Below are 376406 nucleotides of genomic sequence, written 5' to 3'. Positions count from 1 at the left end.
CATACCCAGTCACTTTATTGGCCCCGCCATTCGCACCGCTTCCACCTGTATCCACTACAGTGATTTTGTCGATATTACTAAGCGGACTTGCCACTTGTTTGGCATACTCCGGAAGCATTTTCAAGATCATATCCATGACGGCTGCCTGACCGAACTGTTCAAATGCTTCGGCAATCTTCTGCTTGGCTTCGGCCTCTGCTACCCCTTTTAACCGGATGATTTCCGCTTCTGTCGTACCTTGGGCCCTTTGTGCGTCCGCTTTAGCAAGACCATCCATGCGAACACGTTCCGCTTCGGCTTTTGCCATGGCTTCGATTTTATACTTATCGGCATCCGCTTCCGTTATCTGTTTCATTTTATTTGCGGAAGCCGCCTGCTCTACCGCATAACGGTCGGCATCCGCCTTTTTCTTCACTTCGGAATCATATTGCTTTTCACGGCGAAGGATTTCTTTTTCCTCCAGCTCGATTTGCTTTTGACGTTCGATGATCCTGATTTGCATTTCCTGTTCTGTTACATCCTGTTTAGACCTGGCCGTTTCAAGATCGTAAGCTTGGTCAGCTCGTGCTTTGGCAATATCCTGCTCGCGACGGTATTCCGCAACCTTCAGCTTGTTGATTTTTTCGGCTTCGGCTATTTCCGTTGCCCTTTCAAGTTCGGCACGCTGGGCTTCCTTCGAAGCTTCGGCACGCTTGATTCGCGTTTCTTTCTCTGCTTCTGCGGTAGCTATATCGGCATCCCTCTTCACTTGTGCAATCCTTGGTTTACCGAGCGATTCAAGATATCCATTTTTGTCCCGAACATCTTTTATAGTGAACGATACGATGATGAGTCCCATTTTAGCTAAATCCTGCGAGGCTACCCTCTGTACTTCCTGGGAAAACTTTTCGCGGTTTTTATAAATTTCCTCGACTGTCATCGACCCAAGGATGGAACGAAGATGCCCTTCCAGGACTTCCCTCGCTTCCTGTTCACGGTCATCTTTGGATTTACCTAGGAATTGCTCCGCCGCTGTGGCAATATCGGTGATCGAACCGCCAATCTTGATTATCGATACACCATCAGCCATGACTGGAACTCCCTGTTCTGTATATACTTCAGGAGTTGAGACCTCAAGCTTGCTTGACAACAAGCTAAGTGGTTCCGCTTGCTGGAACACCGGGAGAACGAAAGCGCCCCCTCCGCGGACGATTTTAATTTTATTTCCTGATTCGTCGATGTGAACATTTTTGCTTCCTAAGTAGCTTCCGGTCACGATCAATGCTTCATCAGGACCAGCCGTGCGATATTTCGTAATAAAGACAGCAATAAGTGCGATAAGTAAAAATGCAACAATGGCGACAACAATCCAAACCAAATTAAACATACCCTACCTCCAACCTTTTTTTAATCCTGGTGGGGCATAACATAGACAACCCCGTTTTTAACTTCGATGATCAAGACCTTTGAATCCGAAACAATTCCTTCATTCTTATAACTGACCGCAGTTTTCGCGATGCTTCCACTGATGCTTTCAATCAGGACTTCCCCAAACCCGTCAACCGGGATTGATGTCAGAACCCTGCCAACCCTCCCTCTCAGATCATTATCATGAAATGTCAAACTTTCTTCCGCTGATGAGATGGGAATCAAAACAAATACATTCAGTAAAGTGACGATGGTAAATGAAATGATCAGCGAAATGCCGGCACTCAATCCAGCATGGAGTCCTGTAAGCGATTCAAGCAAAAACCCACTTGCAAAAAACACGGTCAAAAAGCTAAAAATGAGTGTAGGATTAAATATATCCGGTAATTCAAGGCCGGAAAATATATCATTAAACAAGATAAATAAGAATGTTAGCCCCCCGAATATAATTAATCCATATAAATAGACTGTTTCTAATGGAACCCCAAATAACTCCATCTCTTTCATCCTTTAAATTCGATTTTTTCCAAGCCGCTTACTATTTTTTAGGACCTGGGATAAGCGTTTTACCAGCATTGATAGTCTATTGTTATAATCACCTCCATTTACTTCGCTTACCATTCATACGAATGATGCATTAAAAAAGTTTCATTTATTTTCCAAGTTTTGAATTTTACCCTTGTTTTCACTTACAAACAATGTAGTCTAATAAATCATTAATGAATTAAAATCCATAATATCATTGACAGTGTTTAGTTAACATATTAAAATTCATTATATGTTAACTCGCCATATAAATAGGTTTACATTAGGGGGAAGCACAATGAAGGAACGTCATGAGAAGTTAAGAATGATGATGGTTACAGCTTTATTTGCAGCACTTATAGGGATACTTGCCCAAATTACAATTCCACTGCCTTTAGTACCGATTACAGGACAGACTCTAGCAGTCGGTCTGGCAGCAACGATACTCGGTTCACGTTATGGAACTTCTTCCGTTTTATTATACTTGTTCATAGGGGCAGCGGGAGTGCCGGTATTCGCTGAAATGTCTGGAGGATTAGCTAAGATATTCGGCCCGACAGGCGGTTATTTATTATCCTATATCCCGACAGTATATATAACGGGTTTGATATTGGAAAAAACCCGTTTCTCAGTTGCAATGGCTTTCCTGGCAAATACAATCGGGATGATAATTACTTTGGTCATCGGTACGGTTTGGTTAAAATATATGAGTTCATTATCTTGGCCAGTGGCGTTTGCCAGCGGTTTTGCTCCATTTATAATCGTAGGTGTTTTAAAGGCATTCCTTGCGTCATGGCTTGGCATTACAATCCGTTCAAGGTTAGCCTCGGCTAATATGCTGCCAAAAAATAATGCACCACTTTCCCAATGATGGGTAAATGAAAGAGAGGGTACCGCTCGTGGTACCCTCTCTTTCATTATATTCTTCCACAAAAAAAAAGACTCTTAAATAAGAATCTTTTTTACAAGTAATTATTGCGGTCCTATCCCCATAAGTCCGAATATGAATAGCAAATGTATATGATCCCCTTTGCTAACCGTAATCATTTTACTATAGTAACAGTAATTTGACAACTATTGAGGATACACATGAACTTGCTGCCATTTTATTATTCAAGGAAGAATATGGTGACTATTTTAGTTACTTATTATTCACTTTATATTCTTTTTTCGTACCATCTTCGAAAACGACCTCTAAATCAAATTCTTGATAGTCATCCTTCAAATTAAAAGCTTTTGTCACTTCTTGAATGACTTCCTCCTCTGATGAATCTTTGGTGAATGTCAATTTTTCCAGAATCGGGGTCAATTCTTTCATTGCTTCATCACCGTAAACTTCATGCTTGTTAAGTTTGTCCTCGATCGAAGCTTCTGTTTGAGCTCCCATTGTATCATATTCAGCTTCGTATTCGTTATCATTGCCTGTATAATCCACTTCCAATTGAAAATCCTTATAAGTGAAAGGCAGTTTTTCATTATTATCCGTTCCTGTTTCAGGATTATTTTCAGCTTGATTTTCATTTTCCTGAACCGGCGGGTTTTTCACTTCATCGTTATCTTCGCCGCATCCAGCCAACACAAGCATAGCGGCAAACGGCACTGATAATATTTTGATTGATTTTCTCATTAGTTTTTCCTCCTTTAGTCTGTATACCTTATTTATTTCCTACCAGAGGTCAATTAAAACTCAAGAATTCCTCAAATACATAAAAGCGACCAAGTGATCATAGTGGAAGGATATAAAACAATACCGCAAAAAAGTGTGTGACAGATCCCCCAAGCACGAATACATGCCAAACCGCGTGATGAAACGGAAAACCGCGCCAAACATAAAATATGGCTCCAAAAGTATAAAGCAATCCCCCTGCAATCAGTAACTGGATACCTGCTGAAGGCATCGTTGCCGTAAGTGGTCCCCAAACGATAACGATCATCCATCCCATTGCAATATAGAGAATCGTCGAAAGGAAGAGGAATTTTTTCACATAGAAAGCTTTGAAGACGACCCCAATTAGTGCAACTCCCCAAATTATACCCAGGAGTGTCCAGCCTAGTGACCCTTGGATCACTAGAAGCATGATGGGCGTGTATGTTCCTGCAATGAATATATATATGGCTGAATGATCAAAGATTTCAAATATATCCTTTGTTCTGCCCTCTGGAAAACTATGCACTAAAGTGGAAGAGACGTATAAAAGCAGCATGGAAACACCATAAATGACTGAAATGACTATATGCCAAGTCGATCCTGTTTGGGCTGAGAATATGATTAAAAACACAAGTGCTGCAATACTTAACAAAACGCCGACACCGTGGGTTATCGCATTGACCACTTCTTCTTTTTTTGTATAAACATGTGTATTGGCCATGTTACAGCTCCTTAATTTTGGATTAATTTTTTAGTATCCAACCAAAGTATACATCAGATCTTCCAAGCAATATAGAAAAGTGAATATTAACTTGATTACCCCCTCTTAATTAGATTATTATCTAATTAGATGATAATCTAATTAAGGGAGGGATAAAAGTGCAATTAGAAAAATTGGTCGCATTCCATAAAACGATTGGTGATGTAACAAGGATTAGAATTATATCCATCCTGGCAAATGGTCCAAAACACGGACAGGCACTTGCCGGAATATTAAAATTGACGGCCCCGACCATCTCACACCATTTATCTAAATTGAAGGACATTAATTTAGTTAAGGATCGAAGGGAAAAAAATACGGTTTATTATTTTTTGAATGAGGATGTCCTGAAGCATTATTCATCAGCATTACCTAAAATGGTTTCAACTAAGGGGGATTCCAATAAAATGGATAATCAAAAGCTGAATTTAGAAAACAAAAAGATCCTTGAAAACTTTTTGATGCCAGATGGTCGACTAAAAACCATACCTGCACAGAGAAAAAAGAAAATGATCGTTCTTCATCATATAGCCAGCCTTTTGGAAAAGGGACGTAAGTATCCAGAAAAAGAATTGAATGAATTCATCCAGTCTTTCCATGATGATTATGCAACAATAAGGCGTGAACTCATTATCGGGAGTATCATGTACCGTGAAAACAGCATTTATGAATTGAATCCCCGCGAGATGTGGGCGGAAATCGTTTAACGGAAGGTTTCAAAAATAAAAAACCGGCCTCCCATATGGAAAGCCGGTTCTTGAGATGTAGTTTATATGGCAAAATGGTGGCCGCCGATAATTTTTATTACCTCTAATTGTTTCATCCATTCACTATCCGAAATACTAGGATTCCAAAAATACAAGGCATCATTTGTATAGCCATGGATCGCCAATGCTTCATTGACAGCTTTCTTGGCATCATCTCCTGCTGGTTTATTTATACTGCCATCACCAACAGGCGAGAATTGGTTTTTTTGATAAATCACTTCCCGTACCGTATCAGGAAATTCATCGCTATCAAGGCGATTCAAAACAACTCCTGCCACCTCGACCTTACCTCTGTATGGCTCCCCTTTAGCTTCTGCATGTACGAGCCTTGCTAATAATTCTTTATCTTTTTCATTCATTACATGTGGAATAATCAATGTTTTACCGGGCTCGGCAACATTATTTACATTATTATTGACTTCTTTCAACTTTCCGATAGGAACACCGTACTGCTTCGCAATATCCCATATCGATTCACCTTGTTTAATGACATGTTTGGTTGCTCCATCCGAAGCTTTACTGGTCGTTCCCTTAGGAAAAGCTATCCCAAGTATGATGACACTTAGAGTCATTATCACGGTTATTATAACTGATAATTTCATCCTGTAACCTCCTCGTTAAGCATCTTCCAAGGATAACAGACCATATGTGAGAAAACAGTGCTAAATTTTTTCCAAGGAAATGTAGGAAAAATTTTCAAGGGTCTATTAACTTCGAAATTTTAATGATTCCCATTCTTCCCGTAGCATTCCCATTTTAATTGAATCATAATAATGACCATCATGATAACGGCATTTTCTCATCCTTCCCTCTACTTGCATGCCTACCTTTTCTCCAACTGCGATCATACGTTCATTACCAGACCAAGTCGTCAGACCAACCCGCTCAATCTCCATTTTTTCGAATAAATAGCTTATGAATAACATTAACGCCTCTGTTCCATAACCTCCATTCCAATACTTGGGCTCAAATATCGTAATTCCGATTTCAAGCCAACGTGAAGGTTCATGTTCCCAGTAATATACAACAGATCCTATTATTTGATCGTTTTTTTCCATTAATAGCTCAGAGTATGCCCCCTTTTTTTCATCATAGGTTCTATGTTTCGTTTCCTGATCGATATACGTTTGGAAATCAATGAGTTCAAGCGGATGATAAGGTGCATCCCACTTTTTCCATTCTGGAGCTGCTTCGCCATATTTCAGGCTCCATAAACGTTTTAAATCGACTTGTTTAACATTCCTCAATATTACTTTACTTCCTTCAATCCAAACATCGTCCAATCCGCTTCCTCCCGCTTCAACCTTGCCGTACTTTCCATTTTACCTGTCAAAACATAATTTAATAAAATATTGCCTTTCTCTGGGACCATCGAATTCACAAAAATAGACACCTTGCCAAGTACCAAGGATCAAGCTCCCTTTATGGATGATCACCTGCTGTGAAGAACCAACTGTACTTGATTTCAAATGGGCTGCCGTGTTTCCTTCCATATGTAAATCCAATGTATGGTTCCATGGGTATTGCTCATCCAGTCTCCTTAGCATATCCTTTTTGACATCGGGATCGGCATTTTCATTAATCGTGATTCCTGCTGTCGTATGTGGACAATATATAAGTGCTATTCCCTCTTGAATCCCATTTTCCTTGATGAATGCCTGTACTTCTGTCGTAACATCAATCATATCATCCCTTTTCGTCGTTTTTAAGGTATTTTTCTTCAGCATGTACGATCACTCCTTTTGTTCATTTTAATACTCCTTTACCCCTAAACATTACATTTATGCTTTCATAAACGGTTCAAGAAAAATACATTTATCGTTGGAAGTAAAAATATTCACCTATTCATCATGACCTTTTTCCCTGTGAAATTGGATATATAAGGAGTTATTAGCGAGGTTGCAAGGTGAGCTTCATTTTTATGTCAATCAATCATTACCAATTAGCATCCCCCAAAAATACCGAGGGCCACTCAATGAAGTTTTTCACTGAGATACTGATGTTCCAGGAAGTGAATAAGCCTCTATCATTAAGGTCCAATGGCGGGGGATCGATTAAAAAATGTCGGAACGGAGGATAATTGCATTTCCGCAAAAGCGCATCCTGCCCTGCGGAAGATGAAAGGGTATCCAGGGCGAACCGTATATATTTATCCGATTCCTTCGGCAAACGGATCGAAATTCTGGAATGGAAATAATAAAAAGCGGGCCCTTTTATCGGACCCGCTTTTTATATGTGCATCATTTTAGTTTCTTTTTCCAGAATCCCAATATTAAAGCGGTAATGAGAGCTCCTATTAAAATCGCCAGCAAATAGCGGAAAGGATGGTTGACTAGGGGGATGACAAATATTCCCCCATGTGGTGCTGGTAAAGTTACACTAAAAGCCATTGACAGGGCTCCAGCCGTCGCTGCACCAACAACACTGCTGACGATGACGCGCAATGGATCTGCCGCGGCAAAAGGAATGGCTCCCTCTGTAATGAATGAAGCACCCATGAAGTAATTAGTGAATCCGGATTTCCTTTCCATTTCACTGAATTTGCTTTTAAAGAATGTAGTTGCAAATGCGATTCCAAGAGGGGGAACCATTCCACCAGCCATTACAGCAGCATGCGGTCCGAAACTTTGAGCTTCAATGGCTGCAATCCCAAAAGTGAATGCTGCTTTATTTAAGGGGCCTCCCATATCCACAGCCATCATACCCCCAAGAATCAAGCCAAGGAATATTGCGTTCGTGCCGGATAAGCCCTGCAGCCAATTGGTCAGGCCCATGTTAATTGCGGTTACAGGTTCATTTACGAGAAATATCATGATAAACCCTGTAATTAACATACCGAATACAGGATAGAGTAAAACCGGTTTAATGCCATCGAGTGTTTGCGGTAACCTGGAAAACAATTTTCTTAATAGTAAGACGACATAACCTGCAAGGAAACCGGCGATGAGTCCGCCAAGAAAACCGGCATTAGCCTGTGCTGCCAATAATCCCCCTACCATACCAGGAGCAAAACCCGGACGGTCGGCAATACTTGAAGCAATGAATCCAGCCAGGACAGGGACAAGTAAGAAGAATGCACCATTTCCCCCGCCAATATCACTTAATGCTTTAGCAATGGGATTATAATCCGGATTTGCCGGATCGGCTGCCTCGATTCCAAAAAAGAAAGAAAGTGCAATCAAGATTCCGCCCCCGACGACAAATGGAAGCATATTACTTACACCATTCATTAAGTGCTTGTAAATCCCCAATCCTCCTTTTGCTGATTCACCTTCATCACTTTTATCGTTTCCTGTTCCTTTGTAAACAGGGGCATCCTGATTCAAGGCCCTGGTTAACAGCTCCTCTGTCTTCCGGATCCCATGAGCCACAGGGACAATAATGACATGTTTTCCATTAAAACGATCCATATCCACCTGCTTATCAGCTGCAACGATAATCGCATCCGCCTCAGCAATTTCTGCGGCGGTTAAACCATTTTTGATTCCTGTGGAACCATTTGTTTCCACTTTGAAATCGATTCCCATTTCCTTGGCTTTAGCCTTTAACGCATCGGCAGCCATATAAGTATGGGCAATTCCTGTTGGACAAGCTGTAACGGCTAGGATTTTACCTCCTTCATTGTTACCACTGGCAGCATTACTTGATTGCTGCTCCTCTACTTCCTCTTCATCGGCTTCCATTTCTTTTTGATTGATTATCTCCAACACTTCTTCACCAGAAGTAGCAGAAATCAATTGGGTTCTGAATTTATCATCCATCAGTAATGAAGAAAGCCGAGAAAGGGTTTCCAAGTGATCTGCATTCGCACCTTCACTTGCTGCAATCATAAAGAACAAATGAGCCGGCTGCCCATCAAGCGATTCATAATCCACACCACTGACAGATTTGCCGAAACAGATGGCAGGTACCCTTACAGCACTTGTTTTTGCATGTGGTATGGCTATCCCCTCACCAATCCCTGTTGTGCTTTGCTCTTCACGTTTTAAGATGGCAGCTTTGAAACCCTCCACATCGTTTAACCTGTCTGCCTCGGCTAGCTTTCCTGATAGTTCATCAATGACTGCTTGCTTTGTAATGCTTTGCAGATTGATGATGATTGTATCCAATTTTAACAAGTCTGTAATTTTCATAGAGTCAGCCTCCTGTTAGATGATTGATAGCAATTTGTGGTAATAACTCTTCAATTTTATCCAATGTACCGAGGTCGGATGAAAAGGCTGTAGCACTTCCTGCTGCTAGACTGAAGCGGAAAGAAGATAGAATATCCCCTGTACTTTCATATGTCCCGATGAAACCTGCGACCATGGAATCACCGGCACCCACTGAGTTGATGACGTTCCCTTTTGGAACATTTGCGGAATATGACTCTCCACCGGAGCAAAGAACGGCCCCTTGTCCCGCCATTGAAACAATGACGTTTTGTGCTCCTGCCTCAACCAATTTAGCTCCATATTCCCTAGCATCATCAACCGTTCTTATTTCGGTTGAAAAAAGCTCACCAAGTTCATGATGATTGGGCTTTATTAAAAATGGCCGGTGCGGAAGGACATTCAATAATTCCTTGCCACTCGTATCCACCACCACTTTAATGCCGTTCTGGGAACAAGTCCTTGCCATGGCTTCGTATACATCCGAGGGAACGCTTGCAGGGATGCTTCCTGACAAAATGAGGATATCATCATCATTCAGCTGTTCGATCTGACTAAATAATTGTTGATAATTCCCTTTTGAAATGATTGGCCCTTGGCTATTTATTTCAGTCTCCAGCCCCGTTTTCAATTTAACGTTTATTCTTGTATCTCCAGCTATCTCTGTAAAGTCCGTAAAAATCTCTTCTTGTCTTAAAAACCTTTTTACAAATTCACCAGTTTGTCCACCGATGAATCCTAATGCTGTCGTGCTATTTCCCAGCCTTTTAAGCACTCGGGAAACATTGATCCCTTTCCCTCCTGGGAATTTTGCATCATAACTGGTTCGATTCACCTTGCCCAATTGAAAACTCTCCACCTCGACCAGGTAATCGATGGATGGGTTTAGTGTCACTGTATAAATCATTAAATGGTCACGACCTTTATCTTTGGATTTTTTTGGAGTTGAGCAATGGCCTCTTCATCATTGCTGTCAGTAAGGATTATGGCATCGCTTACATCTGCCACCTTAGCGAAAGTAGCTTCATTCAGTTTGGAGCTGTCAGCAAGCACGTATGTCTCGTTAGAGAGGCGTAATGCCATCTTCTTCAGCAGCGCTTCTTCCGGATCGGGTGTTGTGAAACCCAGATCTTGATGGATGCCGTTCATTCCCAAGAAACATTTATCAAAACGGTATTCATTCAAAAACTGTACAGCATTACTTCCAATAACAGCATTTGTCGAAAATTTTATCGTTCCGCCCACTAACACTGTTTTGATTTCCAATTCGATGAGTTTTGGAATATGCATAAGACCATTCGTCAGCACCGTTATATTTTTATCCTTTAAAAAAGGAATCATTTCCGCAGTTGTCGTGCCTGCATCAAGATATATACAATCATTTTTCTCTATGAATGAAGCCGCCAGCTTGGCTATAAGTTGTTTTTCAGCTCTTGCTTTGTATTGCTTTTCCATAGTTGTTGGTTCAAGGCCTTTTCTTTGAAGTAAAGAGGCCCCACCATGCACGCGTTTCAAGAGCTTCATTTCTTCGAGTTGCACTAAATCTCTCCGAATGGTCGACTCCGAGGCTTGTAACTGATCTACAAGCTCTTGCAGCTTTACCGTTCCTTGTTGTTTAAGGATCGATAAGATGAACTGGTGCCTTTCAGTTGTCAACAATTCGCCCACCTCACTTTAATATCATCATCATATATGAAAACGAAGCAATAATCAATCAAAAACGTTTAAAAATACTCATATTCATTCAAAAATACCTTCAAAAACATTCATATAGTTAGAGATGACCTTTCTTCATCTTTTTTTCTATGAAAATATCCTTTCATTTCTTCACACAAAAAAAACCCCCATGTCATGATGACATGGGGGTACGCATTATTTTATTAGCCTTGAAGTAAAAGTTGTTCTGGATCTTCCAGCATATCTTTGATAGCCACTAAGAAACCAACAGCTTCTTTCCCGTCAACGATACGGTGATCATAAGATAATGCAAGGTACATCATTGGTCTGTTTTCGATTTGATCTCCAACAGCGATTGGACGAGTCTTGATTGTATGCATGCCCAAAATCCCAACTTGAGGGGCATTCAAGATTGGTGTAGATAATAGGGAACCGAAAGTCCCGCCGTTTGTGATAGTAAAAGTACCACCTGATAAATCTGAAAGTCCCAGTTTGTTGTTACGCGCTTTAACAGCTAAATCCGAAATGTTCTTCTCGATTTCAGCAAAGCTTTTGCGGTCTGCATCCCTTACTACCGGAACGACAAGACCTTCATCAGTGGATACAGCTACACCGATATCATAAAAGTTCTTTTTCAGGATATGGTCGCCTTGGATTTCAGCATTCAATAACGGATATTTTTTCAATGCGCCAATGACCGCTTTAGTGAAGAATGACATGAAACCAAGTTTAACATCATTTGTTTTCACGAAAGAATCCTTATGGCGGCTACGCAATTCCATGACTGCAGAAAGATCGACTTCGTTAAAAGTAGTAAGCATGGCTGCTTCAGATTGTACTTGAACTAGACGTTTGGCAATGGTTTGACGACGGCGTGTCATCTTAACCACTTCAATGCGGTCATCATTCACTTCAACAGGAGCTGCTGCTTTTTTAGCTACAGGAGCTTGTTTAGGAGCTGCCGCAGGTGCTGCAGGTGCATTACTTGCTGCTTCTACGTCTTGTACACGTACGCGACCTAGTGGATCGGCTACAGGCACTTGAGTCAAGTCAATTCCTTTTTCGCGAGCCAATTTTCTTGCAGCTGGTGATGCAATAACTTGTTGAGTGGATGATGCTTCTTTTGCTTCTGCTTTAGGAGCCTCTTTAGCAGGAGCCGCTTGTTCAGCCTTAGCAGGTTCTGCTTTAGCTTCTTCAACTTTAGGAGCTTCCGCTTTTGGAGCTGCTGCAGCTGATCCATTTTCATCAACGATGGCGATAGCCTGTCCAACTTGGACAGTATCGCCTTCTTCTGCTAAATGTTCCGAAAGTGTACCAGTATAATCTGAAATGATTTCTACGTTCACTTTATCCGTTTCAAGTTCAAGGACATATTCTCCTTTTTCAACGTGATCACCGGGTTGTTTTAACCATTGCGCAATAGATCCTTCAGAAATTGATTCTGCTAATTCAGGTACTTTTACTTCAGCCATTTTATTTCTCCCCCTCATTATTGCGTGTAATTGCTTGAGTCATAATCCGTTGTTGTTCATTTTTATGGACAAGTGGATCTCCCTCAGCCGGGCTTGATCTGCGCTTCCTTCCTAAATATGTTACTGAAAGATTGCCAGGAGCCGCTGCATTTAAGCGTGGTTCAACAAATGTCCAAGCACCCATGTTTTTAGGTTCTTCTTGAGCCCAGAAGATTTCTTTAAGATTTGTATATTTTTTCAGGGCTTCTTGAACTCCAGTGAATGGGAATGGATAAATTTCTTCGATACTGATGATTTGCAACCAATCTGTATTTTTTTCAGTTGCCGCTTTTTCACGAAGTTCTACCGCCAATTTACCTGATGCAAAAACAATGCGTTCAACCGATTTAGGTTTTTTGCCCAAAGCTTTGGTTTCCACGAATGATTCAAAAGAGCCTTCACTGAATTCTTCTGCTGTAGAAGCCATCACTTGATTACGAAGCATACTCTTCGGTGTCATGATGACAAGCGGACGTACTTGCTCTTGATCCAAAATCTTAGATTGTCTTCTAAGGATATGGAAGTATTGAGCTGCCGAACTTAAGTTGGCAACTGTCCAGTTGTTTTCAGCCGCTAATTGAAGGAAACGCTCCAGGCGTGCACTTGAGTGCTCTGGTCCTTGTCCTTCATAACCGTGTGGAAGCAGCATGACAAGACCTGATTTTTGACCCCATTTTGCACGGCCTGCCGCGATGAATTGGTCAAAGATCACTTGTGCTGTATTAGCGAAGTCACCGAATTGGCCTTCCCATAATACAAGTGTCTCAGGTGCAAATACATTATAACCATATTCATAAGCCAGAACTGCCGTTTCAGTAAGCGGGCTGTTATGAACAGCGAATGATGCTTTGGCAGTTTCTAATGTGTGAAGTGGTGAATATGTTTTTCCGTTAACACTATCATGTAACATGATATTACGTTGTGCGAATGTTCCACGCTCTGAATCTTGTCCTGTCAAACGGATTGGAGTGCCGTCACTCAATATGGATGCAAATGCCAATGTCTCAGCATGAGCCCAATCAACTTTTCCGTCAGCACCAAAGGAATCCAAGCGACGTGATAAGATCTTTCCTAATTTTTTATTAGGAGTGAATCCTTCCGGCCACTTAACAAGTTCTTCGTTAATTGTAACAAGCTCTTGTTTCGGAACTGCCGTATCAATGGCTGGAAGTCCTTTTTCAATAATCCCAGGAGGATTACATTCTTTAGAAGCTTCCGGTTTATTTCCGGAAATTTTCGCATATGCATCTGCAAGCCTTGTATCCACTTGCTCAGCAATCGCTTTAACTTCAGCTTCAGTGAACTCGCCAGATTGAATCAGTTTTTTTCCATAAAGCTCTTTAACGGTTAGGTGCTTATGAATTAATGCATACATTTCAGGTTGTGTCACCAATGGCTCATCCATTTCGTTATGGCCGAATCGTCTGTAACCGATCAGGTCGATCAAGAAATCCTTGTTGTATTTTTCACGATATAGGTTAGCAAGGTTCACAGCAGCCATACATGCTTCCGGATCATCTGCATTCACATGCACGATCGGCACTTCAAAGCCTTTGGCCAAATCACTAGCATATAAGGTTGAACGTGAATCTTCACTTTCCGTTGTAAAACCGATCATGTTATTGGCGATGATATGGATGGCGCCGCCAACTTGATAACCGCGTAAACGGCTTAAGTTAAACGTTTCAGGTACAATTCCTTCACCTGGGAATGCTGCATCACCATGAATCAGGATTGCAAGAGATTTGGAAATGTCTTGAACCGGGAATCCTTTTTCTGAACGGTCTTCTTGTGCCGCACGAGAATACCCTTCTACGATTGGACCGACAACTTCCAAGTGACTTGGGTTATTGGCAAGTGTAATCCTTGCTTTTTGTATATTTGCTTTAGTTATCTGTTTATCCAGACCTAAATGGTATTTAACATCACCGGTCCATCCATTGTTAATGCCTGTTGAACCTTCGGAAGGAACCAAATCTTTATTCGGTGAATGTTGGAATTCAGAGAAAATGACCTCATATGGCTTTCCTAATACATGCGCAAGCACATTCAAACGTCCTCGGTGAGCCATGGCAATATTCACATTCCCCGTTCCGTTTTGAACAGTTTGTGAAATCATTTCATCTAAAATCGGAACCAAAGCATCCAGTCCTTCAATAGAGAAACGTTTTTGCCCTACATATGTGCGGTGAAGGAATTTCTCGAAACCTTCGACTTCATTCAATCGTTTAAGTAATAGTTCTCTTTTCTCTTTAGTCACTTCCGGGAACATGTTTCCGGATTCGACCATATCAGTAAGCCATTGCTTTTCATCCAAGTCATTAACATGGTGAAATTCAAAGGCTATCGTTTTTGTATAGAGTTGTTTTAGGTATTGTACGGCTTCGTATCCGTCTTTCACGTCTTCAGGTGATTCCGGGCAAATAAAGTCAGCCGGTATTTTCCTTAAATCATCTGCAGTCAAGCCATATTTTTCAAAGTGAATTTGTTCAGTGTCCAGAGCTTCTTCTTTTAAAGGATAAATATTTGCAGCAAGATGTCCGTAATGACGGATATTTTCAGCTAACGTTACTGCAGACATAATTTTCTTCATTGGAAGAACTTCTCCAGTTTGTACAGTTGGTGCACTTCCAATCGTTGTTTCTACCGATACATCGAATGAAGGAGGACCTGCTACTTCAAAAAAGTTTTTCAGTTCCGGATCCACTTCTTCCGGGTTTGCTAGAAATAGATCGTATTGCTCCATGACATACCCAAGGTTTGGACCTGAAAAAGCTTTCCAGTGGTCTAATACCTTAGAATCATTGATGGTCATTTTGTAAACCCCCAAATTTTTCTCATAATTTTTTTCATTACGTTTTATCCATCCCCAAATTTCTTTCTTCTAAATTTTCCCCAAATAAATGATATATATAAGATATATAATAAATAACTTTGGTTATTGAATAATAAAATTTTAAAGGATAAAACGTTTTCAGATGTTATATTAACATGTTTTTGTCGAAATATCCAAAGGTTAAACAACTTTATGCAACCTTTTTGCAACTATATTTCTGTTTAATTCGTCAAAATACGCTTTTAATTGACTTTTTTGCTCATTTAAGTCTTTTTTTCGCTAAAAAAAGATTTTTGTATTTTTGTATAATGGTTATTTTTCAGGTAAATTTAACTAGTTTGAAAACCCTTTCAGTTCAATCAAACTTCCAAGCTGTTAAACTTAGATTGCCATATTGAAAGCTCCTGTGCAGGAGAGCTGCTTTTTTTTTGTCATCCCCTGACCCCATTGCGATGACCAATGGAATGAAATGCTCTTTGGAAGGCACAGCCTCTGTACTATAAGGGGCGATTTTTTCATACTCAAACAAGGATTGCAAATCCCATTTCATGATTTTCTCTTCGACCCAGTTCTCAAACTCTATTGCCCATCCTTCTGCAACATTCATATCCTCCTGTATTTGGGTGAAATTATGGACAATTCCACCGCTCCCGATGATCAGGACATTACTTTCTTTTAATTCCCTCAATGTTTTCCCGATTTCATACTGCTTGTCCAAAGGCAGCGCAGGACTAATGGACATAGATACGGTCGGGATGTCAGCTTCGGGATACATGATATGCAAAAGCCCCCATGATCCATGATCCAAGGGGCGCCTTTCATCAAGTTCACCCAATACACCTATCTTGGACAGTAAGGTTAAAATTCGATCTGACAGCTCAAGGCATCCCCTAGCTGGATAGGTTATCTGAAATATTTCTTCAGGATACCCTGCAAAATCATAAATGACTTCATGCTTCCCTACTGCTGAAATCATTTGATCTTCACTTTCCCAATGTGCTGACAAAATAACGATGGCAGCAGGTTTCTTCATAGTTTGCATATAATCCTTCAAAAAAGAAGTGTAGCAATTCCTTTCCAAAGCTAATAGCGGTGTTCCATGTGATAAAAACAATGATGGCATCATAGAAACGATAAATCCTTTCGCATTGTAATCTCAATACCCTATACCTTAATTTACTATAGATAAACATTGTGTTCATCAATTAAAATTGCAATTTCGGGGTTGTCTCATCAATAGTATCAAAGGTATACCCTTCTTTTTTAAGGAATTCAATTATATCAGGCAATGCTTTCACTGTATTCTTCATACTATTGATATCATGCAATAAGATATTAACATGCTTTTGATTTTTCGTCCCTTTTTGTACAGCAGTAATGATTTGTTGTTCACTTATTGACGGACTGAAGCCATCTGTCGAGTCAATGGACCAATCAAAGTAAATATACCCTTTTTCCTTTAGTTGTTGAAGGATTCCATTGATGATGGGTTTCGTTGCAGCCTGATGCCTCAGACGATTATTCGAGCCGCCAGGAAGGCGCACAATACGGCTTTTTATCCCATACTCCTTTTGCAGCATGGTTTCAAGCCTATTCAAATCTTGAAAGAAACTCTCAGTCGATCGATAAACGATGGAATAATCATGTGTATAAGAATGGAGGGCAATCACATGTCCGCGGGAAACCATTTCCTGATAACTTTCCTTTGCGTATGGTTCTTCATTCCCTTTAACGAAAAATGTGGCCTTAACATGATAGCTGTCCAAAATATCCAATATCTTCACGGTATTCAAAGATGGCCCGTCATCGAAAGTCAAATAAGCGATTTTCTGATTTTCCTTACTTTTTAGAAGCGGTGTCATCTCTTCAGGAACCATTGCATGTCCTTGAATGTTCTGGACATCCACAACCAACAAAATAATAATGAAAGAACCCGCCATGGAAAGAAATAATTTCAGGATATTCTTCATAGGTGCTGCATCCCCTTCCTTTTGACCATTAAGATGTACCAATTAAGGGGTTTCATGCGCAATAAGGCAGCGGTAAAAAATACCGCTGCCTTTTTTAAATGAGTTATCGATCGACATTAAAGTAACGGGCTTCAGGATGTGCAAAAACAATGGCTGACACGGAAGCCTCCGGTTCCATCATGAATCCTTCAGTCAATTCCACGCCAATATCCTGAGGTTGTAACAGGCGGAATAGCTTCTCCTGGTCTTCCAGATTAGGACAAGCAGGATAACCAAATGAAAACCTTTGCCCGGTGTACTTAGCGGCAAACCGCTCTTTCATGGACATTTCAATCGGATCGCTTATACCTAAATCATCCCGCATTAATTGATGAATTCTTTCCGCGAAACCTTCAGCTGTTTCGAGAGCAAGTGATTGAAGGGCGTGATTTTTCAAGAAATCACCTTCAAGCTTTAGTTTTTCTGCCCATTTTCTGATTCCCTTTCCGGCAGTGACCAGGAAGAAACCAACATAATCCATTTGCCCGGAGGAGATCGGTTTCGCGAAGTCCGCTAAACAAAGATGCGGACTCGTATCTTGCCGGGGGAAATCGAAAGTTTCCAAAACCTCGTTATGATTGTCCGGGTTGTATACCAATAGTTTATCCCCTTCGCTTTGAGCAGGGAAAAATTGATAAACTGCATGCAAGCCATAATCCGGTTCCGTCTTTAGGAATTCAATCAATTCATCAACGAGATCATTGAGCTGCACTGCTTTTTCATTCCCTTGCTTAAGCAATTCGGAAACTTTACCTTTTAACCCCAAATGATGACCAATCAGCATTTGCCTATTAATATACGGCTGGATGACATCCAATGGATAGTTTTTCAGTACGTGACGCTTGATGTCCCGCGGTTTTTGAACAGGAGCATCGCTTAAAGGGGCAGCTGTTGACTGCTTCCGAACAGGTTTTTCCATCGTGGCAGCAATGGCGGCATTCGCTTTCGCTCTTTCTCGCTTCTCGACTAACTCTTCCAAGTACACCACTTTTTTGTCAGAGTCATGTAAAATATTCGTTACAGCCAAACCATCCATCGCATCTTTGGAATATAAAACCGGTCCTTCATATTCAGGTGATATTTTAAAATCGGTGAATTTACGGGATAATGCTGCCCCTCCCACTAAAATTGGGGTATCTATTCCCGCTTGCCTTAAATCCTGTGCGGTTAAAACCATTTGCTGTGCAGATTTGACGAGTAAGCCAGATAGGCCAATGATGGTTGGCTCATGTTTTCGAACCTCTTCTATGATTTGTTGCGGTGCGACCTTTATTCCCAAATCAATGACTTCATAACCATTATTGGATAGGATGATATCCACAAGGTTTTTCCCAATATCATGCACATCTCCCTTGACAGTCGCCAAAAGGATTTTCCCTTTTTTAGCACTATCTTCAGAGTTTTCCATTAGTGGTTCAAGGTGAGATACAGCCGCCTTCATCGCTTCAGCACTCTGAAGCACCTCTGCGACAATAAGTTGGTTGTCATTAAACAACCTCCCCACCTCACCCATGCCATCCATCAATGGTCCATTGATGATTTCCAATGGGGCATCACCGCGCTCAATCGCTTCATTTAAATCATCAACCAATCCTTCTTTCGTTCCTTCGATAATATAGTTACCTAAACGTTCATCCAATGGCAGGATCACACCATCATCCTTCTTCTCCGCTTTTTTCCCGCGATAAAACTCGGTAAAAATCGCTAAAGTTTCAGTCGATGTCTCAAACAGGAGTGCCTCAGCCAATTTCACTTCCTCTTCCGGTATCAGAGCAAAACGTTCAAGTTTTTCTGTATTCACGATAGCATAATCGAGACCGGCTTTTGTACAATGGTAAAGGAAAACTGCATTTAATATTTCCCTTCCCCTCGCTGGCAGACCGAAAGAAACGTTAGAAATGCCAAGTATCGTTAGGCATTCCGGAAACTTTTCTTTAATCGCCTTTATTCCATTCACCGTTTCCAATGCAGATCCAATATATTGTTCATCACCTGTGCCTACAGGAAATACAAGCGGATCAAAAATGATGTCACTTTTGTTTAGACCGTACTTATTAACGAGCAAATTCACAGACCGTGTAGCCACTTCCAATTTCCGTTCAGCATCGACGGCCATCCCAGTTTCATCAATGGTTCCTACGACAACGGCAGCACCATATTGATGGACTAAGGGCACTATTTTTTCAAAGCGCTCTTCACCATCTTCAAGGTTTATGGAATTAATGATCGATTTTCCTTGTGAATGTTTTAAAGCTTGTTCAAGTACAGCTTCATCCGTAGTATCGATGACCAATGGGACTTTCACTTTCTTGACGACCTCTTCCACAAATTCCTTCATATCGCCAAGCTCATCCCCATCAGGATCAGCAAGACAGATATCAATGACATGGGCGCCTTTTTTCACCTGGGTACGTGCAATTTCGGCAGCCGGCTCGTAATGCTTTCCACGTATCAGCTCCTTGAATTTTCGGGAACCGATAACATTCGTTCTTTCACCTACGAATAAAGGACGCATTGAATCATCATAAATTAGCGGCTCTATGCCCGATACGGCATGACCATGGGCTGCTTCCGTAATTGTACGGGGCTTCATGCCTTCGAGGACCCTGGAAAGTTCTTTAATATGTTCTGGTGTCGTACCACAACATCCGCCAATGATATTGATCCATCCCTTTTCGGCAAATTGCTTCATTTTCTCTGCCAGGGAAGTAGGTGACTCATGATAGTGGCCTTCTTCATCAGGGAGCCCGGCATTCGGATAACAGCTGATGGCACTATTTGATATATCTGCAAGTGTCCTGATATGATCTATCATGAATTCCGGCCCTGTTGCACAATTAAGGCCGACCGCAACGGGCTTCATATGTTCAACCGATAAATAAAAAGCTTCTATGGACTGGCCAGCAAGTGTAGTGCCCATCGGTTCGATTGTTCCTGATATGATGACAGGCACATCCTTTCCTGTTTTAGCGAATGCTGCTTTGATTCCGGAAAAGGCAGCCTTTACATTAAGCATATCCTGACAGGTTTCCACCAGTAACAAGTCTACCCCGCCATCCAAGAGACCCAGTGCCTGTTCTTCATAAGAATCGGTTAAAATATCAAAAGTCGTTCCTCCCGTTACGGAAAGCGTTTTTGTAGTTGGGCCCATCGAGCCAGCTACATACCTTGGCCATTCATCATTGGAGTACTTTTCACAAGCTTTAACGGCAAGCTCAGCTGAAATCTTATTAAGCTTGTATGCGATAGTGCTTATTTGGTATTCCTCCAGAACGATGCTGGTCGCTCCGAAGGTATTTGTTTCGATGATGTCTGCACCCGCTGCTAAATATTTTTCATGAATGGATTGGATGATTTCCGGTTGCGTCAATGATAAATATTCATTGCAGCCCTCGAATTGTTCCCCGCCAAAATCCCCTGCCGTCAAATTCTCAGCTTGAAGCATGGTTCCCATCGCCCCGTCAAGAAGGAGAATCTTAGAATTTAACTGATCTTGAATCGCTTTTTTATTCATGAACTGCCACCTCTGATGTATGTTTACTATCGACTTTTCTAATATATTTCGTAAGTTCCGCCGTCATTTCATAGCGAAGGAACGGAGTGATTAAATATATGCCCTTGAATTTTTCCCTTGCCGCGTCCACTAGCTCCCGTGCGATATTCACTCCTTCAATCCTTGACTTTACAGGGTCATCCCCCGCTAACGCCATGGCCCTTCTAACATTATCAGGCAGTTTGATGCCTGGGATCTCATTATGGATGAATTCGGCGTTCCGGGTGCTTGTCAAGGGCATGATACCGATGAAAATCGGGGTTTCTAAATGTTTTGTAGCTTCATATACCTCTTCGATCTGTTCCACGGAATAGATTGGCTGTGTCAAGAAGGATTGAGCACCGCAGGCAATCTTCTTTTCCATTCTCAGTACGGCTTTATCCAGATATTTCACATTGGGATTGAACGCTGCCGCAATTTTGAAATTTGCCCGTTGTCCCAAACTTTGTCCGGAATAGGAAAGACCTTCATTAAATTGTTTGACCATGCTTATTAGGTCAAAGGAAGACAAATCATAAACCGAAGTGGCGCCCGGGAAGTCCCCAATTTTTGAAGGGTCGCCGGTGATGATCAATATCTCGTTCAGCCCCACCGTTTGCAAACCCATTAAATGTGACTGCAAGCCAATCAAATTTCGATCACGGCATGTTATATGCACCATCGGCTCTATATTCAATTGGTTCTTCAGTAAATTAGCCAGTGCATCATTTGATATCCTTGGTGAAGCAAGCGAATTATCCGCTAATGTGATGGAATCGACCCCTGCTTTTTTCAAAACCTCAGCACCAGTCATGAAGCTCTCTATTCCTAACTTTTTCGGTGGATCAAGTTCAACTAGAATCGTCCTTTCTGTTTTGGCCTTTTCGAACAGGGGACGTTCCAATCCTCTATCATTCACTTCAATTATTTCTATTTCACGGGATTTAGTATATTTCTCTTTCACAGGAGCCAAACTTCCAATCGCATTCTTTACAGCTTGAATATGCAGCGGAGTTGTTCCACAGCACCCTCCTATGATCGCGGCACCCTGCTCACGAAGTTCTAGGGCACTTGAACCGAAATATTCCGGCACTGCTTTATAGACGAGCCTTCCATCCACATAATCCGGGAGGCTGGCATTTGGGTATATGGCAATTGATGCTTGCTTTGGCAAACTCACTTCTTCCAAGGCACGAATCATATGATGTGGACCGAGACGGCAGTTCACCCCAACAACATCGGCACCCAATTGCTCAAGTTTTTGAAAGGCTTCATTTAAATGGATTCCATTTTGAAGATTTCCCAGTTCATGCATCGAAACATTTGCGATGATCGGCAATCCAGTTTCATTTTTAACGATTTGCAGAACGGTTTCCAGTTCTTCGAGGTCATAAAATGTTTCCAAAAGAATCCCATCAGGGTTTTCCATCAAAAGACTGTATAGCTGTTCACGAAAACCCCGTTTTATCTCTTCCATGCTTAAATCCGATTTCCTGATGCTCCGCTGTGCCCCTATGGTACCGAAGACGTATGCCTTTCCTTTTGCCGCTTTTTTTGCAAGAATGACTCCCTGGCGATTGATTCTGCTTACCTCATCTTCAAGTCCATACCGTTTCAATTTGTTGAAATTGGCTCCGTATGTATTCGATTGAAGGATATCTGCACCAGCTTCCAAATAGGCACGGTGGATGGACTCTATTTGATCTGGGTTCGTGCAGTTTAATTCCTCATAGCATTGATCGATGCCATTTGAATACAATAAGGTTCCCATTGCCCCTTCCCCAACCAGTATTCTTTCTTTCACGTCTTTACGAAAATTCATCATTACATCCTCTCTCAAAAACAATCCTGTTTTTGTCGTATTCTATGAGTATGAGAGAAAAGGAAAAAAAAACCTTCTCAAAGAAGAAGGTTTTTTGAAACATTCTCCTCATCTATCAAGCTCTGCTTGCTGGATTTAGCACCTTTGCCTAAGCTGGTTGCTGAGGTTTCTTCGGGCCAGTCCCTCCACCTCTCTCGATAAGATCCATTTATATAATTTTCACAAGATTTCAAAATTTGATTATACTTAATTTACATTAATAATCTGTCAATTTCAATACCTGATCGACATTTTTTTCACTTTTGCAAAAATCATTCAATCTTTTGCAGCTTGAACCCTCTTCAAGACCCTTTGTTTCCAGTCTTCCGCTAACGAGTCTAGTGTAAGTAAAGCCTTTGCGCCTTCCAGCCCATCTCGTTTATGAAGGATTACCTCTGCTGCATAATGAACTGAAATTTTTTCCTGCAAACGATCTATCAGCACAATCTCGTTTTGTTTATTTATCGTTCCTTCTTGAAGTACTCTTGCAAAATAACCAGTTAAGCTCGTTTTCAGTACGAGTTCCAAAAACTTAGGTTCTTGATTGAATTGGGAAATGGTCGAACAAGGTATCCTCCCCTGGTTAATTTGAACAATCACTTCTCCTATTTGATAAATATCGCCGATATACGTTGTTTCTTCCTTCATCCCCGCTATGGTTAAATTTTCACCGAATGCAGGAATTCCCAGCTTTTTAGAGAATTTTTCATTCCATAATGAATAATGCTCAAAGGGGTAAAAGCACAATGCTCGATCAGGACCTCCATGGAACTTTTCATTACCTACCCCATCACCAATTATACCTGATTTAGTCACTGTCACATTATCCTGTGCTTGTTTATCCATTGCTGAAAAGATATCGATATTCGAAAAAATTTCATGCTTCGGCTTCCCTGCATGAAGTGCTTTGATTTTTCCATTTTCCATTTTGCATCTTCCATTCATATTTAATTTATACCATTCTGTATGTATAAATTATACTAAAAATCCATTTTATTCTGAAGGTTTTTATAAGAATATGAAAATGCAAAAGCCCTATGAGCCGTTAAGTGGGCGAAATATCATTGATTTCCAGAAAAATTCATAGGTTAGTTTCAGTAATTTTGTTGCTATTTCAGAATTAAATATGGTAGAATATGAACACAATATATAGTCGAAAACTACAACCGTTCGCCTATATGTTGATTTTCACGATTGAATTCCTCATTGTCGCTCTTTAGGGAGCGAATTTTTTTGCCTTCATTTTCATCCATCATTTTCTTTTAATTCCATTCTGCCCCTTACATCATGATCCACTTACATATTTGCACTTTCCTGACCTATGTAATTCTTCTCCTGTTAATTCACTTTCATTACCTTATTAGCAGGCAAATCCTTTGCTAAAACAAGCAGAAAGCCGAGCGACATCATGCGTCTTCCGCTCAGCTTCCTGTCTAAGCTTGTTTCTTTTTTTTCGGTGCCACTTTCTTTCGGGTCGTCTTTTTCATTTCCGGTTCATCATGTTTCGTACGGTCAATGGATGCCTGTAATGCCTCCATTAAATCGGTAACATTGTTGGAAACTGGTTCTTTTGTTTTGGCTGTAATTGTCGTCTGTCCAGCTTTCTTTGATTCAATCAATTCAAGTAACGCGGTTCGATAATCATCGGTGTATTTCGTCGGATCGAAAGTAGTCGTTAATTGATCTATCAATAATACGGCAGTATCGATTTCTTTTTTTTCAATGGTATCATTGGCAGGGATATTCGGAACATCCGCTGTGGAGCGAACTTCATCCGGATAATGAATCGTTTCCATCACCAAGGTATTATCAACGACTCTGATTACCGCCATTTGTTCTTTAGAGCGAATGATGATTTTCGCTAACCCTACCTTATTCGATTCCTTGAGGGCCTGCCTCAAAAGGGAATAAGCTTTTATCCCTCCGTCATTAGGGGACATATAATAACTCCGGTTAAAATAAATGGGATCTATTTCTTCAATTTTAACGAAATCCACGATTTCCACGGCTTTTTCTTCGTTTTGTTTTTTCAGTTGTTCTAGTTCATTTTCTTCCAATACAACAAACTTTCCCTTTGTATACTCAAAAGCGCGGACTATATCATCCTTCCCCACTTCTTTCTGGCATACCGGACAAACCTTTTCGTATTTAATCGGTGAATGACATTCCTTATGCAACGTCCTCAAAGAAATATCCTTATCCTCCGTTGCAGCATGAAGTTTGATCGGAATGTTCACCAAACCGAATGATATGCTCCCCTTCCACATCGTATGCATATTCGTCACCTCATAACTTATTTTTAAAAAGAAGAACAATTTTATTATTCCCCTTTGTTTAAAAAAAACCGAAAAAACAATTGCCAACTCTAACACTTCGTTTTTTTGGCAAAATAATGTTAATCAATTATTTGCGGAGGTAAATACAAAAATGAAACCGATGCTGCCAACCTATTACCCCGAAGCCCCCAACTCCAAGGATTGGCGTTATGAAGTCAAATATGACGGCTTTAGGGCTATTTTAAAGATAGACTTCGATACCATAAGCATATCGAGTCGGAACGAAAAGGAATTATCATCACAATTCCCGGAAATCATTGCTTACATCAAAGATCTGGACCTGGAAGATTATCTCCCGCTTCAGTTAGATGGAGAATTGGTCTGGCTTACCAATCAGGCAAAAGCCGACTTTTTTCAAATACAGTGGCGAGGACGACTTGGGAAACAATCCTTAATTTCAGAAAAAGCCCGTTTTTCCCCATGCCGGTTTTTAGCGTTTGACCTGCTTAGGATCAGCGGAAAAAACGTAGCAGCTAAACCTTTAGAAGAACGAAGGGAATTGATGTTGAATATGGGGGCAAATCTTGGCTTTCCCATGCCACCTGATCCCAACGATAAGGCTTTGATACAATTAATAGAGAGTTTTGATGTTTTGGAAAATGCTTTGAATAAGGTCATCCTATTAGATGGCGAAGGGGTTGTCGCCAAGGAAATTCGTGGTACTTGGCAAGAAGGGAAACGTACTGCCTCTTGGATTAAGGTGAAAAATTGGAAGACCGTTTCTTGTTTCATTACAGCATTGCACAAAGAAAATGGTTACGTTTCCCTCGCAGTTTTCAAAGAAGGTGCCGTAACCAAAATTGGAAGTGTTAAAAATGGACTGAGTGCCCAGGATAAAAGGATATTGCATGAACTGATCAAGCAAAATGCATCAGACGAAGACGCACAATTTTTTTATATCCATCCGTCCATTTGCATCGAAGTTCAATTCTTACACGTGTATGAGGAGAATGAATTGCGTGAGCCTCAGTTTTCACAATGGCTTTTACAAACTGCTCCCAAAGAATGTACCTGGGAGAAATTCGTGGTGGGTCAATATACATTTCCAGATACTGTACAAATAACTTCCAGGGATAAACCGCTTTGGATAACAGGAGATGAACAGGTGGTTAAGGTTGAATACCTTCATTATTTAAGGGAGGTTTCAGCTTTCTTCTTACCCTTCTTGAAGGATAAACTGCTTACGACGATCCGCTATCCTCATGGCACTTTGGATAAAGAAAGGTTTTTCCAGAAAAACAAACCTGATTATGCGCCGTCCTTTATTAAAACGTTCATTGATGAGGATATCGAGTATATGCTATGTAATGATATTGAAACGCTTCTTTGGTTTGGCAATCAACTTGCATTGGAATTCCATGCGCCATTTCAGAAAGCGGGTAAAACACGCCCCGATGAAATCGTCCTGGACTTGGATCCCCCTTCCATCGATTTTTTCTCCTTAGCGATAAAGGCCGCACAGGAAATAAAAAAGGTGATGGAATCATTAAGGATAAAAGCTTTTGTAAAAACTTCAGGAAACAAAGGACTTCAAATTCACATCCCACTGCCTGAAGACAGATTTACTTATCAGGAGACACGCATTTTCACTGACTTTCTCGGTGACTACTTATCAAGTTCCAACCCAAATGAATTTACAACGGAAAGAATGAAAATAAATCGGCATAATCGACTATACTTGGACTTTGTGCAGCATAGTGAAGGAAAAACCATCATCCTTCCTTATTCCCCGCGGGGAAATTCTTTCGCTGGTGTGGCCACACCTTTGTTTTGGGAGGAAGTGGACGAAAGTCTCCAGTTAAAGGACTTTACGTTAGAAACCATACCAAGCAGAATAAAAAGGGAAGGGTGTGCATTTATGGATTACAGACTCATTGATAATGGACCAGCCTTTTTGGAGGTTTTGTCGTTCCTAAAACAAAAAAAGACCAACAACTGATTGATCTTAGGGAGTATAATATGAACGTTGATTCCCTCTCCAGGCAACTCCACTTTCCACGGGCGGTCTTTGCGCCTGTTGGGTCTTCCTGGGACGCTAAGCAGGAGTCTCGTGACTTCCATTCCGGATCAACTGTGGAATGTTCTATTAAGAAAAACTGTAGGCTGGTCACATCCCCAACATTGATTATAATACTAAAATATACTTTTGGAAAAAACCTCACTGGAGTTTTTAATAAGAAAACTGCAGGCAAACTCGCTTTTCTTCGAGTTTGCCTGCAGTCTGAAAATTTCTTTATACTTTTGTTTTCAAATAACTTTGAACTTCATCCTGAAGCTTGGCATATAAGCTTGTTTCCAATTCAAAATCCTCTTTCTCAAGCATTTTAAATTTTTCAGGCTGATCTAAATCTATTTCAATCAATACCTTGAATTCATATGTTGCGTTCCCGATTAAATCAATTGAATATTTTTGGCTTTCTTCATCATGGTGGACCACGCATTTAACTTTTCCGCCGTTATTGTAGACAGATATTTCACTTTCCAACGCGTTTAAACCAACAGAGCATGTTACTAGGCTTGAAGCAGACATCGCCGTTCCACATGCATTCGTAAAGCCTACCCCCCGTTCGAATGTCCGCACATAAATGCTCCCTGGTTCCAGCGCTTTCACAAAGCTGACATTGACACCATCAGGGAAAAGATCATTCGGTTGATTGACCTTTGTTGAAAGTTCGTCCTGCAAATCACTTCGCAAAACATCGCTATCGACGAGCGTGATCAAATGTGGATTAGGTACTGCCAATGCCGAAAATAATAGGGTATCATGAAGTTCCGGCAATAATTCGTTTTGCAATTGTTCTTTAGCCAAAACTAGAGGCAGATCCTTCACATTAAAACTTACCGGGGAAATTTCCACCTTGAAAGTCGGAATTCCCTCATAAATATCTTCCGTTTTTTCCACGAGTAGATTTGCCTTCATGGTTTCCACGATCATTTTATCGAGCCCCAGAACGTCGTTCGCGTACCGTGCAACACAGCGAAGTCCATTGCCGCACATCGAGGCTTCCGATCCATCCGCATTAAAGACACGCATCCGGCAATCGGAATGTTCACTTTTCATTACGAACAAAATTCCATCCGCCCCAAGCCTTTCCCTATCGCATAGGGCCTTGGCGAAATTTTTCCGCTCTTCTTCAGTAAACGTCAGGGTCGTCGTCAATTCATCAATGATTAAGAAATCATTTCCTGAACCATGGCTTTTTAAACCTTCAATAATCATCCTGTCACATCCTCTAATATGCTGCTTGTCATTTATCATTTTTTTAATATTCTATATCATAGCATTTTCAATATGGATGTGTCATCGCGTAAATTACAATAAATCCATTTTTTCCGACGAAAAGAGCGGTTGGAATAAGAATTAACTCATTCCAACCGCTCTTTTGAATTATTAACCGATCATACCAATGATGAAGTAGACGATAAACATTCCGGCACTCACATACATCGGGGCTGACACTTCTCTCGCTTTTCCGGTTACAAGCTTCAAGAACGGGTACAGGATGAAACCGAATGCCATTCCATCGGCAATACTGTATGTGAAAGGAATGATCGTAATGATCATGATTGCAGGTATGCTTTCGGTTAAATCACTGAAATTCAGCTTTTTTATGTTTCCGAGCATCAAAATGCCAATGATAATTAAGATGGGGGCAATGGCGCTATCAGGGATTACTTTAATCACCGGTATAAATAGAAGTGATAGAATGAATAGCACGCCAGTCACCACTGAAGTAAAACCAGTTCTGCCTCCTGATGCGATTCCAGCTGCCGTTTCAACTGTTGCAACGGTAGGACTCGAACCGAATAAGCCTGATAACAGAACGGACACACTTGTCGCCTGCAGCGACTTTTTATAGGCATCCTGGCGGTTGATACTGTCTACATGCCCGTATACAAGACCAATATTTTCAAAAACAAGAACCATCGTCATCGCAAATACACTTATCCAGAATTCAATCCGGTTCACTTCCAAGAACGATAATGAAAAGAAGAGATTGCCGTAGGAAGCTGTGTCTATGCCTGAAAAATGGATTTCCGATAGTTGAACAGTCCCGAAACTATAGGCAATGAGGCTGCCTGCCAGGATGGTAATCATGAAATTACCGGGGACATTCTTGATGAACAGCGTGATTGCCAGTAAAAAAGTCAACACCGTTGCACACACCGCTGGATCGCTTAAATCTCCGAGTGCGACGATCGATGATGAACCTCCTGTGATTATCCCGCCCTTTTCAAGACCGATTAGCATCAAGAATAAGCCAAGACCAACAGATATGGCTTCTTTTATCGAACTTGGAATGGAATCACTGATTAACTTCGAGTATTTTGTAAAAGCGATGACTACAAAAATTACCCCTGAGATAAACACAGCACCAAGCGCCGATTGCCAAGATAGGCCCATTCCTTGAACCATGGTATAAGCAAATAGGGCATTTACGCCCATTCCTGGAACGAGAAGGATTGGGACATTCGCCCAAAGTCCTATCATGACACAGCTTAAAGCAGATAAAAGAATCGTGGCAATCACTGCACCATTAATCGGTATGCCCGCTTCCGATAAAATCAGGGAATTCACGATGAGAATATAGACTATCGTAAAATAGCCGACCACTCCAGCAAGGATTTCACGTTTACCATTCGTTCCATATTCAGAAAAATGAAAAAACGTTTCCAAGTTTAATTTCTTCATGTTGTATCCTTATTAAATTTATCCCTCGCCCACCCGTTTGTATTAGTGACAAACTACACTTGGCGATTTTAACAAAAAAAAGGATAAAAAGAAATAGTAATGATCAAATTTGAAAAAACTGCCGGAAATGATCCCGGCAGCCTCGAAATTTATATATATTATTTTTGCCCTTCAGAATACCCATCGACAACCAATTCCAGCTTCCCTGTATCAGGCGAAATGATAAGACCATGTACAGGAATATTTTTAGGGATTAAAGGATGTCCTTTAATCACTTCGACACTATTCTTACAGCTTTCATAAACATCATCAAATCCGCGAAGCCAATTGCGGATATCGATTCCTGCAGCCCCCAGTGTATCGATGGTGCTCTTTGGAATATCGCGTCCGATCATCTTCTCTATTAGAGAATCGGCATCGACTGATGCCATCCCACAGTCATGGTGAGGTATGACCAATACTTCATCCGCCTTTAGCTCGTAAATGGCAACAAGGATACTCCGCATGACACTTCCAAATGGATGGGAGACGATTGCCCCGGCAGTCTTCAGGATTTTGACATCGCCGTTTTTTACATTCAAGGATTTTGGCAATAGTTCAACGAGCCGAGTGTCCATACAACTTATGATGACCATACGTTTCTCAGGAAACTTATCCGTCCTATACTTAACATATTCACCTTTTTCTACAAACTGTTCATTATAATCAAGAATCTCATTAAGTAAACTCATATTTACCACCTTTTTATATGTATTTAATCTATGTATCCCACTATTATTATATCAAATATTTAAAAGATTTGCTAAAGGGTAACCCTAGTCAATTTGAACGATGATTAAGAGTGGCTGCACAGAACCCAAAAACGATGATTTTAGGTATATCATCAACATTTGATGAAAAAGAAAGTATGGGTGTATTTGTCTTGAATCGTTTCCCCCACTCCAAAGGCATCCAGCCTTCTTGGTATGAAACGATCTTCTCCCCTTCTTTTGTGGCAATCTCGAATGAATTCACACTTCCTGGAGTTTCAATGGGCATCCATTCCGTACCATCTTCCTTATAAATCATTCCATTAATCTTCACGAATGACCGATTTTCTTGATACGATCCAATAATGCCGCCCTGATCGTCCATGATCGTCATTTTATTGAAAAGTCCCCTTTTGATATGGTACTTAGCCAGCAAGCGTCCCTCATGGTCCACCAGTTCATAATGCTTGGCCAGGAGCATTGACAGGAAATTGGGTATCATCCACATGAACCACTTCATATTCAAATCCCTTACCTCGCCAATTAGAGACCCATCCGGCGCAAAGAGAAGCAGGCGCAATGTCGGTGCTGGCATAAAAGTCAATAAAACATGTTCATTTTTAAATAACCCAGCATTGGACCCGATATGTTCATCTGGTAATTCCCTCATTCTATTTTCATATATACGATGACTGACAAATTGGGCAATGCTAAAGAAAATAAAAGGAGACGTTATCAATAATATATTGCCCGGTATTATTGAAAAAATATGGAAAATAAAAAATGCAATGGCCATAAGAAGTGATATCCAAGATGCATGAAAATTTGAAATGCTCGTTTTCTGATAATATTCACGTATATTCATATCCTGCTCTGCTCCTCACTCCTTACAAGAAAGATTGCCGCCTTAAACGAAAATTCATTAGCAGTACCACAAGCCGCCCGGCATCCACTTCCTAAAAGTGCATTGAAGTAGTTATCATAATACTTTATTCGCTTTAATGTGATCTATTCCCTTTTTAATGTAGGGCAATTCCCAACTTGGTTCATATAAAAAAGGACTCCGAATTGAACGGAATCCTTTTACATCATTACTATAATATCCTGAAAACCAACGGGAACCTATAATCCGTTCCTTCATAAGCCCTAACGGCAGCAATGATGGTGAATACGACTAAAGCTATCCCGATAACCGGCAATAGCAAGAATCCAACCAAAACTATAGTGAGTATCCCTGCAACTATTGAATATACGGTGTAGGAAATGAAAAAATTCAGGTATTCCCTTCCGTGATAATCCACAAATTGTGACGAGTCCTTCTTCAATAACCAAATCACCAAAGGACCGATAAATGCTGTAAAAAAGCTGATCACATAAATAAGGGCAGCAAACACTCTTTCATCTTTAGTAGGCATAGTGTCTTCTCCTCCTTTCTCATATGAATAATTACGAATCAAATGCAAAATAGTTTCATTTTTCCTCTCATTATATTCGAAAAAGGTAAAATTGGACTGCCTTTTCTTCATAAAACCCAATTGGCAATACATATGACAAAAAAATCCGAATATGTTCATCCGTCTTGTGCATACAGTTTAATTAATGGATGTCCCATACCTTCTAGAATGGAGTGATGTTTTTTTGCTGAACGAATTTCAAGCCTTCATCCTTGGGATCATTCAAGGCTTGACTGAGTTTTTACCTATTTCAAGCACTGGACATTTATATTTAGGACGGCATATTTTCCATCTTGACGAGGCCGGCATTTTTCTGGATACCATGCTCCATATCGGAACCTTGCTGGCGTTATTGGTCGTCTATAAGAATGACATTATTGCCATTTTGAAGAAACCTTTCTCCAAAATGACCCTGCTTCTCATTGCCGGGACAATCCCTGCAGTGATCGCCGGCATTTTTCTGGGGGATTGGTTTGATGGCCTTTCAAAAACAGGCGTGACCATAGGCTGGGAATTTTTAGCGACTGGGCTGATTTTATGGGTAGCGGACGGAGTAAGAAAAGGCGGCAAATCCCTTAATGAAATTTCGATAAAAGATGCCTTGATCATCGGTACCTTCCAAGCTGCTGCCATCATGCCTGCCCTTTCGCGCTCCGGCCTGACGATAGCCGCTGGCCTATTCTGCAGGCTGGATAGGGCCACTGCAGCCTATTTTTCCTTTTTGCTATCAATTCCTGCCATTACGGGGGGCATCGTATTTCAGATGAAACCGATTTTTACAGGAGAAGTTGAACGGCTGCCACTCACTGCGCTTTTCGTCGGAACCCTTGCCGCAGCAATTTTTGGTTATATAGCCGTAGTATGGATGATCGACTTCTTAAAAAAGCGATCATTGAAAATATTCTCCATTTATGTATGGGCCCTCGGAGCAATCATTTTATTCATGCAATTCACAGGTGAATTTTAAAGAAAAAAGCAGGCGAAAAAAACAGTTTTTCATGGAAAAATGCATACGTTTGCCTTTCAAATTCACCCTTGTTGAAATAGTTGAAATTTGACGAAAAAAAAAGGCAAAAAACCTATTCCCAAACCGTTTTTTTTTTAGTATTATACCTTCGTAAGGTTCTTTTGATTTGCATATTTTCTGACAATAAAAATAGGGAAGGCAAATGGTGCGCCACCGGTTTCCGGTTCTAGTGGGTTCGATTCCCACCCCGAAATTTTTTGATGAGCGACTTAAAAAATTTCGAGGGTGGGCAGCGACTACGCATAAGAACTGCCCTCAAACGGAGGGACGGAAATGTTAAAAAAGAGAGATTTCACAGATTGTTTTTCTCTTTATGAACAAATGACGCATCCAGATGTCTTCCCTTTCGTGCGCCATAAGGTAGATTCATATGAAGAATATGTTTTCATTACTAAGCAAACGATCGAAGCCGAAGATGCTGGGCAACTCATATCACGAACAATCTTGGATGAATGGGAAAATCCCATCGGTTGCATTTCTTTATACGATATTGAAAATGGTGCAGGTTTCTTAGGCACATGGCTTGGCAAGCCTTATCATGGAAAAGGGTATAATGCCATTGCAAAAGACGCTTTCTTTAAAGAGCTTTTTTTCGAGCTTGGTTTGGAAACGGTCTTCATGCGAATTCGCAAAAAAAATATCCGCTCTATAAAAGCCGCAGAAAAGCTTCCCTATGCCGTCAATGCCAACGAAACAAGAAAATCCCTTTATGATCAGATCAATCATGAAGGAGATATCTACGATTTGTATGAAATCCCTAAAGATTTATACACCTTTCATATCCTTAGACAGCATGATGATGACGAACAGCAATTACTTGAAGCATAGAACGAAGAACATTTCAACATGTCTTAGTTTATCTTTTCATATAATGGCCGGAGCTTCCAAACCTGGAAAGCTCTTTTTTCCATTTTCACAGGATGTTGAAGATAGATTGCTGCAAATCCCTATTCTTTTTAGGGATATTTTTTTATAATGAATACAATTGACCAATTCAACAATATATTCAAAGTGTCATTGAAAGGACTTAATCATGAAAAAAACATTTGCTTTTATCGTGCAGCTTATCTTTCTGCTCATCATTTGCAAGCTCGGCTATTATTTAGCCAATTTACTTCATTTACCCATACCAGGCAACGTCATCGGCATGATTCTGTTATTCAGTTTATTACAGACGAAGATTATTAAGGTCGAGTGGATCGAACTTACATCCGGTTTTTTGGTAAAGCACCTAGCCTTTTTCTTCATTCCCATTTCAATCAGTTTAATGACCATGGGATGGCTTTTCATTGAATTCGGTTTGCCACTTGCACTTACATTGGGAGTCAGCCTAATATTTGGATTCATTGTTTCAGCTTGGACCGTTCAGAAGCTATCCCATAGAGGAGAGGTTAAGCAGCATGACAATGTTCATCACAACTTATAGCATCTTGATAACCATCCTTGCCTATTCCATTGGAAGGAAAATATATGCTAAACATCCATCACCTTTTACGACGCCCGTATTTTTCAGTACGGTTACGATTATCATCGTACTGCTGATCAGCGGTTTGGACTTCGAAGATTATTCACCAGGAAAAGACATCATCACCTATTTCCTGGGACCAGCTACCGTTGCTTTGGCTGTACCACTTTATAAAAACAGAAAAATAATCGTTAAATATGCAATGCCGGCAATTAGCGGCATGATTTTTGGTCTTCTGGTCACTTTGATCATTGCCTTTGCCATCGCAAAAGCATTTTCACTTCCGCAATTCATAATCCAAGGATTGGCGGTTAAATCCATTACAGTGCCCATCGCTGTTGAAATCACCGAACTTTATGGCGGAAATTCCAATATATCAGCAGCCTTCGTCATTTTGACTGGGGTACTGGGTACGATGATCGCTCCAAAAATGATGGATAAACTGAACATTACGATGCCATTCGCACGCGGTATCGCTTATGGTACGATCGCTCATGGTCTCGGAACGGCTCAAGCTGCCCAGGAAAGTGAGTTTACCGGAGCTGTCGCAGGTGCGGCAATGGCTATCGCAGGTATCCTTATTTCCTGTTTCTTTCCTTTTATAAGTAATTACTTATAAAAAGAACCGCAACGTCAACGACGTTGCGGTTCTTTTTATAATTTATTTTTTTGCAGATCGTCATATAAACGCCTTAGAATATAGGTTTTATAAAGCTCCAGCTTTCTTTTCTCAATTGGATGATAGCTAATCCCTGCAGCTTTCAGCTGCTGAATGAACCATCCTTTGGAATATTCATACGCCATTCTACCCCCTCCTCTGTTCGAAAAAGATATGCTACATAGAGGGGAATGATACTTATTTTTTTGCACCCATTACTTTAAGTAGTAATTCATACATTTCAGCTGCCGTTTTGAATGGGCGTTTTTGACGCATTTTCTCCTGATATTCATCCGATTGTTTCACTAAATCCGCTAATGTAGCATTAAAAATCCGGTCATTCAGCTCTTCTTCTTCGATGACTTTACAAAAACCCTGTTTTTCAAAGCTTGACGCATTCAGGATTTGATCTCCACGGGATGCTTTGGCACTTAGAGGGATAAGCAACATCGGCTTTTGCAGAGCAAGGAATTCAAAAATCGAATTTGAACCTGCCCTTGACACAACGACATCAGCAGCCGCCAAAAGATCGAACAATTCTTCATGTACGAATTCAAAAGGAGCATATCCCCTTTGTTTCAATTCCGTTTTCACATTTCCCTTCCCGCAAATGTGAATAATCTGATAATCCTTTAATAAGGCATCAAGGTTATCTGTAATTAGATTATTGATTTTAACGGCCCCAAGGCTTCCGCCCATAACGAGCAACACCGGTTTGTTATTCGTGAATCCACAAAATGCCTTTCCAGCAGAAGCGTTTCCAGTAAAAATCCCATCGCGCAATACGGCGCCAAGATACATCGCCTTCTCTTTAGGAAGATCTTTTTCCGTTTCCTGGAAAGTAGTGAAGATTTTCGATGCAAGCGGCATGGCAATCTTATTAGCCAGACCAGGCGTATAATCCGATTCATGTATCGCGATTGGTATTCTCAGCATCCTGCCTGCCAAAACAACTGGGACCGAAACGAATCCACCTTTAGAAAAAATGAAATCCGGCTTGGTCTTTTTTAATATTTTACGTGCATCAAAAATCCCTTTTATGACCCGGAAAGGGTCTTTCATATTTTCAACAGATAGATAACGCCGGAATTTCCCAACGGAAATCGTTTCATACCTTACCTCGGGAAATTCCGTTTCGATGATATTTTTTTCAATGCCTTTTTTTGATCCAATATAAGTAACATCCCAATCATGCTTTAAAAATTCCGGGATGATTGCCGCATTAACAGATACATGACCGGCAGAACCGCCTCCGGTAAATACTATTTTCTTAGTCAATATTTCCACCTTCCAAACTTAAAAAATCACTTTGCATCCATATTACCATATATCCTTGCCATTAATAACTTGAAAAAGTATTCAGTGAATCGCTAAATCCCAATGATGAATGTAATCATCGATAATTTTTCCTTTTTCAGCATGAATATATTATAATCTTAGTATTCTACAATACTACAAGATACATTGGAGGAGTAATACATTGCAAGAAGTTTCTGAATCACTCGATCAATTTGATGGAATCGAAGCCTGGACCAAATTAGGAATTTCCATTGGCATTTTTCTAATCTTCATTTTGCTTCGGAAAGTATTTACTACATATATATTCAAGTTCTTTCTGCGAATTGCCGAAAAACGTAAAGTGGAATTTGCCGCCAACTTAATGCTCGCTATAGAACAGCCTGTAAGATGGTTAATCGTTTTGATTGGTGTCATTATATCCATGCACTATTTTCCGATTGACACACCTTCGGTTGAATTCAGATCGAAAATATACAGATCGTTTTTTGTCTTCTTATTCTTTTGGACGATTTTTAATATAAGTTCGAGTTTTACAACATTATTTCCGAAATTGGTAAGTAAATTCGGACTTGAAGTCGATCAAATCGTCATGCCGTTCTTTACGAAAATCATAAAATTAATCATCATTGCTTTTGGTGCCTCCATCATTGCGGAAGAATGGGGATTTAATGTCGATGGATTTGTTGCAGGGCTTGGTTTGGGTGGATTGGCTTTCGCTCTTGCCGCTAAAGATACCGTCAGCAATTTCTTTGGGGGTATCGTCATCGTTACCGAAAAACCTTTTACCATAGGAGATTGGGTCAAAACTCCAAGTGTGGAGGGAACCATCGAAGACATCACATTCCGAAGCACCAAAGTCCGGACTTTTGCCCAAGCATTAGTTACAGTCCCAAATGCGACCCTTTCGAATGAACCGATCATCAACTGGTCTAAGATGGGCAAAAGACAGATTGCCTTTCATTTGGGCGTGAATGTCACGACACCAAAAGAAAAATTGGAAAATGTCATTAAAGGCATTGAAAAAATGCTCATTGATCATCCTGAAGTACATCCGGAGACGATTTTGGTTAAATTTGATGAGTTCAGTCATTCCGGTTTCAACCTTTACCTTTATTTCTTCACGAAAGCGACGGACTTTGGAGGATATTTATCAATCAAAGAAGATGTGAACTTTAAAATAATGGAGATTTTGGAACAGGAAGATGTACAAATTGCCATTCCTTCACAGGCATTCATTCTTCAAAAAGACTCAAGTTTGGAAGCCATGAATGATTTTGAATCAATGCGCGACTGACAAAAAGACTTGCCCAATACGGCAAGTCTTTTTTAGCTTCAAATAAAAACTCTTAAAACATCACATGCTTATGTGATATAATTCTTTCATTGTGTTGAAAATTCCAAATATTGATATTGAGGTACTTTGATGAATCAGACTTATACTAAATCACAAAAGATCCGCCTGTTATTTTATATATTGATACCTATCCTGATCACCCAAATCAGCATGTATGCCATGACTTTTTTTGATGTGATGATGTCCGGGCAATACAGCACACAGGACGTTGCTGGCGTCTCCATCGGCAGTTCGCTATGGACACCCGTGTACACGGGGCTGAGCGGGATATTGATTGCCTTGACGCCGGTAGTTTCACAGTTGGTAGGTTCCAGGCAGTCTAAATCCGTTTCCTATTCCGTGATGCAGGCCATTTATTTAGCTGTCGCTTTAGCCTTGATCATTTTAATCATTGGGGCGTTTACTTTGAACCCCGTATTGAGTGCCATGGACCTTGAAGATGGTGTCCACATTGTGGCTCATGATTATTTGATCGCCCTTTCACTCGGTATCATTCCTTTATTCGTTTATAATGCTTTGAGGGCCTTCATCGATGCACTGGGACAGACTAGGATTTCCATGATCATCACCTTATGTGCTCTCCCGATTAACGTCCTTTTTAATTACCTGTTTATATACGGGAAGTTTGGATTCCCTGAACTTGGCGGTGTCGGTTCCGGTTACGCCACTGCCATTACTTATTGGTTAATTGCCCTTGTCGCCATCCTTGTTGTGATAAAAATCAACCCATTTTCGACATATGAGGTTTTCAGTGAATTTTTCCGTGTTTCCTGGAGAGAATGGAAGGCCTTATTATTGATTGGGGTACCCATCGGACTGGCTATCTTTTTTGAAACAAGCATTTTCTCGGCCGTCACCCTTTTAATGAGTAAGTATGATACCGTGACAATTGCATCGCATCAAATTGCCATGAATTTTGCGTCACTGCTTTATATGATTCCGCTAAGTATATCCATGGCATTGACGATCGTCATTGGATTTGAAATTGGGGCAGCCCGTTATAAAGATGCCAAAGAGTATAGCTGGATTGGCATTTCGATGGCATTGACGATGTCTCTCGTTTTGTCGACCATCCTATTCCTCTTCCGCGAACCTGTGGCCTCTTTATACACAAAAGACCATGAGGTAATGATGCTGACATCACATTTCTTGATATATGCCATCTTCTTTCAGATATCGGATGCCCTGCAGGCACCTATTCAGGGTATTTTGCGTGGATATAAAGATGTAAATGTCACATTTGCGATGTCACTTGTCTCCTACTGGATTCTCGGGCTCCCCATTGGCTATTTCTTTGCAAAGTATACGGATATGGGAGCCTTTGGTTATTGGATCGGCTTAATTTCCGGCTTGGCTCTCGGAGCTATAGGCTTGGCGGCTCGCTTACGGTTCATACAGCAAGTGAAATATAAAAAAATGGCGTAAAAAAGAGTGGGGCTGGATTATACCGGCCTCACCCTTTTTCATTCTGGATTCAAACCCTAAACCACTAGGCTTTATTTATTTTCCCAAGAACATCCTTACCGCCTGTTACCGGTATGATGCCCCCGGTAATGAAATCTGATTTTTCATCACAAAGGAACGTGATGACCCTCGCTATATCTTCCCCTGTACCCGGTCTGCCGACTGGAACCGTATCATCCTTTTCTGCTCTCGCAACCCTAATTTCCTCCTCTTTCCAGTCACCTACAATATCACCGGGACAGACCATATTCACGGTGATGCCATGTGTAGCTTCTTCGGCAGCTAAAGTTCTTGTCAAGGAGGTCAAGCCGCTCTTTGCAGCAGCAAAAACAGAACGATAGATCCAACCTGGTGCAGTTTCACACCGTTCAAACCCTAATGTAATGACTCTGCCCCAGTTTCTACTGCGCATATTTGGAATAAGCTCTTTCGCAAAATAGAAAAAACCATTTAAATTTCCATCCATGATGTACTTCCATTCATCACTGCCATATTCAGTCATGGGCTTACGGTCATGAATATATGGCCCTGCGTTATGAATGAAAATATCAACATGGCCAAATGACTCCGAAATCTTTTGCAAGATATCCAGGCAATCCTCCTCACTGGACGAGTCACCTTGAATCGCAATAGCCTTAACATGGTACTTATCCTGTAATTCATCCACTAATGCTAAAGCTGCCTTTTTACTTTTTCGATAAGTAATGATAATGGACATTCCATTATTCGCGAGTGAAAATGCAATCCTTTTGCCGATTCCCGTTGCTCCACCAGTAATAAAAGCTACTTTTTCATCCACAGGCTTAACCCTCTTTATCTAATGGATTTTACTTAATTATACATAAGTTTATTCCATTTTCTATAATTTAGTAATTATAAAAAAGAACCTATGGGCTTTAGCTGCATAAAATATAACAAATAAACCTGTCAGACCAAAAGCAGGAGAGAGGAATTCAATATGTTTCCCTGGAATTCACTTTTTTCTTTTAAGAATAACCCGAACCAAAAGGACTTCATGAAAAATATGCAGCAAAGTGATGTACAATCGTTCATCGAAAAAGTATTTTCACAAGTTATCCCTGACAATATGCAAGGTATGATGAACCAAAATGATGGCGGCTCACAAATCGTAAATGCCAGATCTGAACATCCATTACATGCCGAAGTATTTGAAACCCATTTATATGTTTTCGTAAGGATTCCCATAGAAGATGAATCTTGGCTAAAAAAAATGAAACTTTACCATACATCTAACCAATCCATCATCGAGGGGATTCCTGAAGAATCAGATCGGCATGTCATTACACTCCCCGCACTTGTTAAGAAGAAAGGGGCATCGGCCCAATATAAAGAATCAACATTGGAAATACGTCTTCAGAAAAGTTTCAATACCCAGTATTCGGAAATCGATGTATCCGAGATATAAGTTGCTACACACCGGGACCTCGCTGATAATAAGGTGCGGTTCCTGTTATTTTCATGGTGACAGCCTTTTTTAGATTTCGATGTATTTTATTTCATGGAATGATCCATACTAGCAAAAAAGCGCATCCCATATTAATGGGATGCACTTTTCTATTAATCTATTATTTTCCGATGAATTGTTGAGTCCAGTAGTTACCAGATTCTACGTAACCTACTCCGATATGAGTAAAGCTAGGGTTCATGATGTTTTCACGGTGTCCTTGGCTATTCATCCAAGCTTGTACCACTTCTTCTGGTGTTTGTTGACCTTGTGCGATGTTTTCGCCAGCTGTTTTATAGCTGATTCCGAATTGTTTCATCATATCGAATGGTGAGCCGTAAGTTGGGCTATTGTGATCAAAGTAGTTTTTATCTTTCATGTCTTGAGACTTGATACGTGCAACTTTGCTCAACTCATTGTCGATTTTAAGAGCTGACAAACCTTGTTTTGCACGTTCTGCATTAGTTAATTTAACAACTTGTTGTTCAAAAGCACTTAATTGAGAGCTTGTCTCTTGTTTTTCTTCAGTTGATTTATTAGGTGTTACTGGTTTTGCTTCAGGTTTTGCTTGGTTCGTTGTTCCAGCTTCTTGCTGAACTGGTTTTTGAACTGGCTTTTGAACTGGTTTTTGAACTGGTTTTTGAACCGGTTTTTGAGCTGGCGCTTGAACTGGCGTTTGTTGTGCTTGCGCTGCCGGTAAAGTGATATTGTATTTAGCTAGGTATTGGTTAAGGACCTTTTGCATGTCCTCTTTATTAGTAGAGTTAAAAGTTACTTGTTTTACAGTATCACAGTTGGCTGCTTCAGCTTGGTTAGCTCCTACTCCTGTGAATATAATAGCTGCAGCCGCTGCTGCTGACATAAACATTTTCTTTTTCATTCGTATTTCCTCCTGTGATGTTCATTTTTTGTTGTGCTTTGCTTCTGGAATTATCATAACATGCATTTTTTGTAACAAACGCTCCAACAATTTCCATCAAATTAACAGGATGCGAATGAAAATATATTTATGATCCAAGTTTCAGAGAAAACTTGCAAAAATGCTTTAACTATCTATGTTTCTGCCAGTAGTATAAATACTCATATTAATCCCAGTAATTTCTTGTCAATGGTAGTTACATAGAACCATTTCCATTGAATACTAATAAATTTTAATTGACATATCATTTCCAACCTGATTTTTATGACTTTCTTTACTTTTATGTTACAAATTTTTCGGTTTAACTTCGACATTTCGTCATTTATTCCTTATCGTCTTGAACATTTTCCCAAATAAAAAACAATCCGGATTTAAAAACCCGAATTGTTTTGATTTCGATGGTACATTCATCATTTCATTTATTCATCATTCATCTCGTCCATTTCCTTTTTTTCGCCATTTTGTTCAGGAGTGCTTGGTTTGCCTATTACGAATTCTTTCTTTGGCATGTTGTGCATATCCCTTGCCGTTACATGGGCATATACATAGTAGGTTCCTTCTTCATCAAATTTCTTTTCCAATTCATATATGCCGTTCCCTTTATGTTTCACGGCGATCTTGTCATGATCATCACTATTCGCAAGCCAAATTTCAAAACTGACATCATCAGCATCCGTCACGACTTCGTCCCCATATGTTACTTTTGCCTGAAATTTCACAGGCTCATTCACTTTACCCTGAATTGGATCGACAGCTAAATCGACATTTAACATTTTCGGAATTTCCTCTTCCTTACCGCATCCAGTCAAAAAAATTAACGCCATGCAAAATAACATGATTTTTTTCATTTTTGAACGTATCCCCTTTTTATGAATTCCATTCTTCTTTTATAATCGGTAGGATGACCCTGACTTTTGTTCCCCTTTTTTCCTTGCTTTCTATTTCGATTTTACCATTTTGTAATTCCACCAATTTTTTGACAATGGACAGTCCAAGCCCTGACCCGCCATCAAAACGGCTGCGTGCTTTGTTCACTCGGTAAAAACGATTCATGATATATGGCAGATCCGCTTCCGGAATCCCGTTACCCGTGTCAGTAACCAGCAGTTCGCAATTGTCTTTATGTTGAATTAGGGCAATATGGATCGCCCCTCCGGAATCCGTGTATTGAATGGCGTTATCAATAATGTTATGCAGGATCTGTTCCATCCTTCCTTCATCCCCCAAAATAATCGGATCTGGATCCAGATCTAGCTGCAAGCCTAAATGCTTTTCTTTTATTATCGGTTCATATTTCACTAGTACGTCTTCAATGAATTGCGCATAGGCAATCGGGGTTTTATTTAACAAGAATGGATCACTATCCATTTTTGTTAAGTCCATCAGATCTCCGACAAGCCGCTGCAGCCTAAGAGCCTCCCTTGAAATGAGTTGAAGGTATTTCTGTTGCTCTTCATCATTTTTCACTACACCATCCAATATGGCCTGCGTGTAGCCCTTTACGTAACTAAGCGGGGTTCTGAGCTCATGTGCAACATTTTCAAGAAATTCCTTTTTTCTTTCTTCTTCCATTTGGATGGAATTGGCCATATCATTAAAAGCCATTGCCAGTTTCCCTATTTCATCATGACTCCTTACCTCGACCTGTATGTCATAATTCCCCTCTGAGACAAGATGGGCTGCAGTCTCGATTTCCTTAATCGGACTGACTAGCTTTTTCAACCATTTCGTAGTAAACAAAATCGCGACAATCAAAAATAATAGAACTGCCGCCAACCATTTTGCGGCAAATTCCTTAAGTAAGACCGTAATGGAATCTACAGGAATATATGTATAGATGATACCTTCGAGCCGATTTTCGTCAATCAGGGGTATGATCGCCGCTACGATGTTCTTTTCAAACCTTTTCTCATATCCCTCTTTTTCAACGGCTTTCCCATCTAAAAGCATTTGCCGTTCTTCTTCAGAAATAAGGGTGTCATAATTGATTTCAAAAGGCAGACAGGCACTCAATTCCCTGGGATTGTTGACGACAAAGATCTCGCTGTCATTCTTACTGTTAAACCATTCAACTTTTTCCTTGAAATCTTCGCTGATTTCACCGCCGGAGTAATCCGCCCCTAGCAATGACGCTTCATTGACTAAATCTGTTTTAAGCTTCTCCACATATAGATTTTTATAATAATATTGAGAAAGTGAATAAGCGAACAGCACGGATAGGATGATGGCGGTGATGATGGTGAGCCATAATTTAAAAGAGAGGGTCCGCCATTTATTGATCATTTCTTTTCCTCTATCTTATAACCGATTCCCCAGACGGTTTGAATGTAATCGGCCGCTCGTAATTTCATTCGTAACGTTTTGATATGGGTATCCACTGTACGTAAAGATCCTCCATACTCCCCGCTCCATACATTTTCAAGCAGTTGTTCACGGCTAAGTGCTTGGCTTTTATGACGCATGAGGAATAACAGCAATTCGAATTCCTTCAAAGTTAAATTGATTGGCTTCCCTTCGACCAAAACCGTTCTGGATTGTAAGTTCAAGCTAATTTTACCGAACCGGACATGGTTTTGACTCTCTTCATTCATTGATAATTTCCCTGTCCTCCGCAATACCGCTTCGACCCTTGCGACCAATTCTCCTGGATTGAACGGTTTGACGATATAATCGTCGCCGCCAAGCTTCAGTCCTTTCACCTTATCCCATTCTTCACCTTTCGCACTGACAAATATCACAGGGATGTCCCAATTTTCTCGAATTTCTTCACAAACGGAGAAACCATCCATACCTGGCATCATGATATCCAAAAGGATTAAATCCACTTCCTCTTTTTCAACCATACTAATAGCTTCTTTTCCATTCGCAGCTTGAAGGCATCGATAACCTGAGTTCAGCAAATACATTTCAACTAGATTTCGCATATCCTCCTCATCATCCACGACTAAAATGGTGTAAACATGCATGTCATCTACTCCCTCAACATCAATTGGAACGGACCTTCGCCGACTTTGATCGTTTTTTTAACATCGACTGTTTCAGTATCCATTACATACACTTCATCACTATCATAACCCGCCACGATCACATCTTCGTTGAAGTTCGCCATCTCAAAGGGGTTAACGCCGACCACTTTGCTTGTCACTACTTCATATTGATCATTCAATTTATATAAAGAGCTTGTACCATGACTAAGGACAAATATGCCTTCCGCATTCTCAAGGAACTTTATCGGCATGGTTGGTGCATTCAGCTTATTCTTCAACTCTCCCGTTTTTGCAGAATAAATATATAGATCTTCTTCCACTTTGTCCCCATCACCGTGCCCTCCAATCCATATTTCATCCTTTTCTTCCCTTAATAATGTGCCTGTGCTGGAACTATGTACGGGAAATTCAAAATCGACCTTTCTCGTTTCAAGATTTATCACCGAACATTTGGTATCACCAAAATTAATAACATATAAGCGATTCGCTTGCTTTCCTTGAAGAACGGTCAGGGGGCTTTTACCAACCTTGACAATATCCTGTTTCTCCCCATCTTTATTTAAAAAATAAATGGAGTGATTTGATTGGTTGACCGCCACGATGCTCTTTCCATCACGTAACAGCTTCATATTAACGATCCCTTTGCCAATTTCCCAACTGTTTATCAATTTTCCTGCTGATAAAGAGTACACCTGGACTTTCTCCATCTCTTTTCCATAAAGCAGGATAGTATCTTTGTCTGCCAGGAGCAGGGCTCCGGTAAACGGTTCTGAAATATCCCATTTTGCAAATGGATGATAGTTTTCATCTATGAAAGTCAGTGAGGTATCCTTAATATTGACCGTCGCCAGGAAAGATTCACTTTTATTGATTTTTGTAAATTCATTACCGCTATTACAACCAGTAAGCAGTACGATGGCAAGAAAAAGCCCAATGCCCCACTTCATATTCTAAGCTCCTTATTCATTAAATATCTATTTTTTAAAGATTTTAACAATGATTTGTGAAAAAAGTATGAAGCTGATAGGAATATTTGCTAACAAGCATCCGTAACACACTCGGAAATCATAATCCTTCCAATTCAGTGATATAGGCCATGACGATCGCATTTTTCATTTCTTCCGAAAGCGAAGATCCCATCACGCGTTTAATACAGAGGTAAAATTTCTCCAATACTGGTTTTCGGGCACGGGGATGTGCATTTTCATCCAAAAGCTCACGGCGGATGAGTTCCGACAACACTTCCCTTCCACCTCCATCGGTCACCTTACGATTGTTCCATATGCTTAAATAAGCCACCAGTAATTCTTCTTGCCTGACATTTTCTTTCATATTATCCCTTCCATCCATTACTAATTTATACATATTAATGTTCAAGTTTGTAAAGACTATCTTAATAATACGATCACGCTTTTTAAAATTCAAAAAAGGAGTGAGTACAATGTCTCAAGTATACCGCTGTCCGAATTGCCGGACAAATAAATCTCGCTTCAATCTCATTCAGCAAGTAGCAACCCCCATTAAAAAGGATCCGCAGTCTGGTGAGATTATTGAACAATATTCGAACGATTCCCTTCAGCCATTCCATCTAGCCTATAATGGTCCTGAAGTTCGGGTTCAATGTGCTGCATGCGGATTAATAGAAGACGAAAAGACCTTTGCCGCCTTTGGAATGCAACAATAAAAATGGTCAGACCCCTAAATGGGTCTGACCATTTTTTCAATCTTTTTCTACTGACATCTTAGCCCGGTCTATGGCGATTGGAATGGCTTTACCATCCTCATATCCTTCATCCAATAATGCATTGGCGATTTCTATAGCCTTTTCCCTTACATCTTTATCTAGATTCTTCATTGAATTTGGGTAATCATTCTTATTCCATGGCACTAATACCGCCTCCTTGATAAGAAAGTCTCCTTTTTATGTTTCCCTTCTTTAATGGGCGGTAAACTTTTATCGGGCAGCTTTCAATTCCAAAGCTTTCAACTGACCGATCAACATTTCCTTATCCAACTTTTCCCCGATCATGACGATATTCAATGGCATCTTCATCATTTCATTCATATACATCGGCATACCGTATGAGTATTGGAATAAATGGGGGTATTGTGAATGTGTAAAGGAAATGTATCCTTTCATCCGATAGATCGTTTCCGGAAGACCCCTAAGCCATTCTTCAAAGTCGGTTTGTGCCACGGCACCTTCAAATGTATGAACGACTGCAGTTAAATGCAAATGGTCATGTACATCAAGCTTTTGATGCCCATTATGCCGTTTTCTTTGCATCTGCTGCAATGATGTCAAGGATACTGCTGCATACTCCGTCAATAAGCATACAGCATCAGGATTCAGCGCCTGTATCGTATATATCAGCTGTGCGGCCTCCATCTCACTTACTAAATCCGCTTTATTCAATAATATGAAATCGGCATGGTGGATTTGCTCGGCAAGCAACTGTCGAAGCTGCGGAGACAGTTCCTCCCTATCTCGCCACCTTAATAAATCGACGACCGTGATAATCCCTTTATACTCCAGCCTTTTGGCGAAAATCGGCGACATGATGCCATCCAATACTTCAACTGGATGAGCTGCACCCGTCGTTTCAATATAAACCGCATCCAGTTCATTTTCCGTTAGCAATTCATGAAGCTGAACCTCCAGTTTATCTTGAATTGTGCAGCAAATGCACCCGTCAAACAACTCCTTAAGAGGCACTTCATCTCCAATGAGTCCGCTGTCAATCGATACACTGCCGAGCTCATTTAAAAGCACGGCCACATTTCTACCCGCTTCACTTTCCTGTTTTAATATATTTCGAAGAAGCGTCGTTTTCCCGCTGCCGAGAAAGCCGCCCAATATGTACACTTCGGTTGTTTTCATTCTTATCTGCTCCTATGATCCGGTTAAATTCGATTCCGTTAAATTTTATCATACTTATCTTACTAAAGCACTTGCCGGATCGACATAAAAAAACCAGCCCGTAAGCTGGTTTCAGACATAGAAAGCGAGTTCGACTGCAGTTTTTTATATAAAAATGTCCAGTCGATTTCAGAAATCCGCTCCCTTTCCGCCGACTGTCTGCCGAGCCTCCTCGACGCAAGCGTCTGCGGGGTCTCGGCTAGCCAGTTATTCGGCAGGAGTGTCGCAAATTTCTTCAATCCAATGAGGATTAGAGTATAAAACTATTAAGACCGGAGTACTATATTCGACCGTTCGCGAGATTTTTTGACCTTCATCTCACTATTCGGACTCCGAACACCATTTTGTTGCCAAACTGAAATCACGGAGTCCATCTTCGTGGTTACAGACTGTAGGCAAACTCTATGAAAACTCAGTTTGCCTGCAGTTTTTTATTTAAAAAGTTCAGTTGATTTCATAAATCCGCTCTCATTCCGCCGACTGTCTGACACGCCTCATCGGCGCAAGCTCCTGTGGTGTCTCGGCTAGCCAGTTATTCGGCAGGAGTGTCGCAAATTTCTTCAATCCAATAAGGATTAGAGTATAAAACTATTAAGACCGGAGTACTATATTCGACCGTTCGCGAGATTTTTTGACCTTCATCTCACTATTCGGACTCCGAACACCATTTTGTTGCCAAACTGAAATCACGGAGTCCATCTTCGTGGTTACAGACTGTAGGCAAACTCTATGAAAACTCAGTTTGCCTGCAGTTTTTTATTTAAAAAGTTCAGTTGATTTCAGAAATCCGCTCTCTTTCCGCCGACTGTCTGCCAAGCCTCCTCGGCGCAAGCGCCTGTGGGGTCCCGGCTAGCCAGTTATTCGGCAGGAGTGTCGCAGGAAAAAACCATTAAGGATAATCTGGTCTTGTTTTTTAAAATCCTGGTTAGGGATGAGACCATACCGATCTCTCTTTTGTCTACAAACAGAAACCAGCCCGTAAGCTGGTTTTTCAACAATGATTCATGCTTGAACTTCGTCTTTTTCGTAAATCGGAACCCACCCTGCCGCTGTAACGAAAATACGGACAGCAACAGTTTTCCTATCTTCTGCGAGCGTGAAATAATGTCTTGTCGATTCTGGTACACTAATAAGATCTCCTGGATTAAGACGTACATCAAACCACTGTTTATCATTGCCTTCAATGGCAAAGATACTCGTACCGCCTGCTATGAAACGCACTTCATCATCTTCATGGTGGTGTTCCTGCTTGAAGTTTTCAAGCATTTGATCCAAGTTCGGATTTGCATCTGATAATGTGATGATATCATGCGCTTTATAGCCTCTTCTTTCAGAAATTTCCGCTATCTCCGATTGGAAAGTCGCAAGGATTTCCTCCTTGTCAGCATCTGTTAGGTCGTATTTTTCCACAAGGTGGGCCGGTAATTTGGAAATGTCCCATTGCTCATAAATAACCCCTTGTGTTTCTAAAAATCCTTTTACCTGTTCACCGTTTTCAATAACCTCGTTTGTTTCATGGAATCTGATCGTCGCCATCCTTCATTCCTCCTCTATGAATGTTTATTTTAAAGCGCCTGCAAACGCCTTTTGTTGATTAAGCAACAATTGGTATTGAAATAAAAATTCGCAAGCTTCAAGTATTCTCTTTGCTTCGAGTCCGCTTTTACCCCAAACCGTAATGCCATGATTGCGGATCAGCACGGCGCCAGAGTCTTCTTCGACATGTGGCTTGAACTTATCGGATAAGAGCGGAATGTCAGCGTGATTATATATGATTGGAATCCGAAGCTCCGAATTTTCCTCCCACCGACCGGTCGCTTTAATGATTTCATGATTACGAAAGGAAACCTGGCCTTCATCTCCGTACAATTCTGATATCACATTATTTTCAACCGTATGGACATGGAGTACACAGTTCGCATTTGTTTTCTGGTAAATGACTGTATGAAGTAAAGTTTCGGCCGATGGTCTTAGGTTCGTTTCTTCAACTGGTTTTCCTTTTAAATCAACCAGTAAAAAGTCCGAATCCGTTTGCTTCCTTTTATCCTTTCCGCTTGCCGTAATATAAAAGAAAGGGCTTTTGGGCTCGCGGATGGACAAGTTCCCGCTAGTTCCCATAAACCAATCCCTTTCGGCCAGTTCTGCTTTAATATCCGCCAACTCCAGCCATTCTTTAGAATGATTGTTCACGCTTTAACCGCCTCCTGCCGCTTTAAAATGTCAATTACATCAAAAAATGTTTCAAATCCTTGATGTGGAATTCCTTCCCTATCGCATTTTTCAAGCAGGATGTCACGGGCTATGACAAAATCGGCCTGTTTTGCCGCTTCAAAATCCGTTACTGAATCTCCAATAACGAATTTAAAATCTTCCGCACCCGCTATTTCCCTCATAATGGATGGCTTGCAGCAACCGCAATCATTATTACATTGATCATCACAAGCATGCGGCCACTCAATATAAATCTTTTCCTTATCAAAAAATGCATGGTTGCAATAAACGGACCCTGTTGGCAAGATATCTTTTAAAAGCGGTGCAATGAAAAAATCCATGCCCCCGCTTACTATATATAAAGGGATGTTGGCTTGTTTCGTATACTCAACGAATTCATAAAACCCTGGACGAATGCCGGCCGTCTTTCTTACATATTGGATGATGTCATCCTTCATGCCACTATCAAGCAGTGAAAACATATCCCCAACTCCTGAAGATATACTGATTTTTTGCTGAAGGACACCGTCTTTCAACTCTTCCCATTCCGGAGGCGCAAACTTTTTCATGATGGAAATGATATTATCCGTATTGGTGATCGTTCCGTCAAAATCACAAAAGATGATCGGTTTCATTATTTCTTATAAGCCTCCCCATAACACAAGAGCTTTTTTTAGTGTTTCTTCCTCAGCCGCCGCTTCAGATAGGTCCTTTCCTGCTAGAACGGCTTCCACAGCAGAGCGGAAAGCCTTGGCCCCGCCCTCTGCTCCGTCAGGGTGCCCGTGAATTCCCCCTCCTGCATTAATTACGCTATCGAGCCCAAAATCCTTGATTAGGTCCGGAACCATGCCTGGATGAATGCCTGCAGAAGGAACAGGGAAGGCTTTTTTCCATGAAAGTTCATCTTTTGTCAGAGCTTCAGCAATCGCCAAAGTCTCCTTCTTTTCTAGTGCGACATTCCCATAAGGGGATGGGAACAAGGATAAATCCGCACCTGATAACCTTACTAATTTACCAAGCAATAATGGATAGCCGATCCCATAAAATGATGAAGATGCCAATGCCCCGCTATATGCGGGATGGGCCATGATCGGCAGCTTGATACGATCATGTTCACTCAAGGCCTGCAATACATCCAAACCATATGTATGAACGTTGAACAATAAAGCATCTGCCCCTGCTTCAGCCGCCTGCTCTGCCTTATCCAGTAATTCAAATGTTTTCCCTGATAGATTAACAGCATATAAAGTACGGTGGCCAGTGGTTTCATGGACTTCATTCAATATTCTTTTTCCAGTTTTAATTCTATCGAAAAATGGAGTCAGTTCCTGGTCGAAGAGGATCTCATCATCTTTAACTAGGTCGACGCCTCCTAATGCTTGTTGCCTCAGTTGCTCATTATGGAATGTCAGGTCTCTTCCTAATACACCTTTAAAGATGCTCATCACCAGGGGCCGGTTAAATACGCCAATCTTTTCCCTTATGCCTCCAATGCCAAATTGCGGCCCGGGAAAAGCTTTTTGAATATCACCGACAAAGTCCAGGTCGATAAGTTTTATTTCTCCGTCCAATGAAAGTTTGCCGAAGACAGTCGTGAGGATTGCAGGTAAATCAATGGAAAAATTCCCTGCCGGATAGGCAATTTTAATAAGCGAACGGTATACTTTACGATTAAAGTAGCTGTTTGCCCTCTCTTCTTCAGAAAGTGGTGTCACCGATACGACGCGCCCCTTATGTTTTTCCAGTTGTTTCTGGACTAAATGTGGCAGGTCCGTCCATGTCCCGACAGTCAAACCTAGGGCAATGCTTTCTGCTTTTTTCTCATGATTTCCATTGAAGTCATGAATTAAATAAGTAGCGACTATCTCGCTCATCTGATCACTCCTATAACACGTTAGTAAACTCTCGATGTCATTAACCTGAAATGGTCTCAAAATGGGAAAAGCCCCTTCATAAAGAAGAGGCTTTAAAAAGCCATCTTCTTATCTCCCAGCCATTGGCTGCAAGAATTAGCACCGTGCCTTGTGGATTTCAGGAAATCCGGCGAAGAATTCCGCCCCATTTTACAATGGAATTACGGTCGGTTGCTGGGCTTCATAGGGCTAGTCCCTCCACCTGCTCAAAATAAGAAAACGCTGATATATAAATTGCATTCAAGTATCGAAAGATTAAGAATTTATTTTGTATTCTGACAGGTAATCCCTACTTTGTCAATAAGTTTTAACTATTTTAACGGTGAATAAATCGGATACCTCAATCCATCGTTAAAATAAGTTTAATGTACGTATTCGTTCCACAGCCTCTTCAAGCCGTTCTTCCGAAGTCAGCAGCCCTACCCTGACGTAACCTTCGCCAAATTCACCGAATCCATTCCCTGCGGCAACAGCTACGTGGGCATGCGTTAATAAATAGTCTGCAAAACTCTCTGACGTAAAACCTTTAGGTACCTTGAGCCAGGCAAAAAACGATGCCGCAGGCGCTTCGACATCCCAGCCGATTGCCCTCAATCCCTCAATGAAAACATTCCTTCGTCCTTCGTACATCTGCACTAACTGCTCCACACACCTCTGCGAGTCAAGCAAAGCGCTTGCAGCAGCTTCTTGTATCGCCGGGAAAAGGCTCACATAAAGATGGTCTTGTAATAGTTCAAGAGCTTCTATTACACTCTTATTCCCCACTGCGAAGCCGACTCTCCACCCCGCCATATTGTATGTTTTCGATAGTGTGTATATTTCTATTCCTACATCCTTCGCTCCCTCCGCCTGGAGAAAGCTTATCGGTTTTTTTCCGTCGAATCCAATCGCACCATAAGCGAAATCGTGGACCACACAAATGGAATGCTCTTTTGCGAAGGTGACGGTTTCATCAAAGAAGCTTTCAGTTGCAGAAGCACCTGTGGGATTATTCGGATAGTTCAAGAACATCATTTTGGCTTTATCAAGTACTTCTTTATGTATGTCATTGTATTTCGGAAGAAAATCATTTTCTTCTGTCAAGGGCATGAATTCGGTCTTTGCCTGGGCTAAAACGACCCCGGAAAGATAATCCGGATAGCCGGGATCTGGAACAAGGATCGTATCACCTGGATTCAATAAACACTGCGGCAGTTCGACAAGACCTGCCTTCCCCCCGAAGAGAATCGCCACTTCACTATTCGGATCCAACTTGACACCGTATTCTCGTTCATAAAAGACGGCGGCAGCATCTTTTAAATATTGATGCCCCCGGAATGGCGAATATTTATGATTAATCGTTTTTTCAGCGGCAGACTGCAAACTTTTCACGATATGTTCTGGCGTCGGCTGATCAGGGTTTCCCTGGCCTAAATTAATGACATCATGTCCTTGCTCCGTGATCGCATTGACTTTTGCGACTAGTGAAGCAAAAAACTGCTTGGGCAGGTCCTTAAGCTGGCCGGATTTTTCGAATTGCACCATTTATACACCTTCTCTGAAATTTCTTGAAATTCTAGTCACAAATGATATATGTTTATCATAGTCTTGTAAAGCATTTTTTACATGTGGGGGTTTTAATAGATGAAGTGGAAAATAGCTTGTATTCAAATGGATATAGCCTTCGGGCAGCCGGATATCAATTTTCAGGTCGCAGAACAATGGATGGAAAAAGCAGCACGGTCAGAACCCGATATCGTCATTTTACCGGAGCTTTGGACAACAGGATACGACTTGACCAGGTTAAATGAGATTGCTGATCACGAGGCAGAAAAAACAATTGAATTTTTTAAAACACAGGCACGGAAACACCAGATTCACATCATAGGCGGTTCCATCGCGAAAAAAACAAGCAAGGGAATCTATAACACCATGATCATCATCGATAAACATGGAAATCTCATTAAAGAATATGATAAACTCCACTTATTTCAGTTAATGGATGAACATCATTTCCTGCAGCCAGGAGAAAAAGATGGTTTATTTACTCTTAATGAAAAAATATGTGCTGGATTCATTTGTTATGACATCCGTTTCCCTGAATGGCAGCGAGCCCATACCGTTCAGGGCGCTGAAGTTCTGTTCGTAACGGCGGAATGGCCAAAGCCGAGACTCGATCACTGGAGAGCCTTATTGATTAGCCGTGCCATCGAGAACCAAGCCTATGTTGTAGCCGTTAATCGTTCAGGTTCGGATGTCAATAATATATTTGCTGGTCATTCCTTGATTATTGATCCATGGGGGAATATCATTAGTGAAGCCGGAGAAGGAAACGAACTCCTGACAGGCACCTTGGACTTCAATAAAGTTACGGAAGCCCGTAGCAAAATACCTGTATTCGAAGATCGCCGCCCTGATTTTTATTAATTTACCCATTGACAAACTATTCAAAAGGTTGTTATTATTTTCCCGAAGATTAAAATTTCAGAAAACACTTACTCTTATCAAGAGCAGGCTGAGGGATAAAGGCCCTATGAAGCCCAGCAACCGACTGTAATACCATTGTGAAATGGGGCGGATTCACCGCCGGATTATAAAATCCACAGAGCACGGTGCTAATTCCACCAGAATTCATTTTCTGGAAGATAAGAGGTCCGAAGCCAAAACTTCTGCCTCTTTCTATATGAAAGAGGCTTTTTTATTCTTATTTTGAATCTGGAGGGGAAAAGAATGACTCAAAACCATTCAAATTTCAAGAGATTGACAAACGAAACAGCTATAACCCTAGCAAAAAAGCTTGGGTTGGTCAATGCGGATGCAAGTTTAACATGTAAAGAAATCGGCGATGGAAACTTAAATTATGTTTTTCATATTACAGACACGCACACAAATAAAGGAATAATCATCAAACAAGCGGTCCCTTATGCCAAGGTACTTGGTGAAAGCTGGCCGCTGACATTGAAAAGGGCTGCCATTGAAGCGAATGCGCTGATCCATTTCAGAAGTTATTGCCCGGAATTCGTACCGCAAGTCTATTATTCGGATGAACAGCTTGCCATCACAGTCATGGAGGATCTATCTCACTTGAAAATCGTTAGAACAGGATTGATCGATGGCGATTCATATCCAGTGCTTTCACAGCATATTGGTGAGTATGTTGCGAAGACGGCATTTTATACATCCGATTATCATTTAGAACCATCTGCGAAAAAGGAAGTGGCCCGGCATTTCACGAATCCGGAACTCTGCAAAATCACTGAGGTATTTATTTTCACGGATCCTTTTTTTGAGGAACTCCCGGGAGACTTCGAGGTGGAATTGACTGATTCCGCCAAAAATATATGGAATGATCAAGAAGTGATACTTGAGGTCGCTAAGCTGAAACAAAGCTTTGAAACCGAGCAGGAAGCCTTGCTTCATGGAGATTTACATACTGGAAGTATATTTGCAAGTGAAACTGAAACAAAGGTTATTGATCCGGAATTCGCTTTTTATGGGCCCGTTGGTTTTGACCTTGGTCAATACACCGCCAACCTTCTCTTCCAGGCAGTCACACGCAATGGCGCTGGAAAAGAAGAGATTTTCACTCACCTTCATGAATTTTGGAATGCCTTTGAAGAAACTTATGCCGAATTATGGGAAGGCCAAAATAAAAGCCCATTCCGCCATGTGAACGGTTATCTGCCTTATTTACTGACAAAATTCAAAAAAGATGCATTCGGTTTTGCCGGCTGTGAACTGATTAGGCGAACCATTGGCCTTTCCCATGTAGCCGATTTAAACGTCATTGAAAATAAAGAAACAAGGATCGCTGCCAAAACGGCAACATTGGAAATTGGTGCATTTTTAATTAAAAAACGGGAAGAATTGGATGTTCCAGCTGTCATTGAAGCCTTGAAGCAACGTTCACTGTCATCTTATTCAACCATTTAAAAGGAGCCCTGCACATGACTACACTAGCACCCTTACCATATTCGGTACAATGGGATGATACCCATATTACATTATTAAATCAACAAGCCCTTCCTTCCATAACTGAATTTATTGAACTTCATTCAGTTGATGATGTATATGACAGTATTTTGACATTAAAAGTTCGCGGTGCCCCAGCAATTGGACTGACGGCAGCATTTGGTGTTGCACTTGGTGCCAAACAGGAAACAACCGCTGAATTAGGGGATTTCAAGAGAAATGTAACGAGGCATATTGAAAAACTCGCCTCTTCACGGCCAACTGCAGTCAACCTTTTTTGGGCGTTAAGAAGGATGGAGAACACCTTGCATGCTGCGCAAAGCATTTCAGCTGCAAAGGAAGCACTTGTATCGGAGGCTAAAGCCATCTTTGCTGAAGATGAAGAAATGTGCAGGAAAATCGGGGAACATGGTTTATCCTTATTCACTAGAGGAGATTCCATTCTCACTCACTGCAACGCTGGGGGAATTGCCACAGCTCGTTATGGCACAGCCTTGGCCCCCTTTCACCTGGCTAAAGAAAGGGACTTTCCGCTAAAAGTGTACGCATGTGAAACCAGGCCTGTCCTGCAAGGGGCGCGTTTGACGGCTTGGGAATTGATGCAAGCGGGGGTTGATGTCACCTTAATTTCTGATAATATGGCTGCACATACGATTCACCAGAAACGAATAAATGGAATTATCGTCGGGGCCGACAGGATTGCGGCTAATGGAGATACAGCCAATAAAATCGGGACATTGGGATTGGCCATATTAGCCAAGCACTTTGGCATCCCCTTTTATGTGGCCGCTCCATCAAGCACATTCGACCTTTCTATCGAATCCGGCACATCCATCCCGATCGAAGAACGGAATGAAGCGGAAATCACCTTCATTCAAGGTGTAAGGATCGCTCCGGAAAACGTGAAGGCTTTCAATCCAGCCTTTGACGTTACACCGAATCATCTTATTACGAGCATCATTACCGAAAACGGCATCATAACACCGGATTTCATTAAAAACATTCCGCATTTTGTTAATTGATCCAGGTTCCTTCATTTGTGATAAAAAACGAGAAGGATTTCGTATCCCTCTCGTTTTTTATAAATAATCATGATTATTCTTACGAGGTCTATAATACAATATTTTAAGTAAGTTGAACATATTCACTTAATATAAGGTTGTTTTCAATAGTAGTTCTTGTTATTTTGAAAAGAACTCCTGAAGTGCCTTTTTATTTTTAGTGTAATCTATTTCCAAAACGGCTCCGGACTGGGGATATATTTCATCTTTAAAGCTTCCTTCCACTGGAACCCTTAAGGTTTCGACGGTGTCCGGTGTATGAAAGACGGCTTTTGGAGCCATTTCCATTATTGTTTTCAGTCCAATATCTGTATCCAAGTACGAGAGTCCTTGTTCGAGGATACCAGGAAGGGACGCCATCCCTTCGAAGGATGTAATTTGATTCATGAACGCTGTTTTTAATTGAACCATTACTTCTTGTTGACGCTCCACCCTTCCAAAATCACTTTCATCGTCATGCCTAAAACGGACATATTTCAATATTTCCTCACCATGTAAAACATTTTTACCAACACTTGCTTGAATGCTCATATCATCAATGATTTCCTGATCCACATTCACCGCTACCCCCTCAGGGGCAAGTAAATCGACCATCTTCACAAATCCCTGGAAGTCGATTACCGCTACATGATCGACCTTGATATCGAAGTTCTCCTGTATGGTTTTCTTGAGCAGTTCCCTTCCACCATAATAATAAGCTGCATTTATTTTGTTATATCCTGATTTATTCCCGGGGATTTTCACATAACTATCACGCATGATGGAAGCCAGCTTCAGTTTCTCCTGCTCAGGAAAGTATTTTGCCAGGATAATCGCATCTGATCGAGATTTTTGCTCTCCCCTTGTGTCAACACCAATTAACAGAAATGTTTTTAAGCTTTCCTGGTCCTCTTCTTTGGTTAGTCTTTTTTCCGTACCTGCATTTCCATTTTGTTTGGGTAAAGGGGCATAGGTGCAGCCTGCCAGAATCAAGATCAATAGATATATGAAAAATACCTTTTCTTTCATTACCTCACCTCATCGGAAAATTACCCCTATTCTCTGCCTAATATTGGAATTTTATGCATTTAACGACAAAAAAGCCTGCCAACGATAATCGCTGACAGGCTTTTCGGGCAAAATCATTTATTTGATTTCTTTCTTTAATACTTCTACTGCCTTTTTCACTTGTGTGTCGTTTTTAAGGATTTTCTCGCGGATGACCTGCATTAATTTCACGGTAGTATCATCTTTAATTGTCCCAGTTTCTTTAATTTTTTGTTCCTTCTGGAACGCTATGACCGCATTCGTGGTTGCTTCATCAAAAAATCCATCTATCTTTCCTGGATCATGTCCTGCTTCCTTCAGCATCTCTTCAGCCGCTTTCACTTCGCTCGAAGAATCGGATGCTTTCAATTCCTTATCAGGTGAAATGTACGGAAGGTTCGCATAATCAGGAAGCTTTACATTAATATCCGGCTTGATCCCTTTTTTATGAATCCAATTGCCTTCAGGAGTCAACCATTTAGCTGCCGTATATTTAAAGTTAGATCCATCTTCAAAGTCTTGGGCAGTCTGAACTGTCCCTTTTCCAAATGACTTTACACCGATCAATGGAATGTCCGCAGACTCACTGACAGCCGCTGCAACGATTTCAGAGGCACTGGCACTTCCATCATCAATCAACACGACTACCGGGATTTTCAGTTCTCCATCATTCTCCGATTTATAGACTTCTTTTTTACCGCTGCGCTCCTCAACTTGAAGGACCACTTTCCCATTCGGTATGAAAAGGCTTGCCATTTCAATTGCTTGGTCAAGAAGTCCCCCTGGGTTTCCGCGCAAATCCAATACGAGACCCTTCATATCCTTCTTGGACATTTCTTCAAGCGCCGTTTTCAGTTCTTGGACTGTATGTTCGGAAAAACTGGTCACTTGAATTTTTGCAACTCCATCATCAAGCATTTCCGCATATACCGTTTCAATCGGAATTGTATCCCGTTTAATGGTGAGCTCAATCGGTTCCTGCTCACCAGCTCTTGAGATGGATAAATCCACTTTCGTTCCCTTTTCGCCCCTGATTTTCAGGACAGCTTCAGAAGAGCTTAGTCCTTCAACGCTTTTACCGTCCACACTTAAAATGATATCATTCGGTTTTACCCCTGCTTTTTCTGCTGGGGACCCTTTTATCGGTGAGACGACCATGATTTGTCCATCCTGCTCCTGAATCTCGGCACCGATTCCTTCAAAGGATGAAGAGATGCTTTCATGGAAACTCGACGCTTCCTTTTTATCCATATAAGCAGAGTAGGGATCATCCAATGCTTTGATCATTCCATTAATTGCCCCGTCAACCAGCTTATCTTGATCAATCTCTTCATAATAGTTATCTTTTATCGTATCGTATGTAGAATACAGCTTTTCAAATTCCGAATGTTTATCCGGTGCTAATGACTCTACTTTTTCATCTCCAAAGGTCAAGGCTATTGTAGTAATCCCTGCAGTTAGAAATATGACTAAGAAAATCCCCATAATGAACGTAAACTTCTTTATTTTAATGAATTTCCCTGCCTCTTTTGGCTGTTTTTGATTTTCTTCTTCCACTGAAGCCTCACCACTTTCATTCTTCATGACGATATAAACGATTTCATTCCTATTTTATCAGCTTTCATGCCAATCGAAAAATAATAGTTATCAAAAATAACAACTTATGACCATATGTATTTTTTTACCGCTTCGCAAACGTTAATATAGAGAAAGCTCCAAGGGCAACAGCCAACTCCCGACATTACAAAAATACGGATACCAAGGAATAACTGAGCCTGTATCCCGACTGTCATTATACAGTATCACTTATTCCTGGTAACCCGCCTGACATTTACATCCAATTATCAATCCTTGATAGCTGCTTCCAATGCCACCTCAACCATTTCGTTAAAAGTTGACTGGCGCTCATCCGACGTCGTTTCCTCACCGGTTAAAATGTGATCGGAAATGGTTAATACAGATAAAGCTTGGCGGCCAAATTTAGCGGCAAGCGTGTATAGGGCAGCTGATTCCATTTCTATTGCAAGTATTTGGTATTTTGCCCATTTTTCCAATTCACTATTATCATTATAAAACTGATCGGCGGTAAATACATTACCGACCTTCAATTGCAAGCCTTTAGCCGTGCCTGCGTCATATGCTTTTCTTAGTAATTCGAAATCTGCGGTTGGGGCAAAGTCCACCCCACCGAAAGTCATGCGGTTCATTTGGGAATCGGTGGAAGCGCTCATGGCAAGGATCACATCCCTGACTTTTACATCTTTTTGAATCGCTCCCGCAGTTCCCACACGAATCAGCTTTTGGACATTATAGCTATTCATCAATTCATTCACATAAATGGAGATGGATGGAACACCCATACCTGTACCTTGTACAGAAATTCGTTTCCCTTTATAAGTCCCTGTATATCCAAACATGTTACGAACTTCATTATAAAGTTTAGCATCCTCTAAAAATGTTTCAGCAATATATTTTGCACGCAACGGGTCACCTGGAAGTAAGACCGTTTCCGCAATTTCATTTTCTTTTGCACCAATATGTACGCTCATACGACTATGTCCTCCTTAACTTGTGGTTGAAATGATATTCAAAAACTACTATACCATATCAACCACAAGTTAGGAAAATTGAACCTTATCCTAGAACTTGAAAAACTGGAAATCACGAAAAGACTTTTGGCACCTTAACTCTAAACCGCAAACAAAACGGCGGAGGTCCGCCGTCTTTTTTTAATCGTTAATAAAATTAAGGGAAAGGAAGCTGCTAACCGTCTTATGACAGGTTACTCATCGACTTCTTCATCAATTATGCATTTTTCAAGAAGATATTCGAATGTGATGTCAGCAAGATCTTCAACTTCAGCTTCTGTTGGAAGATAGCCCCGTCTTATCAATTCTTGAAAAAAGAATTCCGCTATCTCTTCTGTATCAATAAAAACCTCAATTTCTCGCAAATCATCGCCCCCTTATTTAAAGGTCTATGAATGTATAGAGACAAATATACCAGTAAGGCATCCCATAATGGAAAATCATATGAAGGGCCTATAATTATCATGGTCCATTTCGCTTCAATTTGAATGGAAGCTTCTATAAGTAATTTGGAAATTGCCCTTTAAAAAGTTTGGGATACCTTTCACTTCGTTTGCTTCTTTTTATGATCTGGATAAATTTCCTCTGCCGCTTTTTCAATTTTCGCAAGGGCAATCTTCATGATATGGCGGTATTCATCATCGCCAAAATGTTCGTAGAGCTTACAATAATCATTATATAAATCCAACAGGCCATCAATCATTTCCTTTTTTTCATTTTTTGTCATTGTCATATCTCGCTCACCTTTACCAGGGTTGTTTTGTTTAGCAATGATAGCAAGCTCATTTTTCTTGTTAGGAAGTAGCAGACCCAGCTTTTTTATAATTCCATCTGCACGTTTAGCATCGGCTATCAATGTCAGTTCTTCTTCATGCGCTTCAAGCCATTCACCATCCGAGATTCTTGATAACTCATAGATGACATCCTCCCAGGCATTTTCCTTATAGCGCCAAATTTCCGTTCGATAGCCGATTATCTTGAAATAATCCTGTTCATATCCATCCACTTGGACCAAGTCACCTAATAAATATTTATATTCAATATCGATTTGTTCTTTTGGATAAAGGATTTCTCCTTCATATTCGTTTATCGATTGCAATGCTTTTTCAATATAAAGGCCTTCACTATAGTTCACTTCATACACATAAGCACCATCGAGAAATTTCACATCGGTTATATTCCCGACTGTCCCATACATTGTTATTACGACTGTATCGCCTAATTTAAATTTTGGCTGTTTTTTTTTGCCCATAAGAGACATCCCCCAATATGGTCCTTATCGTTTGATTAGTAAATTATATGCACAAACAAACATGGAGGTTAATGGAAATAAGAGGGCATTTTGCTCAATTAACTAAGTAACCGGCCCGTTTATTAAAGGGCACTATAACCAACCAAAAACCGCCTCATTTAATGAGACGGTTCGTAGTGGGGATGATGAGAGTCACTTTCGTTCCTTCGTCGCGGACGCTCTCAATTTGGAATTTTCCTTTTAATTCATCCATTATCTGAATGCACGTCGCCAAACCTAATCCGTTACCATCCGGTTTGGTGGTGTAAAAGGGCATACCGATATTTTTTAAATCCTCGGGACTGATGCCTTTTCCATCATCGCTGATCACTAATTTTACATATTGGGACACGGAAGTCTGTTGCAGTTCAATCTGCCCCCTTGCTTCGATGGCTTCACAAGAATTATTCAAGACATTCAAAAGAACCTGCCTTAACCGGTTTCTATCTGAATAAACAAAGACGGATTGTGTCACTTCATTAATTAATCTTACATGATAACTCGGATTTGAGGGGGTATATGTATCTAAAATTTCTTCAAGGAAATCCTTTAAATCGAATTTCTCCCATTCCAGTTGATGCGGTTTTGCCAAATTAAGTAGTTGTGTCACGAATACATTGACCCGATCCACTTCATGAAGCATGACATCACTATATTTTTCTATTAATGTTGGATCATGATCCTGGCTCTTCAATAATTGGAAAAAGCCCTTTATTGTCGTCAACGGGTTCCTGATTTCATGGGCGACACCGGCAGCAAGCTGGCCAACATATTTCAATTTTTCCGTTCGGACGATTTCCTTCTCACGATCTTCTATCGCTTCCATCATTCTTAGAAAGGCAAGGTTCAATTTTTCCATTTCCTCGAAGCTTCTTTTGTCGGAAATGATGAATTCCTTTCCTCCTATGAAATCCTCTGTCGCTTCGACAAGTTCTTGAACTGGCCGTACGATGGTCTTTGTTAGTAAATAGACAGCCAGAATGATAGAAACAAAAACGATGCTGTAGATTGTCAGGTACCGTGTTAATAGGTCATTCAAAGGTTGAAACACCTGTTTCTTATCAGCACCCACAACAACAAACCATTTATTCTCCGTTTCTGCAATCGTATGGACAGGCTGGATGGAATATATTTTTTCCCCATTCTCTGAACTGTACAAATCATCCGATAACGAAGCTTCCATCAGCTTACCTTTCGTTAATCCCATTTCTTTCAAGGCAGAATCCTGTATGACGCCATGCGGGTCTTTTTTCGAAATCATGATGCCTTCTTGATTGATCATGAAAAAGTTCACTGGGTATTTATCGCTAATTTCATTAGCCTTTTTCTCCATCATCTCCCAAAGCCCTTCCAATCGGAAAGCTGGAGATACGACTCCGATCATTTTCCCTGCATCATCATATACCGGCGCACTTAGAACCATTATGGGTTCTGAGAAAGCCCTGGTTTTATAAACGTCAGAAAGGAATTCATGACCTTCTATCGCCTCTTTGAACCATATTCTCTTCGCTAGGTTGTCCCCGATCATTTTATTTGATGTATCTGCAATGACATTGCCTTCCATATCCAAATGCAAGACACCGTAATAATTTCCTTTTACATCGATAAACTTTTTTAGTTCTTCTGACTTCTCTTCTCTTGAATAGCCAGGATTGATGATTACCGAATTTGCACTCATAAACTTCACATCACTGATCCGTTCGTTCAAATAGCTATATGTTTCATTTACAATATTCAGTGAACCTGCATTCAGGGCATTTTTTGCTTCCTTCTCCAGAAGGGACCTTTGCGATCCATAGGATATGATTCCCAATATCAGAAGAGGAACACTTGCAATAAGTAAAGAAAAAAGCAAAATTCGGGTTTGAAGGCTTTTAAGCATCCTTCCGATCCTCCCTATTCCTGATCTCCCAATAGGAGCCCTTCTTCTATTTGGACATACTGTTCCCACGCTTGATCGAATACTGACATACTTTGGAGATAGTCTGCATTCAATTCTAAATAACTGCTCAGTTCATTATAATCTGTCGATTGTTTTGGGAAGCCATGATCCTCATAGGCATGATTGGCAAATTTAGTGATTGCATCAATTTCCTTCGGTTGTCGATATTTCATTAAATATAAATAAAATGGTCTCATGATGTCGAATCCCCCCCTAAAATAACTATGATTTCTGCTTTAATATATCGGAAACTTTCGCTTCCGTCCACTTTTTTAAAAATCAATTTGGTTTTTTCTTCCTCATTTTAAGAAATCCACGATTTTTCAACACAAAATGCATTCGTTATATTACGGAATTTCACTTACATATTTTTAAACAACTTAGTTCTAAATGATTCGATAAAGGAAACGAAGTGCTTCATTCTTGTTTAACCTAATGCCCAGGTCCCTCTAAAAATTACGCTAAGCATGTTCTGTCATGCCGCTTGAAGGACGGTGGAATTTATTCAATTTTCCCGCAGACTTTCATTTTGCAACAGGGAAAAATCCCTTAGTTATTTTATTTTCTAGCATCATCTGTTACTTTAATAGGCAAAAAGAACTTAGCTATTGTTTAAATTACTTTTTAAGTGGGTCATATAAATTAAAAAGCAAGTACAGAATAATCATCTCTACTTGCCTTTCAATTGAACTCTATTGTTAGTTTTTCTATTTTATTTATTGCTTATTTACTGTGAAAAATCCATTCTTTTCACTATCGCTTTACACCTACCCATTTTTTTCTCAATGATATTGGGGCTCTTACTTAGTATGAATAACATATAACTCACGAGTAGGATTTTCATGATGAAGTACTTGATAAGCTTTCATTGCATCTGGAGAAATAGGAAATTTCTTTTTGTTACTCTTCCCACCCATCAAACACCTCGCTATTACTTTTTCCCAAATAGTTTATTAAACATCAGTGGCTATTCCCCCCAGCATTTCGCTTGTTTCTGTCGCTAAAGAATCGATTTCTCCTTTAGAAAATGAAAGAATCTTTTTACTTTTACCCCTCATTAGTTAGATTCCATAGGAGAATGTTAAAACGTTGAAATCCAGTAGCTAATATTGAATTCTCATTGGTGTGGAAATAACCGTAAAGGGAATTACAAAAGCTGTACCCCTTAAAATGAAGGTCGCTTTTTAAAATTGGAATTTATCAACAGTAAAAGCATTATAAGCTTTTCCCTATACTTACCTTATTGTCCCTATTTCAACTTCAATTACTTATCATACGCCTACTGATTCCCGAGCTGTTTCATATCAATAAAAACCCCAGACCATACATAGTATTGTACCGACAACAGTAATTAGAGCTAGGAATATAGCGCAATATAGAGTCATAAAAATTGATTTGCTATCATCCGTTTCACGAGCATGCATAAACACAACTAGTTGAACAGCTGCTTGTATGAATGCTGTCAATATAAAAATCGTCATTCCTGTTGCTTTTGTCATATTGAAGAAGTAAACCAACAGTGCTACAACCGTTAAAATCAATGAAAATACAAAACCCCATACTTGTTTAGCCGGGAATAATTCCTTCATGTTTATGTCATTCCTTTCAAGTAGATAAAGGTGAAGATAAAGATCCAAACGATATCTAAGAAATGCCAGTAAAGAGAGAAAATGAAGGATTTATTGGCTGTTTCAGGTGTCAACCCGCGTTTTTTCACTTGAAGGATAATAAATAACCCCCAGAAAAGTCCTAATGAAACATGTGCTCCATGTGTCCCTAATGTTGTAAAAAGCATCGATGTAAATGCACTAGTTTGCAGTGTAGCTCCTTCGTGATAATAGGTAATGAACTCAGTAATTTCAAATCCTAAGAACCCTAATCCAAGAAGGAGAGTGATCACGAAGAATGTCAACATGGCTTTCTTGTTGCCAAGTCGCATGGCATGAATTCCAAGCCCGATGACAAAACTGCTTGTTAAGAGCAAGAATGTTTCAGCAAGTACTGGAGTGATTTCAAAAATTTCTGCACCAGTAGGACCGTTACCCGTACGATCAACTAATGTAAAATATGATGCAAAGAGTGTTGCAAAAAGCATAATTTCGGCTCCAAGGAAAATCCAGAAGCCTAAAATATTTAGACGATTTTGTTCCGTACTATATTCAAGAGGTTGCGAGTGATCTATTTCCATTTATTAACACCCCTAAATTTTGCTTCTGTCTCTTTAATTTCTTCTACAGAAATGTAATGCCCATGGTCTATTTCGAATGAACGATGAGTCATGCAAACAAAGATACCGATTAGCCCAATAATCGCAAGAAACCATATGCTGAATACTAACGCAAATCCAAAGACAAAGAAGATACAGGACATGATAAACGGTACGCCGCTGTTATTGGGCATATGAATTTTTTCATAGTCACCCTTGAATAATTCATGACCTTTATATTTTGCATCCCAAAATGTCTCCCTTGAGTTCACTTGTGGAATAATAGCAAAGTTATATTCTGGTACTGGATTATGAGTAGCCCATTCAAGGGAACGTGCATCCCACGGATCATCACCAACATCTTTTGGAGCATGGCGAATGCTATAGTAAATCGTATATACGATTAATACAAAGCTGATTGCCATTAATACTGCCCCGATAAACGAAATCATATTCAATGGTCCAAATCCAGTCGATTCAGAGTATGTGTATATACGACGTGCTTGACCATCTAAACCAGTGATATACATAGGGAAGAATGCTAAGCAAAAACCAATGGTTAGAAACCAGAACGCCCATTTCCCAATCCTTTCATTCAACATGAAACCAAACATTTTCGGCCAGTAGTAAGTTCCGGCACCAAGCACCGCAAATACTACACCCGGAATAATGACATTGTGGAAGTGAGCTACTAAAAACATTGTATTATGGTATTGATAATCCGCCGCTGACATCGCAAGCATAACCCCAGTAACTCCACCGATTGTGAAAAGTGGTATGAACCCTATTGAATAAAGCATAGGGACGGTAAATCTGATTCGACCTTTCCACATCGTGAACAACCAGTTAAAGATCTTGATTCCAGTCGGAATAGCAATTACCATCGTTGTAATCGAGAAAATACTATTAACATATGCCGCTTGCCCCATTGTAAAGAAATGGTGAGTCCAAACGAAGAATGAATATATAGAGATAAATACCATTGAAGCAACCATTGATCGATAGCCATATAGGTTACGCCGTGAAAAGGTTGGGATAATCTCGCTAAAAAGACCAAATGCAGGCAAGATTAAGATATATACTTCAGGATGTCCCCAAACCCAGAACAGGTTAGCCCAAAGCATATCCATACCGCCATCAGTCATTGTGAAAAACTTGGTTGCGAATAGTCGATCCATTGTTCCCATGATCAGCGCCACTGTTAATACAGGGAATGCGAAAACGATAATAATGCTTGTGACTAAAGAAGACCATGTAAACATTGGCATTTTCATTAATGTCATACCGGGTGCTCTCATTTTAAGAATAGTCGTCAAAAAGTTAATCCCCGTCATTAATGTACCTATTCCGGCTATCTGAATACCAATCATATAATAATTCGTTCCAACATGCGGGCTAAATTCATTACCTGCAAGAGGGAAATAAGATGACCACCCTGCATCAGGCGAACCACCAATTACAAAAGAGATGTTGAATAGCATCGCACCCATAAAAAATAACCAGAAACTTATGGCATTTAGTCTTGGAAATGCTACATCTCGGGCTCCAATTTGTAATGGCACTACGAAATTCATTAAGGCCATAATGTACGGCATCGCCATAAAGAGAATCATCACAACCCCGTGTGTTGAAAAAATTTCATTATAGTGCTGTGAATCTAATAATTTGTTATCCGGTACGGCAAGTTGCGCACGCATCATCACAGCATCTACCCCACCACGAAATAGCATCAACAAAGCAGATATTAGATACATAATACCTATTCTTTTATGATCGACTGTTGTTAGCCAGCCACTCCATAAATAAAACCATTTTTTAAAGTGGGTTATACCAACAATGATCAAGAGAACAGTAACACCAATGGCCACCATTGATGAGTATATGACGGGACTGGGATTAGGTATAAGAAATCTAGAGAAAAAACCCATACTTTTGTGTTTCCTTTCTGAAAATATTTTTCTTGAGATAGACTAAGAAATTATTCATGATTGTGTGGTGATTTTTCTTTATTATTACTTGACTTATGATCATGTTCCATATGTTCACCTTTTGAATTCGCGTTAGAGTCACTTGAGCCATGATGATGTCCAGCATTTTCACCTTCTGGAGCTGGTGAGAAGTCTAAATGAGTTCCAGTAAACGTTAACTGTCCCTCATGACCCGGTTTTAATAATTCATTGAATCTTACTTCAGTAATAGGTTTCGCAGTTTCTTTAACTTCCTTTACCCATTCATCAAACTTATCTTGAGACATCGCTTCGACATGGAACGTATTTTCAGCGAATCCTTTCCCACTAAAGTTTGCATTTCGTCCCATCATTTCCACTGATTCGTCCGCTGCTAAGTGTAATGTGGTCACCATGTTAGACATGGCATATTTTTGACCGCCAAGTTGTGGAATCCAGAAACTCGTTATAGGCCCGAATGAATAAAGTTTAAATTCAAGTGGTCGATTTGTTGGAATATACAAGTAGTTTACTGTCTCGATATCGTTTTCTGGATAACTAAAATGCCACTTCCAGTCAGATGACGAAGCGTAAATAACTAATGGATCTTGACCTTTGTACCCTTCCGGAGTGGCTTCCACTTTATTGTTGGAAATTACAGAAACAACGGAGAAGAAAATGACGATTAAAATTGGCACCCCAACAATAATCGTTTCAACAACATGATTTCCTTCTATGTAGGGTGGTTCATAATCTTTAGGTAGTTTAGAGTCACGGTATTTCGTTAAAACAAAGACTAAAATAGCACAAACAACAATTACTATAACCGCCATTATCGCAATTGATAGCCAAATCACATTGGCTTGCGTTTGGGCTTGAGGTCCTTTGGGATCTAATACCGCTAATGATTCACAGCCAGAAAGCACATTGACTATGGTAGAAAGAAATGCTAATAAAACCCATTTTATTTTCATATAAGTATCCTTTCTTTTAGATTTTATTTCTAAGTTATCCACAAAGGATAAACCTATCCCCAAAAACGCTTATTAAGAATGGTAATTTATCACAAATACATTTATAAGCGGGATGATTATGTATGAATTCAAATGGGGAATGTTCAGAGAAACATGTAATCTAAATAACTACTTGTTTTCAAAAGTAATTTGAATATGTGAGGAGTTAGAATTGCTCTTTTTATTCCTAGTGGTCAAAGTAGGGGGAGTGAAGATGAATATTTAAAATGGTGGCAATTGTCCTTAATAGGGGTAGGCTACACTATTGGTACAGGATTTTTTCTTGGATCGGCCAATGGTATAAAAATAACTGGCCCTTCAATTGTCCTGTTCTTCACGACAAACCACAGGGACCTTAATTTTGTTCAATTGGTCTTTCATTATTATTTCTGCTCTTCGTATTTTGTAAATAAAATTAGTTGTTTTAACAGTGCTTTTTCATCTACCCTAATACATTGAAAAAATTTCAAAAAACCTCTACAAAAGAGTCTTCCAAAATAATATATCTCAATTAACCGCTTGCTTCCTTCAGAATTCCGCGTCAACACGGAATGTAAACGCTAATAATGCCTTAACTGTTAGAGATGTGCACCCTATGGACCGCACCGCCGTGCGCACAGAAAAACCTCATCATAAAAAGTAGATGAGGCAACTTCTAATTATTTTGTTATTTCCCAAAATCAAAATAATTCCGCTTTAACAACCGCTTCATCTTCAATAACTCGTCATACGTCGTCTGTTTCCCTAACTGTTTAGTATCAATTAAAAACAGCTGGTCTTCGATCTCTTTAGTCGTTTCATCACTTTGAAAAAAAGCATCGCAACTCTGACAATGAGATGAAGGGGTTTCCGTAATTTCTACCGCCCTCGTACCATCCGGCAGTTCCCAATACACGGTCCCCTTTACTGATGCAAGCTTCCCTTTCTCACACCATGGACACGTCTCCATGCTATTCATCCCCCTTTTGAGTGCCCTTTTTTTGCTGTGCCTGGAATTTCTTTTCTTTTAACAGATCTCGTTTTTCACGTTGGTTCTTCAATGATGCATGCTCTGGGTTGGTCACGTATTTTTCCCGTCTATTCATTCGCCTCAGCCCTTCAGGCACTAAATTGAATTGCTTGTCGTTCATTAAACCCGATACACCTATATCTGACTGTTTTTCTTCCATATCAGGATATACCCCTTTGAAATAATCATCTGCAAGTCCTGGTGTATATTTCTCAGGTTCAGGATATGTGGTTATCACACCTTCGAAATTGCGCAGCACCGTTTTTGTTGGGGATTGTGAAAGGATATAATTCGGCTGCAGTGTGATCTTCCCTCCCCCTCCTGGAGCATCGACGACGAAGGTAGGCACAGCATAACCGGAAGTATGGCCTCGGAGCCCCTCGATGATTTCAATCCCTTTTGAAATGGGTGCCCTGAAATGACCGATCCCTTCCGAGAGATCACACTGATAAATATAATAAGGGCGGACACGGATCTTAACCAGATCATGCATCAGCTTTTTCATGATTGCGACACTGTCATTTATCCCCGCTAAAATAACTGCCTGGTTGCCTACAGGTACACCTGCATCGGTAAGCATCTCACATGCTTTCTTTGACTCCTCGGTAATTTCTATCGAGGTATTGAAATGAGTATTCAGCCAAACTGGATGATATTTTTTTAAAATGGCACATAAATTTTCAGTGATTCTTTGGGGAAAAACAACAGGAGCCCGCGTACCTATCCTGATTATTTCAACATGAGGAATTTCCCTTAAGTTTTTGAGGATATATTCAAGGATTGTGTCATTGATCAATAATCCGTCACCGCCGGAAATAAGGACATCCCGAACTGCCGGCGTGTCACGTATATAACCGATTGCAGCGTCCAATTGTTTTTTTGGCACTCCCATGCCAATTTGGCCTGAAAAGCGTCTTCGCGTACAATAACGGCAGTACATGGAGCATTGATTCGTCACCAAAAAAAGAACTCGATCCGGATATCTATGGGTCAGTCCCGGTACAGGGGAGTCCTCATCCTCATGAAGCGGGTCTTCCATGTCATATTTGGTTTTATGCATTTCTTCAGAGATGGGGACCGATTGCATTCTGATTGGACACCTTGGGTCATCTTTATTCATTAACGAAGCATAGTATGGGGTGATATTCAATGGAATGGTTTTTGTGGAAATCCTCACACCTTCCTCTTCATCCGGAGTCAGGTTTATCACTTTTTTCAAATCATCAACAGTTCGGATCGTATTCGTAAGCTGCCACAGCCAGTTGTTCCATTGTTCTTCGGTTACATCTTTCCATAGCTCTATATCTTTCCAATTGCGATCTGGCTTATATAAGTCAAATAACATGGTTATACCTCCTGAGTTATGATAGTAGTATTAAATGCAAGAAGGGTGCCAAAATGACCCAAAAATTCGAATGCCCATGAAAAAAACCGGATTGCTGGCTGCATCCGGATTTTTTCCATTCAAATATGTTTTTTTATTTTATATTGCAAGGTCTGTCTTGGAATCTGCAATAGCTTCGATGCCTGGAAAACGTTACCGTTCGTTTGAAGAAGGGCCTCGGTAATCAATTTTGTTTCCATCTCAATCATGGCCTCACGAAGCGGAAGGATTTTTTCTGATGTGGTGGGCTTTTTTAAAAATTGGGGCAAATCTTCAAGATTCAAAACATCATTCTCCGTATGGTTCATCATGAATTCTATCGTATGTTTAAGCTCCCTTACGTTTCCAGGCCAATGATATTTCCGAAAAAAAACCTTAGTCTTCTCATCCATGCCTTTTATCGACAGTCCTAATTTACTGTTAAATACTGATATGAAATGTTCAGAAAGAAGCTCTATATCATCAATCCGCTCCCTTAATGGAGGCAGCTCGTAGCTCAATACGTTCAATCGGTAAAATAAATCCGGCCTTAGCCTGTTTTCCGATACTGCCTTTTTCGGATCTATATTCATCGCTGCCATGATCCTGACATCCACCTGTACACTCTTTGTACCGCCTATCCTCCTGATGAAGCCATCTTCTAGCACACGCAGAAGCTTTGCCTGCAAATCAATCGGCATCGATTGCAATTCATCTAAAAACAAGGTTCCTCCGTTGGCTAATTCAAACAATCCCTGACGTTCCACAGCACCAGTGTAGCTTCCTTTTGCCGTACCGAATAGAAGCGATTCCAATAAACTTTCTGGTAGGGCAGCACAATTTTGCGCGATGAAAGGTTCTTTACCGCGGCTCGAATCCTGGTGGATGCTTTGAACAAAAAGCTCTTTTCCTACACCGCTTTCCCCATAAACCAATACGGATGAGGAGGAGCGGGCAGCCTTTTTCCCTTGTGATATCAACCCTTTAAACCCAGTATCATTTGTCAGGATTTCCGTGAAAGAATACAATCCGCCGTTCCCAGGCGTTTTCCTTTCAGGACTTTTTATCGTCTTGAGCGAGCTTTCCAGATCAGCTAACCTTTCAGATAATTGTTTCAAACTTGAATAATCCTTGGCAATTTCTATTGCACCTATCATAAACCCATCAACATATATGGGGAGCGTCGTATTTAGCGTCTCAATGATGCGCCCATGTGCATTTACATACGATTGACTATAGTTGTAGATTGGTTTTTCAGATTTAATGACCCGGAGTAAGGTCGATGATTTGTGATTTAAAGAAGGGAAGGCTTCAAGCAACGGTTTCCCAAGCACCTCACATCTTTGCATCCCATCATGATTGGCTGCCACTCCGTTATAAAAGATGGTCTGTCCTTTTGGATCTATCACATGAATGCCTTCATCAATAGTTTCTAATATCGCTTCCAACACTTCACTTGTATTAAAAAATTCACTTGGCAAGATATCCCCCCTCAATACCCACTTGCTAAATGTATATGAGGAAATGCCAAAAACTTGTCATCAACCGCCTAAAAATGAGCATTCAAGTAAAATTTTTTACCCAAAGGTTCATATCCTCCAGTTTATCAAAGATATAACAATTATTGGCCAAACGTCCACGGTACGAGTATCCATGCTGATGCAATGCAGCATTCATGCCGAATGAGAGCGACCGGGCAATCGAATAGATACAATAAATTCCATGTGAAATAAGATGGTCTTCAAGCGCGGAAATCAAGTGTTTCATCAAGCCGTACTGCCGATGTTCCGGCAATGTCGCACAATCGGTGATTTCTGCATTATGGTAAAAGGAATTAATTTCTGCGGAAGCAGCACTGACAATCCTCTCTTGATGGACATAAATATAAAAAACCGTTCCCATTTCCATGCACTTTTTCACATATGCCGGATCATTCATCGGTGTGGGATACACTTCGAAAACCTTACCATATAATCGGGCCAGCTGAAGTGCATCTGTAACTTCTGCTTTACGGCCTTGATAAGCTGACGGCGGATCATCCAGGCCGGATTTTGTCGGCAGACTCTGAACATCGGTAAGGATTTGATCTTCCTTTTCCCATTCTGCACTGTTACGCCTTTCATTCCGGTTATATTTAACAAGGAAGAAACAATCGCTTCCCAAGAAGAATTTATCGATGCTTCCTTCATATAGAAAGCCTTGAGCAAGCAATGCCATAACGTTTTCCCTGCGAGACTTGAAGATGACTTTTTCTGCTGATATGCCTTTAGCCACCTTTAAAGATTCCTCCACGCATTCTTGAAAATGACCCAAATAATCATCAACCCTGATTCGCTTATTAAAATGGTCGATCGTAATATGTATGGTGCACCTTGGCTTTTGAATTTTTTTTTCAATGATTCCAGCCTCCATTTATCCCGCTCCTTTCACATTTTCGAAAATTGGTGCGAAAGGCCTGACCCTTCCTGGAATCAGACCTTGGAAAAAATGATTATTCCTGGTCCACCCCACACCATTCAATAATGGTCAATGCGATGATTTCCGCAACCTCCATCATTTTATCCACCTTTATATATTCGTTCGAATCATGGGCCATCTTCGTTTCCCCTGGTCCAAACACAACTACGGGGGTAGAGCCCACCGATGAAAGATACCCTCCATCCGTCGCCCAAGGGGACGCTTCGACAAGCGGTTCTTCCCCTACCACTTTTTCATAATACGTGCCAATTGTCTTCATAAGCGGATGATTTAATTCGAGATTGCCAGGCAGCCACCTGGCCCCAAACCATTCTAATTCAATAGGATTTCCTTTGAACCATGCATCATTGTGGTTTAAAGCATCTATTCGCTCCTTCAGCGATTTCTGTGCCTCTTCCATCGTTTCGGTCGGGGCGATGCCGAATCTACCTTCTAGAACGGCTGTATCCGGCACGGAGGAAGGCCAATTCCCGCTTTGAATGCTACCTATGTTGATTGGAATGGGGATAGGGACATTTTTATAGAGTGAATGACGGAGTGACTCATTCCGTTCTTGTTCAAGCATCTTGATTTCTTTCATTACACCAACCGCTTTATCTATTGCACTGACTCCTTCATACCTCGTGCCTCCATGTGCAGACTTGCCTTTTATTCTCAGTCGAAACCACATCGAACCTTGCTGTAAAGGGAATAGTTTCATATTTGTTGGCTCCGGAATGATCGCACCATCAGCTTTGTACCCCCGTATGACTGCCGCAAGTGTGCCGGCACCACCGCTTTCTTCTTCAATCACACTCTGGAATATCACATCTCCCTTCAATTGGATTCCAGATTCTACGATCGCTTCGATGGCCAGCAATAAAGATACATTGCCCCCTTTCATATCCGTCGTTCCCCGCCCGAAAACTTTCCCGTCAATCAACTTGCCGCTATACGGTTCATCGTGCCATGCCGCATGATCTCCTTCAGGAACTACATCAATATGCCCGTTTAAAATAATGGATTTCCCCTTGCCTGTTCCCCTTTTTATAGCCACAAGGTTCGGATTACCTTTAAAATCCCTGCGGTCGCAATAAAAATGGGGATGTTTTCTTAATTGTTCATCCCCGATTTCCCAAAGATCTATTTCTAGGCCAAGTTGTCTGCACTTCTCGACCACTATGGCCTGTGCACTTCCTTCTTGCCCTCTTTTGCTCGGTTCCTGAACCAGTTTTTGCAAAAGCTGAACCCCATTCATCCGATGTTCATTCAACCATGCTCTTATTTTTTCCTCAAACATATCCATTCTCCTCTCTCATTCTTTTAAAATATGGATGTTTTCAGAGACGGTAAACGAGGCTTCGGTCCGATTCCTGACTTCCTGAATGCTGGACGTATCAAATACATCAGTTAATAGGAGGCCCTCCGAAGTTACGGAAAAAACGCCTAATTCGGTGATGATCATATGTACGCATTTCTTGGCAGTTAACGGCAACGTACATTTTTTGACCAATTTAGACATGCCCGCCTTGTCGTTATGTTCCATCAAGACAATGACCTTTTTTGCCTTCGCAGCCAGTTCCATTGCACCGCCCATGCCTGGCACCCGCTTTCCCGGGACAATCCAATTAGCGAGATCCCCCGCTTGACTTACCTGAAGGGCTCCTAGAATCGTGATATCCACCCTGCCTCGCCGTATCATCCCAAATGCAACAGTACTGTCGCAGTAAGAAGCCCCGGCTCTAATCGTGATCGGCAGTCCCCCAGCATTGCAAAGATGCGCATCTTCCTTCCCCAATTCAGGGGTACTGCCAATTCCCACAAGGCCATTTTCTGCATGAAACATAACTTTATGATCATTCAAAAGATGGTTCGGTACAAGTGATGGAATGCCAATTCCCAAATTGACCAGCATCCCATCACTTATTTCTGCTGCTGCCCGTTTCGCTATTCTGTTTCTATCTCCGGTTCCCAAACCCATTTCCAATCGACTCCTTTTGATGGAATGATATAATCCACAAAGGCACCGGGTACAATGATGTCCTCTGGATCCAAAGTGCCAAGCGGAACGATTTGCATGGCTTCGACTATAGTGATTTGACCGGCCGCAGCAACGATTGGATTCGTGTTCCTGGCACTTTTATCAAATATAAGATTTCCATAAGGATCTGCCATTTCTGCGTAAACAATGGCGATATCCGCAGTTAATGCCGGTTCCACCAGATAATTTTTCTTACCCAGCTTTACGGTTTGCTTGCCGTCCCGGACGATATCGGCCTCAATTCCAATATCAGTCAATATCCCGCCAAGTCCCATCCCTCCGGCCCGGATGCGTTCGACAAGTGTCCCTTGCGGAGAGAACTCCACTTCGAGTTCTCCATTGTTCATTAATAGTCCTGCATTTGGATTGGAACCGATATGGGAAACGATGATTTTTTTCGCACGGCGTTGGGTGACCAGTTTTCCGATTCCGATATCGGGGAAACCTGTATCGTTCCCAATCAAGGTTAAATCCTTAATACCTGATTCCAAAATCAGATTGATCAATCCCGGAGGCGTCCCTATGCCACCGAATCCCCCAAACAGGATGGACTGTTTATCTTTAAAGTGATGGAGGACATCCTCCAAACGACAAATCTTCTGGAACGTATTTTCCACCACTATGACTCACTTCCTTGTTGTGATGGCCGTTTACCTATCGATTCATTAAATTGCCAAAAAGTTATATCGACCCTCATTAACAATTCAGCACACTCCTCTTCCGATATCGTTAACGGCGGGGAGATGATGATCGCTGCCCCTGTTACACCGTCAAGGCCTGCAGCTGCGGGATAAAGAAGTATTCCATTCCTCATTCCCAATTCAATGATTTCATTAGTCACGTCTGCCTCCTTCGGAAATGGGGCCTTCGTTGCTTTATCCTGGACAAATTCGATGCCAATCAATAAACCTCTCCCGCGTATATCACCGATAAAGGAATACTTCCCTGCCAACTTTTTCAGGCCCCTAATCAGGTAATTCCCTCTGTCGGCTGATTTTTCGACAAGTTCATTCCTTTCGACATATTCTAAAACGGCCAAAGATACCGCACACGATAACGGATTTGCACTTAGAGTATGGCCTCCTATAATTGACTTCGAGCCTTTCATTATGGGCTCCATCACATTTTTGGTCATTACTGCGGCCGCTATTGGTGTATACCCCCCACTCATACCTTTACCAAATGTTACGATATCAGGCTCCACATCCCAATATTCGGAAGCAAGCATCTTCCCGGTACGTCCAAATCCGGTCATTACTTCATCCGCAATGAATAAAATATCATTCTCTACGCAGATTTTCTTGAGTTTTCGAAAATAACCATCAGGAGGAACAATGGCCCCTCCGGCTGCGCCGATAACAGGTTCTGCAATGAAAGCCGCTATATTTTCACTGCCAATACGCCGGATTGATGCTTCCAATTCCGAAGCACAGGACATTCCGCACGTATGTGGATCAAGTTGAAGTGGACATCGGTAACAATATGGAGGAGATACAGAAGGATATGATTCAAGCATGGAAGTAAACCTTTCCCGGCGAATCGGATGTCCAGACATTGAAAGAGCTCCCATCGTGATGCCATGGTAGCTCATCCATCTCGATATGATTTTCTGTTTCTTTGGCTTCCCTTTTTCCTGCCAATGCTGAATGGCAATTTTCAATGCTGTTTCAGTCGCTTCGGAGCCGCTGTTTACAAAAAAGCTGTATGTCAGTTCCCCTTTGGTCAATTCTGCAATTTTTCCGGCAAGTTTCTCTGCAGCATCGCTGGTGAATTGGGACCGATACACAAATGAAACCTGTTTAGCCTGTTTTACCATCGCTTCAATGATTTCCTGGACTCCATGGCCAATATTGGCTGTAACAGCACCGGAAGAAGCATCAAGGTATTCCTTTCCATCTTTGTCATATAAAAACACTCCCTGACCATGACTGATAGTCGGGTAGGCTCCTCCCAGGACCGGTTTGATCAATGAAGACTGCTCCATAAGCCCACACACTCCTTCTCATTAAAAACAAATGCAATATAGTAAAGTGTATGTCCAGATGAAAGCAATCTTGCTAAAGAAATTGGCCTAAGCATGTTAACGGATAAATTTCTTGCTTTCATGGGTGGTCTTCCAAAAATGGCAACAAAAAAAGTGTATCCGCGAGAGATACACTTTTTTCTTACAATGCGCTATTTAGTTTTTCTTCACGAATTGACTCCAAAAAACTTTCATCCTTTAAAACAGCCAGCACATTTTTATAAAAAGCAGTTTTATCGATAACTGAAGTATGCACATATTCATACTCTTTTAAAGACGGATGACGCAAAACATTTTTCATGCAGGAATGACAAACTTTTTTAGTTCCTAACTTATAGTAGTTCAAGTTACTTGCATCCCCATTAGAAGTATCTTCGTTACAAACGAAACAAGTATGGCTCACACGGCCTTTTTTATTATACTCGGCCAAAGCCCCCTCTAAACGAATGGATGCTGGAATTGTTAATAACACATAATCACCTTTTCTATTTTAAATCTCTTAGTATTATATCAGAAAAATATAGAATTTGAACTATTAGACTCATATTCCCTAATAATGCTTGTAAAATAGGACTATTTCCAGGGCTGACAAGAGGAAAGACTCCTAAAAAACACCCTAATGCAAAATATATTCATACATATCCCGAACAGATTAAAACACCGTCCACTTTTGAACGGCGCCTTCAAACTGTATCATGGATGGATCTGGATCATCGCTTTTCCGTTCTTTACCTTCATTACTGCTTTTGAACCAACCGGCACCGTTACAAATGGATGAACATGACCAAAGTTGGCATTAGCGATCACGGGTATGCCATTTAACTCCTTTTTGGTGGCAATGATTTCCTGCAAAGCATATTCAGTCATTCCTGAATCCTTTTGGAAACGGCCGATGACAATTCCTTTAATCCCACTTGCACCTGGCTGATGGAGCAAGGATTGTAAATCCCGGTCAAAACTGAATGGGTGGCTTTCTTCGTCATCTTCTATGAAAAGGATACTGTCCTTTAAAGATGGCATGTACTCTGTACCTTGTAATAGATTGAGTGTACAAAGATTTCCCCCAATGATTGTCCCAGCAGCTTCACCTTCCTGAATGCCCATGTATCCAGCATTCGGGTGGAAAGTGCGGTCATCCTGTTCTAAATGCCAAGAATCATCACTCCACGTTTCACTTGGATCAAGATAAAAGCCTTCACTTTCAATTACAGCCTTTTTAAAATATTCCATCGTATATTCCAGACCAGCCTTCATCCCGAACGTCGAGAAATGAGGACCTGAATATGTAGTTAAGCCTGTTTTATTATATATGGCCAATAAAATTGCGGTTATATCACTATACCCCATCAACACTTTTGGATTTTCCTTAATCAAATCATAGTCGATATACCTTAACAATTGGTTAGCGTTATATCCCCCGATGGCTGTAAAAATCCCCTTAACATTCGGATCCCTGAACGCATCATGCAAATCCCCGATCCGGTCTTCGATCGAATTCGAGAAAAAGTCATCATGGAACAAAACCGTTTCACCATATGTCACTTTAAAACCAAGCTCAGTCAATCTTTCTTCTGCCAATCTGCGTTGTTCCCCTTTGACAATCGCCAAGCTTCTTGAAGGAGCGATTACGCGTATTTCATCCCCTGCTTTTAAACGGGAAGGTTCCATATCTTTATCCCCCTAAATTAGTTACATTTCTTTCGTTATTTTAGCAGAAATGGTGAACAAAGAAAAACCAAGACCCTTGATGTCATTCACACAACTTATTTTCCTTTCAGATTTGCCTGATTTTCCGCCTCAATGGCATTTTCCCGCCATTCCCGTTGTGCATAATCAGGATTGGAAAAAGGAATGGTTATGCATCGCCTGTCCCACCTGGATTTAACCATGTTTTTTCAGTCAACAACCTGGAATCTAAAAGGTCCAGCGTCAACCCACCAATTTCCTTACATAAAGAAAAGACCAGCTTTATCAACTGGTCTTTGGGTTATTGTATTAGCAGCAGAATGAAGCACCGATGATAATCAATAGAATGAACAAGACAACGATTAATGCGAAGCCTGATCCAAATCCACAGCAACCACCGCCGAATCCACCGCTGCCGTATCCACCTCCACCATAACCGTATCCTGGTCCTGCAGCATTTCCACCATATCCGTACATATGTTTCACTCCTTTTAGAATTCTGATTTCTCTTTACACCTTACCATATGTCAATACGCCCGCCTCGGTCTGTGCATTTGCCCATTTTTCTGGATTTAACAAAAAACTTCAATCAACACCATCTTAACCGTTAATCATTCAATGTCTGAAATACCACACGATTAACCATGAAAAATGTCATAAAAACGTTTTATATTTATTGTGTTACTTCAAAATTGGGATATAATAAGGAAAAAAACAATTCTTAAGCCTTTTTAAACTATCTCATACCTACATGGATACATAAAAGGCAATACGGGGGAACATAATTGAAAACGAACGCAAAATCCTTCATCCCTTTCGCTGCAATTGCCACGATCCTTCTAATCAGCTATATCCTTCAAAAAGTCCCAAAAACATATGGATCAGATGATTCGATAAATGTTTATCAAAAATTCCAATCAGGCCAGCCCATTCAGTATCTCGTCATTGGGGACAGTATCGGAAGAGGGTCCGGAGCTGAAAATCCTAATCTAACATGGTTCAAACAGTTAGAAAATAAAATGAATGATAACAATGATATTCCTTTACACGGTGACTATGTGGTCCAAAGCGGATCCACTGCTTTTGAAGGCCTATTCAAGCTATCCCAAAGAAGGGAACATGATCATAAAGATCTGATTTTCTTCGTTTTTGGTGAAAACGACCGTAAATATATGAATGTCGATGATTTTACCATGACATATGAAGCGTTAATGAGGAAGGCAAAACGTCTCCACCCTAATGCTGAATTATTCACAATAACAGAGAGTTCCTTGAAATATGAGGAATTTGCTTCAGCCATCGGACTTTTATCCAAACATTACGGTGCAACGAATGTAGATATGCGACCAATATTCAAAAATTCAGGATATACGGAAAAACAGCTGACCAGAGATTTGATTCATCCAAATGGGCTTGGTTATAAATTATATGCTGAAGCAATTTATGAACGGTTCCTAGATAACATCAAACAGGAAAAGGCTGTAGCAGGCCTTCCATCTAAGCTGCATGACCGTTCTGGATTTGAATTATCGGAAATTGACCACTATGAAAAAATGAGCGGTTTCCGTCCAAGTGGCGGCTATTTCACTAGTAGTGAAAAGGGCAGTGTAATTGAATATACCTTCAAAGGAAGTATGCTTGGTGTGAAACTGCTTAGAAGTCCTGATGGCGGGGAAGTGAATGTATGGATTGACGGAAATGAAATCACGACTTTGAATACGTGGTGGCCATTTGCCCGTGAAAGATATTTATTTGTCACGAATGGGCTCCGTCCCGGTTCACATATTGTCCGTTTTGAGGTGACTGGCAGGACTAAAGCAATGGAACTTACCACCATTCCATTTGTCCGGATCGCATCAATCATCACGGATTGAATCCCGCCTAATATTAAAATAACCCCCTATCAATTTCTGATAGGGGGTTTTCCAATCAATCAAAAAGCTTTTTGTATTCTCCGTATCCTTCTTTTTCAAGATCTTGGAGCGGGATGAACCTTAATGATGCAGAATTGATGCAATAGCGTAATCCCGATGGTCCCGGACCATCATTGAAAACATGTCCCAGATGGGAATCGGCCGTTTTTGAGCGGACTTCGATTCTTCTCAAACCATAACTCGTATCGAGGTTTTCCACCACTTCCTCTTCTTTAAGCGGTTTAGTGAAGCTTGGCCAACCGCAGCCTGAATCGAACTTTTCCTTCGAAGTGAAAAGAGGATTACCTGAAACGATATCCACATATAACCCTTCCTCCTTCATGTTCCAATATTCATTGTTAAAGGCTGGTTCCGTTCCATTATTTTGTGTGACCTCATATTGAATCGGAGTGAGTTCCTTTTTTAATTCTTCTTTACTTTTCATTTTTTTCCCCCCAGTGATGTTGTATGAATGCTTTCCGTCCTGAGCCGATCGAATATCTTTCATAATGCTCAGGTTGCTTTTTATAATAATGCTGGTGGTATGTCTCAGCTGGATAAAACGTTTTGGCTGGTATTATGGGAGTTACAATCTGTCCAAAAAATTTCCCGCTCGCCTGCAGCTTGGCTTTCGATGCTTCTGCAATTTCACGTTGGTTTTCGTCATGATAAAAAATCGCGGTTTGATAGGAACTTCCCCGGTCATAAAATTGCCCGCCGGCATCTGTCGGGTCAATTTGCTGCCAAAACAACTCGATTATTTTCTCATATGGATATACGCTTGGATCAAAGGTGATCTGAACAGCTTCATAATGTCCCGTAGTTTCAGAACAAACTTCTTTGTATGTGGGATTTTCCGTAGTCCCGCCTGTATAGCCAGAGATAACGGATTCGATGCCAGGCTGTTCATCGAACGGTTTCACCATGCACCAGAAACATCCACCTGCGAATGTTGCTTTCTCTAATTGCTTTGTCAAATGAAAATCCTCCTTTTTTACAAACAATCCATTGAATGCATTTTAACGCTTTTATTTTACCCTGTAAAATAATATGCCGATCGAAAAACTTTTTACGAAAATGGTCCATTCCCCTTTAAAAAGGAGAAACATGCCCAAGCATAAAAACATATGATAAGACCATAATGGGAAAATGAGAGGTGTTGGAAGTGAGCGATAAACAATCATTTTCACAAAAATCGGTAACATATGATTTACTATCGACTAATAATAAAAACAGCGATCCGCAATTGCATGCTTATTATTACCATAAGCATTTGAAAAGTCTCGAAAAATCAACACAACATTTGGGATATGAACAAATGGATGTCATACTGCCAGCACAAATTCGCTTTTTACATGCTGCCCCGACAGCTCCCTCATTTGATGTTTATGTAAATGAAGTGCGTATCCTCAAAAGTTTCTCATATAAAGAGAACAATGATTATTTACCACTGCCTCCTGGCAATTACCAATTGGTTATATACCGCAGCGGGCAAAGCACCTTCCCTCTTTTAAGCCGTAAATTGGCTCTCGAAAGCGGGAGTTCCTGTACCATTGCTCTAGCACCTACCCAGGCTAATGAATCGTTGAAATTGTTAACTTTCGAGGATAATCCATTTGTTCCTCAAAATGAAGCAAAGGTTCGATTCATCCAGCTTTCACATGATTTACTCTCGGTGGATATTGCCGTCAAAGATGGGGATGTCGTTTTTGATCAACTCGATTTCTGGAAAGCAAGCGAATATCTTAATATTCATCCAATGATAGTAGACTTCGAAGTGAGGATAGCTGGAACAAAAGAGATTGCACTCCCTTTGCCAAACAAGGCTTTTCAAGATAATACTCCCTCAACCATTTATATAATTGGATCGAATCGGGAATCATCCTCAATAGAAACCCTAACGCTCTCTCCTTAAATGGATAATAAACAAGGATGTATCGAAATATTTAGATAACAAAACATGGGATAGTCTATAATGGGGCTAATCAAAAACATGGATAAAAATCATTAATATGTAAATAGTAAGGTAACTTACCATTTATTAACACCAAACATTAGGCATTGTAATCTATTTTAAAATAAAGGTTGTATAGATTGAACCTCCAAGTCCCCTGTATTTAATGGACTTGATTATTCATAAGAACAGATACTTGTTCCTTCTTGGAGAGAGAGGGCTGTTATTTAATCTTTCTAATAAGTTTTTTATACTGTAAATCACCATATCCTATTGTTGGGAAGTGGATAAATAACCTGTTAATCAATTCTGTTTCAGGCAGGCTTTTATTTTTAGAAATATAATTTGTTACTGGATTATCTTCTTTTAGCATTTCTAAATATATGTCTATTGCCTGATACATAACTGGCAATACTTCAATTGATGTTTTTTTATGATTTAATAATACATCTTCATAAACAGTTAAATAGTTGCCTAATCTAAGTTCAGTTTGCCTTACTTTAAATTCATCCACTCTAAAACTGTTCAAGAACACTCTACCGCTATAATCGTCCTGTTCAAGGTAAGCAAGGATTGTAAGAAGGTTCATTTGGCAAAACATATCTTCACCAAACCACAAAACGATGCATTCATAATCTTTGTTAAATAGATTATTTAATGGATTAATTACCTTACCGATATAATTTTCAACTAATTCATGGTGTCCTATTGCTCTTGTTTTTATGAATTCCTCATTAAAAATGTTCGTAGTAGTTGTATTTACACACATAGCTTCGTTAAATGGAACATAGTCTGTATTTCTCATTAGTTTTTTATCCTTAAACTCATCATACATAGCTTGGCCATTCAATATATTGAGAACATATTCGCCAAACCACTCTCCGTGTTGGTTTTGTATCTGATCAACCTCGATTTTACTCGAAAAATCCATTCTGCATCACCCTTTATGTTTATGAATATTGAGCTTATTGAATGATTGAACCGGCATCCTGTTAGGTTGAAATGCTCTAGGATTAATGCCAAAAACAGTTTTAAACGCCGCCCTACTATATACTTCTTGAATAATCATGATCAAAAGCAATACCAATCATTCTCTTACCACTTTCTAATCATTTGTAGATAAGTGAAGCCTTCTAAGTAGCATACAGTGCCTAATACTTATCCCTGTCATTTGGTGGAATTTAAACGAACAATAATAAGGCGAGTATCCCAGATCATTGGCACGTTCAGCCAAAGAAAATTTATAGGTTATATGGCTTTCAATCCAATCAATCATAATTTGCATGTTCATATAATTACCTCTAATGGAAAAGTGGGATCCATTTCATTTATTTGATATTTTTTATAATTTATATAAATTATAAAAGTCTGCTCCTATCTCTTACTTTAACTCAGGAATTGATAAGAAATCTATATAATAATCAAGGTTTTAGGTTTTAATAAACCAAAAGGGGCGTAGAAAAGAACCACGCATTTTAGACATATCTAAAATGCGTGGTCCTTTTATCATCAATTATTTAACACATCTTTTATTCGTATCACTGTAAAGATGATGGGATGGTCAATAAAAATGAAATGTCATCATTTTCAAGGTCGAATTCTTTCGCCTTCACCCTAATATCACTTTTCAGTTCCATATCCTGTAATGACACATAAATACTTTCGTCATTGGGACTGATGCTAACCCAATCAGGCATGTTATAACGCTCATTTATTAAATTCATTACATATGAAACAGGAAGGTTCATTTTTCCGACTGCAATTGATTTTTGCTTTAAGATCAAATCCCCATTTTTTTGGGCAATTGGTTCAAAAGTCAATTTCATTTCCACTTCACGGTTGAAAAATGGCATCGTTCCATATAACTCGACTTCATCCGTTAAATACACTTCATAGTGAATGGATCCCGTCAATCCCTCTTTATCCAGATACTGGTTGATTAATCTTGTCAAATCTTCCCGATTCGTGTGAATTTGAAATTGGATATCTTCTTCATGGCTTACCTTGGGTATCATCTCTTTATCTTTTGTCGGCAGATTAACTAAAATCGTTACAAACAGGATGACCAGGATGTTTAGGGCTAATAGGGAAATAAACAAAGTCTTCCATTTGACATTTGTCATTCTTGGTCATCATCTCCTTTGGCACTCGCTTCCAATGTGTCCTTTCCGATAGTGGTAATATCCATATCATTATAGATTCTTGTAGCGATTAATTCATATCCGCGGTCATTTGGGTGAAAATAATCCTCGGCATACAGCAAATCTTCTTCGGAATTCTCGAAAATGTCTGCTATATCAATAAAATAGGCTGAATCATATTCTTCGATAATCTCTTTCCCGCTTTCATTCCAATCATTCATGATCATATCAAGTTCATAAAAATCTGCGAACCATTTGGAAAATGGATTATAGACGCCCACAAGATAAATTTGCGCATGATCATTTTCGGAACGGACCTTATCAAGTATCTGCCTTAATCTTTTTTCATACCCTATTTTTGCCGAATCAAACTGATTCAGTTCCAAGTCCGAGAAATTCTGCTTAAAAACCTTCATGATATCATTTCCACCGATTGTGACGACAATTGAATCAGCTTGCTTTATGTCTTCTTTAATCCTAGCTTTATCCAGTCTTTTCAATAGTTGGTCGGTCCTATTTCCACGTACGCCATGATTAATCATCTCAACGGAAGTAATCGATGGTTCTTTTTCCAGCTTATTTTGTAAATAAGGCAGATAACCGCCATTATCTTTACTATCACCAACACCTTGAGTCAAGGAATCGCCAATCGATACGATTTTCACAGGGTCCGGAAAAAAGCTGGCAGGAATGGTTTCCTTTTTACTCAGCTCAACTATGCTTTTCTGCTGAACAGATGGCTGATTTGAGGCTGTTTCACTTTGGCCGCAGCCTGAGATCCAAACTAGGCATATGAAAAGACAGGTGATTCTGTACCTCATGACCCTCACCTTCCTACCCATATATTATATCATGCAGAAAACGGATGATTGCAAACAATATACCTTCTTTTTCATTGTACTTTTAGCTTGAGCATTCCTTACTATACAATATGAAAAATGCAGTGAATTAAAGCTAGTCCTATAAAAATTAGCATGTTACTTAGCATGCAAAATCATTCTTCACTTCCGCTGTTTCTTCAAAAACAAATTGCCTTATTTTCACCATCGCTAAAGCTCTAAATAAAATCATTATTAATGGGTGGATGAAAACAGAAAGAACAGGTCATTCAACCTGTTCAATAATTCTGTAAAATTTTAATATGCTTAATGATTTCATCAAAGGGAATATCTTGCAGACCTGTATAATCCATGATGATCTTTCCTTCTTGATCAATTAGAAAAAAGCTGGTCCCATGAATCACCTGATCTTCTGCTTCTGGTTTTTTGACGATCGTTTTAAAATTATCCAATGCAAACTGCTCGATTTCTTCCTGACCATAACCGGTCAGAAAGTGCCAATTTCCGTAATCCAGATTAAATTGGTCACCATACTTTTTTAAAACATCAGGTTTGTCAATTTCCGGATCCACGGAAAACGAAACGAACTCTACATCCGTAACACCTTCATCCTTCAATTGCTGCTGCAGCTTCGTCATATTCGAAGTCATGGGCAGACATACCGTCTCGCAGCTTGTGAATATAAAATCCGCTATCCAAACCTTTCCTTTAAGATCGCTTTTTGAGAAAGGTTTCCCCTCCTGATCAACATAACTGAAATCTTCAAGGTCCCAATTTTTAGCATCAGGTACACCATTGGAACCGCATGCTGTCAAAAGCAATAAAATTGATGCTCCCATAGCTGCCATAAGCAAATGCAGCTTTCTCATCCCTACCCCGTCCTTTATGTATAAAATATTCTGTTACTTCATTTATTCTATCAGACCAATCGTAATGAGAACAGCAACTATTCCTACGAATTAAAGACAATTGTAAAAGTGACAAAACCCCCGCATTTGCAGTTTCTTTTGGTTACTCCATATCAATCCCAATAATACATGATTGCCATGGCTCCTTCACCTGTATGGGTACTGACAACGGCCGTTGTTGCTTCTATCTTTATGTCTTGATATCCTGTTAAATCTGAAATGGCCTGGCGGACCTTATCCGCTATTTCAAGACCATTCGCATGTACAAAACCAATGCCTCTAATTTTTTTTCCTTGTGTATCTTCTTTGAATTTCTTGATGATGAACTTCACGACCTTTGACTGGCTCCTGGCTTTGGATACAGGATTCAGGACACCATCATCCAGAAGTGCAATCGGCTTTATGTGCAGCAATGAACCGATAAAAGCAGAAACTTTACCAATCCTTCCGCCTTTAACGAGATTATCAAGTGTTTCTATGACAATGATTAAACTTGACTGCTTTTTAATATGTTCCAATCGTTCAATTATCTCAGCTACTGGTTTCCCTTCCTTCGCCATCTTCGCTGCCTCGATCACCTGAAATGACATCGCTTTTGAAATGAATTTCGAGTCAAGAACGGTAACCTTCGCTTCAGACATGTTAGCTGCACTTTCCGCTGAGCGCACTGTGCCGCTCATGCCACCAGTCATATGTATGGAAATAATCTCGCTGCCGTCTTTTCCGAGTTCATCATATACCTCCACAAAGGTACCTACGGCTGGTTGTGAGCTTTTTGGCAGTTCTTTTGACTGGTTCATCCTTTTCAGGAATTCTTCTTGTTCGATTTCAACCTTATCCAAAAAAGTCTCCCCATCTATAAAAATTGATAAAGGGACCATTGTTATATCATAAAATTCCAGTTCCTCTGGTGTCATATCTACTGTCGAGTCTGTTACTATCTTTACTTTATTCATCATTACACATCCCTAACTTAACATATCTATTGTATTATACCTATTCAAGGTACGCATTCAAACCAAAGGTCTTCTTTTTCAAGTGAAGTGATACTATCCTATTGAAATGATTACACAAAAAAAGACCGCTCCATGAGCTAACATGGACACATGCCGATTCATTCGATATTGCCTGGCATTGTGTCATCTCTTTTAACGGAGAAGTTAGCTATGGAACAGTCCGCATTAAGCATTATTCAGTAAACTTCCAAAAAAAAGCTTGTTATAAACGGGCCATTTGAGTACGGATGCTAAATAATGCTTAAATGAGTAATTTTCTTTATGATCTTTATTGGCAAAAACCTTCTTTACAAACACTTCCAAACGCACGGTCAACATAAAAAAATTCGGATCACTAGGTAGTAAGACAGGTATTTCTGAAATTGTGACCTTATGTCCAAAACAATCTTTGAATTCCAAGCATTTGAACATCAAAATATCAATCCTCATTTTTAACCGATTGCTTACATTATACACAATAAATCCAAAAGTATAAATATTCAAATGTGTAAAAAAACAGAGAAATCAGATTGTCTTTCATAAAAAAAGGCTGTTTTCGCATACTTTGTTGCTACTTACCAAGTAAAGCGGTGTGGTTGATTTCCCCTCCAGATGCTCGCTTTCCACGGGGCGGGCGGTGAGCCTCCGCTGCTCCCGCAGGAGTCTCGCACTTCCGCTCCAATCAACCTTAAATCGTTTCGTTTTAAAAACAACAATCTTTACGAAAAGAGCCTAAAAAAAAAGCCCATAAGGGCAAAATGCCATTATGGGCTTCTTCTTATAAACCTTCCTCGTAGGTGTCTTCCCGCAAGCTTTCACGTTTCACCCTTCGTTTATAGACGACTTTTGATAACGAAATACTTATTTCGTATAATAACAGCAATGGAACCATCACCATAAAGTCTGACATAAAGTCAGGCGGCGTAATCGATATCGCTATGACAACCAGTACAAAGTATGCATACTTCCTTAACTTTTGAAGCACATAAGGATTTATTATGCCAAGGGAAGTCAAAAACATGGTAACGACAGGAAGCTCGAATAGAACAGCAAAAGGTATCGTCATATTAAATACGAATGAAAAGTACTTATCCGCTGTAAAACTGGTTATGAACATCCCATCGCCCAGTTCAATCAAAAATTGAAGAATGGTCGGGAAGATGACAAAATAACCGAAAGCAAGCCCTCCGATAAAAAGCAGGAAAAGTGCCGGAATATAGGCAAGGGTCGCCCTTACTTCATTTGGCATCAAAGCCGGTTTGACGAATAACCAGATTTGCAGAGCAATTACCGGAATGGTTGCCGCAATGGCTACGACACCTGAAAGCATAAAGTAAATCCAGATAATATCACTCGGACCCAATACCATCAGGTCAAAATCGAGATCTTTCACGAACCAATTATAAATCTCCTCAACATAAATAAAACTGGCGATAAAAAAGATCAAAAAAGCAACAGCAGTAATGATGAGCCGTTTTCTCAATTCATCGAGATGATCGATGATATTTAATTCTTTATCTTCCAAAGTTGATCACGCCTTCATTCTTAAAAATCCGTATCTTTGTTCAGCATAAAGGCGCAAGACGATTGCATCTTACGCCCAGCATTCAATCATTCATGATTTTTTTGTTGTAGCTTCTTATCTTCTTCATAATCACCTTTTGTTAAATCACTCGTGGACTTTTTAAACTCACGAAGCGTTTGCCCAAAAGCACGTCCAATTTCTGGAAGTTTCTTCGGACCAAAGATAATTAAAGCCAATATTAAGATGAGAATTAGACCAGGTACTCCAATGTTCGACATGGATACATCCCCTTTGGTGTTGTAATTAGACCTACTCCGATTATAATACCATTTCCAACCAATTGAAAGGGAACTGGCAATTCGTCATAGAATGGTAACAATTATCGACAGTATGCCCATATACGACTGGGCCGGCAGAATAAAATGTAAAAACGTAGGTATTATTCTATCCTAATTTAACATTTAATCCATGATTAAATCAATAAGTGAAATAAATTACTGTCTTTATTGACCTCTACGAAAGAGAATCCTTTCTTGTTCATCCTCTGAATGAGCCCTTCATAATCATTTTTATCTTTTAGTTCTACACCAACCAGGGCCGGACCGCTTTCTTTATTATTTTTCTTCGTATATTCAAAACGGCTTATATCGTCATTCGGTCCTAACACCTCATCAAGGAATTCCCTTAAAGCTCCAGCACGTTGTGGAAAATTCACGATAAAATAATATAGCAACCCTTCATATAATAGGGATTTCTCCTTAATTTCCTGCATACGCCCAATGTCGTTATTCCCTCCGCTGACCATGCATACAACCGTTTTGCCTTTGATTTGTTCCTTGTATAAATCCAACGCGGCAACAGATATGGCCCCTGCCGGTTCAGCGACAATCGCATGCTGATTATATAAATCGAGAATCGTCGTGCAAATTTGGCCCGAAGGTACGACAACGATATCTTCCAGGTTTTCCTTACAAAGCTGATATGTCAACTGTCCCACACACTTGACAGCTGCCCCGTCAACGAATGTATCTATGTTATCAAGTTCAGAAACTTTTCCTTCCTTGAAGGAGTATTCCATCGAAGCAGCACCTTGCGGCTCAACTCCAATGCATTTCGTATTTGGGGAAACCGATTTGAAATAACTCGATACTCCGGCCATTAATCCCCCACCGCCCATAGCGGCAAATACATAGTCGATTTCATCTTCACAATCATTCAGGATTTCTACAGCCGTGGTACCCTGCCCGGCGATTACCTTTTCATCGTCAAATGGATGGATAAAGGAACGCTCTTCTTTTTCACAGCATTCCATCGCCATGGCAAATGCATCATCGAAAGTATCCCCGACCAGGATGATCTCCACATTATCCCTTCCGAATAACTGCACTTGATCGACTTTTTGCCTAGGAGTTGTAGCCGGCATATAAATTTTCCCATGGATGCCTAATTGGCTGCAGGAAAAAGCTACTCCTTGTGCATGGTTTCCCGCACTTGCACAAACGACTCCATTCTTCGTCTCTTCCTCGGTCAGGCTTTTCATTTTATAGTAGGCCCCTCTTAATTTAAAGGAACGTACGTGTTGTAGGTCCTCGCGTTTTAAATAAACATTACAATCATATTTTTCAGAGAGCCTCTGATTTTTTTGTAAAGGAGTATGCAAAACGATTTCTTTCAGTTCTCTATAGGCAATTAGAATATCTTCCAATTGAATCCCCCTATTCTTAGATGCAGTCTGATTCATAACAATCCCTCATTTCCTTCCTTAATGAATTCAATCATTATAGCACTTTACTGTTATTAATGTAATTGATTTTTCTAAAAATTCTTGCTTTTGTTCATTTCATACCAAAAAAATCCGATTATGGTCATTTCCCCATAATCGGATTAGCACTTTATTTTTTTTGTAGAATAATAAAATCATGTGCATAACGATTTTTTTCATCGATGCTGCCTGGATTTGAGGAGACTTTATCCCATTGATTTTCATCAATCACGGGAAAGAAAGTATCACCTTCAAAGGTTTCATGAATTTCCGTAATATACAGGCGATCCGTAACAGGAAGGATTTCCTTGAAAATTTCGGCTCCGCCAATCACAAAAACTTCCTCATCACGGCTGTCTGCAAACGTTTTGATTTGTGCAATATCATGTAAAACTACGCAGCCTTCCGCTTTAAAATCCTGATTGCGGGTAACGATGACATTTTCCCGGCCAGGCAGGACCCTGCCAATCGAATCAAATGTTTTTCGGCCCATGACGATCGGATGGCCCATCGTCACTTTTTTAAAATACTGCAAATCTGCCGGTAAATGCCATGGCAGTTCATTGTTTTTTCCTATCACACGATTTTGATCCATAGCCACTATCAACGATATCATATGCTAACCTCACCTTTTATATGGGGATGGGCTTCGTAATTTTCCAAAACGAAGTCCTCGAAGCTAAAATCAAAGATATTTTTCACATCTGGATTGATTTTCATGATTGGCAATGGTTTGGGATCACGGGTCAACTGCAGTTCCACTTGTTCAAGGTGGTTAGAGTAGATGTGGACATCCCCGAAAGTATGTACAAATTCGCCAACTTCCAAATCACACACCTGGGCGATCATCATCGTTAAGAGCGCATACGAAGCTATATTGAAAGGAACACCTAAAAAGACGTCCGCTGAACGTTGATATAACTGGCATGAAAGCTTTCCATCAGCGACATAGAATTGAAAGAAAGCATGGCAAGGCGGCAAGGCCATTTCGTCCAATTCCCCAACATTCCAAGCACTGACTATCAATCTTCTTGAATTTGGATTCGTTTTTATTTGTCCGATCAATTCACTGATCTGGTCGATTTGCCTTCCATCGGCCGTTCCCCAAGAACGCCATTGATGACCATAAATCGGACCTAGTTCACCATTTTCATCAGCCCATTCATTCCAAATCCGCACGCTGTTTTCCTGAAGGTAGCCAACGTTTGTATCACCCTTCAAAAACCATAATAATTCATGGATAATCGCTTTTAAACTAACTTTTTTCGTTGTAAGTACAGGGAATCCATCTTTTAAATTGAATCTCATTTGATATCCAAAGGTGCTGATCGTTCCTGTTCCCGTACGATCCCCTTTTTGCGTTCCATTTTCGAGTACATGCTTACATAAATCTAAATATTGCTTCATGATAAACCACCTTTTCTACTTTCATTCTCCTTATTTTAACGTATTATTGCCCAATGTTTAATCTAATTGTTTAATAAAATTATAAGTCTCGGGCGCTTTTTGTCTAAGCAATTGATTTTGTTCATCGTTCACATAAAACATGGCAAACGTTTCTGCAAAGTATTCCTCAGGGTAATTGGAAAAATACGTAATCCCTGGAAACAGCCCATCCACTTCCTTACCCCAAATCTTCAAATAATCCATATCTTCACGGATTCCATCAAACACTATATTATCAATTGAATGCCCCAGTTCATGCAGTTCCAAATTAACGGAGCCATGTCCGTTGCCCTTGTCACTTGCTCCGATTTTAACCAATACCGTATGTGATCCGCCCATACCAGGCACATCATCCCAAGTTGTTTCTTTATTCAAATAACCACGCGGAGTTTTCCCCTTTAATTTGGCCGCGGATTGATTTTCTGTTATATCACCATCAAATAGTTTGATTCTCACGCCACTTTCAGCAGTTTTCACCAAAAGGGAATGAGGCAGTTTATTAATGGTTCCAGCAATTTTGAGTGCTTCCCTTTCATCGAACTCCTCTTCCGGAAATAAAAATATCCTTTGTAATTCATTATTCCCCTTAAAAAGTTCAGCTTGTCTTAAAAGATTATCTTTGTTTAAATTGCGCCATTTTACCCCTTCATCCTTCGCTAACGTATAGGAGAGCATTGAGAGTAAAAAGACAAATAATGCAAGTATGGATAACCATTTCTTCCTTTTCACACTCTTCTCCCCATTCTTCATTTCTCATTATCGTTAAGAAAATATAAGTAATTTAAAATCTCTAAACCTAACATACTATTATATTAGTATAACATATTGACCTAGTGTAAAAAATCTATGTTTTTTTGGTATTTTCGGTTGCACATTCATTTTGAGAAGAACAATTAATCCAGTCTTTTCATATATCAACAATATATAATCGTAAAAGGTTTAAGGTGATCGCATGGAAACCAACAATAAAAAAGCCATTTTGGATGAGCACCGTGAACTTGCTGAAGAAGTCCTTGATATCTACAGTTTAAAAGTGTTCATCATTCTCGACCTTTTTCTGTTCTCCATTTTCTTTGGCATACTGCTGCATCCGCTAATGTCTTCTCTTTGGCTTAACTTTTTATTGCCTTTGCTTTTCTTCACTACATTTACCGGCCTACTTCAATTACTTGATATTTTCCTAAAAAAAAGCTGACATCATATGTGATGTCAGCTTTTTTAAATATTGCTCAACCATGTTCCTTGAGCTTTTTCCCTTTCTTCAAATGAAGTGCGATCGTGGTACCGAAAATCAGCAAAATAAAGACAAAAAAGATCGCAGATGGGATTTCGATCCCTGCAACGGCCATTAGCATTTTTATAGCAATGAATCCGATAAGGACATATGCGGCAGTTTCCAATTCAGGAACCTTATCTATCAATTTTAGAAATAAACCTGCCACTCCCCGCATCATCAAGACACCAATCATACCGCCTGTCAAAAGGACCCAGACTTTTTCACTCACCCCGAATGCGGCCAAGACACTATCGACGGAAAATGCTATATCCATCAATTCCACTGCCGCAACCGTTCCCCATAATGTACCAAACATACGGATCAGTATGCTGTTTTTACTCATTCCCTGGATATCTTCATCGATTCCAGCTTGTTTTTTTCTTTTATTCCTAAAGTATTTAAACGAGAGCCAGCCAAGGTATGCTGCTCCAATCACCTTCACCCACCAAAGCTTAATGAGGAAAACACCGATTCCTATCGCAATGAATCTAAAAGCGTAAGCACCTAATAAACCATAAAAAAGGGCTTTTTTCCGTTGTTTTTCAGGAAGGTGCCTGACCATTACAGCCAATACCAGAGCGTTATCCGCTGATAGTAATCCTTCCATTAATACGAGCGTTCCAATCAATCCCCAGCTCACCGGGTCGGATAAAACCTCCACCCACATATGCCAGTCAAAAAATTGCGCATACGTTTGCATGATGTTATTTAACAACTCTGACATGATAAAGACTCCTCTGCTACTATAACAGCAAAATTAGAAAACCTTTTAAAATAACATTGTTCCCCGTTATGATAAAAACTCTTCTTTTATTTAAACACAAAATAAATACGTTGCATGACAACGTATCATTTCGATGCTTATTAGAAATTCCTTTTCATTTCATCATACTCTTACAATTCAATAAAATCAACGAGACCAACCACTATGAGAGCCTTTGTTTACTCGTCCACTCTGGCGGCGTATTTTTATCCCAATATATTTTCCCGATATTATAATGCGTGGCAAATGAATCATGATAGGTATGATAGTGAAAATCGAACCAATACCCTTCCAGTGGAGGATTTTCCTGCCTGACATGGAATCTGATGATATCCTTGCCGCTAATTGAATCATAAATATGAAATATCTTCTCGGCCCTGCCTGCACTCGGCTGCTCAGTGATGGTTAATTGCTGTAATTTTTCATCTGGATATTGTGCAGCCATTTCTGTTATGGCTTCTTCCATTTTTGGTAATATGGCCATTTTGAACTCATCGCCAATTTTAGGATTGATCTTTTCGCCAAATTTCATAAATGCGTTTTCCTCTGCCTTATTCAGAATTCCCGATAAAAATTCTTCCCGGTTGAATTCTTCCTCCAGTTCAGTTGAATTCTGTGAAGGAAGATAGGCTAATCCTTCTTCTTCCACTAATCCCTTTTTAGTATCCTTTAACGAATCGGCTTCCGCTAGCCACGCCAGATCTGAAGGAGTGACAAGACCAAACGTCAAAACGGATACTAAAATGACAAGACTTTTCCTGAACCAAACCGCTGCTTTCAACTAACACTCCCCCTCCTTTTTTTGTATTGTCTTTATATTTAGTATACTTTTATTTTTTGGTAATTACGAATATATAGTTACCCATGTTTTGAAAATCAAAAAAAAGGATAAATACCTATATAAAGTTTATGAACCAGAACTTTTTTAGTAAATATCAACAAATTTACATTTTAATGAAGGATTTTGACGATTATTGGAGAAATTAATTAGATTCAAGTCTTTTTAAGGAGGGGTCGTATATGGCTTCGACTGCCATGGTGGCTTTATGTCTTGTAACATTGGCATTTTTCGTATATTTATCATTTGCTGATTAAGAATAAATGAATACCTACGAAAAATCTCCTTGTCATTTTTCTACAATGACAAGGTTTTCTTTTCAATCAAAACATAAGCCTAACCTTTTGGCAGATAAAAGGACTGAATAATGGAGGAATCATTTTGGAAAACAACAATGAAATCATTAAAGATAAGGATTACAAAAGGGAAACAGATAAAGGGAGCGCCGGAATGGTCGTTACAGCTCATCCCGTAGCCACTTCCATTGGGGAAAAAATATTACGTGAAGGTGGAAATGCTGTCGATGCGGCTGTTGCCATCCAATTTGCCCTAAATATTGTGGAACCCATGATGACTGGTATCGGCGGAAGTGGGTTCCTTATGGTATATAACGCTAAAGATAAAGAAACGAAAATATACGATGGCCATGTAAGGGCACCTAAAGCCGCTCATCGAGACATGTTTCTTGATGATAAAGGGGAAGTCATCCCATTTAAAGAAAGATCAATCAAAGCTACAGCGGTTGGGATTCCCGGAATACTGAAAGCTATGGATGAAGCACTCACCGAAAATGGAAGCAAGCCTTTAGCTGACCTCATCGAGCCATCCATAGAATTTGCTGAAAAAGGAGTTCCCGTCAATTGGGTACTTTGCGATGCGCTTAAAAATTTTGAATATCGATTGGGTGATGAAGCGCGTAAGTTCTTCATGCCAAACGGAAAAGCGTATCAAGATGGCGATCTGCTCATAAAAGAAAAACTGGCGAATACCTATCGGATATTACAGCGTGAAGGCATTTCCGCATTTTATGAAGGAGAAATCGGAGAGGGCATCATTTCCTGCATCAAGGAACTTGGAGGGTTCATGGAGCTTTCTGATTTAAAGGACTATAAAGCTACAATCGATGTACCCTTATATGGGACTTATAAGGATTATCTAATTGCATCATCGAATGCCCCAAGTGCTGGCGGATTCACGGTCATCCAAATCCTGAAAATATTGGAGAGCTTCCATATAGAACAATATGATGTCCGTTCTTGGGAAAAATATTATTTAATAGCAGAAGCGATGCGACTGGCATTCACAGATAAAAAGGCATTTCTCGCTGATCCTGAATTTGCCGAATTGCCATTGGCGGGTCTCATGCATGATGAGTATATCGCTAAACGCCGCTCATTCATTAATTTCAAAACAAGAAATAATGCCATTGACTTCGGAAACCCTTGGATTTATGATTCCGTGAAACAAAGGGAAGTCATTCCGCAGCCTAATGAAGAAGATATCAGTGAAACGACACACTTCACTGTCCGTGACAGATGGGGTAATATCGCAGCATGCACTTCTACAGTGGAACATCCATTCGGATCAGGGATCATGGTTTCCGATTATGGTTTCATGCTGAATAACGAACTGACTGATTTCGATTCCATTCCAGGCGGCATGAATGAAGTGCAGCCCAATAAACGCCCCGTCAGCTGTAAAAGCCCGACCATCATCTTTAAAGACGGCGAGCCGATCTTGACGCTAGGTTCACCTGGTGGACCGACCATCATCAGTTCAGTCGTACAAACGATCATTAATGTACTCGATTTAAAAATGGATTTGAAAGCAGCCATCGAGGAACCTAGAATTTTCACTCCAATGGGCCCTCATATTGAATGGGAGCCTGGAATGGATATGACTAGCAAAGGCCACTTGGAAGCGATGGGCTTCGCCTTTAATGATGTTCCCCACTCTATAGGGAATGTCCAAGCGATTCAAATCACCCCTGATGGCTCGAACTATGGTGCTGCCGATTCAAGCCGGGAAGGCTGTGCCATTGGTCTTGATGAAACAGATTATAAATCGTGATCACTGGATTGAATGAAGCCAAAATGGAATTTGGATGTTTTTCTCTTTATTACCTCAAATCCAAATTCCTCAAAGCGGGAGCTGCGAAAATGGTCTTTCAACACGACCCTCTTGCGTGCAACCCGCTTGGCTTCATTCACTATTTCCACAGATAACTCCTTACCTACCGCAAAATGAGTTAGTCCCCTGATTCCATTCGATTCCTGAATCGTATCTTCAAACATGGGATCGAAATATACGACATCAAAATGATTATCCGGCAATGTTTTCAAAATTTCGTAATGATCACCATGCATGACCTCAACTCTTCGCATCGCAGAAATCATCTTTTCCTCTGCATCCTCCCATGTCATCATCCCATGGTCTACGAGCAATGCCAAATATTGATTTCCTTCCAATGCGAGAACCTGTCCATGTTCACCCACTGCGAAACTCGCGACTATCGCATCCGAGCCCAAACCCATGGTACAATCAAGCACAGCGTTCCCTTCATTTATATCTCCGGCAATGAGAAATGGGTCACTTTCTCCGCGCATTATTCTTTTTATACGGATCATCGCTAGGTTCGGGTGAAAAAAGAATGGTTCTTTTTCCTGGTATCGATATAACTCCATCCGGTTTTTACCAAAAACAAGGCAATCATCTTCATTCTGTTCCGCTTGGATACCTCTGACCGATCTTTTTCTTCTGGCTATAAAGGGGATTTGTAATTCTTCAGCTAACCTTTTGGCTACTATCATCGTTTCTTTATCGGCTCTTCCTACTGTCGTGACAAACATGTATCCTACCCCTTCATACTCTCTAAAATTTGAAAAGAATGCCCTGTTTCCAGGACATTCCGCTTCATCACTTATTTACTTGACTGAACGCTGCCAATAAATTTTCCATGATAGCTTCCATTGGCTGTCCTTCTATATCATGGCGTGGAATGAAATGTACGACCTCTTTGCCATTTAAAAGAGCCATCGATGGTGAAGAAGGTTCTATTCCATCGAAATATTCCCGCATTTTTGCTGTCGCGTCCTTATCTTGGCCGGCAAATACAGTTACCAAATGATCTGGCTTATTGTCTGCTTGGAGTACCGCTTGAGTAGCAGCTGGACGGGCTAACCCGGCAGCACAGCCGCAAACTGAATTCACGACAACAAGTGTCGTACCTTCTACCGATTCCATAAAGCTTTCAACCGCTTCAGCGGATTCCAACTCATCAAAACCTGCTTGCACCAGTTCCGCCCTCATTGGTTTCACCATTTGTTTCATATATTTATCATATGCCATTGACATAAAAAAACCTCCTTGGTTACAATTCTTCAATTAGTATAATCATACTATATTCTTGAGCGCATATGCAAAAATGACGCTTAAAGCTTTGTAAAATTTCATTGTTCTTCACAAAGAAACATGGTGGCAGAATTCACTTTCATTCTGCCACCATGTTTTAGTCTGCCTTATAACTTAAACTTTCATCACGCCGCCTGAGCTGGCATTCGTTACAAGTTTGGAATAACGTGCCAAATAGCCTGTCCTGACTTTTGACTCGAAGCCTTTCCAATTGGCTTTGCGTTTTTCGAATTCTTCATCGGAAATTTCCAATTGGATTTTACGATTGTTCAAATCCAATTCGATGATATCTCCATCTTCAACAAAGGCAATCGGGCCTCCCTCAGCTGCTTCCGGGGAAATATGACCAATGCTGATGCCTCGGGATGCGCCTGAAAAGCGGCCATCTGTGATCAAACCGACTTTCGCTCCAAGTCCCCTCCCGACGATTTGGGAAGTGGGTGCCAACATTTCCGGCATACCCGGTCCGCCTTTAGGGCCTTCGTAACGAATGACCACTACATCCCCTTCTTTGACTTTTCCAGTAATGATCCCGGAAAGTGCATCTTCCTGGGAATCGAAACATATGGCAGGACCCCTGTGGTAGCCACCAACTGATGCGTCAACCGCCCCTACTTTTACGATGGAGCCTTGAGGAGCAAGATTACCAAATAATACCGCAAGCCCGCCACGCTCAGAATGCGGATTATCTAACGGATGGATCACATCCTTGTCCAATATTTCACAACCGGCAACATTTTCGCGGAGCGTTTTACCTGAGACAGATAGACAATCCCCATTAAAGGCACCTGGTTTTTTGAGTAACTCATTAATGACGGCACTTACACCACCGGCATTATGTACATCTTCAATATGATAATCGGATGCCGGTGCGATTTTCGCTAGATGCGGTACCCGGTTAGCTATTTCATTTATGCGTTCCATAGGGTATTCAAAACCTGCTTCATGTGCCAATGCAAGTGTATGAAGAACGGTGTTGGTCGAACCGCCCATCGCCATATCCAATGCAAATGCATTATCAATTGCATCAATCGTTACGATATCACGAGGTTTGATATCCTGTTTGATTATCTCCATCAATTGTTTAGCGGATTTCTTAACGAATTCCTTACGTTCTTCGGCTACCGCCAAAATCGTTCCATTTCCCGGAAGCGCCAGTCCTAAGCCTTCTGCCAGGCAGTTCATGGAGTTCGCCGTGAACATTCCTGAACAAGAACCGCAAGTAGGACAGGCAACTTGCTCGATTTCCTGCAAATCTTCTTCATTGATATTCCCTGCTTGATAAGCGCCCACACCTTCAAAAACGGATGTTAATGAAAGGGATTTACCGTTTTTGTCTTTACCTGCTTTCATAGGTCCGCCGCTTACGAATATTGTTGGAATATTGACACGAAGTGCTGCCATCATCATTCCCGGCGTTATCTTGTCACAGTTTGGAATGCAAACCATGCCGTCAAACCAATGTGCTGATACAACAGTTTCCACGGAATCCGCGATGATTTCACGACTTGGCAAAGAATAGCGCATACCAATATGACCCATTGCAATTCCATCGTCTACCCCAATCGTATTAAATTCGAAAGGAACACCGCCAGCTTCGCGAATCGCTTCCTTCACTATTTTTCCGAATTCCTGAAGGTGAACATGACCTGGAACGATATCGATGTATGAATTACAAACCGCGATGAACGGTTTGCCGAAATCTTCTTCTTTAACCCCTGCTGCCCGCAACAGACTTCTATGTGGAGCTCTATCGACCCCTTTTGTAATCATGTCACTTCTCATATTTGATGTAGACATTTGTTGTACCCCCAATTTCCACTAAATGTTTAATGATTCAGAATAATATAATTTTTAGTATACTCTAAAAATTCTAACACATTTACATACAAATGCAACCATTCTACACTAAATATCTACAAAAATCATTTTACTAAAATAATAGAGATCAAATTTATAGATTCGACCTAAGGGGAACTTATGTCAAACGACTGGAAATGAACAGCAAAAATAAAAAGGCATGCGGATTAAATCATCCGCATGCCTTTTGCCTGTAACCATTTTAGAATTCATTAAGTTATTCCCATAAAATCTCACTTGTCATTCGCTTGTCTTGATTCTGTCATTTGCTTCCAAACCGAACCTTTTGCTTCTTCCCCATTTTCTATACGGTCAATGGCCATCTTGACCTGCAGGGCCACTTCGAATTCAGGGTCCTGTTCCGCTTGCTTAAGGAAAGGGAGGGTCGTTTCATTTCCCGCTTCATATAAAAACATCGCCGCCCTCCATCTAACCAATTTATTTTTATCCGAAAGTGATTGAGACATTTCTCCCATCGCTTCTTCAAAGCCAAGATCGGATAAACAATCCCCAGCCGTACGTCTTACGGCTGCACTTTTATCTTTCAATGCTTTATACAAGCTCGGAAGCACTTTTCTATCTTCGATCATTCCCAAGTATACGACCGCGAGCCTTCGTATGGAGACCTTACTATCGGAAAGCGCCATGTCCAATACAGGTATATCATCAACCGTTGGATCTTCCATTTGTTCTAATGCCTGATAACGCTTTTCCCAGCTTTCGTCATTCAGCATTTCTTCAGTCAGTTTAATTTTTGGCCGTTTCAAAATCGCTTCCTTCGTATCCACCATTTCTTTTGCAGCCGCTACCAGCCGATTAATTCGTTCTTCCGGGTAAGCTGCAACCAACTCATCGGATACTTCCTTCACGATATCTTCCATATCACCATATCTTACGCCATAATCCTTCCATTTTCGAAGCAGGACTACATTGTCATCTTCTTTTTGGGCAGCGGAAATGCCCTTTATGAAATAATCCGGCAAGGCAAAACGTTTTTCTTGTTGGCTATCACTTGCTTTAATTTGCATCGGAATGCCCTTGAATTGTTGAATGGCAACAGTTACTTCACCGTAATGTTCATTTAATGCCGTTTGTTGATTTTGTTCTTCGGTTTTTTCCCCGAAAACCTGACGGATTTGGACCAAGATATCTTTCCAATCATATTTCGCATTTCGCTCTACGGCTAGGAAGTCCGCAACATGATATACCCCTTTCACTCCATCGATCGTAAATAAATCTCTAATCAGCCGGGGTGCTTGGTCAGCTTGATCTTTCTTATAATTATTGCTTTTACCTGCTAATAGCTCTTCAGTTAAATTGATTTTCATTGTATTCGGACTTGGTGTAGGTTCTATCGACTTAATTTTCAATGCATTTCTCTCCTTTAACAAGACGTTTCCATGTACTAGATATTATCACATCGGCAACAGATTCTCATGCAATTGAGATTGGCTAAAAAAAGACCGATCCAAGTTTGCTCCCTTGGACCGGTCATCCCGCTCATTCCTCTTCCAATTTTTCCGCTAAATACGTCCATCTTTCCATCAAATGGTCTAATTTATCCGTTAGTTCCTTTTCTTCTTCAAGCAGCAGGCGGACTTTTTCAAAATCGCTTCCTGCTGCTGCCATTTCTGATGTTATGTCTTTCAGGCGCAACTCGACCCGTTCCATGTTCCCTTCTATCTCTTCCCATTCCTTACTTTCCGCATAAGTTAGTTTTTTCTTTTTCTTTTCGGTCCGGTTCATCTGAGGTTCTGGTGCTTTTACTGGCACGGCCTCTTCTGTCTTTTCTTCCAAGAACTCTGAATAACTGCCGTAATAGAAGTCAATTTCAGCTTTATTCTTGAAAACAAGAAGCTGATGGCACGTCTTATCCAGGAAATACCTATCATGTGATACAGTTATGACTACACCTGAAAACGTTTCTAAATAATCCTCCAGAACGGTCAAGGTTTGCGTGTCCAAATCATTCGTCGGTTCATCCAAAAGCAGGACATTAGGTGCCGACATCAAAATGTTAAGAAGATATAAACGCCTTTTCTCCCCTCCGGAAAGCTTGCGAATAGGCGTCCCATGAGAGCCCATTGGAAACAAGAACCTTTCAAGCATCTGGGCAGCCGATATGAAACTACCATCTTTAAGGGCGATTGAATCCGCCGTTTCCCGAATATACTCGATCATGCGCAAATTCTCATCCATATCGACGCTTTCTTGCGTATAGTACCCTATTTTCACGGTTTGCCCTTTTTCCAGGTTTCCTTCATCTATAGATTCCCGTCCGGCAAGGATATTTAACAAGGTTGATTTTCCGCTGCCATTATTACCGACGATCCCAATTCGATCACCCGGTTTGAAGAGGAAGGAAAAATGGTTGATGATGGTTCGATTACCGAAGGATTTAGAAACATCCTGCATTTCGAGTACCTTTTTCCCAAGGCGGGCACCGCTTAATTCCATTTCCAGGTTCTCGGTTTTCTGCTTATCCTTTACACCTGATTCCAATGTTTCAAAGCGTTGAATCCTAGCCTTTTGTTTCGTTGTACGTGCCTTTGCACCTTTACGGATCCAGGCCAGTTCTTTTTTGAATAGACTTTCCTTTTTCGATCTTTCAGCCGATTCGTTCTCTTCACGAATGGCCTTTGATTCTAAATAATCAGCATAGTTTCCTTTGTATTCGAAAAGCTGAGTTTGGGCAATTTCCCAAATCTTATTGGACACGCGATCAAGGAAATATCGATCATGGGTCACAAATAAAACGGACTTTTGATATTTCCCCAAATATTCTTCAAGCCAAGTGATGCTTTCAAAATCAAGATGGTTCGTCGGCTCATCCAAAATCAGTAAATCAGGGGTCTCAATCAAGGTTTTTGCCAGGGCCGCACGTTTTTTTTGGCCACCTGACAGTTCACCCAATTTCCTCGAGTGATCAGGAAGACCAAGCTTGGTCAGTATCGTTCTCGCATTGGCGCTTGTATCCCAGGCACCTAGGGTGTCCATATCCTGTTGCTGCTTTAACAACCGGTCCTGAATTACGCTATTCTGTGGATCTACCTGGAGTTGAACGAGCGTTTTTTCATACTCCTTAATCAACGAAAATACAGGTGTTGAACTTTCATACATATATTCCATGATCGTCAATTTCTCATCAAAATGCGGATCTTGGGATAGATAGGAAATCGTGTAATCATTCGGATGATCCTTCGTTCCTAAATCACTGTCTTCCAAGCCTGCGATGATATTCAATAATGTCGATTTGCCGGTACCGTTTATACCGACGATCCCGATTTTTTCCCCTTCGGTGATGGAAAAAGAGACATCTTTAAAAAGCAGCTTTTCCCCTTGGGTTTTCATTACATGTTCCATGCTAAAAACTTTCATAATCGTACATCCCATTCCTTATTAAATTCCTTTAAAAATCCAACCATATATTCATGCCTATCACTTGCAATCTTCTTGGCTGTACAAGTATTGAGCATATCTTGCAAACGCAATAACTTTTCATGAAAGTGATGAATGGATGAGCTTTTGCCATTCCTGTATTCCTTCTTGGTCATGTTTTCCCTTATGGGCAATGAAGGATCATACATAAGTTGTCCCTTTTTTCCGCCAAATGCAAATGTCCTGGCTATGCCAATGGCACCAATTGCATCCAGGCGGTCCGCATCCTGAACAATTTCAGCCTCGATCGAAGGAAGCTTCAACTGCCCTGCACTATATGAAATTGTATTGATGATCTGTTTGATGGCATCAACACTATCAATATCCAACTTTATTTCATCAAACCAAACGTCAAGCTTTTTCCAGCCTTCATCGGCTTCCTGGTTTAGTTTATCATCCGGGATATCATGAAGCAGAGCTGCCAATTCAATGATAAACTCATTTCCTTTTCGTTCTTCTTTTGCAATATGTAAAGCCAGCTTACGAACACGATCGATATGGAACCAATCATGGCCGCTGGCATCTGAATTCAATTGGTCATATACATACTTCTCCGTCAATTCAATCATCGTTTGTTTCATTTCACCACTCCATGTCCCTTCTATTTTACCATGGTTCTCAAAAATGGTGTGCTTTAATCTTCATTGAACCAACTGAGCCCAATCGTCTGTTCACCGGTATGCACCCCGATGGCACTGCCCAGTGGGGATACATGGATCGACACATGAGGAAATTCGTCGGTAATCATCTTTTTCCATCTTTGTGCCTGCTCCGCCACTGCACCATATAATATGGTGCATTCTTTTACTTTTCCCGTTTCGACTGATCTGCGAAAATCAGTGAAGATCTGTTTTTCCGCTTTTTTAAGGTTCCGGGGTTTAGATTTAGTATGAAGCATACCGTTTTCGATTGATATGATGGGTTTAAAGCTCAATAGGCTTCCTAGAATATACTGTGCGTTCGTTAACCTGCCGCTGCGATGCAGCTGATCTAAAGAACCTATTAATACATAGGTCTCATGGTTATCCGCATACATTCTCGTTTTGACGAAAGCCTCATTGATGGAATCGCCATTATCAATATAATGCATGAGCCTTTTCAAGATTAATAGCATCGGAAAGGAGATAAGTAAAGTATCAAAAACATCAACAGGGATCGAAACCATTTGTGCAGCTTGCCTGCTCGCGGAAACGGTCCCGCTCAATTCACTTGAAAGATGTACGGCTATGATTCGATCATAGCGTTTTTCAAGCTCCTTATATAACTCTTGGAATCTGCCGACCGAGGGCTGTGATGTAGTGGCGGTGATTTTTTCCTCACTCATCCGCCGGTATAATTCCTCAGGTAATAGGTCGACACCATCTTCATATTCCTTCCCATCAATAATGACGACCATCGGAACGACGTATACATGTTCATTCAATGATAATTCTTCGTCCAAAGTTCCCGTACTATCCGTTACCCATGCAATTCGTTCCATGGTTTCCCCCCTCATTTGTGTCTTCCATTATATTCAGCATCCCAACCATCTGTCCCCATTTAAATACGGATGCATATAAATATCTTACCTCAAAAAAAGAGCCCAACTAGAGCTTCCGTTGGACTCAATATCATTTTTCATAATAATTTTTTTATATCCTCTTCCATTTCCAAAGGTTTTGTTTTAGGTGCATACCGGCTCACTATATTTCCATTACGATCAATCAAGAACTTTGTAAAATTCCATTTTATCGATTTGGACCCCATCACTCCAGGAGCATTTTCAGTCAGATAGCTGAATAAGGGATGGGCTTCCTTGCCATTGACATTCACTTTTGCAAACATCGGGAATGTTATGCCATGATTCAATTTGCAGTATGAATCGATTTCCAGATCATCACCAGGCTCCTGATTCAAAAACTGATTACAAGGAAAACCAAGCACGACAACCCCATCCTCTTTATATTGCACATACAGGCTTTGCAAATCATCATACTGTGGCGAAAAACCGCATTTGCTTGCGGTATTCACTATAATCATCACTTTCCCTCTATATTCATCAAGCGAGATGGTTTCGCCATTGATTTTATTGACTTCAAATTCGTAAATGGACATGTATGATCTCTCCCTTTAGTATGATGATTCATTTTACCGTATTTAAAGGTAGGTTTTCCAACTTTTATCCTTTCCTATCATCCCTGAATCTTAACTGCTTGTATAGATTGAATCAAATACTCTACCATGTCTTCCAAATCATCCATTTGCTCTTCTTTTACAAGCCTCCCAAATGAAACTTTATATATAGAAGAAGTGACGTGTTGCAATTTTTTACTGACCGTATCGCTGGTCGTCACTGTAATGATTCTCTGATCTCCCCAAATTCTTTCCAGGTCATTCAACAATTGTTCAGCACTCGCTTCATCGAGCTTTTTGGGAAAAGTAATGAAAATATCGACCGTGCAGCCCGAATGCGTATCATCAATAGCTGCATCAAGTAACTCCGAACTTAGGTTCTTGAGTGAAGCCCGTAACTCAATGGCACCACTAATCGAAATAGATGCGATTGGCTTTTTCAATTCCATCTCGATCTTATATGATCTGGACATAGTCGAGAGATTCACTATATCATCACGCTTTGTGACCAATATATCTCCAATGAAGTCACGATCGTAAACCGCTCCTTCCAATACCACTTTCATGTTCTCAAATGCTGTAGGATCAAACAATCTCCAAACACCTCTCCAACTTCATAGTTTATGTATTCATGATCTTCCCATTTTACCATTCCCAAGCCATTTCCTTCGCGATTTACAAGAAATTATTAAAATAGCTTTTCTATTCAATAATTTTCTATATAATTAAAATATTATGATTTTTGAAGAAGGAGGCTAATCATGCCAATCAGAATTCCGGAACAACTGCCAGCAAGGGAAATTTTAGAACAGGAAAATATCTTCGTAATGGATGAGGAAAGAGCTACCAATCAGGAAATCCGTCCATTGAATATATTAATTTTAAACCTAATGCCAGAGAAAGAAAAAACGGAGGCCCAGTTACTGCGCTTTCTTGGCAATACTCCGATTCAAGTAAATATATCATTCCTGCGCTTGAGCACACATGAATCAAAAAACACAAGTAAATTTCATTTAGATCAATTTTACAAATCATTTAATGATATCCGCACGAAGAAATATGACGGCTTGATCATTACAGGCGCTCCAGTAGAAAAGCTGGAATTTTCAGATGTTAATTATTGGGAAGAACTGCAGAGTATCATGAACTGGTCAAGCGAAAATGTCACATCCACCCTACATATTTGTTGGGGGGCACAAGCTGCCCTATACCATCATTATGGAATAGGTAAATACGAACTTCCAGAGAAATGCTTCGGGATATACACCCATGAGGTCCTTGAACCGAATGAAAATCTAGTCCGGGGATTCGATGATTATTTTATGGCCCCTCATTCCCGCCATACGGATATTGACTATCAAAAATTAATTACCCATCCGGAACTGAAGATTCTCGCACAGTCCGATCAAGCTGGTGTATTGATTGCTGCTTCGGTTGATGGAAAAAGAATTATGGTTACCGGCCATTTCGAGTATGATGCCGATACCCTTGGTGAAGAATACAAGCGCGATAGGGAGCGTGGAATCAATACGCAACTTCCTGAAAATTACTTTCCTGATAACGATCCGACCAAGGTACCTCTTCACCGCTGGAAGAGCCATTGCAGCCTGATGTTCTCGAATTGGCTGAACTATTATGTCTACCAATCAACCCCATATGAGTGGGATTGAAAGGGTAAGAAAAAAGAAGCTTTCACTTTTAAGTGAATCGTTTTTTGGGCAGCCACTTCCGATTATGATGGGAAACAACCTGAGTTTCTGACTCAGGTTGTTTGTTTCATGATTCCTTATTACCGAAATAAACCTCTTCAAAAGGTTGGACGACCACAAATCCTTGACCTTCGAATTTCATTTGAACGGATTCGCCGCTTCCCCTTCCAAAAAACGACTTCAGTGAAACATCCGTCACGAATTCAGGCTGCAATTCCCCTGACCAAGCCACTGTGGCATTCGGGTCCGTATAGACCGGATTCCCATGTTCCACCATTAAAGTAAGCGGCTCATAATGGGAAGTGAATGCGACCATGCCTCTCCCCTCGAGCCTTATGTTGAACAATCCCCCCGCCAATAACCCGGCAATGCGCCGCATCATTTTTATATCCCATTGAATCCCCGGCTCAAATGCAAGTAAATCATTTCCGTTAACACAGATCGATTCCCCATTTAATTGTAAAATGGAAATCTTCTTTCCTTGATCCGCGACGTATAGCTTGCCGCTACCAGTCGCTTTCATCAAAGATGCACCCTCACCTGTCAAAGCCTTTTTGAAGACCTTACCAAGACCATGCTCCAAGATACCTTCCCGTTCGAATTTAATATGTCCGCGATAAGAAATCATCGTCCCCATTTTTGCCCAGATTTGCTGTTCCAAATTAATCTCCAGAATTCGTTCGGTTTCAAGTTCGAATAAACCTTGCCCTTTATCCTGCTGTTTCGTCTTTTCAACGAATTGATCGATTTGATACTTCTCCATCACTGCACCACCTCTTTTTGAAGGAGGAAAAGCCACATGAACGATACAGCTTGCTTTAATTCCTTTGAAAAATGCCCCAGTTTTGTATAGTCCACCCCTCTCTTTGCAACGCCGGTATCAGCCACTGCCTTCCATCCGGTTTCTAAAGCCATTTTTTCAAATTCCCAAGGCTGCATTGTATTCATGATGACTTTATCTCCTAATAACCGTTGAAAACTGAATTTTTTTCGCGGTTCAGCTGTTGGACCAAGTATTCCAAAACAGGCATAACCGCCAGGCTTTATTACCCGCTGAATTTCCTTCATCACCGTTAATGGTTCACCCGTATATTCCAAAGAATTAATGACCATTGACGCATCCATTTCTTCATCTTTGAATGGAAGATTATAAAAATCTCCTTGCAGGAAAGAAAGTTCTGATTGTTGAGCGGTTTTTCCCTTTGCAAATTCGATCATCACATTGGATAAATCAACTCCGGTTACTTCAAATCCCGCTTCGGCCAATTTCAATGAACCAACTCCATCTCCACAGCCAATGTCAGCCACCTTCACTCCCGAAGGTACATATTCAGAAAAGAAAGGAATAATGTTTTTCCGGCTCCCCGTTTCCCACATTTCTTGCGAATTCTTCGCCCACATCGGTGCAAAAACATCCCATTCCTTTTTCGATTCTTTATGCCATGTATGTAAATTCATCAGAAAATCCCCCTCCTAACTAGGCAAGTTCCTACTATATTAAAAATACTCAGTTTCCCGAATCAAAATATCCAGGCTTCTTTATAGCTATTCTGCTCAAAATTAAAAAATCCTCTTTTACAACTTCGTTCAGGAATACAGATAATTTTCAAAAACATAAAAAAAACTGCCAGCGGCAGCTTATTTTGAATTTTCTTCATTTCTTTTTTGTATCTTTCGTAAATCCTCGACACGGTCAGGAGATTCTTCAAAGAATTCAACCAGGTCTCCAATCCTATCGATGGCATTCCAACTAAGGTGGTGTTCGATCCCCTCTACATCATGATAAATATTTTCTTCCTTGACCCCAATCAACCTTAGCATCTGTTCTAAAAGTTCATGGCGGTAAACGAGCCTTTTACCAACTTTTTTCCCATTTGCAGTTAAAACGAGACCCCTGTACTTTTCATATATCAAATATTTTTCTTGATCAAGTTTTTGAACCATTTTTGTAACAGAAGAAGGGTGGACGGAAAGATTTTCGGCAATATCGGAAACTCTTGCATATCCTTTTTCTTCAATAAGTAAATAAATTTGTTCTATGTAATCCTCCATGCTCGGTGTAGGCATTCGGAATCCTCCCATTCAAACGCATATCTAAAAATTTTACTATATAAACGACCCTGAAACAAGATGATATAAGTCTCAGGGCGCCTTTAATGATGTTTCTTCTCAAGTTTGCTTGACGTTTTGTTCTGTTGGGAATGTAAAACTGATCTTCTTTTCAGAGTCGGACCAAGATAAAATGGCATCAAAGGTCTTTTCCCCTTTTTTAAAACCGCTTATCAAATCCGTTTCACCGCTCGCCAACAGCTTTTTTATATTTGCTTGACTGATTTTCTTATTAAGGATTTTTTTGGAGATTGTGAAGTTACACTTTGTTTTTTGATAACTTACACATCCATAGAATTCCCCTTTATCGACAATCTTAGAACCGCATAGTTTACAGCTGCCCACAGATGATGAACTTCTCTTTTTAGGGCCGCTCCGTTGAATCGACTCGGTGTCCAGCCCTTGAAAATCCCAGCTTTCCGATGATTCCACGGCATCACTGATTATTTTTGCTGACATCTTTTTAACAGCTTCCATAAATCCGCCAGCTGAAGCCTTCCCTTCACCAATTTCCCTTAAACGCTGTTCCCATTTGGCTGTCATCTCGGGTGAAGCCAGGATTTTCTCCCCAATTGCGGTAATCAGCACTTTCCCTTTATCAGTCGCAAACACCTGGTTTTTTTTGACATTGATGTATTTACGGTCTTTCAGCATGGTAATGATGCCCGCCCGAGTTGCTTCGGTTCCAAGACCCTCGGTTTTCATCAGCACCTTTTCTAACTCTTCATTATCCAGATGCTTTCCGGCAGTTTTCATCAACATGATCAGCTGACCTTCTGTATAGCGCTTGGGAGGCTGGGTTTTTCCTTCTTTCACCTTTATATTGGCGACCTTTCCAGAATCCCCTTTTGAGACGGACGGCAAAATGATATCATCATCATCCTTGTCATTTTGGAAAATCACTTTGCGCCATCCCTCTTGAATCTGCTGCTTTCCTTTAGAAATGAATTCGGCACGCTTATCGACAAGCGTTTTAATGGTGGTGTAATCGAAAATGGCTTTCTCATAATGGGCCGCAATCAAGCGGCGTACCACCAAGTCATAAATATTCCGTTCTTCAGCGGAAAGCCGCTTTGGATCAGTAACCTGCTCCGTCGGGATGATTGCATAGTGATCAGTCACTTTCTTTTCATTTACAAACCGTTTATTATTCATGATGTTCGGTTGTGGCAAGGGAAACAGGGATTCATATTCCGAAAATCCGCTTAGTTTTTGCAAAATATCGGGAAATGTTTCAGCTTCCCCCTCCGTCACATAATTGGAATCTGAACGTGGATAAGAAACGATCCCTTTTTGATATAAACTTTGTACTATATCAAGCGTCTGTTTCGGTGAATATTTATAAATCTTGTTCACTGTCGCTTGCAATGACGAGAGATTAAATAACAAAGGCGGCTGAAATTCTTTCCTTTCTGTATCCATTTCAGCTATTTCAGCTTCCTTACCCTTGCAAAAAGCGGCAATTTTATCAGCCAATTCTTTTGTCTTGATTCTCGGATCATTGTTCTGCTGCCATTTTCCCTTATATTTCTTTCCATCCATATTGAAGTCAGCGAACACTTCCCAGAACGGTTCAGACTTGAATTGCTCAATTTCCATTTCCCGCTTCACAATCAAGGCGAGTGTCGGTGTCTGAACCCTTCCAGCTGAAAACACATCCGAAACGCCCCTTTGTTTCAATAAAATACTATACGCTCTCGACGCATTCATTCCCACAACCCAGTCCGCACAAGCTCTCGTATATGCTTCATAATAGAGCGGCCTGGTTTTTTCCTCGCTCTTCAGATTTTGGAATCCCTCATAAATCGCTTTTGGGGTCAAAGAGGAAATCCATAATCGTTTCATCGGTTTATTGACATTGCATAGATTAACGATGTTGCGTACAATCAATTCTCCTTCACGCCCGGCATCACCTGCATGAATGATTTCATCGACTTCCTGTTTCCTGAGCAAAGTCTTCACAACATTGAATTGCTTTGCCTTTTGTCGGGTCACTTCATATTGAAATTTCTCAGGAATCATCGGCAACGTTTCCATCGACCATTTTTTCCATTTTGAATGATAGGTTTCCGGCGAAACGAGTTGACATAAATGCCCGACGGCCCAAGTTACATAGGCTCCATCGGGAAAAAGTTCATTCGGCATGATTTCTATATAGCCTTGCTGTTTCTTCGTTTTAAATTGAGCCGCAAGCGTTGAACCTTGATCTGGTTTCTCCGCAATGATTAGCTTCATGTTCATCTTCACCTAATCCGTTAAAAAATATCTTCCCCTATCATTATACCTTAATTATCACAATCGGCTAGATATGACTTCGTTTTTACTGAACTGATGGTAGAAAGCATGAAATGTTGGCTTTACTGTTGCTAAGATAGGGGATTTCAGGCTGGATGATAAAAGCAGTCGAATTGGCAGTTTAATTTGCAAAAAAAAAGCTTCATTAATTGATGTCCAAAATAGTTTCGGAGGAATTGAACTATATACAAAACAACAAATACAATGTTAAATGTTCCTTTTCTTGTCTTCCGTTGGTTGGATGAAGGTGAGGAAATAATTTTTTTTTGATTGCAACACAGTTAATTATGAATCCTAACAGCCCCTTTTATAATAAAGGAACGTTAATTGGCAAAAGAACTAAAGAAAAACATATTACTTTACAAAATGTATATAACTTTCTTTTGTTATTCCAAATTCGTCTGAAAATCTCTTCAGTTTTTGGTTTAAAATAGGAATAATGTAAGATAAATCTATTTTTCTTGTATGATAAAGTAGAATAGTAGGAAAATGAATCGAAGGATGTGGTATTATTTTATGTTAAATGTAAAAAAAATGTCGTTTCTTGTTTTTATTTGTTTCTTGTTTTTTATACCAAATTCAATCTTTGCGCAAGAAATTTTACACAATGGAAGTCAAGGACAAGCAGTTTATGACTTACAAGAAAATTTAAAGAAAATGGGTTACTTTAACAGTCAACCAACAGGGTATTATGGTTCAATTACTGATCATGCAGTTAAACAACTTCAACAAGATTCTGGAATATTACCAGATGGAGTTTTTGGATTCCAAACACAACAAAAATTAAATAGTATTGAAATGATGGCCAGGGTAGTTTATGGAGAAGCTCGAGGAGAAACTTATGAAGGAAAAGTAGCTGTCGCTGCAGTAATTTTGAACCGAATGTCAACGCCAGGTTTTCCTAAAAATACTTACGATGTTATTTTCCAGACAAATGCTTTTACAGCTGTACATGATGGGCAATATTATTTGACCCCAAATAGCTATTCTTATCGAGCTGTTATTGATGCCTTACAAGGTTGGGATCCTACTCATGGTTCGGTTTATTATTATAATCCGTTCTTGGCAACAGATGAATGGATTTTCACAAGGAAAACAGTCATTAGAATAGGCAACCACTTATTTGCAAAGTAAAACTAATCTACATACATATTGAGGAATGATATTTTTATAGTTTCGTATTATAAATATCCATTAACTATGTCGTGTGGTATAAAAGGTCGGGCAGTATTTGCCCGACCTTTTTGGTGGCACCGCCATAAGAAAAAACTGCCTTAAAGACAGCTCCGATCTTCAGCTAACGCACCCGCTAGTAAAAGAGTGAAAGTACCTTTCATTCTAAATACTTTCACACCTAACTCAGATTTAAGTTCTAGCATTGCTTTTTTTAAATAAAAGCTATTGCTTGCTTGTTACTTGGTGACACACGAAGGTTGTATTCATCAACTCCATTGTTTTTAAAGAACTTCAATCATAAATCACCCAATTAGTTCAATATCTATCTCCTTAAACTTTTGATTTATATATGATGTTTTCCTTATTTTCCGTACCCATTTGTTTATAAACAATATTAAGTACTTTTCCCTTGGTTCCAAAAGAAAAAGCGATTACCTGGTATAGAAACCGCCTTCAACTATCTTTGCAAAGTCATCAAGAGTAGTTGAATACTTGATATAAATTCGTGGTAAAAGATAAAGTTCGTCTTTAATGCCCTTCTCAGAAAATAGTTCAGGAGTTGTCGTAAGTCCAAATAAATAATATTTCTTCGTTTCTTCTACGACTTTGTCATTGAAATTCCCGTATGGATACGCAAGAGCATTAACTGGTTTGCCTGTTATTTTTTGAAATTTTAAGTAAGTTAGTTCCATACATACCTGCTTTCATTAGTAAAAGAAAGTGTCAACCAGGGATGGGTGCCTTTACAATTTCATAAACACTTTGAATTCAAATTGATTAACTATCTTTAAAAAATATTGTATTTGTTGGTCTTCTTATTAACAACTTGTCCAAACCAATCAATACTTTCCTCATAGAATGAATACAAGTATTTATACCGAAATGGAGGAAACAAACCAGTGAGTGACAGAGATTTTTCAAATGATTCTCCAGGCCCAAAAGGAAAATTAATTACTGGACATTCAAAGGAGTTTATTTCAGATACACTTGGCTTTCTTACCCGTTTAGCAAATGAATATGGAGAAGTTGCTAAAATTCGTTTTGGACCTTTCCATAATGTTTACCTTATTTCAAATTCAGATTTAATTAAGCAGGTACTTGTAACAAAACACAAATCCTTCTTGAAATCAAAGGACTTCTCTGCTTTAAAACCAGTACTCGGAGAAGGCCTAATTACAAGTGAAAAAGAATATCACATGCGCCAAAGAAGGCTTATTCAACCCTCATTCAAAAAGTCTCATATTAGCAATTATGGTCAGGATATGATTGATATAACAATGGACTATATTTCCACTTGGAAAAACAGAGAAGAAAGGATCATTACGGAGGATATGATGAGCCTTACACTGAGTATTATCAGCAAGACCATGTTCAGCATGAGACTCAAAGAGGGATATGGCATGCTCGGGGAACCTATAGAAGCCTTCATGAGAATTGCCGTTAAAAGAATGCGAACACTTCAAATGCCACTATGGGTTCCAACTAAAAACAACCGTGAATATAAAATTGCGAAACAGAGACTTGATAAGGTGATTTATAGCGTTATTGAAAAACGCAGAACAGAGGCAGAGAGACATGAGGATATGCTTGGGATTCTAATGGATGCTCGAGATGATGAGGATGGCTTAGCTATGACAGACAAGCAGTTACGTGATGAGTTAATGACCATTTTCCTTGCCGGTCACGAAACAACAGCAAACGCGCTTTCCTGGACCTTATACTTGCTTTCCCAACACCCTGATGTGGAAACTAAACTTTTCAATGAAATAGATAGTGTAATCGGCAACCGTAATCTAACACCTGGCGATTTTATGAAATTAACATACACACAAAATGTTATCTATGAATCAATGCGCATATACCCACCTGTCTATGTCATACAACGGGAAGTGGCGGAGGATGTGGTAATTGGAGGGTATCTTTTTAAAAAAGGCGATATGATCCTGTTAAGTCAGTATGTGATGCACCACAAGCCTGAGTATTTTGATAATCCAGATTCCTTTAAACCTGAGCGATTTGAAAACAATTTTATGAAAACCCTACCTCCGTTAGCTTACTTTCCATTTGGCGGAGGTCCGAGAGTTTGTATCGGTAATCATTTTGCAGTGATGGAAGCTGTGCTTGTCCTAGCATGCATTGCTCAACGATATCGGATAAGGCTGGCGCCTGACCATCATGAAGTAAAGCCACTTCCGTCTATTACACTCAGACCGAAGCGTGGATTGCGTATGGTAGTCGAAGAGAGAAATATAGGAGGTATCCAACCAGAAGCTTCTGAAATTTAAAGGAATTAATGAACAAAATTGTCACTCTACACCTAGAGAAGATCCCCCTTAGTTCCATAAAAAAGACTGCCGCATCAACCCTAGTTTTTGAAGTAAACCAGCTAGGCTTCGACACATTAGATAGTGGTCCTTTAAGTGATTCGTGGAGACAACAGCCAGGAACTCCTGCATACTGCACAGAACTAACAAAAGCATTGGAAAAAGCATATAAAGAAAAAGCCCCATTCCTACGGGATAAGGTAATAGAGAAGTTATCAGCTTATAACCTCAACCCCCTCTCAAGTAAAGATATTGTGAATATGAACAGAGAAATATATAATTCATAAAACAAAAAGGTGCACTCAGTTTAAAGTGTACCTTTTCGCATATCCATATATCCCCATGAAGTTGTGGAAAAATATGTTTGCCTCTTTCCTTTTTGCCGCCAAACAATCCAGAATATTATTGGTAATTCTGAGAGATTACAAAAGCCCTTCCAGTCCGATCTCAATTTTTTTCAAAACAGAATCTAAGTATGATTATGTTTTAAATCCCTCTTCTACTAACCTCCCTCTATAAACATTGATGTATCAACGAGGAAAATGAAGCGGAAGATTTAAACAGAGTATTGAAAAATTCCGGTTTTTATTACCAAATTTAAATTATCCCGGAAAAGCATGAAATGACTGCTTTACTTCGGCGAAGATAGGGGATTTCAAGCTGGATGATAAAACTTGTCCTAAAGATTAATAGGCAAAAAGGGCTTTACTAATTGTTGATCAGTTTGGGTAAGGTGTGAATATGCAATTTATGAACTTTCAATGGATATTTTTTTCATTAATCGTTTTAATTTATCTTCTGTAGCCGTTCCCTCTACTGGTGTATAGATACTGCACCTTAAGTCCATGTCCCCCTGGACTTGGAGAGACGTTAAATTGAACAGCATCTTTCCGGCTTTGGCATGTCTAAATTCAATCATCATTTCTGGAGCTTTGCTCACTTGACTTTCTTGCCATAAAGATTGAAATTCCGGGTGAGAATCACTCATTTCTTTAATAAAAAGGTTATACCATTCATCCCCTAAGTAGTGACCATAATAGGCACGAAAAATGGAAAGAAATCCTTTAACAAAATGCTCCCAATTCACAGCTAATGATTTTAATTCTTTTCTTGTAAATACTAGTTGGATCAAATTTCGTTGGTCATCCGGGAGTTGTTCAAAATCTAAAAATACATGAGCGGCAGCATCGTTCCAGCCTACAATATGACAATGTCGATCTGTAATGATAGTAGGGCAATACGTTAACTCAGCTAAAATTCTTTCCAAAGAAGGACTAAGTTTTGGCTGATCCTTCTTTCGATGAATAATGGATGATTTCACTTCTAAAGCTAAATCATATAGATACTCCCGTTCATCATTATTTAATTGCAGAGCTGTAGATATGCAATCCAATACGCTTGTGGAGACCTTTATATCCCGACCTTGCTCTAGCCACGTATACCAAGTAGTACTGACTCCCGCCAACTGTGCAACTTCTTCTCTTCGTAAGCCAGGTGTTCTTCTCCGAGTACCAGCAGGTATACCTATAGATTCAGGCTTAATTTGGGATCGCTTCGTTTTCAAAAATGAAGACAAAGCTTCAAGTCTGGTTTTATCATTCATTTCTAAATCCTCCATCATAACATTTAACCGGGTAGTTATTATACCAGGATAAACGCTTACTTGTAATAGGATAACCTCGAAGTATAATACAAGTATACTATTCATTTGGAGTGATGAAAAATGGAAAGAGTCGTTATTACAGGAATGGGAGTAATCTCTCCTATTGGAAACAACGTAGAAAAATTTTGGAGGAATCTGACTGAAGGGAAGTCTGGCATTTCCTCTATTGATACATTTGACGTAAGCAATCATAAAGCAAAAATTGCAGGAATTATTCGTGATTTTAATGCAGATGATATCTTAGGAAAAAATGAAGCGCGACGTCTAGATCGTTTTACTCAATTTGCTTTGGCTGCTGCTGAACAAGCTTGGACTGATTCTTATTTAGATATTGATGATATCAATCTGGAAAGACTTGGCGTATATGTTGGTTCGGGGATAGGAGGAATTGAGACATTGATTGATAATGTGGATACTCTTCGAGAAAAAGGTCCAAGAAGAGTCAGTCCAACCCTGGTACCAGCCATGATTTCAAATGCTGCCGCGGCTCAAATTAGTATTAAGTGGAATGCAATGGGACCTACTATGTCACCTGTTTCTGCTTGTGCGATCGGTAATACAGCTATTGGTGAAGCATTCAGACTTATTCGCTTTGGAGAAGCTGATGCCGTTTTTGCAGGAGGAGCAGAGGCAGCTATAACAGATTTATCTTTAGCTAGTTTTGGTAATGCTACAGCATTATCAACGAGAAATGATAATCCAACTAAAGCTAGCCGTCCTTTTGATGTAAATCGAGATGGATTTGTCATGTCAGAAGGAGCAGGAATTTTAATCTTGGAATCTTTGTCTCACGCTTTGCGTAGAGACGCAAAAATTTATGCTGAAGTCATTGGGTATGGTGCAAGTTCTGATGCCTATCATATGGTCGCTACACACCCAGAAGGTAAAGGAGCCTATCTTGCAATGAAAATGGCTTTGAAAAACGCAAAGATTTCTCCTGAAGAGATTGATGTTATTAGCGCTCATGCAACAAGTACAGAAGTTGGAGATCGTTCTGAGACACTGGCAATTAAAAAACTATTTGAATCAAAAGCTTATCAAATCCCAATAACAGCTAATAAATCCATGCTTGGTCACATGTTAGGAGCAGCTGGAGGCGTGGAAGCAATTGCTTTGGCAAAAAGTTTAAAGGAAGGAATTATTCCTCCGACGATCAACTTAGAAAAGCCTGACTCATTATGTGATTTAGATTATGTACCGGGAATTGCCCGAAAAGTGGAAATAAATACTGGACTATCCAATTCATTTGGTTTTGGAGGTCATAATGCAGCAATCGTTTTAAAAAAATATGAGTGAAATGACTTTCGCATCTTATTTCTAAAATTAAAGATCCTCAAGAGAAATTTTAGTTAGTTACCTTAATGGGTCACTTCGAAAAAGCCCTTTTTTCTTAAGGGCTTTTCTTATGTTCATAAAGCCCTCTTTTTCAAATACCTATTAGCTACATCGACTAATTTAGATAACAAAACAGTTAAGATTCCTTGCCCACGATAGTTTTCAGAAGTAAACATATATATGCCTTATCACTCTTATTGGTATTGCACACAAGCATAATTCTTCATTATCTTTTATCATCAATATTAAACAAGGTCTAAATTTTTCTTTGATTAAGAAAATGACCATAAAAAAGATCTAGTACAAATGACTAGATTATCTTTTTAATATCTTCCCTTATTGATTCAATGATAGTACCTGATAAATTTGCTGGAAGAGATGAACCATCCTCAAAAACCCATGTATTAATTATTTCAAGATCTTCTTTTTTAAAAGTGATGCTATAATCTTTATCATTGTGAGTAAAATCAGCTGTAACCGATTCTTCACCATTAAACTCGTCATCAATAATCATATTTTTTATTTCATATGGCTTCACGATGTAATCTCCTTTTTATCATTCTTGTATATAGAATGGGCTTTATATGATTGTTTATTCATTTTTTTCACGCCAATTTAAAAACCGAAGGGTCATTTTAGAGATGAAAGCATTAAAACAATTCAGAAATCAAAAGGTGCAGGTATAGTTGGGCATTCCTATTTTCTCTCCTTCGGTTCTTCATTATTCAAATAATAATAATTCCCCCAAAAGATTATGTATAACCCCCCCCCCCTAATGTTTTGATTGACTTTATATAGTAAACTCAATGATTAATTAAGGATGAATTAGGTTACCCACATGTTTTTTCTTTTCTAGACTCTTATTATCTACATAAAATTTTTAGCTTCTTGATCATCTTCACCTAATCCGTTTATCACAATCGGTTAGATATGACTTCGTTTTAACTGAACTGTTCCGGGAACGCATGTAATGAATGCTAAATTTCGGTAAAGAGTTTGCGCAGCTGTCCAGTTACTTGAATGAAAAAAAGCTCTGTAAAGTTACCTTTAACAGAGCTTTCCAACATATTATAGTATTTTCACCAAGTCTTTCCTAGCACTTAAGCAAATACTCTCACCTAGATGATCCATTTGCTCCTCATCAGATAGGTTAACAACAATCTCCTGAGAGCCTGATACACACTCGACCACTCTTTTTGAACCAACAAAATGGACTTTTTTTAATTTAGCCTCAAACGTAATTCGATTAGGCTGAAAACGACTTTGGGTAATGTTTAAGTGTTCTGGTCTTATTACAAGCTTTTTACCTGAATTCTTAACTTGCGAAAACTCTTTTAATAGATTTTCTCTATTCTGGCTTTCTAATAATTCCACATCTATTACATTGGTTTCCCCAATAAAGTCGGCAACAAAAAGAGTTTTTGGATTGTTATAGATTTGCTGAGGCGTGTCAATTTGTTCGATTCTGCCTTGGTTCATAACAGCAATTCGATCAGACATGATTAATGCTTCTTCTTGATCATGAGTGACATATATGAACGTGATTTCGAATTGTTCATGAAGTTTTTTTAATTCAAACTGCATCTTTTTTCTTAGCTTTAAATCTAGTGCTCCTAGTGGTTCATCCAGAAGGAGCACTCTTGGCTTGTTGACCAGAGCTCTTGCAAGTGCAACCCTTTGCTGCTGCCCACCTGAAAGCTGCCTTGGATATTTATCCTTGTGTTGCTGCAACCCCATAATTTCGACAATTTCGGTTGTATCCCTTGCAATTTGCGCCTTGGATATTTTTTTTTGCTTTAATCCAAAAGCAATATTATTGTAAATGCTTAAATGAGGAAACAAAGCATAGTTTTGAAAGACCGTATTAACCGGACGCTGGTTGGGTGGCAAATTCCCGGCTTCTTTTCCATCGATCTTTATACTGCCTTGATTTGGAAGCTCAAAACCGCCAATCATTCTAAGCGTAGTGGTTTTCCCACATCCGCTTGGCCCCAGAAGCGAGAGGAACTCACCCTCCTTTATATTAATGGAAATGTTCTCTACAGCTATCGCTTGGCTATATTTCTTAGTAATACTATTTAACTCAATAATGCTGACTTTTTCATCGGCTACATGTGCTATATTGTTTTCTACAATCGGAACCACTGACATGATTGAAACCTCCTTAATTTCCGATTTCCCTGTTCCATAACTCGGTCCACTCATCTCGATGCTGGTTTATGAGATTATAATCAGGCATGTTCATATCCTTTAAGGTGCCGTTTTTGCCATATGGCATCCTTTCAAGCGTTTTTTCATCTAATTCTACATCCTTATGAACTGGTGCCAAATATAAATCACTTGCAATGCCTTCCTGAGCAATCTTAGTAGTAGCATAGTTTAAGAAAGAATAAACCTGCTCAGACTTTTTCGAGCCTTTCACAACATGCCAAAAGCTACCTGCACCTAAAACGCCTTCTTTCGGTACAACAAATTCAATCGGTTGACCCTGGTCTTGCATTACATATGTAGGTCCTCCGTAGTGGGCTCCAACTGATGCTTCCCCGCTTTGATATAGATTAGTGGCTGTTCCAGAACCATCGAAATATGCTACTACTTCTAATTCCTTCATTTTCCGAAACCCTTTTTCCACTTTCCCTTTTGCTTCTCTTTCAAGCTCAGAAACTTGTACCAATAAAGGAAGCCCTCCGGTAGTAGCAGGTGTTGGGACCGTTATTTTTCCTTTATACTCTTCCTTCCAAAGATCTTTCCACGACCTTGGTGGGTTTTTAATTACGTCCTTGTTATATACAATCCCTAGTCCCCAATACCCTAGTGCCACTCCATATACTTCTTCACCATTACCTTGATATGCTTCTGGCAGAAGGGCAGCGTTTTCTTTGAGTTTACTAATATCAATATTTTCAACAATTCCTTTTTCGTGGGCTAGTTCAGAAATCCCAGAATCCATTAAGGCTAAATCAATGGTAGGCGCCCCGTTTTCCTGTAATAGACGGGAAAAAGTTGCCGTTGAATTGCCTTCAATGATTTTCACCTTGATACCAGTCTCCTTTTCAAAAGGTTGAATGATATTCTTCTTAATAGTTTCACCCCAATCACCACCGAAAATGGCAATGGATATTTCTTGTTCTTGTACATCTGAATTGGCTTCTGTCGCCCCACTTTTTGGTTGAATGGGCTTTCCACAACCGGTAGCAGCTACTAAAATAATTGCCAACAAAATGGTATAAACACTTAACTTCTTCATAGAACATCCCCTAGTCTCATGTTTTATTTTGAAGCAACATTCTCAATGCCTACTAACATATCAATGACAAGAATTAAGAAAAATGCAATATAAATCGTCACGGCTGAGACAGCAGCTATCATTGGATCGATGTTGTACTGAACATAATTAAACATTTTAACCGGAAGTGCCATCTGATCAGCAGAGGTCAAGAAAATCGTAACTTCAACATTTACCCACGAAACCGCAAAGGAAAAGAGTGTTCCTGCGATAATGCTAGACTTCATCTGTGGCAATGTAATGATGAAAAAGGTTTTCAATGCACCCGCACCTAAATCCCTTCCTGCTTCTTCAATATATGGGCTTATCCCCAGAAAGCTATTAACACACGTCCGAACTACATAAGGCAATGTAATGATGATATGACCTAACACTAGGGTTAAAAAATTCTGTGGGCTATTAGTAAAGTAGTAAAAAAACTGAAGCAGTGCCAAGCCTAAGAAGATTTGAGGGAGCAAGAGAGGGGATGAGATAAGACTCATCACAATCCCCTTGCCTTTAAAATGACTCCTTGCCAAACCATATGAGGCTGGAATACCAATTAGTATCGCACCTAGAGTAGCAAATCCCGATAGTTTAAAACTATATATGAAGGACTCTACGTACGATATATCCTCAAAAAGCTTTTGATACCATTTCAAAGTAAACCCTTGTCCAGGAAAACTTAAATAATTTAGTTCGGTAAACGAAACATTAATCAAAACCAATAATGGGAAGGCCAGAAATAAAAGCAGGAAGCCACCTATTGTCCACATAACCACTTTTGAGATCAACGTCTTCCCTCCTCTATCCAGTCAGACCTTAATAAATAATGGTTCAATCCAATAATCAAAAAGCTAAAAATTAACACGGCAAAAGCTATCGCAGAACCGAACTGATAGTTGAATACCTGCATCATCTGTTCATAGATAACGGTCGCTATCAATTGAATCCTTCCACCGGAAAGCATAGCAGGCGTTACATACGCACTAATAGCCAAAGAAAAAACCATCACACTGCCTGCCAATATTCCTGGGACTGTTAATGGAAGCGTTACCTTTAAAAAGGTTTGTAAACGACCTAAACCTAAATCTGACGCAGCCTCTTCCAGCCTGCTGTCTATATTCTCCAAAACCGTTGTAATGGATAAAATCATAAAGGGAGCCAATATATATACCAAACCTATTATTATACCAGTCTCATTATACAGAAGTCTTAGAGGCTGGGAGATGATACCCGAGCCTAATAGAGTTTTGTTGATAAATCCGTTATTCCCTAAAATGACCATCCATCCAAATGACCTTACGACAGCACTAGTAAATAATGGTGATATGATCACGATATAGGCAATACGCTTAATTTTCTTACTCTTGATATACTTGGTAATGAAGTAAGCGATAAAATAACCGACCAACAAGGTGATAAACGTAGCTATTAAGGAGATTTTTATTGATCGTATGGTAATAGATAAATAGTGTTGATCCTTAAAATATAAAAGATAATGCTGAAACGTCATTCTTCCGCTTTCATCCAATATAGAATTATTTAGCACAACAATTAAAGGAATAACAAAAAGTCCTAATAAGATCAATACGGATGGAGCCAATAGGAAAAAAACAGTTTTTTTGGACATAGGAATTCTCCTTTACTCTATTCGATTGAGTAAGTTGAAAACAGTCTCGATAATAAGCTCCACTTTGTCATATTCGATTTTTTCCATAGTATCTGTCGGACGATGATAGTCCGGCAATCTCCAGAACATAAGGAGCGCCGTTGGAATCCCTTCTAAATGGAACATCCATTCATCTGCTCCCGCTTTAGGAGTATCAACATCAACTTCGAAGTCATCTCTATCATAAGCTCCAGCTGCTCTGAAACTTTCTTTTACCTTTTGGCGGAAGTCTTCCGGCCCTACCCAGGACCATATTTTATCTCCAGCACTAATTTGGTCAAGATTGATAACTGCTGCTACTTCATTAAGTGTTCCTTTTTCTTTTAAATCATTTACATAATAATCGGCTCCTATGAATCCAACTTCTTCATTGGAAAATGCTATGACATCTACATCAAAAGGAAAATCATGATTTTCGGCTTTAAGTCTTCTGGCAACTTCAACGATTCCTGCTATACCTGAACCATTATCATAGGCTCCAGGAGTATTTAACGTAGTATCAGAGTGACCACAAACAATTACTTTTTTCTTTTCGTCTGTATTTTTCGATTTATATGGATGACTAATGATGTTTGCCGATTTACATTCCTTTATTTTTCCCTCTACCTTAACAAATACCTCAATGTCATGATTTTCATTTAATAACTCCTGTACATGAAGATGATCTTCATAACTCATCACTACAGCAGGAATTGGGAATTTTGCTCTTGGATTCAATAATGCAATCGGGTCACCGCCGCTATTTACAACAACCTGGGCCAGTATTTCCCCTTCAGCACCTAAGACATTGTAACAAGGCATATCATAAACGCCCGGAATCAAGCCTTTTATTCCATGATATGTAAGCTTCCCTTTAATTCCTGTACATGGAGTAGATCCAGAGAAAAGGAGATATGCCGTTTTTAACACTTTAGAAATTGGAGACAGGATTTCTAGCTCAGGTGTTCCCTCAGGCTCCCACCCCACAAAAGGATACACTTGCTTTTCAGTTTCCACTCCTAATTCGCTAAGTCTTCGGTGAATATAATCTGTACCCTTCCACTCACCTTCTGTTCCGGCGAATCGTTGCCCGACTTCTTCACTCAAAACTCGAATCGTTTCTTTGATTTCCTCACGGATACTTTTCGTTTTCATATTGCTCATTACAATCAATCCCCCTGTTCTGAATACATCATTTTTCCAAACCAATTTGTTCGGAAGGCATATCATCCAATACCACTTTTTCATAATCTGTAATTCCGCTCAGATGTTTGATAAATACTTTTTCTACTCTGTCTTCGTCACGGCTACATAAAGCTTCATAGATTTCAGAATGCTCTTTGATGGATCTTTCAACAAGGTGGGGTCTACTTAAAAAGGAATATCTAAAATGAACAATATAATCATGTAGGTTCTCTAGCATATTAATTAGTCTGTTTAACCCAGAAGTTTTAATGATTTCCGCATGAAATAAATCATGAACCTTCATAAGGTCTTCAATTCTACCTTGTTGATAATACATTTCTGACTGTTCTAGATAACTTTTTAATTTCAATAGCTGTTCATCGGTGATTTTGGACGCGGCAACTCTAGCAGCAGTAGGCTCTAATAACGAACGAATGAGGATAATTTCATTGATGGCTTCAAAGGTTATGCCTTTCACAACACAGTGTTTTCTGGGGAGAATTTCTACTAAACCTTCTTGTTCTAATCTTTGTACTGCTTCTCTAACAGGAGTTCTACTTACTCCCATTTCTTTGGCTAGATTCATTTCAACCAATCGCTCTCCATTTTTCAACTCACCATTGATTATCTTTAATCTAAGTTGATCAAAAACTTCTGAAGCAATTGAAACAGATTTAATTTTATTTAACTTCATTGCATCCATTTCCCCTCCTTTTGTATATTAAACTCATTATATGACATATTGTATACAATGCACAATATATTTATTTTAAAATTCTGAATATTTATATATTTTTTTTAGTTTCCAAGAATACTCGTGTCACTACACACTTTTTACATTGAAATACCGGTAAAAAATCATCAAATGAAGAAGCTTTTACTATAGGAGTATTAATAGGTAAAAAAGCTACGGATTAGGGGAAAATCGGAGCATATGCAAAAGAAAGCAAGTTGCACTGTTGGATGTCCTCTTCCTGGTTTTTTCTTATAAACCAAACAACAATAAAACAAGCGTTACTTACTGATCAAAGTAAGTAACGCTTGTTCTCCAATCCTTACCCAAGTAATGATTAGTGGGTACTTTTTCTTTTCTACGTTTACACAGGAACTATCTAATGGCTTAATTAGGATTCCCCATCATCAAAAAATGAATCAAATCCCCCATCAAAATCCTCTAGTGCTTCTTCAAACACTTCCTCAATATCAAAACCTTCCATCATCTCAGTAAATAGCATCGTCCCTAAAACACCCACTGCTAATCCACCAACCATTCCAGGTATAGCGTTTCCCATTTGGGAAGCGCGACCATGATGCTGGTTTGCGGAATAAGAGAAAGGCTGTGTAAAAGCATAAGGCTGATCAATAGCTTCCGATATATATTTTCCTAGTAGTTTTTCAAGTCCGGCTTCACGCTCAAGAACATTTTGATTTAAATGAAACTCACGTTTTGCTTCAATTTCCTTGTATCCGTTTTTACAGTCAACTTCCATCCAGACCCGGATACCTGATTCTTCATTGGCAAATCGCATTTCAACTTCATTTACTTGTCCCATGAATTGTTGAGTGGGAAAAAAAGCAAATTCCTGTCCATATTGGTCGAGTTTACCCGAGTCGGCTGTCTCGCGAAAACCTAATTCAGCCATTGCATTAAAAATGGCTTGGATAGAATTCTGGGGTTGGATGACTAGCCGATCTACATCTTTGCGGTCAACCCCACCCTCAATATCAAGATGTGTATCCAGATAGTATGAGACAGTTCCCCTAGAAATAGGTATATTCGTAGGCAGGACGTAATGAAAAGGAATGACCTTACGTTCTTTGGGGTGAATACAATCTCGATTAACTAATGGTATATGGGCAATTTCCTTAGAAACGCTTCCTTGTTTTAATACCACATTCATCATAAGCCGGACAGTCAATTGATTAATTTTCTGTTCCACCTCACCACCTTGAATGACAACTTCCCCTTGAATGCTTTCTCCCGCTTGATAATTACGATTACCACATTGTAAATCTACAGTAGCGGCTCCTTTTCCTAAACTTGCTAAAATCTTTTTGAACATGCTTCCTCTTCCCTTCGAAATTATCTCAAACCGTCTTAAGAATATGTAAATAAAAAGTCGCGTAATAAGAAATGACAAGAAATCTATTCGCATTTCATGAAATTTCTAAATTACTCTTGATAGTAATACGTCGAAAAATGAAAATAGTTTCAAAAGAATTTACTGCAGTAGGTGATTTCATATGATAAAGGAGTAGGTAAAACAAACCCACTCCCTTAAATGCATGCGCTTACATTTATTTTTGCATTGACACTTCTCTTTTTGTCAACATTTCCGTTCAAAATAAAAACGAAAGGCAACATTAAGATTTAAATAATTTCAGTTCATTTAAATCTTACTGGGCAAAGGAATATTCCTATCTAAGATATGTAGAAATAACCGACTTCACTTAGTACTTAAAGGAAGTAAGAAACCATATTATAATTTCTTGATTAAGGATTGTAACTCATCTTGAAGGTTTCCTTTTGAAAAAGCAGAGTGAAGAATTTCATGAACAGTATTTAAGGAAATTTGTAGTTTTTCTTCACCTAATCTAGTTAAACGTGTGTAAATACCTCGTCGATCATCTTCGCATATTTGCCTTTGTAATACGCCGCAGCTTTTTGCTTCCAGTCTGACTACCAGCCTAGATATAGCACTCTGACTTAATCCTACCATCTCTTGTAATTGTTGCAGCCTCAATTGTTTTTCACTTGTTTTGGATAAAAAGTAAAGAACGTAAAACTCTTTTAACGAAAGGTTATGATTTTTTTGCAAGGCACTTTCCAGCTCATTCGTAATGCTCATTTGAATATTAGTAAGAGATAGCCAATTATCTAAATACTTCTTTTCTTGGTTGTTTTTCATGCACATTCCACCCTGTTCTATCCTTTATAATTAAAATTGATTATCTTCATTCAATTAAATAGTTCTAATTCATTAAAAGTTAATTTTCCAAAGCCGAAATTTAATGATCTAACTTTTTGAAAAAGTACGGGCCATATTGGCAGTCTTTATGTTGTTAAATTGTTCTCTTCATTTTAGACGAGTTTCTTCTTTTTGTCTAAGTTTGAATTATTCCATAAAAAAAACAGTCAAAATGACTGCTCTTTTTTCATGAATTCAGTGTAACTGAACAAGATCCAATTTCATTTCCACCCCAGTTTAGTGAAAGCTTGTCTTGGTCTGTAAGAGGGCCTACACCACTTGGAGTACCTGTAAAAATAATATCTCCTTTCCCAAGACCAAAATGCTCTTCTGTAAATTCTATAATCGTTTGCAAATCAAAAAGTAAGTCTTTAATATTTCCGACTTGTACACGCTCTCCATTTTTTAACAGGGAAAAATCCATTTGTTCACATGCTTCGACACCTGGAAACGGAATGAAATCACTAACAACAGCTGAATTTTTGAATCCTTTAGCCAAAAGCCAAGGGTGCTGTTTTTGTTTTAACTGTGATTGAACATCTCTAAGCGTTAAATCCAACCCAATGGCCATGCTATCTACTATTTCGTCTACTTTCATTCCTAATTCGAACTGTTTTGCGATATGTATGACAAGTTCAGTTTCAAAATGAACGGAACCCTGATTACTCGGCAACGTGACCGACTGACCATTTGCTTCCACAAGAGAATGAGTTGGTTTTGAAAATAAAAAAGGGGAAGTTGGTATTTCATTATTCAACTCTTTTGCATGCAAGGCATAGTTTCGACCTACACAATAGATATTTTTAATGTCTTTCATCATAAAGCTCACTCTTTTCTTTTTTGAAATAAATATGTAAATGATAGTAAAGTAATTGGAAATTCCCTACATATGACAATTGTTAATAGAGAGCCAAATTACCAGAAAAAAAAGCCATCCGATTTAAGTATATTTTATATTTTTCTGACTTTATATACAACCGTTAAACCTATCATAATGAATCCAAATTGATTAATTTTCATGTTAGTAAAATGAAGTGGCACTGGATTTTTTCAAAATGGATAGCGTCCTTTGGAGGAACAAATCCAGATATGGTGCTTTCCCTTCTTTCTCCTTTATAAAGCTTTTAAACTTTGTTTTCATAAAACACACAAAACACCGACCTATTATTCGGTCAGTGTTCAAAATCATTGTTTAAGTTTTAATTTATACGCTATTTTTTAATAACAATCGATAATTTATAGTTCGCATGCTTGTTTAAGTCTTCCAAAAACTCATCTAAAACTTCGTTAGAAGGGAATTTACATTCGAGAAGATAACAACCTTCTCCACTGATTTTATAGTTATGTATGATGTATTGTTCCTGTGTTTTTATAAATGTCAAATATGGTTGATGATAAGTGCTTTGTATAAAGATTGTAATAAAAGCATGTATAAAACATCCTAATTTTACTGTATTAACTTGAATGGTATACCCCTCAATCACTCCATTATCCTCTAATTTGGCAACTCTAGCTGCAGCTGCTTGACCAGTCAAATGGACTTTCTCCCCCAATTCTTTCATCGTGATTCGACTGTTTTTGGATAGTTCATGCAAGATACCCGCATCCGTATTATCTAACATTTATTCAAATCCTTTCAATTATCAAGTCAAATGGCCAAAAGACTTGATTTTATCTATGTAATTGGTAATTGGCCATAGTATAAACTATATGCAGATCAAAGAAAAGGAGAGATAAAGATGAATATTAAACAAATTAGAAATGCCACACTCGTTGTCGAATACGCAGGCAAAAAGTTTTTAATAGATCCGATGTTAGCTGAGAAAGGTGCGTACCCACCCTTCCCAAATTCATTAAGACAAGATCAATTTAATCCATTAGTTGATTTACCAACATCCATTGAAAATATCATTCATGATATAGATGCTGTCATTGTCACTCACCTTCATCTAGACCACTTTGATGATGTGGCCAAAGATGTCTTGCCGAAAGATATCAAAATGTTTGTTCAAAACGAGGAAGATGCTACAGAAGTTAGAAACACTGGTTTCCAAAATGTAGAGGTTTTACAAGAAGATACAGTCTTTGAGGGTATCCAATTAATCAAAACAAAAGGCGAGCACGGAAGAGGAGAAATATTAAAACTTGCTGGTATAGTATGTGGCGTTGTCTTCAAACACTCAAAAGAAAAAACGTTATATGTAGCTGGAGATACAGTATGGTATGACGCAGTCCAAGAAGTGATCGATACAAATAAACCAGAAATCATTGCTGTAAATGGTGGAAATAATCAATTCTTTGAAGGCGGTTCTCTCATCATGGGGAAAGAGGATATCTTTGAAGTGAACAAGGCTGCCCCTAACTCCCAAATTATAGTGAGTCACATGGAAGCTGTCAATCACTGGACATTATCAAAAGCAGAATTAAAAAGCTTTCTTGATGAAAAGGGAATTTCATCCACTGTTTTTGTACCGGATGATGGAGAATCATACACATTTTAACACATGGTCGTTTTCATATTTAACGGGAGGAGAGATCATCATGTCAGTTCAAACAAATAAAGATTTAGTTCGTCGTTTTTATGAAGCAATTGAACACGAGAACTATGAGACACTTAAAGATCTCTGCCATCAAGACTTTGTATTTTATCCACAAGTTGATACGCCGTTTTTTGGCGTGGAAGGGCTTATCGAATCAGAAAAGAAAAACTTTGATGCTTTTCCAGACTTCAAAATGCCGATTAAATCTATGGTGGCTGAAGGAGATCAAGTAGCCGTTTATTTCATATTTGAAGGTACGCATACTGGTATCCCATTTAACGGAATCCCTGCAACGGGAAAAATCGTTAACTTTTCACTTATGATGCTTTTACGAATGACAGATGGCAAAATCATTGAGAAAAGATCACATGTTGATATGCATGACATTCTCCGGCAACTTGGCTCTAACTTCTAACTCATTAAAAGATAACGATCTGATTATTTCTAGACTAGTCACTTTAGCTAATCAATAGACCCTTCATGGGTCTTTCTTAGCTTCTTCTTATATCCAGGAATATCAGTAAGGGTTATTACACATATTACCATTTCAGTGTGGCAAAAAAGAGCCAACAAGTTGTTGGCTCTTTGATTTAAAAAGTAGAAGCTAAATCTTTTGATCGTGCTATGGCATTTTCTTTAATTTCTTGTGCTTTATCAGGCATTGCTGCATGTCCTTCAACGAATATCCCTTCAAAGGAAGGCACTCCGAAGAATTGCATGATGATATTTAGATATCGGTGGCCCATTTCCAGTTCAGCTGCTGGTCCTTCTGAATAAACACCCCCACGAGCTTGAATATGCAAGGCTTTCTTATCAGTTAAAAGACCAACAGGGCCTTGTTCGGTGTATTTAAATGATTTACCTGCAACAGCTACGGAATCTATATATGCTTTCAATACTGGCGGGAAAGAAAAATTCCATAAAGGTGTTACAAATATATATTTATCGGCGGCTATAAATTGCTCACATAGCTCCGAGAGCCGACCAACTTTTGCTTTCTCTTCTGCCGAAAGTTCTTCAAAGCCCTTTCCAGATTGAAGTTTCCCCCAACCACTGAAAACATCTACATCAATTTGAGGAATATTTTCTTTATAAAGGTCAATATTCACAATTTCATGGCTAGGATTTACTTCTTTATAAGTGTCAATAAATGCTTTTCCAACGGCCATACTGTAAGATTGTTTATCATCATGAGGATGAGCTGTGATGTACAATACCTTTGTCATTCTGTATCTTTCCTTTCTTTTTACATATTTGAACATTCTAGTTTGTCTTGGAGATTCAACATTTATACAATCACTCGAATACCTTTAATTGATATGTATAAAATTAAATCCGATAAATAGAAATTTGTTTTAGAAGGGTATTACCAAACTTTTTTCATACTTCCCATTGCTCCATAAAACGGCAGATTAAGGAAGGTATAAATCTTCTTTAAATTTGTAAGAAAGAGTATGAATTTTGGATATGATATAACAAGACAATCCGGTTATTTAGGAGGCTTAAGGAAATGACGAATTCAATTAAATTTGATCTGCACACTCACCATGAACGATGTGGACATGCTATCGGCACAATTGAGGACTATGTAAAACAAGCCATTGAATACGGCTTGCAATATATTGGGATTTCTGATCATTCTCCATATTTCTATAGTGAGGACGACCATCTCTACCCGACTATTGCAATGGCAAAAAGTGAACTTGTCCCTTATATTGAGGAAGTACTTCGCTTAAAAGAAAAATATGAAGGTAAAATTCACGTGTTATTAGGAATGGAAAGCGATTTCTTCCCTAATCACATTGAAGTCTACCGTGATCAATATCTATTACACCCTTTTGACTACATAATCGGATCTGTTCATTATGTTCAAGACATTAGCATTTTTAAAAGAGGGCGTTGGAATGGTTTAACTTCTAAAGAACAGTCAAGATTAAAGGACAAATATTATGAATTAATACAGAAATCTGCAAAAAGCGGAGTGTTCCAAATCTTAGGTCATATTGATGCAATGAAAGGGTTTTATCCAGCCTTTTCTTCCATTGAGACAGACAGTATTGAAAAAACGTTAAAAATCATTGGTCAAGAAGATATCGCCATTGAGATTAATACCTCTGGTAAAACAAAAGATTGTGGTGGGTGGTATCCAGCTGATGACATTTTAGAAAGAGCTCTTTTCTATAATGTGAAGGTAACATTTGGATCAGATTCGCATACACCTGAACGTATTGGCGATGATTTTGAACTAGTTAAGAAAAGACTAAAGGAGATCGGCTTTTCTGAGTGGGCTTACTTTGTTAACAAGCAAAGGATTCTCACTCTACTTTAACCTTCAGTCAATTGGATTAGAACTGGCTCCAATCGTTCAAGGATATGCAGTTTTCTGCTAAAAATAAAAAAAGCCGACCTAACATTGGTCGGCTTCTTCAATTTATCTATACTTTTGTATTAGGAAGAGTCCTCTCTTTTATTAAATAGGTGAAGCTCTGTCTGTTTTAGTTCCCCGAATTCGCCTCGTTTACTGGCTGTTCTACTTGTACCTTGTCCCCTATTTCAATGGACAGCAAATCCTCACCTACTATAACTGTTCCTTCATATGCTTTTTTTGTTCTTTCGAGCAAATCAGCTTTTTCTTCAGTTAATCCTCCCAATAATACAATATGTGAGTACACTGCAAGTTTTGGTTGTATTTGGCTAAAGACTTTACCTGCTTCCTCAGGTGTAGTGTGAAGATCAAGGATATTGGCTATTGATTCTGATTCATTATCAGGTCTTGCAGCTGCAACTTCATGAATGACTACGTCTGCACCTTTAGCAAATTTAATTAAATTTTCATTATAGCGGGTGTCACCCGAGATGACTACTGAATGTCCTTTGTAATTAACCCGATAACCGAAAGCAGGCTCAATTGATTTATGGTCAACCTTGAAGGCTAATACTTCAATTCCCTTTTTTTTATAGACAATCCCCTCCTTGATATCATTTGCGACGATACTTGCTCCTTCAATGTTTCCATTTCCAGAATCATCTCTTGCATCCAAATCGGCTTTGAATGCTTTATTCATATGTAACATCATTTTCTTGGTTCCCTTAGGTCCCCAAATCTTAAATGCTTGCTCTCTTTTCCCTCCTGTTGGTAAAGAACCTGTAAGCCATACGTCTGGTAGGCCGATTGTATGATCCGAATGCAAATGAGTAAGAAATAACTTGTCAACACTGCCTGGTAGCATATTCGCTTTAGATAATTGTAAAGCAGTTCCGCGTCCAGCATCAAAGAGGAGTTTTTCATCACCAACTTCTACAAGTGTTGATGGACCGGAGCGGGTTGTACTTAAAAGAGGAGAACCTGTTCCTAAAAGAGTTACTTTAAAGTCCGTTTGCTGTTCAGCTGTTTGGCCAAAAGAAGGAAGAAATAATGATAATGATAGAATTATTGAAACTCCTAACAAAAAACCAAAAGAAGTATTCCTTATTCTTTTCGTCATAACAAAAACCCCCTGTCAGATTATTTCCCTAAATACATGGAAGAATACACCACTTGTTTTGTATATAAAATATAGTTTCAGATACCACTCCCACAAATTGAATATTACAATATTTATAATATTCAGTCAATAATACCCAAAGTAAATCCTGTATACTAATTCCCCCTCCATCAAGACAACACAAGCTGAAATTATTGGATTTCATATTGGGTCAATTGTTCATACTAAAGAGAAAATATCTGTTAAAGAAGGAGCTTATATGACAAACCAAAAAAATAATAACCATAATCCAGCGCAACATAAAAGTCAGGTTAGTCAATTAACTAAAGAAGTAATGGAAGTGGATACAGATGTCAATGAAGATCCTAATCGGGAAAAATTATTAGATGAATCAGTTGACTCTTTTCTAAAATCGAAAGAAGGACAAGGTTATTAGACGAGGAATTGTGGTCGAGATTGTCTTGTTTTTAGGAGCGTTTATATATTTTCTTTCTAATTCAAATGGGCCACTCATGAAGCTTTGAGAGGCCCATTTTGTTTCTTATCACGAACGTTTTTCTTCTTGGGGTACCGCAAGCAAGCGTTGAATTATGATGTCTTAATGCACTAAAGCTCCCATTTGTTGAAAATGACGATATAATGTTAGTGGAATGATTGTATTCGCAAAAGGAGGTTCGTTTCTTGAATATTTTAATTTTGGGTGCAACTGGACGAGTTGGGGGGCAATTAGTTACTTATAGTCTCCAAGACAGACATCATGTTTCAGTTTTGGTTCGCACTCCAGGAAAGTTTGGAATGAACAATGCCAATTTAACCATTATTCAAGGTAATGTTTTAAATAAAGATGATATCGTACGTGCCATGCATGGGATTGATGTAGTTTTTAGTGCACTGAATACTGATGGGACAACCACTTTATCAGAAAGTATGCCACTAATTATTGAAGCAATGGAAAACGAAGGTATCCAACGAATTATTACCATTGGAACAGCAGGTATCCTGCAAAGTAGAACAACCCCGAATACTCTGCGTTATCAGTCACGTGAATCTAAGCAGAGGTCTACCCGTGCAGCGAAAGAACATCATAAAGTTTACGAAATGCTTAAACAATCAAACCTTCAATGGACTATTGTCTGTCCTACATATTTGCCGGATGGAGAAAGTGTTGGTACATATCGTGTGGAAGGTGACTTTTTACCGGAGAATGGGGTTGAAATATCCGTGCCGGATACAGCAGAATTTGCATTTAGCCAAATAAAAAGTAGTGATTATTTAAAATCACGAGTAGGTATTGCCTACTAAACATTCCTACTCGCATTACTCACTCGGAATCGTAGATGATGTGAAGAAACCAGTACGTCCGCTTAGCCGGTTCAATTATCTTCGTAAATGTACACAATCGCTGAACAATTGCCAAGAATATTTACCGGTTTCTTTTGGGCGAAGATTTCGCCCGTACCTTGTTCATGAACATTCCATTCCAAAGTGCTATATTTCCCCTCCAAAAATAGCTACATTCTGCCTGTCAGGAGCAAACGCTAGCCCGTTCCATTTCAAAACAGTCTGTACAAATCCCAGTGAGTCGGCATTGTACCTCCCCGCGATCCTCTGATATGCTTCGAGCTCATATATGCCATCCCTATTGTAATCAACCGGATATAAACCTGATAAAGGATTGACCCATCCTTCTATCGGCGCCTTCAATTCACCATCCTTGTTATAAATTTCAGATAAATATTCCTTATCCTTATAAGTAAGGTCAAGAATGTACCTTTCTTTTAGATAATAACTGTTCACCTTTGCTTTGTATTGGTTTTCATAATTAACAGCGTATTTATAGGTTTCATTGAATGCGTCTGAATTAAAAATGGTCATGAGTTGACCGTTAAGATATGAAAAAACATACGCATAAATGGAACCACCGCTTCCTCCTGTATCAATGACCACTAAAATGTCATCCCCTTTGTTACCTGTAAAATCACCAAGAAAAAGGGTCGGATTATATCCTGCGTTATTTTTCATGGGAAATTGTTCATATTTATTAGTCCTCCCATTTTGGATAACCAAAGTTACATTCCTCCAAAAGGGGCTATCAGGGGTTTTGTTTGCGGTAAGAAAAACATTGTCCTTTATCCCGTCCCCATCAATATCGCCTTGCTTTGAGGTCACAGTGACTGTTCTGTACAAGTTCATTTCCCTTGCAAGAGCAGATTGAAGGCTCAATTGCATGTCTAGCAGCTCCTGCTTTGAAGGATAAGGATTTGGAAACGACAAGGCGTTATCAATCGTTTGCATCGCTTCACTTGTTAAACCGGCCCTACTTTGAGTCTCAGCCAAACAGTACCAATAATAGGGGTCATTCGTTTCTTGTATTTTTGTGTAATAGTAATGGATCACTTTTCTGACGTCATTCGTTCCCAACTACATCCCACCTGTCTCTTTATTATCCATATGAATTATATGCGGGAATTTAGTGAATAGCATTGAGTGCATATCTATTGCTGGAAACAACAATATTGTCCTTTTCAAATATATCGCCCTAATTATGAATGATTTCGGGCATAATACCTTTTATAGACTTTTTCGCTTGCATATATTTATTTAATTTGCTATTATAACTGACGAACGTTCGTTAAATTATGAGGTGATATTATTGAAAAGTAATGAAATTAAGGAAGCCGCTCTAAAATTTTTTACGATTCATGGTTATGAAGGAGCGTCCCTTTCTCTAATAGCAGAAGAAGTGGGCATGAAAAAGCAATCCATTTACGCCCATTTTAAAGGCAAGGATGATCTTTTTCTGCAGGTTTTACGTGATGCGAAAGAGACGGAGCTATCTTCGAAACTCCAATATTTCAGTAAAGTCGATTCAAAAAATCCAGAAAAAGATTTATATGGATTCCTCCAATTGGTCATAGATCTTTTCCAAAAAAATGAGCATATAAAGTTTTGGCTGCGCATGTCCTTTTTTCCGCCAGCACATCTTGAAAAAGAAATCGGGCAGGAAGTCATGGATATCGAGGAAAAGGTACAGGCAATTCTGGAATGTAAGTTCCAGGATTGGATCAATGCCAAATTAATCGTCGAAGATGCAGCCATAACGCCAACCTATGCTTTCTTGGGAGTAGTGGATTCCATTTTGCTTGAGCTTGTATACGGCAATGATGAGAAACGGCTGAAGGATAAATTGGCAGCCTCTTGGAAAGTGTTTTGGAGAGGTATTTCAAAAGAATGATTCACAAAGAAAGTGGTGTTGACACATGAATAAACCAATTAAAGAACAAAAGGCGGTATTAATTATTCTTCTAAGCAATATATTCATTGCTTTTCTGGGAATTGGACTCATCATCCCCGTCATGCCGTCATTTATGAATATCATGCATTTATCAGGAAGTACGATGGGCTATCTTGTTGCCGTATTTGCGGTATCACAGCTTGTTATGTCTCCATTCGCAGGTCGTTGGGTTGACCGTTACGGCAGAAAGAAAATCATCATCATCGGCTTATTCCTTTTTGGTGTTTCAGAACTAATCTTCGGTATAGGGACAAACGTATCGGTGTTTTATTTATCAAGGATCCTAGGCGGAATCAGTGCTGCCTTTATCATGCCAGGTGTTACTGCATATGTTGCGGATATTACATCCGTTCAGGAAAGGCCAAAAGCAATGGGCTATATTTCAGCCGCCATCAGCTTGGGCTTTATAATTGGACCAGGGATCGGTGGCTTTGTTGCAGAATATGGTATACGCTTGCCCTTCTTCCTTGCGGCGGCCATTGCTTTTTTAGCATGCCTTTCATCAATATTCATTTTAAAAGAGCCGATGACAAAGGAACAGCTTGCAAAAGTTTCTGCAAATATAAAGCAAACGAACTTTATAGGCGATTTAAAAAAATCACTAAACCCGCTTTACTTTATTGCGTTCATCATCGTATTTGTACTCGCTTTTGGTTTATCAGCCTATGAAACTGTTTTTAGCCTATTTTCTGATCATAAATTCGGCTTCACGCCGAAGGATATTGCAATCATCATTACAATAAGCTCCATTTTCGGAGTTGTTGTGCAAGTATTCATGTTTGGAAAACTGGTGGATATTCTCGGCGAAAAGAAGCTTATCCAATTATGCTTAATCGTCGGTGCCATTTTTGCGGTAGCGTCTACCATGATTTCTAGCTTTTTGGCAGTTCTAGTGGTAACTTGCTTCATCTTCCTTGCATTTGACCTGCTTCGTCCGGCATTGACAACATTTTTATCAAAAGCTGCCGGGAAAGAACAAGGATTCGTTGCTGGAATGAACTCCACATATACGAGCTTAGGGAATATCGCCGGGCCATCCATGGGAGGATTGCTGTTTGACGTAAACATCCACTACCCTTATCTTTTTGCTGCTGTCATTATCGTCATTGGCCTAGGCATTACAGTCATTTGGAAAGAAAACCGATTGACAGAAAGCTTAGCGAAATATTAATGTACCGGAATTGTAATTCCTTAATTCCCCAAAGCACATTTCCTATTCGTGCTAGAAAACTCTCAAACTTGAAAAATGATATTCTTCTAAAAAACCCCTTGTCCATATTGGGCAAGGGGTTTAAATTATCCAGATAAGTCAATTTGCAATTATTATTAGAGAGTAGGATTCTGTTTTATATTACTGATGATATACGCTCCAAATTAATTCTGAATTTATATCGATCTGCACGGTAGACAGCTCTGACAACCCCAAGGGGTCGATTGGTATCCAGGATAATTCTTCGTTCTATCAGCAATATAGGTGAACCTTCGACTACCTCGAGCATTTCCGCCTCTTTTTTTTGAGCGATGGAGGCTTCAATTACCTGTCTGCCATGCTGGATTTTTAAGCCGAAGTTTTTTTTAACATAGTCATGTATGGAACTCACGGCCATTTCTTCCGTTAGATCTGGGGCAAGATCTTTTGAGATGTATAGCCTTTCATATGCCATCGGCAACAGATCAGCAAGCCTTACACGTTCCAGTTCGAAAATAGGAGTTCCTTCTTCAACCTCAAGCTTTGCAGCAAGTTCATGATCAGCATTGACCTCTGTAAAACTGATGACTTTTGTACTTGGTTTAAGTCCTCTTGATATCATATCCTCTGAAAAGTTTGTTAATCCTTGCAAGGGTTGCTTCAATATTTGTTGGGCAACGAATGTTCCTTTTCCGCGCTGCCTGTATAAATAACCGCCATTTACGAGGTTAGAAATGGCCTGTCTCACCGTCATCCTGCTTATTCCATATTTTTCAGTGTATTCTTTTTCTGAAGGAATCATCTCTCCTGGCACCAATTCAAGACTTTGAATCGCTCCTTTAATCTCCTCTTCAAGTTGATGATAAATGGGACTCGGGGAATTCTTTTGGATCATTTAGCGTACATCTTCCTTTCATCGTGATGTAAATTTTACAAGGCATCCTGTTCGGAAACATCTCAAGCTAAAATTCCGTTCGATGAACCCTATCCATGCTAATAAACACGATAAGGTGAAGACCCACATTTAAGTATCCAAATTCCTTTTTGTGAATTTCAATACCGATTCCCTTGAACGTTCAATTTCATTTTTATTTTCATCATAGAATTTTGAAACGTACGCATAGAAAATAATGCTGACCGTTAGAAATTGTGCAAAAAGCGAACTTGTTGCAGCACTTCGGAATTTTGCCTCAGGAGCACGTACATGATTTAGGGACATATCAACTTTTTTAGTTAGCCCATTGTTCCCCAAACGTGATAAACCAATTGTTTTAATTCCATATGCTTTAGCGATATCAACTAGTTCCAGAATTTCTTCAGTTTCGCCACTATTGGAAATACAGAAAAAAACGGTGTTCTTTGATGATGCAGCGAGTGCTGTGGCCGTAATATGCGGGTCTTGATTGGCACTTACAATCTTTCCTAACCGTAACCATTTCTGTGTAATATCTTCAGCAACAAGCCATGAAGCCCCTAATCCATAGACATAAATCACATCTGCACTTCTCATGGTTTCAATGATATTGTCAAGAACGGTCTCATCCAAATAATGCGCCGTTTCCTGTATAGCTTGGACAGAGTTGGACACTATTTTATTTTTAATGGACGCTATTGTTTCATTAGGCTCAATGTCATGGAAACCCTTTTTCTCCGGTTGGGAAATCAGTGATGATAGGGATACCTTCAGTTCTGAAAAACTGTTAACTTTTATAGAATGGCAGAATCTCGTTACTGCAGAACTGCTAGCATTGGCATGGTCAGCTAATTCATGTATCGTCATTCTTATAATATCTTGTGGATTTTCTAAGATATATTGGGCAATTTTCCTTTCTGAATTAGGCAACTGGTTCAATAAACTTTCAATTCTCAATAAAATATTTTCAACGTGCATATGGTTTACTCTCCTTGATCTTTGCTTACTTTAACTGCTTCATTGCTATGTAGTAACAACCCAAGGTAGCTGATACGTCATCCAAAACAAATTTCACATTTAGTTTTTCAAGTTTAATATGATTAATGAAAGAGCTTTGCACCAATGGTATATTTGTCAATATGCTACCTTTTATTGCAATTGTAACATTCTCGCTTAACTTTAACTTCTTGATAACCTCAAGCGTTTGTTTTGAAAGGTGGTACCCGGCCTGATTCAGAATATCTTGCGAGAAACCATCGCCCTTCTCCGCATGTTGGACAATTAGGGGAACAAACGCGGCAATCTCGGATTTCGTGGCGGAATAAATGAATTTCTTCAGTTGCATTACACTATGATAGCCAAGTTTTTTAAGTATTGTCTCGGTTAAATGGCTATATTCATATCCCTCATCCTCTTCTTTCGTCATTTTTATAAAAGCCTGCATGGCGATCCAGTAGCCACTTCCTTCATCCCCAAGAATGTGTCCCCAGCCACCAGCCGATTTCTCGATACCTTTATGGATGCCGATACTTACAGATCCAGTTCCGGATATGGTCAAAATGCCATCATTTCCTTTTAGTAAAGCAGCATGAGCGATAATTCCATCATTTACAATCGTGAACGGGGCATTAAATGCCCTGCTTAATGCACGTTTTATGCCCTGCGGATTTTCAACTCCTCCATACCCGGCTAAACCTAAGCAAATGTAATGGCAACTTCCTTTATCAATAGGCGTTATGCATTGTTCAATTGCCTGTATAATGTTAGCGATGGCTTGTTTTTCATTTATAAGCAGGTTACCATACCCCGCTTTGCCTTCACTTATTTTATTTCCCTCTAAATCATAAGCCACTGCTTCAGTTTTAGTGCCACCGCCGTCAACACCGATAATATAATTCATATCATTCTCCTATTCAGTAAAAAAGGAAGGAATATCACCTTTCCTTCCCTGAAGATCATCAATTAACATTGAATTGGAATTTCCCCCATGGTTCCAAATAATCGAGGAGAAAAATTTCCTCTTCCGCTATTCGGCCAACTACATTTGTTTTCCCCGAATTCTTCATTTCCTTCAATGCAATCTGCAATTCCCCTTTATATTGTCCATAGAGCTCATTTTCAATTAAAATATCACCGCGTCTAATATCAGGCGTATATGTTGGTTTAAATTCTTCGCCCTTATATTTCACGCGTGATTGAGTCGAGCGAATTAGATAATCGGAAACATCTCCACGGTAAAAATGGAATTCTTCCAATACTATTTTTTTCTCTAAAGCTGTAATGGTTTCATGAAGGTTAACATTAAATGTTAACAGACCGCTGTTTAACAGGCTAAGCTGCTTCAATTCATCTTCAGATGCGTAGGCATTTGCAATAATTACATCATCAATCAACCCTGTCGCATACAAGTGTTTCGCTTGTGTCGTAATGGGCAATTCCCGGTGCATTTCCAATGTACATAATCCTTCCATTATAGGCCAAGGTCCGTATGTTGCTGCATGTGAGCTTATGAAAGCTGCCGTGCGGATATTATGCTTTTTGAATGACTCACAGCATTTTATAAAATGAGGATAGCTCAATCCTGCATAGCGATGGGGATAGAAATTATGCGATCCGACTAAATTCTCTTTATTTGGTTTGTAATCGATAATATTTTCTAAATATTTTGTTGCATTGCTCATATTTATCTCAATTTTGAGACCATATGGATTATGTGTCATGATCGACTCTTCGTTACCTGTAAAGCCTACGTCCAGCCTGATTCCATACGCACCTAATTCTGCAAAAAACGATAAGTCATTATAAGAAATGCCTAACGAACCGAATACTCGGGGAGCAATATCGACCATCACTTCCATATTCAATTGATTGGCATAATGAATCGATTCTTTAAATTCCTTTAAAATCTTCTCTTTGTCACCTTCGACAGATAACAAGCAAGTAAAGATCTTTTTGAATCCATATTTATGTGCAAGTGCAATGTATTCCATGTCTTTTTCAACGGTTGAATGCTCTGGATAGATAGATATACCGAGTTTACCCATTATTTAATCACCTCTTTACTGTTGTGGAGCTAGTTTTTTTACAATGCGAATCATATGTTCAATTAGCTTTTGTTCACTCATTGCCGTCATCAAGTGATCCTGAGCATGAATCATTAATAATGTTTTCTCACTTGGAACTCCATTCAATTCTGCTTGAATCAGTTTGGTTTGTGTTTTATGGGCCAAATTCAATTCCTCCTGACCCTGTTTAATTAGATCCTCTGCCTTTTCAAAATTGAATTCTTCCGCTTCTTTCAGTGCGTCGAATGCTAAACCTCTTGCATTTCCACTATGTGATATTATTTCAAAAATTTCCATTTCATTATTGTTCATTTCAGTTGACATATCATTACACTCCTATTTTATGTTGGATTTTGAAGGTTCATTGGATTACTGTAATCCATATTTACTGTTTAAAACACCATTCACTTGATGTTCGGGACAGCATTTTCACTGAAGAATCGTGGTAAGTATGCTTCATGCGCTTTTAAAAGTTTTTGTAAAACGATTTCCGCCAGGTCATCACTTGGAATAAGCGGGTTAATCGTTAAAGCCAATAACGCTTTATCATAAGAACCTGTAATGGCTGCCTCAGCACCTATTCTTTCAAATGATTTGATTTGTTGGATTAAGCCATGCACTTGTATGGGTAATTTACCCATAGACAAAGGAATTGGTCCATTTTTGGTGACGATACAGCTTACTTCGACTGCTGAATCATAATCAATATCAGTAAGCGATCCTTTGTTTTGTACATTTAGCACTTGAATGTCTTTTTTATCATTATAAATGGAAGAAATGACGTTACACGCTGCATCGCTATAGTAAGCTCCACCGCGTTGCTCTAATTGTGGAGGCTTTATGTCAAGGTTTTCATCCTTGTATAGTTCAAATAAACCTTCTTCTAATTTTTTCACGACTTCTGCTCGAGTTTCCCCGGATTTGAATGCTTCCAACTCTTCTTCTAATATCGTTTTTGTTTTGTAATAATAACGATGGTACGGGCAAGGCACCACTCCTAAAGATTTCAAAAATCTCCTGTTCCAAGCCAATGGGGCAATATTCTTCATCGTCAGTTGAATTTCAGGATTGCCAAGCATTTCAAGCACTTTATCCGTGACTTCTTGATCATCAACGAACACATGCATCCCGAATACCATATGGTTTAACCCGGCGAAATCTATGTGCGCTCTCTTCATATCAACACCAAGCATGTTAGAGATAGACATATGCATATTAAAAGGAACATTGCATACCCCAATCACTTTTTTATGCATGCTATAGCGGAGAAGGGCTTCCGTTACCATCCCAGCTGGGTTCGTGAAATTAATTAACCATGCATCAGGGCAGAGCTCCTGCATTTCTTCTGCAATTTCCAGAAGAACGGGGATAGTTCGTAATGCTTTGGACAATCCTCCTGCACCATTTGTTTCTTGACCAATTAAGCCTAATTCCAATGGGATCCGCTCGTCCTTGATTCGTGCATCAAGTAAACCCACTCTCATTTGCGTTGTGACAAAATCAGCATTTTGCAAGGCTTGACGGCGGTCTAACGTTAGATGTATTTCCATTGGAAGTCCTGCTTTTTCAACCATACGTTTTGCTAATGTTCCTACAATCTCCAGTTTTTCTTTTCCTGCCTCAATATCCACTAACCACAGTTCTCTAATTGGCAGCTCATCATATCGTTTAATAAAACCTTCTATTAATTCTGGTGTATAACTGGAGCCACCACCAATTGTGGCAATCTTCAAACCGTTTTTCATTTCCATTCCCCTAACACCTCATAGTAAGCTAATCTGAATTTTTCATTTATTTATAGATGATTGCATAACAAACCAGTGCGCTTACCGCTAATAAAGACAAGAATAATAGTGATGCTTGTTTCTTGTTTTTAAACTTACCTTCAACAAAACAAACAACCATCGTCAATCCTGCGCTTATGGCAAAGGTATTTCCCAAGTATAGTGATAATTGTTCATTTATCTCAAAGGCATCCATTAATCTGTTAAAGATAAAATTAAAAACAAGAATGAAGCTAAAAAATAGAAAGGCACTTTTGTAACTAAAAAAGTGAATTCTGGATGTTGAATTCATATCCTTTCCCCCCTTCTCAATTCATAAAAGGAGTTTGGAGCATTTAGTCCCAAACTCCCTTTTAGGTATTCCTTATAAAGCGATATTTTTATTATCCGTTGTTTCCACCATGTTTTCCTGTGCTAAAAGCTTTTTATCGTACATCTTAAAGAATGGCAGATAAATAACAACGGAAATAGTTAAATTCACCATCACTAGAACAATGGCTCTCCAATCACCGCCTGTTGAAAGGTAGGCACCTATTGGAGCGGGCAATGTCCAGGGAACCATTACATATGTCGGGTTCACCAGTCCGATGGACGTTGCTATATATGCAAGTGTTGCACCAATTAGCGGTGTAATGATAAATGGAATAATCAGTACCGGGTTTAGTACAATTGGCATCCCAAAGATAACAGGTTCATTGATGTTAAAAATGCTTGGCACAATTGTTGCTTTCCCCATTGCTTTACTATAGGTGGACTTTGCCGTTAAGAGCATGGCTATTACTAAACCCAATGTTGCACCAGACCCACCAATCCAAATAAACCATTGGAAGAATGTTTCAGGAGCGATGTGGGGAATTGCCTTTCCAGCTGCAACCGCAGCAGAGTTATTCCCCAAGTATACTTCCCATACCGGACGAGCTACGGCACCTACGACAGATACGCCATGAATACCAAATGACCAAAAGAATGTAATCAAAAATACTGGAATTAATACACCTGGCAATGTATCGCCTGCACTGATGAGTGGTGCAACCGCTTTATCGACAAGTGAATGTAAATCAACGGCAAAAACGACTGTAATTAAAGTCATGACAAGCAGTACAATTGAAACTGGTATTAATGCTTCAAATGAACGGGCCACTGAAGTTGGAACAGAATCCGGCATTTTGATTGTGATATTTTTTGTCTTACAAAGACGTAAAATTTCGACAGCAAAAATGGATACAATCATTCCTACAAAAAGACCATGTCCGCCGAGATTCGTCATTGGCAAAACAAATCCCACATCATCCATTGTCTTTACACCAATTGTGAACAAGAAGGCTGCTAAAGATAGTAAACCTCCAGATAACGGATCAAGTTTATAGCTTTGAGATAAACTGTAGCCTATACCAAAAGTAATATATAGCGTCATGATAAACATCGTTAATCGATATGGTATTAATATTTCAGCTATATGCTTTGCAGACCATTCACCTAATGCCGTATCTGCTGCAACGGGCGGGAATGCAATGATCAAGAATAAACTGCCAAAGATGATGAAGGGTAACGCGGAAACCACACCATCCCGAATTGCGCGTAAATGTTTTTGCTCAGACAATTTAGCCATAGGTGTTGAAAGATTATTTTCTAAAAAAGCTACAAACTTGTCCATTCGTGTTTTCCCCTTTTACGTTTAGTGAAAAGAAATAGTAATTATTTTATTATTTTGCTGCTAGTTCCGTTACCAGTTTTAGTAGTTTAGGTCCGCCAAGAGGGCTGTAAGCTTGGGCTGGAATTGCTTCACATGGGACGCCCGCTTCATCTGCCGATGCCTTAAAGCCATCGAAACGATGTTTGACTTGCGGAGCTACCATTGCAACATCCCAGCCATTTCGTACTTCCGCATCAAATTCTTGAGTGCCGACTGCCAATACTTCTATGGTTACACCCTGTTTTTCCCCTTCCTTTTTTAAAGCGCTTACAACGATTGCACTAGACATTCCACCTGAACATACGAATAATACCTTCATTCTTTTTTCCTCCAATTTTTTTATTTTTTTTATAAAAAGCGTTAAATCGTTTTTCTTATGAATCCTTGTGCCTTCACTAAACGATTTGAGGCTTCTTCATATGATACATTCGTTAAAATCATGACAATTGCAATCTTAGGCTGGGCATGTGCCTTTTCTAGGAATTCATCTGCAATTTCATAGCTACAGTCAGTAGCATCCATGATAATACGTTTTGCACGTTCAACTAGCTTTTCATTAGTTAACTGTAAATCTACCATTAAATTACCATAAACTTTTCCAACTCCAACCATTGAGGCGGTGGAAAGCATGTTGCATACTAACTTTTGCGATGTTCCAGCTTTTAAACGTGTAGAACCCGTCAGGACTTCAGGCCCGTTTACAACTTCAATCGCAACTTTTGCAATCTTACCTATCTCAGAACCTTTGTTACAACTTATCGACACAGTTCCTGCACCAACTTGATTGGCATATTCCAATCCAGCAATAACATATGGAGTGCGTCCACTGGCTGCAATGCCCACTACGACGTCCCTGTTTGTTAATTCGATTTTCTTCAAATCTTCAGGACCTAATTCAAAACTGTCTTCAGCACCTTCCACTGCCTTAATGAAAGCCTTTTCCCCACCAGCTATAAGACCCACTACTTCACTAGGATCGGTATTGAATGTCGGGGGACATTCTACTGCATCCAATAAACCAATGCGCCCGCTTGTTCCTGCACCCATGTAAATTAATCTGCCATTTTTTTTCATGGCTTCGACGATCATCTCCACGGCTTTAGAAATTTGCGGAAGTTCTTTTTTTACACAATGGGCAACTTTAATGTCTTCTTCGTTCATTACCTCTAAAAATTCGAGTGTTCCCATTTCATCCAAACTCATGGTCTTTTCATTACGGCGCTCTGTCGTTAAATGCTCTAGCATACATATCATCCTTTTTTATATCAGTGGTGAAAGTGGTGAAACTTTTTTAGCTATAGAGAATATATCACTATTAAAAATTAATTTCAATATTGTGTATACATTTTTAAAAATTAATTTTAAAATAAACGATAGATAGCTAATTGATTGTTATCTTTCTACTAAAATTGGAATGTACACTGACTAGCCATCTTATGAACCAAACCTCCGATTCTTTTTATTGTTTAAATCTTATCTCACTATTCATATGTGACAAATTCATATATTCATTATTTGTTAACGCTTACAAATAATTAAATATAAATATTATATTGAAATGAGGTTGTACTATTGATGAATGAAAGAATTACAAAGACAAGATTTGGTTCATTGGCGCTGGCCGCTTTGGTGGGAGGGTCACTTCTCCTTCCATCCGATTTGATTGCAAATGCAGAAACAGGGACGATTCCTCAGCAAACTACTTATGTAAAACAGGAACTGCGCGCAACTTGGATTGCAACTGTGTTAAATATTGACTGGCCGTCCAAACCAGGTTTATCCATATCAGCACAGAAAGAAGAATTCATAAAATATTTGGATGAACAAAAATCGATGGGGATGAATGCTGTCGTTATGCAAATTAAACCAACTGCAGATGCTTTCTACCCTTCTGAATACGGTCTTTGGTCAAAATATTTAACAGGAATCCAAGGAAAAGATCCTGGGTATGACCCTCTTGCATTCATGGTAGAAGCTGCACATGATCGTAATATGGAATTTCACGCGTGGTTTAATCCTTATCGCATTACTATGCCTTTAGGTAAGAAAGCCGAATTATCGGATATTGATAATCTTCCAGAATCTCATCCTGCTAGAAAGCACCCTGATTGGGTCATACCTTATGGACAGCAGTTGTACTTTGACCCAGGCATTCCTGGCGTACAGCGGTTTGTGATCGATGGAATAATGGAAGTTGTTAAGAATTATGATATTGATGCAGTCCATATGGACGATTATTTCTATCCTTACAAGATTGCAGGAGTACCTTTCCCAGATGAAATTTCCTATCAAAAATATGGAGCGGATAGATTTACAAATGTGGAAGATTGGCGAAGGGATAATGTAAATAACCTTGTTAAGAATATAAATGAAGAAATCAAGGCAGAAAAATCATATGTGAAGTTTGGTATAAGTCCATTTGGAGTTTGGCGCAACAAAGCAGTTGATCCCACAGGATCTGACACTGCCGCTGGACAAACGAATTACGATGATTTATATGCGGATACCAGGACGTGGATCAATAATGGATACATTGATTATATTGCCCCTCAATTATATTGGAATATAGGATTGCCAGTAGCTGACTATGCCAAACTTCTTGATTGGTGGACAAAAGAAGTCGAAGGTAAAAATGTTCAACTCTATATTGGACAAGGAGACTATAAAATTAATACAGAGTCCAATGGTGTCCAAAACTGGTTCAATCCTGAAGAAATGCCAAACCAGTTAAAACTGAACCGAACATATAAGGAATTTGATGGAAGCATGCATTTCAGTGCCAAAGATTTACGGAAAAACCCCCTTGGGATAGCGGATCGTTTAAGCGAGGATATTTATAAGCACCCCGCATTGGTTCCTGCCATGCCTTGGATTGATGATCATGCCCCAAAGGCTCCAAAGGTGGGCAAGGCAACACAAGCAGGAGATGGAATACAATTTGAAATTAACGATCACAAGCAATCAGATGCATCCTATTATGCCATTTATCGTTTTGATGGGAAGAAAAAAAGAAACATAGAAGACTCAACGAACTTACTTGCCACTGTGCATAAAGAAAATAAACGTCAATTGTTTATTGACGGCAGTGTAGAAAAAGGAAAGACTTACACATATGTTGTGACTGCCTTGGACCGAACCCACAATGAAAGTAAACAAACTAAACAGATTAATATAAAAGTAAAATAAACTTCAAGAAATAGCTTAACGGTTCAAGAAGCATGTCAGTGAACAATGGACGTAAAGTATATATTAAACAATATGTTAGAAATGGTCTTACCTTGGTATCTTATACTGTTTCATATGATGCTAAATTGGGTTTATAAAAGAATCGAAGTAGGTGGAATGACGATGTACATAGTTGGATTAATGTCCGGAACATCACTGGATGGAATTGATGCCGCACTTGTTCGGGTGAATAATAGTGGACTCGAGACTGAAATGGAAATGATTGAGTTCATGACATGCCCTTTTCCAAAAGATATTGAAAAAGAAATTATGCAGTCTTTATCTGCAGACACATCCAATGTTCAATTAATATGCAGTTTGAATTTTAAATTAGGAAAATTATTTGCCAATGCGGTAAAGGAAGTTTGTCATAAAGCTGGATTCCCCATTAATAAATTGGATCTTATTGGATCCCATGGACAAACCATTTACCATCAGCCTTTAAAGGACCAAAATTATATCCCCTCCACTTTACAAATTGGGGAAGCCGCAGTGATTGCTCACGATACAAACACACTTGTAATCTCTAATTTTCGTACGATGGACATGGCAGCTGGCGGACAAGGAGCTCCTCTTGTTCCTTTTACCGAATACATTCTTTATAGAAGTGAAGGGAAGGGAAGATTGCTTCAAAACATAGGGGGCATTGGAAATGTTACCGTTTTACCCAAGCAAGCATCTCTTGATGACATGTATGCTTTTGATACAGGGCCTGGGAATATGATCATTGATGAAGTATGCCGCCAATTGTTCAATATAAGCTATGACGAAGGTGGTAACATAGCTAAACAAGGAAAAATCAATGAAGAACTTTTATCTTATTGCATCAGTCATCCTTATATTATGAGCCCTCCGCCAAAATCAACTGGCAGGGAATTGTTTGGCAAGGAGTATGTAGTAAAACTATTAAAGATGTTTGAATCACTTCCAAGTCAAGATATTTTAGCTACTGTAACGATGTTTACAGCAAAATCCATTGTGGAGAACTATCGAAATTTCATCTTTCCGAAAACCAGTATTGAAGAAGTGATTATTGGCGGCGGTGGAAGCTATAACAAAGCGTTATTAAATATGATTCAATCACTGCTTGGAAATTCTATTCAGGTCTTGACCCAAGAAGATTTGGGACACTCTTCCGAAGCGAAAGAAGCGGTAGCCTTTGCATTACTTGCAAATGAGACTTTCCATGGTAATACAAGTAACGTTCCCAAGGCTACCGGTGCTGACTTCGATGTCATCCTTGGAAACATGACCTTCCCTCCTTTACATCGAATTAGTAAGTAAACATAAGATTAAAGCCCCCCTTAGATTTCTTAGGGGGTTTTTTCATTTGATCCGTCATATATACAGCAATCACCTAGTATGATAGCGATGGCCCCGTACATTAACCGTAAACATACCGCCCACTTTAGTATTTATTCTGAAGCATCTATTTGAAGAAATTATCGTCATATATGGATTTGCCATTGAAGGAACGTACGCTTTTTAATCATTGGAAAAGAGCAGAAGGCACATCGATATTTGATGTGCCTTCTGCTCTTTTTTGAATACCTGAAAATCATGGCGAACTATTCTTTTCTATTCTATTTATTTACTGGCCTAGCAGCATGGAGACATACTTCACTTCTAAATATTCATCCATGCCGTAGTGTCCCCCTTCCCTGCCTAAACCACTTTCCTTCATCCCTCCAAAGGGTGCTTGGGCAGTGGATGGGGCACTGTCATTAATACCGACAATCCCATATTCAAGACTATCCGAAAAGGCAACTGCCTTATTTAATGACTCGGTATACACATAAGCTGCCAGGCCAAAATTCGTGTTATTGGCCCGATCGATCGCCTCTTGATCGGTTTTGAATGTACTGACTGGCGCAATTGGCCCAAACGTTTCTTCCTGCATGCACAGCATATCATCCGTTACATTGGAAAGTATCGCTGGTGCGATAAAATATCCTTGTTTTTCATCGACTTTTGCGGTTTTATGGATGATGGCCCCTTTACTTGCAGCATCCTCTAATTGAAGCTGGACTTTTTTAACTGCGGCTCCATCTATCAATGGACCAAGATCGGTTCCTTCCATTCCATTTCCAACCTTCAAAGTTAAAACGGCCTCTTCAAAAGCTTGTAAAAACGGCTGTTCAATTTTCTCATGGACGAATATTCGGTTCGCACAAATACATGTTTGTCCAGCGTTCCTGAATTTCGATTGAATCAAACCATTTACTGCTTCTTCGATATTAGCATCCTCGGCAATGATGAACGGAGCCAATCCACCGAGTTCAAGCGAGACTTTTTTTACTGTTTCTGCCGCCTTTTTCATTAGATGTTTCCCTACAGGGGTGGAGCCAGTAAATGTGATCTTTTTAACACGTGAATCATTCATCCACACGTCTGACACATCTCCCGGTTTTTGTGTTGTTACAATATTTATCACACCGGCCGGAATGCCTGCTTCCTGGGCACTTTCAACTAATAGCAAGGCGGTCAAAGGCGTTTGTTCCGCGGGTTTGATGACCACGGTACATCCTGCAGCAAGGGCTGGCGCCACTTTCCTCGTGATCATGGCAGCAGGAAAGTTCCATGGGGTAATGGCAGCAACGACACCGACTGCCTGCTTTTGCACTAAAATACGCTTTGAAGCAACAGAGGCTGGAATGATTTCCCCATAGTTACGCTTTGCCTCTTCAGCAAACCATTTCACGAAACTTGAAGCATATTTCATTTCACCTTTTGCTTCGGCCAATGGCTTTCCTTGTTCCAGTGTCATGATCGTTGCGATTTCATCCAGCCTGTTCTCAATGATCGTGTACCACTTCTCAAGTAATTCAGCCCTATGATATGCACTGGTTTTCGACCAAGTCAGAAAAGCAGCTTGAGCGGCATCCACAGCAGCCTTTGCCTCTTTTTCGTCAGCGTCCGGAACATAACCCACAGGCTCCAATGTTGCTGGATTTTCCACTACAAAATGACGTTCTGTATGAATAGGTTCGCCGTTAATATAAATTGGCCATTTTTCCACAACTTTTTTCATCCTGCTTTAATCTCCTCTTCTTCTGCATGATCTGTAAAAGTCTTATCATTCTCACCTTTGAAAAAGTCCTTGCCATATAGAAGGACACATAATAAAATTCCCGCTGCAAACGCCATTCCAGCACCTTTTATAACAAGGATGGCAGCAACGACCCCTGCAATTCCCAGGTCGCGTTGGCTCTTCGCCTGCATCACACCGACGCGTACGCTAACATATCCTTGAACCAAAAGCGTTAAGGCCAAGGCTACACCGAGAATTGGTTCAACCAAGCTGACTACCGGCAATAAGAATAACCCTGTATTCGTACCCCAACGGAACGAGCCAGCACCGCCGAAGAAAGAATTCATGGCTTTCTTGCCATTCTTGAACCGTTCCACAACCACGACCTGCATGGCTGCCCACAACGGACCGCACATCGTTATATCAGGTCCGATAAAACTCATGATCACATTTCGGCCGCCAAAAATTAAATGGGCTCTGTTTGGATTATAGTCCACTTTTTCATCTTCCCTGACCTCATCAGATTCAGAAAGCAACGCTTTTGTTTTCAGCACATCCCCGAATACAACTAAATAAGTGGCAAAAACAGCTGGAATCGCACTTAAAAAGAAGGTCAAAGCAGGGAAACCTAAACCGAACACAGTATAGTCCGACCAAAGCGTAGCAAAGTCCGGACTGCTGAATCCCCATTGAATATCGGGCCATTTTGCTTCACCAAAAATCGGGGCTACAATGACCGCAAGCAAGATTGCTGGCAATATCCCTAAATTGCCTATGAATACCCAAACTTTATTTCGCATTTTTAACTTTCCGAAATTTTTCGAAAAAAGCAAGTAAAAGGCAAATCCGATACAAATGCTTATTGTATATGGAAATAAATCGAACTTTCCACCCACTTCGAAAATGGATACGACAGCACCAATTCCTGCCCCTAAAATGATGCCTGATTTAATTGCATTCGGCACTAATCGTACGACCTTACTGGCAAGTCCGGTCATTCCAAGCACTATCGATAAAATACCTAATGTTAATTGAAATGCAACGAGTGCATAGACCCGATCAGGCCCTTCCGGAAATTGCCCGACGAACAATACAAGCAATGGAACCGCAGGTGTAATCCAACCTGGTATAACTGGGTCCCCGAGTAAATGATGTGCTAAATATAATAATCCATTCAAGACAACGACGGCCAGAGCTACATCAAAAGGCATCCCCAGATGGTCTGCAAGCAGTGTAATCGCTCCAAGGTCAACTGCACACATCAATAACCCTTGAACATAGTCAGGCCACTCGAAACGATAATGGACAAATGGAAGTCTAATTTTAAAAGGTCCCGCAGGTATATACGATGTCTCATCTCCGTAGCGACGGTTTTTCCATTTCATATTGTTTCCTCCACTTAAAAGCCATAGGCTGAACGGTAAATTTTTTCGATATCCCGAACGTTTAATGCACGGGGATTATTGCGAAGTAAACGCCCTTGTTTGATGGCCTCGGCAGCCATTTCACTTAAAGCCGATTCAGGAATGTCAAATGCACTGAGTGACTCAGGTATATCAACGTAACGGCAGATTCGGGTCATCGCTTCTATAGCTTTATCCGCTGCCTCATCATCATTTAAATGATTGACTTTCTCTCCAAGTGCTTCGGCAATGTCTCGGAACCTTTCCAAACATGCAATTTTATTCCACTTCATGACAAATGGCAGTAATAATGAATTGCTGACTCCATGTGATAAATGGAAGCGTCCTCCAAGCGGATAAGCTAATGCATGGACAGCTCCAACACCGGCATTTCCAAAAGCTAACCCTGCCATTAGGCTTCCCGTGATCATTGCTTCCCGCGCTTCCAGATTATCTGGTGCAGCATAAGCCTTTGGTAAATTTTTTGCGATCAACTTCATGGCCCCAATTGCCAAAGCATCTGTAACGGGCGAAGCAAATTTGGAAATATAAGCTTCTACCGCATGGACAAGTGCATCCACTCCGCTCGCAGCCGTCACACTTGGCGGGCAAGTCAGCGTCATGACAGGCGATACAATCGCTACATCCGGTAAAAGATATGAACTAACAATTCCCTTCTTCACTTGTTCTGTTTTGTCCGATAAAATCGAAATATTCGTCACTTCAGACCCGGTTCCGGCCGTCGTCGGTATGGCTATTAAAGGCAGACCCGGAACTTCAATCAAATTCGTACCGAAATATGTCTCGATGCTACCTGAATTTGTAGCCATGACGGAAGAGGCTTTCGCAATATCCATCGCACTTCCCCCGCCTACTGCTATCAGTCCATCATGATTTCCCTCCCTGATAGCCTGTACACATAGATCAACGATTTCTATTTCCGGTTCAGGATTCACATCCGAGAAAATACCGTATGCTGATGAAAGTAGATCCTCAACCTTTTGCACTACCCCGGCATCCAGTAAAATTTTATCTGTAACTATCAACGGATTTTTCATCCCTAATCGCGTAACCTCATCAGTCAGCTGCTGTAAAGAATCTGATCCTGTCACCAATTTGTTAGCCATTGAAAAAATTGAAATATTCATGGTCATCTCCCCTTTCATGTATTTACTAATGCAGGAATCATGCCAAAGTGAAAACGCTTAATTTATAAGGGGGATAACCTTTTTTTTTGTCGATAACAATAGAAATAATGAGTAGAAATCAAATCAAAAAAACTAATTCGATTCGTTTTCTAATCGCATGTGAAATTTTTTCATTTTTTGCACCAAAGCGCTTTGACTGATATCCAAAGAGATGGCCGCAGCCCTTGTAGTCCCATATTTTTTCATCGCATTCAGGATCAGGGATCGCTCCAGCTCGGAAACAGCATCCTTCAATGAATGTTTTGTAGGTTTTTTTGATATGACCGGCTGGATGAAAGATGGTAAATTAGGCAAATCAATCGTATCATCATAAGTCGTGACGACCAGACGCTCTGCAAGACTTGCGAGCTCACGTATATTACCAGGCCACGAATAGTTCGTCAGCCATTCATAGCATTCCGGTGTCATCTTTTTCTTTTCATTATATTTTTCATTGAATTTTTTCAAATACATTTCTAAAAGTGGGATCGTTTCTTCCTTTCGCTGGCGTAAGGGCGGGACTTCAAATGATACGATATTAAGCCGGTAATATAGATCTTCTCGGAAAGACCCCTCTTGAACGAGGGAGGCAAGATCTCGATGAGTGGCTGTAATTAGCCTGACATCCACCTCTTTCATTTCGGTAGAACCTACTCTCATAAACTTGTTTTCTTCTACCACTTTCAAAAGTTTTACCTGTAACTCTAAAGGTAAATCCCCAATTTCGTCCAAAAATAACGTGCCACCATTCACTTTCTCGAAAATCCCCATTTTCCCATTCTTAAGGGACCCGGTAAATGCCCCTGGTTCATATCCAAAAAGTTCAGATTCCACCAAGTTCGCCGGTATGGCTCCGCAATTTAATTCAAGGAATATTTTTTCCTTCCTGGAGCTTTTGGCATGTATGTACTTGGCGATTAAACTCTTCCCTACTCCCGTTTCCCCCTGTAACAAGATCTTCGCATCCGTTTTAGCTACTTTATCTGCCAGTTTAAATAAGGGAGTTGTAGAAGGCCCAATGATTATTTCTTGTAAATTGACCTGTTCCGAGCCAGGCAATAATTGAGAAATAGGTTGGAAAGATAGCTTTTGGCTGTCGATCGTGTACTTCATCCGGATTAATTCGGTAATATCCCTTACACTATTTATGACAAATATGACTTCATTCTGTGGCGATAGAATCGGTGTGGCCGATACGATAATCTTTCTTCCATTTCGAATTCTTTGTGTCAAGGTAACTTGATTCTTCGTCAGGATTGAGTCCAATGAAGCAGAAACCGATATCATACCCTGCTCAATTAAATAACTCATCGGTTTTCCGATAATTTCCTCTTCCCTTATTCCGGTAATACGCTGATAAGCTTGATTGATGAATAATGTCGTTCCAGAACCATCCGTGATATATACGCCATCATACAGGGCATTAAATACTACCCTGCATAAATCACTCTCAAAGAATGCTTGAAATTGTTCATATGGTATTGAATAATTGCGTAAATTTTGCAGCGGTGCATTCACAGTAATGAAATGGGATATAGGCTTCGTCAAATCACTCTGCTGCACTGCCGCAGATAACGCCTCTATTGTCAAAAACCCAATGAAATCTTCTGAATCATCCAAAACTTCCACTTCAGTGCTTCCTATGGGAAAACATGATATTGCTTCCTCCACTGTCATATCAGAATAAAACTTAGTCATCAATATCCACTCCTAACCTGTTCCCTTTATGATACTATGTATAAATGCTTCACCGGTAAAACAAATCAATCCATATATGCCATTTCTGATTGAAGCGATAAATATGCATCAGAATGACACTTTTATCATACCAATGGTGTTTTTTATGCTCAAATCCATTTTCACTCACCAGAGGAAAACTGCGCAAAAGCTAATTCCTTTGGACCTCCATTATTTATAAGCTTAAGAACAATTTTTTGAGGGTTTTAAAAAGTTTCTCTGCCAAAAAACCTAATCCGTATTTGGATTAGGTTTTTTGGCTTGAACAATTTAAACGTTGATGTCCGCCCCAGGCACTCGCTTTCCGCGGGCGGTCGGGGAGCCTCCTCGGCTTGCGCCTACTGGGTCACCCTTGGACGCGTTTTCCCGAAGGAGTCTCGAACACCCGCTCCAATCATATGATTAATTTGGGAACCAGTCTACCGGTTTTACATCGAGATTAATGTTGATCTGCTTAATTTCCTGATATTCATCCAAGCCGTATTTTCCCAAACTGCGTCCAATCCCGCTCTGTTTGTAACCGCCCCATGGCGCCTCGACATATGTTGGATGATAATCATTCACCCATGTAATCCCTGCACGCACTTTCTTGATCACACGCAATCCTTTTGCGCCATTGTTAGTGAAGACGCCGCCTGCAAGACCGTAGTCTGTATCATTTGCAAGTTTAATAGCTTCTTCTTCATCTTTAAACTTTTGAATGACAACGACTGGACCGAAGATTTCCTCTTGTACGATGCGCATGTCAGGTGTTACATCGGTGAAGACAGTCGGTGCAATGAAGTATCCTTTGTCAAGGCCGTCATCAACAAGACGGTAACCTCCTGCTGCAAGTGTCGCACCTTCCTGTTTGCCGATTTCAATATAATTTAAAATGCTATTCATCTGCGCTTCACTGACAATTGCCCCCATGTTGCTGTCTTCTGCAAGACCAGGTCCAACTTTGATTTTATTTGCGCGTTCCACATAGCGTTTTACATATTCATCATAAATGCTTTCTTCAACCAAGATGCGGCTACCTGATGAACATACTTGGCCTGCACCGAAGAAGATGCCAAATAATCCGTAATCTATGGCTGTCTCTAAATCTGCATCAGCAAAAACGATGTTAGGTGATTTACCGCCAAGCTCAAGGGAAATTTTCTTTAAGTTGCCCGCGGCCGCTTTCATGATAGTGCGGCCAACATCCGTACTTCCCGTAAATGATACTATGTCAACGTCCTTGCTTTCTGCAATGGTTTGACCGACAACTGTGCCGCGGCCCATCACCATATTAGCCACACCTTTAGGGATGCCGACTTCCTCTAGGATTTCAAATAATTTCATTGCTGTTACAGGTGTCACTTCAGCCGGTTTATATACAATGGTGTTACCCGCCGCAAGGGCCGGTGCGATTTTCCAGACACTCATTAGAAGAGGGAAATTCCAAGGTACAATCAAACCGGCTACACCTACCGGCTCACGAACGACCATTGCTTGCACGGGAGCGGGAACTTGATAAGTTTCCCCTTCTGGATGAAGGATCAAACCAGCGTAATAACGGAAACACGCGGCTGCATCGGCAATATCGAAACCTGCCTCTGCTTTAAGTTTCCCGTTGTCCATTGTTTCAAGAATCGTTAACTCTTCCGCACGTTCATCAATTTTATCAGCGATTTTATAAAGGTAGGAAGCTCGCTCCTGTGCCGTCAGCCCTGACCAGCTTCCACTTTCAAAAGCTGCTTTCGCAACTGAGATTGCCCTTTCTGTATCTTCCTTGGTGGCACGCGGAGCCCTTGCAATGACTTCCTGTGTTGCAGGATTGATTACCGGGATTACTTCATTTGAAGATGTGGACTGCCACTTACCGTCGATGTAATTTTTAAGTTCTATAACTGCCGTTTCTAAAATTGTCATGTTTTTTGCCTCCGGTTTTCATTATTTTTTAGTAAGCCTGTTCGGAATCGTTAAAGTTTTAAAACAAGTCTGTCGTCCTTCGCACGTGAGCAGCATGTCAGGATTGAATTACGTGATTGACGGTTTTGTTCGCTAAGGAAGAAATCCCGGTGATCCACTTCACCTTCTGCCACATCTACCTCACAACTTCCGCACCCGCCCACTTTACAAGAATAAGGTGCATCAATTCCTTCCCTTAAAAGCGCATCAAGCAGTGTTTCGCCTTCATGAACGTGGACGGACCGATCGCTGTCTGTAAGGTCGACAATGAAAGGATCTTGCGGCCCATCATTTTTTGTCGCAAATAATTCGAAGTGGATCGCATGTTCCGGATAACCATAGGAACTGGCGGCATTTCGATACTCTTGAACCATCTCGATTGGTCCGCAAAAATATACATGCGTGCCAATGCGATGATCCTTCATCGTCTCAGGCGTCATTCTGCGTTTGTCTTCCGCCTGTGAAAAATAAAAGGTACATTGATCAGGGTATTTGGCTTTCAACAGATCATAAAAAGCACATAATTCCGGTGTTCGTGCTGCATAATGGAGTTCAAAGGTTTGGCCTTCGGCAGCCATGTCTTCCATCATTGCCAGAAAAGGGGTGATGCCGATTCCGGCTGCATAAAAAGCATGATGCTTTGCTCGAAAGCTGAGAGGGAAGTTGTTTTTAGGGAAACTGACTTCCAATCTGGAATCTATCTGTACATGATCATGCCAGAAAGCGGAACCTCCGCGTGACGCCTCATCACGCCTAATGGAAATTGCATATTTTTTACGGTCCCTTGGGTTGCTGATAATGGAGTATTCTCTCTCGAATATCATATCGCCGGCCGGCATGAATGTGGTCATATGAGAACCGCCTGTAAAAGCAGGCAATGGGTTTCCATCAACTGGTATCAACTCGAACTGTTTTACGAATGGAGTTTCTTGAATGATCTTATTTACTTTCATTTGAATATTTCCTACTACCCGCATGATGATCAGCTCCCTACTTCTTCTTTTCCGATTGGGATGAATGGGTAACCAATATAACCTTCCCGTACTATGGAATAAAAAGGTCCTATTTCAAGACTTGCTCTGCAATGGCCACATTCTGCAATCTCTGCTTCTTCTGCGACTTCCGACACTTCAAAACATTTCATGCAATATACGTACCGCCGTTTAGGCCCGATAATCACCGTCTGGATCTCATCTTCAGATAGACCAGCTTCCACTCCGAGCGAGAAGATCATTACTGCATTGTTCCATGCAGCCGCAATATAAAATTGGGTGCCCATCTTTTGTGACAAGATGACTCTCTTAATCTCCTCTTTATCTTCCATTCCATTAATGGAATGGCATTCAAAAGGCACTGTACCTGCAAGTACAGAAGTGAAACTTTTCGCCTTTTCATATCCGGCTTGATCAGAAATGACGACAAACTTTCTTCGTTCATTCCGGGGAGTAAATTGATTTACGATCGTAATTGATTTATCAAACAATACTGGACTATTGTACAAGGCCCTATCCTCCTTCTTATTGTTTATCTTCGCTTTTTTGTTTTTCATCAATACGCCTCAAATATTCAACCGATTGCGGAAGAAACGGGGCAATTCCTTTGTATGCAGCCATAGGTTCCGGAATATCCTGCAGTACGCTATATGTCAGATCAAACCACTCCTGGCGCAATGTCAAATCCTCCAGTGGCAGGAACTGCGTATTCAATACGAATAGAATGGCGTTGCTTCGTGGCATGCGATAAAATTTTTGTTCTTCAACACGCAAACGAACAAGTTTACCTGCATTTTCCGGTGTTATTTCAGAACGCTGCGGTCCCCAGACATCCATCGTTTCATAATTGACATCCCAACGGTCCGCCATCAGGTTCCAGTTGATGCGTGTCCATGGCTTTCCTGGCTCAATGGATAATAAAAACTTACGTACGCGATCAGCCAGTTCATCGCCTTTCCGCGATACAAATGGAACAGGTGCATGGATCTCATCAAAGGACATGCCTTTATTCCAGTTAGCTGAGAAGAGTGCGGCGTATGAAACCTGCCCCACTTCCAAATAGAAATTACTATCTCGATGAACCATTAAAACAAAATCATTATGGAAATGGCGGCCTATATAATCAAGCGGCTCATTTGGAAGCGTGCTGGCATCGCCATACACGAATGAATCGGATTCCCCGAAAATGTGGTTCTTGAAAGTCCAGTTGTCACCATCTTTAATGACCTCGAAATGCTCCGGATAGCGATCAGTTGCCATGTCGATAAGCATCTCCAACACTTCCCATTGCATTTCCATTGTGTGTGAAAAAGATTGAAACCTTATATGCGGCTGTTCTTGAAGGAGACGGCGCTTCGTTTCCACTTGGAGTCTGTATTCTGGTGTAACTTCAATACAGTTAATGTTTGAGAGCCTTTTCAAATCGTTTGAATAACGATAGTTACCTGAAGTGAATGGAAATGGGAATGTTTCTAAATCAGTTGTTTTGAAATCTAAACTTTGTGTAAACATTGAACAATCTCCTCTCGTTCCCTAGATTCTTTTAATTGCGTTTTTTCTACTTAGCTTCCTTTAATTCAACGGATGGACGCTCCATGTCAACTTCAAAGCGGAAAATGAATTTAGATGAAACATAGTAGGTGACTAAAGCAACAAAGTATGTTGGAATTCCGGCAGCTGTATGAAGGAAAAAGTCACTTGCTTCAAAAGTCAATGGATTATAGAGTGCCCAGTAAACGATCGTTCCAATGACCACCGTGAGAACTGCCGACGGGTTAATGCCTTTCCAATAGGTATAAGAGCCCTGTGTGTCATACAAATCCCTTATTGAAATGCGTTGTCGCTTTACAAAAAAGTAATCTGCAACGACAATGCCGCCAATAACAGCCATAATAAAGGAAATGACAGCAATGAATGAACCAAATGCATCGTAGAACGTCGAGCTTAGCAGTAAGAATATAGTCGGTACGGTTGTACCCATCGCAAGCATCCACGACTTTTTCGGGAATACAGTTTTAAAGCTGACAGCTTGTGAGTACATAAGGAAAATGGCTGCACCGACATTCCCAACCGAAAGTAAAATCAAGCCAATGAAGCCGCCCCAACTTCCTGCGATGGAAAACATCCAGTCAGAAGGATTAAGTGAACCAGCGACTAATGCAGCAATGGCCCCAACTAAAGCAGCGATACAGACGATGATTCCATAGCTGTAGAACCCTGCTTTAAATGCTCCTCCTTCTGTTTTAGATAAACGGCTGTATTGGCCAAGGTATGGAAGCCATGAGAAGCCGAGACCGATATTTAATTCCAGGGCTGTCGCGAATGAACGAGAAGTCGTTTCAAAAGGCTCGGAAGGAAGTATATGTGCGACTTTAGTGAATCCCTGACCAAACAAGACTATTGCGAGAAGGCCAAACATGAGTACCATAAAAACCGGAACGGCTACTGCGGTATATTTTTGAATCGCTATCGGTCCCCTCACTGTTACTAGAAATGCACAGATGAAGAGTAAAATCGAGAAAAACGGCGCTCCAGTTGCTTGGCTTGAGAAAATGGCGGGCATCCCCATCCAATTAGCAGCCTCCGCTAACGCTTGGCCGGACATGAAAAGCGCAATGGAAATGTAGCCGAGAGTTAAAATAAGAAAAACAAAGAAAAAGATATTGGATCCTAGATAACCTAGTGAACTTCGAAACCCTACAAAAGTATCTATGCCATAACGCGCAAAATAAAGGGTAATGGGAACAATCAACAGCATAGGGAAGGCGTTACCGAATAAAATCGCTGCAAGTGACTGCTTCACATCAAGCATTGTACCTGTGTATCCACCAGTTAACAGACCAAAAGATGAGAGGCCAATAACAACCTGTACTAAAATTAAATCCCGAAGGTTAAAAATCCGGTCACTTTTACTTGCCGGTAAAAAACCAAAGGCCACATCCTTTGAAATGGAGGCATTCTCTTTACTCACACGCTTCTCTCCCAACTATAAAATAATGATTGTATCGCTTGGAAATAAGACTGTCATTGTTTTGGGTGAGCTAAATAAACTACTTTAGACAAGTGTATAGACCAGGTAAAAGATGATTAATATCATGAGAAAAATAGAACCTGTCGCATCCTTCCATTTCATTTTGTCGATTTTCACGGCATCTTCCTGCTCATACGCATTGATCCGCTCATTCAAATCTGAATATAGATTTTTAATAAAGGGATCTTCAGAATTGATATTCTGTTGGAACTGATTCTCTTTACTCAAAATAGCTTCTCCCTCCTTTGCAATCATGCTTTCTAGTCCCTTCTCTTTACTTTAATGCAATAAACATGCCAATCAGAAAACACCATGCTTACTAGGTTTTCAATAGGAAGAATATTCATTTTTGAAACTATTGAACAATTGTGAAATTTCTGTAATATAAAAACTAGGAAGTTAAATGAAAGGCAGGTAGACATAAATGGATCACTTCACCTCTGCACTCTTGTCTATTTACGATCAGCTTATTGTGACAGATAAAAATGGCACCATACTGAAATCGACCGGAACAGGGAACTCCTTATTCCAAACAGTCAAATCAGCTAATGTCGGTGGTTCTATCAAGGATGTTGAACAAGATTTATTTTCCACAAGCTTGGCAGAAGAGATAATGGGCAAAAATGAAAAAAGATCTTTCATGCAGTCCTCATGGCAGGGTCCAGAAATGCTGCTGACGGCATACCCGATTGAATCTGGGGCATGGGTGTGGGCCTACAAAGAAATAAAAGACTCATATCCGGATACATCAAGGGGTCAATCGGGGCCTTTGTTGGAATCGAAGAAGCCATCCTTTCCATTTGTGATCCGCAGTAAACCGATGCTTGATGTTCTGCATAAAATGCAAATGGTTTCTGATGTTAGCGCAACAGTCCTTTTATTGGGGGAATCCGGTGTAGGAAAGGAAATGGCCGCCAGGGCCATACATAATATGAGCAACAGAAGCGAAGGTCCATTTATACCTGTCAATTGCGGTGCAATCCCGGAAAACCTGATTGAAAGCGAACTTTTTGGCTACGTGGAAGGGGCTTTTACCAGCGCACGGAAAGACGGCGCCAAAGGGAAATTCACACTCGCCCATAAAGGTATCCTATTCTTGGATGAGGTTGGCGAGTTACCGCTTAACGTACAGGTGAAACTGCTTCGCGTCCTTCAGGAACGCGTTGTCACACCAATTGGAAGTACGACATCACACCCTGTTGATATTCAAGTGATTGCCGCAACAAATAAATCGCTCGAAAAAATGGTGAAAAAAGGTGAATTTCGAGAAGACTTATATTATCGCCTTCATGTCGTACCTATCCATCTTCCGCCGCTTAGGAATCGTGTAGATGAAATCCCCCATCTTGTTCAATTTTTTTTACAAAAGTACAATACACTATACAATCGAAATGTGGCTTTCACCCCTGATGCAATCGACTTGCTATGTATCTATCAATGGCCAGGTAATGTGCGCGAACTTGAAAATACAGTTGAAAGGCTTGTGATTACTAGCGGTATGCCGGAAGTGGATGTTGCATTGGTTAAAGAGGTCCTTCCTTTTAAAGGGCCTAAACCCACTTCAATACCTGTCATCGATTTTCTAATGCCTATGCAGGAAGCAGTCGACCTTGTAGAGGAACAGCTTATCAACATGGCGATGGAACAATACAAATCATTAAAACTGGCAGCGAAGGTATTGGAAGTCAGCCAGCCTACGATGAGCAGGAAATATAAAAAATTACGTAATAAAATTGAGGAGGCACGCTTTTCACCAGTGGATAAACGGGCCATTTTAGAAGAACAAATAAATCAACGTCTTCGTTCCATTGCCGTTGTAACCGCAGCTATCATTCCAGCTGAAGAGGTTATCAGTCTGCAAAAAAATATGAACCGGCAAACTTCCTATTCCCAGAAATTAAAACAAAAGCTTACCATGATTCAAGAAAAGGAAGGTGTAATAGAATGGGTCTTTATATTTATCATGACGGAGGATGGACGTCTGATTCACCTCGTTGCAGACAAAGGCTTTGTAATTGAACCGGGGGAAGAATATATTGGTCCTCCTGAAATGGTTAATGTCGCTTACCAGGCGTTTAATGGTAAAGCTGGTGTGACTCCCATATACGAAGACAGGTACGGTGAATGGAAAACAAGCTTTGCGCCAATTATTGATGATGACGGCAATATCGTCGCTATTGTAGGATGTGATTATAGCAAAGCCTATTTCAATTCGGAAATGCAACGTCTCCGTAAGCAACTCAATATCCATGTTTGATTTCAGGATGCAGTCATGCAGGATAAACCGTTTGGGGAATAAAGCAAAAAAAAGAAAAGCTGATGACAGAAGCCGTCTTGAACAGGCTTTTGCAGTCAGCTTTTTCGGTCTTCCATATACATCATGAACGTTATGAAGGAATTAAATCATTTTTCATCCACCTGATTTTTGCATATTGGCCACACATATATAGGCAACATTATTTTTTGTTCTTCCACTAACCTCCCTCAAATATGAAACTGTTAAGAGGATTTAGCAGAGTAATGGATAATCATTGCAATACTTTAAGGGAACAATTCAAAGACTTATTCCTATTATACAAATGGGTGCTCATAGGTTCCGCGGCAATATATTATCACATAATGTCCAAGGGAGGGTTTCACCAAAATTAAATCGTTGTTGACAAATAGCGTTTATTCACTTTTATCATCATTATAATTATTAGTTTTTAATTATAATGTCTTCAATTACTTTCTCGAAAATGTTTACACTTCTCTCCCAAGTCCATTTTTCTACTTCTTTTTCTCCTGAATTTGCTAACCGGATTCTTAATGGCTCATCTTGAATCAAACGAAGAATATCCTGACCAAGTCGATTTTCATAACGATAAGATATGAGTGCATTATCTTCATGGCGACAATAATCTATATTTCCTCCATTAAAAGTTGTGACCAATGCTGCACCACATTTCATTGCTTCTAAACCGGGAATGGATGCAGAATCATAAATCGAAGAATTGACGAAAATATCCGTGTGATTCAAGTGATAGCTTAATTCCTCATCATTACCGGGTGTAAAAAACCTGAATCTATTGGTGTTTTTTAGACTTTTAAGAATGGGTGAATCATAAAATTCATCTGGAGGAGAGATTAAATTTATTATCACATCGGGGTGTATCGTTTTTACTAATTCTAATTGGCCAATCAGATATTCCTGCTCACGGTGCCAAGAAAAGCCACCTTCTGGTTTCCGGACAATAGCTGATATTTGTAAAGGATCATTCGGAACACGGATGTGTAAGTTTTTAAATGTGGAACTGATTCCTACAGGAACTAGATGTCCTTTAATTCCATGATTCAAGTAAATAAGCTCCTGCTGATTTTGTGACAATACAATGAGATGCTTGGTCAGATAATAACTCGGAAAAGAAACATCATTATTTGGAAGAAAGGTTGGCTCATAACATAAGCTAAGCCGAACATGGATGCCTTTTCCTTTTTGGCTAGCTGCATGTGCAGAGGGAACAGTAAGATAAAAATTAGAAATGATTACATCACTTTGAGGATAATCTATTTCTTCTACTGTATAATTTGTTTTGGTACGAACTATATTGCAATTAACTTCATAATCGACTTTTCCCTGTGGAGGCATCAAAATTGTGACATCATGTCCCCTTTGTACCAGACCATTAATAATTTCAGCAAGCATGCGCTGGGCTCCACCCCGACATAATGTGAGGATCGGGAAAGTAAATTTCATTTTAATAACTCCTTTGCAATCAATTCTTCTAGCTTTTTATCATGTTTTTTCTGAACCATAAGAATCTCACGAGGAATGACTTGTTCATATTTTTTTGATCCCATTTCAGAATGAACACGATACATGACAAGCGGTTCTTGAAAATAATAAAAATGATAGTTTGGCAGTATACGTAACCATAAATCGTAATCATGAGTATAAGGGAGTGAGGTATCAAAAACGCCTACTTCCTCAAATATTTTCACTTTTAACATCACGGTACATCCGTTGATAATGCATCCTTTTCGCATTATTTCAAGGAACTTGATCCTTGTCGGCATACTTATCCCTGCTGGTTCACTGATAATTTTGTTATCAGTATCGATTAAGTGATAATTCCCATAACAGAAATCCGCTTGACTCTCTTTCATAAAAGTAAGTTGTTTTTCTACCTTAAACCTATCATACAGATCATCGGAGCTTAGCCAAGTAAAATATTCTCCCGTTGCATTTTTTATCCCCATATTTAATGCACTTGCCGTCCCGCCATTTCCTTTCTTAATATAACGAATCTTATTTAAATAAGGATTGACTTTCTCACTGTACATGGTTGACCCATCGTCCACAACAATAACCTGAATATTGGGATAACTCTGGTTTAAAGCACTTTCAATAGCTTGATCGACATAAGGGCAATTATAAAAGGGAATTACAATCGATACCTTAGGATTTCCATCCATTCTAGTTACCTCCTTTTCGTTAAATACGTTTAGATCATTAATAAAAAGGCTATAAACCTATTTTTAAGGGAGCCCAAATTCTTAACCGTACAACTTATACTTACTAGTTATTTATATACTCCTTTTTTATAAAATTTTCATATGAATGTTATTGCCACATAGTTAAGAAGTTTGTTAATATTCAAATCCCTACTCTCCATATAGCATATTCAACTTCTTTAAGAATAGAATAGACAAAAACCTATATCTTCTTTATGTAAAGCAGTCTAACTTTATTAGTGTATTTTAATCTTTCTGAAGGAGGTGAAATCTATGGCAGAAAAAAACTGATCTGCCTTGCTTTTTTATGAACTCTGCACCAAAAAGCGGTACTCATTTATTGAAAAATATCCTCAAAGGAATGCCAAGTGTATCTCATGATCCAAAAAATGAACTTTATGAAGATCATTCTTACCAGCTTAGAAATCATTATTATAAGTTAAGTCATTTGAAACCCAATGAAATCGCAGTTGGACATGTATATCCCATCGGAATGGTTTTTTATGCTGAAGAGCTTAAACATGAAACTTATAGGGGGGATCTAAGTGTCAAAACAAAGTTATTTGGAAAAGCAAAATGAATTGGGGATTTCTCAGGCTGTTATTGGTGGAAAGATAGTGATAATGCGTAGAACTTATTGTTTTATTTTGAATAAAATATAGTGGATTAAAGCTGTATTAGTTAACTCACCAGTATAGCCTATAAGGAGGCATATTAATGTTAAATATATTAGTTTTAGACTATGATTTCACACACTCCTATTATAAGAATTCGTTTTATCTATGGGATGAATTAAAAAAACTAACCAATTGTGTTCTTTTAACTCCTACACAGTATAATCCGGTCATGAAGTTAGATGAGATAGTAGATATGTGTCCATTCAAGCCAGATTTTATTATAATAAACGAGTTCGTTAATTTTCATCATGACTGGAGCTTGGAAGGTTTGGAAAAAGTAAATATTCCTATTGGTTATATGCCACACGATATAGATGCGTCTGTAGATATTAGGAGGGAATACTTGCATCAAAACAAAATAAGCTTGATATTCCCATTATATAAAAGTAGTTTTCTAAGACTCTATCCTGAATTTGCGGATAAACTACGCTGGCTCCCACACCATGTAAATACAGAAATATTCAAAGATTATAATTTGGTTAAAGATATGGATGCGTTATTAATTGGTCGTGTTAAACAGTCTTATTATTCTTTGCGCAAAAAAATATTAGAAAAAATGAACGGTCATCCTGGCTTCGTCCACTATGTTCATCCATCTGACCAAAATTCCTCTAAAGTTTCATGGGTAGAAGGTGAAGAATACGCCAGATTAATTAATCAATCAAAAATATTTTTTAGTTGTTGCTCCACACTCAAATATCCACTTTTAAAATATTTTGAAACATTAAGTAGTCGAACTTTACTTTTAGCAGACACATGCTCAGATTTAACGGAACTAGGTTTTAATCCCGGTGAGCACTTCGTAGAGATTGACGAACACAATTTTTATGAGAAGTTTATATACTATGTAAACAATGAAACAGAGCGTAATCGAATAGCAACAAATGGTTATCATTTTATAAGAAGCCATCATTCCACTGCGATAAGAGCACAACAACTTGTCTCTTACATTAATGCATTTCTGGGGCGTACTGATTAGATAATGAGTATGAAACTTGGAATCATTGTATCGTCCCCATCAAGCTTACATTAACGAAAGAGTACAATTATAATTTTTTTATATTAACATCTTTCACGAATTCTAGCCGATGTGTGGCGCTCCATGACAGGCGTACTCTTATCTTCTTCAAGATTCCTCTCGATAAATGCCAAATTCACGAAATGGATCTATGACCGAGCAGTCCTGTTCCTGTTGCCTAGTGCAATTGGGGATTTCTGCATCCGCAAGTAGTTTTCTAACCGTCTGTCCTGCTATTTTCAGCTCTATGCTTAGTTTTCATATAGATCACCTGATCATCCCCCTGTCCAGTACTCATTAGAAAAAAAGCTATGCTGTCAGCGCGTGCCATACTCAATCAGTGCACGCTACTTGAGTTTATCCTGAAATCGCTGGTAGTTAAAAAGTAAATGTAATCCTCAATGGCTTGATGTATCTGGATTGTGACTTAATGGTGGAGATACATCTTCCCTGTTTTGAAATGCGAAAAGAAGGATTCGATACATGCGTTAACCAGGCAGGTTGCTTTGCGAGAGTGGCTGCCTTTGACGCTGGATGCTTCTAATCGTTTGTTGAGACGTGTTACTGGAAGCCCTGGTTCGAATGGAGCACGGCCCCACGGACGTCTCTTTTCCTGGTCCACTTAATGATCTTGCATTAGGAAAGTTATTTTTGGGCATACCTCACATCTCATATTTTTTATACTTTCTATTCAGTTTGGCATTTATCCATCAAGAAAAAATGATCACACTCTGGTTACATCGTGTGACACATTACCGAAAACTATCGGAAATTTTATGTCTCCGTAGTTTTAAAGAGTCTACCCACTTTTTTCTTTTTTGGCAGTCTACATATACGGTTCAACTTAAACACCCCTTGTTTTTTTAATAAAACTACCACATCAGCTGCAGTCAAATTTATTGATGGAGGCAGAACACAGCGTACCCAATACAAAAAAATCCTATCATTCACTTATGGTACAGTTCCCCACTATTAATCTTAAACTCATTTATCTTCTAAATATATTGTAAATTGCAACTCTTCCTCAGCAATCTGGCCTTTTAATGGAATATAGAAGGACTATTCGTTCTCTTCTGATCTAACTCTAAGTTGTTTAACAACCAAACATCACCGTAATTCAGAATTGGCTGTATGGATTATCCTCTGGAGACGACCATATGTGAAAAACTAAGGGCAATACTACAATTCGTATGTAGTATTGCCCTTAAATTTGTATAATTAGCGTTTAATAAAATCGTCAATGTTTCAAAAATACAAAGAAGATCTTCTTAAAATCTATTATCTCCTTTTTTCAGGTGGGAGATGCATCTTGGATTTCTAGCAGTTTGACTCCTTCCATCGCTCTAACTTGGAATTCCTCTAGTAAAAAACTTGCCAATAAATTTAGATTTTCATATTTTCCATCGAATGATTTTGAACAAATTCTTTCATTTCTATAGTAGTAATATTTTGAGTGAATTCACCATTTAAATAAAAATGAGTACAATATTTATTACTTTCACTACCGTCTTTTTGTTTCTCCACCTAATTCATCTTTAGAAAGTGGCATTCCACAACTCTGACATGTTTTAAATGAATTCATTATAAATTCTCTTACAAAAGGTATTCTAAAAAGAAATTATCTAACAAAACAAAAATAAGTCAAGATAATTATAATGGCATTTGTATACTATTGAGTAGAGTTGGCTGAAGTTTGGTCAAATTGTACTCTGCAGATTTTACGATCGATGGAACTGCTTACTGGTATGAATCAACTGTAACTGGGCAGCATTCCTCTAATGAATGCTGCACTATTGAAGTAAGTTTTCTTTTAGTTTTACGTTCTTTCTCCAAGAAATTGGTTAACACAGTACTTCAACGTTAAATCCGCCAGGCGCTTCAACGTAGAACGTATATCTGTGTAAGTGTTGTGGAGGTTTCACCATGAATCCATCCTCCTTCAACCGTTGATTGATCCTGTTAACTTGCTCTTCATTCTCTTGTATGAATCCAATATGAAAAGTCTTCGGGTATTGTACATCGCTTCCTTTCATTAGAGTCAATATGGATCCATCATCATCTTTCATTGCAGCGAACCCATCTCCCCGGCTTCCTGCACATGACATTCCAAAGTATCTTTCTAAAAACTCCCTTGATGCTGTAACATCATTAACTGTTAAATTTATATGATTGATCTTCATTACTTCCCCCCATTTTAATATTATTGTTTTCTTTCCGTCTCTCGGTAAAAAAGTTAATTTTCCCTTCCTATTTTGTAAGGTATTCCTTCTTTTTCGTTAAAATGTCAGTATTTTCCTTCCGATTAAGTGAATAATCATCCAAGTGAACGCATTTACAAGATTTAAAAAGGCCAACCAGTAAAAACTGGCTAGCCTTCGGTGCAACTCAATTACAATATTTTTTCATTTTCAAAGTTAGTGTTTGACTCCACTTTCTTAGCCAGTTTAAATTTATAGAATAATATACAAGCTACCAAAAATCCTATTCCATAAAACAGTCCGACTCGTTGAGTAGGATCAAAGGCAAGGAATACTAGAATCAGCAAACAAAAACCTAAACAAAACAACGGGACAAATGGGTAAAAGGGTACTGTGTATTGTAAATCTTCCGTTTTACCACCCGCTTTTATAAATTTCCTTCTAAACATATATTGCGATAAAGCAATTCCCATCCATGAGATCGTGACGGAAATACCCGCTATGGACATAAGAATCACGAACACAGTATCAGCCGCAATGAAGCTAGTCAATAACGATAGAAGCGAAAAACAGATTGTAAAAAGAAGGGCATTCAATGGCACTTTCCTCTTGGATAATAGACCAAACACCTTGGGTGCCATTCCGTCATGGGCCATCGACCAAAGCAGCCTTGTAGATGCATAAAGACATGAATTTCCCACAGAGAGAATGGCTGTCAAAATAATAAAATTCATGATACCTGCTGCATAAGGAATCCCGGCTATCTTCATCAAAGTGACAAAAGGACTTTCCAATAAGCCTAATTCCGAAGAAGGGAATATGGCGGAAAGGATGATAATGGACGAAATGTAGAAAACAATGATCCTAAATAGTACGTTTCGAATGGCTTTAGGGATATTCTCTTCAGGTTTTTCACTTTCCCCTGCCGCTATTCCTATTAGTTCTGAGCCTTGATAAGAAAATATTACATTCATCATTGTCACAAAGATAATTGTAATCCCCCCTGCTGGAAATAGACCAGAAGGAGCCAAATTCTCAAAGAATGGGGTTGGACGATCAGATAAAGAGACAAAACCAAAGATGCCAGCGATTCCAATCAAGATAAACAAAATCACTGCAACGATTTTTATTCCAGCGAACCAATATTCCGCTTCTGCAAAACCTCTTGTCGTTAATGCATTCAAAGTAAATAAAAGCACTATGAACACAGCACACCAAATCCAGGTAGGACTATGGGGGAACCATTGTTTCATCAATATTCCTGCAGCCGTGAACTCCACTCCTGCAGTTGCGGCTGAACCTACAAAATACATCCATCCTAGAGAGAAACCAGCGGATGGCCCTATATATTCTGATGCATATTTCTGGAATGAACCTGTAACCGGCATATGAACGGCTAGCTCGCCAAGGCAGACCATTACCATATACAAAATAAGACCGCCGGCTAGATAACCGACCAGGGCCCCTCCTGCCCCCGCTTGGTTAATTGTATAGCCTGCATTTAAAAAAAGTCCTGTACCGATTACTCCGCCAAGTGAAAGCATAAATAAATGGCGTCTTTTCATCGAGCGTTGCAGCTGATCATTATTCTCCAGTCCATACCCCATATAATCACTTCCTTATCTTATCTATTAACCTATGCCTTCTCCTAAACTATCTTAGAACCTCAATGAGAGACAACTAAGTCCGCCATCTTGTTTTTGAAATTCAGTCATCTCCACTTCAATCACTGTGTATCCCAAATCTTCTATTTTTTTCTTAGTGCCCTCAAACCCTTTAGGGACAATAACACAGTCGTTCATTCTGACGCAGTTACCCGAATATTCTTCTTCCTGTTTTACGATTATCTGATTGAAGCCAGAAAAAGCCTCGTGATTAATGAATTCCCCCGCCACTAATAAATTATTGTCTCCCAGGTAATTGACACCCGTTTTTAAATGAAAGAACTTCTTAAGGGGAATGATGGTCGTATCAAAACCATACTTAGCCATAATATCTTTGAACTGAAGAGCACCTGCTTCATTTGTTCTAGTTGAAAGTCCAACATAGAAATGATCTTCAACTTGCATTACATCTCCGCCATCTAACATACCTGGAGATTGAATATATTCGATTGTGTCATAAAAGTCCTTTAAAACTTCTTTCATTTCATTAATCTCACCATTCCTGCTTTCTGCACCAGGATTGGTTACAAGGGCACATTTTGACGTCAACACGGCTGTATCTTCCACAAACGTAGAATCAGGGTATTTCTCATCCGATTCGAGAACGGTCACTTTCACACCGCTGCGTTTTAATGCCTCTACATAAGCATCGTGTTGTACAAGTGCTTTTTCATAATCCGGGTTTCCTAAATCCGATGTTGTTAAGCCATTTACAAAACTTTTCCCAATCTTTCTTACAATCGCGTTTTTAAACATTTATATTCCTCCTATATAGGTAGCTTATTTTTTAAAATTGTAGGATATTAACCTTGTTGAACCAGCCGTTCTTTAAATGAAATTTCTTTTGATCACTTTGCTGCGCTTGACCATTCCAGAAGTATAATCCATGGAAAAACAGTCATGATAGGGAAAAGAGACAACCGAAGGTTTCTCTTAATCTATAACGTTGCCTCTTCGAGCCTAATGCTTTCTCAATTATTTTGATATATGCATAATTTATCCGCTATTCCTACAAAATATCTTACTCCATACCCTAAAGCCTTCTCATCGATTTTAAATTTAGGATGGTGCAAAGGGTAAGCTTTTCCAAATTCATCATTATGAACGCCTAGAAATTGCATGGAAGAGGGTACGATTTCGGAAAAAGCCGAAAAATCTTCTGTCCCGAACATAGGATCATCAACCTGGATGATATTATTTTCTTCAAAAATCCCTTCCATGACCATTTTTGAAATATCGACAGCTGCTTTATCATTTACCACGGCTGGATACCCTAAATACCAAGTAATTTCACATTTTGCCCCATGCGTTTCTGAAATCCCCTTAACGATTTGCTCTAGATACTCCCTTGCTTTCACTCGGCTATCGGAATCTAAAGAACGAATGGTTCCACCGATTTCCGCATATTCAGGTATGACATTGAGCGCACTTCCGGAATGGAACTGAGTGACTGAAATGACGGGTGTCCTAAGAGCTGAAATTTTTCTGGAAACGATATGTTGAAGATTCGTCGTAATTTCTGCACCAATGAGCAGCGGATCTACCGTTAATTCCGGAGTCGACGCATGACCGCCCTGACCAATGATTTTAATTTCAAAATCATCGGCTGCTGCACAGAATACCCCTTCCCTTAAACATATCGTTCCTGTTCGTTCATAAGGAGTAACATGCAGTGCAAATGCATAATCCACTCCTTCCATGACCCCTTTTTTCACCAATTCCTGAGCTCCCCCTGGCAGTACCTCTTCGGCGTGTTGGAAAATAAACCTGATTTCTCCATCAATCGCATCTTTTTTCCCAGATAGGACTTTAGCAGCACCTAATAACATCGCAGCATGTGCATCATGTCCACATGCATGCATAACTCCAGGATTTCTAGATTGATAATCAATTTCTGCTTCTTCTTGAATCGGTAGTGCATCGATATCGGCACGAAATGTGATGGTATTCGATTTTCGGGCCGATTTTTTAGATCCTTTGAGAACCGCTAAAACGCTCGTTTCGGTAGGTCTCGTCACTTCTAATCCTGTAAAGGTTTTTAATTTCCTGTAGATGAATTCAGAAGTCTGGTATTCCTGATAAGAGAGCTCCGGATTTTCGTGAAAATGACGTCGCCATGAAATCACTTCATCGACAACTGTCTCCTGTATTGTTTTCATCATAAAGCCTCCTCAATCACTTAGTGCCAACATTCAGAATTTTCAATTCTTTAAAAAGGTCCATACTGTATGCTTTGGGCAATGATCAAAAAGATAATCGCTACCGCAACCTGAATCAAAAGATACGGAAACACCCATTTTACCCATTTCGTAAATGATATGCCTGCCACTGCCAGTCCAGCCAATAGCACTCCAGAAGTCGGAAATATCATATTCGAGATCCCATCCCCTAATTGGAAAGCTAACACCGCAGTTTGTCTTGTCACACCCATTAAATCAGCCAATGGAGCCATAATCGGCATCGTCAATGCTGCTTGTCCGCTTCCGGATGGAACAATGAAGTTAAGAAATAATTGGACAATGAACATTCCGATTGCATTTATGGCGGGAGGAAGCTGCTCAACCAATCCTGCAGCATAATATAAAATGGTATCCAGCAATCCGCCACTTGTAATGATGACCAAAATTGTCTGCGCAACGCCTATTATCAATGCCCCGGAAACCATATCGCCCGCTCCTGAAATGAAACCATTGGCCATCTTGGATGGTGTCAAGCCACCAATCAGGCCCATTATGATCCCGCTTAATAAAAACAAGCCGCCAATTTCACTAATATACCATCCTAATTTAATAACTCCATATACTAATAGGATGAAATTCACCAATAAAATAATTAAAGCAGCGCTATGTCTTTTACTCATCTTAAAGTTTTTATCAAGATGTGCATGTTCTTCACGCCTGAATTTCCCATACTCCCCCTGTTCAGGGTCTCTTTTAACCTTCATTGCATGAAAATAGATGTACAATACTGTAACGACATAAAACACTGCAAGAAGAGCGATCCGCAATCCCATTCCCGAATACATGGGCAGTTCTGCAATGCTTTGGGCAACCCCTACATTAAAAGGGTTGGTAATGCCCGAAATGAATCCAGTCGCCAATGTTCCAAGGATGACGATCGCAAAACCTGTAAGTGCATCAAAGCCCAATGCAATCGTCATCGGAACAATGATTGCGATATAAACTAATGCATCTTCAGCAGAGCCGATCAGGGTCCCTAATGATGCGAAGATTAATACCATCAACGGAATAAGCAATTTCTCTTTTGTTCCGAATCGGACAGCCACAAACTTAATGAAAGAATCCAGTGCTCCCGTTGCCTGCATGATCCCCAGTGCTCCGCCAAACAAAAAGACGAACAAGATAATGGACGCTCCTTCAATCATCCCTGCGTGAATACTGCTGAACATTTCCAATAATCCCACTGGTGTTGATTCAACGAATTCAAAAGAAGTGGGATCGACTACACTTCGGCCATCCTTTTCAATTTTTTCATATTGGCCCGCGGGTAAGATATGGGTTAAAACCGTCACTATTACAATCACGATAAACATTAATACAAAAGGATTAATCCCTTTTTCCGGTAGCTCCGTTAGTTGGTTAAGTGGTTTAATATTCTGATTAAGCGGCTCGGAAGTGATTTGACCATTAGGCAGGTCATTCATAAAAATACCCCCAGTTAAAGTTTTATGCTTTTAATCCAGTTCTCCTGTCGGACCATCACTTCTCAACCAAACACTTAAACATATTCTTAATTAACTTCTCCAACATGACGGGCGTATGGACGAAGGCGCTATCGATGTGAAGGCGCTCTGTACGCTGGTGTGCATCCTTGCCGAAAGGACCCACATTAAGTACGGGTGCCTGAAGTTTTTGCATATCCGCGAAAGGAATGCTGTAAGTATCGCCCCAGACTGGTGTATTTTTTTCAAAAGCTGTCCAGCCATCAGACTCATCATTATATTGAACATAGCTTAAATCGCAAAGGCCATTAAAATAATGAATTTGGCTGACTTCTTCACCAAGCATGCTGGCAGTTTCCTTCATTAATTTCACAGATTCCATGATAAGCGGATCATCGGACGTATTGACGGCTGGATAATATGGCGGTGCGAACAGCAATACAATGGCGGGTGAAAGCTCCTGACATTGTATCATCAATTTTTCAGCTATCCGCACTGATTTTTCCCGCTCATCCAAATCCAAATCCGCATTTACTTCACTCTTTATTTGCTCAACAAAACTCCCGCCAAATTTGCCCTCGGCATATGAAAGTAACTTTTCGTAGCGCAATACTTGTACTTTACCTACACCTTCAATTTGTTCACGCAGACAAAGCTCTTTATAAGATTCATTGCATTTCATCGCTGCTTCGTTTGCAACCTGTTCGAATAGGTCCATTATTTCTGCAGCTGACCTTTTCATAATGAACACATTATAAAGCGCGGCTGCCCGATAAGGTGTCTGAGTTGAATATTGTAGTTTTAAATCTTTTTGCTGAAGCGATACCGGTAAAGGTGTCTCCTCACCAAGATCACTTTCCAGAAAAAGAGTGTTCCACTCCATGAGCTGCGTGAGGAACGAGGCTATATAGTTAGCCGTCATGCCCTTTAATGGCTCACCTACATGAGTTTCTTTCCCATAAAAAAGGGCAGCGGGCATGATTTTCCCCAAAGTTCCGGAATAAATATAATGTCTATTATCGCCCGGTTTCTGTGAAAAGGACGGTTCACTATTAAAAAACATTTTATAGGAAAGGCCATATTTATCACGTAAAGTCACAAGTTCTTTAACTGCAGCCCTCATTCCCGCAGAATTCACTTCTTCATCAGGAACCGTTAACAGCAGGAGATTGATCGGCCATTGTTCGATGCTTGCCTTTTCGATGATAGCCATATGAAGGGCAAGACCCATTTTCATATCCATCGTTCCTCTGCCAAACAAGTACTTTCCAGATTCAAGATCAATGCGCGCTTCTTCCGGTAGTTCATCTTTCCTGTCATGAAGTTTTTTCGTGAGCTCCTCTGGTTGAAATGCAAGTGTCTCAAGATCACCGTATTCTTCAGTATGAACCGTATCAAAATGGCTAATTAATACAACGGTCTCCTTGCTATCGGGATGTTTATAAAAGGCATTGACAAAGTTCCTCCCTAAATCCGCCTCGTGAAGCGATAAGTGCGCCGGATTCCTTTTAAAATAATCAAGCTCCCTCAATTTCTCTTGCACTTTATACGGAAACAATTGTTCTCCTTGTGTAAGAGTACGGCTATCCCAGCTAACAAGTTCACATAACAAAGCACGGAGCTTTTCTGGAGTACCCCATAGTAATTGACTCATTCCAATCCCCCTTCATTAATATTAGTCCGCACCACCGGGCAGGTTAAACAAGTTGGACCGCCAGTGCCTTTGAAACTGATCTCAGTTCCTTTGTATTCATAAACAGTTGCTCCCGCATCAACAAGCTTTTGCCTTGTGTAAGCGTTCCCAGAAGATATCACGCAAACCCGAGGAGCAATGGCAAGAACATTACAGCCCAAGGTTAAGTACTCATCAACTGGCACTTCGATAAGCTGTATGCCTCGTTCAATCAGCAGTTTTCTGAAAAAGACAGGCATAAGTCGGGAGTGAACAACTGCTAAATCCCGGTCAACCATGCTGATGAATGACATAAGATGGAGACACTCTCCCTCTCCTTGATCATGCGGAAGCTGAACAACGATGAATTCATCCACAAGATGAGCGGTCATTTCTTTTAATTGCCGAATGGCTTCAGCGTTTGTACGATAACCATGTCCGACAACCAGTGTCTTATCATCAAGCCAAACGATATCACCGCCATCCGCGACCGCATCACCCGTTAAATACCCAATAATCGGGATGTTCTTTTCCTTACAAAATTCTTTGTATACATTAGCTTCAGGCTGTCTCAATTCTTTCCCGGACTTTAAAATAATGGCTCCTTGGCTAGTGAATTTGACCGGGTCATGAGCATATAAGGAGTCAATGCCGACTACCGAAGATGCTGGCAAATAATCGATGTTTGGAACATATTTCTCCAAAATGGAAATAAAGTCACCATACTCTTTTAGTGCTTCATTGAAATCAGGCTCTTCCGCAAAGTTGAAGTTCCGCCATGCTTGACTTAAATGCTCTTGACTAATAAAAGCTTCTTTCGGATGTTTTACAATGACACGTTCCAATGGTTTGTACATGGACGAACAATATGTCACTGCCTCCCCCTCCTTTTCCGCATAACGGAAAACGTTTCCGCTAATAGGAATTTTTCTTTTATTATAAAATTAACTTTGGTATAATGTCAATATGTTTTAAATATTCAAATAAATCGAAGTTTAATCAACTTGTAATGAAAGATAGGTGGTTTGTTTATGCAATCGATCGACCGTGCCATGAACGTTATAAAGGTGCTGGTTTCCAATTCATCGGAAAACTGGCTGTCAATTACGGAACTTTCCCAAGAATGTGATCTTCCTGTCAGCTCCATGCATCGTTTGTTAAAAGCGATGTCCTTGCATGGACTAATCCAACAGGACGGGCAATCCAAACAATATGGTTTGGGGAATATTTGGCTCGAATATGGATTACGTATGTATGACAAAATGGATTACATCAGCCAAATAAGGCCTGAACTGGAAAGGCTGATGAACAATGTGGAGGAAAGCGTATACCTTAGCCAGCCAATAGGAATGGAATCACTCGTTATCGAACGAATCGACAGTGAAAAAAGCCAAATCCGGGTTTATGACCAGCTTGGCTCACGAGTTCCAATGCATATTGGAGCTGCCAATAAAGCGATGCTCGCCTATATGCCATATAATCAATCGAAAAAAATCGTTGATGCTCTTGTGCCAATTCAAGAAAGAGCAGCATTTTGGGATATATTGCAGGAGACTAAATCGAAGGGACATGGAATCAGCCACAGTGAAAGAACAGAGGGAACATGTTCTGTTGCCGCACCGATACTGAACCATTTTGGGGAAGTTCACGGTGCGGTGAGCATAGGTTTTGTCAGCTTTAACCTGACAGATGAAAGACTTGATTTCCTCATTAAGAATGTTATGGAATCAGGCAATCGGGTTTCTGCAAAATTGGGGTATAGGGGAACATGAATAAGAGAGCAGTGGAGGATTATCGGACAAGCCGAAAAAGAAGATGAATCATTTCATCTTCTTTTTCGTTTTTATATTAATCGCTGCCGGTCACAAATAAATCTTCTTTAAAATAGGCGAGTACCTCGCCGGCCACCACTGGTTCACCCTCCAATACCTCCAATGATTCTATTTTCCCGCTGACACCAATATCAATGATTTCCACACGTCCATCTGCCTTCCTAATCTGAAATAATTGTTCCCATTCGTAAAATCGCGAATTTTTGGTTATTGTAATTTTTTCAATCCTGCCTTCACATGGGCTAAGAATCACATCAACGTACATTTACATCATTCCTTCCTTCAGTATTCTTCTAAATGAAATGGGGTTTGTAAGACCAACTTGAGAAAGTTTTGAAACTCATGTATATCTTCTTGTTCAATCCCAAGTGTCGGAGCCCAGTACTGATCTAAATTAATATCATTTGCACAAAGCAGGATCATTCTTCCACTTTGCATGGAAGTCACCATTGCTTTACCGAAAAACTGGGCCGAATATACAATGGTCACATCATATCTATAATCTTGGGACAATAAGCAATAATGATGAATAGCCTGGTTTTCTTTATTTTCGGAAAGAATATCAAAATTCAATGGATTGCCTCCTTTCTTGTAAGCCCTAATTCGCTCAGAACCTGACCCAACCTCGAAGCTGGGATGCTTCTGCTATTTTGCGAATCCCTTCAATATAAGCCGCCACTTTCATGTTCACGGAATATTTTTGTGAAGTATGGTAGACATTCAAAAAACTGGCCGTTATCTTTTCCTTCAATCGTTCATCCACAAGCTCTTCCGTCCAGTAATAACCTTGGTTGTTCTGACACCATTCAAAATACGAAACTATCACCCCTCCTGAATTCGCCAAAATATCCGGGACCAGCACTATACCTTTATCATCGAGAATCTTGATCGCTTCCTTTGTTGTCGGCCCATTTGCTGCTTCGATCAGGATTTCACATTTTAATCGTTTTGCATTATCTTTATTCACCACTCCGCTAATAGCTGCGGGAATCAGCACATCACACTCTTTTTCCAACAATTCTTGATTGGATAATGAATCTTTGTATAAGTTCGAAACGACCCCAAAAGAGTCCCTGTTCTCCAAAAGGTAAGGAATATCCAAGCCATCCGGATCATATAAGCCTCCAAGCTCATCCGCAATTCCGACAACCTTAGCCCCCATTTCATGTAAATACAACGCTAAATGACTGCCAACATTCCCGAATCCCTGAATGATTACCCGCATGCCTTCAATAGGAATCCCCTTTAAATCACATATCATTTGAAGTGTATATAATACTCCCTTGGAAGTGGCCTTTTCCCTGCCCTTCGATCCTCCTAATCTCAAAGGTTTTCCTGTAATGAATCCGGGTGAATCGAATTCCCTGATGTGATCGTATTCATCCAGCATCCAGGCCATGATTTGTGAATTCGTATACATATCAGGTGCCGGAATATCTTTTGTAGGGCCCACTATTTGACTTACTGCCCTGACATACCCTCTGCTTAATCGTTCTAGCTCAGATGAACTCATCTGTCTGGGATCACACACAATGCCACCTTTTGCCCCTCCATATGGAAGATCGGTTATTCCGCATTTTAAGCTCATCCATCCGGCCAATGCCTTAACTTCTTCAGGAGTGACATCCGGGTGAAACCGAATCCCTCCTTTCGTTGGACCGGCTGCATCATTATGTTGAGCCCGATACCCTTGAAACATCCTTGTCTCCCCATTATCCATTTGAATAGGAATACTGACTTCCAGAAAACGCATGGGCGCTTTCAAAAAATCAAAAACCTGATCTGGATAGCCCAAAACATCAATCGCTTCTTTTAAGATATCCTGGAATTCTTGCAGTGGATTATCCAACTGACGTTTTTCAATTACTTTAATTTCCCCTGTCATTTGAGCACCTCACTTTTATTCTTATAACTTACTTAAGCAACTTTCATGCCAGATTTGAAGATATCGTGTTGATAGCCATATACCGCCATTTGTAATCATCACTATCACATATACCATCATCAGGACATATGTATTAATTCATAAGCAATTCAGGTTTGCATATGTAAACAATGAGAATACAATAAATAAAAAAACACATCCTTATAAGGATGTGTCAGTTGTCTACAGTCGTTTTAAGGGGCTGTGTACAATTTGAACGATTTCCAGGCACGCGCTTTTCTATGCAGGAGTCTCGTACACTCGCTCCGATCAACTTTGCTTTAAAATTTAGATAGAACTCCTTTTGTTTACACACTAGATAGCGAGGGGACTTATTGTAAATTGCTGCGATGAATGTAAAGAAGAAGGCCAACTGGACTTGGCAAGGGGGCCGTGGTCAACTATTCTCTATACATGCTTCATTCAAATAAAAAACCAAAAAGGTTTTGGAATGAAACCATTCCAAAACCTTTTTGGCTACAAACTGACTCATCCTTTTCGGATCAGTTTTCACTTTCAAAGTCTCATAGCTGAATTTCTTCAACTTGGTATTGGGGCGGAGCTTTCCGGAATGCCTTTGTGATATATAATAGATAACAAAAACCAATAATGAACCAACTTGTTCCCATTATTAGGGAACTTGTCTCAAGGTTGATCCAAAGAATGCCAATTGCTATAGCTCCAATTAAAGGCATTATTAAGTATTGAATACACCCCTTTATCGTTCGGTGTTTCTTTTCCCGAATGATAAAATGGCTGATCACTGACAGATTTACAAAGGTAAATGCCATTAATGCACCAAAGTTGATCAGTGACGTTGCTGTCACTAAATCAAAGAATAAAGCCGACAATGAAATGACTCCAACTATGAGTACATTAATGGCTGGTGTCTTCCACTTAGGGTGAATAAACCCAATCCATTTTTCCGGAAACACTTTATCACGTCCCATAACATACAGAAGCCGGGAAACGCTGGCATGCGATGCTAGTCCCGAGGCTAGCGTATTGACGAAAGTCGTACAAAGAAAAATGGATTGAAACAGCTTCCCACCTACATAAAGGGCGATTTCCGGTAATGCAGCATCCGGTTCCTTAAAACGGGATATATCCGGGAAAAAGAGCTGAATAAAGAAAGATGCGGTAATGAAGATGATTCCACCCCAAAGTGCAGTTAAAAATATCGCTTTTGGAATCGTTTTTTTCGGATCCGGCGTTTCCTCAGATAGTGTCGTTACCGCATCGAATCCCAAAAAGGAAAAACAAAGGATCGTGGCCCCGGTTATTATTCCCGAAAAGTCCATTCCTTCATTAACGAAAGGCTTTATCGTAAACACTTCTCCTGTACCTTCTCCATCATTTAAACCTTTGACGACAAGAATGATGAACACTGCCATGATGGCAATCTGAATTAAAACAAAAAGCGCATTAAAGTTTGCAAGTAAATTGACACTCCGGAGATTGAGAATGGTGACAATTGCTACGAACAATACTACCCAAATCCATGTAGGAACCCCTGGAAATAATGCTGTGAGATAAATTTTGGTCAACAATGCATTGACCATAGGTAAAAACAAATAGTCTAACAACGAAGACCATCCCACCAGGAATCCTAAATGCGGGTTTATGGCCTTTTGCGTATAAGTGTAGGCAGAACCTGCAGCAGGAAAAACCTTTACAAGTTTTCCATAGCTTGCAGCTGTAAAAAGCATCCCCACCAATGCAACGATATAGGCAGTCGGCACATGGCCGCCCGTAATTCCAGATACAATTCCAAATGTATCAAATACGACCATGGGGGTCATATATGCTAACCCCATCATAACGATTTGCCATAATTTCAGTGATCTTTTCAATGTAACCTCATTTTCCATCTATCATTCCTCCTTGAAACCGCTTTCAAACCAGTGGGTTCATTTTCTTATCTAGATAAATCCCCATGCCTCCCTCTTTTTTTTTAATAGTTTTACCTGTATACCTTATTGCAATTTCTGTGCCACATGATTTTGGTTTACTTCGATAAACGAAAACGCCAAAAACGCTACTTAATTCCTGTATTCTTAACGGCCCATGATTGATTCATAGAAATGAAGTCTTGCAGCATCTTTTCATTGGCGATTCAATTTCCCATAAATTATTCGCCTTTGCATACCCAAAGCAAATGATATCGGGTAAAACCCTCATTAAATCACTTCTGTGACCTGGCATGATAATTGCATGATTAATCATCCATAGGAATTCATTAATATGAGTTTCAAAAATATTATCGTTATAAGAAAATGGAGGAATAGAAAAATGAAATATCCTTTATCCCCTGATGTTAAACCAGAGTTTTGTACCACCGGATCATTTATGCGCTTACCTTCTTCAAGGGAAAATGCCAAATTGGCAGTGGTAGGTATGCCTTTTGATACAGCCGCTTCATTCAGGGTAGGAGCCCGGTTTGCTCCACAGGCTGTCCGCCAAGCATCCATGACGTTGTTTCCTTACCATCCCATTCACAAGGTATTTCCGTTTGACGAATGTAATGCAATTGATATTGGGGACGTTTCGGTGATTCCCCATAATATACATCGAAGCTATGAGTTAATTGAAAAGGCTATGGCAGACTTGATGAAAAACGGTATCATTCCAATAGGCATCGGAGGAGATCATTCAGTAACATTGGCTAATCTAAGAGCTGCCGCAAAAATACACGGTCCTGTTGCACTTCTTCATTTTGATTCACATACAGATACCTGGGATACTTATTATGATGAAAAATACTGGCATGGTTCTCCGTTTATCCGTGCATATGAGGAAGGTTTGCTCCAAACGGATAAAGTTTTCCAGATTGGCATCAGAGGTACGCTCAATCATCCAGGAGATATAGATTCAAGTACAGAGCTAGGATACAATGTGATAACTACGCCTGAGCTGAAGAAAAGAGGAATCGAAGATGTCGTGAAGGAAGTCAAGAAAACCATTGGGGATACACCATGTTTCTTGACCTTTGATATTGATTTTGTAGATCCATCATGTGCTCCTGGAACTGGCACCTTGGAGGTCGGCGGTCTAAATAGCTTTGAAACCCTAGAGATGATACGCTCTCTCAAAGGATTCAACTTTATTGGGTTTGACCTGGTGGAAGTCCTCCCGCCGTATGATCCAACACAAATTACATCACTATTGGCGGCCACCATCATTCATGACTTTGCCAGTTTAGTAGCCTTACAGCTAAAAGAAGAACAAAAAAAGGAGAATTCAGCCGAAAAAAGTTTATAGAAGCAAGCGGTAATTATTAAAGAAGGATATTACAGATCGATACGTTATCGTTCAAAAGGCATCTGCTTTTAATGAAAGCAGATGCCTTTTTTCTATATCATGTTTATTCTTGTCCCGCATTTCCTCTATAAGTATTTCAAATAACCGATGAAAAAGTTCGAGCTATAAAAAACACATCCCATCTGAAAGAATGGGATGTGTTTCATTTTATTCGTCTGATTCTGCCCCAGGACGATTGTATTGTGTTGGCAAGGTGTTCCAAAAGCTAGCATCAACAGTTCCAATTGAATCATCGGCAATAGCTCTGACAGCTGCATCCAAAGTGGTTACTGTTTGCTTTATTAGATAGCCATTGCTTTTTTGCCCAAGCGCCACTGACTCGATATTGTGGTCCGACATACCTCGCATCTCAAAGAGCAATGTGGCAATATCATAACGAACGGCTGCACCATTACGGCCTATATTTTCTCCAGAACCGCCATCATACTTACCAATATGCCCCCAACCAGTTGGTTCAATGGAGTTATATACAACGGCACCAAGTTTTTTTGACGCTTCTAATACTTCAGGCTTTACGTTAGCGTTTGTAGGATAAAGAATTGAACCTGAAACAAGTTCACCATCTGTTTCGCTTAGCGTCCCTTGATGATGTAAATCTATCATGTAATCTATATCGTATTTCGCGAATACATTTTCGTGTAAAGCCTTTACCTCCACTTGCATGGAATCAGTTTTTTTATCATGCTCACGGTTTAAGTCGACCCCATTTGCATTTGCCCGTGTTAGATGTCGATCACCTTTAGCTAAATAGTCATCAAGAGGGAAATTAACATCTCCCATTGCCCCATCTGCATTTAACATGGGAATGATCAGTATATTAACATTTTCCAATAAACCTTTCGTCTTATTCGTGCCTAGATGTTTAATGAATTCAAGTGCACCTTCAGTAGTCAGTTGTTCATTTCCGTGCTGTTGAGTTAAAAATAGTATAGTAGGATTCTTAGGATTTGAAATGTATTTCGCTAGATAAATATCCCTCCCTTTTACCGTTTCGCCGATTACTTCCAGTGCCAGGCTTCCTTGTTTAGCATCCTGCGTTTTAAGATAGCTTACCAGGCTTTCATATGTATGAAGATTTGAAGTTGTCACTTGACCATTTCCAGCACTGGGACCATTTCCAACCGCTCCGACTGGCATCGCAACAGCTGTTACTGCGCTTAACGCCATTAAACTAGATAATGAAACTGATAGGACTTTCTTTTTAATATTCAATAAAAACCCTCCTTATCAAATTTAATAATCATGAAAAATGATTATTACTAATATTCTGACATTTTTAGCACTTTGTGTTAATAGTGAAAAATAACTATGTTTCAAATAGTTTTCTTCAGCACCATATAACTTGAAAGGAATGACTTCTTCAAAGGCGATATTCAAAAAACTTTTTCTGTTTGCCGTAACCGATCATGAAGAAAAACCAGGCGGGTATCCGTCTGGTTACTAAGTTGATAAAACTATCAATTTTTATTATTGCCTGCCCTCGATCAGTGGAATTGACTCGTATTGTTCCGGATTGATTTTATATACTGAGCCATCAGTAACTCCATCAATTATTCCATATAACCCTCTTTCCACTGCCTTAATAAGCATGCCTTTTTTCTTTTGGCCAAAGGATTGTGTTTGTCCTCTAACTTCAAAGAGTACTGTCCCACTCCCGTTTAAAGCAAAGGCTCCTAAAGCCGTTCCAGGAAGGTTTTGGTTTTGCGGATATAAGGATATATTTCCATATGGAGAATTACCTTGTTCCTTCATCGCATTATATACCGCCACATTCAATTGTCTGGAAAAATCATAGTTATAGTTTTTTGCATATTTGGCATACTCTTGTCCTGAAGGCGAGTTTGGATCAGGTACAAATTGAGCGGAAAGCGAGTATGTGACTAAATCATCCGTTCCATCGATTTCATAATAGGGAGCTTGGTGGTGCAAGTCTACAAAAATCTCCACCTTTCCGTATTGCTTCTGCAGAGACTTGTAAACATCACGTGATGCTTGTGATTCAGGTGTAATGAACCAACCAGGGGTGGATGATTTTCCAGGGAAGTCTTTTGCTTGAGGAATATAGTTTAAATCAGGATTAAAATCACGATTGACATCAAAGCCAGGTTTGGATTCATAATCGAATGATTCATTTTTGTATGTATAATAGTTCCAGGATGGTTTCGCTCCTGCTAACTGCGGAAACTGTTCCACGACCTCTGCCCAGGTCATATCATTTCCCCGACGGTTCAATTCAGCAGCATCCGGATTAATTTTAGGCAAAGCCACTAGGGTAATTTCTTTACGAATTTTCTCCGCTTCAGGAGAATTGGTCCCCAAAAACTTCAAAATATTCAAGATGGCATCCGTACCCGTCTTCTCATTTCCATGAATCTCACTTTGAATTAAAACGACTTTGTCGCCTGTTCCCACGGTTGCTTTATATATTTCTCTATTCCTATTGGTATATCCAGCTACATCCACTTTTACTTTACCTTGGCTATCACTCGCAATTTGTTCCAGCTTTTTCCCTAGTTCAGCATGGTCTGTAAAACCTGAAACCGAATAAGTTTGTTGAATGGGGGTTCCTGGGGATGTTTCATTAGCTGCAAATGTTGGTGCCGCAATACCCGCCGATAAGACGGCAACTCCTAGAGTTGAAACAAGTTTCCTGTTTTTCATATTACAACAATCACTCCCTTAATATATTTTTCTATCTCATTATACAAAATGGCATAGTAGAAATATGTTGGAATATGATGTCGCATTATGGCTTTTTTATGGTAACTGTGTAAAAGGTGCGGTCTTTTCCCACACAAAAAGATCCGCGACATTCTTATCACGGAACGTTGTTGCTGGATGTCTTTAACCATGTAAAAATATTGGCTAAGCAATAATCGTATTGATGATTTGTACTATAACATCACATTACGTTATAATAAAAGGAAAAATACGAGAAAGGGGAAAATATGAAACTCAACACACATAGTTCTACGCCATTATACATGCAATTAAAACAATCCATTATCGAAGATATAAACAAAGGGATTTACTCTTCTGGTGAAAGATTACCAACCGAAACAGAACTATGCGACATTTATGGAGTAAGTCGCATTACTGTTCGAAAAGCGGTTTTGGACTTGGTTGAAGAAGGGCTTCTAACACGGCAACAAGGAAAGGGAACATTCGTTCAATATCCTAAAGTAAAAAGAGAATTATTTGCTGTTAATGGTCATGCTGAATATATGTCAGAATTAGGAAAGATACCTCAAACTAAAATCCTTTCATTTGGGATAATACCTGCACCAGCTAATATTTCCAAATCCTTGGAGCTTACTCCTGAAAGTGATGTTCTTGAATTACAACGGATCTTATACTATGATAATCAACCTCTCACCTTAGAAATTTCTCATTATTCCTTAAAGGTTCTGCCAAATTTAAATCAACATGTCCATAACTCTGTTTCCATGTATGATATCATAAAGCATAAATATCATATAACTCCTGTTCATAACACGAAACTTTTAAATATGGTTTTGGCAAATGCTGATGAAGCAAAATATTTAGAATGCGAAGTGGGAGATCCCCTTTTCAAAGTGGAGAAAGTGGCATATGACGCTAAGAAGCAGCCTATCCATTCATCCTTCCTATATTATCCTGCCAATCGCGTGACTTTTACGATTGATAGTTCCATATCGCAAGAAAAAGGTAACGAATCCCCGTCCTAATCCGGGATCTCGTTACCTTTTTCCATCTATAAATCATTTTAAACCATCATATGGTCAGGAACATATTCCTTACCATATCCAAAAGCCCCATAATCCTGACAGGTTTGGGAGGCAACTAAAGCTCCTTTTTGTAAGGCTTTATATACATCTTGACCCTGGATATACGATGAGAGAAAACCAGCAATAAAGGAATCTCCCGCCCCCAACGTATCTACAACTTTGGTTTGGATAATGGCTTGTTCATATAATTGATTTTCAGTTGATAAAATTGCTCCCTTCTCCCCACGAGTAACACATATCACTTTTGTGCCGAACGAATGCACCTTTTGAATAAGTGCATTGCACTCTGCCTCGTTCAAATTGCTTCCGGAAAAAAATGCATAAGTCACATACGGACAAACTTTTAGTAAATAGTGATCCTCTTGATTCGTGGAAAAATCAAAAGAAATGTCAATGAATTGGCTTAATATTGGAAGGTTATGCTCTATACGGCTATATACACTTGTATGAAGAAGGTCGTGTTGCCGAATATAATCCAAATCCTCGTCATCCAGTACAATCCCCAATCTGGATTGAATTCCCCCTTTATTGGAACCAATAAAGATCCGGTCACCGTCCTTATCCAACGCGACGACTGCCATACCATTCTCTCCTACTGCTTGTCTTATTCTACTAATCTCTATCTTTTCCTTCTGCAACACCTCTAACACATGGTCTGCTGCCCCGTCATTTCCTACAATGCCAATATATGAAGATTGCTCATCATTTAAACGATTGTACAATACTGCCACGTTTAATGAATTGCCGCCAGGATATATCTTTCCTTGGTCTTTATAAAAATCCACTACGTTATCTCCGATTCCAATTAATTTCATGCCTGTTCCCCCTGTTATCATTTTACACTTCCACTAGCAATTCCACGGATAAAATACTTCTGCATGAATAAAAATAAAATGACGATAGGTGCCGCAGAAATCGTCAATCCAGAAAGTAACACTCCCCAATCAGTTTGCAGTGCATCTCGGAATTGCATTAAACCGGCTGGAATTGTGCGTAAGCTATCATCGTCTATAAAGATGATGGCGAACATGAATTCATTCCATGTATAGTAAGCTGTTAAAATTGTCGTTGTTAATAAAATAGGCTTACTCATAGGAATGAAAATTCTAAAAAGGATTCCAAGGTTTGTACATCCATCTAACCGGGCAGCCTCTTCCAGTTCTCTTGGAATGGACAGGAAGTAAGCCCGAATCAATAAGATGGTTAGCGGAATTCTATATGCTACATAAGGTAAAATTAACGCCCAATGGGTGTTATATATACCTAGCTTCTGAATGATATTATACAAAGGGATCAAGCTTACTTGGGGAGATAGCATCAAACCGCCTAAGCATATGACCAAAATGAAAGCCTTTCCACGAAAATCAAAGCGAGATAATCCGTAGGCACCTAACGCACTTACTAATACCGTTAGAATGCAAGTCAGGCCAGTAACCATGACACTATTAAAAAAATAGGAGGAAATCCCACCATTCCAAGCTGTTATATAATTTTCAAACAACCATGTATGAGGAAGGGACCAACTATCGTTGAAAATTTCCTCTGTGCTTTTGAAAGAGCTGATGACCATCCATAATAAGGGATATGCAACAACAAGAAAGTACGCGATCAAACCTGCATAGACAAGCGCTAGTCTCATATTATAGGCTTTTCTTTTCCTGGCATATTTTAGATTTTCGACAACTAATTCCGGTACTCTGATAGTTGATTTAGGTATCTCCATTATTAGTCCTCCTTTCCTGTTTTAAATATTTTCATTTGAACAAGAGAAATAAGTAACGTAATGATTAAGATGACCGTAGCAATGGCAGAAGCATATCCCATCATATCTTTTGAAAAAGCCGTTTTATATAAATAGGTACTTAGGACTTCCGAAGAAGTTCCCGGTCCCCCTCCGGTTAAGATATATGGCTCATTAAACACTGTAAAAGCACCTGTCAATGTTAATATTACGGCAACAAATGTCATTTCCTTGGTTGCTGGAACCGTAATGTGAAAAAACGTTTTTATTTTATTCGCTCCATCCATTTCAGCCGCTTCATATAGTTCAGGTGATATTTTTTGAATGGATACGATATATAACATAGCTATATAACCAATCGATTGCCACTGTGAGACAGCAATGACTGCATAGATTGCCGTTTCACTATCTCCCAACCATGGTTGTGCTAAATTATTCAATCCAATCATTTTAAGAAACTGATTTAACAATCCCACTTCCGGGTTGTAAAAAAATGAAAACAGCAATGCTATGACCGTCATTGAAACGACGACTGGCAGGAAATAGACTGTTCGAAAGATAGGTGAAAATTTACGGATTAATTTATCTTCTAAAACAGCTGCAACAATTAACCCTCCAAAAACCTGGAAAACAATTGAAATGACTGCATAAAGAATATTATTTTTTAAAGCTTCATAAAATACGGGATCTTTAAACAAAGTAAAGTAGTTGTCCAACCCTACAAATGCTTTATTTGGTGAAAAAGTACTCTAATTATACAGACTATCGCCAATATTCTGGAAAATAGGGATATAAACGAGCAATAAAAAAACTAAGGCTGGAAGAAGATATAGATAAGGTACAAATTTATCGAGTTTTATCATTTAAATATCACTCCCTTAATAAAACGGAAAAATGATTTCCCTTATTTCCCCGCTTCAATTCTAACGGTATCAGCGGCTTTTTGAACATCACGCATAATTTGTTTAGGTGTTTTATCTCCATTTAACATCATTTGTGTTCCTGTTAAATAGGCATCTGCAATACGCGCATCAATGCTCATGTCAAACCATGGGGCCATTTCCTTTGCGTTTAAAATGCTTTGAACCGCTTCCAGCTGTTCTGGGGTAGAATTATTTTCATTCACTGTACCTTTAACTGCACTATACTTGCCCACATCATTGACTAGTTTTTCTCCCATCTGTTTAGTAGATAAAAACTTTAAAAACTCCATTGCTTCTTTGGGATGCTTTGTCTTGGAAGAAATCATAAAGCCCTCGGGCGAACCGGTTAGATTTGTTTGATTACCTTTTCCGCCTTCTACTTCAGGAAAGTTAAACATTCCAAGTTCAAACTTAGTGGGTCCAAATAGCTTGATTTCTGCGGTTTCTGCATAAATCATAGGTGCTTTACCATTTGAAAATTGCTGCCTAGCATATTCATGATCAATTGAATTCGTATTCTCATTAAAATAAGGTAACAACTCTTGGAATTTTTCAAGCGCTTTTATGTAGTCGTCATCCTTAAATTCTCCGGTTTTTCGATTATAGTCCTTCGTCAGCACTTCCGGTTTCACAAGGCGTTGATTCAATGTGCCCACATAATGGGAAATTGTCCAAGTATCCTGACTACCGAATTGAAGGGCTGTGTAGTTATTCTTTTTTAACACTTTTAATACATCGATTAATTCATTCCAGGTTTTAGGTGGGTGTATGTTCAATTCTTCGAAGACATCCTTGTTATAGAAAAACATTTTTCCATCCATTGTTACGGGGACACCATACACCTTATTATTAAATGTATATGGTTTGACTTGGGATGGAACGAGTTGAGATGACCATGTCGGATCGTTTTTATAATAAGAAGTTAAATCCAAAGCTTTATTGCCTCGCACAAACTGACTGGCAAATTCATCACTCCATGAGAAATAAACATCAGGTGGATTATTTGTACCAGTCATTACTTTAATTTTATCTTTATACGAATCGTTTAACACTGCTTCGGTTTTAATATGGATATCGGGGTTTTGTTTTTCAAATTCTTTTACAACTTCATTAAAGTAAGTTTTTTCCGGTTCCTTTGGCCACCTATGGAAAAATGTTAAGGTAGTTTTTCCAACATCTGATTCTGAAGATGTTTTTTCACCAGAACATCCCCCAAGCATTAAAGATAAACTTAATAATGATGCAAAGATAAGTTTTGTTTTTCTCATGAATACCCTCCTTTTTATAAATGCTTTTATTATCAGGAAATTATACTATAATGTTATAAAACATTATAGTATAATTTGTAAATAAAATATACAGAATATTAAGTTTTCTTCTACTTTTAGTATTCTACTTTCCACATATAACGCCTTTTGCTTAAAGGATGATTACGCGCTTCCGCTAATTCTTCTGCATATTGACGCAATACACGATTTAATATAAGCGGTGCAATATATCCTTTTACTTCTTCATCGATACCATCAAGATCATACTGTTTTGCATCTAACACCGTTAGCTTTTTGCCATAACGCTGAGAAAAAGATAACGCTCTTTCCTCTAATGGTCTTGTTTCATCCAATCCCAATAGAATGATAAACGGTACGTTTTCGTCAATAATTTCGAATGGTCCATGGAAGTACTCACCAGCATGAATGGCATGTGAGTGTATCCATTGCATTTCCATTAAGATACAAATACTGAAAGAATAGGCTGTCCCATAGTTGGAACCACTTGCCATTGTATAAATGACAGGTTCTTTTGCATGAGATTGTGCGAACACTCTTGCATTAGAAGCTTCTTGCTGTAGAGCTTTTTCATACACTGGCTGTAAGTTCTCTAAACTTGATACCAGTTTTCCAAACTTCTCATTGTTTTCCGCTAAATGAAGTACACCAAAAACTAGTTGATATAAAACACTGAGGTTTGTATCAAAGGCGTTTACACCGTTCCCCCATTCATATTTAATGAAAAGGTCCGAATTTTGGGCTAATGGTGATGCTGGTTCGTTCGTTAATGCCACTGTAAACGCACCTTTACTTTTTGCAAACTTAGCAGCATCTGCTGTTTCAGGAGTAGTTCCAGACATAGAACATAAAATTACTAAGGATTCCTTCCCTAGTTGTTGTGGGTTACGATGTATAAACTCATTTGAACTATATAGATCGGAAGCTATATTTTGAGCTTCACGATCCAGTATATACTTAGCTGAATACATAATGGCAGAAGATCCCCCGCATGCCACAAAATAAATATTGTTAATTTTCCTACCCTTTAATTGCTCCAATACTGTTTTTACATTACTTTTTACATTAATAACCGATTTGCTCATTTTCCCACTCCTTTAATATTTGATATACAACATTATGTAATGTTATATATTGTTATATTAAATCATCGGTTTTCTTTAGTCAATATATTTGTCAGAATATTTTATTTATTCTTTTTCCCCTTTCCCCCTTAACAGACCATGAATCAGTTAACTGCTGCATGCAATCCTTATCCCATCAAAAATTCTCATGGAAATTTAATTGTTTACCAAGTTATCTGTAGGCTTGATTTCTTTACTAATTGAACTAACGATATCGGCTATCCTTTAGCATTTGCCATCATTGTGCAACGGGTATTCTTACTTTTTTCTAATTTTCCCAACCATTAATAAGAACAATGGCAGAATAAAACAAATCGTTAAGGATAATGGTGTCCAAGCTGTGGCCATAAAGTTTTGATAATGTATTAAATCGGGATGCGAAAAAATGGTTAAAGAGAGAATTAGAAAAGCTAATGGAAATAGAAGAATTTTGTAATTTTTTAATCCTAGCAATTGAGCTAATCCTAGGGCGAGGCCATAAAAGCAAATGGTCAATTTAAAATACTCTGTAAAAACCCAAATGAAAGCCACAATGACCTCGACCCTTTCAAAAAAATCACCAATGCTTATCTTCATACCCAGTTTATAAGAAGGATAGTTTAATCTTGCTGTATTAGCGGCACCCAATACAACGATACTGTAAATGATCACTAACAATAGAACGCCGCCACCTAATAAAGTCCCTAAATAAAAGCTTTTCTTCATTTCAGCCTTTTCTTTTACATATGGCGTGAGCATTAAAAAGAAAACAAGCTGAACATAAGGCAGTGCTAAAGAGTGATATGCTCCATTCATTATTGGTTTCATGCCTTCTTCAAATATAGGTTGCATATTTTCGATCTTGATATCCGGGATAAGAAATACGAATAATATGAAAAGCAGCAGTACAAGCCAAGGAAAAAAGATTAATGCAGTTCGGCAGATGACTTCCAGTCCTAGCCTTGCACCAAATAAGCTTGTTAATATAAATAAGATCATTATCATTTCCATAGGTGTCTCACCCAGAACCTGTGTCGAAAAGAAGTTCCCAATTTCACTTAGTAACGCAGAAGAAAGATAATAAATATAAAGCAGGAATAGCAGTGCCGAGATTTTCCCGATCAATTTTCCAAATATTTTTTCATTAACTTCTATATAAGTCATGGATGGGTAAAGCGAGGCGAGCCGGGTATATAAGAAAACGAAACATAAACCGATGAGAGTAGCTATGATATAGGCAATCCAGCCATCCTGTTTTGCTAATGAGACAAGTACGGAAGGTAAAGTAAGTATCGCTCCTCCTATGGTGAATATGATGACCAATATAAGAAATTCACCAGAGCTGATTTTTCCTTTTTCGAGCATGATCGATACCTCCCTAGGATAAAATACGATCCATGAAATGAGCGAGTGGACTATATATTTTCGTTATCCAGTCTATAGGAGTGGGAATGGTAATATCCTTGATTATCAAAATACTCAACGTCATGCCAACTAAAAGCAATAAAATGAAAATGACAATTTCCTTCCAGCATTTCTTTTTAATAAGAGGAGGTATTTCGAAAAATGAAATAATAGCTCCAGTACACACTGTTCCAATAATTGCCCACATTGTTCTTTACTCCTCGATTTCTTTTTGAAAGGATTCTGATATTGTTCCTAAATTACGAATCTTTGCTTTAACGGTTACATTCACGTCCAAATTTGCAAATTCCTGTTCCCAATTTCCTTCTAAACGTTTCCATGCTTTAGGATCAGTTCTATGGATTTCATCACCAAAACCGAAGATGTCACTTTGATACTTCTCTTGAAGCGTTTTTATCGACCCTTCTATCTTACCTTTAATATCTTTTGCGTATTTTTTATTCAATTCTTCGATTTTTTCTGGTTTAGTTAAATCGATTGTGCATTCTACTTCACCTATACTCCCTTCTGACGTAACATTTATATCAATTTTGGGATTTCCTTTTTCCATTTTCCCCTTGATTTTCGTTTTTGAACTAGTCGTGTTGACCGTAATTTGGTCACCTTCACATGGAATATTTACCGCAGTGGACTTAACATGATCTGTTATGTAACTAACACCTTTACTGTCGTTCCTGTTTAACCAGCCGACAAGTTTATCCTTCTTGAATACTCCAAGATAATCCAATCGCAATCCAGATTTCGGGGAGATATTTTGTGCATTCGTAACATTGCTTCCTGATTCGGGATCACCATAAACGTAAATCCCCGTTAGCATGGCCTGTCTGCCTTTACTGACGATACTGCTGACCAGCTCATCCAAAGTGACCGTCCTTGTCGGTGCCCATCTTCTCTCTGAATTTTCCAAGGAGTCAAAAACTTTATTTGCCGGTATTTTCTCAAGTGCCGTTTGCACATTAAGCGTATCATAAGCAGTTGAACCCTTAGCAACAGTCATATAGAAATCGGAACGCAACTCCTTTAGCCGGGAAAGGAAATCCAGAGGCTTCGCTATTCCTTCCCTAGCCATTTCCTCACCAAAGACAACTTCACGAAGATGTGCTACATATAACCTCCTTGGTACATCAGTTGATAGGCTTCTAAGTGCTTCAAAAATGGTTTTTCCACTCTTCCTGAATGTTACAACTTCCGTGCGACCAGACCTGGCATCACCCGCCAGCTCACTCGGATTTAGAACTTGGACGGTTACCAGATACCCAGCTTCTGTCTTATCAATTCCCATGGCAGTAACGATGGCAAGTTCATTCAATTCAATGCTGCTCCAACAACCGGATAAACAAATTATAGGTAACATTAGAAATACGATTAACATTTTTTTCATCGTGAACCCTCATCATCTCATCATTTTATCTTGGTGTTATTCAGGTGGTTTCGGAGCACTGACATCTCCTCTGTCTGTATCATTTTTATTGATCAAACGAGGCCGCTTTAATAACGACCAATGCGGCAATCGAATGATATTGTCTTTTTGATCTTGTAAAATGAATGGTGCATTTGGAGCTAGATATGGCAAACCAAAAGATCGTAAGCTATTTAAATGTAGGACCATCACGATCAGCCCCAAAATGATCCCGTATAATCCAAATGTAGCGGCAAGGATCATAAACAAGAACCGAAGCATCCGAAAAGCCATGGCCATGCTATTGGCTGGGAACACAAAGCTGCAGATGGCTGTTAAGGACACGATGATGACCATTGTTGCTGAAACGAACCCTGCTTCGACAGCAGCCTGCCCAATAACTAATGCACCTACGATGGAAATGGATGAACCGATAGCCCTAGGCATCCTCACACCTGCCTCACGCAAGATTTCAAACACTACCTCCATCATCATCGCCTCTACAAAAGCTGGAAAAGGAACACCCTCACGTTGTGAGGCTAGACTTATGAGTAAAGGAGTAGGAAGCATTTCTTGATGAAAGGTTGAGACAGCTACGTAAAGTGACGGTGTAAGCAAAGCAAGGAAAAAAGATAAATACCGTAATATTCGAATTAATGTGGCAATGTCTGCCCTTTGATAATAATCTTCACTGGACTGGAAAAAATGCACCATCAATGCTGGAACGATAAGGACAAACGGTGTACCGTCAACAAATATCGCAATCCTTCCTTCTAATAAGGCAGCGGCTACAGCATCAGGACGTTCCGTATTATATACGGTAGGAAATGGAGTATATACTTCATCCTGTATAAGTTCTTCAATGTAGCCACTCTCAAGAATCGCATCTATTTTGATTCGATTTAACCGGCTTTGCAATTCTGAAACCGTTTTATCATTGGCAACACCTTTTAGATACATAATTGAAACGTCTGTTTGCGTTTTTTCACCAATCTGTTTTGTTTCAAGCCAAAGGTTAGGATCTTTGATTCTCCGTCTTATTAAAGCAGTATTTGTTCTCAGAGTTTCAGTGAACCCATCCTTCGGTCCTCTTACTACTGTTTGTGAAGAAGGTTCCTGAACTCCGCGATCGACCCATTCTCTTGAGCCTAGTGCTATTCCTTTTGGGGAGCCGTCCATCAATAACAACGTGTCTCCCGATAAAACATGGGTAAAAAGTTTTGGGAAATCAGTTATTTCCCCCATTCCCCCTATAGGAAGGGTATGTGATTTTATCATTTCAAAACAGTCAGAGGGATTAAAGACTGCTACGTCCAAATCAGAGTTCCGAATTTCAATCATCAAAGTGTCGAGGATGAAATCTTGAACGGATACCGAATCCGTTAAACCATCAGTGTAAACGATGCCTAACTTAATTTCCCCATTTTTACCTGCTTGAAAATCCCTTATAACTATGTCTGAACTATTTCCTAACGTTTTCTTAATATGGTCTAAATTATATTGAAGATCAGAGGATATAAGCTTTGTTTCATGATTCTTTGACTCTTTACTTCGATTTTCGGCTTGAACTGGATTTTGGTTTTGATTTTTAGTTTTATTGGAGTTTGGATTTTTGCTTTGATTTAGGTCTTCTTGTTGTTTTTTATTTTTAACTGATTGTTTTTTTTCAATTAACTTCCTCAATGGGATAGGAACTCGAGATTTCAATGCTTACCCCCTCATAACCAATAGCCTGTTAAAATTATGTTTTCACCTTGGCTGCAATTATATCCATCTAAGTAAAATTAATTGCAATTAATAAAGAGTTAAACCATTGTAGACATGATAATCTTTATTGAAATTCTACTTTTTTGTTCAATAAAAAACGCTTCATGAAGATCGATCTTTTAAAATTGAAGGTTGCTGAAAGTACCTCTGATTAACCTTTCCGAACCTAGTTTTGTTGAGGATGATTAATACAGGAATGGTCGCTGCTACAATGAGAAAAACAGAAAAATGAAGGCTGTTTTCGCATACTTTGTTGCTATTTACCAAGTAAAGCGGTGTGGTTGATTTCCCCTCCAGATGCTGGCTTTCCGCGGGGCGGGTGGTGAGCCTCCTCGGCGTAAACGCTTGTGGGGTCTCACCTGTCCCGCTGCTCCCGCAGGAGTCTCGCACTTGCGCTCCAATCAACCTTAAATCGTTTCGTTTTAAAAACAACAATCTTTACGAAAAGAGCCAAAATGAAAAAGTCATTTAGTGGAATTCTATGAGAAAATGCATAAACCGCCAATATTCGCATAATTATTTTGTTCTATTATCACTTTTCGAGAGCAAAAAATTTCTATTTTTCTGTTGAACTAAGTGGCAGAAAGTTGGATGGTTTTGGGGCATAATAACATGAAGAAGAACTCTGCAGACCTCCACAGAGTTTCAATAAGCTGATAACTAACTAATTTTTTGGTGACAGGGCAACTTGCTTTTGAATAGGTGCAAAGAATTCTCCCTTAAACTTATTCAGATGATTGTTTGATCCCAAGTCCAAACATACCCTGTTTTTTCAACCTTATTTCATAATGTTTTGTCCAAATCCTCCCCATCCTAGAAGTGTTTAAAATTTCATTGCTGGTGACTATATACGAAAAAAGGCTACACCCAAAAGGTGCTAGCCCATCCTAAAAAAATTGTACTTGAAATGAACAATTTATGGTGTCAAGGCGCCGAATTCAAGATTCCAATGTAATATACTCAGCTCCCTGTTCTTTTGCCCAATTATGTATATAACTGAGCAGACTATATCCAAGGCCACTAGGACGATGATTTTCATCAGTAACCAAATCTTGTACAAAAACATAGCGTTCATTATATGAATCTTCACGCCAGCTAATACCTGCTAAAGCTACGATGCTTGTATCATGATATAAAGCAAATAACTGTTTACCCTCATTAAGCATATCATTTAATAATTCTAGATATTCCTCTAAAGTCAAATCAGTCCGTAACTGACTCAATATAGGATACGCCTGTAAGAATTGATGTTCTACAGTTAACTCTACTATATTTTCCACTGGTATTTTCATGCGAATATTCTCCTAACCTTTTTAAATTTAATTGCTTCGCCTTCCCTTTATGAATCCGGATTAATTTTCTGACAAATAACCAAGGGCAAATTAAACGTCAACTAAATATTTTTCGATAATTGTGCGTTTAACAGATTCCCATTCTTTTCCTTTCTCCATAAATATTAAAAATACACACAACAGACATTCACAAAAATATTATGCAAGAATCGTACCAGTTCAAAAATCGCGAAGGAGCGCTCCAGTGGAAAGTTTAAGAAAAAACGTGTTCTTCATTCATATTTTTTTTTGTCTCGCTAATGCCATCACTGATTATCACTCATTTATTGTGCAGGAGTGCTACACTTTTTAAAATACAGGTTGTTTATTTTCGTTTGAATCTAGCAGTTCTAAATAATTTGTCAATGCATTGTATTTCTTTTAAAGCGATTTCGCGATATTACCAATGGAATTGGTTCTAATGAAATATCGGAATTTTGAGGTGAATCCCAGGAAAACCCGGAAACGGGGATGGATTGTTGAAGAAAGGCAATTAATTTCTGTGTGAATAGCTTTAAAATGAATAGCCAAAAATAAGGAGTATTAAGAAGGAAGGAAAAAACAAAAGGTGAATAATAATGCCTGGTAGTTTCAAAATTTCATCACATCAATTGATGATTTTAATCCTTTTGTATTCGGTAGGAACGGTTATTTTACATACTCCTTCTCCTTTAGCTGGTTTTGCAAAGCAGGATGAGTGGCTTGCTGCATTACTTGGGACAGGAATCGCATTAATTTTTGTATGGTTTTACATCAGGGTTGGAAATTTATATCCTGATCTCGCTTTAAATCAAATAAATGAAAAGGTTTTCGGTAAGTTAGTCGGAAAGATGATCAATCTCACATTTTTTTCTGGTCTTTTTCCACTGCAGCCGAGACTACTTATTATGTGGGGAATTTCATTGAAACCTTTTGGATGCCGGATCCCCCCCTTATCGCACTAAATATAATGTTAGCTACAGTAGTGATCTTTACAATACGCCTTGGTATCGAAACTTTTACACGCACGTTGGAAATATTCTTCATACCCGTATTAATATTACTGTTTATTTTTTTGGTTTCCATCATTCCTCAAGCAAATATCCAACACATTCAGCCAGTATTTGAAAATGGCGCCAAACCTGTTATACGAGGGACACTTTTCAATTTGCCGGGTTGCATTTGGCTGAATTGGATATGATCGTAATGAATATTTACGTATGAGGTGAGTATATTGAAACATAAAATAATCATTATTTTTAGTCTGGTTTTTATAGCATTCATGACTGGTTTATTCATCTTTTACCTCATAAAAGATGATTCATCGCGATGGATGGTAGCTCTAGGGGGAATATTGGTAAGTGCCTTGCCTCTATCATTACTATTTTTAAAAAATAACCCCTTTAACATTCCAATCATAATCGGTTATTATGTTTTTATTTTCTGTACGACATTTTTAGGATCTATCGCAAATTTTTATGTTGATTTTAAATGGTGGGACTCTGGCATTCACTTTTACAAAGGTATTTTCGTAGGTTTTGTTGGGATTGCTCTTTATAAACTATACATCCCTCAAAAAGCGAGAAAAGATGTTTCAAGGTGGGTCATCTTTCTTTTTGTTCTCTCACTTTCAGTCACTGCCACTGTTCTTTGGGAAATATATGAGTTCGCAGGTGATCTCACTTTTACTCATACCATGCAGCGAGGCGGTAATAAAGACACCATGTACGATATAATTTTCGGTCTTACGGGCGGCCTGCTTATCTCCATTTTTTCTAGTGTACAAAAATCAAAATTATAATTTGTTGAGGTAATCATATGAATCGTAAGCTAGTTATTTCATTAAGTTTAGTGTATGTACTTTTCATGGCAACTTTATCCATTTTTTTCTATTCTGCCGATGAAACTTTCAAATCCCTGGTTGCGATAGGCGGTGTGGTATGCGGGGCAATTCCCCTTTTACTGGCCCTTTTTACCAAACTTCAATTCAACCTGCCCATTATCATTTCCTATTTAATCTTCTTATTCGGTTCACAATTTTTAGGTTCTATTTTAGGTTGGTATGGACTCGGGTGGTGGGACACATTATTACATTTACTAAGCGGTTCCCTGCTTGCTTTTACGGGAATTGCTTTATATGAACGATTGGTATACAGAAATGCAGGCAAAGAGATATCCCCTTGGTTTGTCTTTTTGTTTACCCTCTCTTTCGCAGCACTTGGGGGTGTCATATGGGAGATCTACGAATTCAGTTCTGATCAATTATTCGGAATGACACTACAAGGCGGGGGAAATAAAGATACAATGATAGATTTAATCGCGGATACTATTGGAGGACTTATCATTGCAGTGTGGGCTGGAGTACGGACAAAGATTAAGTTAAAGAAAACATGAAAAATCGTTCCAGTTGATTTCAGAAATCCGCTCCCTTGCCGCTGACTGTCTGCCAAGACTCCTCGCCGTAAGCATCTAGCGGGGTCACGGCTAGCCGATTATTCGGCAGGAATGCCGCAAATTTTTTCAATCTAATGAAGTTTCATCCCATATAAACGAAAAGGGTTCGGGATAAGACCATTCCTAACACCCTTTTGTCGACAAACAGAAACGACCATCTTATCGATGGTCGTTTTCATGTTCATTTAAATATGATGGAAATTATTTTTTCCGTCGTCATCGCACTATCTACCACATACGTTCCAGGTCGTAATCCGTTGGCCTTGCCTTTCTTCTCAACTGCGTCAGAGAAATCATTGGCATTTTTAATGACTTTTGCCTTTTGTAGGGTTTTACCCACATCGATGCTCGTCGAGCCTTTAGACACTCTAAGAACTGTACGGTATATGATTTTTTCTGTTGGTTCTTTTACCGTTTCTTTTTCCGCATCCGCTTTATCTTTAACCGACTGTGCTTCAGCAATCTGATCTTCCCATTCTTGTTCGGTATGTATGACATACCCGTCTGAGGCCAGAGACTCTTTCATTTCATCTTCTGAAAGTTTCTCCGATGTGCCGGTCGCTTCACCTGGACCAAAGAAGTACACTGCACCGCATAAGCCTGCTGCAACAACAATGCCCCCGGCAAAGCTGCGCATTGATTTAGATGTCATTGGCCACATTTCTCCTTTCATTCTTCGTTTGTATGTAAGGAGTAAGCATGCGTTCTATTTCATCTTCCGGCTGTTTTGTCTTCAGTGCAATGCTTTCAAATGAATAGCCTCGCTTATGTAGGTCAAGTACTTCACGCAACAAAATCCGTTTTTCGGAAGACATTGCTAGAATGCCTGCCTCTTGCACCGTAATTTCAGCATCTATCTCGATGTTCCTGATTTTTTCCTGTAATACATTCATTTCATCTCCAAAAGTGATAGCAACCTGTTCCAATTGACTGTCCACTTTTACAGAATCCTTTTTAATAAACGATAAAATGAACAGTAATACTGCTGCAGCAAACAAAATGATCAGAGCCCATTCCATCATTCTATGTCCCTCCTTAATCTTTGAATCTAATATCTCGCTTTCTAATTATATATTGATTTGTTCCAAAACTCGATTTAAAAGAACAAAATACCACAATAGTCACGTATTTATGACAAAAAAAGGCGCAGGGTGGCCATCCATAACTATCAATGATGAAAAAACGAAAAAAATTACTTCCATTTGAGGACCATTTTACCATAATCCATTCATCATTTATACCATTGTGTGTATATTAAGGCAAATGACCTTTATTCACCTCCCTCATACTGCAAGAACGCTGTCTATCTGGATTAGTTCAACACAAATAAATTGCCCATTCCATTTATCACCTACATCACTTCGTATACTTTTCCCTAAAAAAGTCAATGGGATATATTAAATGACAAACACGATTCCAAACGATAAGATATATATTATCAGGTTCCTTTTCCTGTTTCATTGAATAGGTACAATTTTTTTTGGTGCCATATACTTATTGGGTTCATGCAAGATAATAAGGAGGAAACAATGAATATCAAAATAAATAATATACCTGGCTTCATTCAAGCCGAAATCGAACAACTTCAATCAAAACTGTCCCCCTTGTTGAAGAAAAATATGAAATACGGTTTTTTTTCGACGGTGTTGATAGGCTTTTCCATCATTAATCTATTTTTTCTTTTATTTAAGAACGAATCCATACCCATCTCGAAAATCGCACTTGGAATCTATGCATTGGTGGGAGCTGTAGGATTTGCCCTATTAAAAGAAAACAAACACAACAAAAGAGAAATAGTGATAATGAGTCAAAAATTCATGTTGGAAAGAATCAAAAATAGCAGCTATTTAACAGATGCCAGAAAAAGTAACTACTTTAAAAGAGTAAATGAGCATCCGCTTACTGCCATGAATGTTTTTTTTGAGTTTCTTGCTGAAGAACAACAATGGAAGAACAAATCCTCACACCCGGAATAAATAAAAGGCAGTTCAATTTTATCGGTCGTTCAAATAAGCAAAAAAGTCATCACAAATAAAACAACACAACCAGTATGCTCCGGTAAACTACCGAATCATACTGGTTGTTTGCTTAAGTGCTATTAAATTTACATATTATCTATAACGTTTCTTTTTTAAGTGCATTCCAATTGGCAGCTAGTTAGTTCTGGAGGTTATTATCAATAAGTTCATGAAAATAAACTGCAGCATGTTCAGTTGGAGAGAAGATACCATTTGTAAATGCCTCGGAACTTAATCCTTTTTGCAATTTTTCCACCAGTTCAAAATCTTCCTGCCGTACTTGATCAACAAATTTAAAATATTCTTCTTTTTCTATGGTTGTTTTTTCATCGAGGGAGTAATCACGATAAATACCTAACGACGTCTCAGCATCAACAGGAATTACTTGAATGGTATTCACATTCCCGTCTCCTGGATAAACGTTAATCATCATATTTGGCCAAACCCAATAAAAACGTGCTTGGTCACCCTCACCATTCTTGCTTACGGTCATATATTGATAGGTGAATTTGTCGTGTGTCGTTGTGCAAAAGTTTGATAAATCAAAAGATTTTGCAAAGCCAGGATGAGCAATGGAACAATGATCACATTCAAGGTAATTGTCAACAACAGCTTTCCAGTTAGCTTTAACTACACGGCGGGTTTCCCTAACTAGTTTCAGTGAATCAAAGAAGGGATACTCTTTCATTTCCTCTAAAAATTCCTGATATGCTTTTGCCATGGAAGGTGCATTTTTGTCTAGATTGACAAAAATCATGGCATTCTGAACTTCTAAGCGTATGGATTTCATACAGCTGTGTATGCCCAATTCATTCGTTTTAAAATTAGGAGCTCTATTTACACTTCCATCTAATTTGAACGTCCATCCATGGTATCCGCATTGTAAAATTTTTTTATTTCCTTTATCGGAGTTTTCTACTTTCATTCCGCGATGAGGGCAAATATTGTAAAAAGCTCGCAGTTCACCATCAGGACCGTGAGAAACGATAATGGGCTCTCCAGCGATATCCAATGTCATGAAATCGCCCACTTTTTCAACTTGGCTTGCATGCCCTGCCAATATCCAACTCTTTCTAAAGATTTTTTTTCTTTCTTCATTGAATACCTCTGGATCGACATACCGTGAATATGGGAGTGTAGGGCTGAACTGTACATTTTCTTTAGTGGACATATTGAAGATCCCTCCTGAATTATAATCTAATTTAAAAGTTTAAAAACGCTTGGTATAATTTGTTCTTATACCCGATCCATATAGACTGTCTTGACTTCTGTATAAAATTCAACGGCACTCTTCCCTTGTTCACGGCTGCCTGCACTTGAATTTTTACATCCGCCAAATGGCATTTGCGGCTCAGTTCCTGCTGTTTCCGAATTGACATGGACAAGACCCACTTCGACATCTTCAATAAACTTTTGAGCCGCCGTTAAATTATTCGTGCAAATTGCTGCGCTCAATCCATATTCGGAATCATTCGCCATCTTAACTGCATCCTCATAATTTCCTGCCTTAAACAGTGCGATGACTGGTCCAAAGATTTCTTCACGTGCAATGCGGGCATGCTGGGCAACATTTTCAAAGATAGCCGGTCGTACATAATAACCGTTCGCCAATTCCTCATCGGTCGGAACCTCTCCTCCACACAATAACGTTGCTTCTGATTTCCCAGCATCAATCATTTCAAGCACGCCATCGCGTTGTGATCTAGATACAGCGGGACCGATAAATGTTTCTTCGTTGAGCGGGTTACCTACCTTTAATTCTTTCGTACGGGCGACAAGACGGTCCCGGAATGCTTCATATATTCCTTCTTCGACAATCACCCTGCTGGTGGCTGTACATTTTTGCCCAGTGGACTTAAAGGCTCCGCCTACAGCGATTTCCACTGCTTTTTCTAGATCAGCATCAGCTAATACGACGAGCGGGTTTTTCCCTCCCATTTCCACTTGCACTTTCTTCCCATGTTCAATGGCTTGTTTTTGGATTTGCTGACCTACTTGATTCGAACCAGTAAAAGATATTGCCTTCACATCAGGATGCTCCACTAATGCAGCACCAATGACGGACCCCCTTCCGAATACACAATTAATGACTCCGGCCGGAATTCCCGCTTCATCAAATGCTTTTATCACATGATAAACCGACTTAGGTGTAAGATCAGCCGGTTTAATCACGACTGTATTCCCGTAAATCAGGGCAGGCGCCAATTTCCACACAGGGATGGCAATTGGAAAGTTCCATGGTGTAATCAACCCCACCGGTCCGAGAGGGGTACGGGTAGTGTATAAAAATGTATTGGCATTCGCTGAAGGAATTACTTCCCCGAGTGGCTGCCGGGCTTCAGCAGCATAATATTCAAGAATGCTGGCAGCTCGATTGGCTTCCCCCATCCCTTCCAGAAATGTTTTTCCTTCTTCCTTTATCAAATCCTGACCCACTTCCTGCATATTCTTTTTCAAAATTTCAGCTGCTTTCTGCAAGTATGAAGCCCTTTGCTGAAACGATAGTTTTTTCCAAGCAGGAAATGAATTTTTTGCGGCAGCCACTGCATCATGTAAATCAGCCGCCGAGCTAGATGGAAATTCTCCTAAATTCTCTCCATTATGGGGACTAAGGTTTTCCTTGTACTCCCCTGTAGTTGGTTCTTGCCATTTTCCGTTAATATAATTTAAGTAACGCATAATATTTCCTCCGTATTCTATTTTTCTACTTTTCAATCATAGTTTTTCTTATAACCGGAACTTCTAAATGGATCCTTCAACGATCCCTGCATCTCGAACGATTTCTTTTGTCGGGCATATTAAGAATAATCCCTATTGGACAAAGTCATTGGGCGGTTCATTCGATAATGCCGGCACCTCTATTTTCCTTCTCGTATATCTAAAATAGTAAAATATATAGCTAGCAACGACGAAACCTAAACCCCAATACAACGAAGTTCGCTGTGTCGGATCATATGCGGTGAACACGAAAATGCCTAGACACATAAGTATGCAGAGAATAGGGACAAATGGGAAGAAAGGTACTCTAAACTTCAGATCTTCAACCTTTCCGCCTGCTCTGATATACTGTTTACGGAATCTATACTGTGCGAACGCAATCGCTATCCAAGTAAGCACCCCGCCAACCCCGCTTATGGAAAGTAGCACAACAAATAACGTTTCTTCCGCTACTACACTAGTAAGTAGCGACAGCAAGGCAAAGACCATGGTGACGAGTAAGGCATTAAACGGTACACCGCGCCGATTGAGCTTTCCAAATGCAGAATGCGCCATACCATTTTGGGAAAGGGAGAAAAGGATTCTGGTACAAGCAAACAGTCCCGTGTTCCCAACAGAGAGTACCGCAGTCAATATTACAAAATTCATAATGTCAGCTGCATAAGGAATGCCTACCATTTCAAACACGGTAACAAATGGGCTTTCCAGTACTCCGACTTCTTGCCACGGAACGATAGCCGATAGAACAAAGATTGCCAGTACATAGAAAAGCAGCACACGTATTACGATGTTTCTAATCGCTCTCGGAATGCTATGTTGCGGGTTTTCCGTCTCTCCTGCTGCAACACCCATGATTTCCGATCCCTGGAATGCATATACGACTGTCATCATCGAAATAAACACACCCGTGAAACCTGTAGGGAATAGTCCATCACCTATAAAATTGGAAAAGAACGGGGCGGGTTGTGCATCCTCCATTTGAATCCAGCCAAACATCGCTGCCGCACCGATAATTATGAATAGAATAACGGCAAGTACTTTAATTCCGGAGAACCAATATTCTGTCTCTGCGAAACTTCTCGTTGTTAATGCATTTATAGAGAATAAAAGTACCGTAAATATCACACACCATATCCATACTGGTATATCGGGAAACCATCTAGTCATGAGCAAACCGGCCGCTACGAATTCCAAGCCTACATAAAGAGCCCAGCTCAGCCAGTAAATCCAGCCAATGACAAAACCAGTGGCAGGTCCAATGAATTTCGTTGCATGGACCTGAAAGGAACCGGACACAGGCATCACTACCGATAATTCACCAAGACAAATCATCGCCAAGTACATTAACAAACCACCGACTAAATAGGCAACAATCGCTCCTAAGGGTCCAGCTTCACCGATTGCATATCCTGATCCCAGGAAAAGACCTGTTCCAATTATCCCACCTAAGGAGAGCATGAATAAATGTCTACTCTTCATTGAGCGCTGTAATTCTTTTGGTTGATTTTCATGTTCTGCTTGCATGAATTCCCCCCCGTTTCTAATCGATAAACTGCCTAAACACTTTTTTGATTAACAAAAGTTAACGAGAGTTCCCCGATAACGCTTCGGAAGGCTCTGCAAATTCCGGTAAGTCGCTGATTGTCGGTTTAAATATTTCATAAGCTACTTCTCTTTGATATTTATTTTGGTTTTTAGCTTGTGTAAACAAGTGATACGTATTTTTCCTGCATAGTTTTTCAATATCATCAACGACAGCTTGTGGATTTGGTTTAACTAGTCCGAAAATAACCGCATCATAAAATCTTATCGCCCCCAGGTTGGCAACAAAATCATTGACAACATCAATTCCTCTTTGTTTTATGATTTCGTCTCCCTCAGAAGAAAGGGGAATGTTTGCCGCCTCCACAATCAAGCTCGCTTTTACGCTTTTAGCATTAGATATGTGGATGACATCCTCCAGTGCGGACGGAATTAAAATGTCGCACTCTATGTCGAGCCATTCCGTGTTCGGTCTTACGTCATAATGCGGTTCAAAAAAGGCTTTATCCATTTCTCCGTACATATTCTTATGATCAATGAGCTTTTGGACATCTAATCCTGCTTCACACGTTACCAAAAGAGCTGCATCGGAAATTCCCACGACTTTATAACCTAACTGGGACATTTTCAATGCACAGCTTGCCCCTACACAGCCGAATCCTTGAATGACAACTCTCGCTCCACCTTTTCCGCTTTTAAATTTCCACGCCTCATCTGCGGAAAATGCCACACCATAGCCTGTTACGACATCGTTTATAAACAGCCCATCGATTTTTGTCGTCAACAATTCATCGAAGTCTTTTATGCCTTGCAGAACATTCGGATTCTGCTTCATTGATTTCGTTAGTGGGATATCAATACCAAATTCATTAAATATTTTGAGCACATCTTCATATTTGGTACCTAAATCACTGCCTAAAGATACCCCTATATCTATATAAGGCATCATCGCAATCAGAAATCTTCTTAACACCGCATATGCGTCTGGCGCCTTATAATCATAGGCAATGCCCGCTTTACAACCGCCAGTCGTCTCAGACTCACAGGCAACATACTTATAAGCCATGGCCTCGGCCAGCCTTTCGACCTCTTCTCTTGTAACCGTTGGGTGCATTCTTGTACCGCCGCCTGTGTAGCCTTTTACAAAGTTATGGACGACCAGCCAGCCTTTAGCATCCGTTTCCGTATCATTCCATTCCACAACTAAATATGGTTTTAACAACTATGAAACCTCCCTTGAATATCCTACTTTTATTGGTTCCTGCTATCTTCCAATGCAAACAATACCAAAGCAGTCATGCCGGCAATTAATTGTTTGACACTAGCTTTTCGTGTACTTCTTTCTTATCTTGGCCTACAGATAAGATCTTTGGATTGACTGCAACCTCGATTACAGCCGGCAGCCCAGAAGCAATCGCCCTTTGCAGCGCTGGCGCAAAATCACTATTTTTTTCAACCTTTTCACCATGTGCTCCAAATAATCGTGCCAATTCGGCAAAATCAGGATTAGACAAGTCAGTTCCAACGACCCGATTTGGAAAATGACTTTCTTGATGTACACGAATTGTCCCGTAAATATTGTTGTTGACAACAATTGATATGGTCGGAATTTTATACCGTACAGCGGTTTCAATCTCTTGGAGAGTCATCATAAAGCCGCCATCTCCAGAAATTGATACAACATGTTTGTGAGGCTGCGCCAGCTTTGCCCCAATAGCAGCGGGCAGTCCGTATCCCATCGCACCCGACGTCGGCCCTACGTATGTGTTTTCTTGTTCGAAACGGTAATATCTAGATAGCCATCCGAAAAAGTTGCCAGCATCATTTGTAATGATGGTATCCTTCGGCAGACAGACGGCAAGATCATGCATCAATCCGTCCATATCCACGAAGTCTTCTGTGTAGTCGGCTTTTGTTTCAGAAAATTCCATATATTTATCATGCAATTCTTTCAAATGGTCTTCGCTTGAAATAATAGATCCTGGTTCTGGCGCTTGCAGTGCTTTTTCCAGGAAGCTCTTGGCATCCGCTTCAATGGCAAGAAAAGGTGCATATACTTTACCAAAAATATCGGGACAAATATCCACATGGATCAGCTTTGAATTTTTAGAAAGCAAGGTGTAATCTTGTGTTCCTACTTGAGAGAATCGTGTCCCCAATGCCAAAACTACATCTGCATCGCGGATTGCATCAAGTAAATATTGTGGTGTCCCAAACCCAAGCCATCCCGCATAGCAAGGATGTGAGTTCGGAAACGCGTCAAATCGCCGGAAAGCTGTAATGACAGGAAGTTTCATTGCCTCCACAAACTGTACAAGCAACCTGTTGGCCTTAGCATGAATCACACCTCCACCAGCAATCAATACAGGACGCTCCGCGTTTCGTATCATATCCATCGCCTGCTTCACAACTTCCATATGCGGTTGAGGAGGAAGCGAGCGATAAGAAGGATTTATGTTCAACTCTGCCTCATCTTCTAACATGTCATGCGGCAAAGCCACCAATACAGGGCCCGGACGCCCCGATCGCGCAATATGGAACGCCCGTTGCAATAATTCCGGGATCCTTTCCACACGATCGATCTCTACCGTCCATTTACATAAATGACTGAAAAAACCCGTCAAATTCACCTCCTGGAATGCTTCCTTTTCTTTAAAAGGACGTTCGACTTGGCCAATAAGCGCAACCAAAGGGGTTGAGTCTTGGGCAGCAGTATGAATGCCGATAGCTAAGTTTGTAGCACCAACTCCACGCGTTGCCATACAAACCCCCACCTCTCCCGAAGCCTTGGCATACCCTTCCGCCATAAAAGAGGCACCCCCTTCATGCCTGGCGGAAATAAGTTCTATTTCAGGATGTTGATATAGTGCATCCATTACACTTAAATAACTTTCACCTGGTACACAAAAAGCTTTTTTTACCCCTTCTTTAGCCATTACTTCTACGACTGCTCTTCCTCCACTGACTTTCATAATCAAGCCTCCCGCTTTCAAGTACGTGTTATTGTTCTAGTAATTTATGATTATATTAAAATTGGACTCATTCCCACTATCATTTAACTAGTTTTGTCCATTCCTGAAGCTTGTTTATTATCTTCTTCCATCCCAATTGATGTTTTTCTTGTAACGGCACTCACTCCCAAAGTTACTGCAATGTTGATGAGTAATACAGCTAACCCTACATCAAGATCTTGTATTGCTTGCGGTAGAGATGGAAATAAAGTAGCAAGTGTCGTACCTGAAGTAGTCGAGTATATGACAATTAGAATTCCAACGATCATTCCGGCAAAAGCTCCTTGAACGGTAACAGGGTTCTTTTTCCACAAACTAAAAAATAATGCGGGGAACAACTGTGCCATGAAGCTATATGCCATAAGATACAGCGTAAAAATCGACTCCCCGCCATTAAACGTAAAATATAGAGTCACTATGGAAATGGCAGGCACTAACATCCTGCTCAGTCTTTGAAGCTGTTCATCTGATGTATTCGGCCTCCACACCTTATAAACATTCTTGGAAAGTATCGTGGCAGTGGCCGTCAACACGAGTGAACTAGGTATAAGGGCGGCCATCGCCCCTGATGCTCCAATAACCCCTACAAACCAGGGATCAAATGACATCTTCGCCAGTTTAAATAAAGCTAAGTCTGTTTCTGCCCCCTGTAAATTCGGAACTTGGAGAATCGCAGAAAAACCAATAAATAACGAAAAAATGATGATTACTTGATAAATTGGCATAACCCCAGCATTCCAACGAAGTGATTTTGGACTTTTTGCAGAGAATACTCCCGCCAACATATGAGGAAACATATAGAATGCCAGTGCCGTCATGATCGTAGCTGAAATAAACCAAGAGATACTCAAACCTTGTTCCGGGAAAATCAAAAAACCTTGTTTTGCCGTATCGATTGCTTCAAACATCGGCTGTAAACCACCGTAATAATGAAGTGGAAAATAAATCCCCATGAAGACGACAACAGTCAGAATCATGATATCTTTAATGACCGCGGTCCACGCTACCCCATGCATCCCTGAAGCAGTTACATAAATTGTGATCGCAATGACACTTACGACTATAGCCACATTTGGAGAAATGGACCCATAGGAGGCTTCCGATACGATAATTCCTAACCCTTTCAACTGCATGATCAGATATGGAATAATTGAAATGACGCTAATTACCGCCACAAGAACTCCTAAAGCCGGACTATTGTACTTTTTATCATAAAAATCAGATTGAGAGATGACATTATTTTTTTTTGCATATCTCCAAATAGGCGGCAACAGCCAATAGGCGATTACAAAATAGAAGCAATTGAAAGCGTATAAGGCAGGAGGCATACCAGATCTATAAGCTCCGCCGCTTGCCCCCAAAAACGTATAGGTCGTAAACATTTCACCTGCTATCAAGAAGAAGAGCAAAAAGCTGCCGAAACCCCTTCCGCCTATAGCCCATTGTTCCAAACTCATATTTTTACCTTTTCGAGCTTGAAGCCCTAACCAAATACACAGAACCAGAAAGAAAAGGATAACAAGCAGGGCTTCATTCATCAGTCTTCTTCCTCCTCGGTTGCAGGATCAAGTTTATTGGCAATTATTAAAAACACTGATGTAAGACAAACCCATAATATGGCCCAAAAAAGAACAAATGGCATCCCTAAAACATAAGGTTCAATCCGATTGATAACCACAAGCGAGCCAAGTGCCGGTATTGCACTTATCACATAGATCATTTTCTTCATTTGTTCACCATCCTTATCAACAAATGCCCAACTTGAACCATCCAATCCTTCGTTTTCTGAAAAAACAGATAATTTTTTCTATATTATTACATTGACAGCCCTTTAGTTAAGGGCTCATTTACAGCCCAATTCGGTTGCAGGCCTGTAAGAACTTGTTCCACTTGCATTGCTGCATGTACAGCCATGCGTATCGAGCCTTCCTTCGTCAATGCCGCATTATGTGGACTGACAATCACATTATCCAATTTAAAAAGTGGGTTCCATTTATCAGGAGGCTCAACTTCAAATACGTCAATTCCAGCGCCGGCAATCTGGCCAGCTTGCAAAGCATTTACTAAATCACTTTCCTTCACCACACCGCCTCTGGAAGCGTTTACAAAATAGGAAGAAGGTTTCATCCAGGAAAACTCACGGCTTCCTATTATCCCTTTTGTTGTTTTCGTTAACGGCAGATGCAGGCTAATAACATCAGAGTTTCTGAATACCCATTCTAAATCTGTTGCTATCTCCAACTCCGAACTCGTTCTTGCTGTAACATAGGGATCGTAGCCAATCACTTTCATATCGAAGCCTTGGAAAGCCTTTTTTGCCAGTATTCTACCGATTCTCCCCAGTCCGATAATCCCCAAGGTCTTGCCTTCCAAGTCCATGCCAAAAAGTTGATTACGAATAGCAAAATTCCCGCTGCGCAGCTCTTTATCAGCCAAGCTTAAATTTTTGGACAATGATAAAATTAATGCCATTACATGTTCAGCTACAGAATTCGCATTTGCCTCTGGTGTATTTGTTACATAAATGCCACGCTCTGTAGCAGCTTCGATATCAATATTGTCTAAACCCACACCATACTTGGCAATCACTTTGAGGTTTTCAGCTGCTTGAATAACTTCTTTATTTATTACAGCCGTTGATCTCGTTAGTACTGCATCACACCCCTTGATTTCTTCCATAAGAATTTCTTGCGACAGATCAGACCCAACTTTAATCTTATAGCCCTTTTCTAGTAAATAACTTTTCCCCTCTTTCTCAATATCTTGAGGAATATACACTAAATGACTCAACTTCACACCAACCTTTCATATTAACCTTGAAGGAAAAATCTTTCCTACTGCATTGTTATATATACAATTATTGTGCCAATATAAAAAACATCCGTTTTTTCAAGAAAGAAGCCAATTAGCTCTTATATTAAGACAAAAATAAAGTTAACAAATTGTTTCAAAATGAATTAATCAGTATCATTACGTTTCAATTTGTTTCAATATTCAAGTGTTTCATCTTTCTCCATAAAGTCGTGCGACTCATTCCTAACTCAAAAGCAGCTTTTCCTTTATTAAAATTAACCTTGATTAACATTTGAACAATTCTTTCACGCTCGGATAAATGCATCCCAGGTGACATATCCATTTCTTCGTCTTGTGTCGACAACTGTATTTTCTTTTTACTTCTATTGGGAAAATACATTTCAATATCGTACACATCAATTAACTTATCTTTATAAAGGGCGCATAATCGCTCACAAAAATTTTGCAATTGGCGAATATTCCCTTCCCAATTTTCTTCGCTCAGCTTTTTCATGGCTGCATCCGTAATCTTAATTTGCTTTTGATCCGAATGACCTTTCTGAATAAATGCATTCACCAATAACGGTATATCTTCTCTGCGTTCCCGAAGTGGAGGCAATACAAGGTCCAGTACACTCAAGCGATAATACAGATCCTCCCGAAAGTCATTACATTTCACCATTTGCATGAGGTCTTTGTTCGTTGCGGATACAATTCTCACATCAACCGGAATTACTTTATCATCACCGATGCGCATGATTTCCCGCTCTTGGAGGACACGTAGCAGCCGGCTTTGCATTTTTGGGGAGATTTCCCCTATTTCATCTAAAAAAATCGTACCTCTATGAGCCAGTTCAAAAAATCCTTGCTTTCCGCCTTTCATGGCTCCCGTGAAAGCTCCTTCTGCATATCCGAAAAGCTCACTTTCCAATAAATTTTCGGGAAGCGCCGCGCAATTAATGGCTACAAACGGGTTATTTTTCCGATTGCTATGATTATGTATGCTTTGGGCGAATATTTCCTTGCCCGTTCCGGTTTCTCCAATTATAAGAATGTTTGAATCTACTTCACTATAACGTTGAGCTGTTTCAATCGTCCTCTTAATTTCGGAACTTCGATACAATATATCATCAAATGTGTACTTAGCCACATGTCCGCGTAAATGAAGCTTTCTAAAGAACTTCCCTTCCATCTCTTGAATGCGCGTAACATCTTGAAAGGCGACCATATCGCCCACTTTTTTACCCTTTAAAAATATCCCAACTTTTTTTACCGATAATTGAATCGATTGGTAAGCAACGGTATCTTTTTCGTATTCATCGTCGCTTAAAAGCATATTACGAAATTTCCCGGGCTTTATTATCTCGTATATGGAATTTCCAATTAAGCTCCCCCTCGAAATGGATAATATCTCCTGAGCCGCCGTATTAAATACAGATATTTGTCCTTTTAAATCTATAGCAATAACCCCTTCATAGGCATAATTAAGAATCGTTTGGTAACGCTTGGTCTTCTCCTGTTCCCTTCTGCTGACAAGAGCTACTCTTTTCGCCTCAATCAACGCCTGCCGAAATGATTCCTTTCCAGTGTCAACCAGAATGGCTCCCAACCCTATCTCTTCAGCATATTTACAGGTACTTAAACCACTTAACACAACCTCACAGCCATCGCTGGTAGCCAAATCCACTAAACTGACTGAGGACTCGATATCATTTAATATATAGGACTGAATCGGCAAATCAACAATATCCGAAAGGTTTTCCACGCCATAAATCATGTTTAACGCTCCTATAACGGCCACTTTTTTACTGCCAAAACGTGCCTTGCAATCATACAGGGAACGAATGAGGTCAATACCTTGTACAGGTATATCAACGATAGGAATGAATTCATTGCTTTCTTTTAATAGTTTCGTGATTAATCCCCTTGAAATGATTACATCAGCATCCAGCTTCAACTTCCCAATCTTATCGGCATCCTCAACCACCTCCTCTAAAACAAACTTCACTGCACCGTTATCATTGTTGTCCGATTCTTCCAACTTGTTGAATTCCTCAAATCTTTCAAAAGCATCCGTAATATACCCTTTTCGAGGAACAACGAGTTTTATTTTTATCAAAACACCCACCTCCAACGTAAAGTCATTTTGGTTTATTTGATATAAGCTCAAGCAATCTGTTATTCTAGCCCTTGTCATACAAGGACTTGACATAATCGGGTAAGTTAAGAATGCCGCAAAGGTGATCATTCAAAACCGCAATAAGAAAAGCAATGTGAGACTTCTAAAATAGTAATACTGATATTAGATATTTCACATTAATGACTTAGAAAAATAAAAAACCCTGTTATCGTGGGTTTTTTCAACATAAGGATTTCGATCGGTATTTAATAGGGTTATTCAGGTCATCACATTAAAGCTTGCTTTTCTTCACTAGATTACGCTTTTTAACATTATCATCAGTATAATGATTCTTAAGGTGAAAATCATCATGAAAAATCCTCTTTAATTTCTTAAAGTGGCATCGTCATCTACTTTATTTTCCAAAATTCCCCTTCTATTCTCGGTAATAGGACTTTATTCCTTTTATTCTTCATACAAATGTGGAATTCCTTTTGATTTTATAGGTACGGACAATAAAATTAGTCTACAAACATATTAACCCCGTTCAAGAAATCCTGAACGGGGTTTTTTCAATAAATTTTTATTTTGAGTTTTTTGTGGGCATTGAGCAGTAATCCTTCGTAAATCTGTTCATTCAAGGTGGTTTTACTTACGGACTTAAAAAGGATCGGCGATGACAAGGATTTTCCCTGCTTTAATATCCTCCACATATTGATCGACTTCGGCTTCCTCCAGTCCAATATCCAATAATGGCTTTCTCAATCCGCCTGCACCCGATGCTGCCCCGGCTGCAGCTCCGCCAAAAGTGGCGAAAATAGGTCCTGCTGCCAATATCGGACCAATTCCTGGTACGGCCAATGCACTCATTCCAATAAGCAGGCCTGTTAATCCGACAGCTCCGCCGGCTGCTGCCCCAGCTACTAATCCATCAGTCTTTGCCGGGGCGACTTCCTCGGCTTCACTGGGTAATTGATCAATGTTTTTTGCCACCACTGATATTTGATTGGATGTATATCCTTGTGTCTTTAAGTTTTCGACTGCAGAAGTCGCTTCATTTGCAGTTTCATATATTGCTATAAACCTCTTGTCCATGGTATCTGCTCCTTTAAAAGTAATGTATTATACAATACCCTTAATTGAGTTTTAATAACCTTCCATGAACGAAATGAACTTCATTCCCGGATTTGCCCCTGGCCGTAAATGAAGAACTTGCTTGATGTCAAGGCAGGTAAACCCATTGGTCCACGTGCATGCAGCTTTTGTGTCGAAATGCCGATTTCTGCGCCATAACCAAATTCAAAGCCATCGGTAAAACGGGTGGAAGCATTGTGATAAACTGCGGCGGCATCTACTTTATTCAAAAATGCGGAAGCGTTTTGTTCATCCCCCGTCAGGATTGCTTCAGAATGCTTGGTACCGTATCGGTTAATGTGTTCAATCGCATCGAATACACCTTTTACAGTTTTCACGCTTATTTTTAATGCCAGGTACTCCGTTGACCAATCTTCCTCCGTAGCCGTTTTCGCTCTTGGAAATGCACTGCAGACCGCTTCATCTCCATATACTTCAATACCCTTTTCGTCCAGGAGTTCCAAAATACGCACTCCGTTTTCTTCAAACCATTTTTCATGAATCAGAAGCCCCTCGATAGCATTGCATACGGATGGGCGCTGAATTTTACCGTTTAAGACAATTCTCTCGACCATCGTGATATCTGCGGTCTGATCGATGAAGATATGGCAATTGCCTGCTCCTGTTTCAAGAACGGGAACAGTGGACTCCTTAATGACCGTTTCAATTAAATTCTTTCCGCCGCGTGGAATCAAAACATCTAAATACTCGTTAAGATGAAAAAGTTCCTTAGCGGTTTCACGACTCGTATCCTCGATCAACTGAACTGCTTCTACAGGAATTTCCGTATCCTCTAATGCCTTATGGATGGATGAGACTAGTGCCATATTGGAGTTTTTGGCTGACGAGCTGCCTCTTAATAGGACGGCATTTCCCGTTTTCAAGGACAAAGTAGCTGCATCGATGGTCACGTTAGGTCTGGCTTCATAAATCATCCCGATTACGCCGATCGGCACCCGTAACTTTTTAATCAATAAACCGTTCTCTTTTTCGATCGTCTCCAATTGTTCCCCAACAGGATCATTTAAATCGATTAAAAGCATAATGGCCGCAGCCATGTCGTCAATACGGTTATCATTTAACATAATTCGATCCAATGTGGACTCACTGAAGCCTTTTTTCCTGCCATCTTCCAGATCTTTTTGGTTTTCTTTTATCAAAAATTCTTTATCGATAATTAGTTGCTTAGCAATGTTTCCAAGTGCCTCGTTCTTTTGTTCCGTACTCAATCCTATTAACTGATAACTGGCCTTTTTGGCTGCCTTTCCTTTCGCCGTCACTTCACTCATTTCCAAATGCCCCCTTTTCCTTCACTAAAATTGATTTTTTATGCTTTCACCCATTTATCGCGATGGATCACTTCTATGGAAGTGACCACAAGCTCGGATGTCCTCTTTCCCATCGCCTGTTTTAATTCTTCGTCGGAGTATAGGACCTCACCCCGCCCCAATAATCCATTTGCACCATAGACTTCTACAACATCCCCCTTATTGAAGACTCCTTTGATTTCATAAATTCCAGCTGGCAGCAGACTGCTGCCATTTGAAACTAAGGCCCTTTCGGCACCTTCATCAACGAAAATTTTTCCGGATACTTGTGAATGAAGGGAAATCCATTGTTTGTTTTTCGTTACCGTCGTCAAGACATCATTCCCTATATACGTGCCATCACCTTTGCCTTCAAGGATTGTTAAAAGTTTATCACTCCCATAACCAGAGCCAATGAATACTTTCACCCCAAGAGACAATGCAGTTTGCGCTGCAATCAGCTTAGATTTCATACCCCCGGTTCCGACATTGGATCCTGCACCTTCTGCCATTTGCAATAAATCCGGCGTTACTTCGGATAGCTTGTCAAATCGTTTCGCCCCTGGATTTGTCTGTGGATTGGAATCATATAGCCCATTAATGTCAGTTAATATGATCAAGTTGGTGGCGTGGACAAGTCCGCTTACTAAGGCGGATAGCATATCATTATCACCAAAAGTCAACTCCTCCACAGATACTGTATCATTTTCATTAATAATCGGAAGGATGCCGCGTTCAAGTAATTCCATCAATGTCGCATATGCATTTTTATATCTATCTTTTTTCGAGAAATCTTTCCTTGTTAACAAAATCTGCGCTGGAACGATTCCAAAATGCCCTAATTGTTCCATATATGATTGAATCAATAAGCTTTGCCCGACCGCTGCAGCAGCTTGTTTTCCTTTGAGAGTGACCGGTCTCGTAGGATAGCCGAGCTTGCGAAAACCTGTTGCTACAGCACCTGATGAAACAAGGACAACTTCATGTCCCGCTTTCCTTAAAGCTGCCACTGCCTGGATATGATCGGAAAATTTATTTTGGTCGATATCACCTTTTGTGTTGGTCAAAGAACTACTTCCTATCTTTACAACGATGCGTTTCTTTTCCATCGATTACTTCCTCCAATAAATATCTAAGACATGAAAAAAAGCCCTTTTCATCCTCGAAATAAGGACGAAAAGGGCTGCTCTCCGTGGTACCACCTTCATTGAATGCAAGTTCATGCATTCCACTTTGCCTGATAACGCCAGGATTTGCGCCTATGTTTTGCATAGGACTCAAGAAGCAGGTTCTGCGTTTTCCTGTCGCGGGTCTTCCAGCAATTGACGCCGCTCTCTGTCACAGTGATTTTCGCATACTAATCTTCTCTCAACGTTCATTGTTTTAATATAGTATGCAAAATTATCTTCTTGATGTCAATAACATTCCTACAATGTATGAACCTTATAACGCGATTGCCGGGCCGAAGAACTCATAGTGGATTTTGTCCGCATCTATTCCCAACTCTTTCAGGTAAGTAATGATCGCCTTCATGAAAGGAACAGGGCCACACACATAATAGTCAGCTTCAGGTTTAACAAAACCGCTCAATAATTCCTTATCGATATACCCTTCCTTTTCAAAATTCGGTAGGTTCTTATCATCCTCACCCGGATTTTTAAAGACAAAGGATAATTGATAGCTGGTAAGCTTGTGGGCTAGTTCTGTCAGTTCGATTCTGAACGGCTGTAACTGACCATTATCGGAAGCATGAATGAATTGTACATCACGCTCAGGTGTTTGTTCAGCTATCGCATGAATCATGCTCATGAAAGGTGTTATGCCAACGCCTCCGCTCAAGAATACTGCCGGTGTTCGTTTTTCCAAATCGATGGTGAAATCACCTGCAGGAGCCGTTACGTCAATACTGTCACCCATTTGAATGGATTCATGCAAGTAGTTAGAGACCCTTCCATCAGGAGTGGTTCCCGGCTTTTCTTTTTTAACGGAAATCCGGAAATAATCTTTTCCCGGAACATCAGACAAACTATACTGACGGTTGAATAAATAGCGTTCACCCGGTATCTCGATCCGAACGGTAATATATTGTCCAGGACGAAATGATGGAACCTTATCTCCATCTGATGGCTTTAAATAAAAGGATGTGATTACATCACTTTCCCGTACTTTTTCCACCACTGTGAATCGTTTGAAATCAGACCATCCGCCGTCCTGATTGGAAGCTTCTTCGTACATTTCCTTTTCGATGCTAATAAAAACATCGGCAATGACTCCATAGGCCTCTCCCCAAGCTTGGAGGATCTCTTCTGTAGCTGAATCTTGTAACACTTCCTTGATTGCACCTAATAAAAACTCTCCAACAATGGGATAATGTTCGGCTTTAACGGCAAGACTTCTGTGTTTTTGTGCTATTTGCTTCACGGCAGGTAATATCGTTTCGAGTTGATCTATATATTTAGCTGCTGCCAAAACCGTATTGGCTAGTGCATTTTGCTGGCGCCCCTTTTTTTGATTGGCGTGATTAAAAATATTTAATAATTCAGGATGTGCTTCGAAAAGATTTTTATAGAATACAGTTGTGATTGTTGTACCATGCACTTCTAATACAGGTACGGTTGATTTGATGACGTCAATAGTTTTTTGGGATAGCATAGGTAAACCCCTCTTCATAAACAAGTATTTTGAATACATGTTTATATTAGAACTTAAATGCATTAAAAGCAATATATTTAATACATCTTTTTAAAAAATAAGTTTTCATGTTTATAAAATGTTCACATTTATGATATAGTCAAATGGGGATAGAATGTGAGGCGATAAACATGAGGTTGACGAGTTATTCCGATTACTCACTTAGAGTGTTGATTTACCTGGCTTCCCACGACCAAAGCAAATTATCAAATATTAAAGAGATTTCTGAAGTTTATCAACTGTCTAAAAATCATTTGATGAAGATTGTTCATAATCTTGGAAAATTAGGCTATATTGAGACGATTCGTGGAAGAAATGGCGGATTTCGGCTTGCAAAATCACCCGCTGAAATAAATGTAGGGGAACTTGTACGGCGAACCGAGGAGGATTTTTATCTAGTGGAATGTTTTAAAGATCACGATAACTGTGTGATTTCTCCCGTTTGTTCATTGAAATTTGTTCTTAATAATGCCTTGGATGCTTTTCTAAAGGTCCTTGATCAATATACGATTGCAGACTTCAGCGAAAATAAAGTGATGCTCAAAACTTATTTCGATTCGGTAAAGAAGAATGACGAAGAGCCCGATTTTTTATAATCGGGCTCTTTTTCATTAACCGATGATTTGTTCGATCTTCCATTCCTTTTCCATTCGCAAATCCATGATCCCTGTACTGGTTTTCAATAAAACTTTAAGGGGATCGTATGGATTGATCATTACGATTGTCCCGATTCGTTCATTGGTAAGCATGACTTCTTTTCCGACCAATAATGAAAGCGATTTTTGGGCACTTAAGATCGGTTACTAAGTTCATTGCCCAGCTGTTTTAATTTTTCACCAACCGTACATTCCGAAATACAGAACTGATGGGCATAAGTACGCCCCTTCTCTTTTCGAAAATGCTTTCTTAAAAAACAATCTTGACAAAATGAAGCGAGAACGTCTTCCACTTCTTCATATATTTTTTTCCTGTTCATTGTTGTTATGGCTCCTTTGACTCAGCAATTTCCATTTTGCTGAAAATGGCTTTTCCCTGCAGTGCAAGTGTTGCCAGGCGATCGGCTTCCTGATTTTCCTTTCGAGAAATTGGCTTGCAGACCGGAATGATCTTTAATTTATCCAGTTTGGCTTCAATGCGGTCAAGCCATTTATTTAAGTTTTCTTCCATACAGGGCCATTCACCGGAAAGTTGATTTAAGACAACGAGAGAATCCCCTTTAAAGACACAGCTTTGATGGTGGATTCCAAGTTCGTCCATCTGCCTGACCGCTTCATGAAAGGCCGCATATTCCGCTTCATTATTGGATTCGAATTGCTCCAATTTCAAATTGGTGCGTAACCGCCAGAACTTCTTACCTTGACGAAAATAAATGGCAACACCGATTCCTGCCACCTTTTCATCTTTTTGAAAACCGCCATCAAAAAAGACAGTCACATCCTGCGGTTCTTCCTCAACTTCCGTCAGGAGTTTCTTTAGCTCCTTCTTGGTCCAGGTTGTATCGAATTCATCCTTGAACTCCACTTCTTTCAGCCTTCCTGCCTTTTCAAGATCTTCCGTAATGACCAGCGCAGTCCCTGCATCAAGCCAATCCGAAACGAAGTCGGCAGATGGTTTTTTTGAAGCATGATATGTCCATTGCATGATTACCTTCAAAGATTTCCAGCTCCTTATCCATTCACCATTCTTGCAGAACAGCTTACAATTTTCATACCTTTTTTTCGTCTTACCCTTTATAATATATTGTAAGCATTTGTATCGCTTTTTTAATTATAGTTCCCATATCAGTCTGAAATTCTCATGTTTCAATCTTATTTTATATGAAACGTTTTTTTATCATAGCATATTGACAGTTAAACTCGAGGAGGAGCACATCTTGATCGAAGTGTATATTGATGGTGCCAGTGCAGGCAATCCAGGGCCGAGCGGCGCAGGTGTTTTCATAAATAATAATGGTGTAGTCGAACGGCATGCCTTTCCGCTTGGAAATATGGAAAACCATGAAGCGGAGTACCATGCTTTAATCAAAGCATTGGAAATTTGTGTAGCCAATAAGTATCAAACCGTTTCTTTTCGTACTGACTCACAAGCCATCAACCAGGCCATTGAAAAAAGATTTGCAAAGAATAAGTATGCCATTTTGTTGGAACGGGCGCTAAAGCTTTCCGATGAGCTTGAATTATTTTTCATGAAATGGATTCCAAATCTCGAAAACAAGTCCGCGGATGAGTTGGCGAGACGGGCCATTCGAATGAATAAGTCTGAGGAAATTCATGAACAAGACAGCTGATTTTTCATTACTATTCGTTGTATTCATTTGGGGCGTCACTTTTGTCATGGTCCAAAATGCGCTATCTTTTCTAGACCCCTTCACGTTTAATGCGGTCCGTTTCTTCATGGCGTTCGTTTTCTTGCTCATCCCTTATATATCGACTTTACACAAAAAGGGGAAAACTTGGAACAAGGGTCTTTTTATAGCTGGATTTCATATTGGGGTTTGGCTTTTTCTGGGGTATGGGCTTCAAACGATCGGATTGAATTATACAACCCCTGCGAAGACAGGCTTTATAACAGGATTAAGTGTCGTCATGGTACCCGTGTTTTCCCTGCTGCTTTTAAAACATAGGCTTTCCCGCAATACAATAATAGGTGTCGCAGCCGCAACCATCGGGCTTTATTTAATGACTTTCGCTGACCGCTCCAATTTGAATATCGGTGATTTACTGGTATTTTTATGTGCAATCAGTTTTGCCATGCAGATCATTACAACCGCTAGATATGCCAAGACCTTACCCGCTTTACCGTTGACGCTGATTCAGGTTTCCACCGTTTCTTTATTATCATTTGTGTCAGCCTTCATTTTCAAAGAGAATCATTCCGTCATCTTCAGCTCAGAGGTCATGTTACAGAAGGACGTATGGACTGCTTTATTGGTTACGGCTGCCCTTGCCACTGCGTTCGCCTTTTTTGCACAAACCTTCTTCCAAGCCTATACGACACCTACAAGAGTGGCGCTGATCTTTTCAATGGAACCGGTTTTTGCCGCGTTATCCTCATACATATTGATAGGGGAAAAATTGACTACCGCCTCCATTATCGGCTGCGCATTCATATTCTTGGGGATGATTTTCGCTGAACTGCCTGTTAAGAAAAAGAAACCCGTGACACAGGAGTTTTCTTGAAAAGGCCAATAAAATAAATCGGACTTCCAGTTACGAAGTCCGATTTTTATTTAAGCAGCCCCTGTTCTTTTGCAAAAGATACCGCTGCACTACGCGTTTCAATGCCATTTTGTTTTAAGTTTTCCAAAAAGGAGATATAAAAGCTGCCATCAAAGTTCTTTTGTACCTTCAATGTCAATTCTATTGCTGCATTGACTAAAATATCACTCGCATCCGTGTAGCGCTTACCAAAATAAATAAAACCAATAGCGTCATTACCAAAAGTGAATCCCTTACCCTCTAAAAAACTAACATACTCTTCAGTTGATTTCACCACTTCTGCATCCACTCCATACTTCATGCCTTAATTTCATCTTACCGTATATCAAAGATTTTGACTATCCATTTTTCGACAAAAAAATCACCGTATAAATAAAAGAGCTCCCACTTTGGAAGCTCCGCTTATTGTATTAGATCATTCGCAGTAAAGTCCTGAATTCATGATCCCTAGCCAGATTTTTGACCTTCTCGCGATCATACTGATAGACAGCATCGTCCAAAGAACATGAAATTGGTACATCACATTTTATTTCTGCTAGCTTTCTGGATAAATGAAGCATATCGACGGCGGATTCAATTTTAGCCCGCTGCCCGTTCGTCAATGAAGCAACATTTTCAAGAATCCCTTCGATACTTTGATACTGGATCAATAATTTCAGCGCTGTCTTCTCCCCAATTCCTTTAACTCCGGGATAGTTATCAGCTGTATCACCCATTAAAGCTTTTAAATCGATCATTTGCCTTGGTGTGATCCCTTTCCATTCAAAAAAGCTAACGGGATTATGAACTTCATAGTTACCATATCCTTTTTTTAACAATAGCACAGAAATGTTTTCATCTATTAGCTGAAGCATATCTTGATCGCCAGTCAATATACCCACCCGGCTATGTTGGGCTGATGCCTTGGCAATTGTCCCGATACAGTCATCCGCCTCATAGCCAGAGAGCCCTATGTTAGGGATATCAAATGCTTCAACCGCTTGTTTCGCTAGTTCGAATTGAGGGATCATTTCGACTGGAGCTTCTGATCGATTAGCCTTATATCCATCAAATAATTCATTTCTGAAAGTCTTGCTGCCCATATCCCAACACACCGCTACATGACTAGGTGAAAAGTGATTCACCGCCGTCAGCATATGCTTCAAAAAACCTTGAACGGCATTAGTCGGGATGCCTTTTGAGTTAATCATGAATTGACCTGTAACTGCCGTTGCATAAAAAGCCCTAAATAAAAGCGCCATCCCATCGACAAGCAAAAAGGAAGGATGCTGCTCGTTTTCTTTCATTAACACATTATCACCTCTATCATGATGTACTTCCATTTTAACATAACTGTCCCCTTTTTTAAGGATCGTTTAATTGGAAAAAATATTATTCAATTGGATTATCATCATACGAGATCCAGTCACTGAAACTGCCAATATAAATCTTCACATCTTTAAAGCCCGCTTCTTTCAGGGCGATATAATTGGGTGATGCAGTTACACCTGAACCGCAGTACACAATGATTTTCTTATCTTTACCGATGCCTGTAAAATTCGACTGAAGATCTTCCTTCTTTTTAAAATAGCCATTTTCCAGAACGTTCGTCCACACCTTATTTACTGCACCAGGTATATGTCCGGCTTTTTTATCAATCGGCTCCTCGATTCCCTCGTAGCGCTTAGATTCCCTTGAATCCATTAATACGATATCGTCAGGCCTATTCATAGTGTAATCCTTCACTGTTTTAAAAGATGCAAAAACGGTCTCATTTAAATCGATATGATATTCTGCTGGCACATATTTCGTTGGATTCGAGTCAATTGGATAGCCCTCATCCCTCCAGGCGCGAAAGCCCCCGTTAAGAACAAATACTTTCTGATGCCCAAGGTAGCTGAGCAGCCAGACAAACCTGGAAGCAAAGGAACCTTCCCCGCCATCATAAGCAATAAGTACCGTATCATTGGTGATACCATTTGATTCCAGTTTATCTTTAAAGGTTTCCAGGTCAGGAAGAGGATGTCTTCCGCCATGTTCTTGAACCTGCCCCGATAAGTCCTTTTCAAGATCGAAATAAACAGCGCCGGAAATATGGTCTTTTTTGTATTCATTATACCCCGCATCAGGAGACCCTAGCTGAAAGCGGCAGTCACAAATTCTGATATATTGAGAATTCAACATCGGCAACAGCTCTTCTTTTTCAATTATAAAACTCATTCGAAAAACCCCCTACTTCAAAATGGTCCAAATTAATTCATTAAGCTCCGTTTCCATCTTCTTTCCTTGATGTAGCCTAGTTATCTCATTCTTTAAGGAAAGTGATTTCCCTTCCATTATTAAAAAATTCTTTTCACTTTCATTGTTGCTTATATATTCCTCCATTTGTTTTGCTTTAAATGTCCGGGTAATCGTGGTTTTCAATTCTTGATCAATAGAAACCAAATCAAGTAATTCCCATACCGATAAAGGGGGCAGCGAACCCCGTTGGATTATATATTCTAGGATTAAATACGAACGGTATACTTGTACCCATGTTTTTAATTCTTTTCTTTCAGACGCCCTTGTTTTTGTCAATTGTTGAAGATTGTCACGCATCATCCGATAGTAATGGTGGCCCAGTGCCTTTTTGGAATAGCATTCAGCTATCAAGCCCTTCACCTTCCTATAATAATCCGGATGCGTAATCAACTTGATTCGCGACTGAAATAATTCAAATAGTGCAGGATTACTCTTTAAGATAAGACGTGAAGATTTAAATAAATCCCAGCCTTCCATGTCAAATAGATCTTCTTTCATTTGAATGACTTCAACTGGCTGACTCAAGCTAAGGTATGACCGCTTATCATTATGGACATATATAAACCGAACATCGTAATCTGATTGGCCTGATGATAAACCAAAAGAATGGCTGCCAGTAACAGCAGCCATCAAAATGGTCATATCCTCTTTCTTTTCCAGGTATCTCAATCGTGAAATAAGGTTTTCTTTCATGAACGAGACCTCGTTTCTATTTCGAATGCATTTTAGCCAATTCCGCTACGGCATTTTCATAATACGGTAAATCGACCGTTTCCTCTAATGCTGCACGTAAACCTGCAAAGATATCCGATATTTCCGTCTTAAACTCTTTTTGAATGGCAAGTAACTCTTGATCGAGGACTTCATTATACATTTCGAAAATCCGTCCACCCTGTTCTTTTACATATACAAGGGCAGGATCATCCAAACGCTTCTGAAGCCCTTCGCTCATTTTAGCTTTTTCATTCTTTTCAAAGAAAGATTTTGGATTCTTAAATAATGCCAATTCCTTTTTGAATTCCCCCGTATCTAATTGGGCAAAAGCTCCTGTAAATTCAAGAGACTCCCGCTCATTAGGTTCATAAGGCTGTAATGAAAGGTTCCTTCTTATTTTTTGCATCTGCAAAAGCAAACTGCTTTGTTTCTCATTCAGTAATTTATTTACGAACATTTCCGTCCTTAAAGCCGTTGCCCGCATTTCCTGGGCAAGGTCAAAGCCTAGAGCCTCCAATAAATTCTTCATGGATTGCTTGAGGACAATCTTCAGATCGCCTCCATCATCTTTTAAAACAGCGGGATTGAACGATTCTTTGAAGAAATCATTAAACCGGAAGAAGACCCGTTGTTTACTATAAAAAGTCAATTCGTCTATCTCTTTTTTCAAACGTTGCTTTTCGGCATCCCCTTTAATGACTGAGAGAAGTTCCGAAATGGACTGTGCCTCATGAGAAAGGGTCTCCAGGGCATTTCGTTTCGCTTTCTCATCCTGCCTGGAAGCTGTAATTACATCTCGTAGCAGTTCTTCCGTTCTTTTTACAGCCGCTTGAGCCGATTCAATTGCAAGTCCCGTTAAATCGTTTTCTATGAACGAATCGAATTGACCTTGGAATTTCGAGATTCCGCTATTAGGAAGGAACGAATGCTTAAACGAACCAGGCGTTTGATTTTCCATCAATGCCCCCTTACTCGTAAGCGGGAACAGTTTTGGAAAACGGATTCCGAATCCATTCAATTGATCTGTGACATAGTCCATCACTTCGTCCAATTCGTCAGTGGTTTGTGCCAAATCGACGGCATTGACGATGAAAAACATCTTATCCATGGCGAAAGAATCTTTCACACGTCCAAGTTGAATCAAGAACTCCCTGTCTGCCCGTGAAAATGGGTGATTATAATAGGTCACGAATAGGATGGCGTCCGAATTCTTAATATATTCGAAAGCTGCTCCTGTATGTCGTGCATTTATTGAATCGGCCCCAGGTGTGTCAACAAGGACCATCCCCTGCCTTGTCATTTCACAGTCATAACGCAATTCAATCAGATCAACAAGACACGACTTGGACTCTTCTGCAGCAAACCGTTTAAATCCTTCAAGATCTACCGTAACCACATTACCTAAATCATTTTGGTACTCGGGCAGCCCTTGATGGAAAGCCCTAAGAAAGGATAAATGCGTTTTCCCCTTATCAACTTCCCCCGCCTTCGCAATGATTTGTCCTGCCAGTAGAAGTGCTTCATCTAGAGTCTTTGCCGATTTATCAAAAGCCGCCAAGGCCAGGCTTACATCTTCCAACAGCATTGCTTCCGTCTTCAATTTGACGGTTGCCGTTCCATGTGGATGCTCAGCGTCTGAAGACATGATTTTGTTGATTGCGGCAGTTGTTGGATTTGGTGAAACAGGAAGGACGCTTTCTCCCATCAACGCATTGGCAAAGGAAGATTTACCCGCACTGAATGCACCGAAAAGCGCAACCGTGAACGTCTGCTGTTCCAAGCGATTCGCTTTCTCTTTCAATTCCTTATAAAGTGATTGAAACCCTCTCAAAGGTTGAATTAGTTTAGCTGCCTGTTGTAAACTCGATGCAGTCTCCATCAGCTTTTCTTTTCCGCGTAAATCAGTAGCATCAGATGAAGAAACAGTCACCGAAGGTACAGCTTCCTTGTTTTCTTTATCATGATCCGTTTCAAGTTGTTCGTTGGCGGACCTCGAATCACTTCCCTTATCGGTATTCATGATTTTGACTGTAATATTTTTTTCCTCTTCATTCCATTGATTTAAAAGCATATCGATATCACGCTCATCGACTAATGATTCTGTTTGATGGGCAATGGCCTCTAATCGTTCCGTTTGGTACTCGATTTCCGCGTTCATCGCAGCAGTAACTTTAAGGGCTTCCGCAAATTCTGAAAAACCTTCAAGTTCCTTATCGATGGATATGGACTGCTGTTCCACTACCCCTTCCATAACGGTAACCAGTGTATTCAAATACCCTTCTGATACATCACGTGCTTTCTTTTTGATGGCTGATGCCAAATCATTCGTATAGTTTAAAACGTATTCACCCGTAATATCGACTTGAGGCTTCAAAGAGTTTTTTATGTAAGATTCCGTTACCTCGATTTGAAGTGCCTGAGCCTTACTTTCAAGTGTTGAATCATGGATCTCCGCTTGATTAAGCGTTTTAACGGCCAGTTCTTTAAGATGCCATTCAAGCTGGGTCTTCACCTTTTCTTGTAAATCGGTCAAGAACGCATTGATACGTGCCTCACGTTCGGCATCCGTTTTTTTCTTGGCAAATAATAGACCCACTTTAAAGTCCGGCTGAGCCGATTCCAAGAAAGATTTACCTAGGTCCCGTGTTGCCGCGGGCATGATGTATGCACCTTTCAAAATGGTTTCTAATGCATCAGCATATTGGACCTTTATTTCCTCTATACGTCCAGTTAATGATTTTTTTTCTTTCACTAGGCTGTCCACCTGATTCGTCAGGTGTATTCGCTCTTCATATGGAAGTTCTGATAATACTTCAAAATCATCGGCATGTTCCTCTTCATACTGCTCTTTCAGCCAGTTAAGATGCCTTTCGACCAGGGCATTAGCCGATTGCATGATGGCATCTTTCCCATCATTTAGACCTCTGCCCGCAATTTCAGATATGAATTGCTTGACCACTTCTATTTCATTTTCGGGATTGTTCAAGTCTCTTACGGATGTATAAAAAATTCCATCAGGATATACATTCCAGTTCGCAAATGCCTCAGAAACGGAAAGCTTGAAGTCTTGAAAGCTAAGCTCGTTCTCATCATGCTTATCGATCATATTGATAATTAAGTATGTCGGTTTTTCAGCCTCTAGCAATTCTTTCGTGAATAGGAAGTTCACTTCCGATTGGACGTGATTGTAGTCCATGACATAGAAGACGACATCAGCTAGATGCAAGGCAGATTCCGTAGAAACCCTATGTGCATCGTCTGTCGAATCTATTCCCGGCGTATCCATGATCGCGCATGAATCCGGCAGTGAAAAATCATTGGAACTTATCGTTATTGCCGATACTGAATCTCCATCCTTGGCAAATTTCTTGACCTCTTTAAAATCATAAGGTGCAGGAAATAAGACTGGTGGCTGATGATGGTAAAAGACTTTGGCATAGTCTTCCCCTTTTTGGACTTTTACCGTATTTGCACTTGTTGGAATCGGGCTTGAAGGCAATACTTGATCACCGAGGAAAAAGTTGATCATACTAGATTTCCCTGCTGAAAAATGCCCGCAAAAAGCAATGATGAACTCTTCATTATTCACTTTCATGATTAACTGTTTTAGTTTATCGGCATTTCCTGTATCACCTGCCGATTGAAATTTCTCATACATGGCAGTCAAAATCCCCAATTTGGACTGTTGCTTTAATGTTTCTTGAATCATGAATCCATACCCCTTAATCTATCGTCTTTTTTGATATTCTTATTGTAAACGATTTCGATTGTTATTCATACCATCAGCTTTATTTTTACTATATGATTCATCGCTGGCCATGTTCAAAAAAAAAACCACCGATTGGTGGATTCATGCCGATTGATTTTGAATGCAAAAAAAACCAGGATATTTACCTGGTTGTAGGGGCGGGGTTAAAAGCAGTCCGGTTTTCCATTGGTGACTCGGTATAAGGCTTTACTGCCTTTGCCGATTTTTGAATATTATTCAATACATGTTTCATCACAAAACCATATGTAACGATTGTCAATAAAATGAATAGCCAAACCATTACCAACACCATCCTCTTATATATTGATTAGCTTTTAGTTGTTAAAATATATTTATCGAAATCCGAATGAGAATAATTTTCATCTTCATTTAGAATCTTATCACGAACGATAATCGTTTTCAATAAGAAATTAACTTTTTTTATTATTTTCCCTTAAAAACCGTAGAATATTCCGTATGTTCCTTTAAGGCTTTCTCTTCCAATGGGATTCTTACCGTCATCATCCAAACATTCAATAAACTAAAGATGATAGCAGTATAATATGCATTGAATAATAAAGAAATAACCATGATCTCAGTTGCCACTATGATATAGTTCGGATGTTTGAAATATTTATAAGGACCTTTAATGACCACATCGGCATCAGGAACCACTATGATTTTTGTATTCCAATGTTTGCCCAATGAACGGATTACCCAAATCCTGCCTGACTGTGCAATTAGAAAAAGGGTCAGCCAAATAGGCCATAGTCCAGCCACATCCCTTTCAAGCACGACCACTTCAATAATGAGAGCAATAAAAAAACTAAGGTGCATTAGAACCATCCAACTGTAATGGGACTCACCATATTCCACTGCTCCGGCAGACTTTAGCTGTTTTTCATTTTGTTTGGCGATATATAATTCAAACATGCGCTGTATAGCGATCAAGATAATGAAAATGGCAAAGATCATCACTTCCACCTCATTAACACAAGTTCAGACGAAAACCCAGGCCCCAATGCAGCAGCCAAGCCCACCTCATCTTTATTCCCGCCACGCTGCATGAACCTCTCCAGGACGTACAAAATAGTTGCTGAGGACATATTGCCAAATTCCCTCAATACGCTCATTGACTCTGCCGTCATGCTTTCATCGAACCCGAGGGCTTCGTGATACGCATCAATTACTTTTTTGCCTCCGGGATGAGCAATGAAATCTTTTATATCCCTGAGATCCAATCCATTCTCCATTAAGAACTCTTGAACATTCGGTTTAAGCCAATCTTTGATGATTGTAGGGATATCTTTAGAAAAGATCACATATAACCCTTGATCTTTAACATCCCACCCCATTACGTCCAATGAATTCGGCATTAGCGTGGATTGCGAATTCAAAAATTGCAGATGTCTTACTTTTTTTGAAAACTGTTCATCAGGCACTTCATCACCGCAAACCAAAACACAGCTTACTCCATCAGAAAATAAAGAAGTTCCAATTAAATTGCTTTTGGAGATATCATTCCTTTGAAACGTCAGGCTACATAACTCCACACATAAAACAATGACCTTCGCCGTCGGGTATGCTTGGCAATATTCAAATGCACGCGATAGGCCACTTGCTCCCCCTGCACAGCCAAGTCCCCAAATCGGAATCCTTTTAGCATGCGGGCTAAATGGAAGTTCATTCATTATCCTGGCATCAATTGTCGGGGTAGCAATACCCGTGCTTGAGATAAAGAAGAAAGCATCTAACTCGTTTGCCTGCAGTTCTTCTTTTAAAAATTCTGGGTTGGCTAAACATTTTTCTATAGCTTCTTTCCCAAACTTGACTGCCTGTTGAATATATAAATCATTCCGATCGGCAAAAGAATGATCCTCTTTAAACCAATCAAGATCATTAGAAAAATATCGATTTTCCACTTGTCCATTCTTAAAGGCTTTAAGTAACCTTTCTATATTCTTAAATGAGGCTCCAAATATTTCTCTCGAAAATTCCAAGATTTTCTCCTGAGAAAGTAAATGTGGCAGCTTTATATGTGATGCAGATAATAAATACGGCATGATTGCACCCCTTATCATTCATGATATGGTTAATATACCCAGCAGGATATCAATTATGCCTTATCGATCGTGGCCGTTAAGTTCGTTATTCCTTTCTCTTTTGACATTTAAAAGCCGTGTACCTCTTAAAACAGCCTTTCTAATAGGAATCAAAAGCGTCCTTATTGGCATGACAGGGGATATCCGTGGGAGAATAAATGAGCAAATTAGGTGAAAGCACGTTTTGCATGCCGTTAGAAGGTGAGATGCTTGAATCTTTTGCAGCAGAACTCGGCAACATGCTTTCCAGTGGCCACTTCTTTAGCAGGCGGGGATGCATTTAATGATATTACCCCACCCACCGTTTTTGTGGGCAATCAAGAAGCAATCTATATACCCATGTCAATAAAAGGCGTTTGTACTCTTCATATCATCTTTATTATCGATATGTAATCATGAAATATTAAACCCCCTTACCAAAAATCTGTAAGGGGGCGCTGTCACTCTTCTTTCTTTACAGAAGATTGATTTTGCACTTGAATAATGATATTTTGAAACTCCTCTTTTCCACAAACGCTGCACCTAAACTCCTGGCTTAAAATGGTTCGACAATGAATACAATATTTTTTCTCCATCCCTATCACTACTTTCCTGAACATATACTATCAATATATTCAAAAAGTGAAGAGAGTTTCCTTTTATCTGACAAAACTTCAATTTCATTATCAATGATATGCTTGGCATAAATGAAAAAATGCCTAAAATCCTCATTACCTGAGGATTTTAGGCATTAAATGGTTGAATCTATCAAGTTTACCGAATCTATTATTAATCAGGCTACTTTTTGCCCTTCAATACGAGCTTCCTTCACTTTCCCTTTTGTAGGGACGATGTTAAAAACGATATTCAAGAAAATGGCGGTCAAACTTCCGGCTACAATACCGTTTTCCGTCAAGATTTGAAAGTTTTCCGGAATTTGTGCAAATAGTTCAGGAACGACCGTCACACCAAGTCCCATACCTACTGAACAAGCGATGATCAATAAATTTTCTTGAGAGGCAAAATCCACTTTACTCAACATCTTAATTCCAGCGGCAATTACCATACCGAACATTGCAACCATTGCACCGCCAAGCACGGATGAAGGAATAATCGTCGTGAATGCACCAATTTTTGGAACAAATCCTATGAAAATGAGAATGCCCGCTGTTGTGTAAATTACATTTTTTGTTTTAATGCCTGACAATTGAATCAATCCGACATTTTGTGAAAATGCCGTATACGGAAACGAATTGAACAAACCACCAATCATGATGGCCAGACCCTCAGCACGATATCCGCGAGCTAGATCGTCTTCTGATATCTCTTTATCCGTGATTTCACCAAGGGCATAATAAACACCAGTCGATTCCACCAAGCTGACGATCGCCACCAATGTCATCGTAATGATCGCCGTGACATTAAATGTCGGAGCTCCAAAGTAGAAAAAATGAGGCATATGCAGCCAAGTGGCACTAACCACTGAGCTAAAATCCACTTTTCCAAGGAAGAAAGCTGCAAATGTTCCGACTAACAACCCCAATAAAATAGAAATGGAGCGCAGGAATCCCGATGAGAACTTATACATGAATATGATGAATAACAAAGTTCCAAAACCAAGAGCAACATTATTCAAGTCTCCGAAATCAGCAGCACCTTGACCTCCACCAAGATTGTTGATGGCAACAGGAATGAGCGTTATGCCAATAATCAAAACCACCGATCCAGTGACGATGGGTGGGAAAAACCTTGCCAGTTTTCCGAAGAATTTACTAATGATAACGACGATCAATCCCGACACCAATATAGATCCATAAATGGAGTTGATTCCATATTGCGTACCAATTGCAATCATCGGGCTAACTGCTGTGAATGTACAGCCTAGGACGACCGGAAGTCCAATTCCAAAGAACTTATTTTTCCACACTTGCAATAAAGTTGCTATCCCGCACATCAAAATGTCTATCGAAACTAAATAAGTCAACTGCGCTGCAGTCAATTCCAGCGCCCCACCGACGATCAATGGAATGACGACTGCACCGGCATACATGGCAAGGACATGTTGTAATCCTAAGGAAGCCACTTTTAAAGGTGATTGATTAGACATTGACGGTTGCTCCTTCCATTTCGTCGGCGAATGTAATCTCACCGAATTTCAACTCAGCAATCCTCGCAAGTGATTCAACTTGAAAACCTTGTTCCCTAAGATCCTTACCACCGCTTTGGAATGCTTTTTCAATCACGATGCCAATTCCGGCCACTTCTGCTCCAACCTGCTGACAGATTTCCACCAAGCCCCGGGCTGCCTGTCCGACCGCAAGGAAGTCATCGATGATCAAAACCTTATCCCCAGCTTCAATATATTTATTGGAAACCGTGATAGTATTGGTTTCTTTTTTTGTAAAGGAATGAACGGACGCGGTCACTAAATCATTTGTTAAAGTAAGTGATTTACGTTTACGGGCAAAAATTAGCGGAACTTCCAATTCCAACGCAGCCATCAAACCAGGTCCAATGCCTGAAGATTCAATCGTCAGCACTTTCGTTATTTCCTTTTGTTCGAAACGTTTTACAAATTCTTTACCAATTTCTTTCATTAGCACAGGATCCATTTGATGATTTAAGAATGAATCTACTTTTAAAATATCTTCTGATAAAGCTTGACCCTCGGACAAGATTTTTTCCTTTAAAAGTTGCATGAAGGTTCCTCCCAATCTTGCAATCATTTCCCGGCATATAAAAAAGCCCAAGAAACATTGCGGCACTTTTTTGGAGTGAAGCAATACTTCTTGGGCATGAATGAAAAAGGATCAGCAAAAACCTTCATTATGCAACAAGATCTATTACTCACCCATAGTCGAATTATTTACGGTAATCCGGTAGAAACTTGCAGGCCATATCCCTGCTATTATACGAGTGAAACTTTATTTTTTTATTAATATATGAATTATAACAACGCTGGCTCTATTTGAAAAGGTATTTTTGATAAAAACCGAACTTTCATTCAAAAAATCAAATCATCATTCGTATTATTAGAAAATTGCGAAATCACAAGCCTAAATAACAGGGATTTTCCTCTCAATAGAAATAATCACCCCTCTTTACGTTCCATTTACTGGTATCATACACGTCACTTTTGCAACTACCCGAAAAAAAGAAGAAGGTCTTGACATTTACTCCAAGTCCTTCTTCTTTTGATTCATTTGATTTTATAAACTTCTTTATATTTATTTTCAAGATACTTTATTAAATACTGAACATTCAGGCCCTCTCCTGTCGTTTCTTTCAAAATCTCAAGAGGCTTTTTTGTTTTTCCGTATTTATGTATCTTTTCATTAAGCCATTTCCTGATTGGAGCAATATCACCCGCTTCCAACAGTCCATCAAAATCAGGCAAATCTTTAAGCATCGATTGCTTGATTTGGGCTGCATACATATATCCCAATGCATAAGAAGGGAAATAACCAAAGCTGCCATCTGCCCAGTGTACATCTTGCAACACGCCCATGGCATCATTTTCAGGCACAATTCCTAAATAATCCCTGTATTTTTCATTCCAGACTTCCGGTAAATCCTTCACTTCAAGTTCTCCATTAAAGAGAGCCTTTTCCAGTTCATACCGAATCATAATATGTAGAGGATACGTCAGTTCATCTGCTTCAATACGGATGAGCGATGGTTTTGATTCGTTAATGCCCCGGTAAAATTCATCCAGTGTCACATCGTTGAATTGTTCGGGAGCATATTCCTTTAATAAGGAGAATTTATTTTTCCAGAAGTTATGGTCCCGTCCGATGAAGTTTTCGAAAAACAATGATTGTGATTCATGGATCCCCATTGATGTCCCGCCATCGAGAAGTGTTCCAGTTAATTCTTCGGCGATATTCTGCTCATAAATGGCATGTCCGCATTCATGAATGGTCCCAAAGATTGCTCCCCTAAAATCCTTTTCATCGTATCGGGTCGTCACCCGGACATCGCCCCTGTTTATTCTAATTTCAAAAGGGTGAACTGTTTCATCGAGCCTGCCAGCCTTGAAATCGTATCCTAGCTGTTTTAAAATTTCCAAGTTAAGTTGATGCTGTTTGTCTTTTGGAAATTCTTTATATAGGAACGCTGTTTCAGGTCTATGTTCGCTTTCGGCAATCTGTTTTACCAATGGAACAATCCTCGCCCGAAGCTCACTGAATACGCTGTCAAGTATATCTACGGTCATGCCAGGTTCATACATATCTAAAAGGGTATTATATTTCGTCCCTTCATATCCCCAGTACTCTACGAACCTACGGGTATAAGCTACAATTTGTTCCAAATAAGGTTGAAATAAAGAAAAATCAGCTTTTTCCCTTGCCTCTTCCCATGCACTTTCAGAACGCGATTGTAAAATGACGAATTCCTTATATTCGTTGGCAGGAATTTTCTTATTCCTTTCAAACTCTTTTTTGCACTCTTGTACCATTTTATTCGTCGTTTCACTAAGAGTGGCTTTCTCCAGCGAAAGTTCGGCAATGAAGGATTCCATTTCTTTACTTGTGCTCATATTAAACACCTCGGAGGAAAGCACGCCGATAACTTCGGAACGCTGCTCAACTCCCTGTTTCGGTGCACCTGTACGCAAATCCCAAAAAATTAACGCGAGAGCTTCATTATAGGCCGAGATTTTCTTTACATATTCTCTAAACTCTTTTTCTATCAGATCGATACCCTTTTTTTTCATATTCACTGCTCCTTCCAACTACACTTTACCATATTATACAAAAGTCTTTCATATCAGAACCACTTCGATAAATAAATTAAAATAAAATAAGAGCCAAGGGGCACCTTGGCTCTTATTTTGGACTGGACTTTAGTTAAAGCGTTACAGGAAGAATGGATACAATCTTCTCTTTCACCTGTTCCGAAAGATCCTTTTCGGTCAAAATCTGGACTGTTCCCGAATCATTGCTCGTCCTGATCAATCGCCCTATTCCCTGGCGCAATCGAAGGAGCATGTATGGAAGATCCACTTCTTCGAATGCGTCGGTAACCGAGTTGCGTTTGGCCTCGAAAACCGGATCTCGTGGCGGGAATGGAAGGGAGTGTATCACTACATTTTGTAATGAAGGTCCTGGAACATCAAGCCCTTCCCATAAATGATAGGAGAAAAGGACAGATTGCTCATCCTCTTGGAACTTCTTAACAAGCTCGCTGATTTCCGCTTCGCCTTCAAAATAAAATGGATAAGAAGATATTGGGCAGTTTTCCTTGAACCAATGCAATTCTTCTTTTGAATGAAATAACACTAGTGTTCGACCTTCATTTTCCTCGATCGTCTTCATCGTATATTGAAGTTTTGCCAATTGATCTCCATTTTCGAAGACCGGCATGTTCAATTTCATGACTTCATCGTAATCAAATGGTGATTCAACGGAGAAGCTGTCATACTTTTCTATCCCTAAACTATCTGCAATATATTGGAAGGATTTATTATCTGATAATGTTGCCGATGAAAAAATGTAAGGGATTTTTTTAGAGAAAACCTGTTCAGACAAAATATCCTGTACAAGCCTTGGCATGATGACCAATGTTTTGGTCATTTCATTTTCTTCAAACCAGGAAACGGCCTGCTCATCCTTCACAAATAGAGAAAGTGAGTAACCCAGCTGCTCTAAATATTCTTCCGTCACTTTTAAATCATAATCATTGATCGTGTACATTTCCGCTTCAAAAACAAGGTTCTCCTCTAACTCTTCAACCTTTTTGTGAAGCTTTTGCGCAAAGTTTGTTATTTCTTTGGACATCGGAATTTCGTAACGATTAGATCCACTGACATGTATCGCTTTTTCATCCAACAAATCAAAAAACTCTTCATTGATATCAATTAAATCCTCAATGATGTATAAGGTTTCTTCACGAACCTGATTGGCTGTAAGCAATTCTAAAACTGAAGCAAGGGTCTGTTCCCCAACTTTATAAGTTAAAGCCTTTTGAGCAGCAAATTCCAATAGGTGACCTTCATCAAAAACAACGCAGCTATGATCAGGCAGCAATGGTAACTGTCCTTCACGCTTACGCTTTTCCTTAGTCCATACATGCTCCATGAAGAAGTCATGTGAACAAATGATCAAATCACTTGATTTTCGGTAGTGGTCACGTGATAGGGTTTGCCCACACCGATGGCGTTTATCACAGGTAAAACAGTTTTGGAGTTGATCCCAGCCAACTTTAGACCAGTCTTCATCATTTAAATATGGATACTGTTTACGGTCCCCATATGCTGTATAGGCGTTCATGGATGAGTTATCATGGACAAACTTGGGAAGTTCATCATATAACTGATCTATTCCCTCGGAATCTTCATGATTCACTGCGTAATCCAATTTTTTAAGACATACATATTGATCATGATACTTGGCAAGCCGAACATCCACTTCAATACCTAAAGCATTCTTGATTTTTTGGATGTCGCCTTCCTCTTTGACAAGCTGTTCAATCAACGTTTCATCTGCACACGAAATAATTGCAGGTTTATTCGTATATCTCGCATAACAAATCGCATATAGTAAATAGACCAAAGTCTTACCGGTCCCTACCCCAGCTTCAGCAAAACTTACATTCTTTTCTTTAAAGGCCTTTTCTAACTGAAAAGCCATGAAGATTTGTTCGTCACGCAGCTCAAATCCTTTTTCGGGAAGAATATCGTAAAAAACATCACCGATCCATTCTGAAAGCTTATCGTAAAAAGAATCTTCCTTTGTTACCGAAAAAGGCAGTGTTTTAAGCATCATGGTCTCCCCTTTTATCTATCATCAGTATATAGTATCCGAATCATTACAATCTTAGGCAAAAGTATATTATCCTTTATTTCACATTAATAGTCAAGATATTTACCAACCATCAGAAATGATACGTATTATGTATGTTTTTTTATGTATGCTGCCAGGTTACCCGATTCGTAAAATAAAAGACAGGCTCCAAAAGAGAGCCTGTCTGTAAATAATATAGGGTTGAATTAAGCTTTGTTTACGTTTGATGCTTGTGGTCCACGTTGACCTTGTTCTACATCAAATGTAACGTCTTGGCCTTCTTCAAGTGTTTTGAAACCTTCGCCTTGGATAGCTGAGAAATGTACGAATACATCGTCTCCACCTTCACGTTCGATGAATCCAAAACCTTTTTCTGCGTTAAACCATTTTACTTTACCTTGTTCCATTTTTGTTGCCTCCTAGTGTGTTCTCCACACATTATATTACTATCCTTGCTCAAGAGAATATTAAGGTATTCCTTAAATCTGAACAAAAATAATTCATTATTAGAATAACAGAAAAGGAAATGATAAGCAAGACTGGAACCTATTATGAATAAATCGTCCTGACCATCAAAATCCTCCATTATATTCTACCTACTTATTCACCTTGAGGCTGTCTTGGCGGCCTTTTCCCCCAATATTGATAAAGGTCAGCACGGATGAAACCATTGAACAATTTCCTTTTTTTCGTTGCAGGCTTACCGTAATGCTGTTCGAAGTCAGGATTGGAGGTAATCATGTATACTGACCATGTATCAAGCTTCTTGAAGGCTGGGCCCATTTCCCTATACATTTGCTCAACCGCTTTTTTCTCACCAAGACGTTCTCCATAAGGCGGGTTTCCGACAATTACACCATACTCTTTCCTTGTCGAGATATCCCTTACCTGCATTTGTTTGAATTCAATCAGATCACCAAGACCCGCTTCAAAACTATTCGCTTTAGCTATATCGACCATTCGATGGTCAATATCACAACCGGTTATGTCCAAGTACTGATCATAATCGGCTAAATCTTCAGCCTCGATCCGCGCTTCATCCCAAACCTTGCTGTCCATCCATGCCCAGGTTTCAGATACGAATTCCCTGTTAAACCCAGGTGCTATGTTCTGCCCTATTAAGGCTGCCTCAATGGGAATCGTTCCAGAGCCACAAAATGGATCTATGAAAGGTTTATCCGGTTTCCAATTGGTCAGCATGATTAAGGCAGCCGCCAATGTTTCTTTTAGGGGTGCCTCCCCCTGCCCTGTCCGATATCCCCGTTTATGCAATCCTGCACCTGAAGTATCTATGGTAAGTGTCACTACATCTTTTAAAATAGATACTTCAATTTTAAATAAAGGACCAGTCTCTGCAAACCAGGACACTTGCTTATATTTACTTTTCAATCTATCAACAATCGCCTTTTTGACTATAGCCTGACAATCAGGGACACTGTAAAGCTTTGACTTAACGGATTTTCCACTCACGGGGAACTCTACATCGGCTGATAAGTAATCTTCCCAATTCAATGCCTTTGTTTTTTCAAACAACTCATCAAATGAATATGCTTTAAATTCTGCGACTTTAATTTTCACCCTATCGGCACTGCGCAGCCATAAATTAGAGCGGGCAATGGCGGATTGGTCCCCTTTATATGTGATTTTACCATTTTCGACTTGACAATCGTAACCAAGATCCCTTACCTCCTTGGCAACAATTGATTCCAATCCCATTGCTGATGTTGCGATAATATCGAATTGTTTCATTAATCTTGCACCTTCTTTCCATTAATCCAAATCAATGGCCCCTTTTCCTGAATTTCTTCATTTATGTATTTAAGAATCAGGCATTGATTTTTATCTTTCAGTTAGAATTCTTCATTGTTTGCCCCAGCTTATTTCATGATCATGTAGCGAGAAAATTTATTAATTGCCCTGAAATAAAACTTTACTCAATTATCCATGTACCTTAAGATACACGCTGCAATCATATGATTGAAATCATCAATACTCATTATGTATGCTGCCCATCCATTATCATTAAATTTGAAGTTTTCCGTCTTGATACCTTCATTTTGAGCTAACAGAAGGGTTCGGGAACCTTTATAAATAGGATACCCAGAATCAAGGAAATGCTTTACATTCCAACACTATTTTTAATAACGTTTCCGACAGACTTCTTCAAACCCATTTTCTTTCCGCTTGACACTTTTCGAAATGGAATGAAAAACTTGCCAAGTTCTAAGTTTAACACAGCGGTGTTTCAGAAAACGAAAAACAAATGGAAATGCCCAATCTTTTTATAATCTGGCAATCTCCATAAACAAAAACTCCCCTTTTAAAAGGAGAGTTGTGCTTTTGGTGTAATATGATAACGTTCTGTAAGCCATGTTTTGTTCCTCAGTACTGCAAGCGACTCGCGTCTCGTACTTCGGCGGTAATCATCTATCTACAGAAGCATATGCTTCTGTCCTTCTCCTCGTTCAATTCCAAGGAAGAAAGCGCCCCTACCATTAATTTGGGTTTCTCGCTCGTGGGGTTTACCTCGTTCCACCCTTTACATTTCTATAAAGGCTACGTCACTGTGGCACTTTTATAGGTATTCATGCCATATCCAAAAGGACTTAGGCATTTTCCCAGCCGTCAGCAATCCAAGATTGCTGCCCAAGCTTATTTTTTCGCCAGGCACGAACACTACGGACATCGCAGTCCGTGCGAGCATGGACTTTCCTCTACTGCATAAATGCAGCAGCAATTACCCAAACGTTAACATAACATAATTGATTATACTCCATTATTCATGAAAAAACAATACCAAAATAATTTTTACTTTTAAAATGCAAAACCTCAGTCAAAAAGCTTATTACCAAAAACATGCTTTTCCAAGTTGGATAACCGTTTAAGGATGTCAAAGTTAGTGGTTCCCGGAGTGGCACTTGGAGCAGGTTGATTTGGACGTTTTGTACTCTCTTCGGCTAGTTTTTTCAATTTAAGATTTTCTTGTTTAAGATCTTCGATTTCCTGATGGAACACTTCATAATCTTTAATGATCAGATCCAGGAATTGATCCACATCTTCAGGTTTATAACCGCGCATGGCTGTTTTAAAATCTTTTTCAAGAATATCTTTAGCCGTTAATTTTATCTTATCGGATAGCATAAGACTTCACCTCAATACTTTCGCCAATACAATCGACTTTTTATTATTTTTTCAAATCTGCTTGGGTTTGTCAACGAAACACCTTTTTGTATGCATACTGTTTAGTGAACGATATGTATTCCCATTAAATATGTATCTAAATTTCATAATAATATGATTATGCTTTAGAAACAACTTTTAAACCATAATTATTTTCACTCCATCATTCTTCGGACCAGTTCGCTTCTTCCGCAGCCAGTTGCAGATCATCAAAGTTTATCTGAAAGATGGGGTATGGCTGTGTTTCGGCTTTTTTCATCGCCTCGAAATAAGGATATCGGGATGACCCTTCTTTTTCAGCTTCAAAAATGATGAGCATGGCATCGCTCTTATGGACCATATACCTATTTTTGATTTTCAGTTGTTGTGGCCCTTCATATGGTTTATTGAAAATGGACTCAACAAAATCGGCACGGGCCAATATGGATCGGTAATAATCTTGATTCGTCTCGTTCCATGACTCTTCCTGTTTCAGGAAAGGAGTAAGCACCCCTAATTTAAGCTGAGGATATTCCTCCTGTAATTCGAACACCACTTCTGCACCCCATAGTTCCGTACCCAACTGACCTGAGATGATCACCCATTCCAGCCCATCTTCCGCCAATGGAAGGAGACGCTGCTTCATCGCTTTCTTTATATATTTTACGGCTTCATGGTCATTTTTGAATATCCCGAATTCAAAAGCCTTATAGCCCGTCATATACAAAACCTTCATCGCTTGACAAATCTCCTTTTAACATGATTATGTAAGAAAACAAGGGCTTAATAAGCCCTTATTTTTAATATCCGAAATTCCCAGGCGGACAGCATGGGTTTTGCGGCGGCCTTCCACAAATCAAGTGTTGATTATAGCACTCGTTCACCACGGATTGAGTATGCGGGAAATAATGTTTAAACGTGTTCACATGCTTATTGACATTTGTAGTATGTGATGGATGAACGACAGGAATCACTGTGTTCGATACATTCGTATTGACAAATTGCTGTGTTGGAGAGACTTGCGCTGGGGCAACTTGAGATGGAGATGTTTGTGTTGGACCATATTGCGCTGGAGACACAGCAGATGGACCATATTGCGCTGGAGACACAGCAGATGGACCATATTGCGCTGGAGATACAGCCGATGGACTATAGGCTCCCATTACGTTAGAGTTTTTACCGGTTGACGCTCCCATTACATTAGAATTTTTACCGGTTGATGCGCCCATTACTCCAGGTGCGTTCCCGTATGCGCCCATTACATTGTTGGATGCTCCCATTACATTGTTGGATACTCCCATTACATTGGGTTTATTTCCTCCACAATTACGAAAATACATTTATAATTCGTCCCCTTTCATCATGATAAGTTTAGTCTTACCATTACAGACTATGAAAAAAAGGGGATACGTGTACTGATGAAATGACCTAATTATACAGAATAAGTATAAAACGATGTATGGCTGTCGATAAGTACACTATTAATTAATGCTATCCCTTCAAATGTACTGAGGGTAATTTTCTACAAAAAGGAATAGAGACTATCTTTTAATGAAGTAAATAAAACAATCGTTAAACAAAGGACAACAAAAAATAGAAATAAAGTCGTTTTATACATTTCTTCGCTCCGCTTTCACCTTGAATTTATGATGTAAAGGAATGAAATGAACGCTTCGGAATTTCACCCTCAACTCTTTCCATTTTACACATAATAGTTGAAGGCTACAATAATTGTATACATATTTTTTATTTTCAGCCTTTTGCACTAAAAGACCAATTCATTTCCCATATTTCATATAGTAATTCGATTAAATTGCTCTTTCTTTTCAAGCCGATGGATCCTCTTTTCCAATTCCAACTTTTTTTTCCCTGGCAGGGTCCCTTCACTCTCCATCTCCTGAAGTGCGATTATTGAACATTTTAGGGCAAGACCGACGTCCTTAAATTGATGTTCATATAATTTTGCACATTCTATCTGTGCCTGTATCCTTATTTGCACATTTCCTTTTAAGGCGGCTTCCTTCCATATTTCCAAAGCTTCATTGAATAGTTTTTGCTTCTTCTTCTGGAAGGCTAAGGCATGGCCAGCTATTATACGATCTTCCTCATTTCCTGCTTCCAATATTTTTTGATATGTCTCAACTGACTCCTCTTTTTTTCCCAAATAAGCGAGCCATCGTGCAATTTCCATGGACTCTTCCGTATATCCATCGATTTGGAGGATTTTTCGGGACAAATGAATATACAATGTGATCAGTGATAAAATATCCAATTCATTATGCTTCATGATCCCAAACAGAATTTCCGGATTCTTCCGCTCAACAAAATCAAAATAAATCATCGGCGCCAAATATCCAGGAATATCATCCTCCCTATATACACCTAGAATATCTGTTTCGACTGATGATAATTTCACTCGTTCCAATTTGTTTCTCCAAAGGCGTCTTGAAGCATGATATAAATCGAAATGTCCGAATTCCGGCAGTTTTGGTACATGCTCTTTTATCAAGGTATGTCTGGTTTTTAGCTGGGGCCAATCAAAGGATTTACCATTATATGTGACAAGCGTTTCGTAATTGATGTTTTCCAGAAAGCTTTGATACAGCGGGATTTCACTTCCAGGCTGCGGAAGGATATGTTGCTTCACGACTACTTCTTCACCTTCTAAATAAGCATAGCCAAGTAAAAAAATGGTATTGCCGGCTCCGCCTCCTAGCCCAGTTGTTTCCGTATCGAAGAAAAACAGATCTTCACTTTTAACGCCCTTAGCGGATAGTGGATGCTCCAATGAAGTTTGATTCCACTCTTTTACAACCTTTTTCAGCTCGGAAAATGCATATAATCCGTGTTTGTGATTTATTGGATAGCGGACTTCCCTAATGAAACAATAGTCACCATCGAAATGAAAGGAAACGGTATCGTTCTCCAGCCACTTTTCATAGTAAGGAATTTCTTCATTCACTGTCCGTTCATCTTCTTCTACGGGAGAAGGATGTTTCCCTAGGTTCATATGCGTTTTCATACGGTTCAATTTATTTTTTAAAGACATGAAATTACACCTCTCTTCACTGCGCTCTATTAATGTTTTTGCTTACAAAATTGACCCAATAATTGCTTGGCATCACTCTTGGCTGTTTTCGTTGCGGATTCCGTCCCGATACAGGAAGGACAGCCGCCTTCACAAGCGCAATTTTCGATCATTGATATTGTTTCAAGCAGAATGACTTCAGAGTTTTCATATACTTTATCACTTAACCCTATGCCTCCCGGATAACTATCATAGATAAAAATGGTCGGCTTTTCATTATGTGCTGCCTTAACCTGCGGATAAACATGAATATCATGCGGATCGCACATAACATGTAGCGGAATCATGTAATTAAGAGCATGGGAGGCACCAATCATACCTTGTTCTATCCGATTTTCGTCCCACTTAAATATATCGGGATCCATGGAAAGCATGGCTGAACTCGTGTGCAGTTCCATCTCCGGGAGACTGATTGGTCCTGAACCAATATTCTCATGAGTTTCGAATTTGATTTTTTTGAAGATTGTAGGCATCGCCCGGATTGCGACATCACCAAAAGCAGCTGCTGTGGAAGCGAAAGTTCGCTGTTTATCGACTTCCAATACAGACAACTGAACAGCAAGGTTAGCATCCGTATAATAATCCACATTGACTTCACGTACATAAGCTTTCTTTTCATCCCAATCAAGTTCTTCCACCTGAAATTGAATTCCCTGGTGCAAATAAATGGCTTCATCGTGGAGGAGGGTCATTGCACTGAACGTATCCATTTCCCCTATGACCCGATTAACCGGTGCATTCGTTTGGTCGATGATCACGACATTTTCCTGTGCTGCTGAACGAAGGCTGATATTGCTTGCAGGGAAAGCATCATTCATCCAATGCCATTTGTCCCCATTCAAGTGTAAGACCCTCTCTTCCGTAAGGAATTCAAGAACGTCCATAATCTCTGTTTTCCCGAAGGTATCGCCTTTTTTAAATGGCAGCTCATATGCTGCACATTTTACATGATCAACCAAGATCAATAGATTATCCGGATTGATTCTTGCAGTTTCTGGATTTCTGGTAAAGAAATATTCGGGATGCTGTACGATATATTGATCAAGGGCACTAGAACTGCCAACCATGACGATCAATGCTTCACCATGCCTTCTACCTGCTCGTCCCGCCTGTTGCCAGGCACTCGAAATGGATCCCGGGTAACCAGTCATTATGCAAACCTGAAGCTGGCCGATATCGACACCCAACTCAAGTGCATTTGTGGAAACCACTCCATAAATGGAACCATCCCTGAGTCCTTGTTCAATTTCTCTGCGCTGTGTTGGCAGATATCCACCGCGATAGCCCCTGATCGATTTTGGCCCCAATTGCTTTGACACAAGTTCCTGTAAATATGTCAATAGAATTTCCACACGAACCCTGCTTCGCGCAAAAACGATCGTTTGAATTTTATTTTTCAAAAATTCATTTGCAAGTTTCCTGACTTCCAAAACCGCACTCCTTCGTATGTTCAGCGGTTTATTTACTATTGGCGGATTGTAAAACACAAAATGCTTTTTCCCACTTGGGGCTCCGTTATTATCGATTAGGACCATTTGTTTTTCCGTGAGCTCTTCCGCCAACTCTTTTGGGTTATTGATCGTAGCGGAAGTACAGATGAATACAGGGTCGCTTCCATAAAACTTGCAGATCCTTTTTAACCTTCTTATGACGTTGGCCGTATGACTTCCGAAAACGCCTCGGTAAATATGAAGTTCATCGATTACCACATACTTCAAGTTTTCAAACAAAGAGACCCATTTCGTATGATGGGGCAGGATTCCCGAATGGAGCATATCAGGATTGGTGATCACGATATGTCCTGCCTGGCGGATTTTTTGCCTGATATTTGAAGGTGTGTCCCCATCGTATGTATAACTATTTATCTCAGCATCCATTTCATGAATCATTTCATTCAATTCGCTCTTTTGATCATAACTCAGTGCTTTTGTCGGAAAAATATAAAGCGCCCTAGTTTTTTCATCTTCCAATATTTTTTGAAGGACCGGCAAATTATAGCATAATGTTTTTCCAGAAGCTGTAGGTGTGACCGCTACAAGGCTATTGCCACTGACAGCAGTATCAAATGCTGTTGCCTGGTGGGTATACAATCCATTTATCCCCCGTAATTCAAGAGCATGCTTGATTTTATCATTCATTGCATCGGGAAAAGGTACATGTTTTGCCTCTTTTGCTTCAATTACTTGCCAATGTACTATATTATCTTTAAAATCCTCATTTGTTTTTAAATCATTGATGACTTCTTGTAAATTTTTTCGCAGTTTCATATGACCACCTCATACTCCTATTCTACCGAATGAACGTTCTATACAAAAGGGAAACTATTTCCTTTTTTAAAAAAGGCTGTTTTCGCTTACTTTGTTGCTATTTTCCAAGTAAAGCGGTGTGGTTGATTTCCCCTCCAGATGCTCGCTTTCCGCGGGGCGGGCGGTGAGCCTCCTCGGCGTAAACGCCTGTGGGGTCTCACCTGTCACGCTGCTCCCGCAGGAGTCTCGCACTTCCGCTCCAATCAACCTTAAATCGTTTCGTTTTAAAAACAACAATCTTTACGAAAAGAGCCTTAAAAAAAAGCTAGAAACGTCACCATCTCGTTTCCAGCCCGGACTTTTTTTATTTAATTCTTCTCGACAAAGCGAATGATTTCTTGGATTAGTTTGCTTGGGGCTTCCAACATCCCCATATGTCCGCTGCCCTTAAGTATAACTTCATTGATATGGCCCCCTTTCACAGAAAAGGTTTTATCAACGGGAATCACCTTATCCTGTTCACCAGCAACCAATAGGACAGGCAACTTCGTATCTTTTAGAACATAATTTCTGTCTATTCTGTTCCTCATGGCATGTAAAGACCCTATTGCACCAATTTCACTTGTTTTATATCCGATTTCCTTTATATGGTCAATATTGGGATCATCGGAATTAGCGAAAAGCTTTGGTATAAGTCCGTCAATGAAAGCGGGGATTCCCTCACTTTCAATTTTCTCGACAGATTTTAAGCGCCCCGCCTTTCCAGTCTCATCGTCCGGGAAAGCGGTCGAATGTACCAATGAAAAACCAGACAATTTCCCAGGAAACCTTTCTGCGAACGCCAAGGTGATATATCCCCCAAGCGAATGACCAAACATATAGACCTGTCCGATTTCCAGTTCTTCCAGAAGCGACGCAATATCAGCAGCCATATCTTCGATCGAGAAAGATCCCCCTTTTTCCTCACTTGCACCATGCCCCCGTAAATCAACGGCAATAATCCGGTATTCACCCTTTAATTGAGCAATGATGTCACTCCAATATTCATGGCTTCCGCAAAATCCATGGATAAACAACAATGTTTCATTACCTTTCCCGGTATCTATGTAGGAAAGCTTGCCATCTGTCATAATAATCCCTCATTTCCTTTACTAATCATTCAGTACCGTTATTCCCTATAGACCTGTATCTGAAACCCACAGTTCATTCACATTTCTTCATTCCCCACATAGCCTATAGGCAAAGGAATTTTTTAGAAAGGAGCACCGTGATGACCTCTTCTGAAAAAAATAATAATCGGAATCGAATAGAACCCTTTTCCCATTTCATAAACAAAATGGATCGGCTGTTTTCCGAGAGGCCCCCTAAAGGCATGCTGCAATCTCTTGACGATTTCTTCGGTTCGGCGAAAGAACGCAGCTTTCCGGTTGATGTTCACGAAACGCATTCAGAATATACCCTTACTGCCACTTTGCCCGGAATTGCACGAAGCCAAATATCAATTGATGTACTGTCCCATTCCGTAACCATATCTGCAAAGCATGTAGATAGAAAGCATAAAAATCAAGGATTGTTCCAAAAGGAAGTTTCAGCCGGTACTTTATCAAGAACCATTTCCTTTCCAAAGCCGATTGATGAAGCAAAAGTTACCGCGCGACATCGCGATGGCATCCTCACGCTTCAACTACCCAAAATCAGAGGGAATCGGATTGAAATCCATTAGGCATGAAAAAAAGCAGACTTAAAAAAGTGGCTGGTCACTTATAAGTCTGCTTTTCCTTTATTCACCATCTAAGCCTTGAAGAAGCCCCCTACTCCTTTGACCATTGAGGATACTTGAGAAACAGTATTCATCATTTGTCCGGCTGTATTCATCATCTTTGTTATATCCATGGAGCCATCTTGTGTTTTGAATTGATTCATGACCGATTTGAAACCCGATGGCTGGGGTTTTTGCATGAACTGCTGCTTAGGATATGGATTATGGGCCTGCTGCTGACTTAGCGGAGGTCTTTTAGCTGGCTGTAACGGATTGGCGAACGGACTAAAGGCTTGCGGCTGCTGATTGAGCTGGTTTGGGTGCATTTGTGCCATTGGCTGCATTACACTGTTGCCCGGATAGGCACCCACAGGCATCGCCTGTTGCTGGACTTGTTGGAATGGATGATAGGCCGCCTGCTGATAAGGATCATGATATGACGTCATATAGCCCCCTGTATCCTGGAGATGATATGGATACATAAATGATTGTTCAAGATTATGATTATTTGGCGGAGGATACGGCATTGGCTGTTGGTACCCTCCCCAATATTCCGGCATAGGTTGAGGAAACTGTCCTTGATTTGGGGAGATTTGGTTAAAACCGGATCTCATCATGTCAATGAGCCCTCCTCTTTTTTCATTACATGGTTCTGATAATATATGAAAAAAGAGGTAATAAAGTGTAGGTGTTTTTATGATAAAATCCGATCGATTTCCGTTTTTACATTATTAAGGATGAATTCGACCGATTGGACGTGGCTTTTAAATCGCTTATAACTTGTTTTAGGAAAAAATGCCTGAACGGCCACATCAGAAAGGTTATGGGCGGTTTGTTCGATTTGCTCGGGGAAAAGATGCCTGAAGTCAGTTTCTCTCATCCACTCCTTCATTCCGGTTTCCCATTCGATGCATGCGGTCCTGACGAGGTCTGCGAACGGCTTGACCTCAGAAAAGAAATCCTTTTCCTTCCCTTCTTTGCGTACACCCTCATAAATTTCATCCGCTTTGTTCGTATATTGAATTAATTGTTCTGTTAATTGCTGCATTTTTTCTTTATGCACATTAAATTCCTCCGTACAATTGTTTCCCTTAGTATAATCCAGTTCTTAATAAAATGATATTCCTCTGGCTTATACGGGCAATTCCGTAAAAACCTTTTGCTTTATCATTCTTTTTTCCGGGACAATGGAAAAGGAGTGGTTTGGAACTTCAGCATTTACCCAATAATCTTCGGCTTTCTCAATGGCTTCCTGGGCTTCATTAACTAATGTATATTGCTCCGCCCATAGTTTGCACCGCACTGTATTTACAGTTTCCCCATATGAAATTTCCAAACGATCCAGGCTGGTACTGATCTCAGCTATCATCCTTAATATCTCTTCTGTTGCGACACTTTTATTGACCATGCTGATCCCTCCCATTCTTTACCTGTACTATTCTTTTTTTTATCTGAAAGCCCTTCATGCCTGACAAAACTAGAAGGGAATCGGCAAAGAAAGTGCAATTCACTTAATTTATTATGCCCTTCGACAACAATGGCCGAATGAAGAATGAAGTTTTAAACAAGAATACAGACAGGAGGTGATTTCATGCAGTCGAATGAAAGCAGACAGCAAAAAAACGAAAAACGACAAAAGCCGCCCACTAAAAATGCAGGAACGGGAAACCCGAAACTTAGTGGAGAAAACCGCCCCTCTACGTAAGACATAAATACTGAACGATAAACAGGGAAGTCTTAATCGACGCCTTCCCTGTTTCCTTTTTATAAAATCAAATTTTTGACTATTGCAGCCGTGTGCAGCTGCTTTTGTTTATCGTCATACCAATCGGTCAAATGCGGGTCTTCTTCCCATTTAGGTTCAATGAACCATTTTTTTTTAACCCTTTTTTTCATATCCCATTGCTCTGTCTCCCCTGCTCGATGATGAATCACTGGATATACTCTCCTCAGCATCGGGGTTTCATGGTACCTAGGCTTTTTTCGATATTGTTCATAATCATATCTGGCACCCGTTGGTTCAGTCTTGCAGGAAAATTCAAAAAAGCGCGGAAACAAATCTTCGGAAAACAAAAGGCCAGCCAACCTTTTCCCCAATTCAATCCTTTTATCTATATTTCTAAAATGCGAAACCGACGAGCCATACAGTTCTCCATTGCAAGTAGGAAATAAAACGGTGCTAAAATGCATCCAGTCCTGCAGTAAAAATAATAGGGAATGAAAAACGAAAGATTGCTTTTTAATGACCGGTTCTTCAATGATGTTTTGTTCATTTATGATAAGTGCAGTGACTAATTTTTCACGATCTCCATGTTTCCAAAAGGAATACCATTCGTTCTTCATGAATTTGGTAATAAAAAAATAATGACATAAGTGAAACAAAGGACGTCCATACTTCGTCGAATAATGATAGAGAAGTAATTGCGGATACGCATCTTGGAATATTCTCCAGTTGGCTTCTTCATACGTTAGGAATAAGTGATGCCTATATTTAAGGCCCAGCAATTGGGAAAACCAAATTCCTTCAAGATCACACATATTCCAGCCTGCATTCCTAGAAACCATCCCTGCTAAAAAAGACCATTGTATTTCTGGATGCAATCTGAAAAATTGTTCATATGCTTGTGTTCTTGATATATTATCCCTATTCCCTTTAGCGGTTTGGGCTTTTATGGATTGGAGCAATTGCTTTTCCTTCGTGAACATTCGCATCTATGAGTCCAGCCTTTCCAAAGCGATGAATTGTGACATATAGTTGTACATAAATCCTATCGTTCTAAGAAACAATTCTTTTTATTCACATTTTGGATTCTTTTTTTGCTAATATAGAAAAGTGAAAAAAAAGGAGGGGTAAAAGTGGCATTTCATTATCCCAATGGACGAAAGTTTGTACCGCAGGCTATGGAAGAAAAGAAAAGCCCACTAAAAAAAATCAGTTACAGCAACCGGGGAAAAACATTGGAAGACGATTTGAACGAAACCAATCAGTATTATTTAGCACACGGCATTGCCGTCATCCATAAAAAACCGACACCCATTCAAATTGTCGATGTCCACTATCCGAAAAGAAGTGCTGCAGTCATTAAAGAAGCTTATTTCAAACAAGCATCGACCACAGATTACAATGGTGTTTATAAAGGAAAGTACATTGATTTTGAGGCAAAGGAAACGAAAAACAGCAGTTCGTTCCCTCTGAAAAATTTTCATGACCATCAAATTGAACATATGAAACATATCGTTCAACATGACGGAATTGCGTTTGTCATCATCCGGTTTTCCGCTATGGAAGATATATATCTAATGAGTTCTGAACAACTGAGTTTTTATTGGAAGAGAATGAAAGAAGGCGGACGCAAATCTATAACTCTTCAAGAGGTTGAAAGCAGTTCACGAAAGATTACTCTTGGCTTTCAACCGAGAATTGACTATATTAAAGTAGTAGATTCGCTCATCGCAGAAAATTTTTAGTTTTTTTAGAAAGGCAGGTTAGCTGTAATGGCTGAAAAATATAATACTAGAGAAGAACGCCGAAAGCAGGGGCAGACTCAAAAAAAGGGACCGAATAAAGGTCCTAAAAAGCCAACCAATATGCTTAAGCGAATTTTCCTTATACTTGTTACAATCGGAATAATAGGCCTTGTTGCCGGAGGAGCTGCAATGGCTTACTTTATAAGCGACGCTCCAAAACTTGACGAAAAGCTTTTGAAAGATCCGGTCACATCCAAGATTCTCGATGAAAATGGTAAATTGCTAGCTGAAATCGGAAAGGAAAACCGGGATTATGTAAATTATGAAGATATTCCCGATCTTGTCGAAGAAGCTTTCCTGGCAACGGAAGATTCACGCTTTTATGAACACCACGGGGTCGATTTCTTACGTCTGGGCAGTGCCGTCATAGCAAACTTCAAAAACGGATTCGGCTCAGAGGGTGCAAGTACATTGACCCAGCAGGTTATCAAGCGTTCTTATTTAACACCTGATAAGACCATTAAAAGGAAAGTCCAGGAAATGTGGCTATCCATTCAGCTTGAAAGAAAATATACAAAAGAAGAAATTTTCGAAATGTATGTGAATAAGATTTTCTTTGCAAACCGCGCCAACGGGGTCTTAACTGCATCGCAAACTTATTATGGAAAAGATCTTAGCGAATTGAAATTGAACGAAGCGGCCATGCTTGTAGGATTACCGCAAAGCCCAAGCAGGTATGACCCGTATAAATACCCTGAACGTGCGAAAGAACGCCGTGATATTGTTCTGCACTTAATGAATAAACATGGATATATCACCGAAACGGAAATGAAAAATGCACAAAGCATCGATATAACAGAAGGACTTCAAGAAATCGATAAGAGCCAAATCGATACGACCGCATACGATGCATTCATCGATTTGGTAATTGAGGAAGTCGGGGATATGGGTGACTATAACGTCTTTACAGATGGTTTGGAAATCCAAACGACCATTGATAAAGATGCCCAAGAATATGTTTATAACATGTTGAACAGTGATGAAATCATCAATTATCCAAGTAAAGACCTCCAAGCAGGAGTCACCTTACTCGATACAGAAACTGGAGAAATTAAAGCAGTGGGCGGCGGCAGGAACACGACGGTTAAACGCGGCTGGAATTATGCAACGGATGCCAAGCGGTCACCTGGTTCGACCATTAAGCCGATTCTGGATTATGGTCCTGCCGTAGAATATTTAAATTGGTCCACCTACCATCAAATCAAGGATGAAGAATATTCTTACAGTAATGGAACACCGCTTAAAAATGCTTCCGGACGACATTATGGTACTGTAACCACTCGTGAAGCACTGGCACGGTCATTAAATATTCCTGCTTTAAAAACGCTTCAAGCAGTAGGATTGGACCGGGCACGCGATTTTGCCACTGATCTTGGCATTCCTTTCGACAAGGAAATTACCGAATCGGCAGCATTGGGCGGCGGTAAGGATGTTTCTACACTTGAACTTGCCGGTGCATACAGTTCATTCGGAAACAACGGTATCTATAATGAACCGCATAGTGTGAAAAAGATTGTTTTACGTGATAAAACAACCATCAAAAACAAGACGGAATCAAAGCCGGTCATGAAAGATTCCACTGCTTTCATCGTGACGGACATGTTGAAAAGCGTCATGAAAGAACCTTATGGAACAGGAAGGTTAGCCAATATACCTAGTCTTCCGGTAGCCGGTAAAACAGGTTCAACCAATTTCACGCCTGAACAGCGTGCAGCGAACAACATCCCATCTTCCGGTGTAAAAGATAGCTGGATGGCGGGTTATACAACCAATTATACAGTTGCAGTTTGGGCTGGTTATGATAATGCATCAGGTGAGCAAATGGAATATCTGGGCGAATCATCTCAAAGGATCCCTAAATTCATTTTTAAGAATTTAATGGAACATATGGCTCAATCGAAGGAAACGAAAGACTTTGAACAACCTGACAGTGTTGTGAAGGTTGGAGTCATCAAAGGTTCGAATCCAGCCGTTAAAGCCAATGAATATACACCAAGCAGTAAAATCACTTATGAATATTATGTTAAAGGTCACGAGCCAACACAAGTGACGACAGAATATGCAAAAATCGACTCACCTGGCATTAACGCTTCTTACAACCAGGAAAGCAATGAAATCAATCTATCATGGTCATATCCTAAAGGTAATGGGAATACCCAATTCGAGGTTAAGATGTCCGTTGACGGCGGTGGACAGAGCGTATTAAAAAAATCGAAGGATACTAGCTTAACGATCCCTAATCCAACCCCTGGAAGTAAATATACTTTCTCAGTGGTAGCTCTAGTTGATAACCAACAAAGTGATCCTGCGAGTACATCTGTCACAATACCTGCTGAAGTGGAAGTCCCTGAGGGTACTGAGGACGAGGAGATTGAAGATCCGGCCGAAGGTGAAAATCCGGAACAGGAAACTCCTGCAGAAGGCGAAGAGGATAAACAAGGCGAAGAAAAAGACAAAGACAAAGATAAAGACAAAAATAACAATGGCGAAAACGGAAATAACGGCAATAATGGTAATGGAAACAATGATAATAATGGTAATGGAAACAACACTGATGACGGAAATGGCAATAAGGGTGATGAGGACGTCGAAGGCGGGGATGATGTCACTGACCCCGGAACGGTAGAAGAGGAAAAACCAGTCGAAACCCCTGAACCTGACCCTAACCCGGACCCAGATCCAGAGAATGATACGGAATAAATATATAAAGATTGACTAAAAAAAACGTCTAAGCTAAAAGCTTAGACGTTTTTTTGGCTGTTCTTATATTTAATCATGAACTTCACAAATTGTTTTTCAAATTCTCGAAACAACTCACTAAGCTGTCTATAAGAATGAAAAAAAGCGGGTCTAGCAAGGATGAATGAAAGCCTTTCATCCATATTTACCGGAATATTGTTAAAGGATTCTATTTGGACCCGGAAATCATTCAATACGACTGGCTTCCCATGCATCCAGTAGACTGCGGTTAAAAACAAACCGATCCCCTTCTTCATGAGCCCCAAAGTCTGTCCCGCTTTTCGCTCAGAAAACAGCAAACTGCATTCTGAATCAATTCCCTTCCATATTTCCAGCAGTTCCTTTACATGCATTGCCCCGTTATTCCAAGGAGCATACGCCTCTACATTATTATAATAAAGTAACTCATACGGGAAAACCTCGAACGGGATCGTTTCACTCCAACCTGCATATCGCTCTTTTTCCAAGATGGTTACCTTTTCAGGAAAAAACAAAGAATGGTCCAATTCTATTGGGACTTTAAATGATATGGAATGAGTCAATTGGCTTCTTTCCTTTTCATTCTTTTTTTTCCTTCACGGCATAATTCGAGAAGCGGGCAGGTTTCACATCTTGGTGACTGGGCCTTACAATGATAGCGTCCAAAAAATATCAGGCGGTGATGCGTAACCGACCATTCATCCTTTGGTATCTTAGCCATCAACGTTTTCTCAACATCGAGGACACTATCCTTCCAACGGCATAATCCAAGACGCTTGGAAACACGCTCTACATGGGTATCCACAGCGATCGCTGGCACATCAAAAGCAACGGAAACGACTACATTCGCCGTCTTTCTGCCAACGCCAGGCAATTTAACTAGCTCATCACGATCTCTGGGGACTTCCTTACCGTATTCTTCGATCAGCATGTGCGACAACTTTTGTATGTTCTTCGCCTTGTTACGAAACAAACCGATTGAGCGGATGTCATTTTCCAACTCTTCTATCGGAACGCTTATGTAATCCTCAGGCGTTTTATATTTCTGAAATAAATCCTTCGTGACTTTATTGACTAATACATCCGTACACTGAGCTGACAGGGCAACAGCAACCACCAATTCAAATGGATTGGAGTGATTCAGCTCACAATGGGCATCCGGAAACATTTCACCCATCGTATCCAGACAATATCGAATTTGAGCTTTATTCAACATATTGGTTCTCCTTCAATTTACATTACTGCTCGAGCCAGTTATAGAAAGGCACATCTTTCAACGGTTGTGCAGTTTCAGTCTTTCGGTCCCTCTTTTGGTGAACTCTAAATTTTTGTCCTTGCTCCCTTGCCTGTTCCAAGGTTTTAATTCCTTTCTTTTTCCACTCGAATAAAATTCGATCAATGTATCGGAAATTCAATTTTCCGGAAATGACAGACTCCCTCAGAGCTGACTTAATGATCTCAGGTTGATGGTCGTCTTCCATCCACATTGCCAATGTCTCACATTCAAATGGAGATAAAGGGCGGCCGAACTCCTGTTCAAATATCGTATAAAGGCTCTCCCCCGCTTTTTGGATTTCAGCAGACTCTGACTGTTTCAAAGTTTTCAAGAAACAGTCCATCATTTTTTCATAAAGTGGGGACAACGAATATTTTTCCTGCCCGATTTCTTGGCTCTCCTCAACCACCATTTCAACAAATCCCCTTTGGACCAAACGCTGGATCAAGAATAGACATTCGGTTTCCTGCAATGTCATTCGGTCAGAAAGTTGGGATGGTGCTGGGAAATGATTACCTTTATCGATGAAGCTTTGCAATTGTAATAATAGGACCATTTCTTGTTCATTCAGTCCCATTGTACTATAGTTAGTCAACAAAAAGGATGGAATCGTTATCGTTCCTTCCTTAAACCACGCATATAAATGTTCTTTATTCATGTATTTGGACACCTCTGGTTAAGTATAACATGAATAAGGCTCTCCGAATAAGTTTATAATTTTAACAAAAAACGGTTATCTGCCAAATATGGCAAGATAACCGCTTCATCACGGAATCAAGGATATAATCGATTTAATAGACGTGGGAACGGGATGGTTTCACGGACATGCTCAACTCCACTGATCCATGCAACGGTGCGTTCTAATCCCAAACCGAAGCCTGAATGCGGTACAGAGCCGTATTTTCTTAATTCCATATACCATTTGTAAGCATCTTCGCTCAAGCCATGCTCATTGATTCTCTGTCCAAGCAATTCCTGATCATGAATCCGCTCTGAACCGCCAATTATTTCTCCATAACCTTCCGGAGCGATCAAATCGGCACAAAGAACCACTTCTTCCCTGTCAGGATCTGGCTGCATATAAAAAGGCTTGATTTTGGTTGGGTAATGAGTTATGAAAACAGGCTTATCATAACTTTCCGCTATCGCAGTTTCATGCGGAGCTCCAAAATCATCACCCCATTGGATATCATCAAATCCTTGTTCATGAAGGAACTTAATGGCTTCATCATATGTAATCCGCGGGAAAGGAGCTTGAATTTGTTCAAGCTTCGCTGTATCACGGCCCAGTGTATTTAACTCAAGCTGACAATTTTTCAATACGGATTGGATGATGGAAGAAACGTATTGCTCCTGGACCTCCAGGTTTTCTTTAAATTCGATAAAAGCCATTTCCGGTTCAATCATCCAGAACTCGATTAAATGTCGTCTTGTTTTGGATTTTTCTGCCCTGAAGGTTGGACCAAAGGAAAATACCTTCCCAAGTGCCATGGCAGCCGCTTCCATATAGAGCTGACCACTCTGTGAAAGGTATGCATCCTCATCAAAGTATTTAGTCGCGAACAGCTCACTCGTTCCTTCTGGTGCGCTTCCAGTTAAAATTGGGGGATCCACTTTAACGAAACCTTCTTCATTAAAGAATTCATATGTAGCACGGATTATTTCATTCCGGATTTTCATGACTGCATGCTGCCGTTTTGAACGCAGCCACAAATGGCGGTTATCCATTAAGAATTCTGGACCATGCGCTTTAGGTGTAATGGGATAATCCAATGATTCATGAATGATTTCAATATCTTTCACCTGTAACTCAAAACCGAACGGCGATCGTTCATCCTTTTGAATGACACCTGTTACATACAAGGATGACTCTTGCGAAATCGATTTCGCACGAGCGAAAATTTCTTCACCCACTTCAGCTTTCACGACCACACCTTGAATGAAACCAGAGCCATCACGGATTTGAAGAAAAGCAATTTTCCCACTGGAACGTTTGCTGGCAAGCCAACCTCCAATGGTAACTTCTTGATCGACGAATTTGCTTGCATCTTTTATTGTAATTTTCACGGAATTTACCTCCAAAAATAGCTTAACTTACTAATGAATTTACTCTACTTATTATACCCATAGCCCTGCTTACAAGCAAATAAATCAAATTGAAGCGGAAGTTCCATGCCTTTTATATCACTCTTATTATTTTTTTGCGGCGTATTCGCCAATTTGCATGGTAGATTACTTTTCACTAACGACCGTACCCTTATTACAGTAAATTCTCTCGGTATATGTATCGATCGACATTTCTTTTTTAAACAAAGGCTTGAATCCATTCAACCAATGGTAATCATTTTCGCCTTTAACAATGTTTCAAATGATGCATATAATTGAAAAGCAATTTTAGGGTTTCTTATTTGGCAGGAAAGCAGCTCTTCAAGTCTTTTGATCCGATAGCGTAAACCACTCATCGAAATGTTCAATTTTGTCATGCTGCATTCAAGATTTCCACCGCATTGCAAAAATACATAAAGCGTTTTCAATAATTCATTCATTTTTGGATCTTCTTTCAACAATAAAGGACCCAGCATTTTCTCTGCCTTTTGCAGGACCGCTGGAGTACTCCCAGTATGCATTAAAATGGATAACAGATCGACTTCTTCAAATTTGGTAATATCCCGAGTTCCTTCATTCATATTCAAAGCGGTTAAAGCTTCTTGAAAAACATCGTGAGCCCGTTCCAATTCATCACATATTGTGCTAAGTCCCATTTTAAAATTATATCCGCTGAAAACAGTATGTAAGTGATTGATGCATTCCTTGGTTAGAAATTGAAATTCATTTCCTGGACTCAGTGGTGTAAGCAATACGATATTACCATCCCTTAATGCTGTTAAGACGACTTGATTCCGCTTCTTAAAGAAACCATATATCTCTTCGATGATTTTCTGCTGAATGAAATAGTCATTCTCTGTCCCCCGATCGGAGGAAAAACGATAGCCCAGCACCGCAATGGTGTATGGATGATCCAATGAAGCGTCTAAATACATGCTTTTTTTGATTATTTCTTCTCTAGCAGCAAACTCTCCATTTAATATTTGTTCAAGAAATAGCCCTTTTACCCTTTCAAGGGCTTCAAAACTGCTTTTCTCATTTAAGAGGAATAAGGAAACAGTCATGGACACCCTCTCAAGAATCATTCGCTCGATTTCCAGGTTCGTTTTTCCTTCGTCTCGATCAGATTGCACAAAGGCACAATACCCATAAGTTTTATTTTGTAACGTTATGGGAGTATAAAGCAGCTCCATCCCATCTTTTACGATTCTTCCGGTCTCCAAAGAAGGACCATTTTCCCTCTCTAATTTAAGCTGATTCCTGACTTCCCTCACCTTCCCTTTGTGAAAGCCAGCATGATAAACCTGATTGCCATTGAAATTCTCCATCAACAAAGGTATTTTCGTTTTCTGATAAACCATCCTCACTATGGATTGAAGGCTTCTTCCGTTAATTAACTCTTCTGTCAGCAAATTATGAATATCCATCACTTTTGACAAACTATTGCGTTCCTCCAGCAGCTTTTCATATGTTACGGCTAGCTCCTGAACAATCGGTTCGGTTTTATAATATTTCAACTCATCCTGAATCTCCATGCCCCATAAATGTTTCGATTTACCTTCGTATCTACACTCTGATTGCCCTGATCCCTTACAGGCACTTTCCTTGAAAATCACTTCATGACCGCATACCGTTGAATAATATCCACTTGCATAACCCGTCAATGTATAACAGACTGGCTTTTCCGCGATGCCTGTCTGGGTTATATGTTCCTCTGCTTCATAGGAATTCACCCAAACCCCTTCCACTTTTACAGAGTGTACTTCCGCTTTACTATCCATCGATAATTCCAGATTCATAGTATTAACTTTTGTATAACCTTGCAGCATATGTAAAATGGGACCTTGCCTCAGTATCTCCTTAACCGTTGACATATTCCCTTTTAGTGCCTTTTTAGCATCATTGACTCCGATATTCCAGCCGTAACGTATTAAGAAAGACTTCATTCTTTCAAAACCAATATTCTCGATCAAGTCCTTTCTTAAAGTACCGAAAATTGAAGAGGAAGTCAGGATCATCCTCTCATCATTTAAATGAATTTCACCATCATCATTCTTAAGATTCAAAAGATTCGTCATTATTCCCCCCAGCTTTCCTTTTACATAATATTATACTTTTTCCACACCTTACCTATCAAGATAAATGTAAACGCATTCATATCATGCAGTGGAGGAAAAACTGGCGGGAGTCCGATACAAACCATTCTTTTTCACGTTTTCTTAATCAGATTGATTCATTCGGAGCTGGATCAAACTTCAGCATTAATGCCTTCATATGCATTTATCCACTTATCATTTGTCCAGCCATGGAGGTCATAATCGTCCATGGCCAAGTCCACGAAAGCTTTGAATTTATCCGATTGTCCATTTGTATCTGCCATTTTCATGGTTTCAAGCCTAATATTTTCATGGTTACCCGCATAATTGATTTCATATAATTCATTCCTGCCACCAAATTCCGTTCCGATGGAATCCCATATAAGTTTCATCAGTTTTACCCTTTCCACTGCCGAAACCCCACCTGAACCCTTATAATATTTATCGAGATACGGACGGACCTCAGGGTTTAAAAAATCCTTGGAGCTTGATGGGAGTTGAATGAGATTACCTGCTACAACCTGTTCAAATATCTGTTTCACCTTTGGCCAAACCATTGGTGCGAACACCCTATATGCAGTTGCATATGTGCTATTTGGTAGAACAGTTCCATTCGGCCCTTCCATCGGATCCGTAGCCATCGCTGTCGAGATTGCCCAAAACATATTCCTGTAAGCAAGCACTTCCCCTATATTGGCTTGAACTCCCCTAAATTGATTCGTTCCTGCCATTTCCGTAGCTTTCATCAGAAGCCCAGCCATAAAGTCCAATTTCACCGCATAGCGTGTGCAGCCATGAAATGTATATCGATTCATCCACCCAGTCTTGGATCTAAACCCATTTGCAATTTCCACATCATTATAGGCGAATACATTCTCCCATGGGACGAATACATGATCAAGGACGATGACTGCGTCATTTTCGTCGAACCGACTGGAAAGCGGGTAATCGAAAGGAGTGCCTGACTTGGCAGCCGTTTCTTCAAAAGACTGTCTGCTGATCATTTTTAATCCCGGCGCATTCATCGGCACAAAGAAAATCAATGCATGGCTTCTATCTCCTTCCCCAAGATCGACAGGAGAATAATTCGCGACAAAATTATAATTCGTAAGTGCTGCAGAAGTTCCAACCATTTTGGCTCCGCTTACGATTATCCCATCATCCCGCTCTTCCACCGTACGTACAAATACCTCTTTATTTTCATGTAGCGGTTTATCCCTGTCCATTGCCGGATTTATGATTGTATGGTTACAGAAGGGAACTTCCCTTGTGGTTTTTTCATACCATCTTTTCGCATTACCTTCAAATCCCTTATAAAAATCGCTATACGGCCCCAATGATCCTGTAAAAGCAGCCTTGTAATCAGGGGTACGACCCATGAAACCATAGCTCAATTTTGACCATTGTGCTATCGCATCCCTTGCTTCAAGCAGCTCTGTTGCGTTCTTTGAGGCCTTGAAAAACTTATGGGTAGTATGACCTTCATCTGTCTTAGCCGTTAAAATCCGTGCAGTAACCGGATCATGGAGAGCATCATATAGTTGGGCAATTGACCTGGCAGAATTGCGATATGCTGGGTGCGTCGTCACATCATCTACTTTATCTCCGTTCAAGAATACCGTTCTTCCATCTTGTAAACTTTCTAAATACTCTTTACCATTCATCATCGGAACATCCCCCAGTCACAATCTTTCAATTTGAATTCCTAGCTTCATACTAACTAAATGTTCAAGGCATTTATCTGTTAAAACCCATCTTTTTTCTAACATTTTTTGTCTAATTATACTGAATAATCTAAATATGTTGAACTTAAACAAAAAATCATATACGATATCATATATGATTAATAATAAAAACAAGGGGTGAGTGTCCATGGCAAAAGCAAGAGTGAAACTTCAAAAGTCAGATTATTCAGAAGAAATAGAGATACAGTCGAGCCGCTATATTTTAATGAACGGTGATAAGTTGGAGGCATCACAAATCAACTTGGATAACCCTATTTCAGGAACGGTATATGGGACATTATTAAACTATAAAGGGTCATTGGCAGCATTGAAGGAAAAGGTCGACCATCCTCCTTATAATGAACCTCCTAAAGGGCCGATCCTTTATATTAAACCTAGAAACACGTTTTCTTCTTTTTCAAATCCAGTTCCCCTTCCAAGCGGCATACCTGAATTGGAAATCGGGGCCGCACTTGGAATAGTAATCAGTAAAACGGCCACAAGAGTCAAGAAAGAACATGCATTGGATTATATAGAAGGTTTTACGATCGCCAATGATATTAGCATTCCGCATGAGAGCTTTTTCCGGCCTGCTATCCGCCATAAAGCCCGTGATGGATTTTGCCCGATCGGTCCATGGGTCGTATCCAAGGAATCCATCTCCAACCCTGATTCTTTAGGAATTCGTGTATATATAAATGGAGAGTTAAGACAGGAAAATTCAACTTCAAATCTAATTCGCTCCATATCCCGCCTTATTGAGGATGTAACTGACTTCATGACTTTGAGTACGGGTGACGCCCTCCTAGTTGGTGTTCCAGAGAGTGCACCGCTGGCAAAAGCCAATGATCTTGTCAGAATAGAAATAGACGAAATCGGATATTTGGAAAATACTATCATTCCCGAGGAAAAACTATCACTGGAGGGGATTTTATGAAGAGAGCACGTGTAGCCTATGCAGGTGCCGTACATCCAGCAAGCGAATATTATGGCCAGCTCAAATTGGCGGATGGCAGGATTGTCAATGAGCAGGATGTTGTCTGGCTTCCCCCGGTGGAACCACGAACTGTCTTCGCACTTGGCTTGAATTATGCAGACCATGCGAAGGAGCTTGCTTTTAATGCCCCGGAAGAACCCCTTGCGTTCTTAAAAGGTCCCAATACCTTTATCGGCCACCGAGGACAGACAAGAAGGCCTGCTGATGCAGCCTATATGCATTATGAATGTGAACTAGCAGTGGTCATAGGTAAAAAGGCGAAGAACATAAAAAAGGAAGAAGCCTTTAAGTATGTAAGTGGATATACGATTGCAAATGATTATGCAATACGGGATTATCTGGAGAATTACTACCGACCAAACTTAAAGGTCAAAAATCGCGATACCTGCACCCCCATTGGGCCTTGGCTTGTCGATGCCGAGGATATCCCAGATCCTTCGAATCTTGCCATCAAAACTTACGTCAACGGAAAATTGACTCAGCAAGGCAACACGAAAGACATGATTTTCGGCATTGCTGATTTAATTGAATATTTTAGCAGCTTCATGACATTGAGCCCAGGCGATATCATATTGACAGGCACACCTGAAGGATTGGCGGATACTGCTGTAGGCGATGAAATCATCACTGAAATTGAAGGTATCGGGAAACTCGTTAACACAATAGTCGGTGACGATATATTTACTGAAGGCGGGGATCGGCCGCACCTTAAAATCCATAATTAACGGAAGGGACTAATCACATGCCTCATATCATTATTGAATATACGGATAATATTAAAGATGAAATCCAGATTGACGGCTTATTAAGGAAGGTGAATGATGTATTGATTTCCTATCCTTCCATCTTTCCAATTGGCGGCATTCGATCCCGGGCCATTGAATTGAAGCATTATCGTGTTGCCGATGGTACAGAGGATGATGCCTTTGTTCATGCCATACTAAAAATTGGAGCTGGACGCAAAGACAGTGATAAAACCAAAGTATGTGACCAACTTTTCGAAACGATGGAATCCCATTTGGCTTCCCTCTTTTCAAAAAGATATCTTGCCCTCTCCATGGAACTTACGGAATTCAGTGATTTTGGAACATATAAGAAGAATAATATCCATGATCGATATAATAAATGAACAAGATTTCATATTTAAAGGCCTTCCTTATCATCGGGAAGGCCTTTAAAATAAAATGTTTTGCCAATGCTACCGGGATCAGTTGATTTCTGCAAGGTTTTCAGTACGGTTCAAGAACTCCTTGACACGGTCCACATATTCCTGTTTATCATAGCCGTTATATAAAGCGCTCGCCATACGGACCGGATCTCCAAAAAAGAATCTTTCGTACAGCGTTTGCCTGGATCCGAATGAACTCATGCATACATCCCATGCGAGACGATACAATTTAACCCTGTCATGGGCTCCACCATTCGCGGCCTGAAGATATTTATCCAAATCCGGTCGAAGCTCCGAATTGAAATCGGCTTCATTTGGTATCGCCATTAAGCCACTAGCTCCAAGAAGCTGCATTATTTCACTGAATCTAGGGTAAATCTTCGGATAATAATTTCGGGCTATGTTTAACGGTGTGAAATCGGGTGTCATCATTCCCCACTTATCCACTTTCGCATTTGCCTCCGAAGCTGTAATGAAAGCCTTTACCGTTTCAAGCGCTATGATGACTTCCGAAATTTTCTCCTGAACATGCTGGTATTGCCCGATATTGATGGTTTCCACCATTAGTTGCAAAATCCCCAGAATGAACTCGGTTTTGGCGATATTCTTCGCTACCACCTGATGGGTCATATGAACAACTGCATTGCTTTCATTATAAGCCTGGTTGCAAATGCCGACATCCCCATATGCAAATACCCGATTCCAAGGCACGACTACATCATCAAAAACGATAATCGTATCCATTTCCTCAAATCGTGAACCAAGTGGATGGTCAAAATGTGATTTGCCATAGTCGAATGATTCACGACAAATGAATTTCAACCCTGGTGTATTATTTGGTATGGAGAATGCGAATGCATAAGGATTTTCTTCTTCCGATTGTTTAAGCAATGTTGAAGGGAAAACCATGATTTCATCCGTTATTCCTCCTTGTGTAGCTAATAATCTGGCTCCCTTTATAATCAGCCCTTCTGAATTCTTGCCAGCAATCCGTGCAGCGATGTAAGGGTCCGGAAGCTTTGCGGCACTAACTCCCCTATTAACCTGGGGTTGAATCAGGGTATGTGTCAACGACAAATCCTTTTCCCTGCAGAGCTCATAATAATCTTTCATATTTTTAGCAAATGCCGAATCCTGAGTGCCGAACATATCAGCTGCAGTGCCGTACGCCATCATCCCACTGTTGATATAATCAGGGGAACGTCCCATCATACCATTATTATGTCTTGCCCATTCTTGAATCATATTCCTCCTTTTTTCAAGGTCTTCCTTAGTCCGCGGCTGCATGAATGAGGTCCCTACTCTTTCGTTTGAAGTTGGTGAAATATAAGTCATGATGTCAGTTTTCGCGGAATCATGCTGCAAATCATATAATTCGGCCTGTGATTTCATGACCCCTTTAAAAGCTGGGTGTTGACTGATCTTATCTTTTACTTGCTCTCCATTGATCCATACATTCGCCTTTGCTTTGTCAACCCTATCGATATATTCTTTACCTGTTTTAGCTGGCATTCTTACATCCCCCTTTAGTTTCAGTGTAGATGAAGCGCTTACAAATAAATGAATTTCGAAAATTTAATTAATTCTTATAACAAAATATACCATGTGTTATGATATATATATAATACTTAAAAAATTCAATATGTATATGTAAATCATATGTATGAGGTGTATATAATGGACATCCGGCAGTTAAAGTATTTTGTTACTATCGTTCAGGAAGAACAAGTAACCAAAGCCGCAAAAAAATTACATATGGCTCAACCGCCCCTTAGCCAGCAACTTAAATTAATGGAAATGGAAATCGGTGAAAAACTTTTCGATCGGAATGGTAAGAAACTTGAACTCACTGAAACTGGCAAGGTCCTATATAATAAAGCCGAAGCTCTATTAAACCAGTTTGAAGAATCACTACTGGAAGTGAAGGAAGTCAGTAAAGGGGTAAAGGGCACTCTTTCCATAGGGTCAGTAAAAACTTGCTTTTCTTACATTCCGCAAAGGATGAGGGCCTTTAGAGTAAAATACCCTGACATACGCTTCAAGTTAATGGAAGGTGATACGTTCCGTTTGACAGAAGGCTTAATAAACAGGGAAATCGAGTTGGCCATTGTACGGCTTCCTATTAACGGTAAGCAATTCTCATCGATTAACCTTCCGCCGGAAGATTTTGTGCTTGTCACCCCAAAAGATTGGGATATCCCAGACTCCATCGAATTTAAACAGATTAAGGAATACCCCCTCTTATTGCTGCATAGGGTAAGCGGACAGGGTACTTATGAACTTATAGTGGATGAATGCTTCAGACATGGATTTGAACCTACGATTGTATGTGAATGTCCTGATGCTGCAATGATTTTATCTTTGGTGAAGGAAGGAATAGGCGCTACCATCATGCCACGAACCACATCCAAATCGTTTTCGACCCAGGGTATTAAAATAGTCGAATTGATAGATTGTGAAGTACGATCGGAAGCCGCCCTTATTTGGCTCGAAGAACGCTATCTTTCCAAAGGCGCCGTCAAATTTCTCGAAACATTTTCTGAATGAATGGCCAGTTATCCTTGATATTAGTGCATCTGTACCTCAATAATCTTTAGTGTTTGTTTGAATTTCTTTATCCAATGAAAAGAAAAAAGCAACCTATCATTAGATGGCTGCTTTATCAGATCCATTCATAAGTGCGATGACCTGCGTTTTGTTTATAGGTATGATTTTACATCATTCAATGTCGCAAAACACCCTTAACATCATGACCGGTGTTGGACTTAACGAGGATTTCATTATAATCGTCTTTTGTAACCGTTTTCAATCCTGTCCTGCGGTTACCGAACAGGGCACCTAAGTAGCATGCGAGGAACCCAAGCGGAATGGAAACGATTCCTGGTGAATTCAAAGGGAAAATCGGGTCACCTGTCATAATGGTGGCTCCGGGGACCGGGCTCCAGACATTTGGACTTAGAGCCACGAGCAAAAGCGTACCAATAAGACCTGTCATTATACCGACTATCGCTCCGGTTTTATTGAATTTTTTCCAATAGATCGTAAGAAGGATTACCGGCAAATTCGAACTAGCCGCCAGTGTAAAGGCAATCGATGCCAGAAACGCTACATTGAATTCCTGAAGACCTAATGATAAAACGATCGCAAGTGCAGTCACACCGACGGAAGCCCATCTAGCCATCGTCATTTGCTGTTTTTCCGTTGCCTTTCCATCTTTTAATATTTCATTATAAAAATCATGTGAAAATGCCGTAGCACCTGTTAAAACGATTCCCGCAACAACTGCGAGTATCGTTGCAAAGGAAACGGCCGCAATAAATGCGAATAAGATGTCCCCGCCCACAAGTTGGGCCAATAAAGGTGCAGCCATGTTACCCGCTGGATTAGCGGCCATGATATTCGATGTTCCAACCAACTTTGCAGCACCGAATCCGAGAAAAATGACCATGATATGAAAGGCACCCATAATCCACATCACCCAAACAACCGACTTTCTAGCCACTCGTGCATTCGGGACAGTCAAAAAACGGATTAAAATGTGAGGTAGACCTGCCGTTCCCAGAATAAGGCCCAGTGATAAGGATGCTGCATCCCATCCACTGGCATATTTAATACCTGCTTTCAGGTAATCTGCACCCATGGGTGTCGCCGATTTCATATCAGTGAAAATTCCGATGAAGCTAAAATTCAATTTCCACATGACGATCATGAATAATATAAACACTCCGCCTATCAGCAGGATGGCTTTAATGATCTGAACCCAGCTCGTCGCCGTCATCCCCCCAAATAGAACAAATACCAACATGACAAAACCTACGATGATGACAGAAATATTATACGGGATGTCTAAAAGCAATTTAAATAATGCACCTGCCGCAACAAGTTGCCCGAGCATGTACATGACTGATATCACCAGGGTATTAAATGCGGTCACTCCCCGGACCTGTTTATATTTAAACCTTGTAGTCACCATATCAGCCAATGTGTATTTCCCCAAGTTCCTTAAAGGTTCAGCCACTAAGAATAACACGACAAGAAATGACACAAGTGCTCCATACATCAGGAAAAATCCATCATACCCCGTTAAGGAAAATGCTCCAATCAACCCTAAAAACGTGGAAGCCGACATAAAATCCCCGGCCAATGCAAGTCCATTTTGCCTAGCGGTCAACCCTCCCCCGGCCGTATAAAAAGAGCCTGCCGTTTTAGTTTTTTTTGAAGCGAAATACGTGATGAAAAGGGTACCTATCGACATTAGCGAAAAGAGAATAATAACTGTCCAATTCATGATTCAAAGCCCTTCTTTCTCGATGATTTCTTTTATTTGTTCATCGATTCTTTCTGATTTCCTTACATATATGCTGCAAACCCAAACAGACATAACCGTAATGGAGACACCGTACACCCACGCCCAGGTTATGTCTCCAATGAAAGGGTAATCCAGGATATCTGTGTAAAAAACTAAGAAGGGTAAAAGCAGGGAATATCCCATAAAGAAAATCGTGAAAGGGATGACAAATTTCTTTTTATCGGAAAGCATATTCTGAAACTCTTTGGAGGCAACAATTTTTTCATAATCCACTAGTTTAGTTTGTTCCGATTCTTCAAGGTTTTTTTCCAGTCGAACCATCTCTTAACACCTCTTCTGGTATTTATTTTTGCAAGGACGGTATTAGTAGTATTGAGCCTCTCCAAGGTCGGCCGCTTTCTTCAATGGCACATATCCCCCGTCCATCACGAAATCCAAACAAACTCATCTGCACAAAGAGGGTCTAAAGCCATTCCCTAAGTTTCCGTACTCCTTTTTTCTAACCGTGACGCTTACAGGTAGGGCAGCAGTAAGTTCCCACTGCTGCCCTATCCCAGACCATATCTTTTTAGAAGGCTTGCACTATCGTAATAGACTTGGCTCGCATATCGGTCATCTGTTTCGACTTCATTATACTTTCACTTTTCCATTTGATATGAATCTTCTTTCCTTCCAAGGGAAGAGAATCATTGAAATGTAAGTGCCAACTCTCATGAAATGATCCGTCCATTGTTTGATAGGCAATTCCCTCATAAACATTTCCTTCGTTCTGTATCTCGATTAAATAAACGCCTGGCGGGGGTTTCAGGAATGCTTCCGATAATGTGACGGTGACGTGTTGATTTTCCTTGGAATTGATTGTCCCTTGACTTTCAAAGTATGTGCCAAGGAATGACGGGATATCTGCGAACCGACCTTCTGCAATCAAGCCCCTAAGCTTAGTGGAACTTACTTTTTCATGCTCAATTTCAAATTTCTTCATTTCCGTCACTTCAAAAAATCGCTTACCTTCGATTTTCAGCGTTTCCATATTCCCTTCCCCTTTATGCCCATAACGGAAATCGAATCCAGCCACGGCATGTTTGCATTTAAATCCACATAGATAATCCTCGATAAAACCAGTAGGTGAAAGATGGGCAAATGCGGAATCGAAGTTCACGACTATCAAGGTTTCTACACCTAAATCCTGCATGATTTTTGCTTTTTGCTCTAAAGGAGTAATATATGTTTGGGGTTGAGCGTTTCCTATGATTTGCTTTGGATGCGGAAAAAATGTCATGACTGCCAACTTTAAATCTTGCTTTATGGCAATCCTTTTGGCTAGATTTATCAATTCTTGATGGCCAAGATGAACCCCGTCGAAAAATCCAAGAGCCAGCACACACGGTTCTGCTACTGCTGTATATATACTGGAAAGTGGGTGCTGAACATGAATGATATCCAAATCCATCTTCCTTCCTATGCTTCTTGAAAGGTTACATTATAAACTCAGTAAACGGACCTTCCTTAATCCAGCAGTTTCCATCAACCATTCACCAGTTCCGTTCCCTTAAATGGTGACAATTGGTCTTGGAACAGGTTTATATGCACTAGCGTCCTATCCAAATGACCATGCGAGTCAATGTATGTTTTGCCGAAACTTTCGATCCTTCACCCTAAATCCCGCTTCTTTTTAGATGATGAATTCAGGCTTGCTTTTTGCCAGAATCGGTTCTTTTAGAAGAACTTCTTCACCTGATATTATATCAAGTACAGCAGATGCCTCATCAAACCATGAATCCGGAGCTTTGGCTCCCCAGAATGTCTGGCGTCTTGGATCATTCAAATCCCAATGAATCGGGTCGGTATCCGGGTCAGCTGTCAAGTAATCCCCATTGTATAATTCAATCCTGTGACCGTCCGGATCTCTTAAATATAAGAAGAATGCATTGGATAGGCCGTGCCTTCCTGGTCCGCGTTCGATGGACTCGGCATATCCCAGTGATGCCAGTACATCACAGGCATGGATAAGTGCAAGAGGGTCAGGCAGAAAGAAGCCTACATGATGGAGTCTTGGACCAATTCCGTTCATGAATGCCTGGTCATGGACCGTTTGCTTTCTATGTAGCCACGTTGCCCATAATTTTCCGGATTCATCCACTGTGTCTTCCGAGCAGGCAAAACCTAATTCTTTCACATAAAAATCATGGGCTTTTTGCACATTTGGTACACAACAATTCACATGATCGATTCTTTGGACCCTTGACCCCCTATGCATATCGAATCGTTGAAGCAATCTCTCGGCTTTATCCATTTTGCTGAAAAACTCCAGTGGCAATCCCGAAATATCCTGAACTCGCAGCGACTTGCCCAGTGCATGCTGTGTTCCTTCCTGCATCCACTTCATTTTCATTCCCTTGGACAGGAAGAAAGTTTCCAATTCTTCAAGGTCTTCCTCTTTTTCAACCTTGTATCCTATTGCTTCAACGCTTGGCTTTTCTGCCTTTTGCAAGATAAGCGAGTGATGGTGCGCTTCCTCTAAACCACGTAAATAGATGTGATCATTCGTTCTTTCCGTTTCAATGAAACCTAAAGCATCCACATAAAAGGCTCTTGATTTATCTAAATCTGTTACATTAAGTATCGTTCTCGCAACACGAATAATAGAAAAATTCATAGTATTCTCCCCTTCTTTAATGAAACACGGATTATTTTTCAGCAGAAGAAACGGCATTTTGTTTTACGTCACCAAATTTTGGAATGTGATGTTCACCAATTGCAACGTGGATAACTTGTGTTTCCGTATAGAATTCAAAGCTATAATGGCCACCTTCACGTCCTACCCCACTATATTTCGATCCTCCAAATGGTATCCGCAAATCCCTGACGTTTTGGGAATTCACCCAGACCATCCCGCTATCGACAGCTTGTGCAAACCTATGTCCACGTTTCATATCATTGGTCCATACATAAGCAGCGAGCCCATACTTTACATCGTTAGCCATTCTCAGTACTTCCTCTTCAGTCTTGAAAGGAATGACTGCCATGACTGGTCCAAAAATCTCTTCCTGTGCTACCGTCATCTCATTTGTACAGTTCAAGAGAAGCGTCGGTGCAATATAATTCCCTTCCTTGAACGCACTCGGTATGGCACCGCTTACAATTTCCGCACCCTCATCTTTTGCTATATCCAGATAACGGGAAACATTATTATAATGGTTACGATGGATCAGCGGTCCGATTTCCGTTTCTGGGTCCATTGGGTTTCCAATTTTGATATTATGAACACGTTCCTTCAATTCTGCAACGAACGGGTCTATTATCGATTCATGGACAAATAATCTGGAATTGGCTGTGCAGCGCTCCCCATTGAATGAGTAGATTCCCCATACCACTGAATCCAGGGCTTTTTCTAGATCCGCATCTTCAAAAATGACCGCTGGCGATTTACCTCCGAGTTCCATCGAAAAACGTTTCATTGTATCCGCACCATTTTTTATGATTTCAGCGCCAGTCGTCGTTTCTCCGGTAAAGGATATCAATTGGACTTCAGGATGGGCAACCAAGGACGCCCCTGCTGTTTCCCCAAAACCGTGAACGATATTGAATACACCTTTCGGCAGGCCTGATTGGTCAATGATTTGTGCCAATTTATTGGCAGTCAGCGGGGACCACTCCGCCGGTTTAAGGACACATGTATTACCTGTAGCCAAAGCCGGGGCGATCTTCCAGGTTTCTAACATGAATGGTGCATTCCAAGGAGTGATTAATCCTGCGACTCCTATCGGTTTATGAATCGTATAATTGATGAAAGTGTCATCCACTTGATACGACTCTCCTATTAGCCTGCTTTTCACCATCTCAGAATAAAAACGGAAGTTCTCCGCTCCCCTTGCCGCCTGTTTTTTTGTCTGGCTAATCGGCAAACCTGTATCAAGTGATTCCAAAAAGGAAATTTCTTCTGCATTTTCTTCAATTAAATCAGCAATTCTATTAATGTACTTCAATCTTTCTTCCACTTTCATCGTTCTCCATGGGCCATTATCGAATGCAGCTCTTGCGGCAGCTACCGCTTGTTCAATATCCTCTTTAAACCCTTCTGCCACATTATTGATTGCTTGATTATTAAAAGGGCTTAGATTTTCAAATGTTTTTCCTGAGATACCATCGACAAATTGACCATTGATGTAATGCTTGACATCTTGTACGGGAAAAGTTTGCATGATAGATCCTCCTTTATAAATTAATTCGGGAAGATGGCAATAATCGATTAGATTTGTGCAATCTTCCCAATCTGGCAATTATGACTGGATTATTTGGTCAATCAACCCATATGATTGAAGGGTTTCACGCAGTTCTTTTTCCAATGGTTCCGAAGGCGGTCCCATAGGCGGCCTTAATGCAGGATTGATTTTCCCCATCATCCCCATCGCAGCTTTTAATGGTCCTGGATTGGTTTCTTTAAACAAAACATCATTCAATGGCATTAATTTGTAATGGAGGTCAAGTGCCTTATCCACATCACCCTCCACCCAAAGGTTATAAATTTCCGCGACTTCTTTTGGAGTGATATTTGCAGTAGCACTTATATGTCCTGCCCCTCCAATAGCCAACATTGGATAGCATAATAATTCGATGCCCGAATATAAGAGAAAATCCCTTCCGCAATTCAATAAGACACGGTTCACATGTTCGAAATCTTTATTAGATTCCTTTACACCAATAATATTTTCACAATCTTCAGCTAGACGTGCCAATGTCTTCACTTCTAAATTCGTCGCCGTTCTTCCAGGAATGTTATAAACGATAAGCGGGATATCAACAGAATCGGCTACCGTTTTAAAATGATTGTAAAGTGCCTGTTGATTTGGTCTATTGTAATAAGGAACGATGACTAAAGCAGCATCCGCGCCCATTTCCTGTGCCCTTTTTGTCAAATGCAACGTTTCTTTCTGATTGGCAGATCCAGTACCTGGTGCAACTGGAACTCGGGCTTTTGCTGCTTTAATTGCCGTTTCCATCACTAATTCCCGTTCCTCAATCGTTAGTGAACTCGGCTCGCCGGTAGTCCCGCATACCGAGATTCCATGGGAACCGCTTTCAATGTGCCAGTTTACTAGATTTTCAATTGCCTTTACATCAACTTCCATCTTGTCATCAAACGGAGTGATGACGGGAGCGATGGATCCTCTTAAACGACTTTTGATTTCCTCGTACATTTTTTTTACCACCTTTTCATTATTTGAATATTCGGAATAATTAAAGTGAAAAAAACGGCTTTGCTTTTATGAATAATCGATCGACTATTATAAAACAAAGCCTGGGTCATCAAAGTGCCTGTTCGTGATTAGTTTCCGCCCTCTGCTTGAATGTGCTGATGGCATTCAGTTTATGCTTTCTCACCAATGATTCAATTTCTTCAAAAGATGCTTTTTCCTTTAGAAGCTTTATGATGCTTTCGTGTTCGCGTATCGATTGGACTGCGCGTTGCGGCACCATGGTGAACATGGACTTTCTGACTCTATTCATTCTTTGTTGCGCCTGTTTAATTTCCTCTTTTAAAAAGGAGTTTCCGCACTTTTCATAAATTTCTGCATGGAAACATTCGTTTAACTTTCCAAACAGCTCTAATTCAAAGTTATGGAGGGCTTTTTCCATTTCTTTGTTTAAATTAATTAGATTTTCAAAATCATGATCATTCATCGTTAAAGAACTGAGGGCGGCTGCATATCCTTCAAGCAAAGATAAAACAGAAAGAGTTTCAATGTATTCGCTCTCATTAATGCTTGTAACCACCGCTCCACTATAAGGCTTATATTGAATAAGACCGTCAGATTCCAGTTGTCTGATCGCTTCCCTGACAGGAATCGGACTTAAATTAAGTTCTTTTGCCGTTTGATCGATAATGATCCGCTGTCCAGAACCATATGTTCCATCCAAAATTAATTCACGAAGGTGCTCATAAGCTATTTGCTTTTTGCTGGGGTTTTTGTTTTTCTCTTCCATATTTTCATCATATATGAAATCATATATGATTGCAATCGATTTTTATTAAAAATCATATATGATTTTCACTTTTCTTTCCAAGCTTGTTTGACCATAAATGATGACCTTTTCCTTTGCCATAGTGAAGTGTGCTAAAACGCTTTTCATGTCTTCTTCCCGAAGTACCATATCAAAATACAATTGAAAAAACCTGCAGACCCTGATGTAGCCAGGTAGTCTGCAGGTTATTAAAAAATTATGCCATTTTTGATTTAACGAATGAATGTATTCTTTCAACTGCTGCTTCCAGCAGCTCCAATGAAGTTGCATAAGAGAGCCTGATGTTATCAGGTGCACCAAACCCTGAACCTGGAATAACAGCCACTTGAGCTTCTTCCAGCAATGCAGTCGTAAATTCTTCGACATTGCTGTACCCTGTTAATTCAGCTGCACGTTTAACATTTGGGAATAAATAAAATGCCCCTTGTGGTTTAATGCAGCTGATCCCTGGAATTTCAACCAATTTATCATATATCTTATTCAAACGGCCTTCAAATGACTGACGCATTTCTTCAACAGGCTCCTGTGTACCTTCATAAGCGGCAATCGCACCATATTGAGCAGTTGTGGTAGGATTGGATGTGCTATGGCTTGCAAGGTTCGTCATTGCTTTAATGATGGACTCATCACCGACTGCATAACCAATTCTCCAGCCAGTCATCGAATGTGATTTAGAAACACCATTGATGATGATCGTTTGCTTTTTCAATTCAGGTGAAATCTCTGCAATGGATGTATGTTTAGCATTTCCATAAACCAATTTTTCGTAAATTTCGTCGGAAACGATCAAGATGTCATGGGCCAGGCAAACTTCCCCGAGAGCCGCCAATTCTTCCCTGGAATAAAGCATTCCCGTTGGATTGCTTGGAGAGTTGATGATAACCGCTTTCGTTTTTTCGGTAATTGCTTGTTCTAATTGTTCTTTAGTGATTTTGTATTGATTTTCTTCCGTACCGACCACATAAACCGGCTTACCGTCAGCAAGCTTGATTTGCTCAGGATAGCTCACCCAATATGGTATCGGAACGATGACTTCATCTTCTTCATCCAGGATAGCTTGAAACAATGTGTAAAGCGCGTGCTTTGCACCAGAGCCAACTACAATTTCAGACGGTTTGTATTCCAAGCCTTGATCACGCTTCAATTTAGCCGCAATTGCTTCTTTTAGCTTCGGCAGACCAGCGGATGGCGTGTATTTAGTTTGACCTTCATTCATGGAAAGAAGTGCTGCATCTATGATATGTTTGGGCGTATTATAGTCTGGTTCACCAGCACCCAAACCAATTATATCTAGACCTTGTGCCTTAAGTTCCTTTGCTTTTGCCGTGATGGCCAATGTTGTTGATGGCGTCAATGATTGAACGCGGTTCGCTAATTTCATTTTAAATTAATCCTCCATTCTAAATGCTTCGATAATACTTCAGCCATTCCCCAGTTTTAAAATCATAATAGTCATAGTTAAAACGCTCGGATTCATCAAGATACGTTACTTCCCAAAGGGGAACGTTCTTTTCCATGCCTAGCTTAACCGATATGATTTTTTGGGGATTAAGCTTTTCTTTGACAATGTTTAAGATCTCTTTTTTTGACTTACCATCTTTATAGTTTTCCACTACGATTTCTTTCTTCTTGTCCTCAGGAAGCCAGACTATTTTTTTAGTCCCTTTTTCTCCCTTACCAATGATTACGGAGTATGAATCCTGCCCATTATAAAGGTAAAATTCTTCCATTGTCACAAGGCCGCCCTCTTCCTTTGACTTTTTAAAAGCCTCATTACCAGCCTCTTTTTTAGGCTGCAACGCTTTAATATATGCCCCGCTGACAAATCCGATAAAACATAGGACCAGGATAGAAGCAATAATCAACCATTTTTTCAAAACTGCTTTTCCTTCTTTCTATGTACGATAAATTGTAAATATCGCTTTTTCTTGATCTTGGGAATCCAGTGCCAGGCCGAACATTAAGTCATCTTTTTTCAATGTTCGGTTCAAAGAATCCACAATTTTATACAGATCAGGAGAATGTTGCAACCTGACTGTTGAAATTACTTCGATTTTACTTTCCATGAAAACGCCCCTCCATTTTAATAATTTGTCAACAACCACTGGTATGAATAGGATTTGAAGGCTTTACCACCTATCACATTATACCAGCTCAAAGAATATTTTTCTTTATAATTTCTTAAAAATTCATTTTAGATTAAGAATGATTTAAAGATTCTTTAAATCCACTCTTCTATCATTTCAGCCATTTCTTTTATTGAGGCTTGGTGCCAATCCACTTCCGGAATGGCTTTTTGAAATTCAGATCCATATTTAGCAGTGATGATGCGGCGATCAAGAATCACCAAAATCCCCTTATCTTCGGGAGTGCGTATAAGCCTGCCGAAACCTTGCCGGAACCTTAGCAGGGCTTCAGGTAAAGAATACGCAGAGAAAGGATTGCGCCCTTGCTTCTCGAGAAGTTGGCATTTTGCAGCTGTCACTGGTTCATCCGGTGGCGAAAAAGGTAGCCTGACAATGATTAAACAAGATAAATCCTCACCGGGGATATCGACGCCTTCCCATAGGCTGGTTGTCCCAAACAGGACGGCTTTCTCGAAGTTTTGGAAATTCCTGAGCAGCCTCATCCGGCTTCCGCCAGAAATCCCTTGGGCAAACAGCGTGAACTCATCCAGTACGCCACTGTCTTTGATGGAATGATAGGTTGCCCTCAGCATTTCATGCGAGGTGAATAATACCATCATTCTCCCTTTCGCTGCCTGAGCGGCAGCAATAATATGATTTGCCGCTGTTTCGGAGAATTCCTCCACCGATAAGCAATTGATATCTGGCAGATCATTTGGAACCAGTACCTTTACGAGTTCCTTATAAGGAAAGGGTGAAGGTACACTTGCTGTCTGCATTGGCTCATTCTCTAAACCGAGTTGTTCTTTAAAATACTTAAAAGAATCCTTCACCACGAGGGTTGCCGATGTCATGACCACACTCTTTTGGCGCCCGAAATAGGAATCCCAAAGCCGTTTGCTTCCTGCAATCGGCTGAACCGTCAAAGTCACCCCATGCTGGGGTGCTGCATTCGTATAATCGAGCCAATAAATATTTTCTTCATGCGGCTTGATGAAAAATTCATGCAAGGAGTCCCTGGTATCCTGTAAATGTCCAAGCAGCACCTCGATATCATTCAAGTGAAATAATGATTTTTTTCCTAAGGGGGACTCATTATTCAATAAAAGAGACAATCTTTTCTCTAACTCCGTGATGATGAACCCTAATAAATCCACCAATCGCTCAGCGACCAGAATCGCTTTACCCCATCTTCCATCATCTATTTTGAATGAAAGCCGTTTCGGACTCATGGAACGTGAAAGTTTTTCCGCCTGATTGGAGATATAATAAAAAAGCTGTTCGAATTCATACGAAAAATCACTAAGCTTTTGATCTAATTCATGCATGGACTTCCCATCAGTCAGTCCATTATTTAAGAGCATCCTGTCCAATTTATATAATAATTGCTTTTGATCTGATGTCCCTAGTCTGTTCAAAACCGTCTTCACCGAAATGTAATTAAGCCTGCTCCCAAGCTGTTTAGATGCAGCCTGTTCCAAGTGGTGTGCTTCATCGAGAATCAAATACCCTTTTTTTGGAATCAAGGCGTCTTCTGTAAGCAGATCCGTCATTAAAAACGAATGGTTAGTAATGATGATATCCGCCTTGGCAGCTGTTCTTTTTGCCCGTTCAAAAAAATCCAATTCAAGCCAGGGCTGTTTTAAACCGGCGTATGTAAGACCATCACTTTGAAGCCTATTCCAGAATAGCTGTCCGCCGCTTGTGAGATTCAATTCATCTTTATCGCCTGTTACCGTTTCAGTGAGCCAAACCAATATCTGCATTTTCGTTAATGCCGTTTCATAATTATCTTCCTTTTCACGCAATGCCCTTTCGAACTTTGCCAAGCTCAAATAATTACTTCTCCCCTTTAGTAAAACAGCTTGAAAGGTAAACGGAAGGATTTTCTTAAGCTTAGGAACCTCGTTTTGAAGAAGTTGATCCTGTAGCTGAAGCGTATACGTCGAAACGACGACAGGTTTATGATGTTTTTTTGCAAAATAAACAGCCGGAAGCAGATAGCCTATGGATTTTCCAATACCTGTCCCAGCTTCAATGATTGCATCCTGGCTGGATTCGAATGAATGGTGAATCATGTTCATCATATCAAGTTGCCCGCTTCTTGCTTCAAAGGCAGGGAATGCACTTTGTAGCAGGGCTATTTTTTCCTCATCATCGAGCGGAAATTTCGACTCCGTGTCTTTATGATCACCTTCGTCTTCGGCCTTTTTAAATGCAAGGCCCCTATACGTAATAAGATCAGGCGAATGGACTTCTGCTTTAGCAAGTTTGCTTGCAATGCAAGCATCTATTAATTCGGAAACCTCACTTTGTAAGGAATAAGATAATCGATATAACTGTTTAAGTGTCATGACTGGAAGGTTCAACAGCTTTTTTTTCAATTCCAACAATAATAAAGCGGTGGCATATGCATCACTATCCGCTTGATGGGGCCTGGAATGATCCAGGTTTTCTTCTTTAGCCAGCTGGTGCAGCTTATATCCATCAGATGTTGGTTTTAATATTTTCGCTAACTCTACTGTATCAAGGGTGGAACCATAAAACGGCTCAAACCCGCATCGTACTAGTTCTTCCTGTAAAAAAGATAAATCAAATAAAACATTATGGGCAACAAAACAAGCCCCTTCTATAAGCCGGGCAATATTTTCTGCAACATCTTCAAAGTCAGGTGCATTTTTTACCGTCTCGTTGCTTATTCCGGTCAATTCTTCAATAAACAAGGAAATTTCCTGTCCGGGGTGGATGAATGTCGAGTATTCATCCACAATTTGGTCATTTTCGATGACCACGCCAGCAAATTGTATAATCCTATCTCCTTTTTTCGGAGAATTCCCTGTTGTTTCCAAATCAACCACTACATATCGTTGCATCATGAATTGTACACCTCAAACTTCGCTTTCTCCACTTCCTGATGGAATTCTCTTATCTTTTTTATACCATAATAATCGTAATAAAGGAAACAAGCCGTTCATCGAAAGACAAAAAGGGCCGGCACCTGTATGCATGATTCATGCACATGTGCCAGCCCCCCGCTTACATGATTGTAGCTGCAGGTTCGTTTGAAATCAAATCAATGATTTTGTTGTTTTCATCCATGATCGCAACTTTTGGTTTGTGCTCTCCCAGTTTATCCTCTGAAACCATTACATAAGAAATGATTATCACGATATCATCCGGCTGCACCAGTCTAGCTGCCGCTCCATTCAAACACACTACACCGCTACCCCGTTCACCCGCAATCACATACGTTTCAAGTCGTGCACCATTATTATTATTCACGATGGCGACTTTTTCGTTAGGCAGAATACCGACCGCATCAATTATGTCTTCATCAATCGTTATGCTGCCTACATAATTCAAATTAGCTTCAGTTACCCGTGCACGGTGAATTTTCCCATTCATCATCGTTCGAAACATCTAAATCCCCCCTGATTTTCATGAATTATTCCACATATAAGGTGATATTATCAATTAATCTTGCATGCTTGAACTTTACAGCTATTGCAATGATGACGTTTCCTGCCAGCGATTCGAGTGGTTTAAGTTCCGGATATTGATAGATTTCAATATAGTCGATCACTCCACTTGTGTGGTCAGCAATATGTTCCCTTACTAAGTCTGTGACGGTTCCTGCATTTCTTTCACCTGATTCAACCGCCTCTTTGGCTTTTAATAAACTTTGGTACAGCTCTTTGGCCTCCATGCGTTCTTGATCTGATAAGTTAACATTTCGCGAGCTCTTCGCTAACCCATCTTCTTCGCGAACGGTATCTACAGCAACAAGCTGGATAGGAAAATTAAAGTCTTTAATCAGACCATCTATCACGGCGACTTGCTGGGCATCCTTCTTACCAAAGTAAGCTCTATCAGGAAGGATGATATTGAAGAATTTCGTTAAGACCGTCGCTACACCATCAAAGTGTCCAGGTCTTTGTCTCCCGCATAAAACATCCGTCCTGCTTTGGACAACAACCTTCACAGATGGTTCTTCACCGTACATTTCGTGGACTGTTGGATAGAAAAGATAATCCACTCCGCCATTTGCTGCGACATTTTCATCCCGTTCCAAATCCCGCGGATATGTTTCAAAATCCTCATTAGGTCCAAATTGCATCGGATTCACAAAAATACTCAATACCACAATATCATTTTCTTTGCGGGCCTTTTCCAAAAGCGTTGCATGCCCCTCATGTAAAAACCCCATTGTCGCTACATAGCCAATGCTTTTATTATTGTTTTTTTCCTCTCTAAGTGCCAGTTGCAAATCAGCAGCCGATGTAAAAGTTTTCATCTTTTCCCTCCATAAAGTTCAGAAAGCTGCTCTTCTTTCATCGTAAAAGTATGTTCTTCCGAAGGAAAATCTTTAGATTTCACTTCATTCACAAAGCTTGTAATCGATTGACCAATCAGTTCATTTGCATCTCCATAAACTTTTACGAATTTCGCTAGCCGGTCTACCCCATACTTGATGACATCATGGTAAACGAGGACTTGACCATCCGTTTCTGCGCCTGCCCCAATTCCAATGGTTGGAATTTCGAGGTTCCGTGTGACGAGTTCCCCCACTTGATGTGGAACACATTCAAATACTACTGCCATCGCCCCTGCCGCTTCACACTTTCTCGCATCTTCCAAGAGCTGTGCGGCACTTTCGGCATCTTTACCTTGCACTTTATATCCGCCCAGAACGCCGACTGATTGAGGAGTCAGGCCAAGATGGGCTACGACCGGGATGCCCGCCTTGGTCAAAGCTGATATTTTTTCAACAACATCATCCGCTCCCTCAAGCTTCACGGCATCCGCTTGACCTTCCTGCATGATTCGGGCTGCATTCTTGAGCGTTTCATCCATAGATAGGTGATAGCTCATAAAGGGCATGTCCGTCACGACAAATGTATCTGGTGCCCCGCGTTTTACCGCCTTTGTATGATGGATCATGTCATTCACCGTAACTGGAATCGTTGATTCATATCCCAATACGACCATTCCTAAGGAATCCCCGACTAAGATCATGTCTACACCTGATTGTTCGGCTAACTTTGCAGACGGGTAATCATAAGCCGTCAGCATGACAATCTTCTCTTGATTTTGTTTCATTTTCAAAAAATCTCCGGACAATTTCATTACGTTTCCTCCTTTTGATGGAGGAGATGAAAACATCAGCGAAAACTGGTGTCTATACATTCATGCGCAAAAAAAAGACTGACTAAAAAGGATCTGTTTCGCTACGAAAAATGGCTTAAAAAGCCAAATATCGACACAGACTTATCTTTTAGTCAATCTTTGTTTCATCAGAAGTTTCATCCCTCCGTCCCCGTCCAGTTCTCTGGATCAAGGCAGATTTTCAAATAATTTGGTATTCATGGGGGTGCAGTTCACATTAGATACTGCCCACTTGCATTATATCAAGCCTAATTAAAAATTTCTATTTAATTTTCACGAATTTGACAAAATCTACTGAATTTCAATATCTGCAGAATATATCGAGTGTACGGTTCCTTTTTCGTCTTCAAGAAGTAAAACGCCTGAATCCGTTATGCCCAATGCTTTTCCGACAATCGTGTCATTAACGGTACTGGCTTTGATAACCTGGCCAAGACTGATCGCATAACTCTCCCATAAATCCTTTATTGGCATGAAGCCTTGATCTAAGTAGAGTTCATACAAGTTTTCGAGACGGAACAATGCTCGTTGAATGACCTTGGACCTTGAAACCGCCCCTCCACTTTCTATGAGGAGGGAAGACGCCTTTTCCTGCAGTTCTTCAGGAAAATCCTCCAATTGCTGATTGATATTCATTCCAATTCCGACAATGACAGAATGGATTCTATCTGACTCCGCCTGCATCTCCGTCAGGATGCCCACCACTTTCTTGCGATTCACCAATATATCATTCGGCCACTTTATTTGTGGCTTCAAATCAGTGGTATCCTCTATAGCCTGGGCAACGGCGACCGCGGCCAATAATGTAAGTTGCGGAGCCTCATGAATCGGGATTTTCGGCCTTAGGATCAGACTCATCCATATGCCGCTGAATTTCGGGGAATGCCAAGATCTCATTAGCCTTCCTTTTCCGGATAACTGCTCCTCGGCAACGACGAGGGTTCCCTCCTGTACGCCTTCATTCGCTAGTTGATGAGCAATTTTTTGAGTGGATTCTACAGTTTCCTGATAGTGTATCATCTTGCCGATCGTTTTTGTTTCCAAGCCAAGTTGTATTTCGCTCTCTGACACTTTTTCCGGCGCTGATATGATCCGGTAGCCTTTTTTCCTGACGGCTTCTACATTATACCCTTCACTGCGCAGGTCTTCTATATGCTTCCAGACGGCTGTGCGCGAACAGCCAATGTATTCAGCAATTTCCTGACCGGATATGAACGCACCATCCGCTTTTGAGAGGGCTTCCATCAGTTTTGTTCTTAACTCAGATTGCATTTCACCAGCCACCTCTTAATTTCTTCTTTATCATTTCGTAATTCTTCATCCAAGACAGCTTTCAATATTTTTTCCAAGTATTCTTTGACCCATGGACCTGGCCTTTCTTGATGCCAATTCAATAAATCCGTCCCCGTAACGGCAAGGTCCGACATTTGTTTTATAATAAGTTCATTGTAACGCTGATGTGCATTCTCCTCCGCATCCGATACATTACCGCCACTCAGTGCCGCCTTGACTTTAGCAGCTTGTACAGTTACACCATGACCTGCCCGAAATACATCGATGGCTGACGGTTCTTCCTTCACTAGCTGTATCGTACGTTGAACGCTTCTTATCGTTTTCAATGGCAGCTTCCATTCCCTCAAAGCCTTTTCCAGGTCCTGATCCTTTGTGTTAACCATGATTATAGACCATATTTCTGCCGCTTTTAGCTGATGAAGCGGCAGGTTCAGTAAGTCCATCAAATGATCTTTTTTACTGGAGAATTGAGGCAGGTATTGATATAATCCGCTTTCCAGCAAGAGTGAGAAAGCCCTTATCTTATTGGAGCCGGCCACTAGCTTCTCAAATTCAACCAGGATTCTTTCGACAGCAATTTCACTGATGATCTGGGCGTTCTCTTTAAGTGAATCAAAGGTTTCTGGATCCAGATCAAAATCAAGTTGGCTGACGAACCTTAAAGCACGCATCATTCTCAATGCATCCTCATGAAACCTTTCATGCGGGTTGCCAACCGTGATAATCCTTTTTTCTGCCAAATCACACTTACCATTAAATGGATCGATGATCTTTCCGGTCTTATCCATTGCCATTGCATTCATCGTAAAATCTCTTCTTTGCAAATCCTCTGTCAAAGAACGGACAAATTGTACAGAATCGGGTCTGCGAAAGTCCGAATACCCGCTTTCCGTTCTAAACGTCGTAATTTCGTATGTACCCGTATCCGTAATGGCAAGCACTGTTCCGTGGTCGATTCCGATATCAGCCGTATTAGGAAAAATCCTTTTGATTTCCTGGGGTGTCGCGGAAGTGGCGATGTCCACATCGTTTATGGGCCGGCCAAGGATAAAATCCCTTACAGAGCCGCCAACGAAATAAGCCTCGTATCCTGCTTCTTCAATCACTTCCAGAATGGGTACTGATTTTAAGAATAACCGATCCATCAGCATACCCTCCCTATTCCATGGATTTACCTTCAAGTGCTTGAATGTAGATGGCTTCATACTCTGACATAATCGTATCGGAATGAAAATCTGTATTCGCCCTTTTCAACGCAGCTTCAGAAAAGCGTTTATGTAAAAGCGGGTCGCTTAAAAGTCCAACCGCTTTTTCAGCAACCATATTGACATCTCCCAATTCACAAATATAACCAGTCTTCCCATCAACGATGACTTCAGGAATTCCCCCGATATTCGTCCCGATACAAGGAACTCCACATGCCATTGCCTCGAGCAGCACAAGTCCGAAACTCTCTTTTTCCGATAACAGGAATATCAAATCACTGATTGAATATAATTCGGCAAGGTTATCCTGCTTACCAAGAAACAAGACCGAATCATCGATTCCAAGATCTTTAGCCAATTTCAATACGGTTGTCACTTCCGGCCCGTCTCCTACAAGTAAAAGCTTTGCAGGCATTTTCTTTTGAGTTAAATAAAACGCCTGGATGACGTCTTTCACTCGCTTGACCGAACGGAAATTCGAAACATGTATGATCACTTTTTCATCTTCACTGATTCCGTATTCATCCTTAAGGTAATCGGAATTGGATTTATGGTAATCCCTTTCATCAATAAAATTATAGACGGTTTTGATTTCTTTTTCCGGCGCGATTAATTCGTGCGTTTGTTGAACAAGGGAATTAGATACTCCTGTAACGACATCTGATTGCTCTATCCCGAATTTTATCAAATTGGTCAATGAGGGATCATGGCCTAATACGGTTATGTCCGTACCATGCAGTGTGGTTACGATCTTTACTTCATTACCTGACATTTGCTTTGCAAGGATCGCACAAACAGCATGTGGAATTGCATAATGAACGTGAAGGATATCTAATTTCTCCCGTTTTACGACATCCGCTATCTTGCTAGCAAGAGCCAGGTCATATGGTGGATATTGAAAGACTGAATACGAGTTCACTTCAACCTGGTGATAAAAAATATTACAGTACATCTTATTCAAGCGAAAAGGGAGGCTTGAAGAAATGAAATGTATTTCATGTCCTTTTTCTGCAAGCATCTTACCTAATTCAGTTGCTACGACACCAGAACCCCCAACTGTTGGGTAACAGGTAATTCCAATTTTTAATTTCATAAGCTTATTTTTCTCCTAACAAGTCGGCATCGATCAGTAACGGTTTTTTTGTCATGAATCCCTCCGCATAGGCGACACCCACTTCTTTACCGAACATCCGCTCCCGTGCCTCTACAGTCTCGATATAACCATTAACTAGCGGTGTTTCCACAGATATTTGACTCTTTTCGAATTGGCTGCCATATGCCCTAAGGCTATCCAGCTTTTTCGACATTGTAGAAGTGATGTCCACGACGAAGTCCGGTTTGTGAAACCCATTGATCATATAATAGTACATATTTTGGACGCGATGAGAATCCAGATTTTCTTCTTCCATATACTTTCTTACTCCTGCCGAAAAAACTGCTTCCTCCACTAATTTGGCACAGTTACCATGATCGGGATGGCGGTCTTCCAAAAATGGTGCAAATACAAGGGCAGGTTTATACTGGCGAATGACCGCAATGATTTGATTTATGTATTCCGCTTTCATGTATAGTCCCCGGTCGGGTAGATCAAGGGAAATCCTCGTCACCCCAAGGATTTCAGCAGCCTTATGCGCTTCCTCCAGCCGCAATGGAACGGTACCATTGGATGACATTTCAGCCTTTGTCAAATCACAAATGACAACCTTCCAGCCTTTTTGCACATATTTAGCGATTGTGCCGCCCATACCGATTTCAACATCATCCGCATGTGCGCCGAAAGCCAGGATATCTATGTTACTTTTGTTTTTCATTTATCTCACCTTGTTTTTGCCGTAGTTTTAGCCAGTCCATATAGCCATGTTTCAATCCTTGTATCAGCACTTCTGCCGTGCCCATATTTGTCGCCAAGGGAATTTCATATACATCTGATAGTCGTATAAGCGCCGATACATCAGGTTCATGTGGCTGTGATGTCAAAGGATCGCGGAAAAATAGGACCATGTCCATTTCTCCGCGTGCAATCATTGCACCTATTTCCTGATCCCCGCCAAGAGGTCCTGAATGAAAACGATGGACAGGCAGCGATACTTCTTCCATGATTCGTTTCCCGGTCGTACCTGTTGCAAATAATTCATGCTGCTCAAATACAGTTTTATAGGCTGTTACAAATCGAATGATATCTTCTTTTTTCTTATCATGGGCAATTAAGGCAATTTTCATCGTAAATCCTCCTGATCCCTATTCGATAATATTTTCCAGGCCGTATACAAGAACATCCAATTTCATGACGGTATCGACAGCAAGTTTGACTCCTGACATGAAGGACGCTCGATTAAAGGAATCATGCCGAACCGTCAATAGCTCTCCATCACTTCCGAAAAGCACCTGTTGATGGGCAACCAGTCCCGGTAGCCGTACACTGTGGATATGCATGCCATCTATATTTGCACCTCTTGCACCCTGGATGGTTTCTTTTTCATTAGGGTGCCCCTGTTGTTTTGATTCACGTACCGCTGCAATCATGTCCGCCGTTTTGGAGGCCGTGCCAGAAGGTGCATCCAGTTTTTGATCATGGTGCATCTCTATGATTTCTACATCAGGGAAATATTTTGCAGCCATTTGGGAAAACTTCATCATCAAAATGGCTCCAATTGCAAAGTTTGGCGCGATGATGCAACCAATGCCCTTTTCTTTTGTTAATGAATCCAACTTCGCTAAATCTTCCTTAGTAAAACCGGTCGTTCCTACTACAGGGCGGATGCCATGATTAAGTGCCGTTTCGGTATGGAACATCCCCACTTCCGGTGTGGTCAAATCGATCAATACGTCCGCCTTTATAGAAGAAAAGCATTCATTTATATCCGAAAAAACCGGTGCTTCAATACCGTGAAAACCTTCTATCGCGGAGATGCTTTCCCCGTTATGCTTGCGATCTATGACAGCTGCCAATTCAAACCCTTCTGTCCTATGTACAAGCTTCACCGCTTCATTTCCCATTCTGCCACGTGGACCAGCTACAATCACTTTCACTTTACTCATCTTTACCTTCCTCCTCCATTTTCTCTTCTTTTCTTGTCCATCTATCTTTATCGCGGGTGGTAAACTTTTCCATAACCAAATCATGCGAGTTTTGAAGGTCAATCCCTAAAGAATTGGCAAAACAAATCAACACAAAAAGCATGTCCCCTAATTCCGCTTCAATCGTATTCTCTTCCTCAGTTGCCTTCTTTGGTTTTTCACCATGGTAATGATTGACTTCCCTGGCCAATTCCCCAAGTTCTTCAGACATGCGGGCGAGCATGGCGAGAGGGCTGAAATATCCTTCTTTAAATTGTCCTATGTATTGGTCGACTTCCGCTTGCATTTGTTGGATCGTCTTATGCTTTTCCATATTGTCACCCATTCTTGATTTTCGTTTTCAAATATCATACCTTCTCCATGTTAGCTAAAAGTGAAACAGAAGACAACAGATACGTTCGTAAATCAAAATTGCCCATAGTTGGTTAATTAGTTATAATAAGTAAATTAATGATATGCAAACCTTTGGAGGTATGGGACATGCTTTTGGGCTTAAAATTGAAAAATATTATATTCATACTTTTTGGGGCTGGAATATTCGCCTTTGGCCTCGTGCATTTTAACATGCAGAACAACTTGGCCGAAGGCGGGTTCACCGGTCTCACCTTGATTATATATCAACTTATCGGGATAAATCCTTCTTATTCTAATTTGATTTTGAATATTCCTTTATTTTTAATAGGGTGGAAATATTTAGGACGCACTTCTTTCTTTTATACGATTATCGGAACGGTCGGCCTCTCCGTTTGGCTATGGGTTTTCGAAAGATACCAAATCGAAATCAATCTCGGAAACGACTTGATGCTGGTGGCATTGTTTGCCGGGGTCTTTGTTGGTGTCGGGCTGGGCATTATCTTTCGTTACGGCGGGACAACAGGTGGAGTGGATATCATCGCCCGTTTTGCCCACCGTTACTTGGGGATGGGCATGGGACGGACCATGTTCATCTTTGATGCCGTCGTCATTGGCCTTTCCATCCTTACCTACCTTGATTACCGGCAAGCGATGTATACCCTCGTTGCCGTATTTATAGGTGCCAGAGTAATCGACTTTATGCAAGAAGGAGCCTATGCTGCTAGAGGTGCAATGATCATTAGTGATAAAAATAAGCAAATTGCTGAAAAAATCATGAATGATATGGAGCGGGGCGTAACCGTATTAAGGGGATATGGGTCCTTTACACGCAATGACAGGGAAGTACTCTACTGTGTTGTTGGCAAAAATGAACTAGTCCGCTTAAAGAATGCCATAACATCGGTGGACCCTCATGCATTTGTATCTGTAAGTGAAGTGCATGATGTATTGGGTGAGGGCTTTACCCTTGATGAAAACAAGAATCCCATTGAAAGGTAATCCTTTTATTTGCGGCATACGGGTGGAATGCAATCCTTATGAATGTTCCCTGTCTAACTGAATTTTATTAATGTGCAGCAAATATTTTAAAAATAAAAAGGACCCCATCCCAAGATGGAGTCCTTTTTCAAATTAATCCTCTTCCCTCATTCCTGTATACATAAGCAGAAGACGAACTAATTCCAGTACGGCTACAAGAGCGGCAGCAACATAAGTCATCGCAGCGGCACTTAATACTTTTTTCGTTTCCCGTTCTTCATCATTCCGGATGACCCCAGCGGAAACGAGTTGATCCATCGCCCGAGAGGAAGCATTGAATTCAACAGGCAGGGTTATCACTTGGAACAATACTGCGGCTGCCATAAATACGATACCCGCCAATAGCAACCCAGGAATTGAAGCTAACATCCCGATTAAAATCAAAATCCAAGATATGTTAGAGCCAAAATTAGCTACCGGTACTAATGCATGGCGGAAACGCAAGAATGCATATGCTTCTTTATCTTGAATCGCATGTCCAACTTCATGGGCTGCAACCGCTACACCGGCAACTGAATGGCCGTGATAGTTATCAGATGATAATCGCACCGTTTTATCCCTTGGATCGTAATGATCCGAAAGCATTCCAGGTGTCTCTTCGACCCTGACATTGAACAGTCCGTTTTGGTCCAAGATGGCCCGCGCCGTCTCAGCGCCATTCATACCAGAAGAGGCCGATACCTTTGAATATTTTTTATACGTGCTTTTCACTTTCATTTGTGCATAAATCGGGATTAAAATGATAATCGCCAAATATATGAAATACATGGTATCCTCCTATAACTATTATTACTCTTAATTCTATGGATTGAAGGCAACCGTGTCAAATATAGTGTTCTCTTCCCGTGTCTTTTTAATCATTATGTTCTTTCCTTGGTTTTTCCCTATCACCTTTATATTTTCTCCAGCCTACATAGGAAAGCGTCATGATAATGATTGAGCCTGTCGATATGATGACCCACCAAAGGGAAGGATCTGTGTCATCTTCCCCCATTTCATCAAAAATGGTGCTTAGTTCGTTTTGCAACGCATCCAGTTCCTTTTGACTTTTTCCATCACTGATTACCTCCGGACGGTATTCGTTGATGTATTGGATCCTCGTGTCCAGTTGCTGCATCGTTTCTTTAGAAAGGTCGACTTTCAAGCTTGGATATATCATTTCATATTGTGATAGGAATAAGTTCAATTGGCTATTGAATGTAATTGTGTCTTGATTGATCGCGGCGTTCTTTGTTTGCTGGAAAGAATTCATCATTTGATCTTCCATCTCTGTCCAAAGAGGCTGATGGGTAGACTTGACCGCATCAACAACAAGCCGGAACTTTGTAACAGAATTAACCTTTTCGGAATCTCCCTTGTTCATATCCTTTATTGTCATCAACGCCTCATTATGAGCTACAGTGATAATTCGAAGTTCGTCCATGTCAAGGATCTGCTCTTTCGCTGTCTCTTTTAAAAAACGGTCAGAAAAAAATGTCAGCATCTTTTCCGAATCTCCATATCGCTTCAACTTGGTCATTTCCAAGGCTCTATCGGAAATGTCATCTAATTGCTCCAAACTTGAAGAGGATTCTGCATAGACAGGGAAATGTAAGACGACAAATAAAACAGCAATGGTTAATATGAATTTTTTCAACATGCTACTCGTCCCTCCTCATATCTCTACTAAAACGATATGAAAGAAAAAACATGAGTAGACCTCGTTCAACATAAAAAAGTTAACCCTGCATTTACAAAGTTGTATTTAGAGTTAACTTTTTAAGGGATGAAGGATAGGGTGATCCGCTTTTTTCTATATCCAAAGTACCAGCCGACGAAAATGGAAAGTATGCTGAGCCAAAAAGTGAAATAACCTATCGAATTCATATATACCAATAAATCACGGTATATGGGCATCATTTCAAAAACATAATCGATTATGTCATTATGTATGGTCCAAATCCCTGCCATTATCATATGCCAAGGTTTTATTCGATAAAATGGTGCATATAATACACCTTGAATTGCCATCCCCAAATGGGAAGCCATTAACATATAACCTTCCCATGGCAATGAACCTGTTGTCACGAGGGTCATCAAATTCATTGCAACTGCCCATATGCCATATTTGAATAGTGTTATTATCGCCAAAGCTTCCATAAGTCCGAAATTCCTTCTTAATAGGAACCCCACTAAAACAAATACAAAAAACAGACTGGCAGTCGGGCTATCCGGTACAAATGCCAAAAAAATTGCCGGAGTGTTTTCCAATTGACTACCGTACCAATAATATCCATAGGCAGTTCCGAATATATTTATCAATAATAGCAAAGCGAGTATTTGCCGATTTGCAAGCCAACTGTAGATAACATTCATTCTTTTACCCTCACTTACATTCTCATGTATACCCATTTTACAGGCCATCAGCCAGAAAACCAAGTATTCATTTCAATATCCTCTCATAAACGCTTCAATTTACCAATAAAAAAGCCGACAACCGTGGTCGTCAGCTTCTTTGGCAGCATAAGAAGAAAATCTGTTGATGGCTATATTATTTTGTCGATAAACCTGATACAAATTCAGCTAATGTTTTCAATTCTTCATCTGTACCTTTGAACATGCCAGCCGGCATGGCGCCCTGGCCTTTGACTGCGATCTTAGAGATTTCTTCTGGCTTTAAACCAGTGTCAATTAAGCTTGGCGCTCCTGCTCCACCAGTTAACTCTGCTCCATGACAGCTGATACAGCCATTGGAATCCATCAATTTATACCCATCGCTCTCTTTATCAATGTCTGCACCTTCCACGATCGCTCCTTGCTTCTTGGAAGCTTCCCAATCATGATGGGCTGCGGACTCCCATGTTAAATAGAAAACGCCGGCCATTGCCAATAACATGAAGCCTACAGCAAAAGGACGTTTCGCCGGGCTCCGCTCTGGACCACGGTCTAGAAAAGGTGCCAAGAGCAATGCCCCGAATGCCAAACCAGGTATTACCATGGACCCGATTGCATTATAAGGACCTGAAGCATAAGTATACTTAAGTAATTGGTAAAGGAATAGGAAATACCAGTCCGGCAGCGGAATATACCCTGTATCTGTAGGATCTGCTATCCTTTCCAATGGTGACGGATGTGCGATTGTCAAGCAAAGATAACCTACAAGAAATACAGCTCCTACCATCCATTCTTTTAAAAGGAAATTAGGCCAAAATGCTTCAGTTTTCCCAGGATATTCTGAATAATCTTTCGGAATATTCGGTTTACGGTCCGCGGAGATACGCGAGTCACCTACGAATTTCATACCTTTCCCACGATGCATTGAACAATTCCCCTCCTTCATGAAAAGGTTTTTTTGGTTTTTGGTTCACCATTCTTTTATAGCGGGCCTGAAATACCTTGTTTTCGGATCATCAGGAAATGAGCCGCTAGTAAAGCAAATAATGCTGCTGGCAGGAAGAATACATGAATTGCAAAGAATCGTGTCAATGTCTGTGCTCCAACGATGGTTGGATCTCCTGCTATCAATGTCTTGAGTGCCGGTCCCATCAATGGTACCGATTCGACAATTGTCAAAGTAACTTTCGTTGCGAATAGCGCTTTCATATCCCATGGCAATAAATAACCAGTCAAGCCTAATGCCAGCATGATGAAGAAAATCAATACGCCGACCATCCAGTTCAATTCACGCGGTTTTTTGTAAGCTCCCTGGAAGAAGACACGAAGAGTATGTAAAAACATCATAACGATAACTAGACTTGCTCCCCAGTGATGCATACCACGGACGATTTGACCGAAGGCAACTTCATTTTGCAAATAATAAACAGATTCCCAAGCGTTTTTAATGTCCGGGACATAGTACATCGTCAAGAACATGCCTGACAAGATTTGGATGACCGTAATAAAGAAAGTTAACCCACCAAAACAATATACGAATGCAGAAAAATGATGTGCGGGGTTAACATGTTCAGGAACCTCATGGTCAGCAATATCCCGCCATAATGGCGTAATATCTAAACGCTCGTCCACCCAGTCATATAACTTTGTTAGCAATGTTTACGCCTCCCCATGCGGTTTTAGTTGACCCAAATAAAGTATTCCATCTTTTTCTTTCGTGTCAAAGACATCCAATGGTGAAACCGGCGGTGTCCCTTTCACATTCATCCCATCTTTCGTATACCTGCCATAATGGCAAGGACAGAAAAATTGATTCGGATTAGTCTTATCCGTATTCCAACCTACCGTACAGCCTAAATGTTTACAGATTGGAGATAAAGCAACGATCTTACCATCATCCGTTTTGTAAACCCATGCTGTATTTGTTTCTTCAGACTCATACCACCCATCGACCTGTTTAAAACTAAAGTCGACACGGGTTGGTTCGGTAGTCAGTTCACCTACCTTCTGTTTAGTTGCAACGTAATCCCCGCCTTTATCAGCTGATAATACAGGATCAATTGCAAACCTAACCATAGGCATCAACATACCGGCCGCCATAAATCCACCAACGCCAGTAAGTGTGTAATTAAGGAATTGACGTCGTGAAACATTATGCTTGCTCATGCGTTTTCCCCCCCTCTATTACTATACTGAGAGCCCAAAGGACCAATAAATAGCGACACTATAAAACTAGGACATTTCCATGATATCTCAATAATTTACCAAGGTCAATATTTGTAAAACCCAAAAGGTGGCAACAATGTGTCAAATAATGCGAAAAATCCTACTTTTTTTCATTTTTCCAATTATAAGAGAAAATATCAAGGATTTGGATAACTTGCTGGTTAATCATTTCCCTTGCTTGTTCAATTTCAAGCCCCTCCAGGGGGATGGCAGGAATCCATACTAAATTATTTTCTAATTCCCGCTCTTCCTTTTTCCACTCAAAATCCGATGTAAGAAAAAAAACATGCTCGAAATCATTTTTTTTCACTTCATTGGCCCAACGCTTTAACCGCTCAACCTTATCCATTTCATCACTTATATAATGAAATGTTGGCAATAAAAGAATTCTTCCTTTCATCTGCTTTTCAATTTCCAAGCTTAAAATGGTAAGAAATTCATTCATTGAGCCCGATTGCTTCATTTGCCCTTTAAAAGATAAGGGAACCAAAGGAATCAAAACGGTATCCACATACTCTTTTGACTGTATATACATGTCAAGATCTTTTGCTGTCCACTTCATGTTTTTCTTCACTCCCGATTTTTTGAATCAACTCCTTTTCATTTTACCATTCTTTTTATAACATCTTTACCATATACCCATAGTCTTTACAAAAATGTGGATTTTATCAATGTTTTATAAAAAATAAAAACCTTTCCTGATTACGGAAAGGTTAATTTATTTTATCCAAGTACTTTTAATTGATTCAATTGTTCTGTTAAGTTCTTAAATGCTTGTTCATCATGCTTATCAAGTGCTTCATCGATTTCCTTAAGCAGACGGTCCCTTTGAAAATATAACATGCTTCTTTCTAAAAATTGTTCAGCCAGCAGCTGATCTTTTTCATTCGATGCAGTTGATTTCGGCATGAAGGGATTGTGCTCGAGTACCGCTGCATATTGATAGGAAGAGTAAGACGATTTAAAATTGAGCTGAATATAAATGTCTTCATCCCGATTTAAACGGATATCATGAAAAGATTTCTCTGCATCGGTAGTCATGATATTGGACTTATAGAACCTGAAAGGGACCTCATCCACACAATGTGTCGACATGATCAGTCCACGTGGGCAATATTGTGCATTTTCTACAAAATGAACCTTTTTCATTAGTTGATCATGACTCATTAAGTAATTCAATATCCATACGCATTCTCTTCGTTTCAATTGATAATGATTTAAAAACCACCGAATAAAATCCTTCTTCTCATTCACAGAAACAGGGGCAGCCACCATGAATTCCCTCCTCTGTCTTGATTTAGTTTTGTTTCACTTATCTACATTTCATCCGTGCTTTCACCTAGCCGCTCCAAAATCATTGCATACTCATCATTTGCCGGGTTCATCTCAAGCAGCTTATTAAATACTTCTCTAGATGTGGCTCTGTCTCCTTCTTCAATTAAAAAGAAACCATAATCTTCAAGGAAATCTTGATTGTTCTTGAATGAATTATATGCTTTATGATAGCTGGTTAATGACTCTTTAAATTGTTCGGTTTGCTGATAAGATACAGCAGCTATCCATTCAAACTGCGGATCATCCTCTCCATATCGCCTTACTTCACCAATACACTCCAATGCATCTTCATACCTTTCGTGGTGCATATACAATTTCAATAGGGTGAGTGCAGCTTCCAGGTATCCCGGATCAATGGCAAGTGCTTCTTTAAATAGATTTTCCGCCTCTTCATCAAGGCCGCTTTTCAAGGCTATTTTTCCACCGAAGAAGTAAAGTTCCTTATTGAATTCATCAGCCTTGATTCCTTCTTTGACCGTTTTCAAGGCATTTTCCAGATCTTCAAGATGTTCATAACTCTTTGCCAGGTACAAATATAGAGAATGGTATTCATGATCTAATTCTTTCAGTTCAATAAACTTTCGTACGGCTGTCTCATAAAGACCTGCCTGAAAAGCTGTAAATGCATATTCAAATAGGGTATTGATTTCAAGTCCATCCTGTAAGGCCTTTTCAAAGTGCGGTAGGGCCTCCTCGAACTTCCCTGAACTGCTTAATGCTTCGGCAAGCCTCTGATTGACATTAACACCAGCGATTTCTTGTTCCTGTTCCAAAACCTTTATGTAATTTGCAATGGCTTCCTGATCCCTTCCTTGATGAAAGAACAGTTCAGCTAGTGCAAAATCAATGATGATCTCATCTGGAAGCATTTCCTTGGCTTGCTGTAATTTCCGTTCGCTGACCTCATCCATCCCCTGTAATTGATAAAGGTCCGCTTCCAAAAGCAAAGCACTTGGATATACTTCATCATCTGCACTTACTTTTTCAAGCATCAGCATCGCTTCATCTTCCTGGTCCATGTCAATAAGGATTTCCGCCAACGAAACAATCAATTCTCCTTCATCGGGATAGAGTTGCAGCAGATGTTCAAAAAGATCCTTTGCCTCCTCCGCAAAACCAAGCTGGAGCATTTCTTCGGCCAGCAACAATATGTCCTCTGCTGACTCTGATGTTTTAATTCGATTTATATGTTTAAGAGCTTCTGTTAATTCCCCTTTTTTTAAATGCTGTATAACTTGTTCCACTGTGTTCATTGTTGAATCCTTCCTTTTGCATGATAGACTTGGTCCCTAGTCATACACACTCACGCCATAATGTAACATATTCTTCCATTAAGAACAAAATACCATGTTAATCGCGAGATGCATAGTAAACAGTATTCATTAGTTTACCATACTGTAGCCCTGTATTCCATTGATGAAGTCCCCTCCCATTCTCATTAAAAAAGGTTACTAGTTAATTCTCCACGCTACGGTAAATCTCCTTTTTGATCATGGACCCCTTTTTCATTATTTTCTTGACCATACAGTTACAAAAAGCCCGAATGTTAGCGCTTTCAACACTTTTGAGCATTTAAAAAAAGTTTACAGACCAAATAAGGTATGTAAACTTTTTTTATATTTACTTTATCAATTGACTCAAATGACCAAAAAATTGTGGATATGATACATCTATGGCATCAGGGTCAGCAAGTTCCACTTCCCCATCCGTTATCAAAGCAGCTACAGCAAGCATCATCCCGATACGATGATCTCCATGGCTTGTAACCATGCCGCCATTAAGAGCTTTACGTCCTTTGATGATCAATCCGTCTGCTGTCGGGGTTATATCTGCCCCAAGGATGGAGAGCTCATTTGCAACAGTATCTATTCGATTCGTCTCTTTCACTTTAAGTTCCGCTGCATCCTTGATTGTCGTTATCCCTTCAGCCTGTGTTGCCAGAAGTGCAATTACCGGTATTTCATCGATGAGCCGGGGAATTAGATCACCGCTGATGGTCGTCCCTTTTAGTCTGGAGCTTCTGACAGTGATGTCTCCTGCAGGTTCACCCTCGCTCGTCTTCTTCTCTATCGTAATATCAGCCCCCATCGATTTCATGACTTCGATGATTCCAGTCCTTGTCGAATTAAGGCCCACATTCTTTAACACCACTTCACTATTTTCCGTAATCGCTGCAGCCACCATGAAGAAAGCTGCCGAAGAAATATCACCTGGCACATGGATGGCGGTCCCTTTGAAGACTTGGTTTCCGCTTACTTTAATCATTTGACCGTCCTTTTCGATTTTCCCGCCAAACTCTTGGATCATTCGTTCTGTATGATCACGGGTCTCTTCCGGTTCGATAATGATCGTTTCACCCTCTGCCTGCAAACCGGCCAAGATTATCGCTGATTTTACCTGCGCGCTTGCTACAGGCAATTCATAGCGAAACCCTTTTAATTTGCCACCTCTTATGAAGAGCGGAGTATATTCGGCTCCTTTTCTGCCATCAATGACTGCGCCCATCTGACGAAGAGGGTTGACTACCCGGGTCATTGGACGTTTGGCTATCGATTCATCACCTGCCAAAACGGCCGAAAATTGCTGCCCTGCCAAAATGCCCATCATTAACCTGATCGTCGTACCAGAATTTCCGACATCCAGTACAGCCTCAGGTTCCTTTAATCCATTAAAACCTTTGCCTTCAATTTTGACGTGCTGGCCATCTTGTTCAATATGGACTCCAAGCTGCTTAAAACAGGAAATCGTACTTAAACAGTCGGCTCCTGGAAGAAAATTAGTGACTGTCGTTTCCCCTTCGGCAAGTGCTCCGAACATTATCGAACGGTGGGAGATCGACTTATCTCCAGGTATGGCAATCGAACCACGTAATGTTTGGATGTTCGTTTGTAATTTTTTCGTATTCATAAAACCATCCTTCCTATCAATATTATGCCAGGATCGTTTCATAATCTGTATGTCTAGAAATACACTCCGCAGCTTTTATGCGATCAACATCCGTTTGGAAGCTGATGACCAGCACACCGTATATCTCTTCCCTGGTTTCAATGATCCTTATGTTTGTAATGCTGATACCTTCTTGAGCCAAATATCCGGTAATCTCAGAAATTATTCCGGCATAATCCGGTATATCGATATATAAATCATAAAACGCTGGTATGGCGCCTTTTGCATGCGTTGGCAAATCATCCCTGAAAATCTTGGCATCTGTAAAGAACCGAAGAATTTCTTCACTATCTTCATTCGCAACCAGACCTTTTATATGCTCCATTTCATTCAGCCAATCATTCATTAATTCAAGCAGCACATCCCGATTATGTAACAAAATGTCACGCCACATTTCCGGACTGCTTGAAGCAATTCTTGTAATATCTCGGAATCCGCCTGCTGCAAGCCTTGAAATCAACTTGTTTTCCTTACTGTAATTTTCTGCCTGCTTAACGAGCCCCGATGCGACAATATGCGGAAAATGACTAATGACCCCAGTCAGCTTATCATGCATGGCAGGACTCACAACCAGAAAGTTAGCTCTTGTCCCTTGCAGCCACCCTTTCAGCTGCTCAACTTTTTCTTCCTCAATCGAATTACCGGGAGTAAGCAAATAAAATGCATGTTCGAATAAATGCAATTTGGCTGCGGCAGCACCGCTTTTATGGGAACCAGCCATAGGGTGCCCCCCGATGAAGGCCACCCCTTTATCTATCAATGGTTTTGCTGCCTTAACGACTGTATCCTTCGTACTTCCTGCATCCGAAATGAGGACATCACTTTTTAAATCCATATCGGCCAATTGAGCTAAAATCTTCACGGTTTCATTGACAGGCACAGCAAGTAGAATCAAATCAGCATCACGTGCTCCCGCTTCCAAAGATGATACAGAATCATCAATGATCCCCAATAGCATCGATAGTTGAATATTCTTTTCACTTAGGTCCGTACCAACAATCACGGCTTCAGGATGTGCATGGCGTACAGCCATGGCCAGTGATCCGCCAATTAGACCTAGACCTATTACAAAAACCTTACCCTTCACTCTTCTCTCCCCCGCATCTTTTATGCTCCTCTAGGTTTGATGAAACGTTAAAGCAGCGAATCAGAAGGTGCCTCAACTTCATTCAAAAAAGTTTTAATAGCATTAATCATTCCTTCATTTTCTTCAGTGGAACCAATCGTTACCCTCAGGCTGTTAGGAAAACCGAAAGATTTCCCCGACCTCGCGATGTACCCGCGCTCAAGCAAATATTGGAACACCACATCGGCATCCTGTTTAAAATGGATAAAGATGAAATTACCTTGTGACGGGTAATATGCTAAATTTTCCTTATTGCAAAATTCATAGTACCGCTTGAGCCCTTTTTGATTTTCTTCCTTGCATTTTTCAATGAAGGATTGATCTTCCAAGGCGACGATAGCTATATTCTGTGCGAATGTGTTCACATTGAATGGTTCCCGGGATGGATCTAGTTTCTGAATAATATCTTCATCCGCCAAACCGTACCCTACCCTAAAACTGGCAAGTCCATAAATTTTTGAGAATGTCCGGAGTATGATCAAATTTTTATATTTATTAATCCATTGATTCGTTCTCGGGTAATCCTCAGCTGTTGCATATTCACAATAAGCTTCATCCAAAACGATAAGAACATCTTCAGGCACTTTTTCGATGAACGATACTAAGTCCTGTTCCGAAATGTATTTACCAGTCGGATTATTTGGTGTACAAAGCCAGACGACCGCTGTTTTTTCATCTATTGCTTTAATCATTCCTTCTAGATCATGAGCACCGTCAATATGAGGAACTTCCCTGATTTCCGCACCTTCTAACGTGGCATTATGGCGATACTGCGAAAAAGTGCCTGTTGCCATGACCGTATTCTTTCCAGCCCCCAATAGACTCCTCGAGATGATTTGAATGTTCTCATCAGATCCATTTCCAAAAATAAGCTGAGTTTCTTTCACACCTGTATGTTTTGCAACAGCTTCCCTAAGCATCGTTGCATATCCATCCGGATAAATGGCAAACGAATGGGTTGAATTCCTAACGGATTCCTTGACCTTTTCCGAACAGCCAAAAGGATTTTCATTTGAAGCTAATTTCGTGATTTTTTCCAGCCCGTATAATTTTTTCACTTCATCAGTGGATTTTCCCGGTTGATAAGACTTCAAGGAAAGGACCGCTTCATTCCATTTCATGTCAATCACCTCTATATTTTTTATCACTTTAAAGTAAGAAAGTGTGAGAATAGTATATCATATTCATAGATTTAAAATCATCTTATATCTGCTTTGTCAAATCTGGCCGTAATACCGTAGCACCTGCCTGGTATACATGATGTATCTCTTTTTGAGATTTCGTCGTATTTACGTGGATCATGACCCGGATGCAAAATGGCAAGGAATTGCTCACCGGTATTTCTTTCATGCATGTAACCGGTACATAAGTCCAGCCTTCGAATTTCCTCAAGGCTTTGGCAGGGAAGACAGATCGAATCTCTTCCGTAGCAGAAAAAAATACAGAAGCTACCATATCGGGATCAATCTCGTTGACCTGAATGATCTCTGCCATCAACTTTTCGGCAGCTGAAATCACTTCCATTTCTGTGTCTCTCTCTACTGTAGTGGCACCCCTTATTCCTCTTATCACACATAGTCCCCCCTTCTTCAGAACTCTATATCATTTCCGCCATTTCCTCTATCAGCTCAGAGTCGGCTATATCCATTAATAGCGGTGACCCCACTTCGTTTAGCAGAACAAAGGTAGCTGCATCATTGACCGATTTTTTGTCTGTTTTCATTAAATCAAGTAGCAACGCATGTTCAAGTCGGGTTGGAATGGTTATTTGATAACCTAAAGAAGAAACCCAGTCAATAAACTCATCTAGTTTAAAATCGAGATCCACTTTCTTTCTGCTTAATTTAAGAGCATAGACCATCCCGATTAAAATTGATTCCCCATGCGTAAAGTTTCCGTATCCCATTGAACTTTCCACTGCATGTCCAAGCGTATGACCAAAATTCAAGAAGGCACGAATGCCATTTTCCTTCTCATCCTCTTCGACAATTTTAGCTTTAATGCCAATTCCTTTTGTAATCATTGTCAGGAATTGCTCATCCGTTATATCATTCAAATCAACAATATTCGACTTTAACCATAGATAAAACTCATTATCTGCTATCAAGGAATGTTTAATGACTTCCGCAAAACCTGACCTTAATTCTTTAAGAGGCAGAGTTTTAAGAAATTCAAGATCATAAATGACAGCTTCAGGCTGATGAAAGGCCCCAATCATATTTTTCCCCAGCGGGTGATTGATGGCAACCTTGCCGCCCACTGCACTGTCGTGGGCGAGCAAAGTCGTCGGAACCTGTATAAATGGAATCCCTCTCATAAAAGTGGCCGCAACGAATCCAGCCAAGTCACCGACTGCACCACCGCCAAGGGCGATGATCAATGACTTTCGATTAATCTGATGGGATAAGCAGAAGCTTTGGCATTCATAAAACACATCGAAAGTTTTTGCATGCTCCCCTTCCGGCACTACATGATGCAGGACCGGTTTTCCCGTTTGGATCAGGGCGTTTTTCACAGTCTCCAAATGAAGTGCCGCCACTTTCTCATCAGTTATGATCAGAATCTTGTTTAGATGATTTAATTCATGTGTTATTAATTCTGGCAATTCATTTATTGCCTTCTTGCCAATTAAAACCGGATATTGCTTGGAAGCCGTTTTTATTTGGATGGATTCCATGATTTAAAACCCCTTTACTTCTTCCCGATATGATCTCATGTATTCCGCTAATTGCTCATACCGATCTGAAGGGAATTGATCAACGATGGCAGCCGCCAGCTCCCATGCCACTACCGCTTCAGCAACTACTGCTGCTGCAGGAACCGCACAACTATCGGAACGTTCAACACTTGCTTCAAACACTTCCTTAGTATCAATATCAACACTTTTCAATGGTTTATATAAAGTCGGGATCGGCTTCATCACACCGCGTACAACTATCGGCATTCCAGTTGTCATACCGCCTTCAAAACCGCCAAGGCGATTGGTTTTCCGGTAATAACCCTGATCTTCGTCCCAAGCGATTTCGTCATGGACATCACTGCCGAATAGATGGGCCGCTTCAAAGCCAAGACCTATTTCCACACCTTTAAATGCATTGATGCTCATTATCGCTGCGGCTAGTTTTGCATCAAGCTTACGGTCATAATGCACATAACTTCCCACACCCACCGGCATTCCTTCTACAATGACTTCAACGATTCCACCGATGGAATCTCCTTTTTGTTTCGCTTCATCAATTGCATCCTTCATCTGCTGTTCCACATTTTTGTCAAAACATCTAACAGAAGATTCTTCCGTTACTTGTTGCAATTGCTGAATCGTTTCGTATTTTGGCGGTTCTGCCTTCACTCCGCCAATTTCCAAAACATGTGATGCCACTTCTATCCCCAATAATGACAATAGCTTTTTAGCGACAGAACCTGCTGCCACCCTTACTGTCGTTTCACGGGCTGAAGAGCGTTCCAGAACATTTCTCAAATCGCGGTGCCCATATTTAATCCCGCCGTTCAAGTCGGCATGACCAGGACGAGGCCGGGTGATTTTACGTTTAATTTCTTCAGCTTCCTCTTCTGAAAGCCCTTCACTTCCCATAATCTTTGTCCAATGCTTCCAGTCATCGTTCTCAACCACCAAAGCAACCGGTGAACCGAGTGTGTAGCCATGTCGGATTCCCGAAGAAATAAATGCCTGATCTTTCTCGATCTGCATCCTTCTTCCACGTCCATGCCCTTTTTGCCGGCGCCCTAATTCTTGATTAATATCCTCATTCGAAATCGGCATTCCTGCCGGTAATCCTTCAATGATAGTAGTCAGTTGCGGACCATGTGATTCTCCCGCTGTTAAATATCTCATCTTCCAGCCCCCTTTTAGCACTTTAAAGTGTATATGTATCAATATACCACAATTTTATGAAATGTGGGTATATGTAAAACGTAAAAACCATATTGTTTGAATTTAATCACTTTTCATTCTATTTTACAAGTACTTAAATATTTTCGATATAGTTTAATCTTTCAAATTTGAGTTTTATTGGATTGCCTTTACACGACAAACGAAATGGGACTGAATTCTCATGTACAGAATCAGTCCCTTTTTATCCAAAGTATTTACTTTTTCTTATAAAAAAATGTGTCAACCGTTTCAAATTGATATTTTCCTGGGGTGAATATTTGCTCTGTACTTCCTACAAAAAAGACCCCGCCGCTTTTAAGTGATGCACTGAATTTTTCATATAATAAATTTTTGGCTTCTTCAGTGAAATAAATTAAAACATTGCGGCAAACGATTAAATCGAATCCCTGTTCGAACCGGTCAGCAAGAAGGTTTTGCTTTTTAAATGTCACCCTTCTCTTGATTTCATCATCGACACGATAAAACTCTTCCTTTTTTTTAAAGTATTTCCTTTTGATTTCTGCAGGTACTTCATTTAAGGAACGTTCAGGATACATCCCCAATTTCGCTCGCGCCAATACATTTTCATCCAGATCCGTCGCCAATATCTCTATCTGGCTAAGTGGAACCAGATTGGATAATATCATTGCAATCGTATATGGTTCCTCGCCAGTTGAACAGGCTGCACTCCAAATTTTCAACTTTTTTTTGCTTGCTAATAATTCAGGAAGGATTTTCCGCTCCAACACTTCCCATCTTTTCGCATTTCTATAAAATTCGGAAACGTTGATTGTCATTCTATCCAAAAACTCATTTAAAACTCCGGGATTGGCTTGAATGTCTTTATAGTATTCACGAAATGAATGATATCCTCTTTTTTCATATAGAGTTGTTAGTCGCCTTTTCATTTGCCCTTCCTTATATAATGCCAAATCAATGCCTGTCAACATTTTGATATTACGAATAAACTCTTCATATTCTTGAGGCATTCCTACGACTCCCCTGCAATAATTATTTTAAGTGGTCCTTCCCTTTATATATCGGAGAGTGCCATATTTTCTTTAAACTAAAATAATCCCTTACCTTGCCGAAAAACTAAAAAAGCAATACAAAAAAAGCGGGTTCCATCGCATTATGACGATGGAACCCGCTTTTTATAGAGTGATCGTATTAATTAATAAACCCACTCGCTTACAAGTTTAGAATACTCAACAATTTCTTCTTCTTTGAAGAATAAACCGATTTCACGTACAGCGCTTTCAGCTGAATCAGATCCGTGAATGATGTTTTTGCCGACAGTTACGGCAAAATCGCCACGAATTGTTGCTGCTGCTGCATCTTTAGGGTTAGTAGCACCCATCATTTGACGTGCAGTAGCGATTACGTTTTCACCTTCCCAAACCATTGCGAAGACAGGACCTGAAGTAATGAAGTCCACTAATTCGCCAAAGAATGGACGTTCTTTGTGCTCGCCATAATGTTGCTCGGCCAATTCTTGAGAAATTACCATCAATTTTGCTCCTGCAAGAAGGAAGCCTTTCTTTTCAAAACGGGAAACGATTTCACCGATTAGATTGCGTTGAACGCCGTCAGGCTTAACCATTAAAAATGTTCTTTCCATGAATGTCACTCCTAATATGTATCATTGTTATTTGCCTATATAAGGCAATACTTTTAGAATATTACCATTGTTTGATGAGTTTCGCAACTCCCATTATCAAAACTTTCTTTTTCCGATATTTTTCGCGATATCCGATAAAGTTTTTCTAGCTTTAATGGCAGGAAGGCCTTTCAATTCAGTAAAAGCCTTTTCTAAATACATATCACTGATTCTTGCTGCCTGTTCAATGGCACCGGAAGTTTTTATCGCATTGATTATATGGGACATTTCGTCTTTTGGCGTATCTTCCCGAACCGTTTCGATAAGCTTTTTTAACTTCGGATCTTCCATAGCAATCAAAACGGGCAAAGTGATATTACCTTGAATCAAATCACTGCCGGCTGGTTTCCCTAGCTCTTCTTCCGAAGCCGTAAAATCCAATATATCATCGGTGATTTGATAGGACATACCGACATAATATCCGAATTTAAATAGCTTTTGATGAACCTTTTCTTCAACACCTGCTGAAATGGCTCCCAACTGGCAGCTGGATGCAATGAGTAATGCCGTTTTCCGTTTGATCCTTCTAAAGTATATCCGCCAATTCTGTTCGAAATTGTACTTATCTTTTATTTGTTCAATTTCCCCAAGACATAGTTCAACCATAGTATCTGCGAGAATTTGATGCGCAAGCGGAGACTCGATAACCGCCATCATTTCCAGTGCACGAGCAAAAATGAAGTCGCCTGTATACATGGCGACACGATTATCCCATTTTGACTTAATGGTAGCAGATCCCCTGCGTAAATCCGCATCATCCACAACATCATCATGTACAAGGGAGGCCGTATGGATGAGTTCCAAAGTCGCTGCGACATGCTTTACGACATGAATATCATAGTTGCCAAACTTCGCACCCAATAGGACGAATACCGGACGGATCCGTTTTCCACCGGATTGCAGTAAATGCAGGGAAGCTTCCCTTAAAACCGTGGAATCCGCTTCAATTGCAGCTTCCAGTTCTTTTTCTATTAATTGCAAATCTGCATTCAAAAATGAATACATCATTTTAAATTTCATACATTCCACCCAGCTTTGTCCATTGCTATTCTGCTTATTTTGAAGGCTTATACCCGAAATGTGTTGCTGCTACCCCACCGAAATGGGCCTTATAACTGACATTTTCCATTCCTGCCTGCTTAAACATGTTTTCAAGCTTTTTCATGCCTGGGAAATCCCGGGCTGATTCCTGCAGCCATGAGTATTCACTATAGCTTTTTGCGAATAATTTGCCGAACATGGGCATAATGAAACGGAAATAAAAATAATAGCCCTGTTTAAAGCCTAGCATCGTTGGCTGTGATGTATCCAGGCAAACGACCATTCCACCCGGCTTGGCTACACGGTTTAACTCTTTAAGCACTTTCATGTAATCAGGTACATTCCGCAACCCGAAACCGATCGTGACATAGTCAAAGCTATTATCCTCAAAAGGAAGTTCCATTGCATTCCCATGCAATAAGGACACTTGATCTAGATTGAGTTCATTCACCTTTTGTTCGCCGATTTTCAGCATGTTCTTACTAAAATCCAGACCAACAACCTTTCCTTCCGGTCCTACTTCATTAGCAAGGGCAATGGTCCAGTCCGCTGTTCCACAGCATACATCCAGTGCATGGGCGCCTTTTGGGACATTCATGATGGCCATTGTAGCCTTCCGCCATTTAAGATGCTGTTTAAAGCTGATGAGGGAATTCATCTTGTCATAATTTCCGTAGATCTTTTCAAAGACATGATGAACTTTTTGCTCTTTAGACTGCTCCATGATTCACCCTTCTTTCACATATGAATTTGCTATACTTTCTGTTTGTTCCAAGATGGCCTTCACTCTTTCCAGTAGCTCATCATCCAACTTTGCAAGCTTCCGCATCGAGCGTTCTACGGATTGCCTGGCATCCCACAGGCACTTGTCGAATTGGGTTCGTACCTGTTCTTCTTTTTCCGAAATGGGAACTTCCCCACCAATCGAATCATCAAAAGACATTTCCCTCAGGACATCAAAAACTATCGATTGTCCCGACTTCATATAACTGCACTTCTCGGCATGCAACCGTTTTAGAAGCAGCAGATCTTCCGATATTTCCATCCAGGCAGGCTCACTATAGTAATCCCCCAGTTTATGAATCAGCGAAGCCTCGATCGCTTTAATCGTCATTAAAAGCGTTGGTACATCATCAATGGACCCTTGTTGGTAAAGGATGATTTTATTATCATTTATTTTTTTTATCGCGCTTGAAAGTATACGGATCATATCAACATTACCTACACTGGCAAGCCCTTGATAATATAAGCCGCTATAGTAATCACCGGCAAGCACTTGCAATTGACGATTTTTCAATACTTCGGGCGACTCGATTCCTTCACCCGAATTCGAGACGATTTCATGGGTATCCAGAGCAATTTGCACTAACATGGTTGAAATGATATATTGATTCCGTTTTTCGCTTGTAACGTCCAAATCGTTAAACAATCCCCAAAGCAATAACAGTTTATCTTCGTCCAAGCTTGGCTTTTGTATATACTTCAATAAATATGGATGTTGAGCTTTCGTTTCTATTAATCGTTTTAATTGCCTTATGTCGTCCGTTATGTTTAACAATTGAGATCACCCTTGCATCCCCGAAAGATAATTTTTTTCATACATATTGGTTTCTGTCTGTGTAAAATACACATTATTATACCATAAAAACAATCAGATGAAATGGTCAACGTTTATAAAATGAAACTTCCAAAAATAAGGAAACCATCGTCTTTTGCTCTTCAAAAAAATGGATGCGGGAAATTTACAGCTTGTTAAACCCGATATCAGATGATTGATTTACCAATTAACCAAGCATTGAGAAGCTATCATTTGTCAGGAGAATTCTTTTTGGAATCACTTTCTATCTCTCCGAATGGAGTATAGACCTTTGCATGGCCCCTGATTTTAATTGCCGAGGTATGCTCCGTGAATTGTGCGATCATCACCTCTCCTGAGTCAAGTTTTTCGGAGTGATGAAACTTGGTGTCCGTTCCCCTTGTCAACCCGATTACATTCACACTATCCTCAATGGCTTTGATTACGACAAAATCATTCAGAATCTTTTTTTCATTCATTTTTTCCTGCCCCCATGTCCTTAGTCTTTAATGAATGCCAGCACTTCAGCTCTAGTACGGTGATCTTTCGCAAACGTTCCCCTTACAGCTGAAGTCACCGTTTTAGATCCTGGTTTTTTTACACCGCGCATGGTCATGCACATATGTTCAGCCTCTACCACAACCATTACACCATGAGGCTCAAGCTTTTCCATTATCGAGTCAGCAACTGTAGAAGTGATGCGCTCTTGAAGTTGCGGACGCTTCGATACAGCCTCAACCGCCCGTGCCAATTTACTTAAGCCAGTCACTTTTCCGTTTTTCGGAATATATGCTACATGGGCTTTCCCGTAAAAAGGGACTAGATGATGTTCACATACTGAGTAAAACGGAATATCCTTTACAAGTACGAGTTCTTCATGGTCCTCTCCAAAAACAGTATCGAAATATTCCTTTGGATCTTGATTAAGTCCGGAAAAAATTTCCTCATACATTCTGGCTACACGGCTAGGAGTATCCAGCAGTCCTTCCCTCGTTGGGTCTTCCCCTACAGCCTCAAGAAGCATTTTAACCGCTTCTTCTAATTTGGCATGATCAACATTAGCCATTTTTGTACCTCCTAAAAAATCAATAATATTATGTATTCAGATAAAAAATCCAAGGCTTTGCACCCGGATATCCATAATTGCAATTTTAAAGCGACCCATTCCCCCATACATTGACGTCCTTTAAAGGCAATTTCGTCGGAAGTGGTATTAGGTTGGTCATTTCCTTGTGACGCATTTACCATCTGCAGCGTTTCGAAAATATTCACTGTCTTTTATATTATCACAGATAGAAATTAAGAAGCAAAAAAAGGACCGCGTTTTCACGCGGCCCATTTCGGTTAAGCACCCGTATGTAATGGTAGGATTACTTCACTGCATCTTTCAGCGCTTTACCGGGTTTGAAAGCTGGCACTTTGCTAGCTGCAATTTCGATTTCGTCACCAGTTTGTGGGTTACGCCCTTTACGAGCCGCACGTTCACGAACTTCAAAGTTACCAAAACCAATCAATTGGACTTTATCACCGTTTTTTAGAGCTTCTAAGATTGTATCAAAAACAGCATCAACAGCTTTTGTAGCGTCTTTCTTAGAAATTTCAGTTGCTGTAACAACTTCATTAATTAATTCTGTTTTGTTCATGCCATTCACCTCCTCCCAAAAGGGATCTTTATAAAAAATCATTATTACAACACTATAATAGTGATTTGATATTAGTTTCGGTCAAAAAATTTTCATTCCCTGACAATCACGGATTACCAAGCCCGATTAATTTCCAAATAATTCATCCAAAAATTTATAAATAGGTTGAAATCGCTGTTATAACGCGTTTTCTGTATGTAGATTATCACAAATCCTATTAGCTTAGCAAGGGAATTCAAAAAATAATGGGAATCTTTTCATTAATAATTGTATATATTATAAATTTTGTCTTTCGCTATTCATCATTTCCCTTTTTTATAGAAATTAAACTAATAATATTGCTGAAAATCGCTTAACCACAGGGTTTTTTCAAGATTATACTAAAAAACGGCGGATCATTTCAAATATTAGTGTTCATAAATGATATTTTTCCTGAAATCCCGCCGTTCTTCCCATGCAAAAAGACCAATCCATAAATGGAGTTGGTCCAGCTTTTAAACGTTTGCTATAAGATGATGGCAATTAATCCCCCACTGCCCTCATTAATGATCCTCTCCAGTGTTTCTTTCAATTTATAGCGCGCATTGTCTGGCATCATCGCTAATTTCACTTGAATGCCTTCCCTTACGTAGGAACTTAGGCTTCTGCCAAAAATATCGGAGTTCCAAATGGAAAGTGGATTGTCTTCGAAATCCTGCATCAGATACCGGACTAACTCCTCACTTTGCTTTTCCGTACCGATGATTGGCGAGAATTCGGATTCGACATCGACCTTGATCATATGGATGGAAGGAGCTACGGCCTTTAGCCTGACACCGAACCTGGCTCCCTGACGGATGATTTCCGGTTCATCAAGACTCATATCGTTAAGGGATGGGGCTGCAACACCATATCCAGTTTGTTTGACCATTCTTAATGCATCGGCCACCTGATCATATTCTGCTTTAGCATACGCAAAGTCCTGCATCAATGATAACAGATGATCCTTGCCCCGGATCTCTACACCGACAATTTCCTTCAGGATTTCATCATAGAGTTCATCAGGGGCGTATAGGTCTATTTCTGCAACCCCCTGCCCCATCTCAATGCCTGCAAGCGCGGCACGGTCAATGAACTCGAATTCATTGAAATGACCGACTACACGATCTACATCCCTCAGGCGTTTAATGTCCTTGACGGTCTCTTTAACCGCGTCCTGGTAACTTTCCCTCAACCAATGATCCTCGCGCAGAACCATTACCCAGCTCGGGAGATTAACATTGACCTCAAGAACAGGAAATTCGTACAGGGCCTCGCGCAGTACGCTATAAACATCCGATTCCCGCATTCCTTCGACACTCATGGCCAATACAGGGATATCATACTTTTCCTGCAGGGATTCCCTCAGTGCTACCGTATTCGGGTGGTGGGGCTGAACGGAATTGACAATCATGATAAATGGCTTGCCAACCTCCTTCAATTCTTCGACAACCCTTTCCTCGGCCTCTAAATAATCACTTCGCGGAATTTCTCCAATCGATCCATCCGTCGTAACAACTACACCTAATGTAGAATGATCCTGAATTACTTTGCGAGTACCGATCTCAGCCGCTTCATTGAACGGAATCGGTTCTTCATACCAAGGCGTGTGAATCATGCGGGGACCATTTTCATCTTCATACCCTTTAGCCCCGGGTATTGTATAACCGACACAATCGACTAAACGGATGTTCACGTCGAGACCTTCAGCTACTTGAATCGATGCTGCCTGGTTCGGTACGAATTTAGGTTCCGTCGTCATGATCGTCTTTCCGGCTGCACTTTGAGGCAATTCATCCTGTGCCCTGGCACGGTCCGCCTCTGACGGAATATTCGGAATGACGACTAGCTCCATGAATTTTTTAATAAATGTGGATTTCCCAGTCCTGACGGCACCGACCACCCCCAAGTATATATCGCCACCGGTCCGTTCAGCTATATCTTTAAAAATATCTACCTTTTCCAAGGTATCCCCTCCCGAATTAGAGTTTTGGGATTTCGTTTATCCATTTGCGTTTATTTAGGACAATATATATCTATGATGTTGTCCTAAAAATTTATTCCAATTATTTCCCTGGTTCAATCCCTTCCTCCACCAGAAATTTTATATAAGGGTTGTTATTTTAAAAGTAAGATGAAATAAAGATAAAAGAAATAACCCTTCCCCTACAATATATTTTGCAGAAGAAGGGTTATGCCTATTTTGTAAGAAATATTGGAGTGTTTGTTTTTCCATCAATGGTATATGGCAATGAATAGGCAGGGACGAACTCCGAACTCTGAACCAACAGTTCCCGGATATCTTCACCTGGCTTTAATTCCCCCTCATGCTTCTTTAATGCCTCAAGTAAATCCGGGGTATAATCAACAAAAATACTGCCTTGACCATCGACTACAAGATATAAGTCTTTTTGTGAAAATGGGCTCGTGACCGTCGGAGCTTCCTTCAGGCCCATTTTCTCATAATCAAGAGTGAAGACATTATCGGATAACCTTTCCTTAAATGGCGGGTATCCGTTGCTTTGCTGATAAGCAGTCAATCTCAAGGAAACATCCTGAATCTTCTGCGCCATCCTGACATCCAACAGCTTTACAGTCGGATTCTTTTCAACATTTACGAGGATGTATTGAAAGACGCCTCCCGATTCAAAGGCATTGTCCGGCGGTTCAGCCATATACCTCGGTGAAATCTTAGAAAATTTTATGACATATTTTTGATAAATCGGTGTTTCAGCATCTTTTGTAACGATGGGCAGTATCCCGCCTTCATCTTTCTGAAATTGATCCACTGCACTTTGGACTGATTGTATTTGCTCTTTATAAGGCAGTTGGTTTTGCATTTTTTGCTTCTCCGGATATAAGCAGCCAGATAATGATACAATGATGCATAATAAACATAATATTTTGAAAAAATTTCTCATCATTTCTCCTCACCTATCAAGTGGTTGGCCCGCTAAGAACAACGATAAGGATGATCAAGCCGGCTAGAATCATAAGTATGTATGCGATAATTGCTGTCAAGACTCTCCAAAAACCTTTTAATTTATAGCGGCTTAAGTAGATTAGAAATATAGAGATAACCATAAAGCCCATAGCTATAAAGGATATCCACATTTTTTGCAGAGCAGGTGTCATATCTTCATCACTCCTTTTTCCAGAAATTATTATAACATACCAAATTACGTTAAAGGAATTAAATCCTTGTCCAATCTGTGTAATTCCCGCTTTCATGACCCATTTTTCGAAAAAATATTTCTAGGAGCAATTATAAAACAATAATAGGTAAGTAATCCCCACACTCACTCCCTCCAATCAAAAAAAACAGCCCAAAGGCTGTTTTTTCTGATTACTTAAATTAAGATTGAAGCGTCGGCAAAACCTCTTTAAACGCTTTAATGACTGTATCGACTTCATCCAACTGAATAGTCAATGACGGCTCAATCCTTATTGTTTTGGAATTTATGAGAGTACCTGCTACCAAGATGCCTTTATCAAAGAGGGCTTTTGAGAATTCATAACCCACTTCATCTTTATGGAACTCAATACCAATCATCAAACCTTGGCCGCGGATTTCCAATACCTTATCTTTGTGCTCATCAGCCGCTTCCCTTAACCCATTTAAGAAGTATTCACCAACTTCTGCAGCACGCTGCGGTAAGTTTTCTTCCAATAGTACGTCGATCGTAGCAATGGCCGCAGCACAAGCTAGTGGATTTCCTCCAAATGTCGTAGTGTGCATGAATGGATTGTCGAACCAGCTTTTAAACACTTTCTCATTGGCTACAACAGCCCCTGCAGGCATAACTCCGCCGCCAAATGCTTTCGCTAAACAAATAATGTCCGGAACAACATCATATAGCTCGGAAGCGAACATTTTACCTGTACGGCCCATTCCAGTTTGCACTTCATCCAATATTAATAACGCATCATATTCGTCACATAATGCCCGAACCTGCTTTAAATAACCTTGCGGAGGAAGGATGACCCCACCTTCACCCTGAATTGGCTCCAATAGTACAGCAGCAACATCTTCACCAACCAATGCACAACTTTCAAACGTTTTTCTCATCATATCCACATCACCAAAAGGTACATGACGCACACCTGGGATCAATGGAATGAACGGTTTTCTGAACATGCCCTTTGCCGTTGCCGATAGTGAACCAAGGCTTTTCCCATGAAATGATTTTGTCGTGGAAATGATCGTGTGTCGGTCACTGTACATTTTGGCCAGCTTAAGTGCAGCCTCCACGCTCTCGGTACCGCTATTCGTAAAGAAAGAGTATTTTAGATCTCCCGGCGTGATTTCAGCAAGGATCTTGGCAAGCATTGCACGTAATGGATCAAGTAAGTCTTGGCTATGAAGGGCTTGTCTTTGCAATTGATCGGTTACAGCCTTTACTACTTTAGGGTTACGGTGGCCAACATTATAAATACCAAATCCACCTAAACAATCAATATATTTTTTTCCATTTACATCAGTAAAACAGGAACCTTGATCAGACCACTCCACAGAAGCGAATTGTGTGTCTTTAGTGACCGTCTTACGGTATTCCAAAAACCCTGGGTTTACATGGTTACGGAAATTCTCGACCGTTTCTTTTGTTACCCACTGCGCATCTTCTTTTGAAATTTCTTTTTGTTCGATTAATTGAAGCACTTTTTTAATATAATCTTGGGTTGCTGATTGGTTAGCTTGAGTGTTTTTACTTTCTACGTTAATTGACATTTTTTTAATCTCCCTTTTTTTTATAACTTTAGTGGATGGTTAATGGTTAATTAAGATTGCTTCTTTATGAAACTTTGATGCTTACCTCCCTTTTTTCTTATACCTATTAATCAAGCAAGAACCATGCCAAGTTAATTAACCAATAAAACCGCATTTTTTTTGATAAATCACTCCGATACTATGCAAATATGCATATCGTTATTTCACTTTGCATAATCATCTCGGAAAATCATTAAAAGCTTCCCTAATGCCGATAATAAATAAAAGCCGCTGACAAGTGAATTTCATCACTCGGCAACGGCTTTTATTCAAAATGCATTGTTTTCGATCTTCTTACTCTGTTCAGCTAACACTTTTTGATACTTCCTGCTCACTGACGATTGACTTATCCCGAGCGCTTTGGCCGCTTTGGTCGTGGTTTTATACTGTTTCATGGCAAGCATGATCAATTGTTCTTCGACATGATCCTGTGCTTCCTGAAGCGGAAGAATTCTCGTAATGATGGGTTTCGCTTGTTTAAAGTCACTGCCCACAGGTATGAACCTTTGAATGAAGTCAGCATCTATCATCTCTTCATCTGCAGAAACAACCAATCTTTCAATCATGTTCTGCAACTCACGAATGTTCCCCGGCCAAGTATAGACTTCCAGTATATTTAATGCATCGGGGGAAAAGTGGTAATTCCGCTGATACCTTTCATTCAGTTTTTGCAGGAAATGAAAGGCTAGCGGTGGTATATCCTCCGGCCTTTCCCTTAAAGGGGGCACATGTATGGGTATGACGTTCAATCGATAGAATAAATCTTCTCTGAACGTGCCCATCTCGACCATTTTTTCCAGACTCTTATTCGTGGCTGCAACAATTTGGACATCAATGGAAATGGGCGTAGTGCTGCCAATCGGAATCACTTCCTGTTCCTGGAGGACCCGCAGCAGTTTGACTTGCAGATGTATTGGCATGTCACCCACTTCATCAAGGAATAAAACCCCCTTATTGGCCTGTTGAAAGTATCCTACCTTCCCATTTTTATCCGCTCCTGTAAAGGAACCCTTCGTATAACCAAACAATTCACTTTCGAGGAGGTTTTCCGGAATCGCCCCGCAATTTATCTTCAGGAAAGGCTGTTTAGATCGCCTGCCCATTTTATGAATGGCTTCGGCTATCACTTCTTTACCTACTCCCGACTCCCCATTGATTAATACAGTAGATGAAAAATGAGCGATTTTCTTGACTTGGCTGATTATCTGCTCCATTTTAGGACTTGCAAAAACCAACTCTTTATAAAATTGATCTTGTTTTTTGAAAGAGTCCAGTTCTTTCCTCATTTCATTTAATTCCGATTTCAATTGTGTCGTTTCCGTTATATCCCTTGATGCAATGACTATTCGATCTATATCCCCTTTTTCATTGAACACAGGAGTGCCCACGGATAGGACTTTCTTATTCATTCTCGTATCCTGGACAATCGATACTTTCTTTTTTTGTTCAAGGACTAACCGGGTGACCGAAGGATTAAAAATCCCTTCATCTTCTAATTGCAAGAGATTCTTCCCTATATAATCTTTTAAGTCCTTCCCCCAGAATCCTGAGATGATGCTGTCACTATAGCGCAGCAGCTCTCCTTTTTGATTGACAACAAGTATTTCATCATAGATATTCGCCAAAATGGCATTCAAGTCTTTATTCGAGCTTTTTATCAATTCTATTTCCATGGCCATTTCCTCAACCATCGGTAAATCCTGAACGATGATGATCAGGCCTTCGACTTCTTTTTCATGGTTCAGAATCGGGCTATAGTCGACAAGCACACTCATGACATCAGTAATCTCCAGCTGATTCAGAATACTGCTCCCGCTGGTAAACACGCTATGTATATGTTGCTTATTGAAGATATTCGCAGCAGGTTCATTAAGGACTTGTTCAGAAGGCTTTTTTATCATCTTCAAGCCTGATTCATTAAAGTTCACGATATTTTTTTCTTTATCAGCCACAAAAATCCCCATAGGAATGGAGGTTAAAATCACATTTAGCAGGTCTAAATTTTGTTTGCTGTCCTGCTTAAATAATTCAGCTAATACATCTTCCCTTTTTACATAACCGGTTAGCCGGCCATCATCCGTTTTTATCAGTACGATAGGTTCACCGATAATTTGAAACAGATGCGGCAAGGAAATGTTAGGGTGCAATTTACAGACATTATCAATCGAAAAAGCATACTGTAAAAGCTGATCGACTGTCGTTATTTTTTCATTTAACGGGAGGTCATCCATGCGGATATACGCAAACACTTGATTTTCCTTCATAAGAAAGAAGAAAGGTTCCTGAATCTCATGAATTTTTTGGTCTGAAAATGTAGGCTGATCAACTGTTATAGTTATGAATGGTCTAATTTTATCATCCGGAATAGATAACACATTTTCACTCTCCTTTTGTAACCTAACCTATATTTTATCACAATTCCGAATTGCAAGATAAAAAATAAGATGTACCATTACTCAATATCCATCATTTACCTTTATTCGTTCCACAACAAAAGGGTCCTTCAACGGACCCTTTTGACCTAAAAACCTGGTATGCACCTTAGACTTATTTTATAAAGGACCGATCACCTTTTCTTAGCCTTTTGCATACCCCTGCTTGTTATGATTCGAGGGTGGCCATCCTCGCCTTAGGCTTTTTATAAAGACAGTACCGTCATTACGGTTCCATACCTGTTTGCAAAGTTTTAAAAACCACTAAAAGAGCTCAATGGTATGCTTTCAAAGCTTCTGCCACCGTCCTTTTCCTTGTTCATTCGCCTTAGGTAATATCACAGATGGATTAAACGATGAATATGACCATGAAAAGGAAGGCGACTAACGTTAGTATAGCAATTGCTTTCGTAGCCATTTTCATCCACATGACATCGGTAAACGTCACAATAATCAGTAAATTCAACCCGTGCATAAGCCGATACAGAAGTAATGCTGTAAAAGCGGTCCAGCAGACTCCGGAACCATACCAGTGACATATTCTTGCTCATAAATGCTGAACACAAGTCGCTGACGCCATGAACGAAAATAGAACAACAGGCATGGGCATGAACGTCCTCTTCATTTTCTCATCAGCCATATAACAACCTCCCTTGTTTCATGAATACAATAGATTCACTGTGCTTTTTCAAAACGGAATAGCGGAGGGGATTCCGTAAACCATTTTGTCCGATACAGTAGATAGCCAATCCCAATTACCGCCCAGACAACTCCTAAAATCAATGAACTCATCTCGAGATTAAGCCAAAGGATGAAGACAGATGCCGCGCCTAAAACCGGGGAAAGAATAGTTGAAAGAAATCCTTTAATCGTTCTGAAGCTTTTGTTTCTTATTGCGTGGACGATTACGCAAATATTCACGAAGGTAAAAGCGATTAAAGCCCCAAAGTTTATGAGGGAAGCGGCCGTAACCAAATCAAGGAATAAGGCAACCAATGATATGGATCCGACAAATATGACATTAAAAAATGGCGTGTTGTATTTGGGGTGGATAAACCCAAATAGTTTTTTCGGGATCATTTGGTCACGCCCCATGACATATAGCAGCCTAGAAACACTAGCATGGGATGCAAGACCGGAGGCAAGGGTACCGCATAAGGTTCCTGCAAGAAAGAAAGCCTGAAATAACTTCCCGCCAACGAAAAGGGCAATTTCCGGAGAAGCTCCTTCAGGATCGCTAAAACGGGAAACATCCGGGAAAAATAACTGTGTAAAGAATGATGCCGTTACAAATAACCCCCCTCCGATAAGGGCAGTCAAAAAGATGGCCCGGGGAACCGTTATGGATGGATTCGATGTTTCTTCCGATAAAGTAGTGACTGCGTCAAACCCCAAGAATGAAAAACAAAGGATTGTAGCACCAGATATGAGCGTCGACATTTCCAAATGTGGCCCGATGAATGGCTGAACCGACAAGACCTCTCCAGTACCTTCTCCATCCATGACTCCTTTAACGACAAGTGCCACAAAAATAATGATGACCAACATTTGAAAAAAAACAAGGAAGCTATTAAAGTTGGCTGCAAAATTAACATTGAATAAGTTAATGACTGTCATTAAAAGGACAAATGCCACCACCCATATCCACGGGTATACTTCCGGAAAAAGAGCAGTTAAGTATATTTTTGTTAAAATGCCGTTCACCATCGGTAAAAATAAATAATCAAGTAACGAAGACCACCCGACAAGGAAGCCTAAATGTGGATTAATCGTTTTTTGTGTGTAAGTATAGGATGAACCTGCCTGTGGATAGATTTTCACCATTTTTCCATAACTGGCTGCAGTAAACAACATCGCTGAAAGAGCAATGACATATGCCATTGGCACATGCCCCCCTGTTTTTTCGGAAACTATCCCGAATGTATCAAATACAACCATCGGCGTCATATATCCAACACCAAGCAATACTATATGCCATAAGTTTAAGGACCTTTTCAGTTTACCTGTTTGCATGTATCATTCCCCTTCCTTTTTTAGCGAGAAAAGTTAACCAACCTTTCTGGCCTCCCTTATAATTTTTTGGTCATATTACACTTCGCAATTTTCATACCAAAAAAAATAGTCGATTTTTAACAAAAAACAAGGAAATATGTAGAATGATTTATGCAATACTGAATAAACTATTCAGTTATTCATAAATCAAAAGAAAACAGATGATTTTTTGACCATAAAAAAAGCAGAAGATATCTGGATATCTTCTGCTCATTTGACTAAATCCCCCGTGCCGAGGTCAAATTACTAGTTTACTTTCGTTGCATTGTATGCTGATACACGGCAAGGCGCATCATCAAATGCCTAATTTAATGAAATTCTTTTATGAAAATCAACAAATTGAAGGTTAATCCTGCTGCCTGCTATCCAATATGTTATAAAGTTCTTCCATCTCATTCGTTTTTGAACGATTCATCAAAAGGTCAACAGCCTTTTTCACTTCTTCCCCATTGAATAAAACATCGTACAAGGCCTCTGTGATCGGCATGTTCACTTCGTACTTTTGGGCTAGTTGATAGGCAGCTTTAGTGGTTCTGACACCTTCAACGACCATACCCATGTTTTCCAACACTTCTTCAAGCTTTTGCCCTTTACCAAGCATATTCCCAGCTCTCCAATTACGGGAATGAACGCTTGTACAAGTGACGATCAAGTCGCCAATCCCAGCTAAACCTGAAAACGTTAGTGGGTTTGCCCCCATGGCCACCCCTAGACGGGATATTTCAGCCAATCCTCGTGTCATTAATGCAGCCTTGGCATTATCCCCATAGCCTAAACCATCCGTTATGCCGGCAGCCAAAGCAATGATGTTCTTCAATGCCCCTCCGATTTCAACACCAACCATGTCCGGATTTGTATATACACGGAAATTATTATTGATAAAGATGTCCTGAACCCTTTCTGCAGCCTTCATATTCTTTGAAGAAACGGCAACTGTTGTCGGGTGACGCAGACTTACTTCTTCTGCATGGCTCGGTCCTGAAAGAACAACTATATCTTTAAGCCAATCAGCCGATGAGACTTCTTCAATCATTTCCGATATACGAAGCAGTGAATCAGGTTCAATTCCCTTACTCACATGAACGATCGTCAATGGTTTATCATGAGCCTCTTCAATCTGACCAAGCACTTCCCTGTATGCTTTGGTAGGCACAGCCAAAATGATTACTTCAATCCCGGCCAACGCTTCCTTAAGGGAAGAATAACCTTTAATCCCCAAAGGCAATTCAATCCCAGGCAAGTATTTTTCATTCGTATGATTTTGATTTATTTCATTGATTTGTTTCTGATTATGTCCCCATAATCTCACTTCATGCTGGTTATCGGCGATTACGAGCGCTAAAGCAGTTCCCCAGCTCCCAGCTCCAATCACTGCGATACTTTCTTTATCTTTCACCATGATATAACCACCTTTACTATTTTCTCTGGCGTCCAAAAATTCGTATTGGTGTTCCTTCAAAACCAAAGGCATCCCTAATTCGATTTTCTAAAAATCTCTCATATGAGAAATGCAATAACTCCGGATCGTTAACGAATACAACGAAAGTTGGCGGCTTGATCGCTACCTGAGTCGTATAATAAATTTTCAAACGGTTACCATTATGAGTCGGTGTCGGATTCATTGCAACGGCATCCATGACCACTTCATTCAAGACATTTGTCGGAACCCGGATAGCATGATTCTCACTAGCCTGATCAATGACCGGTATTAAGGTATGTGTCCGTTTTTTCGTTAAGGCAGATAGATAAATGATTGGCGCATAATCCAAGAATAGGAAATGGGCACGGATCTTTTCTTCAAAATCCTTCATCGTTTTTTCATCTTTCTCGATGGCATCCCACTTATTGACGACGATGATGACCGCCCTACCAGCTTCATGGGCATATCCGGCAATTTTTTTATCCTGCTCACGAATACCTTCTTCAGCGTTCAGGACGACAAGAACAACGTCGGAACGCTCAATTGCCCTTAATGCACGAAGTACGCTATATTTTTCCGTGCTTTCATACACTTTACCTTTTTTCCGCATCCCTGCTGTATCAATAATGACATATTCTTTGCCATTATATTTATAAGGAGAGTCAATCGCGTCGCGAGTCGTACCTTCAATGTCACTTACAATGACACGTTCTTCACCTAACAATGCATTGACCAGAGATGATTTACCTACATTCGGTCTTCCAATCAAACTGAATTTAATGACATCATCAGCATAATCCTGGCCGCTGAATTTAGGGAAATGTTTGGCCGCTTCATCCAGAAGGTCACCAAGACCAAGTCCATGAGACCCGGAGATCGGGAATGGATCCCCAAAACCTAACGCATAGAAATCATAAATTTGATCTTTCATTTCTGGGTTATCGACTTTATTTACTGCAAGGACAACTGGCTTTCTCGATTTATAGAGTATCTTGGCTACTTCTTCATCAGCAGCCGTTACCCCTTCACGGCCATTTGTCATAAAAATTATCACATCAGCTTCGTCGATGGCGATTTCAGCCTGCTGGCGAATTTGTTCCAGGAACGGCTCGTCACCGATATCAATTCCACCTGTATCAATTATGTTAAAATCATGTGTCAACCATTCACCAGAACTATAAATCCTGTCCCGGGTTACTCCAGGAACGTCTTCGACAATCGAAACCCGTTCTCCAACTATTCTATTAAAGATTGTCGATTTTCCCACGTTCGGACGACCGACTATCGCAATTACCGGTTTTGGCATTGCTATTCACCCTTTCTGCTACTATATCTCTGTCAAAGTCACGAAATTCATGAATGCATTTATTGCGGTTGCTTTGCATTATTGATTTTCATCATTTCCTTTAAAAGGAAAAGGCTGTATCCATCATCATTTAAAGGAATCTTTCATCAGTAAGAAACAACTGATGTTCAGTTAAACTCATCAAGTATTCACGGTCAGTTTGTCCACTTTACGCCCCAGTTCCTAAAGTAACGTGAAGCCGAACCCCCTGCATGCTCAAACTTAATTATAAACAGCCCAAAAAAATGAAGAAAGCTTCGACATACGGCTTCCTTTTTAATTATTTAGAGCATTTTACGATTTATCTACAGACCTCTAACTATCCTATAGTAACAAATTTCTCGCCAATCAACAATGATTGTATGAATAAAAGCCTTCCAATTCCATTTGGTTCCATTTATATAATCTGCCTTTTGATAAAGCGGCTAATACCCCATACTCTTCATTGATTAAAATTCTCTTTTCCTTGTTTTGATAAAAATCTCGATTGGGATATTAAATAAATATAATGGCCAACCATTTCCAACATTCTCCACAGTATGTTTGCGCCCAATACCAGAACTGCATTATCATGCCATGCGTAAGCAAGGGCCACATAAGGTAAAGTGTGGTAAGCAAGTAATCCGGAATATATGATATCTCCCATCATCATCCCAATTAAAAGGACGAACAATCGATGTTTCCAGTTTTTAAAAAGTAATAGGATAAGATAATTCAGGAAAATACACAAAAGATAAGCGGGCTTCATGATGAGCCATATCGGATCAAGCAAAGAAAAAAGTTGAAAACTGGCATAAGCGAGAGTGATAATAAGACTTCCGCTGATCAGTTCCATCATCTTGATGATTGTTTTCTTCCTAAAATAGACACACAGTATAAAGAAAAGATACGGACCGCTCAAATGAACGGAAACCAATGGGGCTTCCAGTTTATAGCCCGCCAATACCATAACGGCTAATAGATGAAAAAGAAAATCAAAACGAAAGGGAACCGTTTTCGGAATAAAAAACATGACAATGACCCAAACTATCCATGAAATCCAATAAAATATAATTCCATCCATGCAACGTCCCCCTTTTAGGAACATTATGGCTTGTTTATTCAAAGTATAAACATAGAGCACGGCATTTAATGAGGAAAACCTTCCCCCTATCAATTAAAAGGAGGTGTGAACATGGGAAAAGATCGGCAAGAAAAAAAATTGAAAGAAAGTAAACGGGTGGAGTCCGACAGGGACCAATCACTGGATCATAAAGGGGCAACAAGAATGGAAGGTCCTGAAGAGGCACGAAAAAGGAATAGTTAAGTCTATCCCTGAACAAAAAGAAGCATCTCAATTCGTTTCAATTGAGATGCTTCCTTTTGTGGTCATTCATTTAGCATACACCGAACAATCAATGCCTCTTTGAGATAACCAATGATAGGTATTTCCATTGATGACTAATTTCGATTTCCTTAGCTCTGAGATATTACCACACCCGAGTGCAGTCATGATGACCTTCAAATCTTCATGTATGTAATGTATTTCTTTAATTAACTGTTTCAAGCCCAACTCTTTATAGATTTTGAGGAAATGTCCGGCCAATCCGACTCCTTTAGCTCCTAATGCCAGGCTTTTTGTAATTTCCAAAGGGCTTTGAATGCCACCCGACCCAATGACTGAAAGTTGTGGTGAAACATTAACAGCTTCGACAATCGAAGCGGCTGTCGGTATGCCCCATTCATTAAAATATCCGAGTATCTTTGCTCGTCTTTCATTCTCGATTTTAGCAAAATTCGTTCCGCCAAACCCGCCTACATCAATGATCGAAACACCCACGGAATGTAATTGCTGCACCGTTTCCATACTCATCCCAAATCCAACCTCTTTTACGATGACAGGAATTCCGACCGTACTGTTGATTTTTTCTATTCTCGAAAGGGTACCCGCAAAATCCCTGTCCCCTTCAGGCATCGTCAATTCCTGGATGACGTTAATATGAATCTGAAGGGCATTGGCCCCGATCATTTCGCTTGCCCGCTTAGCCTGTTCGACTGTTGCTTCACCACCGAGATTACCAATCAGCACACCATCAGGATTTTCCTTCCTTACAACTTTAAAAGAAGCTTGCTGGCTAGAATCCTTGATGGCTGCCATTTGCGATCCTACCGCCATGGCGATTCCTGTTTCCCGTGCAGCAATGGCTAGTTCACCATTCAATTTTTCGGTTTCAGGGCCTCCGCCTCCGGTCATGGCATTTATAAAAATTGGCGAACTTAATTCAAGTTCGCCAACTTCTGCTGTGAGGTTCACATTATTCAAGGAAATACCTGGTAAGCTTTGGTGAATAAACGAAATATCTTCTAGCCCGGTTTTATGCTGCTGACCTGTCTTTAGCGCAAATTCTATATGATCTAATTTTCGTTGTTTTCTCTCCAAGGCCATCACCATTATTATCTTATTTTAGTTTTTTCAATTGATCACCGATCATTTCACCTAGCTGAAAACCCTTCGATTCTTCTGGGAGCTCATAATCCGATGTGTTGTAATTGGATTGAGGTTCTTCAAGTTCCTTAATGCTCAATGATAGACGTTGATCCGTTTCATTGACTTCCAGAACTTTCACTTTGACAGACTGGCCTTCTTTAAGTACTTCTTGCGGTGTGGCAATATGCTTGTGCGAAATCTGTGAAATATGGACAAGCCCTTCTACCCCTGGAAAAATCTCCACGAATGCACCGAAAGAAACAAGTCGTTTGACGATACCTTCCAATGTAGAGCCTTTTGCCGCTTTTTCTGCAATGCCTGCCCAAGGTCCCGGAAGGGTATCCTTAATGGAAAGTGAAATCCTTTCATTATCACGATCGATGGATAGTACTTTCACCTGCACCTTATCCCCTTCGGAAACGACATCGGATGCCTTGTCAACATGCTGATGGGAAAGCTGGGAAATGTGGACAAGGCCGTCTACGCCTCCAATATCCACGAATGCACCAAAATCGGTAATCCTTTGGACCACGCCCTCAAGCACTTGCCCGCCTTCAATCTTATCCAAGACGTTTGCTTTTTGCTTTTCCTTTTGGTCTTGGACCACTGCCCGATGTGAGAGGATTAAGCGATTCTTGTCTTTCTCAAGCTCAACGATCTTGAATGTTAAGGTTTTGTTTTTGTAATCAGAAAAGTCTTCAACGAAATAGTCTTCTACTAGAGAAGCTGGAACAAAACCACGTACGCCTAGATCTACAACAAGCCCGCCTTTGACGACATCTTTAACTTCTGCCTCAAATACGTCTCCATTTTCAAATTTCAATTCCAGGTCATCCCATGCTTTAAGAGCGTCAATCTTTCGTTTTGATAGAATGAGAGCTTCTTCTTCGACTTTAATGACTTCCAGCTCCAATGCATCACCTTCCGAAACGGCATCTGACGCCTTTTCGACATGCAGGCTTGAAAGCTCACTGATGGGTATGATACCATCAGTCTTGCTGTTTTCCACATCGACAATGACCTGTTTTTCTTCTACCTTTGAAACTGTTGCTTTAACTTGATCCCCAACTTTGTAATTGTTCACTTCTACCTGGTTCATATCTTCTGTCATTACTAACTCCTCCTTAACCCATGACTGATCAGCAAATTTCCTCTTCATCGGCCACATATTTTATTTAAAGTGGTTCAATAAAAACACTTTCCTAATAAAGATAAAAACAGTTTTTTTAGAGTAAGAAAGTTATATTCCTTTTTTATCTGCAATAAGGAACGATACCCTTATTTTATAAATTCTAACAAAATCAGAAAATTGTCAAGTATGAAGGACTATTTATGCTCGGAAATCAATTTCCGAATGTGGTCCATGATGATTTTTGTAGCTTCATCGGCTGATATTTTCTGTTCGCGATATTCGGTAAAATTTATTGGAGGACCGTAAACGACCTTCAACGGACGCAAAAATTTATACGGGCCGATGATTGCACACGGTATGATAACTGCATCAGACCGCAATGCGAAAAATCCTGCCCCCGCCAAACCTTCTCCCAGTTCACCCGTTTTGCTTCTGGTTCCCTCGGGAAACAGACCAATCGCCTTGCCCTCCTTCAAAAGCTTTAAACCTTTTCTAAGGGATTCCCGATCGCTATTGCCCCGCTTCACGGGAAATGCATTTACTCTGGGTAATATACCCTTTAAAACAGGTGCTTGAAACAACTCTTCTTTCGCCATGAAATGAATATCTCTCGGAGATGTCATGCCAACTATGGGCGGATCCAAATTATCGATGTGATTGGCACAGATCAATACTCCGCCTTCTTTAGGGAAATGTTCTCTTCCAATCGCTTTAACCCTAAATGAAGGCGTTAAAATGCCTTTTACGACGTTTTTGGCAAATGTGTAAAAATCCAATGTCATCTTTTCCTCTCTTCTATTAAAGACATGATACTTTCTGCAACTTCCTGAATCGATAATGAAGTCGTATCGATTTCGATAGCATCAGCAGCCTTTTTCAGTGGCGATACCTCGCGTTCGGAGTCCAGCTTGTCCCTTGTTGCGATTTCTTCCCTTAATTTTTCGATATCTGATGGAAAACCTTTCAATATGTTTTCCTGATGCCTCCGCTGTGCCCTTTCATCCACAGAGGCGATTAGAAATACCTTTACTTCGGCGTTTGGCAATACATGCGTACCGATGTCCCTGCCATCCATGACGACACCGCCATTTTCACCAAAGATTTGCTGCCTGCGAACCAATTCTTCCCGGATGCTCCGGTGCTTTGCCACTTCCGAAACGGAACCAGTCACTTCATTGTTCCTGATCTGGGCTGTCACGTCCTCATTATCCAAGAACACCAACTGACCGTTTTCACTTGGTCTTAATTCGATTTCCGTATTGATGAGAACTTTTGATAAAGCTTGTTCATCATCAAGGCGAATCTTTTGATTAAGGGCCTTATAGGTAAGGGCCCTGTACATTGCACCTGTATCCACATATATGTAATTGAACTTTTCTGCAACAATTTTAGCAACCGTGCTTTTTCCAGCAGCAGCTGGTCCATCGATTGCGACTGATAATTTTTTTTCCATAAATCCTCCCAAGAATCCTACAATCATGCTGATTATTTAATACCCTTTCATTTTATCACAACTAGCGGGAAAATCATTAATAAAAGGGATGTGTACTTTCAAAATAACCTTTGTTCTTTTTTTGATAGATACAGCCATCAAAAGTAATCCTTTACCTGAAAACCTTCATACAAAAAAAAGCGGATCACCGCTTTTACTTATGGGTCCCATTGAATGTTTCAATGATTTTCGTATAATTATTGCTAGTGACACCTTCATATCTCGAGAGCTTGGTCAAATCAAAGATTTGATCCTCCCTGCTCAAAAGGAACTGGAAAAAAAATAAGCAGGCCAATTGGATGATGATCACTTTAATTAATAGTCTTTCGAATGTTTTCATAAGCCGCACCCTCCATCCGTTTATATTAGCAGTATGGATGGAATCGCCGTTTTTCATTCAATCACGTTAAACATACAAGCCTTTTTTCTTTAAATCCACCTGCTTTTCAAATATAAATTTCATTAATGTCTGTACATCATTTTTTGCAGGATCAAGAAATTGGACGTGCAGCAGCATATTTCCATGCTTTTTCTCCGTTACGCGAATGACTTTGCTTTTTAGCCTTAAATAATGAATCTCACCTGATTTTAACGTAAGCGCCAGCCACAGGTATACTTGCGAAGCCGATTGAATGTTAGTGCCTTTTAAAAGCCTTATCGAAGCTCCGCCTGCACTGATATCCTCCGTTAATGCGCGAAAAGGGGTAAACTCGGAATGTACTGGGTGAATGGCTGTATCCAAGGTTACATCCAGGCGCACGTATTGCCTCCGTTGGATTTTCACAAACGTTTCTGCTTCGGGCAGCAATAGTTGCATCATGGGTATTCTACCTTTCACTTTTCCAAGCAATTCTGAATCGAATACATAAACAGCCTGCTCGAAAATGTGACGTTGAACTGTGTCCCATCCATGAGAGATGCAATTTGTCCAGTCCCTAAATTGATGGGAAAGTCGGTATAGACGCAACCCGTTCCCATTTCGACAACCATACAGTTGAACTTTTCCTTCTGTTGCGGGTATTTCGGTTCGAGCATTAATATATAACCAATTTTAACCATCGTCGTCCACGTCCTTTTTGATCGAAAGGAAACAGAACAATATTACCTACTAATTTTCCATAAAATTCAATGATCATTTATAATATTATGGCATGAAATAAGAAAAAGGGAAAGTGGCTAAGCACATTTCCCTACAACTAATGATTCATGATTATAGTTTTCATTAAATTATATTTTCGTATACCGGTTCGGAATTCTTTAATTTTTCCACCTTTTCTTCTTGACCGGAATCTGCATTAATGAAAATACGGTAGGTATCATCTTTAATCGTACCGAGAAATTCATAACAAAGAACTTCTTCACCGATATCATTGATGATTAACGCCTTTCCTTCTTCCATTATTTTTACATTAGTGTTGATTTTATCCTTAGCTTCTTTCTCGGAAATATTCGGATTCCCTATTTCCCTGGTTTTATGTGATTTTAAATACTCGTCGGCTGAAAACCCTATAACGGATCCATCATCCAATGCGATTTTGACCTTGACTGAATCTGGATAAATCTTGACGCCATTTTCTGATGTTACGAAATTCAATAATGCGATATTATCGTATTGAGCACTTTCAAATAATTCAAGTGAACTGAAATCATGTTCCTTTAAAAAATCTTCGGCTTTTGTATAGGCTTGATTCAAATCAATATTCGTTTTGTTCACGTCCCTATTATTGATATACCAAATAGGGTAACCGCCTTTTTTTGTCAAATCCATATTCAATTCGGTATCGGAATCTTTGTCGAGGATGCTCACACTATAAAATCCAAAATCGGAACCTTTTCCGTTTTCCTCCACATTCACCTTTAAATTCTTGCTTTTTGAATGTGCATAGTTTTTTGCCGTCGCAATCGCTTCTTCTTTTGTAATGGTTTCACCCTGCAAATTTTTGAAATTTTCATCCCTCTGTTGTGCAGACGTAAAAGTCGGATTCATCTCATTCGTTTCGCCGTAACCAGATACTTTTTTCTCTACAGTCTTTAATCCGTCGATGATCGTGTTATCCGAATTTTCTTTCCCTGATGCAAGAGCCATTTCGACATCCATCCATCTTAAATTGTTTTTAAGGACTAGATACTGCACTTTTCTTAACTCGCCCTGGATGTCCCCTGCCTGTGTGTACAAGGATTGGAGAGTCGCATATTCCTTATCATTCAATGGTTCTTTTTCAAGGTCACGTACCGCTGTTTTATAACTGAAATCCGCAATTTTAGATAAGAATTCCTCTGTCTTATTAAAAGGAAGCAATGTCAATGGCAACTGCCCGACATCACTTTGGGCTTCGGAAGTGATACGCCAAACATCTGTTAAAGCCGGACTTAATGAATAACGTGAATTCATTGCCAAAGTACTGCCGACCTTATCATGCAATATATCCACTTGATAGCTTAAATCATGAAAAGCTCGCTGATAAGTATTTTCCGCGTTGATCAATACAGCATTTTTTTCCTTATGTTCTTGATAGCCCCAGAATGCAGTTCCCGCAACAACTACAACAAGCAGGGCAATCACTATATTCCTGATCATTTTCCTTCACCTCTTTACTTACAAAAGATATGTTTTCCGATTCTTTTAATTTGTTCCCTTGACCAGATCCATTTGCTTGTTGCTGTAGCAGGATTAAAGTAATATTCCGCGTTACCGCTTGGATCCCACCCATTGATAGCATCCACCACGGCTTCTTTCGCCCTTTCGTTCGGTGTCAGCCAAATCTGTCCATCCGCAACAGCCGTAAAGGCCCCAGGTTCAAATATCACTCCAGAAATGGTATTAGGAAAGGCAGCACTTTCCACCCTATTCAGAATTACTGCTGCAACTGCAACCTGACCAGTATATGGCTCCCCTCGTGCCTCTCCATAAACGGCATTGGCCATCAGCTGAATATCGTTTTGAGAATATCCTCCTGGAAGATTGGCTGATGTCGTTGCTTTGGAAGGGGCATTTCCGGAAGCGGCCCCTCCGGAAGTAGATCCTTTTCCTTTCGATTTTACCTGTTTTTCAATGGGGACTCCCCCATAATAGGTGAACTCGTTCCCTTTATTGATCTGTTCGTGAACAAATTGTTTATTGAAATTAGACGCATTCGCCAACTTCTGTTTTGTTGTTGTACCTGCCAAACCATCGATTGGAAGCCCGAAATCTTGTTGAAAGTTTCGAAGTGCCCAATAAGTGCCCCATCCATAGGCTCCATCAATCTTTCCATTATAGTAACCGATGTTTTGCAGGCGTGCCTGCAGTTCAATTACATCATCTCCAACCGCACCTTTTTGAATGACTTGGCCCGAAAAGGCATTTGTTCTTGTTTCCGGGTAAATTACGAAACAAATAGCTATACACGAAAACAGCAAAAGCCATTTCCATTTTGACGAAATTCCTTTCATCAAAAACACTCCTCTTTTTCTTGAATTAATGTAATTCTATTTTCTTCTTTACGGGTTTTTTTATTCCAAACATAAAAAAAACGGAGCGGGCAAAATATGCCAGCACTCCGTTTTGATAGTATTCGTCATTTGCTAAGGTAATGATTTTGTGAAAGTTTTTTTGCGTGAAAGTCAGACAATAAACGTGCTTTCTTTACTTTTTTCATGCCTAACCACCATAGATAAATCATGAATGGCATAATAAAGTACACCCAAAATTTTTGGGAAACTAAAATATAATCGTAAACCCCATGTAACGAAATCGGTATGATCAATGCCAATAATAAGTAGACCCTATTATTCGAAGCCGAAAATTTCGCCTTGCCCAAATAATATCCCATGATCACACCGAACAAAGCATGACTGGAAACAGGGAGAACCGCCCTGAGAAAAGCGTGTTCCACCCCGTTGGCCAGCAGGTACAAAATATTCTCCATCGTGGCAAACCCAAGGGAGACTGCCGCTCCGTAAACAATACCATCATATGGTTCATCGAATGCCACATGCTGATAAATAACATAAATGAGTATGAACCACTTGAAGAATTCCTCAAGCAATGCAGCCCATAAAAAAGCATTTGCTAAATCAGTATTCAGGATATGTTCGGTTTCGAGCACATACTGTATGAACATAATCGGCAATACAAGAAATACACCGAATAAAAATGTTTTGACCACAACCGATATCGGTTCGGTTTCATATTGATCTTTCAAATAGAAATAGCTTAGTAGCGCCAACCCTGGCGCAATAGCCGCTGACAACATGACCAGCATTAGCTGACCCTCTTTTCATCTTCTTTTCCTTAATCGTACCATGGAATGAAGAAAAACTGAATCCAAGAATCAAGACTTCCAAATTTTATTTAATCCCTCAGTACTTAAAGAAGCTCTCATCTATTTGGTTTCCGCTTGCCAGCATGACAGCCAACTTAATTCGAGCCTTCTTGCAATCATAATCAGCGCCTAATATCACACCTCGTTGTTTTAAATCAAATGCGCTGCCTTCATAATCATAAGCGGGGTAAACTTTTCCTTCTTCTGCACTTGTAGTCATGATGATCGTAATCCCTTTATCGATTGCAGCTTGTATGGAAGTTACCATTAAAGGAGTAACTTGTCCCCTTCCTACACCCTCAAGCACAATTCCTTTCGCACCGTTTGCAACCGCAGCATCAATAAAGAGGCCATCAGCGCCTGTATGGCATTTGATGATATCCACCCTGGGGATGCGATTCTCAATATCATAACACTCCCTATGTATAGGTTTTTGATAGATGCTGACGACATCATTATCAATTATCCCCAAATATCCATAGCCAAATGATTCGAACCCCTGCAAATTGGAAGCATGAACTTTTTTGACATACTTTGCAGAATAGATCCGCTCATTAAAAACGACCACTACCCCAACATCCCTAATAAGATCACTCGCGGCGCATAATATCGAATTCCTTAGATTGGAATATACATCGGTGCCCACCTCTTGAGGAGAACGTTGAGAGCCGGTTAATACGATAGGACGTTGATCCTTACTCGTGACATCAAGGAAATAAGCCGTTTCCTCAAGTGTATCCGTACCGTGGGTCACGACGATTCCCGTAACTTCGGGATCCTCCAATTCCTTTTGAATGGCTGACTTAAGCTGTTGCATTTTCTCAAAGGACATGGACATGCTTGAAATCTGGAAAAGATCAACCACTTTAACCTCGATATCGTTGGGCAATTCGCAAAGTGATGCCAACTCATGGCCAGTCAATGCACCAGAGGCCAACATACCATTCACAGTTTCTTTACTGGCAATAGTCCCGCCAGTCGTTATTAATGATATTTTTTCCATACGGTCACTGCTCCTCATTTAAATAATCACTTTTCTTTAACAGCCAAATGATAGGCAATCAATCCCCCATGAAACTTACCGTTCTCGATGAAGATTTCGTTCGCATTATTTCCGGCTGCCAGAACTCCTGCAATATAAAGACCCTTAACGTTCGTTTCCATCGTTTCCTCGTTATATGCGGGCCTACCAGTTTCCTTATCAATAGTAATGCCCATTGAAGCTAAAAAGGAATGGTCAGGATGGTAACCAGTCATTGCAAATACAAAATCATTTTTAATGACTTTTTCCTCAGCACCCACATGATAGATGACGCTATCTTCCGTTATCCTGTCAACATTTGCATTAAATTCCATCATAATGGTTCCATTGCGGACTAATGATTCAAATTCAGGAAGAATCCAAGGTTTGATACTTGGGGAGTAATCCGATCCTCTATAAAGGACTGAAACCCTTGCTCCTGATTTGACCAATTCCAGAGCGGCATCCACACTTGAGTTTTTGCCACCGATGACTGCAACATCACAATTGAAGTAGGGATGTCCCTCCTTGAAGTAATGAAACACTTTTGGGAGTTGTTCACCCGGTATGCACATATAGTTAGGATGATCATAGTAACCGGTCGATATGATCACATGCAAAGCTGTATACTCACCTATCGATGTCTTGACTAAAAACTTCCCATCTTCTCGTTTTTCCACCTTTTCCACTTTTTCGAATTTATTGACCCGCAATTCCTTCCTTCTGACTACCTCCCTATAATAGGCTAGCGCCTGATTGCGGACCGGTTTACGGTTTTCGATTATAAAAGCGATATCACCAATCTCGAGTTTTTCACTCGAACTGAAAAACGTTTGATGTGTCGGATAACGGTAAATGGAATCAACCACATTGCCTTTTTCAATGATCAAGGACTGTATGCCCACTTCTTTAAGAGCGATTGCAGCAGCCAATCCACAAGGGCCCCCACCTATGATAATGACTTCTTCAACATTCATCTTTATTCCACTGCCTTTCCATGCACTATGTAATACGTTCGTCTAAAAAAAAAACTCCTATCAATACATGATAGGAGTTTTTACAAATCATTTCAATGATAATGCAATGAACATGATTTTAACTATAAATCAATACAGGATTTGAATCTTTTAGATCCAACCACGGAAGCGAGAAGCTTCAGCCATTTTTCTTACGCCAATCATATAAGCCGCTAGGCGCATATCAACACGTCTTGATTGTGCAAGTTCATAAATGTTATTAAAAGATTTCACAAGGATTTTTTCCAGCTTTTCGTCAACTTCTTCTTCAGACCAGTAATACCCTTGATTATTTTGTACCCATTCGAAGTAAGAAACCGTTACACCGCCAGCAGAAGCAAGGACATCAGGAACAAGAAGGATTCCGCGATCCGTAAGGATTTGTGTCGCTTCAATCGTTGTAGGTCCGTTAGCTGCCTCGACAACGATCGATGCTTTGATATCAGCAGCATTTTCTTCAGTGATTTGGTTTTCAATTGCAGCCGGAACTAAAATATCACATTCCAATTCAAGCAGTTCTTTATTTGAAATTGTGCTTTTAAACAATTTCGTTACGGTTCCGAAACTATCTCTCCGATCGAGAAGATAATCGATATCCAATCCTTCAGGATCATGAAGAGCACCATATGCATCCGAAATCCCAATAACTTTGGCACCTGCGTCATGCATGAATTTAGCTAAGAAACTACCTGCGTTACCAAAACCTTGAATGACTACCCGTGCACCTTTAATATCGATGCCGCGTTTCTTGGCAGCTTCATTGATACAAATCGTCACACCCTTGGCAGTGGCTGATTCACGGCCATGAGAACCACCAAGAACTAGCGGTTTACCCGTAATGAATCCTGGCGAGTTGAATTCATCCATACGGCTGTATTCATCCATCATCCAAGCCATGATTTGGGAGTTTGTAAATACATCAGGTGCCGGAATATCTTTAGTCGGCCCCACGATTTGGCTAATTGCGCGAACATAGCCCCGGCTCAGCCTTTCAAGTTCACGGAATGACATATTACGAGGATCACAAACGATACCGCCTTTACCGCCGCCGTATGGCAAATCAACGATACCGCATTTCAAGCTCATCCAAATGGATAATGCCTTCACTTCACGTTCCGTTACATTAGGGTGAAAACGGATACCACCTTTTGTAGGCCCAACAGCATCGTTATGCTGTGCACGGTAACCCGTGAAAATTTTAACCGAGCCATCATCCATGCGGACCGGTATCTTCACCGTTAATAAACGCAATGGTTCCTTCAACAGCTCAAAAACTTCTTCCGGGTAACCCAGCTTATCCAAAGCTTTATGTATTACAGTTTGGGTAGACCTCAGTACGTCGTGTTTTTCTTCTTCATTTACATGGCCATTGCCTTTTGCCGATTCCATTGAAAGTACCTCCTAGAAAATATCCATATATAAAATTATAATGTACAAATAGTCCTCTTCATGTGCTAGTATACACCTTCGTTACATTAATGCAAGAGTAAAAATGGGAATTTAAAAGTTGGAAATATTCTAAAAATGAAAACGTTATCATATCAACTGTTTTCTTACTCTATTAGCGTATATCCACTTTGGCAGAAAGCTGAGACAAAAAAGGCAAACCGCATTGTTTTTACCATAATGTGGCTGCCTTGTCTCATTTGTTTTAAATCAGCTAAAATGTTTGAGCAAAACATGTATCGCTTCATTTTCGATTATACATGTTCCATATTCATTGATGCGGCTGAGTGTCAATGTAGATGCATGGCCATACTCAGCCGCTAAAGATATGACCGTGTCATAGGTCGTGTCTTTAACATTTTCGATAAGTAAATAGTATCTTTCCTCAAAATGATAAAGAGTACTATTAAGCAAACCTTGAAAAGATAATCTACGACATAATTGGACGATATCTTCAAAGTCATTGAAAACATACAGAATATGGGGGAAATCATCTATTTTCACTTGTAAATCCAAGAATTCCTCTTCGTCAGTCAATAATTCCTCTTCGTCCTTTGTCACAATGATTATCAACCCTTGTGCAGGCAAAGAGAAAATTTCAATTGCAATGGAGCCACTCATTTTAAAGCTGAGTTCTTCGCACGCTTCTTCGACCATATCCTGAAATAACTTGTGGACCTTTAAGGAATTCCCTAAAATATCTTCTTTTGTTATGCCTCTATCAATTAAATCATCAAGGGTCAAAAAAATCTTGATTTTATTATTAGTTAATCGCTCCAGCTTCATAAAAAAATGCCCCCTGGTTACCATCTTCATACATCATATGAAGCCTTGGTCGCAGGGTGCATATCCATTATTTCTCTTAAGCCGGCCGCCGCTAACCTTTCAGCCATTCCTCCCATTTCGATTGCGTGTCCCCCATTAAAACTCCGCTGAAGGCCGTACGGTTTTCCTCGGAAATAACGCTTAGCGCCGCACCGCCAAGACCCACCTTCAAATCCGGGAAATCCTTTATTAATGCTTCAACCAGCCTAAATGTTCCATCAAGATTCTCTTTCAGTGAACATGACATGAATAGGTACGAGGGCTTTATGATGTTTAAGACGGTGAAAAGGTCATTATCAGCAATGGATTCACCTAAATAAATGGTTTCATACCCTTTCCTCTTTAAAAAAACGGTAAAGACCAAAAGTCCAAATTCATGTTTTTCACCGGGAGCACAAACGGTAAGGGCTTTCGGAAGAAAACCATTAGTCGGAATGGTATGCATAACTGAACTGATCCTGGATTTCAGGATGTTCGACGCAAAGTGTTCATGAGCGGAAGTAATTTCTCCCCTTTCCCACTTATCCCCAATCTGAACCAATATGGAGCCAAGTACGTCAACTATGGTTTGTTCGATCGTATACATACTGAATGCTTGGCTTATCAGCATATGAGCTTTATTTTCATTGAAATTCAATAGAGCATCGATTAATTCATCCGATAACTTAATCGCTTGTTCATCCTTACGGTTCGTTTCAGGAACTCCAGGAACTAGAGTGCCAGTACTTTCGAGGAGTGAAACGGCTTGGCTTATTGTAAAACCTTGCTTTGTTTTATTGATTAGCCACTTAAGGATTTGCAGATGTTTTTCAGTATACAGCCGGTGACCCGATTCATTCCTGACAGGCTCGATAAATTTATAGCGCCTTTCCCATGCCCTAAGGGTTCCCGACTGAATGTCCAGCAGTTTTGAAACTGCCTTTATATTATATTTACCTTCTTGCATGGTTTTACAAGGCCTCCAATAACTGTACGATCATTTGTTGAAATTATAGTGGATTTTTCACGGTCTGTAAAATTCCGATATGCTCGTTTAATATCAGCCTAATAGGTCTTTTCCACAGCTTCGCCTATTTCAGTGTCTGTCCCCCTTTTCAGGGTGAAGAGGTGCGTTTCCGGCTTAGCCTCAAGCCTTAAAGGCACTGCGCTTGTCCCATAGCCATTACTCGTCATATATAAACAGTCCCCTTCTTTTTCAATGCTGCCGATCTGATAGGGCCCGAATCCGAATATACGAATCTGCCCGCCGTGGGTGTGACCTGACAGGACAAGACTAATATGGTGTTCCGGAGTCAACTGTTTCTTGACCAATGGATTATGGCTCACCAAAATCCGGAAATCTTCATTCCCGCAATCAGACAGGGCAAGGTCAAGCCTATCACGTTCTTCCGATATATCATCAATGCCCAGAAGAGCGATTTTGCTGCCATTTTGAGATTCAAAAGAAACAGCTGTATTATCAAGTATTTTCACACCATGTTTCAAAAGAGTCGCATCCAGTTCATGGAAGTCTCCTTCATAATCATTATTACCCCAAACAAAATAAAGGGGACCAAGTTCTTTTAGTTTCAATATATTTTTTTCCACACGTTCTAAGGGAACCCCGTTTTCCCTAATGTCACCGCCAATTATCACCAAATCTACCTTGTCACGGGCTTCCTCAATTAATTTATCCGCAACGATCCGCCGATGAAGATCGGATATAAAAAAAATCCGAACATCTCCAAAGCCTTCAGGAAAGTCTTTGAAATATAAATCTTGAGAAATCACCCTATCTTGCATAGCCGTACGCCACATGTAAATGATCATGGCAAATGACAGCAGAATGATGACTAAAAATAATCCAGATAACCATAACATCTTAATTAAACCTTCTTTCCATCCTTATCCCAAACGTACTTTCATATAACCATAAAACCATATTACCCGCAATTAAATATGATTTAACGCGATCATCATTTATTTTCATGATATAAGTTAATATCATAATTCTTCTTCATCATTTCAAAAACCTTATGGCGGTTTTTCCATTCTTCCTCTTTTTCCCACAATTGCTTACTTTTATTAATGATTTCACAGCGTAGCAGTTGAAACTCCTTCTCAGCTTTATCAAGCTTTTTTTTAATTAATACCATATAGCCATATAGCCCAATTGCTGCCGCCAAAAAAAGGAAATGGCTAAAATGGTCGACGAAAACACTAAACATACTGAAAAAGGAATAGGAATAAGGTACAACGATATAAAAATATAGATAAATCATAAAAAGGCCAGCAACAATCATGGTTGCCCATAAGCTTTGAAGGTGCTTCTTTTTAAGTGTCTCGAATTTTTTCTTTCGATCCACGACATTCTGCAGCATTTGCTTTGTTGCTTGATCCGTTTTTTCATCCAATAAAATGATTGTCGATTCCATCGCATTTCCTCCTCTGCTCTTTCAAATCATGATATGAAAGAATAGAGGAAAAAATGATAAAGTACCTGTCACGTTTACCTTCATACTGAACTAAGACAAAACAATTTTAAAAACACCCTGCCTATAAAGACAGAGTGCCATCGTTATTTCTTGATAGGAATTTTCAATACCTGACCTTTGGAAATTTCATTGCCATTCAGCCCGTTCCACTCCCTGATCAGAGCAATCCCTTCCTGTGATTTGTAGTAATTCATGGAAATGCGAAATAATGTTTCTTCACCTTGAACAGTATGTAAGACTACTTTATATCCCTCTTTATCCGGTTTCGCAGCTTGATCGGCAGCCTTTTTCTTTTCTGACTCTGCCTTCTTTGCTTTTTCGTCAGCTATTTGCTGTGCTTTGGCTTTTTCCTCAGCTTCTTGCTGCGCTTTCGCCTTTTCTTCAGCTTCTTGCTGCGCTTTGGCTTTTTCCTCAGCTTCTTGCTGCGCTTTCGCCTTTTCCTCAGCTTCTCGCTGCACTTTGGCCTTTTCTTCAGCTTCTTGCTGCGCTTTGGCTTTTTCCTCAGCTTCTTGCTGCGCTTTAACATTAGCTTCTTCTTTTTCTTTCTCCGCTTCAGCCTTTGCCGATTCTTTTTCCTTTAAATCATCTGCAGTAGCTGTAGTTGGAATCGATTCAGCAGGTTCCTCACTAAAGACGACTTGGTCACTTTTCGTAACAGGTACAGGCCTATCCTGCAAATATGTATAAAGGGTGTAAAATCCAATTGGAAGTAGAATAAAAAATAATGCTAATAATTGAATCATTGGGAATTTCTTCACTTTACTTTTTTTCTTTTTATTCTGGTGGACTTTGCTCCGCTTGGGCAATGAGGACTTAGACTTCTGACGTTCAATTCGCGAACGGAGTTCACCAGCCTGATCGTTTTCTTTTTCACTCTTTTGCACTCGGCTCATTCAAGTCACCCCCTTTCTTGCTAAACCCTCTTTGCTTTTTGTTCCTGATTAAAATACCAAGGATAAAGTCAATCAAAAAGTGAGCGGTTATCGTCACGATGAGATTATTAGTCATGTCAAATAGAAAACCGATAAAGAAGCTCAAAACCAAAACATTTAAAAATAAAAACCAATTAAAAAGGTAACGATAATGAACGACGGCAAATATGAGGCTCGTAATCAGCAAACCAAAATTTGTTTGCAGCACTCCACGGAATAATACTTCCTCACTTATCGCAACCACTAAAGTTACGACAAAAATCATCGGGTATGACAAATTACTGAAAATGCGTTCGTTAATACCACCATCATCCTGATAGGAAGATGGTGTCACTTTCATAAACAATATGTCAATTAACACGACAATGACTCCAGCAGGAATTCCAATAAGCAAAATATTCATGTCATCAAAGCTAAATAAGTCGAAAAAAGCTGAACGGTCTTTAAATAAAATAATACCTAAAAAGATGGCTAACGTTAAGAGAATAATTTGTGTAAGAAACAAATTAAATAACAATTGTTTATCTGTAAGTTGTTTTATCATTTCAGCTTGCTTATTTTTCATTGCCATTTTCCTTCTTTAATAAGATATAAGCCAATTCTTTTTTCCAAGTGGAAAAGGAATTGACCGGGTCCACCTTGACTTCCGGCCATACATCAGCCATTTTTTCGACATCCATCCCACAGATATCACAGCAGATGGGGTTCACTTCCCGATGCTTTTCTCCAAAGTAGTCCAGTATCCCTAAACGGCGACATTCCTGTGCATATATCCAGTGAAGGAATTTATGCAGCTTTTCCTGATTCCTTGATTTTCTCTTTTGACAATACTCTTTCATCTCTGCCATTTGATCCAGGTTATTGCCCGTGATAAACTGCATAAAAAAACGGAGCTGGACTTCGTTCAACGAAAAGGAATGAGACAGCTGATCTTTTTCCGAGAGGGTCAAATTCGCCATATTTTTGTGTGTTGCATTAAGGAAAGTACACACACCATCGATTTGCGAATCCGTAGGCAACTGTTGCTCCATCAAATGCAGGGGAAGCCCTTCATCCCCTTCGCTATATAATAAGACAGCCACACTTTGTTTCCGATCTCGACCAGCCCTGCCTATCTCCTGAAGATATGCCTCCATCGTGGACGGGATATGAAAATGAATAACATATCTGACATCCGATTTATTCACACCCATTCCAAAAGCACTTGTTGCACATATAATTTTCAACTGGCCGGAAATGAATTGCTGCTGAATGAGCATCCTTTGTTCCTGCTCCATTCCACCGTGATAATAATTGACACTATCAATCCCATTATCCTGTAAAAACCCAGTGACTGATTCCGCCACTTTTTTAGAGGAAAAATAAATAATTCCGCTTCCGGTAAATTTCCTGACAAGTTCCAGCACACGGGCTAGCTTCTCATCGTAGCTGAACATTCGCTCGACAATAATTGCAATATTTTCCCGATCAACAGATGAGACCATTTCCTCGGCCTGCCCAATGTTGAGTTTACCGACGATGTCCCTCCGGACCTCATCGGTTGCAGTTGCCGTCAGGGCAAGAGTCAACGGATTATCCAATTCACGCCTCACTTCTCCTAAATTCAAATAATCCGGTCGGAAATCATACCCCCATTGTGAGATGCAGTGTGCTTCGTCTATGACGAATAAACCTATGTCTATGGATTTCAAGGATTTTATCACACCATCCAGGCTTAGCATTTCAGGGGATAAAAAGATAAAACGATAACTATGTAACCGGTCGAAAGCTTTCCTTTTTTGATTTAGCGTCAAAAAAGAGTTGAGGGTCAATACACTTTTTTCGCCACTTATCTTCAGCTGATCTGCTTGATCCTGCATTAAAGATAATAACGGGGAGACAATTAGGACAGTCTTATTTAAAAGATAAGCAGGCAGCTGGTAACATAATGATTTACCTGATCCGGTTGGGAGCATCGCTAAGGTATGACGTCCGGACATCAATGATTCAACCACTTCCTTTTGTCCAGGGCGGAATTCATCAAATCCGAATTTTTCTTTGAGGACTCTTTCTATGTTCATCATCACTCACCTATTTTCGCAAGTACAAGTCTTATTTGGAAAAAGCTTATTTGTTTATTATCGACCATCTGCTTGATTGCTTTAAGCTTTTTCGTACCAAGTTCCTTAATAGCTTCAGCAATTTTCCTCTCATCCTCGATAGTTACATAATCGGAAATCGGAAAATCTTTTTCCGATAAGACAATTTCCACGAGGTGATCTTCGATGGTGTTGACCTTCAATCTGCGGATTTCAGCTATTTCACCCAGATTTTTCCCTTTCTGGATGTATCGTAAAGTTGTCTTTGTAGATTGTGTCAATTGAGGATTCCCACTTCTTTTCCAATCATTGGTTAATGAGGACAAGAGAGGGTAATCCTTTCCCGTTTCCATTTCTGCAAGCATTTGATGCAATGAGTCAAGGAATGTAAAGCGAACATACTCTTCTTCTACATCTTTCCTTTTTGCAATCTGTTCAAACGTAAGTCCAATCCTGTTTATTCCAGTTAATTTTAAAATGAAAATGTCTCGTTTCATATCACTTTGACTTTCTAAAAGGGATATCAATTCATCATATAGATGTTGGGCAATCACCGCTCGATCCTGACGATTGACATGTAAAAATTCCTTTACGAAGAATTGGATTTTGGGATTTCGTTGTATCGGATAAAAACGTCTTTCATTGTGGACAATATGGGATATGGTTTGAATGAGTAAGTTTAATCTTCCCCAGTAAACCGGGGTGATATTGTGATACTTCCAACCATTTATATGCGTCGGAAAAGGATTATTTTTAAAGTAATCGCCTAACATTCCCTCACCTTGCCTACTAATTTCATACGCATCTGATTTATCCGTTAAATGAATCATGTCATGCTTAAGTAAATGTTCAATGTTTTGATTTAATTGCTGACGGGTAAATCGAGGTATTGTCCCAAAAATATCCGTTAACCCGAATAAATGGGCATCCTGGATTGTTTGTGACGATTTCTTACCCTGCAGCATATGGTATATAGCATAAATGGAACGTTCGCCTTGAAATTTTTTTATCGCATATAGAATGATGGCCTGTAGATAATTATTCATGGGACTCACATCCTTGTTTCATTTAACCAATAACCCCATTGTAACAAAAAACTGCAAAAACCGCCGTTATTATTGATGAATACAAGGGAAATTATGTGACTAAATGACGAACCATGGAAAGAACCAAATTAATTATTTCAATGTTTTTCGTTGACATTCAGCTACATGATAGTTATTATCAATACATTTTCTATTGAAAAGTTTGGCATTCGGTCTTACAATAAGAAAGAGATAATAATCTGAAATAAAAAGATTATCAGTTGTTAATCAACTTAGGAGGGGTTATATTCATGGCTAAATTTACTATTGTGGATAAAGAAACATGCATAGCTTGTGGAGCTTGCGGAGCAGCGGCACCAGATATATATGATTATGATGACGAAGGGATTGCATTTGTTACCCTTGACGATAACGAAGGAATCGTTGAAATTCCAGATGTACTTATAGACGACATGATGGATGCATTCGAAGGATGTCCAACGGATTCCATTAAGGTTGCTGACGAGGCATTTGACGGAGACGCATTAAAATTCGAATAACTGTACAAGCCATTTTCAATCGAGAATGGCTTTTTCTTTTGGCCAATGTCGGATTACATCTTGCCATACAAAAGAAGCAAACATAAAAAAACAACCGAATATGGATATCCGGTTGTTTTTTCATTTCTATCGTCAATGCCGTTAAGCATTTTTATATAATGTTTGCTTATTGATCCATGTCTGTAATTTAATGAACAGCAACATGAATACTGATGTAATGAGCACGCCTTTAATCACGTTGAAAGGCAAGATTGCCGTCGTAACGAACTTTCTTGACTCGGGCGCCGACATTGCATCCCATCCCATAAAGAAGGTATATGCCGGTAAAAAGACAAAATAGTTTAAAACACTCATGAATACTGCCATGGAAACTGTCCCCGCAAGTAAGGCGAACGTCATCCCTTTTTTTGAATTGATTTTCTTAAAAACATAATAAGTTGGCAAGACAAACAGTATTCCGGCTATAAAATTAGCGATATGCCCCACAGGTACAGCAGTCAAGGTCCCTGTCATGACTAAATCCAATAGGTTTTTAATGAACTCGACTAGAATTCCAGCCATAGGACCGAAAATCAATGCCGCCATCAGTGCTGGTATGTCGCTAAAATCGACATTGAGAAAAGGCGGGAATCCTGGAAACGGGAAATTTAAAAGCATCAACAAATAAGAAATACTTCCCATCATCGCAAGTGTAACCGTTTTTTTCACTTTGTTCTTATTCATAGTTCTCTCTCCTTCTTTTCCGATCTACCTGAAAAAGAGGTTTGGGTCCCAAAATATGTTGATGCTCAATAAAAAACCTTTAATTCCAATAGAATTAAAGGGATAAATTAAAGGTTACATCAAACAAACGTTCAGCAAATAACTGTTGAAACGCACTCAGGAACCTCCATCTTCTCCCATCCAGACTATACTGTCGGCTTTGGAATCACACCAAATCCTGCCTTGTAAGGCTCGCGGGCTTAGAAGAAGGAATTTCTTCATTACCGCCGGTGGGGAATTGCGCCCCGCCCCGAAGATAGACCTATAAAATTTTTATACTTCCCATTATATCTGAAATTCCTTTTTTTTGATAGCATTTTTTCTCAGTTGATGCATTTAGGATGAATATCGATCGTCGTAGTGAATGGTTTAGGCTGTTTTCGCTTACTTTGTTGCTATTTTCCAAGTAAAGCGTTGTGGTTGATTTCCCCTCCAGATGCTCGCTTTCCGCGGGGCGGGCGGTGAGCCTCCTCGGCGTAAACGCCTGTGGGGTCTCACCTGTCCCGCTGCTCCCGCAGGAGTCTCGCACTTGCACTCCAATCAACCTTAAATCGATTCGTTTTAAAAACAACAATCTTTACGAAAAGAGCCATGATTTAAAACAAATAGCGAAAATTTTTTTATATTATGCAAACGAAGACAAAGCCATTTATATCACGATATCAATCAAATGATCAGATGAAAATCATATTATTAAGCGCTTACATCCAGATAAGCCAAATTGACATATTCAACGTTTCAATTGTAAAATTAACTGAAATTTAAGATAATTTTTCCTTAGGAAGGTGTTTAGACGTGTATCGGATTTTAGTAGCAGACGCCATTAAACCAGAAGGACTCGGACCGCTAGCAGAGGCATCCAATATTCATCTCATTCAGAAAACCGTAGAGGAAGCCGCAAACGAACTTGATCGGATCGATGCAATTCTTGTGAGAAGTGCAACGAAGGTTTCGGAAGATTTAATGAACCGTATGCCGCAGTTAAAAATTATAGCACGCGCTGGTGTCGGTGTTGATAACATAGACATCCCCGCGGCGACAAAACGCGGGATTGTCGTGGTTAATGCACCTGACGGCAATACAATTTCAACAGCTGAACATACATTTGCCATGATGGCTTCATTAGTGCGCCACATTCCGCAAGCTTATGCTTCACTGAAGAATGGGGAGTGGAAACGTTCTTCATATACGGGAACTGAACTCCGTGGTAAAACATTAGGTATAGTTGGCTTTGGACGTATCGGAGGGGAAATTGCAAAACGTGCTAAAGTGTTTGGCATGGATGTCATCGTCTATGACCCGTTCCTGACTGTCGATCGTGCAAAGAAAATGTCCGTAACGGCCCTGCCGTTAGATGAATTGCTTCCTAAAGCAGACATCATTACTGTTCATACACCACTAACGAATGATACTAGAGGATTAATCAATAAAGAAAGGCTGCTTACCTGTAAAAAGGGGGTATATGTACTAAACTGCGCCCGGGGTGGAATTCTGGACGAAGATGATTTATATGAAATGTTGGTCGAAGGACATGTTGCAGGGGCGGCACTGGACGTTTTCGTCGAAGAACCTCCACTTGGCCATAAACTGCTTGAACTGGATAGCGTCATTGCTACACCGCATCTTGGTGCTTCCACGAAAGAAGCCCAATTAAATGTTGCGGTACAGGTTGCCCAAGAAGTATTGACCTATTTTGAAGGAAATCCAGTCTCAAGTTCAATCAACCTTCCAGCCATATCTAAAGAAGTGTTTGAAAAGGTACAGCCTTTCTATCAACTTGTTCAGCAAATGGGATCCATTGCTTCCCAGTGCATGAATGAAGGAATTCAGGAAATCTCCGTTACGTATGCAGGAGAATCATTGGATTTCGATACAGCGATTCTTACAAAAAGTCTAATCTCTGGCTTTTTCAGATCAAGAGTTGATGCATCTGTCAATGAAGTGAATGCCTTGTTGATCGCAAAAGAGCGTGGAATAACCGTTGGTGAAAAAATCTCTACTGACTCTTTAGGTTACTCGAATTTGATCAGCCTTAAAGTAAAAGGTGACAACCGTGAATTAACAATCAGTGGAACCTATATCGAAAATTACGGTTCTCGAATTGTAAGTTTGAATGGTTTCAAAATCGACTTTCATCCAGAAGCGAATTTACTTTATATCCAGCATACCGATAAACCTGGTGTAATCGGTAACGTAGGTAAGGTCCTAGGTGATCACGGAGTGAATATCGCCACAATGCAGGTTGGCCGAAAAGAAGCTGGCGGGGAAGCCATCATGGTTTTGAGCTTTGATTTACCATTAGAAGACAACATGAAACAATTTCTAATGGAAACAGATGAAATTACATTCATGGCCCGTATTTCATTATAAGAAGAAAAAAGTGCCCGTCCAGCGCGGGCACTTTTTCCGTGAATGCAAGGGGCTTTTGCCAACCATAGGGTGTTTTTATCGCACCATCAATTCACTTGGTTCGGTGCTTTGGGCACCGATATGTCTTCAGTCAAATTCAGCTGGCCTACCTCTTCGATAGGAGCATTTTCAAACTTCACTTTTTCAAAACCAAAATCCTTGGCAATGAAGAGTATGGCTTCTAAAGCTTGAAGGGATTCCTTACTATTTTCAATGGCAGCTTGATCTGATAATTGAATGATCACAAGATTTCCATTAGAGCTTACCCTTTCCCATTTCAGGTCATGCGGGATTGCAGGTGAAATACCCTCGATGTCGGCCTCCCCTTTTCCAGCTTGCAGCGCCTCCTCAAAGTCCTGATAACCCATATTGCTTGGAACAAGGAACCTTGGGGAGGACTCATCCCTTTGGTAAAGAAAGTATGTGCGATTTTTTTGATGAGGTATATCCACCTCCTTTAAATATCCCGCGTGCGCAAACATGGCACCTTCCTTACCATCTGTAGAAAATGTCATTTTCTCTATATTGTTATAGGAAAGCGTTTCCTCCATTGAATGGAGAAAAAGTGTATCTTCATCCAATAGTCGGCTTTTTTCTTGAAAATCAATATGAGCAGTGATCATATCGTTTCCTTGGCTGATCTTTATATCTAGTGGAAAATAGTCAGATAGCCCATATTGCTCTTCATCCATATCGGACATTTGATTAACTAACTGATTCAATTTTTCACTTTCGTCATAATGTTTGAGTTTAATTGAAATGGGAACGATGAAATTCATTTGATCATCTGGGACACCCATCGTTATGATTGATGCATTTTTAAGGTCATCTTGATAGATCGCTCGTGCAAATGTTTTTTCCTTTGCCCCTTTTCGGGGTTCCATTTCCGAAACCTTGTTTTTAGATTCGATTTCCGCTTGCTTACTGGAAAACTTTTGATTATCCTGTTTATCTGCTGAATGATTTTCTTTGTTACTTGCATCCTGCCGTTCAAGATCCGCCATTTCCTTATTTTCAGATAGGGATAATTTCCCACTACTGCCGCTGTCCTCTTGACTTGTCGTTCCTTTTTTATCAATAATTAAAGATGATGCCAAAACAACCATTAAGAATAAGGAGGCAACACCCACAAATAGAGGTATCCAGTGTTTCTTTTTCTTCTTATCATGTATTCTCGCAAACACCTCTGCCTTGGTTCGGTCATCTTTTAATTTCGGAAGCTCGCGCAGCATGTCTTCAATTTCGCTTTCTTTCCAACGGGATCTTCTCAATGCGGTGGCCCTCCTTTCCTGATAAGTCTTCCATCAACTTTTTAATAGCCTTCAAAGCACGGTGCTGGGTCGTTTTTACCTTACTTTCACTCCAATTCAATACTTCAGCGGTTTCCGTAATGGACAATCCCTGAATATATCGTAGAATGATGACGGATCTTTGATTCGTTGTACACCGGTTTAAGCATTGATAAATATCTTGGATTTCATCGTTCATGATAGCCACTTCTTCCGGAAGGGGCTCTTTATCTTTTATCGATTGCCTATCCCACTCAAAGTTAGGAAAGATTTTATCTTTCCACCCTTTTTGTTTCCGAAAGTAATCAATCGTCACATTTCTTGCAATCGAGTACATCCACGTTTTTTCACTGCTTTTTCCTTCGAAGCGTTCATAGGCCTTCATCACCCGGATATAGACTTCCTGAACAAGGTCCTCAGCCGTTTCTCGATTTTTAGTCATATAAAAAATGAATTGATATATTTCCTGATGATATTTTTCATAAAGATCGTGGAAAACGGAATCCATCATTTCCCCACATCCGTTCATAAATATAGTCGTCAATCATAAACAAAAGTTACATACTTCGGCTTTTATCTTATTATAAAATTCCGTTAATTTCCACATACCAGGGACTTCTATTTTGTTTCCTAAAAAAAACAAAGACAAGTTGGAAGGAAATCCAATTGCCTTTGTCTTCTCAGTTCCTGATGAAACAAGATTTTTTGGCAAGCCACCCTTCATTCAGCATTTTCCATAATTCGAGGCAGGATAAAACTGAACGTCGTCCCTTTATTAGGTAAACTGTTTACCGAAATGAAGCCATCATGGGCATTGATTATATTTTTTACGATTGCCAAACCTAACCCGGTGCCCGAACGGCCGCGGGTCCTTGCTTTATCCGCTTTATAAAACCTCTCGAATACAAAAGGCAAATCTTCTTCGGGGATTCCAGATCCAGAGTCCCTCACATCAATGATCAGCCCCCTTCGATCACTTGTCCTCTGAATGACATCAATGTTACCGCCCGGAGGAGTATGACGAATCGCATTATCAATTAAATTGGTCAAAACCTGTTCAATGCGGTCCGGGTCGAAATGCCATTGAATTTGATCGTCTTGCATTCTGGCTGATATTGTGATCCCTTTTTCTTTAGCCAGTCCGGAAAACTTACTAGTAATCCTCTTTAAATAAGGAGAAATAGGTACGCATTCATAGCTAAGGTTCATTTTACCCGATTCCAATTTAGCTAGATCGAGGAGATCATTCACTAAACGGCCCATTCTCAATGACTCATCATAGATGATGCGGGCCATTTCCACCTTTTCCTCTTCACTGCTCGCAATGTCATCTACAATCGCTTCACTATATCCTTGCAACATTGAAATCGGCGTTCTTAACTCATGGGAGACATTCGCTATGAAATCAGTCCTAAGTTTGTCCATACGTCTTTCATCACTCATATCCCGTATGATGGCCACCGCTCCACGAATATTGTCGGCATTTGTATAAAGCGGACTGACAATGAATCCCCAATCACGGCCCTGCAAAGTAATTTCACCGACTTGCTCCTTATCGAAGGACTCTGATTCATCAAAAAGATTCATCAAAACCAATGGGACATTTCCATTATCTTCCCGGTTATAGCCCTTTTCAAAGTACCAGGATTGCAGAAACCTTTCTGCTGGCGGATTCGTTTCGAGAATTGTGCCATCTTTATTGAAGGTAATGACCCCATCTGCCATACTGCTAAGAATGCTTGAAAGATGTTCCTTTTCCTGACTAAGTGCATTCATATTGAATTTCAGCTGTTTTCTCATCTGGTTAAACGCTATGGCAAGCTCACCGATCTCATCTTGAGTCAAGATTGGAACCTTTGTATCAAATTTCCCCCGGGCAATCGCTAGTGCGGCTTCCCTCATCTTCACCAACGGGGCATTGATTCTGGTAGATAAAAAGAAAGCAAAAATCGTTGTCAAAATAATGGCGATGCCTGCTGCCAATAAAATGAACTGTGTAGTTGATTTTGTAGTTTCTTCCATGGACTCCAACGATTGAAATAGGAATACTTCATCCTGTTCCCCATTCAATTCAAGTGGGATCCCTACTACGATTGCGGACAATTCCTCATTGCCTGCATCATCTGATAGCGCCATTTCCTTTTTTACAGTCTTTCTTTCCGTAAAAACCTTGATCAATTCGGAATCATTTTTAATGAGTTCCGGCGTGATTTCGAACTCATTATCTCCTCCGATTGATGAGAATATCATTTTGTCATCATTAAGAATGATCATTTTCGATTCGTTGCCTATTAATTCCGAAGCTATTTGTAAAACCTCATTGCTGGACCCCTGATGTTCATTGGTTACCTTAATGATTTGTTCAGCAGTTTTGGTTAAATCATTTTCAATATTTTCAATCTGGAAATTCTCAAAGAATTCGACCAGCAGAACGGTTAAAACAATTAATACAAACGACACGAGCAATAGGATCGTTGCCCATAGCTTCCCTACAACACTGCCCCATAGCATCAGTCATTAATGACTTCGAACTTGTAACCTACACCCCAAACCGTGACAATCATCTTGGCTGCGTTTTCGGATATGCGGTTTAATTTTTCACGTAGGCGTTTAACATGCGTGTCAACAGTTCGAAGATCCCCAAAGAATTCATAGTGCCACACTTCTTTTAACAATTGCTCCCGGTCGAAAACCTTATCTGGGGATTTCGCCAAGAAATATAATAATTCATATTCTTTTGGTGTTAATGAAACCTCTTTGTTATCAGCAAGTACACGGTGGGCATCATTATCAATGGTTAGATGTGAGAAGACGATCACATCTTTTGCCGTCGTTTCCGTCTGCATAAAACTAGTGCTTGAAGATCGACGTAATAAAGCTTTAACCCTTAATACGACTTCACGGGGACTGAACGGTTTTACGATATAATCATCGGTCCCCACTTCGAATCCTTGAACGCGGTTCACTTCTTCCCCTTTAGCAGTCAGCATGATAATCGGTGTCGTCTTCTTTTCCCTTAATTCACGGCAAACTTCGATTCCATCTTTACCAGGCATCATAATATCCAATAAAATTAAATCATAATCATTTTCAAGGGCTTTTGTTAAAGCCATATCTCCATTTTCTGCTTCATCGATTATGTATTCTTCTCTTTCCAAATACATCTTTAGCAGCCGGCGGATTCTTTCCTCATCATCCACCACGAGAATTTTTATAGCATTATACATTATGTAATCAGCCTCCTATCATATATTCTACAAAATGAAAACTTCCATGACTAATACTTTTTCCTTACAAAGTACGATAAAGAGCCAATTTTCCATGGCTTTCATGAACCTTTCACCATTTTGTCACAAAAAAAGACTTCGACCGCTCACTAAAAGTTCCTAAATGCTATTTCACAGAAATATCCTTATTAATGGTATTGACTGAAAAAGGGGTCATTCTCTAGAAAAATCGATAAGTCAACTCCTCGACGTTTCTATCAAAAGACCCCCTTCATCTAAATATTACAATACAGAATCAAGCATATGAATGCAAACCAGCGATAACAAGATTGACGAATATCAAGTTAAACATAATGATGGCAAAACCGATGACGGCAAGCCAAGCTGATTTTTCCCCTTGCCATCCCTTTGACATGCGCAGATGCAAGAAAGCTGCATAAAACAACCAAGTAACCAGTGCCCAGACCTCTTTCGGATCCCAGCCCCAGAATCGTGTCCAGGCCACTTGAGCCCAGATCATTGCAAAAATGAGGGCACCGAGTGTAAAAATCGGAAAACCGATAAGGACCGAACGATAACTAATCTCGTCCAATAAATTCAAATTCACATTTTTAACGATCGGTTTAATCAATGCTGCCACTCTTTTGCGAGCAATCAACCTTATTAAACCATACAAGACGAGCCCCATACCGAATGACCAAAGTACAGTATTCAGTTTCTTGGCATTGATCAATGGAGGCATGTCCACCAGTGGTTCAAATCGATCAGTCTCGATCAGTCTCCCTTCATTGGGACCAACCAATGCCGGTAGGTTGAATTCCTGTTTGACCTCGGCTCCGTTTTTATCGACCCAATCAAAATTCGCCTTATAATCCATCGCAGCAAAAGAAGAAGTGATGATGACGAATCCGATGGTGCAGACTAATGTGAACATGATGCCTTCAAGCCAGAACGTTCTTTTGCTTGATTGTGTCTGATCGACGAATTTGATTAAATAAATGATGGCAGTAACGAAACTTATGGCTAGGATCGACTGTCCTGCCGCTGCAGTCGTAACATGAATATGAAGCCAATCGCTCTGCAAAGCAGGAATGAGTGGCGAAATTTCTGTAGGGAACATACTTGCATAAGCGATTATCAATAACGCAATCGGTAAAGCGAATAGCCCAAGGGCAGGTGTTTTATAAAGAAAATAAATTAATATGAAAGCACCGACCAGCATCATTCCGAAAAAGGTCGTAAATTCAAATAGGTTACTTACCGGGGCATGGCCGGCAGCAATCCATCTTGTGATGAAATACCCAATTTGCGCCGCGAAACCGAGAATGGTGATGAAAATGCCCAGTTTAGCCCATTTGTTTTGTTTCTTTTCCTCCGCTCCGCGTTTATCCTTGATCGATCCCCCAAATAAAAAGGTAGCGACAAGATATAATAAGAAAGCTGCATATAAAAAGTTACTGCTTAATTCAGCCATTTAAAACTTCCCCCTTACTAGAAGATTTCTCATCTTCAAGTTGATCCATCGGTTCGGAAAGTGATGTTGATTCTATCGATTGTTTTATATCTCTTTTAATCCCGTGCCAGTTTTTGTTTGTATGGCCGGCCATCAATATCTCATCATCTTTCCTCTTAATCCATATACGCCGGTGATTCCAATAAGACCCTTGGACAACTCCGATCATGAAAATGATTCCACCCGTGAATAGGATCCAAAGCGTTAAATCCTTCCTGACGGTCAAAGCCGTGACATCTTGGGTCTCCACACCATTAAAAGCCATTTTATAAGTGTTTTCCCCTAAAGGCTCCACAGTCTCCTTAATCGCTACGAAACTGACCTCACCCTCTGGCTTATCCGGAGTATGCATTTTAAAGATAAATGCCGGATTATTCGGAATCTTCGATATCGTTCTAGGTTCACCTTTTTCATCGAACTCGAAATCGGGGAAGTAACTGATCAAGTCAACGGAATATCCTTCTTTCAACTCGTATTTCTTTTGTGGATTGTTCAAATCAACCTTTAAGCTTCCATATTTCTCTTCGGTTTTTTTATTTATCAAATTAAAAGCCATCGTACTGAGCTCATCCAGTTTATAGTCTACTTGGTAGAGGGCATAATGATCATGTTTCAGAGGTTCATTGACTTTGATTTTATAATCTTTAATCTTATCAAGGTCCACTTTTTCCCCTGGTAAGGCATCTCCCTTGCTCTCATACAATGTAACATCGGATTGATAGGTTTTTGCGATCGTACCGGTTTTATCAATTGCAGCACTGTACTGCTCATCTTCTTCATTCTCTTTGTCATACACCTCTAAGGTAAATTCATTATTCTGGAGGTAATATTGACCATTTGTACCCGGGATTTCTTTTCTCTCGCCTTCACGCAGCCAAAGCACTTTGTCGATATACATCCCAGGGACGGAACGCAATAATGCTCCAATTAAGAAAATGATAAGTCCGATATGATTAACATATGGTCCCCAACGTGAAAAACGACCCTTTTCGGCAAGTATATGACCGTTTTCCTCCCGTATATGATAACGCTGCCTTTTTAGTCTATCCTTTACTTCTTCAAGGTTTATATCTTGGTCTTCAAGCTTTGTCACCCCATAAATCCGCTGACGTTTCATGAAACCGTCATGACGTGTGACCCCTTGTTTTTTTAACGATCGATATAATGGAAAGAACCGATCGATACTGGCAATCAATAGTGATATGCCCAGCATGCCTATGATAATCAAATACCACCATGAACTATACAAGTTATGAAATCCAAGTTCATAATACACTCTTCCGAACCAGCCGTATTCCAGTTCATAATGCTCTGCAGGCGTAGCTGTCGAAGGGATGTACATTTCCTGAGGTAAAATCGTCCCGATAGCTGAAGCGATCAATGCAATGACAATGAGCGTCACCCCTACCTTAACGGAAGAAAAGAAGTTCCATATTTTATCGATGATCGTTTTTTTATATGTTTGTGAACGCCTGGCACTTCCTTCATATCTCATATCAATAAGCTTGTTTTCTCTTTCGTTACCAAGCACCATCCCGCATTTCCCACAAATCTTTGTGCCAAACGGATTTATATGACCACAATCGCATTTTACTTCTTTCATGTCAAAAACTCCCCAATATTATGGTTTAATTCTCTCCATATGCTTTTGGATGCTCTCTTCTGTCAAAGCTCCGGTGATGATATCTATCACTTTCCCCTCTTTATCGACCAAAAAGGTGACAGGCAAAATATCCACGCGATAAGCATTTTCCACTTCCCTACCTTTATCGATCATGACAGGAAAGGTCAGATCATGCTTTGTAATGAAATTATTGACAGCATAGTCAGATTCCCCGACATTAACCGCCAATATTTCAACGCCCTGCCCTTTAAAGTTTTTATATTGATTGTCCATATAAGGCATTTCGTATTCACACGGCTTGCAATATGTACCCCAAAAGTTCAGGAAGACGCCTTTTCCCTTGTAATCGGAAAGTTTATGCTCTTTGCCTTCCATATCAGTCAAGACGAAATTGGGTGCATCGGATCCTTTTCTCAGGCTTTCATTCTTATCTTTAGTGAAGTTCGTATAAAGGGCAAACACTAAAGCTGCACCTAAAAGCAGGAGAATGATGGTTCTGCTAATTAGGCGTCGCTTCTTTTTATCCATAGAGATCCTCCTAAGGCCACACTAAATTTAACCATACCATTATACCATTTAACGCCATGTCCTTTTTATTTACATTTCTGAAGGTTTTGTGACATTATTTCCTGATTCATGAAGGAAAAGGTATTTATAGGTTGTTTCCACCACCCGTTCTTCCAGGGCAAGAATGGGGCAGTGGTTTCAACCTATTAATACAGGAAAAATTCTTTCTTACATTCTCCGCTGTTTAGGTTCGGTCGTTGCTAAAGTCCGCATTAATTTAACTTCATGTGGAGTCAGCTCCCGGGAATCTCCTGCAGTTAAACCGTCCAAGGTCAAGAAACCATATTGTTCCCTCTTCAATTTAATAACGGGATGGCCAATTGCTTCGAACATCCGGCGGACTTGCCTGTTCCTGCCTTCATGTATTGTGATTTCAACTATCGCCGTTTCCTTTTTCTTGTCGGTAGACAATACCCTTGTCTTGGCTGGTGCAGTCTTGCCATCCTCCAACTTGATACCTTTATCCAACTTTTTCAAGCTTTCACGCAAAGGCATCCCTTTCACTTTTGCCACATACACTTTATCCACTTCATGCTTCGGATGCATTAACGTGTTTGCAAATTCCCCGTCATTGGTTAAAATCAATAAGCCCGAAGTATCGTAATCCAAGCGGCCAACTGGATAAATCCGTTCATTGATGTAAGGGAAAAAGTCAGTTACTACTTTTCTATTCTTATCATCAGAAACTGCCGAAATTACACCGCGCGGTTTATAGAATAGGAAATAAACCGGGGCTTCTTTTTCTAGCGGGACTTCATTAACCTCAACTTTATCATTAGGTCCAACTTTCACACCTAATTCCTTCACTACTTTGCCGTTCACTTTTACCTTACCTTCTAAAATCAACTCTTCTGCTTTACGGCGGGAAGCCAGTCCAGCATGTGCTATCACCTTTTGTAATCGTTCCATCTATCTTCACCCCATAGTATAATCATTCGTTTGTTATTGTCTATACATACACAATCATACAATTATTACATATTGAGAGGCAAAAACAAAAGGTTTTTCGCGAATAAGAGCTTTTCTTTTATTATTATTACACCAATAATGGGACGGTTAAATGGGTTGGTTTCCATAATGAGTGTAACATAGCTTATTTTTCCATACAAAAAAATGTTTCTTTTGGATGAAAGTTCGATTCCGTTTAAAAATGGAGAGCTTAACATAGCCGAGTGTTTAAGAAAAAAGACAAAAAAAAGAAATGGAAGCGCCCATTTCCCTAGCCCTTAATTCATACCGAAAACCAATGTGACGACGATGACGGCAGCTATGATACCGATCAAGTCTGCCAAAAGACCGACCTTTAGGGCATCACCCATTTTTTTGATCCCGACAGCTCCAAAATAAACGGTCAATACATAGAATGTGGTATCTGTACTTCCCTGAATCGTGGCAGCCAAGCGCCCAATAAAGGAATCCGGTCCATAAACAGATATCAGGTCGCTGGTTATTCCTAAAGCGGCTGTTCCGGATATTGGTCTAATAATCGCAAGGGGTAAAACCTCAGACGGAAAATGAAGAAGGGAAAGCAAGGGGTGCAGTGATTGTACAATGAAATCCAAGGCCCCTGATGCCCTAAATACTGAAATCGCCACTAGCATCCCTACCAGGAAAGGGATGAGGGAAAAAGACATGCTGATTCCTTCTTTCCCCCCCTCAACGAAGGTCTCATAAGTGGGAACTCTTTTCAATGTGCCGTACAGTAATATACAGAGGATCAAAATCGGTATCATCCAAATTGAAATGGTGGTCATCCAGTGCAACATCCTATTCCCTCCCGCTCCTCTTTCTCTTGTAATAAAAATACCGATCTATCGCGATTCCTCCAACTGCAGAAATGGCCGTTGCTATTATGGTCGGAAAAACGATGTCCGTAGGGGAGTGGGCATCGTAATTCATGCGGATAGCAATGACAGTAGTTGGAATCAACGTTACGCTTGAGGTATTGATGGCTAAAAAAGTGACCATCGAGCGGCTGACCGTTGCTTTTCCCCCATTTAGTTTCTTTAGCTGTTCCATGGCTTTAATACCAAGAGGCGTAGCTGCATTCCCCAATCCGAATGTGTTTGCCATCATATTGGAAAGTATATATCCCATTGCTGGATGATTAGGAGGCACTTCAGGGAATAGCCACCTCATGAACGGCTTGAACAAATTGGATAGTTTATCTAACAGTCCCGATTCCTCCGCTATTTTCATCAAACCCAGCCAAAAGACAAGTATGCTCATCAGTCCCAGGCAAAGGGTGACCGCTTCCTTTGCGCTGACAAATAGAGCTTCATTCACCTGATCCATCGTCCCATTAATCATGCCAAAGACAATACCGATCACAAACATCCCGACCCAAATGTAATTAACCATTGCGTCCGATTCCCAATACCGCTTCAAATACCTCAGCCCATGAAGATTGGAATGATTGTTGCTTGAAGCTTTCTTTTGATTCCCCATAAAAAATCGAACGACTTCCTATTTTCTTTCCATCGAGATAGATGGATGCCCTGCCGACCACTGCCGGGATTTTCCTTTTATCCTTCCAAGCCCTCTGTGGCTTCAACAACTTCATTTTCACATTGACCAACTTTCTCTCTTCTTTTGTCAGCGGGTACGAAAAATCATTTTTAATGTAGACATGCCCTTTATATGTTTTATTTTCCATATTCTTTACCATGCCTTCAGGTAAAATTTCTGTTGGCGTATAATCCTTAAATGCAGATTCGTACATTTGAATATGATCATTCCAATCATCCGGACCATTCAATGTCACAGCGATCAGGTCATGCCCGTTTTTTGTTGCGGTCGTGACCAAGGTACGTTTTGCTAGTTTGGTATACCCTGTTTTCCCCCCTGTGCAATATTCGTACAATTGTGTAAGTAGGCGGTTTTTGTTCTTCCATACATAATCCCATTGTTCTGTGGAATTAGGTGCCCTGTGTTCCTTAGTGCCGGCAATCTTAACATATGTTTCATTTTGCATGGCATAACGAGTGAGTATGGCCATATCATATGCGGTTGAATAATGGTTCTTCGTATTATCCAAACCATGTGGATTAGAAAAATGGGTATTTTTCATCCCGATTTCTTCCGCCTTTTGATTCATCATCCACACGAACCCATCCAGGCTTCCACCAACCTTTTCGCTGATTGCGACTGCTGCATCATTACCTGAACGAAGCATCAAGCCGTAAACCAAATCTTCGAGCTTAATTCTTTCTCCTTCTTTTAAATATAGTGACGAGCCCTCCGTCCCGAAGGCATTGCTGCTCACCTTCACTGTTTCATCCATTAGTCCCGATTCAATAGCCAAGATAGCCGTCATTATTTTCGTAATGCTTGCTATGCGGTTCTTTTCATGAGCATTCACTTCATATATGACCCTACCGCTATCCTCATCCATTAAAATCGCACTATGGGCACTTACAGATACATTTGCACTGACGCTTTGTACGGGTGCCATAAAAGACAACAGGAGAATGACGATACACAAACTTGATAACCCTTTATATGGAAAACGCATGAGTGCCCCCTCGTCTCTTTAGTTGTTTTTGTACAAGTTTATGCAAATGGACAAGGGTTATGAATAAAAGAATGTAAACCTTCATGATATCTATTGATTTTCAACATAAAAAAATCGATAGGGGCCCCCTATCGATTTAGTGTTCTATCATACTAATAATGCAGCGATTTCATCAATTTTCTTAGCTCCGAATACCACTTCTTCGTCATTGATGATCATGGCCGGCACGCTCATGACTTTATATTTCTTCTTGATTTCCTGGAAATTGTTTATATCGACCATTTCAGCTTCAACGTTAGGGTTTTCAATCGCAATGCGCTGTGCACCCACTACAACGTCTGGACAGTAGTGACATGCCAATGAAACCATAACCTTAATGTTCGCTTTTTTACTGATTCCCTTAATTGAATTCAATACGACCGAATCCAATGCTTGACCAGGTCCGGCCAGGTTATAGATAGCCAAAATGAAGGAATTCAACTCATGGCCGCCTGGTACACCGTGGTACTTGACGCCACTGTATTCACCATTCGAATTTAAGAGGGAAACGACAGGGAATTTATCTGCATTGATTTTTTCTTCAATTTCCGGACTTTCCCCCTTGTTGTATAATTCAAGATGCAGCTTGTCTCCTAATTCCGCAACATCCAACAAGAAGTCTCGCAATTCGACTGATTTTGGCAAACTTTCATCGACGATGGACACCAATGTTACTTCGCTCTCCATCTTGCCGAAGATTCCCTTCAATTGACCGCGTAACGCATCACTTAATAAAGCGCTCTTGCCTGCCGGGACAGCGGCCTGTTCTTTTTTCGCCGGTTTTTCAACTTCAGGTTCATCCTTGATTCCTAGGCGATCTTTTTCTTCTTCAATATATTTACCGGCATCCGTTGCTGCAATCGCTCCATCAGATACAGCTGTGATGATCTGACGCAAGGATTTTGGCCTTAGGTCGCCCGCTGCGTAGATACCTTTCACATTTGTCTTCATATCATCATCGGTTAAAATGTAACCAGCATGATCCATTTCGATATGGCCCTTGAAAATTTCCGTTTTCGGCTCATATCCTATGAAAACGAAAACTCCAAACGTACTGTCTTCTTCCTTCGCCTTATATTCAAATTCTTCTTTAGTCGCATTATTGATGAAACGGGCACTTTGAATCATCCCGTCTCCATATACCCCAAGGATCTCCGTATTGAATTTCACTTCAATCTTATCATTTGCCATCACTTTATCCACAATGGACGGGGCACACGAGAAGCTTGATTCCCGGGCGATGATTGTAACTTTTGTAGCAAAGCGTGTCAGGAATATAGCTTCTTCAGCGGCTGCATATCCTGCCCCGATAACGAAAACTTCCAACCCTTCAAAGAATTCACCATCACATGTTGAACAATATGCTACACCGCGGCCAGTAAATTCCTCTTCACCTGGAAATCCTAGTGTTCTTGGAGAAGCACCCGTTGCAATGATGACGGCGCGGGCATGGTAGTCCCCGCCAAGGGTTTTAACGACTTTCACCTCACCGGAGAAATCCACGCCAGTTACATCAGCTTTGGCGAATTCCACACCAAAATCTTCGTTTTGTAGCTTCATTTCTTCAACTAACCTAGGGCCCGATATATGACGGATACCAGGATAATTGGCTATTTCCGATGTAGTTGCAGCTTGTCCGCCGCCTGTTCCTTTTTCAAGAATTATTGTTTTTAACTTAGCTCTTCCTGCATAAACGCCCGCTGAGAGGCCTGCCGGTCCGCCACCAATAATTAATAAATCATATATTTTTTTCATCTTTTGTGCTCCTTGCTGAATGATAATACGTGCTAAACTGATTATTTTGAAAAACAAAAGGCACTTATTTTAGGTAAGTGCCTTTTGTCGTAAGATCTTGTAGGACGAGTTGTCCCAGTAATCGTAATCAATGCTGGGTATGTCCATTACTTGCAGTAATGGACCATCCCATTAAAAATTAAAGTTTACCTACAAGGTCTAGGCTTGGTTCAAGAGTGGCTTCACCTGGAGTCCATTTTGCAGGGCAAACTTTATCTCCATGTTCCGCTACGAATTGTGCAGCTTGAACTTTTCTTACAAGTTCTTCAGCATTACGGCCAATTCCTAGGTCATTAATTTCGTATGCTTTAATTTGTCCTTCCGGATTTACGATGAAAGTTCCACGTAGAGCCAATCCATCTTCTTCAATCAATACACCGAATTGACGGGATAAAACGTTTGCTGGGTCAGCTAACATTGGATATTGGATTTTACCGATTGTATCAGTTGCATCAGCCCATCCTTTGTGGCTGAAATGAGTATCTGTTGAAACTGAGTAAACTTCACAACCAATTTCCTTGAATGTTTCATAGTTATCTTGAAGATCAGCTAATTCAGTTGGACATACGAAAGAGAAGTCAGCTGGGTAGAAAAAGAATACTGCCCATTTTCCTTTAACATCTTCAAGTGTAACTTCTTTGAATTCTCCTGCATGGTAAGCTTGTACTTTAAAATCTTCAACTTGTTTATTGATCAATGACATAATAAATTCCTCCAATAGCTATTTTTTTTATCTGCTCCTGTTTATAATAATTATTAAATAGAAACTAGTCAATAAATATACCTTAATAATTTTTAAGTTCACAAATTGGTCACAGATTTTATATTGATATAAATTAATTATTTTTAAAAACCCATAGTACTTCAAAGTAGCATATTTAACACATTTCCAATGTTATTTCAAGGATTTAAATAAGACATATGCTCATTATTCCGTAAGATGATATCCTCTCCTTTTCAATCTAATTATAATATCCAAATGAGAATCATAAGTCGCTTCCAAATAAAATTTGCAGCTCCCCCTTCATATACTTCCCATATTTTCCCTAAAAAATTCTTGGTACAAAATTTAGGCAAAAAAAAACGAACCCTCACGGCCCGTATATTTGTAATTGGTTCTCTAAAGACTATCCTATATTTTATCAGTTATTGCTTTTTCCAAATAAGCTTTTTCGCTTCGGTGAACCTTACAGCTGTTTTCGGCCAGTTTACAATGTCCCACCATTTGTCCACATAGGCTGCCCGATTATTTTTATATTGCAGGTAATAAGCATGCTCCCATACATCAAGAACAAGGATTGGGATCGTATCCCACTGGGTCAAAACCATATGCAATTCCGATTGAAGTATTTCTAGGCGCCGCGCACGCGGAACCCAGACTAAAATCGCCCAGCCAACACCTTCTACTTGTTTGGCAGCTTCACTAAAATGGCTTTTAAAAGCTGCAAAGCTTCCAAAATCCGTCTCAATCTGTTTGAGTAAATCCCCCCTTGGCTGTCCGCCCCCTCCCGGAATCATCTCTTCCCAGAACAGTGTATGGAGATAATGGCCTGACCCATGAAAGGCCGCTTCCTTTTCCCAATGTTTCAACAGGGAAAAATCTTTCGTTTCCCTCGCTTTTTTCATCATTAATTCCGCTTTATTCAGACCATCGACATATGCTTGATGATGCTTATCATGATGCAGATACATGATTTCCCTTGAAATCGTCGGTTCCAACGCATCATAGGCATAAGGTAACGGCGGTAGCGTATGATTCCCAATTGGCACTGATTGCCTATCCTGTATACTGAATGCTCTAGCGAGTTCTTCAATTTCCTCGTAGACCCGAGCCATCTCTTCTTCAATCAGGACCATATCCTCATAATCCATTTCTTCCTCGTCCATATCTTTTGTCAACTGGGAAAGCCGTTCAATATTTGACAGCAATGGCGAATCGGTGATATCGATCTTCTCAAGATATTCCATCACCCCATCAACCCAATCACTTACCTCTTTAGCATAATCTCTTTCATCAGACATCTTGCAACCTCCCCTTAACCTTTATGCACATAAATCATCAAAGTATTTTATGTTTTGATTAAGCGGAGATTCCATTTATAGCTAAAAAAACAGCTAGGCTTCTTAAGCCTAGCTGTTTCATTATCTTGACTGTAACATTTTCGTCCGGTAATCCGTTTCATAAAACTCCAATTCTTCACGCATGGTCTGGAATCCACTTTCCACGGCCTTCAGAATGGATATTATGCTGTCGGGTACACTTTGGTGAAATTTAATCGAGTTTTTTCCTGTATAGGCAGATCTGCTGTCCTCAAACCACCGATCAGATTTTGGGGAAAAGTATTCTTCGATACATTGATGATAAACTCTATAAAGCGTCTTTTCAGCTGCAGCTTTATTGAAAACATCATTTTTCAGAACGATTTGGCAAGCCTCCAAGCCCTCTTCACAACTTACAAGCATTCTTCTTAAACTAGAAAGGATTCCTTTATAATAGGTTTCATCCCCGCTTTTTTCCTCTTGCAGCTTAGAATAGGTCGTCTCATTTAGAAATTCCTCTAGTTGAGCCACTGTCGTTTCTAAAAATCCTTTTACATCCTCAAGCTGAGATTTTACCAATGTATTCCCCAACCGTGAACCCTCCTCAAAATGATTAAGATTGAATATAATAGTCAACATGTGACTCTATATCATATGGTTTAGCTTGGTCAATAGATATAAACACTTTCTCCAATTTTTCAAAATCTATATTTTCGAAATAACCAGCCATCTCTTTTTCTGCATTTATATAAATACGTTTTCGGTTAACCAGGCCTGGGTCTTTGAGTAGACAGACCATTGCAATGATATCGGCCATATAAATATCTCTGTTAGGGCTTTTGAATATAGGATTGGCAGGATATGGGGTCCAACGGGTGACCATCTCATCAAAATAACGAAGATACAGTACATTCAGTGTCTTTTCTTCTCCATCCTTTATGTATTGTATAACGGATCGATTAAAGAAGTCTTCAGGTGAATTTGACTTTTCCTTTTCAAGCCCAAATCCATTGCATGCTACAATTCGCACCTGCCATCCCCCCGTATTCATTTTTTTCTATATTATCACAATTTATTGAAAAATGTTATTCGATTGTTTGCTGAAATTTTTCAAAAAACAGATCGGCTTCACCATTTTCAAAGCTATCATCCGAGTTATCTGCGAGAGGCGGTAATTCATCGATGGAATTCAGGCCGAAGTAATCCAAAAACTCTTTTGTTGTCCCATATAAATAAGCCCGGCCCGAGCCTTCAGCACGTCCGACCTCTTTTATTAAGACTTTTGTGACAAGTGTATGAATGGGGCGTTCCGTTTTCACTCCGCGTATTTCATCAATTTCAGCTCTTGTAATCGGCTGCTTATAGGCAATGATTGCGAGTGTTTCCAAAGCCGCCTGGGACAATCCTTGAGTGCTTGATGTTTCCACCAGCCTTTTCAAGTAATCCGAGTGCTCTTTCTTTGTCGTCATTTGATAAACACCCGCTATTTCGATCACCTGAATCCCGCGTACATCCGATATATATTCTTCCTTTAAACTTTCAACGATGTCCGTTGCTTGATATTCCGTAATTTCCAGGACAGAGGCAATTTGTTTGACGGATAGCCCTTCATCTCCGGCAGCAAACAATAATGCCTCAAGAATCCCTTTCCAATTAATAACTTCCAACTGGTTCTACACCTTCCTTAGCAGCAATCATGATATCCGAAAAATTATCTTCCTGTTCAACGATGACTTCATTTAATTTCATCAGTTCCAGCACCGCCATAAACGTGATGACGATATGCTCTTTAACCGGGATCGAGAACAGTTCAAAAAAACTTTTCTTTCCTTTAATCGATTGTAGCTCAATCATGATTTCATCCATTCTTTTCTCTATCGATATCTCTTGTTTCGTTACCTTCGTGTAAAGCGGCTTTTGAATTTTTTGCCTTCGCAGCAGTTTTTGAAGAGCCCCCAACATATCGTATAGACTTATATTCAACTCTTGCTTATCATTTTGCGCTTCTTTTACATAAACTGATAAATCACTTGGGGGTTTGGTGAAAATCAAGCTTCTTTCTTCTTCCATCCCTTTAAATTCTTGGGCTGCATTTTTATACTTTTTATATTCTAATAGTTTTTCCACAAGCTCATCCCGTGGATCTTCCTCAAATATTTCGCCATCTTCATCCATCATTAGTTCATCTTCATGCTTTGGAAGCAACGTTTTACTCTTGATGGCAAGCAGCGTTGCAGCCATCACCAAATATTCGCTGGCGACATCCAATTCAAGATGCTGCATCGTATGGATGTAACTTAGGTATTGATCTGTAATATCAGCCATCGGAATATCGTAGATGTCTATTTCCAGGCGATTAATCAAGTGCAGAAGTAAATCCATCGGTCCTTCGAAAGCGTCAATTTTTATATTATAACCCATTAAATTACCTCATTTAAATCTAATTGGCCGATATAGACCTATTTCTTTTACTAATCAAGTATAGTGGATTGCCGCCCTTTATCCAAATAATAATTTACTGACCTTAGAAAAGTTTTTATTTGGGATTACCGTCAAATGGGTCGTTGCCCAATCACATTCCGAAATCCAACATAACCTAGAAATGTAAGAATAGCAGAACAAAGGAGGTACTCATTATGGGTTCAGGTGGTTTTGGAAGCGGCGGCGGATTCGCGTTTATTGTAGTATTGTTCATTTTATTAGTTATCGTCGGTGCTTCTTGGTGTTAAATGAAGATTGTTGAATCAAGCTGATTGCCTTGCAATCGGCTTTCTTTATTTTCCAAGAAAAAATTCTATGCTAAACTTAGTGAGTATACATAGCGGGTGTTAAGCTATAAGAAATGGCTTTTTGCCTACTTTAGATGATTCCATCAAACAAAAGGGGTGCTCCTATTGAATTACGCGGAAGACTACCTTTCTTTCCTTGTCCATTTCCATGGTCCAAGGGATTACTTCGAATGTCATGAAATACTTGAAGAATATTGGAAGGAAACCGCACCAAAAGACCGTGACTCTCATTGGGTCGGGCTCATTCAAATTGCGGTTGCCCTGTATCATGATCGCAGGGGAAATAAAAAAGGGGCTGAAAGGACCCTGTCTAAAGCCCTGGCAAATCTCCGCCTTAAAAAGGCTGAGCTCCTAAAGTTGGGACTCGATACAGAACGACTGTTCAAATTGCTCGAGGACACCCATGAGCGAATGTTATCACAAAAGCCATATAAAAGCATTAATCTGCCGATAGCCGATCAAAGCTTGATCGAAAAATGCCAGTCCATCTGTTTGCATGAAGGCTACATATGGGGTACAGCTAGCGACTTGGCTAATTCATCAATAGTTGATAAGCATCTAATGCGTGACCGTTCGGATGTCATTTCAGAAAGGGCTCGGCAGCTATCTCTTCGAAAAACAAGAATGGAGGACCGCCCTTAAAGGTGGTCCTCCATTCAAGCTTTCATATTCAAAAATCTTCACACCTGTCAAGAAAGCTTTCCGTAAACTCATTTGCTTTTAACTCTTTGTCAGGATATTGCTCCTTGATGGCCCTGACCATCGTTTTACCGATACCTTGCTTCCGGAAGGATGGATTTACGGATATATGTTGTATCTCAATGTGGTTTGGAGAGACTTCTATCCCAATCAAGCCCGTAATCTCTTCATCTTTCCATAAGAACAGCTGTAGATTTTCATCCGTTTCATAATTTTTCATCGTATTCCGAAGCGTTTTTATCTCTTTTTCATTTGGCATGAAAGATAATAATCCCATGGCAAACTTCTCATAACTTTTCTTATACTTAATCAACATAATATCCCTCGTTACTAAATAACGTTTTTATTATCTTCCTGTTTCCAATTAATTTGCTTTGAATAATAATCCTCACATATAACATTTACATCATACATAAAAACTTCGTTCGTTTCAACATCACTTTCAGCACTTGATTTATCGATGTGCTATGTGCTAAGCGATAAACAGCCAATATACGATTCCCCACATCAAAGCGATAATAAGCATCATAAGTAAAAGAGTCTTATTACTTTTCCTCATCCCATACTCCCTTTATGAATGGTCCAAATATTTAAATAACGAATTCATTCTACTATAACTTAACACAATCTGACAAATATCCTTGCAATCTTGCTTCGATTTTACTACATTGGTAAAGTGATCTAGGTTCATAGAGTGCCCTCTTAGGTATAAAAGACAAGATACAACCAACTTCTACGTTAAAAGAACGTAGCTGCCTTGGGCTATATAAATTTTTTTCAGGAAAATATGTATCTTTTTTATCCTTTGTTTCGTCAAATACTATGAATCTGATTTAAAGTGCCGCCCTTTTATTGAAAGATTCCCAAATCAGCAGGAAAAGTTAAGGAGGATTATCATGAAAAAAATGAATAAATGGGTCATTGTGACCATTTTATTATGTCTATTATTGCCATATAAAGCTTTTGCAGATGCAGCTGTTGGTGAAATGATCGTCACACTTGGTGAGAATTTGACAAATGAACAAAAAAATATGATTTTATCTGAAATGAAAGCACCAAACGATGTTGAGGTTCTAACGGTTACAAATGCGGAGGAACATGAATACTTAGGAGACTATATCGCTAGCCGTCTGATCGGTACAAAAGCGATTTCATCTTCTGCCATCACTTTGGAGGAAAAAGGTACAGGACTTAAACTGGAGTCGAAAAACATCAACTGGGTTACCGATGAAATGTATATCAATGCACTGGCAACTGCTGGAGTAAAAGATGCTACCGTTTATGTCACAGCACCTATACCCGTTTCCGGTACAGCGGCTTTGACAGGAGTCATTAAGGCTTATGAAATCTCTGCCGACAAGAAGATTCCTGAGGATGTGAAACAGGCAGCGAATGAAGAAATGGTGAAAACAGCAAAATTGGGTGATGAAATCGGTACAGAAGAAGCCTCAGCATTGGTTACGAAAATCAAAGAGGAAATGGCTGCAAATCCACCAGCCAATACTGAAGAGGTCCGCGAGGTTGTCGAGTCTTCAGCAAAAGACCTTGGAATCACCTTAAATGATGCCCAAGTTCAAAGTTTAATTGATTTATTCAATAAGCTAAAAGAATTGGATATTGATTGGAACGCTGTCGGTGATCAGCTTACTGCAGCTAAAGATAAACTTTCCAATTTTCTTGAATCCGAAGAGGGTCAATCATTTCTGGATAAATTGAAAGAAGTCTTCAGTAGTTTAATAGACGCAATCAAGTCACTTTTCAGCTGAATCAAATAAAAAAAAGGATGGCCAATGCCATCCTTTTTTCTATTCTTTAGTGACGACTGCCGCTTCATGAAGAGCCAAATCCAAATGGATAAGATCTTCGTACGTCTCACGTTTGATGACCAACCGGGCTTCTCCATTTTCGGCAAAGACGACAGCCGGTCTTGGAATCCGATTGTAATTATTCGACATGGAATATCCATATGCCCCAGTACAAAATACCGCCAAGACATCACCGCGGCCGGCTTTTGGCAATGGTAAATCCCAAATCAACATATCTCCGCTTTCACAGCATTTCCCGGCAATGGACACTGTCTCTTCTACAGGGTCAAGTGGCCGGTTTGCTAGAATGGCATCATATTTCGCTTCGTAAAGTGCGGGACGTATATTATCACTCATGCCCCCATCAACGGCAATATATTTACGGACATTAGGAACTTCCTTTTCAGAACCGACCTTGTACAGTGTCACACCGGCATCTCCGACTAATGAACGGCCAGGTTCGATCCAGATTTCAGGCATCACTAAATCAGAATCAGCAATCAGGTTCTGCACTTCCCTAACGATTTCCTCAACATATTGAGACGCCGGTAGCGGGTCGTCCTCTTGTGTATACCGAATCCCGAACCCACCTCCGAGATTCAATACCTTTGGTTGAAACCCTACCGAGCCGTGCCAATCATTCAGCTTGCCGATAATTTTTTGGGCTGCAAGAAGGAAACCGGTCGTTTGAAAGATCTGGGAACCGATATGACAGTGAAGACCCAGCACTTCGAGGAATTCACTTTGCAGCGCTTGCCGAAGGGCAGCTTCGGCCTGCCCATTAATAAGATCAAAACCAAATTTCGAATCTTCTTGCCCTGTCAAAATATAATCATGCGTATGGGCTTCGATACCTGGTGTTACACGAAGAAGGATTTTCACCTTTTGTTCACGGTTTGTACAAATTTCTTCCAATAATGTCAACTCTGAAAAATTATCGACTACTATACAGCCAATGTTATGATCCAAAGCCATATGTAGCTCTTCTTCACTTTTGTTATTTCCATGGAAGTGAATCCGTTCCGTTGGGAAATTTGCCTTAATTGCCGTATATAATTCCCCTGCTGAGACAACATCGAGAGAAAGTCCTTCTTGCTCTGCCAACTGGATCATGGCAATCGAAGAAAAGGCCTTACTTGCGTAAGCAACTTGAGCTGAAATCCCCAATTCCTCAAAAGTTCTCTTGAACCCTCTTGCCCGTTCGCGAATTAGCTCTACATCATAAACATATAATGGTGTTCCAAATTGCTCGATCAATTCGATCGTGTCCACTCCGCCAATCACCAGATGTCCACGTTCATTTACACCACCGGTTCCGTACAAATGCATGATAGCCTCACCTTCCTGACTTAAAACTAAAGATTAATAAGAAATGAGGCAGCCTCAAATAAAGAAACCCTGCTGTAAAAGGTCCTCTATATGAACAAGCCTCATCCGAATCGATATCTGTAAATATTGTTCTCTATGACTGCTTGGTAGTTCGAAGGGAAAGACAGATTGGTTTAAACTCCAAAGAGTCATAGTAGCTCTATCTCTTTGTGAAGCCTAACAATACCTCTTTATCCGAATAAAATTAAATTACCACAACTTTTCGACAACATCAACCTTTAGATTTTCTCGGCTGCCTATATAGATCCTGGGGATGTACAATACTCGGACGTTCTATAGTACCAGGATAAGGTCTTCTTAATATTATATGTGACAGGGCCTTTGGCTGAAACGGGAGAAGCGGCCATAAATAAGGCGTATTTAACGTTTTTATACTAGTAAGCATAATAATGTAGAGTGTGATGCCTATGACTAGGCCAGGCACTTTAAATAAAGCGACCAATACTAGCAGGACTAAACGGGAAATTTTATTTGCAACTCCTAATTCTAAACTTGGAGTGACAAATGTACCGATTGTCGCTACGGAAGCGTAGAGAACCACCTCAGGAACAAATAGACCAACATCTATCGCTATCTGTCCTATCAAAACTGCCGCAACCAAGCCCATTGCCGTAGAAAGCGGGGTCGGGGTATGAACGGCTGCCATCCTTAGAAATTCTATCCCAATATCGGAAATGAAGATTTGGATCACAATGGGTATATGCGTTTTATCATTCGGCCCGATATACTCGAACTTCTCCGGCAGGAGGGAAGGCTCTAAACAAAACAATAACCAAATCGGCAGCAAGAATAACGAAACGAAAATCCCGAGAAACCGGACCCAGCGTACCAAGGTCCCAACGGCAGGTGCCTGCCGATACTCCTCAGCGTGCTGCATGTGATGAAAAAGGGTGGACGGGGTAATGATGACACTCGGTGACGTATCCACATAAATAAGGACATGCCCCTCAAGTAAATGCGTTGCCGCCACATCTGCCCGTTCCGTATATCTGACAAGCGGGTATGGGTTATATTTTTGCTTGACGATGAACTCTTCGATCGTTTTATCAGACATCGTTATGCCATCAACTTCAATACTATTCAATTCCTTACGAACGATTTCTATTAAATCCGGATCGGCAATATCTTTAATGTAGCCGATGGATATATCCGATTTCGATCGTTCCCCTACATGCAACATTTCGAAACGTAATCTTTCATCCCGGATTCTTCGTCTGGTTATCGCTGTGTTAATGATGATATTCTCGACAAAACCGTCCCTTGATCCACGGACGACTTTTTCCGTATCGGGTTCTACTGGCTGTCTCCCGGGATAACTCCTGACATCCACAACCAATCCTATTGGTTTACCATCAACAACAACGACTATTAAACCGGATAATACCTGATCAACAAGCTCATCCATCGTCTTTATTTCCTCAACGGATTGGTGTACAAGCAACTCTTTGACTGCATCAAAAACTTTAGTAGTCAAGATTTCCGCATTTTTGTTATGGATAAGAGAATCAAGGATATCAATGATGTACTCTGTATCCGTCAGCCCGTTTATATAGTATAGATGCACATCTTTTCTTAGGACCTTAATCCTTCTTACACCTAAGTCGAAGCTGACGCCCAGACCTACATTCTTTTCCATGTATGCGTCAACTTCCGCTACCCTATCCGGAATCGGTTTCATGTTTTCAGGTTTTTCTGAAGTCATCATGACCACTCCTTTCCAATATGATTTCCACCGCTAGCTTCGTTATCGGTGCTCCTCTTTTAAAATCGTCCTGATGGGACATTTTTCCGATATCCCCTATCCCCACTACTATAGGAACATGTAATTGATCGATGCAATACACCGTATCTCCAGTTATCTTGCCGAGTTCAAATTCTTCGGCGCCGTATTTATCAACCCCGTTCGGTGTCAGGTTACCATCACGGTCAATACAGATATCCACCTTGGTCCATTCTTCCCTTCTAGTCTTTGAAGCGACCGCTATCACACCAAGGACATGAATATCAGGGTGACTGGCAACTACCTTCATTGCCTGTTCGCCTGATCCTTCACCGATAAAGCCGCTATCATCAAACATGACCAATACAGGATCATACTTCGCCTTTTTTATTAATTCCACTAGTTCCAAGCCCGTATATCGTGATGGATTACCTTGGGACATCGAGATACACCTTCCCCCTATTTCCTTGGCTACATGCTCGACAGCCCGTTTCGCATACTCATCTCCATCCGTAATCAATATCACTTTTCGTTTGGTCACCATCTTGGGCCTACCTTTCATCATCAGGAATAGTTACCTCATAAACTTATAAATCCACTAAATACATCCATTGGAATAATGATCCGGCTATTTTCCCCAATACAAGTGCCATTAACAGATAAATGATTTTCTCTTGAATTCCGATTCGCTTTGACAGAACCGGAAACACATTCAGGACTTCAGTTAGGGCAGCAGCAAGCATTCCATTAAATATCCCGTCAGCCAAACCGATCGGAATTAATAAAAAATATGGGAGGGAAAGTTCCGTTTCCTGTAATCCTAACCATGTTCCTGCGACAACGCCGGCAATGATGGCTCCTTCGTAGTAATGAATCATCTTCATTGTTTTTGTTAGCTGAGTCAGTCTCGGAATCACCCCAAGTACAGTTAAAAACGCTACAAAACCGGCACCTGTCGCAAAACCCCCGGCTAAACCGACAAAGATTCCAAAGATAATTTTACCGGTCATCAAGGTGTCGCACATTCTCCTTATTTTCATTCATGATTACATAACTGTCCAAATCCTGCTGATAGTTGAACATTTCAACCTCGAGCGGACTAGGTTCCTCATTGAAGCGTTTTTTAAAAAAGTGATTAAAAAATAGAATCATGCCCATACCAAGGCCGAAGCTATATGGGATTTGGATCAATAACGGCTTATCATCCACTTTTCCCGTGATTATAGTGAAGATTTTTTGATGCACTTCCCCCATGCTGACATCCACATGAAAATTCATGATCGTCATCCCGCCGCCGACAAATAACAAAAACCAAACTAAGGCGAATGTCAGGTATGACATTTTCTTTTTCGAGAGGATGATTTCGATGATCGTTTGGGAGGGCCCGAATGTCTCCAGTTCAATAGTCGAATCCATCTTGCGGATGGCCACGATTACTTGAGCCAAATCAACGACAATAATATTCTTATCTTCCTTCTTGACCGTTAATAATATAATTTCTTCAATAATGGGAATCACTTCTTCAGGTCCGATTATCCTTGAAATATCTTTTATCCTCACCGTTTGATTTCCCTTTACTTGTACACGGTTCCTCATCCTGATATATACAACTGCCACTATCATCACATCCCGACCTTTTATTTCCTTATGCTAGTAGTATGGTTTGGAAACAGTTTGAAAATGCAGGAAGTGAACCATGTCCAAATATTACTAATTTGAAAACAAAAAAAAGACACGCTGCAATGACAGCATGTCTTTTTGATAACAGATATACATTAATGAGTGGGGAAGAAAATCAGCTGAATCAAAAATATTAATCCAAAAATATAAATGAGGGGATGTACCGATTTTCCTTTTCCACTGAATACCTTCATAAGCGGAAATGTAATGAACCCGATTGCAATCCCTGTAGATATACTTGAAGTAAGCGGCATCGTTAAAATGATCGCAAATGCCGGAAATGCCTCATCGAAAATTTTCCAATTTACTTTAGCCAGCCCTTCCATCATGAAACATCCTACAATGATCAAAACGGGAGCTGTGATTGCTTGAACGGAAGAAATTGCCGATATCAATGGAGAAAAGAAAATCGATGCAGCAAACAAGATTGCCACGACAGTAGCGGTTAATCCCGTACGTCCGCCTGCGGCAACTCCCGTGCTCGATTCAACATAGGCCGTCGAAGGACTTGTACCAAACATCGAGCCGACTGTCGTCGCGATCGCATCACCTAAAAAGGCTTTCTTGGCACGAGGGATTTTCCCATCCTTCGTTAATCCAGCCTGTTCCGTCACGCCAATCAAGGTTCCTGTCGTATCAAAAATCGTCACAAGTAAAAAGGCGAAAACAATTGAATATAATGAATTCGTGAAGACCCCAGCAATATCGATATCGAAAAATACCGGTGTTGGAGGCACAGATAAGACCCCATCAAAGTTGAGCAAATCGATAAAGTAGCCAATGATTGCCGTAATGATCATACCAATGAAAATTGCCCCTTTAATATTACGGGCCATAAAAATCAAGGTAATGAATAACCCTGCTAACGCTAAAACGGTTCCAGGCTGGTGCAAATCTCCAAGCGTAACCATCGTTGATTCATTAGGTACTACGATTCCGGCATTTTTCAATCCGATAAACGCAATGAATAAACCAATTCCGGATGTGATGCCATATTTTAATGAGTTAGGAATCGCATCAATTATCATTTTACGCAAGCTTGTCACGCTAATTAATAGAAATAGCAAACCAGCAATGAAAACCGTACCGAATACGGTCTGGTATGAAAGGCCCTGTGCCCCAACTACGCTGGCAAAATAAGCATTCAAACCCATTCCTGGTGCTATCGCAATCGGGTATTTTGCAACAAGCCCCATGATAAGGGTACCAATCACCGCTGATATGACCGTTGCCATGAAAACTTGTTCAAATGGAATTCCGATTGAAGACAATAAAGCCGGATTCACAATAAGGATATAAACCATAGTTAAAAATGTCGTAACACCCGCCATGACTTCTGTACGGACATCCGTCCCATTTTCTTTCAGGGAGAAAAATTTTTCCAAAAACATATTTTAGACCTCCAGATCTAAAGGAAACACCGACAACCGTTTGCACGAAAAGACAAGGTGTCCTAAAATTGTACTGCATCGACGTTTTTCCTGATCGTTATTCATTGAAAGAAAGATAAAAAACGAATGAGAAGCGCGACCTTTACTATAATATTCGTTTTTATTCTTAAATTCAACTAAAAATTCGACCCCAATCATATTTTCGCGCTACCTGATAAGGAATCACTTTTACTTTTTCCTAAAATCAAGATTTATTTTCAGCTCAATAAAAAAACCACATGAATCACTGATTCATGTGGTTTTTCATTTGTTGAAGAATCTTCTTTTCCAGCCTTGACACTTGGACTTGGGAAATACCAAGCCTTGCCGCCACTTCCGATTGCGTCTGATCTTTATAATACCTCAGGAAAACAATCAGCCTTTCACGTTCATTCAATTCTTGTATGGCTTCTTTCAAAGCGATTTGATCGAACCAGGATGTTTCATTATGGTCGGCAATCTGGTCAAGAAGAGTAATCGGATCTCCATCATTTTCGTAAACCGTTTCATGGATGGATGAAGGGCTCCTGCTAGCTTCTTGGGCCATGATGATTTCCTCTGGCGACAACTCTAGATGTTCCGCTAATTCATTGACAGTCGGAACACGGCCATACGTTTTTGAAAGTTCCTCTTTGGCCCTGCGAATTTTATTCGCCATTTCCTTTAATGACCGGCTTACTTTAACCGTCCCGTCATCACGGATAAAACGTTGGATTTCACCAATGATCATAGGCACCGCATACGTTGAGAATTTCACTTCAAACGATAAATCAAATTTATCCACGGACTTCAACAGGCCAATACAGCCTATTTGATAAAGGTCATCCGGTTCGTAACCTCGGTTGAGGAATCTTTGCACCACTGACCATACAAGCCTCAGATTGCTGTTGACAATCAGGTTCCTCGCATCTTGGTCACCGCTCTGGCTGCGTTGGATTAAATTCCGCAATTCCTCATCTTTTAAATGGGGCTGGCCTTTCTTGCTCTTCTCGTTTTTAACCTCCACATCCATATGCAAGTCTCCCTTAATTGCACAAAGCTCTGCTTGTAGTTAAGTGCTTTTTTAATCGAATGATCGTGCCTTCGCCCTTGTGGGAAATTATATTGATTTCATCCATGAAGTTTTCCATGATGGTGAATCCCATACCGGAACGTTCAAGTTCGGGTTTTGTCGTAAATAACGGCTGTTTAGCCTCCTCGACGTCTTCAATGCCCAGTCCTTCATCCCGGATGGTCAATTCCACAGTATCGCCTTCGATGACCACTGAAATGTAGACCCAACCTTCCGGGTCACTTTCATAACCATGGATAATCGAATTCGTAACGGCTTCTGACACGACAGTCTTGATCTCTGTCAATTCATCCATCGTCGGGTCCAATTGGGCAATGAAAGCCGCAACAGTTACCCTGGCAAAAGATTCATTTTGGCTAAGTGCAGAAAATTTCGTTTCCATTTTATTTTTCATTTTAGGCAACCCCCAGTCTTTGCAAAGCGTTTTTTTCGGATAGTTCCATTTTAACAATTTTAAACAACCCTGACATCTCAAATAACCGCTTTACTGCTGGAGAAATTGCACAGACCACCATTTCACCTTGTTTTTTGTTTACCTGCTTATAGCGCCCTAAAATAACTCCGAGCCCCGAACTGTCCATAAAATCCAATTCTTCCATGTTAAGGATGATATGTTTGATATTATGCTTTTGAATGGCTGCCTCTGCCTGGTTTTTCAGCTTTTCTGCTGTATGATGATCCAAATCACCTTTGAGACGAATGCACAATACGCTGTTTTTCGCCTCCATATTAATCGTAAGACTCATTATATACAGCCTCCTTCACTGTCTTATAAAGAGTCAAATTCTCTTTTTCACCTGCCGATTCCTCCTTACTAGCAAAACTAGTGGAGTTTCGCCTAAATTAGTACGATTAACAGGCAATGCGACAATTTATTCTATTTTGCCTGGGTAAACATGCCGAAAGCCCTTTTATACAATTGCCACCAGCTGGCATTTTCAACAGTTTCCTTCGCAACGATCGGAGATTCGACATACACCTTACCGTTTTTCTTCAATTCAAGCGTACCAATTTCATCCCCTTTTTTAATCGGGGCATCCAAATCTTTATCAAGCGTGATTTTTTTTGTAAAGTCCTTTGCCGTTCCGTTTTTGGCTGTCAAAACTGAAATAGGTTCACTTGTGACTCCCACCACGGATTTTTTGTGTCCTTTACTTACCTTGGCTTCACCTAACACCTCGCCGCGTTTATAAATCGGGTATGTGATGTATTGTGAAAATGCATAATCTAACATCTTGGTTACCTGAGCGTTTCGTTCTTTTGGAGAAACGGCTCCGAAAACGACGGCAATGACACGCATATTCCCTTTTTTAGCAGTAGCTGTCAAACAATACTTCGCTTCATTTGTGAATCCTGTCTTCAATCCATCGACCCCAGGGTAAAATTTCACTAATCTGTTCGTGTTGACAAGCCAGAATTTCTTTTCGGTATTTTCACGGAGATAATCTTCATATGTACCCGTGAACCTTGTAATCGTATCGTATTTCAATAATTCCTTTGCCATGATCGACATATCATGTGCCGAACTGTAATGATCTTTAACAGGAAGGCCTGTTGCGTTTTGGAACTTTGTATTT

At 40.0% G+C, this 376406-nt stretch carries 362 protein-coding genes, 1 other RNA gene, 5 pseudogenes, 5 riboswitches and 1 other annotated feature (1 of these 374 running past the window's edge); of the genes and pseudogenes, 62 read left to right on the top strand and 306 right to left on the bottom strand.

The genetic code is table 11. The features are described 5' to 3' along the window. The coding region (locus BW986_RS06520) for a flotillin lipid rafts scaffold protein FloT (protein ID WP_076366160.1) at positions 1-1366 on the bottom strand (1366 nt) is incomplete at its 3' end. 20 nt (positions 1367-1386) lie between these two features. Beyond that, positions 1387-1905 (bottom strand): NfeD family protein, encoded by a 519-nt coding sequence (locus tag BW986_RS06515; protein WP_076366158.1) that lies wholly within the window; start codon positions 1903-1905, stop codon positions 1387-1389. A 325-nt stretch (positions 1906-2230) separates the two neighbouring features. On the opposite strand from BW986_RS06515, the gene BW986_RS06510 reads away from it, so the two are divergent. Next, entirely contained in the window at positions 2231-2803 is a 573-nt protein-coding gene (locus tag BW986_RS06510) for a biotin transporter BioY (protein ID WP_076366156.1), read from the top strand. A 270-nt stretch (positions 2804-3073) separates the two neighbouring features. On the opposite strand, the gene BW986_RS06505 is transcribed toward BW986_RS06510, so the two are convergent. After that, complete coding sequence (locus tag BW986_RS06505; RefSeq protein WP_076366154.1) at positions 3074-3559, bottom strand: YusW family protein; 486 nt, start codon at positions 3557-3559, stop codon at positions 3074-3076. Between the two features lie 97 nt (positions 3560-3656). Continuing rightward, on the bottom strand, positions 3657-4301 hold the full coding sequence (gene trhA / locus BW986_RS06500; protein ID WP_076366152.1) for a PAQR family membrane homeostasis protein TrhA: 645 nt from the start codon (positions 4299-4301) through the stop codon (positions 3657-3659). Positions 4302-4459: 158 nt separating this feature from the next. On the opposite strand from trhA, the gene BW986_RS06495 reads away from it, so the two are divergent. Then, positions 4460-5047 carry a DUF2087 domain-containing protein gene (locus BW986_RS06495; RefSeq protein WP_076366150.1) on the top strand — a complete coding sequence of 196 codons (588 nt, stop codon included), beginning with the start codon at positions 4460-4462 and terminating at the stop codon, positions 5045-5047. A 62-nt stretch (positions 5048-5109) separates the two neighbouring features. On the opposite strand, the gene BW986_RS06490 is transcribed toward BW986_RS06495, so the two are convergent. The 14 genes from BW986_RS06490 to ku form a co-directional block, all read right to left on the bottom strand. Then, positions 5110-5709, bottom strand: a complete 600-nt coding sequence (locus BW986_RS06490) for a cell wall hydrolase (RefSeq protein WP_081395507.1) — start codon at positions 5707-5709, stop codon at positions 5110-5112. A 105-nt stretch (positions 5710-5814) separates the two neighbouring features. Continuing rightward, the gene (locus tag BW986_RS06485; protein ID WP_076366148.1) at positions 5815-6390 is read right to left on the bottom strand and encodes a GNAT family N-acetyltransferase; all 576 of its coding nucleotides are present in this window, start codon (positions 6388-6390) and stop codon (positions 5815-5817) included. A 39-nt stretch (positions 6391-6429) separates the two neighbouring features. Continuing rightward, positions 6430-6834, bottom strand: coding sequence for a secondary thiamine-phosphate synthase enzyme YjbQ (locus tag BW986_RS06480; protein ID WP_076366146.1), 405 nt, complete (start codon positions 6832-6834; stop codon positions 6430-6432). Between the two features lie 513 nt (positions 6835-7347). Continuing rightward, positions 7348-9240: a PTS fructose transporter subunit IIABC gene (locus tag BW986_RS06470; protein WP_076366142.1), complete on the bottom strand. Its 1893-nt coding sequence runs from the start codon at positions 9238-9240 to the stop codon at positions 7348-7350. Between the two features lie 4 nt (positions 9241-9244). Beyond that, positions 9245-10165, bottom strand: coding sequence for a 1-phosphofructokinase (gene pfkB, locus BW986_RS06465; protein WP_076366140.1), 921 nt, complete (start codon positions 10163-10165; stop codon positions 9245-9247). Continuing rightward, a complete protein-coding gene (locus BW986_RS06460) occupies positions 10165-10917 on the bottom strand; it encodes a DeoR/GlpR family DNA-binding transcription regulator (RefSeq protein ID WP_076366138.1) in 753 nt (250 codons plus the stop codon). Before BW986_RS06460 ends, pfkB begins: the two co-directional genes overlap by 1 nt. Before the next feature lie 221 nt (positions 10918-11138). Next, positions 11139-12407, bottom strand: a complete 1269-nt coding sequence (gene odhB, locus BW986_RS06455; protein ID WP_076366136.1) for a 2-oxoglutarate dehydrogenase complex dihydrolipoyllysine-residue succinyltransferase — start codon at positions 12405-12407, stop codon at positions 11139-11141. Position 12408: 1 nt separating this feature from the next. Next, positions 12409-15261, bottom strand: a complete 2853-nt coding sequence (locus BW986_RS06450; protein ID WP_076366134.1) for a 2-oxoglutarate dehydrogenase E1 component — start codon at positions 15259-15261, stop codon at positions 12409-12411. Between the two features lie 376 nt (positions 15262-15637). Next, on the bottom strand, positions 15638-16408 hold the full coding sequence (locus tag BW986_RS06445) for a dioxygenase family protein (protein ID WP_076366132.1): 771 nt from the start codon (positions 16406-16408) through the stop codon (positions 15638-15640). 79 nt (positions 16409-16487) lie between these two features. Beyond that, positions 16488-17252: a polysaccharide deacetylase family protein gene (locus tag BW986_RS06440; protein WP_076366130.1), complete on the bottom strand. Its 765-nt coding sequence runs from the start codon at positions 17250-17252 to the stop codon at positions 16488-16490. Positions 17253-17355: 103 nt separating this feature from the next. Then, positions 17356-20805: a methionine synthase gene (gene metH, locus BW986_RS06435; protein ID WP_076366128.1), complete on the bottom strand. Its 3450-nt coding sequence runs from the start codon at positions 20803-20805 to the stop codon at positions 17356-17358. Further along, positions 20798-22645 (bottom strand): bifunctional homocysteine S-methyltransferase/methylenetetrahydrofolate reductase, encoded by a 1848-nt coding sequence (locus tag BW986_RS06430; RefSeq protein WP_076366126.1) that lies wholly within the window; start codon positions 22643-22645, stop codon positions 20798-20800. Before BW986_RS06430 ends, metH begins: the two co-directional genes overlap by 8 nt. Before the next feature lie 105 nt (positions 22646-22750). Next, a riboswitch (SAM riboswitch) is annotated at positions 22751-22849 on the bottom strand. Positions 22850-22960: 111 nt separating this feature from the next. Continuing rightward, positions 22961-23611 (bottom strand): MOSC domain-containing protein, encoded by a 651-nt coding sequence (locus tag BW986_RS06425; RefSeq protein WP_076366124.1) that lies wholly within the window; start codon positions 23609-23611, stop codon positions 22961-22963. A gap of 506 nt (positions 23612-24117) precedes the next feature. After that, on the bottom strand, positions 24118-24960 hold the full coding sequence (gene ku / locus BW986_RS06420; RefSeq protein WP_076366363.1) for a non-homologous end joining protein Ku: 843 nt from the start codon (positions 24958-24960) through the stop codon (positions 24118-24120). Between the two features lie 151 nt (positions 24961-25111). Between ku and ligD the strand changes: the two genes are divergently transcribed. Further along, positions 25112-26959, top strand: a complete 1848-nt coding sequence (gene ligD / locus BW986_RS06415; RefSeq protein WP_076366122.1) for a DNA ligase D — start codon at positions 25112-25114, stop codon at positions 26957-26959. A gap of 294 nt (positions 26960-27253) precedes the next feature. On the opposite strand, the gene dapF is transcribed toward ligD, so the two are convergent. The 5 genes from dapF to BW986_RS06390 form a co-directional block, all read right to left on the bottom strand. Next, positions 27254-28240 carry a diaminopimelate epimerase gene (dapF, locus tag BW986_RS06410; protein WP_076366120.1) on the bottom strand — a complete coding sequence of 329 codons (987 nt, stop codon included), beginning with the start codon at positions 28238-28240 and terminating at the stop codon, positions 27254-27256. 171 nt (positions 28241-28411) lie between these two features. Next, positions 28412-29713 (bottom strand): NCS2 family permease, encoded by a 1302-nt coding sequence (locus BW986_RS06405; RefSeq protein WP_076366118.1) that lies wholly within the window; start codon positions 29711-29713, stop codon positions 28412-28414. Positions 29714-29871: 158 nt separating this feature from the next. Then, positions 29872-30444, bottom strand: a complete 573-nt coding sequence (locus tag BW986_RS06400; RefSeq protein ID WP_076366116.1) for a beta-class carbonic anhydrase — start codon at positions 30442-30444, stop codon at positions 29872-29874. 88 nt (positions 30445-30532) lie between these two features. Continuing rightward, entirely contained in the window at positions 30533-31327 is a 795-nt protein-coding gene (locus BW986_RS06395; RefSeq protein ID WP_076366114.1) for a hypothetical protein, read from the bottom strand. A 229-nt stretch (positions 31328-31556) separates the two neighbouring features. After that, positions 31557-31877, bottom strand: coding sequence for a DUF4870 domain-containing protein (locus tag BW986_RS06390; protein WP_076366112.1), 321 nt, complete (start codon positions 31875-31877; stop codon positions 31557-31559). A 226-nt stretch (positions 31878-32103) separates the two neighbouring features. Here BW986_RS06390 and BW986_RS06385 point away from each other — a divergent pair, with 226 nt between their 5' ends. The 4 genes from BW986_RS06385 (at position 32104) to BW986_RS06370 (ending at position 35027) form a co-directional block, all read left to right on the top strand. Continuing rightward, positions 32104-32883 carry an undecaprenyl-diphosphate phosphatase gene (locus BW986_RS06385; protein WP_076366361.1) on the top strand — a complete coding sequence of 260 codons (780 nt, stop codon included), beginning with the start codon at positions 32104-32106 and terminating at the stop codon, positions 32881-32883. 333 nt (positions 32884-33216) lie between these two features. Next, the gene (locus BW986_RS06380) at positions 33217-33771 is read left to right on the top strand and encodes a GNAT family N-acetyltransferase (RefSeq protein ID WP_034307447.1); all 555 of its coding nucleotides are present in this window, start codon (positions 33217-33219) and stop codon (positions 33769-33771) included. 205 nt (positions 33772-33976) lie between these two features. Next, entirely contained in the window at positions 33977-34369 is a 393-nt protein-coding gene (locus BW986_RS06375) for a CidA/LrgA family protein (protein ID WP_076366110.1), read from the top strand. After that, positions 34344-35027: an LrgB family protein gene (locus tag BW986_RS06370; RefSeq protein WP_076366108.1), complete on the top strand. Its 684-nt coding sequence runs from the start codon at positions 34344-34346 to the stop codon at positions 35025-35027. The genes BW986_RS06375 and BW986_RS06370 overlap by 26 nt, the downstream gene beginning before the upstream one ends. A gap of 35 nt (positions 35028-35062) precedes the next feature. Here BW986_RS06370 and BW986_RS06365 read toward each other — a convergent pair whose 3' ends face one another. Both BW986_RS06365 and BW986_RS06360 read right to left on the bottom strand, forming a co-directional pair. Next, positions 35063-35212, bottom strand: a complete 150-nt coding sequence (locus BW986_RS06365; protein ID WP_076366106.1) for a YflJ family protein — start codon at positions 35210-35212, stop codon at positions 35063-35065. A 52-nt stretch (positions 35213-35264) separates the two neighbouring features. Then, entirely contained in the window at positions 35265-36353 is a 1089-nt protein-coding gene (locus BW986_RS06360; protein WP_311316527.1) for an undecaprenyldiphospho-muramoylpentapeptide beta-N-acetylglucosaminyltransferase, read from the bottom strand. 193 nt (positions 36354-36546) lie between these two features. Here BW986_RS06360 and BW986_RS06355 point away from each other — a divergent pair, with 193 nt between their 5' ends. Both BW986_RS06355 and BW986_RS06350 read left to right on the top strand, forming a co-directional pair. Continuing rightward, positions 36547-37659, top strand: a complete 1113-nt coding sequence (locus tag BW986_RS06355) for a mechanosensitive ion channel family protein (RefSeq protein ID WP_076366102.1) — start codon at positions 36547-36549, stop codon at positions 37657-37659. A gap of 129 nt (positions 37660-37788) precedes the next feature. After that, positions 37789-39144 (top strand): MATE family efflux transporter, encoded by a 1356-nt coding sequence (locus BW986_RS06350; RefSeq protein ID WP_076366100.1) that lies wholly within the window; start codon positions 37789-37791, stop codon positions 39142-39144. A 64-nt stretch (positions 39145-39208) separates the two neighbouring features. Here the strand turns inward: BW986_RS06350 and BW986_RS06345 are convergent, their stop codons facing one another. Continuing rightward, positions 39209-39982 (bottom strand): SDR family oxidoreductase, encoded by a 774-nt coding sequence (locus BW986_RS06345; protein WP_076366099.1) that lies wholly within the window; start codon positions 39980-39982, stop codon positions 39209-39211. Between the two features lie 159 nt (positions 39983-40141). Between BW986_RS06345 and BW986_RS06340 the strand changes: the two genes are divergently transcribed. Continuing rightward, a complete protein-coding gene (locus tag BW986_RS06340; RefSeq protein WP_076366097.1) occupies positions 40142-40609 on the top strand; it encodes a hypothetical protein in 468 nt (155 codons plus the stop codon). Between the two features lie 160 nt (positions 40610-40769). Here the strand turns inward: BW986_RS06340 and BW986_RS06335 are convergent, their stop codons facing one another. From BW986_RS06335 to BW986_RS06310, 6 genes are all read right to left on the bottom strand, one after another. Further along, positions 40770-41528 carry a CAP domain-containing protein gene (locus tag BW986_RS06335; RefSeq protein WP_076366095.1) on the bottom strand — a complete coding sequence of 253 codons (759 nt, stop codon included), beginning with the start codon at positions 41526-41528 and terminating at the stop codon, positions 40770-40772. Positions 41529-41986: 458 nt separating this feature from the next. Continuing rightward, on the bottom strand, positions 41987-42415 hold the full coding sequence (locus BW986_RS06330) for a FixH family protein (RefSeq protein WP_076366093.1): 429 nt from the start codon (positions 42413-42415) through the stop codon (positions 41987-41989). Positions 42416-42434: 19 nt separating this feature from the next. After that, positions 42435-43850, bottom strand: coding sequence for a sensor histidine kinase (locus tag BW986_RS06325; RefSeq protein ID WP_076366091.1), 1416 nt, complete (start codon positions 43848-43850; stop codon positions 42435-42437). Continuing rightward, on the bottom strand, positions 43847-44533 hold the full coding sequence (locus tag BW986_RS06320; RefSeq protein WP_076366089.1) for a response regulator transcription factor: 687 nt from the start codon (positions 44531-44533) through the stop codon (positions 43847-43849). The genes BW986_RS06325 and BW986_RS06320 overlap by 4 nt, the downstream gene beginning before the upstream one ends. A gap of 5 nt (positions 44534-44538) precedes the next feature. Next, positions 44539-45501 carry a YncE family protein gene (locus tag BW986_RS06315; RefSeq protein WP_076366087.1) on the bottom strand — a complete coding sequence of 321 codons (963 nt, stop codon included), beginning with the start codon at positions 45499-45501 and terminating at the stop codon, positions 44539-44541. 118 nt (positions 45502-45619) lie between these two features. Beyond that, positions 45620-45886 (bottom strand): hypothetical protein, encoded by a 267-nt coding sequence (locus tag BW986_RS06310; protein ID WP_076366085.1) that lies wholly within the window; start codon positions 45884-45886, stop codon positions 45620-45622. Positions 45887-45995: 109 nt separating this feature from the next. On the opposite strand from BW986_RS06310, the gene BW986_RS06305 reads away from it, so the two are divergent. Then, positions 45996-46238, top strand: a complete 243-nt coding sequence (locus BW986_RS06305) for a DNA alkylation repair protein (protein ID WP_076366082.1) — start codon at positions 45996-45998, stop codon at positions 46236-46238. Between the two features lie 57 nt (positions 46239-46295). On the opposite strand, the pseudogene BW986_RS30055 reads toward BW986_RS06305, so the two are convergent. The 7 genes and pseudogenes from BW986_RS30055 to BW986_RS06275 form a co-directional block, all read right to left on the bottom strand. Beyond that, positions 46296-46442, bottom strand: a pseudogene (locus BW986_RS30055) (DUF2188 domain-containing protein); the annotation flags it as partial. A gap of 66 nt (positions 46443-46508) precedes the next feature. Then, positions 46509-47435, bottom strand: coding sequence for a CobW family GTP-binding protein (locus tag BW986_RS06300; RefSeq protein ID WP_076366080.1), 927 nt, complete (start codon positions 47433-47435; stop codon positions 46509-46511). A gap of 1041 nt (positions 47436-48476) precedes the next feature. Beyond that, positions 48477-49010 carry a cupin domain-containing protein gene (locus tag BW986_RS06295; RefSeq protein WP_076366078.1) on the bottom strand — a complete coding sequence of 178 codons (534 nt, stop codon included), beginning with the start codon at positions 49008-49010 and terminating at the stop codon, positions 48477-48479. Between the two features lie 24 nt (positions 49011-49034). Beyond that, positions 49035-49664 (bottom strand): methylthioribulose 1-phosphate dehydratase, encoded by a 630-nt coding sequence (locus tag BW986_RS06290; protein ID WP_076366076.1) that lies wholly within the window; start codon positions 49662-49664, stop codon positions 49035-49037. Beyond that, complete coding sequence (locus BW986_RS06285; RefSeq protein ID WP_076366074.1) at positions 49661-50320, bottom strand: 2-hydroxy-3-keto-5-methylthiopentenyl-1-phosphate phosphatase; 660 nt, start codon at positions 50318-50320, stop codon at positions 49661-49663. Before BW986_RS06285 ends, BW986_RS06290 begins: the two co-directional genes overlap by 4 nt. A gap of 6 nt (positions 50321-50326) precedes the next feature. Next, on the bottom strand, positions 50327-51559 hold the full coding sequence (gene mtnW, locus BW986_RS06280) for a 2,3-diketo-5-methylthiopentyl-1-phosphate enolase (RefSeq protein ID WP_076366072.1): 1233 nt from the start codon (positions 51557-51559) through the stop codon (positions 50327-50329). 105 nt (positions 51560-51664) lie between these two features. Continuing rightward, positions 51665-51816, bottom strand: a riboswitch (SAM riboswitch). Positions 51817-51949: 133 nt separating this feature from the next. Next, the gene (locus BW986_RS06275) at positions 51950-53122 is read right to left on the bottom strand and encodes a pyridoxal phosphate-dependent aminotransferase (protein WP_076366070.1); all 1173 of its coding nucleotides are present in this window, start codon (positions 53120-53122) and stop codon (positions 51950-51952) included. Between the two features lie 99 nt (positions 53123-53221). On the opposite strand from BW986_RS06275, the gene BW986_RS06270 reads away from it, so the two are divergent. The 3 genes from BW986_RS06270 (at position 53222) to mtnA (ending at position 56571) form a co-directional block, all read left to right on the top strand. Then, on the top strand, positions 53222-54004 hold the full coding sequence (locus BW986_RS06270; RefSeq protein WP_076366068.1) for a carbon-nitrogen family hydrolase: 783 nt from the start codon (positions 53222-53224) through the stop codon (positions 54002-54004). Between the two features lie 71 nt (positions 54005-54075). Further along, positions 54076-54229, top strand: a riboswitch (SAM riboswitch). Between the two features lie 78 nt (positions 54230-54307). Then, on the top strand, positions 54308-55510 hold the full coding sequence (gene mtnK / locus BW986_RS06265; RefSeq protein ID WP_076366066.1) for an S-methyl-5-thioribose kinase: 1203 nt from the start codon (positions 54308-54310) through the stop codon (positions 55508-55510). A gap of 14 nt (positions 55511-55524) precedes the next feature. Beyond that, positions 55525-56571: an S-methyl-5-thioribose-1-phosphate isomerase gene (mtnA, locus tag BW986_RS06260; RefSeq protein WP_076366064.1), complete on the top strand. Its 1047-nt coding sequence runs from the start codon at positions 55525-55527 to the stop codon at positions 56569-56571. Positions 56572-56730: 159 nt separating this feature from the next. Here the strand turns inward: mtnA and BW986_RS06255 are convergent, their stop codons facing one another. The 11 genes from BW986_RS06255 to qoxA form a co-directional block, all read right to left on the bottom strand. After that, positions 56731-57618, bottom strand: coding sequence for an LCP family protein (locus BW986_RS06255; protein WP_076366062.1), 888 nt, complete (start codon positions 57616-57618; stop codon positions 56731-56733). Positions 57619-57735: 117 nt separating this feature from the next. Further along, on the bottom strand, positions 57736-59193 hold the full coding sequence (locus BW986_RS06250) for a lmo1851 family serine protease (RefSeq protein ID WP_260320744.1): 1458 nt from the start codon (positions 59191-59193) through the stop codon (positions 57736-57738). 287 nt (positions 59194-59480) lie between these two features. Then, the gene (gene deoD / locus BW986_RS06245; RefSeq protein ID WP_076366058.1) at positions 59481-60185 is read right to left on the bottom strand and encodes a purine-nucleoside phosphorylase; all 705 of its coding nucleotides are present in this window, start codon (positions 60183-60185) and stop codon (positions 59481-59483) included. Positions 60186-60418: 233 nt separating this feature from the next. Continuing rightward, on the bottom strand, positions 60419-60589 hold the full coding sequence (locus BW986_RS06240; protein WP_064505166.1) for a YozD family protein: 171 nt from the start codon (positions 60587-60589) through the stop codon (positions 60419-60421). Positions 60590-60768: 179 nt separating this feature from the next. After that, the gene (locus BW986_RS06235; RefSeq protein ID WP_076366056.1) at positions 60769-61476 is read right to left on the bottom strand and encodes a hypothetical protein; all 708 of its coding nucleotides are present in this window, start codon (positions 61474-61476) and stop codon (positions 60769-60771) included. Between the two features lie 154 nt (positions 61477-61630). Then, complete coding sequence (locus BW986_RS06230) at positions 61631-63397, bottom strand: ATP-binding protein (protein ID WP_076366054.1); 1767 nt, start codon at positions 63395-63397, stop codon at positions 61631-61633. A gap of 14 nt (positions 63398-63411) precedes the next feature. After that, the gene (locus BW986_RS06225; protein WP_076366052.1) at positions 63412-63654 is read right to left on the bottom strand and encodes a YozE family protein; all 243 of its coding nucleotides are present in this window, start codon (positions 63652-63654) and stop codon (positions 63412-63414) included. Positions 63655-64761: 1107 nt separating this feature from the next. Continuing rightward, complete coding sequence (gene qoxD, locus BW986_RS06220; protein ID WP_076366050.1) at positions 64762-65046, bottom strand: cytochrome aa3 quinol oxidase subunit IV; 285 nt, start codon at positions 65044-65046, stop codon at positions 64762-64764. Positions 65047-65048: 2 nt separating this feature from the next. Then, positions 65049-65645 carry a cytochrome aa3 quinol oxidase subunit III gene (gene qoxC / locus BW986_RS06215; protein ID WP_076366048.1) on the bottom strand — a complete coding sequence of 199 codons (597 nt, stop codon included), beginning with the start codon at positions 65643-65645 and terminating at the stop codon, positions 65049-65051. After that, the gene (gene qoxB, locus BW986_RS06210) at positions 65636-67591 is read right to left on the bottom strand and encodes a cytochrome aa3 quinol oxidase subunit I (RefSeq protein WP_076366046.1); all 1956 of its coding nucleotides are present in this window, start codon (positions 67589-67591) and stop codon (positions 65636-65638) included. Before qoxB ends, qoxC begins: the two co-directional genes overlap by 10 nt. A gap of 50 nt (positions 67592-67641) precedes the next feature. Further along, a complete protein-coding gene (qoxA, locus tag BW986_RS06205) occupies positions 67642-68583 on the bottom strand; it encodes a cytochrome aa3 quinol oxidase subunit II (protein ID WP_076366044.1) in 942 nt (313 codons plus the stop codon). 210 nt (positions 68584-68793) lie between these two features. Here qoxA and BW986_RS30610 point away from each other — a divergent pair. After that, positions 68794-68958 (top strand): annotated as a pseudogene (locus BW986_RS30610) (amino acid permease); the annotation flags it as partial. A 331-nt stretch (positions 68959-69289) separates the two neighbouring features. Here the strand turns inward: BW986_RS30610 and BW986_RS06195 are convergent. From BW986_RS06195 to BW986_RS06145, 11 genes are all read right to left on the bottom strand, one after another. After that, complete coding sequence (locus BW986_RS06195) at positions 69290-69571, bottom strand: YokU family protein (RefSeq protein WP_076366040.1); 282 nt, start codon at positions 69569-69571, stop codon at positions 69290-69292. Position 69572: 1 nt separating this feature from the next. After that, positions 69573-70976 (bottom strand): lysine 2,3-aminomutase, encoded by a 1404-nt coding sequence (kamA, locus tag BW986_RS06190; RefSeq protein ID WP_076366038.1) that lies wholly within the window; start codon positions 70974-70976, stop codon positions 69573-69575. Between the two features lie 119 nt (positions 70977-71095). Further along, positions 71096-72475, bottom strand: a complete 1380-nt coding sequence (locus BW986_RS06185) for a sigma-54 interaction domain-containing protein (protein WP_076366036.1) — start codon at positions 72473-72475, stop codon at positions 71096-71098. Positions 72476-72557: 82 nt separating this feature from the next. After that, positions 72558-73406 (bottom strand): putative beta-lysine N-acetyltransferase, encoded by an 849-nt coding sequence (gene ablB / locus BW986_RS06180; protein ID WP_076366034.1) that lies wholly within the window; start codon positions 73404-73406, stop codon positions 72558-72560. Between the two features lie 79 nt (positions 73407-73485). Beyond that, positions 73486-74757: a peptidase gene (locus BW986_RS06175; RefSeq protein WP_076366032.1), complete on the bottom strand. Its 1272-nt coding sequence runs from the start codon at positions 74755-74757 to the stop codon at positions 73486-73488. A gap of 9 nt (positions 74758-74766) precedes the next feature. After that, entirely contained in the window at positions 74767-75432 is a 666-nt protein-coding gene (locus BW986_RS06170; protein WP_076366359.1) for a 3-oxoacid CoA-transferase subunit B, read from the bottom strand. Continuing rightward, the gene (locus BW986_RS06165; protein WP_260320760.1) at positions 75399-76088 is read right to left on the bottom strand and encodes a CoA transferase subunit A; all 690 of its coding nucleotides are present in this window, start codon (positions 76086-76088) and stop codon (positions 75399-75401) included. The genes BW986_RS06170 and BW986_RS06165 overlap by 34 nt, the downstream gene beginning before the upstream one ends. A gap of 23 nt (positions 76089-76111) precedes the next feature. After that, on the bottom strand, positions 76112-77476 hold the full coding sequence (locus BW986_RS06160) for an aspartate aminotransferase family protein (protein WP_076366030.1): 1365 nt from the start codon (positions 77474-77476) through the stop codon (positions 76112-76114). Between the two features lie 181 nt (positions 77477-77657). Then, on the bottom strand, positions 77658-77987 hold the full coding sequence (locus BW986_RS06155; protein WP_076366028.1) for a hypothetical protein: 330 nt from the start codon (positions 77985-77987) through the stop codon (positions 77658-77660). Positions 77988-78208: 221 nt separating this feature from the next. After that, the gene (locus tag BW986_RS06150; protein ID WP_076366026.1) at positions 78209-79183 is read right to left on the bottom strand and encodes a S66 family peptidase; all 975 of its coding nucleotides are present in this window, start codon (positions 79181-79183) and stop codon (positions 78209-78211) included. 327 nt (positions 79184-79510) lie between these two features. Further along, positions 79511-79678 (bottom strand): YjcZ family sporulation protein, encoded by a 168-nt coding sequence (locus BW986_RS06145; protein WP_076366024.1) that lies wholly within the window; start codon positions 79676-79678, stop codon positions 79511-79513. A gap of 308 nt (positions 79679-79986) precedes the next feature. Between BW986_RS06145 and BW986_RS06140 the strand changes: the two genes are divergently transcribed. Then, positions 79987-81075, top strand: coding sequence for an SGNH/GDSL hydrolase family protein (locus BW986_RS06140; RefSeq protein ID WP_081395505.1), 1089 nt, complete (start codon positions 79987-79989; stop codon positions 81073-81075). A gap of 55 nt (positions 81076-81130) precedes the next feature. Here the strand turns inward: BW986_RS06140 and msrB are convergent, their stop codons facing one another. Then, positions 81131-81559, bottom strand: a complete 429-nt coding sequence (msrB, locus tag BW986_RS06135) for a peptide-methionine (R)-S-oxide reductase MsrB (protein ID WP_076366022.1) — start codon at positions 81557-81559, stop codon at positions 81131-81133. Then, entirely contained in the window at positions 81549-82040 is a 492-nt protein-coding gene (msrA, locus tag BW986_RS06130; RefSeq protein ID WP_397221709.1) for a peptide-methionine (S)-S-oxide reductase MsrA, read from the bottom strand. The genes msrB and msrA overlap by 11 nt, the downstream gene beginning before the upstream one ends. A gap of 239 nt (positions 82041-82279) precedes the next feature. On the opposite strand from msrA, the gene BW986_RS06125 reads away from it, so the two are divergent. Beyond that, on the top strand, positions 82280-83029 hold the full coding sequence (locus BW986_RS06125) for a DUF4397 domain-containing protein (RefSeq protein ID WP_081395504.1): 750 nt from the start codon (positions 82280-82282) through the stop codon (positions 83027-83029). Positions 83030-83291: 262 nt separating this feature from the next. Here the strand turns inward: BW986_RS06125 and BW986_RS06120 are convergent. The 12 genes and pseudogenes from BW986_RS06120 to BW986_RS06065 all read right to left on the bottom strand — a co-directional run bounded on the left by BW986_RS06120 (position 83292) and on the right by BW986_RS06065 (position 93413). Continuing rightward, positions 83292-84359: pseudogene (locus tag BW986_RS06120) on the bottom strand (helix-turn-helix domain-containing protein). A gap of 247 nt (positions 84360-84606) precedes the next feature. Further along, entirely contained in the window at positions 84607-85191 is a 585-nt protein-coding gene (locus tag BW986_RS06115) for a YpmS family protein (protein WP_076366014.1), read from the bottom strand. After that, positions 85188-86030 carry an SGNH/GDSL hydrolase family protein gene (locus tag BW986_RS06110; protein WP_076366012.1) on the bottom strand — a complete coding sequence of 281 codons (843 nt, stop codon included), beginning with the start codon at positions 86028-86030 and terminating at the stop codon, positions 85188-85190. Before BW986_RS06110 ends, BW986_RS06115 begins: the two co-directional genes overlap by 4 nt. Positions 86031-86326: 296 nt before the next feature. Beyond that, positions 86327-86917 (bottom strand): SCO family protein, encoded by a 591-nt coding sequence (locus BW986_RS06105; protein WP_076366010.1) that lies wholly within the window; start codon positions 86915-86917, stop codon positions 86327-86329. 152 nt (positions 86918-87069) lie between these two features. Beyond that, positions 87070-87912, bottom strand: coding sequence for a DegV family protein (locus BW986_RS06100; RefSeq protein ID WP_076366008.1), 843 nt, complete (start codon positions 87910-87912; stop codon positions 87070-87072). A 225-nt stretch (positions 87913-88137) separates the two neighbouring features. Then, complete coding sequence (locus BW986_RS06095) at positions 88138-88383, bottom strand: DUF2535 family protein (RefSeq protein ID WP_223255914.1); 246 nt, start codon at positions 88381-88383, stop codon at positions 88138-88140. Between the two features lie 346 nt (positions 88384-88729). Next, positions 88730-89476, bottom strand: coding sequence for a twin-arginine translocase subunit TatC (gene tatC / locus BW986_RS06090; protein WP_076366006.1), 747 nt, complete (start codon positions 89474-89476; stop codon positions 88730-88732). An 86-nt stretch (positions 89477-89562) separates the two neighbouring features. After that, entirely contained in the window at positions 89563-89754 is a 192-nt protein-coding gene (gene tatA, locus BW986_RS06085; RefSeq protein ID WP_034307557.1) for a twin-arginine translocase TatA/TatE family subunit, read from the bottom strand. 194 nt (positions 89755-89948) lie between these two features. Next, on the bottom strand, positions 89949-91217 hold the full coding sequence (gene ilvA, locus BW986_RS06080; RefSeq protein WP_076366004.1) for a threonine ammonia-lyase IlvA: 1269 nt from the start codon (positions 91215-91217) through the stop codon (positions 89949-89951). A 151-nt stretch (positions 91218-91368) separates the two neighbouring features. Then, positions 91369-91854 (bottom strand): dihydrofolate reductase, encoded by a 486-nt coding sequence (locus BW986_RS06075; protein ID WP_076366002.1) that lies wholly within the window; start codon positions 91852-91854, stop codon positions 91369-91371. Continuing rightward, the gene (locus BW986_RS06070; RefSeq protein ID WP_076366000.1) at positions 91851-92645 is read right to left on the bottom strand and encodes a thymidylate synthase; all 795 of its coding nucleotides are present in this window, start codon (positions 92643-92645) and stop codon (positions 91851-91853) included. The genes BW986_RS06075 and BW986_RS06070 overlap by 4 nt, the downstream gene beginning before the upstream one ends. A gap of 57 nt (positions 92646-92702) precedes the next feature. Next, positions 92703-93413 carry an anthrax toxin lethal factor-related metalloendopeptidase gene (locus BW986_RS06065; RefSeq protein ID WP_076365998.1) on the bottom strand — a complete coding sequence of 237 codons (711 nt, stop codon included), beginning with the start codon at positions 93411-93413 and terminating at the stop codon, positions 92703-92705. Between the two features lie 223 nt (positions 93414-93636). Here BW986_RS06065 and BW986_RS06060 point away from each other — a divergent pair, with 223 nt between their 5' ends. Further along, positions 93637-93879 (top strand): hypothetical protein, encoded by a 243-nt coding sequence (locus BW986_RS06060; RefSeq protein WP_076365996.1) that lies wholly within the window; start codon positions 93637-93639, stop codon positions 93877-93879. Positions 93880-93913: 34 nt separating this feature from the next. On the opposite strand, the gene BW986_RS06055 is transcribed toward BW986_RS06060, so the two are convergent. Together BW986_RS06055 and BW986_RS06050 are read right to left on the bottom strand one after the other, a co-directional pair. After that, positions 93914-94684, bottom strand: a complete 771-nt coding sequence (locus tag BW986_RS06055; RefSeq protein ID WP_076365994.1) for a TerC family protein — start codon at positions 94682-94684, stop codon at positions 93914-93916. 202 nt (positions 94685-94886) lie between these two features. Next, positions 94887-95504 (bottom strand): YpjP family protein, encoded by a 618-nt coding sequence (locus tag BW986_RS06050; RefSeq protein WP_076365992.1) that lies wholly within the window; start codon positions 95502-95504, stop codon positions 94887-94889. Between the two features lie 438 nt (positions 95505-95942). On the opposite strand from BW986_RS06050, the gene ggt reads away from it, so the two are divergent. Then, entirely contained in the window at positions 95943-97631 is a 1689-nt protein-coding gene (gene ggt / locus BW986_RS06045) for a gamma-glutamyltransferase (RefSeq protein WP_260320742.1), read from the top strand. Here ggt and BW986_RS06040 read toward each other — a convergent pair. The 9 genes from BW986_RS06040 to BW986_RS06000 form a co-directional block, all read right to left on the bottom strand. Further along, positions 97619-98410 (bottom strand): class I SAM-dependent methyltransferase, encoded by a 792-nt coding sequence (locus BW986_RS06040; protein WP_076365988.1) that lies wholly within the window; start codon positions 98408-98410, stop codon positions 97619-97621. The genes ggt and BW986_RS06040 overlap by 13 nt on opposite strands. Positions 98411-98477: 67 nt before the next feature. Further along, complete coding sequence (locus tag BW986_RS06035; RefSeq protein ID WP_076365986.1) at positions 98478-98915, bottom strand: BrxA/BrxB family bacilliredoxin; 438 nt, start codon at positions 98913-98915, stop codon at positions 98478-98480. Between the two features lie 171 nt (positions 98916-99086). Continuing rightward, a complete protein-coding gene (ilvD, locus tag BW986_RS06030; RefSeq protein WP_076366353.1) occupies positions 99087-100757 on the bottom strand; it encodes a dihydroxy-acid dehydratase in 1671 nt (556 codons plus the stop codon). 308 nt (positions 100758-101065) lie between these two features. Next, complete coding sequence (locus BW986_RS06025) at positions 101066-102202, bottom strand: conserved virulence factor C family protein (protein ID WP_076365984.1); 1137 nt, start codon at positions 102200-102202, stop codon at positions 101066-101068. Between the two features lie 130 nt (positions 102203-102332). Beyond that, complete coding sequence (locus BW986_RS06020; protein WP_076365982.1) at positions 102333-104210, bottom strand: ABC-F family ATP-binding cassette domain-containing protein; 1878 nt, start codon at positions 104208-104210, stop codon at positions 102333-102335. After that, positions 104207-104851, bottom strand: coding sequence for an HD domain-containing protein (locus BW986_RS06015; RefSeq protein WP_076365980.1), 645 nt, complete (start codon positions 104849-104851; stop codon positions 104207-104209). Before BW986_RS06015 ends, BW986_RS06020 begins: the two co-directional genes overlap by 4 nt. A 53-nt stretch (positions 104852-104904) precedes the next feature. After that, positions 104905-105750: a DegV family protein gene (locus BW986_RS06010; protein WP_076365978.1), complete on the bottom strand. Its 846-nt coding sequence runs from the start codon at positions 105748-105750 to the stop codon at positions 104905-104907. Between the two features lie 137 nt (positions 105751-105887). After that, a complete protein-coding gene (locus BW986_RS06005; RefSeq protein ID WP_076365976.1) occupies positions 105888-106364 on the bottom strand; it encodes a glutathione peroxidase in 477 nt (158 codons plus the stop codon). 77 nt (positions 106365-106441) lie between these two features. Further along, complete coding sequence (locus BW986_RS06000; RefSeq protein ID WP_076365974.1) at positions 106442-106975, bottom strand: hypothetical protein; 534 nt, start codon at positions 106973-106975, stop codon at positions 106442-106444. A gap of 168 nt (positions 106976-107143) precedes the next feature. Between BW986_RS06000 and metA the strand changes: the two genes are divergently transcribed. Next, positions 107144-108052, top strand: coding sequence for a homoserine O-acetyltransferase MetA (gene metA, locus BW986_RS05995; protein WP_076365972.1), 909 nt, complete (start codon positions 107144-107146; stop codon positions 108050-108052). A gap of 106 nt (positions 108053-108158) precedes the next feature. Here metA and BW986_RS05990 read toward each other — a convergent pair whose 3' ends face one another. The 4 genes from BW986_RS05990 to BW986_RS05975 all read right to left on the bottom strand — a co-directional run bounded on the left by BW986_RS05990 (position 108159) and on the right by BW986_RS05975 (position 112435). Continuing rightward, a complete protein-coding gene (locus BW986_RS05990; protein ID WP_076365970.1) occupies positions 108159-108854 on the bottom strand; it encodes an AIM24 family protein in 696 nt (231 codons plus the stop codon). Next, positions 108854-109549 (bottom strand): class I SAM-dependent methyltransferase, encoded by a 696-nt coding sequence (locus BW986_RS05985; RefSeq protein WP_076365968.1) that lies wholly within the window; start codon positions 109547-109549, stop codon positions 108854-108856. Before BW986_RS05985 ends, BW986_RS05990 begins: the two co-directional genes overlap by 1 nt. A gap of 180 nt (positions 109550-109729) precedes the next feature. Then, on the bottom strand, positions 109730-110158 hold the full coding sequence (gene mntR / locus BW986_RS05980) for a transcriptional regulator MntR (RefSeq protein WP_063234342.1): 429 nt from the start codon (positions 110156-110158) through the stop codon (positions 109730-109732). A gap of 102 nt (positions 110159-110260) precedes the next feature. After that, positions 110261-112435: a DNA topoisomerase III gene (locus tag BW986_RS05975; protein ID WP_076365966.1), complete on the bottom strand. Its 2175-nt coding sequence runs from the start codon at positions 112433-112435 to the stop codon at positions 110261-110263. 576 nt (positions 112436-113011) lie between these two features. Between BW986_RS05975 and BW986_RS05970 the strand changes: the two genes are divergently transcribed. Beyond that, positions 113012-113629: a cell wall hydrolase gene (locus tag BW986_RS05970; protein WP_076365965.1), complete on the top strand. Its 618-nt coding sequence runs from the start codon at positions 113012-113014 to the stop codon at positions 113627-113629. Between the two features lie 473 nt (positions 113630-114102). Here the strand turns inward: BW986_RS05970 and BW986_RS05965 are convergent, their stop codons facing one another. Beyond that, positions 114103-114363 carry a polysaccharide deacetylase family protein gene (locus BW986_RS05965; protein WP_260320741.1) on the bottom strand — a complete coding sequence of 87 codons (261 nt, stop codon included), beginning with the start codon at positions 114361-114363 and terminating at the stop codon, positions 114103-114105. A gap of 207 nt (positions 114364-114570) precedes the next feature. Between BW986_RS05965 and BW986_RS05960 the strand changes: the two genes are divergently transcribed. Together BW986_RS05960 and BW986_RS05955 are read left to right on the top strand one after the other, a co-directional pair. After that, positions 114571-115956, top strand: a complete 1386-nt coding sequence (locus BW986_RS05960) for a cytochrome P450 (protein ID WP_076365964.1) — start codon at positions 114571-114573, stop codon at positions 115954-115956. 95 nt (positions 115957-116051) lie between these two features. Beyond that, positions 116052-116282: pseudogene (locus BW986_RS05955) on the top strand (3-hydroxyisobutyrate dehydrogenase); the annotation flags it as partial. A 461-nt stretch (positions 116283-116743) separates the two neighbouring features. Here BW986_RS05955 and BW986_RS05950 read toward each other — a convergent pair. Next, a complete protein-coding gene (locus BW986_RS05950; RefSeq protein ID WP_076365960.1) occupies positions 116744-117598 on the bottom strand; it encodes a helix-turn-helix transcriptional regulator in 855 nt (284 codons plus the stop codon). Between the two features lie 120 nt (positions 117599-117718). On the opposite strand from BW986_RS05950, the gene fabF reads away from it, so the two are divergent. Next, the gene (gene fabF, locus BW986_RS05945; protein WP_076365958.1) at positions 117719-118954 is read left to right on the top strand and encodes a beta-ketoacyl-ACP synthase II; all 1236 of its coding nucleotides are present in this window, start codon (positions 117719-117721) and stop codon (positions 118952-118954) included. A 349-nt stretch (positions 118955-119303) separates the two neighbouring features. Here the strand turns inward: fabF and BW986_RS05940 are convergent, their stop codons facing one another. The 11 genes from BW986_RS05940 to BW986_RS05890 all read right to left on the bottom strand — a co-directional run bounded on the left by BW986_RS05940 (position 119304) and on the right by BW986_RS05890 (position 129685). Further along, entirely contained in the window at positions 119304-119531 is a 228-nt protein-coding gene (locus tag BW986_RS05940) for a hypothetical protein (protein WP_076365956.1), read from the bottom strand. A gap of 530 nt (positions 119532-120061) precedes the next feature. After that, entirely contained in the window at positions 120062-121138 is a 1077-nt protein-coding gene (locus BW986_RS05935; protein ID WP_260320740.1) for an ABC transporter ATP-binding protein, read from the bottom strand. Between the two features lie 19 nt (positions 121139-121157). Beyond that, positions 121158-122240 (bottom strand): ABC transporter substrate-binding protein, encoded by a 1083-nt coding sequence (locus BW986_RS05930; RefSeq protein ID WP_076365952.1) that lies wholly within the window; start codon positions 122238-122240, stop codon positions 121158-121160. Positions 122241-122263: 23 nt separating this feature from the next. After that, positions 122264-123052: an ABC transporter permease gene (locus BW986_RS05925; RefSeq protein ID WP_076365950.1), complete on the bottom strand. Its 789-nt coding sequence runs from the start codon at positions 123050-123052 to the stop codon at positions 122264-122266. Further along, on the bottom strand, positions 123049-123891 hold the full coding sequence (locus tag BW986_RS05920; RefSeq protein WP_076365948.1) for an ABC transporter permease: 843 nt from the start codon (positions 123889-123891) through the stop codon (positions 123049-123051). Before BW986_RS05920 ends, BW986_RS05925 begins: the two co-directional genes overlap by 4 nt. 12 nt (positions 123892-123903) lie before the next feature. Further along, positions 123904-125073 carry a M28 family metallopeptidase gene (locus BW986_RS05915; RefSeq protein WP_179086008.1) on the bottom strand — a complete coding sequence of 390 codons (1170 nt, stop codon included), beginning with the start codon at positions 125071-125073 and terminating at the stop codon, positions 123904-123906. A 28-nt stretch (positions 125074-125101) separates the two neighbouring features. Then, the gene (locus tag BW986_RS05910) at positions 125102-125797 is read right to left on the bottom strand and encodes a GntR family transcriptional regulator (RefSeq protein ID WP_076365944.1); all 696 of its coding nucleotides are present in this window, start codon (positions 125795-125797) and stop codon (positions 125102-125104) included. A gap of 421 nt (positions 125798-126218) precedes the next feature. Then, positions 126219-127157 carry a sporulation protein gene (locus tag BW986_RS05905; protein WP_076365942.1) on the bottom strand — a complete coding sequence of 313 codons (939 nt, stop codon included), beginning with the start codon at positions 127155-127157 and terminating at the stop codon, positions 126219-126221. A gap of 417 nt (positions 127158-127574) precedes the next feature. After that, positions 127575-128003, bottom strand: a complete 429-nt coding sequence (locus BW986_RS05900; protein ID WP_076365940.1) for a MarR family winged helix-turn-helix transcriptional regulator — start codon at positions 128001-128003, stop codon at positions 127575-127577. A gap of 247 nt (positions 128004-128250) precedes the next feature. Next, on the bottom strand, positions 128251-128880 hold the full coding sequence (locus BW986_RS05895) for a fumarylacetoacetate hydrolase family protein (RefSeq protein ID WP_076366351.1): 630 nt from the start codon (positions 128878-128880) through the stop codon (positions 128251-128253). 394 nt (positions 128881-129274) lie between these two features. Continuing rightward, positions 129275-129685, bottom strand: coding sequence for an Lrp/AsnC family transcriptional regulator (locus tag BW986_RS05890; protein ID WP_076365938.1), 411 nt, complete (start codon positions 129683-129685; stop codon positions 129275-129277). Positions 129686-129802: 117 nt separating this feature from the next. On the opposite strand from BW986_RS05890, the gene BW986_RS05885 reads away from it, so the two are divergent. Further along, positions 129803-130564, top strand: coding sequence for an MBL fold metallo-hydrolase (locus BW986_RS05885; RefSeq protein WP_076365936.1), 762 nt, complete (start codon positions 129803-129805; stop codon positions 130562-130564). A 40-nt stretch (positions 130565-130604) separates the two neighbouring features. After that, positions 130605-131018 carry an ester cyclase gene (locus BW986_RS05880; RefSeq protein ID WP_076365934.1) on the top strand — a complete coding sequence of 138 codons (414 nt, stop codon included), beginning with the start codon at positions 130605-130607 and terminating at the stop codon, positions 131016-131018. Positions 131019-131193: 175 nt separating this feature from the next. Here the strand turns inward: BW986_RS05880 and BW986_RS05875 are convergent, their stop codons facing one another. Further along, positions 131194-131829 carry an FMN-dependent NADH-azoreductase gene (locus BW986_RS05875; protein ID WP_076365932.1) on the bottom strand — a complete coding sequence of 212 codons (636 nt, stop codon included), beginning with the start codon at positions 131827-131829 and terminating at the stop codon, positions 131194-131196. Between the two features lie 284 nt (positions 131830-132113). On the opposite strand from BW986_RS05875, the gene BW986_RS05870 reads away from it, so the two are divergent. After that, positions 132114-132932 (top strand): histidinol-phosphatase, encoded by an 819-nt coding sequence (locus BW986_RS05870; RefSeq protein ID WP_179086007.1) that lies wholly within the window; start codon positions 132114-132116, stop codon positions 132930-132932. A 166-nt stretch (positions 132933-133098) separates the two neighbouring features. Here BW986_RS05870 and BW986_RS05865 read toward each other — a convergent pair whose 3' ends face one another. Then, positions 133099-134088 carry an MBL fold metallo-hydrolase gene (locus BW986_RS05865; RefSeq protein ID WP_076365930.1) on the bottom strand — a complete coding sequence of 330 codons (990 nt, stop codon included), beginning with the start codon at positions 134086-134088 and terminating at the stop codon, positions 133099-133101. Positions 134089-134347: 259 nt separating this feature from the next. Between BW986_RS05865 and BW986_RS30050 the strand changes: the two genes are divergently transcribed. Continuing rightward, complete coding sequence (locus tag BW986_RS30050; protein ID WP_179086006.1) at positions 134348-134524, top strand: hypothetical protein; 177 nt, start codon at positions 134348-134350, stop codon at positions 134522-134524. A gap of 245 nt (positions 134525-134769) precedes the next feature. After that, complete coding sequence (locus BW986_RS05860; protein ID WP_076365928.1) at positions 134770-135390, top strand: NAD(P)-dependent oxidoreductase; 621 nt, start codon at positions 134770-134772, stop codon at positions 135388-135390. A gap of 186 nt (positions 135391-135576) precedes the next feature. Here BW986_RS05860 and BW986_RS05855 read toward each other — a convergent pair whose 3' ends face one another. Continuing rightward, positions 135577-136317, bottom strand: coding sequence for a VCBS repeat-containing protein (locus tag BW986_RS05855; protein WP_260320759.1), 741 nt, complete (start codon positions 136315-136317; stop codon positions 135577-135579). A gap of 424 nt (positions 136318-136741) precedes the next feature. Here BW986_RS05855 and BW986_RS05850 point away from each other — a divergent pair, with 424 nt between their 5' ends. Both BW986_RS05850 and BW986_RS05845 read left to right on the top strand, forming a co-directional pair. Next, positions 136742-137323, top strand: coding sequence for a TetR/AcrR family transcriptional regulator (locus tag BW986_RS05850; protein ID WP_076365926.1), 582 nt, complete (start codon positions 136742-136744; stop codon positions 137321-137323). A 25-nt stretch (positions 137324-137348) separates the two neighbouring features. Beyond that, positions 137349-138554 (top strand): MFS transporter, encoded by a 1206-nt coding sequence (locus BW986_RS05845; RefSeq protein ID WP_076365924.1) that lies wholly within the window; start codon positions 137349-137351, stop codon positions 138552-138554. Positions 138555-138729: 175 nt separating this feature from the next. Here BW986_RS05845 and BW986_RS05840 read toward each other — a convergent pair whose 3' ends face one another. The 10 genes from BW986_RS05840 to murQ all read right to left on the bottom strand — a co-directional run bounded on the left by BW986_RS05840 (position 138730) and on the right by murQ (position 147272). After that, the gene (locus tag BW986_RS05840; RefSeq protein ID WP_076365922.1) at positions 138730-139467 is read right to left on the bottom strand and encodes a GntR family transcriptional regulator; all 738 of its coding nucleotides are present in this window, start codon (positions 139465-139467) and stop codon (positions 138730-138732) included. A 129-nt stretch (positions 139468-139596) separates the two neighbouring features. Further along, positions 139597-140463, bottom strand: a complete 867-nt coding sequence (locus BW986_RS05835; protein WP_076365920.1) for a MurR/RpiR family transcriptional regulator — start codon at positions 140461-140463, stop codon at positions 139597-139599. 25 nt (positions 140464-140488) lie between these two features. Next, entirely contained in the window at positions 140489-141385 is an 897-nt protein-coding gene (locus BW986_RS05830; protein ID WP_076365918.1) for an N-acetylglucosamine kinase, read from the bottom strand. A gap of 58 nt (positions 141386-141443) precedes the next feature. After that, on the bottom strand, positions 141444-142529 hold the full coding sequence (locus BW986_RS05825; RefSeq protein ID WP_076365916.1) for a DUF871 domain-containing protein: 1086 nt from the start codon (positions 142527-142529) through the stop codon (positions 141444-141446). A gap of 15 nt (positions 142530-142544) precedes the next feature. After that, complete coding sequence (locus BW986_RS05820) at positions 142545-142874, bottom strand: PTS lactose/cellobiose transporter subunit IIA (protein WP_076365914.1); 330 nt, start codon at positions 142872-142874, stop codon at positions 142545-142547. An 80-nt stretch (positions 142875-142954) separates the two neighbouring features. Then, on the bottom strand, positions 142955-144301 hold the full coding sequence (locus BW986_RS05815; protein WP_081395501.1) for a 6-phospho-beta-glucosidase: 1347 nt from the start codon (positions 144299-144301) through the stop codon (positions 142955-142957). 40 nt (positions 144302-144341) lie between these two features. Continuing rightward, a complete protein-coding gene (locus BW986_RS05810) occupies positions 144342-144626 on the bottom strand; it encodes a hypothetical protein (protein ID WP_076365912.1) in 285 nt (94 codons plus the stop codon). A 72-nt stretch (positions 144627-144698) separates the two neighbouring features. Continuing rightward, entirely contained in the window at positions 144699-145988 is a 1290-nt protein-coding gene (locus BW986_RS05805; protein ID WP_076365910.1) for a PTS sugar transporter subunit IIC, read from the bottom strand. Between the two features lie 49 nt (positions 145989-146037). Then, positions 146038-146346 (bottom strand): PTS sugar transporter subunit IIB, encoded by a 309-nt coding sequence (locus tag BW986_RS05800; RefSeq protein ID WP_076365908.1) that lies wholly within the window; start codon positions 146344-146346, stop codon positions 146038-146040. 41 nt (positions 146347-146387) lie between these two features. Beyond that, a complete protein-coding gene (murQ, locus tag BW986_RS05795; protein WP_076365906.1) occupies positions 146388-147272 on the bottom strand; it encodes an N-acetylmuramic acid 6-phosphate etherase in 885 nt (294 codons plus the stop codon). A 330-nt stretch (positions 147273-147602) separates the two neighbouring features. Between murQ and BW986_RS05790 the strand changes: the two genes are divergently transcribed. Together BW986_RS05790 and anmK are read left to right on the top strand one after the other, a co-directional pair. Continuing rightward, complete coding sequence (locus BW986_RS05790) at positions 147603-149213, top strand: glycoside hydrolase family 10-like protein (RefSeq protein WP_081395522.1); 1611 nt, start codon at positions 147603-147605, stop codon at positions 149211-149213. Positions 149214-149375: 162 nt separating this feature from the next. Further along, the gene (gene anmK, locus BW986_RS05785) at positions 149376-150536 is read left to right on the top strand and encodes an anhydro-N-acetylmuramic acid kinase AnmK (protein WP_076365904.1); all 1161 of its coding nucleotides are present in this window, start codon (positions 149376-149378) and stop codon (positions 150534-150536) included. Positions 150537-150843: 307 nt separating this feature from the next. Here the strand turns inward: anmK and BW986_RS05780 are convergent, their stop codons facing one another. From BW986_RS05780 to BW986_RS05735, 10 genes are all read right to left on the bottom strand, one after another. Continuing rightward, a complete protein-coding gene (locus BW986_RS05780) occupies positions 150844-152283 on the bottom strand; it encodes an NAD-dependent succinate-semialdehyde dehydrogenase (RefSeq protein WP_076365902.1) in 1440 nt (479 codons plus the stop codon). Further along, a complete protein-coding gene (locus BW986_RS05775; protein ID WP_076365900.1) occupies positions 152280-153668 on the bottom strand; it encodes a solute carrier family 23 protein in 1389 nt (462 codons plus the stop codon). Before BW986_RS05775 ends, BW986_RS05780 begins: the two co-directional genes overlap by 4 nt. Positions 153669-153682: 14 nt before the next feature. Further along, complete coding sequence (locus BW986_RS05770; protein WP_076365898.1) at positions 153683-154834, bottom strand: iron-containing alcohol dehydrogenase; 1152 nt, start codon at positions 154832-154834, stop codon at positions 153683-153685. Positions 154835-154966: 132 nt separating this feature from the next. Next, complete coding sequence (locus BW986_RS05765) at positions 154967-156571, bottom strand: sigma-54 interaction domain-containing protein (protein ID WP_081395500.1); 1605 nt, start codon at positions 156569-156571, stop codon at positions 154967-154969. Between the two features lie 441 nt (positions 156572-157012). Then, the gene (locus BW986_RS05760; protein WP_076365896.1) at positions 157013-158506 is read right to left on the bottom strand and encodes an aldehyde dehydrogenase family protein; all 1494 of its coding nucleotides are present in this window, start codon (positions 158504-158506) and stop codon (positions 157013-157015) included. A 50-nt stretch (positions 158507-158556) separates the two neighbouring features. After that, entirely contained in the window at positions 158557-159522 is a 966-nt protein-coding gene (locus BW986_RS05755) for a PDR/VanB family oxidoreductase (RefSeq protein WP_076365894.1), read from the bottom strand. Between the two features lie 5 nt (positions 159523-159527). Next, positions 159528-160046 (bottom strand): hypothetical protein, encoded by a 519-nt coding sequence (locus tag BW986_RS05750; RefSeq protein ID WP_142244535.1) that lies wholly within the window; start codon positions 160044-160046, stop codon positions 159528-159530. 16 nt (positions 160047-160062) lie between these two features. Further along, on the bottom strand, positions 160063-161049 hold the full coding sequence (locus tag BW986_RS05745; RefSeq protein WP_076365890.1) for a heme-dependent oxidative N-demethylase family protein: 987 nt from the start codon (positions 161047-161049) through the stop codon (positions 160063-160065). A gap of 46 nt (positions 161050-161095) precedes the next feature. Further along, positions 161096-162508, bottom strand: a complete 1413-nt coding sequence (locus BW986_RS05740) for a purine-cytosine permease family protein (protein ID WP_076365888.1) — start codon at positions 162506-162508, stop codon at positions 161096-161098. An 84-nt stretch (positions 162509-162592) separates the two neighbouring features. Continuing rightward, positions 162593-162796 (bottom strand): hypothetical protein, encoded by a 204-nt coding sequence (locus BW986_RS05735; RefSeq protein WP_142244534.1) that lies wholly within the window; start codon positions 162794-162796, stop codon positions 162593-162595. 196 nt (positions 162797-162992) lie between these two features. Here BW986_RS05735 and BW986_RS05730 point away from each other — a divergent pair, with 196 nt between their 5' ends. Beyond that, positions 162993-164825: a sigma 54-interacting transcriptional regulator gene (locus BW986_RS05730; RefSeq protein WP_076365884.1), complete on the top strand. Its 1833-nt coding sequence runs from the start codon at positions 162993-162995 to the stop codon at positions 164823-164825. A gap of 441 nt (positions 164826-165266) precedes the next feature. On the opposite strand, the gene BW986_RS05725 is transcribed toward BW986_RS05730, so the two are convergent. Then, positions 165267-166304, bottom strand: a complete 1038-nt coding sequence (locus BW986_RS05725; protein WP_076365882.1) for a glycosyltransferase family 4 protein — start codon at positions 166302-166304, stop codon at positions 165267-165269. Beyond that, a complete protein-coding gene (locus BW986_RS05720; RefSeq protein WP_076365880.1) occupies positions 166301-167023 on the bottom strand; it encodes a glycosyltransferase in 723 nt (240 codons plus the stop codon). Before BW986_RS05720 ends, BW986_RS05725 begins: the two co-directional genes overlap by 4 nt. 379 nt (positions 167024-167402) lie before the next feature. Here BW986_RS05720 and BW986_RS05715 point away from each other — a divergent pair, with 379 nt between their 5' ends. Then, complete coding sequence (locus tag BW986_RS05715) at positions 167403-167642, top strand: hypothetical protein (protein WP_076365878.1); 240 nt, start codon at positions 167403-167405, stop codon at positions 167640-167642. A 137-nt stretch (positions 167643-167779) separates the two neighbouring features. Next, complete coding sequence (locus BW986_RS05710; RefSeq protein ID WP_076365876.1) at positions 167780-168718, top strand: glycosyltransferase family protein; 939 nt, start codon at positions 167780-167782, stop codon at positions 168716-168718. Positions 168719-170140: 1422 nt separating this feature from the next. Here the strand turns inward: BW986_RS05710 and BW986_RS05705 are convergent. The 8 genes from BW986_RS05705 to BW986_RS05670 form a co-directional block, all read right to left on the bottom strand. Then, on the bottom strand, positions 170141-170281 hold the full coding sequence (locus tag BW986_RS05705) for a zinc ribbon domain-containing protein (RefSeq protein ID WP_260320739.1): 141 nt from the start codon (positions 170279-170281) through the stop codon (positions 170141-170143). 317 nt (positions 170282-170598) lie between these two features. Then, entirely contained in the window at positions 170599-170937 is a 339-nt protein-coding gene (locus BW986_RS05700; RefSeq protein ID WP_076365874.1) for a VOC family protein, read from the bottom strand. Between the two features lie 209 nt (positions 170938-171146). After that, a complete protein-coding gene (locus tag BW986_RS05695; RefSeq protein WP_076365872.1) occupies positions 171147-172562 on the bottom strand; it encodes an amino acid permease in 1416 nt (471 codons plus the stop codon). Positions 172563-172613: 51 nt separating this feature from the next. Beyond that, positions 172614-173375: a dimethylarginine dimethylaminohydrolase family protein gene (locus BW986_RS05690; protein ID WP_076365870.1), complete on the bottom strand. Its 762-nt coding sequence runs from the start codon at positions 173373-173375 to the stop codon at positions 172614-172616. Between the two features lie 215 nt (positions 173376-173590). Beyond that, positions 173591-174778: an amidohydrolase gene (locus BW986_RS05685; protein WP_076365868.1), complete on the bottom strand. Its 1188-nt coding sequence runs from the start codon at positions 174776-174778 to the stop codon at positions 173591-173593. Between the two features lie 50 nt (positions 174779-174828). Further along, a complete protein-coding gene (locus tag BW986_RS05680) occupies positions 174829-176172 on the bottom strand; it encodes a YfcC family protein (RefSeq protein WP_397221704.1) in 1344 nt (447 codons plus the stop codon). Between the two features lie 166 nt (positions 176173-176338). Next, entirely contained in the window at positions 176339-177955 is a 1617-nt protein-coding gene (locus BW986_RS05675; protein ID WP_076365864.1) for a M20/M25/M40 family metallo-hydrolase, read from the bottom strand. Next, positions 177952-178830, bottom strand: coding sequence for a dimethylarginine dimethylaminohydrolase family protein (locus tag BW986_RS05670; RefSeq protein ID WP_076365862.1), 879 nt, complete (start codon positions 178828-178830; stop codon positions 177952-177954). The genes BW986_RS05675 and BW986_RS05670 overlap by 4 nt, the downstream gene beginning before the upstream one ends. A 174-nt stretch (positions 178831-179004) precedes the next feature. On the opposite strand from BW986_RS05670, the gene BW986_RS05665 reads away from it, so the two are divergent. Next, entirely contained in the window at positions 179005-179745 is a 741-nt protein-coding gene (locus BW986_RS05665; RefSeq protein WP_076365860.1) for an IclR family transcriptional regulator, read from the top strand. Between the two features lie 76 nt (positions 179746-179821). Here BW986_RS05665 and BW986_RS05660 read toward each other — a convergent pair whose 3' ends face one another. The 4 genes from BW986_RS05660 to BW986_RS05645 form a co-directional block, all read right to left on the bottom strand. Further along, the gene (locus tag BW986_RS05660; RefSeq protein WP_076365858.1) at positions 179822-180070 is read right to left on the bottom strand and encodes a biotin/lipoyl attachment domain-containing protein; all 249 of its coding nucleotides are present in this window, start codon (positions 180068-180070) and stop codon (positions 179822-179824) included. A gap of 17 nt (positions 180071-180087) precedes the next feature. Then, on the bottom strand, positions 180088-180378 hold the full coding sequence (locus BW986_RS05655; RefSeq protein ID WP_076365856.1) for an SAV0927 family protein: 291 nt from the start codon (positions 180376-180378) through the stop codon (positions 180088-180090). A gap of 34 nt (positions 180379-180412) precedes the next feature. Further along, positions 180413-181690, bottom strand: coding sequence for a Glu/Leu/Phe/Val family dehydrogenase (locus BW986_RS05650; protein WP_076365854.1), 1278 nt, complete (start codon positions 181688-181690; stop codon positions 180413-180415). Positions 181691-182253: 563 nt separating this feature from the next. Continuing rightward, positions 182254-183600, bottom strand: coding sequence for an APC family permease (locus BW986_RS05645; protein ID WP_076365852.1), 1347 nt, complete (start codon positions 183598-183600; stop codon positions 182254-182256). Between the two features lie 421 nt (positions 183601-184021). Here BW986_RS05645 and speB point away from each other — a divergent pair, with 421 nt between their 5' ends. Beyond that, positions 184022-184990, top strand: coding sequence for an agmatinase (speB, locus tag BW986_RS05640; RefSeq protein WP_076365850.1), 969 nt, complete (start codon positions 184022-184024; stop codon positions 184988-184990). Between the two features lie 207 nt (positions 184991-185197). Here speB and BW986_RS05635 read toward each other — a convergent pair whose 3' ends face one another. After that, positions 185198-186256, bottom strand: coding sequence for a M14 family zinc carboxypeptidase (locus tag BW986_RS05635; protein ID WP_260320758.1), 1059 nt, complete (start codon positions 186254-186256; stop codon positions 185198-185200). Positions 186257-186517: 261 nt separating this feature from the next. Beyond that, positions 186518-187711: a M14 family zinc carboxypeptidase gene (locus BW986_RS05630; RefSeq protein WP_076365846.1), complete on the bottom strand. Its 1194-nt coding sequence runs from the start codon at positions 187709-187711 to the stop codon at positions 186518-186520. Between the two features lie 287 nt (positions 187712-187998). Here BW986_RS05630 and BW986_RS05625 point away from each other — a divergent pair, with 287 nt between their 5' ends. Beyond that, complete coding sequence (locus BW986_RS05625) at positions 187999-188757, top strand: GntR family transcriptional regulator (RefSeq protein ID WP_076365844.1); 759 nt, start codon at positions 187999-188001, stop codon at positions 188755-188757. Between the two features lie 38 nt (positions 188758-188795). Here the strand turns inward: BW986_RS05625 and BW986_RS05620 are convergent, their stop codons facing one another. From BW986_RS05620 to BW986_RS05570, 10 genes and pseudogenes are all read right to left on the bottom strand, one after another. After that, positions 188796-189632, bottom strand: a complete 837-nt coding sequence (locus tag BW986_RS05620; RefSeq protein WP_076365842.1) for a PfkB family carbohydrate kinase — start codon at positions 189630-189632, stop codon at positions 188796-188798. 17 nt (positions 189633-189649) lie between these two features. Next, positions 189650-190540: a carbohydrate ABC transporter permease gene (locus BW986_RS05615; protein WP_076365840.1), complete on the bottom strand. Its 891-nt coding sequence runs from the start codon at positions 190538-190540 to the stop codon at positions 189650-189652. Between the two features lie 2 nt (positions 190541-190542). Then, positions 190543-191421, bottom strand: a pseudogene (locus BW986_RS05610) (carbohydrate ABC transporter permease). 41 nt (positions 191422-191462) lie between these two features. Continuing rightward, the gene (locus tag BW986_RS05605; protein WP_076365838.1) at positions 191463-192749 is read right to left on the bottom strand and encodes an ABC transporter substrate-binding protein; all 1287 of its coding nucleotides are present in this window, start codon (positions 192747-192749) and stop codon (positions 191463-191465) included. A 116-nt stretch (positions 192750-192865) separates the two neighbouring features. Next, positions 192866-193852, bottom strand: a complete 987-nt coding sequence (locus BW986_RS05600) for an SIS domain-containing protein (protein ID WP_076365836.1) — start codon at positions 193850-193852, stop codon at positions 192866-192868. Between the two features lie 297 nt (positions 193853-194149). After that, positions 194150-195235: a GerAB/ArcD/ProY family transporter gene (locus BW986_RS05595; protein WP_076365834.1), complete on the bottom strand. Its 1086-nt coding sequence runs from the start codon at positions 195233-195235 to the stop codon at positions 194150-194152. Between the two features lie 13 nt (positions 195236-195248). Further along, the gene (locus BW986_RS05590) at positions 195249-195482 is read right to left on the bottom strand and encodes a hypothetical protein (RefSeq protein WP_053535516.1); all 234 of its coding nucleotides are present in this window, start codon (positions 195480-195482) and stop codon (positions 195249-195251) included. 6 nt (positions 195483-195488) lie between these two features. Next, positions 195489-196676, bottom strand: coding sequence for a Ger(x)C family spore germination protein (locus tag BW986_RS05585; protein WP_076365832.1), 1188 nt, complete (start codon positions 196674-196676; stop codon positions 195489-195491). A gap of 36 nt (positions 196677-196712) precedes the next feature. After that, positions 196713-198401 (bottom strand): spore germination protein, encoded by a 1689-nt coding sequence (locus BW986_RS05580; RefSeq protein ID WP_311316526.1) that lies wholly within the window; start codon positions 198399-198401, stop codon positions 196713-196715. A 998-nt stretch (positions 198402-199399) separates the two neighbouring features. Continuing rightward, positions 199400-199753, bottom strand: a complete 354-nt coding sequence (locus tag BW986_RS05570) for a GNAT family N-acetyltransferase (RefSeq protein WP_076365828.1) — start codon at positions 199751-199753, stop codon at positions 199400-199402. 617 nt (positions 199754-200370) lie between these two features. Between BW986_RS05570 and BW986_RS05565 the strand changes: the two genes are divergently transcribed. Genes BW986_RS05565 through BW986_RS05550 form a run of 4 tightly spaced genes read left to right on the top strand, consistent with a single transcriptional unit; the run spans position 200371 to position 202165 of the window. Further along, positions 200371-200736 (top strand): GerAB/ArcD/ProY family transporter, encoded by a 366-nt coding sequence (locus BW986_RS05565; protein ID WP_076365826.1) that lies wholly within the window; start codon positions 200371-200373, stop codon positions 200734-200736. Next, entirely contained in the window at positions 200709-200972 is a 264-nt protein-coding gene (locus BW986_RS31195) for a GerAB/ArcD/ProY family transporter (RefSeq protein WP_076365824.1), read from the top strand. The genes BW986_RS05565 and BW986_RS31195 overlap by 28 nt, the downstream gene beginning before the upstream one ends. Before the next feature lie 33 nt (positions 200973-201005). Continuing rightward, a complete protein-coding gene (locus BW986_RS05555) occupies positions 201006-201572 on the top strand; it encodes a DUF2238 domain-containing protein (protein WP_076365822.1) in 567 nt (188 codons plus the stop codon). Between the two features lie 17 nt (positions 201573-201589). After that, positions 201590-202165, top strand: coding sequence for a DUF2238 domain-containing protein (locus BW986_RS05550; RefSeq protein WP_076365820.1), 576 nt, complete (start codon positions 201590-201592; stop codon positions 202163-202165). A gap of 241 nt (positions 202166-202406) precedes the next feature. On the opposite strand, the gene BW986_RS05545 is transcribed toward BW986_RS05550, so the two are convergent. Continuing rightward, positions 202407-202877 carry an endolytic transglycosylase MltG gene (locus BW986_RS05545; protein WP_076365818.1) on the bottom strand — a complete coding sequence of 157 codons (471 nt, stop codon included), beginning with the start codon at positions 202875-202877 and terminating at the stop codon, positions 202407-202409. Next, positions 202867-203247, bottom strand: coding sequence for a hypothetical protein (locus BW986_RS05540; protein ID WP_260320738.1), 381 nt, complete (start codon positions 203245-203247; stop codon positions 202867-202869). The genes BW986_RS05545 and BW986_RS05540 overlap by 11 nt, the downstream gene beginning before the upstream one ends. A 507-nt stretch (positions 203248-203754) precedes the next feature. Between BW986_RS05540 and BW986_RS05535 the strand changes: the two genes are divergently transcribed. After that, a complete protein-coding gene (locus tag BW986_RS05535; RefSeq protein ID WP_076365816.1) occupies positions 203755-204201 on the top strand; it encodes a DUF5392 family protein in 447 nt (148 codons plus the stop codon). Between the two features lie 181 nt (positions 204202-204382). Here BW986_RS05535 and BW986_RS05530 read toward each other — a convergent pair whose 3' ends face one another. The 13 genes from BW986_RS05530 to hmpA form a co-directional block, all read right to left on the bottom strand. Further along, entirely contained in the window at positions 204383-205414 is a 1032-nt protein-coding gene (locus BW986_RS05530) for an aromatic ring-hydroxylating oxygenase subunit alpha (RefSeq protein WP_076365814.1), read from the bottom strand. 65 nt (positions 205415-205479) lie between these two features. Beyond that, positions 205480-206922 (bottom strand): aldehyde dehydrogenase family protein, encoded by a 1443-nt coding sequence (locus tag BW986_RS05525; protein ID WP_076365812.1) that lies wholly within the window; start codon positions 206920-206922, stop codon positions 205480-205482. Positions 206923-207054: 132 nt separating this feature from the next. Beyond that, entirely contained in the window at positions 207055-208485 is a 1431-nt protein-coding gene (locus BW986_RS05520) for an amino acid permease (protein WP_076365810.1), read from the bottom strand. A gap of 58 nt (positions 208486-208543) precedes the next feature. Next, positions 208544-209725 (bottom strand): Glu/Leu/Phe/Val family dehydrogenase, encoded by a 1182-nt coding sequence (locus BW986_RS05515; RefSeq protein ID WP_076365808.1) that lies wholly within the window; start codon positions 209723-209725, stop codon positions 208544-208546. A gap of 85 nt (positions 209726-209810) precedes the next feature. Beyond that, positions 209811-211475, bottom strand: a complete 1665-nt coding sequence (locus tag BW986_RS05510; RefSeq protein ID WP_076365806.1) for a thiamine pyrophosphate-dependent enzyme — start codon at positions 211473-211475, stop codon at positions 209811-209813. 83 nt (positions 211476-211558) lie between these two features. Then, a complete protein-coding gene (locus tag BW986_RS05505; RefSeq protein ID WP_076365804.1) occupies positions 211559-213052 on the bottom strand; it encodes a sodium:solute symporter family protein in 1494 nt (497 codons plus the stop codon). Beyond that, positions 213052-213234: a DUF3311 domain-containing protein gene (locus BW986_RS05500; RefSeq protein WP_370662591.1), complete on the bottom strand. Its 183-nt coding sequence runs from the start codon at positions 213232-213234 to the stop codon at positions 213052-213054. The genes BW986_RS05505 and BW986_RS05500 overlap by 1 nt, the downstream gene beginning before the upstream one ends. A 95-nt stretch (positions 213235-213329) precedes the next feature. Then, positions 213330-214304: a hydroxyacid dehydrogenase gene (locus tag BW986_RS05495; protein ID WP_076365802.1), complete on the bottom strand. Its 975-nt coding sequence runs from the start codon at positions 214302-214304 to the stop codon at positions 213330-213332. Positions 214305-214491: 187 nt separating this feature from the next. Beyond that, positions 214492-216426, bottom strand: a complete 1935-nt coding sequence (locus tag BW986_RS05490; RefSeq protein WP_076365800.1) for a sigma 54-interacting transcriptional regulator — start codon at positions 216424-216426, stop codon at positions 214492-214494. Positions 216427-217086: 660 nt separating this feature from the next. Beyond that, positions 217087-217521 (bottom strand): general stress protein, encoded by a 435-nt coding sequence (locus tag BW986_RS05485; RefSeq protein WP_076365798.1) that lies wholly within the window; start codon positions 217519-217521, stop codon positions 217087-217089. 80 nt (positions 217522-217601) lie between these two features. Next, entirely contained in the window at positions 217602-218849 is a 1248-nt protein-coding gene (locus tag BW986_RS05480; RefSeq protein WP_076365796.1) for a glutamate-5-semialdehyde dehydrogenase, read from the bottom strand. Between the two features lie 38 nt (positions 218850-218887). Further along, a complete protein-coding gene (proB, locus tag BW986_RS05475; RefSeq protein WP_076365794.1) occupies positions 218888-219976 on the bottom strand; it encodes a glutamate 5-kinase in 1089 nt (362 codons plus the stop codon). 57 nt (positions 219977-220033) lie between these two features. Next, positions 220034-220248 (bottom strand) — a binding site (T-box leader). A 62-nt stretch (positions 220249-220310) separates the two neighbouring features. Continuing rightward, positions 220311-221519 carry an NO-inducible flavohemoprotein gene (gene hmpA, locus BW986_RS05465; RefSeq protein ID WP_076365792.1) on the bottom strand — a complete coding sequence of 403 codons (1209 nt, stop codon included), beginning with the start codon at positions 221517-221519 and terminating at the stop codon, positions 220311-220313. A 170-nt stretch (positions 221520-221689) separates the two neighbouring features. Here hmpA and BW986_RS05460 point away from each other — a divergent pair, with 170 nt between their 5' ends. Further along, on the top strand, positions 221690-222154 hold the full coding sequence (locus tag BW986_RS05460; RefSeq protein WP_076365790.1) for an RrF2 family transcriptional regulator: 465 nt from the start codon (positions 221690-221692) through the stop codon (positions 222152-222154). A gap of 15 nt (positions 222155-222169) precedes the next feature. On the opposite strand, the gene BW986_RS30045 is transcribed toward BW986_RS05460, so the two are convergent. The 3 genes from BW986_RS30045 to BW986_RS05450 are packed head-to-tail and all read right to left on the bottom strand — an operon-like array spanning position 222170 to position 223211. Beyond that, a complete protein-coding gene (locus tag BW986_RS30045) occupies positions 222170-222307 on the bottom strand; it encodes a hypothetical protein (protein ID WP_179086005.1) in 138 nt (45 codons plus the stop codon). 41 nt (positions 222308-222348) lie between these two features. Next, positions 222349-222534, bottom strand: a complete 186-nt coding sequence (locus tag BW986_RS05455; protein WP_076365788.1) for a zinc-finger domain-containing protein — start codon at positions 222532-222534, stop codon at positions 222349-222351. Between the two features lie 5 nt (positions 222535-222539). Then, positions 222540-223211, bottom strand: coding sequence for a reverse transcriptase-like protein (locus BW986_RS05450; protein ID WP_260320737.1), 672 nt, complete (start codon positions 223209-223211; stop codon positions 222540-222542). 220 nt (positions 223212-223431) lie between these two features. Between BW986_RS05450 and BW986_RS05445 the strand changes: the two genes are divergently transcribed. Together BW986_RS05445 and BW986_RS05440 are read left to right on the top strand one after the other, a co-directional pair. Continuing rightward, positions 223432-223845, top strand: a complete 414-nt coding sequence (locus BW986_RS05445) for a reverse transcriptase-like protein (RefSeq protein WP_076365786.1) — start codon at positions 223432-223434, stop codon at positions 223843-223845. Continuing rightward, positions 223829-224737, top strand: a complete 909-nt coding sequence (locus tag BW986_RS05440; RefSeq protein WP_076365784.1) for a DMT family transporter — start codon at positions 223829-223831, stop codon at positions 224735-224737. Before BW986_RS05445 ends, BW986_RS05440 begins: the two co-directional genes overlap by 17 nt. Positions 224738-224783: 46 nt before the next feature. Here BW986_RS05440 and BW986_RS05435 read toward each other — a convergent pair whose 3' ends face one another. From BW986_RS05435 to BW986_RS05405, 8 genes are all read right to left on the bottom strand, one after another. Further along, on the bottom strand, positions 224784-225077 hold the full coding sequence (locus tag BW986_RS05435) for a DUF6123 family protein (protein ID WP_260320736.1): 294 nt from the start codon (positions 225075-225077) through the stop codon (positions 224784-224786). A 109-nt stretch (positions 225078-225186) separates the two neighbouring features. Then, a complete protein-coding gene (locus tag BW986_RS05430; protein WP_076366329.1) occupies positions 225187-226062 on the bottom strand; it encodes a 5'-3' exonuclease in 876 nt (291 codons plus the stop codon). 85 nt (positions 226063-226147) lie between these two features. Further along, entirely contained in the window at positions 226148-226975 is an 828-nt protein-coding gene (locus BW986_RS05425) for a sulfurtransferase (protein ID WP_076365781.1), read from the bottom strand. 12 nt (positions 226976-226987) lie between these two features. Further along, entirely contained in the window at positions 226988-227749 is a 762-nt protein-coding gene (locus BW986_RS05420; protein ID WP_076365779.1) for a nucleotidyltransferase domain-containing protein, read from the bottom strand. Between the two features lie 16 nt (positions 227750-227765). Next, the gene (locus tag BW986_RS05415) at positions 227766-231479 is read right to left on the bottom strand and encodes a dynamin family protein (protein WP_076365777.1); all 3714 of its coding nucleotides are present in this window, start codon (positions 231477-231479) and stop codon (positions 227766-227768) included. Between the two features lie 181 nt (positions 231480-231660). Continuing rightward, the gene (locus tag BW986_RS30040) at positions 231661-231819 is read right to left on the bottom strand and encodes a hypothetical protein (protein WP_179086004.1); all 159 of its coding nucleotides are present in this window, start codon (positions 231817-231819) and stop codon (positions 231661-231663) included. Positions 231820-231962: 143 nt separating this feature from the next. Then, the gene (locus tag BW986_RS05410; protein WP_076365775.1) at positions 231963-232493 is read right to left on the bottom strand and encodes an isoprenylcysteine carboxyl methyltransferase family protein; all 531 of its coding nucleotides are present in this window, start codon (positions 232491-232493) and stop codon (positions 231963-231965) included. Then, positions 232493-233581: a type III polyketide synthase gene (locus tag BW986_RS05405; RefSeq protein WP_076365773.1), complete on the bottom strand. Its 1089-nt coding sequence runs from the start codon at positions 233579-233581 to the stop codon at positions 232493-232495. Before BW986_RS05405 ends, BW986_RS05410 begins: the two co-directional genes overlap by 1 nt. 249 nt (positions 233582-233830) lie before the next feature. Here BW986_RS05405 and BW986_RS05400 point away from each other — a divergent pair, with 249 nt between their 5' ends. Then, positions 233831-234013: a hypothetical protein gene (locus tag BW986_RS05400; protein WP_076365771.1), complete on the top strand. Its 183-nt coding sequence runs from the start codon at positions 233831-233833 to the stop codon at positions 234011-234013. Between the two features lie 379 nt (positions 234014-234392). On the opposite strand, the gene BW986_RS05395 is transcribed toward BW986_RS05400, so the two are convergent. From BW986_RS05395 to BW986_RS05325, 13 genes are all read right to left on the bottom strand, one after another. Continuing rightward, positions 234393-235706 carry a nucleobase:cation symporter-2 family protein gene (locus BW986_RS05395; RefSeq protein WP_076365769.1) on the bottom strand — a complete coding sequence of 438 codons (1314 nt, stop codon included), beginning with the start codon at positions 235704-235706 and terminating at the stop codon, positions 234393-234395. Beyond that, positions 235699-236298 (bottom strand): xanthine phosphoribosyltransferase, encoded by a 600-nt coding sequence (locus tag BW986_RS05390; RefSeq protein ID WP_076365767.1) that lies wholly within the window; start codon positions 236296-236298, stop codon positions 235699-235701. Before BW986_RS05390 ends, BW986_RS05395 begins: the two co-directional genes overlap by 8 nt. Before the next feature lie 135 nt (positions 236299-236433). Beyond that, positions 236434-236535, bottom strand: a riboswitch (purine riboswitch). Positions 236536-236798: 263 nt separating this feature from the next. After that, positions 236799-238316, bottom strand: a complete 1518-nt coding sequence (locus BW986_RS05385; protein ID WP_076365765.1) for a carboxypeptidase M32 — start codon at positions 238314-238316, stop codon at positions 236799-236801. 133 nt (positions 238317-238449) lie between these two features. Further along, a complete protein-coding gene (locus tag BW986_RS05380; protein ID WP_076365763.1) occupies positions 238450-240366 on the bottom strand; it encodes an ATP-dependent DNA helicase in 1917 nt (638 codons plus the stop codon). Positions 240367-240590: 224 nt separating this feature from the next. Next, the gene (locus BW986_RS05375) at positions 240591-240791 is read right to left on the bottom strand and encodes a cold-shock protein (protein WP_034307871.1); all 201 of its coding nucleotides are present in this window, start codon (positions 240789-240791) and stop codon (positions 240591-240593) included. Positions 240792-240984: 193 nt separating this feature from the next. Further along, positions 240985-242133, bottom strand: a complete 1149-nt coding sequence (locus BW986_RS05365; protein WP_076365759.1) for a THUMP domain-containing class I SAM-dependent RNA methyltransferase — start codon at positions 242131-242133, stop codon at positions 240985-240987. 610 nt (positions 242134-242743) lie between these two features. Beyond that, an RNA gene (gene rnpB, locus BW986_RS05360) (RNase P RNA component class B) lies at positions 242744-243133 on the bottom strand. A gap of 80 nt (positions 243134-243213) precedes the next feature. Further along, positions 243214-243525: a cell division regulator GpsB gene (gpsB, locus tag BW986_RS05355; protein WP_076365757.1), complete on the bottom strand. Its 312-nt coding sequence runs from the start codon at positions 243523-243525 to the stop codon at positions 243214-243216. A gap of 202 nt (positions 243526-243727) precedes the next feature. Beyond that, a complete protein-coding gene (locus tag BW986_RS05350; protein WP_076365755.1) occupies positions 243728-244279 on the bottom strand; it encodes an SLOG family protein in 552 nt (183 codons plus the stop codon). Between the two features lie 64 nt (positions 244280-244343). Continuing rightward, entirely contained in the window at positions 244344-244883 is a 540-nt protein-coding gene (locus BW986_RS05345) for a CotD family spore coat protein (RefSeq protein ID WP_260320735.1), read from the bottom strand. A 452-nt stretch (positions 244884-245335) separates the two neighbouring features. Continuing rightward, the gene (locus BW986_RS05340; protein WP_076365753.1) at positions 245336-246592 is read right to left on the bottom strand and encodes a ribonuclease H-like domain-containing protein; all 1257 of its coding nucleotides are present in this window, start codon (positions 246590-246592) and stop codon (positions 245336-245338) included. Positions 246593-246621: 29 nt separating this feature from the next. Continuing rightward, entirely contained in the window at positions 246622-248898 is a 2277-nt protein-coding gene (locus BW986_RS05335; RefSeq protein ID WP_076365751.1) for a DEAD/DEAH box helicase, read from the bottom strand. 347 nt (positions 248899-249245) lie between these two features. Beyond that, positions 249246-250007 (bottom strand): alpha/beta fold hydrolase, encoded by a 762-nt coding sequence (locus BW986_RS05325; protein WP_076365747.1) that lies wholly within the window; start codon positions 250005-250007, stop codon positions 249246-249248. Positions 250008-250147: 140 nt separating this feature from the next. Here BW986_RS05325 and BW986_RS05320 point away from each other — a divergent pair, with 140 nt between their 5' ends. Then, positions 250148-250600, top strand: a complete 453-nt coding sequence (locus BW986_RS05320) for an Hsp20/alpha crystallin family protein (protein WP_076365745.1) — start codon at positions 250148-250150, stop codon at positions 250598-250600. 68 nt (positions 250601-250668) lie between these two features. Here the strand turns inward: BW986_RS05320 and BW986_RS05315 are convergent, their stop codons facing one another. The 4 genes from BW986_RS05315 to BW986_RS05300 all read right to left on the bottom strand — a co-directional run bounded on the left by BW986_RS05315 (position 250669) and on the right by BW986_RS05300 (position 253348). Further along, entirely contained in the window at positions 250669-251253 is a 585-nt protein-coding gene (locus BW986_RS05315; RefSeq protein ID WP_076365743.1) for a YppG family protein, read from the bottom strand. Positions 251254-251330: 77 nt separating this feature from the next. Then, the gene (locus BW986_RS05310) at positions 251331-251699 is read right to left on the bottom strand and encodes a YppE family protein (RefSeq protein WP_081395498.1); all 369 of its coding nucleotides are present in this window, start codon (positions 251697-251699) and stop codon (positions 251331-251333) included. Positions 251700-251768: 69 nt separating this feature from the next. Next, positions 251769-252044: a hypothetical protein gene (locus BW986_RS05305; RefSeq protein WP_076365741.1), complete on the bottom strand. Its 276-nt coding sequence runs from the start codon at positions 252042-252044 to the stop codon at positions 251769-251771. Positions 252045-252400: 356 nt separating this feature from the next. Then, the gene (locus BW986_RS05300) at positions 252401-253348 is read right to left on the bottom strand and encodes a DUF2515 family protein (RefSeq protein ID WP_076365739.1); all 948 of its coding nucleotides are present in this window, start codon (positions 253346-253348) and stop codon (positions 252401-252403) included. A gap of 144 nt (positions 253349-253492) precedes the next feature. On the opposite strand from BW986_RS05300, the gene recU reads away from it, so the two are divergent. Together recU and BW986_RS05290 are read left to right on the top strand one after the other, a co-directional pair. Beyond that, positions 253493-254104, top strand: a complete 612-nt coding sequence (gene recU, locus BW986_RS05295; protein WP_076365738.1) for a Holliday junction resolvase RecU — start codon at positions 253493-253495, stop codon at positions 254102-254104. Positions 254105-254131: 27 nt separating this feature from the next. Further along, positions 254132-256864, top strand: a complete 2733-nt coding sequence (locus tag BW986_RS05290) for a PBP1A family penicillin-binding protein (RefSeq protein ID WP_076365736.1) — start codon at positions 254132-254134, stop codon at positions 256862-256864. Positions 256865-256905: 41 nt separating this feature from the next. Here BW986_RS05290 and BW986_RS05285 read toward each other — a convergent pair whose 3' ends face one another. From BW986_RS05285 to BW986_RS05260, 6 genes are all read right to left on the bottom strand, one after another. Further along, the gene (locus BW986_RS05285; RefSeq protein WP_076365734.1) at positions 256906-257445 is read right to left on the bottom strand and encodes a YpoC family protein; all 540 of its coding nucleotides are present in this window, start codon (positions 257443-257445) and stop codon (positions 256906-256908) included. After that, positions 257442-258098, bottom strand: coding sequence for an endonuclease III (gene nth, locus BW986_RS05280; RefSeq protein ID WP_076365732.1), 657 nt, complete (start codon positions 258096-258098; stop codon positions 257442-257444). The genes BW986_RS05285 and nth overlap by 4 nt, the downstream gene beginning before the upstream one ends. A 22-nt stretch (positions 258099-258120) precedes the next feature. Then, positions 258121-258816 carry a DnaD domain-containing protein gene (locus tag BW986_RS05275; protein WP_076365730.1) on the bottom strand — a complete coding sequence of 232 codons (696 nt, stop codon included), beginning with the start codon at positions 258814-258816 and terminating at the stop codon, positions 258121-258123. Between the two features lie 116 nt (positions 258817-258932). Further along, entirely contained in the window at positions 258933-260225 is a 1293-nt protein-coding gene (gene asnS, locus BW986_RS05270; RefSeq protein ID WP_076365728.1) for an asparagine--tRNA ligase, read from the bottom strand. Positions 260226-260485: 260 nt separating this feature from the next. Continuing rightward, positions 260486-262342: a XylR N-terminal domain-containing protein gene (locus BW986_RS05265; RefSeq protein ID WP_076365726.1), complete on the bottom strand. Its 1857-nt coding sequence runs from the start codon at positions 262340-262342 to the stop codon at positions 260486-260488. Between the two features lie 170 nt (positions 262343-262512). Continuing rightward, on the bottom strand, positions 262513-264027 hold the full coding sequence (locus BW986_RS05260) for a 4-hydroxyphenylacetate 3-hydroxylase family protein (protein ID WP_076365724.1): 1515 nt from the start codon (positions 264025-264027) through the stop codon (positions 262513-262515). 205 nt (positions 264028-264232) lie between these two features. Here BW986_RS05260 and BW986_RS05255 point away from each other — a divergent pair, with 205 nt between their 5' ends. From BW986_RS05255 to BW986_RS05245, 3 genes are read left to right on the top strand one after another with little or no spacing between them, the layout of a single operon-like run. Further along, the gene (locus BW986_RS05255; RefSeq protein ID WP_076365722.1) at positions 264233-265021 is read left to right on the top strand and encodes a fumarylacetoacetate hydrolase family protein; all 789 of its coding nucleotides are present in this window, start codon (positions 264233-264235) and stop codon (positions 265019-265021) included. Next, a complete protein-coding gene (locus BW986_RS05250) occupies positions 265018-265806 on the top strand; it encodes a fumarylacetoacetate hydrolase family protein (RefSeq protein WP_076365720.1) in 789 nt (262 codons plus the stop codon). Before BW986_RS05255 ends, BW986_RS05250 begins: the two co-directional genes overlap by 4 nt. Positions 265807-265823: 17 nt before the next feature. Beyond that, the gene (locus BW986_RS05245; protein WP_076365718.1) at positions 265824-266210 is read left to right on the top strand and encodes a 5-carboxymethyl-2-hydroxymuconate Delta-isomerase; all 387 of its coding nucleotides are present in this window, start codon (positions 265824-265826) and stop codon (positions 266208-266210) included. Between the two features lie 78 nt (positions 266211-266288). Here the strand turns inward: BW986_RS05245 and hpaB are convergent, their stop codons facing one another. Beyond that, on the bottom strand, positions 266289-267761 hold the full coding sequence (hpaB, locus tag BW986_RS05240; protein WP_076365716.1) for a 4-hydroxyphenylacetate 3-monooxygenase, oxygenase component: 1473 nt from the start codon (positions 267759-267761) through the stop codon (positions 266289-266291). A gap of 165 nt (positions 267762-267926) precedes the next feature. Between hpaB and BW986_RS05235 the strand changes: the two genes are divergently transcribed. Continuing rightward, positions 267927-268796 (top strand): LysR family transcriptional regulator, encoded by an 870-nt coding sequence (locus tag BW986_RS05235; RefSeq protein ID WP_179086003.1) that lies wholly within the window; start codon positions 267927-267929, stop codon positions 268794-268796. Positions 268797-268971: 175 nt separating this feature from the next. Here BW986_RS05235 and BW986_RS05230 read toward each other — a convergent pair whose 3' ends face one another. The 21 genes from BW986_RS05230 to BW986_RS05130 form a co-directional block, all read right to left on the bottom strand. Next, positions 268972-270537, bottom strand: a complete 1566-nt coding sequence (locus BW986_RS05230) for a solute symporter family protein (protein ID WP_076365714.1) — start codon at positions 270535-270537, stop codon at positions 268972-268974. A 3-nt stretch (positions 270538-270540) separates the two neighbouring features. Beyond that, the gene (locus BW986_RS05225) at positions 270541-270879 is read right to left on the bottom strand and encodes a DUF485 domain-containing protein (protein WP_076365712.1); all 339 of its coding nucleotides are present in this window, start codon (positions 270877-270879) and stop codon (positions 270541-270543) included. A 247-nt stretch (positions 270880-271126) separates the two neighbouring features. Next, the gene (locus tag BW986_RS05220; protein ID WP_179086002.1) at positions 271127-272002 is read right to left on the bottom strand and encodes an FAD synthetase family protein; all 876 of its coding nucleotides are present in this window, start codon (positions 272000-272002) and stop codon (positions 271127-271129) included. Positions 272003-272230: 228 nt separating this feature from the next. Next, positions 272231-273214 carry a 3,4-dihydroxyphenylacetate 2,3-dioxygenase gene (gene hpaD, locus BW986_RS05215; protein WP_076365708.1) on the bottom strand — a complete coding sequence of 328 codons (984 nt, stop codon included), beginning with the start codon at positions 273212-273214 and terminating at the stop codon, positions 272231-272233. A 31-nt stretch (positions 273215-273245) separates the two neighbouring features. Further along, positions 273246-274760 (bottom strand): 5-carboxymethyl-2-hydroxymuconate semialdehyde dehydrogenase, encoded by a 1515-nt coding sequence (gene hpaE / locus BW986_RS05210; RefSeq protein ID WP_076365706.1) that lies wholly within the window; start codon positions 274758-274760, stop codon positions 273246-273248. A 78-nt stretch (positions 274761-274838) separates the two neighbouring features. Then, positions 274839-275756 carry a 2,4-dihydroxyhept-2-ene-1,7-dioic acid aldolase gene (gene hpaI, locus BW986_RS05205; RefSeq protein ID WP_076365704.1) on the bottom strand — a complete coding sequence of 306 codons (918 nt, stop codon included), beginning with the start codon at positions 275754-275756 and terminating at the stop codon, positions 274839-274841. 109 nt (positions 275757-275865) lie between these two features. Further along, entirely contained in the window at positions 275866-276543 is a 678-nt protein-coding gene (locus BW986_RS05200; RefSeq protein ID WP_076365702.1) for a GntR family transcriptional regulator, read from the bottom strand. A 235-nt stretch (positions 276544-276778) separates the two neighbouring features. After that, complete coding sequence (locus tag BW986_RS05195; protein WP_076365700.1) at positions 276779-277963, bottom strand: pyridoxal phosphate-dependent aminotransferase; 1185 nt, start codon at positions 277961-277963, stop codon at positions 276779-276781. Between the two features lie 19 nt (positions 277964-277982). Next, a complete protein-coding gene (locus BW986_RS05190; RefSeq protein WP_076365698.1) occupies positions 277983-278459 on the bottom strand; it encodes a cell wall elongation regulator TseB-like domain-containing protein in 477 nt (158 codons plus the stop codon). An 18-nt stretch (positions 278460-278477) separates the two neighbouring features. Next, the gene (locus tag BW986_RS05185; protein WP_065310840.1) at positions 278478-278648 is read right to left on the bottom strand and encodes a YpmA family protein; all 171 of its coding nucleotides are present in this window, start codon (positions 278646-278648) and stop codon (positions 278478-278480) included. A 155-nt stretch (positions 278649-278803) separates the two neighbouring features. Continuing rightward, entirely contained in the window at positions 278804-281584 is a 2781-nt protein-coding gene (gene dinG, locus BW986_RS05180; protein WP_076365696.1) for an ATP-dependent DNA helicase DinG, read from the bottom strand. Positions 281585-281744: 160 nt separating this feature from the next. Further along, positions 281745-282128 (bottom strand): aspartate 1-decarboxylase, encoded by a 384-nt coding sequence (gene panD / locus BW986_RS05175; protein WP_076365694.1) that lies wholly within the window; start codon positions 282126-282128, stop codon positions 281745-281747. 25 nt (positions 282129-282153) lie between these two features. After that, a complete protein-coding gene (gene panC / locus BW986_RS05170) occupies positions 282154-283002 on the bottom strand; it encodes a pantoate--beta-alanine ligase (protein ID WP_076365692.1) in 849 nt (282 codons plus the stop codon). Beyond that, on the bottom strand, positions 282999-283835 hold the full coding sequence (panB, locus tag BW986_RS05165) for a 3-methyl-2-oxobutanoate hydroxymethyltransferase (protein WP_076365690.1): 837 nt from the start codon (positions 283833-283835) through the stop codon (positions 282999-283001). The genes panC and panB overlap by 4 nt, the downstream gene beginning before the upstream one ends. A 330-nt stretch (positions 283836-284165) precedes the next feature. Beyond that, positions 284166-285146 (bottom strand): biotin--[acetyl-CoA-carboxylase] ligase, encoded by a 981-nt coding sequence (locus tag BW986_RS05160; RefSeq protein ID WP_076365688.1) that lies wholly within the window; start codon positions 285144-285146, stop codon positions 284166-284168. Continuing rightward, positions 285131-286312 carry a CCA tRNA nucleotidyltransferase gene (locus BW986_RS05155; protein WP_076365686.1) on the bottom strand — a complete coding sequence of 394 codons (1182 nt, stop codon included), beginning with the start codon at positions 286310-286312 and terminating at the stop codon, positions 285131-285133. Before BW986_RS05155 ends, BW986_RS05160 begins: the two co-directional genes overlap by 16 nt. Positions 286313-286325: 13 nt before the next feature. Further along, positions 286326-287465, bottom strand: a complete 1140-nt coding sequence (bshA, locus tag BW986_RS05150) for an N-acetyl-alpha-D-glucosaminyl L-malate synthase BshA (RefSeq protein WP_076365684.1) — start codon at positions 287463-287465, stop codon at positions 286326-286328. 4 nt (positions 287466-287469) lie between these two features. Then, positions 287470-288183 carry a bacillithiol biosynthesis deacetylase BshB1 gene (bshB1, locus tag BW986_RS05145; RefSeq protein ID WP_076365682.1) on the bottom strand — a complete coding sequence of 238 codons (714 nt, stop codon included), beginning with the start codon at positions 288181-288183 and terminating at the stop codon, positions 287470-287472. Further along, the gene (locus BW986_RS05140; RefSeq protein ID WP_076365680.1) at positions 288167-288592 is read right to left on the bottom strand and encodes a methylglyoxal synthase; all 426 of its coding nucleotides are present in this window, start codon (positions 288590-288592) and stop codon (positions 288167-288169) included. Before BW986_RS05140 ends, bshB1 begins: the two co-directional genes overlap by 17 nt. An 18-nt stretch (positions 288593-288610) precedes the next feature. After that, positions 288611-289411 (bottom strand): 4-hydroxy-tetrahydrodipicolinate reductase, encoded by an 801-nt coding sequence (gene dapB, locus BW986_RS05135; RefSeq protein WP_076365678.1) that lies wholly within the window; start codon positions 289409-289411, stop codon positions 288611-288613. After that, positions 289404-289763 (bottom strand): nucleotide pyrophosphohydrolase, encoded by a 360-nt coding sequence (locus BW986_RS05130; RefSeq protein ID WP_076366321.1) that lies wholly within the window; start codon positions 289761-289763, stop codon positions 289404-289406. Before BW986_RS05130 ends, dapB begins: the two co-directional genes overlap by 8 nt. A gap of 167 nt (positions 289764-289930) precedes the next feature. On the opposite strand from BW986_RS05130, the gene BW986_RS05125 reads away from it, so the two are divergent. Further along, entirely contained in the window at positions 289931-290803 is an 873-nt protein-coding gene (locus BW986_RS05125) for a YitT family protein (RefSeq protein WP_076365676.1), read from the top strand. Between the two features lie 132 nt (positions 290804-290935). On the opposite strand, the gene BW986_RS05120 is transcribed toward BW986_RS05125, so the two are convergent. From BW986_RS05120 to BW986_RS04965, 32 genes are all read right to left on the bottom strand, one after another. Further along, complete coding sequence (locus BW986_RS05120) at positions 290936-291610, bottom strand: zinc metallopeptidase (protein ID WP_076365674.1); 675 nt, start codon at positions 291608-291610, stop codon at positions 290936-290938. Between the two features lie 85 nt (positions 291611-291695). Next, a complete protein-coding gene (gene ypjB / locus BW986_RS05115) occupies positions 291696-292481 on the bottom strand; it encodes a sporulation protein YpjB (protein ID WP_076365672.1) in 786 nt (261 codons plus the stop codon). Between the two features lie 119 nt (positions 292482-292600). Next, positions 292601-293197 carry a lipoprotein heptaprenylglyceryl N-acetyltransferase LhaT gene (gene lhaT, locus BW986_RS05110; protein WP_076365670.1) on the bottom strand — a complete coding sequence of 199 codons (597 nt, stop codon included), beginning with the start codon at positions 293195-293197 and terminating at the stop codon, positions 292601-292603. Between the two features lie 175 nt (positions 293198-293372). Continuing rightward, positions 293373-294140, bottom strand: a complete 768-nt coding sequence (locus BW986_RS05105) for a menaquinol-cytochrome c reductase cytochrome b/c subunit (RefSeq protein WP_034307972.1) — start codon at positions 294138-294140, stop codon at positions 293373-293375. Between the two features lie 56 nt (positions 294141-294196). Then, positions 294197-294871 carry a menaquinol-cytochrome c reductase cytochrome b subunit gene (qcrB, locus tag BW986_RS05100; RefSeq protein ID WP_034307974.1) on the bottom strand — a complete coding sequence of 225 codons (675 nt, stop codon included), beginning with the start codon at positions 294869-294871 and terminating at the stop codon, positions 294197-294199. 3 nt (positions 294872-294874) lie between these two features. After that, a complete protein-coding gene (locus BW986_RS05095; RefSeq protein ID WP_034307977.1) occupies positions 294875-295381 on the bottom strand; it encodes a Rieske (2Fe-2S) protein in 507 nt (168 codons plus the stop codon). Between the two features lie 160 nt (positions 295382-295541). Further along, on the bottom strand, positions 295542-296003 hold the full coding sequence (locus BW986_RS05090; protein WP_076365668.1) for a YpiF family protein: 462 nt from the start codon (positions 296001-296003) through the stop codon (positions 295542-295544). Between the two features lie 161 nt (positions 296004-296164). Further along, positions 296165-296716 carry a ReoY family proteolytic degradation factor gene (locus tag BW986_RS05085; protein WP_063233222.1) on the bottom strand — a complete coding sequence of 184 codons (552 nt, stop codon included), beginning with the start codon at positions 296714-296716 and terminating at the stop codon, positions 296165-296167. A gap of 41 nt (positions 296717-296757) precedes the next feature. Beyond that, positions 296758-298029 (bottom strand): tetratricopeptide repeat protein, encoded by a 1272-nt coding sequence (locus BW986_RS05080; RefSeq protein ID WP_076365666.1) that lies wholly within the window; start codon positions 298027-298029, stop codon positions 296758-296760. A 367-nt stretch (positions 298030-298396) separates the two neighbouring features. Continuing rightward, entirely contained in the window at positions 298397-299683 is a 1287-nt protein-coding gene (gene aroA / locus BW986_RS05075; RefSeq protein WP_076365664.1) for a 3-phosphoshikimate 1-carboxyvinyltransferase, read from the bottom strand. A 22-nt stretch (positions 299684-299705) separates the two neighbouring features. Continuing rightward, positions 299706-300809, bottom strand: a complete 1104-nt coding sequence (locus BW986_RS05070; protein ID WP_076365662.1) for a prephenate dehydrogenase — start codon at positions 300807-300809, stop codon at positions 299706-299708. 47 nt (positions 300810-300856) lie between these two features. Further along, positions 300857-301969 (bottom strand): histidinol-phosphate transaminase, encoded by a 1113-nt coding sequence (gene hisC / locus BW986_RS05065; protein ID WP_076365661.1) that lies wholly within the window; start codon positions 301967-301969, stop codon positions 300857-300859. A gap of 82 nt (positions 301970-302051) precedes the next feature. Then, complete coding sequence (aroH, locus tag BW986_RS05060; protein ID WP_076365659.1) at positions 302052-302420, bottom strand: chorismate mutase; 369 nt, start codon at positions 302418-302420, stop codon at positions 302052-302054. Positions 302421-302445: 25 nt separating this feature from the next. Further along, positions 302446-303525, bottom strand: a complete 1080-nt coding sequence (gene aroB, locus BW986_RS05055) for a 3-dehydroquinate synthase (protein WP_076365657.1) — start codon at positions 303523-303525, stop codon at positions 302446-302448. A gap of 3 nt (positions 303526-303528) precedes the next feature. Next, positions 303529-304701: a chorismate synthase gene (gene aroC, locus BW986_RS05050; RefSeq protein ID WP_076365655.1), complete on the bottom strand. Its 1173-nt coding sequence runs from the start codon at positions 304699-304701 to the stop codon at positions 303529-303531. 254 nt (positions 304702-304955) lie between these two features. Continuing rightward, positions 304956-305729 carry a CheR family methyltransferase gene (locus BW986_RS05045; protein WP_076365653.1) on the bottom strand — a complete coding sequence of 258 codons (774 nt, stop codon included), beginning with the start codon at positions 305727-305729 and terminating at the stop codon, positions 304956-304958. A gap of 185 nt (positions 305730-305914) precedes the next feature. After that, positions 305915-306361 carry a nucleoside-diphosphate kinase gene (gene ndk, locus BW986_RS05040; protein ID WP_076365651.1) on the bottom strand — a complete coding sequence of 149 codons (447 nt, stop codon included), beginning with the start codon at positions 306359-306361 and terminating at the stop codon, positions 305915-305917. A gap of 96 nt (positions 306362-306457) precedes the next feature. Beyond that, positions 306458-307420, bottom strand: a complete 963-nt coding sequence (hepT, locus tag BW986_RS05035; protein ID WP_076365649.1) for a heptaprenyl diphosphate synthase component II — start codon at positions 307418-307420, stop codon at positions 306458-306460. 34 nt (positions 307421-307454) lie between these two features. Beyond that, positions 307455-308165 carry a demethylmenaquinone methyltransferase gene (locus BW986_RS05030; RefSeq protein ID WP_076365647.1) on the bottom strand — a complete coding sequence of 237 codons (711 nt, stop codon included), beginning with the start codon at positions 308163-308165 and terminating at the stop codon, positions 307455-307457. Between the two features lie 3 nt (positions 308166-308168). Then, entirely contained in the window at positions 308169-308999 is an 831-nt protein-coding gene (locus tag BW986_RS05025) for a heptaprenyl diphosphate synthase component 1 (protein WP_076365645.1), read from the bottom strand. A gap of 248 nt (positions 309000-309247) precedes the next feature. Next, on the bottom strand, positions 309248-309496 hold the full coding sequence (gene mtrB / locus BW986_RS05020; protein WP_076365643.1) for a trp RNA-binding attenuation protein MtrB: 249 nt from the start codon (positions 309494-309496) through the stop codon (positions 309248-309250). A 20-nt stretch (positions 309497-309516) separates the two neighbouring features. Further along, positions 309517-310083, bottom strand: a complete 567-nt coding sequence (gene folE, locus BW986_RS05015) for a GTP cyclohydrolase I FolE (protein WP_076365641.1) — start codon at positions 310081-310083, stop codon at positions 309517-309519. Positions 310084-310387: 304 nt separating this feature from the next. Then, positions 310388-310660 (bottom strand): HU family DNA-binding protein, encoded by a 273-nt coding sequence (locus tag BW986_RS05010; protein ID WP_034308023.1) that lies wholly within the window; start codon positions 310658-310660, stop codon positions 310388-310390. 505 nt (positions 310661-311165) lie between these two features. Beyond that, on the bottom strand, positions 311166-312644 hold the full coding sequence (gene spoIVA / locus BW986_RS05005; RefSeq protein ID WP_076365639.1) for a stage IV sporulation protein A: 1479 nt from the start codon (positions 312642-312644) through the stop codon (positions 311166-311168). Between the two features lie 232 nt (positions 312645-312876). Then, positions 312877-313599, bottom strand: a complete 723-nt coding sequence (locus BW986_RS05000; protein ID WP_076365637.1) for a hypothetical protein — start codon at positions 313597-313599, stop codon at positions 312877-312879. Between the two features lie 16 nt (positions 313600-313615). Further along, positions 313616-313813, bottom strand: a complete 198-nt coding sequence (locus BW986_RS04995; RefSeq protein WP_048681698.1) for a DUF2768 domain-containing protein — start codon at positions 313811-313813, stop codon at positions 313616-313618. 220 nt (positions 313814-314033) lie between these two features. After that, positions 314034-315407: a putrescine aminotransferase gene (locus BW986_RS04990; RefSeq protein ID WP_076365635.1), complete on the bottom strand. Its 1374-nt coding sequence runs from the start codon at positions 315405-315407 to the stop codon at positions 314034-314036. A gap of 308 nt (positions 315408-315715) precedes the next feature. Next, on the bottom strand, positions 315716-317821 hold the full coding sequence (locus tag BW986_RS04985) for a sigma 54-interacting transcriptional regulator (RefSeq protein ID WP_076365633.1): 2106 nt from the start codon (positions 317819-317821) through the stop codon (positions 315716-315718). Positions 317822-318553: 732 nt separating this feature from the next. After that, positions 318554-319891, bottom strand: coding sequence for an APC family permease (locus tag BW986_RS04980; protein ID WP_076365631.1), 1338 nt, complete (start codon positions 319889-319891; stop codon positions 318554-318556). A 385-nt stretch (positions 319892-320276) separates the two neighbouring features. Beyond that, on the bottom strand, positions 320277-321329 hold the full coding sequence (locus BW986_RS04975; protein WP_076365629.1) for an NAD(P)H-dependent glycerol-3-phosphate dehydrogenase: 1053 nt from the start codon (positions 321327-321329) through the stop codon (positions 320277-320279). A 16-nt stretch (positions 321330-321345) separates the two neighbouring features. After that, entirely contained in the window at positions 321346-322656 is a 1311-nt protein-coding gene (gene der, locus BW986_RS04970; protein WP_076365627.1) for a ribosome biogenesis GTPase Der, read from the bottom strand. A gap of 481 nt (positions 322657-323137) precedes the next feature. Further along, entirely contained in the window at positions 323138-323758 is a 621-nt protein-coding gene (locus BW986_RS04965) for a YphA family membrane protein (protein WP_076365625.1), read from the bottom strand. A 111-nt stretch (positions 323759-323869) separates the two neighbouring features. On the opposite strand from BW986_RS04965, the gene BW986_RS04960 reads away from it, so the two are divergent. After that, positions 323870-324001, top strand: coding sequence for a YpzI family protein (locus BW986_RS04960; protein WP_076365623.1), 132 nt, complete (start codon positions 323870-323872; stop codon positions 323999-324001). Between the two features lie 66 nt (positions 324002-324067). Here BW986_RS04960 and fni read toward each other — a convergent pair whose 3' ends face one another. The 21 genes from fni to BW986_RS04860 all read right to left on the bottom strand — a co-directional run bounded on the left by fni (position 324068) and on the right by BW986_RS04860 (position 342928). Next, positions 324068-325114: a type 2 isopentenyl-diphosphate Delta-isomerase gene (gene fni, locus BW986_RS04955; RefSeq protein WP_076366319.1), complete on the bottom strand. Its 1047-nt coding sequence runs from the start codon at positions 325112-325114 to the stop codon at positions 324068-324070. Positions 325115-325133: 19 nt separating this feature from the next. Continuing rightward, a complete protein-coding gene (gene rpsA / locus BW986_RS04950; protein ID WP_076365621.1) occupies positions 325134-326273 on the bottom strand; it encodes a 30S ribosomal protein S1 in 1140 nt (379 codons plus the stop codon). 215 nt (positions 326274-326488) lie between these two features. Further along, positions 326489-327070, bottom strand: a complete 582-nt coding sequence (locus BW986_RS04945) for a lysophospholipid acyltransferase family protein (protein ID WP_076366317.1) — start codon at positions 327068-327070, stop codon at positions 326489-326491. Positions 327071-327072: 2 nt separating this feature from the next. Beyond that, the gene (gene cmk / locus BW986_RS04940; protein WP_076365619.1) at positions 327073-327747 is read right to left on the bottom strand and encodes a (d)CMP kinase; all 675 of its coding nucleotides are present in this window, start codon (positions 327745-327747) and stop codon (positions 327073-327075) included. 193 nt (positions 327748-327940) lie between these two features. Further along, positions 327941-328126, bottom strand: coding sequence for a YpfB family protein (locus BW986_RS04935; RefSeq protein ID WP_048681726.1), 186 nt, complete (start codon positions 328124-328126; stop codon positions 327941-327943). A gap of 66 nt (positions 328127-328192) precedes the next feature. Beyond that, the gene (locus tag BW986_RS29235) at positions 328193-328606 is read right to left on the bottom strand and encodes a flagellar brake protein (protein WP_081395497.1); all 414 of its coding nucleotides are present in this window, start codon (positions 328604-328606) and stop codon (positions 328193-328195) included. 14 nt (positions 328607-328620) lie between these two features. Then, positions 328621-328845, bottom strand: coding sequence for a flagellar brake domain-containing protein (locus tag BW986_RS29230; RefSeq protein WP_081395496.1), 225 nt, complete (start codon positions 328843-328845; stop codon positions 328621-328623). A gap of 163 nt (positions 328846-329008) precedes the next feature. Beyond that, positions 329009-330364 carry a germination protein YpeB gene (gene ypeB / locus BW986_RS04925; RefSeq protein ID WP_076365617.1) on the bottom strand — a complete coding sequence of 452 codons (1356 nt, stop codon included), beginning with the start codon at positions 330362-330364 and terminating at the stop codon, positions 329009-329011. A gap of 14 nt (positions 330365-330378) precedes the next feature. Continuing rightward, the gene (gene sleB / locus BW986_RS04920; RefSeq protein WP_260320756.1) at positions 330379-331209 is read right to left on the bottom strand and encodes a spore cortex-lytic enzyme; all 831 of its coding nucleotides are present in this window, start codon (positions 331207-331209) and stop codon (positions 330379-330381) included. 134 nt (positions 331210-331343) lie between these two features. Further along, entirely contained in the window at positions 331344-332030 is a 687-nt protein-coding gene (gene prsW / locus BW986_RS04915; RefSeq protein ID WP_076365613.1) for a glutamic-type intramembrane protease PrsW, read from the bottom strand. Between the two features lie 97 nt (positions 332031-332127). Next, positions 332128-333093 (bottom strand): asparaginase, encoded by a 966-nt coding sequence (locus BW986_RS04910; RefSeq protein ID WP_076365611.1) that lies wholly within the window; start codon positions 333091-333093, stop codon positions 332128-332130. A 26-nt stretch (positions 333094-333119) separates the two neighbouring features. Next, positions 333120-334088 carry a YpdA family putative bacillithiol disulfide reductase gene (locus tag BW986_RS04905; RefSeq protein WP_076365609.1) on the bottom strand — a complete coding sequence of 323 codons (969 nt, stop codon included), beginning with the start codon at positions 334086-334088 and terminating at the stop codon, positions 333120-333122. A 150-nt stretch (positions 334089-334238) separates the two neighbouring features. Next, a complete protein-coding gene (locus BW986_RS04900; protein ID WP_076365608.1) occupies positions 334239-335516 on the bottom strand; it encodes a Glu/Leu/Phe/Val family dehydrogenase in 1278 nt (425 codons plus the stop codon). 267 nt (positions 335517-335783) lie between these two features. Beyond that, positions 335784-336359: a genetic competence negative regulator gene (locus tag BW986_RS04895; protein ID WP_076365606.1), complete on the bottom strand. Its 576-nt coding sequence runs from the start codon at positions 336357-336359 to the stop codon at positions 335784-335786. 91 nt (positions 336360-336450) lie between these two features. Then, positions 336451-337344, bottom strand: coding sequence for a MerR family transcriptional regulator (locus BW986_RS04890; protein ID WP_076365604.1), 894 nt, complete (start codon positions 337342-337344; stop codon positions 336451-336453). 98 nt (positions 337345-337442) lie between these two features. Further along, a complete protein-coding gene (locus tag BW986_RS04885) occupies positions 337443-338258 on the bottom strand; it encodes a metallophosphoesterase (RefSeq protein ID WP_076365602.1) in 816 nt (271 codons plus the stop codon). A gap of 95 nt (positions 338259-338353) precedes the next feature. Then, positions 338354-338812: a YpbF family protein gene (locus BW986_RS04880; RefSeq protein ID WP_076365600.1), complete on the bottom strand. Its 459-nt coding sequence runs from the start codon at positions 338810-338812 to the stop codon at positions 338354-338356. Between the two features lie 143 nt (positions 338813-338955). Next, the gene (locus BW986_RS30035; RefSeq protein ID WP_076365598.1) at positions 338956-339765 is read right to left on the bottom strand and encodes a LysM peptidoglycan-binding domain-containing protein; all 810 of its coding nucleotides are present in this window, start codon (positions 339763-339765) and stop codon (positions 338956-338958) included. Then, positions 339743-340369 carry a CPBP family intramembrane glutamic endopeptidase gene (locus tag BW986_RS04870; RefSeq protein WP_076365596.1) on the bottom strand — a complete coding sequence of 209 codons (627 nt, stop codon included), beginning with the start codon at positions 340367-340369 and terminating at the stop codon, positions 339743-339745. Before BW986_RS04870 ends, BW986_RS30035 begins: the two co-directional genes overlap by 23 nt. Next, on the bottom strand, positions 340359-341864 hold the full coding sequence (locus BW986_RS04865; protein WP_076365594.1) for a RecQ family ATP-dependent DNA helicase: 1506 nt from the start codon (positions 341862-341864) through the stop codon (positions 340359-340361). The genes BW986_RS04870 and BW986_RS04865 overlap by 11 nt, the downstream gene beginning before the upstream one ends. 2 nt (positions 341865-341866) lie before the next feature. After that, positions 341867-342928 (bottom strand): YpbB family protein, encoded by a 1062-nt coding sequence (locus tag BW986_RS04860; RefSeq protein ID WP_076365592.1) that lies wholly within the window; start codon positions 342926-342928, stop codon positions 341867-341869. Between the two features lie 290 nt (positions 342929-343218). Between BW986_RS04860 and BW986_RS04855 the strand changes: the two genes are divergently transcribed. Then, the gene (locus BW986_RS04855) at positions 343219-343467 is read left to right on the top strand and encodes a ferredoxin (protein WP_034308087.1); all 249 of its coding nucleotides are present in this window, start codon (positions 343219-343221) and stop codon (positions 343465-343467) included. Between the two features lie 141 nt (positions 343468-343608). On the opposite strand, the gene BW986_RS04850 is transcribed toward BW986_RS04855, so the two are convergent. Then, positions 343609-344190, bottom strand: coding sequence for an ECF transporter S component (locus BW986_RS04850; protein WP_076365590.1), 582 nt, complete (start codon positions 344188-344190; stop codon positions 343609-343611). A 164-nt stretch (positions 344191-344354) separates the two neighbouring features. Continuing rightward, positions 344355-344491: riboswitch (FMN riboswitch) on the bottom strand. Positions 344492-345024: 533 nt separating this feature from the next. Between BW986_RS04850 and serA the strand changes: the two genes are divergently transcribed. Further along, entirely contained in the window at positions 345025-346599 is a 1575-nt protein-coding gene (serA, locus tag BW986_RS04845) for a phosphoglycerate dehydrogenase (protein WP_076365588.1), read from the top strand. Between the two features lie 86 nt (positions 346600-346685). On the opposite strand, the gene BW986_RS04840 is transcribed toward serA, so the two are convergent. The 18 genes from BW986_RS04840 to BW986_RS04750 all read right to left on the bottom strand — a co-directional run bounded on the left by BW986_RS04840 (position 346686) and on the right by BW986_RS04750 (position 364666). Then, positions 346686-347909: a GerMN domain-containing protein gene (locus tag BW986_RS04840; RefSeq protein ID WP_076365586.1), complete on the bottom strand. Its 1224-nt coding sequence runs from the start codon at positions 347907-347909 to the stop codon at positions 346686-346688. Further along, positions 347875-348435, bottom strand: coding sequence for an RNA polymerase sigma factor SigX (gene sigX / locus BW986_RS04835; protein ID WP_076366315.1), 561 nt, complete (start codon positions 348433-348435; stop codon positions 347875-347877). Before sigX ends, BW986_RS04840 begins: the two co-directional genes overlap by 35 nt. A 212-nt stretch (positions 348436-348647) precedes the next feature. Beyond that, positions 348648-350441: an ATP-binding protein gene (locus BW986_RS04825; protein WP_076365582.1), complete on the bottom strand. Its 1794-nt coding sequence runs from the start codon at positions 350439-350441 to the stop codon at positions 348648-348650. Next, positions 350438-351154: a response regulator gene (locus BW986_RS04820; protein ID WP_076365580.1), complete on the bottom strand. Its 717-nt coding sequence runs from the start codon at positions 351152-351154 to the stop codon at positions 350438-350440. Before BW986_RS04820 ends, BW986_RS04825 begins: the two co-directional genes overlap by 4 nt. Positions 351155-351449: 295 nt before the next feature. After that, positions 351450-352628 carry a c-type cytochrome biogenesis protein CcsB gene (gene ccsB / locus BW986_RS04815; RefSeq protein WP_076365578.1) on the bottom strand — a complete coding sequence of 393 codons (1179 nt, stop codon included), beginning with the start codon at positions 352626-352628 and terminating at the stop codon, positions 351450-351452. Then, entirely contained in the window at positions 352621-354270 is a 1650-nt protein-coding gene (resB, locus tag BW986_RS04810) for a cytochrome c biogenesis protein ResB (protein ID WP_076365576.1), read from the bottom strand. The genes ccsB and resB overlap by 8 nt, the downstream gene beginning before the upstream one ends. An 18-nt stretch (positions 354271-354288) precedes the next feature. Beyond that, positions 354289-354819 carry a thiol-disulfide oxidoreductase ResA gene (resA, locus tag BW986_RS04805; protein WP_076365574.1) on the bottom strand — a complete coding sequence of 177 codons (531 nt, stop codon included), beginning with the start codon at positions 354817-354819 and terminating at the stop codon, positions 354289-354291. Positions 354820-355026: 207 nt separating this feature from the next. Next, entirely contained in the window at positions 355027-355767 is a 741-nt protein-coding gene (gene rluB, locus BW986_RS04800; protein WP_034308106.1) for a 23S rRNA pseudouridine(2605) synthase RluB, read from the bottom strand. Positions 355768-356084: 317 nt separating this feature from the next. Further along, positions 356085-356612: a spore maturation protein gene (locus BW986_RS04795; RefSeq protein ID WP_397221699.1), complete on the bottom strand. Its 528-nt coding sequence runs from the start codon at positions 356610-356612 to the stop codon at positions 356085-356087. 13 nt (positions 356613-356625) lie between these two features. Next, on the bottom strand, positions 356626-357219 hold the full coding sequence (locus BW986_RS04790; protein ID WP_076365572.1) for a nucleoside recognition domain-containing protein: 594 nt from the start codon (positions 357217-357219) through the stop codon (positions 356626-356628). Beyond that, positions 357212-358372: a D-alanyl-D-alanine carboxypeptidase family protein gene (locus tag BW986_RS04785; RefSeq protein WP_076365570.1), complete on the bottom strand. Its 1161-nt coding sequence runs from the start codon at positions 358370-358372 to the stop codon at positions 357212-357214. The genes BW986_RS04790 and BW986_RS04785 overlap by 8 nt, the downstream gene beginning before the upstream one ends. Before the next feature lie 147 nt (positions 358373-358519). Then, complete coding sequence (locus BW986_RS04780) at positions 358520-360166, bottom strand: FAD-dependent oxidoreductase (RefSeq protein WP_076365568.1); 1647 nt, start codon at positions 360164-360166, stop codon at positions 358520-358522. Between the two features lie 178 nt (positions 360167-360344). Next, positions 360345-360908 (bottom strand): alkyl hydroperoxide reductase subunit C, encoded by a 564-nt coding sequence (gene ahpC, locus BW986_RS04775; protein ID WP_063233159.1) that lies wholly within the window; start codon positions 360906-360908, stop codon positions 360345-360347. Positions 360909-361351: 443 nt separating this feature from the next. Next, positions 361352-362227 carry a superoxide dismutase gene (locus BW986_RS04770; RefSeq protein ID WP_076365566.1) on the bottom strand — a complete coding sequence of 292 codons (876 nt, stop codon included), beginning with the start codon at positions 362225-362227 and terminating at the stop codon, positions 361352-361354. A gap of 120 nt (positions 362228-362347) precedes the next feature. Beyond that, positions 362348-362836: a YpuI family protein gene (locus BW986_RS04765; RefSeq protein WP_076365564.1), complete on the bottom strand. Its 489-nt coding sequence runs from the start codon at positions 362834-362836 to the stop codon at positions 362348-362350. Positions 362837-362858: 22 nt separating this feature from the next. Then, complete coding sequence (locus tag BW986_RS04760; RefSeq protein WP_076365562.1) at positions 362859-363275, bottom strand: hypothetical protein; 417 nt, start codon at positions 363273-363275, stop codon at positions 362859-362861. A gap of 55 nt (positions 363276-363330) precedes the next feature. Beyond that, the gene (gene scpB, locus BW986_RS04755) at positions 363331-363912 is read right to left on the bottom strand and encodes an SMC-Scp complex subunit ScpB (protein ID WP_076365560.1); all 582 of its coding nucleotides are present in this window, start codon (positions 363910-363912) and stop codon (positions 363331-363333) included. Beyond that, on the bottom strand, positions 363899-364666 hold the full coding sequence (locus BW986_RS04750; RefSeq protein ID WP_076365558.1) for a segregation/condensation protein A: 768 nt from the start codon (positions 364664-364666) through the stop codon (positions 363899-363901). The genes scpB and BW986_RS04750 overlap by 14 nt, the downstream gene beginning before the upstream one ends. Positions 364667-364881: 215 nt before the next feature. On the opposite strand from BW986_RS04750, the gene BW986_RS04745 reads away from it, so the two are divergent. Beyond that, on the top strand, positions 364882-364974 hold the full coding sequence (locus BW986_RS04745; protein WP_076365556.1) for a YjcZ family sporulation protein: 93 nt from the start codon (positions 364882-364884) through the stop codon (positions 364972-364974). Between the two features lie 165 nt (positions 364975-365139). Continuing rightward, a complete protein-coding gene (locus BW986_RS04740) occupies positions 365140-365676 on the top strand; it encodes a DUF309 domain-containing protein (RefSeq protein ID WP_076365554.1) in 537 nt (178 codons plus the stop codon). Between the two features lie 28 nt (positions 365677-365704). Here BW986_RS04740 and BW986_RS04735 read toward each other — a convergent pair whose 3' ends face one another. After that, the gene (locus tag BW986_RS04735) at positions 365705-366049 is read right to left on the bottom strand and encodes a GNAT family N-acetyltransferase (protein ID WP_076365552.1); all 345 of its coding nucleotides are present in this window, start codon (positions 366047-366049) and stop codon (positions 365705-365707) included. A gap of 580 nt (positions 366050-366629) precedes the next feature. On the opposite strand from BW986_RS04735, the gene BW986_RS04730 reads away from it, so the two are divergent. Beyond that, positions 366630-367499 carry a DUF1002 domain-containing protein gene (locus BW986_RS04730; RefSeq protein WP_260320734.1) on the top strand — a complete coding sequence of 290 codons (870 nt, stop codon included), beginning with the start codon at positions 366630-366632 and terminating at the stop codon, positions 367497-367499. Positions 367500-367538: 39 nt separating this feature from the next. Here the strand turns inward: BW986_RS04730 and lysA are convergent, their stop codons facing one another. The 10 genes from lysA to BW986_RS04680 form a co-directional block, all read right to left on the bottom strand. Next, positions 367539-368867, bottom strand: a complete 1329-nt coding sequence (gene lysA, locus BW986_RS04725; protein ID WP_076365550.1) for a diaminopimelate decarboxylase — start codon at positions 368865-368867, stop codon at positions 367539-367541. A 271-nt stretch (positions 368868-369138) separates the two neighbouring features. Beyond that, positions 369139-370605, bottom strand: coding sequence for a spore germination protein (locus BW986_RS04720; RefSeq protein ID WP_397221697.1), 1467 nt, complete (start codon positions 370603-370605; stop codon positions 369139-369141). A gap of 4 nt (positions 370606-370609) precedes the next feature. Beyond that, on the bottom strand, positions 370610-371191 hold the full coding sequence (spoVAEA, locus tag BW986_RS04715) for a stage V sporulation protein SpoVABEA (RefSeq protein ID WP_076365546.1): 582 nt from the start codon (positions 371189-371191) through the stop codon (positions 370610-370612). 43 nt (positions 371192-371234) lie between these two features. Continuing rightward, on the bottom strand, positions 371235-371657 hold the full coding sequence (locus tag BW986_RS04710; protein ID WP_076365544.1) for a stage V sporulation protein AB: 423 nt from the start codon (positions 371655-371657) through the stop codon (positions 371235-371237). Beyond that, positions 371647-372267, bottom strand: coding sequence for a stage V sporulation protein AA (locus BW986_RS04705; protein WP_142244544.1), 621 nt, complete (start codon positions 372265-372267; stop codon positions 371647-371649). The genes BW986_RS04710 and BW986_RS04705 overlap by 11 nt, the downstream gene beginning before the upstream one ends. Positions 372268-372422: 155 nt before the next feature. After that, positions 372423-373718, bottom strand: coding sequence for an NCS2 family permease (locus tag BW986_RS04700; RefSeq protein ID WP_076365539.1), 1296 nt, complete (start codon positions 373716-373718; stop codon positions 372423-372425). Between the two features lie 283 nt (positions 373719-374001). After that, positions 374002-374769: an RNA polymerase sporulation sigma factor SigF gene (gene sigF / locus BW986_RS04695; RefSeq protein ID WP_076365537.1), complete on the bottom strand. Its 768-nt coding sequence runs from the start codon at positions 374767-374769 to the stop codon at positions 374002-374004. A 13-nt stretch (positions 374770-374782) separates the two neighbouring features. Next, entirely contained in the window at positions 374783-375223 is a 441-nt protein-coding gene (spoIIAB, locus tag BW986_RS04690; RefSeq protein WP_034308139.1) for an anti-sigma F factor, read from the bottom strand. Position 375224: 1 nt separating this feature from the next. Then, positions 375225-375575, bottom strand: coding sequence for an anti-sigma F factor antagonist (spoIIAA, locus tag BW986_RS04685; protein WP_076365535.1), 351 nt, complete (start codon positions 375573-375575; stop codon positions 375225-375227). 131 nt (positions 375576-375706) lie between these two features. Then, a protein-coding gene (locus tag BW986_RS04680; RefSeq protein ID WP_076365533.1) for a D-alanyl-D-alanine carboxypeptidase family protein crosses the window boundary here: on the bottom strand, positions 375707-376406 show its 3' portion. It continues 467 nt past the right edge of the window; only the last 700 of its 1167 coding nucleotides appear in the window; its start codon lies beyond the right edge, outside the window; the stop codon is at positions 375707-375709.

The sequence above is a fragment of the Peribacillus simplex genome, assembly GCF_900156045.1.
Classification (GTDB): Bacteria; Bacillota; Bacilli; order Bacillales; family DSM-1321; genus Peribacillus; species Peribacillus simplex_D.
The sequence above is the reverse complement of the archived record's forward strand: the minus strand, read 5'-3'. Positions and strand labels throughout refer to the sequence as shown.

Bases quoted from the DNA above. Each gene is read 5' to 3' on its own strand.
- BW986_RS06335 (WP_076366095.1), bottom strand. From the start codon at position 41,528: ATGAAAAAGAAAATGTTTATGTCAGCAGCAGCGGCTGCAGCTATTATA.
- BW986_RS06170 (WP_076366359.1), bottom strand. From the start codon at position 75,432: ATGGGTTTGGGAACCGGAGATAGAAACAGAATAGCGAAACGGGCAGCA.
- BW986_RS06105 (WP_076366010.1), bottom strand. From the start codon at position 86,917: ATGAGAAAGCTGCATTTGCTTATGGCAGCTATGGGAGCATCAATTTTA.
- BW986_RS05335 (WP_076365751.1), bottom strand. From the start codon at position 248,898: ATGAAACTGCGAAAAAATTTACAAGAAGTCATCAATGATTTAAAAACA.
- spoVAEA (WP_076365546.1), bottom strand. From the start codon at position 371,191: ATGGTGACCAAACGAAAAGTGATATTGATTACGGATGGAGATGAGTAT.
- BW986_RS05365 (WP_076365759.1), bottom strand. From the start codon at position 242,133: ATGAAACAATTCGATATTATCGCAACATCAGCAATGGGATTGGAATCA.
- BW986_RS04730 (WP_260320734.1), top strand. From the start codon at position 366,630: ATGAAAAAAATGAATAAATGGGTCATTGTGACCATTTTATTATGTCTA.
- panC (WP_076365692.1), bottom strand. From the start codon at position 283,002: ATGAAAACTTTTACATCGGCTGCTGATTTGCAACTGGCACTTAGAGAG.
- BW986_RS06365 (WP_076366106.1), bottom strand. From the start codon at position 35,212: ATGGCGTATGAATATTCCAAAGGATGGTTCATTCAGCAGCTGAAAGCT.
- mtrB (WP_076365643.1), bottom strand. From the start codon at position 309,496: ATGAATGAAAAAAAGATTCTGAATGATTTTGTCGTAATCAAAGCCATT.
- BW986_RS05305 (WP_076365741.1), bottom strand. From the start codon at position 252,044: ATGGTCAATAAAAGTGTCGCAACAGAAGAGATATTAAGGATGATAGCT.
- BW986_RS06340 (WP_076366097.1), top strand. From the start codon at position 40,142: ATGTTTCCCTGGAATTCACTTTTTTCTTTTAAGAATAACCCGAACCAA.
- anmK (WP_076365904.1), top strand. From the start codon at position 149,376: ATGTACATAGTTGGATTAATGTCCGGAACATCACTGGATGGAATTGAT.
- BW986_RS05440 (WP_076365784.1), top strand. From the start codon at position 223,829: ATGAACAAGACAGCTGATTTTTCATTACTATTCGTTGTATTCATTTGG.
- BW986_RS05855 (WP_260320759.1), bottom strand. From the start codon at position 136,317: ATGCAATTGAGCCTTCAATCTGCTCTTGCAAGGGAAATGAACTTGTAC.
- pfkB (WP_076366140.1), bottom strand. From the start codon at position 10,165: ATGATTTATACAGTGACACTAAACCCATCCATCGATTACCTGGTCGAG.
- BW986_RS30050 (WP_179086006.1), top strand. From the start codon at position 134,348: ATGACAAACCAAAAAAATAATAACCATAATCCAGCGCAACATAAAAGT.
- BW986_RS05080 (WP_076365666.1), bottom strand. From the start codon at position 298,029: ATGAACACAGTGGAACAAGTTATACAGCATTTAAAAAAAGGGGAATTA.
- BW986_RS06010 (WP_076365978.1), bottom strand. From the start codon at position 105,750: ATGGAACGAATTGCATGGGTAACGGATAGTACGGGAACTTTGGACGAA.
- BW986_RS05480 (WP_076365796.1), bottom strand. From the start codon at position 218,849: ATGAGTGAAGTGACGGCGAAAGGAAAGGCAGCCAAAAAGGCCAGTTAT.
- trhA (WP_076366152.1), bottom strand. From the start codon at position 4,301: ATGGCCAATACACATGTTTATACAAAAAAAGAAGAAGTGGTCAATGCG.
- qoxC (WP_076366048.1), bottom strand. From the start codon at position 65,645: ATGGAAATAGATCACTCGCAACCTCTTGAATATAGTACGGAACAAAAT.
- BW986_RS05125 (WP_076365676.1), top strand. From the start codon at position 289,931: ATGCTTTTGGGCTTAAAATTGAAAAATATTATATTCATACTTTTTGGG.
- BW986_RS05765 (WP_081395500.1), bottom strand. From the start codon at position 156,571: ATGACTAAGTTTTATTCTGATATGACAGTGGAGGAAGCAATATCATGT.
- BW986_RS05290 (WP_076365736.1), top strand. From the start codon at position 254,132: ATGGCTGAAAAATATAATACTAGAGAAGAACGCCGAAAGCAGGGGCAG.
- BW986_RS05630 (WP_076365846.1), bottom strand. From the start codon at position 187,711: ATGAAAAACAGGAAACTTGTTTCAACTCTAGGAGTTGCCGTCTTATCG.
- resB (WP_076365576.1), bottom strand. From the start codon at position 354,270: ATGAAAGAAGTAAAATGCGATTGTGGTCATATAAATCCGTTTGGCACA.
- BW986_RS04790 (WP_076365572.1), bottom strand. From the start codon at position 357,219: ATGGTTAATTACATTTGGGTCGGGATGTTTGTGATCGGTATTGTCTTT.
- BW986_RS05505 (WP_076365804.1), bottom strand. From the start codon at position 213,052: ATGAATGAAGCCCTGCTTGTTATCCTTTTCTTTCTGGTTCTGTGTATT.
- BW986_RS06070 (WP_076366000.1), bottom strand. From the start codon at position 92,645: ATGAAGCAATATTTAGATTTATGTAAGCATGTACTCGAAAATGGAACG.
- ku (WP_076366363.1), bottom strand. From the start codon at position 24,960: ATGCATACGATGTGGAAGGGGAGCATATCATTCGGTTTGGTGAACATT.
- BW986_RS05385 (WP_076365765.1), bottom strand. From the start codon at position 238,316: ATGAAAAAAAAGGGTATCGATCTGATAGAAAAAGAGTTTAGAGAATAT.
- BW986_RS05970 (WP_076365965.1), top strand. From the start codon at position 113,012: ATGTTAAATGTAAAAAAAATGTCGTTTCTTGTTTTTATTTGTTTCTTG.
- hisC (WP_076365661.1), bottom strand. From the start codon at position 301,969: ATGAAATGGAATGAAGCGGTCCTTTCCTTGAAGTCTTATCAACCGGGA.
- BW986_RS05985 (WP_076365968.1), bottom strand. From the start codon at position 109,549: ATGAATTTACATACATGGCATAAAGAATCGAAAAAGGAATGGGATGTT.
- BW986_RS05045 (WP_076365653.1), bottom strand. From the start codon at position 305,729: ATGCCTCAAGAATATGAAGAGTTTATTCGTAATATCAAAATGTTGACA.
- hpaB (WP_076365716.1), bottom strand. From the start codon at position 267,761: ATGCCAGCTAAAACAGGTAAAGAATATATCGATAGGGTTGACAAAGCA.
- BW986_RS04890 (WP_076365604.1), bottom strand. From the start codon at position 337,344: ATGCAAGAAGGTAAATATAATATAAAGGCAGTTTCAAAACTGCTGGAC.
- BW986_RS05090 (WP_076365668.1), bottom strand. From the start codon at position 296,003: ATGAAGTGGACAGCAAAAGATCTTGACATGTATATACAGTCAAAAGAG.
- BW986_RS06110 (WP_076366012.1), bottom strand. From the start codon at position 86,030: ATGAGGTACAGAATCACCTGTCTTTTCATATGCCTAGTTTGGATCTCA.
- BW986_RS05760 (WP_076365896.1), bottom strand. From the start codon at position 158,506: ATGACAATTTTAGAAACGGCAGTTATAGAACTTAAAAATTACATCGAC.
- nth (WP_076365732.1), bottom strand. From the start codon at position 258,098: ATGTTGAATAAAGCTCAAATTCGATATTGTCTGGATACGATGGGTGAA.
- BW986_RS05500 (WP_370662591.1), bottom strand. From the start codon at position 213,234: ATGATCTATGTGATAAGTGCAATACCGGCACTTGGCTCGCTTGTGGTT.
- BW986_RS05950 (WP_076365960.1), bottom strand. From the start codon at position 117,598: ATGAATGATAAAACCAGACTTGAAGCTTTGTCTTCATTTTTGAAAACG.
- BW986_RS05840 (WP_076365922.1), bottom strand. From the start codon at position 139,467: ATGATCCAAAAGAATTCCCCGAGTCCCATTTATCATCAACTTGAAGAG.
- BW986_RS05340 (WP_076365753.1), bottom strand. From the start codon at position 246,592: ATGTCTTTAAAAAATAAATTGAACCGTATGAAAACGCATATGAACCTA.
- BW986_RS04895 (WP_076365606.1), bottom strand. From the start codon at position 336,359: ATGAAGCTGGAGCGATTAACTAATAATAAAATCAAGATTTTTTTGACC.
- BW986_RS05395 (WP_076365769.1), bottom strand. From the start codon at position 235,706: ATGTCTAATCAATCACCTTTAAAAGTGGCTTCCTTAGGATTACAACAT.
- folE (WP_076365641.1), bottom strand. From the start codon at position 310,083: ATGGCTAATGTTGATCATGCCAAATTAGAAGAAGCGGTTAAAATGCTT.
- BW986_RS05000 (WP_076365637.1), bottom strand. From the start codon at position 313,599: ATGAGAAATTTTTTCAAAATATTATGTTTATTATGCATCATTGTATCA.
- BW986_RS04900 (WP_076365608.1), bottom strand. From the start codon at position 335,516: ATGGAATCGGCAAAAGGCAATGGCCATGTAAATGAAGAAGAAAAACAC.
- panD (WP_076365694.1), bottom strand. From the start codon at position 282,128: ATGTTTCGAACGATGATGAATGGGAAAATTCACCGTGCACGGGTAACT.
- hepT (WP_076365649.1), bottom strand. From the start codon at position 307,420: ATGAAATTTAAAATGATGTATTCATTTTTGAATGCAGATTTGCAATTA.
- BW986_RS06315 (WP_076366087.1), bottom strand. From the start codon at position 45,501: ATGAAGTGGGGCATTGGGCTTTTTCTTGCCATCGTACTGCTTACTGGT.
- BW986_RS06055 (WP_076365994.1), bottom strand. From the start codon at position 94,684: ATGTCAGAGTTGTTAAATAACATCATGCAAACGTATGCGCAATTTTTT.
- spoIIAA (WP_076365535.1), bottom strand. From the start codon at position 375,575: ATGAGTCTTACGATTAATATGGAGGCGAAAAACAGCGTATTGTGCATT.
- BW986_RS05605 (WP_076365838.1), bottom strand. From the start codon at position 192,749: ATGAGAAAAACAAAACTTATCTTTGCATCATTATTAAGTTTATCTTTA.
- dapB (WP_076365678.1), bottom strand. From the start codon at position 289,411: ATGAGTAAAGTGAAAGTGATTGTAGCTGGTCCACGTGGCAGAATGGGA.
- BW986_RS04785 (WP_076365570.1), bottom strand. From the start codon at position 358,372: ATGCGTTTTCCATATAAAGGGTTATCAAGTTTGTGTATCGTCATTCTC.
- BW986_RS05485 (WP_076365798.1), bottom strand. From the start codon at position 217,521: ATGGACAAGAGGTTTATAGCAATATATGAAACTGCAAATGAAGCGACT.
- BW986_RS06440 (WP_076366130.1), bottom strand. From the start codon at position 17,252: ATGAAGAATATCCTGAAATTATTTCTTTCCATGGCGGGTTCTTTCATT.
- BW986_RS04860 (WP_076365592.1), bottom strand. From the start codon at position 342,928: ATGAATAATTATCTACAGGCCATCATTCTATATGCGATAAAAAAATTT.
- BW986_RS05460 (WP_076365790.1), top strand. From the start codon at position 221,690: ATGAGGTTGACGAGTTATTCCGATTACTCACTTAGAGTGTTGATTTAC.
- BW986_RS05520 (WP_076365810.1), bottom strand. From the start codon at position 208,485: ATGCAAGCAGAACATGAAAATCAACCAAAAGAATTACAGCGCTCAATG.
- BW986_RS06505 (WP_076366154.1), bottom strand. From the start codon at position 3,559: ATGAGAAAATCAATCAAAATATTATCAGTGCCGTTTGCCGCTATGCTT.
- BW986_RS06095 (WP_223255914.1), bottom strand. From the start codon at position 88,383: ATGTTCAAATGCTTGGAATTCAAAGATTGTTTTGGACATAAGGTCACA.
- BW986_RS04795 (WP_397221699.1), bottom strand. From the start codon at position 356,612: ATGACCACCATTTCAATTTGGATGATACCGATTTTGATCCTCTGTATA.
- ligD (WP_076366122.1), top strand. From the start codon at position 25,112: ATGAAACCGATGCTGCCAACCTATTACCCCGAAGCCCCCAACTCCAAG.
- BW986_RS04780 (WP_076365568.1), bottom strand. From the start codon at position 360,166: ATGAAAAAAATATATGATTTATTAATTATTGGTGGCGGACCGGCAGGC.
- BW986_RS05010 (WP_034308023.1), bottom strand. From the start codon at position 310,660: ATGAACAAAACAGAATTAATTAATGAAGTTGTTACAGCAACTGAAATT.
- BW986_RS05920 (WP_076365948.1), bottom strand. From the start codon at position 123,891: ATGTCCAAAAAAACTGTTTTTTTCCTATTGGCTCCATCCGTATTGATC.
- BW986_RS05770 (WP_076365898.1), bottom strand. From the start codon at position 154,834: ATGAATATTTCAATTTTTTCAATGGCTAACAAATTGGTGACAGGATCA.
- BW986_RS04770 (WP_076365566.1), bottom strand. From the start codon at position 362,227: ATGTCTGATGAAAGAGATTATGCTAAAGAGGTAAGTGATTGGGTTGAT.
- lysA (WP_076365550.1), bottom strand. From the start codon at position 368,867: ATGCATTTGTACGGAACCGGTGGTGTAAATGAACGTGGACATCTGGTG.
- BW986_RS06230 (WP_076366054.1), bottom strand. From the start codon at position 63,397: ATGCTTAAAAGCCTTCAAACCCGAATTTTGCTTTTTTCTTTACTTATT.
- ndk (WP_076365651.1), bottom strand. From the start codon at position 306,361: ATGGAAAGAACATTTTTAATGGTTAAGCCTGACGGCGTTCAACGCAAT.
- BW986_RS04745 (WP_076365556.1), top strand. From the start codon at position 364,882: ATGGGTTCAGGTGGTTTTGGAAGCGGCGGCGGATTCGCGTTTATTGTA.
- BW986_RS05915 (WP_179086008.1), bottom strand. From the start codon at position 125,073: ATGAGCAATATGAAAACGAAAAGTATCCGTGAGGAAATCAAAGAAACG.
- BW986_RS06320 (WP_076366089.1), bottom strand. From the start codon at position 44,533: ATGCATGTTTACACCATTTTAGTCGTGGATGATGAGGAGGATATGCGA.
- BW986_RS05790 (WP_081395522.1), top strand. From the start codon at position 147,603: ATGAATGAAAGAATTACAAAGACAAGATTTGGTTCATTGGCGCTGGCC.
- murQ (WP_076365906.1), bottom strand. From the start codon at position 147,272: ATGCTAGAGCATTTAACGACAGAGCGCCGTAATGAAAAGACCATGAGT.
- BW986_RS06480 (WP_076366146.1), bottom strand. From the start codon at position 6,834: ATGCTGAAGAAAAATACCTTAAAAACGACGAAAAGGGATGATATGATT.
- BW986_RS06075 (WP_076366002.1), bottom strand. From the start codon at position 91,854: ATGATATCGTTGATAGTGGCTATGGATCAAAATCGTGTGATAGGAAAA.
- speB (WP_076365850.1), top strand. From the start codon at position 184,022: ATGAAATATCCTTTATCCCCTGATGTTAAACCAGAGTTTTGTACCACC.
- BW986_RS05225 (WP_076365712.1), bottom strand. From the start codon at position 270,879: ATGGTTCGACTGGAAAAAAACCTTGAAGAATCGGAACAAACTAAACTA.
- hmpA (WP_076365792.1), bottom strand. From the start codon at position 221,519: ATGCTATCCCAAAAAACTATTGACGTCATCAAATCAACCGTACCTGTA.
- BW986_RS06275 (WP_076366070.1), bottom strand. From the start codon at position 53,122: ATGGTGCAATTCGAAAAATCCGGCCAGCTTAAGGACCTGCCCAAGCAG.
- BW986_RS05800 (WP_076365908.1), bottom strand. From the start codon at position 146,346: ATGAAGGTATTATTCGTATGTTCAGGTGGAATGTCTAGTGCAATCGTT.
- BW986_RS04700 (WP_076365539.1), bottom strand. From the start codon at position 373,718: ATGTTTTTGGAAAAATTTTTCTCCCTGAAAGAAAATGGGACGGATGTC.
- BW986_RS04750 (WP_076365558.1), bottom strand. From the start codon at position 364,666: ATGGGTTATAATATAAAAATTGACGCTTTCGAAGGACCGATGGATTTA.
- BW986_RS06040 (WP_076365988.1), bottom strand. From the start codon at position 98,410: ATGTTTGTCACGACAGTAGGAAGAGCCGATAAAGAAACGATGATAGTA.
- ccsB (WP_076365578.1), bottom strand. From the start codon at position 352,628: ATGGCTGAATTAAGCAGTAACTTTTTATATGCAGCTTTCTTATTATAT.
- BW986_RS05880 (WP_076365934.1), top strand. From the start codon at position 130,605: ATGTCAGTTCAAACAAATAAAGATTTAGTTCGTCGTTTTTATGAAGCA.
- BW986_RS05865 (WP_076365930.1), bottom strand. From the start codon at position 134,088: ATGACGAAAAGAATAAGGAATACTTCTTTTGGTTTTTTGTTAGGAGTT.
- BW986_RS05775 (WP_076365900.1), bottom strand. From the start codon at position 153,668: ATGAAATGGAAAAACCGTCGCTACGGAGATGAGACATCGTATATACCT.
- BW986_RS05780 (WP_076365902.1), bottom strand. From the start codon at position 152,283: ATGAAAAAAGTTGTGGAAAAATGGCCAATTTATATTAACGGCGAACCT.
- ilvA (WP_076366004.1), bottom strand. From the start codon at position 91,217: ATGAATCAGACTGCATCTAAGAATAGGGGGATTCAATTGGAAGATATT.
- BW986_RS06150 (WP_076366026.1), bottom strand. From the start codon at position 79,183: ATGGAACCTTCCCGTTTAAAAGCAGGGGATGAAATACGCGTAATCGCT.
- BW986_RS05585 (WP_076365832.1), bottom strand. From the start codon at position 196,676: ATGAAAAAAATGTTAATCGTATTTCTAATGTTACCTATAATTTGTTTA.
- BW986_RS05565 (WP_076365826.1), top strand. From the start codon at position 200,371: ATGCCTGGTAGTTTCAAAATTTCATCACATCAATTGATGATTTTAATC.
- BW986_RS04935 (WP_048681726.1), bottom strand. From the start codon at position 328,126: ATGAAAACATTCGAAAGACTATTAATTAAAGTGATCATCATCCAATTG.
- BW986_RS05870 (WP_179086007.1), top strand. From the start codon at position 132,114: ATGACGAATTCAATTAAATTTGATCTGCACACTCACCATGAACGATGT.
- BW986_RS05810 (WP_076365912.1), bottom strand. From the start codon at position 144,626: ATGAATTCAACATCCAGAATTCACTTTTTTAGTTACAAAAGTGCCTTT.
- cmk (WP_076365619.1), bottom strand. From the start codon at position 327,747: ATGGAAAAAAAATTATCAGTCGCAATCGATGGACCAGCTGCTGCTGGA.
- BW986_RS06510 (WP_076366156.1), top strand. From the start codon at position 2,231: ATGAAGGAACGTCATGAGAAGTTAAGAATGATGATGGTTACAGCTTTA.
- BW986_RS05245 (WP_076365718.1), top strand. From the start codon at position 265,824: ATGCCTCATATCATTATTGAATATACGGATAATATTAAAGATGAAATC.
- BW986_RS06400 (WP_076366116.1), bottom strand. From the start codon at position 30,444: ATGAGTTTACTTAATGAGATTCTTGATTATAATGAACAGTTTGTAGAA.
- BW986_RS06325 (WP_076366091.1), bottom strand. From the start codon at position 43,850: ATGATCAATAAATGGCGGACCCTCTCTTTTAAATTATGGCTCACCATC.
- BW986_RS04905 (WP_076365609.1), bottom strand. From the start codon at position 334,088: ATGAATGTTGAAGAAGTCATTATCATAGGTGGGGGCCCTTGTGGATTG.
- BW986_RS05650 (WP_076365854.1), bottom strand. From the start codon at position 181,690: ATGACAGGGGAAATTAAAGTAATTGAAAAACGTCAGTTGGATAATCCA.
- lhaT (WP_076365670.1), bottom strand. From the start codon at position 293,197: ATGAATGTTATCTACAGTTGGCTTGCAAATCGGCAAATACTCGCTTTG.
- BW986_RS05105 (WP_034307972.1), bottom strand. From the start codon at position 294,140: ATGCATCGTGGGAAAGGTATGAAATTCGTAGGTGACTCGCGTATCTCC.
- BW986_RS30035 (WP_076365598.1), bottom strand. From the start codon at position 339,765: ATGAGCCGAGTGCAAAAGAGTGAAAAAGAAAACGATCAGGCTGGTGAA.
- BW986_RS06450 (WP_076366134.1), bottom strand. From the start codon at position 15,261: ATGACCATCAATGATTCTAAGGTATTAGACCACTGGAAAGCTTTTTCA.
- ablB (WP_076366034.1), bottom strand. From the start codon at position 73,406: ATGGAGGCTGGAATCATTGAAAAAAAAATTCAAAAGCCAAGGTGCACC.
- BW986_RS05890 (WP_076365938.1), bottom strand. From the start codon at position 129,685: ATGTTAGATAATACGGATGCGGGTATCTTGCATGAACTATCCAAAAAC.
- BW986_RS05425 (WP_076365781.1), bottom strand. From the start codon at position 226,975: ATGAGTTTTATAATTGAAAAAGAAGAGCTGTTGCCGATGTTGAATTCT.
- ilvD (WP_076366353.1), bottom strand. From the start codon at position 100,757: ATGAGAAGTGACATGATTACAAAAGGGGTCGATAGAGCTCCACATAGA.
- mntR (WP_063234342.1), bottom strand. From the start codon at position 110,158: ATGCCTACACCGAGCATGGAGGATTACATAGAACAAATTTATTTACTT.
- deoD (WP_076366058.1), bottom strand. From the start codon at position 60,185: ATGAGCGTACATATTGGTGCAAAAGAAAATGAAATTGCGGAAACGGTC.
- BW986_RS06310 (WP_076366085.1), bottom strand. From the start codon at position 45,886: ATGAAAGAAAATGTCAGGCAAGAAGAATTACTGGTGGCTTATTTAAGC.
- BW986_RS05600 (WP_076365836.1), bottom strand. From the start codon at position 193,852: ATGAGCAAATCGGTTATTAATGTAAAAAGTAATGTAAAAACAGTATTG.
- BW986_RS06370 (WP_076366108.1), top strand. From the start codon at position 34,344: ATGACAATGTTCATCACAACTTATAGCATCTTGATAACCATCCTTGCC.
- BW986_RS04850 (WP_076365590.1), bottom strand. From the start codon at position 344,190: ATGAATAAGAACAAAGTGAAAAAAACGGTTACACTTGCGATGATGGGA.
- ypeB (WP_076365617.1), bottom strand. From the start codon at position 330,364: ATGATCAGGAATATAGTGATTGCCCTGCTTGTTGTAGTTGTTGCGGGA.
- BW986_RS05570 (WP_076365828.1), bottom strand. From the start codon at position 199,753: ATGAAAATACCAGTGGAAAATATAGTAGAGTTAACTGTAGAACATCAA.
- BW986_RS29230 (WP_081395496.1), bottom strand. From the start codon at position 328,845: ATGGTTAAAATTGGTTATATATTAATGCTCGAACCGAAATACCCGCAA.
- BW986_RS06490 (WP_081395507.1), bottom strand. From the start codon at position 5,709: ATGAAATTATCAGTTATAATAACCGTGATAATGACTCTAAGTGTCATC.
- BW986_RS05085 (WP_063233222.1), bottom strand. From the start codon at position 296,716: ATGGTGGCTGCCCCTGTTTCTGTGAATGAGAAGAAGGATTTTATTCGG.
- BW986_RS05260 (WP_076365724.1), bottom strand. From the start codon at position 264,027: ATGATGAATGGTAAAGAGTATTTAGAAAGTTTACAAGATGGAAGAACG.
- BW986_RS05540 (WP_260320738.1), bottom strand. From the start codon at position 203,247: ATGATGGAATGGGCTCTGATCATTTTGTTTGCTGCAGCAGTATTACTG.
- BW986_RS04910 (WP_076365611.1), bottom strand. From the start codon at position 333,093: ATGGAAAAAATATCATTAATAACGACTGGCGGGACTATTGCCAGTAAA.
- BW986_RS06380 (WP_034307447.1), top strand. From the start codon at position 33,217: ATGTTAAAAAAGAGAGATTTCACAGATTGTTTTTCTCTTTATGAACAA.
- BW986_RS05405 (WP_076365773.1), bottom strand. From the start codon at position 233,581: ATGCCGTATTTATTATCTGCATCACATATAAAGCTGCCACATTTACTT.
- BW986_RS31195 (WP_076365824.1), top strand. From the start codon at position 200,709: ATGCCGGATCCCCCCCTTATCGCACTAAATATAATGTTAGCTACAGTA.
- BW986_RS05700 (WP_076365874.1), bottom strand. From the start codon at position 170,937: ATGAAGATCAATCATATAAATTTAACAGTTAATGATGTTACAGCATCA.
- BW986_RS04995 (WP_048681698.1), bottom strand. From the start codon at position 313,813: ATGACACCTGCTCTGCAAAAAATGTGGATATCCTTTATAGCTATGGGC.
- msrB (WP_076366022.1), bottom strand. From the start codon at position 81,559: ATGAAAAGTAAAGAAGAATTAAAAAAGGAACTCACTCCGATTCAATAT.
- qoxD (WP_076366050.1), bottom strand. From the start codon at position 65,046: ATGAAGGAATTATTCCCGGCTAAACAAGTATGGGGTTTTGTATTTTCA.
- BW986_RS06395 (WP_076366114.1), bottom strand. From the start codon at position 31,327: ATGAATATACGTGAATATTATCAGAAAACGAGCATTTCAAATTTTCAT.
- bshA (WP_076365684.1), bottom strand. From the start codon at position 287,465: ATGAAATTAAAAATTGGAATTACCTGTTACCCAACAGTTGGGGGTTCT.
- BW986_RS06195 (WP_076366040.1), bottom strand. From the start codon at position 69,571: ATGGAGACGTGTCCATGGTGTGAGAAAGGGAAGCTTGCATCAGTAAAG.
- BW986_RS06515 (WP_076366158.1), bottom strand. From the start codon at position 1,905: ATGGAGTTATTTGGGGTTCCATTAGAAACAGTCTATTTATATGGATTA.
- BW986_RS06350 (WP_076366100.1), top strand. From the start codon at position 37,789: ATGAATCAGACTTATACTAAATCACAAAAGATCCGCCTGTTATTTTAT.
- BW986_RS06430 (WP_076366126.1), bottom strand. From the start codon at position 22,645: ATGAATTTTCGTAAAGACGTGAAAGAAAGAATACTGGTTGGGGAAGGG.
- BW986_RS06405 (WP_076366118.1), bottom strand. From the start codon at position 29,713: ATGAAGAAATTAAACTTGGAAACGTTTTTTCATTTTTCTGAATATGGA.
- msrA (WP_397221709.1), bottom strand. From the start codon at position 82,040: ATGGTGAAACCGTTCGATGAACAGCCTGGCATCGAATCCGTTATCTCT.
- BW986_RS05725 (WP_076365882.1), bottom strand. From the start codon at position 166,304: ATGAAATTTACTTTCCCGATCCTCACATTATGTCGGGGTGGAGCCCAG.
- BW986_RS06175 (WP_076366032.1), bottom strand. From the start codon at position 74,757: ATGGATATGTTTGAGGAAAAAATAAGAGCATGGTTGAATGAACATCGG.
- dapF (WP_076366120.1), bottom strand. From the start codon at position 28,240: ATGATTATTGAAGGTTTAAAAAGCCATGGTTCAGGAAATGATTTCTTA.
- BW986_RS05645 (WP_076365852.1), bottom strand. From the start codon at position 183,600: ATGGAAAATGAGGTTACATTGAAAAGATCACTGAAATTATGGCAAATC.
- BW986_RS05730 (WP_076365884.1), top strand. From the start codon at position 162,993: ATGGATCACTTCACCTCTGCACTCTTGTCTATTTACGATCAGCTTATT.
- BW986_RS05195 (WP_076365700.1), bottom strand. From the start codon at position 277,963: ATGAAATTAGCGAACCGCGTTCAATCATTGACGCCATCAACAACATTG.
- BW986_RS05755 (WP_076365894.1), bottom strand. From the start codon at position 159,522: ATGCGGGTAGTAGGAAATATTCAAATGAAAGTAAATAAGATCATTCAA.
- BW986_RS05625 (WP_076365844.1), top strand. From the start codon at position 187,999: ATGAAACTCAACACACATAGTTCTACGCCATTATACATGCAATTAAAA.
- BW986_RS04720 (WP_397221697.1), bottom strand. From the start codon at position 370,605: ATGAAACCGATTCCGGATAGGGTAGCGGAAGTTGACGCATACATGGAA.
- BW986_RS04735 (WP_076365552.1), bottom strand. From the start codon at position 366,049: ATGTTGATTAAGTATAAGAAAAGTTATGAGAAGTTTGCCATGGGATTA.
- BW986_RS05875 (WP_076365932.1), bottom strand. From the start codon at position 131,829: ATGACAAAGGTATTGTACATCACAGCTCATCCTCATGATGATAAACAA.
- BW986_RS05615 (WP_076365840.1), bottom strand. From the start codon at position 190,540: ATGGAGATACCTAAATCAACTATCAGAGTACCGGAATTAGTTGTCGAA.
- BW986_RS05805 (WP_076365910.1), bottom strand. From the start codon at position 145,988: ATGGACAAGTTTGTAGCTTTTTTAGAAAATAATCTTTCAACACCTATG.
- der (WP_076365627.1), bottom strand. From the start codon at position 322,656: ATGCCAAAACCGGTAATTGCGATAGTCGGTCGTCCGAACGTGGGAAAA.
- BW986_RS06060 (WP_076365996.1), top strand. From the start codon at position 93,637: ATGGAAACCAACAATAAAAAAGCCATTTTGGATGAGCACCGTGAACTT.
- BW986_RS06100 (WP_076366008.1), bottom strand. From the start codon at position 87,912: ATGAATAAAGTAAAGATAGTAACAGACTCGACAGTAGATATGACACCA.
- BW986_RS05455 (WP_076365788.1), bottom strand. From the start codon at position 222,534: ATGAACAGGAAAAAAATATATGAAGAAGTGGAAGACGTTCTCGCTTCA.
- resA (WP_076365574.1), bottom strand. From the start codon at position 354,819: ATGGATAAAAAGAAGCGACGCCTAATTAGCAGAACCATCATTCTCCTG.
- BW986_RS06235 (WP_076366056.1), bottom strand. From the start codon at position 61,476: ATGGGCAAAAAAAAACAGCCAAAATTTAAATTAGGCGATACAGTCGTA.
- BW986_RS05030 (WP_076365647.1), bottom strand. From the start codon at position 308,165: ATGGAGCAGTCTAAAGAGCAAAAAGTTCATCATGTCTTTGAAAAGATC.
- BW986_RS06390 (WP_076366112.1), bottom strand. From the start codon at position 31,877: ATGCCTACTAAAGATGAAAGAGTGTTTGCTGCCCTTATTTATGTGATC.
- prsW (WP_076365613.1), bottom strand. From the start codon at position 332,030: ATGCTGGTCATGTTGTCAGCGGCTATTGCGCCAGGGTTGGCGCTACTA.
- aroC (WP_076365655.1), bottom strand. From the start codon at position 304,701: ATGAGATATTTAACAGCGGGAGAATCACATGGTCCGCAACTGACTACT.
- BW986_RS05410 (WP_076365775.1), bottom strand. From the start codon at position 232,493: ATGATCTTTGCCATTTTCATTATCTTGATCGCTATACAGCGCATGTTT.
- qoxB (WP_076366046.1), bottom strand. From the start codon at position 67,591: ATGGGTTTTTTCTCTAGATTTCTTATACCTAATCCCAGTCCCGTCATA.
- BW986_RS05965 (WP_260320741.1), bottom strand. From the start codon at position 114,363: ATGGAACTAACTTACTTAAAATTTCAAAAAATAACAGGCAAACCAGTT.
- BW986_RS05670 (WP_076365862.1), bottom strand. From the start codon at position 178,830: ATGTACAAACCATTGGAACGTGTCATTGTAAAACATCCGAAAGAAGCT.
- BW986_RS05130 (WP_076366321.1), bottom strand. From the start codon at position 289,763: ATGGAAAAGCATAAGACGATCCAACAAATGCAAGCGGAAGTCGACCAA.
- BW986_RS06305 (WP_076366082.1), top strand. From the start codon at position 45,996: ATGTCTCAAGTATACCGCTGTCCGAATTGCCGGACAAATAAATCTCGC.
- BW986_RS05665 (WP_076365860.1), top strand. From the start codon at position 179,005: ATGCAATCGATCGACCGTGCCATGAACGTTATAAAGGTGCTGGTTTCC.
- BW986_RS05660 (WP_076365858.1), bottom strand. From the start codon at position 180,070: ATGTACGTTGATGTGATTCTTAGCCCATGTGAAGGCAGGATTGAAAAA.
- BW986_RS06375 (WP_076366110.1), top strand. From the start codon at position 33,977: ATGAAAAAAACATTTGCTTTTATCGTGCAGCTTATCTTTCTGCTCATC.
- BW986_RS05530 (WP_076365814.1), bottom strand. From the start codon at position 205,414: ATGTCCACTAAAGAAAATGTACAGTTCAGCCCTACACTCCCATATTCA.
- BW986_RS05835 (WP_076365920.1), bottom strand. From the start codon at position 140,463: ATGCACGTTGAAAATATTTTATTGAGAATTGAAAGTTTATTGAACCAG.
- BW986_RS05185 (WP_065310840.1), bottom strand. From the start codon at position 278,648: ATGGAAAGTAAAATCGAAGTAATTTCAACAGTCAGGTTGCAACATTCT.
- BW986_RS05590 (WP_053535516.1), bottom strand. From the start codon at position 195,482: ATGTGGGCAATTATTGGAACAGTGTGTACTGGAGCTATTATTTCATTT.
- hpaI (WP_076365704.1), bottom strand. From the start codon at position 275,756: ATGTACGAGGAAATCAAAAGTCGTTTAAGAGGATCCATCGCTCCCGTC.
- BW986_RS06285 (WP_076366074.1), bottom strand. From the start codon at position 50,320: ATGAAACCGATCATCTTTTGTGATTTTGACGGAACGATCACCAATACG.
- BW986_RS05595 (WP_076365834.1), bottom strand. From the start codon at position 195,235: ATGCTCGAAAAAGGAAAAATCAGCTCTGGTGAATTTCTTATATTGGTC.
- qoxA (WP_076366044.1), bottom strand. From the start codon at position 68,583: ATGAAAATAAAATGGGTTTTATTAGCATTTCTTTCTACCATAGTCAAT.
- odhB (WP_076366136.1), bottom strand. From the start codon at position 12,407: ATGGCTGAAGTAAAAGTACCTGAATTAGCAGAATCAATTTCTGAAGGA.
- BW986_RS05250 (WP_076365720.1), top strand. From the start codon at position 265,018: ATGAAGAGAGCACGTGTAGCCTATGCAGGTGCCGTACATCCAGCAAGC.
- BW986_RS05095 (WP_034307977.1), bottom strand. From the start codon at position 295,381: ATGAGCAAGCATAATGTTTCACGACGTCAATTCCTTAATTACACACTT.
- BW986_RS04880 (WP_076365600.1), bottom strand. From the start codon at position 338,812: ATGGAATCGACAATCATTTTATTGGATGAAAAAACGGATCAAGCAACA.
- BW986_RS05620 (WP_076365842.1), bottom strand. From the start codon at position 189,632: ATGAAATTAATTGGAATCGGAGATAACGTAGTGGATTTTTATAAAGAC.
- BW986_RS06330 (WP_076366093.1), bottom strand. From the start codon at position 42,415: ATGAAAAAAATCATGTTATTTTGCATGGCGTTAATTTTTTTGACTGGA.
- BW986_RS04820 (WP_076365580.1), bottom strand. From the start codon at position 351,154: ATGTATAATGCTATAAAAATTCTCGTGGTGGATGATGAGGAAAGAATC.
- BW986_RS05320 (WP_076365745.1), top strand. From the start codon at position 250,148: ATGACCTCTTCTGAAAAAAATAATAATCGGAATCGAATAGAACCCTTT.
- proB (WP_076365794.1), bottom strand. From the start codon at position 219,976: ATGGAAAAGAAACGCATCGTTGTAAAGATAGGAAGTAGTTCTTTGACC.
- BW986_RS05160 (WP_076365688.1), bottom strand. From the start codon at position 285,146: ATGCAATCTGAGTTAAGAACAAAACTGATGGAAGCCCTCTCAAAAGCG.
- ahpC (WP_063233159.1), bottom strand. From the start codon at position 360,908: ATGTCATTGATCAATAAACAAGTTGAAGATTTTAAAGTACAAGCTTAC.
- ypjB (WP_076365672.1), bottom strand. From the start codon at position 292,481: ATGTTGAAAAAATTCATATTAACCATTGCTGTTTTATTTGTCGTCTTA.
- BW986_RS04975 (WP_076365629.1), bottom strand. From the start codon at position 321,329: ATGGTGAAAGATAAAGAAAGTATCGCAGTGATTGGAGCTGGGAGCTGG.
- BW986_RS05390 (WP_076365767.1), bottom strand. From the start codon at position 236,298: ATGCAACTTTTAAAGGAAAAAATCTTGTCCGAGGGTCAAGCTTTATCA.
- BW986_RS05350 (WP_076365755.1), bottom strand. From the start codon at position 244,279: ATGAAGGTTTTGTATATGACGGGCTATAAGGCTTTTGAATTCGGGATA.
- BW986_RS05680 (WP_397221704.1), bottom strand. From the start codon at position 176,172: ATGTTTATCGTGATTGTAATAGTGACGGTTTTAACCCATATCTTACCC.
- BW986_RS05710 (WP_076365876.1), top strand. From the start codon at position 167,780: ATGTTAAATATATTAGTTTTAGACTATGATTTCACACACTCCTATTAT.
- metA (WP_076365972.1), top strand. From the start codon at position 107,144: ATGCCAATCAGAATTCCGGAACAACTGCCAGCAAGGGAAATTTTAGAA.
- BW986_RS05275 (WP_076365730.1), bottom strand. From the start codon at position 258,816: ATGAATAAAGAACATTTATATGCGTGGTTTAAGGAAGGAACGATAACG.
- rpsA (WP_076365621.1), bottom strand. From the start codon at position 326,273: ATGACAGAAGATATGAACCAGGTAGAAGTGAACAATTACAAAGTTGGG.
- BW986_RS04870 (WP_076365596.1), bottom strand. From the start codon at position 340,369: ATGAAAAATAAGCAAGCTGAAATGATAAAACAACTTACAGATAAACAA.
- hpaD (WP_076365708.1), bottom strand. From the start codon at position 273,214: ATGAATTTTTCTATTATTCGTGTTGCGAGAACGATACTTAATGTAACA.
- BW986_RS06225 (WP_076366052.1), bottom strand. From the start codon at position 63,654: ATGAGACCATTTTATTTATATTTAATGAAATATCGACAACCGAAGGAA.
- BW986_RS06015 (WP_076365980.1), bottom strand. From the start codon at position 104,851: ATGAAACAAACGATGATTGAATTGACGGAGAAGTATGTATATGACCAA.
- BW986_RS05235 (WP_179086003.1), top strand. From the start codon at position 267,927: ATGGACATCCGGCAGTTAAAGTATTTTGTTACTATCGTTCAGGAAGAA.
- bshB1 (WP_076365682.1), bottom strand. From the start codon at position 288,183: ATGAAAAACAAAAGTAACATAGATATCCTGGCTTTCGGCGCACATGCG.
- BW986_RS04885 (WP_076365602.1), bottom strand. From the start codon at position 338,258: ATGTTATGGTTATCTGGATTATTTTTAGTCATCATTCTGCTGTCATTT.
- BW986_RS05535 (WP_076365816.1), top strand. From the start codon at position 203,755: ATGAATATCAAAATAAATAATATACCTGGCTTCATTCAAGCCGAAATC.
- BW986_RS30040 (WP_179086004.1), bottom strand. From the start codon at position 231,819: ATGGTTTGGCTATTCATTTTATTGACAATCGTTACATATGGTTTTGTG.
- BW986_RS05820 (WP_076365914.1), bottom strand. From the start codon at position 142,874: ATGTCAACTGAAATGAACAATAATGAAATGGAAATTTTTGAAATAATA.
- BW986_RS05895 (WP_076366351.1), bottom strand. From the start codon at position 128,880: ATGAAAGACATTAAAAATATCTATTGTGTAGGTCGAAACTATGCCTTG.
- BW986_RS05380 (WP_076365763.1), bottom strand. From the start codon at position 240,366: ATGATGCTTAAAACACTGCCTTTTTCGGTAACAAAGGAAGATTCTTTT.
- BW986_RS05975 (WP_076365966.1), bottom strand. From the start codon at position 112,435: ATGAAGCTAATCATTGCGGAGAAACCAGATCAAGGTTCAACGCTTGCG.
- BW986_RS29235 (WP_081395497.1), bottom strand. From the start codon at position 328,606: ATGATGCAACTATTGCTGCCCGAAGCAGAAACGTTTGTGAAAATCCAA.
- BW986_RS05695 (WP_076365872.1), bottom strand. From the start codon at position 172,562: ATGGGGTATGGACTGGAGAATAATGATCAGCTGCAACGCTCGATGAAA.
- panB (WP_076365690.1), bottom strand. From the start codon at position 283,835: ATGAAATTGTCCGGAGATTTTTTGAAAATGAAACAAAATCAAGAGAAG.
- BW986_RS06445 (WP_076366132.1), bottom strand. From the start codon at position 16,408: ATGATGCCATCATTGTTTTTATCACATGGAACACCGCTATTAGCTTTG.
- BW986_RS06255 (WP_076366062.1), bottom strand. From the start codon at position 57,618: ATGAAAGAAAAGGTATTTTTCATATATCTATTGATCTTGATTCTGGCA.
- dinG (WP_076365696.1), bottom strand. From the start codon at position 281,584: ATGATGCAACGATATGTAGTGGTTGATTTGGAAACAACAGGGAATTCT.
- BW986_RS06145 (WP_076366024.1), bottom strand. From the start codon at position 79,678: ATGTACGGATATGGTGGAAATGCTGCAGGACCAGGATACGGTTATGGT.
- BW986_RS06295 (WP_076366078.1), bottom strand. From the start codon at position 49,010: ATGGCGACGATCAGATTCCATGAAACAAACGAGGTTATTGAAAACGGT.
- hpaE (WP_076365706.1), bottom strand. From the start codon at position 274,760: ATGCAAACTTTTCCCGTACAAGATGTCAAGCATTACATCAATGGTCAA.
- mtnA (WP_076366064.1), top strand. From the start codon at position 55,525: ATGACTACACTAGCACCCTTACCATATTCGGTACAATGGGATGATACC.
- BW986_RS05720 (WP_076365880.1), bottom strand. From the start codon at position 167,023: ATGGATGGAAATCCTAAGGTATCGATTGTAATTCCCTTTTATAATTGC.
- BW986_RS05525 (WP_076365812.1), bottom strand. From the start codon at position 206,922: ATGCGTTACTTAAATTATATTAACGGAAAATGGCAAGAACCAACTACA.
- fabF (WP_076365958.1), top strand. From the start codon at position 117,719: ATGGAAAGAGTCGTTATTACAGGAATGGGAGTAATCTCTCCTATTGGA.
- BW986_RS05900 (WP_076365940.1), bottom strand. From the start codon at position 128,003: ATGAAAAACAACCAAGAAAAGAAGTATTTAGATAATTGGCTATCTCTT.
- metH (WP_076366128.1), bottom strand. From the start codon at position 20,805: ATGAATAAAAAAGCGATTCAAGATCAGTTAAATTCTAAGATTCTCCTT.
- BW986_RS05930 (WP_076365952.1), bottom strand. From the start codon at position 122,240: ATGAAGAAGTTAAGTGTTTATACCATTTTGTTGGCAATTATTTTAGTA.
- BW986_RS05745 (WP_076365890.1), bottom strand. From the start codon at position 161,049: ATGTTTACACAAAGTTTAGATTTCAAAACAACTGATTTAGAAACATTC.
- gpsB (WP_076365757.1), bottom strand. From the start codon at position 243,525: ATGCTATCCGATAAGATAAAATTAACGGCTAAAGATATTCTTGAAAAA.
- mtnK (WP_076366066.1), top strand. From the start codon at position 54,308: ATGACTCAAAACCATTCAAATTTCAAGAGATTGACAAACGAAACAGCT.
- BW986_RS30045 (WP_179086005.1), bottom strand. From the start codon at position 222,307: ATGCTTACCAATGAACGAATCGGGACAATCGTAATGATCAATCCATAC.
- BW986_RS06270 (WP_076366068.1), top strand. From the start codon at position 53,222: ATGAAGTGGAAAATAGCTTGTATTCAAATGGATATAGCCTTCGGGCAG.
- rluB (WP_034308106.1), bottom strand. From the start codon at position 355,767: ATGGAACGATTACAAAAGGTGATAGCACATGCTGGACTGGCTTCCCGC.
- BW986_RS05510 (WP_076365806.1), bottom strand. From the start codon at position 211,475: ATGAAAGTCAGTGGAGGAAGAGCAGTCGTAGAAGTAATGGCTAAAGAA.
- BW986_RS04855 (WP_034308087.1), top strand. From the start codon at position 343,219: ATGGCTAAATTTACTATTGTGGATAAAGAAACATGCATAGCTTGTGGA.
- BW986_RS05230 (WP_076365714.1), bottom strand. From the start codon at position 270,537: ATGAATTGGACAGTTATTATTCTCTTTTCGCTAATGTCGATAGGTACC.
- BW986_RS05430 (WP_076366329.1), bottom strand. From the start codon at position 226,062: ATGAAAGAAAACGAGCAGCATCCTTCCTTTTTGCTTGTCGATGGGATG.
- BW986_RS04710 (WP_076365544.1), bottom strand. From the start codon at position 371,657: ATGACCGGTAAAATTATCTTTGGAATCTTTGTCGGTTTAGCCGGGGGT.
- BW986_RS05315 (WP_076365743.1), bottom strand. From the start codon at position 251,253: ATGATGAGATCCGGTTTTAACCAAATCTCCCCAAATCAAGGACAGTTT.
- BW986_RS04960 (WP_076365623.1), top strand. From the start codon at position 323,870: ATGGGAAAAGATCGGCAAGAAAAAAAATTGAAAGAAAGTAAACGGGTG.
- BW986_RS05550 (WP_076365820.1), top strand. From the start codon at position 201,590: ATGAATCGTAAGCTAGTTATTTCATTAAGTTTAGTGTATGTACTTTTC.
- BW986_RS05885 (WP_076365936.1), top strand. From the start codon at position 129,803: ATGAATATTAAACAAATTAGAAATGCCACACTCGTTGTCGAATACGCA.
- BW986_RS05845 (WP_076365924.1), top strand. From the start codon at position 137,349: ATGAATAAACCAATTAAAGAACAAAAGGCGGTATTAATTATTCTTCTA.
- BW986_RS05545 (WP_076365818.1), bottom strand. From the start codon at position 202,877: ATGACATCTAAATCAATGCGCAGCTTTGCCGGGGGCATTGTTGTTGCA.
- aroB (WP_076365657.1), bottom strand. From the start codon at position 303,525: ATGGAATCCATCCAAATAAAAACGGCTTCCAAGCAATATCCGGTTTTA.
- sigF (WP_076365537.1), bottom strand. From the start codon at position 374,769: ATGGATGTGGAGGTTAAAAACGAGAAGAGCAAGAAAGGCCAGCCCCAT.
- BW986_RS04980 (WP_076365631.1), bottom strand. From the start codon at position 319,891: ATGCAAACAGGTAAACTGAAAAGGTCCTTAAACTTATGGCATATAGTA.
- BW986_RS05815 (WP_081395501.1), bottom strand. From the start codon at position 144,301: ATGGAAATGAAAAACGGTTTGAAGATTGCCACAATTGGTGGTGGCTCC.
- BW986_RS04865 (WP_076365594.1), bottom strand. From the start codon at position 341,864: ATGAACATAGAAAGAGTCCTCAAAGAAAAATTCGGATTTGATGAATTC.
- BW986_RS04965 (WP_076365625.1), bottom strand. From the start codon at position 323,758: ATGGATGGAATTATATTTTATTGGATTTCATGGATAGTTTGGGTCATT.
- BW986_RS05120 (WP_076365674.1), bottom strand. From the start codon at position 291,610: ATGTATTTCATATATTTGGCGATTATCATTTTAATCCCGATTTATGCA.
- sigX (WP_076366315.1), bottom strand. From the start codon at position 348,435: ATGGATTCCGTTTTCCACGATCTTTATGAAAAATATCATCAGGAAATA.
- BW986_RS04990 (WP_076365635.1), bottom strand. From the start codon at position 315,407: ATGTCAATTAACGTAGAAAGTAAAAACACTCAAGCTAACCAATCAGCA.
- BW986_RS06005 (WP_076365976.1), bottom strand. From the start codon at position 106,364: ATGTCCATTTACGAATTTGAAGTCAATAAAATCAATGGCGAAACCATC.
- mtnW (WP_076366072.1), bottom strand. From the start codon at position 51,559: ATGAGCGAGATAGTCGCTACTTATTTAATTCATGACTTCAATGGAAAT.
- BW986_RS05690 (WP_076365870.1), bottom strand. From the start codon at position 173,375: ATGTTTAAAAACGCGATTGTAAGAAAGATTGGGAAAAGTTTTGTAAAT.
- BW986_RS05675 (WP_076365864.1), bottom strand. From the start codon at position 177,955: ATGAGTCAATTACTATGGGGTACTCCAGAAAAGCTCCGTGCTTTGTTA.
- BW986_RS05155 (WP_076365686.1), bottom strand. From the start codon at position 286,312: ATGGATCGGTTATTCTTAAAATCAGTACCCATTCTGGAAGTGATTGAA.
- BW986_RS05420 (WP_076365779.1), bottom strand. From the start codon at position 227,749: ATGAAAGAAAACCTTATTTCACGATTGAGATACCTGGAAAAGAAAGAG.
- BW986_RS06470 (WP_076366142.1), bottom strand. From the start codon at position 9,240: ATGAAAATTACAGACTTGTTAAAATTGGATACAATCATCATCAATCTG.
- BW986_RS05435 (WP_260320736.1), bottom strand. From the start codon at position 225,077: ATGAAGTATGGAGTGGATGCAGAAGTGGTGAAATCAACTGAAGAGTAT.
- BW986_RS05300 (WP_076365739.1), bottom strand. From the start codon at position 253,348: ATGCGAATGTTCACGAAGGAAAAGCAATTGCTCCAATCCATAAAAGCC.
- BW986_RS05685 (WP_076365868.1), bottom strand. From the start codon at position 174,778: ATGAAAACAATACAGGAGACAGTTGTCGATGAAGTGATTTCATGGCGA.
- BW986_RS05345 (WP_260320735.1), bottom strand. From the start codon at position 244,883: ATGTATTTTCGTAATTGTGGAGGAAATAAACCCAATGTAATGGGAGTA.
- spoIIAB (WP_034308139.1), bottom strand. From the start codon at position 375,223: ATGAAAAATAAAATGGAAACGAAATTTTCTGCACTTAGCCAAAATGAA.
- BW986_RS06300 (WP_076366080.1), bottom strand. From the start codon at position 47,435: ATGAAAACAACCGAAGTGTACATATTGGGCGGCTTTCTCGGCAGCGGG.
- BW986_RS05265 (WP_076365726.1), bottom strand. From the start codon at position 262,342: ATGACGAATCTTTTGAATCTTAAGAATGATGATGGTGAAATTCATTTA.
- BW986_RS06160 (WP_076366030.1), bottom strand. From the start codon at position 77,476: ATGGAGCAGTCTTCATTGATCAAACCGGTCCTGGGAGGAGCCTACCCG.
- BW986_RS05825 (WP_076365916.1), bottom strand. From the start codon at position 142,529: ATGGGTAAACTCGGTATATCTATCTATCCAGAGCATTCAACCGTTGAA.
- BW986_RS05325 (WP_076365747.1), bottom strand. From the start codon at position 250,007: ATGACAGATGGCAAGCTTTCCTACATAGATACCGGGAAAGGTAATGAA.
- aroA (WP_076365664.1), bottom strand. From the start codon at position 299,683: ATGAATACGAAAAAATTACAAACGAACATCCAAACATTACGTGGTTCG.
- BW986_RS05830 (WP_076365918.1), bottom strand. From the start codon at position 141,385: ATGAATTATATTATCGGTGTTGACGGCGGTGGCACTAAAACTGAAGCA.
- BW986_RS05255 (WP_076365722.1), top strand. From the start codon at position 264,233: ATGGCAAAAGCAAGAGTGAAACTTCAAAAGTCAGATTATTCAGAAGAA.
- BW986_RS06425 (WP_076366124.1), bottom strand. From the start codon at position 23,611: ATGGAAAATGGAAAAATCAAAGCACTTCATGCAGGGAAGCCGAAGCAT.
- BW986_RS05905 (WP_076365942.1), bottom strand. From the start codon at position 127,157: ATGTTCAAAAAGATTTTAGCAAGTTTAGGAAAAGGAGCCGCTACTGTA.
- BW986_RS05910 (WP_076365944.1), bottom strand. From the start codon at position 125,797: ATGGATGCAATGAAGTTAAATAAAATTAAATCTGTTTCAATTGCTTCA.
- BW986_RS05415 (WP_076365777.1), bottom strand. From the start codon at position 231,479: ATGATTCAAGAAACATTAAAGCAACAGTCCAAATTGGGGATTTTGACT.
- BW986_RS05990 (WP_076365970.1), bottom strand. From the start codon at position 108,854: ATGGAGAAGTATCAAATCGATCAATTCGTTGAAAAGACGAAACAGCAG.
- BW986_RS06115 (WP_076366014.1), bottom strand. From the start codon at position 85,191: ATGACAAATGTCAAATGGAAGACTTTGTTTATTTCCCTATTAGCCCTA.
- BW986_RS05200 (WP_076365702.1), bottom strand. From the start codon at position 276,543: ATGGAAGAGAAAAACAAAAACCCCAGCAAAAAGCAAATAGCTTATGAG.
- tatA (WP_034307557.1), bottom strand. From the start codon at position 89,754: ATGTCGAACATTGGAGTACCTGGTCTAATTCTCATCTTAATATTGGCT.
- BW986_RS05375 (WP_034307871.1), bottom strand. From the start codon at position 240,791: ATGGAACAAGGTAAAGTAAAATGGTTTAACGCAGAAAAAGGTTTTGGA.
- BW986_RS06020 (WP_076365982.1), bottom strand. From the start codon at position 104,210: ATGAAAGTTTTTAGCATGGAACATGTAATGAAAACCCAAGGGGAAAAG.
- kamA (WP_076366038.1), bottom strand. From the start codon at position 70,976: ATGTTATTTGACTTATATAAGCCAGATCGCAATTGGAAAGATATAGAG.
- BW986_RS06035 (WP_076365986.1), bottom strand. From the start codon at position 98,915: ATGTCAATGGCATATGATAAATATATGAAACAAATGGTGAAACCAATG.
- BW986_RS05140 (WP_076365680.1), bottom strand. From the start codon at position 288,592: ATGAAAATTGCCTTAATTGCCCATGATAAGAAAAAAGAAGATATCATT.